General features: G+C 64.4%; 433 protein-coding genes, 4 tRNA genes and 4 pseudogenes (1 of these 441 cut by a window edge). 233 read left to right on the top strand and 208 right to left on the bottom strand.

Annotated features, from left to right (window positions below):
• Positions 1-44 carry the start of a prolyl-tRNA synthetase associated domain-containing protein gene (locus FJ943_RS02545; protein WP_140720352.1) on the bottom strand. The gene continues 454 nt to the left of window position 1, outside the view, so 44 of the gene's 498 nt are visible here — the first part of the coding sequence; its start codon is at positions 42-44; its stop codon lies beyond the left edge, outside the window.
• 212 nt (positions 45-256) lie between these two features.
• On the opposite strand from FJ943_RS02545, the gene FJ943_RS02540 reads away from it, so the two are divergent.
• Positions 257-331 (top strand) — tRNA-Gly (locus tag FJ943_RS02540).
• A gap of 94 nt (positions 332-425) precedes the next feature.
• Here the strand turns inward: FJ943_RS02540 and FJ943_RS02535 are convergent.
• Both FJ943_RS02535 and FJ943_RS02530 read right to left on the bottom strand, forming a co-directional pair.
• Positions 426-719 (bottom strand): adenylate cyclase, encoded by a 294-nt coding sequence (locus FJ943_RS02535; RefSeq protein WP_140822921.1) that lies wholly within the window; start codon positions 717-719, stop codon positions 426-428.
• A 196-nt stretch (positions 720-915) separates the two neighbouring features.
• Positions 916-1,665: an outer membrane beta-barrel protein gene (locus FJ943_RS02530; RefSeq protein WP_140719635.1), complete on the bottom strand. Its 750-nt coding sequence runs from the start codon at positions 1,663-1,665 to the stop codon at positions 916-918.
• 262 nt (positions 1,666-1,927) lie between these two features.
• Here FJ943_RS02530 and FJ943_RS29865 point away from each other — a divergent pair.
• A pseudogene (locus FJ943_RS29865) lies at positions 1,928-2,122 on the top strand (DJ-1/PfpI family protein); the annotation flags it as partial.
• A gap of 55 nt (positions 2,123-2,177) precedes the next feature.
• Here FJ943_RS29865 and FJ943_RS29860 read toward each other — a convergent pair.
• A complete protein-coding gene (locus FJ943_RS29860) occupies positions 2,178-2,378 on the bottom strand; it encodes a DUF2934 domain-containing protein (protein ID WP_140618224.1) in 201 nt (66 codons plus the stop codon).
• 90 nt (positions 2,379-2,468) lie between these two features.
• Positions 2,469-3,224 carry a SapC family protein gene (locus FJ943_RS02520; RefSeq protein WP_246671816.1) on the bottom strand — a complete coding sequence of 252 codons (756 nt, stop codon included), beginning with the start codon at positions 3,222-3,224 and terminating at the stop codon, positions 2,469-2,471.
• Positions 3,225-3,582: 358 nt separating this feature from the next.
• Between FJ943_RS02520 and FJ943_RS02515 the strand changes: the two genes are divergently transcribed.
• A complete protein-coding gene (locus tag FJ943_RS02515; RefSeq protein WP_140719629.1) occupies positions 3,583-3,858 on the top strand; it encodes a hypothetical protein in 276 nt (91 codons plus the stop codon).
• Positions 3,859-3,925: 67 nt separating this feature from the next.
• Entirely contained in the window at positions 3,926-4,504 is a 579-nt protein-coding gene (locus FJ943_RS02510) for a 2OG-Fe(II) oxygenase (RefSeq protein WP_140719627.1), read from the top strand.
• A gap of 57 nt (positions 4,505-4,561) precedes the next feature.
• On the opposite strand, the gene FJ943_RS02505 is transcribed toward FJ943_RS02510, so the two are convergent.
• The 5 genes from FJ943_RS02505 to FJ943_RS02485 all read right to left on the bottom strand — a co-directional run bounded on the left by FJ943_RS02505 (position 4,562) and on the right by FJ943_RS02485 (position 19,310).
• Positions 4,562-5,026 (bottom strand): GNAT family N-acetyltransferase, encoded by a 465-nt coding sequence (locus tag FJ943_RS02505; protein ID WP_246671815.1) that lies wholly within the window; start codon positions 5,024-5,026, stop codon positions 4,562-4,564.
• 58 nt (positions 5,027-5,084) lie between these two features.
• Positions 5,085-5,609: a tail fiber protein gene (locus tag FJ943_RS02500; protein WP_140719623.1), complete on the bottom strand. Its 525-nt coding sequence runs from the start codon at positions 5,607-5,609 to the stop codon at positions 5,085-5,087.
• 9 nt (positions 5,610-5,618) lie between these two features.
• Positions 5,619-6,122: a tail fiber protein gene (locus FJ943_RS02495; protein ID WP_140719621.1), complete on the bottom strand. Its 504-nt coding sequence runs from the start codon at positions 6,120-6,122 to the stop codon at positions 5,619-5,621.
• Between the two features lie 12 nt (positions 6,123-6,134).
• Positions 6,135-6,641 (bottom strand): tail fiber protein, encoded by a 507-nt coding sequence (locus FJ943_RS02490; protein ID WP_140720351.1) that lies wholly within the window; start codon positions 6,639-6,641, stop codon positions 6,135-6,137.
• A gap of 150 nt (positions 6,642-6,791) precedes the next feature.
• Positions 6,792-19,310, bottom strand: a complete 12,519-nt coding sequence (locus FJ943_RS02485) for a hypothetical protein (RefSeq protein WP_181174476.1) — start codon at positions 19,308-19,310, stop codon at positions 6,792-6,794.
• Between the two features lie 328 nt (positions 19,311-19,638).
• On the opposite strand from FJ943_RS02485, the gene FJ943_RS02480 reads away from it, so the two are divergent.
• Entirely contained in the window at positions 19,639-20,166 is a 528-nt protein-coding gene (locus FJ943_RS02480) for an invasion associated locus B family protein (RefSeq protein WP_246671814.1), read from the top strand.
• A 309-nt stretch (positions 20,167-20,475) separates the two neighbouring features.
• A complete protein-coding gene (locus tag FJ943_RS02470) occupies positions 20,476-21,720 on the top strand; it encodes a Xaa-Pro peptidase family protein (RefSeq protein WP_140712155.1) in 1,245 nt (414 codons plus the stop codon).
• Positions 21,721-22,000: 280 nt separating this feature from the next.
• Here the strand turns inward: FJ943_RS02470 and FJ943_RS02465 are convergent, their stop codons facing one another.
• The 5 genes from FJ943_RS02465 to FJ943_RS02440 all read right to left on the bottom strand — a co-directional run bounded on the left by FJ943_RS02465 (position 22,001) and on the right by FJ943_RS02440 (position 27,976).
• The gene (locus FJ943_RS02465) at positions 22,001-23,437 is read right to left on the bottom strand and encodes an amidase (protein ID WP_140719615.1); all 1,437 of its coding nucleotides are present in this window, start codon (positions 23,435-23,437) and stop codon (positions 22,001-22,003) included.
• Positions 23,438-23,627: 190 nt separating this feature from the next.
• On the bottom strand, positions 23,628-24,719 hold the full coding sequence (locus tag FJ943_RS02460; protein ID WP_015314837.1) for a Gfo/Idh/MocA family oxidoreductase: 1,092 nt from the start codon (positions 24,717-24,719) through the stop codon (positions 23,628-23,630).
• 354 nt (positions 24,720-25,073) lie between these two features.
• The gene (locus tag FJ943_RS02450; RefSeq protein WP_140719613.1) at positions 25,074-26,237 is read right to left on the bottom strand and encodes an ABC transporter substrate-binding protein; all 1,164 of its coding nucleotides are present in this window, start codon (positions 26,235-26,237) and stop codon (positions 25,074-25,076) included.
• A 72-nt stretch (positions 26,238-26,309) separates the two neighbouring features.
• Positions 26,310-27,152, bottom strand: coding sequence for an ABC transporter permease (locus FJ943_RS02445; protein ID WP_140618204.1), 843 nt, complete (start codon positions 27,150-27,152; stop codon positions 26,310-26,312).
• A complete protein-coding gene (locus FJ943_RS02440) occupies positions 27,149-27,976 on the bottom strand; it encodes an ABC transporter ATP-binding protein (protein ID WP_140618202.1) in 828 nt (275 codons plus the stop codon). Before FJ943_RS02440 ends, FJ943_RS02445 begins: the two co-directional genes overlap by 4 nt.
• 313 nt (positions 27,977-28,289) lie before the next feature.
• On the opposite strand from FJ943_RS02440, the gene FJ943_RS02435 reads away from it, so the two are divergent.
• Both FJ943_RS02435 and FJ943_RS02430 read left to right on the top strand, forming a co-directional pair.
• The gene (locus FJ943_RS02435) at positions 28,290-29,228 is read left to right on the top strand and encodes a MurR/RpiR family transcriptional regulator (protein WP_140719612.1); all 939 of its coding nucleotides are present in this window, start codon (positions 28,290-28,292) and stop codon (positions 29,226-29,228) included.
• Between the two features lie 132 nt (positions 29,229-29,360).
• Positions 29,361-31,151, top strand: coding sequence for an NAD(P)/FAD-dependent oxidoreductase (locus FJ943_RS02430; RefSeq protein WP_140719610.1), 1,791 nt, complete (start codon positions 29,361-29,363; stop codon positions 31,149-31,151).
• A gap of 208 nt (positions 31,152-31,359) precedes the next feature.
• On the opposite strand, the gene FJ943_RS02420 is transcribed toward FJ943_RS02430, so the two are convergent.
• Positions 31,360-32,595, bottom strand: a complete 1,236-nt coding sequence (locus tag FJ943_RS02420) for an amidohydrolase/deacetylase family metallohydrolase (protein WP_140719608.1) — start codon at positions 32,593-32,595, stop codon at positions 31,360-31,362.
• Positions 32,596-32,628: 33 nt separating this feature from the next.
• Positions 32,629-32,994, bottom strand: a complete 366-nt coding sequence (locus tag FJ943_RS02415; protein WP_140719606.1) for a RidA family protein — start codon at positions 32,992-32,994, stop codon at positions 32,629-32,631.
• Positions 32,995-33,215: 221 nt separating this feature from the next.
• On the opposite strand from FJ943_RS02415, the gene FJ943_RS02410 reads away from it, so the two are divergent.
• Positions 33,216-33,701, top strand: a complete 486-nt coding sequence (locus tag FJ943_RS02410; RefSeq protein ID WP_140719604.1) for a hypothetical protein — start codon at positions 33,216-33,218, stop codon at positions 33,699-33,701.
• Positions 33,702-33,773: 72 nt separating this feature from the next.
• Here FJ943_RS02410 and FJ943_RS02405 read toward each other — a convergent pair whose 3' ends face one another.
• A complete protein-coding gene (locus FJ943_RS02405; protein ID WP_140719602.1) occupies positions 33,774-34,409 on the bottom strand; it encodes an isoprenylcysteine carboxylmethyltransferase family protein in 636 nt (211 codons plus the stop codon).
• 245 nt (positions 34,410-34,654) lie between these two features.
• Here FJ943_RS02405 and FJ943_RS02400 point away from each other — a divergent pair, with 245 nt between their 5' ends.
• From FJ943_RS02400 to FJ943_RS02390, 3 genes and pseudogenes are all read left to right on the top strand, one after another.
• Complete coding sequence (locus FJ943_RS02400) at positions 34,655-35,446, top strand: hypothetical protein (protein ID WP_140719600.1); 792 nt, start codon at positions 34,655-34,657, stop codon at positions 35,444-35,446.
• Between the two features lie 102 nt (positions 35,447-35,548).
• Entirely contained in the window at positions 35,549-36,232 is a 684-nt protein-coding gene (locus tag FJ943_RS02395) for a winged helix-turn-helix domain-containing protein (protein ID WP_140660379.1), read from the top strand.
• 47 nt (positions 36,233-36,279) lie between these two features.
• Positions 36,280-37,649, top strand: a pseudogene (locus FJ943_RS02390) (ATP-binding protein).
• Between the two features lie 46 nt (positions 37,650-37,695).
• On the opposite strand, the gene FJ943_RS02385 reads toward FJ943_RS02390, so the two are convergent.
• Positions 37,696-38,124, bottom strand: a complete 429-nt coding sequence (locus tag FJ943_RS02385) for an Lrp/AsnC family transcriptional regulator (RefSeq protein ID WP_140719599.1) — start codon at positions 38,122-38,124, stop codon at positions 37,696-37,698.
• A gap of 44 nt (positions 38,125-38,168) precedes the next feature.
• On the opposite strand from FJ943_RS02385, the gene FJ943_RS02380 reads away from it, so the two are divergent.
• On the top strand, positions 38,169-39,350 hold the full coding sequence (locus FJ943_RS02380; RefSeq protein WP_348642057.1) for a saccharopine dehydrogenase family protein: 1,182 nt from the start codon (positions 38,169-38,171) through the stop codon (positions 39,348-39,350).
• 292 nt (positions 39,351-39,642) lie between these two features.
• Here FJ943_RS02380 and lpdA read toward each other — a convergent pair whose 3' ends face one another.
• From lpdA to FJ943_RS02350, 4 genes are all read right to left on the bottom strand, one after another.
• Positions 39,643-41,040, bottom strand: coding sequence for a dihydrolipoyl dehydrogenase (gene lpdA, locus FJ943_RS02370; protein ID WP_140719595.1), 1,398 nt, complete (start codon positions 41,038-41,040; stop codon positions 39,643-39,645).
• Between the two features lie 273 nt (positions 41,041-41,313).
• Positions 41,314-42,642, bottom strand: a complete 1,329-nt coding sequence (locus tag FJ943_RS02360; RefSeq protein ID WP_140719593.1) for a dihydrolipoamide acetyltransferase family protein — start codon at positions 42,640-42,642, stop codon at positions 41,314-41,316.
• 17 nt (positions 42,643-42,659) lie between these two features.
• Positions 42,660-43,673 carry an alpha-ketoacid dehydrogenase subunit beta gene (locus FJ943_RS02355; protein ID WP_140618177.1) on the bottom strand — a complete coding sequence of 338 codons (1,014 nt, stop codon included), beginning with the start codon at positions 43,671-43,673 and terminating at the stop codon, positions 42,660-42,662.
• A gap of 3 nt (positions 43,674-43,676) precedes the next feature.
• Positions 43,677-44,909, bottom strand: a complete 1,233-nt coding sequence (locus FJ943_RS02350) for a 3-methyl-2-oxobutanoate dehydrogenase (2-methylpropanoyl-transferring) subunit alpha (protein WP_140719591.1) — start codon at positions 44,907-44,909, stop codon at positions 43,677-43,679.
• A 392-nt stretch (positions 44,910-45,301) separates the two neighbouring features.
• On the opposite strand from FJ943_RS02350, the gene holA reads away from it, so the two are divergent.
• Positions 45,302-46,345, top strand: a complete 1,044-nt coding sequence (holA, locus tag FJ943_RS02345; protein ID WP_140719589.1) for a DNA polymerase III subunit delta — start codon at positions 45,302-45,304, stop codon at positions 46,343-46,345.
• Between the two features lie 406 nt (positions 46,346-46,751).
• Here the strand turns inward: holA and FJ943_RS02335 are convergent, their stop codons facing one another.
• The 5 genes from FJ943_RS02335 to mnmE form a co-directional block, all read right to left on the bottom strand.
• Positions 46,752-47,636 carry a ParB/RepB/Spo0J family partition protein gene (locus FJ943_RS02335; protein WP_140719587.1) on the bottom strand — a complete coding sequence of 295 codons (885 nt, stop codon included), beginning with the start codon at positions 47,634-47,636 and terminating at the stop codon, positions 46,752-46,754.
• 66 nt (positions 47,637-47,702) lie between these two features.
• Complete coding sequence (locus FJ943_RS02330; RefSeq protein ID WP_031251964.1) at positions 47,703-48,503, bottom strand: ParA family protein; 801 nt, start codon at positions 48,501-48,503, stop codon at positions 47,703-47,705.
• A gap of 55 nt (positions 48,504-48,558) precedes the next feature.
• Positions 48,559-49,191 (bottom strand): 16S rRNA (guanine(527)-N(7))-methyltransferase RsmG, encoded by a 633-nt coding sequence (gene rsmG / locus FJ943_RS02325; RefSeq protein ID WP_140719586.1) that lies wholly within the window; start codon positions 49,189-49,191, stop codon positions 48,559-48,561.
• On the bottom strand, positions 49,188-51,071 hold the full coding sequence (gene mnmG, locus FJ943_RS02320; RefSeq protein ID WP_140719584.1) for a tRNA uridine-5-carboxymethylaminomethyl(34) synthesis enzyme MnmG: 1,884 nt from the start codon (positions 51,069-51,071) through the stop codon (positions 49,188-49,190). The genes rsmG and mnmG overlap by 4 nt, the downstream gene beginning before the upstream one ends.
• Before the next feature lie 194 nt (positions 51,072-51,265).
• A complete protein-coding gene (mnmE, locus tag FJ943_RS02315; RefSeq protein ID WP_140719582.1) occupies positions 51,266-52,588 on the bottom strand; it encodes a tRNA uridine-5-carboxymethylaminomethyl(34) synthesis GTPase MnmE in 1,323 nt (440 codons plus the stop codon).
• Between the two features lie 72 nt (positions 52,589-52,660).
• Between mnmE and FJ943_RS02310 the strand changes: the two are divergent.
• Positions 52,661-54,678 (top strand): annotated as a pseudogene (locus FJ943_RS02310) (thioredoxin domain-containing protein).
• 58 nt (positions 54,679-54,736) lie between these two features.
• On the opposite strand, the gene rho reads toward FJ943_RS02310, so the two are convergent.
• From rho to hemE, 3 genes are all read right to left on the bottom strand, one after another.
• Positions 54,737-56,002: a transcription termination factor Rho gene (rho, locus tag FJ943_RS02305; protein WP_015314810.1), complete on the bottom strand. Its 1,266-nt coding sequence runs from the start codon at positions 56,000-56,002 to the stop codon at positions 54,737-54,739.
• 165 nt (positions 56,003-56,167) lie between these two features.
• Positions 56,168-56,704, bottom strand: coding sequence for a protoporphyrinogen oxidase HemJ (hemJ, locus tag FJ943_RS02300; RefSeq protein ID WP_140719578.1), 537 nt, complete (start codon positions 56,702-56,704; stop codon positions 56,168-56,170).
• Entirely contained in the window at positions 56,704-57,735 is a 1,032-nt protein-coding gene (hemE, locus tag FJ943_RS02295; RefSeq protein WP_140719576.1) for a uroporphyrinogen decarboxylase, read from the bottom strand. The genes hemJ and hemE overlap by 1 nt, the downstream gene beginning before the upstream one ends.
• A 404-nt stretch (positions 57,736-58,139) precedes the next feature.
• Here hemE and FJ943_RS02290 point away from each other — a divergent pair, with 404 nt between their 5' ends.
• The 5 genes from FJ943_RS02290 to dnaQ all read left to right on the top strand — a co-directional run bounded on the left by FJ943_RS02290 (position 58,140) and on the right by dnaQ (position 62,086).
• On the top strand, positions 58,140-58,961 hold the full coding sequence (locus FJ943_RS02290; RefSeq protein WP_140719574.1) for a pyruvate, water dikinase regulatory protein: 822 nt from the start codon (positions 58,140-58,142) through the stop codon (positions 58,959-58,961).
• A gap of 280 nt (positions 58,962-59,241) precedes the next feature.
• On the top strand, positions 59,242-59,841 hold the full coding sequence (locus FJ943_RS02280) for a Maf-like protein (protein ID WP_140660365.1): 600 nt from the start codon (positions 59,242-59,244) through the stop codon (positions 59,839-59,841).
• Entirely contained in the window at positions 59,834-60,691 is an 858-nt protein-coding gene (locus FJ943_RS02275) for a shikimate dehydrogenase (RefSeq protein WP_140719570.1), read from the top strand. Before FJ943_RS02280 ends, FJ943_RS02275 begins: the two co-directional genes overlap by 8 nt.
• On the top strand, positions 60,688-61,269 hold the full coding sequence (coaE, locus tag FJ943_RS02270) for a dephospho-CoA kinase (RefSeq protein ID WP_140719568.1): 582 nt from the start codon (positions 60,688-60,690) through the stop codon (positions 61,267-61,269). The genes FJ943_RS02275 and coaE overlap by 4 nt, the downstream gene beginning before the upstream one ends.
• Positions 61,270-61,357: 88 nt before the next feature.
• Complete coding sequence (dnaQ, locus tag FJ943_RS02265) at positions 61,358-62,086, top strand: DNA polymerase III subunit epsilon (protein WP_140719566.1); 729 nt, start codon at positions 61,358-61,360, stop codon at positions 62,084-62,086.
• A gap of 20 nt (positions 62,087-62,106) precedes the next feature.
• On the opposite strand, the gene FJ943_RS02260 is transcribed toward dnaQ, so the two are convergent.
• The 9 genes from FJ943_RS02260 to rph form a co-directional block, all read right to left on the bottom strand.
• Complete coding sequence (locus tag FJ943_RS02260; RefSeq protein ID WP_140719564.1) at positions 62,107-63,057, bottom strand: alpha/beta hydrolase; 951 nt, start codon at positions 63,055-63,057, stop codon at positions 62,107-62,109.
• 18 nt (positions 63,058-63,075) lie between these two features.
• Positions 63,076-63,756, bottom strand: coding sequence for an isochorismatase family protein (locus FJ943_RS02255; RefSeq protein ID WP_140719562.1), 681 nt, complete (start codon positions 63,754-63,756; stop codon positions 63,076-63,078).
• Between the two features lie 219 nt (positions 63,757-63,975).
• Complete coding sequence (locus tag FJ943_RS02250) at positions 63,976-65,280, bottom strand: Xaa-Pro peptidase family protein (RefSeq protein WP_140719560.1); 1,305 nt, start codon at positions 65,278-65,280, stop codon at positions 63,976-63,978.
• A gap of 146 nt (positions 65,281-65,426) precedes the next feature.
• Positions 65,427-66,398 (bottom strand): GlxA family transcriptional regulator, encoded by a 972-nt coding sequence (locus FJ943_RS02245; protein ID WP_140719558.1) that lies wholly within the window; start codon positions 66,396-66,398, stop codon positions 65,427-65,429.
• A gap of 97 nt (positions 66,399-66,495) precedes the next feature.
• A complete protein-coding gene (locus tag FJ943_RS02240; protein WP_140719556.1) occupies positions 66,496-66,819 on the bottom strand; it encodes a low molecular weight protein tyrosine phosphatase family protein in 324 nt (107 codons plus the stop codon).
• 3 nt (positions 66,820-66,822) lie between these two features.
• Positions 66,823-68,001 (bottom strand): radical SAM family heme chaperone HemW, encoded by a 1,179-nt coding sequence (gene hemW, locus FJ943_RS02235; protein ID WP_140719555.1) that lies wholly within the window; start codon positions 67,999-68,001, stop codon positions 66,823-66,825.
• Positions 67,998-68,675: an RdgB/HAM1 family non-canonical purine NTP pyrophosphatase gene (rdgB, locus tag FJ943_RS02230; protein ID WP_015314796.1), complete on the bottom strand. Its 678-nt coding sequence runs from the start codon at positions 68,673-68,675 to the stop codon at positions 67,998-68,000. The genes hemW and rdgB overlap by 4 nt, the downstream gene beginning before the upstream one ends.
• Positions 68,675-69,085, bottom strand: coding sequence for a VOC family protein (locus FJ943_RS02225; protein ID WP_140719553.1), 411 nt, complete (start codon positions 69,083-69,085; stop codon positions 68,675-68,677). Before FJ943_RS02225 ends, rdgB begins: the two co-directional genes overlap by 1 nt.
• Before the next feature lie 182 nt (positions 69,086-69,267).
• Complete coding sequence (gene rph, locus FJ943_RS02215) at positions 69,268-69,984, bottom strand: ribonuclease PH (RefSeq protein ID WP_015314794.1); 717 nt, start codon at positions 69,982-69,984, stop codon at positions 69,268-69,270.
• A 155-nt stretch (positions 69,985-70,139) separates the two neighbouring features.
• Between rph and hrcA the strand changes: the two genes are divergently transcribed.
• The 6 genes from hrcA (at position 70,140) to FJ943_RS02185 (ending at position 75,649) form a co-directional block, all read left to right on the top strand.
• On the top strand, positions 70,140-71,222 hold the full coding sequence (gene hrcA / locus FJ943_RS02210; protein WP_015314793.1) for a heat-inducible transcriptional repressor HrcA: 1,083 nt from the start codon (positions 70,140-70,142) through the stop codon (positions 71,220-71,222).
• Between the two features lie 103 nt (positions 71,223-71,325).
• Positions 71,326-71,523, top strand: a complete 198-nt coding sequence (locus FJ943_RS02205) for a hypothetical protein (RefSeq protein ID WP_015314792.1) — start codon at positions 71,326-71,328, stop codon at positions 71,521-71,523.
• 104 nt (positions 71,524-71,627) lie between these two features.
• The gene (locus tag FJ943_RS02200; protein WP_246671812.1) at positions 71,628-72,971 is read left to right on the top strand and encodes a sorbosone dehydrogenase family protein; all 1,344 of its coding nucleotides are present in this window, start codon (positions 71,628-71,630) and stop codon (positions 72,969-72,971) included.
• A gap of 116 nt (positions 72,972-73,087) precedes the next feature.
• Positions 73,088-73,705, top strand: a complete 618-nt coding sequence (locus FJ943_RS02195) for a LysE family translocator (RefSeq protein WP_140712087.1) — start codon at positions 73,088-73,090, stop codon at positions 73,703-73,705.
• A 177-nt stretch (positions 73,706-73,882) separates the two neighbouring features.
• On the top strand, positions 73,883-74,863 hold the full coding sequence (gene cysK / locus FJ943_RS02190; RefSeq protein ID WP_140712085.1) for a cysteine synthase A: 981 nt from the start codon (positions 73,883-73,885) through the stop codon (positions 74,861-74,863).
• Positions 74,864-75,022: 159 nt separating this feature from the next.
• Complete coding sequence (locus FJ943_RS02185; protein WP_140719551.1) at positions 75,023-75,649, top strand: glutathione S-transferase family protein; 627 nt, start codon at positions 75,023-75,025, stop codon at positions 75,647-75,649.
• 9 nt (positions 75,650-75,658) lie between these two features.
• Here the strand turns inward: FJ943_RS02185 and FJ943_RS02180 are convergent, their stop codons facing one another.
• Both FJ943_RS02180 and FJ943_RS02175 read right to left on the bottom strand, forming a co-directional pair.
• On the bottom strand, positions 75,659-76,903 hold the full coding sequence (locus tag FJ943_RS02180; protein ID WP_140720349.1) for an RNA polymerase sigma factor: 1,245 nt from the start codon (positions 76,901-76,903) through the stop codon (positions 75,659-75,661).
• Between the two features lie 7 nt (positions 76,904-76,910).
• Positions 76,911-77,279, bottom strand: a complete 369-nt coding sequence (locus tag FJ943_RS02175; RefSeq protein ID WP_015314786.1) for a YciI family protein — start codon at positions 77,277-77,279, stop codon at positions 76,911-76,913.
• 256 nt (positions 77,280-77,535) lie between these two features.
• Here FJ943_RS02175 and FJ943_RS02170 point away from each other — a divergent pair, with 256 nt between their 5' ends.
• From FJ943_RS02170 to FJ943_RS02160, 3 genes are all read left to right on the top strand, one after another.
• Complete coding sequence (locus tag FJ943_RS02170) at positions 77,536-78,495, top strand: TAXI family TRAP transporter solute-binding subunit (RefSeq protein ID WP_140660352.1); 960 nt, start codon at positions 77,536-77,538, stop codon at positions 78,493-78,495.
• A 69-nt stretch (positions 78,496-78,564) separates the two neighbouring features.
• A complete protein-coding gene (locus tag FJ943_RS02165) occupies positions 78,565-80,670 on the top strand; it encodes a TRAP transporter permease (RefSeq protein WP_140719549.1) in 2,106 nt (701 codons plus the stop codon).
• Between the two features lie 76 nt (positions 80,671-80,746).
• Positions 80,747-81,130, top strand: a complete 384-nt coding sequence (locus FJ943_RS02160; RefSeq protein WP_140719547.1) for a DUF1850 domain-containing protein — start codon at positions 80,747-80,749, stop codon at positions 81,128-81,130.
• A gap of 171 nt (positions 81,131-81,301) precedes the next feature.
• Here the strand turns inward: FJ943_RS02160 and FJ943_RS30120 are convergent, their stop codons facing one another.
• Positions 81,302-81,427, bottom strand: a complete 126-nt coding sequence (locus FJ943_RS30120) for a hypothetical protein (RefSeq protein WP_263484918.1) — start codon at positions 81,425-81,427, stop codon at positions 81,302-81,304.
• A 2-nt stretch (positions 81,428-81,429) separates the two neighbouring features.
• The gene (locus tag FJ943_RS02155; protein ID WP_015314782.1) at positions 81,430-81,570 is read right to left on the bottom strand and encodes a hypothetical protein; all 141 of its coding nucleotides are present in this window, start codon (positions 81,568-81,570) and stop codon (positions 81,430-81,432) included.
• Positions 81,571-81,971: 401 nt separating this feature from the next.
• Between FJ943_RS02155 and FJ943_RS02150 the strand changes: the two genes are divergently transcribed.
• The 3 genes from FJ943_RS02150 to ligD all read left to right on the top strand — a co-directional run bounded on the left by FJ943_RS02150 (position 81,972) and on the right by ligD (position 86,013).
• Complete coding sequence (locus tag FJ943_RS02150) at positions 81,972-82,478, top strand: ferritin-like domain-containing protein (protein ID WP_015314781.1); 507 nt, start codon at positions 81,972-81,974, stop codon at positions 82,476-82,478.
• 109 nt (positions 82,479-82,587) lie between these two features.
• Positions 82,588-83,463, top strand: coding sequence for a Ku protein (locus FJ943_RS02145; RefSeq protein ID WP_140618129.1), 876 nt, complete (start codon positions 82,588-82,590; stop codon positions 83,461-83,463).
• Between the two features lie 9 nt (positions 83,464-83,472).
• Positions 83,473-86,013, top strand: coding sequence for a DNA ligase D (ligD, locus tag FJ943_RS02140; RefSeq protein ID WP_140719545.1), 2,541 nt, complete (start codon positions 83,473-83,475; stop codon positions 86,011-86,013).
• 22 nt (positions 86,014-86,035) lie between these two features.
• Here ligD and FJ943_RS02135 read toward each other — a convergent pair whose 3' ends face one another.
• Positions 86,036-86,710 carry a winged helix-turn-helix domain-containing protein gene (locus tag FJ943_RS02135; protein ID WP_140618125.1) on the bottom strand — a complete coding sequence of 225 codons (675 nt, stop codon included), beginning with the start codon at positions 86,708-86,710 and terminating at the stop codon, positions 86,036-86,038.
• Between the two features lie 68 nt (positions 86,711-86,778).
• Between FJ943_RS02135 and FJ943_RS02130 the strand changes: the two genes are divergently transcribed.
• The 3 genes from FJ943_RS02130 to FJ943_RS02115 all read left to right on the top strand — a co-directional run bounded on the left by FJ943_RS02130 (position 86,779) and on the right by FJ943_RS02115 (position 87,755).
• On the top strand, positions 86,779-86,994 hold the full coding sequence (locus FJ943_RS02130) for a DUF1127 domain-containing protein (protein WP_140618124.1): 216 nt from the start codon (positions 86,779-86,781) through the stop codon (positions 86,992-86,994).
• Positions 86,995-87,081: 87 nt separating this feature from the next.
• Positions 87,082-87,414 (top strand): NIPSNAP family protein, encoded by a 333-nt coding sequence (locus FJ943_RS02120; RefSeq protein ID WP_140719542.1) that lies wholly within the window; start codon positions 87,082-87,084, stop codon positions 87,412-87,414.
• Positions 87,411-87,755: an antibiotic biosynthesis monooxygenase gene (locus tag FJ943_RS02115; protein WP_140719540.1), complete on the top strand. Its 345-nt coding sequence runs from the start codon at positions 87,411-87,413 to the stop codon at positions 87,753-87,755. The genes FJ943_RS02120 and FJ943_RS02115 overlap by 4 nt, the downstream gene beginning before the upstream one ends.
• 175 nt (positions 87,756-87,930) lie before the next feature.
• On the opposite strand, the gene mbfA is transcribed toward FJ943_RS02115, so the two are convergent.
• Positions 87,931-88,914, bottom strand: a complete 984-nt coding sequence (gene mbfA, locus FJ943_RS02110) for an iron exporter MbfA (RefSeq protein WP_015314774.1) — start codon at positions 88,912-88,914, stop codon at positions 87,931-87,933.
• 170 nt (positions 88,915-89,084) lie between these two features.
• Here mbfA and FJ943_RS02105 point away from each other — a divergent pair, with 170 nt between their 5' ends.
• Together FJ943_RS02105 and FJ943_RS02100 are read left to right on the top strand one after the other, a co-directional pair.
• Positions 89,085-89,408: a hypothetical protein gene (locus FJ943_RS02105; RefSeq protein WP_140618115.1), complete on the top strand. Its 324-nt coding sequence runs from the start codon at positions 89,085-89,087 to the stop codon at positions 89,406-89,408.
• A gap of 149 nt (positions 89,409-89,557) precedes the next feature.
• On the top strand, positions 89,558-90,532 hold the full coding sequence (locus tag FJ943_RS02100; RefSeq protein WP_140719538.1) for a threonine/serine dehydratase: 975 nt from the start codon (positions 89,558-89,560) through the stop codon (positions 90,530-90,532).
• Between the two features lie 20 nt (positions 90,533-90,552).
• Here FJ943_RS02100 and FJ943_RS02095 read toward each other — a convergent pair whose 3' ends face one another.
• From FJ943_RS02095 to FJ943_RS02080, 4 genes are read right to left on the bottom strand one after another with little or no spacing between them, the layout of a single operon-like run.
• Positions 90,553-91,689 carry an ABC transporter permease gene (locus FJ943_RS02095; protein ID WP_140618111.1) on the bottom strand — a complete coding sequence of 379 codons (1,137 nt, stop codon included), beginning with the start codon at positions 91,687-91,689 and terminating at the stop codon, positions 90,553-90,555.
• On the bottom strand, positions 91,686-92,606 hold the full coding sequence (locus FJ943_RS02090; protein WP_140618109.1) for an ABC transporter ATP-binding protein: 921 nt from the start codon (positions 92,604-92,606) through the stop codon (positions 91,686-91,688). The genes FJ943_RS02095 and FJ943_RS02090 overlap by 4 nt, the downstream gene beginning before the upstream one ends.
• On the bottom strand, positions 92,603-93,556 hold the full coding sequence (locus tag FJ943_RS02085; RefSeq protein ID WP_140719536.1) for an HlyD family efflux transporter periplasmic adaptor subunit: 954 nt from the start codon (positions 93,554-93,556) through the stop codon (positions 92,603-92,605). The genes FJ943_RS02090 and FJ943_RS02085 overlap by 4 nt, the downstream gene beginning before the upstream one ends.
• Complete coding sequence (locus FJ943_RS02080; RefSeq protein ID WP_140719534.1) at positions 93,553-94,272, bottom strand: CerR family C-terminal domain-containing protein; 720 nt, start codon at positions 94,270-94,272, stop codon at positions 93,553-93,555. The genes FJ943_RS02085 and FJ943_RS02080 overlap by 4 nt, the downstream gene beginning before the upstream one ends.
• A 91-nt stretch (positions 94,273-94,363) precedes the next feature.
• Between FJ943_RS02080 and FJ943_RS02075 the strand changes: the two genes are divergently transcribed.
• Complete coding sequence (locus FJ943_RS02075; protein WP_015314767.1) at positions 94,364-94,837, top strand: CYTH domain-containing protein; 474 nt, start codon at positions 94,364-94,366, stop codon at positions 94,835-94,837.
• Positions 94,834-95,778, top strand: a complete 945-nt coding sequence (locus FJ943_RS02070) for a CHAD domain-containing protein (RefSeq protein ID WP_140719532.1) — start codon at positions 94,834-94,836, stop codon at positions 95,776-95,778. Before FJ943_RS02075 ends, FJ943_RS02070 begins: the two co-directional genes overlap by 4 nt.
• A gap of 22 nt (positions 95,779-95,800) precedes the next feature.
• Here the strand turns inward: FJ943_RS02070 and FJ943_RS02065 are convergent, their stop codons facing one another.
• Positions 95,801-96,604 carry a helix-turn-helix transcriptional regulator gene (locus FJ943_RS02065; RefSeq protein WP_140719530.1) on the bottom strand — a complete coding sequence of 268 codons (804 nt, stop codon included), beginning with the start codon at positions 96,602-96,604 and terminating at the stop codon, positions 95,801-95,803.
• A 113-nt stretch (positions 96,605-96,717) separates the two neighbouring features.
• Between FJ943_RS02065 and FJ943_RS02060 the strand changes: the two genes are divergently transcribed.
• Positions 96,718-97,578, top strand: a complete 861-nt coding sequence (locus tag FJ943_RS02060) for an ATP/GTP-binding protein (protein ID WP_140719528.1) — start codon at positions 96,718-96,720, stop codon at positions 97,576-97,578.
• Positions 97,579-97,695: 117 nt separating this feature from the next.
• Positions 97,696-98,313: a DNA-3-methyladenine glycosylase gene (locus FJ943_RS02055; protein WP_140719526.1), complete on the top strand. Its 618-nt coding sequence runs from the start codon at positions 97,696-97,698 to the stop codon at positions 98,311-98,313.
• Here FJ943_RS02055 and FJ943_RS02050 read toward each other — a convergent pair.
• The 4 genes from FJ943_RS02050 to FJ943_RS02035 all read right to left on the bottom strand — a co-directional run bounded on the left by FJ943_RS02050 (position 98,303) and on the right by FJ943_RS02035 (position 101,703).
• Positions 98,303-100,033, bottom strand: a complete 1,731-nt coding sequence (locus tag FJ943_RS02050; RefSeq protein ID WP_140719524.1) for a SulP family inorganic anion transporter — start codon at positions 100,031-100,033, stop codon at positions 98,303-98,305. The two genes, FJ943_RS02055 and FJ943_RS02050, sit on opposite strands and share 11 nt — an antisense overlap.
• A gap of 61 nt (positions 100,034-100,094) precedes the next feature.
• Positions 100,095-100,373: a helix-turn-helix transcriptional regulator gene (locus tag FJ943_RS02045; RefSeq protein WP_023771988.1), complete on the bottom strand. Its 279-nt coding sequence runs from the start codon at positions 100,371-100,373 to the stop codon at positions 100,095-100,097.
• Positions 100,374-100,648: 275 nt separating this feature from the next.
• Positions 100,649-101,353: a phosphatase PAP2 family protein gene (locus FJ943_RS02040; protein WP_015314760.1), complete on the bottom strand. Its 705-nt coding sequence runs from the start codon at positions 101,351-101,353 to the stop codon at positions 100,649-100,651.
• Between the two features lie 8 nt (positions 101,354-101,361).
• Positions 101,362-101,703: a hypothetical protein gene (locus FJ943_RS02035; protein WP_140719522.1), complete on the bottom strand. Its 342-nt coding sequence runs from the start codon at positions 101,701-101,703 to the stop codon at positions 101,362-101,364.
• 168 nt (positions 101,704-101,871) lie between these two features.
• On the opposite strand from FJ943_RS02035, the gene FJ943_RS02030 reads away from it, so the two are divergent.
• Both FJ943_RS02030 and FJ943_RS02025 read left to right on the top strand, forming a co-directional pair.
• On the top strand, positions 101,872-103,263 hold the full coding sequence (locus FJ943_RS02030; protein ID WP_140719520.1) for a sensor histidine kinase: 1,392 nt from the start codon (positions 101,872-101,874) through the stop codon (positions 103,261-103,263).
• Entirely contained in the window at positions 103,260-103,916 is a 657-nt protein-coding gene (locus FJ943_RS02025) for a response regulator transcription factor (protein ID WP_140719518.1), read from the top strand. The genes FJ943_RS02030 and FJ943_RS02025 overlap by 4 nt, the downstream gene beginning before the upstream one ends.
• Before the next feature lie 118 nt (positions 103,917-104,034).
• Here FJ943_RS02025 and FJ943_RS02020 read toward each other — a convergent pair whose 3' ends face one another.
• Positions 104,035-104,508 (bottom strand): hypothetical protein, encoded by a 474-nt coding sequence (locus FJ943_RS02020; RefSeq protein WP_140720348.1) that lies wholly within the window; start codon positions 104,506-104,508, stop codon positions 104,035-104,037.
• Positions 104,509-104,784: 276 nt separating this feature from the next.
• On the opposite strand from FJ943_RS02020, the gene FJ943_RS02015 reads away from it, so the two are divergent.
• On the top strand, positions 104,785-106,788 hold the full coding sequence (locus FJ943_RS02015) for a PhoX family phosphatase (protein WP_140719516.1): 2,004 nt from the start codon (positions 104,785-104,787) through the stop codon (positions 106,786-106,788).
• A gap of 128 nt (positions 106,789-106,916) precedes the next feature.
• The gene (locus FJ943_RS02010) at positions 106,917-107,141 is read left to right on the top strand and encodes a hypothetical protein (protein ID WP_015314754.1); all 225 of its coding nucleotides are present in this window, start codon (positions 106,917-106,919) and stop codon (positions 107,139-107,141) included.
• A 32-nt stretch (positions 107,142-107,173) separates the two neighbouring features.
• On the opposite strand, the gene FJ943_RS02005 is transcribed toward FJ943_RS02010, so the two are convergent.
• Entirely contained in the window at positions 107,174-108,361 is a 1,188-nt protein-coding gene (locus FJ943_RS02005; protein ID WP_140660329.1) for an NAD(P)/FAD-dependent oxidoreductase, read from the bottom strand.
• Between the two features lie 444 nt (positions 108,362-108,805).
• Here FJ943_RS02005 and FJ943_RS02000 point away from each other — a divergent pair, with 444 nt between their 5' ends.
• A complete protein-coding gene (locus tag FJ943_RS02000) occupies positions 108,806-109,843 on the top strand; it encodes a phosphatidylglycerol lysyltransferase domain-containing protein (protein WP_015314752.1) in 1,038 nt (345 codons plus the stop codon).
• A gap of 27 nt (positions 109,844-109,870) precedes the next feature.
• Here FJ943_RS02000 and FJ943_RS01995 read toward each other — a convergent pair whose 3' ends face one another.
• Together FJ943_RS01995 and FJ943_RS01990 are read right to left on the bottom strand one after the other, a co-directional pair.
• On the bottom strand, positions 109,871-110,650 hold the full coding sequence (locus tag FJ943_RS01995) for an ABC transporter permease (RefSeq protein ID WP_015314751.1): 780 nt from the start codon (positions 110,648-110,650) through the stop codon (positions 109,871-109,873).
• Positions 110,647-111,573, bottom strand: a complete 927-nt coding sequence (locus FJ943_RS01990; RefSeq protein ID WP_041163616.1) for an ABC transporter ATP-binding protein — start codon at positions 111,571-111,573, stop codon at positions 110,647-110,649. The genes FJ943_RS01995 and FJ943_RS01990 overlap by 4 nt, the downstream gene beginning before the upstream one ends.
• Positions 111,574-111,809: 236 nt before the next feature.
• Here FJ943_RS01990 and FJ943_RS01985 point away from each other — a divergent pair, with 236 nt between their 5' ends.
• Both FJ943_RS01985 and FJ943_RS01975 read left to right on the top strand, forming a co-directional pair.
• Positions 111,810-113,171: a cytochrome ubiquinol oxidase subunit I gene (locus FJ943_RS01985; protein ID WP_140719515.1), complete on the top strand. Its 1,362-nt coding sequence runs from the start codon at positions 111,810-111,812 to the stop codon at positions 113,169-113,171.
• 241 nt (positions 113,172-113,412) lie between these two features.
• On the top strand, positions 113,413-114,417 hold the full coding sequence (locus tag FJ943_RS01975; RefSeq protein ID WP_140719511.1) for a cytochrome d ubiquinol oxidase subunit II: 1,005 nt from the start codon (positions 113,413-113,415) through the stop codon (positions 114,415-114,417).
• Positions 114,418-114,487: 70 nt separating this feature from the next.
• Here the strand turns inward: FJ943_RS01975 and msrA are convergent, their stop codons facing one another.
• The 4 genes from msrA to FJ943_RS01955 all read right to left on the bottom strand — a co-directional run bounded on the left by msrA (position 114,488) and on the right by FJ943_RS01955 (position 117,814).
• The gene (gene msrA, locus FJ943_RS01970; protein WP_015314746.1) at positions 114,488-115,213 is read right to left on the bottom strand and encodes a peptide-methionine (S)-S-oxide reductase MsrA; all 726 of its coding nucleotides are present in this window, start codon (positions 115,211-115,213) and stop codon (positions 114,488-114,490) included.
• Between the two features lie 223 nt (positions 115,214-115,436).
• Positions 115,437-115,733, bottom strand: a complete 297-nt coding sequence (locus tag FJ943_RS01965) for a hypothetical protein (RefSeq protein WP_140719509.1) — start codon at positions 115,731-115,733, stop codon at positions 115,437-115,439.
• Positions 115,734-115,850: 117 nt separating this feature from the next.
• Entirely contained in the window at positions 115,851-116,555 is a 705-nt protein-coding gene (locus FJ943_RS01960; protein ID WP_140719507.1) for a DUF1223 domain-containing protein, read from the bottom strand.
• Positions 116,556-116,734: 179 nt separating this feature from the next.
• The gene (locus FJ943_RS01955; protein WP_140719505.1) at positions 116,735-117,814 is read right to left on the bottom strand and encodes a pilus assembly protein TadG-related protein; all 1,080 of its coding nucleotides are present in this window, start codon (positions 117,812-117,814) and stop codon (positions 116,735-116,737) included.
• A 207-nt stretch (positions 117,815-118,021) separates the two neighbouring features.
• Here FJ943_RS01955 and lepA point away from each other — a divergent pair, with 207 nt between their 5' ends.
• The 4 genes from lepA to FJ943_RS29850 all read left to right on the top strand — a co-directional run bounded on the left by lepA (position 118,022) and on the right by FJ943_RS29850 (position 121,003).
• Positions 118,022-119,827: a translation elongation factor 4 gene (gene lepA, locus FJ943_RS01950; RefSeq protein ID WP_015314742.1), complete on the top strand. Its 1,806-nt coding sequence runs from the start codon at positions 118,022-118,024 to the stop codon at positions 119,825-119,827.
• Positions 119,828-119,891: 64 nt separating this feature from the next.
• Positions 119,892-120,464: a hypothetical protein gene (locus tag FJ943_RS01945; protein ID WP_140719503.1), complete on the top strand. Its 573-nt coding sequence runs from the start codon at positions 119,892-119,894 to the stop codon at positions 120,462-120,464.
• 21 nt (positions 120,465-120,485) lie between these two features.
• The gene (locus FJ943_RS29855; RefSeq protein ID WP_140719501.1) at positions 120,486-120,686 is read left to right on the top strand and encodes a hypothetical protein; all 201 of its coding nucleotides are present in this window, start codon (positions 120,486-120,488) and stop codon (positions 120,684-120,686) included.
• On the top strand, positions 120,668-121,003 hold the full coding sequence (locus FJ943_RS29850) for a hypothetical protein (RefSeq protein WP_246671811.1): 336 nt from the start codon (positions 120,668-120,670) through the stop codon (positions 121,001-121,003). Before FJ943_RS29855 ends, FJ943_RS29850 begins: the two co-directional genes overlap by 19 nt.
• 961 nt (positions 121,004-121,964) lie before the next feature.
• On the opposite strand, the gene FJ943_RS01930 is transcribed toward FJ943_RS29850, so the two are convergent.
• The 3 genes from FJ943_RS01930 to FJ943_RS01920 all read right to left on the bottom strand — a co-directional run bounded on the left by FJ943_RS01930 (position 121,965) and on the right by FJ943_RS01920 (position 125,462).
• On the bottom strand, positions 121,965-123,605 hold the full coding sequence (locus tag FJ943_RS01930; protein WP_140719500.1) for an ABC transporter substrate-binding protein: 1,641 nt from the start codon (positions 123,603-123,605) through the stop codon (positions 121,965-121,967).
• 581 nt (positions 123,606-124,186) lie between these two features.
• Complete coding sequence (gene secB, locus FJ943_RS01925; RefSeq protein WP_015314738.1) at positions 124,187-124,687, bottom strand: protein-export chaperone SecB; 501 nt, start codon at positions 124,685-124,687, stop codon at positions 124,187-124,189.
• Between the two features lie 277 nt (positions 124,688-124,964).
• Positions 124,965-125,462: an FxsA family protein gene (locus tag FJ943_RS01920; RefSeq protein WP_140720345.1), complete on the bottom strand. Its 498-nt coding sequence runs from the start codon at positions 125,460-125,462 to the stop codon at positions 124,965-124,967.
• Between the two features lie 200 nt (positions 125,463-125,662).
• Between FJ943_RS01920 and FJ943_RS01915 the strand changes: the two genes are divergently transcribed.
• Genes FJ943_RS01915 through FJ943_RS01900 form a run of 4 tightly spaced genes read left to right on the top strand, consistent with a single transcriptional unit; the run spans position 125,663 to position 128,384 of the window.
• The gene (locus FJ943_RS01915; RefSeq protein WP_015314736.1) at positions 125,663-126,370 is read left to right on the top strand and encodes a Tim44/TimA family putative adaptor protein; all 708 of its coding nucleotides are present in this window, start codon (positions 125,663-125,665) and stop codon (positions 126,368-126,370) included.
• A 21-nt stretch (positions 126,371-126,391) separates the two neighbouring features.
• Positions 126,392-127,492 carry a murein transglycosylase A gene (locus FJ943_RS01910; protein ID WP_140719498.1) on the top strand — a complete coding sequence of 367 codons (1,101 nt, stop codon included), beginning with the start codon at positions 126,392-126,394 and terminating at the stop codon, positions 127,490-127,492.
• Positions 127,489-128,019: a Smr/MutS family protein gene (locus tag FJ943_RS01905; RefSeq protein WP_015314734.1), complete on the top strand. Its 531-nt coding sequence runs from the start codon at positions 127,489-127,491 to the stop codon at positions 128,017-128,019. The genes FJ943_RS01910 and FJ943_RS01905 overlap by 4 nt, the downstream gene beginning before the upstream one ends.
• Positions 128,016-128,384 carry a helix-turn-helix transcriptional regulator gene (locus FJ943_RS01900; RefSeq protein ID WP_015314733.1) on the top strand — a complete coding sequence of 123 codons (369 nt, stop codon included), beginning with the start codon at positions 128,016-128,018 and terminating at the stop codon, positions 128,382-128,384. The genes FJ943_RS01905 and FJ943_RS01900 overlap by 4 nt, the downstream gene beginning before the upstream one ends.
• Positions 128,385-128,430: 46 nt before the next feature.
• On the opposite strand, the gene FJ943_RS01895 is transcribed toward FJ943_RS01900, so the two are convergent.
• The 4 genes from FJ943_RS01895 to FJ943_RS01880 all read right to left on the bottom strand — a co-directional run bounded on the left by FJ943_RS01895 (position 128,431) and on the right by FJ943_RS01880 (position 131,671).
• Entirely contained in the window at positions 128,431-128,670 is a 240-nt protein-coding gene (locus FJ943_RS01895) for a hypothetical protein (protein ID WP_140619862.1), read from the bottom strand.
• A 315-nt stretch (positions 128,671-128,985) separates the two neighbouring features.
• Positions 128,986-129,600, bottom strand: coding sequence for a transglutaminase-like cysteine peptidase (locus tag FJ943_RS01890; protein WP_140719496.1), 615 nt, complete (start codon positions 129,598-129,600; stop codon positions 128,986-128,988).
• Positions 129,601-129,759: 159 nt separating this feature from the next.
• On the bottom strand, positions 129,760-131,037 hold the full coding sequence (locus FJ943_RS01885; protein WP_015314730.1) for a polyhydroxyalkanoate depolymerase: 1,278 nt from the start codon (positions 131,035-131,037) through the stop codon (positions 129,760-129,762).
• A gap of 265 nt (positions 131,038-131,302) precedes the next feature.
• The gene (locus FJ943_RS01880; protein WP_015314729.1) at positions 131,303-131,671 is read right to left on the bottom strand and encodes a septal ring lytic transglycosylase RlpA family protein; all 369 of its coding nucleotides are present in this window, start codon (positions 131,669-131,671) and stop codon (positions 131,303-131,305) included.
• A 309-nt stretch (positions 131,672-131,980) separates the two neighbouring features.
• Here FJ943_RS01880 and FJ943_RS29525 point away from each other — a divergent pair, with 309 nt between their 5' ends.
• Positions 131,981-132,166 carry a hypothetical protein gene (locus tag FJ943_RS29525; RefSeq protein ID WP_015314728.1) on the top strand — a complete coding sequence of 62 codons (186 nt, stop codon included), beginning with the start codon at positions 131,981-131,983 and terminating at the stop codon, positions 132,164-132,166.
• Positions 132,167-132,217: 51 nt separating this feature from the next.
• Here FJ943_RS29525 and FJ943_RS01870 read toward each other — a convergent pair whose 3' ends face one another.
• The 4 genes and pseudogenes from FJ943_RS01870 to tauA form a co-directional block, all read right to left on the bottom strand.
• Positions 132,218-132,406: a hypothetical protein gene (locus FJ943_RS01870; RefSeq protein ID WP_140719494.1), complete on the bottom strand. Its 189-nt coding sequence runs from the start codon at positions 132,404-132,406 to the stop codon at positions 132,218-132,220.
• 19 nt (positions 132,407-132,425) lie between these two features.
• The gene (locus FJ943_RS01865) at positions 132,426-133,286 is read right to left on the bottom strand and encodes an ABC transporter permease subunit (RefSeq protein WP_140712011.1); all 861 of its coding nucleotides are present in this window, start codon (positions 133,284-133,286) and stop codon (positions 132,426-132,428) included.
• Positions 133,283-134,057: pseudogene (locus tag FJ943_RS01860) on the bottom strand (taurine ABC transporter ATP-binding protein). The gene FJ943_RS01865 and the pseudogene FJ943_RS01860 overlap by 4 nt, the downstream one beginning before the upstream one ends.
• Positions 134,058-134,168: 111 nt before the next feature.
• Positions 134,169-135,182, bottom strand: coding sequence for a taurine ABC transporter substrate-binding protein (tauA, locus tag FJ943_RS01855; RefSeq protein ID WP_015314724.1), 1,014 nt, complete (start codon positions 135,180-135,182; stop codon positions 134,169-134,171).
• Between the two features lie 632 nt (positions 135,183-135,814).
• Here tauA and FJ943_RS01850 point away from each other — a divergent pair.
• The 4 genes from FJ943_RS01850 (at position 135,815) to FJ943_RS01835 (ending at position 141,120) form a co-directional block, all read left to right on the top strand.
• Entirely contained in the window at positions 135,815-136,303 is a 489-nt protein-coding gene (locus tag FJ943_RS01850; protein WP_140619852.1) for an Rrf2 family transcriptional regulator, read from the top strand.
• 31 nt (positions 136,304-136,334) lie between these two features.
• Positions 136,335-137,678, top strand: a complete 1,344-nt coding sequence (locus FJ943_RS01845; protein ID WP_140719492.1) for an FAD/NAD(P)-binding protein — start codon at positions 136,335-136,337, stop codon at positions 137,676-137,678.
• 836 nt (positions 137,679-138,514) lie between these two features.
• Complete coding sequence (locus tag FJ943_RS01840) at positions 138,515-139,954, top strand: pyridoxal-phosphate dependent enzyme (protein WP_140619846.1); 1,440 nt, start codon at positions 138,515-138,517, stop codon at positions 139,952-139,954.
• The gene (locus tag FJ943_RS01835; RefSeq protein ID WP_140719490.1) at positions 139,951-141,120 is read left to right on the top strand and encodes a PLP-dependent aspartate aminotransferase family protein; all 1,170 of its coding nucleotides are present in this window, start codon (positions 139,951-139,953) and stop codon (positions 141,118-141,120) included. The genes FJ943_RS01840 and FJ943_RS01835 overlap by 4 nt, the downstream gene beginning before the upstream one ends.
• A gap of 104 nt (positions 141,121-141,224) precedes the next feature.
• On the opposite strand, the gene FJ943_RS01830 is transcribed toward FJ943_RS01835, so the two are convergent.
• Both FJ943_RS01830 and FJ943_RS01825 read right to left on the bottom strand, forming a co-directional pair.
• Positions 141,225-141,413: a hypothetical protein gene (locus tag FJ943_RS01830; protein WP_015314719.1), complete on the bottom strand. Its 189-nt coding sequence runs from the start codon at positions 141,411-141,413 to the stop codon at positions 141,225-141,227.
• A gap of 7 nt (positions 141,414-141,420) precedes the next feature.
• Positions 141,421-141,606: a hypothetical protein gene (locus FJ943_RS01825; protein WP_140719488.1), complete on the bottom strand. Its 186-nt coding sequence runs from the start codon at positions 141,604-141,606 to the stop codon at positions 141,421-141,423.
• A gap of 167 nt (positions 141,607-141,773) precedes the next feature.
• On the opposite strand from FJ943_RS01825, the gene rsmI reads away from it, so the two are divergent.
• Both rsmI and FJ943_RS01815 read left to right on the top strand, forming a co-directional pair.
• Positions 141,774-142,670: a 16S rRNA (cytidine(1402)-2'-O)-methyltransferase gene (gene rsmI / locus FJ943_RS01820; protein WP_140719487.1), complete on the top strand. Its 897-nt coding sequence runs from the start codon at positions 141,774-141,776 to the stop codon at positions 142,668-142,670.
• Positions 142,671-142,751: 81 nt separating this feature from the next.
• The gene (locus tag FJ943_RS01815) at positions 142,752-143,129 is read left to right on the top strand and encodes a YraN family protein (protein WP_015314716.1); all 378 of its coding nucleotides are present in this window, start codon (positions 142,752-142,754) and stop codon (positions 143,127-143,129) included.
• Between the two features lie 118 nt (positions 143,130-143,247).
• Here the strand turns inward: FJ943_RS01815 and FJ943_RS01810 are convergent, their stop codons facing one another.
• Positions 143,248-144,054 (bottom strand): undecaprenyl-diphosphate phosphatase, encoded by an 807-nt coding sequence (locus FJ943_RS01810; protein ID WP_015314715.1) that lies wholly within the window; start codon positions 144,052-144,054, stop codon positions 143,248-143,250.
• A 232-nt stretch (positions 144,055-144,286) separates the two neighbouring features.
• On the opposite strand from FJ943_RS01810, the gene FJ943_RS01805 reads away from it, so the two are divergent.
• The 11 genes from FJ943_RS01805 (at position 144,287) to FJ943_RS01755 (ending at position 155,247) form a co-directional block, all read left to right on the top strand.
• Positions 144,287-144,979 (top strand): glutathione S-transferase family protein, encoded by a 693-nt coding sequence (locus tag FJ943_RS01805; RefSeq protein ID WP_015314714.1) that lies wholly within the window; start codon positions 144,287-144,289, stop codon positions 144,977-144,979.
• Positions 144,960-146,114: a tRNA epoxyqueuosine(34) reductase QueG gene (gene queG, locus FJ943_RS01800; protein WP_140719485.1), complete on the top strand. Its 1,155-nt coding sequence runs from the start codon at positions 144,960-144,962 to the stop codon at positions 146,112-146,114. The genes FJ943_RS01805 and queG overlap by 20 nt, the downstream gene beginning before the upstream one ends.
• Entirely contained in the window at positions 146,111-147,019 is a 909-nt protein-coding gene (locus FJ943_RS01795) for an SDR family oxidoreductase (protein WP_140719483.1), read from the top strand. The genes queG and FJ943_RS01795 overlap by 4 nt, the downstream gene beginning before the upstream one ends.
• 64 nt (positions 147,020-147,083) lie before the next feature.
• On the top strand, positions 147,084-148,169 hold the full coding sequence (mepA, locus tag FJ943_RS01790; protein ID WP_140719481.1) for a penicillin-insensitive murein endopeptidase: 1,086 nt from the start codon (positions 147,084-147,086) through the stop codon (positions 148,167-148,169).
• Between the two features lie 183 nt (positions 148,170-148,352).
• Positions 148,353-149,399, top strand: coding sequence for a glucokinase (locus FJ943_RS01785; RefSeq protein ID WP_140719480.1), 1,047 nt, complete (start codon positions 148,353-148,355; stop codon positions 149,397-149,399).
• A gap of 77 nt (positions 149,400-149,476) precedes the next feature.
• Entirely contained in the window at positions 149,477-151,336 is a 1,860-nt protein-coding gene (locus FJ943_RS01780) for an ABC transporter ATP-binding protein (protein ID WP_140719478.1), read from the top strand.
• Positions 151,333-152,172 (top strand): 4-hydroxy-tetrahydrodipicolinate reductase, encoded by an 840-nt coding sequence (gene dapB, locus FJ943_RS01775; protein ID WP_140719476.1) that lies wholly within the window; start codon positions 151,333-151,335, stop codon positions 152,170-152,172. The genes FJ943_RS01780 and dapB overlap by 4 nt, the downstream gene beginning before the upstream one ends.
• An 87-nt stretch (positions 152,173-152,259) precedes the next feature.
• Positions 152,260-152,880 carry a 2,3-bisphosphoglycerate-dependent phosphoglycerate mutase gene (locus FJ943_RS01770; protein ID WP_140719474.1) on the top strand — a complete coding sequence of 207 codons (621 nt, stop codon included), beginning with the start codon at positions 152,260-152,262 and terminating at the stop codon, positions 152,878-152,880.
• A 73-nt stretch (positions 152,881-152,953) separates the two neighbouring features.
• Positions 152,954-153,038 (top strand) — tRNA-Leu (locus FJ943_RS01765).
• Between the two features lie 151 nt (positions 153,039-153,189).
• Positions 153,190-154,869 (top strand): FAD-dependent oxidoreductase, encoded by a 1,680-nt coding sequence (locus FJ943_RS01760; RefSeq protein WP_140719472.1) that lies wholly within the window; start codon positions 153,190-153,192, stop codon positions 154,867-154,869.
• Between the two features lie 69 nt (positions 154,870-154,938).
• Positions 154,939-155,247 (top strand): UBP-type zinc finger domain-containing protein, encoded by a 309-nt coding sequence (locus tag FJ943_RS01755; RefSeq protein WP_140619828.1) that lies wholly within the window; start codon positions 154,939-154,941, stop codon positions 155,245-155,247.
• 38 nt (positions 155,248-155,285) lie between these two features.
• Here FJ943_RS01755 and FJ943_RS01750 read toward each other — a convergent pair whose 3' ends face one another.
• Together FJ943_RS01750 and FJ943_RS01745 are read right to left on the bottom strand one after the other, a co-directional pair.
• Complete coding sequence (locus FJ943_RS01750) at positions 155,286-155,462, bottom strand: hypothetical protein (protein ID WP_023772044.1); 177 nt, start codon at positions 155,460-155,462, stop codon at positions 155,286-155,288.
• 98 nt (positions 155,463-155,560) lie between these two features.
• Positions 155,561-157,564 (bottom strand): BTAD domain-containing putative transcriptional regulator, encoded by a 2,004-nt coding sequence (locus tag FJ943_RS01745; protein WP_181174473.1) that lies wholly within the window; start codon positions 157,562-157,564, stop codon positions 155,561-155,563.
• Positions 157,565-157,761: 197 nt separating this feature from the next.
• Here FJ943_RS01745 and cysK (FJ943_RS01740) point away from each other — a divergent pair, with 197 nt between their 5' ends.
• Genes cysK (FJ943_RS01740) through FJ943_RS01730 form a run of 3 tightly spaced genes read left to right on the top strand, consistent with a single transcriptional unit; the run spans position 157,762 to position 160,756 of the window.
• Positions 157,762-158,850, top strand: coding sequence for a cysteine synthase A (cysK, locus tag FJ943_RS01740; protein WP_140719470.1), 1,089 nt, complete (start codon positions 157,762-157,764; stop codon positions 158,848-158,850).
• A 12-nt stretch (positions 158,851-158,862) separates the two neighbouring features.
• Complete coding sequence (locus tag FJ943_RS01735; RefSeq protein WP_140719468.1) at positions 158,863-160,350, top strand: aspartate aminotransferase family protein; 1,488 nt, start codon at positions 158,863-158,865, stop codon at positions 160,348-160,350.
• Between the two features lie 49 nt (positions 160,351-160,399).
• Positions 160,400-160,756 carry a hypothetical protein gene (locus FJ943_RS01730; RefSeq protein WP_015314700.1) on the top strand — a complete coding sequence of 119 codons (357 nt, stop codon included), beginning with the start codon at positions 160,400-160,402 and terminating at the stop codon, positions 160,754-160,756.
• Positions 160,757-160,788: 32 nt separating this feature from the next.
• Here FJ943_RS01730 and FJ943_RS01725 read toward each other — a convergent pair whose 3' ends face one another.
• Positions 160,789-162,309 (bottom strand): winged helix-turn-helix domain-containing tetratricopeptide repeat protein, encoded by a 1,521-nt coding sequence (locus FJ943_RS01725; protein ID WP_140719466.1) that lies wholly within the window; start codon positions 162,307-162,309, stop codon positions 160,789-160,791.
• 233 nt (positions 162,310-162,542) lie between these two features.
• Between FJ943_RS01725 and FJ943_RS01720 the strand changes: the two genes are divergently transcribed.
• From FJ943_RS01720 to FJ943_RS01695, 6 genes are all read left to right on the top strand, one after another.
• Positions 162,543-162,779, top strand: a complete 237-nt coding sequence (locus FJ943_RS01720; protein ID WP_140711969.1) for a DUF1127 domain-containing protein — start codon at positions 162,543-162,545, stop codon at positions 162,777-162,779.
• Between the two features lie 115 nt (positions 162,780-162,894).
• Positions 162,895-163,266: a hypothetical protein gene (locus FJ943_RS01715; RefSeq protein ID WP_140719464.1), complete on the top strand. Its 372-nt coding sequence runs from the start codon at positions 162,895-162,897 to the stop codon at positions 163,264-163,266.
• A 172-nt stretch (positions 163,267-163,438) separates the two neighbouring features.
• A complete protein-coding gene (locus FJ943_RS01710; RefSeq protein WP_140719462.1) occupies positions 163,439-164,065 on the top strand; it encodes a CDGSH iron-sulfur domain-containing protein in 627 nt (208 codons plus the stop codon).
• A 123-nt stretch (positions 164,066-164,188) separates the two neighbouring features.
• A complete protein-coding gene (locus FJ943_RS01705) occupies positions 164,189-166,231 on the top strand; it encodes a hydantoinase/oxoprolinase family protein (protein WP_140719460.1) in 2,043 nt (680 codons plus the stop codon).
• A gap of 136 nt (positions 166,232-166,367) precedes the next feature.
• Positions 166,368-168,536, top strand: a complete 2,169-nt coding sequence (locus FJ943_RS01700) for a malate synthase G (RefSeq protein ID WP_140719459.1) — start codon at positions 166,368-166,370, stop codon at positions 168,534-168,536.
• 203 nt (positions 168,537-168,739) lie between these two features.
• Positions 168,740-169,018: a hypothetical protein gene (locus tag FJ943_RS01695; protein ID WP_140719457.1), complete on the top strand. Its 279-nt coding sequence runs from the start codon at positions 168,740-168,742 to the stop codon at positions 169,016-169,018.
• Between the two features lie 25 nt (positions 169,019-169,043).
• Here the strand turns inward: FJ943_RS01695 and FJ943_RS01690 are convergent, their stop codons facing one another.
• Positions 169,044-170,576 carry a YifB family Mg chelatase-like AAA ATPase gene (locus FJ943_RS01690; protein WP_140719455.1) on the bottom strand — a complete coding sequence of 511 codons (1,533 nt, stop codon included), beginning with the start codon at positions 170,574-170,576 and terminating at the stop codon, positions 169,044-169,046.
• Between the two features lie 112 nt (positions 170,577-170,688).
• On the opposite strand from FJ943_RS01690, the gene FJ943_RS30115 reads away from it, so the two are divergent.
• Positions 170,689-170,820 (top strand): hypothetical protein, encoded by a 132-nt coding sequence (locus FJ943_RS30115; RefSeq protein WP_280739566.1) that lies wholly within the window; start codon positions 170,689-170,691, stop codon positions 170,818-170,820.
• A 114-nt stretch (positions 170,821-170,934) separates the two neighbouring features.
• Here the strand turns inward: FJ943_RS30115 and gshB are convergent, their stop codons facing one another.
• Entirely contained in the window at positions 170,935-171,876 is a 942-nt protein-coding gene (gene gshB / locus FJ943_RS01680; RefSeq protein ID WP_015314678.1) for a glutathione synthase, read from the bottom strand.
• A gap of 219 nt (positions 171,877-172,095) precedes the next feature.
• Here gshB and FJ943_RS01675 point away from each other — a divergent pair, with 219 nt between their 5' ends.
• Together FJ943_RS01675 and FJ943_RS01670 are read left to right on the top strand one after the other, a co-directional pair.
• Positions 172,096-173,382, top strand: coding sequence for a glycosyltransferase family 2 protein (locus FJ943_RS01675; RefSeq protein WP_246671810.1), 1,287 nt, complete (start codon positions 172,096-172,098; stop codon positions 173,380-173,382).
• Positions 173,379-173,777: a GtrA family protein gene (locus FJ943_RS01670; protein ID WP_140719453.1), complete on the top strand. Its 399-nt coding sequence runs from the start codon at positions 173,379-173,381 to the stop codon at positions 173,775-173,777. Before FJ943_RS01675 ends, FJ943_RS01670 begins: the two co-directional genes overlap by 4 nt.
• Positions 173,778-173,918: 141 nt before the next feature.
• Here the strand turns inward: FJ943_RS01670 and FJ943_RS01665 are convergent, their stop codons facing one another.
• Positions 173,919-174,293 (bottom strand): GtrA family protein, encoded by a 375-nt coding sequence (locus FJ943_RS01665; RefSeq protein ID WP_140719451.1) that lies wholly within the window; start codon positions 174,291-174,293, stop codon positions 173,919-173,921.
• A 3-nt stretch (positions 174,294-174,296) separates the two neighbouring features.
• Complete coding sequence (locus tag FJ943_RS01660; RefSeq protein WP_140719449.1) at positions 174,297-175,307, bottom strand: glycosyltransferase; 1,011 nt, start codon at positions 175,305-175,307, stop codon at positions 174,297-174,299.
• A gap of 157 nt (positions 175,308-175,464) precedes the next feature.
• On the opposite strand from FJ943_RS01660, the gene FJ943_RS01655 reads away from it, so the two are divergent.
• The 7 genes from FJ943_RS01655 (at position 175,465) to FJ943_RS01625 (ending at position 183,452) form a co-directional block, all read left to right on the top strand.
• Positions 175,465-177,264 (top strand): GtrA family protein, encoded by a 1,800-nt coding sequence (locus FJ943_RS01655; protein WP_140719447.1) that lies wholly within the window; start codon positions 175,465-175,467, stop codon positions 177,262-177,264.
• A 232-nt stretch (positions 177,265-177,496) separates the two neighbouring features.
• Positions 177,497-178,846 carry an EAL domain-containing protein gene (locus FJ943_RS01650; RefSeq protein ID WP_140719445.1) on the top strand — a complete coding sequence of 450 codons (1,350 nt, stop codon included), beginning with the start codon at positions 177,497-177,499 and terminating at the stop codon, positions 178,844-178,846.
• A 169-nt stretch (positions 178,847-179,015) separates the two neighbouring features.
• On the top strand, positions 179,016-179,783 hold the full coding sequence (locus FJ943_RS01645) for an SDR family oxidoreductase (protein ID WP_015314674.1): 768 nt from the start codon (positions 179,016-179,018) through the stop codon (positions 179,781-179,783).
• A complete protein-coding gene (locus FJ943_RS01640) occupies positions 179,780-180,739 on the top strand; it encodes a 2-dehydro-3-deoxygalactonokinase (RefSeq protein ID WP_140719443.1) in 960 nt (319 codons plus the stop codon). The genes FJ943_RS01645 and FJ943_RS01640 overlap by 4 nt, the downstream gene beginning before the upstream one ends.
• Positions 180,736-181,374 (top strand): 2-dehydro-3-deoxy-6-phosphogalactonate aldolase, encoded by a 639-nt coding sequence (locus FJ943_RS01635; protein ID WP_140719442.1) that lies wholly within the window; start codon positions 180,736-180,738, stop codon positions 181,372-181,374. Before FJ943_RS01640 ends, FJ943_RS01635 begins: the two co-directional genes overlap by 4 nt.
• Positions 181,374-182,255, top strand: a complete 882-nt coding sequence (locus tag FJ943_RS01630) for an SMP-30/gluconolactonase/LRE family protein (RefSeq protein WP_140719440.1) — start codon at positions 181,374-181,376, stop codon at positions 182,253-182,255. The genes FJ943_RS01635 and FJ943_RS01630 overlap by 1 nt, the downstream gene beginning before the upstream one ends.
• Before the next feature lie 138 nt (positions 182,256-182,393).
• Positions 182,394-183,452, top strand: a complete 1,059-nt coding sequence (locus FJ943_RS01625) for a D-alanine:D-lactate ligase-like protein (protein ID WP_140619796.1) — start codon at positions 182,394-182,396, stop codon at positions 183,450-183,452.
• Here FJ943_RS01625 and FJ943_RS01620 read toward each other — a convergent pair.
• From FJ943_RS01620 to dnaK, 6 genes are all read right to left on the bottom strand, one after another.
• Positions 183,449-183,736, bottom strand: coding sequence for a DUF1330 domain-containing protein (locus FJ943_RS01620; protein WP_023781950.1), 288 nt, complete (start codon positions 183,734-183,736; stop codon positions 183,449-183,451). The genes FJ943_RS01625 and FJ943_RS01620 overlap by 4 nt on opposite strands.
• Positions 183,737-183,752: 16 nt before the next feature.
• A complete protein-coding gene (gene pyrF / locus FJ943_RS01615) occupies positions 183,753-184,466 on the bottom strand; it encodes an orotidine-5'-phosphate decarboxylase (protein ID WP_181174472.1) in 714 nt (237 codons plus the stop codon).
• The gene (locus FJ943_RS01610; RefSeq protein WP_140719438.1) at positions 184,463-185,059 is read right to left on the bottom strand and encodes an NADPH-dependent FMN reductase; all 597 of its coding nucleotides are present in this window, start codon (positions 185,057-185,059) and stop codon (positions 184,463-184,465) included. Before FJ943_RS01610 ends, pyrF begins: the two co-directional genes overlap by 4 nt.
• Before the next feature lie 196 nt (positions 185,060-185,255).
• Positions 185,256-185,861: a phospholipid N-methyltransferase PmtA gene (gene pmtA / locus FJ943_RS01605; protein WP_140619794.1), complete on the bottom strand. Its 606-nt coding sequence runs from the start codon at positions 185,859-185,861 to the stop codon at positions 185,256-185,258.
• A gap of 104 nt (positions 185,862-185,965) precedes the next feature.
• Complete coding sequence (dnaJ, locus tag FJ943_RS01600) at positions 185,966-187,093, bottom strand: molecular chaperone DnaJ (protein WP_015314665.1); 1,128 nt, start codon at positions 187,091-187,093, stop codon at positions 185,966-185,968.
• A gap of 222 nt (positions 187,094-187,315) precedes the next feature.
• Complete coding sequence (dnaK, locus tag FJ943_RS01595) at positions 187,316-189,232, bottom strand: molecular chaperone DnaK (RefSeq protein ID WP_140619792.1); 1,917 nt, start codon at positions 189,230-189,232, stop codon at positions 187,316-187,318.
• 241 nt (positions 189,233-189,473) lie between these two features.
• Between dnaK and FJ943_RS01590 the strand changes: the two genes are divergently transcribed.
• The 5 genes from FJ943_RS01590 (at position 189,474) to FJ943_RS01570 (ending at position 199,249) form a co-directional block, all read left to right on the top strand.
• Positions 189,474-191,687, top strand: a complete 2,214-nt coding sequence (locus FJ943_RS01590; protein WP_181174471.1) for a hypothetical protein — start codon at positions 189,474-189,476, stop codon at positions 191,685-191,687.
• A gap of 10 nt (positions 191,688-191,697) precedes the next feature.
• Positions 191,698-195,546, top strand: coding sequence for a hypothetical protein (locus FJ943_RS01585; RefSeq protein ID WP_140719434.1), 3,849 nt, complete (start codon positions 191,698-191,700; stop codon positions 195,544-195,546).
• A gap of 220 nt (positions 195,547-195,766) precedes the next feature.
• The gene (gene rpe, locus FJ943_RS01580) at positions 195,767-196,444 is read left to right on the top strand and encodes a ribulose-phosphate 3-epimerase (RefSeq protein WP_140719432.1); all 678 of its coding nucleotides are present in this window, start codon (positions 195,767-195,769) and stop codon (positions 196,442-196,444) included.
• 386 nt (positions 196,445-196,830) lie between these two features.
• Positions 196,831-197,568 carry a GntR family transcriptional regulator gene (locus FJ943_RS01575; protein ID WP_015314660.1) on the top strand — a complete coding sequence of 246 codons (738 nt, stop codon included), beginning with the start codon at positions 196,831-196,833 and terminating at the stop codon, positions 197,566-197,568.
• Between the two features lie 154 nt (positions 197,569-197,722).
• Entirely contained in the window at positions 197,723-199,249 is a 1,527-nt protein-coding gene (locus FJ943_RS01570; RefSeq protein WP_140719430.1) for a malonyl-CoA synthase, read from the top strand.
• 33 nt (positions 199,250-199,282) lie between these two features.
• On the opposite strand, the gene FJ943_RS01565 is transcribed toward FJ943_RS01570, so the two are convergent.
• The 5 genes from FJ943_RS01565 to FJ943_RS01545 are packed head-to-tail and all read right to left on the bottom strand — an operon-like array spanning position 199,283 to position 204,266.
• The gene (locus FJ943_RS01565; protein WP_140719428.1) at positions 199,283-200,395 is read right to left on the bottom strand and encodes an NAD(P)/FAD-dependent oxidoreductase; all 1,113 of its coding nucleotides are present in this window, start codon (positions 200,393-200,395) and stop codon (positions 199,283-199,285) included.
• A gap of 10 nt (positions 200,396-200,405) precedes the next feature.
• Positions 200,406-201,578 carry an N-acetylglucosamine-6-phosphate deacetylase gene (nagA, locus tag FJ943_RS01560; RefSeq protein ID WP_140719426.1) on the bottom strand — a complete coding sequence of 391 codons (1,173 nt, stop codon included), beginning with the start codon at positions 201,576-201,578 and terminating at the stop codon, positions 200,406-200,408.
• Entirely contained in the window at positions 201,575-202,609 is a 1,035-nt protein-coding gene (locus FJ943_RS01555) for an SIS domain-containing protein (RefSeq protein WP_140719424.1), read from the bottom strand. Before FJ943_RS01555 ends, nagA begins: the two co-directional genes overlap by 4 nt.
• Entirely contained in the window at positions 202,606-203,388 is a 783-nt protein-coding gene (locus FJ943_RS01550; RefSeq protein ID WP_140619779.1) for a GntR family transcriptional regulator, read from the bottom strand. The genes FJ943_RS01555 and FJ943_RS01550 overlap by 4 nt, the downstream gene beginning before the upstream one ends.
• Complete coding sequence (locus FJ943_RS01545) at positions 203,385-204,266, bottom strand: N-acetylglucosamine kinase (RefSeq protein ID WP_140719422.1); 882 nt, start codon at positions 204,264-204,266, stop codon at positions 203,385-203,387. The genes FJ943_RS01550 and FJ943_RS01545 overlap by 4 nt, the downstream gene beginning before the upstream one ends.
• 200 nt (positions 204,267-204,466) lie before the next feature.
• Between FJ943_RS01545 and FJ943_RS01540 the strand changes: the two genes are divergently transcribed.
• From FJ943_RS01540 to FJ943_RS01515, 6 genes are all read left to right on the top strand, one after another.
• The gene (locus tag FJ943_RS01540) at positions 204,467-205,375 is read left to right on the top strand and encodes an N-acetylmuramic acid 6-phosphate etherase (protein ID WP_140719420.1); all 909 of its coding nucleotides are present in this window, start codon (positions 204,467-204,469) and stop codon (positions 205,373-205,375) included.
• A gap of 159 nt (positions 205,376-205,534) precedes the next feature.
• Positions 205,535-206,794 (top strand): ABC transporter substrate-binding protein, encoded by a 1,260-nt coding sequence (locus FJ943_RS01535; protein ID WP_015314652.1) that lies wholly within the window; start codon positions 205,535-205,537, stop codon positions 206,792-206,794.
• A 232-nt stretch (positions 206,795-207,026) separates the two neighbouring features.
• Positions 207,027-207,956: a sugar ABC transporter permease gene (locus tag FJ943_RS01530; protein WP_015314651.1), complete on the top strand. Its 930-nt coding sequence runs from the start codon at positions 207,027-207,029 to the stop codon at positions 207,954-207,956.
• 219 nt (positions 207,957-208,175) lie between these two features.
• Positions 208,176-209,015, top strand: coding sequence for a carbohydrate ABC transporter permease (locus FJ943_RS01525; protein WP_140719418.1), 840 nt, complete (start codon positions 208,176-208,178; stop codon positions 209,013-209,015).
• Positions 209,012-210,073 (top strand): Gfo/Idh/MocA family oxidoreductase, encoded by a 1,062-nt coding sequence (locus tag FJ943_RS01520; protein WP_140719416.1) that lies wholly within the window; start codon positions 209,012-209,014, stop codon positions 210,071-210,073. The genes FJ943_RS01525 and FJ943_RS01520 overlap by 4 nt, the downstream gene beginning before the upstream one ends.
• Before the next feature lie 67 nt (positions 210,074-210,140).
• Entirely contained in the window at positions 210,141-211,139 is a 999-nt protein-coding gene (locus FJ943_RS01515) for an ABC transporter ATP-binding protein (RefSeq protein WP_140719415.1), read from the top strand.
• 272 nt (positions 211,140-211,411) lie between these two features.
• On the opposite strand, the gene FJ943_RS01510 is transcribed toward FJ943_RS01515, so the two are convergent.
• From FJ943_RS01510 to FJ943_RS01490, 5 genes are all read right to left on the bottom strand, one after another.
• Positions 211,412-212,257 (bottom strand): fumarylacetoacetate hydrolase family protein, encoded by an 846-nt coding sequence (locus FJ943_RS01510; protein WP_140719413.1) that lies wholly within the window; start codon positions 212,255-212,257, stop codon positions 211,412-211,414.
• A 164-nt stretch (positions 212,258-212,421) separates the two neighbouring features.
• Positions 212,422-213,153, bottom strand: a complete 732-nt coding sequence (locus tag FJ943_RS01505; RefSeq protein WP_015314646.1) for an SDR family oxidoreductase — start codon at positions 213,151-213,153, stop codon at positions 212,422-212,424.
• Between the two features lie 288 nt (positions 213,154-213,441).
• Entirely contained in the window at positions 213,442-215,814 is a 2,373-nt protein-coding gene (locus FJ943_RS01500; protein ID WP_140719411.1) for an aldehyde dehydrogenase family protein, read from the bottom strand.
• Between the two features lie 68 nt (positions 215,815-215,882).
• Positions 215,883-216,929, bottom strand: coding sequence for a deoxyribose-phosphate aldolase (gene deoC, locus FJ943_RS01495; protein WP_140719409.1), 1,047 nt, complete (start codon positions 216,927-216,929; stop codon positions 215,883-215,885).
• Between the two features lie 211 nt (positions 216,930-217,140).
• Positions 217,141-217,968, bottom strand: a complete 828-nt coding sequence (locus FJ943_RS01490) for a ferredoxin--NADP reductase (protein WP_140719407.1) — start codon at positions 217,966-217,968, stop codon at positions 217,141-217,143.
• A 219-nt stretch (positions 217,969-218,187) separates the two neighbouring features.
• Here FJ943_RS01490 and FJ943_RS01485 point away from each other — a divergent pair, with 219 nt between their 5' ends.
• The 4 genes from FJ943_RS01485 to FJ943_RS01470 all read left to right on the top strand — a co-directional run bounded on the left by FJ943_RS01485 (position 218,188) and on the right by FJ943_RS01470 (position 224,052).
• Positions 218,188-220,272, top strand: coding sequence for a hydantoinase/oxoprolinase family protein (locus FJ943_RS01485; protein WP_140719405.1), 2,085 nt, complete (start codon positions 218,188-218,190; stop codon positions 220,270-220,272).
• A gap of 1 nt (position 220,273) precedes the next feature.
• On the top strand, positions 220,274-221,983 hold the full coding sequence (locus FJ943_RS01480) for a hydantoinase B/oxoprolinase family protein (RefSeq protein ID WP_140719403.1): 1,710 nt from the start codon (positions 220,274-220,276) through the stop codon (positions 221,981-221,983).
• Positions 221,984-222,090: 107 nt separating this feature from the next.
• A complete protein-coding gene (locus FJ943_RS01475) occupies positions 222,091-222,867 on the top strand; it encodes an ABC transporter substrate-binding protein (protein WP_140619751.1) in 777 nt (258 codons plus the stop codon).
• 54 nt (positions 222,868-222,921) lie between these two features.
• Positions 222,922-224,052, top strand: a complete 1,131-nt coding sequence (locus tag FJ943_RS01470) for an aminomethyltransferase family protein (protein ID WP_140660264.1) — start codon at positions 222,922-222,924, stop codon at positions 224,050-224,052.
• A gap of 103 nt (positions 224,053-224,155) precedes the next feature.
• On the opposite strand, the gene FJ943_RS01465 is transcribed toward FJ943_RS01470, so the two are convergent.
• From FJ943_RS01465 to FJ943_RS01455, 3 genes are all read right to left on the bottom strand, one after another.
• Complete coding sequence (locus FJ943_RS01465; RefSeq protein WP_140719402.1) at positions 224,156-224,812, bottom strand: methionine ABC transporter permease; 657 nt, start codon at positions 224,810-224,812, stop codon at positions 224,156-224,158.
• Positions 224,793-225,875, bottom strand: a complete 1,083-nt coding sequence (locus tag FJ943_RS01460) for a methionine ABC transporter ATP-binding protein (protein WP_140719400.1) — start codon at positions 225,873-225,875, stop codon at positions 224,793-224,795. The genes FJ943_RS01465 and FJ943_RS01460 overlap by 20 nt, the downstream gene beginning before the upstream one ends.
• A gap of 82 nt (positions 225,876-225,957) precedes the next feature.
• Positions 225,958-226,812 carry a MetQ/NlpA family lipoprotein gene (locus FJ943_RS01455; RefSeq protein ID WP_140711903.1) on the bottom strand — a complete coding sequence of 285 codons (855 nt, stop codon included), beginning with the start codon at positions 226,810-226,812 and terminating at the stop codon, positions 225,958-225,960.
• Positions 226,813-227,277: 465 nt separating this feature from the next.
• Here FJ943_RS01455 and FJ943_RS01450 point away from each other — a divergent pair, with 465 nt between their 5' ends.
• The 13 genes from FJ943_RS01450 to FJ943_RS01385 all read left to right on the top strand — a co-directional run bounded on the left by FJ943_RS01450 (position 227,278) and on the right by FJ943_RS01385 (position 240,885).
• Positions 227,278-227,760, top strand: coding sequence for a hypothetical protein (locus FJ943_RS01450; RefSeq protein ID WP_140719398.1), 483 nt, complete (start codon positions 227,278-227,280; stop codon positions 227,758-227,760).
• Positions 227,761-227,955: 195 nt separating this feature from the next.
• A complete protein-coding gene (locus tag FJ943_RS01445) occupies positions 227,956-229,050 on the top strand; it encodes a transporter substrate-binding protein (protein ID WP_140660260.1) in 1,095 nt (364 codons plus the stop codon).
• Complete coding sequence (locus tag FJ943_RS01440) at positions 229,047-229,709, top strand: ANTAR domain-containing protein (protein WP_140719396.1); 663 nt, start codon at positions 229,047-229,049, stop codon at positions 229,707-229,709. The genes FJ943_RS01445 and FJ943_RS01440 overlap by 4 nt, the downstream gene beginning before the upstream one ends.
• Positions 229,687-230,592, top strand: a complete 906-nt coding sequence (locus FJ943_RS01435) for an ABC transporter permease (protein ID WP_140619737.1) — start codon at positions 229,687-229,689, stop codon at positions 230,590-230,592. Before FJ943_RS01440 ends, FJ943_RS01435 begins: the two co-directional genes overlap by 23 nt.
• Positions 230,589-231,509 (top strand): ABC transporter permease, encoded by a 921-nt coding sequence (locus FJ943_RS01430; RefSeq protein WP_140719394.1) that lies wholly within the window; start codon positions 230,589-230,591, stop codon positions 231,507-231,509. Before FJ943_RS01435 ends, FJ943_RS01430 begins: the two co-directional genes overlap by 4 nt.
• Before the next feature lie 33 nt (positions 231,510-231,542).
• Positions 231,543-233,186: an ABC transporter substrate-binding protein gene (locus FJ943_RS01425; protein ID WP_140719392.1), complete on the top strand. Its 1,644-nt coding sequence runs from the start codon at positions 231,543-231,545 to the stop codon at positions 233,184-233,186.
• Positions 233,176-234,120 carry an acetamidase/formamidase family protein gene (locus FJ943_RS01420; RefSeq protein ID WP_015314626.1) on the top strand — a complete coding sequence of 315 codons (945 nt, stop codon included), beginning with the start codon at positions 233,176-233,178 and terminating at the stop codon, positions 234,118-234,120. Before FJ943_RS01425 ends, FJ943_RS01420 begins: the two co-directional genes overlap by 11 nt.
• A gap of 208 nt (positions 234,121-234,328) precedes the next feature.
• Entirely contained in the window at positions 234,329-236,092 is a 1,764-nt protein-coding gene (locus FJ943_RS01410; RefSeq protein WP_140719390.1) for an ABC transporter ATP-binding protein, read from the top strand.
• Positions 236,093-236,293: 201 nt separating this feature from the next.
• On the top strand, positions 236,294-237,502 hold the full coding sequence (locus tag FJ943_RS01405; protein WP_140719388.1) for an ABC transporter substrate-binding protein: 1,209 nt from the start codon (positions 236,294-236,296) through the stop codon (positions 237,500-237,502).
• Positions 237,499-238,293, top strand: coding sequence for an ABC transporter ATP-binding protein (locus tag FJ943_RS01400; RefSeq protein ID WP_015314623.1), 795 nt, complete (start codon positions 237,499-237,501; stop codon positions 238,291-238,293). Before FJ943_RS01405 ends, FJ943_RS01400 begins: the two co-directional genes overlap by 4 nt.
• Positions 238,286-238,996: an ABC transporter ATP-binding protein gene (locus tag FJ943_RS01395; RefSeq protein ID WP_015314622.1), complete on the top strand. Its 711-nt coding sequence runs from the start codon at positions 238,286-238,288 to the stop codon at positions 238,994-238,996. The genes FJ943_RS01400 and FJ943_RS01395 overlap by 8 nt, the downstream gene beginning before the upstream one ends.
• A gap of 7 nt (positions 238,997-239,003) precedes the next feature.
• Positions 239,004-239,891 carry a branched-chain amino acid ABC transporter permease gene (locus tag FJ943_RS01390; protein ID WP_140719386.1) on the top strand — a complete coding sequence of 296 codons (888 nt, stop codon included), beginning with the start codon at positions 239,004-239,006 and terminating at the stop codon, positions 239,889-239,891.
• Between the two features lies 1 nt (position 239,892).
• Positions 239,893-240,885, top strand: a complete 993-nt coding sequence (locus tag FJ943_RS01385; RefSeq protein ID WP_181174470.1) for a branched-chain amino acid ABC transporter permease — start codon at positions 239,893-239,895, stop codon at positions 240,883-240,885.
• Between the two features lie 130 nt (positions 240,886-241,015).
• On the opposite strand, the gene FJ943_RS01380 is transcribed toward FJ943_RS01385, so the two are convergent.
• The 10 genes from FJ943_RS01380 to FJ943_RS01330 all read right to left on the bottom strand — a co-directional run bounded on the left by FJ943_RS01380 (position 241,016) and on the right by FJ943_RS01330 (position 252,709).
• Positions 241,016-242,149, bottom strand: a complete 1,134-nt coding sequence (locus FJ943_RS01380) for a glycosyltransferase family 9 protein (RefSeq protein WP_224584225.1) — start codon at positions 242,147-242,149, stop codon at positions 241,016-241,018.
• Positions 242,150-242,296: 147 nt separating this feature from the next.
• Entirely contained in the window at positions 242,297-242,995 is a 699-nt protein-coding gene (locus FJ943_RS01375; protein ID WP_140719384.1) for a hypothetical protein, read from the bottom strand.
• Entirely contained in the window at positions 242,992-243,630 is a 639-nt protein-coding gene (locus tag FJ943_RS01370) for a hypothetical protein (RefSeq protein WP_246671831.1), read from the bottom strand. The genes FJ943_RS01375 and FJ943_RS01370 overlap by 4 nt, the downstream gene beginning before the upstream one ends.
• 756 nt (positions 243,631-244,386) lie before the next feature.
• Positions 244,387-245,367, bottom strand: a complete 981-nt coding sequence (locus tag FJ943_RS01365) for a 2-dehydropantoate 2-reductase (protein ID WP_140719380.1) — start codon at positions 245,365-245,367, stop codon at positions 244,387-244,389.
• Between the two features lie 2 nt (positions 245,368-245,369).
• Positions 245,370-246,890, bottom strand: coding sequence for an acyl--CoA ligase (locus tag FJ943_RS01360; protein ID WP_181174504.1), 1,521 nt, complete (start codon positions 246,888-246,890; stop codon positions 245,370-245,372).
• A 247-nt stretch (positions 246,891-247,137) separates the two neighbouring features.
• Positions 247,138-248,724 carry a gamma-glutamyltransferase gene (gene ggt / locus FJ943_RS01350; RefSeq protein WP_140719376.1) on the bottom strand — a complete coding sequence of 529 codons (1,587 nt, stop codon included), beginning with the start codon at positions 248,722-248,724 and terminating at the stop codon, positions 247,138-247,140.
• A gap of 65 nt (positions 248,725-248,789) precedes the next feature.
• Positions 248,790-249,590 (bottom strand): ABC transporter permease, encoded by an 801-nt coding sequence (locus tag FJ943_RS01345; protein ID WP_140620552.1) that lies wholly within the window; start codon positions 249,588-249,590, stop codon positions 248,790-248,792.
• Positions 249,587-250,513 (bottom strand): ABC transporter permease, encoded by a 927-nt coding sequence (locus FJ943_RS01340; RefSeq protein ID WP_140719374.1) that lies wholly within the window; start codon positions 250,511-250,513, stop codon positions 249,587-249,589. Before FJ943_RS01340 ends, FJ943_RS01345 begins: the two co-directional genes overlap by 4 nt.
• Complete coding sequence (locus tag FJ943_RS01335) at positions 250,510-251,595, bottom strand: ABC transporter ATP-binding protein (protein ID WP_140719372.1); 1,086 nt, start codon at positions 251,593-251,595, stop codon at positions 250,510-250,512. The genes FJ943_RS01340 and FJ943_RS01335 overlap by 4 nt, the downstream gene beginning before the upstream one ends.
• A gap of 73 nt (positions 251,596-251,668) precedes the next feature.
• On the bottom strand, positions 251,669-252,709 hold the full coding sequence (locus FJ943_RS01330; protein ID WP_140719370.1) for an ABC transporter substrate-binding protein: 1,041 nt from the start codon (positions 252,707-252,709) through the stop codon (positions 251,669-251,671).
• 216 nt (positions 252,710-252,925) lie between these two features.
• On the opposite strand from FJ943_RS01330, the gene FJ943_RS01325 reads away from it, so the two are divergent.
• The gene (locus tag FJ943_RS01325) at positions 252,926-253,627 is read left to right on the top strand and encodes a GntR family transcriptional regulator (protein ID WP_181174469.1); all 702 of its coding nucleotides are present in this window, start codon (positions 252,926-252,928) and stop codon (positions 253,625-253,627) included.
• 17 nt (positions 253,628-253,644) lie between these two features.
• On the opposite strand, the gene FJ943_RS01320 is transcribed toward FJ943_RS01325, so the two are convergent.
• The 7 genes from FJ943_RS01320 to FJ943_RS01285 form a co-directional block, all read right to left on the bottom strand.
• Positions 253,645-254,586 (bottom strand): alpha/beta hydrolase, encoded by a 942-nt coding sequence (locus FJ943_RS01320; RefSeq protein WP_140719366.1) that lies wholly within the window; start codon positions 254,584-254,586, stop codon positions 253,645-253,647.
• A 216-nt stretch (positions 254,587-254,802) separates the two neighbouring features.
• Positions 254,803-255,585, bottom strand: coding sequence for a carnitinyl-CoA dehydratase (locus FJ943_RS01310; RefSeq protein WP_140719364.1), 783 nt, complete (start codon positions 255,583-255,585; stop codon positions 254,803-254,805).
• Positions 255,578-257,656 (bottom strand): acetate--CoA ligase family protein, encoded by a 2,079-nt coding sequence (locus tag FJ943_RS01305; protein ID WP_140719362.1) that lies wholly within the window; start codon positions 257,654-257,656, stop codon positions 255,578-255,580. The genes FJ943_RS01310 and FJ943_RS01305 overlap by 8 nt, the downstream gene beginning before the upstream one ends.
• Before the next feature lie 3 nt (positions 257,657-257,659).
• Positions 257,660-258,823: an acyl-CoA dehydrogenase gene (locus tag FJ943_RS01300; protein ID WP_023772121.1), complete on the bottom strand. Its 1,164-nt coding sequence runs from the start codon at positions 258,821-258,823 to the stop codon at positions 257,660-257,662.
• Positions 258,824-258,827: 4 nt separating this feature from the next.
• Positions 258,828-259,922: a carnitine 3-dehydrogenase gene (locus FJ943_RS01295; RefSeq protein WP_140660234.1), complete on the bottom strand. Its 1,095-nt coding sequence runs from the start codon at positions 259,920-259,922 to the stop codon at positions 258,828-258,830.
• A complete protein-coding gene (locus FJ943_RS01290; RefSeq protein ID WP_140719360.1) occupies positions 259,919-260,548 on the bottom strand; it encodes an HD domain-containing protein in 630 nt (209 codons plus the stop codon). Before FJ943_RS01290 ends, FJ943_RS01295 begins: the two co-directional genes overlap by 4 nt.
• Before the next feature lie 22 nt (positions 260,549-260,570).
• The gene (locus FJ943_RS01285; RefSeq protein ID WP_023772124.1) at positions 260,571-261,488 is read right to left on the bottom strand and encodes a 3-keto-5-aminohexanoate cleavage protein; all 918 of its coding nucleotides are present in this window, start codon (positions 261,486-261,488) and stop codon (positions 260,571-260,573) included.
• A gap of 79 nt (positions 261,489-261,567) precedes the next feature.
• On the opposite strand from FJ943_RS01285, the gene FJ943_RS01280 reads away from it, so the two are divergent.
• Positions 261,568-262,545 (top strand): GlxA family transcriptional regulator, encoded by a 978-nt coding sequence (locus FJ943_RS01280; protein ID WP_140719358.1) that lies wholly within the window; start codon positions 261,568-261,570, stop codon positions 262,543-262,545.
• A gap of 10 nt (positions 262,546-262,555) precedes the next feature.
• Here FJ943_RS01280 and FJ943_RS01275 read toward each other — a convergent pair whose 3' ends face one another.
• Together FJ943_RS01275 and xylA are read right to left on the bottom strand one after the other, a co-directional pair.
• A complete protein-coding gene (locus FJ943_RS01275; protein ID WP_015314600.1) occupies positions 262,556-262,765 on the bottom strand; it encodes a hypothetical protein in 210 nt (69 codons plus the stop codon).
• 207 nt (positions 262,766-262,972) lie between these two features.
• A complete protein-coding gene (gene xylA, locus FJ943_RS01270) occupies positions 262,973-264,298 on the bottom strand; it encodes a xylose isomerase (RefSeq protein ID WP_140620573.1) in 1,326 nt (441 codons plus the stop codon).
• A 113-nt stretch (positions 264,299-264,411) separates the two neighbouring features.
• Here xylA and FJ943_RS01265 point away from each other — a divergent pair, with 113 nt between their 5' ends.
• Entirely contained in the window at positions 264,412-264,774 is a 363-nt protein-coding gene (locus tag FJ943_RS01265) for a nuclear transport factor 2 family protein (protein WP_140620574.1), read from the top strand.
• Between the two features lie 299 nt (positions 264,775-265,073).
• Here the strand turns inward: FJ943_RS01265 and xylB are convergent, their stop codons facing one another.
• Positions 265,074-266,528, bottom strand: coding sequence for a xylulokinase (gene xylB, locus FJ943_RS01255; protein WP_140719356.1), 1,455 nt, complete (start codon positions 266,526-266,528; stop codon positions 265,074-265,076).
• A gap of 80 nt (positions 266,529-266,608) precedes the next feature.
• The gene (locus FJ943_RS01250) at positions 266,609-267,934 is read right to left on the bottom strand and encodes a tetratricopeptide repeat protein (protein WP_140719354.1); all 1,326 of its coding nucleotides are present in this window, start codon (positions 267,932-267,934) and stop codon (positions 266,609-266,611) included.
• Positions 267,935-268,160: 226 nt separating this feature from the next.
• On the opposite strand from FJ943_RS01250, the gene FJ943_RS01245 reads away from it, so the two are divergent.
• Entirely contained in the window at positions 268,161-270,947 is a 2,787-nt protein-coding gene (locus tag FJ943_RS01245; protein WP_140719352.1) for an autotransporter outer membrane beta-barrel domain-containing protein, read from the top strand.
• Positions 270,948-270,977: 30 nt separating this feature from the next.
• On the opposite strand, the gene FJ943_RS01240 is transcribed toward FJ943_RS01245, so the two are convergent.
• Positions 270,978-271,601: a LysE family translocator gene (locus FJ943_RS01240; RefSeq protein ID WP_140660230.1), complete on the bottom strand. Its 624-nt coding sequence runs from the start codon at positions 271,599-271,601 to the stop codon at positions 270,978-270,980.
• On the opposite strand from FJ943_RS01240, the gene FJ943_RS01235 reads away from it, so the two are divergent.
• From FJ943_RS01235 to FJ943_RS01215, 5 genes are all read left to right on the top strand, one after another.
• Entirely contained in the window at positions 271,600-271,869 is a 270-nt protein-coding gene (locus FJ943_RS01235) for a hypothetical protein (RefSeq protein ID WP_140719350.1), read from the top strand. The two genes, FJ943_RS01240 and FJ943_RS01235, sit on opposite strands and share 2 nt — an antisense overlap.
• A gap of 64 nt (positions 271,870-271,933) precedes the next feature.
• On the top strand, positions 271,934-272,701 hold the full coding sequence (locus FJ943_RS01230; protein WP_140620583.1) for a L,D-transpeptidase: 768 nt from the start codon (positions 271,934-271,936) through the stop codon (positions 272,699-272,701).
• 153 nt (positions 272,702-272,854) lie between these two features.
• Positions 272,855-274,021: a diphosphate--fructose-6-phosphate 1-phosphotransferase gene (locus FJ943_RS01225; protein WP_015314592.1), complete on the top strand. Its 1,167-nt coding sequence runs from the start codon at positions 272,855-272,857 to the stop codon at positions 274,019-274,021.
• Positions 274,022-274,072: 51 nt separating this feature from the next.
• Complete coding sequence (locus tag FJ943_RS01220; protein WP_140719348.1) at positions 274,073-274,792, top strand: MBL fold metallo-hydrolase; 720 nt, start codon at positions 274,073-274,075, stop codon at positions 274,790-274,792.
• A gap of 186 nt (positions 274,793-274,978) precedes the next feature.
• Positions 274,979-276,526 (top strand): DegQ family serine endoprotease, encoded by a 1,548-nt coding sequence (locus FJ943_RS01215; RefSeq protein WP_140719346.1) that lies wholly within the window; start codon positions 274,979-274,981, stop codon positions 276,524-276,526.
• Between the two features lie 56 nt (positions 276,527-276,582).
• Here the strand turns inward: FJ943_RS01215 and coaA are convergent, their stop codons facing one another.
• From coaA to hisB, 9 genes are read right to left on the bottom strand one after another with little or no spacing between them, the layout of a single operon-like run.
• Positions 276,583-277,542, bottom strand: a complete 960-nt coding sequence (gene coaA, locus FJ943_RS01210) for a type I pantothenate kinase (RefSeq protein ID WP_140660227.1) — start codon at positions 277,540-277,542, stop codon at positions 276,583-276,585.
• Between the two features lie 24 nt (positions 277,543-277,566).
• Positions 277,567-277,890: a phosphoribosyl-ATP diphosphatase gene (locus tag FJ943_RS01205; protein ID WP_015314588.1), complete on the bottom strand. Its 324-nt coding sequence runs from the start codon at positions 277,888-277,890 to the stop codon at positions 277,567-277,569.
• Between the two features lie 60 nt (positions 277,891-277,950).
• Positions 277,951-278,745, bottom strand: a complete 795-nt coding sequence (hisF, locus tag FJ943_RS01200) for an imidazole glycerol phosphate synthase subunit HisF (protein WP_181174503.1) — start codon at positions 278,743-278,745, stop codon at positions 277,951-277,953.
• Positions 278,742-279,578: an arginase family protein gene (locus FJ943_RS01195; RefSeq protein ID WP_140719342.1), complete on the bottom strand. Its 837-nt coding sequence runs from the start codon at positions 279,576-279,578 to the stop codon at positions 278,742-278,744. Before FJ943_RS01195 ends, hisF begins: the two co-directional genes overlap by 4 nt.
• The gene (hisA, locus tag FJ943_RS01190) at positions 279,575-280,324 is read right to left on the bottom strand and encodes a 1-(5-phosphoribosyl)-5-[(5-phosphoribosylamino)methylideneamino]imidazole-4-carboxamide isomerase (protein WP_140719340.1); all 750 of its coding nucleotides are present in this window, start codon (positions 280,322-280,324) and stop codon (positions 279,575-279,577) included. Before hisA ends, FJ943_RS01195 begins: the two co-directional genes overlap by 4 nt.
• Positions 280,325-280,615 carry a DUF1330 domain-containing protein gene (locus FJ943_RS01185; RefSeq protein ID WP_140711852.1) on the bottom strand — a complete coding sequence of 97 codons (291 nt, stop codon included), beginning with the start codon at positions 280,613-280,615 and terminating at the stop codon, positions 280,325-280,327.
• 3 nt (positions 280,616-280,618) lie between these two features.
• Positions 280,619-281,269, bottom strand: coding sequence for an imidazole glycerol phosphate synthase subunit HisH (hisH, locus tag FJ943_RS01180; protein ID WP_140719338.1), 651 nt, complete (start codon positions 281,267-281,269; stop codon positions 280,619-280,621).
• Position 281,270: 1 nt separating this feature from the next.
• Entirely contained in the window at positions 281,271-281,747 is a 477-nt protein-coding gene (locus FJ943_RS01175) for a DUF2628 domain-containing protein (RefSeq protein ID WP_140719336.1), read from the bottom strand.
• Positions 281,748-281,751: 4 nt separating this feature from the next.
• Positions 281,752-282,351 (bottom strand): imidazoleglycerol-phosphate dehydratase HisB, encoded by a 600-nt coding sequence (hisB, locus tag FJ943_RS01170; RefSeq protein ID WP_015314581.1) that lies wholly within the window; start codon positions 282,349-282,351, stop codon positions 281,752-281,754.
• 233 nt (positions 282,352-282,584) lie between these two features.
• Here hisB and hslV point away from each other — a divergent pair, with 233 nt between their 5' ends.
• The 5 genes from hslV to FJ943_RS01145 all read left to right on the top strand — a co-directional run bounded on the left by hslV (position 282,585) and on the right by FJ943_RS01145 (position 286,752).
• Positions 282,585-283,136 carry an ATP-dependent protease subunit HslV gene (gene hslV, locus FJ943_RS01165; RefSeq protein WP_015314580.1) on the top strand — a complete coding sequence of 184 codons (552 nt, stop codon included), beginning with the start codon at positions 282,585-282,587 and terminating at the stop codon, positions 283,134-283,136.
• 47 nt (positions 283,137-283,183) lie between these two features.
• Positions 283,184-283,699 carry a GNAT family N-acetyltransferase gene (locus tag FJ943_RS01160; protein WP_140719334.1) on the top strand — a complete coding sequence of 172 codons (516 nt, stop codon included), beginning with the start codon at positions 283,184-283,186 and terminating at the stop codon, positions 283,697-283,699.
• Positions 283,700-283,707: 8 nt separating this feature from the next.
• Positions 283,708-284,307 carry a DUF2585 domain-containing protein gene (locus FJ943_RS01155; RefSeq protein ID WP_140719332.1) on the top strand — a complete coding sequence of 200 codons (600 nt, stop codon included), beginning with the start codon at positions 283,708-283,710 and terminating at the stop codon, positions 284,305-284,307.
• Positions 284,308-284,311: 4 nt separating this feature from the next.
• Positions 284,312-285,622, top strand: a complete 1,311-nt coding sequence (gene hslU / locus FJ943_RS01150; protein WP_015314577.1) for an ATP-dependent protease ATPase subunit HslU — start codon at positions 284,312-284,314, stop codon at positions 285,620-285,622.
• A gap of 170 nt (positions 285,623-285,792) precedes the next feature.
• A complete protein-coding gene (locus FJ943_RS01145) occupies positions 285,793-286,752 on the top strand; it encodes a DUF1402 family protein (protein WP_140719330.1) in 960 nt (319 codons plus the stop codon).
• Between the two features lie 232 nt (positions 286,753-286,984).
• On the opposite strand, the gene FJ943_RS01135 is transcribed toward FJ943_RS01145, so the two are convergent.
• The 3 genes from FJ943_RS01135 to FJ943_RS01125 are packed head-to-tail and all read right to left on the bottom strand — an operon-like array spanning position 286,985 to position 289,653.
• Positions 286,985-288,214, bottom strand: a complete 1,230-nt coding sequence (locus FJ943_RS01135) for an FAD-dependent oxidoreductase (protein ID WP_140719328.1) — start codon at positions 288,212-288,214, stop codon at positions 286,985-286,987.
• A 5-nt stretch (positions 288,215-288,219) separates the two neighbouring features.
• Complete coding sequence (locus tag FJ943_RS01130; protein WP_015314574.1) at positions 288,220-288,534, bottom strand: MocE family 2Fe-2S type ferredoxin; 315 nt, start codon at positions 288,532-288,534, stop codon at positions 288,220-288,222.
• 27 nt (positions 288,535-288,561) lie between these two features.
• Positions 288,562-289,653, bottom strand: coding sequence for a fatty acid desaturase family protein (locus FJ943_RS01125; protein WP_140620604.1), 1,092 nt, complete (start codon positions 289,651-289,653; stop codon positions 288,562-288,564).
• A gap of 135 nt (positions 289,654-289,788) precedes the next feature.
• On the opposite strand from FJ943_RS01125, the gene FJ943_RS01120 reads away from it, so the two are divergent.
• The 7 genes from FJ943_RS01120 (at position 289,789) to FJ943_RS01090 (ending at position 296,873) form a co-directional block, all read left to right on the top strand.
• Positions 289,789-290,820, top strand: a complete 1,032-nt coding sequence (locus FJ943_RS01120; RefSeq protein ID WP_140719326.1) for a LacI family DNA-binding transcriptional regulator — start codon at positions 289,789-289,791, stop codon at positions 290,818-290,820.
• 191 nt (positions 290,821-291,011) lie between these two features.
• On the top strand, positions 291,012-291,689 hold the full coding sequence (locus FJ943_RS01115; RefSeq protein WP_224622821.1) for a hypothetical protein: 678 nt from the start codon (positions 291,012-291,014) through the stop codon (positions 291,687-291,689).
• Between the two features lie 334 nt (positions 291,690-292,023).
• Complete coding sequence (locus tag FJ943_RS01110) at positions 292,024-292,965, top strand: sugar ABC transporter substrate-binding protein (protein WP_015314570.1); 942 nt, start codon at positions 292,024-292,026, stop codon at positions 292,963-292,965.
• 108 nt (positions 292,966-293,073) lie between these two features.
• Positions 293,074-294,150, top strand: coding sequence for an ABC transporter permease (locus FJ943_RS01105; RefSeq protein WP_140719324.1), 1,077 nt, complete (start codon positions 293,074-293,076; stop codon positions 294,148-294,150).
• A 2-nt stretch (positions 294,151-294,152) separates the two neighbouring features.
• Positions 294,153-294,935: an ATP-binding cassette domain-containing protein gene (locus FJ943_RS01100; RefSeq protein ID WP_015314568.1), complete on the top strand. Its 783-nt coding sequence runs from the start codon at positions 294,153-294,155 to the stop codon at positions 294,933-294,935.
• A gap of 115 nt (positions 294,936-295,050) precedes the next feature.
• Positions 295,051-296,046, top strand: coding sequence for an inositol 2-dehydrogenase (gene iolG / locus FJ943_RS01095; RefSeq protein ID WP_015314567.1), 996 nt, complete (start codon positions 295,051-295,053; stop codon positions 296,044-296,046).
• A gap of 32 nt (positions 296,047-296,078) precedes the next feature.
• Positions 296,079-296,873: an SDR family oxidoreductase gene (locus FJ943_RS01090; protein ID WP_015314566.1), complete on the top strand. Its 795-nt coding sequence runs from the start codon at positions 296,079-296,081 to the stop codon at positions 296,871-296,873.
• A 35-nt stretch (positions 296,874-296,908) separates the two neighbouring features.
• Here FJ943_RS01090 and FJ943_RS01085 read toward each other — a convergent pair whose 3' ends face one another.
• Positions 296,909-297,334, bottom strand: coding sequence for a type II toxin-antitoxin system VapC family toxin (locus FJ943_RS01085; protein WP_246671808.1), 426 nt, complete (start codon positions 297,332-297,334; stop codon positions 296,909-296,911).
• Positions 297,331-297,576 (bottom strand): type II toxin-antitoxin system VapB family antitoxin, encoded by a 246-nt coding sequence (locus FJ943_RS01080; RefSeq protein ID WP_140615375.1) that lies wholly within the window; start codon positions 297,574-297,576, stop codon positions 297,331-297,333. Before FJ943_RS01080 ends, FJ943_RS01085 begins: the two co-directional genes overlap by 4 nt.
• Positions 297,577-297,841: 265 nt before the next feature.
• Here FJ943_RS01080 and FJ943_RS01075 point away from each other — a divergent pair, with 265 nt between their 5' ends.
• The 3 genes from FJ943_RS01075 (at position 297,842) to FJ943_RS01065 (ending at position 299,908) form a co-directional block, all read left to right on the top strand.
• The gene (locus FJ943_RS01075; RefSeq protein WP_140719322.1) at positions 297,842-298,933 is read left to right on the top strand and encodes a 3-deoxy-7-phosphoheptulonate synthase; all 1,092 of its coding nucleotides are present in this window, start codon (positions 297,842-297,844) and stop codon (positions 298,931-298,933) included.
• A gap of 116 nt (positions 298,934-299,049) precedes the next feature.
• Entirely contained in the window at positions 299,050-299,415 is a 366-nt protein-coding gene (locus FJ943_RS01070; RefSeq protein WP_015314562.1) for a metalloregulator ArsR/SmtB family transcription factor, read from the top strand.
• Positions 299,393-299,908, top strand: coding sequence for an SRPBCC family protein (locus tag FJ943_RS01065; RefSeq protein WP_140719320.1), 516 nt, complete (start codon positions 299,393-299,395; stop codon positions 299,906-299,908). Before FJ943_RS01070 ends, FJ943_RS01065 begins: the two co-directional genes overlap by 23 nt.
• Before the next feature lie 42 nt (positions 299,909-299,950).
• On the opposite strand, the gene FJ943_RS01060 is transcribed toward FJ943_RS01065, so the two are convergent.
• Entirely contained in the window at positions 299,951-300,586 is a 636-nt protein-coding gene (locus FJ943_RS01060) for a LysE family translocator (protein ID WP_140615369.1), read from the bottom strand.
• 129 nt (positions 300,587-300,715) lie between these two features.
• Between FJ943_RS01060 and FJ943_RS01055 the strand changes: the two genes are divergently transcribed.
• Entirely contained in the window at positions 300,716-301,414 is a 699-nt protein-coding gene (locus tag FJ943_RS01055) for a YafY family protein (RefSeq protein WP_140719318.1), read from the top strand.
• Between the two features lie 20 nt (positions 301,415-301,434).
• On the opposite strand, the gene FJ943_RS01050 is transcribed toward FJ943_RS01055, so the two are convergent.
• On the bottom strand, positions 301,435-302,544 hold the full coding sequence (locus FJ943_RS01050) for a Gfo/Idh/MocA family oxidoreductase (RefSeq protein ID WP_140719317.1): 1,110 nt from the start codon (positions 302,542-302,544) through the stop codon (positions 301,435-301,437).
• A 152-nt stretch (positions 302,545-302,696) separates the two neighbouring features.
• On the opposite strand from FJ943_RS01050, the gene FJ943_RS01045 reads away from it, so the two are divergent.
• The 11 genes from FJ943_RS01045 (at position 302,697) to FJ943_RS00995 (ending at position 313,680) form a co-directional block, all read left to right on the top strand.
• Positions 302,697-303,542: a MurR/RpiR family transcriptional regulator gene (locus tag FJ943_RS01045; RefSeq protein ID WP_015314557.1), complete on the top strand. Its 846-nt coding sequence runs from the start codon at positions 302,697-302,699 to the stop codon at positions 303,540-303,542.
• A gap of 158 nt (positions 303,543-303,700) precedes the next feature.
• A complete protein-coding gene (gene iolC, locus FJ943_RS01040) occupies positions 303,701-305,635 on the top strand; it encodes a 5-dehydro-2-deoxygluconokinase (RefSeq protein ID WP_140615363.1) in 1,935 nt (644 codons plus the stop codon).
• 38 nt (positions 305,636-305,673) lie between these two features.
• On the top strand, positions 305,674-307,524 hold the full coding sequence (iolD, locus tag FJ943_RS01035) for a 3D-(3,5/4)-trihydroxycyclohexane-1,2-dione acylhydrolase (decyclizing) (protein ID WP_140719315.1): 1,851 nt from the start codon (positions 305,674-305,676) through the stop codon (positions 307,522-307,524).
• Between the two features lie 107 nt (positions 307,525-307,631).
• Positions 307,632-308,549, top strand: a complete 918-nt coding sequence (iolE, locus tag FJ943_RS01030; protein ID WP_015314554.1) for a myo-inosose-2 dehydratase — start codon at positions 307,632-307,634, stop codon at positions 308,547-308,549.
• A 40-nt stretch (positions 308,550-308,589) separates the two neighbouring features.
• Positions 308,590-308,802, top strand: coding sequence for a DUF3329 domain-containing protein (locus FJ943_RS01025; protein ID WP_140719313.1), 213 nt, complete (start codon positions 308,590-308,592; stop codon positions 308,800-308,802).
• A gap of 303 nt (positions 308,803-309,105) precedes the next feature.
• Complete coding sequence (iolB, locus tag FJ943_RS01020) at positions 309,106-309,918, top strand: 5-deoxy-glucuronate isomerase (protein ID WP_140711811.1); 813 nt, start codon at positions 309,106-309,108, stop codon at positions 309,916-309,918.
• 152 nt (positions 309,919-310,070) lie between these two features.
• On the top strand, positions 310,071-310,778 hold the full coding sequence (locus tag FJ943_RS01015; RefSeq protein WP_140615355.1) for a DUF1045 domain-containing protein: 708 nt from the start codon (positions 310,071-310,073) through the stop codon (positions 310,776-310,778).
• Positions 310,779-310,814: 36 nt separating this feature from the next.
• The gene (locus tag FJ943_RS01010; RefSeq protein WP_140719311.1) at positions 310,815-311,954 is read left to right on the top strand and encodes an alpha-D-ribose 1-methylphosphonate 5-triphosphate diphosphatase; all 1,140 of its coding nucleotides are present in this window, start codon (positions 310,815-310,817) and stop codon (positions 311,952-311,954) included.
• The gene (gene phnN, locus FJ943_RS01005; RefSeq protein ID WP_015314549.1) at positions 311,951-312,580 is read left to right on the top strand and encodes a phosphonate metabolism protein/1,5-bisphosphokinase (PRPP-forming) PhnN; all 630 of its coding nucleotides are present in this window, start codon (positions 311,951-311,953) and stop codon (positions 312,578-312,580) included. Before FJ943_RS01010 ends, phnN begins: the two co-directional genes overlap by 4 nt.
• A 132-nt stretch (positions 312,581-312,712) precedes the next feature.
• Positions 312,713-313,468 (top strand): COG4280 domain-containing protein, encoded by a 756-nt coding sequence (locus FJ943_RS01000; protein WP_140719309.1) that lies wholly within the window; start codon positions 312,713-312,715, stop codon positions 313,466-313,468.
• Entirely contained in the window at positions 313,465-313,680 is a 216-nt protein-coding gene (locus tag FJ943_RS00995) for a hypothetical protein (RefSeq protein WP_140719307.1), read from the top strand. Before FJ943_RS01000 ends, FJ943_RS00995 begins: the two co-directional genes overlap by 4 nt.
• A 100-nt stretch (positions 313,681-313,780) precedes the next feature.
• Here FJ943_RS00995 and FJ943_RS00990 read toward each other — a convergent pair whose 3' ends face one another.
• From FJ943_RS00990 to FJ943_RS00980, 3 genes are all read right to left on the bottom strand, one after another.
• Positions 313,781-314,776, bottom strand: coding sequence for an ABC transporter permease (locus FJ943_RS00990; protein WP_015314546.1), 996 nt, complete (start codon positions 314,774-314,776; stop codon positions 313,781-313,783).
• Between the two features lie 12 nt (positions 314,777-314,788).
• On the bottom strand, positions 314,789-316,333 hold the full coding sequence (locus tag FJ943_RS00985) for a sugar ABC transporter ATP-binding protein (RefSeq protein WP_140720336.1): 1,545 nt from the start codon (positions 316,331-316,333) through the stop codon (positions 314,789-314,791).
• 121 nt (positions 316,334-316,454) lie between these two features.
• Complete coding sequence (locus FJ943_RS00980; protein WP_015314544.1) at positions 316,455-317,417, bottom strand: sugar-binding protein; 963 nt, start codon at positions 317,415-317,417, stop codon at positions 316,455-316,457.
• Between the two features lie 618 nt (positions 317,418-318,035).
• Here FJ943_RS00980 and FJ943_RS00970 point away from each other — a divergent pair.
• Positions 318,036-319,160, top strand: coding sequence for a LacI family DNA-binding transcriptional regulator (locus FJ943_RS00970; RefSeq protein ID WP_015314543.1), 1,125 nt, complete (start codon positions 318,036-318,038; stop codon positions 319,158-319,160).
• Between the two features lie 109 nt (positions 319,161-319,269).
• On the top strand, positions 319,270-320,070 hold the full coding sequence (locus tag FJ943_RS00965; RefSeq protein ID WP_140719305.1) for a class I SAM-dependent methyltransferase: 801 nt from the start codon (positions 319,270-319,272) through the stop codon (positions 320,068-320,070).
• Positions 320,071-320,103: 33 nt separating this feature from the next.
• Here the strand turns inward: FJ943_RS00965 and FJ943_RS00960 are convergent, their stop codons facing one another.
• The 6 genes from FJ943_RS00960 to FJ943_RS00935 form a co-directional block, all read right to left on the bottom strand.
• Positions 320,104-320,589: an SRPBCC family protein gene (locus FJ943_RS00960; protein WP_015314541.1), complete on the bottom strand. Its 486-nt coding sequence runs from the start codon at positions 320,587-320,589 to the stop codon at positions 320,104-320,106.
• A 2-nt stretch (positions 320,590-320,591) separates the two neighbouring features.
• A complete protein-coding gene (locus FJ943_RS00955; RefSeq protein ID WP_015314540.1) occupies positions 320,592-320,903 on the bottom strand; it encodes a metalloregulator ArsR/SmtB family transcription factor in 312 nt (103 codons plus the stop codon).
• Between the two features lie 160 nt (positions 320,904-321,063).
• A complete protein-coding gene (locus tag FJ943_RS00950) occupies positions 321,064-321,822 on the bottom strand; it encodes an SDR family NAD(P)-dependent oxidoreductase (protein WP_140719303.1) in 759 nt (252 codons plus the stop codon).
• A 93-nt stretch (positions 321,823-321,915) separates the two neighbouring features.
• Positions 321,916-321,992: transfer RNA gene (locus FJ943_RS00945), tRNA-Arg, on the bottom strand.
• A 229-nt stretch (positions 321,993-322,221) separates the two neighbouring features.
• Positions 322,222-323,145, bottom strand: a complete 924-nt coding sequence (locus tag FJ943_RS00940; RefSeq protein ID WP_140719301.1) for a DUF1003 domain-containing protein — start codon at positions 323,143-323,145, stop codon at positions 322,222-322,224.
• Positions 323,146-323,398: 253 nt separating this feature from the next.
• Positions 323,399-324,292, bottom strand: coding sequence for a D-alanyl-D-alanine carboxypeptidase family protein (locus tag FJ943_RS00935; protein WP_140719299.1), 894 nt, complete (start codon positions 324,290-324,292; stop codon positions 323,399-323,401).
• Between the two features lie 257 nt (positions 324,293-324,549).
• Here FJ943_RS00935 and FJ943_RS00930 point away from each other — a divergent pair, with 257 nt between their 5' ends.
• From FJ943_RS00930 to FJ943_RS00915, 4 genes are all read left to right on the top strand, one after another.
• A complete protein-coding gene (locus tag FJ943_RS00930) occupies positions 324,550-326,361 on the top strand; it encodes a methyl-accepting chemotaxis protein (RefSeq protein ID WP_140719297.1) in 1,812 nt (603 codons plus the stop codon).
• A 116-nt stretch (positions 326,362-326,477) separates the two neighbouring features.
• Positions 326,478-327,572, top strand: coding sequence for a hypothetical protein (locus FJ943_RS00925; protein ID WP_140719295.1), 1,095 nt, complete (start codon positions 326,478-326,480; stop codon positions 327,570-327,572).
• Between the two features lie 137 nt (positions 327,573-327,709).
• Complete coding sequence (locus tag FJ943_RS00920; protein WP_140615341.1) at positions 327,710-328,330, top strand: nucleoside triphosphate hydrolase; 621 nt, start codon at positions 327,710-327,712, stop codon at positions 328,328-328,330.
• 85 nt (positions 328,331-328,415) lie between these two features.
• A complete protein-coding gene (locus FJ943_RS00915; protein ID WP_015314515.1) occupies positions 328,416-328,769 on the top strand; it encodes a hypothetical protein in 354 nt (117 codons plus the stop codon).
• A 26-nt stretch (positions 328,770-328,795) separates the two neighbouring features.
• Here the strand turns inward: FJ943_RS00915 and FJ943_RS00910 are convergent, their stop codons facing one another.
• The 3 genes from FJ943_RS00910 to FJ943_RS00900 all read right to left on the bottom strand — a co-directional run bounded on the left by FJ943_RS00910 (position 328,796) and on the right by FJ943_RS00900 (position 331,168).
• Positions 328,796-329,500, bottom strand: a complete 705-nt coding sequence (locus tag FJ943_RS00910) for a glutathione S-transferase N-terminal domain-containing protein (RefSeq protein WP_140615337.1) — start codon at positions 329,498-329,500, stop codon at positions 328,796-328,798.
• Positions 329,501-329,700: 200 nt separating this feature from the next.
• Positions 329,701-330,909, bottom strand: a complete 1,209-nt coding sequence (locus FJ943_RS00905) for a beta-ketoacyl-[acyl-carrier-protein] synthase family protein (RefSeq protein ID WP_015314513.1) — start codon at positions 330,907-330,909, stop codon at positions 329,701-329,703.
• 4 nt (positions 330,910-330,913) lie between these two features.
• On the bottom strand, positions 330,914-331,168 hold the full coding sequence (locus FJ943_RS00900) for an acyl carrier protein (RefSeq protein WP_140711797.1): 255 nt from the start codon (positions 331,166-331,168) through the stop codon (positions 330,914-330,916).
• A gap of 202 nt (positions 331,169-331,370) precedes the next feature.
• Here FJ943_RS00900 and FJ943_RS00895 point away from each other — a divergent pair, with 202 nt between their 5' ends.
• From FJ943_RS00895 to FJ943_RS00875, 5 genes are read left to right on the top strand one after another with little or no spacing between them, the layout of a single operon-like run.
• Positions 331,371-332,213 (top strand): urease accessory protein UreD, encoded by an 843-nt coding sequence (locus tag FJ943_RS00895; RefSeq protein ID WP_140719293.1) that lies wholly within the window; start codon positions 331,371-331,373, stop codon positions 332,211-332,213.
• A 28-nt stretch (positions 332,214-332,241) separates the two neighbouring features.
• On the top strand, positions 332,242-332,544 hold the full coding sequence (locus FJ943_RS00890; RefSeq protein WP_015314510.1) for an urease subunit gamma: 303 nt from the start codon (positions 332,242-332,244) through the stop codon (positions 332,542-332,544).
• 12 nt (positions 332,545-332,556) lie between these two features.
• Positions 332,557-332,811, top strand: coding sequence for a DUF1272 domain-containing protein (locus FJ943_RS00885; protein WP_140660197.1), 255 nt, complete (start codon positions 332,557-332,559; stop codon positions 332,809-332,811).
• 25 nt (positions 332,812-332,836) lie between these two features.
• On the top strand, positions 332,837-333,424 hold the full coding sequence (locus tag FJ943_RS00880) for a HupE/UreJ family protein (RefSeq protein WP_140719291.1): 588 nt from the start codon (positions 332,837-332,839) through the stop codon (positions 333,422-333,424).
• A gap of 6 nt (positions 333,425-333,430) precedes the next feature.
• A complete protein-coding gene (locus tag FJ943_RS00875) occupies positions 333,431-333,736 on the top strand; it encodes an urease subunit beta (RefSeq protein ID WP_015314507.1) in 306 nt (101 codons plus the stop codon).
• A gap of 53 nt (positions 333,737-333,789) precedes the next feature.
• Here FJ943_RS00875 and FJ943_RS00870 read toward each other — a convergent pair whose 3' ends face one another.
• On the bottom strand, positions 333,790-334,296 hold the full coding sequence (locus tag FJ943_RS00870) for a hypothetical protein (protein WP_140660195.1): 507 nt from the start codon (positions 334,294-334,296) through the stop codon (positions 333,790-333,792).
• Positions 334,297-334,410: 114 nt separating this feature from the next.
• A complete protein-coding gene (locus FJ943_RS00865) occupies positions 334,411-334,788 on the bottom strand; it encodes a hypothetical protein (protein WP_015314505.1) in 378 nt (125 codons plus the stop codon).
• 164 nt (positions 334,789-334,952) lie between these two features.
• Between FJ943_RS00865 and ureC the strand changes: the two genes are divergently transcribed.
• The 9 genes from ureC (at position 334,953) to FJ943_RS00820 (ending at position 341,781) form a co-directional block, all read left to right on the top strand.
• A complete protein-coding gene (gene ureC, locus FJ943_RS00860; RefSeq protein WP_181174502.1) occupies positions 334,953-336,668 on the top strand; it encodes an urease subunit alpha in 1,716 nt (571 codons plus the stop codon).
• Positions 336,669-336,827: 159 nt separating this feature from the next.
• Entirely contained in the window at positions 336,828-337,316 is a 489-nt protein-coding gene (locus FJ943_RS00855) for a DUF29 domain-containing protein (RefSeq protein ID WP_140719287.1), read from the top strand.
• A gap of 55 nt (positions 337,317-337,371) precedes the next feature.
• Complete coding sequence (locus tag FJ943_RS00850) at positions 337,372-337,965, top strand: hypothetical protein (protein WP_140711782.1); 594 nt, start codon at positions 337,372-337,374, stop codon at positions 337,963-337,965.
• 45 nt (positions 337,966-338,010) lie between these two features.
• The gene (locus FJ943_RS00845) at positions 338,011-338,616 is read left to right on the top strand and encodes a glutathione S-transferase family protein (RefSeq protein ID WP_140719285.1); all 606 of its coding nucleotides are present in this window, start codon (positions 338,011-338,013) and stop codon (positions 338,614-338,616) included.
• Entirely contained in the window at positions 338,613-339,194 is a 582-nt protein-coding gene (gene ureE, locus FJ943_RS00840; RefSeq protein ID WP_140719283.1) for an urease accessory protein UreE, read from the top strand. The genes FJ943_RS00845 and ureE overlap by 4 nt, the downstream gene beginning before the upstream one ends.
• On the top strand, positions 339,187-339,858 hold the full coding sequence (locus tag FJ943_RS00835; protein ID WP_140720334.1) for an urease accessory protein UreF: 672 nt from the start codon (positions 339,187-339,189) through the stop codon (positions 339,856-339,858). Before ureE ends, FJ943_RS00835 begins: the two co-directional genes overlap by 8 nt.
• On the top strand, positions 339,855-340,295 hold the full coding sequence (locus FJ943_RS00830) for a DUF3995 domain-containing protein (protein WP_140719281.1): 441 nt from the start codon (positions 339,855-339,857) through the stop codon (positions 340,293-340,295). Before FJ943_RS00835 ends, FJ943_RS00830 begins: the two co-directional genes overlap by 4 nt.
• A complete protein-coding gene (gene ureG, locus FJ943_RS00825; RefSeq protein ID WP_015314497.1) occupies positions 340,292-340,933 on the top strand; it encodes an urease accessory protein UreG in 642 nt (213 codons plus the stop codon). The genes FJ943_RS00830 and ureG overlap by 4 nt, the downstream gene beginning before the upstream one ends.
• Positions 340,934-341,013: 80 nt before the next feature.
• Entirely contained in the window at positions 341,014-341,781 is a 768-nt protein-coding gene (locus FJ943_RS00820) for a class II aldolase and adducin N-terminal domain-containing protein (protein ID WP_015314496.1), read from the top strand.
• Positions 341,782-341,784: 3 nt separating this feature from the next.
• On the opposite strand, the gene FJ943_RS00815 is transcribed toward FJ943_RS00820, so the two are convergent.
• Positions 341,785-342,417, bottom strand: coding sequence for an HAD family phosphatase (locus tag FJ943_RS00815; protein ID WP_015314495.1), 633 nt, complete (start codon positions 342,415-342,417; stop codon positions 341,785-341,787).
• A 242-nt stretch (positions 342,418-342,659) separates the two neighbouring features.
• Between FJ943_RS00815 and FJ943_RS00810 the strand changes: the two genes are divergently transcribed.
• Positions 342,660-343,619, top strand: coding sequence for a sugar-binding transcriptional regulator (locus FJ943_RS00810; RefSeq protein WP_140615310.1), 960 nt, complete (start codon positions 342,660-342,662; stop codon positions 343,617-343,619).
• A 25-nt stretch (positions 343,620-343,644) separates the two neighbouring features.
• Here FJ943_RS00810 and FJ943_RS00805 read toward each other — a convergent pair whose 3' ends face one another.
• Entirely contained in the window at positions 343,645-343,830 is a 186-nt protein-coding gene (locus tag FJ943_RS00805; RefSeq protein WP_015314493.1) for a hypothetical protein, read from the bottom strand.
• Between the two features lie 110 nt (positions 343,831-343,940).
• On the opposite strand from FJ943_RS00805, the gene gcvA (FJ943_RS00800) reads away from it, so the two are divergent.
• The 9 genes from gcvA (FJ943_RS00800) to FJ943_RS00760 all read left to right on the top strand — a co-directional run bounded on the left by gcvA (FJ943_RS00800) (position 343,941) and on the right by FJ943_RS00760 (position 354,015).
• The gene (gene gcvA / locus FJ943_RS00800) at positions 343,941-344,846 is read left to right on the top strand and encodes a transcriptional regulator GcvA (protein ID WP_140719280.1); all 906 of its coding nucleotides are present in this window, start codon (positions 343,941-343,943) and stop codon (positions 344,844-344,846) included.
• 236 nt (positions 344,847-345,082) lie between these two features.
• Positions 345,083-346,393, top strand: a complete 1,311-nt coding sequence (locus FJ943_RS00795; protein WP_015314491.1) for a sugar ABC transporter substrate-binding protein — start codon at positions 345,083-345,085, stop codon at positions 346,391-346,393.
• Between the two features lie 124 nt (positions 346,394-346,517).
• A complete protein-coding gene (locus tag FJ943_RS00790) occupies positions 346,518-347,390 on the top strand; it encodes a sugar ABC transporter permease (protein WP_015314490.1) in 873 nt (290 codons plus the stop codon).
• Between the two features lie 11 nt (positions 347,391-347,401).
• On the top strand, positions 347,402-348,226 hold the full coding sequence (locus tag FJ943_RS00785; RefSeq protein WP_015314489.1) for a carbohydrate ABC transporter permease: 825 nt from the start codon (positions 347,402-347,404) through the stop codon (positions 348,224-348,226).
• A 50-nt stretch (positions 348,227-348,276) separates the two neighbouring features.
• Positions 348,277-349,281, top strand: coding sequence for an ABC transporter ATP-binding protein (locus tag FJ943_RS00780; RefSeq protein WP_015314488.1), 1,005 nt, complete (start codon positions 348,277-348,279; stop codon positions 349,279-349,281).
• 38 nt (positions 349,282-349,319) lie between these two features.
• Complete coding sequence (locus tag FJ943_RS00775) at positions 349,320-350,090, top strand: L-iditol 2-dehydrogenase (protein WP_140719278.1); 771 nt, start codon at positions 349,320-349,322, stop codon at positions 350,088-350,090.
• 164 nt (positions 350,091-350,254) lie between these two features.
• The gene (locus FJ943_RS00770) at positions 350,255-351,733 is read left to right on the top strand and encodes a mannitol dehydrogenase family protein (protein WP_140719276.1); all 1,479 of its coding nucleotides are present in this window, start codon (positions 350,255-350,257) and stop codon (positions 351,731-351,733) included.
• Between the two features lie 15 nt (positions 351,734-351,748).
• On the top strand, positions 351,749-352,432 hold the full coding sequence (locus FJ943_RS00765) for an HAD-IA family hydrolase (protein ID WP_140719274.1): 684 nt from the start codon (positions 351,749-351,751) through the stop codon (positions 352,430-352,432).
• Complete coding sequence (locus FJ943_RS00760; RefSeq protein WP_140719272.1) at positions 352,429-354,015, top strand: FGGY-family carbohydrate kinase; 1,587 nt, start codon at positions 352,429-352,431, stop codon at positions 354,013-354,015. Before FJ943_RS00765 ends, FJ943_RS00760 begins: the two co-directional genes overlap by 4 nt.
• Positions 354,016-354,026: 11 nt before the next feature.
• Here FJ943_RS00760 and ugpC read toward each other — a convergent pair whose 3' ends face one another.
• The 6 genes from ugpC to FJ943_RS00730 form a co-directional block, all read right to left on the bottom strand.
• Positions 354,027-355,112, bottom strand: a complete 1,086-nt coding sequence (ugpC, locus tag FJ943_RS00755) for a sn-glycerol-3-phosphate ABC transporter ATP-binding protein UgpC (RefSeq protein ID WP_140660184.1) — start codon at positions 355,110-355,112, stop codon at positions 354,027-354,029.
• A gap of 2 nt (positions 355,113-355,114) precedes the next feature.
• The gene (locus tag FJ943_RS00750) at positions 355,115-356,161 is read right to left on the bottom strand and encodes an NAD(P)-dependent alcohol dehydrogenase (RefSeq protein WP_140719270.1); all 1,047 of its coding nucleotides are present in this window, start codon (positions 356,159-356,161) and stop codon (positions 355,115-355,117) included.
• Positions 356,162-356,176: 15 nt separating this feature from the next.
• Positions 356,177-356,989: a carbohydrate ABC transporter permease gene (locus tag FJ943_RS00745; RefSeq protein ID WP_140719268.1), complete on the bottom strand. Its 813-nt coding sequence runs from the start codon at positions 356,987-356,989 to the stop codon at positions 356,177-356,179.
• Complete coding sequence (locus FJ943_RS00740) at positions 356,986-357,852, bottom strand: sugar ABC transporter permease (RefSeq protein ID WP_140719266.1); 867 nt, start codon at positions 357,850-357,852, stop codon at positions 356,986-356,988. Before FJ943_RS00740 ends, FJ943_RS00745 begins: the two co-directional genes overlap by 4 nt.
• A 118-nt stretch (positions 357,853-357,970) precedes the next feature.
• Positions 357,971-359,242, bottom strand: coding sequence for an extracellular solute-binding protein (locus tag FJ943_RS00735; protein WP_140719264.1), 1,272 nt, complete (start codon positions 359,240-359,242; stop codon positions 357,971-357,973).
• Between the two features lie 242 nt (positions 359,243-359,484).
• Positions 359,485-360,402 carry an AraC family transcriptional regulator gene (locus FJ943_RS00730; protein WP_015314478.1) on the bottom strand — a complete coding sequence of 306 codons (918 nt, stop codon included), beginning with the start codon at positions 360,400-360,402 and terminating at the stop codon, positions 359,485-359,487.
• Between the two features lie 240 nt (positions 360,403-360,642).
• On the opposite strand from FJ943_RS00730, the gene FJ943_RS00725 reads away from it, so the two are divergent.
• Together FJ943_RS00725 and FJ943_RS00720 are read left to right on the top strand one after the other, a co-directional pair.
• Positions 360,643-362,046: an MATE family efflux transporter gene (locus FJ943_RS00725; protein WP_140719262.1), complete on the top strand. Its 1,404-nt coding sequence runs from the start codon at positions 360,643-360,645 to the stop codon at positions 362,044-362,046.
• Positions 362,047-362,220: 174 nt separating this feature from the next.
• Complete coding sequence (locus FJ943_RS00720) at positions 362,221-363,138, top strand: NADP-dependent oxidoreductase (protein ID WP_140719260.1); 918 nt, start codon at positions 362,221-362,223, stop codon at positions 363,136-363,138.
• A 147-nt stretch (positions 363,139-363,285) separates the two neighbouring features.
• Here FJ943_RS00720 and FJ943_RS00715 read toward each other — a convergent pair whose 3' ends face one another.
• From FJ943_RS00715 to speB, 4 genes are all read right to left on the bottom strand, one after another.
• A complete protein-coding gene (locus FJ943_RS00715) occupies positions 363,286-363,933 on the bottom strand; it encodes an amino acid ABC transporter permease (protein WP_140719258.1) in 648 nt (215 codons plus the stop codon).
• A complete protein-coding gene (locus FJ943_RS00710) occupies positions 363,930-364,586 on the bottom strand; it encodes an amino acid ABC transporter permease (protein WP_140615284.1) in 657 nt (218 codons plus the stop codon). Before FJ943_RS00710 ends, FJ943_RS00715 begins: the two co-directional genes overlap by 4 nt.
• 6 nt (positions 364,587-364,592) lie before the next feature.
• Entirely contained in the window at positions 364,593-365,396 is an 804-nt protein-coding gene (locus FJ943_RS00705; RefSeq protein WP_181174468.1) for a transporter substrate-binding domain-containing protein, read from the bottom strand.
• A gap of 68 nt (positions 365,397-365,464) precedes the next feature.
• Positions 365,465-366,526 carry an agmatinase gene (gene speB, locus FJ943_RS00700; protein ID WP_140711757.1) on the bottom strand — a complete coding sequence of 354 codons (1,062 nt, stop codon included), beginning with the start codon at positions 366,524-366,526 and terminating at the stop codon, positions 365,465-365,467.
• Positions 366,527-366,736: 210 nt separating this feature from the next.
• Between speB and gcvA (FJ943_RS00695) the strand changes: the two genes are divergently transcribed.
• From gcvA (FJ943_RS00695) to FJ943_RS00655, 8 genes are all read left to right on the top strand, one after another.
• Entirely contained in the window at positions 366,737-367,708 is a 972-nt protein-coding gene (gene gcvA, locus FJ943_RS00695; protein ID WP_140719254.1) for a transcriptional regulator GcvA, read from the top strand.
• 118 nt (positions 367,709-367,826) lie between these two features.
• Positions 367,827-369,131, top strand: a complete 1,305-nt coding sequence (gene pncB / locus FJ943_RS00690) for a nicotinate phosphoribosyltransferase (protein ID WP_140711753.1) — start codon at positions 367,827-367,829, stop codon at positions 369,129-369,131.
• Between the two features lie 14 nt (positions 369,132-369,145).
• On the top strand, positions 369,146-370,579 hold the full coding sequence (locus FJ943_RS00685; RefSeq protein WP_140719252.1) for a hypothetical protein: 1,434 nt from the start codon (positions 369,146-369,148) through the stop codon (positions 370,577-370,579).
• Between the two features lie 158 nt (positions 370,580-370,737).
• Positions 370,738-372,042 carry an ABC transporter substrate-binding protein gene (locus FJ943_RS00680; RefSeq protein ID WP_140719250.1) on the top strand — a complete coding sequence of 435 codons (1,305 nt, stop codon included), beginning with the start codon at positions 370,738-370,740 and terminating at the stop codon, positions 372,040-372,042.
• A 217-nt stretch (positions 372,043-372,259) separates the two neighbouring features.
• On the top strand, positions 372,260-373,141 hold the full coding sequence (locus FJ943_RS00670; protein ID WP_140615272.1) for a branched-chain amino acid ABC transporter permease: 882 nt from the start codon (positions 372,260-372,262) through the stop codon (positions 373,139-373,141).
• Positions 373,138-374,100 carry a branched-chain amino acid ABC transporter permease gene (locus tag FJ943_RS00665; protein WP_140719248.1) on the top strand — a complete coding sequence of 321 codons (963 nt, stop codon included), beginning with the start codon at positions 373,138-373,140 and terminating at the stop codon, positions 374,098-374,100. Before FJ943_RS00670 ends, FJ943_RS00665 begins: the two co-directional genes overlap by 4 nt.
• Positions 374,097-374,822 (top strand): ABC transporter ATP-binding protein, encoded by a 726-nt coding sequence (locus FJ943_RS00660; RefSeq protein WP_140719246.1) that lies wholly within the window; start codon positions 374,097-374,099, stop codon positions 374,820-374,822. The genes FJ943_RS00665 and FJ943_RS00660 overlap by 4 nt, the downstream gene beginning before the upstream one ends.
• On the top strand, positions 374,819-375,541 hold the full coding sequence (locus FJ943_RS00655; protein WP_140719244.1) for an ABC transporter ATP-binding protein: 723 nt from the start codon (positions 374,819-374,821) through the stop codon (positions 375,539-375,541). Before FJ943_RS00660 ends, FJ943_RS00655 begins: the two co-directional genes overlap by 4 nt.
• On the opposite strand, the gene FJ943_RS00650 is transcribed toward FJ943_RS00655, so the two are convergent.
• Together FJ943_RS00650 and pncA are read right to left on the bottom strand one after the other, a co-directional pair.
• Positions 375,542-376,924, bottom strand: a complete 1,383-nt coding sequence (locus FJ943_RS00650; RefSeq protein WP_181174501.1) for a sodium:proton antiporter — start codon at positions 376,922-376,924, stop codon at positions 375,542-375,544.
• A gap of 66 nt (positions 376,925-376,990) precedes the next feature.
• On the bottom strand, positions 376,991-377,605 hold the full coding sequence (gene pncA, locus FJ943_RS00645) for a bifunctional nicotinamidase/pyrazinamidase (protein ID WP_140719240.1): 615 nt from the start codon (positions 377,603-377,605) through the stop codon (positions 376,991-376,993).
• Between the two features lie 343 nt (positions 377,606-377,948).
• Here pncA and FJ943_RS00640 point away from each other — a divergent pair, with 343 nt between their 5' ends.
• From FJ943_RS00640 to FJ943_RS00615, 6 genes are read left to right on the top strand one after another with little or no spacing between them, the layout of a single operon-like run.
• Positions 377,949-378,803 (top strand): xanthine dehydrogenase family protein subunit M, encoded by an 855-nt coding sequence (locus tag FJ943_RS00640; protein ID WP_140719238.1) that lies wholly within the window; start codon positions 377,949-377,951, stop codon positions 378,801-378,803.
• A complete protein-coding gene (locus FJ943_RS00635) occupies positions 378,800-381,553 on the top strand; it encodes a molybdopterin-dependent oxidoreductase (RefSeq protein WP_140719236.1) in 2,754 nt (917 codons plus the stop codon). Before FJ943_RS00640 ends, FJ943_RS00635 begins: the two co-directional genes overlap by 4 nt.
• Positions 381,550-383,091: a 6-hydroxynicotinate reductase gene (locus tag FJ943_RS00630; protein WP_140719234.1), complete on the top strand. Its 1,542-nt coding sequence runs from the start codon at positions 381,550-381,552 to the stop codon at positions 383,089-383,091. Before FJ943_RS00635 ends, FJ943_RS00630 begins: the two co-directional genes overlap by 4 nt.
• Complete coding sequence (locus FJ943_RS00625) at positions 383,091-383,975, top strand: UPF0280 family protein (protein WP_140719233.1); 885 nt, start codon at positions 383,091-383,093, stop codon at positions 383,973-383,975. The genes FJ943_RS00630 and FJ943_RS00625 overlap by 1 nt, the downstream gene beginning before the upstream one ends.
• Complete coding sequence (locus tag FJ943_RS00620; protein ID WP_015314457.1) at positions 383,968-384,552, top strand: amino acid synthesis family protein; 585 nt, start codon at positions 383,968-383,970, stop codon at positions 384,550-384,552. The genes FJ943_RS00625 and FJ943_RS00620 overlap by 8 nt, the downstream gene beginning before the upstream one ends.
• Positions 384,549-385,010 (top strand): MarR family transcriptional regulator, encoded by a 462-nt coding sequence (locus FJ943_RS00615; RefSeq protein WP_140660160.1) that lies wholly within the window; start codon positions 384,549-384,551, stop codon positions 385,008-385,010. Before FJ943_RS00620 ends, FJ943_RS00615 begins: the two co-directional genes overlap by 4 nt.
• Positions 385,011-385,126: 116 nt before the next feature.
• On the opposite strand, the gene FJ943_RS00610 is transcribed toward FJ943_RS00615, so the two are convergent.
• Genes FJ943_RS00610 through FJ943_RS00600 form a run of 3 tightly spaced genes read right to left on the bottom strand, consistent with a single transcriptional unit; the run spans position 385,127 to position 388,988 of the window.
• The gene (locus tag FJ943_RS00610) at positions 385,127-386,095 is read right to left on the bottom strand and encodes a substrate-binding domain-containing protein (protein WP_015314453.1); all 969 of its coding nucleotides are present in this window, start codon (positions 386,093-386,095) and stop codon (positions 385,127-385,129) included.
• Positions 386,092-387,405 (bottom strand): ABC transporter permease, encoded by a 1,314-nt coding sequence (locus FJ943_RS00605; RefSeq protein WP_140719231.1) that lies wholly within the window; start codon positions 387,403-387,405, stop codon positions 386,092-386,094. The genes FJ943_RS00610 and FJ943_RS00605 overlap by 4 nt, the downstream gene beginning before the upstream one ends.
• Positions 387,402-388,988 carry a sugar ABC transporter ATP-binding protein gene (locus FJ943_RS00600; RefSeq protein ID WP_140719229.1) on the bottom strand — a complete coding sequence of 529 codons (1,587 nt, stop codon included), beginning with the start codon at positions 388,986-388,988 and terminating at the stop codon, positions 387,402-387,404. The genes FJ943_RS00605 and FJ943_RS00600 overlap by 4 nt, the downstream gene beginning before the upstream one ends.
• 221 nt (positions 388,989-389,209) lie before the next feature.
• Between FJ943_RS00600 and FJ943_RS00595 the strand changes: the two genes are divergently transcribed.
• On the top strand, positions 389,210-390,229 hold the full coding sequence (locus FJ943_RS00595) for a LacI family DNA-binding transcriptional regulator (RefSeq protein WP_015314450.1): 1,020 nt from the start codon (positions 389,210-389,212) through the stop codon (positions 390,227-390,229).
• 47 nt (positions 390,230-390,276) lie between these two features.
• Here the strand turns inward: FJ943_RS00595 and FJ943_RS00590 are convergent, their stop codons facing one another.
• The 5 genes from FJ943_RS00590 to FJ943_RS00565 form a co-directional block, all read right to left on the bottom strand.
• A complete protein-coding gene (locus FJ943_RS00590; protein WP_140719227.1) occupies positions 390,277-391,071 on the bottom strand; it encodes an inositol monophosphatase family protein in 795 nt (264 codons plus the stop codon).
• A 76-nt stretch (positions 391,072-391,147) separates the two neighbouring features.
• Positions 391,148-392,149 (bottom strand): LLM class flavin-dependent oxidoreductase, encoded by a 1,002-nt coding sequence (locus FJ943_RS00585; RefSeq protein WP_140719225.1) that lies wholly within the window; start codon positions 392,147-392,149, stop codon positions 391,148-391,150.
• A complete protein-coding gene (locus FJ943_RS00580; protein ID WP_140719223.1) occupies positions 392,146-392,979 on the bottom strand; it encodes an arylamine N-acetyltransferase in 834 nt (277 codons plus the stop codon). Before FJ943_RS00580 ends, FJ943_RS00585 begins: the two co-directional genes overlap by 4 nt.
• A gap of 70 nt (positions 392,980-393,049) precedes the next feature.
• Entirely contained in the window at positions 393,050-394,219 is a 1,170-nt protein-coding gene (locus FJ943_RS00575; RefSeq protein ID WP_015314446.1) for an AI-2E family transporter, read from the bottom strand.
• Positions 394,220-394,606: 387 nt separating this feature from the next.
• Complete coding sequence (locus tag FJ943_RS00565) at positions 394,607-395,674, bottom strand: LLM class flavin-dependent oxidoreductase (protein ID WP_140719221.1); 1,068 nt, start codon at positions 395,672-395,674, stop codon at positions 394,607-394,609.
• Between the two features lie 339 nt (positions 395,675-396,013).
• Between FJ943_RS00565 and FJ943_RS00560 the strand changes: the two genes are divergently transcribed.
• The gene (locus FJ943_RS00560; RefSeq protein ID WP_015314444.1) at positions 396,014-396,442 is read left to right on the top strand and encodes a DUF6481 family protein; all 429 of its coding nucleotides are present in this window, start codon (positions 396,014-396,016) and stop codon (positions 396,440-396,442) included.
• Positions 396,443-396,601: 159 nt separating this feature from the next.
• On the opposite strand, the gene sugE is transcribed toward FJ943_RS00560, so the two are convergent.
• Together sugE and FJ943_RS29520 are read right to left on the bottom strand one after the other, a co-directional pair.
• On the bottom strand, positions 396,602-396,916 hold the full coding sequence (sugE, locus tag FJ943_RS00555) for a quaternary ammonium compound efflux SMR transporter SugE (RefSeq protein WP_140711719.1): 315 nt from the start codon (positions 396,914-396,916) through the stop codon (positions 396,602-396,604).
• A 198-nt stretch (positions 396,917-397,114) separates the two neighbouring features.
• Positions 397,115-397,381: a hypothetical protein gene (locus FJ943_RS29520; protein ID WP_181174509.1), complete on the bottom strand. Its 267-nt coding sequence runs from the start codon at positions 397,379-397,381 to the stop codon at positions 397,115-397,117.
• Positions 397,382-397,452: 71 nt separating this feature from the next.
• Between FJ943_RS29520 and FJ943_RS00545 the strand changes: the two genes are divergently transcribed.
• From FJ943_RS00545 to FJ943_RS00535, 3 genes are all read left to right on the top strand, one after another.
• A complete protein-coding gene (locus FJ943_RS00545) occupies positions 397,453-398,262 on the top strand; it encodes a transglutaminase family protein (RefSeq protein WP_140615238.1) in 810 nt (269 codons plus the stop codon).
• A 118-nt stretch (positions 398,263-398,380) separates the two neighbouring features.
• Positions 398,381-399,334: a cation diffusion facilitator family transporter gene (locus FJ943_RS00540; RefSeq protein ID WP_140711717.1), complete on the top strand. Its 954-nt coding sequence runs from the start codon at positions 398,381-398,383 to the stop codon at positions 399,332-399,334.
• Between the two features lie 127 nt (positions 399,335-399,461).
• A complete protein-coding gene (locus FJ943_RS00535) occupies positions 399,462-399,866 on the top strand; it encodes a GFA family protein (protein WP_140719219.1) in 405 nt (134 codons plus the stop codon).
• Between the two features lie 3 nt (positions 399,867-399,869).
• On the opposite strand, the gene FJ943_RS00530 is transcribed toward FJ943_RS00535, so the two are convergent.
• A complete protein-coding gene (locus FJ943_RS00530; protein WP_140719217.1) occupies positions 399,870-401,126 on the bottom strand; it encodes a DNA recombination protein RmuC in 1,257 nt (418 codons plus the stop codon).
• Positions 401,127-401,229: 103 nt separating this feature from the next.
• On the opposite strand from FJ943_RS00530, the gene def reads away from it, so the two are divergent.
• The 4 genes from def to truA are packed head-to-tail and all read left to right on the top strand — an operon-like array spanning position 401,230 to position 403,997.
• Entirely contained in the window at positions 401,230-401,760 is a 531-nt protein-coding gene (gene def, locus FJ943_RS00525) for a peptide deformylase (protein ID WP_015314437.1), read from the top strand.
• A 4-nt stretch (positions 401,761-401,764) separates the two neighbouring features.
• Positions 401,765-402,718 (top strand): methionyl-tRNA formyltransferase, encoded by a 954-nt coding sequence (gene fmt / locus FJ943_RS00520; RefSeq protein ID WP_140719215.1) that lies wholly within the window; start codon positions 401,765-401,767, stop codon positions 402,716-402,718.
• A complete protein-coding gene (locus FJ943_RS00515; RefSeq protein WP_015314435.1) occupies positions 402,715-403,221 on the top strand; it encodes an N-acetyltransferase in 507 nt (168 codons plus the stop codon). Before fmt ends, FJ943_RS00515 begins: the two co-directional genes overlap by 4 nt.
• A gap of 23 nt (positions 403,222-403,244) precedes the next feature.
• A complete protein-coding gene (gene truA, locus FJ943_RS00510) occupies positions 403,245-403,997 on the top strand; it encodes a tRNA pseudouridine(38-40) synthase TruA (protein ID WP_140719213.1) in 753 nt (250 codons plus the stop codon).
• A 32-nt stretch (positions 403,998-404,029) separates the two neighbouring features.
• On the opposite strand, the gene FJ943_RS00505 is transcribed toward truA, so the two are convergent.
• Complete coding sequence (locus FJ943_RS00505) at positions 404,030-404,662, bottom strand: transporter (RefSeq protein ID WP_140719211.1); 633 nt, start codon at positions 404,660-404,662, stop codon at positions 404,030-404,032.
• A gap of 5 nt (positions 404,663-404,667) precedes the next feature.
• Entirely contained in the window at positions 404,668-405,861 is a 1,194-nt protein-coding gene (dapE, locus tag FJ943_RS00500; protein WP_140719209.1) for a succinyl-diaminopimelate desuccinylase, read from the bottom strand.
• 125 nt (positions 405,862-405,986) lie between these two features.
• Between dapE and FJ943_RS00495 the strand changes: the two genes are divergently transcribed.
• Positions 405,987-407,030, top strand: a complete 1,044-nt coding sequence (locus tag FJ943_RS00495) for a 2-dehydropantoate 2-reductase (RefSeq protein WP_140719207.1) — start codon at positions 405,987-405,989, stop codon at positions 407,028-407,030.
• Here FJ943_RS00495 and FJ943_RS00490 read toward each other — a convergent pair.
• The 4 genes from FJ943_RS00490 to dapD all read right to left on the bottom strand — a co-directional run bounded on the left by FJ943_RS00490 (position 406,930) and on the right by dapD (position 409,440).
• Positions 406,930-407,706, bottom strand: coding sequence for a hypothetical protein (locus FJ943_RS00490; protein ID WP_140719205.1), 777 nt, complete (start codon positions 407,704-407,706; stop codon positions 406,930-406,932). The two genes, FJ943_RS00495 and FJ943_RS00490, sit on opposite strands and share 101 nt — an antisense overlap.
• Before the next feature lie 69 nt (positions 407,707-407,775).
• Positions 407,776-408,159, bottom strand: coding sequence for a DUF805 domain-containing protein (locus tag FJ943_RS00485; RefSeq protein WP_224597954.1), 384 nt, complete (start codon positions 408,157-408,159; stop codon positions 407,776-407,778).
• Complete coding sequence (locus FJ943_RS00480; RefSeq protein WP_140719201.1) at positions 408,152-408,514, bottom strand: DUF805 domain-containing protein; 363 nt, start codon at positions 408,512-408,514, stop codon at positions 408,152-408,154. The genes FJ943_RS00485 and FJ943_RS00480 overlap by 8 nt, the downstream gene beginning before the upstream one ends.
• A 71-nt stretch (positions 408,515-408,585) precedes the next feature.
• The gene (gene dapD, locus FJ943_RS00475) at positions 408,586-409,440 is read right to left on the bottom strand and encodes a 2,3,4,5-tetrahydropyridine-2,6-dicarboxylate N-succinyltransferase (RefSeq protein ID WP_140719199.1); all 855 of its coding nucleotides are present in this window, start codon (positions 409,438-409,440) and stop codon (positions 408,586-408,588) included.
• Between the two features lie 142 nt (positions 409,441-409,582).
• Here dapD and FJ943_RS00470 point away from each other — a divergent pair, with 142 nt between their 5' ends.
• Complete coding sequence (locus FJ943_RS00470; protein WP_140615218.1) at positions 409,583-410,431, top strand: LOG family protein; 849 nt, start codon at positions 409,583-409,585, stop codon at positions 410,429-410,431.
• Positions 410,432-410,532: 101 nt separating this feature from the next.
• Here FJ943_RS00470 and FJ943_RS00465 read toward each other — a convergent pair whose 3' ends face one another.
• Entirely contained in the window at positions 410,533-411,237 is a 705-nt protein-coding gene (locus tag FJ943_RS00465) for a pyrimidine 5'-nucleotidase (protein WP_140719197.1), read from the bottom strand.
• Positions 411,238-411,400: 163 nt separating this feature from the next.
• Between FJ943_RS00465 and FJ943_RS00460 the strand changes: the two genes are divergently transcribed.
• From FJ943_RS00460 to FJ943_RS00450, 3 genes are all read left to right on the top strand, one after another.
• Complete coding sequence (locus tag FJ943_RS00460) at positions 411,401-412,162, top strand: GGDEF domain-containing protein (protein ID WP_140719195.1); 762 nt, start codon at positions 411,401-411,403, stop codon at positions 412,160-412,162.
• A 184-nt stretch (positions 412,163-412,346) separates the two neighbouring features.
• Positions 412,347-412,532, top strand: a complete 186-nt coding sequence (locus tag FJ943_RS00455) for a hypothetical protein (RefSeq protein ID WP_140711699.1) — start codon at positions 412,347-412,349, stop codon at positions 412,530-412,532.
• Positions 412,529-413,968, top strand: coding sequence for a GMC family oxidoreductase (locus tag FJ943_RS00450; protein ID WP_140719193.1), 1,440 nt, complete (start codon positions 412,529-412,531; stop codon positions 413,966-413,968). The genes FJ943_RS00455 and FJ943_RS00450 overlap by 4 nt, the downstream gene beginning before the upstream one ends.
• A gap of 68 nt (positions 413,969-414,036) precedes the next feature.
• Here FJ943_RS00450 and FJ943_RS29515 read toward each other — a convergent pair whose 3' ends face one another.
• Positions 414,037-414,204, bottom strand: a complete 168-nt coding sequence (locus tag FJ943_RS29515; protein ID WP_015314421.1) for a hypothetical protein — start codon at positions 414,202-414,204, stop codon at positions 414,037-414,039.
• 94 nt (positions 414,205-414,298) lie between these two features.
• On the opposite strand from FJ943_RS29515, the gene FJ943_RS00445 reads away from it, so the two are divergent.
• Positions 414,299-414,790: a MarR family transcriptional regulator gene (locus FJ943_RS00445; RefSeq protein WP_015314420.1), complete on the top strand. Its 492-nt coding sequence runs from the start codon at positions 414,299-414,301 to the stop codon at positions 414,788-414,790.
• 19 nt (positions 414,791-414,809) lie between these two features.
• On the opposite strand, the gene FJ943_RS00440 is transcribed toward FJ943_RS00445, so the two are convergent.
• The 3 genes from FJ943_RS00440 to FJ943_RS00430 all read right to left on the bottom strand — a co-directional run bounded on the left by FJ943_RS00440 (position 414,810) and on the right by FJ943_RS00430 (position 417,923).
• Positions 414,810-415,778, bottom strand: a complete 969-nt coding sequence (locus FJ943_RS00440) for an amino acid ABC transporter permease (protein WP_140719191.1) — start codon at positions 415,776-415,778, stop codon at positions 414,810-414,812.
• On the bottom strand, positions 415,775-417,079 hold the full coding sequence (locus FJ943_RS00435; protein ID WP_140719189.1) for an FAD-binding oxidoreductase: 1,305 nt from the start codon (positions 417,077-417,079) through the stop codon (positions 415,775-415,777). Before FJ943_RS00435 ends, FJ943_RS00440 begins: the two co-directional genes overlap by 4 nt.
• A gap of 79 nt (positions 417,080-417,158) precedes the next feature.
• Positions 417,159-417,923, bottom strand: coding sequence for a transporter substrate-binding domain-containing protein (locus FJ943_RS00430; protein WP_246671829.1), 765 nt, complete (start codon positions 417,921-417,923; stop codon positions 417,159-417,161).
• 422 nt (positions 417,924-418,345) lie between these two features.
• On the opposite strand from FJ943_RS00430, the gene FJ943_RS00425 reads away from it, so the two are divergent.
• Positions 418,346-418,792 (top strand): Lrp/AsnC family transcriptional regulator, encoded by a 447-nt coding sequence (locus tag FJ943_RS00425; protein ID WP_210161497.1) that lies wholly within the window; start codon positions 418,346-418,348, stop codon positions 418,790-418,792.
• 135 nt (positions 418,793-418,927) lie between these two features.
• Here FJ943_RS00425 and FJ943_RS00420 read toward each other — a convergent pair whose 3' ends face one another.
• On the bottom strand, positions 418,928-419,560 hold the full coding sequence (locus FJ943_RS00420; protein WP_015314415.1) for a TetR/AcrR family transcriptional regulator: 633 nt from the start codon (positions 419,558-419,560) through the stop codon (positions 418,928-418,930).
• Between the two features lie 104 nt (positions 419,561-419,664).
• Here FJ943_RS00420 and FJ943_RS00415 point away from each other — a divergent pair, with 104 nt between their 5' ends.
• Complete coding sequence (locus tag FJ943_RS00415; protein ID WP_015314414.1) at positions 419,665-420,069, top strand: VOC family protein; 405 nt, start codon at positions 419,665-419,667, stop codon at positions 420,067-420,069.
• A 66-nt stretch (positions 420,070-420,135) separates the two neighbouring features.
• Here the strand turns inward: FJ943_RS00415 and phhA are convergent, their stop codons facing one another.
• Positions 420,136-420,972 carry a phenylalanine 4-monooxygenase gene (gene phhA, locus FJ943_RS00410; protein ID WP_140719185.1) on the bottom strand — a complete coding sequence of 279 codons (837 nt, stop codon included), beginning with the start codon at positions 420,970-420,972 and terminating at the stop codon, positions 420,136-420,138.
• Between the two features lie 134 nt (positions 420,973-421,106).
• On the opposite strand from phhA, the gene FJ943_RS00405 reads away from it, so the two are divergent.
• The gene (locus FJ943_RS00405) at positions 421,107-421,583 is read left to right on the top strand and encodes an Lrp/AsnC family transcriptional regulator (RefSeq protein ID WP_140719184.1); all 477 of its coding nucleotides are present in this window, start codon (positions 421,107-421,109) and stop codon (positions 421,581-421,583) included.
• Between the two features lie 110 nt (positions 421,584-421,693).
• On the top strand, positions 421,694-423,259 hold the full coding sequence (gene bchE, locus FJ943_RS00400) for a magnesium-protoporphyrin IX monomethyl ester anaerobic oxidative cyclase (protein WP_140719182.1): 1,566 nt from the start codon (positions 421,694-421,696) through the stop codon (positions 423,257-423,259).
• A gap of 9 nt (positions 423,260-423,268) precedes the next feature.
• Here bchE and argB read toward each other — a convergent pair whose 3' ends face one another.
• The 3 genes from argB to FJ943_RS00385 form a co-directional block, all read right to left on the bottom strand.
• Complete coding sequence (gene argB, locus FJ943_RS00395; RefSeq protein WP_023772298.1) at positions 423,269-424,162, bottom strand: acetylglutamate kinase; 894 nt, start codon at positions 424,160-424,162, stop codon at positions 423,269-423,271.
• Positions 424,163-424,317: 155 nt separating this feature from the next.
• The gene (locus FJ943_RS00390) at positions 424,318-425,817 is read right to left on the bottom strand and encodes an amidase (protein ID WP_140719180.1); all 1,500 of its coding nucleotides are present in this window, start codon (positions 425,815-425,817) and stop codon (positions 424,318-424,320) included.
• 100 nt (positions 425,818-425,917) lie between these two features.
• Positions 425,918-426,349 carry an SgcJ/EcaC family oxidoreductase gene (locus FJ943_RS00385; protein WP_140719178.1) on the bottom strand — a complete coding sequence of 144 codons (432 nt, stop codon included), beginning with the start codon at positions 426,347-426,349 and terminating at the stop codon, positions 425,918-425,920.
• A gap of 181 nt (positions 426,350-426,530) precedes the next feature.
• Between FJ943_RS00385 and FJ943_RS00380 the strand changes: the two genes are divergently transcribed.
• The 4 genes from FJ943_RS00380 to msrB all read left to right on the top strand — a co-directional run bounded on the left by FJ943_RS00380 (position 426,531) and on the right by msrB (position 429,297).
• Positions 426,531-427,070, top strand: coding sequence for a sigma-70 family RNA polymerase sigma factor (locus FJ943_RS00380; RefSeq protein WP_140615195.1), 540 nt, complete (start codon positions 426,531-426,533; stop codon positions 427,068-427,070).
• Positions 427,067-427,789 (top strand): anti-sigma factor, encoded by a 723-nt coding sequence (locus FJ943_RS00375; protein ID WP_140720332.1) that lies wholly within the window; start codon positions 427,067-427,069, stop codon positions 427,787-427,789. Before FJ943_RS00380 ends, FJ943_RS00375 begins: the two co-directional genes overlap by 4 nt.
• A 221-nt stretch (positions 427,790-428,010) precedes the next feature.
• The gene (locus FJ943_RS00370) at positions 428,011-428,568 is read left to right on the top strand and encodes a fasciclin domain-containing protein (RefSeq protein ID WP_140719176.1); all 558 of its coding nucleotides are present in this window, start codon (positions 428,011-428,013) and stop codon (positions 428,566-428,568) included.
• Between the two features lie 225 nt (positions 428,569-428,793).
• A complete protein-coding gene (gene msrB, locus FJ943_RS00365; RefSeq protein WP_015314404.1) occupies positions 428,794-429,297 on the top strand; it encodes a peptide-methionine (R)-S-oxide reductase MsrB in 504 nt (167 codons plus the stop codon).
• 118 nt (positions 429,298-429,415) lie between these two features.
• On the opposite strand, the gene FJ943_RS00360 is transcribed toward msrB, so the two are convergent.
• Complete coding sequence (locus FJ943_RS00360; protein WP_224525473.1) at positions 429,416-430,972, bottom strand: DHA2 family efflux MFS transporter permease subunit; 1,557 nt, start codon at positions 430,970-430,972, stop codon at positions 429,416-429,418.
• A gap of 124 nt (positions 430,973-431,096) precedes the next feature.
• Positions 431,097-432,284, bottom strand: a complete 1,188-nt coding sequence (locus FJ943_RS00355; RefSeq protein WP_140719174.1) for an HlyD family secretion protein — start codon at positions 432,282-432,284, stop codon at positions 431,097-431,099.
• A 127-nt stretch (positions 432,285-432,411) separates the two neighbouring features.
• Here FJ943_RS00355 and FJ943_RS00350 point away from each other — a divergent pair, with 127 nt between their 5' ends.
• Complete coding sequence (locus FJ943_RS00350) at positions 432,412-433,131, top strand: TetR/AcrR family transcriptional regulator (RefSeq protein ID WP_140719172.1); 720 nt, start codon at positions 432,412-432,414, stop codon at positions 433,129-433,131.
• 12 nt (positions 433,132-433,143) lie between these two features.
• Positions 433,144-433,956, top strand: a complete 813-nt coding sequence (locus FJ943_RS00345; RefSeq protein ID WP_224641907.1) for a tetratricopeptide repeat protein — start codon at positions 433,144-433,146, stop codon at positions 433,954-433,956.
• Between the two features lie 17 nt (positions 433,957-433,973).
• Here the strand turns inward: FJ943_RS00345 and FJ943_RS00340 are convergent, their stop codons facing one another.
• From FJ943_RS00340 to FJ943_RS00325, 4 genes are all read right to left on the bottom strand, one after another.
• The gene (locus FJ943_RS00340; protein ID WP_140719170.1) at positions 433,974-434,675 is read right to left on the bottom strand and encodes a hypothetical protein; all 702 of its coding nucleotides are present in this window, start codon (positions 434,673-434,675) and stop codon (positions 433,974-433,976) included.
• A gap of 72 nt (positions 434,676-434,747) precedes the next feature.
• Positions 434,748-435,407, bottom strand: coding sequence for a ribosome biogenesis GTP-binding protein YihA/YsxC (gene yihA, locus FJ943_RS00335; protein ID WP_015314400.1), 660 nt, complete (start codon positions 435,405-435,407; stop codon positions 434,748-434,750).
• Positions 435,404-436,042, bottom strand: a complete 639-nt coding sequence (locus FJ943_RS00330; protein ID WP_181173996.1) for a CatB-related O-acetyltransferase — start codon at positions 436,040-436,042, stop codon at positions 435,404-435,406. The genes yihA and FJ943_RS00330 overlap by 4 nt, the downstream gene beginning before the upstream one ends.
• 122 nt (positions 436,043-436,164) lie before the next feature.
• Complete coding sequence (locus FJ943_RS00325) at positions 436,165-436,539, bottom strand: hypothetical protein (RefSeq protein WP_224622863.1); 375 nt, start codon at positions 436,537-436,539, stop codon at positions 436,165-436,167.
• 116 nt (positions 436,540-436,655) lie between these two features.
• Between FJ943_RS00325 and FJ943_RS00320 the strand changes: the two genes are divergently transcribed.
• The 3 genes from FJ943_RS00320 to FJ943_RS00310 are packed head-to-tail and all read left to right on the top strand — an operon-like array spanning position 436,656 to position 439,949.
• Positions 436,656-437,120 (top strand): MarR family transcriptional regulator, encoded by a 465-nt coding sequence (locus tag FJ943_RS00320; RefSeq protein WP_140660130.1) that lies wholly within the window; start codon positions 436,656-436,658, stop codon positions 437,118-437,120.
• Entirely contained in the window at positions 437,113-438,405 is a 1,293-nt protein-coding gene (locus tag FJ943_RS00315; protein WP_140719168.1) for an HlyD family secretion protein, read from the top strand. Before FJ943_RS00320 ends, FJ943_RS00315 begins: the two co-directional genes overlap by 8 nt.
• Positions 438,402-439,949: a DHA2 family efflux MFS transporter permease subunit gene (locus tag FJ943_RS00310; RefSeq protein ID WP_140719166.1), complete on the top strand. Its 1,548-nt coding sequence runs from the start codon at positions 438,402-438,404 to the stop codon at positions 439,947-439,949. Before FJ943_RS00315 ends, FJ943_RS00310 begins: the two co-directional genes overlap by 4 nt.
• A 207-nt stretch (positions 439,950-440,156) precedes the next feature.
• On the opposite strand, the gene FJ943_RS00305 is transcribed toward FJ943_RS00310, so the two are convergent.
• The 6 genes from FJ943_RS00305 to rpmH all read right to left on the bottom strand — a co-directional run bounded on the left by FJ943_RS00305 (position 440,157) and on the right by rpmH (position 445,987).
• Positions 440,157-440,717 (bottom strand): fasciclin domain-containing protein, encoded by a 561-nt coding sequence (locus FJ943_RS00305; RefSeq protein ID WP_015314394.1) that lies wholly within the window; start codon positions 440,715-440,717, stop codon positions 440,157-440,159.
• Positions 440,718-440,929: 212 nt separating this feature from the next.
• Positions 440,930-442,900 carry a protein-L-isoaspartate(D-aspartate) O-methyltransferase gene (locus tag FJ943_RS00300; protein WP_140719164.1) on the bottom strand — a complete coding sequence of 657 codons (1,971 nt, stop codon included), beginning with the start codon at positions 442,898-442,900 and terminating at the stop codon, positions 440,930-440,932.
• 140 nt (positions 442,901-443,040) lie between these two features.
• Positions 443,041-443,259: a hypothetical protein gene (locus FJ943_RS00295; protein ID WP_015314392.1), complete on the bottom strand. Its 219-nt coding sequence runs from the start codon at positions 443,257-443,259 to the stop codon at positions 443,041-443,043.
• A gap of 375 nt (positions 443,260-443,634) precedes the next feature.
• Positions 443,635-445,470: a membrane protein insertase YidC gene (gene yidC / locus FJ943_RS00290; RefSeq protein WP_140719162.1), complete on the bottom strand. Its 1,836-nt coding sequence runs from the start codon at positions 445,468-445,470 to the stop codon at positions 443,635-443,637.
• 14 nt (positions 445,471-445,484) lie between these two features.
• Complete coding sequence (rnpA, locus tag FJ943_RS00285) at positions 445,485-445,838, bottom strand: ribonuclease P protein component (protein WP_140660126.1); 354 nt, start codon at positions 445,836-445,838, stop codon at positions 445,485-445,487.
• A gap of 14 nt (positions 445,839-445,852) precedes the next feature.
• On the bottom strand, positions 445,853-445,987 hold the full coding sequence (rpmH, locus tag FJ943_RS00280; RefSeq protein WP_008833937.1) for a 50S ribosomal protein L34: 135 nt from the start codon (positions 445,985-445,987) through the stop codon (positions 445,853-445,855).
• Positions 445,988-446,264: 277 nt separating this feature from the next.
• Between rpmH and FJ943_RS00275 the strand changes: the two genes are divergently transcribed.
• Positions 446,265-447,752, top strand: coding sequence for a HAMP domain-containing sensor histidine kinase (locus FJ943_RS00275; protein WP_140660125.1), 1,488 nt, complete (start codon positions 446,265-446,267; stop codon positions 447,750-447,752).
• Between the two features lie 259 nt (positions 447,753-448,011).
• A tRNA-Arg gene (locus FJ943_RS00270) sits at positions 448,012-448,088 on the top strand.
• The last annotated feature ends 26 nt before the right edge of the window (positions 448,089-448,114 follow it).

Below are 448,114 nucleotides of genomic sequence, written 5' to 3'. Positions count from 1 at the left end.
AGTTCGGCAAGAAAGGCCATCAGTTCAGCTTCGGTCTTCGGCATGGGTCTCTTCTTCATCGGTTTCTCGGCCTTGCCGTTTACGGCCAATGCGGCGGCCGACACAAGACCGTCGCGCCAGCGGCGAAGAAATCGGCGCGTCATGGGGCGGTTTGCCGGCATCGCTCGGAAGGTCGCAAAAAGCCTGCTATTTCCCTGTTGCAATCGCCGCGGTCTTCAGCCATATAGGCCCGGCTTGCGGCCAAGACGCCGTGTGAGCGGGTGTAGCTCAGGGGTAGAGCACAACCTTGCCAAGGTTGGGGTCGAGCGTTCGAATCGCTTCACCCGCTCCAGTTTCCTCAAGGGAATCAAGCATCGAAAAGCCGCGGAATTCCGCGGCTTTTTCGTTTCTGGCGGATTGAACCTCGACCGCCCAAGAGCCGGATGTCACTTATGGGACTGCTGGAAGCCGGCAACGTCGTACTGAGATACGCTCTTCGGGTTCTTGGAGTTCTGCGGCTGGGTGCCTGCGTAGTGTGTTCCCGCATTTCCGTCCGGATTGAAGGCCGAACCCGGCGCGGTGCTGGCATTGCCAGGCGTAACACTTCCTGTCTGAGCGGTGCCGATCGTTTGATCGGGTTGACCTTTCGTCCCCGTTACCGAGTGGACGTTGGCTGCCGAGGCCAGGCCGGCGGAGGTCATCAGCAAGCCCAGCACCACGGGGATAAGGTGATGTTTCATCATTGTTCTCCCAAAATCGGTTTGATTTCAGGGCGCTCGCGGTCTCAGAGCACCCGGCGAACAAAGACTGAAACGCTTTTCGGACGCCGTTCATCCCGAGCATCACGAATCTGTGATGTCGGGCGCTGCCGGCGTGGCCTGTCGCACAGGCGCCCTCCGTTGGGTGCACGGGAAATTCCTGCGCCGCTCGACTGGGCTACTGACCCATCCCGAACTTGTATGTGACGCGGGCCATGACGGCATCCACTTTGGCGTCGGTCCGATACGTCTCTGGGTTCGCTCCGATTGTGCCATCATCAAATACGTTGTTGCCGGTGCTGGTCTTGGACCCGAGATCGATGTGGGTGTAATCGACGCCAAGAGATAGGTTGTCGGTAATGGCATAGTCGATCCCGGCGCCGAGGGCATAGCCGCTTTGCCAGTCGTTCTTCTCGTATGTGACCAAGGCATCATTGTCCCGGGCCGTGAACTTGACTTTGCCGCCGGCATACCCGGCCTTTGCATAGATCAAGACACGATCGAAGGCATAACCAATGCGTCCGACGGCTGTAACGTAGTTGGAGATTTTACCGGTTTCAGTGTCGCTGTCTGGGAAATAGGGACTGACGATGGTCTTTTTGATGCCCGTGACGGTCCACGTCGCCTCGCCGCCCAGGACGATCTGGTTCCACTGATACTGTGCGCCTATGTGAGCGCCGCCAGCCACGCCGGCTTTGTTAAAGTCGAAACCTTCCGTGCCGGCAGGAACCAAGTCTGTGAAAAAACCGCCGGTCGGAAGCGTTTCGTCAGTTGCGGTGATGTCACCGTTTGCCACGCCAAGATGTGCGCCCGCGTAGATACCGCTCCAATCATAAGCCGAGCCGACAATTGGACCAGCTATATCGGCTGCCGACGCACCACTTGCGCTGAACCCGGCAACCGCAAGAATTGCAAGAAACTTGTACACTAATTCCTCCCGCTATCTGAACCCTCGATTGATAGAATACATCGGCGCCCGACATTTTTGTGTGCTATTTTAGCATCATCTGCTTCAAAATCTCGCCGGCTACATGAGAATATATTAGTGATGGCTAATTGAGCGCGGTAAGTAGCGATTGGGGAGTGGGGTACCGCAGTATCGGGTTGAGGTCATGCCGCCGGATCGGTTGTGTCATCGCGCATCGTCACGGCACGGTTACCGTTCAGAGCGGCAGAAGCACACGCTGGCCAGCCTGTCGCAGCACGGGGCGGATGACCACGATGCGCTCGTCCTGCCCGGCGGCGCCATCAACCCGGACCTGCTGCGGGTCGAGCAGAAGGCACTGGACTTCATCACATCGTTCTGGCCGGCCAAGAACGTCGCCGGCGCGATCCGCCATGCGCCCTGGCTTCTCGTGGAGACCGGGATCGCCAAGGGCCGCCGATCAGGGGCTCGTCACCAGCCGGTGATCTCGATGCGTTCTGCGACAAAGCGGAGCGTCAGTGTTTGGTACCCGCGCTGTCGCCAGCGGCATCCGCGCCTGGTTGCTTTCGTCCGGCGGTCAACCGACCGGACTCGAACTCCTCGACCGCCTTGTCCCAGCAGGCCTTCTCACGATCGGGCATCAAGCCTTCCCGTTCCCAGAGTTCGCGGGCCCGCTTGCTGATATGCGCGACACGTTCTTCCTGGCTGATCACCATGGCCGTCTTCCTTCCCTGAGGAAGCAACCGGACAGCGCCTGAAATGTTCCAATTTGGATGTCGTCGCCCTCGGCAGGTCCGGCGATGCCGTCAGGCACTCTTCGCGGTGTCCGCCTTGCGAAGCGACGCCTGGTGCACCAGCGAGGTCCAGCTGTTGGTCGAGGCGAGGTGGCAATAGAGCAGGCCGAGCGCGCCGGATTTTCTGAGGTCGAGGAAGGCCTCGTCGCTCAGTTTGTTGAAGGCCGCTTCGTCGATCACCTGGAAGTCGGTGAGGTTGAGCACTTCGCCGCCTTCCAGCGTCACCTTGCTCTGGCGCGGCGAAAACAGACCGTGCGCGTCGATCTTGTCGACCATCTCGCGGGTGGCCCTGAAATCGATCTGGAACTGGTTGCAGAAGGCGAGCGCCTGCCTGGTCGCCTCGGTCGGTTCGTTGCCGCCAAAGAACGGCAGCACCTTGTCGTCGCGGAAGGGCGCCATCAGCTGGTCGACGACACGGTCGCTCGCCCGGTCGACGCACAGCGTCAGCCGGCCAGCCGAGGTCGGATCCTCGGCCAGGATGAAAGGGTAGCGGCGGACATAGGCCGGGATGTAGTGCGGCGCGTTCCACTTGCCGTCGGCATCGACGAACAGGTTCTCGTCCTGGCGAACGCCGGTGATGATGACGGGCGCCTTGGCGGCGCCGATGAAGACGATCGGATAGGAGCGCATCGCCGCCGGCATCTCCGACGCCACCACCGGGATGGCGTGCGCCGAGCGCGCGAAGGAAAAGTCGCTGCGCGCGGTCAACCCCAGCGAGCCGTGCCGCGCCGGATTGAGCGCCTCCGGCCTGGAGTAGAAAAGCGGCATCGCATCGGCCCCTGCTGTCGCCGCCGTCCCTGTTTTCGCACCTTCAGCCATCGTCGGTCCTTTTTCTCCGGCAAGCCGATCAGGCCGGCCAATCCGCGTCCGGCGCCGGGTTCGTATCGAAACAATCCCATGCCGAAACAAAGTACTACAGTGTCACCGGCGCTCACAAAAGGATGCGTTGCTGTATTTTGGGGTTTGCGGCGACGAAATGTCTTGCGCGCCAGCGCTCCGCGCCGATGCGCCAATTCCGAGGAAAAGTGGTCGACGGTTTTCCTGGGAATTTTGGTCGGACAAAGAGCCCTGGACAGCCCGCGACGAAGCGGCGACAGTGCCGCGCAAACGGCTTCGAGGCGACAAAATGGCGGCGGCGGCGGATTTCGAACAGGCGATCGGACAGGCGTTCACCATAGAGACCGGAGCGGGACGGATCTCGCTCGAACTGAGCGCCGTCAACCGCATCGCGGCCAGCCCCCGCCCGGGCGGTGGTTTTTCACTGCTGTTCAGGGGGCCGCGTGAGATCGCGTTGCCGCAGGCGACCTACAGCCTTGCCGGCGCCGGCGGCATCCACGACATCTTCATCGTACCGGTAGCCGCCGACGCGACCGGTCGGACCTACGAGGCGGTGTTCAACTGATTTTCGGCGGTCCGGCCGGTCAGAGCGACGGCCAGATCACGGGCGGTTCGGAGGCGCGGCTCGACACATGATCGACCATATCGAAATCGCCGACATGTTTGACGAAGCAGCATGCAGCGCGCTGTGCGCGGAAATCCGCGAGGCCGGCGGTCGTCCGGCCGGCCTGCTGGGGCGTACTGACCAGAAACCGGCGTGGCCGGAAGTGCGCAGGGCCAGGCGCGCCGAGGTCTCGGAAGCGACCGAAGCACGGGTGAACGGTGTCTTGGCGCAGCAGAGGCCCGTCCTGGAACGGCATTTCGGGCTCGCGCTCGGCACTTGGGAAAGGCCCCAGTTCCTTCACTATCGCGAAGGCGATTTCTTCGTGCCGCACCAGGATGGCAACACGCCGCTCATCCACGACGAGTCCCGGTTCAGGAAGATCTCGGCAGTGCTCTTCCTGAACCGTCAATCGGACGATCCTTCGCCGGCAAACTATGCCGGCGGCTCGCTGGTTCTGCACGGCCCGTACAGCGGCCCGCACCTGCGGGTTGCCATGCCGGCGCTGCCGGGCACTCTGGTCGCCTTTCGTTCGGAAACGACGCACGAAGTCACCCCGGTGACGAGCGGCGAACGTTTCACCATCGTATCCTGGTATCGCGGCGCTTGACGGTGGCTCGGGAGCAATCGAGGACAAGTGTGAATTGGTTTTCAGCCCGGGATTGCGTCAAGACGAGGATGGTCGCACCATCAGGTCGTAGACGCCCTTGTCCTCGGCAACCGTGAAGCCCAGCCGCAGATAGAGCCGCATGGCCGGATTGTGCTTTTCGACATGGATGGAGACGGCCTTGCCGACGGCGCCTGCCTCGTCGATCAGGTCGGCCAGCAACGCCCTGCCGAACCCTCTGCCGCGAAACGCCGGCAGGAAGGTGATGTCGATGATGCGGTGCTCGCGCGGCCAGCGCTCGACATAGAGGCGGCCGATGTCCTCGCCGCCATGCGTCATCACCAGCCAGTCTGCATTGGGATAATATTTCTGGTAATGCGCGTGCTGCGCCTGGAACTGCATGTCGACGAACGCCGCCTTCTGGGCGTCGTCCCACGAGGTGAGCGCCAGTTCCTCGGCGCGGGTCGAGGCGTAGACGCCTGCGAGGAACGGCAGATCTGTCTCCGCTATGGGTCGAAAGGTCAAGCCAACGCCTGCCGCGCGTGCCCAGTCGGCGGCCCTGCCAATATCGTTCATCGACACATCAGGGGCGGGGCGGGAAGACGCCCTGCAGCGCGATGCAAAAGTTCAACGTGATATACGGCATCATGTTGTTGTGTGGCTGGCCACCGCCGGCCGGAGCGAGGGTCTGACCCGATAATGCCACAATGTTGGCCGCGGGCGTATAGGCATTTCCTTGCGCCGACTTTCCGAGCGCAGTGTTTGTAGGAACGTTCGAATTGGCGGAGAAATTGCCCGGCACGCTCTCCACTGTATGTGGGTGCAATGGCATTTCGCTCTCCAGCAGAGTGACCGTCTCGGAACCTCCCGTCTCGCCGAGATCGTGCAGCGAAAGACCGGGGCCCTGGCCAGGGTGCATGGGCGCATTGCCCTGCATGTTGGGCAGGGCAAAATTCGACTTGCCATCACCGCCGTAAGTGGTGCCAAGCAACGAAAAAAGAGCGGTGTTCTGTGAAAGCGGCAGGATCTGCCCGTCACAGAACGCCCAACCCTTGGGCGCAAAATTGAACGGGAAAATCCGGATTTCGGCGACGAACGGATCAGCCATGACGTCCTCTTAAGTCTGTGACGGGAAAATCCCGAATAGCGAGATGATGAAGTCCACGCACAGGTAGGGCTGGAAATTGGTGTGCGGCTGATTTCCACCGACGCCATTGATGAACTGCGGAGCCATCGGGATCGAAGGAACGGCGTTGATGAACACTTTGACCTGAGGCGACCTGCCGATAACGCTGTTGGCCGGATTCGGCGAATTCGCGGTATCGTTCGACGCCATGAAAAGGTGGCTGTGGGTCGGCATCTGGTTCACGTTCAAAGTGACTTCTTCGACGCCGCCGGTTTCTGCCAAGGTAAAGCCATTGCCCTGATGAATGGGAAGACGGCCACGCATATCGGGCAGCCCGAACGTGCTCTGGCCATCACCGCCATAAGTGGTGCCAATCAGGTTGAACAGCATGTCATATTCAGAAATGGGCAGCAATTGTCCTTCACAGAACATCCACCCGGCCGGCGGGAAATTGCCGGCAAAAATACGGATCTCACCGACATAAGGCTGTGCCATGGCGCGTCTCCGTCAAGTCTGAGATGGGAAGATGCCCTGCAGGGCGATGCAGAAGCTCAATGTCAGGAAAGGCTGCATGTTGGGATGCGCCTGGCTGCCGCCGACACTGCTCACGGTGTCCGGCCGCAAATTGGTGAGATTTTGTGTCGGTCCATAGAGCAGGTTGGGCGCCGAACCGCCCAGGAGATTCGCGGCCGGTATCAAGTCCGATCCGACATTGCCCGAGGCATTCGCCTGGTGTGTGTGGGAGGGCATTTCGGCGATTGTAAGCGTATGCGCCTGTTCGCCGCCACGTTCACCGAGGAAATGACCCATGCCTCCCGTATGGTTCGGCGTACGGCCGCGCATATCGGGCAGCGCGAAATTCACACGCCCGTCGCCACCGTACGTGGTGCCGAGCAGCGAAAACAGCGGCTGATTCTGGTTGATGGGCAGGAGTTGTCCATCGCACAGCGCCCATCCTTTCGGAGGGAAACCAAACGACATAATCCTGATTTCCGACAGAAAAGGCTCGGCCATCTGCGCCCCCCAAACATGAATTTGCTTTAGCCAAAAAGTATCCTTCCCCAAGGGAACTGTCCAGCAATTTTCGAATTCTTTCGTTAACAAGAAATAGTGAGCTTCCCGTGTCTGGAAGCTCTATACGAATTGCAACTATACATTGTATTTCTATTGATTGGGGTTGGTGGGCGTTTTCGTGTGCCCGCCGTTGTGTCCGACCGGGATCGCCGCCGGTTCATTGACGTTGATCAGTTCGACGTATGAACCTGCAGGCGTATTACCGCGATTGGCCCAAGTCGTCTGACCGTTAGTCGTGAACCCTTCGAGATAAACGTTGGAACCGGCGGCACCGGTGTTCTCAACTGCGAGACCGGCATTCCCGTTCCCGGCGGTGATGCCGTTGATGACGTTGTTTTGCAGGTTCGCGGTGAGAGTGGTCAGATCGGAATCGGCCGCCCCGCCGGAAAGCAAAATGCCGTTGTTAAAGGTGTTTGCGTTCAGATTATTGCCTGCCAATATAATATTGTTGTTCTGAATGGTGATATCCAAGGCAGCGCTGAATTTGGAACTTCCGTCGCCCGTTGTTCCGGCTGAAATCGCCGAATCCTGTCCATAGTTGATAATCGTGTTGCCGATCACCTCCACCACACCGATTGAATCGTCATATGCATTGATATTGATCGGGCTTCCGGCGAAATTCGTCCCCGTGGCGTTGTTTTCGATATCGGCGTTGTTGTCGATACGGCCCTGGATACTCGCGTTGTCCTGGGCATAGATATTGATGACCGGGCCGCCAAAACCATAGATTTTCTTGTTGCGGTTGATGTTGAAATTCAGCTGCGCAGTGTCTTGCGAACTAAGCCCGATGGCCCGCCCCGTTTGGGTCGTCGTTCCTCCCGGATCGAAGGTGTTGCCGTTCCCGAGAGTGCCGCCATCGGTAATGTTGACGTTCAATGTCGACGTCTGCCTAGCGATGCCCTCGACACCTGAGGTCTTCAGGTTGAGGAAAGTGCTGTTCGAGATATTGACCGTCGCGGTCGCGGTGCCGGCCGTGGTGAACGCAAGGCCACCGGAGCCATTGGTTGAATCCCTGGTGTTCTGGAAGGTGCTGCCGGTAACATTCAGCGTCAGCGTGCCCGTGTTGTTGCGGACCTCGACCAGATTCTCGCCCCCGCTCGTATCGCCAGCTACGAAACCGAAGGTGGAATTGGTGATCGCCGAGGTGCCGGAAAGATTCCAGAGCTTCACATTGCCTTCACCAACGGCGTCGCCAAAGCCGGTGACCGCGCTGTTTGCAATCGTCAGGTTCGAGACATTCTGACCGTTGATGCCGACTTGCGCGCCACCTGCGCCGCCATTGCCGAGGACATTGAGGTTCGTAAAGGTCGCGGTCGCCACGCCGCTCATATTGATTGCGGCCTGGGCGGCACTGTTGAACGTCGGATCGTCGATGTTGTTGACGGTGCCGTTACCGCCGTTGGCATTGGTAAAGTTCATGTTCGACAGCGACAGGTTCTTGGTCGAGGTGAACAGCGCGCCTTGCACAGTATTCTGGATTGTACCGCCGGAGCCCGCCGTCGTGCCGGTGCCGGTCACCGTCAGACCGCCGTTCCCGGCAGCGAGCCCAGTGTTGTCGAGCACGATTCCGTTTGTTCCCCCGCTCGCCGAAATGCTCTGGAACGTCAGGTTGCCCGAGCCGATCGCGGTGTTGACGACGTTGAGCGCCGTGCCGGAACCCGAATTGATCGTGCTGCCAATGCCCGTGGCACTGATCGTGCCGCCGCCGGTTGCGTTGAAGCCGGTGGTGCCGCTGCTCGACGTGTTGATGGTCAGCGTGTTGGCGAAATTGATATTGGTGCCGTTGGTGCCGCCATTGCTGACCAGGTTGATGCCGTGGCTCGAGCCGCTCGACGACACTGTTCCGTCGAATGAGATCGTGCTGGCGCCGCCGGCGGTGCCGGTGTGGTTCTGGACGTCGATCGCGGTGGCGTTGGCGGTGTGCGTGATGGAGCCATTGTAGTCGATATTGGCCGAGCCGCCGCTGACGTCGAACGCCGTGCCCGAAGCGCCTGTCAACGAGCCCGTGCCCAGGTTCACCGTGCCGGTGACATTGGTCAGCGCGACGTTATTAGGGCCCCCGCCGGAAGTGGTCGAGGTGAAATTGATGCCGGCGGCGATGCCGTTGAGGTTGATCGCCTGGGCGGCCGTCGTGCTGATCGAGCCGGTGGTGACATTGACCGTGCCGCCATTGGTCGCGGTGAAGGCGGTGTTGGTGCCGCTGCCCGTGGTGATGGCGAGGCTGGCGAAGCTGACGGTCGAGGCCAGGCCGCCATTGTCGATCGATACAGGGGTGCCGCCGTTGGCGGTGAGATTGACCGCGCCGGTGAAGCTGACCGTGTTTATTCCGGTCGCGCCGGAGATGGCGATGCCGCTGGCCCCGGTGCTCGTCCCGATCGTGCCGGCAAAGCCGAAGCTGCCGCCGGTGCGGTTGGTGATGCGAATAGCGGTGCCGACGATGCTGGAGACCGAGCTCGTGCTGTCGAAGCTGATGGCCGCGTTGCCGCCGGCGACGGACAGGCCGCCGCCGCCCGACGTGACGACTTTGGTGGCGGTGACCGTTCCGGAGGCAGCACCAAATTTGATGGCGGTGCCGGCCGCGCCCGTGGAGAAGAGCGAAAGATTGGTCAGCGTCGTCGTGCCGGTGGCGCCGGCGCCGAAGTCGATATCGGTGGCGGTGACGTTCTTGATCGTCATGTTGCGGATCGTGGCGTTCGCCGTTGCGCCGCTGATGCCGATCGCGGCATTGGCGCCTGTGCCGTCGCTACCGTTGATGGTAAAGCCGTCGATGATGTTGCCGCCGCTGCCCAGCGTGATGATGCTGCTGCCATCCGCGCTTGTCAGCGTCGCCGCGCCGCCGGACGTCTGATCGACGATCGAGACGTTATTGCTGGCCAGCTGGATCGTCGACGGCACGGTCAGCGCCAGGTTGATGTTGCCGGCGCCGAAGCCGCGCACCTGCTCGCCGGCCTGCAGCAGCAGCGTGTTGTCGCCTCCCGCCGCTGTGATGACGCCATTGTTGACGAGAACGAGGATGTCGTTTGGCCCGGCCTGGAACTCCGCTGCGGCCAACGTCATCAGATTGCTTTGATCCTTGCCAAGGCCATCGCCGGTCGCGGTGGCGCCGACGAAATAGATCTTGCCGATACCGAAGCCGAGGCCCGGGCTGGCCTGGAAGTTCACGTCCTGGACGTTATAGGTGCCGAGCGTTGGCGCGCTGGAGGCGTCGATGCCGACATTGGCGCTCACGGTCGAACCCTTGTCGGTCGTCGATTCGCCGTCGCCATAGGTGAAGGCAAGGTTCGTCGTGCTGTTCAGGAATATGCCGGTGTTGGTACCGGCGATGCTGGAAAATGCGCCGCCGACCGCGGCGTCACCGAGGCGTACCGTCGATCCGCCGGTCGCGCCGCGCAGGTCGACGCCGATCGAGGAGCCCGCGCCCACGGCGGCATTGGTGACGTCGAAATCATTGGCGGTGATCGCCGCGTCGATGATCGCGCCATTCAGGTCGAAGGCAACGGCCGAGCTGCTGTTCAGGCCGATGCCCAGATCAGTGAAAGACAGGGCCGCGCCAAGCGTGCCGGACACATCGATGCCGCGCGAGGTTATGCCCTGCAGGTCGACCGCGCCAAGCGCGATGGCGCCGCCGGAGACGTTGTTCAGCGCGATGCCGGTAGCGGCGCCATTGGCCGAGACGCTGGAGAAATTCACGCCGCCAGCACCAACGGTCGTACCGCTGAGATCGAGTGCGGTTCCTGACCCGGTCGTGATCGTGTTGCCCGAGCCGGCGACACTGATCGCACCGCCCGTCGCGGCTATGCCGGCACCGGTGGTGGTGTCGATGTTGGCGAGGCCGGTGACGTTGAGCGTGCCGCTGGCCCAGCCGATGCCGCCGCCGGTCGTGTTGTTGACCGTTACCGTGTTGAAGTTGAACGTGCCGGTATTGGTATTGACGGCGCTGATGCCGGCGCTCGTCGTGCCGGTGATGCTGGTGGCGCCGGTGATGGTGAAGGTGCCGGCAACACCGTCGAAGATGATGCCGCTGGCGCCGCCGGTGGCGGTGACGCTGCCGAGCGTCATGTGGACCGTCAGCGGGTCGAGATTGATGGCAGTGCCGTTCGTGGTGTCGACCGAGCCGCCCGAGCTGTTCAACGTGAAGGTCGTGCCACCCTTTTCGTTGACCAGCAGGCCCGTGCCGCCATTGTTGGCAATGCTGAAGGTGCCAAGATCGAGCGTGCCGCTGGTGTTGAGCAGGTTGAGGCCGTCGCCCTGCACGCGCGCACCAGTTGTGCCGACGGTGAGGGTGCCCGCGCTGACGGTGCCGCCGCCCCCCGTCGAGTCGAAGGTGGCACCGTTAAAAGCAATGCCGCCGCCGGTGCCGCCGATGACCGTATTGTTGGCGAACGACCGGATCGCGATCGTATTCTGAGTGGCGCTGACGCTCTGGCCGAGGAAATTGGCGGCAAGCGCGGTCCCTGTCGACTGCAGCGTGTTGCCGTCGATCGAAAGCAGAAGCCTGTCGGCAGCCGGCGCGCCGCTGGTGGTGAAATCGAGCGCCCGGCCGCCGGCGGCGATGTCGTTGTTCCTGAGGAAGAAGCTGGAGGCGGCCGCCACGCTGCCCGAGACGCCGGTGCCGCTGCCGGTGTTGCGGATGATCAGGTTCTCGATGCCGCCGGTGAGGACGCCGGTGCCGGTCGTCGCGAAATTGACCACCGAGGTGGCGGTGTTGCTCTGCAGGATCGGCCGCAGCGTATCGATGCCGCCCGGCGCCGAGATGATCGGCGAATTCTGCACCGTGGTGAAATGGAATGCCGCCGAGGCGCCGCTGCTGGTGTCGACACCGAGCTGCGAGACATCGACGGCCGCATCGCCGCTCTTGAAGGCTAGCAGCACCTGTCCGTCGTCGAGTTGGAACGAGGTGCCGCTCAGGTCGATCGTCTCCTGGCTGCCGGTGCCGTTCTTGTCGATCAGCACGATGACATTGGCCGTGGAATTCTGGGCGTTCGCATAGGTGCCTGGATTGAGCAGGCTGCCGTCGCCGAGAGCGCTGGCGTCGGCGGTGACATAGTAGACGCTGATCGCCGACAGGTTCGAGGTGTCGCCGGTGAAATTGACATCGTTGAAATTGTAGTCGCCCGCTGTCGGCAAGGTGTCGGTGGCGTGAATGACCTGGCCGCCGGTGGTGGCGATCGAAGATTCGGCCGGACCTGCCCCGTCGCCGAAGACCAGCTTGGCGTTGGTGGCGCTGGAGAACTGGACGCCATAGCCGACATTCGCGATTTTCGAGGTCTGGCCGGCTGGGTTGTTGTTGGTCGTGTCGCCGAGCTGGATCGTGCCGGTGCCGGTCGTGTCGGCCATGTCGATGCCGATCGTGCCGGCGGCGCTGCCGCCGTCGACGTCGAAATCGCCGGCCGTGATGTTGCTGGTGCCGAGGGCGGCGCCGTTGAGGTCGAGGCCGATCGCGTTCGCCGCGCCGAGCCCGACGTTCAGGCTGGTGAAATTCAGCGTCGAGCCGAGCGTGCCGGAGATATCGACGCCATGCGAGGTGATGCCCAGCAAATTCGCGGCGCCAAGGCTGACGGTGCCGCCGGAAACATTGTTCAGCGCAATGCCGGTCGCCGCCCCGTTGACCGAGACGCTGTCGAAGGTCACGCCATCCGCGCCGACCGTCGCGCCGTCCAGGTTGAGCGCGGTGCCCGTCGTCGTGGTGATGGTGTTGCCGGTGCCGCCGACGCTGACCGTGCCCGGGCCAGTGGTGCTGGCGGTGAAACCGGCGCCGCTCGAGGTGGTGATCTTGAGATTGCCGCCGGTGAAGGCGAGCGTGCCCGTGCCTTCGCCCGGGCCGATGCTGGGGACCTTGACGATGGCGCCGTTGGCGCCGCTGCTGGTGTTGAATATCTTGGACGTGCCGGAGAAGGTGGCCGTTCCCTCGGACGATCCGTCAAACAGCACGCCAATGCCCTTGCCGGTATGATTGATCGTGCTTGATATGTTGTAGGCGCCGTTGGCGTTGCCGGTGAAGGTGAAGGCCGCCGTCCCCGCCGCCGCCGCGTCCGTGGTCGAAACGACCGAACCGCTCATGTTCAACTCGGTCCAGTCGCCGCCGGCGGCTTGCAGCACCGTGCCCGTATCGACCTTGATCGAACCGTTGTAGTTCAGCGTCGCATTAACAAGGTCGTTGCCGCCGGAGAGAGCTATGGCCGACCCGGTGGTGCTTGTCGTCGCGCCGATGCTGGCGACGCCGCCGTTGCCGCCGACATTGACGGTCCCGGTCTGGAGGACGGCAAACGCAATGCCGACCTCGCTGCCGTCGATGATCAGGGTGGATCCGGCGACATTGGCGATGTTTATGGTGCCGACCTGGCCGCTGATCTCGAACCCTTCATGGCTGGTGTCGAGATCGTTCGTGCCGGTGAAATTGACCACGCCGGGGCCGGACAGGCCGGACAGCGAGGCGCCGATATAGCCGGTATCCTTCAGCCCGCCGATGTTGACATTGCCCGCCAGGGTCATGCCTGACAGGAACACGCCGGCGCCGCCGCCCAAGGCGCTCGTGGATACCGCCGAGATGCTGTCGAAGGTGACACCGCCGACGCCGGCATCGGCGCCGACCGCCAGGAGACCGTTGCCGCCGGAATTGATCTTGTTGCCGCTGCCGGTGACGGTGAAGGTCGAGGAGCCGAAGTCCCCGATGGCTATGAAGCCCGCGCCTGTTGTCGTCGTTATGTCGAGGCCGCCATTGGTGAAGTTGATGGCGGAGTTCGTGTTGGGGGTCGGCGTGCCCGAAGGCCAACCGCCGGGGAGGCCGAGATTGACACCATCGGCGGCGCCCGAGCTGATCTGCTTGGTCGTACCCGAGAAGGTGATGGTGATGGAATCGTTGCCGGCAACGAAAATGTTGCCGCCGGCCGCCGCATTGCTGTCGGTCAAATTGCCCGACAGCGCCACCGAGCCACCGGTCATGCTCTGGATCGAGACGGCGGCGCCGCTGCCGTTGGTGGCGATCGTGCCGCCATAGGAGATATCAGCAGTGCCGCCGCTGGCGGCGGTCGCCGAGCCGACATTGAACGACGTGCCCGCACCGGTGTTGGTCAGCGTGCCGGTGCCGAAAGCGGCCGTGCCGGCCAGGTTCTGCAGGTCGATGCCGTTGCCGGCGCTGAACGTCGCGCTGGTGGACGTGAAATGAATGTCGGCCGTGACGTTGTCGAGCGCCGCCGCTTGCGCGCCCGTGGCATTGATCGTTCCTGCGTCGACCGTGATCGTGCCGCCGTCGGTGGCGGTGAAGGCCGTCGCTCCATTGGTGGAAACGTCCAGGTCGGCGAAGGTGATTCCCGCGCCGCTGTTGTTGGCCAGCGATACGCCATTGCCGCCGATGGCCACCTTGTCTGTGAAATCGACCAGGCCGCCGGTGCGGTTGGCGATCGAGACGCCGCCGCCGGTCAGCGTGCCGGCCGGCCCGCCATTGGGCAGGTTGCCGCGCGTCAGCGTGATGTTGCCGTTGCCGCCATTGGCGTCGAGCAGCGTCCCGGCGACGTTGATGTTGTTGTTGGTGATCGAGACGTTGCTGGTGAGGCCGTCGACCTTGAACGCCGTCTGGCCAACGGCGACATTGCTGACCGTGACGCCATCGATGAAGATGCCGCCGGCATTGCTGAAACCGGCCGCACCCTGGTCGATCAGGAAGACCGAGCCGCTGGCGCCAGTGAAGTCGAAGGCGGTGTTGCGCACCTGATTGCTGCCGAGCAGATGCATGGCGTCCGCGGTGCCGGTGACGACGCCCTCGTCGCCGGTAACGTTGCCGCCGGTGGCGCCCAGATTGCCCTGCACGTTCACCTGCTGGAAGGTGCCGGACACGGCGATGACGTTGCTGTTGCCGAAGCCGGTGATCGACTGGCCGGAATCGAGCGTGAACGGCGTTGCGCTGAGATCGACGGTGCCGACGAAGGCGAAGGTCTGCGTGCCGGTCATGAGATCGGCGTCGGCAAGCGAAATCGTGGTCACCGACTGGCTGAGGCCGTACGTGCCGACGGCGATAACGCCGCCCGACTGCGAGACCATCGTCACCGCGCCGACCGCCGAGGGCAGATTGGCGCTGCCGGTGAAGAACACGTCGTCGAAATCATAATTGCCGAGCGTCGGGTCGAGCCCGACCGTGTTGACGGTGTAGCCGCCGGGCGCGGCGCTGATCGAGGATTGCAGCCCGTCGGATGAAGTGCCGTCGCCGAAGGTGAAATTGGCGTTGGCCGAAGTCAGCGTGCTGAGGCCGGACGACAAATCGACGCCGATATGGACGTCGCTGATGCTTGAGCCGCGCAGGAAGGTGATGGTCTTGTTGCCCGTCGTCGATGACAGGTCGATGCCGCGCGAGGTGGCCTCGCCGGTGCCGGTGATGGTGGTCACGCCGAAATCGGCCGTCGTCGACGAGCCGCTGAAGTCGATTGCCGTCTGGTTGGCGCCGGCGCCCATCGTCACACTGGTGGTGCCGAAGCTGACATCGGCGTTGGTGCTGCCGAAGTTGATGCCGGCGGTGTTGGCCGCCGAGCCCAGCGTCACATTGGTGGTGCCGAAAGTCACCGAACCGGAATTGCCTGAAATGTCGATGCCATTGCCGGTTGCACCCGACACGGTGACCGCGCCGAAGGTGGCGCTGCCGGCGACATTGGAGACCGACAGGTCGTTGCCGACCGCGTTGGTGATCGAAATTGGGGACGTGGCGTTGAAGGTCGCGGCCGCGCCCAAGCCTGCGATGATCGCGCCACCGCCGCCGCTGGCGGTCAGCGCCGAGTCGGTGAAGCTGATCGTGCCACCCGTCGGCGCGGTGGTCGAGCCGATGGCGAACAGGTTGCCCGCGCCGGTTGAGGTGACCGGACCGGTGAAGGCGACCGAGCCGCCGGTGATGCCGTCGACCCTGACCGCCGTGCCGGGCGCTGTCGCCGAGCTGTTGATGGTCGCGCCGATCGTGATCGCCGCGCTTCCGCCGGAGACGACGACGCCATCGCCCGTGCCGGAATTGGTGATGGTGCCGCCAATGTCGATCGTGCCGGTGTTGTTGGTCAGGCTGACATCGGCGCCGGCGATATTCGTCGTTACGAGGTTGCTGACGCCGACGGTCGCGGCGCTGTTCTGAACCAGGAAGCCGGAGCCTCCACCCACCACGGTGTCGACCTTGGTCGTGCCCTGGAAGGTGTATCTGCCGCTGGCGACATTGTCGAGACTGATGGCGACGCCGCTGATGCGATACAGGTCGACGCCACCGAAGTTGACGTTGCCGCCGCTGGTGTTGGAAATGGCGATGCCGGTCGAAACGCCGCCGCCCGAGCCGTCCACGGTGACGCTGGAGAAGTTCACTCCGGCCAGGCCGATCGTCATGCCGGCGATTTGGATGCCCTTCTCGTCCGGCCCCAGGCCGGTCGCCACGGTATTGCTTGCCCCGTACACCGTCAGATTGCCGCCATTGACGGCGCTGAAGGCAAAGCCGCCATCGGCTGTCAGATCGAGACCGCCGACGAAAGCAATCGCGCCGCCGGCATTGCCGGTCAGGTCGATGGCGTTGGCCGCGCCGGTGCTGGCGGTGATCTTGCCGGCGAACCTGGCGAAGCCGCCGTTCATGGCGTTGATCTTGACCGCGCTCGCGGCAGCGGTCTGGTTGATCGTGCCGTTATAGATGAGATTCGGCGTCGAGGAATCGATGTTGAACGCCACGCCTGTCGTGCCGGCGATCGAGCTCGCCGCGTCAAAGGTCAGGGTCCCGGTGGTGCCGCCGGTGATGCTGACGCCCGAGCCGGCGCTGGCGATATCGAAATTGGTGAACGTGCCGGTACCGCTGAAATTGTCGAGCGACAGGCCCGTGGCAACGCCGCCGACCGACACACCCTGGACCGTCAGACCGGCAATGCCCGTCCCACCAATAGCCGCGCCGCTGCCGCCCGAAATGTTGAAATCCAGCAGCGAGTTGCCGTTGCCCAGCGTGACGACGTCGCCGGCGCCCGAATTGGTCAGCGTCGCCGCCCCGGTGCCGGGATCCGAAACGACCTGGTCGTGCTGGATGTTGGTCCCGGTGACGTTGATCGGCACGCCGCCGAGCGAGAAGGAGCGGCCATTGCCGAAGGACGCCAGCGTCTGGTCGTCGCTGAGCGAGAAGCCGCCCGACGCATTGATCGGCGTGTTGCCGACGTCGTTGACCAGCACGAAGATCGCGTTGGCGTCGGTAATGCCGTCGGCGGTGCCGATCGACGCCAGGTCCGCAAGCGAGGAGCCGTCGCCGGCACCCGAGGCTGCCGCGCCGACGAAGATCACGTTCTGGACGTCGAACAGCTGCGGGCCGCTGAACGTCGTCGAGCCGAAGGCATAGAGGCCGAGCGTCTGGTTCAGCCCACGCGCGTCGAGCGAGGCGGTGACGCCCGCGATCGAGCCGCCGCCGAAGCTGAATTGGGCATTGGCCGAGTGGGCCAGCGAGCCGGCGATGCCCAGGCGCACGCCCGTGTCGACGCCCGAAATGGTGCCGCCATTGGTGATGATGATCGAAGCGCCGCCGGTCGTGTCGGCGAGATCGATGCCGATCGAGCCGGCGCCCGATCCGCTGATATTGGCCGAGAGCGCCGTGAAGGTCGTCTGGCTGCCGGAGAAGTCGAGGCCAGCATGGCCGAGACCGAGCCCGGAGATGACGATGTTGCCGGCAACCACCGCCGCGTTGACGCCGCTGAACGACATGCCGTCGCCGCCGGGCGCCGTGATGTTGATGTCGCCGAAGCGGATCGTTGCCGGCGAATCGGAAATGGCGATCGCCGGTCCCGTCGTGTTGGAGATCGTGGTGGCGCCGTTGACCGTGAAGCTGCCCGAGACATGGTCAAGCACCACGCCCGATGTGCCGCCGGTCTGCGAGATTGAATCAAACACCACATGCGCGGTGATCGGGTCGATGAAGATGCCGACGCCGTCGTCGCCCAGGGCCTTGTTGCCCGTCACCTGGCCGCTGGTGGTGGTGAAGCTGCCGCCGGCGGCGGTGCCCTTCACCGTTATGCCGGCATCCTGGTTGTCCTGAGCATTGAGGATGGCGAAGCTGTAGGTGCCCTTGCCCGTAATATCGAGGCCGTCGTCCTGGTTGCCCGACAGCAGCGTCGTGCCGGTGAAATTGTAGGTGCCGTCGCCTTCGATATGCAGGCCGTCGAGGCCGTTGCCGGTGGCGGTGAAATTGGACGCGCTGACATTGGTCGAATTGCCGGTGAACTCGGCGCCATTGCCGCCGGTGCTCGTTACCGTGACGTTGGTCAGCGTCGTGCTGGTGGCGTTGTTGCCGAAAATGCCGTCGCCGCCGCCGGTGATGGTGATGCCGTTCAGCGTGTTGCCATTGCCCAGCGTGATGACGGGGTTGGCGACGTTGGTGCCCTGGATCGTGCCGTCGCTGCCGCCGAGGTTGAAGGTGGCCGTGCCGCCGCCGAAAAGCTTTGCGGTGACGCTTTCGCCGCCGCCGATGACCGTCTGGCCCGTGGCCAGCGTCACGCCGCCAGTCGTCAGATTGCCATTGCCGCCGAGCGCCACGACGAAGCCGCCGTTGCCGGCCTTGGTGACGGCATCGTCCAATGTCGTCGGGTCGGCCTGCGTGCCGGCGCCGGCCAGGCCGCCATCGGCGAAATAGAACTTTCCGAACGCGGCATTGGTGGCCGCGTTGATGGCGACGCGGGTCGTCGTGCCGCCGGTCTTATCCTGGCTCTGGATGCGGACGCCGATATCGCCGCGCACCCGCTCGTTGACGCGCTTGCGCAAGCCTTCGCTGACCGGATAGACCGGATCCGCCCCGATGGCCGCGGTGCTGTCCGAGCCGCCGCCGGGATTGAACGGGATATTCAGCCGCACGCTGCCGGCGAACTGGGTGTCGTCGCGATTGTCGTTGCGCACCTCGCCGGTGAAGGTCAGCGACGTTCCGGTGCCGAAGACATCGCCGATCTCATATTCGATGCCAGCCTTGGCGCCGGTGACGCTGCCGTCATCACCGTGCGGATCCTCGAAATGATAGCCGCCAACGTCCAGTCGCAGCGAATGCTTGTCGGGCAGATTGAGCGGCACCTTCGCTCCAACCTCGCCCTCGATGCCCCAGGCCGCGTAGTCGCGATGGTCGAGCACCGAGATCTGCTCGATCAGCTGGTTGGAGACCATCGACAGGGTCGAGCTGGTCGAGTGGTCGGTCGAGTCGCCCTTGATCGGCACGAAGACGTTCACATGCGCGTCGAAATTCGGCGTGATCGCCTCGACGCCCAGCGTGCCCCCGGTGAACTGCGTGCCGCCGTAGCTCTCGGCATTGAAATAGGCATAGCCGCCGAGCATCAGGTCCGGGTTGACGATGCGGCGGATGCCGAGGCCGATATCCTGGCCGAAGGCGTCCTTGAAATCGTGCTTGGCCCGCACATCCAGGAACAGCACCGATTCGGCGCTCTGCTTGATCGGGATGAAGCCTTCGAGCGCGGCGTTGCCGCCATTGTTGTCGGCGCCGATGATGGCCCGGACCTGCGGCTGCCAGAGCCCGACATCGTCGCCATAGGCGGCCACGCCCGAGAGCGCTAGCGCCAGCGACGTAAGCGCCGTCGTCTTCCAGAGCTGCCTTGCAATGCTCGAACGGCGATAACCGGCGCGCATGTGGAACCCCTCCCCACGCGCCGCCATCTCACCAACTTGCCGAGACTTCTCGGTAGTTCCCATCCCTGGCGAGTCCTTCTGGGACTACACGTCCCGCGTGCCGATGTTTAATGGAAATCTAGTGTATAGCGAGTCCCCAGTGATCAAACTGCTGCTGTGGCCTACCAAACTGCTTCTCTGTGGTAATATGGACACAGTAGATTTGCCGGCTTGCTTCGGTGGATTCCTGGCTTTCAGGCTGGATTGGAGTGCTGTATCAAGCCCTACTGCGGGAAATACCGGTGGGGCCTAAAAGAACATGAGAGTTGTTTTAGCTGTAGCTAATACTTTGAGCTTGGCCGCAGGTATTGGTGCCCTGTGGCTCATCCTGTCGGGCGCCGGACCCGCACTTGCCGAGGAAGCCGCCAAGCCCCAACCGGCCCAGTCAAAGCCGGCCGACGCCAATCCCTGGGCGGTCAACTGCTCCAGCGGCTCGGCGAGCTCCGAACTTCAATGCCAGGTGTCTCAAAACCTGACCGAGGCGAAGACAGGACAGCGCGTGCTTACCGTGACAGTGCGCCGCGACAATGCCAATGGCAGTCTCGCCATGCTGCTCGCCTTGCCGCACGGCCTCTTCCTGCCGTCCGGCGCCAGCTACCAGATCGACCAGGGACAGAAGACGACCATCGCCATCCAGACCAGCGACCAGAACGGCGCCTATGCCGCCACGCCGCTGCCGCCGGACCTCGTCAAGGCGATGAAGTCGGGAACCAATCTGAACATCGGCATGGAGTCCGTCACCCGCAAGCCGGTCACCATCCCGGTGTCGCTGGCCGGCTTCACCGCCGCCCTGACCAAGCTGGAATCGATCAAGTAGCGGGTTCGCCGGCAACCGCGGCCGACATCCTATCCCTTCGTCATCCACGGGCGGAGCAGCCGCGGCGCGGCGTCGCGGAGACCCGAGGATCCATGCCGCGACCGTGCTGGCGGGTGCAGCGGAGCAGAATCTGGACCGTGGATCCTAGGGTCTGCGCTGCGTCGCTGCGCTCCTTGCTCCGCTCTAGGATGACGAAGTCGTGGGCGTCTCCGCTCCGCACTCAAGGTATCAGTGCGTCAATACGAGCAACCGTCTTGATTGTCCGCACCAGCGATGCTCCGTTGTCGCTTCGGACATCCGGAGAAACACATGACGGGTTTTGTCGACCGGCAGCGCGCCACGCAGTTGATGCAACGCGCCGGCATCGCCGCGCTGGTGCTCTCAGCGCCCGAGGCCTTCCATTATGCGACCGGCGCTTCGATCGGTCCGGCCGGACTGTTCCGGCGCGCCGGCGCCGGCTTCGTCGTCGTCCCGGCCAGGCAGGACCTGCCGATCGGCGTCGTGGTCGCCGACTTCAATGCCACGCAACTGCGGACCGCCGCGCCCGAGATGGTCGTGCGCTCGCACCCGATCTGGATCGAAGCAGCGCCGGTCGAGACAGGGCCTGCCGGGCTGCCCCTGGCGGAGCGTATCGAGGCTGGCCAGGCTTTGCCCGGCCGCGCGCCGGATTTCGCGCGTCCCGCCACCTTCGACCTCGCCGGCTCGGTGCGACAGCTGCAGGCAATCCTCGCCGATTTCGGGCTGGAGCGCGCCACGCTCGGCGTCGACCTCGACTTCATTCCCGCCGCCGATTTTGCCGCCATCCAGGCGCTGCTGCCGGATAGCCCTGTTGTGGACGGCTCGCTTGTGCTGGACCGGCTGCGCGCGCTCAAGTCGCAGCGCGAGATCGACCTGCTGCGGCAAGGCATCATCCTGTCGGAAGCCGGCCTGGAGCGGCTGCAGGTCGATGCCATGGCCGGCATGCGCCAGAGCGATCTCGTCGCGCTCTACCGGCAGGGCGTAGCCACGGCGGCGGCCGGCTTGTCCCACCCGGTCATCACGGCCGAATATGTGACGCTGGGCGCCCGGGCCAAGGGCGCCGACGCCAGGGCCGTGGCGGGCGATCCGCTGAAATGCGACATGGTCTGTACGGTCGGTGGCTACGCCTCCGACATGTCGCGCAACTTCACCTTCGGCCCGCCTTCGGCTGATCAGGCCGAACTGCACGCCATTGCCGAGCGCGCCTTCGACGATGGGCTGGCCGAGCTTGTTCCCGGGAACACGCTTGCCCATGTCCACCGCGTCGCCACCGACAGCCTGGCGCGCCAAGGCCTGCGCTCCTACCGCCGCGGCCACTTCGGCCACGGCGTCGGGCAGTCGGTCTTTTCCGAGCAATGGCCGTTCATATCGGCCGGCAGCGAGGTCGTGATCGAGGCCGGCATGGTGCTGGCCTTCGAAATCCCGCTCTACATCGACGGCCTCGCCAGCTTCAACCTCGAGGACCAGTTCCTGATCACGCCGGATGGGCCGGTCGCGATGAACCGGCTGCCGCGGCGGCTGGAGGTGATTGGGTAGTAGGAGGCTTGAGATCTGCACCTCCGGAAATTGGCTGAGGTCCCTCCACCTTCGTCATCCACGGGCGAAGCAGGAGCGAAGCTCCGTCGCGGAGACCCGAGGATCCATGCCGTGACCTTTCCGTGGGGTGCAGCGGAGCAGAATTTTGGACCGCCGGGAACGCTTTGATGTCGCGGCATGGATCCTGGGGTCTGCGCTGCGTCGCTGCGCTCCTTGCTACGCCCCAGGATGACGACGGGAAAGGTTTTGCCGTCCAGCGATCAAACCTCCGTACAGGTCACTAAGCGCTCACCGGCGGCCGCCTGTCCCTCCATGGCATTTCCTGTTCCAGCTGTGCCGACGCCGCCAGCACCGTCGCCTCGTCGCCGTAGCGGCCGACCAGCTGCACGCCGACCGGCACGCCGCCCTGCGACCAGCCGAGCGGCAGCGAGATCGCCGGCTGGCCGGAGATGTTGAAGGGGAAGGCAAAGACGGCATCCGTCCATTTGGCGTTGTAGCGGTCGATGTCGGTCTCCGACATGTCGTAATAGCCGAACGGCCGCGGCAGTTGCGTCAAGGTCGGCGTGACGAAGAGATCATAGGCCTTGAGGTCGCCGACAATATCGCGGCCGACCTGCCGGAGCTGCTCGACATCGGAGATGTGCCTGACCCCGCTGGTGGCGCGGCCGCGCTCGATGATCGCCCAGGTCACCGCCTCGACATCCGCTGACGTTACCGGCCGGCCGATCACCGTTTCCAGGGAGTCGAAGGTCGCCGCCGTCTGCACGCAGGTCATGTTGGTGTAGGTCGCCCATACGCCGTCGGCATCAAGCGGCATGTCGTGCTCCTCGACATGATGCCCCAACCGCTCGAATGCGGCCACGGTCGCCAGCGCCGCCGCCTTCACCTCCGGATCGATGGCGGTGCCGTTGGGCGGCGTGACGGTGAAACCGATGCGCAGGTTTTTCGGCGCACGCGCCGACAGGCTGAGCCAGGAGGCATCCGGCACCGGCGGCGTATAGGGCTCGCCGGGCAGCGCGCCGGCCACCGCATCGAGATAGGCCGCCGTGTCGCGCACCGTGCGCGAGCAGCAGAGGAAGTAGGCACCGCCATACCAATAGTCGCCGAACGGCGCCAGGCTGACGCGGCCGCGCGACGGTTTCAGGCCCACGATCCCGCAGCAGGAGGCGGGAATGCGGATCGAGCCGGCGCCGTCGCTGGCCTCCGCGATCGGCACCATGCGCGAGGCGACAGCCGAGGCCGCGCCGCCGCTCGAGCCGCCCGGCGTGATGCCTTCCTTCCACGGGTTTTTCGTCGTGCCGTAAAGTTTTGGTTCCGTCGTGATCGACCAGCCGTTTTCGGGCGCGTTCGACTTGCCGACCAGCACCAGTCCCGCCGCCTTCATGCGGCGAACGACTTCGGTGTCGAAATCGGCGACGACATCTCTGAGGTAGAAGCAGGAATTGGTGTTGGGCGCACCCGTCCAGGACGAGGCCAGTTCCTTGAGCAGGAATGGTACGCCGGCAAAGGGTGCCGATCTGTCGACCGTCGCGGCCTGCGCGCGCGCCATGTCATAGAGGCGATGGATGACCGCGTTGAGCGACGGATTCAACCGTTCGACCAGCGTGATCGCCGCCTCGACCAGTTCCGCCGGCGAAACCTGGCCGCCGCGGACCAGCGCGGCGAGGCCAAGCGCGTCGGACTCGGCATAGGTTTTCAAAAGACTGTCGGTGACCATGTCTCTCTCCCAAATTTGCATTGCCTCGACACCGCGCATAGGAATGCGCGAGCTGTCGCTACCGGCTAATTACAAATGTAGGCGCCGCCCCTCATCCGCCTGCCGGCACCTTCTCCCCGTATAGTGACGGGGAGAAGGATGAAACTCCTGCGCTGCCGGTGCCGCCTCCAGCGCCAACAGCCGGATAGCATCAGGCCAGCTCGACCGTCCGTCCCAGCTCTATGCTCTGTTCGGCCGCGAGCACGATGCGCAGGCTGTTGACCGCCGCGTCCATCTGCTCGGTCAGATCGAGGTCCTCGCTTATGGCGCGCAGGAAGAACGCCTGCTCGCGGTCGCAAAGTTCCTGGTGGCCGGGCTCGTCCTCCATGCTGACGATCTCGTCGGGCTTTTTGAAATTCTTGTCGCCGTCGACGGCCGCGTAATGGATCTTCAGCGCGTCGGTCTTGGTGTGGCGGTCGATGTCGGCGGAGTTCGACACTTCGGCCAACTCGGCCGCGCTGCTCGCCTGCTGGCCGGCGACGATCGAGACCGCGCCTTTCGGGCCGACGACATCCTTCACGAAATAGGCCGTCTCGCTCATCATCGGACCCCAGCCGGCCTCGTACCAGCCGACCGAGCCGTCATCGAAGGTGACATGCAAGTGGCCGTAATTCTGCTTGTCGGCCTCGGCCCATAGTTTGGCGCCGATGCCATGCACGCGCACCGGCTTGGCGCCGGTCAGCTGGCACATGACGTCGACATAATGCACGCCGCAATCGACGATCGGGATCAGCGAATCGATCAGGTTCTTGTGCCAGTGCCAGGCGCTGCCGCTGCTTTGCTGGTTGAGGTTGAGCCGCATGACCAGCGGCTTGCCCAGCGTCTTGCCAACCTCGATGAACTTGATCCAGGAGGGGTGGACGCGCAGGATGTAGCCGAGCACCAGCTTGCGGTTTTTCGCCCGCGCGGCCGCCACCACCTTTTCGGCGTCCTCGATGTTGGTGGCCAAAGGCTTTTCCATGAACACGTGGCAGTTCGCCGCGATCGCCTTCAGCGCGTATTCGGCATGGGTGTTCGGCCAGCTGTTGATCGAGACCGCATCCGGCCTGGTCTCCCTCAGCGCCAGGTCGAAATCCTCGTAGAGCGGATAACCGGCGAGTTCGGCCGGGATTTTCGTGTTGCTCTTGATCGAGCGGCTCATGATGCCGACGATCTCAAACCCCTCCGAGCGATGATAGGCACTGGCGTGCGACGCACCCATATTGCCGAGACCCACCACCAGTACTTTCACCTTGTCGGCCACCGTTATCTCCCAGGTTCTGGATTGAATTGTGCGCGGCGACCGGTTGCCGCGTGTTTATCCGGACAATCACCTCAGGTCAGCGCCGCCGCTCGTTGCCCGGCCCTTTCCTCTCCCCCGTCGATCGGGGGAGAGGTGTCGAGCGAAGCTCGACGGAGTGGGGGTCGACCTTCGCCGCCCGCCTGAGGTTACTTCGCCAGATTGTGCCTGTCCCGCAGCGACTGCGCGTTTAGCGACCGCCTTCCCCCACTCCGTCGCCGCTTCGCGGCGCCACCTCTCCCCCCTCCGGAGGGAGAGGAAAGGAGCCAAGGCAGGGCAATGAGGAGTGGCGTCGTCATGGCCTTCGCTTGCGCGCTTCTACTTCACCGCCGAATCGAACAGGTGCGCCTTGATCTTCTCGACATCGAGCGCGGCAAAGTCTTCCGACAGTTTGACGCCGTCTGCGTCGGCCTTGACCTTGGCCTTGTCGAAGTCGTTGGCGGCCGGGATCAGGTCGTTGCTGCAGACATCCTCGGCCTTCACCGGGTTGGTGATCTGGCCGATCTTGTGGATCTCGTCGAAGAAGCCCTGCCAGCTCGCCATGTCGTGCGACCCCCAGCCGCCGCGCTTGTCCATGTCGCCGCGGAAGACGTTGATCTGCTGCAGGATCGAGGTGGTGCCGAGCTCCGGTCCGAGGTTCTTGGCCAGCGTCGGGAACTGCTCGAACACCGCTTCGACCGCCGCGCGCGGATTTTGATAGCCGAACTCAAGGCCCATCGCCCAGCCGCGCAGGTATTTTTCCAGGAACGCCTTCTTGTCGGGATCCTCGAGATCGGCTGCGCGCACGACGAAGGTGTTGGCCGGCAGCTTCGAGTTCTTCACGCCGAGCCAGTATTCGAAGTCGAGACCCTTGGCGATCCATTCGGCGCGCAGCCCTTCCCATGACAGCGCCGCGTCGCCTTGGCCGCCGGCAAGCGCGGTGCCCCAGGTCGGCCAGCCGGCCTCGACATATTTGACCTTCTTGATGTCGACGCCTTGCGCGGCAAGCAGCGGATCGGTGATCGACTGCCAGGCTGCGGAACCAAGCAGGATGGTCTTGCCTTCGAGCTTCTTCAGGTCGTTCGAGCCCTCGCCCTTGCGGAAAGCGATGCTGAACGTGTCGCGCGCGCCCATATGGAACACCGACTTCAGCTTCATGCCGTTCTGGATGGCGAAGGAGAACACGCCGGGCGAGGGAAAGCCCATATCGGCCTGGCCGACATCGACGAACTTCACCGTCGCCGTGCCGTCGGACGGTCCCGGCTGCATGTCGGTGTCCAGCCCGTCGAAATAGCCGGCCTTCTTGGCCGCCCAGTAGGGGTAGTCGTCGAGCACTTCGAGCGTGCCGCGCGGCGAGATCCAGGTGAATTTTCCATAGGCCTCGGCCCTCGCCCTGAGGCCGGTGGCGCCGAGCGCAGTCGCCGTCACCAGCCCGGCGCCGGTGACCTGCAGGAAGATGCGGCGGCTCATCCCCGCCTGCTGGATGAAATTGTCTTTGGTCATGGCATTCCCCTTTTTTGTTTGATGTCAGTCTGCCTTGCCGCCCGCCTCCCGGGCGTGGTCATTGCTTCTGCGTCAAGCCTCCCAGCTCGCCCATTTCTTGCCGATGAGGAAGAACAGCACGTAGATCAGGATGCCGAGCATCGACAGGATCAGCACCACGGCGAAGAATTGCGGCATCTGGATCATCGACGAATAGGTGGTGAGCCGGTTGCCGAGGCCGAAGCCACCGCCGACCATCTCGGCGCCGACGGCGGTGAGCAGGCCGAAGATGGCGCCGATCATCAGCCCGACCAGGATCATCGGCAGCGCCATCGGCGCGCGGATCTTCCAGAAGATCTGCAAGGTGCTGGCGCCATAGGACCGCGCAAGCGCGATCTTGGCGCTGTCGACGCGACGAAAGCCGGTGGCGGCATTGATCATCACCATCGGCCCGGCGGCCAGGGCCACCGCTATGATGCGCGGCGTGTAGCCGAAACCGAAACGCAGGATGAGCAGCGGCACCAGCGCCAGCATCGGCGTGGTGACCAGCAGCAATATATACGGCGCGACGATCTTTTCCGCGAACGGGAATTGGGTGATGACGGCGGCCAGCACCAGACCGACGGCGGCGCCGATGGCAAAGCCGGACACCAGCTCGACCAGCGTATAGCCGAGATGCGGCGCGATCAGCGGAAACTCGTCGAACAGCGCATAGGCGATCGAGCTCGGCGGCGGCATGATGTAGAGCGGCACATGGAACAGCCGCAACGCCAGTTCGATGCCGCCGATGATGATGACGGCGACGGCGAGAATGGCCGCCACCTCCTTGCCCGACTTGATGCCGGGGCCGCTGGCGAAGGCCGAGAGGTTGGTCAGGCTGACGTCTTGCCCATCGCCTGATTTCGACTTCGAAAATTCGGGAATGGCGTCGCTCACGGCCTGATCCTCACGATCTCGGCGCTCGGGCGCTCCGGCGCCTTCGGTCTGGTGCGCTCTCCGACAATGTCCATCTTGATCCGGTTGGTGAGGTCGAACACCTCCTTCGTCGCCATGATCTCCAGCGAGCGCGGCCGCGGGAACGGCACGCGGTATTCCTTGGCGACGCGGCCCGGCCGCGCGCTCAGCACCACGACGCGGTCGGAGAGGAAAATCGCTTCCTCGATCGAGTGGGTGATGAAGACGATGGTGGTCTTGGTGTCGAGCCAGATCTCCTCGACCAGCCGGTTCATCTCCTCGCGGGTAAAACTGTCGAGCGCGCCGAACGGCTCGTCCATCAAAAGCACCGAGGGTTTCAGCGCCAGCGCCCGCACGATCGCCGCGCGCTGCTGCATGCCGCCCGAAAGCTCGCGCGGGAATTTGCCGCCGAAACCGTCGAGGCCGACGCGGTTAAGCAGATGCGCGATCCAGGCGCGGTCCGGTTTTTCGCCCTTGATCTCGAAGGGGAAGCGGATGTTGGCGTCGAGATTGCGCCAGGGCAGGAGGTTGGCTTCCTGGAAGACGATGCCGATATCGGGATGCGGCCCGGAAATCTCTTTGCCGTCGAGCTTGATCGCGCCGCTTGTCAGGCCGTGCAGCCCCGACATCGACCACAAAAGCGTGGTCTTGCCGCAACCGGACGGGCCGACGATCGAGACGATTTCATTGGCTCTGACGTCGAGGCTGCAGCGGTCCAGCGCCAAGAGGTCGCCGGACGCCGTGTGATAGATCTTGGTCGCTGCCTGCACGCCAAGCTTCGGCGTTGTTATCTCGCCCGCGTTCATCCGCCCCTCGGAGATTGCGTGATGATCCAAAGGTCATCAGACTGTCAAAAATCAGTGTGTAACTATCCTACTTTGCTGTCAAGCGTCGACGGCGGCGAGCATGGGACGAGAACCGACTGCTAGGCATAACTATCTGTATTGACGTGGTATTCTTTGCCTTGAAATTCGTGTTGCTTTCCTACATGATTTGGCAGGCGCACACGCGGATGCCTTGACGGCACGCATCGGTTGCAGCGCCGTCCTGCGCATGGAACGACAGCGTGCAAACATGATAAGAGGTCAGGTCGAAAACGGGCTAGGGAACACCGCCTTCATGACCAAAGCTGCCAGCCATCCGATCGCGGACGAAGAGGGAACCGGGGGCGAACCCGTCCGGCGCATTCCCGACATCATCTCGCTGGTCAAGGATTCCTACGGCGAATTGCGCCCGGCCGAACGCCGCGTCGCCGATGTCGTGCTCGAAAATGTCAAATATGCCGTCGATGCCTCCAACGCGGCGCTAGCCCAGCGCGCCGGCGTCAGCGAACCGACGGTGACCCGGTTCTGCCGCGCCATCGGCTGCGAGGGCGTGCGCGACTTCAAGCTGAAGCTGGCGCAGAGCCTCGTCGTCGGCGCGCTCTACCTGGACACGTCGCCGGCCAGGGAGGGCGACGCCGCCATGCCGTTCTGGAACGCGGTGTTCGGCGAAGCGCGCCGGGCGCTGCAGGAAACCGAACGGCAGCTCGATCCGGGTGAGCTGGAAAAGGCCGCCGAGCTGATCGCCCGGGCCCGCCAGGTCACCGTGTTCGGGCTCGGCGGCAGCTCTTCGGCGCTGGCGCAGGAAACTCAGTACCGGCTGTTTCGCTATGGCATCTCGATCAGCGCCCAGTGCGACCCCTATTTGATGCGCATGACCGCCTCGACGCTGAAGCCCGGCGACCTGGTGGTCGCCATCTCGGCGACCGGGCGCACGCGCGAGGTGATCGAGGCGGTCGAACTCGCCAAGCACTACCGCGCCAACGCGATCGCCGTGACGGCGCCCGATACCGAGCTCGCCCGCGCCTGCGACGTCAGGCTGACGGTCGCCGTGCCCGAATATCCCGACACGCTGAAGCCGACGGCCTCGCGCTTCGCCTTCCTGGCGATGATCGACCTCCTGGCGGTGGCGTCGGCCTACAAGCTCGACGGCCCGGCCCGCGAGACCGTGCGCCGCATCAAATACAACGCCCAGATCCACCGCACGGGCAAGGAAATGGAGCCGCTGGGAGACTAGTCCCTTCTCCCCGTCACTATACGAGGAGCCCCACTATACGAGGAGAAGGTGCCGGCAGGCGGATGAGGGGCAGCGCCGAGTTCGACAGTTGCCGTCCCAATACACGGATCGGACGTATGCAAGAGGGAAGAAATGCTCGAAATGTCACCATCCAAACAGGCGGCCGCATGGCTTGGCTCCTTTTCGCACGCGCTTGAATCCGGCGACGTGCCGGCCGCAAGCAACCTGTTCGTCGACGATTGCTATTGGCGCGACCTGCTGACCTTCACCTGGAACGTCACCACGATGGAAGGCCGCGAGGCCATCGCCGACATGCTGACAGCAACGCTGGCGACGACGAAGCCTGCCGCGTGGCAGCTCACCGGCGAGGCGACCTCGGATGAAGGCACGATCGAGGCCTGGTTCACCTTCGAGACGGCGGCGGCCACGGGCCAAGGCATCATGCGGCTTCGCGATGGCCGCTGCCGTACCCTGTTCACTGCGATGACCGACTTGAAGGGATACGAGGAGCGCAAGGGCGCGGCGCGGCCGCTGGGCGTGCGCCACAAGGCGGACCCGGAACGCGAGACCTGGTCGGAAGCGCGGGCGCGTGAGGCGCGCGAGCTCGGCGTAACGGAGCAACCCTATTGCCTGGTCATCGGCGGCGGCCAGGGCGGCATCATGCTCGGCGCACGGCTGCGTCAGCTCGGCGTGCCAACCATCGTCATCGAGAAGAACGCACGGCCGGGCGATTCCTGGCGCAACCGCTACCGCACGCTCGTGCTGCACGATCCGGTCTGGTACGACCATCTGCCCTACATACCGTTCCCCGACAACTGGCCCGTCTTCACGCCCAAGGACAAGATGGGCGACTGGCTGGAAATGTACACGCGCGTCATGGAGCTGAATTACTGGGTCGCCACCAGGTGCCTCAGCGCCAGCTACGACGAGGCGGAGAAAGAATGGACCGTGGTGGTCGACCGCGTCGGGCAGCGCATCACGCTGAAGCCGAAGCACATCGTCTTCGCCACCGGCGCCTACGGTCCGCCGCGCAAGATCGATCTGCCGGGTTCCGACCAGTTCAAGGGCGAGCTGCTGCACTCCAGCCAGTATGCCAGCGGCGAGAAATTCCGCGGCAAGAAGGTCGCCGTCATCGGCGCGGCCAGTTCCGGCCACGACGTCTGCGTCGATCTCTGGGAGAGCGGCGCCGACGTCACCATGATCCAGCGCTCGCCGACCACGGTGGTCAAGTCGGACACGCTGATGCAGGTCGGCTTCGAGATCTTCTCCGAGGACGCGCTGGCACGCGGCATCACCACCGAGAAGGCCGACATGATCGTCGCCTCGACGCCGTTCGCGCTGGTGCCCAAGGGCCAGCGCGCGCTCTACGACGTCATCCGCGCGCGCGACGCCGAATTCTACGAGCGTCTGGCCGCCTCCGGCTTCGCGCTCGATTTCGGCGACGACGAAACCGGCCTGCTGATGAAGGCCTACCGCACCGGCTCCGGCTACTACATCGATGTCGGCGCCTCGGACCTGATCATCGACGGCAAGGTCGGCATCCGCAGCGGCGTCGCGATAAAATCGCTGACGGCGAAAGGCATCCTGTTCGAGGACGGCAGCGAGCTCGAGGCCGACGCCATCGTCGCCTGCACCGGCTACCAGTCGATGAACGAGAATGTGGCGGCGCTGGTCTCGCGCGAGGTCGCCGACAAGGTCGGCCCCTGCTGGGGCCTCGGCTCCGGCGTCAAGGGCGACCCCGGCCCCTGGCAAGGCGAATTGCGCAATATGTGGAAGCCGACGGCGCAGGAAGCACTGTGGTTCCACGGCGGCAATCTCGCGCTGTCGCGCTTCTATTCGAAATATGTCGCGCTGCAGATCAAGGCGCGAATGGAAGGGATCGAGACGCCGGTTTATGGGGCGGTCAGCAACGCCGGGCGGTAAGGCGGAAGCATGCTTCGGTGAGAGGTCGATCCCCACTCCGTCGAGCTTCGCTCGACACCTCTCCCCCGATCGACGGGGGAGAGGAAAGGCGCAAGTTCACCGACCTTGGCTCCCTTCCTCTCCCTCCAGAGGAGGGAGAGGTGGCTCGGCGAAGCCGAGACGGAGTGGGGGAAGCCGCTCGTCAATCGCGCAGCCTCCTCGATATCGGTTAATCCTGCCGGTGTCCGAAATGCCTGGCCGCCACCTCGACATGGGTATGATTGGCATGCGCCACGAAGCGCTCGGTCTCGCCGACATCGTCGACCGCCTCGTTCGGCCACCAAATGCCGCCGACGACGATGCCTTCCGACACCAGCCGCTGGTCGGCGACCAGCGAGGCGCCGACCGCGTCGACGAAGGTGAAGCGGCCTGACCGCTGCCGCAGCACGGCCACGTCGCCGGCGGTGCCGATCGTCAGCGTGCCGAGGTCGGGCCGCGCGATCGCCCGCGCCGGCGCCTGCGTCGCGGCACGCAGAACCTCGACCAGCGGCATGCCGAGGGCCATCAGCTTCGACATGCAGACCAGTATGTCGAAGGCCGGCCCGTCGACGCAGTAGAGGTGCACGTCGCTCGAGATGACGTCGGGCGCCAACCCTTCGGCCAGCATGGCGCGGGCGACCTCGAAGTCGAACGAACCCATGCCATGGCCGAGATCGAAGATGACGCCGCGCTCGCGCGCCAGCCGCATGTCGGGCCGCACCGTGCCGGAGGCGAACACCGGCGCATTGGGGAAGGGCCGGAAGCAGTGGGTGAGGATGTCGCCCCGGCGCAGGCGCGGCAGCACTTCGGAGCGGCCGGGCGGCGGCTCGTCTATATGCGCCATCAGCGGCAGGCCGGCCTTGTCGGCGGCCTCCAGCGCCAGGTCGACCGGCGCGATGCCGCTTGTGCCGCCGGCATGCTTGCCGGAGCGAACCTTGACGCCGACGACGACGTCGGCGTGCTCGCGCACCGCCGCCACCACCTCGCGCGGCTCGCAGAGACGGAGATCGCTGCATTCGCCGACCGACACCGTCTGCGAGAAGCCGAAAATGCCGGCAAAGGAAATGTTGACATAGGCCAGGATGCGCACCTTCGAACGCTCCATGACATGGCGGCGGAAGCCCAGGAAATTGCCCGCGCCCGCGCTGCCGGCGTCGATGAAGGTGGTGGTGCCGCTCTTGGCGGCGAGCCTGTCGGCGTCGACACCGAGCGAAGTGCCGCCCCAATAGACGTGGCTGTGCAGGTCGACCAGGCCGGGCGCGACGATGCACCCCGTGGCGTCGACCACCTGGGCGGCGCTGGTCGCGGGGATGTCGGCGTCGATCGCGGCGACGCGGCCATTGGCGATGGCGACATCGCGCGGCGCATCGATGCCGGCCGCCGGGTCGATCAGCCGCCCGCCCTTCACGAGGAGGTCGAATTGCATTGTTGAAACCTCCGATTGGCTCGAATTGCCGTCTCAGGCCGGTCTGTAGGCGACGGCCTCGACTTCGATCTTGATGTCGATCATCAGCCGCGATTCGACCGTGGTGCGGGCTGGCGGGTTCTTCGGAAAATGCCTGGCATAGACAGCGTTGAAGGCGCCGAAGTCGCGCGCGTCCTCGAGCCAGACGGTGGTCTTGACCACGTCGTCCATCGTGCAGCCGGCGAGCGTCAGCGCGGCCTTCACATTGGCCAGCACCTGCTCGGTCTGCTCCGTAATGCCGCCCTTGACCACGATGCCGTCGCCGCCGACGGGAACCTGGCCCGAGACAAAGACGAAATCGCCGGCCCGCACGGCGGGCGACAGCGGTACGTGGGATGTTCCGAAAGTCTGCTTGGGCAAGGGACGGCCTCCTCCGATGACATGGCCGGACACCGAGGTGGCGCCCGCTTTGCGACGAGGTTTACCGCGATCGCGGCAATCCCGATAGAGGCCCTTGTTGGAAAGCAACATTGTTCGAAATCCGTGTTGCTTTATTACAGAAGCGCTTGCATCGTGCACGTTGCCGGAACGGGCTCGACGCCATACGGGCCGGGCGCATTTCCAGAGCGGAGAAACCGAGAATGACTTTCGACAAGAACCCGTTCCCTTCCGGCGACGCCGACCGTCACGCGCTGTGGGAGATGCTGGTGCGGCGCGACATCGACGCCTTCATCGGCCAGGACTGGGCCATGGTCGAGGACGATTTCATCGCCGAAAGCTTCTTCGGCATGCATGCGCATTTCCTGGCCAATGCCGATGCCTGGCGGCTGCAATTCCCGCGGCTGGAGATCTACCGCGACGAATGGCTGCGCCAGGCCAAGGAAACGGCGGCGACCAAATTCGCCGAGCCGCTGCGCGAGGCGCTGTTTCGCGTCACCAATCTGCGCGACATCGATGTCGACGGCGACCGCGCCGTGCTGCACAAGAAGTTCGACGGCAGCGTCGCCAAGGCGGATGGCAGCGTCGACCAGCTGAAATGGCAGACACTGTATTTCTGCCGAAAGGTCGGCGCGAGCTGGAAGATAGCCGGCTTCGTCGGCTACATGCCTTATCCGCTGGGAAGCTAGTTTCGATTTCCATGAATGGCCATCGACAGTCGCGATGGCCGATCAGCCGCGCCAATTCCCGAGGCGAGCTGCTCAGTACAGCGTGATGAAGGCCGGGAACAGCACGCCTGTCTCCCTGAAATACTCGATCAGCTCGATGGCCGGGAAGATGGCGAGGAAATAGAGCCCGTCGAAAAAGGTGCGCCTCAGCGCCCGGGTCGAGAACCGCAGCTCGTCATTGTCGTGGTAGAGCAGCGGGTTTGGCCAGAACCTGGGCGTCGCCTTGATGTAGGCGCTGTAGGCCGGACCGAACTTGCCCAGGAGATATTCGGCTTCCTTGCGCGCCGTGACACGGAAGATCAGGAAGCTGGCGACGCCAAGCGCGGCGGCGGCCACCAGCGAGCCGTAGAGCAGGCCGATGCCGACCGCGCCGACCGTCGAGAAGAAGTAGAGCGGGTTCTGGCTCATCGAGAATGGTCCCGTCGAGACCAGCTCTTCATTCTTCTTGCCGCCGACATAGAGGATGCTCCACAGCCGGCCGGCGACGCAGCCGAGCACCAGGCAGAAGCCGAGGAATTCGAGCGTTTCGTGGCCGTTCGAGCCTTCGCTGAGCGCCGGTTTGGTCAGGAACAGCAGCAGCACCGCCAGCACCGCCGCGACCCGGATGAATATCAGCCGCTTGCGCTGGTCGAAAGCCTGTGAAACCGGCTTGAGGGAAGCGTAGGTCATTTTCGCGTTTTCCTGGGCACTCTAGTGCAGGCCCGGCCACTGGGGCACGCCATTGATGGCGGATACAAGGCGTTCATCCTCTATCAGCGCATCGCGAGGCATTCGTAAAGGCCTTTTGAGCCAGCCACCGCCATCCTTACGAATTTGTATGGCGCCGGACAGGCTGGTGAGAAGTCGCTTGCCTATCATCCGAATGCCGGATCGCTTCCGCCGCCGGCGCAACCATCGGCATCGGGACATCAGCCATGCTCGCACCCCACACACACCCCACACCGAGCCAAAACAGGGTGCCGGACGTCACCCTCGACTTCTGGCTGGTCAAGCTGATGGCGGTGACCATGGGCGAGACGGCGGCGGACTATCTCGCCGTCAACCTCGGCCTCGGCTTGACTGTCACCTCGCTGATCATGACCGGCGTGCTGGTCGTCGCCCTCGCTCTGCAGTTCGCGCACAAACGCTACGTGCCGTGGGCCTACTGGCTGGCGGTGGTGCTGATCAGCGTCGTCGGCACGTTGATCACCGACAACCTCGTCGATAATTTCGGCGTGCGCCTGCAGACCACGACGATCGCCTTTTCCGTTGTGCTCGCGGCGACATTCGCGGTCTGGTACGCGAGCGAACGGACGCTTTCGATCCACACCATCTTCACGACCAGGCGCGAGATCTTCTACTGGCTGGCGATTCTCTTCACCTTCTCGCTGGGAACCGCCGCCGGCGATCTGGTCGCCGAAACTTTCGACATTGGCTATCTGACCACGGGCCTGCTGTTCGGCGGCGTCATCGCGCTCATCGCGCTCGCCTGGTATCTCATCCATCTGGATGCCATCCTGGCCTTCTGGCTCGCCTATATACTGACGCGTCCGCTGGGTGCCTCCTTCGGCGATTGGCTGTCGCAGCCAGCCGAATATGCCGGCCTCGGTCTCGGCACCACCTACACCAGCCTGATCTTCCTCGGCTGCATCATTGCGCTCGTTCTCTACATGACGCTCAGGAATAATGCCGATGAGATGGACGACATCCTGCTGGATTCGGAGTGAGCCGCAGGCGGGTGCCGCAGGCGTGGCCGGTTGGCGACCATCCTAGGAACGGGAGCAGGCCGGTGATAGCCTGTCCCGGATACCGGCAGCCAGGGAACAGCGATGCGGCTACTTCTCGTCGAGGACGACCACAGGACGGCGGACTATATCGTGCGCGGCCTGACCGAGGCCGGCCATGTCTGCGACCTCCTGCGCAATGGCCATGACGGGCTTTTCGCCGCCACCGGCGGCGGCTACGACGTGATCGTCGCCGATCGGATGATCCCGGGCCTCGACGGCCTGTCTATGGTCAAGGCCGTCCGCGCCGCCGGCGTGCGCACGCCGGCGATCTTCCTCACCTCCGTCGGCGGCATCGACGACCGCGTCGAGGGGCTCGAGGCCGGCGGCGACGACTATCTGGTCAAGCCCTTCGCCTTTTCCGAGCTGCTTGCCCGCATCAACGCGCTCGGCCGGCGGCCGGCCGCGCAGGAGCAGAAGACCGTTCTGCGGGTCGCCGACCTCGAAATGGACCTGATCATGCGGCGCGTCGTCAGGCAGGGCCAGCCGATCGACCTGCAGCCGAGGGAGTTCAGCCTGCTCGAGGTGCTGATGCGCGGCGAGGGCCGCGTCATCACCCGCACCATGCTGCTGGAGCGGGTCTGGGATTTCCACTTCGACCCCAAGACCAGCGTCGTCGAAACCCATATCAGCCGCTTGCGGACCAAGGTCGACAAGCCGTTCGGTACCCAGCTCATCCACACCATCCGCAACACCGGCTACAGCCTGCACGCGCCGCTCTCCCAGTGATCGCGACCTTCCCATGACCGCGAACTTCCCATGACGGCGACTTTCCGATGACCGTGACCCGGACCCGCCTGCTGCGCAGCACGCCATTCCGGCTTGCCCTGACGTTCGCCTTCCTGTTCATGCTGGCCTTCGTGCTGGCGGGCGCCATCGTCTACCAGATGATGAGCGCCGACCTTGCCGAGCAGCTCGACGACACCATCAGCGAGACCTATGCCGTCATCGCCGCGACCTATGCCGACAAGGATCTCAGGGAGTTGGTGGAGACCGTCGAAAACCACTCCGCGCGCAGCCCTGGGAAGGAGCAGCTCTTTTCGCTGACCGACGCCGCCGGCAACCGTATTGCGGGCAACTTCACCGCGGCGGGGCTTCCCGATGGTTTCTCGATGTTCGGCGCCGAAATGCCGGGCCTGCCGCCGGACACCGAATACCGCGCCTATTCCGGCCCGGTCGGCGCCAACACGCTGACCATCGCCTTCAGCCTCTCCGAGACCGAGGAGCTGGAAACGATCATGCTGATGAGCTTCGGCTGGGCGACGCTGATCATCACCGGCCTGGCCGTCGCCGGCGGCGCCCTGCTCGCCTCGCGCGTCCAGCGCCGTCTCGACGGCATTGCCGCCACGATGGTCGACGTTTCGCATGGCCGCCTCGACACCCGCATCCCGCTGACCGGCAAGGACGACGACATCGACATCGTCTCCAGCCAGATCAACGCCGCCCTCGACCGGCTGTCGGCGCTGGTCGAAGGCATGAAGCAGGTCAGCGCCGACATCGCGCATGATTTGAAGACGCCGCTCAACCGCCTGCAGATGATCCTGGAGAGCGCCGCAGACAAGGCCGCGCGGCGCCAGGACGTCTCCGACGATCTGGCCGACGCGCGCGCCGAGGGCCACCAGATCAACGAGACCTTCGACGCGCTGCTGCGCATCGCCCAGATCGAGGCCGGCGCGCGCAAGGCGCGCTTCACCGATGTCGCTCTCGGCGAGGTCCTCGAGACGATCGCCGATATCTACGCCGACGTGGCCGAGGACGACGGGAAGGTGCTGTCGTCAGAGGAACTGAGCGACACGGCGGACCGCATTCATGGCGACCGTGAGCTGTTGACGCAGATGTTCGCCAATCTGGTCGAGAACGCGCTGCGCCATTGCCTCCCGGCACATCCATCCAACTCTCGGTGACGCGCCGGGACGGCCGCGTGCTTGCCGGCGTCGCCGACAATGGCCCCGGCATTCCCGCCGGCGAGCGCGAAAAAGTGTTCCAGCGTCTCTACCGGCTGGACCACAGCCGCTCGACCCCCGGCAGCGGCCTCGGCCTCAGCCTTGTCCGTGCCATCGCCGAGCTGCACGGCGCGACCATTGCGCTCGAGGACTGCCGGCCCGGTCTGGCCGTGGTGGTGAGCTTTCCCCTGGCGATGGGTTAGCCGGCAAAATTGCCTGGGCTGGCAAATACCAGATTGAGGATCCAATTCACCTGTCGATCCGTGTCGACAAAATAATCGACGACGATGTCCGCTCCACCCCCTCCATGGCGCCGATCTGGTCGAGCAGCGTGTCGAGGTCGCGGATCGATGGCGCGTCGACGATGACGATCATGTCGAAATTGCCGCTGACGGAGTGCAGCGTCCTGACCGGCGGCAGCGCCTGCAGGCTGCGCACCACCTTGTCGGCGAGCTTCGGCGTGACGGTGAGCAGCACATGCGCCCTGACCAGCCCCTGCTCATAGTCCGGCGCCAGCCGGACGCCATAGCCGGTGATGATGCCGCGCTGCTCCAGCCGCTCGATCCGGCTTTGCACCGTCGTGCGCGACACGCCGAGCCGCCGCGCCAGTTCGGCCGTCGAGGCGCGCGCGTTGGCGCGCAGCAGCGAGAGCAGGGCTTGTTCGGCATCACTGAGCATTTCGACGAAGCCCTTCGGCAGATCGGTAAAAGATAGGGTTCACTTTGCAGAATTCCACGCTTCCTTTCGACAGGCAAGCTGCGATGGTTTTTGGGAAACGCAGATCGCAGGGGAATTTGAACATGAACAAAATCATTATCGTCGGGGCCGGCAAGATCGGCTCGACCATCGCCGAAATGCTTGCCGCGACGGGCGACTATCAGGTCACTCTCCTCGACCGCTCGGCGGCGCAGCTCGCCGCGGCGGAAGTCCCCGCCGGCGTCGAGACGCTGGAACTCGACATCGCGGCGCCCGGTGCGCTTGAAGCCGCGCTCGCCGGCAAGTTCGCGGTGCTGAGCGCCGCCCCCTTCCACCTCACCACGCGCATCGCCGAGGCGGCGGCCAGCGCCGGCGTGCATTATCTCGATCTCACCGAGGACGTCGTCTCGACCAGGCGGGTCAAGGAGCTGGCCCGTACCGCCAAGAGCGCCTTCATCCCGCAATGCGGGTTGGCGCCCGGCTTCATCTCGATCGTCGCCAATGATCTCGCCAGCCGCTTCGACACGCTGGAAAGCGTGCGCATGCGCGTCGGCGCGCTGCCGCAATACCCGTCCAACGCGCTGAACTACAATCTGACCTGGAGCACCGACGGCGTCATCAACGAATATTGCGAGCCTTGCGAGGCGATCGTCGAGGGCGAGCTGGTCGAAGTGCCGCCGCTGGAGGAGCGCGAGGAGTTTTCGCTCGACGGCGTCACCTACGAGGCGTTCAACACCTCCGGTGGACTGGGCACCTTGGCCGAGACGCTGAAGGGCAAGGTACGCACGCTGAACTACCGCACCATCCGCTATCCCGGCCACGCCGCGATCATGAAGGCGCTGCTCAACGACCTTGGGCTGCGCCACCGCCGCGACGTGCTGAAGGACATTTTCGAAAGCGCCCTGCCGGCGACGCTGCAGGACGTGGTCATCGTCTTCGTCACCGTCTCGGGCCGCAGGAACGGCCGCCTGCTGCAGGAGACCTACGCCAACAAGATTTATTCCCGGCGCATCGGCCGGACGGTGCGCAGCGCCATCCAGATCACCACCGCGTCTGGCATCTGCGCCGTGCTCGACATGCTGGCGGACGGATCGCTGCCGGCGACCGGCTTCGTCAAGCAGGAGGAAATCGCGCTCGACGCCTTCCTCGCCAACCGCTTCGGCCGCGCCTATGCCCAGCATGAAATGGTAAGCCGGCTGGCGGGGTGAGCGCCGGCGCCTTTCCTCTCCCCCGTCGACCGGGGGAGAGGTGTCGAGCGAAGCTCGACGGAGTGGGCGTCGACCTGGCTCGGGCTTGTTATTTCAAGCCGGGGTGATGCCTCGTCCTGACTGATTGAGGCTTGTGATGAGTTTTCAGCGGCGGTGCGTCTGAGGACCGGCTTCCCCCACTCCGTCGCTGCTTCGCAGCGCCACCTCTCCCCCCTCCGGAGGGAGAGGAAAGGAGCCTGGGGCAATCGAGCAACTCCTCCCCCTTTACGCCTGACGCGGGAGAGGGGGAGCTCTAAATATGCAGCGCGTGGCCCAGCGCCTTGAGCGCGGCTTCCTGAAACCCTTCGCCTTGCGTCGGGTGCGCATGGATCGTCCCTGCGATGTCCTCCAGCCTGGCGCCCATTTCCAGCGCCAGCCCAAACACCGCCGACAGTTCCGACACACCCTGACCGACGGCCTGGATGCCGAGCACCAGGTGATTGTCGGCGCGCGCCACGACGCGGACGAACCCGTCTTCGCCGAGCTTGGTCATGGCGCGGCCATTGGCGGCGAAGGGGAATAGGCCGATCTTGATCTCGCCGCCCTGCGCCTTGGCCTCTTCGGGCGACAGACCCGCCGTCACCAGCTCGGGATCGGTGAAGCAGACGGCCGGGATCGAGCGCTTGTCCCAGCCGCGCTTGTGGCCGGCGACGATCTCCGCGACCATTTCGCCTTGCGCCATCGCCCGGTGCGCCAGCATCGGCTCCCCGGTGACGTCACCGATGGCGAAGACGCCGCGCATCGAGGTCCGGCACTGGTCGTCGATCCGTATGAACTTTCCGGCCCTGTCGAGATCGATCTGGTCGAGTCCCCAGCCTTCCGTCACCGGCTTGCGGCCGACCGTCACCAGCACCTTGTCCGCGGCGACCTTGGTGCTCTTGCCGTCCGATGTCTCGACCAGCAGGGCATCGCCGTCTGTCGACAGCCCTTTGGCCCTGGCGCCCAGCATCACCTCGACGCCGAGCGCGGAGAGCCGCTTGACGACAGGCCGGGTCAGCTCCGCGTCATACTGCGCCAGCACGCGCGGCAAGGCTTCGACCACGGTGACCCCCGCACCCATCTTGGCGAAGGCCATGCCGAGTTCGAGCCCGATATAGCCGCCACCGACGACAGCGATTTTCTTGGGAACCTCACTCAGGGCCAGCGCGTCGGTGGACGAGATCACAGGCCCGCCGAAGGGAAGAAAAGACAACTCGACCGGCGCGGAGCCGGTGGCGATCACGATCGTCTCGGCCCGGATCACCTGGCTTCCGGTCTCGGTCTCGACCTCGACGGTCTTGCCGTCGCGAAACCTCGCCCAGCCATGCACGGTCTTCACCCCGGCCTTCTTCAGCAGGCCGGCGACACCGCTATTGAGCCGGCTGACGATCCCGTCCTTCCAGGCGATGGTTCTGGCCAGGTCGAGCACCGGTGCGGTGACCGAAATGCCGAGTGGGCTGTTGCCGCCGGCCATGTTCGAAACCTTCTCGAACTCCTCCGCCGCATGGATCAGCGCCTTGGACGGGATGCAGCCGACATTGAGGCAGGTGCCGCCGGGCTTCGCAACCTCGACGATGACCGTATCGACGCCGAGCTGTCCCGCACGAATGGCGCAGACATAACCGCCCGGACCGGCGCCGATGACGAGCAGCTTGCAGGAGATTTCCTTCATGTTGGCAGCTTCCTTGTCATGAGAGCCGTCAACGTCCTCCCATCCAACCCAGCGCTGCCCCTCATCCGCCTGCCGGCACCTTCTCCCCGTATAGTGACGGGGAGAAGGGATTGGCCGCGATGTTGGCGCCCTCGTCTGCAACGCTGCCGATTGGCGAAACCATGGATAACGGCGTCTTTCTCCCCGTCACTATACGGGGAGAAATGCCCGGCAGGGCAATGAGGGGCGGCGCGGCGCCCGCCAATGGAAACTCGAGAACGCATCACATCTCCCTCAATCCACGAAAATCAGGGCCGGCGTCTCCAGCAGCGCCTTGATCCGCTGGATGAACACCGCCGCGTCCCAGCCATCTATCACCCGATGGTCGAAGCTGGAGGAAAGGTTCATCATCTTGCGCGGGATGAACTGGGTGCCGTCCCAAACCGGCCGCACCATCATCTTGTTGACGCCGATGATCGCCACTTCCGGGTGGTTGATCACAGGCGTCGTCGCGATACCCCCCATGGCGCCGAGCGAAGTGATGGTGATGGTCGAGCCGGACAGCTCGTCACGTGTCGCCGTGCCTGACTTCGCGGCCTCGGCCAGCCTGGCCACCTCGGTGGCACAGTCCCAGACGTCGCGCGCCTCGGCATGCTTGACGACAGGCACCACCAGGCCCGACGGTGTCTGCGCGGCAATGCCGATATGGATGCCGCCATGCTGGTGGATGATACCAGCCTCGTCGTCGAACAGGGAATTGAGCTGGGGCTGGTCCGCGATCGCCTTGACCATCGCCCGCATCAGGAACGGCAGCAAGGTCAGCTTCGGCCTCTCCGCGCCGCCCTTGGCAACACGCTTTTCCTTGTTGAGCGCGGCGCGCAATTCCTCGAGCGCAGTGACGTCGATCTCCTCGACATAGGTGATGTGCGGGATGCGCGACTTCGACAGCGTCATCTTCTCGGCGATCTTGCGCCGTAGGCCGACCAGTTTGATGTCCTCGACGGTGTCGTCGCGGGCGAGGCCCGGCGCCCTGGCCGCTTGCGGCCCGCGCGCCAGGAACGCCTCCAAGTCCTCGTGGCCGATGCGGCCGGCCGGGCCGGTCCCCGCCACCTGCCTGAGATCGACGCCCGCCTCTTTCGCCCGCAAGCGGACAGCGGGGGAGGCCAACGGCTTTTCGCCTTCCGGACGCGGCGCGCCCGAAGCCGAGGAGCGCGTCACGGTTTTCGGCGCCGACGACGACGATGCGGGTTTCGCCGGTATCTCGGCGGGTCTTGCCGGCTTGGGCGGCGAAGCGGCTTCGGGCTTCGGGCTTCGCAGCCTCGCGGGCGGCTCGGCCCCGGTCGCCGGTTCAGCCTCTTTGCCGGCTTTCACATTGCCATCGCCCGCCACTTTCAGCCGCACGATCGGCGAACCGATCGCCACCGTTTCGCCGATCTCGGCGCCCAGCCACAGGATCTCGCCATCGACCGGCGACGGGATTTCGACCGTCGCCTTGTCGGTCATGACGGCGGCGAGCACCGTGTCCTCGCGCACGATGTCGCCGATCTTCACATGCCATTCGACGAGCTCGGCCTCGGCGACACCCTCGCCGACATCGGGCAGCTTGATGATGTGTTCGCCCATCTCAGGCCTCCCCCACTCTAGGCTTCCAATGTTTCAAGCAAAGCGCGGCCGACACGCGCGGGACCGGGAAAATACTCCCACTCCTGCGCATGCGGATAGGGCGTGTCCCAGCCGGCGACGCGGACGACCGGCGCCTCCAGGTGATAGAAGCAGTTTTCCTGCACCAGCGCCGACAGTTCGGCGCCGAAGCCCGAGGTCAGCGTCGCCTCGTGCACGACGACGCAGCGCCCGGTCTTCTTGACCGAAGCCACGATCGTGTCGAGGTCGAGCGGCAGCAGGGTTCTGAGATCGATGATCTCGGCGTCGATGCCGGTCTCCTCGGCCGCCGCTTGCGCGACATAGACCATGGTCCCGTAGGCCAGCACCGTGACCGCCGCGCCCGCCCTGCGGATGGCGGCCTTGCCAAGCGGCACGGTGTAATGGCCGTCGGCGACCTCGCCGAGCTCGTGCTTCGACCATGGCGTCACCGGCCGGTCGTGATGGCCGTCGAACGGGCCGTTGTAGAGCCGCTTCGGCTCGAGGAAGATCACCGGATCGGGATCCTCGATCGCCGCGATCAAAAGCCCCTTGGCGTCGTGCGGGTTGGATGGCACCACCGTCTTCAGGCCCGACACATGGGTGAACAAGGCTTCCGGGCTCTGGCTGTGCGTCTGGCCGCCGAAAATGCCGCCGCCGGTCGGCATACGGACAACGATCGGGCAGGTGAAGTCGCCATTCGAGCGGTAGCGCAGCCTCGCCGCTTCCTGCGTCAACTGGTCGTAGGCCGGATACATGTAGTCGGCAAACTGAATTTCCACGCAGGGCTTCAAACCATAGGCGGCCATGCCGATGGCCGAGCCGACAATGCCGGATTCGTTGATCGGCGCGTCGAAGCAGCGGCTCTTGCCGTATTTGGCCTGCAGCCCGTGCGTGACGCGAAAAACGCCGCCGAAGAAGCCGACATCCTCGCCGAACACGACGACCTTGTCGTCGCGCTCCATCGACACGTCCATGGCGTCGCGAATGGCCTCGATCATGGTCCGTCTTGGCATGGCTCAGACTCCCGCCTGCTGGCGCTGGCGCCTGAGATGCGGCGGCATCTCGGCAAACACACCCTCGAACATCTCGCGTGTCGACGGCTTGCCGCCGGCATGCAGCGTGCCGTGGCTTTCCGCTTCCTTCTGCGCCGCGATCACCGTGTCGAGGATTTCGGCCTCGGCCTGCGCATGCCGTTCGTTCGACCAGACACCGAGCTTGATGAGATGGTTCTTCAGCCGCACGACCGGGTCACCGAGCGGCCAGGCGTCGGACTCGGTCTTCGGCCGGTAGGCGGAGGGATCGTCCGAGCTCGAATGGGCGCCGGCGCGGTAGGTGACATATTCGACCAGCGTCGGCCCGAGGTTGTCCCGCGCCCTCGTCGCGGCCCATTTGGCCACCGCGTGCACGGCCAGATAGTCATTGCCGTCGACGCGCAGCGACGGGATGCCGAAGCCGAGCCCCCGGGCCGCGAAGGTGCCGGAGCCGCCGCGCGCGATGCCCTGAAAAGTCGAGATCGCCCACTGGTTGTTGACGACATTGAGCACGACCGGCGCCTTGTAGGTGGAGGCGAACACCAGCGCCGAATGGAAATCGGATTCCGCCGTCGAGCCGTCGCCGATCCAGGCCGCGGCGATCCTGGAATCGTTGGAGATCGCCGACGCCATCGCCCAGCCGACCGCCTGGATGTACTGCGTGGCCAGATTGCCCGAGATCGAGAAGAAGCCGTGCTCCTTCGACGAATACATGATCGGCAGCTGCCGGCCCTTCAGCGGATCGGCCTCGTTGGAATAGATCTGGTTCATCATCGTGACCATCGGATAGCCGTCGGCGATCAGCAGGCCGGCCTGGCGATAGGTCGGGAAATTCATGTCGCCGGGGCTGAGCGCCTTGCGGAAGGCGCAGCTCACCGCTTCCTCGCCGAGATGCTGCATGTAGAAGGAGGTCTTGCCCTGGCGCTGCGCCATCTGCATGCGCGCATCGAAGGTGCGCAGCGTCATCATGTTGCGCAGGCCTTCCAGCAACTCCTCGCTGGACAGCAGCCCGGCCCACGGCCCGACGGCCTCGCCATTGCGGTTCAGCACCCGAATGATCGAAAAGGCCATGTCGCGAATGGTGCGCGGATCGACATCGATGTCGGGGCGTGGCACGGAGCCGGCCTCGGCGATGGTCACATTGGAGAAATCAGGCGTCCCGCCCGGCCGCACTTCCGGCTCCGGAACGTGAAACCGCAACATCCCAGCATCGGCCATGACCTCGAGTCCTCCAATGTTGCCTGGCAGGGATATTTGCATATCCACGCCGCCAGTGCGAATGCGTCGGGGTGTCGGTTCCGGCCGCGCCGGCCGATCCGGCCTCCCCCGCCCAAGATGAAGATATGTCCGCGAAATTTCTTGTCGATGTTGGGCGGCCGCGCGCAATTTGGCGCATGGTTGTGCCGTGTTTGTCGCCAGATAAAGTGATTGGCTGGCGAGACTTGGTTCCATGTCCCCTTTTGTGCCTCCGCAAGCAGGGGAAAAATTGGGGTTTCGCCAGCCTTGGCGCCCTTCCTGTCCTCCGTCGATCGGGGAGAGGAATGGGCCAAGGTTGGCGATCCGAACCGGAAGACGTTCACTCCATCCCAGCATCATGCTAACCACCCTCCATGGCACAGAAGAAGGCATACGAGGTCGACGGTTGGCTGGCGCGGCCTGATCCGCGCATCTCGATCGTCCTGCTTTATGGCCCCGATCGCGGCCTTGTCTCGGAGCGGGCGAAGGCGTTTGCCGGAAAGACCGGCCTGCCGCTCGACGACCCGTTCTCGGTTGTCAGGCTCGAGGGTTCGGAAGTCGATCGCGACGAGGGCCGCCTGCTCGACGAGGCCCGCACCGTGCCGATGTTTTCCGACCGGCGGTTGCTTTGGGTGCGCAATGCCAGCGGCCAGAAGGCGCTGGCCGACGACGTCAAGGCGCTGACGGCGGAGCCGGTGCGGGACGCCATCATTCTCATTGAAGCCGGCGATTTGAAGAAAGGCGTTGGACTGCGCGCCGTGGTCGAGGGCGCGGACAATGCCATGGCGCTGCCTTGCTACGCCGATGAGGCCCGTGACATCGACACCGTCATCGACGACGAACTGCGCAAGGCCGCCATGGCGATGACGCTGGAGGCGCGGCAGGCGCTGCGCCGCAATCTCGGTGGCGACCGGCTGGCCTCGCGCGGCGAGATCGAAAAACTCGTCCTCTATGCCCACGGCCAGAAGGAGATCGGGCTGGAAGAGGTCAGAGCCATGTCCGGCGACGTGTCCGGCGCCTCTTACGACGACGCCGTCGACGCACTGCTCGAAGGAAAGGTCGGCGACTTCGACACCGCCTTCACGCGCCACTGCCAGGGCGGCGGGCAGCCGTTCCAGGTGCTGTCCTCGGCGATGCGGCAGCTACAGCAGATCCAGGTCATGCGCGGCCAGATGGAGACCGGCGGCCGCAACGCCGCTTCCGTCGTTGCCGCCGCGCGCCCGCCGGTCTTTTTCTCCAGGCGCAAGCTGGTGGAGAAGACCCTGGAGCGCTGGAATAGCGAAGCGCTCGGCCGCGCGCTGACCCGGTTGCATCAGGCCGTGCTGCAGACGCGGCGGCGCCCCGACCTGTCCGTCGCGCTCGCAAGGCAGGCGCTGCTCGGCATCGCGGTTGAAAGCGCCAGGCTGGGGCAGCGGTAGAGAAATTGGCCAATCTCCTCCTTGTCGGGGTTCGGAGTAATCCGCGTAGCGGACGGGAAGCCAATTGCTTAGCTTTCCGAACGACGAACGCGCGGAGCGACAGCGAAGGGCCGGGTCCGGCAGGACAGAGGGGGCGCTGTCCCGCCAACATCTCAATTGGACCCGCGCCCTCCGCGCCAAGCTGATTTCCGCCGGCGCTGCCCCTCACCTGCCTGCCGGCATCCTCTCCCCGTAAAGGGGGCGAGGGATGCTCTTGTCGCTGCTTTCGCCAATCGCCGGCGTCGCAGAAAAGGCGACGGCGTCGCACACCCAGCCTCTTCTCCCCGTCTCTATACGGGGAGAAGGTTCCGGCAGGGGGATGAGGGGCGGCGCCGACCGCCGGGAACAACGCTTTGCCGGCTAAACGTTAATCCTGCTTCAGCCGCCTGCACAGCTCGTCGAGCTGTTCCAGGCTGCGATAGGCGACCCGCAGCACCCCGCCCTTGCCCTTGTGGTCGACCGTCACGATCATGCCGGTCGTGTCGGTGAGCAGCTTTTCCAGCGCCAGCGTGTCGGCGTCCTTTTCGGCGGCAGGCGCGGCTGGTTTGGTGCCGTTGGAACTGGCGCCGGCCGGCATCTGCGCCAGCGCTTCGGCCTGGCGCACCGAAAGTCCCTCCTCCACGATGCGCTTGGCGAGGCCCGCCGGATCCTCCGCCGTCACCAGCGTGCGGGCGTGGCCCGCCGACAGCGCGCCATCGACCAGCATGTCGCGGATCACGTCGGGAAGCTTCAACAATCTCAACGTGTTGGCGACATGGCTGCGGCTCTTGCCGATGACCTGGCCGAGATCGGCCTGGGTGTAGCCATGGTCGTCGATGAGCTGCTGGTAACCCTGCGCTTCTTCGACCGGATTGAGGTCGGCGCGCTGCACGTTCTCGATGATCGCCAGTTCCAGCGCGGTGCGATCGTTGACGTCGCGGATGATGACCGGGATCTCGGTCAGCCCGGCGCGCTGCGCCGCCCGCCAGCGCCGCTCGCCGGCAATGATCTCGTAGCGGCCGGCCTGCGTCGGCGAAGGCCGCGCCACGACCGGCTGCACCACGCCATGTTCGCGGATCGACTGGGCAAGGTCGGTCAGTTCGGCATCGCCGAAATGCCGGCGCGGATTTTTCGGATTGGCGCTGATGAACTCGATCGGCACCTTCCCGTCAGCGCTCATGCCGGTCTTTTCAGGGGCCGCCGGGCGATCGATCTCGCCGATCAGTGCTGCCAGCCCGCGACCCAGTCTTTTCCTCGAGAGATCTTCGCTCATCTTTATTCCACGTCTATTCAGATCGTTTCGGTATCGAATCGGCTGCTAGGTGTGCATCGGTTCTAATCAAGCGGCGCGCAATTTGCGCTCGCGGCGTATCACTTCGGAGGCCAATTGCAGATAGGCCTGGCTGCCCGAGCATTTCAGGTCATAGAGAATGGCCGGCTTGCCATAGGAGGGGGCTTCGGACACCCGCACATTGCGCGGAATGATCGTCTCGTAGACCTTGTCGCCCATATGCTCGCGCACATCCTGCACCACCTGGTTGGCCAGATTGTTGCGGCCGTCATACATGGTCAGCACGATGCCCTGGATGGTGAGGTCCGGATTGATCGAGCGACGCACCTGCTCGACGGTTTCGAGCAGCTGGCTGAGACCCTCCAGCGCGAAGAACTCGCATTGCAGCGGCACGAGAACGGAATCGGCCGCCGCCATTGAATTCAAGGTCAAAAGATTGAGCGAGGGCGGGCAATCGATCAACACATAGCCGAAGGGCGCCCCGCGCTCGGTCGCGGCACGCAGCGCGTTGCGCAGCTTCAGCACCCGGTCCGGTGCCGAGGCGATCTCCATCTCGATGCCGAGCAGGTCCAGCGTCGAAGGCACGATGGAAAGGCCGGGCACCGCGGTCGGAATGGCGGCGGCTTCCAGATCCAGTTCGCCCGTCAGCACATCGTAGGACGAGACCGTCCGGTCCTTGCGGTCGATGCCGAGGCCGGTGCTGGCATTGCCTTGCGGGTCGAGGTCGACGATCAGCACTTTCTCGCCGATTGCCGCCAGCGCGGTGGCCAAATTGATGGCGGTGGTGGTCTTGCCGACGCCGCCCTTCTGATTGGCTACGGTGATGATTCGAGGGCCGTTCTTCATCATGGGTCTATGCCAGAAATTCATCTTTGGGTCGCCGAACACTCAGACCCGTCTCGGTTCAGGCAGGTCGCACATTGGACAATTCGAGGATGACGCCGCTGGCGTCGGTCACGCTTGGATGTTCTACCAGATCGAAGGTCCACCGGTTAACGGTTTCTTGCACTTCGGCACGATAATCCCGGCCTTTGTGGAACAGCGCCCGCGCGCCCGAGGTCAGCCACGGCGCCGACAGGTCCAGCAGCACCGAAAGCGGGGCCAGCGCCCGTGCGGTGACGATTTCCGGCTTCGAAACAAGCACATGGCTGTCCTCGATGCGGCGCGCCACGACCCGCGCCGGCAGGCTGAACTGCCCGACGACGGTCTGCAGGAACGAGGCTTTCTTGCGGTTGCTTTCGACCAGATCGATGCTGGCGCCCGGGCGGTCGCCGAGCAGAAAGGCCATGACAAGCCCTGGAAATCCGCCACCAGAACCGATGTCGACCCAATGCATGGCATCGGGCTCTATCCCGGCAAGTTGCGCGCTGTCCAGGATGTGGCGCTGCCAGACATCGCCCGAGGTCGACTGCGCCACCAGATTGATGCTGCGGTTCCATTTCTGGAACATCGCTTCGAACGCCACCAGGCGATCGAATGTTTCACGTGAAACCGGGCCGGCGGCCTCCTGCAGCCGCTCACGGGAGAATGAACTCACGCAACGTCCCTCTGCTCGGCTTTCCTCACCGATTCCCAATGGCGGACATGCGCGACGATGATCGCTAACGCCGCCGGCGTCATGCCTTCCATGCGCTGCGCCTCCGCGATGGAGCGCGGCCGCCGCGCCTGCATCTTCTGCTTCAGCTCATTGGACAGGCCGGGCACGCCGGCAAAATCCACGCTGTCCGGGATCAGCCGGCTCTCTTCACGCCGGATCTGGGCGACGTCGGTGCTCTGGCGATCCAGATAAACCGAATATTTCGCTTCCGTTTCGAGACGCTCCGCGGTCTTGGCGTCGATATCTTGAAATTTCGGTTCAACCCCAGCCAGCCAAGCCACATCGACACCGGGATAGGCCAGCAATTCAAAGCCGGACCGGCGCACGCCGTCGCGATTGATCTCCAAACCGTGCCGTGCCGCCTCGTTCGGCGTCATGGTCAATGAAAGCGCCATCTGGCGCGCTTCGTCCAGCCGCTGCATGACATCGCCATAACGCTGCATCCGCTCCGGCGAGGCGATCCCCAGCGTCTGCGCCAGCGGCGTTAGCCGCTCATCGGCGTTGTCGGCGCGCAGCGAGAGCCGGAACTCGGCCCGCGACGTGAACATCCGATAGGGTTCACTGATGCCGCGACTGGTCAAATCGTCGACCATCACGCCGATATAGGCCTGGGTGCGGCTGAGCACGATCGGTGCTCCGCCCGCCGCCCGCCGCGCCGCATTGAGGCCGGCGAGCAGGCCCTGCCCAGCGGCCTCTTCATAGCCGGTCGTGCCGTTGATCTGCCCGGCCAGAAAAAGCCCGGCAACGCGCCTGGTCTCTAGCGTGGGATGCAGTTCGCGCGGATCGACATGATCATATTCGATGGCATAGCCCGACTGCAGCATGACAGCATGCTCCAAACCGGGAATAGTCTTCAATATCTCCAGCTGAACGTCTTCCGGCAGCGAGGTCGAAATGCCGTTGGGATAGACGGTGTGGTCGTCGAGCCCCTCCGGCTCGAGGAAGATCTGGTGCCCGTCCCGGTCGCCGAACTTGACGATCTTGTCCTCGATCGACGGACAATAACGCGGCCCAACCCCTTCGATCGAGCCGGAATACATCGCCGAGCGGCCAAGATTGGCGCGGATCAGCTCATGCGTGGCTGTCGTCGTGCGGGTGATGCCGCAATCGATCTGCGGCGTCACGATGCGGTCGGTTATCAGCGAGAAGGGTACGGGATTCTCGTCCGCCGCCTGGCTTTCCAGCGACGCCCAATCGATGGTCCGTCCGTCCAGTCGCGGCGGCGTGCCGGTCTTGAGGCGCCCGAGCTTGAACTCGGCGCGGTCCATCGTCGCCGACAGGCCCATGCTGGCCTTCTCGTTCATGCGGCCCGCGACGATCTTCTTTTCACCAATGTGAATGAGCCCGCGCAGGAAGGTTCCCGTCGTCAGCACCACGGCGCCGCAGGCAAGCCGGCGGCCGTCAGCCAGGAGAACCGCCGCGACCTTTCCATCGGAGATCTCAAAATCGAGAACTTCGCCTTCCACGACCTCGAGATCGTTCTGCTGCCGAATCGCTTCCTGCATGGCAAGGCGATAGAGTTTTCTGTCGGCCTGTGTACGCGGGCCGCGCACCGCCGGACCCTTGCGGCGGTTTAGCAGGCGGAACTGGATGCCGGCTGCGTCAGCCACACGGCCCATCAGCCCGTCCATGGCATCGATCTCGCGCACCAGGTGCCCCTTGCCGAGCCCACCGATGGCAGGGTTGCACGACATCACGCCGATCGTGTCGAAACGCAGCGTCACCAGCGCGGCGCTCGCGCCGGCGCGCGCGGCGGCGCTGGCCGCCTCGCAACCCGCATGGCCGCCGCCCACCACAACCACATCATAGTGATCGGTCATTCCATATAGGTCCCGGACTCGAAGAAGATGAGCGACACATGTGCCCGCGAGGCGGGACTGTCAAGAAAACTTCCGCGCAGGCGTTTCACGTGAAACAGCCAAACCCCGCTTCTAGCGGCGTTTCACGTGAATTACCGTTTGATTGTTTCACGTGAGTCAACACGAGCTTCGGCAGCCATAATGTTTCACGTGAGTCATTTTCCAATGCAGAACTGGGAAAAGATCACGTCGAGCAAGTCTTCGACCTCCACCGCACCCACTATCCGTCCCAGGCGATCCGCTGCCAGGCGCAGCTCTTCGGCGCGCAACTCCTGAGGCATGCGTTCATCGGCGGCGCGGTGCAGATGCCGGTTCGCCGCGTCGAGCAACTCGACATGGCGTAGCCGTGATGGCAGCACATCGCCGCTATCGCCGGCCGCCTCGGCAGCGCGGCGACCAATCTCCGCCAGCAATCCATCCACACCCGTCCCGTCGACCACCGATATACCAAACTCGTAGCGCCCATCCTGAGTCGCTCTCCTATCGAGCAGGTCGAGCTTGGTGCCGACGCGCAATGCCGGCGTCGACATCGGCAGCGGACCGGCGTCCTTGGGGTCCGCGGCGTCCTCGAGCAGCAGCAGCAGATCGGCGCGATCCGCTTTGGCTCTTGCCTTCTCGATGCCGATCGCCTCGATTTTGCCAGGCGCTTCCCGCAACCCGGCCGTGTCGGTCAGCCGGACACGCAAGCCCCGGAGATCCAGCACCACCTCCAGCAAATCTCGGGTGGTGCCGGGTTCATCCGTTACAATAGCGGCATCGCGCCGCGCCAAGGCATTGAACAGGCTGGACTTGCCGGCATTGGGCGCGCCAAGAATGACGACCTCGAAGCCGTCGCGGATGATCTCGGCGGCATGGAAGCCGGCGATGTGGCGGTCGATCTCCGAGATCATCGACCTCACGTCGGACCAAACCGTATCCGAAACGGAACCTGGTACATCGTCTTCCTCGGCAAAGTCGATCTCGGCCTCGATCATGGCCCGCGCATGGATCAGCCGCCGACGCCAGCCGAGGTAGAGCGCGCTCTGCGCGCCCCCGGCGTTCTGGATGGCAAAACGCCGCTGCGCCTCGGTTTCCGCATTGACGAGGTCCGCCAGCGCCTCCGTCTCGACCAGATCGACCTTGCCGTTGAAGAAGGCGCGGCGCGTGAATTCTCCCGGCTCGGCATGCCTGACGCCGTCGAAATCAGCGATCGTTTCCAGCATCCTGGCCACCACGGCGCGCCCGCCATGAACATGGAACTCGGCGACATCCTCGCCGGTGAAGCTCGCCGGACCGGGAAAGAACAGGACCAAGCCGTTATCGAGCACGGTTCCATCCGGAGCCCTGAATCTGCGCAGGACCGCAGCCCGTGCCATAACCATGCCCCCGGCGATCGTTTCAACTACGAATCGAGTCCGCGGGCCGGATATCCGCAGCACCGCGACTCCGGCCGGAAGCCGGCCGCTCGACAGCGCCACGATCGAATCGCCTGAAATCATTTGCCCGCTCTACCGAACCGCCCTAGCTTTCGCCTCATCACCGCCCCGGATCGCTCCTGAAAGTTGGCCATTGTGACATTGCCCGCGCAAAACCTGCTTGCCGACGGGCCAGCCCCTATCTGCAGCAGCACAGCGGCAACCCCGTACATTGGCGGGGATGGTCACCGGCATCGCTGGAAGAGGCAAAGGCGCTGGACAGGCCTATCCTGCTCTCCGTCGGATACGCCGCCTGCCATTGGTGCCATGTCATGGCCCATGAAAGCTTCGAGAATGACGACGTCGCCGCCGTCATGAACCGTCTGTTCGTCAATATCAAGGTGGACCGCGAGGAGCGACCCGACATTGACCAGATCTATATGGCGGCCCTGTCCTCGATGGGCGAGCAAGGCGGCTGGCCGCTGACCATGTTCCTGACCCCCGATGGCAAACCGTTCTGGGGCGGCACCTATTTCCCGCGCGAGCCGCGCTATGGCCGTCCGGGGTTCATCCAGGTGATGGAAGCGGTCGACAAGGCATGGCGCGAGAAACGGGCAAGCCTGCACCAGAGCGCCGACGGCCTGACCTCGCATGTCGAGGCGCGGCTCTCGGCCACGCATTCCAAGGCACTTCTCGATCGCGATATGCTGTCCGACCTTGCCGGCCGCGTCAGTGGCATGATCGACCGCGACCGCGGCGGCCTCGCCGGCGCGCCGAAATTCCCGAACGCGCCGTTCATGCAGACGCTGTGGCTGTCCTGGCTGCGCGACGGCAATGCCGCGCATCGCGACGACGTCCTCGTCAGCCTCGAACATATGCTGAGCGGCGGCATCTACGATCACATCGGCGGCGGGCTCAGCCGCTACTCGACGGACGCCGAATGGCTGGTGCCGCATTTCGAGAAGATGCTCTACGACAATGCGCAGCTCATCCGCTTCTGCAACTGGGCCCTCGCGGCGACCGGCAATGATTTGTTCCGGGTCCGAATCGAGGATACCGTCGACTGGCTGCTGCGCGAAATGCGTGTCGAAGGCGGCGCCTTCGCCGCCAGCCTCGATGCCGATAGCGATGGCGAGGAAGGCCTGTTCTACACCTGGAGCAGGGGGGAGATCGAATCCGTTCTTGGAGACGATTCAACCTTGTTTTTCAAGTACTTCAGCCTTTCCAGCCCGCCCGGATGGGAAGGTAAGCCGGTGCTCCATCAGACCCTCTCCCAGCAGGCGTTTGGTGTTGCCGACCGGGAGCGGCTTGTCCCGCTCAAGACAAGGCTTCTCACTGTCCGGGAACAACGCGTCAGGCCGGGCCTGGACGCAAAGACCCTTACCGACTGGAACGGCCTGATGATCGCCGCCCTCGCCGAGGCGGGGCGTTCGCTGGCGCGGCCGGATTGGATCGAGGCCGCGGCCAAGGCCTTTGCCCATATCGGCAAAGCCGGCCGCGACGGTCGCTTGCCGCATTCCATGCTTGGTGTCCGGAAACTGTTTCCCGCACTGTCGAGCGACTATGCCGCCATGACCAACGCGGCAATCTCGCTGTTCGAGGCCACTGAGGACTGGAGCTACGTCGAGCAGGCCAGCCAGTTCCTTGAACGGCTCGACCATTGGCACGCCGACGTAGAAGGCACCGGCTACTATCTGACCGCCTCGGACAGCACCGACGTGCCGATCCGCATCAGGGGCGATGTCGACGAGGCCATCCCCTCGGCCACCAGCCAGATTATCGAGGCCCAGGTCCGGCTGGCTTCTATTACCGGCAACCTCGACTTGCAGGAGAAGGCGTGGAAAACGGCCGAGCATGCTGCCGGCCGAGCGGCGCACCAGGCCTATGGCCAGGCGGGTATCGTCAATGCCTGCGCGCTTGCCCTCGAGCCGCTGAAACTGGTCATCGTGGACGGGCTGGAGGATCCGAAGCTTATTCCGGTGGCGAATCGAAACCCGGATCCGCGTCGCGTCGATATCGTCGTGCCAATCGGTACGGCGGCGAATCGACCCTTGCTTCCCGGCGGAATCCTGCCTCCGACCAACCGGCGCGGCGCCTGGTTGTGCACCGGCCAGGTCTGCCTGCCGGTGGTTACGGATGCTGACGAATTGGAAGGATTGTTGCGGCGAAAGTGATTCGTCATCCTCGGGCTTGATCCGAGGATGACGAAGATAAGGCTCTGCCGCGCCTCGATTACGTGTTCATCGAATCGAAGAAATCGCCGTTGGTCTTGGTCTGCTTCAGCTTGTCGATCAGGAACTCGATCGCGTCGGTGGTTCCCATCGGCGCCAGGATGCGGCGCAGCACGAAGATCTTCTGCAGGTCCTGGCGCGACACCAGCAGGTCTTCCTTGCGGGTGCCGGATTTGAGGATGTCGATGGCCGGATAGATGCGCTTGTCCGCCACCTTGCGGTCGAGCTGGATTTCGCAGTTGCCGGTGCCCTTGAACTCTTCGAAGATGACTTCGTCCATGCGGCTGCCGGTGTCGATCAGCGCGGTGGCGATGATGGTGAGCGAGCCGCCTTCCTCGATGTTGCGCGCGGCGCCGAAGAAACGCTTCGGGCGCTGCAGCGCATTGGCGTCGACACCACCGGTCAGCACCTTGCCGGAGGACGGCACGACGGTGTTGTAGGCGCGGCCCAGGCGAGTGATCGAATCCAGAAGGATCACCACATCGCGGCCGTGCTCGACCAGCCGCTTGGCCTTCTCGATGACCATTTCGGCGACCTGGACGTGGCGCACCGCCGGCTCGTCGAAGGTCGAGGAGATGACTTCGCCTTTGACCGAACGCTGCATATCGGTGACTTCCTCGGGCCGCTCGTCGATCAGCAGCACGATCAGGTAGCATTCCGGATGATTGGCGGTGATCGAGTGCGCGATGTTCTGCAACAGCACCGTCTTGCCGGTGCGCGGCTGTGCGTTGATCAGCGCGCGCTGGCCCTTGCCGATCGGCGCCACCAGGTCGATGACGCGAGGCGAGATGTCCTTGCCGGGCGGATTGTCGACCTCCATCTTCAGCCGCGAGGTCGGGTAGAGCGGCGTCAGATTGTCGAAGTGGATCTTGTGGCGGATCTTTTCGGGATCGTCGAAATTGATCGTGTTGACCTTGAGCAGCGCGAAATAGCGCTCGCCCTCCTTCGGGCTGCGGATCGGCCCTTCGACCGTATCGCCGGTCTTCAGCGAAAAGCGCCGGATCTGCGACGGCGAGATGTAGATGTCGTCGGGACCTGGCAGATAATTGGCATTGGCGGAGCGCAGGAAGCCGAAACCGTCCTGCAGCACCTCGACCACGCCGTCACCGATGATCTCGATGTCCTGGGCGGCGAGCTTCTTCAGGATCGCGAACATCAGTTCCTGCTTGCGCATGACGCTGGCGTTCTCGACCTCGAGCGATTCGGCATAAGCGATCAGCTCTGGCGGCTTCTTGTTCTTGAACTCGGTGAGTTTCATTTCTTGCATTAGACGGACTCTGGGTAGGCTTTGGGGGAAAGATCGGCGGGATGCGACAAATGCCGGGCGCGGCCGAAAGCAATGACGGGCGGCGCATGACGGGAAGGAAGACCCGTCTTGTATCGTCGGTCGGCTGAAAGAGCAAGCCGCCTTTTGAGCGGGTCCGATGAAGCCTCAGAAGGGCTTCACGACGACCAGGATCACGATTGCGATCATCAGCAATGTGGGGATCTCATTGACGATCCGCCAGTGCCTTGCCGGCTTTTCGTTGCGGTCCTCGGCGAATTTGCGCACCGCGCCGGCCAGATAGCCGTGAATGCCCGACAAAATCAGCACCAGGCCGATCTTGGCATGCAACCAGCCGCCCTGGAACGCAAAAATCTTCCAGGCCAGCCACAGCCCGAACACCCAGGTGAGGATCATCGCCGGATTGATGATGCCGCGCAGCAGGCGCCGCTCCATCACTTTGAAAGTCTCCGACTGCACGGAGCCTTTCTGCGCATCGACGTGATAGACGAACAGCCGCGGCAGATAAAGCATCCCGGCCATCCAGGAGATGACGGCGAGGATATGGATCGCCTTTGCCCAGGGGTAGAAGCTTTCCGGCGCGAAGAAAAACAAAAGCGCGGTGAGAACGATCAGGACGGCGATGCCAACGACCATGCGCTTCATCGCCTGGCCGGTGCTGTTGGTGTTATCTCTGTCAGCCATCAGCGTGCCGCGCTCCGAACCTGTTTCACCATCGCCTCGACATGCGCCACCGGCGTCTCCGGCGTGATGCCGTGGCCGAGATTGAAGACCAGCGGCCCATTCCCCAGCGCCTGGAGGATCGCCTCGACGCCATCGGCCAACGCTTGCCCGCCGGCGACCAGCCGCAAGGGATCGAGATTGCCCTGGACGGCGCCTTGCCGCTGCAACGCCTTCGCGGCCTCCAGCGGCACCGTCCAGTCGATGCCCAGTCCCGTCACGCCGGTCTTCTCGCGATAGCTCTGGTAGCGGGCGCCGGCGCCCTTGGGAAAACCGATGATCGGCACATCGGGATGGACCGCCCGAACCTGCCTGACGATCTCGGCCACCGGCTCGACGCAGAAGCGTTCGAACGAGGCATCGTCGAGCACCCCCGACCAGGAATCGAAAATCTGCACGACATCCGCCCCGGCCTCGATCTGCCGGATCAGATAGGACGCCGAATGGTCGGCGAGCGCTTTCAGCAGCTGCCGAAACGCCGCCGGCTCGCGGTAGGCGAACAGCCGCGCCGGTGCCTGGTCCGGGGTGCCGTGGCCGGCGATCATATAGGTCGCCACCGTCCACGGCGCGCCGCAAAAGCCGATCAGCGTCGTCTCGTCGGGCAATTTCGCCCGCAGCCGGCGAAGCGTCTCGTAGACCGGTTCGAGATTCACGTGAAACACATCGCTTTCCAGCGCCGGAATCTCGGCCGCCGAAATCGGCGTCAGCAGCGGCCCACGCCCTTCCTCGAAGCGCACGTCGCGGCCAAGCGCATGGGGAACGACAAGGATGTCCGAAAACACGATCGAAGCGTCGAAGCCAAAGCGCTCGATCGGCTGCAGCGTCACTTCCACGGCAAGCTCGGGATCGTAGCAGAGATCAAGGAACGAGCCGGCCCGTCTTCGCGTCTCACGATATTCCGGCAGATAGCGCCCGGCCTGTCGCATCATCCAGAGCGGAGGAGGAAACACCGCCTCGCCTTTCAGCACATCCAGCATGATCCGTCTTGCAGGCATCGAGCGCTCGCCTCTCCCGGCTTCCTCTTAATCAAATATCTTATTTTAAAAGAGTCTTCTGATTCTAAGAGTCTGTTGGTTGTGGTGGTTGTCACCTGTCCCGCTTTGGCCGCCAAAACGCCAGCAAGCATATTGTCGCGCACTACCGATCGCGGCTGGCAGGGTTCTGGGGACAATCAGGAATCCGCCACTGGAGTCAATGCGCTAGGTCTGATGCCCTGGAGACCTGCCCTGTGGACGAGCAAAAGGCAAAACGCTTCGTCCACGGACTTGTCCCCAGCCGCCCGGAGAAGCTGACAGCGCATCGAATTGTGGACAAACCGGCATCTGATACAGTCGCCTCCGGCCGGCCCGTCGGCCCGTCCGATCTTATCCACATCCGCCCACAGCCCCAGGTGATCCCTGTGAACAAACCCCAGAGCTTCTTTCACCTGCATCTGATTTCCGATGCCACGGGCGAAACCCTGCTCGCCGCCGGCCGCGCGGCTTCAGCGCAATACAAGGATGCACGGGCCATCGAGCACATCTATCCGCTCATCCGCACCGAAAAGCAGATAGCCAAGGTGTTCGAGGACATAGAGGAGGAGCCTGGCATCATCCTCTACACGGTGGTCGACCAGAAGCTGGCACGCGGCATCGACGAACGCTGCGCGGCCATGGGCCTGCCCTGCGTGTCCGTGCTGGAGCCGGTGCTGACGGTCTTCCAGTCCTATTTGGGGACGCCGGCCGGCCGCCGCGTCGGCGCCCAGCATGTGCTCGACGCCGAATATTTCCGGCGCATCGATGCGCTCAACTTCACCATGGACCATGATGACGGACAGCTGCCGGCAAACATGGATGACGCTGATGTCGTGCTGATCGGCATATCGCGCACCTCGAAGACGCCGACCAGCATCTATCTCGCCAACCGCGGCATCAAGACCGCCAATATCCCGATCGTGCTCGGCGTGCCGGTGCCAGAAAGCCTGATCAACGCCAGGGCGCCGCTGGTCGTCGGGCTGATCGCCACCGCCGAGCGCATCTCGCATGTGCGCCAGAACCGCATCCTCGGCAATTCGAGCACCTATGTGCCAACCGAGTATGTCGACCGCGCCGCCATCAACGAGGAACTCGCCTATGCCCGCCAGATCTGCACCCGCCATGGCTGGCCGATGATCGACGTCAGCCGCCGCTCGATCGAGGAAACGGCGGCGGCCATCGTTGCCCTGCGGGGGAAGACGCGATAGATCAGCCAAGAGGTTTTCCGAGGCTTGCCGCGGAAGGTTAGCGCCGCCCCTCACCTGCCTGCCGGCATCCTCTCCCCGTATAGAGACGGGGAGAGGGGCCCGTCATCGATGGCTTCGCCAATCACCAGCGTGGCCGAAAGAGGGCCCGCGTTGAAGCTGCCCTTTCTCCCCGTCTCTATACGGGGAGAAATGTCCGGCAGGACAATGAGGGGCGGCGCTAACTTTACAAAGTAAAACAGCTCACACTCCAACCGCGCCTGTGTCTGCGCCCGAGTGCAAAATGACAGAAAAAATCATCCTCGCTTCAGGCAGCCCGTTCCGCAAGGCGATGCTGGTCGATGCCGGTGTCGACATCGAGGCGGTTCCCGCGACGCTGGACGAGCGGGCGCTGGAAGCGCCGTTGCAGGACAGCGGCGCCTCGCCCGAGGACGTCGCGCTGGTGCTCGCCGAAGCCAAGGCCACCGAAGTCAGCGAGCGCCGGCCCGGGGCGCTGGTGCTTGGCTGCGACCAGACGCTGTCCTTGGGCGACGAGGTCTTCCACAAGCCGGCGGACATGGAGGGCGCGCGCCGCCATCTCCTGGCGTTGTCGGGCAAGACCCATCAGCTCAACAGCGCCGCCGTTCTGGTGCGCGACGGCAAGGTGCTGTGGCGCCATGTCGGCATCGCCTCGATGACCATGCGCAAGCTCGACCCCGCCTTCATCGGCCGGCATCTGGCCCGGGTCGGCGTCAAGGCATTGTCGAGTGTCGGCGCCTACCAGGTCGAGGGCGAAGGCATCCAGCTATTCGAAAAAATCGAAGGCGACCATTTTACCATTGTCGGCCTGCCGCTGCTGCCGTTGCTGGCGGAACTGCGCGCACTGGGAGCCATCGATGGCTGAAACCCCGAAAAAGGCCTTCGTCACCGGCCACCCCATAAAACATTCGCGCTCGCCGATGATCCACGGTCACTGGCTGGCCGAGCATGGCATTGATGGCACTTATCAGGCGATCGATGTGGCGCCCGAAAATTTCGCCGAATTCCTGGCGACGCTGCAGGCGAACGGTTATCGCGGCGGCAACGTCACCATCCCGCACAAGGAGGCGGCTTTTGCCGGGGTCGCGCGCCGCGACCATGCGGCCGACGAGATCGGCGCCGTCAACACGCTCTGGTTCGAGGACGGCACTTTGTGGGGCGGCAACACCGACGGCCACGGCTTTGCCGCCAATCTCGACGACCACGCTCCGGGCTGGGCGGCCAACGGCCCGGCCGTGGTGCTGGGTGCCGGGGGCGCCGCCCGTGCCGTGATCCATGCGCTGAAGGCGCGCGGCCTCCGTGATATCCGCATCGTCAATCGCACGCTCGCCCGGGCAATCGAATTGCGCGATCGCTTTGGCGCCGGGGTGTCCGCGCATCCCCTGGCGGCGACCGGCGAATTGCTGCGCGACGCCGGCCTGCTGGTCAACACCACGGCGCTGGGCATGCAGGGCAACGGGGATCTGGCCGCCGACCCCAGGGATCTGCCCGCCCACGCCGTGGTCAACGACATCGTCTATGTGCCGCTCGAGACCCCCCTGCTCGCCGCCGCGCGGGCACGGGGGCTGAAGACGGTCGACGGGCTCGGCATGCTGCTCAACCAGGCGGTGCCCGGCTTCGAACGCTGGTTCGGCGTCAGGCCGAAGGTGACGGCTGAACTGCGCGCGCTCATCGTCGCCGATCTAGTGTCCAAATCCCGGGTGCCGAAATCATGATCGTGCTCGGCCTCACCGGCTCGATCGGCATGGGCAAGTCGACCACGGCCAGGATGTTCGCCGAAGCAGGCGTGCCGGTGCATGATTCCGACGAGACGGTGCACCGCCTCTATGCCGGCAAGGCCGCCCCGCTGGTCGAGGCCGCCTTTCCCGGCACCACGGTTGGCGGAAGCGTCGACCGCGCAAAACTCGGCGCTCGCGTGCTCGGCGATGCCGCGGCGCTGAAAAAACTCGAAGCCATCATCCACCCGCTGGTCCGTGCCGATGCCGATGCCTTCCTGGCCAGGCATCGTGAAGCGGGCGAATCGCTCGTGGTCCTCGACATCCCGCTGCTGTTCGAAACCGGCGGCCGTGGCCGCGTCGACAAGGTCGTCGTGGTGACGGCGCCGGCCGAAGTGCAGCGCCAGCGCGTGCTGGCGCGGCCTGGCATGAACGAGGAAAAACTGGCGTCGATTCTGGCCAGGCAGGTGCCTGATGCCGAAAAGCGCCGGCTGGCCGATTTCGTCATCGACACCGGCGAGGGGCTGGCCGCCGCGCGTGCGGCGGTTGCTTCGATTGTTGCCGAAATCAAGGGATAAGTCGGGCTGCTGACGGCAGGCCGTCAGCATTGCCCATTGCCATTTTGTTCCGGTCTGGCGATTCTGCTCCCAGGAGCGACCTGATTCGATGCGTGAGATCATTTTCGATACGGAAACCACCGGCCTCGATTCGCGTGACGACCGCGTGATCGAGCTTGGCGGCGTCGAGCTGGTCAATCGCTTTCCGACCGGCAGGACCTTCCATCATTATATCAACCCGCAAGGCCGCGCGATCCATGCCGAGGCGCAGTCCGTGCACGGCATCAGCGCGGCCGATCTCGCGGGCAAGCCGAGCTTCGCCGAAATTGCCGAGGAATGGCTGAAATTCACGGAAGGCGCCAAGCTGGTCGCCCACAACGCCACCTTCGATATCGGCTTCCTCAATGTCGAATTCGGGCGGCTCGGCCACCCGCCTGTCGATAACGGGCTTGTCGTCGACACGCTGGCACTGGCGCGCCGCAAGCACCCGATGGGACCCAATTCGCTCGACGCGCTGTGCCGGCGCTACGGCATCGACAACACCAAGCGCACCAAGCACGGCGCCCTGCTCGATTCCGAATTGCTGGCGGAAGTCTATATCGAGCTGATCGGCGGCAAGCAGGCCGCACTGATCCTCGACAGCGCCACCGCGCCGGCCCAGGGCGGCAACAATGTCCGGCATATCGAGATCATCGTTGCCGAGCGCCCGGCGCCGCTGCTGCCCCGCCTGACCGAAGCGGAGCGCGCGGCGCACACCGCCATGGTCGCGACGCTCGGCGAAAAGGCGCTGTGGCTGAAAACCTCCCCCCAGGAAGCAGCCCAGGCGCTGTCCTCATAAAAGCCGTCCGAGGAGTGGTCTCAGTAGGGCCATTCCCCCCGGCCCAGCGCGGCAACGGCCGCAATGATGCGCGCAAAAGCCTCCGCTGCGGCCGGCACGGTCGTGCGGGCGCGCAGGAAACTGTGCACGAGGCGGGGCTCCTCATGCCACCAGGCCTTGCCGCCGGCCTCCAGGATATGGTCGCGATAGACTTCGCCGTCCGACGACAGCGGATCGCATTCGGCCGTGATGATCACCGTTGGCGGCAGGTCGGAAAAGTCGCGGTCGCGCAGCGGCGAGAAGGTCGGATCGCCGGGCGATTGCTTCCGGGCTGAGCGGACGTCGCGGTAGAAGGCGGCGTCGCTTATCGACAGCAGCGGCGCATCGGCGTGTTCCACGTAGGAGCCGATCGCCTCGTTGCCGCCGAGGTCGGGATAGATCAGCACCTGGCCGATCGCGGCGCGCGGATGGCGACGCGTGGCCTGTGCCACCGCCGCCGCCAGATTGCCGCCCGCACTTTCACCGCAGAGCACGAGCGGCGGCTCGCTGGTCGCCGCCGCCCATTCGAAAGCCGCCAGCGCATCGTCGAAGGCGGCGGGATGAAGATGCTCGGGCGCCAGCCGGTAATCGACCGACACAATGTCGAAGCCGGTGCCGGCGCAGATTTCGGCGCAGATGTCGTCATGGCTTTCGAGCCCGCCGAGGATGAAACCGCCGCCGTGGAAATAGAGCCCTGTTGCGCGCGGTGTGGCGCCGGCGAGCCGGTAACGGCGGACCGGGATATCATGGTTCGAAGCGGCGACCAGGCTGTCGGTGGCCTTGACCCCGGGCGGACGGCCCTGGTGGAAGGCCCGGCACATCCTCGCATAGACCGCGCGCTGCTTGTCGATCGGCAGGCCGGCAATCTCCAGCGGGTACCAGGCGTTGACGCTGTCGATATAGGCCCAGAGCGCCGGGTCGAGCCATGGTCCATATTTGCCGCGGCTGGTCATTTCAATCCGAGGGGTACGTCAAAGCTCGGCATAGAGACGGGCGGCGTTTTCAAAAGTGAAGCGCAGGGGTACCGAGCCTTCGACCTGCCAGACGGTGACCGTCTCGCCGGCCAGCAGCCGGCAGGCGCCGTCGGTGTCGGTAACCGCGCCGCCATAGAGCCGGTTGGCAAGGTTGAGGATGCCGGTCTGGTGCATGGCCGCGCTGCCGCTGCCGCAGGCGTCCTTGACCAAAAGCACGCGAAAGCCCCTTGCCACGGCATCCCTGACCGACGCGTCGATACAGGCCTCGGTCCACACGCCAGCCATGACGAGCCATTCGATGCCGGAAGCCTTGAGCCGGTCGCCAGCCGGACCAGAGCGGAAGGCGCTGGCCTCGGCCTTGATCAGCAGCGCCTCGCCATTCGCCGGCGCCACCTCGTGGCAGATCTCGGTCAGCGGGTCGTTCTTGTCGGAAAAGGCCGACTTGCCGTCTTCGCCGACCGGATGGAAGGGCCGGTCCTGGCTGTCGAGATCGACGATATAGGCCCAGTGATGAAGCGGCACATGGTTTTGACGCGCCGCCGCCTGCAGGCGCTGGACGTTGCCGAGGAGTTTATCATAGCCCTCGACAAGGTAGCGCTTGTCCCGCCGGTGCTCTTCCTGCAGGTCGATGAACACAGCGGCCACCGTGTCGGGGCGGATGGAAATGGGGGCTTTCATGCGGATAGGGTCCGGGCCAACACGGTTCCTTTCAGCGAGCTGGCGCAGGCCCTGGCGATTGGCCGGCGCCTCCCCACCTTCGTCATCCACGGGCGGAGCAGGAGCGAAGCTCCGTCGCGGAGACCTCTGGAGCTGCTTCCTTGCTTCGCCCTAGGATGACGAAGCGATAGGAGGCCCAGTCGGCCGCGAAGGTCACGTCAGCGAGGTGGGCAGAAGGCATCAAACCTGCGTCTCCAAAAACTCATCCTCATACGGAAAGCGCGACAGAAGCTCGGTGCCGGTCTCGGTGATCAGGATTTCGTCCTCCAGCTTGACGCCTTCGCGGCCGCCCTTCTCGCCAATATAGCTTTCCACGCTCACCACCATGCCTGGCACGATATGGCCGTCGCGGCCATAGGTCTCGTAATCCATGGCGTGCGCGATGAACGGCGTCTCGCCATGCATGCCGACGCCGTGCATGACCGAGGTGTAGCGCTGGTCGACGAAGCGGTCCGGAATTTTCCACGCCTTCTCGGCGATCTCGCGGAACGCCATGCCGGGCTTCACGATCGAAATATTGTGCTGAACCTGATCATGCGCCATGCGGTAGAGCGATTTCTGATAAGGGGTCGGACTGCCTGGCCCGCAGCGGAAGGTGCGGGAAAAATCCGAATAATAGCCGTAACAGCCGATCGTGTCGGTATCGAGCGCCAGCAACTCGCCGGGCCGGATCTTGCGGCCGCTGGCCTCGTTGAACCAGGGATTGGTGCGCTGGCCCGAGGTCAGTAGCCGCGTCTCGATGAATTCGCCGCCCTGGCGGATGACCTCGCCATACATGATGGCGAACAGATCGTTTTCGGAAACGCCGGGCTTGATCGCCTCGCGCACCGCATAGACGGCCGCTTCCGCGCCGGCCATCGATACCTGCAGGCATTTGACTTCCTCCGGCGTCTTGACGGCGCGCACCGCCAGGATCTCGCCCTGGCAATCGCGGACCTCGCAGCCGCGCTTCTCCAGCGCCAGCGCCTGCAGATGGCTGCACCGGTCGAGCCCCAGCTTCATCGAGCCGCCGCCATGCTGCTTCAGCAGTTCGGCGATCTCGTCGGCGAAGGGACCGGCGGTCTCGTCGTCGCGGCCCGAGACCGACGACCAGACGAGCTTGGAAGGACGCGCCTCGTCGATCGTGTCGAGCACCATGGAGACATGGTAGCTCTGCGGATATTCGAACAGCACGATCGGACCGTCGGTCGGAATGAAGAAATAACGGGTCGAGTTGCGCAGGAAATAGCCGAACATGTTGCGTGAGCCGGTGGCATAGCGCTGGTTGTAGGGGTCGAACAAAACGACGCCGCCATAGCCGGTCTCGCGCATCCAGCCGCGCAGTTTGTTGAGCCGGCCTTTGCGCAGGGCATCGGCATCGATGAAGGACGGCTCGGTGTCCGACAGCCACATGCCGCCGGCCGGATCGGCCGCCGCCGGGTGGCGCATGCGGTCCTTGAAGTCGACGTCCTCGGTGCTGTCGGGGTCGAAAACGACGATGCTCATGGTGTCTGGCCTTGGGTGGTTGCAAGATTTGACCATGGCGCAGGAGAAGCAGGGGAATTGTGCCGAAAACCGCGTGGGCTGTGCGGAATGCCGCTGGCTTATGAAAGATGCTGGCGAGGCAGCATCCGCGATTGCGCGCTGAAAGACTAATGCCGTCTCGCCAGCTTCGGCGCATGCCCATGCTCCTCCCTAAAGGCCCGCGCAAAGCTCGACATCGAGGCAAAGCCGCAGGCCAGCGCCACGTCGCGCACGGCAAGCGTCGAATGCGCCAGCAGGTCGGCGGCGCGTTTCAGCCTGAGCCGTCGATAATAGCCGTTGGGCGAGATGGCGAGTTCGGAGCGGAACGAGCGTTCGAGCTTGTCGGAGGAAACGCCGAGCTTCGCCGTCAGCTCGGCCATGCCGAGCCGCTCCTCCACCGCGTCTTCCATGATGGCGATGGCCGACAGCACCAGCTCGTTCTGCACTCCGGTGCGCAGCCTGAGCGGCATCAGCTTGCGGTCGACGCTCGAGCGCAATTGGCTGTGCACGAACCACTCGGCGACGCCCGCGGCAAGCTCGGCGCCATAGTCGCGGGTGATGATCTCCAACATCATGTCGAGGCTGCCGACGCCGCCGGCCGAGGTAAAACGCTTGCGGTCGATGACGTAGAGATCGCGGCGCAGCTCGATGTTGGGGAACGCCTCGGTGAAGGCGGCCTGGCTGGTCCAGTGCAAGGTGCAGGCATGGCCGTCGAGCAGGCCCGCGCGGGCGAGGAAGAACGCCGCGTCCGCGACCGCGCCGATATGAGCGCCGGCGCGCAGGCTGCGGCGGATCCAGCTCGCGGCGTCCTCGGCGATCAGATGATCGGCGTCGCCGCCCGAGCAGACCACGATGCGGTCGACCTTGGGCGCTGCCTCGGCGTAAAAGCCTGGCTGGATGACGACGCCGTTCGAGGCCTCGACCGGACCCTGGGTCGCCCCGACGATGATCCAGCGGTAGCATTCCCGCTTCGCCAGTATGTTGGCGGCGCGCAGTGGCTCGATGACGGAACTGAACGCCATCATCGGAAAGCCGGGGAACACCAGCACCGCGAAGGTGAGCGGGGCGTCCGTGGGTTTGGGTGGTTCGCGCGTGGCCATGACGTCCGGAGCCGGGGAAATTGCGCGCTACAATTCGGGCAGATGGGCTTCGGGGTCAACGGTGTTCGGCCGAAGGCGAAATGGCGAACGCAAGCGCTCAGTCCAGATACCGGGACACGCGCGCCTTTAGAAGCGCGATCAGCTCCGGGTCCATGAATTCATAATCATCGGGGATATCGAGGCAGATCACCTTGGCCGCCTTCAGGCTGGCCTTGAACTGCTTCCGCAGTTTCGTCCGGTGGGTTTTCTCCATGACAAAGATAATGTCCGCCCAGCCGACGAGTTCGTGGGTCAGCGGTGTGTTGGCGTCATGATTGGTGCCAGCCGACGCGACTTCGATGTCGCGCCGCGTGGAAAACACCTGCTCGGCGGTCGGGCCGCGCAAGCGGTTCTGGCTGCAGACGAAAAGGACGTTTTTCAAGGTTTAGCGCGCCAAGTCCGCCACCACGGCGTCGAGCACGATCATGCCGGCCGGCGTGGCGCGCAGGCGGGCGTTGCCGATCGGCGCCACCAGCCCCTCACCCTGCAGCACCGACAGCCGAGCGCTCGACAGCCCGCGCCCGGAGAAGGCCTCATAACGCGAGAGGTCGATGCCTTCGGCGAGCCTCAGCCCCATCAAAAGAAACTCGTCCGCCTCTTCGGAGCGCGTCAGCAGCTCGCCGCCGGTGATGCCATGGCCCTTGGCCTCGACCAGATTGGCCCAGGTTTCCGGCATCCGTTCGGCGATGGTCACCACACGATGGCCGTTCTCGACGAAGCGGCCATGCGCGCCGGGGCCGACGCCGACATATTCGCCGTAGCGCCAATAGGTCAGATTGTGCCGGCTCTCGGCCCCCGGCCTGGCGTGGTTGGAGATCTCGTAGGCCGGCAGGCCGTGCGCCGACGTGATTTCCTGCGTCAGTGCATAGAGATCGGCGGCGTGGTCGTTGTCGGGAACGACGAATTTCTTCGCCGCGTGCAGCGCATGGAAGGGCGTGCCTTCCTCGATGGTCAGCTGGTAGAGCGACAGGTGGTCGGCGGCATGGCCGATCGCCTGTTCGAGTTCCGCCTGCCAATCCTCCGGCGTCTGCCCAGGCCGCGCATAGATCAGGTCGAAGGACAGGCGCGGAAAGATTTCGCGCGCGAGCCCGATGGCGTGCAAGGCTTCGCTTACATTGTGCAGCCGGCCGAGAAAGCGCAAATCCTTGTCGTTCAGCGCCTGCACGCCGAGCGAGACGCGGTTGACACCGGCGGCGCGGTAACCGCGAAACCGCTCCGCCTCGACCGAGGACGGGTTGGCCTCGAGCGTCACCTCGATGCCGTCAGGCACTGTCCAATTCCTGGCCACGGCGTCCAGAACCCTGGCCACGGTTTCCGGCTTCATCAGCGACGGCGTGCCGCCGCCGAGGAAGATGCTGGTCACTTCGCGTGGCCCGGTGCGCTGGCGCATCGTTGCCAACTCGGCCTCGAAGGCGGCGGCGAAGCGCTCCTGGTCGACCGGCTGGTGGCGGACATGGCTGTTGAAGTCGCAATACGGGCACTTGGCGGCGCAGAACGGCCAATGCACGTAGACGCCGAAGCCGGGACCGCGGTCGAGCGCCATGGTGGTGCCGGGTCCGATCATGCCGAGCCAGGCCTCACCGAACCAAGCCGGGCTTGGGCGAATTTCTGGAAGGCGCGGGCGCGGTGCGACAGCGCCGTCGCCTGGCCGGGTTTCCAGCCGTGCTTTTCCTCCGCGCTCATCTCGCCGAAGGTCTTGTCGAAGCCATTGGGCAAAAACACCGGATCGTAGCCGAAGCCGAGCTCGCCGCGCGGCGGCCAGACCAGCGTGCCCTCGGCCTCGCCGCGATAATATTCGGCCTCGCCGTCGGGAAAGGCGAGGCAGATGACGGCGACAAAGCGGCCCGTGCGCCGTTCGGGCGTGGCCGCGCCGACTTCCTGCATCGCCACTTCGGTGCGCTGCATGGCCATGGCGAAATCGCGCGAACCGTCCGGAGTCTCGGCCCAGTTCGCGGTATAGACGCCGGGCGCGCCGTCGAGCGCGTCGACACAGAGGCCGGAATCGTCCGAGAGTGCCGGCAGGCCAGTCGCCTTTGCGGCGGCAAAGGCCTTGATGTAGGCGTTTTCCTCGAAGGTGGTGCCGGTTTCGTCCGGTTCGGGCAGGCCATACGCCTTGGCCGATTTCGCCTCGAAACCGAACGGCCCCATCAGCTCGGCGAATTCGCGCAGCTTGCCTTCATTGTGGCTGGCGACGACGATCTTCTTGCCATCAAGCGTATGGAGGTTTGGCGAATGCATCAAAGGCCCCAGATTCTCGGCTCGGCGAACTCGATCGAATTGCCCGAAGGGTCGCGTATATAGATCGAACGGCCACCTTGCGGCCATTCGAATTCGCTTTCGATGGCGATTTTCTTCGCCAAGAGATGGGTTTTCCAAAGCTCGATTTCAGCGGCGCTCGCGGCAAAGCACAGATGGCCTTCGCCGACCGTGCCGTGCGGCGGCACTTTCAGCCTTGCGTCCGGCGCGGGCGGAATTCTGGTCGCCTCGGCGTTGAAGACGAGCAGGACGCCCGGGCCACAGCGGAAGAAAAGGTGGCGGCCGTCAACCTTGCCGAGGAGAGTGAGGCCGAGGATATCGGTGTAGAAGACCTCTGCTTCAGCGAGGTCGGTGACATAGAGGGCGGATTCCAGAATGGCGGAGGGTGTCACGAGGCGCCCCCCTCTGCCCTGCCGGCCATCTCCCCCGCAAGGAGGGAGATTGGCAGCGCGAGCGCCGGCTCGTGGTATTCTATGCTGATTATTGGCGAAGCTCTCGACAACATCCGATCTCCCCCTTGCGGGGGAGATGGCCGGCAGGCCAGAGGGGGGCGCCCAGGCTCGGCATCGAAAACTCAGGCCACCGCCATCTGCTGCAGGCTGACCAACCGGGAAATGCCCTTCTTGGCCAGGCCCATCAAGGCCGCGAACTGCTCTTCGGAGAAGGGCTCGCCCTCGGCGGTGCCCTGGATCTCGACGATGCCGCCCTTGCCGGTCATGACGAAATTGGCGTCGGTGCCGGCCGAGGAATCCTCGATATAATCGAGATCGATGACCGGCTGGCCGTCATGGATGCCGCAGGAAATCGCCGCGACATGATCCTTCAGCACTTTCGAAACACTGGCCATCTGCCGCGCTTCCATCCAGCGCAGGCAGTCATACAGCGCCACCCAGCCGCCGGTGATCGAAGCGGTGCGGGTGCCGCCATCGGCCTGGATGACGTCGCAGTCGACGGTGATCTGCTGTTCGCCCAGCGCCTGCAGGTCGACCACGGCGCGCAGCGAACGGCCGATCAGCCGCTGAATCTCCAGCGTGCGGCCGCCCTGCTTGCCGGCGGAGGCCTCGCGGCGCATGCGCTCGCCTGTCGAGCGCGGCAGCATGCCATATTCGGCCGTCACCCAGCCCTTGCCGGAATTGCGCATCCAGCCAGGCACCTTTTCCTCGAGGCTGGCGGTGCACAGGACATGCGTGTCGCCGAACTTCACCAGGCACGAGCCTTCGGCATGCTTGGAGACGCCGCGCTCGAAGGATATGGCGCGCATTTCGTCGAATTGGCGTTTGGAGGGGCGCATTCGGCCTGCTTTCTTGTCATTTTTTTGAATCGTGGCCGGCTTTTAGACGCATGCAGGGCACGGCGCAAAGGAAAAGGGGCGGTGACCCGACACAGACACCGGGTTGCGCGCGGCCCACCGAAGTCTATATCCTTGAACCGGAGGTTTTTAGCCGAATGACCAAGGCAGTCGATCCCGCCTCGCAGTCGCTGGCTCTTCAGTCACTCGACATGCGCTCGCGCGACATCTTCCGGCGCATCGTCGATTCCTATCTGCGGGACGGCGAACCCGTGGGCTCGCGCAGCCTGTCGCGCATCCTGCCGTCCTCGCTGTCGCCCGCCACCATCCGCAACGTGATGAGCGACCTCGAGCATCTCGGGCTGATCTACGCGCCGCACATCTCGGCCGGGCGCCTGCCAACCCAGGCTGGCCTGCGTTTCTTCGTCGATGCCTTCATGGAGCTTGGCGACCTCTCCGACGAGGAGCGTCGTACTATCGAAGCGCAGGTGCGGGCCTCCGGCTCCGGCGCGACGCTGGAGCATATGCTGACCGAGGCCAGCCAGATGCTGTCGGGCATGTCACGCGGCGCCGGCCTGGTGCTGGCCGCCAAGAACGAGGTGGCGCTGAAGCACATCGAATTTATCCAGCTGGAGCCGACCAAGGCGCTTGCCGTGCTGGTGTCGCAGAATGGCGATGTCGAAAACCGTGTCGTCGAGTTGCCCGCCGGCATCACCGTCTCGCAACTGCACGAGGCCTCGAATTTCCTCAACGCGCATATTCGTGGCCGCACGCTGGCCGAGGCGCGCACCGAGATCGCCCGCATCAAGGAAGAGACGAGAGCCGCCCTCGACACGCTGTCGCAGGACCTCGTCGAGAAGGGGCTTGCGGTGTGGGCGGGCGCCGAAAGCGGCCTGCCTGCCCGGCTCATCGTGCGCGGCCGCGCCAATCTGCTGGAAAACGTCACCGCCCAGGCCGACATCGAACTCTTGCGCCACCTGTTCGAGGACATGGAGACGCAGGACGGGCTGATCCAGCTGCTCGACCTCGCCGAGCAGGGATCGGGCGTGCGCATCTTCATCGGCTCGGAAAACAAGCTGTTCTCGCTGTCGGGCTCGTCGCTGGTGGTGGCGCCCTATCGCGACAAGGACGCCCGCGTCGTCGGCGCGCTCGGCGTCATCGGCCCTACAAGGCTGAACTATGCCCGCATCGTGCCGATGGTGGATTATACGGCACAGCTGATTTCCCGCATGCTGAGGTAAGGAGTCCGAGGAATTATTGCTTTGGTTTCCATGCCGGAATTCGACCGCGAACGACTTTCCTGGCGGGACCGTAAATCCAGACAGGCTGCAAAGGAGAAAAAGAATGGCGCTGGAATCGTTCAAGGCCCAGATCAGTCTGCTGCTCGAGGAGATGGTCAACCAGCCGGAGGACCAGCACGAAATTCAGGAACAGCTGCGCGAAAAACTGCGCGAGATGCGCGCCATGGGCCTGCCATTGCCGGCCGATCTCGTTGAATTGGAAAAACGCCTGGACGACGATTTTTACGCTGCCGGGACCTGATCCGAGAAGTTTTGCGCATCGTGCGAACGGAACCCACGGGCAAACCGATCGTTGCTTTCCTTCATGACGGATTGGAGGAAGTGATGCGGTTAGCCGGACTGGCGATGTCCGCACTGTTTGTCACGACAGCGGCGCTCGCCCAGCAAGCCGACCAGCCTGTGCTCAAAGGCCCGGCCGCCTTCGGCGACTGGCGGGCGGACAGGCCCGGCGTGCGCCGGCTGATCAAGCCGGAAGACCTGCCGAAGCCCTATGTCACCAAATCCGTCTCCAACAGCGCCGGCGTGATCGACATGCCGGCGGACGCAAAGCCGCATTTGCCGCCGGGGTTTTCGGCCGAGTTGATCGCCTCGGGGATCGACAATCCGCGCGTCGTGCGCATCGCGCCCAATGGCGACCTGTTCGTTGCCGACAGCAAGGCCAACCAGCTCCGCCTCTATCGCCTGGCGAAGGGCAGCGCGAAAGCCGCTGAGAAAAGCATCTTTGCCGGCGGTCTCAACCGGCCCTATGGCATTGCCTTCTATCCCCCGGGCAAGGACCCGCAATGGGTCTACGTCGCCAACAGCGACAGCATCGTGCGTTTTGCCTACGGCAATGGCGACCTGAAGGCCTCGGGCGAGCCGCAAACCATCGTCGCCGACATTCCTTCGACCCACCACTGGACCCGCGACATCGCCTTCTCGCCCGACGGCAAGACACTTTATCTTTCCGTCGGCTCCGGCTCGAATGTCGCCGAGGACATGGGCAAGAGGCCCAGGGGCGGGCTCGACGCCTGGGTCAAGGCTAAGCCGCTCGGCGCCAGTTGGGGTTCCGAGGCGGGCCGGGCCGAGGTCCGGGCCTTCGACCCCGACGGTAAGAACGGTCGCACAGTGGCCACCGGCTTGCGCAACTGTTCGGGCATGACCGTCCAGCCGGCGACCGGCGCGCTATGGTGTGTCGTCAACGAGCGCGACGGGCTCGGCGACAATGTGCCCGCCGAATACGCGACATCGGTCAGGGAAGGCGCCTTCTATGGCTGGCCCTGGTATTATATCGGCGACAATGAGGACCCGCGCCACAGGGGCGAGCGCCCCGACCTCGCCGGCAAGGCTGACAGTCCCGACGTGCTGATGCAGGCGCATTCGGCGCCGCTCAACATCGCCTTCTACGATGGCAAGGATTTGCCCGCCGACGCCGGATTTCCCCAGGCGTATCGAGGCGACGCGTTCGTTGCCCTGCACGGTTCGTGGAACCGCGGCAACAGGACCGGCTACAAGGTGGTCCGGCTTCTGTTCAAGGACGGCAAGCCAACCGGCGAATACGAGGATTTCATGACCGGCTTCGTCGTTTCGAACGGCGAGGTGTGGGGCCGCCCGGTCGGCGTTGCGGCGGCCGGCGACGGATCCTTGATCGTCTCCGAGGACGGCAACGGCACGATCTGGCGCGTGACTTATAGTGGCGACCGCTCCTGACCCTTGCTTGCGAACCGGGCCATTGCCGTCTGGTGCAAGCGAATCCCGCGCTCAGGGCGTTCTCCCCGAGGCCGCCTCGTGCGACAAGGGCGCGACTGCCCTTGGACGCCAGCGCCATGACCCTCACCGGATTCCTCGCCTATAGTGCCGCACTCGGTATCGCCGCCGCCATTCCTGGCCCCGGCATCACCGCGCTGGTCGCGCGTGCGCTGGGCTCGGGCTTTCGCTCGTCGCTGGCCATGTCCTTCGGACTCATGCTGGGCGATCTCACCTACCTGACCGCCGTAGTGCTGGGCCTCGCCTTCGTCGCGCAGGAGTTCGGCATGGTTTTCCTGGCCATCAAATGGGCCGGCGTCGCCTACCTGGCTTTCCTCGGCTGGCGCTTCTGGACCGCCGGCATCACACCTGAAACCGTCGAAGCCAGGAAGGGAAAGGGCGGCTTGCTGTCGAGCTTCGTCGCCGGCCTCACCGTGACGCTCGGCAACCCCAAGACGATGATCTTCTACCTCGCCATCACGCCGACCATCGTCGACCTGAAGACGATCGCGCTTGCCGATTACGGCATTCTCGTCGCGCTGACGGTCGTCGTCCTGTTCGTCGTGCTGGTGCCTTACCTGGCGCTGGCGGCCAAGGCGCGCTGGTTCCTGAAGTCGCCGCGCGCGCTGAAGGTGCTGAACCGCACTGCCGGCGCCTTCATGGTTGGCGCGGCGGCGGCGATCGCCGCTCGTCAGTAGGTCGTTTCGGCCAAACCATTCCCTACTTCGGCTGTTTCGGGAAATGCTTTTCCGAGTGCCAGGCGTTTTCAGCACGCGCCCCACTCGGATATTTTCCAGCCGCAGCCTATCTTGCGCGGTTGAAAGCCCTATTCTGTCGGCTACTGCCAATTGCCTGAAATCCAGGGAGCGAAACCAATGAACAAGCCCGTCACTTCAGCCCGCGTGCCCGGCCGCGGCCGCATCTACGATTCCATCACCGACACGATCGGCGACACGCCCCTGGTACGGCTCGACAAGTTCGCCAAGGAGAAGGGCATCGTCGCCAATCTGGTCGCCAAGCTCGAATTCTTCAATCCGATCGCCTCGGTCAAGGACCGTATCGGCGTAGCGATGATCGAGGCGCTGGAAGCGGCCGGCAAGATTGCCCCCGGCAAGACCACGCTGATCGAACCGACATCCGGCAACACCGGCATCGCGCTCGCCTTCGCCGCCGCCGCCAAGGGCTACAAGCTGATCCTGACCATGCCGGAGACAATGTCGGTCGAGCGCCGCAAGATGCTGGCGCTGCTCGGCGCCGAACTGGTGCTGACCGAAGGCCCGAAAGGCATGAAGGGCGCCATCGCCAAGGCCGACGAACTGGCCGCGACGATCCCCAACGCCATCATTCCGCAGCAGTTCGAAAACCCGGCCAATCCAGAGATCCATCGCAAGACGACGGCGGAGGAAATCTGGAACGACACCCAGGGCGGGATCGACATCTTCATCGCCGGCATCGGCACTGGCGGCACCATCACCGGCGTCGGCCAGGTTTTGAAGAAGCGCCAGCCCGCGCTGCATGTCGTCGCCGTCGAGCCGGATGCTTCGCCGGTCCTGTCGGGCGGCCAGCCCGGCCCGCACAAGATCCAGGGCATCGGCGCCGGCTTCGCGCCAAAAATCCTCGACACCACGGTCTATGACGAGATCGTCAAGGTCTCGAACGAGGATTCGGTCGCCAATGCGCGCCTCATCGCCCGCCTCGAAGGCGTGCCGGTCGGCATCTCCTCGGGCGCGGCCCTGCAGGCGGCCATCGTCGTCGGCTCGCGGCCCGAGAACAAGGGCAAGACCCTGGTCGTGGTCATCCCCGATTTCGCCGAGCGGTATCTGTCGACGATCCTGTTCGAGGGGCTGGGAGCTTAGGCTTCGATACCCAAGAACAGCAGCGCTAACGTAGCTTGTTTAGCGTCCTGAGCCTGGCCCGTTGAAAAACCTGCCGTGGAGTCCTTACCCGACTTGAGTAGCCCCTGCTTCCGGTGCAAATCTCGAGCGCGCCCTGGTTCGGGCCGGGGGGAGGATTTCATGTACAAGCTCTACACGCGTCCGGGCAGCGGCGGCTTTGTCGTCGAGGCGGCGCTGGCGCTGATCGATGCGCCTTTCCAGCAGATCGACGTGCTGAAGAGCGAGGCGCCCGATCCGGCCTTCCTCGCCATCAGCCCGTTGAACCAGGTGCCGGTGCTGACCTTGCCGGACGGACGCTCGGTCACCGAATCGGCGGCGATCTGCATCCTGCTCGCCGAGCGCCACCCGCAAGCCGGCCTGGCGCCGACCGCCGATGAACCGGCGCGCGCGGAGTTCCTGCGCTGGATGGCGTTCATGTCCTCGGTGCTCTACCCGGCGATGCTGCGGCTCTACTACGCCCATCGCTACACGACGGATGCCGAGGGCACGAAGGCGGTGAAACAGGCGGCGGTCGCCGAGATGGACCGCGGGTTTGCCGTCGTCGATGCAGCCTTGCGCAACCGCGACTGGCTCGCCGGCGATCAGATGTCGCTGGCCGACATCTATCTCGTCATGCTGGTGGCCTGGCATCCCGACATCGACATGGCGCGGGCGGCCTGGCCCGGTATCGAACGCCTGTGGGCGCGGTTGCGCGAGCATCCGCTCATGAAGACGCTCAACACGTCGCACGAAATGTGGCCGGCCTGAGCGGACACTTCACTGTATGAGCGCGGCGCGTCTTGCCTGCAGGAAGCGGCGCACCGCCGGATCGCGCTCGAGGCCGATCGCCCGATCATAGGCTTCGAGCGCCTGCGGTGCCTGGCCGAGCCTGGCCAGCAGGCCGGCCCGCGCGGCCCAGTAGGGCTGGTAGTCATTGAGCCGCTTGTCGTCTCCCAGCACGTAAAGAGCCGCCAACCCCGCCACCGCGCCCTCGGTCTCGGCGATCGCCACCGCGCGGTTGATCGCCACGACCGGTGATCCCGCGATCGAAAACAGCGCTTCGTAGAGCGCGCGGATCGCCGCCCAGTCGGTGCGGCCGCTCAGCCGTCGCGCCACATGCGCCGACTGGACCGCCGCCTCGAGCTGATAGCGGCCGATCGTGCCCATGGCGGCGGCACGGCAGAGCAGGGCTTCGGCCTCGTCGACCAGGGCGTGATCCCACAGTGCATGGTCCTGCTCGGCGAGCGGCACATACTCTCCGGCCGTGTCGCGACGCGCGGCGCGGCGCGCTTCGGCGAACAGCATCAGAGCCAGCAGGCCCAGCGCTTCCGGTTCGTCCGGCAGCAGCGAGGCCACCAGCCGGCCGAGCCAGATGCCTTCGGTGGCGAGGTTCCGGCGCCGCGTCTCGGTACCGGCCGGGTCGGACCAGCCCTCGGCGAAAGCGGCGTAGATCGCCTCCAGCACCGCGTCCAGCCTTTCGCCGAGTTCGGCTCGCTCCGGTACGCGGAACGGAATGCCGGTCTCGCGGATGCGGCTCTTGGCGCGCACCAGGCGCTGGCCCATCGTTGACGGCGAGAGCAGGAAAGCGGAAGCGATCGTCGCGGCATCGAAGCCGAGGATGGTCTGCAGGATCAGCGGCGCCCGCACGCCCGGTTCGATCGCCGGATGGGCGCAGGCGAACATCAGCCGCAATCGTTCGTCGGGCAGGTCCTCATCGGTCATGCGCGCCTCCGCCTCCTCGGCAATCAGCTTGAGATGGTCGCGGCCGGCTTCGCTGGTCAGCCGCCGCCGCACCGCGTCGACACGCCGCCGCCTTGCCACCGCGAGCAACCAGGCTTCCGGCTTTTCCGGCACGCCGGTGCGCGGCCAGCGTTCAAGCGCCGCCGCAAAGGCGTCGGCCAGAGCATCCTCCGCGGCAGCCACGTCGCGCGTGCGCGCCGCCAGCCAGGCGACCAGCTTGCCGTAGCTCTGCCGGGCGGCCGTCTCGGCGGCCACCCGGGCGATTTCGGGGCGTGTGTCCATCACGCCGTCATTTCCTGGGCAGATAGTCGGCCATTTCCCAGATCGGCCGCACCTCGACAGTCCCGGTGCTGGCCGCCGGACAGCGCGCCGCCCAGGCGATCGCGGCGTCGGCGTCCTCGGCTTCGATCATGTAGAAGCCGGCAAGCTGCTCCTTGGTGTCGGCATAGGGGCCGTCGAGCACGCTGGTCTTACCGTCAGTCATCCGGACCAGGGTGGTCGCCTGGCTCGGGCGCAGCCTGTCGCCGGCCAGCCAGGTGCCGGACTTCTTCAGCGCTTCCGTGTAGGCGTCATAGGCGGCGCTCATCTGATAGGTCGCCTCGGTCGGCACGTTCGCCATCGCGGCTTCGTCGGCGTAAATCATAAGCATGTATCGCATGGGTCTTCTCCCGTGGTTTCGAAGGCCGCTTCGTTGCGGGCCGAACGTATGTCGCGCGACCTTGGCCGATTTCGACAGGCGCTGGAAAAACTTTCGGCTCCGGCCGCGCCTTGTGCAAGCGGGCATATGTTTGGCGACACTCTCAACCATTCGTCTAACGAGCGGAATTGCGGGTTGGCATTTCCCCTCCGCTGTCTAAACTCGCCCGGTTCGCGTCAGGGAGGCGATGCGGCCAATATTTCAGGGAGGAAACCGGATGTTGAACTTCAGAAAGACGTTTATTGCTGCCGGCGCGATGGCGCTTTCCCTTGGCCTTGGTGCGGTGTCCGCCACCGCGCAGGAATTCATCAATGTGCTGACCGGCGGCACTTCGGGCGTCTATTATCCGCTCGGCGTGGCACTGTCGGAAATCTACGGCAAGGGCATCGAGGGCGCCCGCACCCAGGTGCAGGCGACCAAGGCCTCGGTCGAGAACCTCAACCTCCTGCAGCAGGGCAAGGGCGAGATCGCGTTCGCGCTCGGCGATTCCGTCAAGATGGCCGCCGAGGGCAATGCCGAGGCCGGCTTCCCCGGCAAGCTGGACAAGCTGCGCGGCATCGCCGCCATCTATCCCAATTACATCCAGATCGTCGCCAGCCAGGAATCCGGCATCAAGACGCTCGCCGACCTCAAGGGCAAGAGCTTGTCGGTCGGCGCGCCGGCATCGGGCACCGAGCTCAACGCGCGGGCCATCTTCGCCGCCGCCGGGCTGAAATACGAGGACCTCGGCCGCGTCGAATATCTGCCCTTCGCCGAATCGGTCGAGCTGATCAAGAACCGCCAGCTCGACGCCACGCTGCAATCGGCCGGGCTGGGCGTCGCCTCGATCCGCGATCTCGCCACCTCCTTGCCGATCAATGTCGTTGCGGTGCCGGCCGAAGACGTCGCCAAGATCGGCTCGCCCTATCTGTCGGTGGTCATTCCCAAGGGCACCTATGAGGGCCAGGCAGAGGATGTCGCGACAGCCGCCGTCGGCAATTTCCTCATCACCCGGGCCGATGTCTCGGATGAGACCGCCTACCAGATGACCAAGCAGATGTTCGAGCATCTCGACCAGCTTGCCGCTGCGCACGCCGCCGCCAAGGCGATCGACCCGGCCAAGGCCCTCGACGGCATGCCGGTGCCGCTGCATCCGGGCGCGGAGCGGTATTACAAGGAGAAGGGGCTGCTGAAGTAGGCGAGGACTATCTGAGATGTCTTCGCGACGCGCCTCGCACTATCATTCGCTCATTTTGGAGTGCGTCGGATGAGCGAAGCAGTCGACGGCAAATCCTCCACCTTCCATCTCCCCGTCGCCGAAGAGCAGGTAGAAGGACTGCCGCCGGGTTTCGGCGACGGCATCGCCGGCAAGGCGGCCTTCGCCATCGCGGTCGCTTTTTCCGCCTTCCAGATCTACATCGCCGCCTATGGCAGCCTGCCGAGCCAGGTGGTGCGGGCCATGCATGTCGGCTTCCTGCTGCTGCTCGGCTTCGGCCTGATCGCCAATCTGCGCGCCACCAGCCTGCCGGCCAAGGCCGCGTTCTGGACGCTGGGAGTGCTCGGCTTCGGCACCGGCCTGTACAATTGGGTGTTCTATACCGACCTCATCCGGCGCTCCGGCTTCCTCACCACGCCGGACCTGATCGTCGGCGCGGTGCTGGTGGTGTTGGTCTTCGAGGCGGCGCGCCGGCTGATGGGGCTGCCGCTGGCGGCCATCGCCTTCATCTTTCTCGCCTATTGCTTCGTCGGCAATCATCTGCCGCCGCCCTTCATCCATCGCGGCTATGACTTCGCCCAGCTGGTCGACACCTTCGCCTACGGCACCGAAGGCATTTACGGCACGCCGATCTATGTCTCGGCCGCCTATATCTTCATCTTCGTCGTCTTTGCCGCCTTCCTCGAACGCGCCGGGATGATCGCGCTGTTCAACGATTTCGCGCTCGGCCTGGTCGGCACCTGGCGCGGCGGCCCGGCGCAGGTCTGCGTGCTGTCCTCGGCGCTGATGGGCACCATTTCCGGTTCCGGCGTCGCCAATGTGGTGGCCAGCGGCCAGTTCACGATTCCCTTGATGAAGCGCTTCGGCTTCCGCTCGGCCTTTGCCGGCGCCGTCGAGGCGACCTCCTCGATGGGCGGCCAGATCATGCCGCCGGTGATGGGCGCGGTCGCCTTCATCATGGCCGAGACGCTGAACATCCCCTATGCCGATGTGGTCAAGGCGGCGATCATCCCGGCGCTGCTCTATTTCGGCGCCTGTTTCTGGCAGGTGCATCTGGAGGCAGGCAAGGCCGGCCTGCGCGGCATGGCCAAGGCGGACCTGCCGAACCCCTGGGACGCGGTGCGACAGCACTGGCCGCTGGTGCTGCCGCTGGCGGCGCTGATCTATCTGCTGTTCGCCGGCTACACACCGGTCTTCGCCGGTACGATGGGCCTGGCGCTGACCATCGTGCTGATCCTCGGCACGCCGCTGGCGGCGCTGATCGGGCCGCTCGCCTTCCGCGTCGTCTTCTGGCTGGCGCTGGGGCTTGCCGCCTCCTCCTTCATGAAATTCGGCGTCAACATCCTCAGCCTTGTCATCGCCGCACTCGTCATTGCCTGCCTTGCTTTCAAGGGTGGCCGCGAGACGCTGCGGATCTGCATCGACTCGCTTGCCGAAGGCGCCAAGAACGCGCTGCCCGTCGGCATTGCCTGCGCCATCGTCGGCATCGTCATCGGCACGCTGACGCTGACCGGCATCGCCTCGACCTTCATCGGCTGGATCATCTCGATCGGCGAGAACAATCTGTTCCTGTCGCTGGTGCTGACCATGCTGACCTGCCTGGTGCTCGGCATGGGCATCCCGACCATCCCCAACTACATCATCACCTCGTCGCTGGCCGGGCCGGCGCTGCTGTCGCTCGGCGTGCCGCTGGTGGTCAGCCACATGTTCGTCTTCTATTTCGGCATCATGGCCGACCTGACGCCGCCGGTGGCGCTGGCCGCCTTTGCCGCCGCACCCATGGCCAAGGAGAGCGGCCTCAAGATCGGTATCCAGGCGACAAAACTTGCCATTGCCGGCTTCGTCGTTCCGTTCATGGCGGTCTACACGCCGGCGCTGATGCTGCAGGACGCCGGACCGATCGCCGCCCAGTTCGGTTATCCCGTCGAGGTCGCCTACATCGTTCTCAAGGCCTGCATGGGCATCGTGCTGTGGGGCGCCGCCGCCGTCGGCTTCCTTGCCACGCGCATGGCCTGGTGGGAACGGCTCGTCGCCTTCGCCGCCGGCGTGCTGCTGGTGGCGGCGGTGCCGCTGACCGATGAGACCGGCTGGGCGCTGTCGCTGGCCTGGATCGGCTGGCATGTCTGGCGTGCCCGGCAAGCGTCGGTCACTGTATGATCCCGAAGCGAAGGTCGGCGAACGCAAAAAGCGGCACCCGGCTGGCGGCGGCGATCCTGCTCAGGCGAGAAACCGCATGAGCCTGTGCATCCTCGCCGCCGGCAAGAGCGTGACGCTCGGCGTTGCCGCCTTCACCCTGTCCTGGACGCATTCGGTGGAGCGGACACGCTGGGAGGAAGACTGGAAGGTGACGCCCTCCGGCCTGCAAGTGGTCGAGGCCCGTATCAAGGGCTCGGGTGCCGGCATGGAGCCGCCGGAAGGTGCGGTGCTGAAGGATGGCTGGTGGGCCTATTCGCCCAAGGTCGGGCCGCAGCCCCGTCTCGTGCTGGCGGCCTCCGGCGCGACGGCCGGTGGCTGGACGCTGTGCACGTCCCAGGATTGCCGCGAACTGGGTAAGGCGGCGGGCGGCGCGATTGTGCTCCAACCCTGTGTGGCCGATCGCTTGAGCCGGCTGCGGTAGCGCGCATTCATCCGATTGGCCGCAACCAAGCGCGACGCTCTCGAAGAGGATCAGCGGCTGCACCGAAGGGTTCAGAGGGACGGCTTGCGTGGGATGGCTCGTCCGCGGACGCGCGGTCACGCTGGCCTCGGCTGCTTATGTCCTATGACACCAAGCCAGCCGATGGCGGCATCAAAGACGCGGCGTTGCCGCACGCCGGCGGTCGGCCAGGACAGGGCGTTCGGCGCGATAGGCGGTGGCGCGGCTGTCGGCGTCCGGCCTGCAGATGCGGCTGTTGTGGCGGCTTTCGAAGCTCATGGTCAGTGCGCGCCCAGCGACGTGCCGCGACGGGCGCAGGCCGGACCGGGGCCACGCATGTAATAGCGCTCGGGCCGATAGGTCGGCGCGACGAATTCGCGGATGGCGGCGGCATAGCCGATGAGTTGCGTGAGGAAGTTCATTTTACCTGGTCCCTGTCCCGATTTTCGGACGTCCCTTCCGAAGTGCGAGAACGATAGCATCGAGGCGTGAATACTCAGTGAACGTGATGTTAATTTTTGGTCGAAAACCCGTCGCTTCATGGCCGGATTGCGGCTGATTCGGGGTGTTTCGACGCCTTTTGTCACCATTTCGGTTGGTGTGACTTTTGCATCACATATGTTTCGTTTGAATGTCGCCTTGGCGCGCTTGTGTTTCAACTTTCGTGCCGCCCGGGAATTTCCTGCCGTACGGCCGCGAGCGCTCGGAACCGGCCCCACCACTGGACGTTGAGTTCCAAGAACCGGCATTGCCGGCTCACAGGCACTGCCCAGGCAAGGCCGGGATCTCCCGAACAAGCAAGAGCAATGGAAAGGTTGAAATCATGGGCTTCTTTTCGAAGGACATCAAAACGCTGGACGACCTCTTCGTGCACACGCTGCGCGACATCTATTATGCCGAAAAGCAGATCGAGAAGGCGCTGCCGAAGATGGTCGACAAGGCAACCGATCCGCAATTGAAGGCCGGCTTCGAAAAACACCTCGAGCAGACCAAGGGCCATATCGAACGCGTCGAGCAGGTGTTCGAGCTGCATGGCGTCAAGGCCAAGCAGGTCAACTGCCCGGCCATCGACGGCATCCTCGAGGAGGCCGACGACGTCAGCGGCGATGTCGACGACAAGGACGTTCTGGATGCCGCGCTGATCGCCTCCGCGCAGGCCGTCGAGCACTATGAAATGACCCGCTACGGCACCTTGATCGCCTGGGCCAAGCAGCTCGGCCGCAGCGACTGCGCCAATGTGCTGGCCAAGAATCTCAAGGAAGAGCAGGCGACGGATCGCAAGCTGACCGAAATCGCGGAAAGCAAGATCAACCTGCAGGCCGCCGAATAGGGGCTGAAGGCCGGGGCCGGCGGCAATCGCGCCGGCCCCGGCCCGACCGGGTTGGAACCGAGCGGGGTGGTCGCCCGTTCCAGCTGATCTTTCTCACGGGGAAATCATCATGGCGCCGCGCCCGGCCTGGAAAGGCTATCTGAAGCTCTCGCTGGTCACCTGCGCCATCGAACTGACCAACGTGGTCACCCATGCCGACAAGGTCTCGTTCCACATTTTGAACCGCAAGACCGGCAATACGGTGAAGCGGATCTATGTCGACGCCGAGACCGGCAAACCGGTCGAGGACGGCGACGAGATCAAGGGATACGAGATCGAAAAGGGCGACTTCGTCCATATAGAGGAGGACGAGATCGAGGCGGTGCAGATCGAAACCTCGCACACGATGAGCCTCGACGGCTTCGTCGACAAATCCTCGATCCGGCAGATCTATCTCGACACCCCCTACTATGTCGCGCCGGCCGACAAGGTTTCGGAGGAGGCGTTCGCCGTCATCCGCGACGCGATGGCGGGCAAGAAGATGGCCGGGCTGGCGCGCATCGTCCTTTATCGACGCGAGCGTCCGGTGGTCATCGAGCCGCTCGGCAAGGGCATGGTGCTGACCACGCTGCGCTACGACAACACGGTGCGCCAGCCGGAGACCGTCTTCGGCGACATCGAGGCGGTGAAGACCGACCAGGAGATGACCGATCTGGCCGAGCTCATCATCGACAAGAAGAAGACCAAGTTCGATCCCTCGAAATTCGACGACAAATATGAGGAAGCCCTGCTCGAGCTGATCCGCGCCAAGAAGGCGGGGCACAAGGCGCCCAAGGCCAAGGAGGCGCCCAAACCCTCCAATGTCGTCAACCTGTTCGACGCGCTGAAGAAGAGCTTGTCGTCGGATTCGGGTTCAGGACAAACCAAGTCGTCCCCGGCGAAAGCCAAGCCGGCGGCCAAACGTGCCAAGGCGAAAAGCGTTGCGCCGAAGCGCAAATCGGCCTGAGGATACGAGATGGCCAGCAGCCTCGAACAGTATCATTCGAAGCGTGACTTCAAGAAGACCGCCGAGCCGGCCGGTAAGGTTGCGCGCGGCAAGAAGGACGGCGGCATCTTCGTCGTCCAGAAGCATGCCGCCACAAGGCTGCATTACGATTTTCGCCTCGAGCATGACGGCGTGCTGTGGAGCTGGGCGGTGACGCGCGGCCCGAGCCTCGATCCGCACGAAAAGCGGCTGGCCGTGCATGTCGAGGATCATCCCATCGACTATGCCGGCTTCGAAGGCACCATCCCCAAGGGCGAGTATGGCGGCGGCTCGGTCCTCGTCTGGGACGAGGGCACCTGGATGCCCGAGGGCGATCCGGCCAAGATGATGGCGAAGGGGCACATCAACTTCGAGCTCGAGGGCCACAAGCTGCGTGGCAAGTGGCATCTGGTACGGCTGCGGCCGCGGCCCGGCGAAAAACGCGACAACTGGCTGCTGATCAAGTCGGACGATGCCGCCGCACGCCCCGGCGAGGATATTCTGCAAGACGAGCCGAAATCGGTGAAATCAGGCCTGACGATCGAGGAGGTCGGCGAAGGCAAGGCGGCCAAGGGCGAGAAGCCGAAGGTCTGGCATTCGAACAAGCCGGCCGCCGGCAAGGCCAAGACCGGCGGCAAGAAGCTCGATTTCATCGAGCCACAGCTCGCCACGCTGGAGCGCGACGCACCGTCGGGCCAGGACTGGCTGCATGAGGTGAAGTTCGACGGCTACCGCATGCAGGCACAGATCGCCGGCACCGACGTTCGGCTACTGACCCGCACCGGGCTGGACTGGACGGAAAAATTCGGCGGCGAGATCACGGCCGAACTCGCCGGGCTGAAATGCAGCGACGCCATCCTCGACGGCGAGATCGTCGTGCTGGCCGACAGCGGCGTGTCCTCCTTCGCGCTGCTGCAGCAGGATCTGTCGGCGAAGCGGACGAACCGCTTCATCTATTACGTCTTCGACCTGATGCGGCTCGACGGCAAGGATTTGCGCCGCGAGCCGCTTGTCGAGCGCAAGCAGGCCCTGCAGGCGCTGCTCGGCGAGCCGTCCGACACCGCGGCGGTGCGTTTCTCCGACCATTTTGCCGAACCCGGCAAGATCATGCTGGAACATGCCTGCCGCATGGGGCTGGAAGGCGTCGTCTCAAAACGCGCCGATGCGCCCTACCGGAGCGGGCGCAGTCCGGCATGGGTCAAATCGAAATGCACGGCACGGCAGGAATTCGTCATTGGCGGCTATCTGCCGTCGGACAAGACCGGGCGCGGCCTGCGCTCGCTGCTGGTCGGCTATTTCGAAGGCGGCAGCCTGCACTATGCCGGCCGTGTCGGCACCGGCTTCTCCACCAAGAGCGCCAACGACCTGAAGAAGAAGCTCGATGCGCTGAAGGCGGACGCCTCGCCCTTCGATGCGGCCGTGCCGAAGGGCAAGGGCCTGGTCTGGGTCAAGCCGGAACTGGTCGGCGAAGTGGAGTTTCGCAGCTGGACGTCGGACCGTATTATACGCCATGCTTCGTTCCAGGGGCTGCGCGAGGACAAGCCGGCGGAGGAAGTCGTGCAGGAAAAGCCCAATGCAACGGGAACAGGGGCAACGGGAACCAAAACAGCGACAGGCAAGAGCCCCGCCAAGGCCAAGCCGGCGGCAGGCAGCGCCATTACGGCAGCAACAGCGGCGAAAACCAGCGTGAAGCTGTCCCACCCGGACAAGCTTCTGTGGCCCGACGAAAAGATCTCGAAGCAGGCCCTGCTCGATCATTACGCGCTGGTATGGCCGCGCATGAAGCAGTTCGTGGTCGACCGCCCGCTCAGCCTTGTCAGGGCGCCCGATGGCGTCGGCGGCCAGCGTTTCTTCCAGAAGCATGCCTCGCCCGGCATGCATGCGAAGATCGAAAAGACCAAGGACCCCACGGATGGCGAGGAAATCCTGTTCATCCGCGATTTCGACGGCATCGCGGCGCTGGTCCAGCTCGGCGTGGTCGAGATCCATATCTGGGGCTGCACCATCGACAAGCTTGAACAGCCCGACCAGGTCGTCTTCGACCTCGACCCCGACGAGGGCGTCGATGTGAAGGCGGTGCGCGAGGCGGCGCTCGACATCAGGGGCAAGCTCGACGAGCTGTCGCTGCCCAACTTCGTCAAGACATCGGGCGGCAAGGGCTTTCACGTCGTCGTTCCGCTGAAGCCGTCGGCGGATTGGGCCGAGGTCAAAGGCTTCGCCCATGATTTCGCCAGGGCGCTGGAGCAAGGCGCGCCGGATCGCTACACCGCGACGCTGTCGAAGAAGGCGCGCACGGGGAAGATCTTCGTCGACTACCTGCGCAACGGCAGCGGCGCGACCACCGTCGCGCCCTACTCCTCGCGCGCCAAGAAGGGCGCGACGGTGTCGATGCCGGTGACCTGGGCCGAGATCGAGGCCGGCCTGCCGCCGAACGCCTTCCCGATCGGCGACAAGACGACGCTGAAACGGCTCTCGGAAGCCGATCCGTGGGTGGATTTCTTCAAGAAGGGGAAGGTGCTGAAGCGCGGCTAGCTCGACTTTCGGCGCGCCGACCTCACCCCAAAAACACCCTCTCGAACGCCTGCTTGCCCGGCGGCGAGAAAATCACCGCGCGGCTGTCCTTCTCGCGGCGCGCCCATTTCTCGGCAAGGATCTTGTCGAGGATGGCGGCGCCAAGCGTCCCGGCGAGGTGCGAGCGCCGCACGCTCCAGTCGAGGCAGGCGCGGCACACCGGCCGCCGCGGCTTGGTGTAGACATCGATGCCGATCGCCGCGAAATGCGATGCGGCGGACGGCCCGAGCCTGATCTCCTTGTCGTTGCGGACCAGTATGTTTTTCTCCACAAGGCGGTCCAGCATCGCAACGGCCTGCTCGCCCGCAAGGTGATCGTAGCAGACGCGCGCGACGCGCATCGCGCCGTCGCGCGGGCCCGGCCGCACGCGCTTGGGGCCAACGGCTTCCGCAACGCCGGTGATGGCCTCGATCATGCCGGCCACTTGCGGGCCGGCCAGACCGTAATAGCGATGCCGGCCCTGGCTGGCCAAGGTCAGCAGCCCGCCCTCCATCAGCTTGGACAGATGCGAGGAGGCGGTCGGCAGCGACACGCCGGCCTCCAGCGCCAGTTCGCTCGCGGTCAATGCCGTACCGCCCATCAGGGCATTCAGCATGTTGGCGCGGGCCGGATCACCGACCAGGCTGGCGATGCGGGCAATGTCGGGTCCTTCACGCATGGTTTGATCCTCATCGAAGCATTCTTGTCAGATAACCATTATTCTGCGACGGGATCAAGGAGACGAGGATGGCCGCACGAATCGCTTTCACCCCCGAACCGGTGCCCCGCCGCCAATCGTTCCCGTTCGTCACCTGGGTCCGCTCACGGTTGCTGGCCCGCTGGTATGACCGCCATGCGCAGCGCCGCGACCTCTCGGAGATCGACGACCACCTGCTGCGTGACCTCGGCCTGACACGGGAGGATGTGCGCCGCGAATGCGCGAAATCCTTCTGGCAGGTGTGATCGCCAACTCATCTGCCTAGCAGATCGGGTGGCACGACGTTTCGACGCCGCCCGAACTGTCGCCGCTAAACACCCAAGGAGCCGACCATGACCATCACCTGCTTTATCCGCTACGAGATCGACCCGTTCGGCAAGGCCGCCTTCGAGGAATATGCCCGCAACTGGGGTCAGGCCATTCCACGCTGCGGCGCCGATCTGATCGGCTATTTCGCGCCGCATGAGGGCTCGGCCACCACGGCCTATGCCGCCTACAACATCGAAAGCCTTGCCGCCTATGAAGCCTACCGCGCCCGGCTTGCCGCGGACCCCGCCGGCAAAGCAAACTATGAATTCGCCCGCCGCGAACGCTTCATCCTCAAGGAGGACCGCATGTTCCTGAAACTGGCTTCCGGCCCGTATGCGCCGCTGGTGAGGACATGATCGCCGTCATCTTCGAGGTGCAGCCTGCGCAGGGCCGGCGCGAGGCCTATCTGGGCATAGCCGCCGACCTGCGGCCGCTGCTCGACGGCATTGACGGCTTCATCTCCGTCGAGCGCTTCCAGAGCCTGGCCGACCCGGACCGGGTGCTGTCGCTGTCGTTCTGGCGCGACGAGGAGGCGGTGAAGGCCTGGCGCAACACCGAAGAGCACCGGCAGGCGCAGCGGGCCGGGCGCGGCGGTATCTTTGCCGGCCATCGATTGCGGATCGCGCACGTGGTGCGCGACTACGGACTGGTCGAGAGGAACGAGGCGCCGGCGGACAGCCGGGCCGTGAATGGGTAGAGTTATTGGGCTGACGTTGGCGCCGCCCCTCACCTGCCTGCCATCGCCGGTTTCGCCAATCGCCAGCGTTGGAAGAAAGGAGCCAGCGCTGCAGCCAGCCTCCTTCTCCCCGTCACTATACGGGGAGAAGTGCCCGGCAGGGCGATGAGGGGCAGCGCTGACCTCGCCACTTTGTTTACGCATTCCCGATCAGCACGCCCGCCGCGAACACCAGGGCGCCGCCCAGCACCACCTGGAAGGCGGCGCGCAGGAACGGGGTCTGCATGTAGCGGTTCTGGACGAAGGCGATGGCCCACAGTTCGAAGAACACCACCACGGCGGCTACCGCCGTCGCGGTCCAGAAATGCGGGATGAGATAGGGCAGCGCGTGGCCGAGGCCGCCCAGCGTCGTCATGATGCCGACGGTCAGGCCGCGCTTGATCGGTGAACCCCTGCCCGACAGCTTGCCGTCGTCGGAAGCGACCTCGGTGAAACCCATCGAGATACCGGCGCCGATCGAGGCGGCGAGACCGACCAGAAGCGTCTGCCAGGTGTCATGGGTGGCAAAGGCGGCGGCGAAGATCGGCGCCAGCGTCGACACCGACCCGTCCATCAGCCCGGCCAGGCCCGGCTGCACATAGGTGAGGATGAACTGGCGCTGCTCGGCGGTCGCCTCCTCGACCTTGACTTCGCCCGGCACGTGTTTCTGCTCCAGCGCATGCGCCGAGCTTTCATGGCCCTGTTCGGCCGCGGCCAGATCGTCGAGCAGCTTGCGGGTCGAGGCGTCGGTGGTGCGCTTGGCCGCCTCGACATAGAACAGATAGGCCTGCCGCTCCATCGCCTCGGCCTGGCGGCGCACGGCCTCGATGCCGAGCGGCCGCACCAGCCAGTCGGGCTTGCGCTCGAAATAGCCCCTCACATGTTCACGGCGGATCAGCGGAATGCGCTCGCCGAAACGCTTGCGGAAGAGTTCGATCAGCGAGTCGCGATGGCCGTCTTCCTCCTCGGCCATGGCCTCGAAGAGTTTGGCCGATTGCGGAAAGGTCTCGGACAATCCGTCCGCATAGGCCCGGTAGATACGCCCGTCATCCTCCTCCGATGAAATGGCCAGCGCCAGGATCTCCTGTTCGGAGAGCGATTCGAAGGAGCGGCGGCCGAAGCCGAAAACACGGGAAAGCATGAGGAAATCACCCTAGTTTAGAATTGTTCTAAACTATGGTTTGCAACGTCCTTGGTCAATCGTGCGCTTGGCCACGGTCAAGAATAGTTGAGCCGGCACCGGGCATCCCCCCTTCATTATCAGCGAATGTTTACCTATATATCGGGCCAAGCCAAAAAAGGAACGAGCTGATGACGGCCAAGAAGCCTCCGCACGCCTACGACCCGAAACCGGTCCTCGATCTCATCGCCAGCATCGAGGCCGACCTGCAGCGCCTGAAGGGGCTGGTCGAGCAGCAGGTCGAGAAATTCGACCCCGCCAACCCGCACAATAAGGCACCCGACGGCAAGCTGACAGAGGAAGGCGTCGAGTGCTGCTACCGCATGTTCGACGAGGGCAAGTCGCGCTATTCGGTCGCCCAGCAGATGAAGATCTCGTTTGCCGCCGCCACGCATCGGTTCAACAATTGGCGCAAGCTGGGCGGCAGCAAGCGGCAGCGGACATTGCTGGGGTGAATTTCGATATGCGGGCGTGACGGCCGCAACGCTGGATGCGTTTGTGTCTTGATCACAATCGCGAACTTTGTCCCGGTCACATCTTTTCGTTGGCATCGCGCGCGCCTTTGCGTGCACCATGGCCGGATCGCATCGCTACAGGACACGCCATGATCACCCCTCCCGGCATCGCCGACATCCACGCCGCCGCTGCACGGCTCTCGGGCCTGATCGTCGAGACCCCCTTGATCGAATCGCAGGAGCTGAACAGGCGCTTCGGCGGCCGCATCCTGTTCAAGCCGGAGACGCTGCAGCGCACCGGCTCGTTCAAGTTCCGCGGTGCCTACAACAAGCTGTCGACGCTGAGCGAGGCGGAGCGCTCGCGTGGCGTCGTCGCTTTCTCTTCGGGCAATCACGCGCAAGGCGTGGCGGCTTCCGCCGCCATGTTCGGCGTCAAGGCGGTCATCGCCATTCCGGCGGATGCACCTGACATGAAGATCGCCAATGTCCGCAGGATGGGCGCCGAGGTGGTGCCCTTCGACCGATTCAAGGACGACCGCATGACGGTGGTGCGCCCCTATCTCGACAAGGGCATGGCGTTGGTGCCGCCTTTCGACGATCCGGCCATCATTGCCGGCCAGGGCACGATCGGACTGGAGCTGGTCAAGCAGGCGCGGGCTCTGGGTGTCGGCTTCGACGCGGTCGTCATCCCCTGTGGTGGCGGCGGCCTGACCAGCGGCATCTCGGTCGCCGTGAAGGATACCTCGCCCGGCACCGCGATCTGGGCTGTCGAACCCGAGCATTTCGACGACACGCGCCGCTCGCTGGCCGCGGGCGCCAGGGTTTCGAACGAGCCTGGCCACAGTTCGATCTGCGACGCCATCCTCACCGCCGAGCCGGGCGCGATCACCTTCGAGATCAACCGCCGCAACCTCGCCGGCGCCGTCGCCGTCTCCGAGGATGCCGTCAGGCAGGCGATGCGCGACGCCATGGCCTATCTCAAGCTGGTGGTCGAGCCCGGAGGCTGCGTCGCGCTGGCGGCGCTGTCATCGGGTGAGATCGAGCTGTCCGGCAAATGCGTTGCCGTGGTGCTGTCCGGCGGCAATGTCGATTTCGGCACCTATGCCGGGATCATGGCGGCGTAGGGCGCACAGGTCAGCTCTCGTCAGTCCAGCGTGCGCCTGAACCGCACCAGCGCCACGCCGGCGAACAGCGCCACGAAAACCGCCAGCCAGCCGATCTCGGTCGCCACCGCCGGCAGTTCCGCGCCCTTCAGCATCACCGCGCGGGTGATGCGCAGGAAATGCGTCAGCGGGAAGATCTCGCCGAAGGTCTGCGCCCAGTCCGGCATGCCGCGATAGGGGAACATGAAGCCCGACAGCATGATCGAGGGCAGGAAGAAGAAGAAGGTGAGCTGAAGCGCCTGCATCTGCGTGCGTGCGATCGTCGAGATCGTGTAGCCGAGCAGCACCAGCGACAGCACGAACACCAGCACCGCCGACAAAAGCAGCGTCATCGAGCCGGTGAAGGGGATGGCGAACAGAAGCTTCGACGCCGCCAGCACCACCACCACCTGCACCGCGCCGACCGCCAGGTAGGGCAGCACCTTGCCCATCATGATCTCCAGCGGGCTCGACGGCATCGCCAGGAGATTTTCCATCGTGCCGCGCTCGGTCTCGCGCGTCAGCGCGATCGAGGTCATCATCACCATGGTCATCTGCAGGATGACGCCGAGCAGGCCGGGCACGATGTTGTATTGCGAGATGCCTTCGGGGTTGTAGCGGCGGTGGACGACGACATCGAGCTGCCCCCTGGCGGCTTCCGCCGCGGCTTCCTGCGTGCCTTGCGCTCTCAGCAGCGCCTGGCCGGCGATGGTGCCGAGCGTCGAGATGGCGCCGCTGGCCACCGCCGGATCGGTGGCGTCGGCCTCGATCAGGATTTGCGGCTTGTCGCCGCGCTCGACGCGGCGGGCGAAATCGGCCGGGATGGTGACGACGAAGGCGACGTCGCCGCGCGCCATCAGGAACTCGGCCTCCTCGGCGCTTTGCGCGACATGGTCGAAGCGGTAGTAACCGGTGGTCTGCAGCGCCGCGACCATGGCGCGGGTATAGGGATCGCTGCTGGTCGCCACCAGGGCCGCCGGCAGGCTCTTCGGGTCGTTGTTGATGGCGTAGCCGAACAGGACGAGCTGGATCAGCGGCACGCCCAGCATCATGGCGAAGGTGATGCGGTCGCGCCGCATCTGGATGAACTCCTTGATCAGCAGGGCGCCGAGCCTGGCGAAGGAAAAGACGCTGTTCATGCCATGTTGTCCTTCGATCCCGACATGAACTGGATGAAGACATCCTCCAGGCTGGTCTCGCCCGGCGTCACCGTCACGCCCTTGTGCTCCCTCTCGACATCGGCAAGCGCGGCCTCGAGCTTCTCGCGGTCGGAACCGACGACGTGCAGCGTCGCGCCGAACGGCGCCACCTGGTCGACGCCGGGGCGGCCTTGCAGTGCTTGCGCCACCTCGTCGAGCTTTGGACCTTGCAGCACGAAGGTGGTCAGGCCTGCATTCTTCACCACCTCGGCGACGGTGCCGGTGGCCAGCATCCTGCCATAGGAGATGTAGCTGATGCGGTGGCAGCGCTCGGCCTCGTCCATGTAATGAGTGGACACCAGCACGGTCAGCCCGCCGCTCGCCAGGCGATGGATCTCGTCCCAGAACTCGCGCCGCGCCTTCGGGTCGACGCCGGCCGTCGGCTCGTCCAGCAGCAGCAGTTTCGGCTTGTGCATGATGCAGGCGGCCAGCGCCAGCCGCTGCTTCCAGCCGCCGGACAAGGTGCCGGCCAGCTGGTTGCGGCGCGTCGTCAGGCCGAGCTCCTCCAGCGTGCGCGAGACATAGTCCTCGACCGGCCGCAGCCGGTAGAGCCGCGCCACGAATTCGAGGTTCTCGCCAATCGTCAGATCCTCGTAGAAGGAGAATTTCTGCGTCATGTAGCCGACTTCGCGCTTGATCCTGAGGCTGTCGGTGCGGATGTTGAAGCCCAGCACCGTGCCTTCACCCTCGTCCGGCGTCAGCAGGCCGCACATGATGCGGATGGTGGTGGTCTTGCCCGAGCCGTTGGGGCCGAGGAAGCCGACGATCTCGCCCTCGGCGACCGACATCGTCACATGGTCGACGACGGTCTTGTCGCCGAAGCGCTTGACCAGGCCGTGAACGTCGATGGCGTTCATTTTCCCATATCCGCGAGATCGACATCGACGATCTGGCCGGGCTGCAGCGGCCCCGCATCGCCCTCCGGCCGCGCCTCGACGAGGTAGACCAGCTTCTGCCGGTTTTCCAGGGAGTAGATCACCGGCGGGGTGAATTCGGGATCGGGCGAGACATAGCTGACGCGCGCCTTCACCTCCGGGCCACAGCCGTCGCAATGGACGCTGAGCGGGCTGCCGACCTTGACCGAGGAGAACGCGCTTTCCGGAATATAGACGCTGAGCTTCACCGCGCCGTCGGGAAGCACCGAGATGACCGGCGCGGTCGGGCCCGCCGTGTCGCCGGGATTGCGGATGACGTCGTTGACGCGGCCTGGCGAAGGCGCGGCCAACACCCGTTTGGAGAGCCGCCATTGCGCCTGATCCAGTGCCGCCTGCGCCTGTTTGACCTGATTGTCGGCGGCCTTGATCGTTTCGGCGCGCGCCGGCAGGCCGCCGACCGCCAGGTTGGCCTCCGCCTGGCCGACCTGCGCATTGGCCGTCTCCAGCGTCGCGGAAGCCGTGTCGAAATCAGCCTGCGTGCCGGCGCCGCGTTTGAACAGGTCGCTGGCGCGGTCGAATTTTCGCTTGGCGTCGGCGGCCTGTGCCTTGGTCATGTCGACCTCGGCCTTCAGCACGGCGATCTCTTCCGGCCGCTTGCCGACCTGGAGATCGGCATACTGCGCCTGCGCCTGGGCCAGCGCCGCCTGCGCTTGCGCCACCGCGATCTTGGCGTCGGCATTTTCGAGTGTCACCACGGTGGCTCCCGGCGTGACGCGGTCGCCGCGCTTCACCGCCACCGTCTCGACCTGCGCCACCTCGATCGGCGCCAGGAGCACATAATCGCCCTCGACATAACCGACGGCGAGCGGTGCCGCCGGCGCGCAGGCACCGAACAACTGCGCGGCGAGCGGCAGCGAACACAGAAAGCTCATTGTTTTAATCCCTTCATCCCTGGCCCCTTCCGGGCGGCCAGTATGGCGCCGAGATTGTCCGTGGTGACCGCCACCACCTTGGCGACCTCGGCGGCGCCGATGTCGCGCCAGCCCATGCGGCGCATGACAGCCTCGCGGCCGATGCGGAAATAGATGACCTGGCCGATCAACGTGAACACGGTGAGTCGGGTGCGTTCGCTCTCGGCCGGCTCGCCGGTGGCCTGCTCCCACATCTGGCACAGCCGACGGTGCGTCGGCTCGAAGACGCCGTCATAGATGCGGTCGAGCGCCGCCGTCGGATGCGACAGCTCGCGCAGCACGAATTGCACGATCTCTCCGGCCTGCGGCTGTGCCACGATGAAGCCGACCATCCGCTCGAGTGCCGTGAAGAGCTGCGCGCGCGCCGCCTCAGGATCGCTTGCCGCCGCCTGTCCGTGGCCGAGCCCCTCGCCGGCGCCCAGTGCCTGCCCTGCGATGCCCTGGATGGTCTCGACGATGAAGTCGGCGGCAGCGGCGCGAAGACCTTCCTTGCCGCCGAAATGATAGGCGATCGAGCCGATATTGGCCCCTGCCTCGGCGGCAATTTCGCGCGTCGAGGTGCCGTCGAAGCCCTGCCGCCCGAACAGTTTCAACGCCGCCTGGACAAGCGCGGCGCGCGTCGGCTCTGCCGGGGAGGTCTCGCGGCGGGGTCTCTTGGCGTCTGGCAATTTGATCATGCCAAAGACCTTAATCAATCGATTGATTAAGGTCAACTTGTGTGCGGCGCTGTCTTGCCATCGCGCGCGGCAACCGCTTTAGTGCGCGGCCATGGGCAAGGAAGTCGAGCGTAAGTTCCTGGTCTCCAGCACCGCATGGCGGGATCTGGCGGAAGCGGATATCCGCATTCTCCAGTTCTATCTCGCCACGGCACCCGGGCGAACCGTCCGCATCCGCATCAGTGATGGCGCCTCCGCCAAGCTGACGCTCAAATTCGGCAGCAGCGCGCGCGAGCGCGACGAATTCGAATACCCGATCCCGCTGGCGGAGGCGGTGGAGATGCTGGACTTCGCCATCGGACGTGTCATCGAGAAGACACGTCACCATGTTAGGCATCGCGGCTATCTCTATGAAGTCGATGTCTTTGGCGGTGCACTGGCGGGACTTGTGGTGGCCGAGCTCGAGACGCCGGAAGAGGTTCCGGACGAAATGCTGCCTGACTGGCTCGGCCGGGAAGTGACCGGCGAGCAGAAATTCTACAACGCGTCGCTCGCCCTCGGGGGGATACCGGAGATCGCCGCATGAGCTTTCGTATCGACCCGCGCCTGCCGCTGACCGGCGAGGTCAGGCGTATTCTTGCCGAGGAGATCGGCAAGGCCCTGCTGCATCTGGAGACGGCGCACACCCGGCCGGAACAGGGGCTGCACAAGTGCCGCAAGCGGCTGAAGAGCGCGCGTGCCTTGTTGCGCCTCGTTCGTTCCGGAGACGAAACATTCTGCGCCACGGAGAACCAGTGCTATCGAAACGTCGCGGCGCTGCTTGCCGGCCCGCGTGAAGCCACGGCCCTGATCGAGACCATCGATCGGCTGGCGGCGGGCTTCGCCAGGGAAAGCGTCGATGGCGGACTTGATGCCGTGCGCGACAGGTTGATCGCACGCCAGCATGATCTGCACGAAGGCGCGGGCCTGAAGGCGGCGATCGGGGCGGCCACCGCCGCCTGCGAAGACGGCCTGAAGCGCATCGAAACCCTTGCTTTGCCCGATCAGCCGGAACAGGCCGCCGACGTGCTTGCCGAAGGCGCCCGCGTCGCCTTGCGCCGCGCCAGGAAGGCGCTCGACAAGGCCGGCACGCGCGGTGAGGCCGACGATTTCCATGACCTGCGCAAGGCGGCCAAGACGCATGGCATGCATCTGTCGCTGCTGGGCAGGCTGTGGCCGACCCCGATCAAGGCGAGGCGCAAGGCCGTGGATGAACTGGGCGAGCGGCTCGGTGAACTGCATGATGTGTTCGTCATGCGCGCGCTGCTCGAGGCGGATAGCGAGCCGCTGGGGCCGCCCGAGGACACAAAACTTCTCGGCAAGTTGCTCAAGCGCTCGGAAAAGAGCCTCAGGAAAGCCTGTCTCGCCGAGGCAGCCGAACTGTTCGGCGACAGCCCCAAGCACGCGACGAAAAAGCTCGCCCGCAAGGCACGCGACGATCTCGCCGGCGCCTCGTCCGCGGATGATCTTGCCGCCACTGCCGGCTGATGGGCGGCGGACCTCGGCCGGTCTAAGCGGGTAGCGGCCGGCGGCCTTTCGCCAGGGAAGGCTGATCCTCCATCCGCGCCCCGGCATCGCGTGGATGCGGCCCGATGGGCATGATCGCCTCGAATGGCGTGGCGCCAAAGGCAAAGGTCCATTTGTAGCCGATCAACCCGTCCTCGGGCGTGGTGTGCTGGTCGTGATGCGCCAGCAGTCTCGCCCGGTCGGCCAATTCCTCGGCCTCGCGCCGCACCATCTCCGCCGTCTCCGGACGCATCCGCCTGGAGAAGCTGACGAAGGTCGCCTCCTTCTCGATATGGGTGATGGCCCAGCCGATGAAATTCTTGTTGGTCATCTCGAACAGCGGCCTGAGCGGCCCCTCGAAATTCCACTGGATCGGGGTTTCGACCAGCAGTTTCGCCGACAGGCCACGGCCAAGCCCGATCAGGCCGAGTTGCTCGAGGTCGCGCAGATAGAGGAACATCGAGGCCTCACTCAGGCCTTGCGAGCGCCTGATGCCTTCAGGCGTGAATTTTTCCGACAGCATGACGAAGACGAACAGCAGCGCCGGCCGGCTGGCGAGCCGTCGCTCTATCTCGGGCGCGATGTGGTTGACCGGCCCCGGCCCGCGGTTCATCGAGCCGAGCACGTTTTCCAGTTCGACGCCGGCGGCGGCGCAGATCTCCACCAGCCGGTCGAGCTTGCAGTTCTTCTCATGGAAGATGCGCTTCACCGTCGGCTCGGAAACGCCCATCCGTTCGCCGAGCTCACGATAGGTGACACCCTTGGCCTTCAGTGTCCGTTTCAGCGCCTCGAAGATTGGGCCGTTCATGGGATGCGCCTCTTGCTGGCGGTTTCGTATCGATATTCGATACTAGCTTCAATCCGGCTTCCCGAGAAGTATCGAAAATCCTGGCTGTTCACTGACATCACAGGAGAGCAGCCATGAACATCTTCGTCACTTCCGCCTTCATCGCCGCCATCGGCATTGCCGCCGCCCAGGCCGCCCAGGCCGACGAGCTCTGGCGCGAAACGGGCCTCGAACAGCCTGAATCGGCGCTGTTCGACGCCGCCAACGGCCGCATCATCGTTTCCAACATCGTCGGCAATCCGGGCGACGCCGACGGCAACGGCTACCTCAGCCTGCTGTCAACGGATGGCAAGATGGTGAGCCAGCACTGGACCGACGGCATGGACGCGCCCAAGGGCATGGCGATATCGGGCGGCAAGCTCTATGTCGCCGACATCACCAAAATCCGTGTCGTCGACCTCGCCAGCGGCAAGCTCATCGCCAGCATCGTGGTCCCTAACGCGGTCTTCCTCAACGACATGACTGCGGATGCCTCGGGCAAGGTCTACGTCACCGACATGCTGGCGGATGCGATCTACCGCATCGACGGCGACAGGCCGGAACTGTTCGTCAAGGATCTGCTGCTGGCCTCGCCCAACGGCGTGTTCGCCGATGGCGACAGGCTGATCGTGGCCTCCTGGGGCAAGGGCATCAAGGCCGACTTCAGCACGGCCGAGCCCGGCGGGCTGCTGGCGGTCGACATCGCCAGCAAGGCGGTGACGCCGCTGGCGGGCGCCCAAAACTTCGCCGACCTCGACGGCGTCGTCGCCATCGGCGGCACCATCTATGCGACGGCCTACATGACCGGCACGCTCTACCGATACCGGACCGGCGCAGCCCCGGAAGCGGTGGCGCATTTCAAGCCGGGCAGCGCCGATATCGGCACCGACGGCAAGTCGATCCTCTACGTGCCGCTGATGAACGAAGGCGAGGTCGCGGCGCTCAAGATCGAATGAGCGCTGGCGTCCGCACGACCTTCGCTGACAGCCGTGGATGGAGCGTGGTAGGACGGTCCCTCCACGGCAATGGTCAAGGAGGTGTGCCATGGACGACCGGGAGATCAGAGCGGCCCGATGGATCCCGTGAGCCACAGCGACAAGCATCGTCCGCTCGCGCGAGAGGAGCTGCCGGACGATACGGCCGCGCTCGCCCGGTTTCTCCTAGGCAAGCTGGTGGTGCGCGACTTGCCCGAAGGCAGGATCAGCGGCCGCATCGTCGAGACGGAAGCCTATGTCGTCGGTGATGCGGCCGGGCACGGCTTTCGAGGGATGACGCGGCGCAACCGGTCGCTGTTTCTCGAAGCCGGGCACGCCTATGTCTACCTCGCCTATGGCACCTCCTTCATGCTGAATGTCTCGAGCGAGACGAAAGGGGTCGGAACCGGCGTGCTGATCCGGGCGCTGGAACCGCTGGAAGGCGTCGCGATCATGCGGCTGAACCGAGGTGTCGAGCGCCTGCGCGACCTGGCGCGCGGTCCCGGAAGGCTGGCTGCGGCGTTGCGGATCGATCGTTCGCTCGACGGGATCGACCTGTGCCGGGAAGGCCCGCTGTGGCTCGCCCACGATGAATGTGAGCCCGGCGCGATCGGACAGGGGATCAGGATCGGCATTTCGAAGGACGCCGACCGGCTGCTGCGGTTCTACGTCAGGGAAAGTCCGTTCGTCAGCGGCCCGGCATCGCTCAATCGCTGAGAGACGGCTGCTCCGCCTCGTGTTTCCCCGCCAATTGGCCCCGCGCCTCGCGGATCGACGCGGCATAGGTCACCAGCGGCGGCTTGACGCCGTGGTTGATCAGCATGCGCCGGATCTGCGGCGAGGCGCCCGAAATGATGAAGCGCACGCCGGCGCGCCCCGCCTTGTGGGCCGCACTTTCGATGACATTGGCCGCCGTCGAATCGAAAAGCGGCACGGCGGAACAGTCGAGCACGAAGTTGCGGCGTTGGTCGGCGATGCGGTCGAGCACGCTGCCGACAGTGGACGCGGCACCGAAGAAGAAGGCGCCCGAGATGCGGTAGACGACGGTGTCGGCGTCGCTTGCCTCCGCGGAATCATAGGCGCGGGCGACGCCGACGCTGTCGGCGATATCGTCCTGCGCCAGGTCCGCCTCGACCGCGACGGACTTGGCCATGCGGTCGATGAACAGGATCGAGCCGAGCGCGAAGCCGACGACGATGCCCTCGGTCAGGTCGCGGAAGACGACTATGAGGAAGGTCGCCATCAGCACCAGCGCATCGCCGCGCGATGCCCTGAGCAGCGTGGCGAAGGCTTGTTTCTCGACCATGTTCCAGCAGACCACCGCCAGGACGCCGGCAAGGGCCGCGAGCGGGATGTAGCTGGCAAGCGGCGCCGCCACCAGCATCAGCACCAGCAGGATTCCCGAATGGACCATGCCCGAGACCGGACCGTGTGCGCCGGCCCGCACATTGGTGGCGGTGCGGGCTATGGTGCCGGTGGCGCAGATGCCGCCGAACAAAGCGGACGCGACATTGGCGAAGCCCTGCGCCACCAACTCGCAATTCGAGCGGTGCCGCCGGCCCGTCATGCCGTCTGCGACGACGGCCGACAGCAGCGATTCGATGGCGCCGAGCAGCGCGAAGGCGATGGCGTCCGGCAAGACGTCGAGCATCCTGCCGAAGCTGACGGGTGGCATGCCAGGCCATTGCAGGCTGCGCGGAATGCCGCCATAGCGCGTGCCGATCGTCTCGGCCGGCAACGCCAACAGCGCCACGACCAGCGAGGCGAGCCCGATGGCGATCAACATGGCCGGCCATTTCGGCCGCCAGCGCTTCAGCAAGACGATGGTCGCGATGGTCAGCGCCGCCACGACGGTCGCCGCGAGGTTGATCGTGCCGGCTGCTTCGCCAAGCGCGATCAGCTTGGGCACGAACGGTCCGGGCTCCCTTCCCGGCAAGGTCAGCCCGAACAGTTCGACGATCTGGCCGGAGAAGATGATGACGGCAATGCCGGCGGTGAAGCCGACGGTGACCGGATAGGGAATGAACTTGATGTAGGTGCCGAGCCGGAGATAGCCGATGGCAATGAGGAACACACCGGCCATCATCGTCGCCAGCAGCAGGCCGTCGAGGCCGACGCGCGCCACCGTCGCCGCCACCAGCACGATGAAGGCGCCGGCCGGGCCGCCGATCTGGAAGCGGCTGCCGCCCAAGGCCGAGATGATGAAGCCGCCGACGATGGAAGTGTAGAGGCCACGCTCCGGCGTCACGCCCGAAGCGATCGCGATCGCCATCGACAGCGGCAGCGCGACGATGGCGACAGTCAGCCCGGCGATGACATCCGCCTTGAAATGCGGCAGCCGGTAGCCCTCCCGCCAGACCGTCACCAGCTTCGGCGTGAACAGCTCGGAGAATGTCGGCTTCACCGCCTGATGCACTGCCTGACGCGCTTGATCCATGGACTGCCCCTGCAAAAGCGGCGGGATCGTCGGCAGGACTGTCGGCGGTCGCCGTCGCGACTTATTCCGGCTCGGCCTTGGGTTCCGGCGGCATGGCGGGCTTGAGGCGCACGCCCCTGCCGCCGCGCTCGCTAGCCTGGTTCTCGCCGATCAGTTCCACCCCTGCTTCGTCGAGAGCCTGGATGACCTTCATCAGCGTATCGACCACGCCCCTGACCACGCCGCCGCTCGCCTCCATGCGCTGGATGGTGGGAAGCGAGACGCCGGCGCGCTCGGCGAGCGTCCTCTGGTCGATGCCGGCCAGCGCCCTTGCGGCGCGCATCTGCGCGGCAGTGATCATCGGCCGGAATCCCCGTCTGAGCCTGCTACCATAACGTATAATACCATCATTATCATGTTTCAAGCATCATTATACCAGTTTAGGACGTAACCACTGCCACCTGATGCCCATTTTCTTCGATACCTGCCAGGGATTTCAGGTAGGGTGGCATGCATCAGAGGCAGGGGGTACGCGGGTGAACGTTTTCAAGACCTTGGTGATATCGGCAGGCTTGCTGTCGACGGTTCTGGTACTGACGGGCTGCGGAGGGCACCTCATCAACAGGTTGATCTGACTCAGTCAGGCTCCTCGCTCACCGCCTTGCGCCGTTGCAGAAGCCTCGCCACCAACCAGCATAGCATCGCCCAGGCGAAGCCGGCACACCAGCCCGCCAGCACATCCGAGGGCCAGTGGACGCCGAGATAGATGCGGCTGACGCCGACCAGCACTGTCGTCAGCACCGCCAGGAACAGCACGTAGACCTTGGTTGTCCGGCCCGGCAGGAAGCGCGCCGCCAGCGAACCGAGCGTGAGGTAGGTCACCGCCGACAGCATGGCATGGCCGCTCGGGAAGGAAAGCGACGTCTCGTTGACAAGATGCGAAACCAGTTCCGGGCGCGGCCGGTCGACGCCGGCTTTCAGCAGGCTCGACAGCACCTGGCCGCCAGCCACGGCAACGAACATGAGAAGCGCCGTCGCCGGGCGGCGGATCAACAGCAGATAGATGATCGTCGCCGCCGTGATCAGCACCAGAACACTGGAGCTGCCGAGGCTGGTGATGTCGCGCATCGCGCCTTCCAGCCATGGCGGACCGATCGGGATCGCCGGTTGACCGGCCTGGCGGAATGCAAGCAGGATTTCGGTATCGAAGGCGTGCGGCGTGGTGGCCCGTGCCACCTCCATCAATTCCTCGAACGCCCACAGCCCACCGGCGATGACCAGGCCGGCCAGCAGCACCGGGAATTCGACCCGGTTGAGCAGAGCTTTCGCGGCGTTCTTCATCGGCACCGTTACATCCGCCCTTGCAGATAGGGCCCCAACGTGATCAGCGCCACGGCCGCGATTGCCAGCGCGATGCCGACCGCCTGCAACGCGTTGACGCGCTCGCCGAAGAACACCAACGCAACGACATTGACCGAAACCAGCTGGATCACCGCCGAGAGGCTGAACGACACCGACATGCCGAACTCGCGGATCAGCCGCAGCATGATCAGATTGCCCAGCGAATAGAGCGCCAGCGTCAGCAGGATCTTGCCCAGGCTGGGCGCCAGCCCCCATTGCTTGGCGGCGGTCGCCGCCAGCAGGAAGATCACCGTCGAAAAGCCGAGCTGCAGAAGTCCCGAAAAACTCAACGTCCCGTTCCCCTCGAAGCGGCTTTCGCCTGATATCGCCGACCTTGTTTCCGATGCGTGCCGGAACGTCAAGCGACGTCGTTCAAACGAGGGTCTTGGCAACGGCGAGACTGAAGCTCAATGTGCCGGAATCGCCCAGCCTGTCGATAGAAGGGCGGCCAGGGGTTCATGGTTCGTATTTTTCAGAACTTGGCGCGGCGCTGGAGCGAGCTTTCCCTTGCCCTGCAATTCGTCGTTGCCGGCGGTTTTGGGCTACTGGTCGTCATGGTGGTGGTCGGGACCTGGGTGACGACGCAGATCCGGGACGGCGTCACTCGCAATTCGGCCGCCACGACGGCGCTCTATGTCGACAGCGTGATTGCGCCGCTGCTGCCCGACCTGCGCAAGAGCGAGGAGCTCAGCGCATCCGTCAAGCAGGCGCTCGACGAGACGCTCGGCCAGGGCGCGCTCGGCAAACGCCTGGCATCCTTCAGGCTCTGGCGCCGCGACGGCACGATCCTCTATGCGAAGGACTCGGCTTTGACGGGTCGCCGCTTCGACCTGAACGACAATCTGCGTTCTGCCTTCCAGGGCAGCGTCGTTGCCCAGTTCGATACGTTCGACGAGAACGAAGACAAGGAGCGGGCCGCGGGTGTGCCGTTGCTCGAGATCTACAATCCAGTGCGCGAGCCCTGGTCCGGCGAAGTGGTCGCCGTCACCGAATTCTACGAGGTCGCGAGCGATTTCAAGGCTACCCTGGCTTCCGCCCTGCTGTCGAGCTGGCTGGTCGTGGCCGGCACCACCTTGACAGCATTTCTGCTACTGTCGGGCATCGTCCTGCGCGGCAGCCGCATTATCGACGATCAGCGCGGGGCGCTGCGCCGCCAGGTGTCGGAGCTGCAGGGCCTGGTGACCCAGAACAACGCCTTGCGGCATCGTGTGCAGCGGGCGTCCCGCCGCGCCACCGCGCTCAACGAAAGATATCTGCGCCGGATCGGCGCCGACCTGCATGACGGCCCTGCCCAGCTCGTGGCGCTGGCCGCGCTGCGCATGGACAGTCCGGTGTTTACCGGCGACGGGCATGGCAGCGAAGGCCGCTCGACCGAGGTCGCCATGATCCGCAAGACGCTGGAGGATGCGATGCGCGAGATACGCGGCATCTGCACCGGCCTGGTCCTGCCGCAGATAGAAACGGCGGCGGCGGCGGACGTGTTGCGGCTGGCCGTCGAGGAACATGAGCGCCGGACGGGCACATCGGTGACGCTTACGATGCCGAAACATTTGCCGGAGCCCGGCGCTTCTGAGAAGATCAGCATCTATCGCTTCGTGCAGGAGGGGCTGAACAATGCCTACCGCCACGGGCGGGGCAAGGATCAGGCGGTGCGTGCAGGCATGAAAAATGGTAGGCTTTTCGTTGAAGTATCGGATGGCGGACCGGGCTTCGATCCGGCGCGGGCCGAGGGGCTGGGCCTTGCCGGCCTCAGGGAGCGGGTTGAAAGCATTGGCGGCCAATTTGAAACCCTGTCAGGGCCGAAAGGCACGAAGCTGGTGATCCGTCTTTCGGTCGAGGAGCAAGCATGATCGGCGCCATCCGCATTGCCATCGTCGACGATCATCCGCTGTTCCGCGAAGGCGTGACGCGCAGCCTGTCGGAGATCGGCGGCTTCGAGATGGTCGGCGAAGGCGCGACCGCGCAGGACGCGGAGCGCATCGCCTCGACCATGCAGCCCGACATATTGCTCATCGACATTTCCATGCCGGGCGGCGGCCTGGCCGCGGTTGCCAGCATCCTTGCCGACCATCCCGCCCAGAAGATCGTCATGCTGACCGTTTCTGAGGCGAATGCCGATGTGACCAAGGCCTTGAACGCCGGGGTGCTCGGCTATGTCCTCAAAGGCGTCGGATCGCGCGCGCTTGCCGATATCCTGCGCAACGTGGCGGCCGGCGAAAGCTATCTTTCGCCGATGCTGTCGGCCCGGCTGCTTTCCGACGTGCAGTCCTTGCAGCCCGCCAACGGCGTGGCGGACCGGCTGCGGCAACTCACCGGCCGGCAGACCGAAATACTGCGGCTGGTGGCGGAGGGACTGAGCAACAAGGAAGTCGCCTTGCGCCTGGAGCTGCAGGAGAAGACCGTCAAGCATCACATGACGGGGGTGCTGTCGAAACTCAGCGTGCGAAACCGTACTGAAGCGGCCCTCATCATGCGCGAGTTTCGCGACCGCGACCGTTCGTAGCCATCGCGGAACGCCGCGAAACGAGGTCACCTCCGCCGGGGGGCGGCGGAGGTGACGTGTGAGGCCGGTCGTTGCCTGTTGACCAGCTTCACAAGGCCGAAATTCATAGGGCCGAAATTCAAAGAGCCTTGAGACGGCTGGCGTCGGCCGGTGTGGCGCGGCGATCGACGATCGTGCGGCCGAGCTTATCCTTCATGCTGAAACGGCCGTTCTCGATCGTTTCCGTCAAGCCGTCAGGGTGCTGAACTGTAATGTTGCTGCCGTCCACGTCGACCGTGTCGCCGGTCGTGGCGTTGACATGGCTTGTGCTCTGGTTGCCCTGGCCCTTGCCCTTTCCGCTATTCCCGCCGCCGCTGTTACCGCTATTGCCGTTGCCGCTGTTTCCTCCGTTGCCGCTGTTGCCGCCACCGCCATTCCCACCGCCGTTGCCACCGCCACCGCCGTTCCCACCCTTGTCGGCATGTGCGGTCGCGGCATCGATTCCAGGCACGAAGCCATGGAAGACGATTCCATAGGGAGCGATGGTCAGCGCCAGGACGGCCGCCGATCTGAGAGCCAGACGGCAACAACGGGCCGTGATCGATCCACGCATACTGACCTCCGTCGATTGAGCCGGCGCGCCCACCCCAACGTTGCAGTGCAACAACATCGCCGAAAGACGTGGTGACCGGAAGCGCCCTCCGACCGTTGCGTTTGTCCACCAGGACCTTTGCAGGCGCAAGGTTGGACCAAAGTCCCAGTCGAGGCGTGAAAAATCGGCCTCGTGAGCGAGCGGCAGCGGAGATACCATGTCACGAAAATGTGATCGGCCTGACGTAAGGCGGTCGAACAGGCAACAAGCTCCAGCCAAAACCCACCAGAGGTTCCCATGACCGAACATCGCTCCCCCGACGCCCGATTCCGCACCAGCCTGCTCGAGGAAAACGAAGGCCCGGCCAACAATCCCAGCGAGAACCGAACCATGGGCGAGATCATCGCCGCGCGGTTCTCGCGCCGTGGCTTCCTCAAGGGTTCGCTTGCCGTTTCGGCGATCGCCGCCACCGTCAGCCCGCTGGCCATGATCGCCGCCGACGATGCCCGCGCCGCGGAAGGCTCGGCGTTCAAATTCGACGAGCTGGAGGCCGGTATCGACGACAAGCACCACGTCGCGCCGGGTTACGACGCCGACGTTTTGCTGCGCTGGGGCGATCCGCTGTTTGCCGATTCGCCGGAATTCGACCCGACGAAGCAGTCGGCGCAAGCCCAAGCCAGGCAGTTCGGCTACAACAACGACTATGTCGGTTACATCCCGCTCGATGGCTCGGCCGAACATGGCTTGCTGGTGGTCAACCACGAATACACCAACCCGCATCTGATGTTCCCAGGCATCGTCAAGATTGTCGAGAAGGACGGCAAGAAGTCGGCCGAGGTGGCGCCGCTCTCGAAAGAGCAGGTCGATGTCGAGATGGCCGCCCATGGCGGCACCATCGTCGAGATCCGCAAGGGTGGCGGCAAATGGCGGGTGGTTCGCGACGGCAAGCTCAACCGCCGCATCACCGCAAACACCGAAATGGCGCTGTCGGGCCCGGTTGCCGGCCATGACCGCGTCAAGACCAATGCCGACCCGTCCGGCGTCAAGGTGTTCGGCACCATCAACAATTGCGCCGGCGGGGTCACGCCCTGGGGCACCTATGTGATGTCCGAGGAGAACATCCATGGCTATTTCTCCGGCGAGCTGCCGGAGGGCCACAGGGAGGCCGCCAACTACAAGCGCCTCGGCATTCCGGAAGGCGCCTATGAATGGGGCGCGCATTATGACCGTTTCAACCTGGCCAAGGAGCCGAACGAGCCCAACCGCTTCGGCTGGATCGTCGAGGTCGATGTCAACGACCCGGCCTCGGTGCCGCGCAAGCGCACCGCCATGGGCCGCTTCAAGCATGAGGGCGCCGAATCGATCGTCGCCAAGGATGGCCGCGTCGTCTTCTATCTCGGCGACGACGAGCGCTTCGACTATGTCTACAAGTTCGTCACCAAGAGCATGTTCAACGCCGGCGACCGCGCGGCCAACAAGGATCTGCTCGACGACGGCACGCTGCATGTCGCCAAATTCGCGGAGAACGGCTCGGTCGAATGGATGCCGATCGTGTTCGGCCAGGGGCCGCTGACGGCGGAAAACGGTTTTGCCGGCCAGGCCGACGTGCTGATCGAGACACGTCGCGCCGCCGACCTCCTTGGCGCCACCAAGATGGACCGGCCCGAAGACATCCAGCCCAATGCCAGCAACGGCAAGGTCTATGTCATGCTGACCAACAATTCCAAGCGCAAGGCCGATCAGGTCGACGCCGCCAACCCGCGTGCCGAAAACGCCTTCGGCCACATCATCGAAATCGTCGAGGACGAGGGCGATTTCGCCGCCACCAAGGGCAAGTGGGAAGTGCTGCTGAAATGCGGCGACCCATCGGTGGCCGCCGTCGGCGCCACCTTCTCCACCGCGACGACGGCCCATGGCTGGTTCGGCATGCCCGACAATTGCGCGGTCGATTCGGCCGGGCGCCTGTGGGTCGCCACCGATGGCCAGGGCCCGAAGGCCACCGGCCGCACCGACGGCCTGTGGGCGGTGGACACGGAAGGATCGGCGCGGGCGACCTCGAAGCTGTTCTTCCGCGTGCCGATCGGCGCCGAAATGTGCGGCCCGCTGTTTGCGCCGGACGACCAGACCGCCTTTGTCGCCGTCCAGCATCCGGGTGACGGCGGCGAGGATTGGGAAGCGTTCGGCCGGCCCTCCTATTACGAGGACCTGTCGACCCGCTGGCCCGATTTCAGGCCCGACATGCCGGTGCGGCCGGCGGTGGTCGCCATCACCAAACAGGGTGGCGGCAAGATCGCCGTCTGAGGTCGGGCAAAAATGAGAGGGGCTCCGGCGATCCGGGGCCTCTCTTTTGTGCGATATCATATTCAAGCCTCGGGAAAGATTGGCAATTTACATTTGGCGCCCTAGATCGTGATCAGGAGATCATCGCCATGCCCAAGTCGATCTACGACCGTGGCCTGCTCAAACCTGACGAAGTGGCCACCTTGCAACGTGTCTTCGACGAGGCCTGCCGCCGACGGCAAGCGCATCCCGAATCCGTCGAGGCGCGTGAATTGGCGCTCACCTTACTGGCCCTCTACAATGCCGGCATGGTCGACGAGGAGATGCTGACCGAGGCTGTCGGTTTCCGGCGGCTGGAGCCGAAATCGGCGTGACGCCGACGGCAAATGTTGTCCTATGCGGTCGCTCAGCGTGAGGCGCCGGAGGGGCGGGATGAGCCGGCGATCCGCGCAGCTATCGCCTTGGCCAATATGCCGGCATTGGCAAAGCAGCCGCGGATGCTCGGCCGCATGCCGGTGAACCACAGGCCGGGCAGTTTCGGATCGGCCTGGCCGCCGTTGAAGAGCGGAACGCCCTTCTCGTCGAGCACGCCGAGATTGCCGACCATCCGCTCCAGCCCAGTGCGGTAGCCCGTCGCCGCAATGACGATGTCGGGAGCGATCAGGCTGCCATCGGCCAGGATGACGCCGTCGCGGGTGAACTCCCGTACCCCGGGCACCACCACGATCCTGCCCGATTTGATGGCATCGACGGCGCCATCGTCGGCGGCGATCGCGGTATAGTCCGAGGTCAGGCGGCTGGCGCCGCCCGCGGGCGCGGGCGGCACGCCGAATTTGGTGAGATCGCCGAATACCAGGCGCTGCGTCACCGCCATCACCGCATCGGCGACGCGCAGCGGCAGGCGCGCCATGAGCGGCGAGAGGCGGTGCACGGCGATCTTGCCGACCCGCTTGGGCAAAAGGGCGGGGCCGTTGCGGGCCGACAGCCAGACAGCGGCGGTATCGACACCGGCCAGATGATTGAGTGCGTCGAAGCCCGAATTGCCGGCGCCCACAACCAGCACCTTCTTGCCCGCATAGGCCTGGGCATCGCCAAAATCCGCCGAGTGGATGATCCGGCCCGCGAACGCCTGCATGCCCGTCCACTGCGGCGTGAAGGGTTCCCGGTCGCGGCCGGTGGCCACAACGACATGGCGCGCCAGGCGCGAGCCGGCGCTGGTTCGCACGACCCAGTGATCGCCCCTGAACGTGATGGACTCGACGGAAACGCCAAACTCCACCGGCAAACGGTTCGCCTCATGGAAATCGTTCATATGGCGGATGACGACGTCCCGGTGCGGAAAGGCAGGGGTGCCCTTGGGATAGGCAAGGCCAGGCAGTGCCGAGAGATCGCGGTGGGTGTTGAGGTGCAGCTGCTCGTGGCGCCGGCGCCAGGGCTCGGCCAGCCGGCTTTCCTTCTCCAGGATCGCCGTCGCCACGCCGGCCTTCATCAAGGCCCTCGCGACGGCCAGCCCGGCGGCGCCGGCGCCAACGACGATCGCCGGCTCGACCGTCACCGCCTGCTCCACCATCGATCTGCTTGTCGTATCAGCCATTCACTCTCGAACCCCATTCGCGCTCGCGGCGGCCCCTGAAGGCTCGCAGGCCGCTGTAACAGTTTGATCGCGCGCAGGACCCGAACGGCAACTCGATGCCGATCTTCGATGGTCCCGCGCCGAGGCGGCTTCGCTTCCGGAGCATTCCGCCGCCCATCGGAAACAGCCGGTCGCGGCACCGCGTCAAAACCACGACATCGAGCGCATTACCCGCTTCCGTTCGAATACATCCAGCCCTATATGGCATATCGGCGGCATCGGCGATAATCAGGTCGCGGCAAAGTGATTGATTCGAGGTCCGGGGGCTGGCGGATCTCGTCACGGACGCGGGCATTCGAAACTGGCAACCCGATTTCGGCTACCCTGCGAAAAATCAAGACGCCGTGGCGCGTCTTGCGTGTCGTCGGACACGTCGCGCCATGGACGGCACGCGGAATCTCGACCATGCCCTCCTTGCGGATCTATTTCGACAACCTCCTTGAGGGAGCCTCGCCCAAGGTCGAGCGCCGGGCGCTGACGCATGTCGAACGGCTGGCGCTGGTGCGCCGCCATGGCGACTTCTCGCTCGCCTATTCCACCGCCGTGCAAAGCAAGCTTTCCTATTTTGGCGATGCCGACGGTTACATCGCCTTCGGCACCAAGATGAGGCATCATTTCGCGCTCGGCGATCCGGTGGCGGCGCCGGATCGGCGGCCCGATTACATCAGGCGCTTCGTCGAGAGCGCTGGCGGCCCGTGGTTCGTGCAGATCGGCGAACAGACCGCCCAGGTCCTTGCCGGCCTTGGCTACAAGATCAACCGGCTGGGCATCGACACGCGCCTCGCTCTGCCCGACCATGACTTTTCCGGCAAGCGCAACGAAACGGTGCGTTATTCCGAGCGCTGGCTGCTGAAGAAGGGCTTTTCGTTCGAGGAGGACAAACGCACGATCCACCTCGACGAGATCTCCCGGCTGTCTCAAAACTGGCGCGGCGACCGTATCGTCAAGCGATGGGAGATGGGTTTCCTCAACCGACCGTTTTACGATCAGCTCGGCACCGATATGCGCCGTTTCGTGCTGCACGGCCCCGATGGCGACCTCGTCGCCTTGCTCGATTTCGATCCGATGTTCGCCGACGGCAAGGTGATCGGCTACACCACCGCCTTCAAGCGCAAGCACATCGATGCCTCGCCGCATGCCGAGATCGGCCTGACCAAATTCGCCGTCGACCGCTTTCGCGAGGAAGGCATTTCGGTGGTGACGCTCGGCCTGTCGCCGCTGCTCGATGTCGGCCCGAGCGGATTTGCCGAAAGCGAGTTCTGGCGCAACGCCTTCCAGCGCGCCTACGACTCGCCCTGGGTCAACCGCCGCAGGTTCAACCTGCAGGGACAGGCGGCATTCAAGCGCCGCTTCCACGGCGCCGAGGAACCGGTCTACATCGCCTTTCGCGAGGGGACCTACATCGAGATGCTGGGGTTGCTGCGGCTGGTCAAGGCCATTTGAGGCCTCTCTCACGACTTTAGGGCCGCGTCAGTTCCTCAGCCGGTAGCCGGTCCGGAAGATCCAGGCGACGATCGCGATGCAGACGGCCAGGAACACCAGCGTCATGCCGAGGCTGACGACGACCGAGACATCGGCCTTGCCGTAGAAACTCCAGCGGAAGCCGCTGATCAGGTAGACCACCGGGTTGAACAGCGTGATCGTCTTCCAGATGCCGGGCAGCATGTGGATCGAATAGAAGCTGCCGCCGAGGAAGGTCAGCGGGGTGATGATCAGCAGTGGCACCAGTTGCAGCTGCTCGAAGCTTTTCGCCCAGATGCCGATGATGAAGCCGAACAGGCTGAAGGTCACCGCCGTCAGGATCAGGAAGGCGAGCATCCAGAACGGATGTTCGATGTGCAGCGGCACGAACAGCGAGGCCGTGGCCAGGATGATCAGGCCGAGGATGATCGACTTGGTCGCGGCGCCGCCGACATAGGCGATGACGATCTCCAGGTAAGAGACCGGCGCCGACAAAAGCTCGTAGATCGAGCCGACGAATTTCGGGAAATAGATGGCGAAAGAGGCGTTGGAGATCGACTGCGTCAACAGCGACAGCATGATCAGTCCCGGCACGATGAAGGCGCCGTAGGCGATGCCGTCGATTTCGGTTATGCGCGAGCCGATGGCCGAGCCGAAGACGACGAAATAGAGCGACGTCGAGATGACTGGCGAGATGATGCTCTGCAGCACGGTGCGGAACGCACGCGCCATCTCGACCCGGTAGATCGCCCAGACCGCGCGAAAATTAGGGGCCGCACGCAGGTTCATGGCTCTTGCCTCAGGAGATTGACGAAGATCTCTTCGAGCGAGCTGTTCTTGGTATCGAGGTCGCGGAACTGGATGCCGGCCGCCTCGAGATCCCTGATCAGCGAGGCGACGCCCGGCCGGTCGCTCTGGTTGTCGTATGTGTAGGTGAGTTGCGTGCCATCCGGCGACAGTTCGAGCGCGTAGCGCGAGAGCCCGTCGGGCACGCTGCCGAGCGGCGCGCGCAGCTCCAGCCTCATCTCCTTGCGGCCGAGTTTGCGCATCAGTTCGGCCTTGCCCTCGACCAGGATGATCTCGCCGCGGTTGATGACGCCGACGCGGTCGGCCATGGCCTCGGCTTCCTCGATATAGTGCGTGGTAAGGATGATGGTGACGCCGTCCTCGCGCAGCCGCCGGACCATCGCCCACATGTCCTGGCGCAGTTCGACGTCGACGCCGGCGGTCGGCTCGTCGAGGAACAGGATGCGTGGCTCGTGTGACAGCGCCTTGGCGATCATCAGCCGCCGCTTCATGCCGCCCGACAGCGTGATCGCCTTGGCGTCCTTCTTGTCCCACAGCGACAGGTCGCGCAGCACCTTCTCGACGAAGGCCGGATTGGCCGGCTTGCCGAACAGGCCGCGGCTGTAATTGACGGTCGCCCAGACGCTCTCGAACGCGTCGATGGTGAGTTCCTGCGGCACCAGCCCGATCAGGCTGCGCGCGGCGCGATAGTCCTTGTTGATGTCATGGCCATCGACGGTCACGGTCCCCGAAGAGCGGTTGACGATGCCGCAGACGATCGAGATCAGCGTCGTCTTGCCGGCGCCATTGGGGCCGAGCAGCGCGAAGATCTCGCCGCGCTGGATATCGAGGCTGACTTCCTTGAGCGCGGTGAAGCCGGTGGCGTAGGTCTTGGAGACCCCGGAAATGGACAATATGGAGGGCATGGTTGAAAACGGCTGCCTGAAAGAGGTGACTTGATATAGGCCTGTTGTCGCCCAGTGCAACCGCAAGTCAATGCCCTGCTGCCAGTTCTGGACATCGAAGCGCGGAACTGGCTGGGAATGCGCCGCGTCCATCCGGTAAAATTGTCCTGTGGCGTTCAGCCTCGCGGCAGGAGGCCGCTTTGACCTGACCCCGCTTCGGGCCTATCCTTCGCGAGTATTTACAGCCGGAGCCCGCCATGGACCCGCTCATACTGTCGCGCATGCAGTTCGGCGCGAATATTTCGTTTCATATCCTGTTTCCGACAATCACCATTGCCCTTGGCTGGGTGCTGCTGTTCTTCAAGCTGCGCTACAACGCGACCGATGATTCCGCCTGGATGCGCGCCTATTTCACCTGGGTGAAGGTGTTCGCGCTGTCGTTTGCCATGGGCGTGGTTTCGGGCGTCACCATGAGCTTCCAGTTCGGCACCAACTGGCCGGGCTACATGCAGCATGTCGGCAACATCGCCGGACCGCTGCTCGCCTACGAGATCCTCACCGCTTTCTTCCTCGAGGCGGCCTTTCTCGGCATCATGCTGTTCGGCTTCCGCCGCGTCTCCAACCGCATCCACACGCTGGCGACGGTGCTGGTCGCCGGCGGCACGACGCTGTCGGCGTTCTGGATCATCGCCCTCAATTCCTGGATGCAGACGCCGGCCGGCTTCGAGATGCGCGACGGCGTCGCGCACGCCGTCGACTGGTGGGCCATCGTCTTCAACCCGTCCATGCCCTACCGGCTGGTGCATATGCTGCTCGCCTCGGGGCTTACGGTGTCGTTCCTGATCGCCGGTCTGTCGGCGCTGCGCTACCTCAACGGCGACCGTTCGGAATCGATGTGGAAGGCGCTGCGCACCGGCGTCTTTACCGCTGCGATCCTGATCCCGATCCAGATCCTGGCCGGCGACCAGCATGGGCTCAACACGCTGGAACACCAGCCGCAGAAGATCGCCGCCATGGAGGCCAACTGGAACACCGGTCCCAACGTGCCGCTGGTTTTGTTCGCGCTGCCCGACGAGGCGGCCAGGGAAAACAAGTTCGAGGTCGCGATTCCGGACGGGGCCAGCCTTATCCTGCGGCACTCGACCGACGGTGTCGTGCCGGGGCTGAACGACTATCCCGGCAACCATCCGCCGGTCTTTCCGCTCTTCTGGAGCTTTCGCATCATGGTTGGCACCGGTCTTTTGATGCTCGCCGTCTCCTGGTCGGCGGCCTTCTTCCTCAAGCGCCGGCATACACTGCCGAGGCCGCTCGCCATGCTGATGGTGCCGATGGCGTTGTCGGGCTGGCTGGCGACGCTGGCCGGCTGGTACACAACCGAGATCGGCCGCCAGCCATGGCTGGTGACCGGCGTGCTGAAGACCGCCGATGCCGTCGGCCCGGTGGCCGGCAGCCATGTCGCGCTGACGCTCGCCATTTATCTCCTGCTCTACGTGCTTTTGCTGATCGCCTATCTCGGCGTGCTGGTGCACCTGGCGCTGAAGGCGGCCAAGGACGGCGACACCTCGCCGCTGCCGGGTGTTCTCGACGCACCGCTGTCGCAGCCGGCCGCGGGGGAGTGAGCATGTTTTCATTGCAGGCCCGCGCCGCCCCTCACCTGCCTGCCGGCATCCTCTCCCCGTATAGGGACGGGGAGAGGGGCGCTGAGTCCTATGGTTTCGCCAATCGCCAACGTTGCATGGATGGCGCCGGCGTTGCGGCCAGCCCGCTTCTCCCCGTCCCTATACGGGGAGAAGTGCCCGGCAGGGCGATGAGGGGCTGCGCTAGCTTCGCAAACCGAAATCAGGGCGTGAGGAGAGCAAGATGACCTACGACTGGCCAACCCTGCTCCCCCTGATCTTTGCCGGCCTGATGGGCCTTGCAATCCTGGTCTACGTCATCCTCGACGGTTTCGACCTCGGCATCGGCATTCTGTTCGCCGCCGCCGAGGACACCGAGCAGGACACCATGATCGCCGCGATCGGCCCGTTCTGGGATGCCAACGAAACCTGGCTGGTGCTGGCCGTCGGCCTGCTGCTGGTCGCCTTTCCGCTGGCGCATGGCGTCATCCTGACGGCTCTCTACATTCCGGTCTTCGTGCTGCTGGTCGGCTTGATCCTGCGCGGCGTCGCCTTCGATTTCCGCGCCAAGGTGCCGGCGGGGAAGAAACATCGCTGGAACCGTATTTTCTTCCTGGGCTCGCTCATCGCCTCGCTGGCGCAAGGCTATATGCTGGGCGTCTACGTGCTCGGCCTCGATGTCGGGCCAGGCGGCATGGCGTTTGGCGTGCTGGTGGCGTTCTGCCTGGCGGCGGCCTACGCGGCGATGGGCTCCGCCTGGGTGATCTACAAGACCGAAGGCGCGCTGCAGAAGAAGGCGGTGCTCTGGCTGCGCACCGCGCTGGTGCTGACCGCGCTCGGCATGGCCGCCGTGTCGCTGGCGACGCCGTTCGCCAGCCCGCGCATCTTCGCCAAATGGTTCGTCTGGCCCGAGATGCTCTATCTGTCGCCGCTGCCGATCCTGTCGGCGCTGCTGTTTGCCTGGCTGTGGCGGCAGACCTTCCATCTGCCGAGGCCTGACGATCGCCATTCGCTGACACCGTTCCTGACGCTGGCCACCATCTTCGCGCTCGGCTTTGCCGGCCTGGCCTGGTCGTTCTATCCCTATGTGGTGCCCGATCGCCTGACCATCTGGCAGGCGGCGTCGGCGCCCGAAAGCCTGGCGATCATCCTGGCCGGCACCGTGGTGGTGCTGCCGGTCATCATCTTCTATTCGTTCTATGCCTACCGCGTGTTCGGCGGCAAGGCGACGGATCTGACGTATGATTGAGGCGCGATGACAGCGCCTTTCTCCCCGTATAATGACGGGGAGAAAGGCCAGAATGGCGCGCCTCGCAATCTCAGTTGCTCGCCGACAGCACCAGCACCGGCTTTTCGCTGTAAAGCGCCGGGAACAGCGTCTTCAAATTCGCCACCTTGGGCAGGTCGTTGTAGACGATGTAGGGATAGGTCGGGTTCAGCGTCAAAAAGTCCTGGTGGTAGGTCTCGGCCGGATAGAAGGTCTTGCCGGTCTCCAGCGTGGTGACGATCGGCTCGCCGAACACTTTGGCCTTGTCGAGCTGCGCGATGTAGCTCTGCGCGATTTTCTTCTGGGCGTCGTTTTCGGCGAAGATCGTCGAGCGGTACTGGGTGCCCGAATCCGGACCCTGGTAGTTGAGCTGGGTCGGGTTGTGGGCGACCGAGAAATAGACCTGCAGCAGCTGGCCGTAGGTGACCTTGGACGGATCATAGGTGATCTCGACGGACTCTGCGTGGCCGGTGCGGCCGGTGCCGACCGTCTCGTAGACGGCGTCGTCCTTGGCGCCGCCGGTATAGCCCGAGACCGCCTTGCTGACGCCCTTGACGTGCTGGAACACGCCCTGCACGCCCCAGAAGCAGCCGCCGGCGAAGATCGCCTTCTCTGTGCCGGTGGCCGCTTTTTCGTCGATTGCCGGCGGTGGGATCTTCACGGCATCCTCGGCGGAGATGGCCGGCGTCAGCCAGAAGGCGGCGCCCGCGACGGCAAGGGCGAGGGCGGCGAGCGCGCCCCGGACAAAGCCTGTCGAACGTTTGTTGATAGTGGTCATGGTTGCACTCCTCATGGCTTCCATTGGGATCAGTCTATTGGATCAGCTACGGTGGCGCGATGCGTGAGTTGCGGCGGAGGCTCACATTCGCGTGCGCCTGCGGACTTTCTGTTTCGACCCCGTTCCCGAAGCAAAACCGCTTCAAGTCTTTCCCGGGGCTGCTCCAGCAACTGTCCCCGGCTGGACAGGGAGCCCGCCAGGGACAGAAGGCCACGCACCAATCTCAATTGGCGGTGGCATCCGTTGCCGGCTTCATCGCGTCGGTCGCCGGTTTCATCGCATCCGTGGCAGGCTTCATGGCGTCCGTAGCGGGCTTCATGGCGTTGGTCGCCATCGGGTCGGCCGGCTTCATCGCGTCGGTTGCCGGCTTCATGACGTCCGCGGCCGGCGCCATGGCGTTGGCGGCGGGCTTCATCGCATTGGTGGCATCGTCGGCGCGGGCGATGCCGCCGGCAAACAGCGCCGTGGAGCACAAAGCGAGGGCGAGAGCCGGCAGCGCCAAGCGGGAGAAAGTGGTCATGGTCGGTTCCTTGGGTTTACGGGTTGATGGCACGCCCTTTTGGGCGGCCAGGCTCTTGCGCCGCTGCTCATGCGGCGGCGCAAATCTCTGTTTGAAAAATCTCTGCTCGAACGTGATCTAGTTGGCGGCGGCGGCCAGGATCGGTCCGCCGCCGGGCGACTGCACCAGCACGGCGGTGCTGAGGCCGCCCGAGGCCGCCGGCAGATCGAGCGTCTTGGCGTCGCCGCTCCAATTGCCGAGTTTTGTCAGCGCATGCACGACATTGGCGTGCGGCAAGGTGCGGCCGGTGTTTTCGCCGCGCGCCACCGGCACCTCGACGACACCCTTGGTGTAGCGCACCAGCCAGACATCGGCGTGGCCGCCCGGAGCGGCGCCGGCGCCGATCGCGACCTTGCCGCCCTCGAGCGACAGCGACGGACCTCCGGTTTTGGCCGTGGCCGCGATCAGATGTTCGATCTCGCCGGGTGCGGCGCCGACGACGTCGGCATGGCCGTTGACCACCACTTGCGGCGTGAATGGCCCGTCATGGCCGAGCGGCGGCTCATAGGACACCTGGCGCTGGGTGAATTCCTGCCTGCCGAACGTGTCCTTCCAGCCGAGGTAGTCCCAGTAGGTGACGTTGAACGACAGCGCCAGCACGCCGGGCCGGTCCTTGACCTTGATGAGGTTGGCGTTGGCCGGCGGGCAGGACGAGCAGCCCTGGCTGGTGAACAGCTCGACCACGGTGAGCGGCTGGGCGACGGCGCCGGCAAGCGATCCGGCGAGCGCCAGCGCGGCGAGGCCGGACAGTGCGAAAAACCTGCTTGGTAGGAATGGTGACATCGGCTTGCTCCGTGGGACGACGCCACGATGCGCCGCTCATATCCCCACTTCGCCGCCACGGACGGCTTCGTTACAACGCTCACCGGTTTGTGATTGAAGAGCGCTCTGCCCTGCGGGCCCCAGAGATTGGCCAACACGGTCGCCACATCCAATCTCCCCACGAGGGGAGATCGGCAGCGTCACTGTGTCAGCGCCGTCTCCGAGGGCCGCTTGTTGTAGTCGCATTTGCCGGTCACGTTGTAGAAGAAGTCGGCGTTGGCGGCCGGCGCCGGGACCGAGTTACCGCCGTCTTCCCAGGCCTGGTAGCTTGTCGCGCCGCAAGGCACGATGCTGAAGATATCGATGATCTGGCCGCTCGCGGTCTCAGTATAGTCAACCTTGTTGGTCTGCGGATTCATGACGCCGTTATAGAGCCGGTCCGAGGTGGCCGTATCATTCGTCTTAAGATACTGCGGATTACCTGATGGCACATACATCTGCAGAGAGAGGTTACCCATCTGGCTGACGTCGATGGATGCGCCTGTGCCATTGGCGGGGTACATCGTGTCGACACAATAATATTTCGTGCCAAACTTGTCGGTTTGGACCGTCTCCCCGTTGGGCGGTTTGCTGCCGAGGCTGCAGACCTGCTTCTGAGCCACCGTGGTGACGGTCTTGCCGGTTGAATCGGTGGTAAGGACGCTGGTGGTGGTGGTGCCATAGCCCTTCGGGTCTCCGGTCTTGCCATAGACATAGTCGATCGTCATCAGCGGCTTGGCCGTCGTTGCCCCGAATTGCATGCCGTAGAGCGTCATCGTCTTGTTCCAGTAACCCGACACGCCGGTGACCTTGAAGGTGGCATTCACCAGCGCCGGCGGCTTGCTGACCGCAGAGGCGACGGCGATCGGTACGGTGTTGATCCTGGCAATCGACATGAAAACGGTCGGCATGGCGAAGCTTGCCGTGGCCTGCGCCGTGGTGGCGGTGGTGGCGGTGCCGGCCACGAAGCTGGTCAGCGTCGCGGTGCCCTGCCCGCCATTGGCGGTGAAGGAATCCTGCAGCAGCGTCTGGCGCTGCGCCAGCGTCGACGTGGTGTCCATGGTGGTGATCGTCAGGATCGCGGCATCCAGTGCCTGCTGCTGGTTGGATTTGGTCTGGACCGCGCTTGTATAGTCGACCGAGAAGCCGATCACCGCGATCAGCGGCATCAGGCTCACCAGGAAGAGCGGCATCATCGACCCGCTGCGGGAGCGGGCAAAGCCGCGCAAAACCCTGAACATTTCAAACCCCCGACAGACATTAGCGAGCGTGCAATTACCACGAGCCGGCGAACCAAGCTCTAATGTGACCGATCAAAGTTTATGCATTCTTTGCCCGTAGGCCGGGTTTTTCGATTTTTTCGCCGATCTCACCGCTTTGTGAGCGGCAAGGCAGCCCTTGGGCGCCAAGCCTTGCCGCCGCTTGCCGCCCCTGCTAAAGCGCGCGGCATGAGCACGCCCCTCGACCACATCCGGAATTTTTCCATCGTCGCCCATATCGACCATGGCAAATCCACGCTTGCCGACCGCCTGATCCAGTCCACCGGCGGGCTGGAGCTGCGCGACATGAAGGAGCAGGTGCTGGACTCGATGGACATCGAGCGCGAGCGCGGCATCACCATCAAGGCGCAGACCGTGCGGCTGAAATACCGCGCCAACAATGGCGAGGACTATATCCTCAACCTCATCGACACGCCCGGCCATGTCGACTTCGCCTATGAAGTGTCGCGCTCGCTCGCCGCCTGCGAGGGTTCGCTGCTGGTGGTCGACGCTTCGCAAGGCGTCGAGGCGCAGACGCTGGCCAATGTCTACCAGGCCATCGACAACAACCACGAGATCGTCGTGGTGCTGAACAAGGTCGACCTGCCGGCCGCCGAGCCCGAGCGCATCCGCGAGCAGGTCGAGGAGGTGATCGGCATCGACGCCTCCAACGCCGTCCTGATCTCGGCCAAGACCGGCCTCGGCATTCCCGACGTGCTGGAAGCCATCGTCCACCAACTGCCGCCGCCGCGCGAGGGCGATGCCACGGCGCCGCTCAAAGCCATGCTGGTCGACAGCTGGTACGACGCCTATCTCGGCGTCATCGTGCTGGTGCGCATCATCGACGGTGTGCTGAAGAAGGGCCAGACCATCCGCATGATGGGCACCGGCGCCAAGTACCTGGTCGAGCGCACCGGTGTGTTCACGCCCGCCCGCATCAATGTCGACGAGCTCGGCCCCGGCGAGTTCGGTTTCTTCACCGGCTCGATCAAGGAAGTGGCCGACACGCGCGTCGGCGACACCATCACCGAGGACAAGCGCCAGACCGCGCATGCGCTGCCCGGCTTCAAGCCGGCGCAGCCGGTGGTGTTCTGCGGCCTGTTCCCGGTCGACGCCGCCGATTTCGAGGATTTGCGCGCCGCCGTCGGCAAGCTGCGCCTCAACGACGCGTCCTTCTCTTATGAAATGGAAACGTCCGCCGCGCTCGGCTTCGGCTACCGCTGCGGCTTCCTGGGCCTGCTGCATCTCGAAATCATCCAGGAGCGGCTGGAGCGCGAGTTCAACCTCGACCTCATCGCCACCGCGCCCTCGGTCGTCTACCGGCTGCTCCTCAATGACGGCTCGATGAAGGAACTGCACAACCCGGCCGACATGCCCGACGTGGTGAAGATCTCTGCCATCGAGGAGCCGTGGATACGCGCCACCATATTGACGCCCGACGACTACCTCGGCGGAATTCTAAAGCTCTGCCAGGACCGGCGCGGCATCCAGGCCGACCTCTCCTATGTCGGCAAACGCGCCATGCTGACCTACGACCTGCCGCTCAACGAAGTCGTCTTCGACTTCTACGACCGGCTGAAGTCGATCTCCAAAGGCTACGCCTCGTTCGACTATCACCTGACCGACTACCGCGAGGGCGATTTGGTGAAGATGTCGATCCTGGTCAACGAGGAGCCGGTCGACGCGCTGTCGATGCTGGTGCACCGCACGGCGGCCGAAAAGCGCGGCCGCCAGATGGTCGAGAAGCTCAAGGAGCTGATCCCGCACCACCTCTTCAAGATCCCGATCCAGGCCGCGATCGGCGGCAAGGTCATCGCCCGCGAAACCATCTCGGCGCTCCGCAAGGACGTCACCGCCAAGTGCTACGGCGGCGACGTGTCCCGCAAACGCAAGCTGCTCGACAAGCAGAAAGAAGGCAAGAAGCGGATGCGGCAGTTCGGCAAGGTGGATATCCCGCAGGAGGCGTTTATCCAGGCGCTGAAGATGGGGGATTGAGGAACTTCCCGATCTTAGTGAGGCGTACAGACGAATATGTGCCTATACCTGTCATTGGATTTCGTTGGACACCGGCGCGAATTCGGCCGACCATTTTATTCCCCGGAAGATTAGCCCGAATCTGGCGTATGAGTGGAGCAATTTGCGATTCGTTTGCTCCCGTCTAAACGCAAGGAAAGGAACAAAGACCGTTGTTGATCCTTTCGACGTGCAGCCAGAGATGTTTCGGCTCGATTTTTCAAGCTTGTTTGTATTCGTTGGTGAGGGATTTCTTGATGATCGGCTCCTGAGCGACACGATCGAAATTCTGAAATTGAACGATGATATCGTTGTCGATTCGAGAGAGGAGTACGTCTCCCTTTACGCGAGCGGGATTGTCGATTTGGAATATCTCTCTCGTAGAGCTCCATTTATTTACCTTGAGTTGCGCCGCCAGGAAATCAGCAGAGCTGATGACGAAAAAGTCACTTACATTCCGCTTCCCATCAAGGTCCGCGACAACACCGCCGAAGAACTCTTTCCAGTGACCGGGCCGTTCCTGATGAGGACGATCTCAGGCTTCCAAAGGGGGCTGCTGACGGCCCGCCTGTTCGTCGCGCGCCGCTTGGAGAACACCTCATCCCTGCCGTATTCTTAGGCTGCTAGCGGGAGACATCACATGCGCTCCACTCTAGACACCATCGCCGCGCTCGGCCTCGCCATCGGCGGCATCTTCGGCCTTGCCGGCACCTTCGTGGCGAGCGATGCGCTGCGCGAAACGCTGTGGGCGATCGACGGCGTGGCGCTGGTGGTGGCGGCCGCGCTGCTCACGATGAAGTATCAGCGGCTGGGCATGATTGCGTGGCGGCCGGGTTCCTGACCTTCCTCGCAGGCGAGAGCCTGCTTTTATCAGGTAATGCGGCTGGCCTGCAGGCCAGCGTGCCTTCCTATGTCGGCGGCATCTCGCTTTGGGCGGCGGCACTGATCATGGTCAGCGCGCCGGACACTTTCGCGCTGTGGATGCGGGTGACCGGGCTCGTTGCCGCCGTGCTGTTCCTGGTGTCGGTGGGCATGGTGCTGTGGGGCGCGTCCTTGCTGCCGACCTCGGCGCCGCTGCCCGCCGCCGGCTATCCGTTCCTGGTGGTGACTTTTGTTGGGTGGATCTGGACGTTGCTAAGGGGTTCTCGGCACGTCTAGCGGCTCGGTTTCAGGCGTTGGCGCTGCCCCTCACCCGCCTGCCGGCATCCTCTCCCCGTGTAGGGACGGGGAGAGGGGCGCTGTCATTGACAATTTCGCCAATTTCCATCGTTGCAAAAAAGCGCCGGCGTTGCGGCCAGCTACTCTCGCCCCGTTTACGGGGAGTTGAGAAGTGGTCGCGCAGCGGACGAAAAGCCAATTGCTTGGCTTTTCGAACGACGAACGTCCGGCAGGACAGTGAGGGGCGGCGCTGACCTCGGCAATAGTAACGGTCCGCCCCGAAGCGCGCCCCGCATTGACATCGCGCGAATAGCGGCGCCTTTGGATCTCGGCCATTGGGGGGCTAAGGGGACTATCCGTGAAAAAGATCTATGCAAAGCCGACGCTGAGCAAACGCGAGAGGCTTTCGGCCGTGACGGCTGTCGCGTGTCCAGTGTCGGTCTGCCCGCGCTAGGACGTTCCCGGGAAAGGGCAGGCCTGCTGCCGCCCATCGCTCTCCCGCGACAAATCCCAGGCAGCGTTGGTACGAATTCATACCAAGCATCCGCCTCGGTTGATCGCGCGGCATAGGCCCGGTACACAAATCGGGCGGCGGACCTTCATCAGGTCGCTAGTGGCCGGCGCGGGGCTCAGGCAATTGTCTCACCGGCATCGCGCCGGCCATCTTCCCTAAATGATTGAGTGTGGGCCAAAGGCGCTCCGCACCGCCCGGTGCTGACCTTCGCAGGTTGGTACCTCCCTCCGCCCGCGACAGGAAGGTCAGCGTCGGCGCTGCCCCTCACCTGCCTGCCGGCAGGACAGTGGGGGCGGTGCTGACCTGCGATAGGCGCACGCTGGACTAGCCGCTATCCCCAACCCCGACCCGATTTTGACTTTGCGGACGCCGTCCCCCACTCCGTCGCTGCTTCGCAGCGCCACCTCTCCCCCCTCCGGAGGGAGAGGAACCAAGACCGGCCAAACCTCAACTTTCAATCCAAACCTTCTCAAAATGCTGTTCCAGCGCCTGATGCTGCTCGCAGCCTTCGATGCCCTTGCGGAAGGTCCGGTAGACCGAGCGCCAGTAGGGCTGGATGATGATGCCTGAATCGCGCAAATTCTGCTCGATCTTGGCCATGACCTCCTTGCGGGCCTTGGGGTCGGGCATGGCGAGCGCCTTGTCGAGCAGCGCGTCGAACTCCTTCGAGGCATAGGCGCTCTCGTTCCAGGCGGCGCCCGATTTATACGCCAGCGCCAGCACCTGGACGCCGAGCGGGCGGCCGAGCCATTCGGTGCAGGAATAGGGGAACTTGCTCCAGTCGTTCCAGAAGGTGGCGGCCGGCAGCACGGTGCGCTTGATCTTGAGGCCGGCCTCGCGGATCTGCGCGGCGATGGCGTCGCCGGTGCTCTTCTGCCATTCGATGTCGACCGAGATGAGGTCGTATTCGTGGTCTGATTTGCCGCTCTCGGCCAGCAGCGTCTTCGCCGCCTCGACATCGCGCTTGGCCGGACCGATATCGGCATATTCGGGGTGCATCGGGCCAACATGGTGGTTGTCGGCGGGTTTGCCGCGGCCATCGAGGCCGAGCTTCAGCACGGCGGAATTGTCCACCGCGAGCTGGGCGGCGCGGCGCACCTTGACGTCGTCATAGGGCGCGTTGGCGATATTGAAGCGGGCGACGATGGTCGAGCCGGTGGCGATCTCGGAGTTCTTCAGTCCCATCTTGTCGGTCTGCGAGACGGCGTCGGAGGCGGTCTCGTGGTCGGTGTCGATCTCGCCGGATTCGAACGCCGACAGCATGGCGTTGGGGTCGGAGCCGTAGTCGATCCACTGGATGCCATCGAGGTAGAACTCGCCCTTCCACCAGGGCTTGTCCCGGCGCTTGACCTCCGCGGCCGTCTCGGCGTCCCATTTCACCAGCTCGCACGGGCCGGTGGTGATGGCGAGCGCCTTCATCGGGTCGCCGTCGCCATCATAGGAGCGGTGCATGATCAGCGCGGGATAGTCGGCCATGCCGGCGATCAGCGAAATGTCTGATTTCGGCAGGTTGAGCTTGATGGTGTAGTCGTCGACCTTCTCGATGCCGCCATCGACCACCTTCTTGGTGTCGGCATTGACCAGCGCGCCCATGCGCGCGGCGACCGAATTGCCGGCAACGTCGGCCTCGCACCAGCGGGTGAGGTTGTGGACGACGTCGTCGGCGTTGAAGGCGTCGCCGTTCGACCAGGTGATGCCCTTGCGCACATGCAGCGTCAGCGTCTTGGCGTCGTCGCTCATCTCCCATTTTTCGAGCAGCCAGGGCTCGAAGGTGAAGTCGGTGTTCCAGCGCACCAGATATTCGTTGCAGTGACGCGCGACATTGGACATTTCGACGCCGTCGAAGGTGCGCGGATCCTTGAATCCCTTGACGTTCATGGCGACGCGCAGCACGCCGCCCTTCTTCGGCTCGGCGGCGCGGGCGGGCGTCGGGGCGATGCCGCCCAGCGCAAAAGCGCCGGCGGCGCTGACGCCGAGCCCGGCCATCAGCGCCAGATATTCGCGACGGCTGATGCCGCCCGTCTTGAAATCGTCGGCGACAGGTTTGGCGCGCGGGTGAAGTTTGCGGTCGGTCAGCATGAATTTCATCGTCGTTCCCTCTTTTGTTGGTGCATGCCCAAAATTGCCCAGCGGTTTTGGGACGACGGCATGCACGGAAACAGGCTCGCCCCGGCGGACAAGCCGACGCGGCGCGGCTGCGACCGCCGGGGCGCCATTGCCTGAGAGGGAATGATAGGGCTGGGTGACGTGGCGGAATGTTCTGGAATCCGCAGGACTTGTGCGATGCTCCGCAGGGGTGGACGGATCTGGGCGCTTGGGATGGCTGCCCCGTCGCATTGCTTCACCACCTCTTGTCTGCCAGCCATCTTCCCGCAGGGGATCGGTCGGATTGCGAGCAAGAGCGAAGCGTTTGCCTGCGGCTTCGCGTTTCACCAGCGGCTTCCCCCACTCCGTCTCGGCTTCGCCGAGCCACCTCTCCCCCCTCCGGAGGGAGAGGAAGGAACGCGCTCGGCGAGGTCGCGCCTTTCCTCTACCCCGTCGATCGGGGGAGAGGTGTCGAGCGAAGCTCGACGGAGTGGGGGTCGACCCATGGCGCGAATGGTCAATCCACCAGAACAAAAAACCCGGCGCGAGGCCGGGTTTTTCAAGCGATCCCTGTCAGCCGAGGATCAGCTCACCTGGGTCTTGGAGGACGCGGCCTGGTCTTCGGCCAGCTTCTGCTGGAACATCTGCGCGAAGTCGATCGGGTCCAGCATCAACGGCGGGAAGCCGCCATTGCGCGTCGCCTCGGCGATGATCTGGCGGGCGAAGGGGAACAGCAGGCGCGGACATTCGATGAACAGGATCGGCAGCATGTGCTCCTGCGGGAAGCCCGAAATGGCGAAGACGCCGCCATAGACCAGCTCGACGTTGAACAGCACTTCCTGGTCGAAGGAGGCCTTGGCGTTCAGCGTCAGATTGACGTCGAACTGCTTGTCGGAGAGCGGGTTGGCGTTGACGTTGACGTTGATGGCAATGCCGGGCGCCTTGTCGCGGCCGCGCAGCGAGTTCGGCGCGCCGGGGCTTTCGAAGGACAGGTCCTTCACATACTGGGCCAGCACGTTGAGCGACGGCTGTGCCGCGTTGCCGTTGCCATTGGCGCCGACCGGCGCGTCATCATTGCTGGCCATGAGCCAATATCCTTTTCCCCTGGGCAGTCTCGCTCACCGAATTGAATCGGGGCTGACCGAATTGAAATCGGGCGTTCGCTACCATGGCCGGCATGACAAGACAAGGTTTGCCGCCGTGTGACCGGAGCGGACCCAGACTGCATCGAGATTCAGGTCAGGCCGAGGCGAAAAGGGTGGTTTCCGAGAACCGGAGCGGAGCGTACTTGAAGTACGTGAGCACCGGAAGCGCAGGAAGCCGCCCTTTGCAGACCGGCATCACCTGAATATCGATGCAGTCTCAATCGTCCTTCAGCCGCCGCCACGGCGAATTGTGGTCCGGGCCGCGCTTGAGGTCGTCCTCGCGCGAATAGTCGCCGTCGTCGAGGTCGATGACCTTGTCGCGCTGGCGGCGGAAGCCGCCGGTGGAGAAATTGCTGGCCACGACGATGCGGCCCTTCAGCCTGCTCCAGGCAAGGTCGCGCACCGGCGGCAGGAACAGGAGCAGGCCGACAATGTCCGTGATGAAACCGGGAATGATCAGCAGGATCGCCGCGACCACGATCATGGCGCCGTGGGCGAGCTGGCCGCTGGGGTCGCGGCCGGCGGCCATCTCGGCGCGGATGCGGCTCATGACGCCGAAACCCTGGTGGCGCAGCAAAAGCACGCCGGCGAAGCTCGAGGCCAGCACCAGTCCGACCGTCGCCAGCGCGCCGACCTCACGGCCGACGACGACGAAACCGGCGATTTCCAGCAGCGGAAGCGCGAGGAGAAAGAGGGGAAGCAGCGAAATGCGCAAGTCTTTACCGATCATTCGATTGTTTTGTCCCGCTGGCGGCCAATCGCCGCTGGCACGGAGGCTGTTAGATAGGTATGCCTGCCTTTGATTTGAATGATTGCGCCTTGCGTTCTATATGCTTTGAATGGTGAACGCTATGCGACCGCGGCCTGCTGGGCTGGACGGTCCGGCCTAGAGGCAGGGATTGATTGGCGGAAAATATGGGCTTCTTCGACTTCGGCACGATTTTCTTCCTGATCGCGGCGGTGGTGATCTTCTTCCAGCTGCGCAACGTGCTGGGCCGCCGGACCGGTAGCGAGCGGCCGCCCTTCGACCCCTACACGGCGGCGCGCACCGACAAGGACGCCACGCAGAAGCCCGAGAATGTCGTTTCGCTGCCGCGCAAGCGGGCGCCCGGCGAGCCGGCGCCGGCCGACGCCTACACGGCCATCGACGCCTTCGCCAAGCCCGACACCGATCTCAACAAGGGCCTGCGCGCGATCAAGGACAACGACCCCTCCTTCGATCCCAAGGGGTTCGTCGACGGCGCCAAGATGGCTTACGAAATGATCGTCATGGCCTATGCCGACGGCGACCGCAAAACGCTGAAGAACCTTCTGTCGCGTGAGGTCTATGACGGCTTCGTCGCCGCGATCGGCGAGCGCGAGGCCAAGTCGGAAAAGATCCAGTCCTCCTTCGTCGGCATCGACAAGGCCGACATCGTCTCGGCGGAAATGAAGGGCGGCGAGGCGCATGTGACGCTGCGCATCATCAGCGAGCTGATCTCGGCGACGCGCGACCAGGCCGGTACGGTCATCGACGGCGATCCCGAGACGGTGGCCGAGGTCAAGGATGTCTGGACCTTCGCCCGCGACACACGCTCGCGCGATCCGAACTGGAAGCTCGTCGCCACCGAAGAAGAAGACTGAGTCCGGCAAAGGCAGGCTCCGGTGTCGCTGTCGCCTCTCCTTGTTGAAAGGTCCTTCGGCGACCTGCCCGGCTGGGGCGACGACGACCATCTGCCGGCTTTCGCCGCCTTTGCCCGGTCCGCCTTCCATGTGCCGGTAAAACCCTATCGCAGCGGCGCGCTGGGCGTCGACTTCGGCGCCTTCGCCGAGGCCTATGCGCAGGCCCGCGAAGCCCCCGCCGCCAGTTCGTCCGAAGCGCGCGCCTTCTTCGAGCGCCATTTTGTCCCCATGCTGGTCCGGCCCGAAACTGGCGCCGGCCTCGTCACCGGTTTCTACGAACCGCAAGTCGAGGCCTCGCCGGTGCGGACGGAGTATTTTGCCGTGCCGCTGCTGTCGCGTCCGGCCGATCTCGTCGATGTCGACGACGCCAACCGGCCCGCCGGGATGGATCCTTACCTCGCCTTCGCGCGCCGGACCGCCGACGGGCTGGCCGAATATCCCGACCGTGGCGCGATCGAGCGCGGAGCGCTCGCCGGCCAGGGGCTGGAGATTGCCTGGCTGGCCGACAAGGTCGATGCCTTCTTCATCCATGTCCAAGGCGCGGCCCGGCTTGTCATGACCGACGGGCGGCTTTGCCGCGTCACCTACTCCGCCAAGTCAGGCCAGCGCTTTACGGGTCCCGGCAAAATCCTGAGCGGGCTCGGCGAAATCCCGCTGGCCGACGTGACCATGCAGTCGATACGCGCCTGGTTCAAGGCGCATCCTGGGCGGGTCGACGAGATCCTGTGGCAAAACCGCTCCTACATCTTCTTCCGCGAGGCTGCAGTGGATGATGCCGCGCTCGGTCCGATCGCCGCCGCCAAGGTGCCGCTGACGCCGGGCCGCTCGATGGCAGTCGACCGGCTGCTGCACACATTCGGCACGCCCTTTTTCATCGACGCGCCGACGCTCACCGCCTTCGACAAAAACCCGTTCCGGCGGCTGATGATCGCACAGGACACCGGCTCGGCCATAACAGGGCCGGCGCGGGGCGACCTGTTCGCCGGCTCGGGCGATGCCGCCGGCGAGATCGCCGGCGTGGTGCGCGACGCCGCCGATTTTTATGCGCTGGTGCCGCGCGCGCTGGCCCGGGGCGCAAGATGAGCAAGCGCGGCGATAAACTCAGCGACGACGACCGGGTGCTGTGGAACCTGGTGGCGCGCACCGCCAAGCCGCTCAAGGGCCGCGCCGCCGTCGACATTCCGGACATGGCCGTCGATGCCAGGCCGACACCGGCGCAGCCGGTCCAGCCCGCCGCCAACGCGACGGCTGTTGCAAAACCGAAAATCCAGCATGTCACGCACCGGCTCGACGAGCCGACGCTGGACAAGCTGCAAAAAGGCCGGCTGCCGATCGAGGGCCGCGTCGACCTGCACGGCATGACGCAGGACGAGGCCTATTCGCTGCTGTTCTCGTTCCTGCACCGGGCGCATGCCGGCGGCGTCCGCTATGTGCTGGTCATCACCGGCAAGGGGTCTTCCTCGGGCGGCGATGGCATCTTGCGGCGCGCCGTGCCGGCCTGGCTGTCGACACCCGCGTTCCGGCCGCTGGTCTCCAGCCACGACCATGCCGCCCGCAACCATGGCGGCTCGGGCGCGCTTTATGTCAGGCTGCGGCGGGCGCGCTCGTGACGCCGTTCGGCGAGCGGCTGCGGGCGCTGCGGGCCGAGCGCGGCGTCAGCCAGAAGGACATGGCGGCGGCGATCGGCGTCAGCGCCGCCTATCTCTCAGCGCTCGAGCATGGCCGGCGCGGCGCGCCGACCTGGACGCTGATCCAGAAGATCATCGGTTATTTCAACATCATCTGGGACGATGCCGAGGAACTGGCGCGGCTGGCCGAAACCTCGCATCCGCGGGTGAAACTCGATACGTCAGGCCTGTCCCCCGCCGCCACCGAACTTGCCAATCTTCTGGCCGAGACCATCGAGAAACTCGACGAGGCCGAGCTTCTGCGCATCACCGCGTCGATCCGCGCGGCGCTGGGCCGGCGATCGTAGAAGACAGCGCCCGCCGGCGAGCAGCCGGCGGGCAGCCGTGGTGCGATCAATTCTTGCCGGCCGTGCTGCCGCCATTGCCGCCACGACCATGGTCGCCATGGCCCTGGCCGCCATTTCCACCGCCCAGGCAGTCCGACGCGCCGGCCTCGCCGCAACAGCGGCCGGCCCACAAATCGTTGAGGTTGGTGTTGGCGCAGCTTGGAATGGTCTGCCCGGCCAGAGCTGATCCGGTGAGCGCCGAAACGGCGGCGGCGGCGAGAAGCGTGTTGCGCAGAAAAGCAGTCATTTGAAGTCTCCATGATTTGGGTTGGTTCGGTTCACGGCTGTGTGTCGCCGGGCGAACGGAAATGGTTCACGGAGGGATGCGGAAATTTTCTGGAGGGTCCCCAAAGGGAGCCGTGGGTCAAGGCAGTGCGGCAATGGCAGAGGCCCCAGGGATTGCGGAACCTCCACGGTTCATCATCCACGGGCGGAGCGGGAGCGAAGCGGACGCGCAGCCCCGAGGATCCATGCCGCGATCTGCGAGCTTCGCAACGTGCAGAATGTAACGGTATGGCAGCGCCGGGGTGGCGCCGCCTCAGGCAGGTGCCCCGCTATGGCCTTACTGCACCGAGCCGACCAGAACCTGCTGGCCGCCGCGGATCGAGACCCAGCGGCCGGTGTTGTCGATCGCCTGGCGCTTGAGGAAGCGGTAGCCGGTCTGGTCCCAGAACTTGACCTTGTCGGTCAGATTGTCCAGCACATAGTCGCCGCCGTCGGTGCGCACCGTCAGCACGGCGTGGCCTTCACCGTCGGGCTTGCGGACCACGGTTATCAGGAGATCGGCGAGCGACATGCCCATGCGGGACAGCTGGCGCCGCTTCTCCAGCACATAGTCCTCGCAGTCGCCGACGCCCTTGTCCGGATAGGCCCAGACCTCGTCCTTGCCGTAGATGTCCATGTCGCTCATCGGCTTGACAGCGGCATTGACCCTTGCGGTGACGTTGACCAGCTTGCGCATCAACCCGTCGGTCAGCACCGCCGGCGCGAGATTGGCCGGGCGGATCGAACATTCGCCTGGACGCTGCTTGCAGAAATCGTAGTGGCCGATCGGCTGCGAGGTGAGGCCCCCGGTGGCCATGGCGCCCGAAGCCCAGGCCGGTGCCATCCAGCCCCCCGTTAACGCCAGCCCTGCTGCCGCGCATACGCGCAGCCTTCGCATGGTTGAGGAATTCATTGTCCCCGCTCGCCCTGTTGTTAACGAAACGTTAAGGGCGATTTACACTCCGTGTCAATTACGACGTCGGCCTGATTTGCAGCATGGTTACCCGCGGGGAGGCAGAGCGGCACTTGTGCAACGGAATCGGACCCGCGGCCGGTTCCGTTTTCAAACCGCCTACCGCTTGGCGGTGCGGACCAGCTTCGGCTTCACCGCGACGCGGTTCTGGCGGCCATAGCTGGTGATGAAGTCGACGATGCGCGGCACGATCTCGGAGCGGAAGCGCGAGCCGTTGAAGACGCCGTAATGGCCGACTGCCGGCTGCATGTAGTGCGCCTTCTTGTCGGCGGGAATGTTGACGCACAAATCCTGCGCCGCCCTGGTCTGGCCAAGACCCGAAATGTCGTCGTTCTCGCCCTCGACCGTGAACAGGGCAACGTTGCGTATCACGGACGGATCGATCCTTGTGCCGCGATGCGTCATCTCGCCCTTGGGCAGCGCATGGCGCACGAAGACCGTGTCGACCGTCTGCAGATAGAACTCCGCCGTCAGATCCATCACCGCCAGATATTCGTCATAGAAGTCGCGGTGTTTTTCGGCATTGTCGCCATCGTGCTTCACAAGGTTCATGAAGAATTCCTTGTGGGCGATGATGTGGCGGTCGAGGTTCATGCTCATGAAGCCCGAAAGCTGCAGGAAACCGGGATAGACCTCGCGGCCGAAGCCCGGCACTGGCCAGGGCGCGCGCATGACGACGTTGTCGCGGAACCAGTCGATGCCCTTTTCCTCGGCCAGCAGATTGACGGCGGTCGGGTTGCGGCGGGTGTCGATCGGCCCGCCCATCAGGGTCATCGTCGAAGGCACGAAGGGATCGCCCTTCGCCTCCATCAGCGCCACCGCCGCAAGCACCGGCACGGAAGGCTGGCACACGGCCATCACATGCGTGTCCGGACCCAGCGTGTGCAGCATGTCGATGACGTAGTCGATATAGTCGTCGAGATCGAAGCTGCCATCGGCCAGCGGCACCATGCGGGCGTCGACCCAGTCGGTGATATGGACATCGGCATAGGGCAGCATCGCCTCGACCGTGCCGCGCAGCAGCGTGGCATAATGGCCCGACATCGGCGCCACGATCAAAAGCTTCGGGTCGGCCTTGCGCCCGGGGGGAACGGCGCGCTCGAACCGGACGAGATTGCAGAACGGCTTCGACCAGACGGTCTTCTCGGTGACCGCGACGCTCTTCCAGTCGACCACCGTCTTGGCCAGGCCGAATCGCGGCTTGCCGTAGCGGCGCGTGGTGCGCTCGAACAGTTCGGCGCCGGCGGCGATCGAACGGCCCCAGGGCGTATGCGAAACGGGGTTGAGCGGGTTGGAGTAGAACAACCGGACCGCGTCGGCATAGACCCGCGCCGGCTGCAGGGCCGCGTGGTTCATTTCGTAGAGCTGGTAGAACATACGTTACCCCGCGACCGAAGGGACGACGATCAGCGCCGAGCCCTAGATGTCTCGCGGGGAAGTTAACAACTAATTGCTGCGATGCAATACGTCACGTGGCGTGACCAAATGCTTCTTTCGCCGAAAGCCTTGAAAACCCGGCACGGCCGGCCCAGCCGGCTCAATGTGCAGTGCCGAAATGTGTAGGATATGTGTCAGGCTTTCGCGGCGACCTGACCATGATGTTCCTGCGGTCGGAAGGGATCATGGTCAGGAGACGATCAGATCAGACGCGCGCCATGCAGACGGAGGTCTGCCCGGAGCCGATGAAGCCGAGCTGGCCGGCGGCGCCTTTCGACAGGTCGAGCACCCGGCCCTTGATGAAGGGACCGCGATCGTTGATGCGCACGACGACGCTGCGGCCGTTGTTCTTGTTGGTGACCCGCAATTTGGTGCCGAAAGGCAGCGTGCGGTGGGCGGCGGTCATCGCCGAGGGGTTCATACGCTCGCCCGATGCGGTCCTCGAGTGCAGCGCGTACCAGGAAGCGCGGCCACACTGACCGGCGGCGGCGGTTGCCGAAGTGGCGGAGGCGCCGACCATCAGGCCAGCAGCGATCGTTACCGCGACAAGCGCGGTCTGTTTCGTGGTCTTCATATTTGGGGGATGGCTCCGTTTTTGACAGACCCAAGCCGTTAGGTGGGAAATAAGGCAGGAAATGCGGCAGTGATCTGGCGGTTCCATGGCAAGATCACACGTTTGGAGTCAGGGGGTAACAGTTTGTCAGGGATTTTCGGACCAGATTTTATCAGTTATCGATGATGTTCGTGCCGATATCCGAGATCCGTTTGACAAGATCCGGGATTAATCTCCAAGTAGAAACCGCTGGGATCGAGCCACTTCCTTTGGCTCTTTCATCGCGGCTGTGGCGCCGCTCTCGATCGACTGGGAAAGCGAGATCCGACAATGAGACTGACCAAAAATCTGCTGGCGTTGATTGTGCTGGCGATCGGTGCGTTGTGGTCGCTGCAAGGGATCGGCGTGGTCGGCGGCAGCTTCATGACCGGCCAATCGCAATGGCTCTATATCGGCCTCGCCGCCATGCTGGTCGGCCTGGCCGGGCTGGTATGGGCGAACCGTGGGCATGGTTGATTTTCGAGCAAGCACGCCCGCTGCTGAGCGCGCCGGCCGATGCGACTGCGTTCACTGCGACCAGTACTGCCAGGCCCAGTAAAAACTCTCGTCGCGCGGTGGCAGGCGATCGCGCCCGGCGCGGAGATGGACCGGCGCCGGCGAGCGCGGGCTGTCGTCTCTTGCCGCGTTCTCGTCGGAAGCAAGGCCGAGCAGCCAGGCGCCGACATGGGCAAACAACACGGCGGTGGAATGGGTCATCGTCATTCTCCTTTTCCGATCATTCCCGCCCCGCCCATGGGACCAGCACGCGCTCGATGCGGCGGATGGTGAATTCGAGCACGAAGGCGATGGCGGCGATCACCAATATGCCCATGATCACCACGTCGGTGACGAGGAACTGGGCCGCCGACTGGATCATGAAGCCAAGCCCGCGCGTTGCCGCCACCAGCTCGGCCGCGACCAGTGTCGACCAGCCGGCGCCGAGCGCGATGCGCAGGCCGGTCAGGATCGAGGGCAGGGCGCTGGGCAGGATCACGTGGCGGACCACTTGGCGTCGAGTCGCACCAAGCGAACGCGCGGCGTTGACGCGCTCCCGCGAGACGCCGCGGACGCCCGAGGCGGTCGACAGCGCGACCGGCGCCAGCATGGCGATGGCGATCACCAGGATTTTCGACGGCTCGCCGATGCCGAACCAGATGATGACCAGCGGCAGGTAGGCCAGCGGCGGGATCGGCCGCAGGAATTCGAGCAGCGGATCGAAGATGCCGCGCCCCACCGTGCTGATGCCTATGGCGAGCCCCACCGGCACGCCGACCAGGATGGCGGCGGCCAGCGCGGCAAAGACGCGGGCCAGACTGGCGACGACATGCTGCGGCAGCGTCGCGTCGACGAAGCCGTCGCTGATGACCACGATGAACTTGTTCCACACGGCAAGCGGCGAGGGCAGGAACACCGGCGACACCAGTTGCAGGCGGGCCGACAGTGTCCAGAGCGCCAGCACCGCCAGGATGGTGGCGGCGCTGACCATGCGGGCCGAAACGCCCGTCCGTTTCGCCCGTGGCCTGGACCAAGGCACCGACAGGCCGTCGGTTTCGTCTGTCCTTGAACCGGGCCGTTCGGTGTAGGAGGAAATTGTCATGCCGCCTCTCCCTCGAAGATCGCGTCGGTCAGTTCGCCGCGCGCCGCCGCGAAAGCCGGATCGGCCTTGATGGCGCGAATGGGCTCGCTTGCCGCGTAACGCCTGGAGAAGCTCGGCTCGAAGGTTCGCACCACGCGGCCCGGGCCGGGCGCCAGCACGACGATGCGGGTGGCGAGCACCAGCGCCTCCTCGATGCCGTGCGTCACCATCAGCACGCCGGCATGGCTTGCCGTCCAAAGGGTCGAGCAGCGTCGTCTGCATGCGCTCGCGCGTCAGCGCGTCGAGCGCGCCGAGCGGCTCGTCGAGCAGCAGGAATTCGGGTTCGGCGGCGAGCGCCCGGGCAAGTCCGACACGCTGGCGCATGCCGCCGGACAGCTCCCAGATGCGTTTGTCGCCAGCTTCAGCGAGCTTGACCAGTGCCAGCAGTTCATCGGCGCGGCGCGCCCGTTCGGCTGGCCTCACACCGCGCAGCCTGAGCGCGAAGGCGACGTTCTCGCGCGCCGTGAGCCACGGAAACAGCGCATCGTTCTGGAACACCACGGCCCGGTCCGAACCGGGCCCGGTGATCGGCCTGCCATTGACCGTGGCACTGCCGCGCGCCGGTATGACCAGGCCGGCGGCGACGTTGAGCAGCGAGGTCTTGCCGCAGCCGGAGCGGCCGACAAGGACGACGAAATCGTTCTTGGCAACGCCGATCGACACGTGCTCGACGGCGGGTGCCGGCTGGCCGTCATAGTGGATGGAGATCTTGTCGAGCACGAGATGCGGCATGGGCCCTCGCCGATTGGAAGAATATCCGCCGGCCCCAAAACCGCGCCTCGTCTGCGGCTTCGGGACAGGCAACACGCGGCGTCAGGGAAGGAGAGCCGCGTGTGCGAGGCGTCAGTTCGAGGCCAGCGCCTCGGTGACGTATTTCGAAGTGACGTATTTCGAATAGTCCGGCAGCACCGCGTCGACCTTGCCTTGCTCCTTGAGGAAGGCGGATGCCGCCGCGATCGCACTGACCGTACCGCCGCCGAGGAACTTCCCGGATGCCTGCTCTTCCAGGGTGGGGAAGACATAACCCTTGAGCAGCTCCGGCACCTCTTCCAGCTTGGCGCCGGTGAGCTTGGCGATCGCGGCGGCCTGCGGCGACGACACCGACCAGGCGTCGGGCTTGGCGAGATAGTCCGCATAGGCGGTGCCCGTCACCTTGACGAAGTCGCGCACGGCTTCCGGGTTCTTCTCGGCGAAGTCGGTGCGCACGATCCAGGCGTCGAAGGTTGGCGCGCCCCAGGCGGCGACCTGCGAGGAATCCAGCACCACCTTGCCGGATGTCTTGATCTGGCCCAGCGCTGGGTCCCAGACATAGGCGGCGTCGATGTCGCCGCGCGCGAAGGCGGCGGCGATTTCCGGCGGCCGCAGGTTGAGGATCTGGACCGATTTCGGATCGACATTCTCGTGCTTGAGCGCGGCAAGCAGGCTGTAATGCGTCGTCGACACGAACGGCACGGCGACCTTCTTGCCGGCGAGGTCTGCGACCTTCTCGATGCCGGCGCCGTTGCGGGCGACCAGCGCCTCGGATTGCCCGATCAGGCCGACGACGAAAATGGTCTGGATCGGCAGTTCGCGGCTGGCGGCGGCCGCCAGCGGGCTCGAGCCGACATAGCCGATATCGACCGAGCCAGAGGCGACCGCGGCGATGACATCGGCGCCGGAATCGAATTTGCGCCAGTCGATGCTGGCCTTGGTCGCCTTTTCATAGGCGCCGTCGGCCTGCGGCACTTTCGAGGGTTCGACCACCGTCTGGTAGCCGATGGTGATCTTCAGGTCTTCGGCGAGCGCCGGGCTGAGGAAGGCGGCGCCGGCGAGGGCGGCCGACGACAGAAGGAGAATGCGTCGCGAAATGGTGGGCATCAAAGGGCTCCATGAAAAGGGAAAACCGGATTGCATGTCCATAGTTCGCTAATTCCATGGTTCTTGTAGAGTTAAATCCTTCCAAGGAAGGAGAGCTTGTTGGAAAAAAGCCACTGGCGGCGGGCCGCCACGGCGGAAGTGACGGTTGCCGTCGTCCAAGACCGGCGAGCCCATCAACTTTGCCCGAGGGCTCGACCTCGACCGTTGCAGATACAGAGAGGTTCAAACCAGAATTCCGGGTTTTCCCGATCTCCAGCAACTAATGCTTCGAATGGCACGGAATTTAGAATGAGGTTCCACGTGCCGGCACTTAAGTATAGTAACCTTATGAACATAGGAGCGAGGTGCCGATGACAGGCCATCCCAAGCGTATGGTGGAGATCGCTGGCGTCGTCGGTTCCCAGCCGCGGGCCGTCATGCGAGCAACCCTGGCGTCTGTGTCCTCGAAATCACAAGGCGGGCCTAAAATCGCCGCAACGAGTTGAAAATCAAGCAAGATCAACCGCAATTGGCTTGTATATCATGTCACTGGAATTTATGTGTCATGGAGGCTTCGGCGCGGCGGGGAGGCACGCGAGGCGTTTCGCAACGGATGGCCTAAGGCCATCGCACGACAGAGAAACGTTCGGTTCATGCTCACCAAAAAAGGCAAGTACGGCCTCAAGGCGCTCGTCCATCTCGCGCACATGCCGGCCGGACGGCTCGCCTTCGTCGGCGATATCGCGACCGGCAACAACATCCCGAAGAAATTCCTCGACGCCATACTGGGCGAGCTGCGCAATGCCGGCTTCGTCCAGAGCCGGAAGGGCAAGGAGGGCGGCTATCGCCTGGCCCGGCCCGCCGACGAGATCAAGGTCGGCCACGTCGTGCGCGTCCTCGACGGGCCGTTGGCTCCGATCCCCTGCGCCAGCCGCACACAGTATCAGCGCTGTGAAGACTGCAACGAGGCGACATGCCAAGTCCGACATCTGATGCTGGAAGTCCGGCAGGCGATCGCCGAGGTGCTCGACCAGCGCAGCCTCGCCGAGATGCGCGACATTGCCGACGACCTCCCGGTCGCGAGGGACGACCTGCCGGTGGTGCGGAACGACCTGTCGGTCGCGGTGAAGGTCCAGGCCTGAAGCCGGCACTTCGCATGGGGCTCGCTTGCGCATGACCGGGCGAACGAACCCGACCCGTTCCATCATCATCGTCGGCGGCGGCGCCAGCGGCGTCGTGCTGGCCGCGCATCTGCTCAAATCGCCCAATCCGGACCTGCGCGTCACATTGATCGAAAAACGCCCGCATTTTGGCCAGGGCATTGCCTATTCGACGCTGCTGTCGGCGCATGTGCTGAATGTCAGCGCCGCAGGCATGAGCGCCTATGCCGACGATCCCGGCAATTTCTGGCGCTGGCTGCTGGAGCGGGGGCTTGCGACACCAGAGCAGGTTCCGGTCTATGCGCCGCGCAGCCTGTACGCGCGTTATCTCAAGGAATTGCTCGACGACCTGGAAACGCGCGAGCGCGAGAGCGGCCGGCTGCGCCTGATCCGTGAGGAGAGCCTGTCGATCACGCCGACGGCGTCCGGGGTCGAGGTGGCGCTGGCCAACGGCACCAGCGTGGTCGCCCATCTTGCCGTGCTCGCTACCGGCCATGACGAACAGCCCGCGCAGGGCCACGCGATCCGGATGGGCTCGGAAGCCGACACCGCGCTCGATCCAGATAGCCGCATCCTGGTGCTGGGCACGGGCTTGAGCATGGTCGATGCATTCCTTTCCCTGGAGCAGCGCGGCCATCGCGGCGACATCATCGCGGTGTCGCGGCGCGGCCTGCTGCCCTCGCCGCACCGCAAGGGCAATCCGATCAAGCTCGACGTCGCCGACATCCCGCTCGGCACCCAGCTCTCCTATTTCGTCGGCTGGTTCCGCGACCTCATCCGTCAGAACCAGAAGGCCGGCGTCGACTGGCGCGACGTGGTGGACGGCCTGCGCCCCTTCAACCAGAAGATCTGGCAGAACTGGCCGGCCTCGGCCAAGCGCCGCTTTGTCGAGCACACCAAGGCCTGGTGGGACATCCATCGTCACCGCATGGCACCGGAGGTCTACGCCAGGGTGACGGAGGCCGTGCAATCGGGCCGCATCCGGCCGCTCGCCGGGCGCGTCGTCGCCGTCACGCCGGGCGACGGTTTCGCGGTGGAGGTCCAGTCGCGCCACACCCAGCGCCTCGAAACATTCGGCGTCGCCCGCATCTATGATTGCTCCGGTATCGTGCGCGACATCTCGACCTCGTCGAACAGCGTGGTGCGCTCGCTGGTCGACCGCGGCCTGGCGCGGCCGGACCCGCTGCGCATCGGCCTCGACGTCTCGGCCAATTGCGAGATCATCGCCGCCGATGGCACCGTTTCGCGAAAAATTCTCGCCGTCGGCCCGCTGACGCGCGGCACCTTCTTCGAGATCGACGCCATTCCCGATATCCGAGTCCAGTGCGCCAGGCTGAGCAAGCGGTTGCTGGGGTAGACAACCCCAGGCGGCGATTGTCTTTGGCAAGTGGTGCCCGCCTTAAGCCGCGAGCGTCTTCCGTGATCGCACCATATTCGGCTGGGCGTAGTCTGGTATTCGTCCTGAGCGGCCCTATGTCGGTTTGAACAACTTCCGTTCTTAACTATAAAACGGCAGGACTAAAGTCTTGCGCGCTAGCAGGCCTTGGTCCGAGGGGTCTTCGAACGTTCCGTGCTTGTCCATTGGACGTTCCATTACTTTAGTCAATCGAGATATACGTGGCTCGATATGGACCGCGGTAATGGGGATGCGAATCGGCCTGCCAAAAGGCGCGATCTTCCTTCCGTCGAGTGACCCAATGCCTCCCCAGCCCGGTTTCGAGCCAGTGCTTTCCTATGCCCTCGGACCAAAAGAATGGCCGGTGCGGGGATGCTTGGGTTGGAAGCAGGTCGCACCGGCCATCGCGGGTTAGGCTTCGATTGGGATCGTCCCCCGCACGACCAAGCTACATATATATTAGCTATTGCTCAACTAAGACTGAAGTCCCTCCAGCTACCAGCCGGAGGGATGGCGTTCAGCCCAAATGCCTCACACACGGCGCGCGCGGTCTCGGCGCCGGAAAATTCTGCTGGCCGGTGATCAGGTTGCGACGCCTTCGCTGGACCGGATCATGCCGCCGTCCAGTCCCACGGCTTGGCGCTGTCTCGCTGGCGTTTCGGTCGGCACCGCCTCGCCTGGATGACGGCCCCATGGAATTTCATTCCCCGTCTGGCCACCGGATTGGCACGATCTATCTTCTTTCCAACTGCGATCGGCTGGAAAAGACGCTAGGGTTGACCCATGGAGGCTCCGACATGAGTGAGCATAGAAAAACCACGGCCGACAGTGGCTCCTCGGATAGGGCGCTCTCGCGCCTCCGGCCGCCCTATGCGTCGTTGCTCGATCTGATCGGGCAGACGCCCATCGTCGAGCTGACCAAGTTCGACACCGGAAAATGCCGGCTGTTCATCAAGCTCGAGAGCCAGAACCCTGGCGGCTCGATCAAGGACCGTATCGCGCTGTCGATGATCGCGGCGGCCGAAAAACAGGGCAAGCTGAAGCCCGGCGGCACCATCGTCGAGGCGACAGCCGGCAACACCGGCCTTGGCCTCGCCCAGGTCGGCATTCCCAAGGGTTACCGCATCATCCTGGTCGTGCCCGACAAGATGTCGCGCGAGAAAATCCAGCATCTGCGCGCGCTCGGCGCGGAAGTGCGCATGACGCGTTCCGATGTCGGCAAGGGCCATGCCGAATATTACCAGGACATGGCGGAAAAAATCGCCGCCGAACTGCCCGGCGCCTTCTACGCCAACCAGTTCGCCAATCCGGCCAACCCGCTGGCGCATCAGACGACCACCGGCCCGGAGATTTTCTCGCAGCTTGACGGGGATGTCGACGCGGTGGTGGTCGGCGTCGGTTCGGGCGGCACGCTGACCGGGCTTGGCCGCTACTTCGCCGAGGTGTCGCCGAAGACGGAGATGGTGTTGGCCGATCCTGTCGGCTCGGTGCTGGCGCCGCTGATCAAGACCGGCAAGATGGAAGAGGCGGGAAGCTGGACCGTGGAAGGTATCGGCGAGGATTTCGTGCCGCCCAATGCCGATCTGTCTTTGGTCAAGAAGGCCTATTCCATCACGGACAAGCAGAGCATGCTGGCGGTGCGGGATCTGTTGTCCCGGGAAGGCATCCTGGCCGGTTCTTCCTCCGGGACGCTGCTATCGGCGGCGCTGCGCTATTGCCGCGAACAGACGGTGCCCAAGCGCGTCGTCACCTTCGTCTGCGACAGCGGCAACAAGTACCTGTCAAAAGTGTTCGACGATTTTTGGCTGGCGGAACAGGGACTGGCCGAACACGAACAGCATGGCGACCTGCGTGACCTCGTGATGCGCACTCACCGTACCGGCGACACTGTCTATGTCGGGCCGGACGAGAGCCTGCTCAACGCCTATGGACGCATGCGCCGCTCCGATGTCTCGCAACTGCCGGTGCTCGACAATGGTAAGCTCGTCGGCATCGTCGACGAGAGCGACATCCTTGCCCATGTCGACGGCCCCTACGACGGGCGCTGGGAGCGCTTCAACGGCCCGGTGCGCACAGCCATGACCTCGAACCTGCACACGCTGCAGGCCAGCCAGACGCTGGACGCGCTGCTGCCGGTGTTCGACCGCAACGAGGTTGCCATCATCTTCGACGGCGACGAGTTCGTCGGCCTGATTACCCGCATCGACCTGATCAACCATCTGAGGCGCGCACGATGACAACATCCGGAAAGAACCGCCTGGCGTTTTCGACGCGCACCATCCATGGCGGCCAGAGCCACGACCCGCTCACCGGTGCGGTGATGGTGCCGATCTACGCCACCTCGACCTATGGCCAGCAGTCGCCCGGCGTGCACAAGGGTTTCGAATATGCCCGCAGCCAGAACCCGACGCGCTTCGCCTTCGAGCGCGCCGTGGCCGATCTCGAAAGCGGCTCGGCGGCTTTCGCATTCGCTTCCGGCCTGGCGTCGATCGCCACGGTGCTCGAATTGCTCGATTCCGGCGCGCATATCGTCGCCACCGACGACATTTATGGCGGCTCGTTCCGGCTGATGGAGCGGGTGCGCAAGCGCTCGGCCAATCTGCGGATTTCCTTCGTCGATTTCACCAATCTGGCCGCGGTTGAAGCCGCGATCCGGCCGGAAACAAAAATGCTTTGGGTCGAGACGCCGACCAATCCATTGCTGCGCATCGTCGATCTCGAAGGCGTCGCGGCGTTGGCGAAGCGCAAGGGGATCTTGTCCGTCGCCGACAACACCTTCTGCAGCCCCTACATCCAGCGGCCGCTGGAGCTCGGCATCGACATCGTGGTCCATTCGACGACGAAATATCTGAACGGCCATTCCGACATGGTCGGCGGCGTCGCAGTTGTCGGCGACAAAAAGGATTTGGCCGATCGCCTGAAATTCCTGCAGAACGCCATCGGAGCCATATCCGGCCCGTTTGATAGTTTCCTGGCGCTGCGCGGTTTGAAGACCCTGGCGCTCAGGATGGAGCGTCATTCCGCCAACGGCCTGAAGATCGCGCAATGGCTGGAAGCGCGAAAAGATGTGCGCCGCGTCATCTATCCCGGCCTCGCCAGCCATCCCCAGCACGCCATCGCGGTCCAGCAGATGCATGCCTTCGGCGGCATGATCACGGCTGTGCTCGATCGCGATCTTGCCGGCACCAAACGCTTTCTCGAACGCACGCAGCTGTTCACGCTGGCCGAAAGTCTTGGCGGGGTGGAGAGCCTGATCGAGCACCCGGCGTTGATGACGCATGGCTCCATTCCCGCCGAGAAGCGGGCGGAGATCGGCATATCGGATTCGCTGGTGCGGCTGTCGGCGGGGATCGAGGATGGCGACGATCTGATCGCCGATCTGGATCGGGCGCTGGGAGGCTGAGTGCCTTTCGGCTGACCGAGGCCCGTGTTGCTCGCGGGCATGCGCTGCGTCGCGCCTTGCTCCGCCCACGACGATGAACTGTCGTCTCGCCGATCTGAACCAGATCAGGCGTCGTGTTTGTGGCGATGCTTTCCGCGGTCTTTCTCGGCGTGGGATTCTCCGGAGCGCACCGGCTTGGCGTTGTCCTTGTCGCGGCGCCCTCGGTGCTGGTCGCCTATCGGAGATAGCGGCACGCCGTGGCGCGCGGTTTTCGTTTCGAGACGGGTGATGAAAATATCGAAGCGATTGGGCATCGTCCGGTCAGTGCTCCGTCGTGCTGTCGGGTTTGTTGTCGGAAAGCCTGACATCCGTCGGCAAGGCAATCGAGGCCTGCTTGGTCAGGCTGGTGTCGTCCCGGGCCGGCAGCCGCTTGTCCTGGCGTGCGACAATCCGGCCGCGGCCGGCATAGTAGGGCTCGAAAGCGTCCTGTATCGTCAGGCTGTCCATCCTGTCCTCCCTTGGGAATCAGGGGCTAAATCTGCCAAAACCGGTTTCGTTCCCTACTGTGGCGAAGGAATGGCGATTGCCTTACATCGGTGTGAGTTTTGCAAGCCGGCGCCAGCCATGCCAAATGGGTTTGGCAGGCCAAACAGGGCTGAACGGAGACGGCATCGGTGACTGGCGAGACGGGCAAGCGCAGCTATGTGGTCGGGCAGACCGAGATCGCGGCCCGTCCGCTCGACCCGGCGCTCTATCTGGTGGCGACGCCGATCGGCAACCTCGCCGACATCACGCTGCGCGCGTTGGAGACGCTGGCCGCCGCCGACATCGTCGCCTGCGAGGACACGCGCGTGTCGCGCGTGCTGCTCGACCGCTACGGCATTCGCCGCCGCACCACGGCCTATCATGAACACAATGCGGGCGAGGCCGGGCCGAAGCTGGTCGCCGCACTCGAAGCCGGCCAGAGCGTGGCGCTGATTTCGGATGCCGGCACGCCGCTGGTCTCCGATCCCGGCTACCGGCTGGTCGGCGAGGCGCTCGACCACGGCATCCGGGTCGTGCCGATCCCCGGCCCCTCGGCGCCGCTTGCCGCGCTGACGGCGTCGGGCCTGCCGTCGGACGCTTTCCTGTTCGCCGGCTTCCTGCCGGTTAAATCCGGACAACGCCTGGCCCGGCTGGAGGCGCTGAGAGCCGTGCCGGCGACGCTGATCTTCTTCGAATCGCCCCGCCGGCTGGCCGAGTCGCTCGGCGCCATGGTCGAGGCGCTCGGCGGCGAGCGCAAGGCCGCCATCGGCCGCGAATTGACCAAGACGTTCGAGGAGATGCGCACCGGCACGCTGCGGAAGCTTGCCGAGCATTATGCGGCGGCCGATACGCCCAAGGGCGAGATCGTCGTCTGCGTCGGCGCCGCCGAGGCCAAGGCCGACGAACCTGAAGACATCGATCGCCTGCTCTTGTCGCTCGCCGCTGAAATGCCCGCCTCCAAGGCGGCGGCGGAAGCGGCGAAAATGACCGGCGGCCAGAAGCAGGCGCTGTATCGGCGGCTGCTCGAGCTCAAGGACAGACCATGATCGCGAAAAGCGGAAACCGGTTTTCTCGGACAAACGGTTCCGTTTGTCCAAAAGTCATGGCCGAGCAACGAGAAACCAGCGGTGGCTGAGCGCCCGAGCGCCAGCCGCCAAAAGGCCTACCGGCGCGGCCATCGCGGCGAATGGCTGGCGGCGGCCGCGCTGATGTTGAAGGGCTACCGGATTCTCGCGCGCCGCCACCGCACCCGCTTCGGCGAGATCGACCTGATTGCGCGGCGCGGCGACCTCGTCCTGTTCGTCGAGGTCAAGGCGCGCCGCACGCTGATAGAGGCCATGGAGGCGATCGGTCACGAATCGGAGCGCCGCATCGAGGGTGCTGCCGATATCTGGCTGTCCCGCCAGCCCGACTATGGCAGGCTGTCGATGCGCTTCGACATGGTCGCCGTGCTGCCGTGGCGCTGGCCGGTGCATGTCCCGAATGCGTTTTACGGAAGGAGTTGACAGAAATCCGTGCGAGGCAGCCCCCTCATCCGGCCGCTAGGGGAGAGCTCGGGTTGCCCCGAATTGCCCCTCTCAATTCGGTTGGCAATCCCGGTGAGGGGCCTGCAACAACGCACGTTCAGCCCCAGATCATCAACGCCACCAGCCCGACGATCCCCACCACCAGGCGCCACCAGCCGAACAGCGAGTAGCCGTTGCGCGAGACGTAGTCGAGCAGGTAGCGCACCACGACCAAGGCCGTGACGAAAGCGGCGACGAAGCCGATGGCGATGATCGGCAGATCGGCCGAGGTCAGCACGTTGCGGTTCTTGAACAGGTCGAAGGCGAAGGCGCCGACCATGGTCGGGATGGCGAGGAAGAAGGAAAATTCCGCCGCCGCCCGCTTGTCTACACCCAGAAGCAGCGCGCCGACGATGGTCGAACCCGAACGCGACGTGCCGGGGATCAGCGACAGGCACTGGAACAGGCCGATCTGCAGGTAGAGTCTGGTCGGGAACCGCTCGACGTCGCGATAGACCGGCTTGAGGTTCATTCGGTCGACGACCAGCAGCACGACGCCGCCGATGATCAGCATGATGCAGATCAACCGGGGTGATTCGAACAGCACAGTCTTGATGAAATCATGCGCCAGCGCGCCGATGATCGCCGCCGGCAGGAAGGCGATGAGGATGCCGATGACGAAATGCCGCGTCAGCCGGTCATGCGGCAGATCGAGCAGCATCTGCCACAGGCGCCGGAAATAGACGCTGAGGATCGCCAGGATGGCGCCGAGCTGGATCAGGATCTCGAAGGCCTTGCCGGTCGACTGGAACCCGAGGAAATGGCCGGCGAGCAGGATGTGGCCGGTCGAGGACACCGGGATGAATTCGGTCAACCCCTCCAGTAGGCCAAGCAGCAGGGCTTCGACGATGGTCTGGCTTTCCATTTCTACCTCGGCATTGGCGTGACGGCTAACAGAATGGCTTGCTTGTCATGGCGCCGAAGTCCCCCTATAGGTCGCAACACCCCTGACGGCCCGCTAGCCGGGCGGCCAAGACTTACCGGTGCGCCCTGCGATTCGCCAGTGTGGCAATCCGGAATTCGCCATACCTGGAACGAGCGCGACGCGCGAATTCCGGATTCTGAACGACACCAGTGCGCTTTATCATCGCGGAACCATGCTGACGCTTTTCCACCATCCCATGTTCGCTACCTGCCGCTTCGTCCGCCTCGCCTTTGGCGAGTATGGCGAGGAGCTGGCGCTGATCGAGGAAAAGCCGTGGACGCGGCGCAAGGAGTTCTTGGCGCTGAACCCGGCCGGCACACTGCCGATCCTGCTGGCCGAAGGTGACGTGCCGATCATCGGCGCGACGGTGATTTCCGAATATCTCGACGAGACGCGCGGCGTGCTCAAGCGCGACAAGCGGCTGTTCGCCGAGGACCCGATGCAGCGCGCCGAAATCCGCCGGCTGATCGACTGGTATCTCAACAAGGCCGAAAGCGAAGTGACGCGCCATCTGGTGCGCGAACGCGTGCTGAAGCCGGTGATGCCGGAAACGGCGGGCGGCGGCTCGCCCGATTCAGGCGCCATCCGCGCCGCGCGCGCCAACATCCGCCAGCACATGAAATACACCAACTGGCTGGCGGGCACCCGTCATTGGCTGGCCGGCGGCAGGGTCACCTATGCCGATCTGGCGGCCGCCGCGACGCTGTCGGTGCTCGACTATCTCGGCGAGATTGACTGGCGCGAACACCCCGCCGCGCGCGAATGGTACACGCGGGTGAAGTCGCGGCCCTCCTTCCGGCCGCTCCTGACCGACCGCGTGCGCGGCCTGTCACCGGTATCGCACTATGCGGATCTCGACTTCTGACGCGTCGAAACTGCGCGCGCTGATCGACGCGGAGGCGCGGCGCGCCGGCTTCGACGCGGTCGCCGTCACCACCCCGGATGCCATCCCGCTGGCGCCGGCGCGCCTGGCCGAATTCGTCGCCGACGGCTTTCACGGCTCGATGGACTGGATCGCCGAGACGATTGCGCGCCGCGGCGAGCCATCCACGCTGTGGCCCGACGTGCGCTCGATCGTCGTGCTGGCGATGAATTACGGGCCGGACCATGATCCGCGCGACGTGCTGGCCAGGCGCGATCGCGGCGCGATCTCGGTCTACGCGAAAAACCGCGATTATCACGAGGTCATGAAGGGCCGGCTGAAGGAGATCGCCGGCAAGATCGTCGCGCGCGCCGGCGGCGACGTGAAGGTCTTCGTCGACACGGCGCCCGTGATGGAAAAGCCGCTGGCGGAAGCAGCGGGGCTGGGCTGGCAAGGCAAGCACACCAACCTGGTCAGCCGCGAGCACGGCTCCTGGCTGTTCCTCGGCACCATCTTCACCACGGCCGAACTGGAACCGGACAAGCCCGAGATCGACCATTGCGGCTCCTGCCGCGCCTGCCTCGACGCCTGCCCGACCGACGCGTTCCCCGCGCCCTACAGGCTCGATGCGCGGCGCTGCATCTCCTATCTCACGATCGAGAACAAGGGGCCGATCCCGCATGAATTTCGGGAAAAGATCGGCAACCGCATCTATGGCTGCGACGACTGCCTCGCCGCCTGTCCTTGGAACAAATTCGCCCGCGCCGCGTCCGAGGCCAAGCTCGCCGCGCGCGACGATCTGCGCGAGCCGCCGCTCGCCGATCTCTTGGCCCTCGACGATGCCGGCTTCCGCGCCTTCTTCTCCGGTTCGCCGATCAAACGCATCGGCCGTGACCGTTTCATCCGCAACGTGCTGATCGCCGCCGGCAATTCCGGCGACGGCGCGCTCGTCGGCGTCGTCCGGGACCTGCTCGGCGATGCTTCTCCCCTGGTGCGGGGCGCGGCAATATGGGCGCTGGCGCGGCTGGTGCCGGAAACCGAGTATGCCGAACAGGCCGCGAACGGCTTGAACAGCGAGGACGATGCCGCGGTGCGCGAGGAATGGCGCCTGGCGCGGCCAAACAGGGCGCGTGCATGAGTGGAAAACAGGTCTTCATTTTCGGCGCCGGTTATTCGGGCAAGGCCTTTGCCCGCGCCAATAGGGGAGCCGCCAGCATCTTCGGCACGACACGCTCCGAGGAAAAATTCGAAGCGCTGCGCCAGGCCGGCATCGTCCCGCTGCTGTTCGACGGCAAGTTGACGAACGAAATCGGCGCTGCGCTGGAGAAAACCACGCATCTGGTGGTTTCGGTCGGTCCGGAAGAAGCCGGCGATCCGGTGTTGAATGCCGCTCGCCAGGCAATCGCAGGGATGCCGGCGCTGGAATGGATAGGCTATCTCTCGACTGTTGGCGTCTATGGGGATCATGGCGGCGCCTGGGTCGACGAGACGGCCGCCTGCCGGCCGGTGTCGAAGCGTTCGGTGATGCGGGTCGAGGCCGAGCGGGCGTGGTTGAGGCTTGGCGAGGACATCGGGCGCCCAGTGGCGATCCTGCGGCTGTCCGGCATCTACGGCCCCGGCCGCAACGCGCTGGTCAATCTGGAGAACGGCACTGCCAGGCGGCTGGTCAAGCCGGACCAGGTGTTCAACCGCATCCATTGCGACGACATATCAGGCGCGCTGTGGCTTCTGATCAGCGGCAATAGAGGCGGCATCTTCAACGTCACCGACGATGAGCCGGCGCCGCCGCAGGATGTCGTCGCCTACGCCGCACATCTGATGAGCGTTGAGCCGCCGCCCGAAATTCCCTTCGACACCGCCCAACTTTCGCCCATGGCGCGGTCCTTCTATGGCGAGAACAAGCGGGTCGCCAATGCGGCGATCAAGGCGGCGGGCTATCGGTTTCGCTTTCCCGACTATCGCGCCGCTTTCGACCATATGTGGGCAAGCGGCGACTGGCGTGACGGTGCGCCGCGCAGCCCGATGAGGGGCGTGAAGGGATAGGATGATCGAAGCGTGGCGCTTGGCGTGGTATGATCCGGCGATTGCAGGCTCGGGGGTGCGGTTCATGAAATCATCGATGCGGTCGCTTTGCCCCAGAAATGCGGTATTGGCGGCAGCGCTGGCTCTGGCAGGCCTGGCCGCGCAGCCGGCAGCGGCCGAGGAGCGGGCGAAAGACCTGTTCGGCGCCGAGAAGCTGCCGACGGCCACCGCCCCGCAATCCTTCGGCTTCTATTCCAAGGGCTGTTTTGCCGGCGGCGTCGCCATTCCCATGGATGGTCCGACCTGGCAGGTGATGCGGCCATCGCGCAACCGCCGCTGGGGCCATCCGGCGATGATCGCGCTGATCGAGAGATTGTCGCGAGACGCCGTCGCCGACGGTTGGCCGGGCCTGTTGATCGGCGACATCGCGCAGCCACGCGGCGGCCCGATGCTATCAGGTCATGCCTCGCACCAGATCGGGCTCGACGCCGACATCTGGCTGACGCCGATGGCCGACCGCACCATGACCAGGGCGCAGCGCGAGACCATGAGTGCCACCTTGATGGTCGACGACAAGACGCATCTTGTGAAAGACGCGCTGTGGACGCCGGCGCACACGCGGCTTTTGAAGCGCGCGGCGAGCTATCCGGAGGTCGAGCGCATCCTGGTCAATCCCGGCATCAAGAAAAAGCTCTGCGACACGGTCAAGAGTGACCGCTCGTGGCTACGCAAGATCAGGCCGTTCTGGGGCCACGACTACCATTTCCACATGCGCATCGGCTGCCAGCCGGGCTCGCCCAATTGCAAGGCGCAGGAAGCAACGCCGGAGGATGATGGCTGCGGCAAGCCGCTGGCCTGGTGGTTCACGCAGGAGCCGTGGCGGCCGAACAAGAACCCGGATGCGCCCAAGGCACGTGACCTGATGACGATGGCCAACCTGCCCAAGGAATGCCGCGCGGTGCTCGACGCGCCGGGACCTGCCTCGGCCGAGGCCGCGACCTATCACGGCGACGCCGTGCCGGTCGCGGTGGCGGTGCCTGAGCCGGAAGCGCCGTCGCTGCCCGCCGTCACGGCAAGCGGCACCGCCGGCCTGCCAAGCGCGGTGAACGCCTTCACCGCGACGCCCGAGGTCGGCGTACCGGTGCCGCGGCCACGGCCGCCAGCGAAGTGATTGGCGCGCCACCCGCAGGCTCAATCGGTTTAGCCCCCGTTTTCATGAAACAGTGGCCGTTTGGCCGCAGAACCTCTCCCTGCGCGCCACCAGGCCCGAAAACCGTTTCCCTTTTCAAACTCATGCGCTAGTCAACGCAGGAACGGCGAATGCCGTCGCGGGCGCCGGGGGACGGACGAGAGCATGCCAAGCACAGGCGATGACGAGACTTTGCTGCGGTTTCCGATCCTGATCGGCGATATCGGCGGCACCAATGCGCGCTTTTCGATCGTGCTCGACGCCAATTCCGAGGCCGGCGAGCCGATCATCGTCCAGACCGCCAACTACAACACCATCGACGAGGCGATCCAGGCGGCGGTGCTCGACCGCTCGTCGGTCCGGCCAAATTCGGCGGTGCTGGCCGTGGCCGGCCCGGTCGACGGCGATGAGATCGAGCTCACCAACTGTCCCTGGGTCGTCAAGCCGAGGCAGATGTTCGCCAATCTGGGGCTGAGCGACATCGTCGTGCTCAACGATTTCGAGGCGCAGGCGCTGGCCGTCGTGGCGCTTGGCGAAGAGCACATGGAAAAGATCGGCGGCGGCGCGCCGGAGCCCAATGCCGGCCGCGTCGTCCTTGGCCCCGGGACCGGGCTCGGCGTCGCCGGGCTGGTCCACGCGCTGCATCACTGGATCCCGGTGCCCGGCGAAGGCGGTCATATGGACATCGGGCCGCGCACGCCGCGCGATTTCGAGGTTTTCCCGCATATCGAGAAGCTCGAGGGCCGCATTTCGGGCGAACAGATCCTGTGCGGACGCGGTCTCGTCAACGTCTACCGGGCGGTGGCCAGGGCGGATGGAAAGCCGTCGCCCTTCACCACGCCGGCCGAAGTCACCGGTGCGGCGTTGGCCAAGACCGATCCGGTGGCGCAGGAAGCCCTCGAGACCTTCGTCACCTGCCTCGGCCGCACCGCCGGCGACCTGGCGCTGGTGTTCATGAGCAGGGGCGGCGTGTTCCTAACCGGCGGCATCGCGCAAAAGATTGTGCCGGCGCTGAAGCAAGGCAATTTCCGCGCTGCCTTCGAGGACAAGGCGCCGCACAGCGCGCTGATGCGCACCATGCCGGTCTATGTCATCACCCATCCGCTGGCTGCCCTTCTCGGCCTTGCCGCCTATGCCAGGAACCCCTCGCTGTTCGGCGTCCAGACATCGGGCCGGCGCTGGCGCGACGAAGTTAGTCACCCCAAGGCATAGGCAAGCCGGCTGCTTGGCGGTAATAGGGGTGCCGAATTGCCCGGCCACGGGAAGCGAAACCGACAAAGCCCTCTGATTTGACACTTCAAACTCCAAACAAGCTGAAAGCCCGGCCCGGCGAGGTCACAGCGGTGCTGCGCCGCATTCTCGCTGAGAACAGCCACGACTATCGCTGGACTTATGTGATGGTCATCACCTGCTCGCTGATCGTTTCGGGCACGACCGCCTTCACGGCCTGGATCATGGCCCCGATGGTCAACCAGATCTTCTACGAACGGCGTGGCGACGCGATCGTGTGGATCTGCGCAGGCTTCATGGCGGCCTTCCTGCTGCGCGGCTTTGCCGGCTATGGCCAGGCGGTGGCGCTGGCCAAGATCGGCAACAATCTGGTGGCGCGCTACCAGAAGCGCATTTTCGATCACCTGATGAAGCTCGGCGTCGGCTTCTTCAATGATACACGCTCCGGCCGGCTGGCGGCGCAGGTCAACGAAAACGTCGGCGGCATCCGCGACCTCCTGTCGTTGACGCTGACCTCGATCACCCGCGACGCGGTGACGCTGCTCGGCCTGCTCGGCGTCATGGTCTACCAGGATCCGGTCCTGTCACTTAGTTCGCTGCTGATCGGACCGCCGCTGATCTGGGCCGTCGTCTATCTCACCCGTCGCGTGCGGCGCATTACCCGCGAATCCGTGCTGATCAATTCGCGCCTGATCGGCGCCGTGCAGGAAGCCACGCAAGGCATCGCCATCGTCAAGGCCTTCACCATGGAGGACGAACTGTCCGGCCGCATCGGCAAGCTCGCCAGCGACGCCGAACAGCGCTCGAACAAGATTGCCCGCGTCTCCGAACGGCTGTCGCCGATTTCCGACATGCTGGCCGGCTTCGCCGTCACCTCCGTCATCGCCTATTCCGGTTATCGGGCTCTGGTTCTCGGGCAGCCGCCGGGCGCGGTCTTCTCGTTCATCACGGCGCTGATCCTGGCCTATGATCCGGCGCGCCGCCTGGCACGCATGCAGGTCGGCATGGAACGGGCTCTGGTCAACGCACGCATGATCTACGAACTGCTCGACCTCGAGCCGAAGCAGGGCGACGCGCCTGGCGCCACCAAGGCAAACTTCACCACGGGCGAAGTGCGCTTCAACAACGTGTCCTTCCGCTATGTCGAGGAGGCGCCTGTCCTTCAAGACCTCAGCTTTGTCGCCGCCGCCGGCAAGATGACCGCCGTCATCGGCGCCTCCGGTGCCGGCAAGACCACGCTGGTGGCGCTGCTGCAGCGCTTCTACGACGTCGAGAGCGGTACGATCGAGATCGATGGCCAGGACATTTCCAAGGTCACCAAACAGTCGCTGCGCGGCTCGATAGCCTATGTCTCGCAGGCGCCCTATCTGTTCGAGGGCACCATCCGCGACAACATCCGCTATGGCCGCCCCTCGGCCACCGATGCCGAGATCGAACAGGCCGCGCGGCTGGCCGCGGCCGACGAGTTCATCCGCCAGCAGCCGCAAGGTTATGACACGCCGGTCGGCGAGAATGGCGCCACGCTTTCCGGCGGCCAGCGCCAGCGCGTGTCGATTGCCCGCGCCATTGTGCGCCAGGCGCCGATCCTGCTGCTCGACGAGGCGACGTCGGCGCTCGACAACGAGGCGGAAGCGCGCGTCCAGCAGGCGCTCACCAAGGTCATGGAAGGGCGCACCACCATCGTCATCGCGCACCGCCTGTCCACCGTGGTCAATGCCGACCACATCATCGTGCTGGAACAGGGCCATCTGGTCGAAGAGGGCACGCATGCCTCGCTGATGGCCGACCCGCACAGCGTCTATGCCCGTTTCCACCGGATACAGGGCGTCAAGGGCCTGGGGCTTGTCGACGACAGCGCCCCGGCCGAAACTTCGGTTCAGGAACTAGAGACCCAGGACATCGCCGGGAGCACGCCATGAGCGAGACCACATCAGGCGAGCCGGCCGGCGATATGGGCCTTGTGGTGGTCGGCGCGGCCGGCCGCATGGGCCAGACGCTGATCCGCGCCATCCGCGCCATTCCGGGCGCCCGCGTCATCGGCGCGGTCGAGCGCCCGGATTCGCCTCACCTGGGCAAGGATGCGGGGGAACTCGCCGGCGTCGGCCGCATCGACGTGGCGATCGGCAGCGATCCGTTGCCGGTCTTCGCCAGGGCCGACGGCGTGCTCGATTTCACCACCCCGGCCTCGACGGTCGAGTTCGCCGGTTACGCGGCGCAGGCGCGCATCGTCCATGTCATCGGCACGACAGGCTGTTCGGCCGACGACAACGCGAAAATCGCTGCCGCCGCCCGCCACGCGACCATCGTCAAGTCGGGTAATATGAGCCTCGGCGTCAATCTGCTGGCGGTGCTGGTCGAACAGGCGGCACGCGCGCTCGACGCCGACGATTTCGACATCGAGATCCTCGAAATGCACCACAGGCACAAGGTCGACGCGCCTTCGGGCACGGCGCTTCTGCTCGGCGAAGCGGCCGCCGCCGGGCGCGGCATCGCGCTGGCCGGCAATGATGTGCGTTCGCGCGACGGCCATACGGGTGTGCGACAAACCGGCTCGATCGGTTTTGCCACGCTGCGCGGTGGCTCGGTGGTTGGCGACCACAGCGTGATCCTGGCCGGCACCGGCGAGCGCATCACGCTGTCGCACCATGCCGAGGACCGCGCCATCTTCGCCCGCGGTGCCGTCAAGGCCGCACTTTGGGCGCATGGCCAGAAGCCGGGACTGTATTCGATGCGGGACGTGCTTGGGCTTGCCTGAAACGACCCTGAACCATCTTCGTTCTTACGCAGGACGGAAAACCGCTACACACTTTTCCTGGAATGCCCGGACCCCAGAGGAGCAAAAATGTCGAGAACCCTCGTGCTCGTGCGCCACGGCCAGAGCGAATGGAACCTGAAGAACCTGTTCACCGGCTGGCGCGACGTCGACCTGACGGAGCAGGGCCATGCCGAGGCCAAGGCCGCCGGCCAAAAACTCAAGGCGCGCGGCCTGAAGTTCGATATCGCCTTCACCTCGGCGCTGACCCGGGCGCAAAAAACCTGCCAGCACATTCTCGACGCGGTCGGCCAGAGCGACTTGCAGACCGTTCGCGACCAAGCGCTGAACGAGCGCGACTATGGCGACCTCTCCGGCCTCAACAAGAACGACGCGCGCCAGAAATGGGGCGAGGAGCAGGTGCATGTCTGGCGCCGCTCCTATGATGTGCCGCCGCCCGCCGGCGAAAGCCTGAAGGACACCGGCGCCCGCGTCTGGCCCTATTACCTGCACGATCTGCAACCGCATGTGCTGCGCGGCGGCACGGTGCTGGTCGCCGCCCACGGCAATTCGCTGCGCGCGCTGATCATGGCGCTGGACGGCAAGTCGGGCGAGGAGATCGTCAAGCTGGAACTCGGCACCGGCGTGCCGGTGATCTACCAGCTCAACGCCGATTCGACCGTGGCTTCGAAGGAAGTGCTGGAAGGCTAAGCCGGCAAGCGAGCAGCGGGTTTAAAAAAGCGCGTTGACAGCAATCGCTTGCCCGCTTATTGAGCCCGCACCAGCCCAGATGGCGGAATTGGTAGACGCGCACGGTTCAGGTCCGTGTTCCGCAAGGAGTGGAGGTTCGAGTCCTCTTCTGGGCACCAAATTCCCGTTTCGAACCATTCGATCGGTTCAGAAACCCTGAGAAAAAGCCCGGTTCGTCCGGGCTTTTTTCTTGCCCGATGACCTGCCCTCCTGGCCAGTTCCCGAACAAACCGCTTCAAACCGCGCGCCCCCTTCGCTACGCTCGCGACCATGTCTCAATCCAGCACCGCGATCTTCGGCGCCCGCCGCGACCAGGCTTTTCCTGTCCTCGCCGAGGCGGACATCGAGCGCATGCGCCGGTTCGGCGAGGCCAGCGCCTATGCCGCCGGCGAGCACATTTTCGAGGCCGGCGATGTTTCCCCGGGGCTGATCGTGGTGCTGGCGGGCAAGGTCGATATCACCCAGGACGGCAAATTTGGACGGCGCGAGACGATCGTTACGCATGGGCCCGGCAACTTCGCCGGCGAGCTGGCGCGGCTTTCGGCCCGTCCCTCGCTGGTCAATGCGCAGGCGGCCGAGCCGGTCGAGGCGTTCGTCATCCCGTCGCAGCGACTGCGCGACCTGATGGTGCAGGAGGCCAATCTCGGCGAGCGCATCATGCGGGCGCTGATCCTGCGCCGCATCGGGCTGCTCGAGAGCGGCACGATCGGTCCCATCATCGTCGGACCTGCCGACAATGGCGACGTCCTTCGCCTGCAAGGCTTTCTCGCCCGCAGCGGCCAGCCCCACCGCGTGCTCGATTCCAAAACCGATCCTTGCGCGAAGACGCTGTTCGAGCACTTCCAGGTCGATCCCCACCACCTGCCGGTCGTGCTGTGCCCGAATGGCAGGCTGCTGCTCAATCCGGCGGAGAAGGACCTCGCCCGCTGCATTGGCCTGCTGCGGCCGGTCGACGCCAGCAAGGTCTATGACGTCGCCATAGTCGGCGCAGGACCGGCTGGTCTGGCGGCGGCGGTCTACGCGGCCTCCGAAGGGCTGTCGACCATCGTGCTCGATTGCCGTGCCTTCGGCGGCCAGGCCGGCGCCTCAGCGCGCATCGAGAACTATCTCGGCTTCCCCACCGGCATTACCGGCATGGCGCTGATGGCGCGCGCCTACAACCAGGCGCAGAAATTCGGCGTCGAGATGGTCATCCCCGACGAGGTGAAGCTGCTCGGTGCCGCCACCGACGGCGCGCGCTACCAGCTCGCGGTCGGCGACGGCGAGACGGTGCGCACGCGCTCGGTGGTGATCGCCAGCGGCGCGCGCTATCGCCGCCTCGATGTCGCCAATCTCGCCGAGTTCGAGGGCACCTGCGTGCATTATTGGGCCTCGCCCATCGAAGCACGGCTTTGCGGCGGCCAGGAAGTGGCGCTGGTCGGCGCCGGCAATTCGGCCGGCCAGGCGGCCGTCTATCTGGCCAGCCAGGTCAGGAAAGTGGCGCTGCTGGCGCGTGGCGGCAGCCTCGAGGCCTCGATGTCGCGTTACCTCGTAGAGCGCATCAGGGCGCAGCCGAACATCGAGGTGCTGACCGGCGCCGAAATCGAGGCGCTGGACGGCGAGGCAGGCAATCTTGCCACCGTACGCTGGCGCGACCGCTCGAGCGGCGCCTCGACGACGCGGCCGATCCGCCATCTCTTCCTGTTCATCGGCGCCGACCCGAACACCGATTGGCTCGCCCAATCCGACGTGGCGCTGGATGCCAGGGGTTTCATCCGCACCGGATCGGACATAGCATCGGCGCATGGCGTGATGGAGACCAGCCGCAGCGGCGTGTTCGCCATCGGCGACGTGCGCTCCGGCTCGGTCAAACGCGTCGCGGCGGCTGTCGGCGAGGGCGCCCAGGTGGTGGCGGCGTTGCATGCATTTCTTGCGCGGGACGCCAGCCAGGCCGACGCGCCTCAAGTATGATCCCGAAAGTTGGGAACCGGTTTTCGGAAAAGATCATGCTTCAATTGAGAGATAGGTCGGGAGAGTGTGATGGCGGATGGATGTAAGCACGCCGCTGGGATCAAGGACGTAACGCCGAGCGCGCTCGGCTGCGAGGAGTGCCTGAAGAGCGGTTCGTGGTGGGTGCATCTGCGGCTCTGCCGCACCTGCGGCCATGTCGGCTGCTGCGACGACTCCCCAAACCGCCACGCCACCAAGCATTTTCACGCCACCAGCCATCCCGTCATAGAGGGCTACGACCCGCCGGAAGGCTGGGGCTGGTGTTATGTCGACGAGGTCTTTCTCGACCTCGGCGACCGCACGACCCCGCAGAACGGCCCGATCCCGCGCTTCTATTGAGTGCCTCGAAGAGCCGGGAAAAGCGGGTTCGGCCTGATTTATCGCACCGAGCCCGTAACAGTTCGGTCGACATCCGGAACGGACTTGCGATCGTTGCCGGCAAGGGCAGCGATGAGCAGCAGGCTGGCCACGACCGGAACGAACAGCACGGCGATGCGGGCCTGTACATGAAGGATGGCGCGCCATTCGCTGCGCTTGTCGGGGCTGTCGCTCATCATACTCACTTTGCCATGGCCCCCCCGCGAGGTCACATAGCCGTCAACGGTTAAACAACTCCTTCCGACTTCGTTAACGCAGGGTTCGAGCACGAAATTCAGCCGAGCCCGATCCGCCTGGCGCCTTGCCGGAACAACGCCTCGGCGTCCGGCTCGAAGCGGAACGTGGCGATGAAATCGTCGGCGCGGTAGTCCGGCAACGCCTTGCGAATGGCGGCGGCAAAGCCGCGCGCCTCTTCGAGCCGCCCCGCCAGCGCCAGGCAATGTGCTGCGATCGCCAGGATGATGGCGTGCGCGTTTGGCCGGGCGGCTGCCTTCAGCGCCCATCCGGCCGCCTCCTCGAACTGGCCGAGCCGGACATGCGCCATGGCCCGCGCCCCCAGCATGCCGAACAGCAGCGGATCGAAAGGGCTCAGATGGCGCGAATGATCGGAAGAGCCGATCGCCGCCCGCGGGTCGCCCGACTGCGAATGGACGAAGGACAGCGCATAGTGGCCGAGCGCGAAATTGGGGCTGAGCTTGACCGCCTGTTCCAGTTCACCGAGCGAGCCGTCCTGTTCGCCCCGCAGCCACAGCGCCCGCCCCATCGCCCAGTGCGCGGCCGGATTGTGGTCATCGACCAGCAAGCTCTGCCCGGCGCTCTCGAAGGCCAGCGCGCTTTCGCGATCGCGGTCGCCCCAGCGCTGGAAGGCGTTCTGCCAATGGGTGAAGGACAGGCCGGCATAGGCGCGGGCGAAGGTTGGATCGAGCCGCAGGGCGCTGGCAAAGAAGTGCCGCGCCGTTTCGTTCTCGGCCTGCGTGAAACGGTACATGTGCCAGAGGCCACGGTGGTAGGCCTCCCAGGCATTGAGCGAGTTGGGAGCGTTGAGCAGGGCGCGGTTGCGTTCGACCGTCTCGATTTCGGACGAGATCGACGACACGATGCTGTCGCCGATCTCGTCGAGCACGGTGAAGATATCGTCCGACCGCCGCTCGAAGGTTTCGGCCCAGACGATCCTGGCCGTGCGCACCTCGATCAGCTTGACGTTGACGACCAGCCTGCCGGTCAGGTTGCGCACCGCACCGGTGGCAACATAGTCGACATTCAGCCGGCGGCCCGCCTCCTCGGGCGCGATGGCTTCCTCGGCCAACGCAAACACCGACCCGCGCGCGATGACGAAGAAATCCCGCAGCTTGGCCAGCCGGGTGATGATGTCGTGTGTGAAACCGTCGGCCGGTCCGCCGCGCGCCTCTCCGGCAAACGGCATCACCGCCAGCGAAGCGTGGCTCGGCTCGGCGGTCTCGGCGACGGTCGGTCCGGCCACCGGCTGCGACACCATGGACAAGCCGGCCGGCCGCCGCTCGCGGATCGCTTGCCAGGCCGCGCGCAGCGGCGCGAAATCCAGCTCTTCCGACCCGAACAGCTGCTCGGCCGCCGCCAGATGTTGCTCGGCCGCGCCGACGGCGCCACGCCGCGCCAGACAGGCCAGCAGCGCCCGGTGCGCGCGCTCTTCGAACGGCGACAGTTCCAGCCATCTGTCGAGATGAGCGACCGCTTCGTCGCAATCCGCCGGCAGGGTTTCGACGAGTCTTTCCAGCACGGCCACGTGCCAGGCACCGAAGCGACGGCGTTGTGCCGTCAGCCAGCTGTTGAAAAGCGGGGTCCGCTCGAGCTCCAGGCCGTCAAGGAACTCGCCGGCGAACAATTTCGCCAGCGCCCGCAGGCGCTCGACACCAAGCGTTGCGATGCCTTCGAAGCCGGCGCGGCTGACCTCCAGCGCATCGACAGGGCAATCCTCGAGATCGAGCGCCACCGTATCGCCTTGTGTGACGACCCGACCCCGTTCCGGCCCGTCCAGAGCGGTGCGCAACTTACTCAGGTACCAGCGCAGCTCGCCACGCGGATCGTTGGGCAGATCCCACAAAAGCTCGCATAGGCGGGAGCGGCCGACGGGGTGCGGCGCCAGCGCCAGATAGCCCAACAGCGCCCGCAACTTGCGCGAGCCCGGCAGGGTGGCTGGCACTTGGTCGCGCGTGACCGCCAGCGTTCCGAGCAGGCGCACGGACGGGGCCGTTGCCCTGCCGTCCCGCCTCGCCTGTGCGGTTTCCACGTCCGTTTCCACGCCTGTTCCCACGTTGGCCTGTCAGCCCTTACTCTATCACAGACCCCACACGGCGCATCCGGTGCGATGCTTTCGCGCCCGATGCAGCGTTGCCGATGAGCGGCACGTCATATCGCGGCAAGGTGTCGAAACTTCGCCGCCCAGGCCGCCGGTTTGTAACCGGCCCGTGAAGATGAACAGGATCGAGGAGATCAACGATGTTGAACAAACAAAAAATCAGGAGCACCGCAGGGCGCGGCCGCCTGTTCGATAGCATCCTGGACACCGTCGGCGACACGCCGGTTGTGCGCATCAACAATCTCGCACCGGCGCATGCGACCATCTACGTCAAGGCCGAGTTCTTCAACCCGGGCGCCTCGGTGAAGGATCGGCTGGCGCTCAACATCATCGAAGAGGGCGAACGCAGCGGCGCGCTGAAGCCCGGCCAGGCCGTGGTCGAGGCGACCAGCGGCAACACCGGCATCGGGCTTGCCATGGTCTGCGCGCAGAAAGGCTATCCGTTGGTCGTCACCATGGCCGACAGCTTTTCCGTCGAGCGCCGCAAGCTGATGCGCATGCTGGGCGCCAAGGTGGTGCTGACGCCACGCGCCGAAAAAGGTTTTGGCATGTACAAGAAGGCGGTCGAACTGGCCGAGGCCAATGGCTGGTTCCTTGCCCGCCAGTTCGAGACGGCCGCCAATGCCGCCATCCACGAGTCGACGACCGCGCGCGAAATCATAAACGATTTCGCCGGCTCGCGGCTCGACTGCTTCGTCACCGGCTATGGCACCGGCGGCACGGTCGTCGGCGTGGCGCGGGTCTTGCGCCGCGAACGGCCCGATGTCCGCATCGTGCTCTCCGAGCCGGCCAATGCGCAACTGGTCGGCAGCGGCAAGGCGCAGCAGCGGGGGGCCGGCGGCGCCCCTGCCGCCAGCCACCCGGCCTTCGAGCCGCATCCCGTCCAGGGCTGGACGCCGGACTTCATCCCCAACGTGCTGCAGGAGGCGATCGACGCCAGCCTCTATGACGAGGTGATGCCGATCGCCGGGCCAGAAGGCATCAAATGGGCTCGGGCGCTGGCCCAGAAGGAAGGCATCTTCACCGGCATTTCCGGCGGCGCCACCTTCGCCGTGGCGCGTCAGGTCGCGGAGAAGGCGCCGCCCGGATCGGTGATCCTGTGCATGCTGCCCGACACGGGCGAGCGCTACATGTCGACACCGCTTTTCGACGGCATCGAGGTCGAGATGGACGCCGACGAAATGGCCCTGTCGCGCTCGACGCCCGGCTGCCAGTTTCCGGCGGCTTGACGGGAGGCTGTCATGGACATCGCGCAGGAAAGCCTCGGCATGGCGGCCGAGGAAACGCTTGACCCCGCCGACTGGGCCGATGTGCAGGCCTTCTCGCATCGAATCATCGACGATGCGGTAGACTACCTGCGTGAGGTGCGCGAGCGCCCCGTTTGGCGGGAGATGCCCGGCGAGGTGCGGGATCTTTTCACCGCACCCCTGCCGCGCTCGCCGGCACCGCTTGCCGTCGTCTATGGCGAGGTCTCCCGCACCGTGATGTCCTATCCGATGGGCAACATCCATCCACGGTTCTGGTCGTGGTATATGGGGTCCAGCAACTTCACCGGCGCGCTCGGCGATTTCCTCGCGGCGATCCAGGGCTCCAACCTCGGTGGCGGCAACCATGCCGCCGGACTGATGGACGGCCAGGTGGTGAACTGGTGCAAGCAGATGCTGGGCTTTCCAGACTCGGCCTCCGGCACGCTGGTCAGCGGCGGCTCGATGGCCAACATCATCGGGCTGACGGTGGCGCGCAACGTCAAGGCCGGCGTCGACGTGCGCGAGCACGGCGTTTCAGCCATCGAGAAGCCGCTGCGCTTCTATGGCTCGGACCAGATCCATTCCTGCCACCGCAAGGCGATGGAAGCGCTGGGCCTCGGCAATCGGGCGCTGCGCCGCATCCCGACAGATGCCGGGCTGCGGATCAATATCGACGCCTTGCGCGCGGCGATCGTCGAGGACCGGGCAGCCGGCTTCAAACCGGCCTGCGTCGTCGGCAATGCCGGCACGGTCAACACTGGGGCGATCGACGACCTGCGGGCGCTTGCCAAACTCGCTCACGAGGAAGACCTCTGGTTCCATGTCGATGGCTGCATCGGCGCGCTGATCGCCATCGCCCCGCAAAACGCCCACCGCGTCGCCGGCATCGAATGGGCCGATTCGGTCGCGCTCGATCCCCACAAATGGCTGCATTCGCCCTTCGAGGTCGGCTGTGCCCTGGTCAGGGATGCCGCCGCGCACCGCCGGACCTTCGCGGTGACGCCGGAATATCTGGAATCGACGCCGCGCGGCCTCGCTTCCGGCGAATGGCTGCACGATTATGGTCTGCAGACGTCGCGCGGCTTTCGCGCCTTGAAAGTATGGATGGCACTGAAGGAACATGGTGTCGAAAAATTCGGCCGCCTGATCGACCAGAACATCGCGCAGGTCTCCTATCTGTCCGGCCTGATCGAGGCCGAGCCTTCGCTGGAGCTGGCGGCAGTGCCGACCATCAACATCGTCTGCTTCCGCTATCAGCCCGGTTTGGCGGGCGAAGCGCTGAAGGCGCTCAACACCGAGATCATGCTGCGGCTGCAGGAGCAAGGCATCGCTGCACTCTCCGACACCACCGTGCATGGCGGGCACTGGCTGCGTGTGGCGATCACCAACCATCGCACCCGACGCGACGATCTCGATCTGCTGGTGCGTGAAGTGGTGAGGCTGGGACGTGAGATCACCGCGCAGGGCCACGTGTCTTCCTAGTTCCGGGCCGCCGTGCGAACCTGCCCGCGGTGATTCGGGGAGGTCGGCGGTGACGCTGTTTCGCATGCTTGCGCTGGCGGCACTGGTCCTGGCCAATTCGGCCGAGGCCGCCGACATGGCCTTTTTCGTCAAGAACCTGCGCAAGGAGGGGGTCGCGGTCGAGCTGTTCAGCCGCGATCGCGAGACCGTCTGGCCGGGCAACGACAAGGTGTTCCTTGTCGATCCGGGCTCGCAGAAATCAGTGCCGATCTCCTGCAATCAGGGCGAACGCATCTGCTATGGCGCCTGGGTCGATGGCAATGACAAGATTTCCGCCGGCGTCGGGCCAGACAACGACCAGCCTTGCGATACCTGCTGCTTCATCTGCGTGGAGCACACGACCGAAACCATCGACCTGGTGCCGTAGCGGCGCTTCGGTGCAGGAGCCACCCCGGCGCGTCAGTCGGGAAGGCCGGCCTTGCCAAAGCCATCGACGAAGTGCTCGCGCGTCGCGTCGTCGCGGAAGGGCTCCGTCCAGACCCAATGGCGGGTCGTGAAATGCGGGTTGCCGACGAGGAACAGTTCCACCTCCGTGCGCGCCTCCTCGAGCCGGCCAAGTTGCGCAAGGCTTGCCGCCAGGAAGCGGCGTGAGCTGGTGCGGTAGGTCTCGTCCCGGCGCAGCGTCTCGACGGCGCCTGCGTAGTCGCGCGCCGCATATTGCGCCTGGCCGAGCGTCAGGTAGTACCAGCTCGGTGGAAACGGGTTCAGCCGGAACGCCTTGCGGATTTGCTCCAGGGCCTCCTCGACCCGCCCTGCCAGGGTCGTTATGTCGGACAATGTCGCCCAGGCATCGGCCTCGTTCGGGTCGAGTTCGAATGCCCTGGCGAATTCGGCCTCCGACTCGGCGAACTCATGCTCATAGGCAAGCAAATTGCCGAGCACCCAGTGGCACCCGGCATCGTTGGGATCGATCGCGACCGCCTTGCGCGCCAGCTCCAGGGCAATGCGGCGGTTAGGGTCGATCGGCTCGCCCCAATGCACCCATCCCATCCAGTGATTCATGGCAAGCCAGCGATAGGCCTCGGCATAGTGGGGATCGAGCGCAACCGCGCGCGTCAGCATCAGATGCGCTTCCCGTGCGGTCTGCGGCGAATCATCGATCAGCTTGCGCGCCCGCACACACAGGTCGTAGGCGTCGAGATTGGTGGGCCGGTTGCGTGGCGGCGGTGCGCGCAGCCGGCCGAGCAATGCCTCCACGATCTTGGCGGTCACCTCGTCCTGGACGGCAAAGATATCGTCCAGGCCGCGGTCGAAGCGTTCCGCCCATAGATGGTCGCCGCTCGCCGCGTCGACCAGCTGCGCGTTGATGCGCACCCGCCCCGCATCGCGCCGCGCGCTGCCCTCCAGCAGATAACGAACGCCGAGTTCCCTGGCGATCGCGCGCACGTCCATTGCCTTTCCCTTGTAGGCAAAAGTCGAATTGCGCGCGATGACGAACAGGCCGGAGATCCTCGACAGGTCGGTGATCAGGTCTTCGGTCAAGCCGTCGCAGAAAGAGTCCTGCCCGGCATCGTTGCCGAAATTGACGAAGGGCAGCACCGCTATCGAAGGCTTGTCCGGCAGCGGCAAGGGTTTTGGCTTGGCGCCGGCGAGCTGTTCGACGGCCCCCGTGAAACGATAGCCGACGCGCGGAACGGTCGTGATCCATTCCCCGCCCCCTTCACCCACAATGCCAGGCGGGCCGAGCAGCTTGCGCAGCTGCGCGATCTGGACGGTGAGGTTGCCTTCCTCGACGGCCGTGCCAGGCCACGCCGCGTCCATCAGTTCGGCTTTTCCCAATATTTCGCCGGGCTTTGCGACGAGCGCCGCGAGCAGCTTCAGCCCCCGATAGCCGACGGCGACGGGATCGTCGTTCCGAAGCAGCGTTCCCGCGCCCGGATCAAGCACGAACGAACCAAAGGCGAAGCGCTCTCCCTGCATTGGCGCATCTATAGAGCAATTCCGGGAAAAGTGCGAAGCGGTTTTGCCGGGAACGCGTGGCTGGCCCTCCCCGAGAGAGGCGTCGAAACAAAGAGTTAGCGCAAGTTTGGAACTTTTGAGAACTATTTGGGAGGGCTTAATTACGGCGCCGCTCGTATCCTGCAGAATTCGATCTCTTTCCGGGTGAGTTGGTTCCCAACGGTGTGGGACCCTCAAACCCAATGGAGGTTGCCATGAACAATACAATCGCATCGGTCCAGCATCGGGCAGTGCGGCCGGGCGTGCCCGTCCAACGATCGTCGCATCCGCACTCCCTGCTAAGCATGGTGGCAAGCTGGCGCGAGCGGACACGCTTTCGCTGGGACCTCAAACGAATGTCCGAGGTCAGTCCGCATCTGATCGACGATATTGGCCTGACGCAATTGCAGGCCAAGGCTGAGATCGCCAAGCTGCCATTCTGGCAGCGCTAAGGCGAAATGCCGCGACGATCTGGAAACAATCGCCGGCATCATCCCTTTAGCGGCGGGCCGTGTCGTGCCATGATCCCCTATCGGCCGTGGGGGCCGATTCTACATCGGGGGTTCCATGTCTTTCACATCCGCGCGCCGGCTCGCCGCCGCGTTTTCGCTTGCTGTCCTGTTTGTACCAGCCGCCCAGGCCGGCGACGTCACCTTCGCTGTCAAGAACAGCCATCCCAATGCCATGCGTCTGGAACTCTATAGCCAGGACCGCGACTATGTCTGGCCCGGCAGTGGAAAGGATTTCTATCTCGACGACGGCGAGACCAAGCAGCTGCCGATTTCCTGCAACGAAGGCGAATCGATCTGCTACGGCGCCTGGGTCGATGGCGATGAGGGCACCTATTGGGGCGTCGGCCCCGGCAACAAGGAAAAATGCGAGGATTGCTGCTACACCTGCAGCGGCGGCGAGACCGAGGAGATCGATCTGGTCCCCTGACCGGTTTGCCAGCTTGACGGTTTTCCTGTTCGAGCCATAGCTTGGCCATGCATGCCGCCCAAAACCGGTTCCGGTTTCGGCGCGACGACATGCGTCGAAACAAGACCATACCAAGGGCACGCCGCGCCTGTGCATTCAGGCGCGGCGTACTCCAGGCAACAGGAGCACCGCGATGGCCGGCACGGTCGAAGGCGAAAAAATCGACGTCGGGTTTTCCGGCAAGCGCTGCATCCATTCGCGCAATTGCGTGCTCGGCGACCCGCATGTCTTCGTGCCCAACGCGCCGGGCCAATGGATCCATCCCGAGGCGGCCAGCGTCGAGAAGATCGTCGCGCTGGCCGAGAACTGCCCCTCGGGCGCCATCACCTATGCGCGCAAGGATGGCGGCCCGCGGGAAAAGCCGCCCGTGGTCAACACCGTGCGGCTGCGCGAAAACGGCCCGCTGGCGGTGCATGCCGAGATCGTGCTCGGCGCCGAGACGTTTTTCCGCGCCACGCTTTGCCGCTGCGGCGCCTCGCAGAACAAGCCGTTCTGCGACAACAGCCATATCAAGGCGGGCTTTGCCGCCACCGGAGAACCGGCGCTGAAGGACGCGCCGTCGCTGGAGGTCCGCGACGGCCCGCTGCAGGCGACGCCGACCACGAACGGCCCGCTCAAGCTCGAAGGCAATGTCGAGATCGTCACCGGCACCGGCCACACGATCGACCGCACCACAAAGGTCTTCCTGTGCCGCTGCGGCCACTCGGCCAACAAGCCGTTCTGCGATGGCAGCCACAAGAAGGTTGGGTTTGTGGGATAGATGGGTAGCCGATCTCCCCACGAGGGGGGAGATCGCTTGTGGCCTATCTCTCCCGGCTTTATCCGCAAGCCGGTATCGGCTAAGGGCAGGCAACCAAACAATCTGCCCGGACTTTCGCCCAAAATGACCGCCAAGACCAAGTCTGCCCCTCTCTTCCTCGGCATCGACACCGGCGGCACCTACACCGATGCCGTGTTGTGGTCCGAGACCGAGGGTCCGCGGGAGGGGCCGAACAAGGGCAAGGTGCTGGCCAAGGCCAAGGCGCTGACCACGCGGCATGATCTGGCCGTCGGCATTTCGGGCGCCGTCGATGCTGTGCTGGAAAAGGCGGGCACCAATCCGGCCGATATCAAACTGGTCTCGATGTCGACGACGCTCGCCACCAATGCGCTGGTCGAGGGCCAGGGCGGCCGCGTGGCTCTGGTCATGATCGGCTTTTCCGAGGCCGATCTTGCCCGCGACGGGCTGAAGACCGCGCTCGGCACCGACCCGGTGGTGTTTTGCGCGGGCGGCCATGATGTGCATGGCAATGCCGCCAAGCTCGACCTGTCCGGGCTGGAGGCGATGCTGCCGGAACTCGGCGTGTCGGTGTCCGGCTTTGCCGTCTGTGCCTATTTCGCCACCCGCAATCCGGCGCACGAGATCGCCGCCCGCGAGCTGATCCGCGACAGGACCGGCCTCCCGGTTACGGCGAGCCATGAGCTGTCGGCCAAGCTCGGCGGTCCGCGCCGGGCGCTCACCACGCTGCTCAATGCAAGGCTGATCTCGATGATCGATCGGCTGGTGGCGGCGACCGAGGGGTTCCTTCAGGCCCGCAACATCGCCGCTCCGTTGATGGTGGTGCGCGGCGATGGCGCGCTGGTTTCGGCGGCGTTTGCCCGCCAGCGGCCGATCGAGACGATCCTCTCCGGCCCCGCCGCCAGCCTGGTCGGCGCCCGCCACATGACCGGGCTCGACAACGCCGTGGTCTCCGACATTGGCGGCACCACCACCGACGTGGCGGTCCTCGATGGCGGCCGGCCGCGGCTCGATCCGGAAGGCGCCACCGTCGGTGGTTTCCGCACCATGGTCGAGGCGGTCGCGATGCGCACTTTCGGCCTCGGCGGCGATTCCGAAGTGATGCTGGAGGATGGCGCGCTCAATCCGAAAATCCTGCTCGGGCCGCGCCGCCTGGTGCCGCTGGCGCTGTCCGGCATGGCGCATGGCGAGGCGGTGACCGCGGAACTCGAACGCCAGTTGCGCGCGCCCAACACAGGCCGCATGGACGGCCGCTTCGCGGTCCGCACCGGCGTGCCGGACAGGCTCGCCGCGGGGCTGACCGCCCCCGAGGCAAAGCTCTACGAAGCGATCGGCGCGACGCCGCTTGCCCTCGACAGGCTGCTGACCTCGAATGCCCAGAATGCCACGCTGAACCGGCTGGTCTCGCGCGGGCTGGTGCATATCTCGGGCTTCACCCCGTCGGACGCCGCGCACGTGCTTGGCAAACAGGCGAACTGGGATGCCGCCGCCGCCCGCCTTGGCGCCGAACTGTTCGCCCGCAGGCGCGATGGCCGTGGCCAGGCCATCGCGGCCTCGCCGGAAGTGATCTCCGAACGGGTGCTCTTGACCCTGACGCGCTGGTCGGCCGAATACATCCTGGAGACAGCCTTTGCCGAGGACGGGCTCGACGGCGCGGCGACGGTGGCGCATGCGCTGGTGCAGCGCGCCGTCAATGCCCACCCCGGCATCGCCCGCCTCAGCGTCGCGCTCGACCGGCCGGTCATCGGGCTCGGCGCTTCGGCGCCGCTGCACTATGCCGGCCTGGCGCCCTTGGTCGGCAATGACTGCGTCGTGCCCCGGGATACCGACGTCGCCAACGCGCTCGGCGCCGTCGTCGGCCAGGTCAGGGTTTCGGCGGAGGCCCGCGTCAGCCAGCCCAAGGAAGGCCTGTTCCGGCTTGCCTCGGGTGAGATGGTGCGCGATTTCCTCGACGAGGCGGCGGCGATCGCGGCCGCCGAGGCCGATGTCCGGGCAATTGTCGCCCAGCGGGCTCTCGATGCCGGTACCGACAGCGCCGAGATCGATGTGGCGACGGAGTTCCGGGTCTCGACTGTCGAAGCGCAGCGCATGTTCATCGAAGCGCATATCGTGGCGGTGGCCTCGGGCAGGCCGAGGATCGCGGTTTGAGGAAGAAGAGCCATCTCCGCCCTCCTCGGGGAGATTGGCCAACCGCCCAAAATGCCCCACCTACACCCTAAGCTGAATTGACCCTGCACCCCTGACATGCCAAACGCCCGCAAAGCCTTTCATCTGGAGTAGCCTGATGACCGATCGCATCGAGATCGCCGGATTGCGCATTGCCCGCGAGCTGCATGACTTCGTCGTCGACCAAGCTTTGCCCGGCCTCGGCATCGAAGCGGCGCGTTTCTGGGACGGGTTCGCGGTCATCGTCCATGATCTGGCGCCCAGGAACCGGGCGCTGCTGGCAAAACGCGATGCCATGCAGGAAAAGCTCGATGGCTGGTATCGCGACAATGGCGCGCCCATCGACATGGACGCTTACAAGGCGTTCCTGAAGGAGATCGGTTATCTCGTGCCGGAAGGGCCGGCCTTCAGCGTCTCGACCGACAATGTCGACCCGGAAATCGCGGTCGTGGCCGGACCGCAGCTGGTGGTGCCGGTGATGAACGCGCGCTACGCGCTCAACGCCGCCAATGCACGCTGGGGCTCGCTCTATGACGCGCTCTATGGCACCGACGCCATCCCCGAAACGGATGGCGCTGAGAAGGGCAAGGGCTTCAACCCGGCGCGCGGCGCCAAGGTCATCGCCTGGGCCAAGGATTTTCTCGACCAGTCGGTGCCGCTCACCTCTGGCAAATGGGCGGGGGTCAACGGCCTGTCGGTCGCCAACGCCGCCCTGAAGCTCAGCGCCGGCGCCGGCTCGACGACGCTGGCCGATCCCAGGCAATTCGTCGGCTATCGCGGCGACGCCGCCAATCCGCAAGCCGTGCTCCTGGTGAAAAACGGGCTGCATGTCGAGATCGTCATCGACCGCGACAACCAGATCGGCCGCACCGATCCGGCTGGCATTGCCGACGTCATCCTGGAATCGGCGCTGACCACCATCCAGGACTGCGAGGATTCGGTCGCGGCCGTGGATGCCGAGGACAAGGTCGTCGTCTACCGCAATTGGCTCGGCCTGATGAAGGGCGACCTCGCCGAAGAAATCAGCAAGGGCGGCAAGAGTTTCGTCCGCAAGCTCAACCCCGACCGCGCCTACATCGCCCCTGCCGGCGGCACGGTGACCGTGCCTGGCCGCTCGTTGATGCTGGTGCGCAATGTCGGCCACCTGATGACCAATCCGGCCATCCTGGACCGCGACGGCAACGAGGTGCCGGAAGGCATCATGGACGCGGCGATGACGGCCCTGATCGCGCTGCACGATGTCGGGCCGAAGGGACGGCGGATGAACTCTCGCGCCGGCTCGATGTATGTCGTGAAACCCAAGATGCATGGCCCGGAGGAAGTCGCCTTCGCCGTCGAGATGTTCGATCGTGTCGAAGCCCTGCTCGGCATGGCCCGGAACACCATCAAGATGGGCATCATGGACGAGGAGCGGCGCACCACAATCAACCTCAAGGAAGCGATCCGCGCCGCGAGGGAGCGCGTGGTGTTCATCAACACCGGCTTCCTCGACCGCACCGGCGACGAGATCCACACCTCGATGGAAGCCGGCCCGATGATCCGCAAGGGTGACATGAAGCAGGCCGCCTGGATTTCCGCCTATGAGGCCTGGAACGTCGACACGGGCTTGGAATGCGGGCTCGCCGGCCACGCCCAGATCGGCAAGGGCATGTGGGCGATGCCCGACTTGATGGCCGCGATGCTGGCCGAGAAGATCGCCCACCCCAAGGCCGGCGCCAACACCGCCTGGGTGCCGTCGCCAACGGCGGCGACGCTGCACGCCACGCACTATCACAAGGTCGATGTCCATGCGGTCCAGGCGGCGCTGAAGAGCCGGCCCAAGGCCAAGCTCGACGACATATTGTCGGTGCCGGTGGCCGTGCGGCCGAACTGGACGCCCGACGAGATCCAGCGCGAACTCGACAACAATGCCCAAGGCATTCTGGGCTATGTCGTGCGCTGGATCGACCAGGGCGTCGGCTGCTCCAAGGTTCCCGACATCAACGATGTCGGCCTGATGGAAGACCGCGCCACGCTGCGCATCTCCTCGCAGCACATTGCCAACTGGCTGCGCCACAAGGTCTGCTCGGAAATCCAGGTGATGGATTCCTTGCGGCGCATGGCGGCAATTGTCGATCTGCAAAATGTCGGCGACCCGCTCTACCAGCCGATGGCCGCCGACTTCGACGCTTCCATCGCCTTCCAGGCCGCCTGCGACCTGGTGTTCAAGGGAACAAGCCAGCCCAACGGCTACACCGAGCCTGTGCTGCACAAGCGGCGGCTGGAGTTGAAGGCCCATCAAGGATAAGGGCGATGTCGCGCTGAAAGGGCTTGGAGCGACTGGATGTCGTCGGTCCGCGTAGTCGGCGATCGGCTGGACGATCGAGCGGCAAAGACGGCGGCGTCAGCCCCAGCGGCAATGTCGTGCCGAAGGCGGCAGGCTCTTATGGCTGGATACGGTTCCTTTGCTTTTTTCGGTTAGTGCTGGCTGGAAGGCTCCGGAGCATTGGCATGGCCAACACGATGGCGATCGAAAAGAAACTGTTGAATTCCGTCCATGACCGGGCGGTTTTCCAGCGCCGTGTGCGCATCCTGTCCGACCGGCTGGCCGACGAACTGGGCCCGGCCGGCACCGTTCTTGATCTTGGCTGCGGCGACGGCTCCATCGCCAAGGCGATCATGGAAAAAAGCATCACACCCCGCACCTGGCGTGAGAAGCTGTCGCTCTATCCGTTCCCGGCCAGCGTGTTTTTCGACCGTCGCCTGCATTTCATCGGGACTTTGCGATAGGTAACCGGAGCTGCGCGACACGCGGCTACGCCGCCTGCGCCATGCGCTCCGAACTCATGCGATAGGAAATCGCTTCGGCCAGATGGATGCGGCCGACACATTCGCTGGCGTCGAGGTCGGCGAGCGTGCGCGCCACTTTGAGCACCCGGTGGTAGGCCCGCGCCGAAAAGGCGAGTTTTTCGCTGGTATCCTTGAGCAGCGACAGGCCTGCGGCGTCGGGCATGGCGATCGTCTCGATGACGGCTGGAGAACAATGCGCGTTGGTGGTGGCGCTGTTGACGCCGAGCCGCTCGAAACGCTCGCGCTGGATGGTGCGGGCACGCGCCACGCGCAACGCCACGTCGGCGCTCTTTTCCGCTCGATCCGGCCGGATCAGGTCGCTGGCCGAGACCGCCGGCACTTCGATCCTGAGATCGATGCGGTCGAGCAGCGGACCTGAAATGCGCGCCTGGTAATCGGTGCGGCAACGATCGCCGCGCAGGCAGCGATAACCCGGTTCGCCGGCCATGCCGCAGCGGCACGGGTTCATCGCCGCCACCAGCTGGATGCGAGCCGGATAGGTGACGCGATGGTTGGCCCGTGCGATCATGCAGTCGCCGGTTTCAAGCGGCTGGCGCAGCGCATCGAGCGTCTGCGGCGTGAATTCGGGGAACTCGTCGAGGAACAGCACGCCGTGATGGGCGAGCGAGACTTCGCCTGGCCGCGCGCGCAGGCCGCCGCCCACCATCGCCGCCATCGAGGCCGAATGGTGCGGGGCGCGGAATGGCCGCCGGTCGGTCAGCTTGCCTTCGCCGAGCTCGCCGGCCACCGAGGCGATCATCGAGACTTCGAGCAGTTCCTTCGGCGCCAGTGGCGGCAGGATCGACGGCAGGCGCTGCGCCAGCATCGATTTGCCTGAGCCTGGCGGACCGATCATGAGCAGATTGTGTCCGCCGGCGGCCGCCACTTCCAGCGCCCGCTTCGCCGTCTCCTGGCCCTTGATGTCGGCAAGGTCGGGCAGGTCGCGCGCCGCCGCGCGGATGCCGGCCTCCGGGCGCGACAGCACCTGTGTGCCGCGGAAATGATTGGCGATCGCAATCAGGCTGCGGGGCGCGAGAATGTCGAATTCCCGCCCTGCCCAGGCCGCTTCCGGCCCGCAAGCGAAGGGACAGATCAGCCCTTTGCCTTCGGCATTGGCGCCGATCGCCGCCGGCAAGGCACCGGCAACGGCGGTGATCGTACCGTCGAGCGACAGCTCGCCCAGCACGACATAGCCAGCCAGCATGTCGCCCGGAATGGCGCCAAGGGCTGCCATCAAGCCAAGCGCGATCGGCAGATCGTAGTGGCTGCCTTCCTTCGGCAGATCGGCGGGCGCCAGGTTGACGGTCACCTTCTTCGACGGCATCGACAGGCCCGACGCATGCAAGGCCGCCTGCACCCGCTCGCGGCTTTCCGCCACCGCTTTGTCTGGCAGGCCGACGATATGCATGTTGACCTTGCCGGGCGCGATCATCACCTGCACGTCGACCGGCACTGCCTCGATGCCCTGGAAAGCAACCGTACGAACCCGCGCCACCATTGTCTGCCCCCGCTGCCGGCTCGCCCTTGCCCCTTAACGGGCCGCGAGCGACGTCAACGCAAGACAACCACAGATTTCAGCCCAGGGCAAGAACATTACAGGAACAAGTGAGGTGAGCGCATGGAGCGGCTACTGGCCGGTGCATTCCGAAAGCCGCCGCAACACGCCTAAGATCAAGCTGTTCCGGGATTGGGTCCTGGCCCAGACGGCTGACCTCAGGGAGCGCGAACAGCGCCGGCTTTGAGGCGCCACCCTTGATCAAATCGGGAACATTGGCGCAACCGGCAGCCGCACAGGTTGCGCGCCGGTTGTACCCGGCTGCAAAAGCGGAACATGGTTAACACAAACTGAAAACAAATTATGTCCGCTTCCCCTCCACCGCGTCCCAGAACAGGCTGGCGATGTCGGCGCCGCCGAAGCGCTTGACCTCGCGCACGCCGGTCGGCGAGGTGACGTTGATCTCGGTCATGTAGTCGCCGATGACGTCGATGCCGACCAGGATGAAGCCGCGCTCTTTCAGCGACGGCCCGATGCGGGCACAGATCTCGCGCTCGCGTGTCGTCAACTCGGTCTTCTCGGCGCGGCCGCCGACATGCATGTTGGAGCGGGAGTCGTGCTCGGCCGGCACCCGGTTGATGGCGCCGACCGGCTCGCCGTCGATCAGAATGATGCGTTTGTCGCCCTTGCGTACATCCTTCAGGTAACGCTGCACGATATAGGGCTCGCGAAACATCTGGCCGAACATTTCGAGCAGCGAGGCGAGATTGCGGTCGGCTTCCAGCATGTGGAAGATGCCGGCGCCGCCATTGCCGTAGAGCGGCTTGACGATGATGTCGCCGAATTCCTTGCGGAAGGCGGCGACTTCGAGCGGATCCTTGGTGATCAGCGTGTCCGGCATCAGGTCCGGGAACTCGGTGACGAAAATCTTTTCCGGGCTGTTGCGCACCCAGGCCGGGTCGTTGACGACCAGCGTCTTTGGATGGATGCGCTCGAGGATGTGGGTCGTGGTGATGTAGTTCATGTCGAAGGGCGGGTCCTGGCGCAGCAGGACGACGTCCATTTCGGACAAGTCGGTGCGCACCTTTTCGCCCAGCGAATAGTGGCTGCCCTTTTCGTCGCGCACCGTCATCTCCTCGACGCGGGCAAACACCTTGCCATCGCGCATCGACAGCCGGTCGGGCGTGTAGTGGAACAGCTGGTGACCGCGCCGCTGCGCCTCCAGCGACAGGGCGAACGAGGTGTCGCCGGCGATCGACACGGTGGAGACATGGTCCATCTGGACGGCGATTTTCAACTTCATGGCAGGTCCCCAGCATAGTCGACGCAAGCGATATAGGCGTCGCGGCGCGTTCTGCCAATCGCGACGTTTTGAACATTGGGATCAGCAAGGCGCGTCTGCCGGTTGCAGACATGGCGAGGACTGACATCATCGCTTTCTTAAGCCTTGCCGTGCGACGGTAGGCTCCGAATGCAGCCGGCCGACCTGACGCCGCGCCGGGCACCCGATGGAACGACGATCATGAACGCGCTCACTGCCGTCCGCGCAGCCTCGACCCAGCAGCTCGAACTCACCATCCTGATGCCATGCCTCAACGAGGCCGAGACGCTCGCCGTCTGCATCGGCAAGGCCAAGGCCTTTCTCGACCAATCCGGCATAGCGGGCGAGGTGCTGATCGCAGACAATGGCAGCACCGACGGCTCGCGGGAGATCGCAGCGCAAGGCGGTGCTCGTGTCGTCCCGGTCGCGCAGAAGGGCTATGGCGCGGCGCTTCTGGGCGGCATCGCCGCCGCCAGGGGCCGCTTCATCATCATGGGCGATGCCGATGACAGCTATGATTTCGGTGCACTGGAGGCATTCGTGGCGCGGCTGCGCGGCGGCGCCGACCTGGTCATGGGCAACCGCTTCCGCGGCGGCATAGAGGCTGGTGCCATGCCGGCTCTGCATCGCTATCTCGGCAATCCGGTGCTGAGCTTCGTCGGCCGCCTGTTCTTCCGCATCAAGACCGGCGACTTCCACTGCGGCCTGCGCGGCTTCAACGCCGACAGCATCAGGAAGCTCGATCTGCAGACCACCGGGATGGAATTCGCCAGCGAAATGGTGGTGCGCAGCGCGCTTGCCGGCCTGCGCATCGAGGAAGTGCCGACCACGCTCAAGCCCGACGGCCGCAGCCGGCCGCCGCATCTCAGGACCTGGCGCGACGGCTGGCGGCACCTCAAATTCCTGCTGGTCTACAATCCGCGCTGGATGTTCTTCATTCCAGGGGCGGTGCTTTCCGGCCTCGGCACGCTGTTCGCTGCGCTGCTGGTGTTCGGCCCCTTGCGGGTGGTCGACAATCTTTCGCTCGATCTCAACACCTTCGTCGCCGCCTGTTTCATGATCGTCACCGGCATCCAGCTCATCACCTTCGGTGCCATTTCGCGATACTATGCCGAAATTACCGGCATCCTGCCGCCAAGCCGCGGATCGGACTGGCTGACCAGGACCATCAGCACCGACCGTCTCGCCGCCAATGCCGGCATCTGCTTTGCCGCCGGCTTCCTGTTCTTCGGTTATGCCGTGGCCCGCTGGGCCCATCTCGGCTTCGGTCCACTGACCGATTCCGAAATTCCGCGCATCGTCGTGCTGGGCCTGAGCCTGATCGTCATTTCGTTCCAGGTCTTCTTTTCGGCATTCCTGCTCGGTGTCCTGGAGATACCGGTCAAGCCGCTGAAGGCTGGTCGCATCGGCCAATCTCCTAAATTACCGGCCGGTGATTTACCGCCGAATGAATTGCCGGCTGACAAACTGCCGGCACACGACGTATGAGCGAAGCCTTGCCTGCCCTTATCCAGACGCAGCTGTTCCGGTTCCTGACGGTCGGCGCCGGCGCGGCATTGCTGTTCTTCGTCCTGTCGTGGCTCCTGATGTCGCTGGGGGCTTCGCCTTTCATCGGCAGTGTCGTCGCCTACGCGGTCGCCTTCGTTCTTGCCTACAGCGCGCAGCGCGGCTGGACATTCGGCGGTCGGCACGATCATGCCAGGGTCATGCCGCGCTATCTTGCGCTGCAGCTCGGATGCGCGGTGCTTTCGGGTCTGGTGTCGCATGTGGCAGTCGCGCGTTTCGGGATGTCGGCGTTTGCCATGTCGGCGCTGACGACGGTTGCCGCAAGCGCGGTGAGCTACATTCTGTCGTCGCTGTGGGTGTTTGCGCCGCGCGAGTGATGCATGTCGCCTTAAGGGCAGGCCCTCGGGCTTGACCCGAGGGTGACCCGGTTCCGGCAGAACGACGCCGCATGACGTGACGGGCGCCAGCCTGCGCCGGTCGACACAGGGTGAAAGCTTGACCTCCAATCGTGCCAGGGCCTAACGGTCGAAGACCAGCCTGGAATAGCCGAGGAAGGAAAGCGTCATGGCGACCAGCGAAGCGACGGCGAGGGCCGCCAGCGGCGGCACTGCCGGCAGCACGAACAAGATGGCGCAATAAACGACGTAGTTGACGATGCCGGTGGCAATGCCGACGCCGCCATAACGAGCGCCTTCCTGCGCGATACCCCGGCCAGATGGCGAGAAGGTGAGGCGGCGATTGATCAGCCAGGTGACGCAGAGCGCGAAGCCGATCGAGAGGAGGCGGGCAACGAAGGGGCCGAGCGGCGTCAAGACCACAAGCAGCCAGAGTGCCGCCGCATCGGCGACGAAACCGATGCCGCCGGCGAAGACAAAGCGGGCGACGCGTTGCACCGTTCAGGCCGCCCGGGGTGTCTTGCCCGGCTCTGGTTTCACGGCCACGTGTTCGCCGGTGAGCCCATGCCGATCGATGCGGCCCGAAGGCATCGAGAGATAGACGATGCGCTTCTGCTCGGCTCGGCCGCGCGACACGGAATCGAGGATCAGCCCGGTCACCGCCGCCAGCATCGACAGCAGCAGCAAACCGACCGACAGCACCCAGGTCGGCATGCGCGGCACGAGACCGGTTTCGGCGAATTCGATCAGCACGGGTGCCATCAGGAACAAGCTCGATGCCAGGAAGAACACGGCAAAAGCACCGAAGAAGCGCAGCGGCTGCGTCTCCTTCATCAGCATGGCGAACATCCACAGGATCTTGGCACCGTCGCGCCAGGTCGACAGCTTCGAAGACGAGCCTTCCGGCCTCCGGCCGTAGTCGAGCGCGATTTCGCTGACCGGCAATTTAAGCTGCGAAGCATGCACCGACATTTCGGCCTCGATCTCGAAGCCGCCGGAAACGGCGGGGAAGCTCTTGACGAAGCGCCTGGTGAAAACGCGGTAGCCGGAGAAGATGTCGGTGAATTCCGAGCCGAACAGCCGCTTGTAGAGGCTGTTGAAGACACGGTTGCCGAAGGCATGCCCCGCCCTGCCGGCCTCGCCGGTGACGCCGCGCCTGGTGCCCACCACCATGTCGGTACGCTCCGTCAAAAGCGTGTTGATCAGCTGCGGTGCATCCTCCGGCGCATAGGTGCCGTCGCCATCGGCCATCAGATAGATGTCGGCGTCTATATCGGCGAACATCCGGCGCACCACATTGCCTTTGCCCTGGCGCGGCTCGCGCACGACTATGGCGCCTGCCGCGCGGGCTCGCAGCGGCGTTAGATCGCGCGAATTGTTGTCGTAGACATAGATCATGGCCGACGGCAGCGTCTCGCGAAACCGCCGCACCACTTCGGCGATCCTCAGTTCCTCATTGTAGCAAGGCAGGAGCACGGCGATGATTGGTTCGTAGCGAACGTCTTGCGGCATTTTCGTCTCCGGATGCCCGTTCAGCCGTATGGCACTGAATGTCAGCCTCGCTCAGGCGGCTTTACTATTTATTGAAGCCGTTAAGGCTAGGTTTAAGCCTGACTTCATGAGTGCCGATTGATCCCCAAACCCGGCATTCCCGCCAAAGGCGATCAGAATGAGCATAGCCAGGAACGGCGCTTCCATCTGGGAGTCCGACATCTCGTTTGCGCTGCTCGCCACGCTGGGCGTCCTTGCCGTGCACGCCTGCGCCGGATTTCCGGCACTAAGCAATGCCGGCGGCGACAATGACAATCTGCTGCGGCTGGTCGAGGTTCGCGATCTGCTGGCCGGCCAGGGCTGGTTTGACCTGCATCAATACCGGATGGGCCTGGAAGGCGGCTTCGTCATACACTGGTCGCGACTTGTCGATGCGCCGATCGCCGCCATTGTGCTGGCTGTATCGAGCCTGACCGGCAACATGGCACTCGCCGAGAATGTTGCGCGAGTGGCTTGGCCGGCATTGCTCTTCTGCCTGACCATGGTCTTCATCATCCGCGCCGCGCGTTCCTTCGCCGGTGATAGGGCAGTGTTGCCCGCGGTGGTCGTCGGTGCGGCAGCGCTGTATTTCATGGGCATCTTCGCGCCGGGCGCGCTCGATCATCACAATGCGCAGCTGATGCTGACCGTCACCAGCCTGAGCTTCCTGCTCGACGCACCGGTGTACCGGCCGGCGGCGCTTCTTGCCGGCCTGTGCAGCGCGCTGACTTTGGCCGTCGGCATGGAAACCGCTCCCTACGTCGCCACCATCGGTGTTTGCTTGGCGATGCTGTTTGCCTTTGACGCAACCGGCGAAAGGATAATCGCCATGGACTTCGGCCTCGGCTTTGCCGGTGTCTCGGCCCTGGTGTTCGTCACCACCATCCCGATGCAGGCTTGGGGCCAGGCGCAATGCGATGCCTTCTCTACCGTCCAGTTCGTCGTGGCCGTGTTGGCCGGAACCGGTCTTGCGGCTATCGCCTCGATCGAGGCCGCCGGCAGCTCGCGCGGGCGGCGGCTGCTGTCGCTTGCCCTGCTCGGTATCGTGCTCGGCGCTGTCGTCCTGTCCGTGTTCCCGCAATGCCTGTCGGCCCCCTATGCCGGTCTCGATTCGCGCCTCAAGGCGCTGTGGCTCGATAACATCGACGAGGCTCAATCGCTGTTCCAGCTGGTCGCCCGCGATCCCGGCGAGCTGGCAGCGCGCTACGCCACGCCGCTGGTGGCGATCGTGCTGATGGCGTTGCGCCTTGTCCGCGGCGGCTGGCGGCGCCAGGACAGCCTTGTCGCCGTGCTGCTGGCGGTTGCGTTCCTGGTCAGCGTCTGGCAAGTGCGCGGCTCGACATTCTCGATTGCCTTGGCGGTGATCCCGCTCTCGGCCTGGATCGCCAAATGGCGGCGGCGGGCCGAAACCAGCCCGTCGCGCGGCTCAGTGCTGCGGATGGCAGCGGCCTGGCTGGTATCGGTCAACGCAATCTGGTCAGGCGCCGCCGGGGCAGCGTCGGCGGCGTTTGAAACCGGAGCAAAGATCACCAGGGACGCCGGCGCCGATCCGTCCTGCCAGGCCAAGGCCACCTTCGCCGCACTCGGCAGGCTGCCTGATACCACGGTGCTCGCCGTCTCCAATCTCGGATCGCCGATCCTGGCATACTCCGGGCATCGCGTGTTCGCCGGACCCTACCATCGCAACGCCGGGGGAGATCTGCTGGCGTTCGACGCTTTCCTGGGTTCCGATGCGCAAGCCAGGTCGATCGTTAGGGATCATCATGTCGGCCTCGTCGCGCTATGCCGCGGCAATCCGGAAAACCAGCTTTTCGCCTTCGCGGCGCCGGACGGGTTTCTTGCCGGGCTGATGCGCGGCAGCGTGCCGGAATGGTTGGAGCCGGTCGCGGAAACCCGTGGCGCGTCGCTTGAACTCTATCGTGTCCGGCCCAACGGCTGATTTGCCTGAAGACAATGGCTTTGACCGCACGGCGATCCCTTCTGGACACAGGTGTACCAGGGCAATTCCAGGAATGGTTTTGCCACGACCTCAATCGCGGCCCATGAATCCGCTTCGACGCGACGCGTTTTAGCCAGCGAAAAATCGATTTCGCGATACGTTTCCTAAAGGGTTTGCTGCCAGTCTGGAAAATAAATTCCGACGACAAAAGCAGGGACGAACAGGGACACCGATGCAAACTCCGTTTGGCACCGGTCAGGCAAACAGGGAAAGCACGGATCTGGCGTTCACCGATCCGTTGACCGGGCTTGGCAATCATCGCCGCTTCTTCGACAAGGTCGATCGCCTGATCAGCGACCGTTCCGACGATCCCGCGCCCTTCACCGTCGGCATTCTCGACCTCGATGGCTTCAAGCCGATCAACGACCTGTTCGGCCACAAGGCCGGCGACGACATCCTGATCCAGGTCGCGATGCGGCTGCGCGCCTCGATGGACGGCCATTCGACGGTCTGCCGCATCGGCGCCGACGAATTCGCCTTCCTCTACCCGCTGGTGTTCTCGGAGGAGGCGGCGGCGGAAAAATCCCGCATGCTGATCGAGATCCTGTCGGCGCCCTACGATGTCGGCGAGCGCACCGCCAGGCTCTCGGCCTCGGTCGGCTGCTCATTGTTCTATTCCGGCGACGAGACCACCGAGATCCTCATCAACAAGGCCGAAACGGCGCTCTACCATGCCAAGCGCTCCGGCCGCGGCCGCGTCGTCGTCTACACCCGCGAGATGGAGGAGGCCGCCAAGCGCGTCACCCGCATCGAACAGGCGCTGCGCCGTGCCGTCTCGGCCGGCGAGGTGGAGCCGCATTTCCAGCCGATCGTCGATCTCACCACGCGCCGCACCGTCGGCTTCGAGACGCTGGCGCGCTGGACAGACCGCGACCTCGGCTCGGTGCCGCCGACCGTCTTCATCCCCATCGCCGAGGAGCGCGGCATCATCGGCCCGTTGTCGCAGCTTGTGCTGCGCAAGGCCACGGAGGCCGCCAGGAGCTGGCCGAAAGACCTGTTCCTGTCCTTCAACCTGTCGCCCTCGCAGCTCGTCGACCAGAACACCGGCTTGCACATATTGGCGATCCTCGACCGTACCGGCTTCGACCCGCGCCGGCTGGAGATCGAGATCACCGAGACCGGCCTGATGAACGACCCGGCCTCGGCCGCGCAGATCGTCGAGGATCTGCGCCGCGTCGGCATTCGTGTCTCGCTCGACGATTTCGGCACCGGCCAGTCCTCGCTCGGCCGCCTGCGCGAATTCCATTTCGACAAGCTCAAGATCGACCGCGCCTTCGTCTCCTCCATTCTCGACGACCGGCCGTCCGAACACATCATCCGCGCCATCCTCGCCATGTGCGAAGGGCTTGGCATGGACGTGGTCGCCGAAGGCATCGAAGAGGAGGCGCAGGCCGATCGCCTGGTCCAGTTCGGTTGCGCCGGCGGGCAGGGCTATCTGTTCGGCAAGCCGGCCGATGCCGACGCGACATTGGGCTACCTCCGTGATTCCTTCCGTGGCGCCTTGCGCGCCAAGGCGATCTGAGCGGCAGGTTTCGGCCCTGCCCGCGATGCGGCGATGCCGCCTGGCGGGGTCGAGCGCGGGCGCGATCGCCTTTTTGTCAGACATAAGCCCCGAAATCGGTCTTTTCGCCCTTGCCCGCCGGACGTGTCTGGCTAGGATGCGCGCCGGTTGACCCGGGAGACGAAAAATCATGATGCCATCGGCGCGTTTTGCCGACCTCGAAGGCGCTTCGGTGCTGATCACCGGCGGCGGCTCCGGCATCGGCGCGGCATTGACCGAAGGGTTCATGCGCCAGGGCGCCAAGGTCGCCTTCATCGACATCGCCGACAAGCCCAGCATCGCACTCGCCGACCGTATCGAGGAAGAGCTCGGCCGTCGGCCGCTCTATCTCAGGACCGATCTGCGCGATATCGAAGCACTGCGGGCGTCCGCCGCGAAGGCGGCCGAAGCGCATGGCGACGTCACCGTGCTGGTCAACAACGCCGCCTGGGACGAACGTCATGCCGTCGAGGACGTCACCGTCGAGTTCTGGGACAATAACCAGGCGATCAACCTGCGGCCGCATTTCTTCACCGCGCAGGCGGTGGCGCCGGGCATGAAGCGCGCCGGCGGCGGCTCAATCATCAATTTCACCTCGACGTCCTATCTGATCAATCATCCCGACCTGCCGGCCTACACCGCCGCCAAGGCCGGCATCCTCGGCCTCACCAAGGGGTTGGCCGGCAAGCTCGGGCCCGACCGCATCCGCGTCAATGCCATCGCGCCCGGCTGGGTGATCACCGAGCGGCAGAAGCAGCTCTGGGTCACCGAACAGGCGCTTGCCGCCCATGTCGCCAAGCAGTGCATCAGGGACGTCATGCGGCCGGACGACATGGTCGGCACGGTGCTGTTCCTGGCCTCGGATGCCTCGCGCATGCTGACCGCGCAGATGCTGATCGTCGATGGAGGTTTCCTGTGAGCCCGGGGTTTGCCAGCAGCGTGCCGGCAGTCGCGGCGCTCGATTGGGGCACGACCCGGCTTCGGGCCTGGCTGATCGATGGCGGCGGCAAGGTGCTTGCCGAGCGTCGCGGCGACGATGGCCTGATCACCGCGCGCGAAAAGGGCTTCGCCAACGTTCTGGAGGGCCATCTGGCAGCGATGGGCGCGCCGGAGGAATTGCCAGTCATCATCTGCGGCATGGCCGGCTCCCGCCAGGGCTGGCTGGAGGCGCCCTATGTCGGCGTTCCGTCGCCGCTCGGTGCCATTCTCGGCGGCGCCGCTAGGGTGCCCGGGCAGAAGCGCGACATCCGAATCATTCCCGGCCTTGCCCAGCGCCTGGCCGACGCGCCCGATGTCATGCGCGGCGAGGAGACGCAGCTTGCCGGCGCCGGCCTGCCGGCCAAGGGCCGCGAACTGGTCTGCATGCCCGGCACGCATTCGAAATGGGTGCTGGTCGAGGACGGCGCCGTCGCCGGCTTCGGTACCTGGCCGACGGGCGAGCTGTTTTCCGTGCTTGCCGCGCACTCGATCCTGCGCCATTCGCTGGGTGAACATCCAAGCCCGGTTGCTCCAGACAATCCGTTCTTCCGCCGCTGGTGCGAAACAGCGCTAGGCGATGGCGGCGATGTCACCTCTCGGCTGTTTGCCATCCGCGCCGCCGGCCTGCTCCAGGACCTCCAGGCCGATGATGCCGCCGCCTGCCTGTCCGGCTTGCTGATCGGCGGCGAGATCGCGTCTGCCCGGCGCCGGCATGGCGCCGGCGCGACATCGGTCGTGCTGGTTGCCTCGGGCGCGCTTGCCGGGCTCTACCAGGCCGCCCTCGGCCTTGCCGGGCTTGGTGTGCGGACAGTCGACGCGGACGAGGCTGTACGCGCCGGTCTCATCGAGGCCGCGCGGGAGAATGGCATGATTGCCAGAAGTGGAGCCGCCATATGACCGAGACCGCACCCTTTCCAAAACTTAAGCGCGGCCTGGTCGCCATCCTGCGCGGCCTCAAGGCAAGCGAGGCGATCGCCATCGGCCAGGCATTGTTCGATGCCGGCATCGAGGCTATCGAGGTGCCGCTCAATTCGCCCCAGCCGTTTTCGTCGATCGCCAGGCTTGTTCAAGTGCTGCCGAAGACAGCTTTGGTCGGCGCCGGCACGGTGCTGACTGCGGCCGACGTCGATAGTCTTCACGCGGCCGGCGGACGACTGCTGGTCAGCCCCAACATCGATGCCGAGGTGATGGGCCGCGCCGCGCATTACGGCATGGTCACCATGCCTGGCGTGTTCACTCCCACCGAGGCCTTCCAGGCGATCCGGCTCGGTGCCTCGGCGCTGAAATTCTTCCCCGCCAGCGTGCTCGGCGCATCGGGCATTTCCGCGATCCGGGCGGTGCTGCCGGCGCAGACGCTGGTCGGCGCGGTCGGTGGCGTTTCGGAGAAGGATTTTGCCGGCTACAAGGCGGTTGGCGTCACGGTCTTCGGGCTTGGCTCCAGCCTGTTCAAGCCAGGCATGAGCGCCGATGACGTGTCGGCGCGCGCCTCCGCAGCCATTACTGCCTGGGATGCGGTATTCGGAGAAGCATGATGAGTGAACCGATCGTTTCCGTCTTTTCCGATCATATCTGCCAGCTCGGCGAAGGGCCAAGTTACGATCCCGGCACGGATGCGCTGTTCTGGTTCGACATCGTCAACAGCCAGCTCCTGGAAAAGCCCTTGGCCGGCGGAGCGCTGAAAATCCACGAGCTTGGCCAGATGGCAAGCGCGATCGCCATCATCGATGACAAGCGACAGCTGATCGCCACCGAAACCGGGCTTTTTGTCCGCGACGTCGCCACCGGCGGAATGACGCTGCACACCGCCATCGAGGCCGACAACCCGGTCACCCGATCCAACGATTCCCGCGTCCATCCCTGCGGTGCCTTGTGGGTCGGTACCATGGGCAAGGGCGAGGAGAAGGGCGCGGGCTCGATCTACTGGTTTTTCAAAGGCGAACTGCGCCGCCTGTTTTCGGATATCACCGTCTCGAACTCGATCTGCTTTTCATCAGACGGCGCGCTTGCTTACTACACCGACACCTCGACCGGATTGCTGATGCGCGTTGCCTGCGATCCGGCAACCGGCCTGCCCGTCGGCGAGCCGAAGATCTTCGTCGACCACCGCTCGGCCAAGGGCTATATCGACGGTTCGGTGCTCGACCGCGACGGCATCCTGTGGAACGCCGTCTGGGGTGGCAGCGTCATCGAGGCCTATGGGCCGGACGGCGAGCTCGTCCGCACGGTCGCCATGCCGGTGACGCAGCCATCCTGCCCGGCCTTCGTCGGCAGGAATGCCGATCGGCTGGCCGTGACCTCGGCCTGGTCGGGCAAGAACGAAAAGCAGCGTCTGCTCGACCTGCAGGGCGGCATGACCTTCCTGCTCGACATTCCTGTCAATGGCCGCCTGGAACCGCGCGTGCTGATCGCCTGACATCGCCGGACGCGGACCCGGGCTACGGTCGCAATCCTGGCGCTGTCACACAGGCGCCCGGGGCGCGTCGATTTCGCGAAAGCCGATTGTGCGGGCCGTGCGATGGTAGGTCATCGCACCGTCGGGAACCGCCACATCATGCCAACGCACAAGCCGAAACTGGTCCTTGTCCACGAGCCTGAAAAGGCTTGTTTCGACCGCTTGCTCGCCGACGGTCATGCATCGCGGCGTGCCGCCGAAATCTCGTCCTATCTGGCGCAGTCGACCGATCTCGCTCTCGAATTCGATGCGCTGGCCGCCGCCTGCGAGGCGCGCGGCCTGTCCTTTGCGCCGGTGGTGCTCGACGATGCGGCCAAGGTGCTCGACGGGGAGGATCCGCGAAGCGCGCTGGTCTGGACGCTGACCGACGGCGTCGCCTATTTCCGTGGCGGCGCGGCACCCGCTTTGGCAAGACTGAGCGGTTTCAACACCATCGGCGCCGACGATTCGCTGTTCGCGCTCTGCCAGGACAAGTTCCGCTCCGGCGCCGTGCTTGGCGCGCTCGACCTGCCGGTGCCGCAGGCCGGTCTCGCGCGGGATGGCAAATGGCTGGTCGAGGCGCCGGCCTCCGCCGCCGGCTGGTTCGTCAAGCCCAACCGCCTCGGCGCCAAGATCGGCATCTGGCCGGATTCGCGCGTAACCGATTTCGCTCACGCGCTGGAGCTTAGCCGGCGTGTTTTCGCCTGTTATCGCGACGATGTCGTCGTCCAGCCCTATGTCGCCGGCCGCAACGTCCGCGCCAGCTTCCTTGGGCTGATGCCGGATACCGGCGTTGAAGCGCTCGGCGTCGCCTTTGTCGAGTCGGGAGGTGATTTCCAGACCATGGAAGACAGTTTGGCTCTCTATGGCGCCACCGGCGAGGCGGCGAAGGCTGCCGGGCAATACGCCGAACCCGAACTCGCTGCGGTCGCGGACAGCCAGCCGGCGGCCGATGCGAGGATCAAGGGGATCGCCGAACGGCTGATCACCGGGCTCGGCCTGCGCGATGTGTTTTCCATGGACCTGCGCGTCGAGGCCGACGACACGGTTCACCTGATCGAATTCGAGGTCTGTCCCGGCCTGCCCTGCTTCGACTTCCGCGCCTATTGCCGCCAGCAATGGGGGTTGAGCTTGGCCGACGCGATGGCTGAAACCGCGGCGAACAGGCTTTTGCGCTAGATACCCTCGACCAAGACGATCTCGCCGTCGGCGACCTTCTGGCGGATGGCCACCGCGCGCTGATATTCCGGCGAGTGGTAGCAGTCATGCGCGGCGGCGAGCGATTCGAACTCGATGAGCACATTGCGCGCCCGCCCTGGGCCCTCGGCTTTCTCATGCTCGCCGCCGCGGGCCAGGAATTTCGCGCCGAAGCGCTCGAAAGCTGGTTTTGCCGCCGCGACGTAATCCTTGTAGCCTTCGGCGTCGCGCACATCGACGCGGGCGATCCAGTATCCCTTCGGCATTGTTCTCTCCCTTATTCTACGCGGAGCGCATTTCGTCGAGGATCGCCTGCGCTGCCGCGCGGCGGTCGTTTGCCGCGATGATCGGGCGGCCCACCACAAGATGGCTGGCGCCGTTGCGGACCGCTTGCGCCGGCGTCACCACGCGCTTCTGGTCGCCATGGTCGCTGCCGGGCGGCCGGATGCCCGGCGTCACCACCGCCATGTCAGGGCCGACGATGCGGCGCACCGCTTCGGCTTCCGCGGCCGAGCAGACGATGCCGCCCATGCCGGCATGCAGAGCCTGTTCGGACCGCCGCAGCACCAGCGTGTGCGGGTCGTATTCATAGCCGACATCGATCATGTCCTGCTCGTCCATCGAGGTCAGCACGCTGACGGCGAGCAGGCAAAGCTCGCTGCCGCGCGCGGCCTCCACCGCCGCCTGCATCGCCTTGGGATAGGCGTGGATGGTCAGCATGGTCATACCCATCCTGACGATGTTCTCGACGCCCTTGGCCACCGTGTGGTCGATGTCGAGCAGCTTCATGTCGAGGAAGATTTTCGTTCCGCCGCTGGCCAGCTCCCTGGCGAAGTCGAGGCCGCCGGCAAAAGCCAGCTGATAGCCGATCTTGTAGAAGGAGACGACGCCGTCGAGCTCGCGCACCGCCTGCTCGGCCTCCTTCACGGTCGGCACGTCGAGGCCGACGATCAATCGCTCCTGCATGGAATGAGGCTGCATTGTTGCGGCGGTCACGCCTCGACCCTGGTCGACAGCATGCGCGAGGTTTCGATCAGCGTGCGGCATAGGTGCTCCATCGATTTGTGCAGTCTTTCGTCACGGAAATGGCCGTCCCCGTCGAAGGCGTCGCCACCCTCCGGCACCGAGCATTCCGGTGTCACCACTTCCATCTGGCAGCGCACCAGCACGGCACGCAAATGGTTGATGCAGCGGATGCCGGCGAAGTGCCCGTTGGAGGACGAGCAGAGGCCGGCGACCTTGCCGGCAAGCGGCCTGACCGACCGGCCGCCATCCCGTCGCACCCGGCTCACCCAGTCGATCGTGTTCTTGAGCAGCGGCGGGATCGAACCGTTATATTCCGGCGTCGCGATCAGCAGCCCGTCATGGGCTGATATCAGCCGCGCCAGCTTCTGGGCGTTTTCAGGAACGCCGTTTTCCTTTTCCAGGTCCTCGTCGAGGATCGGCAAGGGGTAATCGGCAAGCGAAATACGGGTCACCTCGGCACCTTGCACCGCAAGTTCCTTCTGCGCCACGTCGGCGGTCCTGCCGCTATAGGCGCCGCTGCGCACCGAGCCGGCGAAGACGAGGATTTTCGGGATCACTGCCATTGGCCACCCTTGTTCTGGGACACGTACAGCCAAGGTTCGATCAAATCAACGGCTGGATGGGGGAAAGGCAGTAGGGCAGTAGGGCAGTAGGGCAGTAGGGCAGTAGGGCAGTAGGGCAGTAGGGCAGTAGGGCAGTAGGATGGTTCCCTAGCCAATCTTTTCCCCCTACTCCCTTACTGCCCTACTGCCTTCTCTTCTAATGCGCCTCGCGCCGGTAGATCCACAGCTGCGTCGGCGGGATGTTGCGGAAGATGAAGTCGAAATGCTTCACCGTGTAGTCGCCGCGGCCGGCCGGGATCGGCGACATCGGACCATAGGTCAGCTGCACGATCGGCCGTCCGACTGGAATGCGGTCGAGCAGGCTCTCGATATAGGCGATGCGCTGGGCGACCGGGAAATTGAGCAGCGGCACGCCGGAAACGACGCTGTCGAAGATCATCCCGCTCCTCTCGCCAAGCGTGGCGTTGAGGTTGAAGGCATCGCCCTCGATGACGTTGACGCCGGGGTAGAGCTGGCGCAGGTGGCGCACGAAATCGGTGGAATATTCGATCGCGTAGAGGTTTTCGGGCCGCACGCCCTGGGCGAGGATGGCGCGGGTGATGACACCGGTGCCGGGGCCGACCTCGAGCACCGGCAGGCCGGACTTGGGATTGACGATCGAGGCCATCTTGCGCGCGGTGATCGAACTGGTCGGAACGATCGAGCCGACTGTCTTCGGCTTGTCGATCCAGCCCTTGAAGAATTTGAGTTCGTCGTCGAACTTCTCGGCAAACGCCTTCCGCAGTCCGTGACCACGTGCCATGCAAGCTCTCCTCAGCGGGCCCCTTGAAGCTACTTAACACCTGGATGACGCAAGGCAAGGCGCGGCCTTGCCTATGGCGTGGATAAGATAGTTTTCGTCGCGTCTCAACGCTCGCCGAAAGACTCGAAAAAGTCCTTCATGCGGGCGAAAAAGCCGCTCGATTGGGGCGAATTGTCCTGCGAGGAGAGCTGTTCGAACTCTTCCAGCAATTCGCGCTGGCGGCGCGACAGGTTCTGCGGCGTCTCGACCGCGGTCTGGATGTAGAGGTCGCCGACATTGGGCTGGCGCAGCACCGGCATGCCCTTGCCCTTGAGCCTGAACTGGCGTCCGTTCTGCGTACCTTCGGTCACCTTCACCTTGGTCTGCGTGCCGTCGAGCGTCGTCACCTCGAAGGAGCCGCCAAGTGCGGCGGTGGTCATCGAGATCGGCACCTTGCAATAAAGATCGGCGCCGTCGCGCTGGAAGAATTCGTGCGGCTTGACCGCCAGAAAGATATAGAGGTCGCCCGATGGCCCGCCGCGCAGCCCGGCCTCACCCTCATTGGCCAAGCGGATGCGGGTACCGTCCTCGATGCCGGCCGGGATGTTGACCGACAGCGAACGCTCCTCGGTGACACGGCCCTGGCCGGCGCATTTCGGGCAGGGATCCTTGATTGTCTGGCCACGGCCCTGGCATTGCGGGCAGGTCCGCTCGATCGAGAAAAACCCTTGCGTGGCGCGCACCTTGCCGTGGCCGTTGCACATCGAGCAGGTGACCGGCTGGGTGCCCGGCTTGGCGCCGCTGCCGGAGCATTCGGTGCAGGAGATCGAAGCCGGCACGCGGATTTGCGCGGTCTTTCCCGCGAAGGCTTCCTCCAGCGAGATTTCCATGTTGTAGCGCAGGTCGGCGCCGCGCTCGCGGCCACCGGAAGAGCGGCGCTGGCGGCCGCCCATCATGTCGCCGAAAATGTCCTCGAAGATGTCGGCGAAGCCGCCTGCGCCAAAGCCCTGCGCGCCATTCATCCCACCCTGCTCGAAGGCGGCATGGCCGAAACGGTCATAGGCCGCGCGCTTCTGCGGGTCCTTCAGCGTCTCGTAGGCTTCGTTGATTTCCTTGAACTTGTGCTCGCAGGAATGATCGCCGGGGTTGCGGTCGGGATGGAATTGCATGGCCAGCTTGCGAAAAGCGCTCTTGAGCTCCTTCTCGTCGGCGCCCTTCTGCACGCCCAGCGTTTCGTAGAAATCAGCTTTCATTTTTTCCCGCAGTCCGGATATTCAACGTCTTGATGCAATGTTGCGTCGGTTGCCGGCACGTTGTTTCGATTTAGGAGCGGTGCTGCCCGTATGCTAGGGCCGGCGCGAACTTGTCCGTGGTTTTCAGTGATTTTTTCGGCAGTGCTCGCACTTTTTCAGCGAGGGTTGCAAAAAAGCCCGGCCTTGCGCCGGGCTTTTCGCATTGTCTTGCCGTCAAGCCGCTCAGGCCGACTTCTTCTTGTCGTCATCTTCGTCGATTTCTTCGAAATCGGCGTCGACCACGTCAGAGTCCTTGGCGGCATCCGCCTTGGCGTCGGCTTCCGCCGCTTCCTTCTGCGAGGCCTCGTACATGGCCTGGCCAAGCTTCATGGAAGCTTCGGCAAGCACCTGGCTCTTGGCCTCGATGTCGGCCGGATCGTCGCCCTCGGCAGCGGCCTTCAGCGCCGCGATCGCGTCCGAAATCGCCGTGCGCTCGGTCTCCGAGACCTTGTCGCCATATTCCTTCAGCGACTTCTCCGACGAATGCACCAGCGCTTCGGCCTGATTGCGGGCCTCGACGACGGCGCGACGCTTCTTGTCGGTATCGGCATTGGCCTCGGCATCCTTGACCATCTTCTCGATGTCGGCGTCGGAAAGTCCACCCGACGCCTGGATGCGGATTTGGTGCTCCTTGCCGGTGCCTTTGTCCTTGGCCGAGACGTTGACGATGCCGTTGGCGTCGATGTCGAACGTGACCTCGATCTGCGGCACGCCGCGCGGCGCCGGCGGAATGCCGACCAGGTCGAACTGGCCAAGCGCCTTGTTGTCGGCGGCCATTTCACGCTCGCCCTGGAAGACGCGGATGGTCACGGCGGACTGGCTGTCTTCGGCCGTCGAGAACACCTGGCTCTTCTTGGTCGGGATCGTCGTGTTGCGCTCGATCAGCCGGGTGAACACGCCGCCCAGCGTCTCGATGCCGAGCGACAGCGGCGTCACGTCGAGCAACAGCACGTCCTTGACGTCGCCCTGCAGCACGCCGGCCTGGATGGCGGCACCGAGTGCGACGACCTCATCCGGGTTGACGCCCTTGTGCGGCTCCTTGCCGAAGAACTGCTTCACGATCTCCTGGATCTTGGGCATGCGGGTCATGCCGCCGACCAGGACCACTTCGTCGATCTCGCCAGCCTTCAAGCCGGCATCCTTGAGCGCCGCCTTGCACGGCTCGATGGTGCGCTGGACGAGGTCTTCGACCAGGCTTTCGAACTTGGCGCGCGTCAGCTTCAGCGTCAGGTGCTTCGGTCCGGTCGCGTCGGCGGTGATGAAGGGCAGGTTGATTTCGGTCTGCGTCGTCGACGACAGCTCGATCTTGGCCTTTTCAGCCGCCTCCTTGAGGCGCTGCAGGGCGAGCTTGTCGTTCTTCAGGTCGATGCCCTGTTCCTTCTTGAACTCGGCCGCCAGATACTCGACCAGGCGCATGTCGAAATCCTCGCCGCCGAGGAACGTGTCGCCATTGGTCGACTTCACCTCGAACACGCCGTCGCCGATTTCGAGCACCGAAATGTCGAACGTGCCGCCGCCAAGGTCATAGACGGCAATGGTCTTGCCTTCCTTCTTGTCGAGGCCATAGGCGAGCGCTGCCGCTGTCGGCTCGTTGATGATGCGCAGCACTTCCAGGCCGGCGATCTTGCCGGCGTCCTTGGTGGCCTGGCGCTGGGCGTCGTTGAAATAGGCCGGAACGGTGATGACCGCCTTCTCGACCTTCTCGCCGAGATAGGCCTCCGCCGTTTCCTTCATCTTCTGCAGGATCATGGCCGAGATCTGCGAGGGCGACTGCTTCTTGCCGCCGGCCTCGACCCAGGCATCGCCATTGTCGCCCTTGACGATCTTGTAGGGGACAAGCTTCTTGTCCTTCTCCGTCACCGGATCGTCATAGCGGCGGCCGATCAGGCGCTTGACCGCGAAGATGGTGTTTTCAGGATTGGTGACCGCCTGGCGCTTGGCCGGCTGGCCAACGAGACGTTCGCCGTCGCCCGAGATGGCGACGATGGAAGGCGTCGTGCGCGCGCCTTCCGCATTCTCGATTACCTTCGGCTCCTTGCCATCCATGATGGCGATGCACGAGTTGGTGGTGCCGAGATCGATACCGATTACTTTTGCCATTTTTCTAGTCTCTCCGCTAAGCAGGCTCTCAGGACCCGGTAAGGCGTTCCGACGAAAGCCCCTGTTCACAAGAAATACCGTCCACCCACCGGTTCTCCGGCGCCGCACGGCTTGGCGCGTATATAAGAACAGGCGGCATCGCGCGCAAGCATTCTGCGCAACGCTTCCATGAACCTTTCCGCGCCGGCCCGCGACTGATGTCCAGGTGCCGCATGGTGCGGCCCCGGAAAGGAAGCCCCCCATGACCAGCAACCCAGAGGCTCCATGGTCTCCGGGACCAACAGGAGCTCGGCGCGACCACCGCCTTCGGGACGGGGTCGATGCGCTGGGCTTCCCGCTGATTCCGTTGACCCTGCGCAGGAGCAGGCGTATCGTCACTATGAGGAAAGCAGACAATTCGATCAGGGAAGAACGAGCCGGACCACCGCGCCTTGCCCTGATTTGCGCGGCAAGTCCGGACGTCTCTCCCCTGGACTACGGGGGTAGTGTCATGTCTCGCATCCGCGGCGCGTTCGTGCCTTTTCTTGAGTTCGACAACCGCTTGCGCGGTGCATTGCAGGCCGCCGGCCTGCTGGCTCTGGCGCTTGCCGCCAGCCTGTGGCTGGGCGCGGCCGCCCAAGCGCAGGAAACCCAGATCATCTATCCAGGCTCGATGGCGGTCACCGGCTTTCCCGGCACCATCATCCCCAATGTCGACGAGGGGTTGCCGCCCGGCGTCGATCCGGTCGACGAGACCTTCATCGACATCTCGCGCGCCACCTTGCGCGTCTTCGACGTTTCACACCTGGGTGGTCCGGCCTCGGGCCAGCTCGTTTTCACGCCGCCGCCTTTCGAGGTGACAGCAGGCCAGATCGGCGAGGTGTTCGGCCTCACCTATGATGATGGCGTGCGCGACGGTGTGCCCTCTGGCGTTCCCAACCTCTATGCCGCCGCCACCTCGCTGCATGGCATTGAGATCGTCACGCCGGACGCAGACAAGGACGGCAGGCCGGAGCGGCAGCGCCGCGGCACGGCGGGCGCCACCTTCATGGAGGGCCAGTTCGGCACCGAAAACGGCGGCGGACCGGGCACCATCTGGAAGATCGACGGCATCACCGGCCAGGTCGCCAAATTCGCCGACATCGACACCAACAGCGGACCTGGCATCGGCAATATCACCTTCGATCCCGCCCACCGCCAGTTCTTTGCCTCCGATCTCGACACCGGCCTGATCGATCGCATCGACGCCGACGGCAGACTGGTCGACACGTTCGACCATGGCGGCGCCGGCCGGCCGGCGCATGGGCTGGCCCCGGTCGCCGACGATGGCGCGGTGATGGACGTACAGGGCGCGGCCTTCGATACCGAGGACCCCGACAGCTGGGGCTACACCCAGGACGAGCGCCGCGTCTGGGCCGTCTCCTATCATGGTGGCCGGCTCTATTATTCGGTTGGCGAAAAGTCGGAAATCTGGTCGGTGGGCATTGCCCGAGACGGCACCTTCGCCGGCGATCCCCGCTGGGAACTGACTGTGAAGGCCGACAAGGACTACGCCGTCACCGACATCGCTTTCGACAACAGCGGCTTCATGTATCTCGCCCAGCGCGGCCCGATCGAAAACCGCTATGATTACAGCCGCTTCGCCGATTCCGGCAAAGGCGAGGCCATCCGCTACTTCAGGGAAAATCCCGACGATCCCTCGACGGAATCGGTCTGGGTGGAAGCGCCGCAGGAATATGCGGTCGGCTTCCCGCAAGGCAACAGGCAGTCGGCCGGCGGCCTCGATCTGCAATATGGCTACGATGCCGACGGCAATCTCGACACCTCGGTCTGCACCCAGACCTTGGTCAACACAGGCGACAAATTGCGCGACAACCCCGAGTTCGCCGAAAGGCTCGCCGCGGACGGGCCGCTTGCCGTGCACGGCGTGCAGATCACGTCCAAGGAGCTGGTCAAGCCGGCCAACGTGCCGCCCCTCGGCTCCTGGTTCGTCGATTTCGACGGCTATTTCGAGGATCCCGAAGTGGAAGGCCATGTCGGCGACGTCGCCGTCTGGCATCCCTGCGAGGGCCGGGCCGGCTATTATGAGGACATACCGGGGGGCTATGAGCCCCCCTTCTACCCGCCGGATTTCCTACCGCCGGGCAATCTGCCTCCGTGTCTCGATGTCGAGGGCGTGCAGTATTACTGCACGCCGCGCGGTCTCGAGGCCGATCTCTATCTCCATGACCATGCCGGCTTCGGCGGCGATTCGATCAAGGCCCAATCCAGGACGCCAGGCGTCGCGGTGACCTCACCTATGTCGCATGCACCGGGCAAGCCTTACACGATCGACATCACCGGCCACTATCCGGGCGACAGAGTGGATGTTGGACTTTGCTTCTACAGGAAGTCCGACAAGGACAAGGGTGGCTACTACCCTTGCTGCAAGATGACCTTGCCGCTCCGGACCCCAGCCGTCAGCTGCGAACGTTGAGGAGGCAAAGATGAACAGTCTTGCCCCATCCCCGCTCGCGGCCAAATCCCCAAAAGCCGTCATGGAGACGATCATGAAACCCCTGTCACTCGCCAGGCGCGGCGCGCGCTGGCTGATGGCGGCCGGGATCGCGGTCGCCCTTGCGCCCGCACTGCCGGCATCCGCCGCCCAGGCCGTCCAGGCTGTCACCAGCCAGGATGTGCAGCCGCTGCAGCTCGACAATCCGCGCATCATCAACCCGGAACCCGGACGTGTCGTGCCGTTCTTCACCAAGACCGGTGGCCAGCGCAGTTGCGACTATGTCTTCTATACCTTGACCTTCGGACTGCGCGGCAATCCGCAAGGCTTTGCCAATCCTGCCCTCGAGGCGGCGCTAAAGAAAGCCAAGCTCGACTTCAGGGACCAGCTTCCGCACGGTCTTTCGATCGTCAATGTGACCGTCTCCGGCGACGGCACCGATGCATCGGGTGGGGCCTTGCCGGGCGCTGTCGTCAGCAATTCGGCCGGCCCCAACGACACGGCAACGGTTTCCGATTTCCGGATTTCCGCCAGCGATCTCGATGGCTCGGGTGCACTGAACGAACGCGTCATCACCTTCCGCATCACCGCCAAGATCGACCACGCCGCGTTTCCAGCGCCGGTCAACGTCGACAACCAGGGGACGATCAAGGTCACCGGCGGCATCGGCACGGGCACCATCATCCCGTCGCAGGATCCGGGCAAGCCGGACGACGGCAACATCGCGACCGGGGAAAAGACCTCGATCCGGATCGACCTCACCAAATGCGACAAGCAACCTCCGCCTCCAACCGACTATGAGTGTTTCAAGGTCGAACGCGGCACGGTCGACTGCGTGCCCGGCGGCGGCGCCTTCATCTACCACATGCCTGTCGGCCCCGAGATGGGCGGCAAATGGGTGCAGGTGTCGACGACCTCGCCAGGCATCAGCATCATCCCCGACACCCAGAAGGTGCCGGCGGGCGGCGGCGTGCTCAACTGGAAGATCGTCGGCGCGTCACCCGGCGACGTCATCCACCTCATCGTCACCGGTATCGAGACCTATGCCGGACCGAAGGAGGGCTGGGGCCTGTGCTGCACGCAAACCATCGACATCGTCATCCCGCGTGACCAGAGGTGCCCACCCAGGGATAAGGAACCGGACCTCAAGGTCGAAAAGCATGCCGACGTCACACGCTGCACAATGGGCGGCGGCTGCGACTTCACTATCCGGGTCACCAATGTCGGCACAGCGCCTTACAACGGTAAGATCGTGCTCGACGAGGTGACGCTGCCGGCCGGCTCGACGCTGAGTTCAGGGCCCAATCCGCCCTGGGTCTGCGCGCCGGGAACCACCCCGATGACGTGCACCTACCCGGTGACCACGCTCGCTCCGGGAGCCTTTGTCGACCTCAAGCTCGGCTTCAAGCCGGCCGGAGGCTGGCAAGGCAGCGTGCTGCGCAACTGCGCCACCTACAATTACGGCGCCAGCGGCAAGCCGCTGTTCGGCAGCCAGGCCAATGACCGGGGCTGCGCGTCGATCCCGATCTGCCGGCGCGGCGATCGCAATCCGGATTGCCAGCCGCCGGTCGAGAAGAAGGTCGACCTGATTCTCAAGAAGCGTGCCCGCACCGAAGTCTGCACCGCCGACGGCGTCTGCACCTTCATCATCGACATCATCAACAACGGCACATCGACCTACAATGGGCCGCTGACGGTGATCGACAACTACCCCGGCGGCGCGCCGGCGTCCTCCACCTTCGGCCCGAGCCCGCCCTGGACATGCGGCCCCAACGGCCCCGGCCAGTTCCGCTGCGACAATGCCGGCATCTCGCTGCCCGCGGGCGCCTCGACACCGATCTTCGTCAAGGCGGTCATGCCGGCCGGCTACCGGTCCGACACGGTCGAGAACTGCGCCGAGGTGAAGGCCATCCCCGGTGAGGTCGATCTCACCAACAACAAGGCCTGCGCCAAGGAACGCATCCGCCGTCCCAACAGCGGCCAGCCGGCCTTGCGCATCACCAAGGTGTGCAACGGTTCGCTGGCCGGCGCGGCGCTGGTGTCCTGCCGCATCACCGTCGCCAATGTCGGCACGGCTGCCCCCACCGGTCCGGTGCGGGTCAACGATGCCGCCACGCTGGTGTCGGGCGGAGCGCCTGTCCAGATCCAGACCGTAACCCCTGACGGCGCGGAATGGGCATGCGGACCGGTTCCGGCCAATGCGTTGTCGTGCCAGATACCAGGCGCCGTCATGACGCCCGGAACCTCCAGGCACTTCGACGTGACGGTTTCGGCCAATAGCGAATTCGAGAACTGCGCGCGGGGCTCCTATGGGCCGGCGCAGGGCGACGACGTCGTCTACCCGATCGGCCAGGCCTGCGCCAAGGGCGGCGGCTCCTCGACCATCCGTGTCGAGAAGACCGGCGACCGCGAATGCAGGCTGGGCCAGCCCTGCTCGTTCGACATTACCATCACCAATGACGGGACGAGCCCCTTCTCGGGCCCGGTCCGCATCGGCGACGCGATCGGCGTCGATGGGCTTGGCCGGCTGGAAGGCGTCGCGATCACTTCGATCGAGCCGCCCTTCGGCTGTTCGCCGGAACCGACGACCTTGCCGGCCTCCTGCATCGCCAACCTGACGCTCGGCGCCGGCGAAAGCCGCTCGCACCGTGTGACCGTGGTCATCCCCGACGATGGGCGTCTTGCCAACCTGCAGGGCAACGTCAACGGCCGGAACTGCGTTGGCGTGCTCTCTCCCGACACACGGGTGCAGGGCGGCGGCGACGTGCTGTCCAACGACGCGACCAACGTGCAGGGCGATCGCGGCAGGGCCTATGCGTGCCATCCCTTCATCATCACGCATGAGGTGAAGAACCAGTGCTCGCCGGGCTTCGTCATGAACGATGCCGGCCGCTGCGTCTGCCCGGAAGGCACCACCTTCCGCAACGGGCAATGCACTAACCTTCTGCCGCTGCCACCTCCGCCGCGCTGTGTGCTGCTCGAAGGCCAGATCCGCACCGAGGACGGACGTTGCGTCTGCCCGCGCGGCACGGAGCTGGAGAACGGAAAATGCGTCGGGACCGACAAGCCCGAGCAGTGCACCATCCGTGGTCAGGTCCACAATGCGGACGGGGACTGTGTCTGCCCGCAAGGCACCGAGGTGCGAGACCGGGCCTGCCGCCAGATCCGGCCAAAGCCGCAGCAGTGCCGCATTCCTGGCCAGGTCCGCAATGCCGATGGCGATTGCGTCTGCCCGCAAGGCACCGAGATGCGCAATGGCGCCTGCCGTCCGGTCCGGCCGAAGCCCGAGCAGTGCACCATCCGTGGCCAGGTCCACAATGCGGACGGGGACTGCGTCTGCCCGCAAGGCACAGAGGTGCGAGACCGAGCCTGCCGGCCGATCAGGCCGAAGCCTGACCAGTGCACCATCCGTGGCCAGGTCCATGACTCCGACGGCAATTGCGTTTGCCCGAGGGGTACCGAGGTGCAAGGCAATGCCTGTCGGCGCAAGCAGCCGCAGTTGGAGCAGTGCGACATACGCGGCCAGGTCCACAACAAGCGCGGCGAATGCGTCTGCCCGCGTGGGACCGAGGTGATCGACGGCGCATGCCGCAAGCCCAGGCAAGAGAGCGAATGCGCGCCGGGCTCGCAGATGGTCAACGGCCAGTGCCAGCCGATCTTCACGCGGCACTGTCCGGAAGGCATGGTCGGGCGGTATCCGAACTGCCGGCCGATGCGCGGGCAGCCATCGCTGGAAATCGATCCGGGCCAGTTGCTGCAATTGCTGCCGCGGCGCAGGCAGCCGATCGACCAGCAGCAGGACCCGGTGCCAAACAGGGTGCTGAAGCTTCAGCAGCAATAGGCACCCGCGCGACGCCAAACGAAGACCCGCTGGAGCAATCCGGCGGGTCTTTCTTCATGATCCAGGCAGGCGGAGGTTGGCGGCGACAGGATCGGGAACGCCGCGACGTTACCCCTGCCTGTGGAACCGCTGTACTGGCGCCCTCGACAAGTCCCCGGGAGCGCTTTAGGCAGTCGGTACGCAGCGATCGTATCAAAAGGGCGCCCGGAAAGGCCGCGAGATGAGCAAAAAAACCTTGATCGCACCGTCGGTGCTGGCATCGGATTTCTCGAAGCTCGGTGACGAGGTCGAGGCGGTGGCGGCGGCCGGTGCCGACTGGATCCATCTCGACGTGATGGATGGGCATTTCGTGCCAAACATCACCTTCGGCCCGCCTGTCATCAAGGCGATCCGCAATCGCACCAAGGCCTTTTTCGACTGCCACCTGATGATCGCGCCAGCCGATCCCTACCTCGCCGCCTTTGCCGAAGCCGGCTGCGACGGCATGACGGTGCATGCCGAGGCCGGGCCGCATCTCGACCGCTCGTTGCAGACAATCAGGAACCTCGGCAAGAAGGCGGGCGTGTCGCTCAATCCGGCGACCCCGGAAACGGCGATCGAATATGTGCTCGACCGGCTCGACCTGATCCTGATCATGACCGTCAATCCGGGTTTCGGCGGGCAGGCCTTCATCCCGGCGATGGTCGACAAGGTGAGAAGGATCAAGGCGCTGATCGGTGACCGGCCGATCCGCATCGAGATCGACGGAGGCGTCTCGCCGGAAACCGCCCCCTTGGTCACCGCTGCCGGCGCCAACGTGCTGGTGGCCGGTGCTGCCATCTTCAGGGGTGGCAGTGTCGAGGCTTACCGCGCCAACATCGAAGCGATCAGAGCGGCGGCCGACAAGGCCGCCGGCTGACACAGCGCGTCATTCCGGCACCAATTGCTACGGATCGGCGTCGTTGGAAGGGCATGGTCTGCCGCGCGTCCGAATCGGGTTGCGCGACGATCTGATTCGGGCAGTCGCCCGCTGTCTTTGCGCGCGACAGAAAAGATGCTCGCATGGGAGCACAAGAAACAGATGATCCTGCGTGCATACAAAACACGTTAAACTTCTGCTGGTTGTAGAAATATTCGAATTCTCGCGATCGGCCCCGCAGATTGGGTATATTCCATTGTCCTAAAGTACAATAGCGCGATCTTCTGCTTGAGTGCCGGAAGCGTCACGCTATATGGTACGTGTACGGAGAGAGAATTTCGGACTCGAATTGCCCAAGACGACAGTAAGGGGACAAGGAGTCGCTTTTGACATACGGAGCTGCCAATCTGAACGACGACGGCACAGGAGCCAAGAGCACGCTTGCCAGCACGGTCTATCACCAATTGCGTGATGATCTTCTCAGCGGCGCTCTTGAAACCGAAAGCAAGCTGCGCGTCGAGTGGGTCGTTTCCAAGTATGGCGCAGGTGCCTCCCCTGTTCGTGAAGCCCTCAATCGCCTTGCCTCCGAAGGTCTCCTTGGCCGCCATGACCAGCGTGGCTTTTTCATCATGCCGGTCAGCGCGACGGAACTCGAGGAACTGACGCGCACGCGCTGCTGGCTCGAGGAGCGGGCGCTGCGCGAATCCATTGCCCACCGCACCGCCGAATGGGAAGAACAATTGGTGCTGGCGCTGCATCGCCTGGGGCGGGCCTCACGGCTTTCGCCGCAAAGTAGCTCGTCGCTCAATCCGGAGTGGGAGAAGGTGCATCGCACTTTCCATCGGGTGCTGATCTCGGCGTGCCGGTCGCACTGGCTGGTTGGTTTCTGCGACCAGCTTTCCGATCACGCCTACCGCTACAGGCAAATGGCCAATGACGGGGAGAGCATCCAGCGCGACGATTTCGCCGAACACCGGCTGATTGCTGAAAATGCGCTGGACGGCAATGCGGATGGTGCCGTCCAGGCCCTGATCGATCACTACCAGCTGACCGCCGCCATGTGCATGGAACGCTTCAGGCAAGGCGAGGCACCCGCCGGTCCGGGTAAGCGCGCCCAGCGTTGACGGCTGTTTGGTCGGCGCTCTCTGCCGTCCCATCCCTCGAATCTTTCGGTGGACGCCGGGCAGCCGGCTGCGGCCTTGACGGCAGGGCTGGGAAACGCGAACTCTTCGTCGCGTGCCGCCCAAGATCGCGGCCGGCGTCACCTGGGAAGATTTCATGAGCAATCATCTGTTCGATGCGTTCCGGTCCCGGATGCCGGCGCCTGGGCGTCTGTTGATGGAAACCGATGATGGACGCTCGCTCACCTATGGCGACATGCTGGCACGGTCGGCGCAGCTTGCGCATGCGCTCCTGCAAATGGATGTCGCGCCCGGCGACCGGGTTGCCGTGCAGGTCGAGAAGAGCCCGGAGATGGTTTTGCTCTATCTCGCCTGCTTGCGCGCCGGCGCCGTCTTCCTGCCGCTCAACACGGCCTATACGCTGGCCGAGCTCGGCTATTTCTTTGGGGATGCCGCACCTCGGGTGATCGTCTGCGATCCGGCACGGTCGGCGGACATCCGTGGGATGGTCGAGCCGTCCGGTGCCGACGTGGTCACGCTCGACCGCGGTGGCCAGGGATCCCTCGCGGACCAGGCATCGCGTCAGTCTTCCGAGTTCCACGATGTGGAGCGCGGCGCCGACGACCTTGCGGCGATCCTCTACACGTCGGGAACGACCGGCCGTTCGAAAGGCGCTATGCTCAGCCATGAGAATCTCGCCTCGAACGCGCGGGTGCTGGTCGAGCAATGGCGTTTCACCAGGGATGACGTGCTGATCCACGCGCTGCCGATTTTCCACACGCACGGCCTGTTCGTCGCCACCAACGTCACCCTGATGGCCGGTGCCTCGATGCTGTTCGAGCAGAAATTCGACGCGAGCCGCATCGTCTCGCTGCTGCCGCGCGCCACCGCGCTGATGGGCGTGCCGACCTTCTACACCAGGCTGCTGCAGCAGGACGGGCTGGATCGCGAGGCGGCGAAAAACATCCGGCTGTTCGTGTCTGGTTCCGCGCCGCTGCTGGCCGAAACGCACAAGGCCTGGCGAGAGCGTACCGGCCACGCCATCCTCGAGCGCTATGGCATGACCGAGACCAACATGAACACCTCCAACCCCTATGAGGGCGAGCGGCGCGCCGGCACGGTTGGCTTTCCCTTGCCCGGCGTGTCGCTGCGCATCGCCGATCCCGATTCCGGCAAGCCGCTCGCCCAGGGCGAGGTCGGCATGATCGAGGTCAAGGGTCCGAACGTGTTCGGCGGCTACTGGCGCATGCCGGAAAAGACCAAGGCGGAATTCCGCGCCGACGGCTTCTTCATCACCGGCGACCTCGGCATGATCGACGCCGACGGCTATGTCCACATTGTCGGTCGCGGCAAGGACCTGATCATCTCAGGCGGCTACAACGTCTATCCGAAGGAGCTCGAAAGCGAGATCGACGCGCTCGACGGCGTCCTGGAAAGCGCCGTCATCGGCCTTGCCCATCCGGACTTCGGCGAAGGCGTCACCGCGGTCGTCGTACGCTCGCCCGCGTCGCGGATCAGCGCGGCCGAGATTCTCGACGCCATCACCGGCCGCATGGCGAAGTACAAGCATCCCAAACGGGTGATCTTCGTCGACGACCTGCCGCGCAACACGATGGGCAAGGTGCAGAAGAACCTTTTGCGCGACAGCTACAAGGATCTCTACGTCTCAAATAAAGCCGGCTAAGCAGATGTCGCGCTCCGGCGCGCGAACGCTGGCTCAGGTCGGGTACAACAGTTCGGCGACATGGTCGGCGATGGCCAGGCTCGCCGTCAGGCCGGGGCTCTCGATGCCGAACAGATTGACGATCCGGCCCACGCCGTGATCGGCCGGTCCCTGAATCACGAAGTCCGCCGCAGGCTGCCCGGGGCCCGAGAGCTTCGGCCGGATGCCGGCATAGGCCGGCTGCAGGGCGCCATCCGCGAGATCGGGCCAATAGCGGCGGATCGCCTCGTAGAAGACGGCGCTTCGGCTGGGATCGACAGTGTAATCCACGCTGTCGATCCATTCGACATCGGGGCCAAAGCGCGCATTGCCGGCGAGGTCGAGCGTCAGGTGGACGCCGAGGCCCCCTTCGACCGGAACCGGATAGATCAGCCGCGAAAACGGCGACCGCCCGGGAAGCGCGAAATAATTGCCACGCGCCAGCCACTGCCGGGGGATGAGATCCCTTGGGAAACCCTCGATCCGACTGGCCACGGCCTGCGCATCGAGGCCGGCTGCATTGACGAAAGCGCTGGCCTCTACGGCGAAGGTCTCGCCATTGGCGTCGCGCGTGTCGATCCGGATCCCATCGGCTTCGATCGTCGCCCCGGCAACGCAGGTGAGGAAAGCGAAGGACACGCCTGCGGCTTCAGCGTCACCGCGCAGCGACAGCATCAGCGCGTGGCTGTCGACAATGCCGGTTGATGGCGACAGCAGCGCGCCGGCGCATCTCAGCGCCGGCTCCAGGCTTTCGGCCTCGGCGCGTGTCAAAAGCGCGAGATCGTCGACCCCGCAGCGTTTCGCATTGGCCTCGATCGCCCGCAGCCCGCCCGTCTGGCCGGGTTCGCTGGCGACGATCAGCTTGCCGGCGCGGCGATGGCCGATAGTGTGTTCGGCGCAGTATGCATAGAGCTGCCGGCGCCCTTCGACGCACAGCCGGGCCTTCAGGCTGCCGGGCGCATAATAGAGCCCGGCATGGATGACTTCGGAATTGCGCGAGCTGGTGACGGTGCCGATCGCGTCGGCCTTTTCGATCACCACCACCTCGCGGCCCGACAAGGCAAGCGCCCTGGCGACGGCAAGCCCGACGACGCCTGCTCCGGCGACGACACAATCGATTGTCTGCATGGCCTCGCTCTCAGCGCGGAGCGACAGCCTCGAACACCTTGTCGCCGTCGATCCAGACGCTTCCTATGTCAAGATCGTCCGACAGCGCAACGATGTCCGCCGCCGTGCCATTGGCGAAGCGGCCAAGCCGGTGCGACTGGCCGATCGCCTGGGCCGGGTAGAGCGAGGCCATGCGCAAGACTTCGGACAGCTCGAGCCCGACGGTGCGGTGCATGAACCGGATGGCCGAGATCATGTCGAGGTCGGCACCGGCCAGCGTCCCGTCGGCAAGCCTGAGGCTGCCATCCCTGCGGTAGATGGTGCGGCCGTTGAGCGTGAACGAACTCATCTCGGTGCCGATCGTCGCCATCGCGTCGGTGACCAGCACGATCCTGCCCGGTCCCTGCTTGGCATCGAGCGCGATCCTGATCGTGGCGGGGTGGACATGGATACCGTCGGCGATCAGCCCCGCCGACAAGGCGCCGATGTCGATCGCGGCGCCCGCCAGCCCGGGCTCGCGGTTGCCGATCTGGCTCATCGCGTTGAACAGGTGCGTGACGACGCTGGCGCCCGCCTCGGCAAAGGCTTTAGCCGTGGCATGGCCCGTGTCGGAATGGCCGAGGCTGACGATGATCCCGGTCTTGGCCAAGGCCTTGACGCGGGCAGGATCGACGGATTCCGGCGCGATCGTGGTGAGCAGCACCGGCAGCTTCTGTCGCGCCGCGATCAGCATGGCCTGGTCGGCGTCCGTCATCGGCCGGATCAGCGCCGGATCATGCGCACCCTTGCGGGCAATCGACAGATGCGGACCTTCCAGGTGCAGGCCGAGGAAACCCGGCACTTTTTGCAGCGCTGCCGCTTCGCCGGCGGCAATCGCGGCGGCCGTGATTGCGGGCGTGTCGGTGATCAGCGTCGGCAGCAGCGCCGTCGTGCCGAATGGCGCATGCGCGCGGCAGATGGTTTCGATCGAGGCGACATCGGGATGATCGTTGAGCATCACACCGCCGCCGCCATTGACCTGGATGTCGACGAAGCCCGGCACCAGCATGCCGCCGCCGGTGTCGACGGCACGGATATCCCCGGGCAGCGCGCCTTGCGGCAGCATGGCCTCGACGAGGCCGTCGCGCACGACAAGGGCCGCGCCTTCATGCCAGTCGTCGCCGTCGAAGATGCGGGCGCCGGTCAGGGCAAAACGGTCGCTCATACGGTCTCCGTCACCTTGCGAAGGTTGCGCGGCGCGTCCGGATCGAGGCCGCGATGGCGGGCAAAGGCCTCGACGAACATGTAGAAGGAAACGATCAGCGTCAGCGGATCGGTCAGCGGGTGACCGGTGGCGACATGCGGCAGGCGCGTGGCGCGATTGGCGAGCGCCGAGGTGACGAAAACCGGCGCGCCCTTGGCCGCCAGGCTGTCGGCGGCTTCGGCGACCGAGGGCTCGGACGCGTCGCGAGCGGCCAGCGCCAGCACCGGAAAGTCGGGGCCGATTAGCGCCAGCGGGCCATGCATGACTTCGGCCGCGCTATAGGCCTCGGCATGCATGCCGCAGGTCTCCTTGAACTTCAGCGCCGCCTCGTTTGCCATCGCCGCCGACGGACCGCGGCCGAGAATGAAAAGGGACTTCTGCTTCTCGATCGTCTCGGCCAGCACGCTCATCCAGTCGCAGGCGATCGCCTTGCCGAAATGCTCGGGCAGGCGGGCCAGGGCCGCGAGAAGCGCGTCGTCGCCGGTCGAATGCGCCATCAGGGCAAGACCGGCAACGGCGGAATTGATGAAGGTCTTGGTTGCCGCGACGCTGCGCTCCGGCCCGGCGAGTATGTCTATCGCATAGTCCGAGGCGCGCGCGAGCGGCGAATCGGCGGTGTTGGTGACGGCAATGGTCAGCGCGCCGCCGGCCCGTGCGGTTTCGGCCATCGCGACGATGTCGGGGCTCTTGCCCGACTGCGAGATCGCCAGGCAGGCCGAGCCGTCAAGCCGGAGCTTGCGACCATAGATCGAGGCGATCGACGGCCCGACCGAGGCGACGGCAAGGCCCGCGGTCAATTCGACGGCATATTTCATGAAGGTGGCGGCATGATCGGACGAGCCTCGCGCCACGGTGACGACGAAATGCGGGTCGCGCTCCTTGATGCCGCGCCCTGCTTCGGCCAGCACGGCACCGGAGCCGTCGAGCAGGCGGGCGACGGCCTGCGGGATCTCCTCGATCTCGCGCTGCATATGCGTGGTGTTGGCAATCATGATCGGCCCTCTTCGCTCGGCCCTGTCAGCCGCAGTTCGGCGACGAAATCATAGGCGTCGCCCCGGTAGATGGAGCGGGTGAACTCGATCACCTTGCCGCTCGCCAGGTAGGAAATACGCTCGATATGCAGGCCGGCAATGCCCGGCGGCACTTCGAGCAGGCGCGCATCGCCCTCGCCGAGATTGGCGGCGGAGATGCGCTGCACCGCGCGCACCGGCCTGTTGCCGGTCAATTCCAGCGCCGCGTAGAGCGAGGAGCCAATTCCAGCCGGGTCCGGCAGCACGCTAGCCGACAGCGAAGCGCGTTCGATCGCCAGCGGCGTGTCGTTGGCGATGCGCAGGCGCGCCACGCGCGCCACGAGTTCGCTCGACGACAGGCCAAGCACCATCATCTCGTCGGGCGAGGGCGCGTAGAGGCCGCGGTCGAGCCAGGCCGAGCGCACCGCCATGCCGCGCCGCGCCATGTCCTCGGTGAAGGAGGTCAGCCGCGACAACGACTGCTCGACGCGCTCCATGCGCGGCGCCACGAAGGTGCCCGAGCCATGGCGCTGCACCAATATGCCGCCCTTGACCAGGTCTTGCACCGCCTTGCGCACGGTGACGCGCGAAATGTCGGCCTTGGTGGCGATGTCGCGCTCGGAAGGCAGCGCGTCGCCCGGGCCGATCAGGCCGCGATTGACGGCGTCCTCGATGCTTTTCCTGAGCTGCAGGTAAAGGGGCGCGCCGCTTTGCGAGGATTGTTTGAGCGTGGCGAAGATCTGGTCGGCGGCATCGCTCATCGCGCAGCCTCCGCGCGTCCAGCGAAAAGGCGTGCCGCCATCTGCACGGCACCGCCTAGCGCATCGTCGAGCGGTTCCTTCAGCAGGGCGCGGTAGCGCGCCGACAGGCGCGGCGCATAGAGCGGCGCCAGCCCGCCGAGCAGGCAGAGCGGTGCTCCGGCGGCGAGGTCGAGCGCGCCCAGCGAGGCCTCGACATCGGCGACCGCCTTGTCGAGGATCCAGTTGGCGACAATGTCGCCTTTTTGCGCGTGCTCGAACACTTTCGGCGCGAAGCCGCCAAAATCGCCGGGCTTGGCGTTGGTGGTGAACTCGACGACGTCCTCGGGATTGTTGCGGAAAACGGCCATCATGCTGTCGGTCAGCGGCGAGGCCTGGCGCACGCCATCATGCGCGAGCAGGGTCTGCTCCAGCAGGTCGCGGCCGATGCGGGCGCCGCTGCCCTGGTCGCCGACCTGGAATCCCCAGCCGCCGATGGCGCGCGATTTACCATCCCTGCGCGCCATATAGGCGGTGCCGGTGCCCAGGATCGCGATCGCGCCGTCACCGGAACCGACCGCGCCTTCGAGCGCGATCTCCGCATCGGTCTCCACGCGGCTGGTGCTGAACGGCAGGATCGCCTCGAGCTGCTGCCGGTAAGTGCCGACATTGGCGCCGGCAAGGCCGAGGATGGCGGGTGTTTGCGGGATCAGGTCCGGATCTTGCCCGGCGGCGATGAAAGCTTGCCGCGCCGCATCGACGATGTTCGAGCGGGCGCCGGTGAGGTCGGTGCGGATGTTGGCGGCGCCGCTTTTGGCGCGGCCGACAACAGCGCCGTCCGCCGTTGCCAGTGCGGCCCTGCAGCTGGTGCCGCCGCCATCGATACCGAGCACGAATTTCACGCGATTTTCTCCTCCGGCAGGATAATACCAATAAAATACCAATAGCCAAGAGTTAATTTCCGTTTCAAAAAGATTAAGCCGTATTTTATTGAAAAGCTTCCGCAATTCGTCGGCTTAGCGATTTCCTGACTGCGAATTCGTTAATGCATGTGGACAAGTGGTATTTTTTTGGTATTGTTTTGTGGATCGGAGGAACTGCGATGGCCGAAACGCGCACCGAAGCGCTGCATGGGAATGCCGAGGGGCTGGATATCCAGGCTCCCGAAGTCATCCTTGCTTCGCTGGCCGATGCGCAGGTCGAGGCCGCCAAAGCGGTCCGCAACGCCATTCCCTCCATCGCCAGGGCAGCCGAGATCATTGCCGGCCGCCTGAGCGGCGGCGGCAAGCTTGCCTATGCCGCGGCCGGCAGCTCCGGCCTGATGGCGCTGGCCGATGCGCTGGAATTGCCGGGCACGTTCGGCATCCAGCGCGACCGCATCGCCATCCTGATCGCCGGCGGCGACGACGCCTTGAGGACACTGGCCGGCGGGCCCGAGGACGACGCCGAGGAGGCCACGACGGCGGTTGCCAATGCGGGTGTCGGCGTGGGCGATTGCCTGATCGCCCTCTCCGCCAGCGGCACGACGCCCTATGCGGTGGGCGCCATCGAGGAGGCGCGGCGCCGGGGAGCCGCCACCATCGGCATCGCCAACAACAGGGGTTCGGCTCTGCTCCAGCAGGCCGACACCGCCATCCTGCTCGAGACACCGCCGGAAGTCATCGCCGGCTCGACCCGCATGGGCGCCGGAACGGCGCAGAAGATCGCGCTCAACATGCTGTCGACGCTGACCGCGGTTCATCTTGGCCATGTCCATGACGGCTATATGGTCAACCTCATGGCCGACAACATGAAGCTGCGCGACCGGGCGGCACGCATCGTCGCCGCCGTCAGCGGCCGCGGCCAGGAAGAGGCCGCCAGCCTGCTCGAAAAGAGCGGCGGCGCGGTCAAGACAGCCATTCTGCTCGCTGCCGGCGCCGACAGCGCCGATGCGGCGCGCAAGATACTGGAACGGACAGGCCAGAAGCTGCGGCCAGCCCTTTCCGCGCTGGGGCATGATCCCGAGAAGTGAAAACCGCTTTTCGGAAAAGATCGTGCTCGAACGAAGAAATAGGCCAGTTTCATTCCCGATTTCCATCGGGGTGAAATTGGCTTGCGAGGGGAACAAGGGCTCCAAAGCCTAGGTTCTCATCAAAACCGAACCTGAAAAAGGTCAACAGGGAGACTGAGCATGACAACGAAACTACTGACGGCACTGCTTCTGGGCACCAGCATTCTCGGCTCGGCCGGATTGGCTCACGCCGAGGACGTAACGCTCAACATCGAAAGCTGGCGCGGCGACGACCTTGCCATCTGGAAGGACAAGCTGATCCCGGCGTTCGAAGCCAAGAACCCCGGCATCAAGGTGGTGTTCGCCCCATCGGCCCCGACCGAATATGACGCCGCCCTCGGCGCCAAGCTCGCCGCCGGTTCGGCGGGCGACCTGATCACCTGCCGCCCGTTCGACAAGTCGCTCGAACTGTTCAAGAAGGGCAACCTTGCCGACCTCTCGGCGCTGCCCGGCATGGAAAACTTCTCGCCGGTCGCCAAGTCCGCCTGGCAGACCGATGACGGCAAGGCGAGCTTCTGCGTGCCGATGGCGTCCGTCATCCACGGCTTCATCTACAACAAGGACGCCTTCGACAAGCTCGGCATCAAGGTGCCCCAGACCCGTGACGAGTTCTTCGCCGCGCTCGACAAGATCAAGGCCGACGGCACCTATATCCCGATGGCGATGGGCACCAAGGACCTCTGGGAAGCCGCGACCATGGGCTACCAGAACATCGGCCCCAACTACTGGAAGGGCGAGGACGGCCGCAAGGCGCTGATCAAGGGCGATCAGAAGCTGACCGACAAGGACTGGGTCGCGCCGTATGAGGAACTGGCCAAGTGGAAGCCTTACCTGGGCGACGGCTTCGAGGCCCAGACCTATCCGGACAGCCAGAACCTGTTCACGCTCGGCCGCGCCGCCATCTATCCGGCCGGATCGTGGGAAATCGGCCTGTTCAACACCCAGGCCCAGTTCAAGATGGGCGCCTTCCCGCCGCCGGTCGAGAAGGCCGGCGACACCTGCTACATCTCCGACCATACCGATATCGGCATGGGCCTGAACGCAGCCTCCAAGCACGCGGACGCGGCCAAGACCTTCCTGTCCTGGGTGGCTTCGCCTGATTTCGCCACCATCTACGCCAACGCGCTGCCGGGCTTCTTCAGCCTGAACTCCTCGCCGGTGAAGATGGAAGACCCGCTGGCGCAGGAATTCGTCTCCTGGCGCGGCAAGTGCAAGTCGACGATCCGCTCGACCTACCAGATCCTGTCGCGCGGCACGCCGAACCTCGAAAACGAGACCTGGGTTGAATCGGCCAACGTCATCAACGGCACCGATACGCCCGAAGCCGCGGCCAAGAAGCTGCAAACCGGTCTCGACAGCTGGTATAAGCCGGCCAAGTAAGAGCTCAGGCAGCGGAGCCGGCTGGGCGCATGCCCGGCCGGTTCCGGATTATCCTGTCTTCATATTGCGATTGTCGGCTCTGCCTCACGGCCTTACCCTTGCTGTTGTTGGGGAAGGCTGGCTGATCAGTCGCAGGCCTTTGTCTTGCCGCACCGGGCAAGGTTGGGCCATGCATCGAGGCATCATCTAGCATCACATCGTCTGGAACCGAGAGACGGCGGGGACCGAACTCATGGCCGCACAAACACGACCCAAAAGACCATTCCGCTGGCATATCGCCGTCTTCCTGGCGCCGGCGGTGCTCGTCTATACGGCGATCATGATCCTGCCGCTCGCCGGCACGCTGCAGCTCTCGCTGTTCCGCAATGTCGACCAGTCCCAGATCTTCGTCGGCCTGGACAATTTCCGCACCCTGTTCGGCGATCCCAACTGGTCGGTCAATTTCTGGAATGCGTTGCGCAACAATGTCTGGTTCTTCATCATCCACATGCTGGTGCAGAACCCGGTCGGCGTGCTGTTGGCGGCAATTCTCTCCAGCCCCAGGCTGCGGTTCGCCGCCTTCTACCGCACCGCGATCTTCGTGCCGACCATCCTGTCCTTCGTCATCGTCGGCTTTGCCTGGAAGCTGATCCTGTCGCCGCTATGGGGCGTGGCGCCGCATCTGCTCGACTTCGTCGGCCTGAAAAGCCTGTTCACGCCCTGGCTCGGCAAGGAGCAGTACGCGCTGACCGCGCTCAGCCTGATCTCGGTGTGGCAATTCATCGGCATTCCGATGATGCTGATCTATGCCGCGCTGCTGTCGATCCCCGAAGAGGTGATCGAGGCGGCCGAATGCGATGGCATCACCGGCCTGTCGCAGTTCTGGAAGATCAAGCTGCCGCTGATCCTGCCGTCGATCGGCATCATCTCGATCCTCACCTTCGTCGGCAACTTCAACGCCTTCGACCTGATCTACACCGCTCAAGGGGCTCTCGCCGGTCCGAACTATTCGACCGATATTCTCGGCACCTTCCTCTACCGCGCCTTCTTCGGCTTCCAGCTGCAGGTCGGCGATCCCAACATGGGCGCGACCATCGCCACGATCATGTTCCTGATCATCCTGGGCGGTGTCTGCGTCTACCTCTTCCTCATCCAGACGCGCCTGCGTCGCTACCAGTTCTGAGGGGCGAGAGATGTCGAGCCTGAGCACCCCCCTCTGGCCTGCCGGCCATCTCCCCCGCAAGGGGGGAGATCAGATGTCGCTACTGCTTTCGCCAATCGCCATCGTTGCAAGATGGACGGCAAGGCCGACGCTGCCAATCTCCCCCCTTGCGGGGGAGATGTCCGGCAGGACAGAGGGGGGTGCCTTGGCGCCAACCTCTCTGCGCAGGAAGGGTTTCCAATGAGCATCGCCACCCGTTCACTGCCCCGCATCATCGGCGCCCACGCGATCCTGCTGACCTACACGGCGATCGCGCTGTTTCCGGTGATCCTGGTCATCATGAATTCGTTCAAGTCCCGCGCTGGCATCTTCGGCGCGCCGCTGACGCCGCCGACGCCAAAGACCTTCGATCTGATCGGCTACACCACGGTGATCGGCCAGGGCGACTTCATCCACTATTTCCAGAACAGTCTCGTCGTCACCGTCGGCTCGCTGTTCTTCGTGCTTCTGTTCGGCGCCATGGCCGCGTTCGCGCTGTCGGAATATCGCTTCCGCGGCAACACGATGATGGGGCTTTATTTGGCGCTCGGGATCATGATCCCGATCCGGCTCGCCACCGTCGCCATTCTGCAGTTGATGGTGGCGAGCGGGCTGGTCAACACGCTGACGGCGCTGATCCTGGTCTACACCGCGCAGGGCCTGCCGCTGGCGGTCTTCATCCTGTCCGAATTCATGAAGCAGGTGTCGGACGATCTGAAGAATGCCGGCCGCATCGACGGGCTGTCGGAGTACACCATCTTCTTCCGCCTGGTGGTGCCGCTGGTGCGGCCGTCCATGGCGACCGTCGCCGTCTTCACCATGATCCCGATCTGGAACGATCTGTGGTTTCCGCTGATCCTGGCGCCGTCGGAAGAGACCAAGACGGTGACGCTCGGCGCGCAGCTTTTCCTCGGCCAGTTCGTCACCAACTGGAACGCCATTCTGGCAGCACTGTCGCTGGCGATCCTGCCGGTGCTGGTCCTCTACGTCATCTTCTCGCGGCAACTGATCCGCGGCATTACTTCCGGAGCCGTCAAGTGAGTTCAGAAAGACCCCTTCGCGTTGTCGTCGCCGGCCTAGGCAATATGGGCCGCAGCCATGCGCTGGCCTATCACACCAATCCAGGTTTTCAGATCGCCGCGCTGGTCAACCGCTCCGACGTGCATTTGCCTGGGGGACTGTCCGGCTATGGCATCAGGCGTTCGTTCGATGACTCCCTGCGCGACGAAAAGCCCGACGTCGCCTGCGTCGCCACCTATTCCGACAGCCATGCCGACTATGCGGTGAAGGCGTTCGAGGCCGGCTGCCATGTCTTCGTCGAAAAGCCGCTGGCAACGACGGTGGCCGACGCCAGGCGTGTCGTCGCGGCAGCCAAGGCCAACGGCCGAAAGCTGGTGATCGGCTATATCCTGCGCCACCACCCGTCCTGGATCCGGCTGATCGCCGAAGCGCGCAAGCTGGGCGGTCCTTACGTGTTCCGCATGAACCTCAACCAGCAATCCTCGGGCCATACCTGGGAGACGCACAAGCAGCTGATGCAGACGACATCGCCGATCGTCGATTGCGGCGTGCATTATCTCGACGTCATGCTGCAGATCACCGATGCCAAGCCGGTCGAGGTGCGCGGGATGGGCGTGCGGCTGACCGAGGAAGTCGCGCCTTCCATGTACAATTACGGCCATCTGCAGGTGCTGTTCGATGACGGTTCGGTCGGCTGGTACGAGGCCGGCTGGGGTCCGATGATTTCGGAGACCGCCTTCTTCGTGAAGGACGTGATTTCGCCCAAGGGCTGCGTGTCGATCGTCATGAAGGAGGGCGTGAGGTCCGACGACATCGACACCCACACCAAGACCTCGACCATCCGCCTGCACAGCGCCGCGACCGGCACGGACGGCAAGTTCCTAAAGGCGGACGAGATGCTGTCGATGGAAGGCGAACCCGGCCATCAGGATCTCTGCGATCTCGAACAGGCTTTTGTCCTTAAGGCGATCCACGAGGATATCGATCTCACCAGACATATGGACGACGCGGTGCGATCGCTTGCCGTCTGCCTTGCCGCCGACGAGAGCGTGCGCGGCGGAAAGGCGGTGCGACTGTGATCAGGCTGCCGTCGCCCGCGCCGTACAGGGGCCGCTTGGCGCCCACCCATCAATTTGGAGGACTGCCGTGGGCTCGCTGAAAATCGAGAACGTGAAAAAGGCCTTTGGGCCGGTCGAGGTGCTGAAGGGCATCGACCTCGAAGTGACGGATGGCGAGTTCGTCGTCTTTGTCGGCCCTTCGGGTTGCGGCAAGTCGACATTGCTACGGGTCATCGCCGGTCTGGAGGATTCGACCTCGGGCCGGGTGCTGATCGATGGCGAGGATGTCTCGGTCACCCCGCCGGCGAAACGCGGCATTGCCATGGTGTTCCAGACCTATGCGCTCTATCCGCATCTGACGGTGAAGAACAATATGGGCCTCGGCCTCAAGCAGGCGAACACGCCGGCGCCGGAAATCGATCGCCGCATCGGCATCGCCTCGTCCATGCTGTCGCTGGAGCCCTATCTCGAAAGACGACCTGCGGAACTTTCCGGCGGCCAGCGCCAGCGCGTCGCCATCGGCCGCGCCGTGGTGCGCGAGCCGAAACTGTTCCTGTTCGACGAGCCGCTGTCGAACCTCGACGCGGCGCTGCGCGTCAACACGCGGCTGGAGATCGCGCAGCTGCATCGCCGGCTGAAAGCGACGATGATCTACGTAACCCACGACCAGGTCGAGGCGATGACGCTGGCCGACAAGATCGTCGTGCTTAATGCCGGAAAAATCGAGCAGATCGGCGGCCCGATGGAACTCTACAATTCGCCGGCAAACGAGTTCGTCGCCGGCTTCATCGGCTCGCCGAAGATGAATTTCGTCGACGGCGCCCGGCTCGGCGAGACAGCCAGGACCATCGGCGTGCGGCCGGAGCACCTGACCGTCGATCCGAAATCCGGCGCCTGGAAGGGCACGGTCGTCCACGCCGAACATCTCGGTGCCGACACCAATCTCTATCTGGATTGCGAGAAGGCCGGCCTGATCACCGTGCGGATTTTCGGCGTGTACGACGCGGAGCCCGGCGCCACGCTTTACGCGACGCCCGATGCGGCGAAGACCTATCGGTTCGGCGCTGATGGGACGACGATAAAGTAGATACGTCGGCGCGTCTTCTTTCCTCTCCCTCCGGAGGGGGGAGAGGTGGCGCCGCGAAGCGGCGACGGAGTGGGGGAAAGCGCTTCTTCCAAGCGCGGTCGCTGAAAAGCAGGCGCAACCCCAGCGAGTGCTTAGTCTCTCGCCGAGCAGTCGACCCCCCACTCCGTCGAGCTTCGCTCGACACCTCTCCCCCGATCGACGGGGGAGAGGAAAGGCGCGAAACCGTCTTCTCTCCTTCCGGAGCACCACAAGGAGGGAACGAGAAGTTACGCTTACAAATCGGCCTTGAACGTCTGCTTCTGCTGCCCCAATCCCTCGATCCCCAGCTCCACGACATCGCCGGCCTTCAAGAACACCGGCGGCTTCATGCCGAGGCCGACGCCGGGCGGGGTGCCGGTCGAAATAATGTCGCCGGGGTGCAGCGACATGAACTGGCTGAGGTAGGAAACGAGATAGGCAACGCCATAGACCATGGTCTTGGTCGAGCCGTTCTGCATCGTCTTGCCGTTGACCGTCAGCCACATCTTCAGGTTCTGCGGGTCTGAAACTTCGTCCTTGGTCACCAGCCACGGTCCGGTCGGGCCGAACGTGTCGCAGCTCTTGCCCTTGGTCCACTGGCCCTGGCGCTCGGCCTGGAAGGCGCGCTCGGACACGTCATGGGAGACGCAATAGCCGGCGACATGGTCGAGCGCGTCGGCTTCGCTGACATATTTGGCGGTTTTGCCGATAACCACGCCGAGCTCTACTTCCCAGTCGGTCTTCTCGGAGCCGCGCGGGATCAGCACGTCGTCGTCCGGGCCGACGATGGCCGAGCTTGCCTTCATGAAGATGATCGGTTCCGGCGGCACGGTGGCCCCGGTCTCGGCGGCATGGTCGGAATAGTTGAGGCCGATGCAAATGAACTTGCCGGTGCCGGCGACGCAGGCGCCGAGGCGCGGCTTGCCGGAAACCGCCGGCAGCGACTTCGCATCGAGCTTCGAAAGCATGTCCAGCGAGGCCGGATGAAGTGTCGTGCCGGCAATATCGGCGACATGGGCGGAGAGATCGCGGATCGTTCCATCCGCATCGAGCAGGCCGGGCCGTTCGCTTCCCACCTCGCCATAGCGCAGCAGTTTCATGCATCTTCTCCTGATTGCGGCCTCGTGGCCGTTCTACAAACTCTCCGCCGGGGCGGCCGTCTCTGGAACCGGGCGGACCCTAGCCATCAGCCTGCTTCACGACAAGCGCGAACAGCCTGTATTGGCGGCCGGCGACCCGATGTCCGGTTGTCTCAAGGCAGCGCTCAGATCGACCAGCCGCCGTCGATATTATAGGCCTGCCCGGACGTGTAGGTGGCGCCGGCAAGGTAAACGGCGAGATCTGCGATCTCCTCCGGCGTGCCGAGCCGGCCCATCGGCTGGCGGGCGATGAAGGCGGCGCGGGCGGCGTCATAATCGCCCTGAGCGTGCATGCGGTCCTGCAGCGACGGGCTTTCGACCGTGCCTGGGCAGATGGCGTTGCAGCGTATGCCCTTGCCGACATAGTCGGCCGCGACCGCCTTGGTCAGCCCGATGACGGCGGCCTTGGTGACGCCATAGGCGAAGCGGTTCGGCACGCCCTTGGTCGAACTGGCCAGCGAAGCCATGTTGATGATCGACCCGTCGCCACGCTCCAGCATGCCGGGCAGCACCGCCCGGATGGTTCGGATCATGGCGCGCACGTTGAGATTGAAAGCGAAATCGAGATCGGCGTCCTTCATCTCCAGGATCGAGCCCGAATGGACGAAACCGGCGCAATTGAACAGCACGTCGACGGCGCCGATCTCTGCAAAGGCGGCATTGACCGCCTCGTCGTTGAGCACGTCCACCTTGCGGGTCTTGATCCCTGATGTCTTGGCGAGTTCCGCCAGCAGCGTCTCGTTGATGTCGGTGGCATGGACGGTGGCCCCAGCCTTGGCGAAGGCCAGCGCGCTCGCCTTGCCGATGCCTTGCGCCGCTGCCGTGATGACAACGACCTTGCCTGTCAGATCCGCCATGCCTTTTCCTCGCCTGCTTGGGTCAATTGCCTTTATCGGCGGCCGGCGAAAGCGTCATGTGCCAGTCAGGCGCGATTGTGCGGCCTGTGCCAGTTCACTGATAAAGATGTTTTTTCTCGTTAAAGAACATATGACCAGGCGTCAAGCCCGATCGCGATCCCTGTGTGACATGCCCTAGAGCCGGATGATTTCAGGTCGAGTCGACCTGAAATCTGAATCCGTCTCTAAATCAAAGAGATAGAGCCTGATGTCGTCCGAAAACCGCTTCACACTTTTCGGCATCATGCTCTAGTCGCCGTAAGGCACCCAGACATTCTTCACCTCGATGGCACGGCGCAGAAAAACGTCGCCGGCGGCTTCTTCCGAGGCCCAGTCGAGGCTGTGGCCGTTGCCGCTCCAGACGCGTTTGAGGTTGCCGATGGACTCGGCTTCCGCCTTGGCGCAGGTATCCGCGTCGGCGAACAGCCACAGTCCGTCGACGTCGTCGTGCCTGGCCAGCACGCCGGCAAGCTCCGCTGTGCGTCCGGTGACGATGTTGGCGGCGCCGGCCGGCACATCGGAATATTCGATGACTTGATAGAGATCGGTGGCCAGCAATGGATACCGTTCCGACGGCACGGCGACCACCGTGTTGCCCATGGCCAGCGCCGGCGCGACCAGCGAGAGGAAGCCGAGCAGGGGCAGATTGTCCGGCGCGACGATGCCGACGACGCCGACCGGCTCATGCAGCGCCAGCGTCACGGCACGCGCCGGCGGCTGGTGCACGCGTCCCTCGAACTTATCGGCGAGGCCGGCATAGAGAAACAGCCGTTCGACCGAGAGCTCCACCTCGTCCCGCGCGGCCTTGGTGTTGGCTCCGGTCAGTTCGGTGAGCCGGGCGGCAAATTCTTCCGAGCGGCCGGAAAGGTTCTCGGCCAGGTAATAAAGCACCTGCGACCTGTTATAAGCGGTCGCCTCCGGCCAGCTTTTGCAGGCGCGGGCAGCCGAAACCGCATCGCGGATATCCTTGCGGCTGCCGAGCCCGACTTCGCCGGCGAGCTTGCCCTTGGCGGTGGCGACGGCAAGCGAGTAATTGCCGTCCGGCCGCACCTGCTTGCCGCCGATGAACAGCTTCGCGGTGCGGTCGATAGCGACGCCGTCCGCCTGTTCCACGGGCTGCACCGACGATGTCGCCTGCTTGATGACCGGGCCGAGCGGCAGTTTCGCCGCCAGATATTCGAACATGCCCTCGCGCCCGCCCTCGCGGCCGAAACCGCTCTCGCGATAGCCGCCGAAGCCGCAGGCGGCGTCGAACATGTTGGTGCCGTTGACCCAGACCACGCCAGCCTTCAATTGCGGCGCGACATGGAGCGCCAGGTTGACGTTCTCGCTCCACACCGAGGCTGCGAGGCCATAGCGCGTGTTGTTGGCGAGTTCGATCGCTTCCTCGGTGTTGCGGAAGGTCATGGTGGCGAGCACCGGCCCGAACACCTCTTCCTGCGCTAGAATATTAGCCGGCGAAACACCGGTGGCGAGCGTCGGCAGGTGATAGTAGCCGGAAGACGGCAGCGTTGCGTCCGGCTGCCAGCAGACGGCGCCCTGCCGGGCACCTTCGGCGATCAGTCCCTTGACCCGGTCGAGCTGGGTCAGGTCGACCAGCGGACCGATATCGGTGTTCTTGTCGAGCGGGCTGCCGACACGCAGCCGGCTCATCCGTGTCTTGACCTTGGCGATCAAGGCATCGGCGATGCCTTCCTGCACCAAAAGCCGCGAACCGGCGCAGCAGACCTGGCCCTGGTTGAACCAGATGCCGTCGACCAGGCCCTCGACAGCGCTGTCGAGATCGGCGTCCTCGAAGACGATGAAGGCCGACTTGCCGCCAAGTTCCAGCGACAGCTTTTTCCCCGAGCCCGCAGTGGCCTTGCGGATGATCTTGCCGACTTCCGAGGAGCCGGTGAAGGCGATTTTCTGGATGCCGGGGTGGTTGACGATCGCCGCGCCCGCTTCCGGACCGCCCTGCACGATGTTGACGACGCCTTTCGGCACGCCGGCGCGCTCGCAGATCTCGGCGAACAGAATGGCGGTGAGCGGCGTGAACTCGGCCGGCTTCAGCACCACGGTACAGCCCGCCGCAAGCGCCGGCGCGATTTTCCAGGCCAGCATCAACAGGGGAAAATTCCACGGGATGATCTGGCCGACGACGCCGACACCGTTTTGGCCGGGAAAATCCCTGTCCAGCGCCTGCGCCCAGCCGGCGTGGTGAATGAAATGGCGGATCGCCAGCGGCACGTCGATGTCGCGGCTTTCGCGGATCGGCTTGCCGTTGTCGATCGTCTCAAGCACCGCGAACAGCCGCTGGTGGCGCTGCATGGCGCGGCCGATGGCGTAGAGCACTTTCGCGCGCTGGTATCCGGAACTGGCGCTCCATTTCGGCAACGCCTTTGCGGCGGCCGCAACCGCCGCGTCGATGTCGGCGGCATTGGCATCGGACACCTTGGCCAACAGCTTGCCGGAAGACGGCTCGCTGGTGTCGAAAGTCTTGCCGCCGCCGGCCGCTTTCCAGGCGCCGTCGATGAACAGCGCCTTGGAGAAATCGCGCCCGGCCAGCCATGCATCGGCCTCGTTGCGAGCCTCCGGCGCCGGGCCGTATTCCATGGCGTGATAGCGTTCAAGGATGTTCATCAGGTTCCTCCTTCACCCTCCCCCTTGTGGGGAGGGTCGATCGGCAAAGCCGATCGGGGTGGGGGTGCTCAAGCCATCGCGTGGCGGTGATTGGCCGAATAATGCCCGGTCAGATGATGCTCGAGCTGACGTTCGATATCGGTCAGCAGGCTCGATGCGCCAAAGCGGAACAGCTCCGGCTCCAGCCATGGACGGCCGAGTTCTTCCTTCATCAGCACCAGCCAGTCGAGCGAGACTTTCGCGGTCGAAATGCCGCCCGCCGGCTTGAAGCCGATGAGATAGCCTGTCTCCTCGAAATAGGCCCTGATGGCGCGCACCATGGCGAGGCCGACGGGCAGTGTGGCATTGACGCTTTCCTTGCCGGTCGACGTCTTGATGAAATCGGCGCCCGCCATCATCGCCACCATCGAGGCCAGCATGACGTTGCGCAGCGTTGCGAGGTCGCCGGTGCCCAAAATGATCTTGAGATGCGCGTCACCGCAGGCGGCCCGCATCGAGACGATTTCATTATAAAGCTCGCGCCACTTGGCGCCGAACACCAGGCCGCGCGGGATGACGACATCGATCTCGTCGGCGCCGTCCTTCACCGAGGCCTCGATCTCCTGCAACCGGGTCGACAGCGGCGCCAGCCCATGCGGGAAGGCGGTGGAGACCGCGGCGACATGGATGCCGGTGCCGCGCACCGCGTCCACGGCCGTGGCGACGAAGGGATGGTAGACGCAGACGGCGGCGGGCCGGATGGTCTCGCCCGCAATGCCGAGGCCTTCCATGATGTCGCGGCGCAGCGGGTTGATCGCCTTGGCGCAGAGCCGGCGCACGCGCTCCTCGGTGTCGTTGGAGTTGAGCGTCGTCAGGTCCATGCAGGCGATCGCCCGCAGCAGCCAGGCGGCCTGGTTGTCGGCCTTGATCGAGCGCCGCTTGGTCAGGCTGGCGACGCGGCGTTCCAGCGCGGAGCGGTTGACGCTGCGTACCGATTCGAGAAAACCGAGGTCGAGTTTCAGGCCAGGATTGCGCGCGATGTGATGGTCTAGCGGCACCGGCGTGTTGGCGGCGGCGCGCGCGGGCAGCGGCGTCACCTTGGTGCCAAGATCGGCTTCGCGGATTGTGCTGCTCATCTCCTGCCCTTTCATTCAGCGGCGTGCGCTTGATATCTCACGCGCGCATCCTTCTCCCAAAGCCGTCGACAGTTTTGGGCGACACGCACGAAGATAGCCCGCGAAGTCGCGCTTCACGAGTCCTCAAGCGAGGGATAGCTGAAAAAGGCCGCGAAAGCAGCTGGTTTTTGACCGGAAGGTCAAAACCAGATTTCTGGGAGACGCGCTGGCCTCAGCCGACGAAGGCGCGTTCGACGACGAAGCTCGAGGGATGGCTGAGCGAACCTTCCTGGAAGCCGAGGCTTTCGGCCAGCTCCTTGACGTCCTTCAGCATGTGCATCGAGCCGCAGATCATGATGCGGTCGGTCTCGGGATCGAGCTTTTCGATGCCGAGGTCGCTGTAGAACTTGCCGGAGCCGATCAGCGCGGTGATGCGGCCCATGCGCGCCGACTCTTCGCGGGTCGTCGAATTGTACAGCGTCACGCGCCCAGTGGTCAGCTCGCCGATCAGCGGGTCGCTTTCGAGCGCCGCCACCAGCTCCTGGCCGTAGATCAGCTCGGCATTGTTGCGGCAGGTGTGGGTCAGGATCAGCTGGTCGAACTTCTCGTAAGTGTCGGGATCGCGCAGCAGGCTGGCAAAGGGCGCGATGCCGGTGCCGGTCGAGATCATGAACAGGCGCTTGGCGGGGGTCAGCGCGTCGACGACCAGCGTGCCGGTTGATTTCTGGCGCATGATGACGGTGTCGCCGACCTGGATCTTCTGCAGTTCCGAGGTCAGCGGGCCATCCGGCACCTTGATCGAGAAGAATTCCAGCTCTTCGTCCCAGGCCGGGCTGGCGACGGAGTAGGCGCGATACACCGGCTTCTCGGCATTGGGCAGGCCGATCATGACGAATTCGCCCGAGCGGAAGCGCAGCGACTGCGGCCGGGTGATGCGGAACGAGAACAGCCGGTCGGTATAGTGTTTCACCGAGACGACGGTCTCGGCATAGACGTTGGCCGGAATCGGAAACTGTAGCGGACGGGCTTCAGCGGTGTTGAACGCGGGCGTGGTGTTCATCGATTCCAACCTTCTCGCCCAATGAGAGACGCGGGCGCCAAACTTTCCCGTGCGCGCCCGAACCATTCAGGTTCCGGCATGCCATGCACGCTACCGAAGCGGTAAGCTCTTGTGTCCGGAATTTATTAGTATACAAACGATATTTGCGTCAAGATGCCGCCGTAAAACACCTTTCCAAACTGCGGCATTTCCGTAGTCTCAGCATTTCGGGTTTCGACAATGAAAGAGAATTTTTCGGTGCAGCCGCCGGATTCCCTGGGCAGCGTCGTCGCCGGCATCGATGTCGGCGGAACCTTCACCGACCTGCTCCTGATCGACGGCAAGGACGGTGGCAAGGTGTATCTGGCCAAGACCCCGACCACTGTCGACAACCAGGCCTTTGGCGTGGTTTCGGCGCTTGGCGTCACCGGCTTTCCGATCGACGGCATCGACCTCATCGTGCATGGCACGACCACCACCACCAATGCGGTGCTGGAGCGCCGGCTGGCCAAGACCGGCATGGTCACCACGCGCGGTTTTCGGGACGTGATCGAACTCGGCCGGCGGACGCGGCCGCAACCCTATGGCATGACCGGAACCTTCGTCCCAATCATTCCGCGCAACCTGCGCCTCGAAGTGTCGGAGCGCGTCGAGGCGTCGGGTGCGGTGCGCACGCCGCTCGATGAAGCCGAGATGCGCGAGGCGGTACAGGCGCTCATCGCGGCCGGCTGCGAATCCCTCGTCATCCATTTCCTCCACTCTTACGCCAACCCCACGCATGAGCGGCGCGCCGCCGAGATCGCCGCCGAAGCCTGGCCGAACGGCTACATCACGTCAGGCCATGCGCTGCTGTCGGAGGCGCGCGAATTCGAGCGCGGGGTGACGGCCTCGGTCAACGCCTCGGTGCAGCCGATCCTGGAGCGCTACGTCGAGCGGCTGCGCAAGGAATTGGCCGACAAGGGCTATGCCCGCGACTTCCTGATCATGAACGGCAATGGCGGCATGATCTCGGCCCGCTTCGTCACACGTGAATCGGCCAAGACGGTCATGTCGGGCCCCGCCTCCGGCGTTATCGCCGCCGCCTATACGGGCAAGCGCGCAGGCTTTGAAAACCTCGTCACCTACGACATGGGCGGCACCTCGACCGACGTGGCGCTGATCCGCAACGCCGAACCGGCGGTCTCGAACGAGATCGAGATCGAATATGCCATGCCCATCCATGTGCCGATGGTGGCGGTGCACACGGTGGGCGCCGGCGGCGGCTCGATCGCCCGCGTCGATGCGGCCGGCCTGATCCAGATCGGCCCGGAAAGTGCCGGCGCCAATCCCGGCCCGATCTGCTATGGGCGCGGCGGCACCGAGCCGACGATCACCGACGCCAACCTGGTGCTCGGCCGGCTGGCGCCGAAGAAGCTGCTCGCCGTCGAAAACCCGGTCACATCGGAGCGCGTCACCAGGATTTTCGAGGACAGGATCGGCAAGGCAACCGGCCTGTCGGGTGTCGAGGCGGCGGGCGCTGTCCTCAGGCTCGGCAACATGAAGATGGCGGGCGCCATCCGCATGGTGTCGGTGTCGCGCGGCCATGATCCCCGCGATTTCGCGCTGTTCGCCTTCGGCGGCGCCGGACCGCTGCACGCGACGGCGCTCGCGCGCGAACTCGGCCTGCCCAAAGTGCTGGTGCCGGCGCGGCCCGGCATCACCAACGCGCTCGGCTGCGTCGTCGCCGATCTGCGCCATGACTTCGTCAACACCATCAACCAGCCCGTGGCCGTGCTGGACGAAAGCCAGCTCCACCAAGTACTGGAACGGCACCGGAACGAAGGCGAGGAGCTGATCGCCAAGGAAGCGGTGAAGCCGGAAACGATCCGCGTCACCCACTCCGCCGACATGCAGTTCGTCGGCCAGACCCACATCATCAACGTGCCGCTGCCGTCCGCGTCGGTGACCCGGAGCCAATTGCAGGCGTTGTTCGAGAAAGCCTATTTCGCCCGCTTCAAGGTGGAGCTGCCGGAAATCCGCGCCAACCTCGTCAACCTCAACACCTCGGTCACCGGCGTGCGACCGGCGATCGACCTGTCGCGGCTGATCGACCCGGCCGGGCGGGCAAGGACGCTCGACGGGGCGCGGCGCGAGATCCGACCGGTCTGGTACGCCGGGCGCTGGCACGACACGTCGGTTTACAGCAGGGAAAAGCTGCCACTCGGTGCGGTCATCGAAGGGCCGGCGATCCTCGAACAGATGGATGCGACCACCGTGCTCGAACCCGGCGACCGCGCGCGCTCGGATGCCGACGGCAACATCATCATCGACATTGGCGAGGCCTGACATGTCAGTGGATAGCGCAAAGCTCGACGCCATCACGCTTTCGGTGCTCCAGGCCGCTTTGCAGCAGGTCTGCGACGAGATGGACCTGACCTTTTCCCGCGCCGCCTTCTCGCCCGTGATCGCCGAGGCCAATGACCGCTCGGACGGCATCTATTCCGCCATCGACGGTTCGCTGATCGCGCAGGGCAGTCAGGGCCTGCCGGTGTTTGTCGGCGTCATGCAATATTCGACCAGGACGGTGATCGAGATGATTGCCGACGGCCGCTGCCTGGCCCCGGAGCCGGGCGACATCTACATCGTCAACGATCCCTATCTCGGCGGCACGCATCTGATGGACGTGCGCTTCGCCATGCCGGTCTACCGCGGCGGAAAGATCTTCTGCTGGCTGTCGAACACCGGCCATTGGCCCGATATTGGCGGCTCCGTGCCCGGCGGCTTCTCCGCGTCCGCGACCGCTGTCGAGCAGGAGGGTCTGCGGCTGCCGCCGGTAAAACTGTTCAAGAAGGGCGTGCTCGACGCTGAAATCTACGCCATCATCTGCTCCAACATCCGGGTCGCCGACCAGCGCATCGGCGACATCCGGGCGCAGGCCGCCGCGCTGCTGATCGGCCAGGACAGGCTCAATGGAATCCTGGATCGTTACGGAGACGAAACCGTCGTCGAGGCGATCGCCGAGCTACGCCGCCGCGCCGCCGAGCAGATGCGCGCCAATATAGCGGCCATTCCCGATGGCACCTACCGCTCCAAGGCTTTTGTCGATTCCGACGGGGTGGTCAACGAACCGCTGACCATAGCGCTCGCAGTCGACAAGAAGGGCGACACGCTGACCTTCGACTTTTCAGGATCGTCAAAGCCTTGTGCGGGACCGATGAACAGCGTGCTGGCGACGACCCTGTCCTCGGTTTATCTCGCCATGCGCCACATCTTTCCGGACGTGCCGATCAGCGCCGGCGCCTTCGAGCCGCTCGAGGTCAAGCGGCCGGAAGGCACTTTCCTCGACGCCAAATACCCCCGCCCCGTGTCCGGCTGTGCGGCGGAAGTGTCGCAGCGCATCGCCGAGGCGGTGTTCGCGGCGATGGTGCAGGCGCTGCCCGACAAGGTGACGGCGGCCCCAGCCGGCTCCAGCGGCAATTTCGCGCTCGGCGGCAACGATCCGGCGCGCGGCCGCGACTACGTCATGTACCAGATATCCGGCGGCGGCTATGGCGGCAATTCGGGGCATGACGGCCTGACCAATGGCTGCTCGACCATCGGCATTTCGAAGTCGCCGCCGGTCGAGATCATGGAGCAGGCCTTTCCGGTGCTCTATCGCCACTATGCCTTGCGCGAAGGCTCGGGCGGCGCCGGCAAGCATCGTGGTGGTTTTGGCCTCGCCTATGAGGTCGAGATCCTGCGCGGCGAGGCGCGCGCCTCCTTTGTCATGGACCATGGCCGTTTCGGTCCGCAGGGCGCCCTTGGCGGTCGGGATGGCGAGCCCAACAGCGTGACCGTGTTCCGCAACGGCGAGGAGCATGTGCCGCCGCACCTCTCCAAGGAGCAGGACATCCCACTGAAGGCCGGCGACCGCGTGCGCGTCGGCACGCCGGGTGGCGGCGGCTATGGCGATCCGCGTGAGCGCGATCCGGAACTGGTCGCGCGGGACGTCCAGCTTGGTTATTACACGACGGAGCAAGCCAGGGATCTGTTCGGGGCCGCGGCACAAGGAACCTGACCGGACGCGGACTGCCCCGCGCCGCGATCGCCGCGGCACATGTCGTTTCCGTCTCCGCCGGGAGCATGAAAGCCCGTAGACTTCGCCGGTCAACGGAGATCTGGACCATGCGTCTTTTCGGTCGTTTCGTGCTTGCCGCTTCCGTAGCTTTTGCGCTCGCAACCGGTGCTGCTTCCGCCCAGGAGAAAAAGCTGAGGCTCGGTACCGAGGGTGCTTATCCGCCCTTCAACCACGCCAATGCCGATGGCACGCTCGGCGGTTTCGACATCGATCTCGGCAAGGCGCTGTGCGCGCAGATGAAGGTCGAATGCGAGTTCACCGTACAGGATTTCGACGGCTCTATTCCGGCGCTGCAGGCCGGCAAGTTCGATGCCATCATCAACATCACCATCACGCCCGAGCGGGCTGAAAAGGTCGAGTTCACCCACAAATACTACCAGACGCCGCCGGCCATCGCGGTGCCGAAGGACTCGGCCATCGCGGGCACCTCGCCGGACGACCTGAAAGGCAAGGTGCTGGGCGTGCAGAGCGCCACCATCCACCAGAATTTCGCCGAGCAGAAATATTCGGGCTCGACCGTCAAGGCCTACCCGACCGGCGACGACGCCCGCACCGACATGGCCAATGGCCGCCTCGACGCGATGATGGACGGCTCGATCATCCTCACCGAATGGCTGAAGAAGCCCGACGGCGCCTGCTGCAAGCTGCTCGGCACGCTGACGGCCGATCCGGCCATTCACGGCCCGGGGGTCGGCATTGCGCTGCAGAAGGGCAACAAGGAACTGGCCGACAAGTTCAACGCGGCAATCGACGCGCTGCGCGCCAACGGAAAGTACAAGGAAATCAACGACAAGTATTTTTCATTCGACGTCTACGGGAGTTGATCCCGGTACCAATCGAGCTCGGCGGCGCCACCCGGCGCTGCCGATTTTTTATGAATGATGGAGATTTTCGTGGCTGAGCGGCGCTCCCCTTTCTACAGCAGCATCGTCGGGCTGGGTGCGGCCATGGGTCGGGTCGGCGGCGATTTCATCTCGGCCAAATATTACTCCGGCATCGCCGACGAACATTTGAATACGCGTAAAAATGCCGGCGTGCAGGACCTCAGCACCATGGGCAAGATGGACATCAAGGGTGCCGACGCCGAGGCGCTGGTCAACCATGTCATTGTCAATGACGCCGCGGCGATGAAGCCGGGCCAAGTACGCTATTCCACCGTCTGTCGGGAGGACGGCGGCATCATGGACGACCTCACCGTGTTCCGGCTGGGCGCGGAGCATTTCATGCTGGTCACCGGTTCGGTCAACCGCCTCAAGATGCTGCCCTGGCTCCAGCATCATGCGCAAGGGCGCAGGGCCTATGTCACCGACATCACGGCCGCCGTCGCCTTCCCGACCATCCAGGGCCCACGCTCGCGCGATCTCTTGAAGGCGATGATTTCGGACGCTGATCTCGACGGATTGAAGCGCTGGGCCTTCACATCAGGCCATATCAACGGAACGCGGGTCCTGATCTCCCGTACAGGCGTGACCGGCGAACTCGGCTTCGAGCTGTTCGTGCCGGCCGACGAGGCGACCTCGGTTTGGGACGCGCTGATGCGCACTGGCCAAGCTTTCGGCTTGAAACCCTATGGCGTGCTGGCCATGTTCACGCTCGGCCTGGAAAAGGCCTATCCGGCGCACGGCATCGACATGGACGAGACGCGCACGCCGTTCCATGTCGGCCTCGACCGCTGGATCAAGTTCGATAAGGGCGATTTCATCGGCCGGGACGCGTTGCTCAAGGTGCGCGACGAGAGCCTCGACGAGCGCTGGACCGGGCTGATCCTCGACGGCGACAAGCCGTCCGCGACGGATGCACGGGTGATGGCCGACGGCGAGGACGCCGGCGTGGTCACCTACAGCGACCACGGCTATTCCCTGGGCAAGGTGCTGGCGACAGCGCATTTGCGATTGCCGTTCACGGGCGTTGGAACAAAGCTCAGCATCGCTATCGACGGCAAACCGACCCGCGCGGTGGTGGTGCCGATGCCGTTCTTCGACCCGGAAGGGGCGAGGCTGAGGGGCTAGCGCGGCTTGGCTGGAAATCGTTGTGGCTCTCAAATTACTCATGGTGACCATCGCCGACGCTCCATGAGAAGCTCATGGTCGGCCCTGAATACCAGCCGGCTCACTATCCCCGCCGATCCAGCCGCGCCACCAGCCGGTCACCGACCCACTGGACGCCGCAGACCAGGATGATCAGCACGATCACCACGGCGATCATCACCGACGTCTCGAAGCGCTGGTAGCCGTAACGGATGGCAAGGTCGCCGAGGCCGCCGGCACCGATGGCTCCTGCCATCGCCGAGGCGCCGACCAGCGTCACCAGCGTCACGGTGAAGCCGGCAACGATGCCGGGGAGCGCCTCGGGCACCAGCACTTCGCGGATGATGGTCCAGCGATTGCCGCCCATGGCGCGCGCCGCCTCGATCAGTCCGTGGTCGACTTCGCGCAATGACACTTCGGCGATCCGCGCATAGTAGGGCGTGGCGGCGATCGACAGCGGCACGATGGCCGCCCATGTGCCAATCGAGGTGCCGACGATCAGCCGCGTCACCGGGATCAGCGCCACCAGAAGGATGATGAACGGCACCGAGCGGAAGCCGTTGATCACGGCGCCGAGCACGCGGTTCACCCAAGGGTTTTCGGCGATGCCGCCGCGTTCGGTGGCAATCAGGGCCAGCCCGAGCGGCAGGCCGAACACCAGCGAGATCAGGCCGGAGGCGGCCGTCATCAGCACCGTCTCCCAGATCGATCGCAACAGAAGCTCAAACAGGACCGGCGACATGGCCAAGCACCTCCACCCGCGCCTGGCGGGATTTCAGGAATGTGATGATTTCTGCGAGATGGTTCGCATCGCTGCCGGGAACGGAAATGAACAGCGTTCCGACCGGCTGCCGCTGGATGTGGTCGATGCCGCCATGGACGAGGCGGAAGGGACCGGGCACGGCGGCCGCAAGGTCGGACAGCAGCGGCTCGCGCGCCGCCTCGCCCGCCACGTCGACGCGCAGGACCGTTTCGGTGCCAGCTCCCGGCAGCAGCCGCGCCGCCAGCTCCGGCGGAAGTTGCGGCCGGATGGTCCCGAGCAGGCGTCTTGTGACGTCCGATTGCGGATCGGCAAACACCGACCAGACCGGCCCTTCCTCGACGATGCGCCCGGCGTCGATCACCGCCACGCGGTCGGCGATCGAGCGGATCACCTCCATCTCGTGGGTGATCAAAAGGATGGTCAGGCCAAGCTGGCGGTTGATATCCTTCAGCAGGGCGAGAATGGAGCGCGTCGTCTCCGGGTCGAGTGCCGAGGTCGCCTCGTCCGACAGAAGCAGCGCTGGCCGCGCGGCAAGCGCTCGGGCGATGCCAACGCGCTGTTTCTGCCCGCCGGACAGCGACGCCGGATAGGCTTTTGCCTTCTCCGACAGGCCGACGAGATCGAGCAGCTCCGCCGCCCGCTTCAGCCGCTCCGCCTTCGGCCGGCCCTCGATCTTGAGCGGCAGCGCCACATTGTCCTCGACGGTCTTGGCCGACAGCAGGTTGAAATGCTGGAAGATCATGCCGATGCGCCGTCGCAGCGGCTGCAACTCGCGCTCGCCAAGTCGGCTGATCTCGCGACCTTCGATGAACACCTCGCCGGTGTCAGGCCGCTCCAGTCCGTTCAGGCAGCGGATCAGGGTGGACTTGCCTGCACCGCTGCGGCCGATGATGCCGAGAACCTCGCCCTTGCGCACCGTCAAGGAAATGCCGTCGAGCGCCGCCGTCTGGCCGAAGCGGCGCTTCAGGTCGACAAGGCGCACCACGTCCTGCGTGGCGGCCTGATCCGCGGCCTCGGTGGTTGCGATAAAATGCTGGTCCATGGGCAGGTCCCGAAACGCGATCGCGGCCCGCGCATCGCGCGGACCGCTTAAGCTGTCAAAGGCACGTCGGTGCCCGGATAACTCAATAGGCGCTGAGGCCGGTGCCCTTGTAGACCTTGTCGAACTCGGCCTTCACAGCCTCGTTCTGGTAGGACGCGACCAGCGTCTTCACCCAGGCCTCGTTTTCATTGCCGACCTTGACCGCGATGAAGTTGCGGTACGGATTGTCCGCGATCGGCTCCTGAGCGATGCGGTTCTCCGGCGTCAGGCCGCTCTTCAGCGCCCAGTCGGTGTTGACCACGGCGGCGTCGAGATCCTCGACCGAGCGGCCGACGATGCCGGCATCCAACTCCTTGATCTCGACCTTTTTCGCATTTTCGGCGATGTCGGCGGTGGTGGCGAGAATGCCGGTGCCATCCCTGAGCTTGATCACGCCCTCATTCTGCAGCACGCGCAGCGCCCGGCCTTCGTTGGACGGGTCGTTCGGCACGCCGATCACCGCGCCCTCCGGCAGATCGGCAACCTTGGTGTACTTCTTGGAGTAGAGGCCGATCGGCCACACGCCGGTATAGCCGACACGCACGATGTGGTAGCCCTGCGTCTTGATCTGGTTGTCGAGATAGGGCTGGTGCTGAAAGGCGTTGGCGTCGATCTCGCCGCGCTCCAGCGCCTCGTTGGGCTGGGTGTAGTCGTTGAACACCACGGTCTCGATGCTGAGGCCCTTTTCGGCTGCTTGCGCGACGACGACACGCCAAACATCCTCGTCCTCGCCGCTGATGATGCCGACCTTGATCGCCTTCTTGTCCTCGGCCAAGGACGCATGCGGCGCCATCAGGCTGCCGATCGCGACGGCCGACGCGAACAGCAGAGCGAGGCCGCTGCGGCGGGTGAGGGGTGACCTTGGGGAAGAGGGCAAAGTGTTGTTGGGATCGGACATGATTGATCTCTGCGATTGTGAAGTCATGGCAGCAAGGCGGATTGCCGAGGCTTGTTCACATCGTCAGAAATTCTACTGATTTTATCAAAGAACGTGTTTCGCCGTTCTCGGCAAAGCCGGGAATATTCTCTCAAAAAACTCAGGGATGTGAGCACAGGACGCCGCCGGGTCGACCATGACGGCGCCGCGCCGCCATCCGGAGATGTCGGGAAGGCAGTCAAGTTTTCAACGAGCCCGCCTCTGCCGGCCGGCTGCGCAACATCTCATACGGTCCGATTTGAGCTTCGAGGACATCGCCCGAAAATGATGGACGGCCCTCGTTGGCTGCCGGGTTCATCCACGGCGAAGTCAAAAAGCTTTGCGGCTTGCTCAGCCACTTTTTCGTGAAGCTGTGCGGGTTGATCCGACCGCTGGCTTGCCTAGGTAGAGAGGGCGGCCGGGCGCCACGCGATCTCAATAATCGGTATGACATTTCCCTGCATTCGAAAGCTTGCCCTTTCCGGCCTCGTCGTCGTCATCCAGTCCTCCTGCGTCGTTCCCGACGACACGTCGCGCATCGCCAAGGTCGATCCAACGGCGGCTGCGGCACGCAAGGAGATGGTCGGCCTCAGCGAAGCCGATGTTCGAATGTGCGCGGGATTTCCGACCGCCACAGCGGATGTCGGCCAGTCCGGGCAGATCTGGACCTATAAGCGCGTCGTCCAGCGCGGCAATCTCAGCGTCGTCGTTCCTGCCCTGGCCGTGGGGGCGATCCCGACGGTCGGCGGTTCCGTCAATGTCGCTCCCGGCGGTTACTGCGACACGCAGGTCCGCATGGTCGGCGGCCGTGTCGCCGAAGTTGCCTACGCCGGCGACAACAACCTGCCGAACAAGCGCGACGCGCTTTGTGTCAGCACTGTGGATGCCTGCGTGACCTATGCCCGCCAACACAGGCCGGCGGCCAAATAGCGGCAGCGGATTTCGCGGGACCGGCGATGGCCCGACACTCGGTGTTTGACGCGGATGGCGTTGAGGGCTTGACTGACCCGCCGGACCGAATACGCTAGGGCAAAATACCGGCTCTGATCGCCGGGCGGCAAATATGCCTCGTATGCCTCGCCCTTGCGGCGCTGGCTGCGGGGCATTGTCATTTTGGGGATCGGTTTGAAACGGCGCATCGAGATCGGCATCCTCTATTCCCGCTCGGGAAGCTATCAGCTCGTCTCCGACGCGTGCCGGATGGGCGCCATGCGCGCGATCGCCGACATCAACGCCGACAGGAGCTCAGGCATCGAACTGGTGCCGGTCGAGCGCGACCCGCAAAGCAATGCCGACCGTTACGCGACTCTGTGCGAAGACATCTTCAGGACCAGCGGTGCACGCCATGTCGTCGGCTGCGTCACTTCCTGGAGCCGCAAGGAGACCATCCCTGTGCTGGAGAAGGCGGGCGGCATGCTCTGGTATGCCTGCCCCTATGAGGGCTTCGAGGCCAACGAGCATGTCGTCTACATGCACGCTTGTCCCAATCAGCATCTGGTGCCGCTTATGGCCCATGTCGTGCCGCGCTTCGGCGCCAACGGTTTCCTGCTCGGGTCGAACTACATCTGGGGCTGGGAGATGAACCGCGTTGCGCGCGACCTCATCGCCGATGCCGGCGGCAAGGTGCTGGGCGAGCGCTATCTGCGCATCGGCGAGACCGACGTGTCGCGGCTGATCGCCGAGATACGCGCGACGCGACCGAACTTCATCCTCAACAACCTGATTGGCACCTCGTCCTATGCCTTCCTTGCGGCCTATCGCGATCTGGCGGGCGAGGATGCGGCTTTCAGTCCTGAATCTTGCCCGGTGATTTCCTGCAACCTGACCGAAGGCGAACTGCCGGCGATCGGCGAAACGGGCAAGGGTCACCTGTCGGTCGGACCGTATTTCGCGCCGCGGCCGGCCGCCTTCGCGTCGTCCTTCGAAGCCTCCGCCTATGCCTCGGTGCAGGTAATGGCCGACGTGCTGTCGCGCGATCCCGACGCCGGCCCGGCGGAATTTTCCAAGGCCTTCGCCGAGCGGCGCTTCTCCACGCGGCTCGGCCCGATCGCCATCGACGCCCATTCCCAGCACGCCACGCTGCCTGTCATCATCGGCCGGATCGCGGACGGCTATTTCGAAGTCGTCAGCCGGCAGCACGAGGTCGCGCCGGACCCATACCTGTCGCGCTACGACCCCGCAAAGACATTCGGCCGGCCACGCTTGCGGGTGGTGTCGTGACCAGAACCCCGCGCATCCCCAATCTCGGCGGCGCCAGGGCCTTTGTCCTGCATCGCCCGCACCCGACGATGCAGGCGATCACCAGGCAGTTGTCGGCCATCGGCCTTGTCACCGTGGATTGCTGGCCGGAACTGGCACCGGAGGCCCTGGCCGCCGACTTCGTCTTCTTCGACGCCGATCTCGGCTTCGACGAGCAATTCCCCTGGAAGCCGGGCGAGGCGCCGATGCCGCTGGTGGCGCTGATCGGTTCGGAGGCGCCGGGCCGCATCGAATGGGCGCTGTCGCACAAGGCCGACGCCCAGCTCCTGAAGCCGGTCGGCAATGCCGGGGTCTACAGCGCGCTGCTGATCGCGCGCCAGAGTTTCGAGGCGAGAAAACATTTAGCCGGCGAAATTGCCGCGCTGCGCCAGCGGGTCGCCGAACGCCAGACCATCGTGCGGGCTGTCTCGGCTTTGTCGAAAGGCGGCGACGACGACCGCGCCTATGCGCAGCTGCGCTCGCTAGCGATGAGCTGGCAGATCAGCGTCGAGGACGCCGCGCGCCGGATCGTGGCGATGATGGAGGAAGCCAAGACCGGGGAAGCCAGGACCGGGGAAGCCCGGACCGGGGAAGCCCACATCGGAGATAAGAGCGGCGATGACCAGCCCCATCGCGCCTGATCTCATGGCAGGGCGCATGCCGGCCAGACCGCGCGCCGGTGTCTGGCGCCGGCTGGTCAAGCGCCGCCTGGCGCTGCTCGGCCTGGTTATCGTCGCCATTGTCGTTGCCGGTGCGATCCTGGCGCCATGGCTGACCGGCTACGATCCCAACGAACAGATGTTCGACGGTCTCACCATCGAGGGCTCGCCTCTGCCGCCGAGCGCGAAATTCTGGCTGGGCACCGACCTGCTCGGGCGTGACCTGTTGACCCGCATCCTCTACGGCGCGCGCACCTCGCTGATCATCGGCATCGTCGCCAACGGCGTCGCGCTTTTGATCGGCACGCTGGTCGGCGTCACCGCCGGCTATTTCCGCGGCTGGATCGGCGGCGCGCTGATGCGCTTCACCGATTTGATGATGGCGTTTCCGGCGCTGCTGCTCGCCATCTGCCTGGCGGCGGTGTTCCAGCCGAGCCTGTGGATCGTCGCCATGGTCATCGCGCTGGTCAACTGGGTGCAGACCGCCCGCGTCGTCTACACCGAGACCTCGTCACTCGCCGAACGCGAGTTCATCGATGCCGAACGCACCATCGGGGCCGGCGCGCCGCGCATCCTGTTTCGCCACATCCTGCCGCATCTCCTGCCGACCATCATCGTCTGGGGCACGCTCGGCATCTCGACCACGGTGCTGCTCGAGGCCACGCTCTCCTTCCTCGGCATCGGCGTGCAGCCGCCGACGGCGTCATGGGGCAATATCATCTTCGAGAACCAGACCTATTTCCAGGCGGCACCCTGGCTGGTGTTCTTCCCCGGCGCCGCGATCCTGGCCCTGGCGCTGGCCTTCAACCTGATCGGCGACGCGCTGCGCGACATTCTCGATCCGACGCAAAGGGGCCGGGCATGATCGCCTATCTCGGCCGCCGGCTGATCCAGTCGCTGCTCATCCTGCTCGGCGTCTCGCTGATCACCTTCGCGCTGCTCTATCTCCTGCCCGCCGACCCGGTGCGCCAGATCGCCGGCCGCAGCGCCACGCCGCAGACGGTCGAGAACATCCGCCAGCAGCTCGGCCTCGACCAGCCCTTCGTCGTCCAGTACTGGCATTATCTGACGAGGCTCGTCAGCGGCGATCTCGGCCGCTCCTACATCCAGCGCTCGGAGGTGACCGAACTCATCGTCTCGCGGCTGCCGGCGAGCCTGCTGCTGATGGTCGGCGCCATCCTGTGCGAGCTGCTGATCGGCCTCTCGATGGGCCTGATCGCCGCCGTCAAGCGCGGCACCGCCACCGACCAGACCCTGATGGTCGCCTCCTTCATCGGCGTCTCGGCGCCGCAATTCCTCGTCGGCCTGCTGCTGCTCTATGTCTTCGCGGTCAGGCTGAGCTGGTTCCCGATCGGCGGCTATGGCACATGGCGCCATCTCGTGCTGCCGTCGCTCACCATGGGCATCCTCGGCGCCGGCTGGTATGCGCGCATGATGCGCTCGTCGATGATCGACGTGCTGCGCCAGGATTACGTCCGCACCGCGCGTGCCAAGGGCCTGGCTCGGGGCGCCATCATCTTCCGCCATGCGCTGCCCAACGCCATCCTGCCGGTCGTCGCCATGATCGGCATCGACATCGGCATCTTCATGGGCGGCATCGTCGTGGTCGAAAGCGTGTTTGGCTGGCCCGGCATCGGCCAGCTCGCCTGGCAAGCCATTCAGCGCGTCGACATCCCGATCATCATGGGCGTCACGCTGGTCTCGGCCTTCGCCATCGTGCTCGGCAATCTCCTGGCCGACATCATCGCGCCCTTCATCGACCCCCGTATCAAACTGCGATGAACCAGAAAACAAACAGAGAAAGGGAACAGGACAATGAAGAAGTTTCTCGCATCGACCGTCGCGGCATCGGCGCTGGCGCTGATGCTCGGCATGACAAGCGCCCGCGCCGAGGACGCCGTCGACCCGAACGCCAAGCAGGGCGGCGCCGTCACCATCACCTACAAGGACGACGTCGCGACCCTCGACCCGGCCATCGGCTATGACTGGCAGAACTGGTCGATGATCAAGAGCCTGTTCGACGGCTTGATGGACTACGAGCCCGGCACCACCAACCTCAAGCCCGACCTCGCCGAGAGCTACGAGATTTCGCCCGACGGCAAGACCTTCACCTTCAAGCTGCGCCATGGCGTGAAGTTCCACAATGGCCGCGAGATGACCGCCGAAGACGTGAAATATTCGCTCGACCGCGTCACCAATCCGAAGACGCAGAGCCCCGGCGCCGGCTTCTTCGGCTCGATCAAGGGCTATGACGATGTCGCCGCCGGCAAGGCCGAGACGCTGTCCGGCGTCACCGTCGTCGACCCCTACACGGTCAAGTTCGAGCTGACCCGCCCGGACGCCACCTTCCTGCATGTCATGGCCATCAACTTTTCCCATGTCGTACCGAAGGAAGAGGTCGAGAAATACGGCGCCGATTTCGGCAAGCATCCGGTCGGCACCGGCGCCTTCAAGCTGGCGGAATGGACGCTTGGCCAGCGCATCGTCTTCGAACGCAACGCGGACTATTGGCACAAGGGCCTGCCGCATCTCGACAAGATCACCTTCGAGATCGGCCAGGAGCCGATCGTGGCGCTTCTGCGCCTGCAGAAGGGCGAGATCGACGTGCCTGGCGACGGCATTCCGCCGGCCAAATTCCAGGAGGTGATGGCCGATCCCGAGCAGAAGGCGCGTGTCGTCGAAGGAGGCCAACTGCACACCGGCTATGTGACCATGAACACAACCATGGCGCCGTTCGACAATGTGAAGGTGCGACAGGCCGTCAACATGGCGCTCAACAAGGCGCGCATCATCCAGATCATCAACGGCCGCGCCGTGCCGGCCAACCAGCCGCTGCCGCCGTCGATGCCCGGCTACGACAAGGCGTACAAGGGCTACCCCTATGACGTCGCCAAGGCCAAGGCGCTGCTGGCCGAGGCCGGTCATCCCGACGGTTTCGACACGCAATTGTTCGCCATGAACACCGACCCCAACCCGCGCATCGCCCAGGCGATCCAGCAGGACCTGGCGGCTATCGGCATCAAGGCCAGCATCCAGTCGCTGGCCCAGGCCAACGTCATCGCCGCCGGCGGCGACAAGGCCGGCGCGCCGATGATCTGGTCGGGCGGCATGGCCTGGATCGCCGACTTCCCGGATCCGTCCAACTTCTACGGCCCGATCCTCGGCTGCGCCGGTGCGGTACCGGGCGGCTGGAACTGGTCGTGGTATTGCAACAAGGATCTCGACGCCAAGGCGGCAGAGGCCGATTCGGTGGTCGACCCGGCCAAGGCCGCCGAGCGCGACAAGATGTGGAGCGCCATCTACGACAAGGTGATGGAGGACGCCCCCTGGGCGCCGGTCTTCAACGAACAGCGCTTCACCATGAAATCGGCGCGCATGGGCGGCGCCGACAACCTCTATGTCGACCCGGTCCATATCCCGATCAACTATGACAATGTGTACGTAAAAGATGTGCAATAACTGCGATTACACCATCCACGGGCGCCATCACCATTTCGGCTGGGACAATTCCTTTGTCCCGGCCGAGCGGGTGGCGCCAGGCTCGACCATCGAGTTCCAGTGCCTCGATTCCTCGGGCGGCCAGTTGCAGCCCGGCAGCACCGTCGCCGACATCGCCAAGCTCGACTTTGGCCAGATCAATCCGGTCACCGGGCCGATCTTCGTCGAAGGCGCCGAGCCGGGTGACGCGCTGAAGGTGACGATCGAGATGTTCAAACCGTCCGGCTTCGGCTGGACGGCGAACATTCCCGGTTTCGGCCTGCTCGCCGACGATTTCCAGGAGCCGGCGCTCAACATCTGGAAATACGATGCCGCCTCGCTGGAGCCGGCGTTGTTCGGCAAAAACGCTCGCGTGCCGCTAAAGCCATTCGCCGGCACCATCGGCAACGCGCCGGCCGAAATGGGCCACCACTCGGTGGTGCCGCCGCGCCGCGTCGGCGGCAATCTCGACATCCGCGATCTCGCCGCCGGCACCACGCTCTATCTGCCGGTGGAGGTGGCGGGCGCGCTGTTCTCGGTTGGCGACACGCATGCCGCGCAAGGCGACGGCGAGGTCTGCGGCACGGCGATCGAAAGCCCGATGAACGTCGTGCTGAAACTCGACCTGGTGAAAGATGCGCGGCTGAAAACGCCGCGCTTCACCACGCCGGGTCCGGTGACACGCCATCTCGACGCCAAGGGCTACGAGGTGACGACCGGCATCGGGCCGGACCTGATGGCGGGCGCGAAGGAGGCCGTGGCGCAGATGGTCGACCTGCTCGCCGGCCGCTACCAGATCGACCCGGTCGAAGCCTACATGCTGGCCTCGGTCTGCGGCGATCTCCGCATCAGCGAGATCGTCGACATGCCCAACTGGGTGGTGTCGTTCTACTTCCCGCGCTGCGTGTTTGAATGACAGGTCAGCGTCTAGACACCCCCCTCTGGCCTGCCGGCCATCTCCCCCGCAAGGGGGGAGATCGGATCGCGCTTGGGCTTTCGCCAATCGTCACCGTTGGAAGAGAGGCGGGGCGTGGGAACTGCCAATCTCCCCCCTTGCGGGGGAGATGCCCGGCAGGGCAGAGGGGGGCGTGCCGGAGTAAATCCCTTTCCGGGCTGCCTCCCCAATGACCTCAACTCCCGAAACCATCCTCACCATCGCCAACCTCTGCGTCTCCGTGCGCGGCGAGGAGGGCTCCCGCGAGGTCGTCTCCAACCTGTCCCTGACGCTCAAGCGTGGCGAGACGCTCTGCATCGCCGGCGAATCCGGCTCCGGCAAATCGATGACCGCGCTTGCGATCATGCAGCTTCTGCCGCAGCCCGCCGCGCGCATCTCCGCCGGCACCATCCACCTTGGCGCCACCGAGCTGACCGCCCTCGACGAACGCCGGATGCGCCATATCCGCGGCGACCGCATCGCCATGAGTTTCCAGGAGCCGATGACCTCGCTCAACCCGGTGCTGTCGATCGGTCGCCAGCTCACCGAATCCATCGAGGCGCACACCAGCCTGTCGCGGGACGAGGCCCGCCAGCGCGCCGTCGAGGCGTTGAAGGCGGTGCGCATTTCGGAGGCCGAAAGCCGGCTAAGGCAATTTCCGCACGAGCTCTCCGGCGGCATGCGCCAGCGGGTGATGATCGCCATGGCGCTGGCGCTGGAACCGGACGTGCTGATCGCCGACGAGCCGACCACCGCGCTCGATGTCACCGTGCAGGGCGAGGTGCTGGAGCTGCTGCGCGACCTGCAGCAGAAGCACGGCACCAGCGTCATCCTGATCACCCACGACATGGGCGTTGTCGCCGAAATGGCCGATCGCGTCATCATCATGCGGCATGGACGCATGGTCGAAGAAGGCAAGACGTCGGACATTTTCGCCCACCCGCAAGCCGAATACACGCGCGAGCTGCTGGCCGCCGTGCCGCGCATCGGCAGCGGCGCCGGCCGTCAGAAATCTAGGGAAACCGAAGCCGCAACGCCGGCGAAGGTCGCCGAGGTCACCAATCTCCACGTCCGCTTCGACTTGCGCGGCGGCGTCTTCGGCCGGGTCACCCGCCGCGTTCACGCCGTCGAGGGCGTCAGCTTTTCGATCGCGCCCAACGAAACGCTGGCGCTGGTCGGTGAATCCGGCTGCGGCAAGTCGACCACCGCCAAGGCGCTGGCCGGGCTGGTGCCTTATAGCGGCGACATCGTCGTCGGCGGTCGCAATTTGTCCGGCCTCGGCCGCGACGAGCGCAAGGCGGTGCGCCGCGACGTGCAGATGATTTTCCAGGACCCCTATGCTTCGCTCGACCCGCGCATGCGCGTCGGCGACCTCGTCGCCGAGCCGCTGCTGATCCACGGCATCGCCTCGAAGGAAGAACGCCGCGAGCGCGTCGCCGCGCTGTTCGATCGCGTCGGCCTGTCATCGGACCAGATGGAGCTTTACCCGCACGAATTTTCCGGCGGCCAGCGCCAGCGCGTCTGCATCGCGCGTGCGCTGGCGCTGAGGCCAAAGCTGATCATCGCCGACGAAAGCGTCTCGGCGCTGGACGTCTCGGTGCAGGCGCGCGTGCTCGACCTCCTGAAGGAATTGCAGCGCGAATTTGGCGTCGCCTATCTCTTCATCTCGCACGACATGGCCGTGGTCGAGAATATCTCCGACCGTGTCGCCGTCATGTATCTCGGCCAGATCGTCGAGATGGGCACACGCGACCAGGTCTTTTCCAACCCCCGCCATCCCTACACCAGGCGCCTGATCGAAGCCGTGCCGGTGCCGGATCCGGCGCGGCGCCGAAGCCGTTTCGCCCGCCTCGACCAGGAAATCCCCAGCGCCACCCGCCGGATCGGCGAGGCGCCGCTGAAATTGGCGCTCAGCGATGTCGGCAACGGCCATCTCGTCGCCGCCGAGGGCTGAGGCCATCCGGGCCCAGACAAGCTCGGTCTGCGGCAGGTCGAGCTTCACATAGTCGTGTCGCACGCCATGGGCCGTCTCGCCGTCACGAAATCCGGGGCCGCCCCTTGCCCTTCCGCCTCATTTTCCTAATGTTGCATAGTGCTTGCGGATGACGATCGTAGGGGGCGGGCGGATTCATCCACATTGGGAGGAAGTAAACTCATGAAGCTACGCCATGTCGTTTCCGCCGCGCTTCTCGCGGCCACCACTATCCCCGCCTCGGCCGCCGAGATTTCCGATGGCAAGGTCAAGATCGGCATCCTCAACGACCAATCCGGCGTCTACGCCGATTTCGGCGGCAAGTGGTCGGTCGAGGCGGCCAAGATGGCGGTCGAGGATTTCGGCGGCAAGGTGCAGGGAGCGCCGGTCGAGATCATCAGCGCTGACCACCAGAACAAGCCCGATATCGCCTCCAACATCGCCCGCCAGTGGTATGACACCGAGCAGGTCGACGCCATCATGGAGCTGACGACCTCTTCGGTCGCGCTCGCCGTGCAGGGGATTTCCAAGGAAAAGAAGAAGATCGACATCGTCACCGGTGCGGCGACCACCGACCTCACCGGCAAGCAGTGCTCGCCCTACGGCTTCCACTGGGCCTATGACACCCACTCGCAGGCGGTGGGAACCGGCGGCTCTCTCGTCCAGCAGGGCGGCGACAGCTGGTTCTTCGTTACCGTCGACTATGCGTTCGGCTATTCGCTGAAGGAGCAGACCGCCAAGTTCGTCGAGAGCCATGGCGGCAAGGTGCTGGGCGAGGTGCGTTATCCCCTGGGCGCGACCGACTATTCGTCCTTCCTGCTGCAGGCGCAATCGTCGGGCGCCAAGGTCATCGGTCTGGCCAATGCCGGCCTCGACACCTCCAATTCCATCAAGCAGGCGGCCGAATTCGGCATCGTCCAGGGCGGCCAGCGCCTGGCGGCGCTCCTGTTCACACTGGCCGAGGTGCATGGGCTCGGCCTGCAGGCGGCGCAAGGCGTCGTGCTGACCGAGGGCTATTACTGGGACCGCGACGACAAGAGCCGCGAATTCGGGCAGCGCTTCTTCAAGCGCACCAACCGCATGCCGAACATGATCCAGGCCGCGACCTATTCGGCGGTGACGCAGTATTTGAAGGCGATCGACAAGGCCGGCACCGACGAGACCGAAGCGGTCGCCAAGCAACTCCATTCGCTGCCGGTGGACGACGCCGTCATCACCGGCGGCAAGGTCCAGGCCGATGGCAACATGGTCCACGATATGTATCTCTACCAGGTCAAGGCGCCCAGCGAGAGCACCAAGGACTGGGATTATTACAAATACCTCGCCACCATTCCCGGCAAGGAGGCGTTCCTGAGCGAGAAGGACAGCGGCTGCGCGACGGCCGCCCAGTGACCGGCGCGGCCACGGTGCCGCCTGATCTGAACGCGGAAGAGCCGCGGGTGGTGCTTTCCGCTCGCGGCCTGCGGCGTGACTTTGCCGGCTTCGTCGCCGTCAGGAATGTCGATCTCGATGTCCGCCATGGCAACATCCATGCGCTGATCGGGCCCAACGGCGCCGGCAAGACGACCGTTTTCAACCTGCTGACCAAATTCCTGGCGCCGACCAGCGGCAGGATCGAACTGCTCGGCCACGACATCACCCGCACCTCGCCGGCCAAAGTGGCGCGCATGGGGCTGGTGCGCTCGTTCCAGATCTCGGCGATCTTTCCGCATCTCAGCGTGCTCGACAATGTGCGCGTCGCGCTGCAGCGGCCGGCCGGGCTCGGCATCCAGTTCTGGCGCTCGCTGGCGGCGCTCGACCGGTTGACGCCGCGTGCCATGGAACTGCTGCGGTCCGTCGGCCTCGACGATGCCACGAACAGGCTGGCCGGCGATCTTTCCTATGGCAGGAAACGCGTGCTGGAGATCGCCACGACGCTGGCGTTGGATCCCAAAGTGCTGCTGCTCGACGAGCCGATGGCCGGCATGGGCCATGAGGACGTGGCCACGGTTTCCGCCCTCATCCGCTCGGTGGCGGGCGACCGCGCGGTTCTGATGGTCGAGCACAATCTGACCGTGGTCGCCGATCTCTGCGACTGGATAACGGTGATGCAGCGCGGCGAGGTGCTCGCGGCCGGCGACTACGCCACCGTCAGCCGCGACGAGCGCGTCAAGGTGGCCTATATGGGCACCGCCGATGACTAGCGCTTCGCCCCTGCTCGCGGTCCGCGGCCTCAATGCCTGGTATGGCGAGGGCCATGCGCTGCACGGCGTCGACCTCGAAGTGTTTGCCGGCGAGACGGTCACATTGCTCGGCCGCAACGGCGTCGGCAAGACGACGACGCTGCGCGCCATCATGGGCCTGATCCGCCGACGCACCGGCAAGGTCGTCTTCGACGGCGCCGACCTGATGCGGCTGCCGCTGCACCGCACCGCGCACCAGGGCATCGGCTTCGTGCCGGAGGAACGCGGCATCTTCTCGACGCTGACCGTCGACGAGAACCTGGTGCTGCCGCCGGTCGTCGCCCCGGGCGGCATGAGCGTCGAGGAAATCTTCGATCTGTTCCCCAATCTGAAGGAGCGGCGCAACAGTCCCGGCACGCGGCTGTCGGGCGGCGAACAGCAGATGCTGGCGATCGCGCGCATGCTGCGGACCGGGGTGAAGATGCTGCTCTTGGACGAACCGACCGAGGGCCTCGCGCCTGTCATCGTCCAGCGCATCGGCGAGCTGCTGGCGACGCTGAAGCAGCGCGGCATGACCATCCTGCTGGTCGAGCAGAATTTCCGCTTCGCCAGCCGTGTCGCCGACCGTTTCTACCTGATGGAGCACGGCAAGGTCGTGGCCGGGTTTCCCACCGGCGAACTGGCGGACCGCATGACGCTGCTCCACGAAATCCTGGGTGTATGATGGCGCCATGACGATGATCTTCGGCATCCCCGTCCAGGCATTGCTCGGCCAATTGCTGGTCGGGCTGATCAACGGCTCCTTCTACGCCATGCTGAGCCTTGGTCTGGCCGTGATTTTCGGCCTGCTGCGCGTCATCAACTTCGCCCATGGCGCCCAGTATATGCTGGGCGCCTTCATTGGCTATCTCCTGCTCACCCATCTCGGCATCGGCTATTGGCCGGCGCTGGTCCTGGCGCCGCTGATTGTCGGCATCTTCGGCGTCGTGGTCGAGCGCCTGGCGCTGTCGCGGCTCTACGACACCGATCCGCTCTACGGCCTGCTCTTCACTTTCGGCCTCGCGCTCGTGCTCGAAGGCATCTTCCGCTACTATTATGGCGTGTCGGGAAACCCCTATGCCGTGCCGCCGCTGCTGGCCGGCGGCACCAATCTCGGCTTCATGTTCCTGCCCATTTATCGCGGCTGGGTCGTGGTCGCCTCGCTGCTCGTCTGCTTCGGCACCTGGGCGCTGATCGAGAAGACCAGGCTCGGTTCCTATCTGCGCGCCGCGACCGAGAATCCCCGCCTCGTCCAGGCCTTCGGCGTCAACGTGCCGTTGCTTTTGACCCTCACCTACGGCCTCGGCTCGGCGCTTGCCGGGCTCGCCGGCATCCTGGCCGCGCCGATCTACCAGGTCAGCCCGCTGATGGGATCGGACCTCATCATCGTCGTCTTCGCCGTCGTCGTGGTCGGCGGCATGGGCTCGATCCTCGGCGCCATCGTCACCGGCTACATGCTTGGCCTCGCCGAAGGCCTGACCAAGGTTTTTTACCCCGAGGCCTCCAACCTGGTGGTCTTCGTCATCATGGCGATCGTACTTTTGGTCCGGCCGGCCGGCCTGTTCGGAAAGGACGCTTGAGATGGCGGAAGAGACATCCGACATGGCCGGGCTTTCGCTGCGCGAGGCATCGGCCAAACCCTCGCCAAGGCTCGAATGGGTGCTGGTCGGGCTCGGCATAGCGGCGCTGCTGGCGGCGCCGTTCTTCGTCTACCCGATCTTCCTGATGAAGATGCTGTGCTTCGCGCTGTTTGCCTGCGCCTTCAATCTCCTGCTCGGCTATACCGGCCTCTTGTCCTTCGGCCACGCCACCTTCTTCGGCGGCGCCGCTTATTTCACCGCGCACGCCGTCAAGGTCTGGGGCTGGCCGCCGGAAGCCGGCATCCTGCTCGGCATGGCGGGTGCGGCCCTGCTCGGCCTCGTCATGGGCTTCTTCGCCATTCGCCGGCAAGGCATCTATTTCGCCATGATCACGCTGGCGCTGTCGCAGATGTTCTTCTTCTTTTGCGTGCAGGCGCCGTTCACGCAAGGCGAGGACGGCATCCAGGGCGTGCCGCGGGGCGTCCTGTTCGGTGTCCTCGACCTCAACGCCCCGATGAACGTCTATTATTTCGTGCTTGTCATGGTCCTGCTCGGCATCTTCGCCATCTGGCGCATCGTCAACTCGCCCTTCGGCATGATCCTGCGCTCGATCCGCGAAAACGAGAACCGCGCCATTTCGCTCGGCTATTCCGTAGCCGGCTATAAGCTCGCCGCCTTCGTCATGTCGGCGGCGCTGGCCGGGCTCGCCGGTTCGCTGAAGGCGATCGTCTTCCAGTTCGCCACCCTCACCGACGTCACCTGGCAGATGTCGGGCGAGGTCATCCTGATGACGCTGCTCGGCGGCATCGGCACCATGGTCGGCCCGATCATCGGCGCCAGCCTCGTCGTCGGCCTGGAAAACACGCTCGCCACGTCAGGTTTCCCCGTGACTATCGCCACCGGCCTGATCTTCATGGTCTGCGTGCTGGTGTTCCGGCGCGGGATCGTGGGAGAGGTTTATGCGCGGGTGCTGGGGCGGGTGGGGAAGGGGTGACTTAGGGTTTGCATCGCTACTGGCGATCCTTTACCGCCTGCCTATCAGCGAATTGATGATCGCACGATCTCGTCGACATAGGTCTGCAGTGCCTTCTTCACGGTTTCACGCGGGCCGGTCATCGCTGTTTCTACCGGAGTGAGTCTGTTTGATTGGCCGTCTCGTTCGCCTGTTGCCTCACTGCATCCATCAGGTCTCGTGTCGCCTGGGCGACCTTGGCAACGGGTAGTCGATGAACGCAGTACACGCCGCCCGGATTGCCGGGCTTGCACAAATCGGGCGCAATGCACTGGCAAGGCAACGGCGGCTCAACGGTGCGGTGAAGCACCCCAAGAGGTCCCCAGATGTCGGGTGGCGTGAGGCCATAAAGGCCCACAACCGGGGTTCCGACTGACGCAGCCAGGTGCATTGGGCCGCTCTCGTTTCCCAGAAAGATAAATGCATCCGCAAGCAAAGCAGTTAATGTCTCAAGCGAGATCTTACCAACAACGCTCGCCAATGGTGACGCTGCCATGTCCAAGATTGTCTGCGCGGTTGAGCCTTCATTAGGTCCACCAACCAGTAGTGACCGCAGGCCCGTCGCGGCATAAACCTCGTCGATTATTGCAGCGAACCGTTCAGGTTGCCAACACCGCCCTTCGAACCTTGCTCCAGCGTGCACAGCGACGAAAGCTTTTACAGCCAGCTTGCTTTGCGCCAGAACCTGGGTAGACGCGCTTCGCCCAACCGGTGTGGGTTCAAGCCTCGGCGTCACTTCGCGTAATTCTATCCCAAGGGCTTCAAGCGGGGACAAATACCGGTACAAATAGTGCGCGCCTCCATGACCAAAGGGTTTAGCAAATATATTAGCAGGCTGACCTTCCCAAAACTTCAGGGGCTTTTCCGGGGGGTTGTACCCAACGCGCAGCGGAGCGCCGATTGACCTGTGCAATATCCTTGACGTCTTCGAGTCAGTTACATCAATGGTGAGATCGAATTTTCGGCGACGGAGGTCAGCTACCAAGCTTGAATATTCCTTCACCCGCTGAAGCAGACTTCTACCAGCACTTCTACCGTCGAACCCGATGGCCAGGTCCGCGATATTCTGGCTGATTACGAAGTCTCGCAGGCCAGGAGCGCAGAGCATGGCTATCGCAGCGTTTGGGTAAGCGAGGCGCAGATTTCGCACGAGCACCGAAGTTAGAATGATGTCCCCGATGTACTTCGTCTGAATAACGAGAATGGACTTGACAGTCTGCCGATCAACCATCGAGATATTCAGCACACCAACCTCCTGAAGGGCGGGTAATGTTGGTCATTGGTCGGTTCGCATCTCCGAGAAATGGATATCTCTTTTCACCACCGGAGCTAGATCATCTTTGCTATAGCGTTCGGGACAGCCCATGTTGCAAGCTTCCCTAAGAAGCACTCGTCATGGCATCTGTCCCTGCCATAAGGGCAATCCAGTTTCCGCAGCGAAGTCCCTATCCTCCGCGTAGATTGGCTCGCCTCTACTCACTACCAGGCGAAGCAAATACGCATCTTCGTCGGCATGATATCGAAAGGCATTTCGGGTGTCGTATCCATGCCCAGCCTGGGACAGGGAAAACCCGCTGACTACAACAGGGGCGAAGCCGGCGAAACGCGTCAACATGATCGCGAAGGCTCCGGTGGAGATTTTCCGGTGCCAGCCGCGGGACACATGATATTTGCCGCTAAGCCGCCAGACGATGTTGGCAAGTTGCCATTTGGTGAGCGCCTGCAAGGTATCGAAACCATAATTGAAGGTGCGACAACCAGCTTTCAGCTTGTCTTCAACGTCCGGCCAAACCGGTACGATCAGATGTTTCGCCTGCCGTCCCTTTAACAAATCGCGCTTGTAGAAGTCCTGTTCGCTCGCGCCGACCAAAATGCCGCGGCGGATGACTGCGATATCAGGAAGGCGGAGGCCGAACGTTTCCGCCAAAAGCTGGGAAGCATTGACGGTCACAAGTGCCCAATCGACACCATGTCCCTCCGGGAGGCGAAAATTCGGCGCCGACCCCATCACCAAGGCGGGACCAGTGGCCCTGGGCAACCGAAGAGTTGGCTTTGAGAAGATTGGCAAGAAATCCAAAAGCGGAGTTTTCATGCGGGAACCTGAACGGCATGTTCCTCAAACGCGCGCAGAATTCTCTCTTCTCGCCTCCACAATTCGTCCCATTGCGTGGTGCCGGACCAGCCCGCAAACCAAGGGCCGCCGAGCGTGTAGTGCGCCAGCGAGACATCGGCGGGATGGAGTTCGGAAGCCGAAGCTCCTACGAGGTAGTTCCATGCCAGAGGCAATTCCCCGATCTCGTGGTCCTCAAGCCATTTGAAGGCGTGGAGGTCACGTCCAGGCCACGTATTGAGCATCTCGTTGGTCAGCCGTTTGTTGGAGGGATGATCTAGATTCCACAAAACGACCGACGACCAGTTTTTGCGGCGATAGAACGTCTGCATTTGTCCGTCCATCTTGACCGCTTCGGATTCGCGTTGCTGGTGCTTAACCGCCATAATCGCGTAGGAAGGATCAACTAGATCGAGCAGCTTGGCTGGATCCTTCAGAAACAGGACATCACAATCGCAGAACATGGCCCAGCCGCCTTGCCTTATAAACGGAACGGCAAAGCGCGATATGGCAAACTCGGTCGCCATCGGCGCCTCGGAAATCGGGCACCAGAGCTTACCATCCCGTACCACCATCGGTCGCTTCATAATTCCTTGGGCTTCAAGGTCTTTGAGCACCAATGGTAGTATCTGCAACGGCGTGCTTGTCCGCCGATAAGCGCTCCATCGCGCTACGTCTAGAACGCGGGATTCCCGTGGATCATAGCCGATGTAGATTGGTATCATGCCGCAACCTTATAATTGTGCAAATTTCCTCGAATTAAGCAGGGAAGCACTGCAAGCGGAAGGCCGAAGTACAGCGGATCACTTGGTCACGGTGGCGAGCGTGCACGGTGATCGGCACCAAATGCGCTATTGGAAAAGATCTCGGGAGAAGCGGACCACGGCCTCTTCCCCGTCCTTGGCGTACCAAGGGTAAATCGTAGTCTTCGGCATTGCGCGTTCCTTTCAATCTGAAGTCAGCGTTCGTTCCTACCCTCTGAAGTAGGTCGCCAACTGTTTTTCTCCACCTTGCGGAAAAAAGTCGGCAGAAGCAGCTATCCACTCCGCGTCGGAGCCCAAAATATTTTGACAGAACCCGGCTGCGGCTTGGCCGAGCCCGATCGTGTCTACCGGCTGTGGAATGTTGGCCCTGCAACGCTTTACGAGCGGGAACTAAGGACAAGTCGACATCACACATGGGTTACGGCTAGGTGCGGTCCTGGCGCACCCGTCACATCTGATTCGTCGTCACTAACGTCCGCTTTTCGGCGGCGGCACAGCTGACTTCGATAATCGAGATGAGGCGCAAAGCGGCCGTCCAACCGGTAGAGTTATGGACGTCTCTCTCCGGTCATTCGGGACGGCAGGCACTAACCGATGTCGGTTTCCTATTCACCCATAACACCCCCGCTCCACCGCCAGCCTCTTCACCAACGCCAGCACCCCATCGATCGCCGGCGTCGGCTTGCCCGTCAGTCGCCCAAGCTCCTGCACGGCGCCCACCAGCGCGTCGATCTCCATGGGCCTGCCGCGTTCCAGGTCCTGCAACATCGAGGTCTTGTGCTCGCCGACGTCGCCGGCGCCCTTGATGCGGCGGTCGACGTCTATGGGGAAGCGCACGCCGAGGCTTTCGCCGATCGCTTGCGCTTCCAGCATCATGGCGCGGGCGAGCATGCGGGTGCCCTCGTCGGCGACGATCGCGGCAAGCGTCGAGCCGGTCAGCGCCGAGATCGGGTTGAAGGAGAGATTGCCCCACAGTTTTATCCAGATCTCTGCGCGTATGTCGTCGCGCACCGGCGCCTGCAGCCCGGCCTTGACCATCTCCCCGGCCAGGAGCGTGACCCGTTCGCTCTTCTCGCCCGAGGGTTCGCCGAGCGAGAAGCGTTTTCCTTCGACATGGCGGATCAGGCCGGGCGCATCGACCTCGACGGCGGGGTAGACCACCGAACCGATGACACGCCGCGGGCCGAGCCGGTCCCAGATCGTGCCGCCGGGGTCGACCTGCTGCAGTCTGGTGCCTTCGAGCGCGCCGCCGTTTTTGTGGAAATACCACCAGGGAACGCCGTTCTGCATGGTGACGACCGCTGTGTGGTCCCCAAGCAGCGGGGCAATCTGGTCGAGCGCGGGCGCGACGGAATGCGCCTTCAGCGCCAGCACGACGTAGTCCTGCGTGCCGAGCTCTTCCGCCTTGGCGGCGGCCTTGACGGGGGCGGTCGTTTCCCGCCCGTCCTCCATCAGGCGCAGGCCATTGGCCTTGATCGCGTCGAGATGCGCGCCGCGGGCGACGATCGACAGCTCGGTGCGGCCGGCGATGGCCAGCTTGGCCGCGACATAGCCGCCGATGGCGCCGGCGCCGAAAATGGTGATCTTCATGATCAGAGCCCGAGCTTGGCGGCGAGCCCGATGCGCTGCAGCTTGCCGGTCGCCCCCTTGGGGATCTCCTCCAGGATCAGCACCTTGCGCGGCACCTTGAAGTCGGCGAGCCGCATCGCGGCGTGGGCGCGGATATCGCCCTCGCTGGCGCTCATGCCTTCGCGCAGCACCACGGCCGCCGCCACCTCCTCGCCGAGCTTGTCATGCGGCATGGCGAAGGTGACGACCTGCGCCACCGCCGGATGGTCCATCAGCACATTGTCGACTTCGAGCGGCGAGATCTTCTCGCCGCCGCGGTTGATGATCTCCTTCAGCCGGCCGGTTACCCTGAGGTAGCCGTCATCGTCGAGCACGCCCTGGTCGCCGGTGTGGAACCAGCCATGCGCGAAGGCCGTGGCGTTGGCGTCCGGGTTCTTCTCGTAGCCTGAGGTGACATTGGGGCCGCGAATGACGATCTCGCCCGTTTCGCCGGCCTGCATCAGCCGGCCGTCCGGCGCCATCACGGCGACTTCGGGTCCGCCGGCGGCACCGACGCTGCCCGGCTTGCGCAGGCCGGGCGGCAGCCGGTTCGACGCCATCTGGTGCGCGGCCTCGGTCATCCCATAGGCTTCGATGACCGGGCAGCCGAAAGTCGCCTCGAGCTCGGCCATCACCTGCGCCGGCAGCGAGGCCGAGGACGAGCGGATGAAACGCAGGCGCGCCGCCGCCAATGCTTCCGGGTTACGCGCCGCGCGCGCCAGGATCGCCTGGTGCATGGTCGGCACGGCCGTGTACCAGCTCGGCTTCGCGTCACTCAGCCACTGGAAGAAGCGCAGCGCGTTGAAGCCTGGCGTGCAGTAGATGCTGCCGCCCGATGCCAGCGACGACAGCACCGCCGCGATCAGCCCATGGATATGGAACAGCGGCATGATGTTGAGGCAGCGATCGCTAGCCGTCAGGCCGAGCGTCGCGCCGATATGGCGGGCGGAGGCCGCGACATTGGCATGGCTGAGCGGCACCAGCTTGGGGCGTGACGTCGTGCCGGAGGTGTGCAGCAGAAGCGCGATGTCGCCGTCCCCGGCCTTGGCGGGCGCCGCTTGCGGTCCGACCGCCGCGCCTTCGATGGTGAAGCTGCCGGCCGGCGCGTCTGGCGGCACGACAAGCCGCAGCACGCCAATGCCGAGGCGCTCGGCCACAGTCACGGCGGGGCCAGTCTCGTTCTCGGCGACCAGGATCGCCTTGGCGCCGATGTCGGTCAGGTAGAAATCGAGCTCGTCCGCCCGGTAGGCGGGGTTGAGCGGCGCCGTCGGGGCTGTGGCGGCGACAGCGATGAAAGCCGTCGCCATCTCCGGCCCGTTGGGCAGCACGATCGCCACCCGGTCGCCTCGGCCGATGCCGCGTGCATGGAGCTGCGTGGCGGTGGTGGCGATCAGCGCGCGCAGCCTGCCATGGGTCAGCGTCGGCCTGTCGGGCGCCAGGATCGCCGGCGCGTCGTCGGCGCCGGCGACGAGGCGGTGGGAAAGGTCAGTGTGGATTTGGGTCATGGTCACCAGCTATGTTTCAAGACTATGGCTTGCGAAAGTCCATCTGATGTCAGCGCCGCCCCTCATTGCCCTGCCGGGCATTTCTCCCCGTATAGGGACGGGGAGAAAGGGGCAGTTTCGGTCTCGGCGCCTGTTCAGCGTGGGCGATTGGCGAAACCGTCGATGACAGTGTCCCCTCTCCCCGTCACTATACGGGGAGAGGATGCCGGCAGGCAGGTGAGGGGCAGCGCCAGCGCCCGGTAGTTCCTCAATACCCCAGCGCCATCCCGTCCTTGCGCGGATCGGATGCCCCCGTCAGCGTTCCCTTTTCCCAGTCGATCAGCACCGCCTGGCCGCCGCCGAGCGGATGGTGCGGCTCGGTGATGGCGTGGCCGCGCCGCCGCAGGCCTTCGACCGCCTCGGCGGGCACGTTGCGCTCCGCCTCCACCATACCGTCATTGTAGAACACGCGCGGCGCGTCGAGCGCTTGCTGCGGGTCCATGCCGAAATCGATCATGTTGGTCAGAAGATGGACATGGCCGAAGGGCTGGTAGCCGCCGCCCATGACGCCGAACGGCATCACCACGCGGCCGTTTTTGGTCGCCATGCCGGGCATGATCGTGTGCATCGGCCGCTTGCTGGGCGCGATGGCGTTGGGGTGGGCCGGATCGAGGCGGAAGCTCGAGCCGCGGTTCTGCAGCACCACGCCTGTCTTGGGGCCGACAACGCCGCTGCCGAAGGAATAATAGGTCGAGTTGATGAAGGAGACCGCGTTGCGGTCGCGGTCGACGACCGAGATATAGACCGTGTCGCTGCCCGGCAGCTGCACGTCGGGCAAATGGGTCATGGCGCGCTCGCGGTCGATCTCGGCGCGCAGCCGGTCGGCATAGGCTGCCGACAGAAGCTGCCTCACCGGCACCGGGACATGGTCCTGGTCGCCGACGAAACGGTCGCGGTCGCGATAGGCCAGCCGCCCGGCCTCGATCTCCAGGTGCAGGCGCTCGGCGCCGTTGGGGTCGAGCCCGCCGAGCCTGAAGCCCGACAGCACGTTCAGCATCAGAAGCGCCGTCAGCCCCTGGTTGTTCGGCGGCATCTGGTGGATCTCGTGGCCGCCATAGCTGACGCTCACCGGCGCCACATAGTCGCCCCTGGTCGCGGCGAAATCTTCCGCCGTGTGCAGCCCGCCCAGCTCCTTGAGCCGGCGCACCATGTCGTCGGCGACCGCGCCTTCGTAGAACCCGGCGCGGCCCTGTTTGGCGATCACCCGCAAGGTCGCGGCCAACGCCGGCTGCTTGTGCACGTCGCCGGCCTTCGGCGCCATGCCGCCCGGCAGGAAGATGCGCGCGGCATGCTCGTCGGCGGAAAGATCGGTTTCGGGTTCGGCCCAGTCGAAGGCGACGCGGTCGTGCACGACATAGCCGTTCTCGGCATAGTGGATCGCCGGCGCCAGCACTTCGGCCAAGCCCTTGCTGCCATGGTCCTCCAGCAGCCGGCACCAGGCGTCGATGGCGCCCGGCACGGTCACCGCATGCGGCCCCTGTTTGGGAAGCTCGCTAAACCCCTTGTCGCGATACCAGTCGACGGTCGCGGCCGCCGGTGCACGCCCCGAGCCGTTGAAAGCCAGCACTTCGCTCCGTCCCTTGGGGCAGTAGAGGACAAAGCAATCGCCTCCTATCCCCGTCGATTGCGGCTCGACCACGCCCTGCACGGCGGCGGCGCAGATGGCGGCATCCATGGCATTGCCGCCGGCGCGCAGCATCTCGATGGCCGCAAGCGTCGAAAGCGGATGCGATGTCGCGGCAATCGCTTCCGTGGCACGAACCGGCGAGCGGCCGGGAAACTGGAAATCACGCATCTGGTCTGGGTATCCCCCGGTGTCTTGAAGCGAATGGGTCCTTGAAGCGAATGGGCCCGATGAAATCAATGCCGGCGGCCGAAGATCTGCGCCAGTGACAACAGCAGGACAGACAGCGCGATCAGGCAGGTCGAGATGGCGGCGATGGTCGGGTCGATCTGGTCGCGCAGCGCGTTGAACATGCGGCGTGTCAGTGTCGTGGTCTCCCCGCCCGAGATGAACAGCGAGACGACAACTTCGTCGAAGGAGGTGATGAAGGCAAACAGCGCACCCGAGACGATCGAGAAGCGGATCTGCGGCATCGTCACTTGCCAGAAGGCGGCGATGCGCCCCGCACCCAGGCTGCGCGCCACCCGCTCCTGGTTCATGTCGTAGGAGCGCAGGCCCGACAGCACCGTCAGCACCACCAGCGGCAGCGCCTGCACCGTATGCGCGATGACCAAGCCGATCAGCGTGTTGTTGAGGCCGATGCGCGCATAGAGGAAGAAGGTGCCGATGCCGACCAGGATCACCGGGATGATCAGCGACGCCGTCAGCAGCGCGTTGATGGTGCCGTTGAAGCGCAGCGTGCCCCGGTTGATCGCATAGGCGGCGGCAGTGCCGAGCGGCGTCGCCACCAGCGCGGTCATGACCGCGACCTTCACCGACACGATGGTGGCGTCGCGCCATTCCAGCGACTGGAAATAGCTTTCATACCAGCGCAGCGACCATTGCCGCGGCGGGAACTGCAGCAGCGTCGAATCCGAGAACGACATGATGACGATGATGACCGACGGCGCGATCAGGAACAACAGCACGAGGCCGCCGAAGGCGTAGAGCCACAGCCGTTGCCGATGCGAGATCGGCAATCCGATATCTTCACTCATCGCGAACTCCATACGCCGGTGGCCCGCGCGCCGAGCAGCCACTGGAACAGGCCGAGAAGCGCCAGCGTGACCACCAGCAGCACCACGCCGAGTGCCGCACCGGCGCCCCAGTTGGAATAGAGGCTGGTGGTCTGTTCCATGCGCATCGCCCACATCACCACCTTGCCGCCACCCATCAGCGCCGGCGTCACGAAGAAACCGAGGCACAGCACGAAGACGATGACCACGCCGGAGGCGAGGCCCGGCACCGACAGCGGAAAGAAGATCTGCCGGAAAGTGGCGGCGGGGCCGGCGCCGAGGTTCATGCCGGCGCGCAGGCAGTCGGTGTCGATGGTCTTCATCGAGGCATAGAGCGGCAAGACCAGAAACGGCAGCAATATATGCGTCATGCCGATGACGACGCCCGAAAAATTGTTGGCCAGCGACAGCGGCTGGCTGATCACGCCGAGATCGATCAGCCAGCTGTTGATCAGGCCCTTGCGCTGCAGGATCACCAGCCAGGCATAGGTGCGCACCAGCACCGACGTCCAGAACGGCAGGATGACGAAGATCAGGCAGATCGATGCGGCCCGGCGCGGCAGCTGCGACAACATGTAGGCCAGGGGATAGCCTGTTAGCACGCAGGCGCCGGTGACGATGAAGGCGACCTCGAAGGTGGTGATGAAGGTCCTGATGTAGGAGGCCTGCTCGAAGAAACGCGCATAGTTGGCGGCGCTCAAGGCGCCGGTCTCGTCGAACAGCGACAGCCAGAGCAGCCAGCCGATCGGCACGATGATGATCACGCAGACAAGGAACAGGCTCGGCGCCAGCAGCGCCAGCAGCCGCAATGACTCGCGCCGCGCATCCGCGCGCAGGGCCTGCGCGTTCAGGTCCTGCCCCGCCGGACTGGCGGTCTCCGTCAGGAAGGCGGACTGCGCGCTCATCCCTCGGCCGCCACCAGGATCGTGTCCTTGGCATCGAGGCCGAGCGTGATCGGCTGGCCGGGCGCCGGCAGCCTTGCCAGCACATCGCTGCGGCAATAGTCGCGCAGCGTCAGCTGGCGGCCGTCGCGCAGGCTGGCATAGCAGACGAAACTGTCGCCCTGGTAGATGATGTCGCTGACCGTCGCATCGAGCACATTGACGCCGGTCGACGGGTCGGATGCCGTGACCAGCCGCAGCTTCTCCGGCCGCACCACCATCAGATGCGGACCGGGCGGCGGCGTCGGTGCGCCGGTCTGGATCGGCCTGTCCTCATACCAGACCGAGCCATCGCGGCTTTCGACCGGGATGAAGTTCGATTCGCCGATGAAGCCGGCTACGAATTGCGTCTTCGGCGCGGCATAAAGCGTTTCGGGCCGGTCGAGCTGTTCGATGCGGCCGCCGTTCATCACCGCGATACGGTCCGACATGGTGATGGCTTCGCGCTGGTCGTGCGTGACATAGACCGTGGTCATGCCGAGACGGCGATGAAGCGCACGCAATTCGATCTGCATATGCTCGCGCAAACCCTTGTCGAGCGCCGACAGCGGTTCGTCCATCAAGACGATGCGCGGCTCGAAGACGATGGCGCGCGCCAGGGCCACGCGCTGGCGCTGGCCGCCGGAAAGCTGGTCCACCCGGCGCTCGCCCAGGCCATGCAGCTTCACCAGCTCCAGCGCCTTCTCCACCCGCTGCGCTGTCTCTGTCACACCGACGCCGCGCTGCTTCAGCGGAAAGGCGATGTTGTGGAAGACGTTCATATGCGGAAACAGCGCATAGTTCTGGAACACCATGCCGATATTGCGCCGGTGCGGCGGCGTGGTGATGATCTCGTCGCCGCCGACCTTGATCGATCCGCCATTGGCTCGCACGAAACCGGCCAGGATCATCAGCAGCGTCGTCTTCCCCGAGCCCGAAGGCCCAAGCAGCGTCAGGAACTCGCCAGCCTCGACATCGAGGTTCAGGTCGCGCAGCACCGGCACGCTGCCAAATCGTTTCTCGATCGCGCGCATGCCGATCGGCAGCGCGGATGGTGCAATGGACAAGATCGTTATCTCCGAGGCAGAGACTGAAGGAGCGGGGCGGCGCTGCTGCCGTCCCGCAATGCAGGATTCCGGCCTATTGCTGGATCAGGTTGTTGAACTTTTCCGTCGCCTCGACGAGGTTGTCGCGCCAGAACTCGGCATCCTGCAATACCTGCTTCTTGACGTTTTCGGGCGCCGAATTGATGTCCTTGATCCGCTCCGGCGGGATCTTGCCGGTCTCGAAGGCCTTCTCGTTCACCGGTCCATTGTCGACATAGAGCGGCAGGTTGGCCTGCAATTGCGGGCTGACGAACATGGCCAGCGCCTTCATCGCCGCGTCCTTGTTCTTGGCGCCCTTGGGGATGACCATGCAATCGGCGGTGAGCACGCCCTGGTCGAAGGAGAAGCTGACCGGCGCGCCCTCCTTCTTCAAAGTGCCGGCGCGGCCGTTCCAGATGCTCGCCATATCGACTTCACCATCCTTCACCAGTTGCATGGCCTGGGCGCCGGAGGTCCACCAGGCGTCGACATGGCCACGGATCTTGTCGACCGATTTCAGCGCGCCGTCGATGTCGACGGGATAGACCTTGTCGATCGGCAGGCCGGAGGCGAGTGCTGCGACGCTCAGCGTCTCCGTCGCCTGGCTGCTGCTCAGCGCACGCCGTCCCGGAAACTTTTCCACGTTCCAGAAGTCGGCCCATGTCTTCGGGCCCTTGTCGCCGAAGACGTCGGTCCGGTAGATCAGCACGACGGACGTGTAGGAAATGCCGACCCAGTCCTCATGCACCAGCCTGGGGTTGATGCCGCTCTTGTCGATGATGCCGTAATCCAGCTTTTCGAACAGCCCCTCCTTCGAGCCGCGCGCGCATTCGTCGGCGCCGAGTTCGGTGATGTCCCATTTCACCGCATTGCCGGTCACCTGCAGGCGTACGTCATCGAGGCCGTTGGTCGTGTCTTCCTTGATGGTGATGCCGAGCGCATCGGCGGTCGGCTTGAAGAAGGCCTTGGTCTGCGCCTCCTGATAGGTGCCGCCCCATGAGGCGACGGTGATCGTGTCGGCGGCGACGGCGGGCACTGCCACGGAGGCAATGAGCCCGGCTATCGCTAGAGTTCTAAAGCTGGTGGTCCTGTTCATTTCGGTTCTCCGACCGGTGTTCCCATTTGTTTTTTGATTTGGCATGCGATTTTGTATACAATTTAGAATGTAGCCGAGAGATCGGTGTTGTCAACTGCGACGGGCGCGATCGGTTGGACGGCGGGAACGGCGCCGCGGGGCGTGGCAAATTACGCCGACTGCGACTACAAACGAGGCGATGTCCGGCTAAAGCGGCCGGAGAACTGGAAACGGAACTTGGCCAAGGAACCAAAAAACACGCTGCGCGACTCGGTCTATTCCGCGCTCAAGGCGATGATCGTGACCGGCCAGATTCCGCCGGGTTCACGCGTCACCGAAAGCGACATCGCGGCGAAACTCAATGTCAGCCGCACCCCCGTGCGCGAAGCCTTCAATCGCCTTGAGCGCGACGGGCTGGTCACCGGCCGGCCGCGCCAGGGCTATGCCGTCACCGAGTTCGACATCAACATGTTCCGCGAGGCCTTCGCCATCCGCGAACTGCTCGACGGTCACGCGACCGAACTGGCGGCGGCCGCTGCGACCGAGAAGGACAAGGCGCGGCTGCGCGCCATGCTGGCCGAGTGCGAGCGGCTGGCCGCCATTCCAGATCGCACGACGCGGGAAAAATTCCAGGAACTGGAGGTCGGCATCGATCTCCACCGCGTCATTGCCGAGATCAGCGGCAATGTCATGCTGCATGGCATGCTGTGCGGCATCCTCGACAAGTGCCAGCATTATGTCTGGACCGAACTCTTGTGGCTCGATGAATGGAAGATCGCCCGCGACGAACACGCCGAGATCGTCGAGGCGATCTGCGCAAACGATGTCAGCCGCGCCGGCGCCCTGGCCCGCGCGCATGTGCGCGGTTCGCGCGAGAACGTGCTGCGCCTGCTGCAGGCGAAATCGGATTATCAGACCTTCCTGGCCAAGGCGTCCTGAGCGGACAACCATTCGTCCTACCAGGTTAAGCCGCCCTTTCCGAGCGTGGCCACCGCGTCGACGATCCGGGTGAAGCTCGCGCGGGCGCGGCCAACGGCATGCCGGGCCCTGAGATAGCCGTGCACCAGGCCGGGCTCCTCGAACCAGGCGGCGCGCCCGCCCGCCGCGACGATGCGGTCGCGATAAGCCTCGCCATCGGATGACAGCGGGTCGCACTGGGCGGTAATCAGCACGGTCGGCGGCAGATTGGCGAAATCGGCATCGGCCAGCGGATACAGCGTGATGTCACCGGTCTGGTCCACGCCGCCGGTACGGACGTATTTGTAGAATTCAAGGTCGCGCACCGTCAGCATCGGCGCTTCGGCATGCGTCACATAGGAGCCGCGCGCGCGATCGCCGCCGAGACCGGGATAGATCAGCACCTGGCCGATCGGCTTTTTCGCGTGGCCACGTGTCGCGTGCGCAACGGCGGCGCAAAGATTGCCGCCGGCGCTGTCACCGCACAGCAAGACCGGGCGGTCGTAGGTCCCGGCGGCCCATTCGATGGCGCTCATCGCATCGTCGAAAGCGGCCGGATGCAGATGCTCCGGCGCCAGCCGGTAGTCGACCGAGACCACCTCATAACCGGTGCGGCCGCAAAGCTCGGCGCAGACGTCGTCATGGCTGTCCAGCCCGCCGAGGATAAAGCCCCCGCCATGGAAGTAGAGCACCATGGCGGCATGGTCCGGCTTTGCGTTGCGGTAGATGCGCATCGGGATATCGCATGCCGGCCCGGCAATAGCGGTGGTCTCCGCAGTCACCCCCTCGGGGTAGCCGGCAAAGAACTCGCGGCACATGCGATGGTAGATCTCGCGCTGCTGCGCGATGGTGTAATCGATCGTGTCGGGCGGATAATAGGAATTCGTCCGCTCGATGAAAGCCCAGGTCTCGGCGTCGATCAGGGTTTTGTAGTCGGTCATGCCGGCTCAACCGACGTCAAAGGTCGAGCCCAGGCACCCCCCTCTGTCCTGCCGGACATCTCCCCCGCAAGGGGGGAGATCGGATGGCGTTTCCGCTTTCGCCAATCGCCAGCACCGCGACAAAAGCACCGCAGGCGAAGCTGCCGATCTCCCCCCTTGCGGGGGAGATGGCCGGCAGGCCAGAGGGGGGTGTGACGGAACATCATCGTCGGCGAGCTATCTCCCCTTCCAAACCGGCTCCCGCTTCTCCGCAAACGCGCGGAAACCTTCCATATTGTCCTCGGAACCGTACAGCGCATCGACCGTCGGCAGTTGCCGGCGCGTCACCTTGTTCATCGCCTCCTGGAAGGTCAGCGATTCCGCCACCCGCGCGGTCTCCTTGATCGCTGCGAACACCAGCGGCGGGCCGCTGGCGAGCAGCCGGGCGATCTCCCAGACGCGGTCCTCGAGCTTTTCCCTGGGCAGCACCTCGTTGACCAGGCCCCAGCGATGCGCCTCGGCGACATCCATCCAGCGGCCGGTGAGCAAAAGGTCCATGGCGACATGATAGGGGATGCGCTTCGGCAGCTTGATCGTCGCCGCGTCGGCCAGCGTGCCGGCGCGGATTTCGGGCAGCGCGAAGGAGGAATGATCGGAGGCGTAGATGAGGTCGCAGGACAGCGCCAGCTCGAAGCCGCCGCCCACCGCCATGCCGTTGACGCAGGCGATGACCGGCTTGTTCAGGTCGCGCAATTCCTGCAGCCCGGCAAAACCGCCGACGCCATAGTCGCCGTCCACCGCGTCGCCGCTCGCGGCGGCCTTGAGGTCCCAGCCGGCGCTGAAGAACTTGTCGCCGGCGGTCTTGACGATGGCGACGCGCAGGTCGGGATCGTCGCGGAACGCTTTGAAGGTTTCGCCCATCAGCCGCGATGTTTTCAGGTCGATGGCATTGGCCTTGGGGCGGTCGAGCGTGACCTCGAGGATCAAGCCTTCGCGGCGGGTCGAAATGACGTCAGACATTCTTGTTTTCTCCCAGCACCAGCAATGCATCGGCGATCCAGGCGCCCTTGCCCTCGGAGCAGACGATCAGCGGATTGATGTCGAGTTCCTCGATCTCGCCGGCATTCTCCTGCACGAAACCGGCAATGCCCGCGATGGCGTCGATGGCGGCCTGGAGATCGGCCTTCGGCCGGCCGCGATAGCCCTCGAGCAGCGGGAACAGTTTCAGGCCGCGCAGTGCGGCCTCGATGTCGTCGCGCGTTGCCGGCAGCATCAGCGTGACGCTGTCGCGCAGCAATTCGACCAGCACGCCGCCAGTGCCCAGCGTCATCACGGCGCCGAACATCGGATCGCGGGTGAAGCCGACGATCAGTTCGGCGACGCCGTCGCGCACCATGCGCTCGACATAGAGCCCGGTGCCGAGCGGCAACAGGTCATGCGCCGCGGTGCTGACCGATTCGGCGTCCTTGAGGTTCAGCCTGACGGCGCCCACCTCGGACTTGTGGGTGACGCCAAGCGCCTTCAGGGCGACGGGGAAGCCGAGCGCCATGGACGAGATCACCGCTTCGACCGCATTGCCGGCGCGTTCGCCTTTTGGCACCGGAAGCCCGGCCTTGATCAGCCGCGCCTTGGCTTGCGCCTCGTCGGGCGTAACATGATCGCCACCGGCCGCGCCCGACGCCGATGTATCCACCGGCTGCGCCTGCGGCTCGCGCCAGGCCCAGCCGATGAAGGCCGCCGCCTGGGCGGCGTCCATCGCTTCGGAAATGCCGAAAAGCGGCACCATGCCGCGCGCCATCAACTCGGCGGTGTATTCCTCCGGCAGGTTCTCCGGCAGCGAGGAGACGATGGCGCCACGCGCCTTGTTGGTCTTCAGCGCCGATTCGAAGGCGCGCAGCGTCGCCCACCAGTCGGTCACCGAGCAGCGATCGGGACGCGGGAAGTCGAGCACCAGCATGTTGAGGTCGAAGCCGCCCGACACCATGGCGGTGAAGGTGGCGGTCATCGCCGGCTCGTTGTTCCAGATGAAGGTGTGATAGTCCAGGGGATTGGCCACCGCGACCAGCGGCCCGAGCGTCGATTTGACATGGGCGCGATGGGTGTCGTTCAGGACCGGGAAGTTGACCCATCGGCCTACGGCGCTGTCGGCCATGACCGATGCCTCGCCGCCCGAACAGCTCATCGACGACAAGGTATAGCCAGGCAGCGGGCCGGTGATGTGCAGCAGCTTCAGCGCCTCGATGAAGGAGGGGATGGAATCGACGCGAGCGATGCCAAGCCGCTTCAGGAAGGCGCCGGAAGCAGCGTCCGAGCCGGCAAGCGAAGCGGTGTGCGAGACGGTTGCCTGCCGCGCCTGTTCGGAGCGGCCGACCTTCATGGCGATGATCGGCTTCTTGAGCTCACGTGCCCTTGCCGCCAGGCGCTCGAAGCCGGCTACCGAATCGAACGCCTCGATGTGCAGGCCAAGCGAGGTGACGCGCTCGTCCTCGATCAGGCCGAGCGCCATTTCGGACAGGCCGGTCTGCGCCTGGTTGCCTGCGGTCATCAGGAAGGCGATCGGTAGGCCGCGCTTCTGCATCGTCATGTTGATGGCGATGTTGGACGACTGGGTGATGATGGCGACACCCTTGCCGCCCTCTTCCAACCTGATGCCGCCATGCTGGTCTGGCCACAAAAGCGCGCCGTCGGCATAGTTGATCAGGCCGTAGCAGTTCGGGCCGATGATCGGCATCTGGCCGGCGGCGGCGACCAGTTCGGCCTGCAGCCTTTCGCCGTCCTCGTCATAGGCCTCGGTCTCGAGGAAGCCGGCGGCAAAGCAGACGGCGCCGCCGGCGCCGCGTTCGGCCAGCGCCTTGATCACCTCGATGGTGAGGTGCCGGTTGACGCCGACAAAGGCCGCGTCCGGCGCGCCGGGCAAATCGGCGACGGATCGGTAGGCCTTGCGTCCGGCAACTTCGTCCTTGGTTGGGTGCACCGGCCAGATCTCGCCGGCAAAGCCCATCTTGATCGATTGCGCCACGACGGCGGCGGCCTGCACGCCGCCGAACACGGCGATCGATTTGGGGCGCAGGAGGCGTTCAAGTTTATGCATCGATCAAGCCCCGAACGGGCGCAGCAGCGCCCGCGAAATAATATGTCGCTGAATCTCCGACGTGCCTTCCCAGATGCGTTCGACGCGGGCGTCGCGCCAGATGCGCTCCAGCGGCAGGTCATCCATCAGCCCCATGCCGCCATGGATCTGGATGGCCTCGTCGGCAACGAAGGCGAGCATTTCGGTGGCCTTCAGCTTGGCCATGGCCATGTCCTGGTCGGTGACGGTGCCCTGATCGTACTTCCAGCCGGCTTCGAACACCATCAGGTCGGCGGCCTTGAGTTCCGTCGCCATGTCGGCGAGCTTGAACGACACGCCCTGGAACTTGCCGATCTGCTGGCCGAACTGCTGCCGCTGCGCGGCATATTCGACCGCATGGCCGAGCGCTCGCTCGGCACGGCCGAGGCAGGTGGCGCCGACCTGCAGCCGCGTGGCGCCGAGCCAGGAATTGGCGACGTCGAAGCCCTTGTGCACCTCGCCCAGAACCTGGGATGCCGGCAGCCGGCAGTCGTCGAATTCGAGAATGGCGTTGGTGTAGCCGCGATGCGAGACGTTGCGATAGCCGTCGCGCACCGTGAATCCCTTGGTGCCCTTGTCGACGAAGAAGGCGGTGATCTTCTTGCGCTTTCCGCGCGGTGAATCCTCTTCGCCCGAGGCCATGAAGACGATGGCGAAATCGGCGAGATCGGCGTGGGAGATAAAATGCTTGGTGCCGTTCAGCACCCAGTCGTCGCCATCCTGCACGGCGGTCGCCTTCATGCCGCGCAGGTCGGAGCCGGCGCCCGGCTCGGTCATCGCCAGGCAGTCCCATTTCTCGCCGCGGATGCAGGGGAAAAGATACTTTTCGCGCTGCTCCGGCGTGCCGGCGAGCAGGATGTTGGAAGGGCGCGCCACGCAGGTCCAGTGCAGCGCGTAATTGGCGCGGCCGAGTTCCTTCTCGTAGAGCAGCCAGGTCACCGTATCGAGCCCCGCGCCGCCGACATCGGCAGGCATGTTGGCGGCATAGAGGCCCGCCTCGATCGCCTTCGCCTTGATCTCCTCGATCAGCTCGCGGCGCAGCACGCCAGTGCGCTCGACCTCGCGCTCGTGCGGATAAAGCTCGTTCTCGACGAAGGCGCGCGTCGTCTCGACAATGAGTTTCTGCTCTTCCGAAAGACCGAAATCCATGGTCTCAGCCCTTCTTCTTTTTCTTCGGCTTTTCGGCTTTCTTCACTGGCTTGGCGGCCCTGGCCCTTTCCGCTGCCTTTGAGGCCACGGGCTTCTTCGCCGCCAGCTTGGCGAGCTGTCTTGTGTAATCCTTGTGCAGCGCGCCGGCGCCCCAGCCCTTGCCCTTGTTCTGCTTCGACAGCGCATCCATGATCGCGACCAGATTGTCGTCGCGGATCTTTTCCAGTTCGCGGATCGACAGGCCGTGCGCCTGGTCGTCAGACTGGGTGGCGATCAGGTCGACCAGCTCATCGTTGAACTCCGGCACGTCCATCAGCTTGGTCCACGGCCATTTCAGGCAGGGCCCGAACTGCGCCATGAAGTGGCGCATGCCGGCCTCGCCGCCGGCAACGCGATAGACCTGGAACATGCCCATCTGCGCCCAGCGCAGGCCGAAGCCGTAGCGCATGATGTCGTCGAGTTCCTCGACCGTGCAGATGCCGTCCTTGATCAGCCACAGCGCCTCGCGCCAGGCGGCTTCGAGCAGGCGGTCGCCGACGAAAGCCTCGATCTCCTTGCGGATGACGACCGGCTTCATGCCGATCGAGGCATAGATTTCCTTGGCGACTTCGATGGCTTCCGGGAAAGTCTGGTCGCCGCCGACGATCTCGACCAGCGGCAGCAGATAGACCGGATTGAACGGATGGCCGACGACCAGCCGTTCCGGGTGCTTCTTCATCGCCACCTGCATGTCGGTCGGCTTGATGCCCGAGGTGGACGAACCGACGATGGCGTTGGCCGGCGCGTGGGTGTCGATCTCGGCCAGCACCTTGTGCTTGAGGTCGAGCCGTTCCGGCACGCTTTCCTGGACGAAGTCGGCATCCGCGACCGCCTCGGCGATCGTCTTGGCGAAGGTCAGCTTGCCCTCTTTCGGCAGGCCGCCGGGCACCATCTGCTTGTAGGCGCGGCGCGCGCCCTTCATCACTTCCGAGACCTTGCGCGAAGCTTCGGGATCGGGATCGAAGATCGACACGTCGATGCCGTTGAGCAGGAGCCGCGCCACCCAGCCGGCGCCGATGACCCCGCCGCCGATGGCGGCCGCCTTGTTGATGATGCTCATTGAGAGGCTCCGGTTCTTGTCCTGGCGGTTTCGGGATCGGCGAGAGGCACGCGCTCGCCGGCGCGGATGACCGAGGGGTCGTAGGCTTTGCGGGCGAAGACTTCGAGCACGAACGGCCGGAAGAAGTCGATCGGCAGTGTCTCATAGTCAGGGTCGAAGCTCGACTGGTCCCAGCGTTCGCAAAACTGGTCGCAATCGTCGAAATAGGCATGACCGGCGAAGCGGTCGCGCGCATGGCGATTGCCGCCGAGATGGTGGGCGTAGTAGAGGCGCTGAAAGTCGCCATGCTTCTCCACCACCCAGGTGCATTGCTCGCGCACGAAAGGTTTCAGGATCGAAGCGGCGTATTCGTCGTGATTGTAGGGCGCGTAGATGTCGCCGATGTCGTGCAGAAGCGCACAGGCTATCCAGTCGGTGTCGGCGCCGTCGCGCCAGGCCCGCGTCGCCGCCTGCAGCGAATGACCCAGCCGCGTGATCTTGTAGCCGGACAGGCCTTCGTCGAGCTGCACCAGCGCGTCGAGCAGCCGCTCGCCGGTCCTGGCCGCGTAGTCGATCTCGTGCGCGGTCAGGAACTCGTAGTCTTGCCTGTCGCCATCCTTCATGGCGGTGAATTTTACAGTAGCCATATCGACCCTCCCTGCGAATAATTTATGCCGCGATCGGCGCTCGCTTGGTCAGGTTGAGCTTCTTGCGCACTTCTTCCGGCCCCAGGATCCGGGCGCCGAGATTGGTGACGATCGAGGCGGCACGCTCGACCAATTGCGCATTGGTCGCCAGCACGCCCTTGTCGAGCCACAGATTGTCCTCGAGGCCGACGCGGACATTGCCGCCGGCGAGCACGGCGGCAGCGGCGTAGGCCATCTGGTTGCGGCCGATGGCGAAAGCCGACCAGTTCCATGTCGACGGCACGTTGTTGACCATCGCCATGAAGGTATTGAGATCGTCGGGCGCCCCCCACGGCACGCCCATGCAGAGCTGCACCAGCGCGTCCGGATCGAGCACCTTTTCCTCGACCAGTTGCTTGGCGAACCAGAGATGTCCGGTGTCGAAGGCCTCGATTTCCGGCTTGACGCCGAGCGCCGTCATCATGCCGCCCATGGCGCGCAGCATGCCGGGCGTGTTGGTCATGACATAGTCGGCCTCGGCGAAATTCATGGTGCCGCAGTCGAGCGTGCAGATTTCCGGCAGGCACTGGCGCACATGTTCCATGCGGTTGGTGGCGCCGCCCATGTCGGTGCCTTTTTCGTTGAGCGGCAGCGGCGCTTCGGGCGAGCCGAACACCATGTCTCCGCCCATGCCGGCGGTGAGGTTCAGGATGACGTCGACATCCGCCGCGCGGATGCGCTCGGTCACCTCGCGGTAGAGATGCACGTCGCGCCTGGGCTTGCCGGTTTCGGGGTCGCGCACATGGCAATGGACGATGGCAGCGCCGGCCTTGGCCGCGTCGATCGCCGAATCGGCGATCTGCTTGGGCGAGCGCGGCACGTGGGGTGAGCGATCCTGCGAGCCGCCGGACCCGGTCACGGCACAGGTAATGAAGACCTCACGGTTCATCGCGAGCGGCATCGAAACTCTCCTCCCATTCGAAACAGCCCCTACCATCGCTCGACTTGATCAAAGCTGCTTTGCGTTTTACGAAGGCGACATGATCAAAAGCGAAAAGTCCGTCTTTCGCGCCGAACGTGAGACCCTCAAGGTAACGTTCCTGGTGTTTTCCGGCTCCTCGATCATGTGCGTCGCTTCCGCCGTCGACCCGCTGCGGGCCGCCAATCGCATTTCCGGCGAGACCCTGTTCGACTTCAAACTGGTCTCGGTGACAGGCGAGGCGCCGGTTACCACCTGCGGCCTGCCGGTGGCGGTCAGCGGCCGTTTCGACGCCAAGGAGACAACCGACGTTCTCGTCGTCGTCGCCGGTTTCGGCACCCAGAATTACGCGACGTCGGCTCTGCTTTCAGGTTTGCGGAGGGCAGCGCGGGCGGCCCGCGCGTGCGGCGGCGTCGAGGCCGGCACCTGGCTGGTGGCGCGCGCCGGCCTGCTGGAGGGCCGCAGCGCCACCACCCATTGGGAAGACATGGAGGATTTTTCGTCGGCTTTTCCCGGCGTCGATGTCCGGCCGGACCGCTATGTCATCGATGGGCCGGTGTTCACCTCGGGCGGCGCCTCGCCGACCTTCGACCTGATGCTGCACTTGATTCGCACGCGACTCGGCATGGCGGTGGCGCTCGATGTCGCCAGCGTCTTCATCTACGACCAGGCGCGTGCCGCGACTGATGCCCAGCCGCTGGTCTCGCTCGGCCGGCTCGACGGCTACGATCGGCGGCTGGCGCAAGCGATCCGCTTGATGGAAGCGCATGTCGACCAGCCGCTGACCATCGACGCGGTGGCCAGGCGCGCCGGGGTGACGGCGCGTACCCTGGAAAGCATCTTTCGCAAGTCGATCGGCGAGACGCCGGGCGCCTACTATCTCAGGCTGCGCCTGGGCGCCGCGCGCCGGCTCGTTGTCGACACCCGGATCGCCATGGCGGATATCGCCGGGCGGACGGGGTTCTCGTCTGCCGCGGCCTTTTCGAGAGCATTTTCAAGGGCTTTTGGCGAAGCCCCTGTCAGGCTTCGCCGAGGTTGATCCAGGTGGCTCAGGCGGCGTTTTGCCGGTCGCTGCCGCCATCGATCTGTGAGCGCATCTGTCTAGCCAGATGGGTCTCGAAACGGCTGGCAACAGCACGATCCCATTCGTTGGACCGGCGCGCGCCATCCCTGGGATGCGGCATTGCCATCAACCGGTCGATGATCGATCCGGCCTCGCCAGGTGAGAGCAGGGCGTCGATTTCACGTTCGTTCTGCATATCGGTTCGCCTCCTTCTTCCTCTCCCGCCACGAGCCATACCTATACGAGATTCGTGACGGCAGTTTGAAGGCAAGAGCGAGGTCATTGAGAGGCGGCAAGGGCAAAACCTTGTCGTCGATTTCAGCATGGCGCGCAGAAAGTTTCCGCGCGCCAAGCTTTCGAATCGCATAGTGCGCCGGCTTGGATTGCCGACGGTCAGGCAGCGTCAGACGTAGCGGTTGACGATGTTTTCGAGCAGTTCCTGGCGGCCGGAGCGCGGTTGCGGCTCGATCTTCTTCTTCACCACGCGCTCGGCGATCTCTTCCAGCGTCCGCTTGCCCGACAGCATCGCCTTGGCCTCGGCGCTGTTCCAGCCGGCATAGCGCTCGGCGAGCGGACCCGACAGCGCCTTGTCCTCTACCATCTTCGCTGCCGCCTTGAGGCCGCGCGCGCAGGAATCCATGCCGCCGATATGGCCGATCAGCAGGTCCTGCGGGTCGAGCGACTGGCGGCGCAGCTTGGCGTCGAAATTGGTGCCGCCGGTCTTGAAACCGCCGGCCTGGAGCACCTGGTAATATGCCAGCGCCATTTCCGGCACGTTGTTGGGGAACTGGTCGGTGTCCCAGCCCGACTGGTAGTCGTTGCGGTTCATGTCGATCGAGCCGAAGACGCCGAGCGCATTGGCCAGCGCCAGTTCGTGCTCGAAGGAGTGGCCGGCCAGGATGGCGTGGCCCTGCTCGATGTTGAGCTTGACCTCCTTCTCCAGGCCGAAGCGCTTGAGGAAGCCGTAGACGGTCGCGACGTCGTAGTCATACTGGTGTTTTGTCGGCTCCTGCGGCTTCGGCTCGATCAGGATCGTGCCCTTGAAGCCGATCTTGTGCTTGTAGTCGACGACGAGGTTCAGGAAACGGCCAGCCTGTTCCTGCTCGCGGGCAAGGTCGGTGTTGAGCAGCGTCTCATAACCCTCGCGCCCGCCCCACAGCACGTAATTCTCGCCCTTCAGCCGCTTGGTGACGTCGATGCACCTCTTCACCGTCGCCGCCGCGTAGGCGAACACATCCGGATCGGGATTGGTCGCCGCGCCCGACATGAAGCGGCGGTTGGAGAACAGGTTCGCCGTGCCCCACAAAAGCTTGACGCCGGTCTGCTTCATCTTGCCGGCGAAATAATCGGCGATCTCATCGAGGCGGGCCGCACTTTCGGAAAAATCCTTGCCCTCGGGCCGTACATCGGCGTCGTGAAAGCAGAAATAGGGAGCGCCGAGCAGCGAGAACATCTCGAAGGCGACATCCGCCTTCAGCTTCGCCAATTCCATCGTGTCGACGCCGCCAGCCTTGGGGAACCAGGGACGGTCGAAGGTCTGGCCGCCGAACGGGTCGCCGCCCGGCCAGGCGAAGGAATGCCAGTAGGCGACGGCAAAGCGCAGATGGTCTTCCAGCCGCTTGCCGGCCACCACTTCGTCGGGATTGTAGAAACGGTAGGCCAGCGGATTGGTCGAATCCGGTCCTTCATATTTGATTGTCTGGATATCGCCGAAAAAGCCGCTGCTCATGGTTCTCTTCCTCTCCAAGATAGGTTTGCCCGATTACCTCAGGCGTAATTGGTTTCACGCCGAGGCTGGTCGAAAACGGTCCTGTCAAAACCGTCAAACGAAGGAGACAGACCATGACCGACCTCAACACGATCGCCCTGAACTACATCACCGCCTGGAACGAAAGCGATGCCGACCGCCGGGCGGCCTTGCTCAAGGCTGTCTTCACCGAGGACGTCAGCTATCGCGATCCGCTCATGCAGGGCGACGGCCATGAAGGCGTCGCGGCGCTGATCGGCGGCGTCCAGCAGCGCTTTGCCGGCTTCCGCTTCTCGCTGAAGGGCACGCCGGACGGCTTTGCCGACAAGATCCGATTTTCGTGGAATCTCGGGCCCGAGGGCACTGCTTCCGTCATCGAAGGCACCGATATCGGCATCATCGAGAACGGCCGCCTGAAGAGCGTCACCGGCTTCCTCGACAAGGTGCCGGCGCAGTGAGGTCTTGCTGGCAAGTTGAGTGGCTCCCACGCTTACAGTAGTTGCTTGTCCAATCTGTAGAGGGGACCGATTGGCGAAGTCGGCGCCGCCCCTCATCGCCCTGCCGGGCACTTCTCCCCGTATAGTGACGGGGAGAAGGGGGCCGGCGGCAATCTCGACGCCTTTCCTGCGACGTTGGTGATTGGCGAAACCAGCAATGACAGCGCCCCTCTCCCCGTCTCTATACGGGGAGAGGATGCCGGCAGGCAGGTGAGGGGCAGCGCCAGCGCCCGGACGAAAGGAATGGGACAAGCGCCAACTCACGCGGTTACGGCCTTGATCGCCGGATAGAGCGCGCGGTATCGGTGATAGGCATCGGCGAAGGCGCCGCCAAGAGCTGCATCCGGCTCGATCGTGGCATCTGTCCTCGGCGCGGAGCACACGGCCAGCGGATCGGCGCCGGTCGCGGCGATCAGGCCAAGTCTGGCCGCTCCAAACGCAGCGCCGAAATCGCCATCAGCCGGAATATCCACCGGCAATTGCAGCGCGGTGGCGATCGCCTTCAGCCAGTAGCGCGAGCGCGAGCCGCCGCCGATCGCGGTCACGCGCGTCAAGGTCGTGCCGGCGGTTTTCAATGCCTCCAGGCTGTCGCGGAAGGCAAAGGCGACGCCTTCGAGCACGGCCTGTGTCAGCACTGCGCGGCCCGATTCATGCGCCAGGCCTGTGAACGAACCGCGAATGGCGGAATCATTGTGTGGCGTCCGCTCGCCCGAGAGATAGGGCAGGAAGGATACGCCGGTCGGCGCCTTCAGCGTCTCGCCGAGTTCCGATGTCAGTTCGCCCGCGCCCTTGCCTGTGATCTCCGACAGCCAGTTGAGCGAATCGGTTGCCGACAGGATGACGCCCATCTGGTGCCAGGTATTGGGCAGAGCATGACAGAAGGTGTGCACCGCGCTGGCCGGGTTGGGCAGATAGGCGGCGTTGGCGGCAAACAGCACACCCGATGTGCCGAGCGAGACAAAAGCGTGGCCGGCGCCGACCGTGCCCATGCCGCAGGCGGAAGCCGCATTGTCGCCGGCGCCGCCAGCCACCGGAGTGCCGGCCGCGATGCCCCACCGCGACGCGAGTCCGGCGCGCAGGGCGCCGGCTTTTTCCGTGCCCTCAACCAGCGACGGCATCTGCTTTTCCTCAAGCGAGGTCGCCGCAAGCAACTCGGAAGACCAGCGCCGCTTGCCGACATCGAGCCAGGACGTGCCTGCCGAATCCGACATTTCCGAAATATGCTCGCCGGTCAGCCAGAGCCGCAGGAAATCCTTGGGCAAAAGCACCTTTGCCACCTTGGCGAAGACAGCGGGTTCGTTGTTCTTCACCCAGGCGAGCTTGGGCGCGGTGAAGCCGGGAAAGACGATGTTGCCGGTGAGCGCGCGGAAGCGCGGATCGGCGTCCAGTGCCGCCGCCTCGACATGGCTGCGCGTATCGTTCCACAGGATGCAGGGCCGCAACACCTGATCGGCCGCATCGAGCAAGGTCGCGCCATGCATCTGGCCCGACAGGCCGATGCCCTTGATTGCGGCGAACTGCCCGGGATGTGCCGCCTTCAGTTCGGCGATCGCGTCTTCGCAGGCGCGTATCCAGTGCAGGGGATCCTGCTCGGACCAGCCCGGATGAGGGCGAGAAACATCAAGCGTGCCATGGCCGGAGCCGATGACGCCCTGTCCGGCATCGATCAGCAGCGCCTTGACGCCCGATGTGCCCAGGTCGAGGCCGAGATACATGGTTTCCTCCCACGTTCTTATTTTTTTCGGAACCCGAAAAATATGTTTGAGCCAGTTTTTAAGGCAAGATCCGCTCCGGGTCAATTCTCTGACAAATCGGCGGCACGTCTCGAAAACAGCGCCGACAGCGGACTGTCCGGGCGTACGGTCGAGCGCTCCGTCGTCAGCGCCCTGGCCAGTGCACCGTCGCCGGCACGCAAGGCGGCTTCTATCAGCGTCAGATCGATGACGTCGCGCTGCGCGTGGCTGCCGCCAAATCGATGGGCGATGGTCCGGATCGGCCGGATCAGTCGGATGGTTTCGGCGTAGTTGCCCTCTCCGAACGCCTTGATCGCAAGCGTCAGGGGATGGCCGACATCCCGCGTGAAAGCGGCATTGTCGTCACCGCCCCGCATCGCTTCGCGCTGTGCCCCGAGCAAGGTCCGGGCCGGAGCATCGAGCCCGGCGCCGACAAAGGCCATCATCGCGTGGGCGTCGTTGAAGGCATAGTTGGAGGCAGCGGCCTTGGGCACCCAATTGGCGGCTAGCGCCGTCCAGCGGTCGCCGACGTCGACGCCGCCGAGGTGAAGCCGCCACAGGATCGCCGATGCATCGACCATGTTGAGCGCCAGCGTCGATCTGCTGCCATAGATCGGCCCGTCATAGAGCGCCAGCACCTCGCCGGTCTCGCCGAGATCGTAGTGGAACAGCGCCAGGTGCCACCAATTGTGGACCTGGAGGAAGCTCTCCTTCGTCCAGGCTTCGGGATCGGTACGCATCCAGGCGATGCCGTCCCTTTGCCGGCTTTGCATCTCCATCACATGCGCGACCGCATGTTGCGCCCAGCCATCGCGCGGTTCGATCTCGACCGCCGTACGGCCGAGCCTTTCGGCCTGCGCATACTCAGCCATCTCTTCGAGCCCGAAGGCCTGCATGCCGAGAATGGCGTGATACCCCGGCATGTCCGCCTGCCATGACGGCAGGGCGCGGGCGATGCGGTCGCGCAGCATGCGGGCGTTGCCGGTGAAGAAATCGACCTGGTGTCCGACCTGGAGCGCCACGGCGTCGAGCGGAAAATCGATCGCTATGTCCCGCAGAATGCCGGAGGCCTGATGCCAGCGCCCGTTGGCGAGGTGGCCGAGGGCCGAGACATGCGCCCGCTCACGCGTTGTCGCGGCAAGCGGCAGCGCCGCCTCGTGGCAGATCCTGGCCACGGCCGTCGCCTCCGGTTCGGTGGCAAGGCCGAAAAGGTAGCCCTTGAAGACATGCGCCATGACAAAACCGGGGTCCTGCGCGATGGCGCGATCGACGGATTTCACGGGATCGCCAATGAAACACTGCAATTCGCGCACGGCCTGGCCGTAGGGCGCGAATCCAGCTTCCGTCGCGCCCGAAAATGCCAGGCCAAATGCGTCCCTGATGGCCATGCGAGAGTCCCCGGTCGAGGCCCGATGGGCATGATGCCCACGGTCCAGCGTGATCTTAAAGCATAGGCCACGGCTACGCCATTTCACGAGTCGCGCCGCGGCATGTCAGACATTTTTGCAGTTCATCAACCATGGGAGACAGAATAGGCTTTGTAAAACTGGACGAATTGTGGCTTGATTGCGGCGCGGGTAAGGGGCTTGAAATCGCGATCTGAGAGGGGACGCGATGCGGCATTTTGAAATACAGGTTCCGAACAGCGGTTCGGAGCACATTGGCAGGGCTGTTTCTTTGCTGCAGCGAAAGCCCAGGCGGATCAATGCTGGGTTTATTAGCTTACTTGCAACTACGACCCTTATGTTGCTGCCGAACTCCGCGGCCCTGGCGGCATGCCTGCTGGTTCCGTCTCCGGGCAATGACGTCTTCACTTGCGATAGTGGCGATTCGGGCGGCAGCCTCAACGACACCATCGGCAACAACACGCTGAACTTTCCCGCCGGCGGCACCGGCCAGGTGAGCGGTAACGTCACCTTCGGCCCGGGCACGGACCGCATCAACATGCAGTCAGGCACCATCACCGGCACGGTCGATCAGGGTGACGGCACGGATTTCTTCACCATCGGCGGCGGCACCGTCGCCGGCAATGTCCAGCAGGGCGCCGGCATCGACGACTTCAACATGAGCGGCGGCCAGGTCGGTTCGCTGAACCAGGGCGACGGGCTGGACACCTTCACCATGACCGGCGGGCGCATCGTCGATTTCTTCGACGACGGCGACCGTGCCGTGATGACCGACGGCCGCATCGGCCGCGTCAACATGAAGCTCGACAAGAACTATTTCAACATGTCGGGCGGCATCATCGACCGCAACCTGGTCACCGGCTTCGACCAGGACACCATCATTCTCTCCGGCGGCACGATCGGCGGCAACATCAGCGTCAGCGGCGGCAACGACAGCGTGACGATCACGGGCGGCACCGTCGGCGGCGATGTGCTGATGAGCTTCGGCGCGGACAATTTCGTGTGGAATGGCGGCGGCATCATCTATGGCGCCGTCGACCTCGGCGGCGACAACGATACGGCAAAGCTGAGCAACCTGACCAAAGCCAATCTGGGCGGCGCCGACGCGCTGAATGGCGGTCTCGGCACCGATACGCTGACCTTCGATAACGTCAAGCTCGACGGCATCAGCCGGATCCAGAACTGGGAGACCGTCGACGCCACCAACGACACCCAGCTCACGCTGGACGGCAATCTCGTGCTTGGAGACAGCGGCACCGGCACGGGATCGCTCAATGTCGATGCCGCGAGCACGCTCTATGGCGGCGGCTTCAACGCATCGATCCAGGCCTTTACGTCGGGCCAGCTTGCGGACGTCGTCAATGCAGGCCGCATCGACCTGACCAATGGCAGTACCGGCGCGACGGACCGGCTGATGATTTCGGGCAATTACACCGGGCTCGGCGGCCTGCTGCTCATCCAGACCGAGCTCGGCGATGATTCGTCGGCGTCGGACAGGCTGGTGCATTCGGGCGGCACGGCTTCCGGCTCGACCGGCATCGCGGTGGTCAATGTCGGCGGCGCGGGGGCCGAAACGATGCAGGACGGCATCATGGTCGTCCAGGCGGTCAACGGCGCCACCTCCACCTCAAGCGCCTTCGCGCTCGACGTGCCGGTCGCGGCAGGCGCCTTCGAATATTATCTGTTCAAGGGTGGCGTCACCGCAGGCAGCGCGGAGAACTGGTATCTGCGCTCGTCGCTGATAACGCCGACATCGCCGGCCGCGGCGCCGCCGGCGGCAGAACCAACACCCGCGCCGGAACCGGTGCCGCCCGAGACCGAACCTCCGCCGCCGCCATCCGCGCTGCCGCCGGTGCCGGCGCCGACCGAGGGCGATATCAACACTCCGCCGGCCGACCCGACGCCGCCCGTGCAGGCTAGCGATCCGGTGCCCGTGCCGCCGCCACTGCCGCCGCCGGCGCCGGCGGCTGATCCACCGCCACCGCCCCCGCCGGTCCCGACCGCCGTGCCCGATCTTCCGATGCCCGCGGCAGGGGAGGAAATCCTGCTCTATCGCGTCGAGGTGCCGGTCTATTCCGCGGTGCCGCCTGTGGCCGAGCATCTGGCGATGACGACACTTGGCACCTTCCATGAGCGGCGCGGCGAACAGAGCCTGTTGTCGAACACGGAGCTGTCGCCGGTCTGGGGCCGCATCTACGGCCAGGACGCGAAGATGGGCTGGTCGGGAACGGTGTCGCCGTCCTTCGACGGCACCTTGTTCGGCCTGCAGGCGGGCTTCGACGTCTTCGGACGCGAAACCGCGTCGGGCGGGATCGATCGCGCCGGCCTGTTCGTCGCCTATGCCAGCATGAAGGGCGATGTGCGCGGCCAGGCGCTGGGGCAGAATGATCTGTCCGTCGGCGGCATCGATCTCAGCGGCACCAGCGTCGGCGGTTACTGGACCCGCATCGGCCAAGGCGGCTGGTACCTCGACGGCGTCCTCATGGCCACCTTCTTCGGCGGCGACGCGACGTCGTCGCGCGATGTCGGCATCGACATTGGCGGAACAGGTGTCACCGCCTCGCTGGAGGGCGGCTATCGCATTGCGCTGGCGCAGGGCTGGACGCTCGAACCGCAGGCGCAACTGATCTGGCAGCATCTGTCGCTCGACGATGCCAAGGATCGTTTCTCGTCGGTTTCCTTCGATAGCGAGGGCAGCGTCACCGGCCGGATCGGGGCTCGGCTGCAGGGCGAGTCCGCTGTCAATGGCATAGCGCTGCAGCCCTACCTCAAGGCCAATATCTGGCATGATTTTGGCGGCACCGATCGTGTCAGCTTCGACACCACCGACATCTCGACGGAGGGCAGGTCAACCTCGTTCGAGTTCGGCGGCGGTATTGTCGCCAAGGTGACCGACAAGGTCAGCATCTTCGCCACCGGCGACTACACCACCAATCTCGGCGGCGACAAACGCCGCATCCTCGAGGGCAATCTGGGCTTCAGCGTTAAATGGTGAGGCCCTCCGGGCCTCACCCGCGTCAGGACATCAATTGCCGGAACGCATCGCCACCGTGGCGATGCCGGCGCCGACCAGGAGCGTGCCGCCGGTGCGGTTGAAGATGCGGATCGCCTTGGGATTGCGCACCACGTTGCGGGCGCGTGCCGCGATCAGCGCGTAACCGAAGGCGTTGGCGAAGGCGAGCGCCAGGAAGGTCGTCTCGAAGATCAGCATCTGCGTCCGGAAGTCGGCGTGCCGGTCGAGGAACTGCGGCAGGAAGGCGACGAAGAAGGTGATGCTTTTCGGGTTGAGCGCGGTGACCAGCCAGGCATGCGCCATCATCTTGGCCGACGACACCGCGTCGGTGCGTGGTTCAGCCTTCAGCGTGCCGCCGGCGCGGAACAGTTTCACGCCGAGATAAATCAGATAGCCGGCGCCGATCAGTTTCAGGATGGTGAAAACACCAGCCGAAGCGGCAAGCAGCGCGCCGATGCCCAGCATCGACAAGGTCATGGCGGTGAAGTCGCCGAGCGCCACGCCGACGGCCATCGGCAAAGCGGTGCGCCAGCCCTGGCCCAGCGCATAGGAGACGACCAGAAGGATTGTCGGGCCCGGGATGATGAGGAGGATGGTCGACGCGGCAGTGAAGGCGGCCCAGTTTTCGAAGGACATGCTCGTCTCCCTTGAGCTCAAAGAAGAGGATAAATCCTTGGCTCCCGAAGAATGTAAAGGGGCCGAATCCTTGTTTTTGCGTATTCCGGCCGGGCAACCGGCACGACTCTTACGGCACCGCGACGTCAATTGCGCCAGCGGCAAAAAGCTTGATGACGGTTTCAACGTCTTGCAGATGTTTAATGGCGACCGCGCGGGAGGGCGGAGCGGCGCCTCGGCAAGGCGCAAACGCAAGCAGCGCAAGGCATTCACGCTTTATCAACCATGAATGATGAAAATGCCCACTATCCGGCCGGACCGTGCTTCCCGCCGACAGCGTAGGGTTTGGGTATATGCGTGAGTTGCCGCAAGGTCCGACGCCGCCACGAAACGGCGACGCAGTCGAAACCGATCTTCTTCTTTCCCGCCGCGCCGTCCTGTCCGGGGCGGGCGCTTTGGCATTGCTCGGCGTCGCCGGCTGCTCGACCTCGGGTGGTGGCGATCTGCCGGCGCTGCAGCTCGACGATACGGTCACCGGTTCGGTGCCGATCCGGCCGTCGATCAGCGTCGACAAGAACATCACCAGCCCCGACGTCATGTATGCCTCCTTGACGGATAACGGCTTCAACGTGCCCGAGGTGCCCTATCTCAAGGTCAAGCCGGAGTTCCGCCGCCAGATCGTCGTCGATACGACCGGCGAGGCGCCCGGCACCATCGTCGTGCATCTCAAGGAACGCATGCTCTATCTGGTCCAGCCGGGTGGCGACGCCATCCGCTACGGCGTCGGCATCGGCAAGGACGGTTTCCGCTGGTCCGGCCGCGCCAACATCCAGTACGGCAGGGAGTGGCCGACCTGGACGCCGCCGCCCGAAATGATCCAGCGCAAGCCGGAACTGGTGAAGTGGCAGGGCGGCCAGCCCGGCGGCCTGACCAATCCGCTCGGGGCGCGTGCGCTCTACATCTACCAGGACGGCAAGGACACCGGCTACCGCATCCATGGCTCGCCGGAATGGTGGAGCATCGGCCAGGCGATGTCGTCGGGCTGCGTGCGCCTGATCAACCAGGACATTATCGACCTCTACAGCCGGGTTTCGAAGAAAAACCCCGTCGTCGTCATGTGATCGTCCAGCCCTCCGTTTCTCCCGTTGCGCGATGCGGCAAGACAGGCCAAGGTGACCTGAAAACCATCGCCTAGAGCCGGATGATTTCAGGTCCGTTCGATCTGAAATCCGAATCCGTCTCTTTCGGCGTCATGCTCCAGGGAGACATCAAGCATGGCCGGAACTTTCGTCATCGCGCAGGGCGGCGGCCCGACCGCCGTCATCAACCAGACGGTCGTGGGCGCCGCGCTGGAGATCCGCAGGCGCCATCCCGGTGCCAAGGTGCTGGGCTCCTTGCACGGTGTGCGTGGCATCCGTGACGGCAACTATGTCGACCTCTCCGCCATCCCCGAGGACCGGCTGCGGCTGATCGCCGGGACGCCGAGCGCTGCCCTCGGGTCGACGCGCGACAAGCCGGATGCCGCCTATTGCGAGGTCATCCTGAAGGGCCTGCAGAAGGCGGGCGCCGACGCTTTCATCTATATCGGCGGCAACGACACCTCGGGCACGCAGCAGATCCTGACCGATGCCGCCGGCGGCAAGATCGCTTTCGTCCATGCGCCGAAGACCATCGACAACGATCTCGAGGAAAACGACCATACGCCGGGCTTCATGTCCGCGGCCGAATTCGTCGCTGGCGCCTTCCTGTCCGTCGATCTCGATTTTCGCGCGCTTCCCGGCATCTATGTCGGCATCGTCATGGGCCGCCATGCCGGCTTCCTGACCGCGGCGTCGGCGGCCTGGCAGCTCGATTCCGACAGCGGCCCGCATCTGGTCTACGTCCCGGAGCGGCCGTTCTCCGCCGCCGGTTTCATCGACGACGTGCGCGCCACGCTCGACCGCCACAAGCGCTGCATCGTCGCCGTGTCGGAAGGCGTCAGCACCGCCGACGGCAAGGCGCTGGTCGAAAGCCTGGTGCCGGCGGACAAGCTCGAGCGCGACCAGCACGGCAACGTCAAACTCTCGGGCAGCGACCTGCCGGCGGCGCTCGAACGGGCATTGGCCGAGGGGCTGCCGGGCAAGCGTGCCCGCGTCGACGCACTCGGCTACATGCCGCGCGGTTATGTCGGCTCCATCAGCCCGGTCGATGCGCAGGAGGCCTTCGATGCAGGCGCCTTTGCCGTCGGCGTCGCCGAACAGGGCGGCGGCTCGGTGGCGCTGCAGTATGATGGCAGCAAGATAGTGCTGAAGAAGGTGCCGCTGAAGAACGTCGCCGGCAAGACCCGCCACATGCCCGACGATTTCATGAAGCCCGACGCCAACCAGCTGTCCGAGGCCGGAATGGCCTATCTCAAGCGGCTGGTGCCGGAAAAATACAAGGTTGGAAAGCCGTTCGTCTGATGCCGGGTCCGCTTGATGCCCGGCTCACACCTGATGCCAGGCTCACACCTGATGGATAGCTGGTTCTCCAGGCGCATCGTCGACGGCAGGACGACGATGCTGACCGAGCCGTTCGTGCACGACTATGTGCGCGCCAATATCTGGCATTTCACCGGCCGCGACGCCGACCTTCTGGTCGACACCGGGATGGGCATCTGTCCGCTGGCGCCGGAGATAAGGACGCCCGAAGGCAAGCCGCTTCTGGTCGTCGCCACCCATATCCACCTCGACCATGTCGGCTCGCTGCACGAATTTCCGCTGCGGGCCGGGCCAAGGATGAGCGCAGCGCAATTCGAGAGCATGGATGAGGCCGCGACTTACGCCTACATGTTCCACGATCTCGAGGGCGCCGTTTCGAAATTGCCGGCGCCTGGCTGGAAGTCGGCCGACTATGCGATAGCGCCGGCACCATTGACGCGTATGCTCGACGAAGGCGACGTGGTCGATCTAGGAGACCGCCGGTTTCGGGTGCTGCATCTCCCCGGACATTCGCCGGATTCGATCGCGCTTTTCGATGAGGCCGACGGCCTGTTTTTCAGCGGCGACGCCATCTATGACGACACGCTGATCGACGATTTGCCGGATTCCGACCGGGAGGCCTATCGCAACACGATGCGCCGGCTGCTCGACCTGCCGATCAGGATCGGCCATGGCGGCCACGGCCCGAGCTTCGACGGCGGGCGCATGCGCGAAATCGCGTCGGCCTATCTGCGATCCGTAAGCGCACTCTGAATTAAATCTTCGTAAGGTCGGGCTAAAACCCTAAATCGCGCAGATCGGCGCCCTAGATAGTTGTTGTCGATCCGGCCGGCTGCCATGCGTGGCGAGGCAGGCAACCCGGGCCGTCGGCACGCTGACGGGCACTTCTCCCAGGAAGACCCGCGGCGCGGATCAACCCCTCGCCCGGACAGAACGACCATGTCAAACCTGAGCATTCTTCGTAGGCATCGCATCGCCGCCCTGCTGGGCGCCGCGCTGCTGGTTTCTCCCTTTGTCGTCTCATTCGCCGACGGCGCGAACGGCGTCGGCACGGGCAACACGGTTGCAACGACGCAGACCCCCGTTGCCGGGACCACGGCCCCGAGCGGTTCGTTGGCGCCGATCGTGGCCACGACCAAGCCGGCCGTCGTGACCGTGACCACGGTCATGAAAGGACAGCCGGAAGCAATGAACGAAGCGTCGCCCTTCGATGGCGCCTCGCCCTTCGACGACTATTTCCGCCAGTTCTTCGGCGATCAGGGCATGCCCGCTCCCAAGACGCCTCCGCAACAGCGGTTGCCGCGGGCCGAAGCGCTCGGTTCGGGCTTCATCGTCGGTGCCGACGGCACCATCGTCACCAACAACCATGTCGTCGACGGCGCTTCCTCGATAAAGGTCACGCTCGACGACGGCACGGAGCTCCCGGCCAAGCTGGTCGGTCACGATGCCAAGAACGACCTCGCCGTGCTGAAGATCAACGCCGGCAAGTCGTTGCCAACCGTGAAGTGGGGCGACTCCGACAAGCTCATGACAGGCGACCAGGTGCTGGCGATCGGCAATCCGTTCGGCATCGGCACCACGGTAACAGCCGGTATCGTCTCGGCGCGTGGCCGCGACCTGCATAGCGGGCCCTTCGACGATTTTATCCAGATAGACGCGCCGATCAATCACGGCAATTCCGGCGGCCCGCTGGTGGACGTCAACGGGAATGTCGTCGGCATCAACACGGCGATCTATTCGCCCAATGGCGGCAGCGTCGGTGTCGGTTTCGCCATTCCGTCGGACCAGGCCGAGAAGGTGGTCGCCAAGCTGATGAAGGGCGGCAACATCGAATACGGCTATCTCGGCGTCGAGATCCAGCCCGTCACCCCGGATGTGGCAAGCGCCATCGGGCTGGACCGTCCCAGCGGTGCCTTGGTCTCGCAGGTCAATGACGGCTCGCCCGCGGCCAAGGCCGGCGTCGAGACCGGCGACGTCATCACCGGCTTCGCCGGGCAGGACGTCAAGGATCCCAAGGACCTGTCACGAGCCGTCGCCGACGTCGCGCCGGGTGCCAAGGAGAGACTGGATGTCTGGCGCAAGGGCAAGGCCATGCAGATCTCGGTGGAGGTCGGACGCAACAGCGACGATGTGAAAACGGCGTCTACGGATGACTCCAGCGCGCCGGGCACCGAACAGGGTTCCCGCGTGCCGGCCGTCGGCCTTGGCTTGATGGATATCACGCCGGACATCCGCCAGCAGATGAACCTGCCCGAGAACGAGCACGGCGCGGTGGTTGCGAGCGTCAATCCCGACAAGCCGGCAGCGACTGCCGGCATCCAGCCGGGCGATGTCATCGTCGCCGTCAACCAGGCTCCGGTGAAGAGCGCCAGGCAGGTGACCCAAGCGATTGCCCAAGCCGGCAAATCCGGACGCAAATCGGTGCTGCTTCTGGTGGAGCGTGGCGACACCCAGATCTATGTCGCCGTGCCGTTCGCCAATGGCTGACACATAAACAGCGGCGTGGCGGGCTTGTGGAGCGCCCGCCACCCCCAGTCTACCGGCTACAACTTGCGCAGCGCCACTTCCTCGATCAGGTGGTCGGCGCCCTTGCGCAGGATCAAGTCGGCGCGGGCACGCGTCGGCAGGATGTTTTCGCGCAGGTTCTTCAGGTTGATGTTGGTCCACAGGCCCTCGGCGATCGCCTTGGCCGCATCCTCCGACAGCTGCGAATAGCGGTGGAAGAAGGAGTCCGGATCGCGGAAGGCGGTTTCGCGCAGCCGCATGAAGCGGGAAATATACCAATTGTGGATCAGCTTCTCGTCGGCATCGATGTAGATGGCGAAGTCGAAGAAGTCCGACAGGAAGGGCACGATCTTGCCGTCCTGCGGCAGCTTGCCCGGCTGCAGCACGTTGATGCCTTCGAAGATCAGGATGTCGGGCCGGTCGATGGTGACGAACTCGCCGGGGATGACGTCATAGGTAAGGTGCGAATAGACCGGCGCGCGGACATCGGGCAACGCCGACTTGATACCCGAGAGGAAACGCAGCAGCGCGCCGACATCGTAGCTGTCGGGGAAACCCTTGCGCTCCATCAGGTTTTCGCGGCGCAGCACCTCGTTGGGCAGCAGGAAGCCGTCCGTGGTGATGAGGTCGACCTTGGGGCTCGACGGCCATCGCGCCAGCAATTCCTTCAGCACGCGCGCCGTGGTCGATTTGCCGACCGCGACAGAACCGGCAATGCCGATGATGAAAGGCGTTTTGGCCACGTCGGCGGCGTTGAAGAAAGCCTGGCGCTGCCGGAACAGAAGCTGGCTCGCCTCGACATGCGCCGACAAAAGCCGCGACAAGGACAGATAGATGCGCTTGACCTCTTCGAGGTCGACCGGGTCATTGAGCGAACGCAGGCGGCGGAACTCGTCCTCGCTCAGCGTCAGCGGCGTATCGGCGCGGAACCGCGACCATTGCTCGGCCGAGAAGAAGCGAAACGGAGAGTATTTCTCGGTTGGCGCGAGCTGATCCATCGAGATACCTGCCCTTCCTCCCGATCAGCCCTTGGGCCGCGACGCCTTCTCGGCGATGCCCGAACGCCCGGTACGGGCTTCAAGCTCCTTGAGCACGTCGTTCAACGGGACACCCGAGATGCCGAGAACGACAAGCCAATGATATATAAGATCGGCGCTTTCGGAAACGAGGCCCTGTTTGTCGCCCTTGACTGCAGCGATCACGGTCTCGACCGCCTCCTCGCCGAGCTTTTGCGCCGCCTTGTCGATGCCCCGGGCGTAAAGCTTGGCCGTCCACGAATCCGGATCGCCGGAATGGGCGCGGTCGCTGACGATTTTTTCCAGGTCGGAGAGCGAAAACTCGGCCATGTCGATCTATCTTCTTGTTTAAGCCGGGTTTTTCCCGAAAGCCGGCTTCGGGAGCATGCTCTAGGACCTGTTGCCCAGCGAGTCCAGCCGCATCGGCAGGCCGGCCTTGGCCATATGCGCCTTGGCTTCGGCGATGGTGTAGGTGCCGAAATGGAAGATGGAGGCCGCCAGCACAGCACCCGCATGGCCGTCGCGAATGCCTTCGACCATGTGGTCGAGCGTGCCGACGCCACCCGAAGCGATGACCGGGGCGCGCACCGCGTCCGACACCGCGCGGGTCAGCGCGATGTCGTAGCCGGCTTTGGTGCCGTCGCGGTCCATCGAGGTCAACAGGATCTCGCCGGCACCGCGATCGACCATTTTCCGGGCGAATTCCACGGCGTCGATGCCGGTCTTCTCGCGCCCGCCATGGGTGAAGATCTCCCAGCGGTCGGCCTCGCCGGGGCCGGAGACTTTCTTGGCGTCGATGGCGACGACGATGCATTGGTTGCCGAACTTGTCGGCGGCTTCGGCGACGAAATGCGGGTTCTTCACCGCCGCCGTGTTGATCGACACCTTGTCGGCCCCGGCCAGCAGCAATTTTCGGATGTCGGCCACCTGGCGCACGCCGCCGCCGACGGTCAGCGGCATGAAGCATTGTTCCGCGGTGCGGGCGATGACGTCGAAGATGGTCTCGCGATTGTCCGACGAAGCGGTGATGTCGAGAAAGCAAAGTTCGTCGGCGCCGGCGGCATCATAGGCCTTGGCGGCCTCCACGGGATCGCCGGCGTCGATGAGGTCGACGAAATTGACGCCCTTGACGACACGGCCGTCCTTGACGTCGAGGCAAGGGATGACGCGGGCCTTCAGCATCAGCGGCCCTCTATCGTGGCAAGCAGATCGTTGAGCAGCTGACCGACCAAGGGCGGCACATCGGCTTGGGCATCGAAGGCCGGATCGTAAGCGGAAACGGTGATGCCGACGACCGGCACCGCAAGCGCCATGGCGCAGGCCGCGTCGCGCAGCTGCTCCGGGTTCGGTCCGCCTGCGGTGACGTAGCGGTTGGCCTGCAGCGCCTTGGGGTCGTGCACGTCGAGATCGAGATGCATGTGCACGCTGTTGGCGCCGGCGGTCTTCAGTTTTTCCGTCGCTTGCGCCACGCCTGGACATTCCGTCCGGATGACCGGCAATGTTTCGAGTAGTTTTTCCTCCGCCGGATCGAGATCGCGGGCGTTGACGAGCACGCAACGCGCGGGATCGATCGGCCTGAAGCCGGGAATGGCGGCCGCCATCGGACGCCAGCACAGGCCGAGCACCGTCGACAGCGCCATGCCGTCGAGAAAGCCGTAGACGGAGGTCTCGGGCGTGTTGAGGTCGCCATGCTGGTCTGCCCAGATGATGGCGTCGGCGCCTTCGCCGGCGACCGCGCCGGCTGACGTCAGGCAGTTTCCGGCCAGCACGATGGGAAACCGCCCCCTGTCGCGGGCCATGCGGACCTCGCCCGAGACGGCGTTGCAGACGGCAAAACCCGTGGCGATCTCGCGCTCCTGGCCGTCGCCGACCCTGCCGATATCCTCGACCGTGACGTCGTGGCCGGCAAGGGTCAGGGCATCGACGAGCCCGCCCGATATCAGCGCGTCCGGTCCCTGGCCCATGCCGCCATGATAGTGGCCGCTGTCATAGGAGGCCAGGATGAGCGAAACCTTCACGACCGCGTCTCCATCGCCGGCCGGCCCCGCAGGATGGCCAGCGCCTCTGTGGGATCGATGCGGCCGTCATAGAGGGCACGGCCCGAGATCGCGCCTTCGAGTTTTTTCGCATCGGGCATGGTCATGCGCACGATGTCGGCGATCGAAGCCAACCCGCCCGAGGCGATGACCGGGATCGACACCGCGTCGGCGAGGTCGATGGTGGCGTCCCAGTTGATGCCGGTCAGCACGCCGTCGCGGTCGATGTCGGTATAGATGATGGCGGCGACGCCGGCGCCCTCGAATTTCCTGGCCAGTTCGATGACGCCGAGGCTCGAGGCTTCGGCCCAGCCTTCGACCGCTACCTTGCCGCCCTTGGCATCGATGCCGACCGCGACCTTGCCCGGAAATGCCTTGCAGGCCTGCCTGACCAGATCGGGATCGCGCACCGCCACCGTGCCGAGAATGACGCGGGCCAGCCCACGGTCGAGCCAGTCCTCGATCTGCTCCAGCGTGCGAATGCCGCCGCCGAGCTGCACCGGGTTCTTCGTCGCCTTCAGGATGGCCCCTACCGCGGCGCTGTTGACGCTCTGGCCCTGGAAGGCGCCGTTGAGGTCGACGACATGAAGCCGCTCGAAGCCCTGCTCTTCAAAGGCTTTTGCCTGCGCGGCGGGGTCATCATTGTAGATCGTCGCGGTCGCCATATCGCCGTGCTTCAGCCGCACGCATTGGCCGTCCTTGAGGTCGATGGCTGGAAACAGGATCACTCAGGCACCCTCGACGATCGCGAAATGTCCGGTCGAAGCCGCCAGCCTGTTCTGCAACGCTGTCTGGTAGGCTGGCGATCGATAGCAGCTGAGCGCGGTTTCATAAGAGTCGAACTCGACCACCACCTGCCTGCCAAATTCCGACCCTTCGGGATTGGTCACTTGTCCGCCGCGCACGAGATAGCGGCCTCCGAAAGAAGAAACCGCGTCGCCGATGGCGTCGCGGTAACGCTGATATCCTTCCGGGTCTGTCACCGTCAGCATTACCAGCCAATAGCCCTTCTTGCCCATGGTTCAGGGCCTCCAGCGCAGGAAATTGGTGATCAGCGCCAGGCCCAGCGCCTGGCTCTTCTCAGGATGGAACTGCGTGCCGGCGAGATTGTCACGGGCGACCGTGGCCGTCACCGGGCCCCCATAGTCGGCGACCGCGAGGATCTCGTCCGGCTTTTTTGCGTCGAGATGGTAGGAGTGGACGAAATAGGCATGCAGTCCCGTCTCGCCGGTCGGAATGCCGGAGAACAATGGGTGCTTATGCCTCAATTCGATCGTGTTCCAGCCGATCTGCGGGATCTTCAGCGCCGGATCAGAAGGCGTGATCTCCTTGACGTCGCCCGATATCCAGCCGAAGCCGTTGGTGACGGTCTTTTCGAGGCCGCGCTCGGACATCAGCTGCATGCCGACGCAAATTCCCAGGAAAGGCCGGCCCTTGGCGATGGCGACGTCCTCGACCGCCTCCCACATGCCGTCCACGGCACGCAGGCCGGCCGCGCAATCGGCGTAAGCGCCGACGCCGGGCAGGACGATGCGGTCGGCCGTCCGCACCCGGTCGGCATCGGCCGTCAGGTCGATCTCGGCCGCGATGCCGGCCTCGCGCGCGGCGCGCTCGAAGGCCTTGGTGGCCGAGCGCAGATTGCCCGAACCGTAATCGATGATCGCAACCCGCATCTCAGCGCCGTCCCGGAATGTGGGTCAGCCCCAGCGCCATGCCTGGCTGTGCCGGGCGCGCCAAAGCGGCATCTGCGACGATGCGCGGCGCGGGTGCCGCTTCATCCGAAAGCCCTTCGACCTCAAGGGCATAGCGCATGTCGGCGTCGGCGAGCCAGCCGGCCTCGACGACGCCCCACTCATGCCAACCGTGGCGGCGCAGTGCCGCGATGCGCAAGCCCTGTCCTTCCAGTCCGACATAGAGCGAGACGAGCAGCGACAAAAGCGAGCCGGCCACACCGAGCCCAAGTCTCTCGCCAAGCATCGACAGCACGCCCATGACGACAAAGGCGAGCGCCGCTTCGACCCACATCCGGTGCCAGGCAAGCCACAGCGGCGGCACAAGCAGGCCGAGCCAGGTGAAGCCGTCGCGGACTAAGGTCGTCGTGTCGACTTTCTCGCTGCGGCCAGGTGGCTCCATCACGACATAGGCGGTCATGAGGCTATCCCTTCAAAGAACCCTTGGTGGAGGGAACCGCGTCAGGCTGGCGCGGATCGCGCTCGAGCGCGGCGCGCAGCGCGCGCGCCACCGCCTTGAAGCAGGTCTCGGCGACATGATGGTTGTTGGCGCCATAATGGTTGGTGACATGCAGCGTGATGCCGGCGTTCTGCGCCAGCGCCTGGAAGAATTCGCGCACCAGTTCGGTGTCGAAGGTGCCGATCTTCGGCGACGAGAACGACACGTTCCAGACCAGGAAGGGGCGGCCCGACACGTCGATCGCCGCGCGCGTCAGCGTCTCGTCCATGGCAAGGTCGATCGAGGCGTAGCGCATGATGCCGCGCCGCTCGCCCAGCGCCTTGGTCAAGGCCTGCCCGAGCGCGATGCCGGTGTCCTCGACCGTGTGGTGGTCGTCTATATGCAGGTCGCCCGTCGCCCTGACTGTCATGTCGATCAGGGAATGGCGGGAAAGCTGGTCCAGCATATGGTCGAAGAAGCCGACGCCGGTGGCGATGTCCGATTTGCCGGAGCCGTCGACATGGATCGACACGGAGATATCGGTTTCCCCAGTCTTGCGGCTTGCATCGGCGGAACGAGGCGCCATCACTCTATCCTTGTGCCAGTGGTTCAGATCGTGACCGGTTCACGGGTCTCAAGCGCTCGCTGGCTTGAAAACGAGAGCCTTCTAGCAGCATGATCCGGCGATTGCCAGTTGCGATCCCGGCCGCTATCGAGCGGTTTGCAATCATTGGCCCCGTGCATACATATGGCCGATCAAAGTCACTCGTACCGCGCCAAATCGCCTTTTGAAGGGATGGTGCGAATCGGAGCCAAGAAATGTCCAATGAATTGACCATGCACGCCACGACCATCGTGACGGTGCGCAAGGGCAACAAGGTGGTGATCGCCGGCGACGGCCAGGTCAGCCTGGGCCAGACCATCATGAAGGGCAATGCCCGCAAAGTGCGCCGCATCGGCAAGGGCGGCAATGTGATTGCCGGTTTCGCGGGCGCCACCGCCGACGCCTTCACGCTGCTGGAACGCCTCGAAGCCAAGCTCGAACAATATCCCGACCAACTGACGCGCGCCTGCGTCGAGCTCGCCAAGGACTGGCGCACCGACCGCTATCTGCGCCGGCTGGAGGCGATGATGCTGGTCGCCGACAAGTCGGTCTCGCTGGCGCTGACCGGCAATGGCGATGTGCTGGAACCAGAACATGGCGTCATGGCCATCGGTTCGGGCGGCAATTATGCGCTGGCCGCGGCGCGCGCGCTGATGGATACGGACAAGGATGCCGAGGAGATCGCCCGCAGGGCGATGCAGATCGCGTCCGATATCTGCGTCTACACCAACAACAATTTCGTCGTCGAAACGCTCGATGCCGCCTGAACCAGACCATGACCCCGCAAGGTGGGAACCGGTTTTCGGAAAAGATCATGGTCAAACAAGAAAGTAGCTACGATTTTCGGCCGGTGACCAAAAAGGACCTGCCGATGATCGCCGGCTGGCTCGCCGAGCCGCATGTTGCAGAATGGTGGGATGATCCTGAGACGGAAATCGCGGAGATTGCCGATCACATAGACTCGATTTCCGTCGAGCCGCTGATCGTTGAGCTCGACGGAAAGCCGATCGCCTATCTGCAGAGCTATGACCCGCACATGGAAGACGGCCATCCCTATGCCGATCAGCCGTTCGGCACGCTGGGCATCGATGTCTCGATCGGCCGGCCGGAACTGATCGGCATCGGCCATGGCTCGGCCGTCGTGCGTCAGTTCGTCGAAGACCTGTTCGAGGAAGGCGTGCCGCGTGTCATCATCGATCCCGACCCCGCCAATCTCAGGGCCATCCGCGCCTATGAAAAGGCGGGTTTCCGGGCCATTGATCGCAGGCAGTCAATCTATGGCGACGTCGTGCTGATGGCGATCGATGCCGAAGACGCGCAAGAGGGGTAATCCAGGGCATGGTCATATCCAGCGAGGACAAGGGCCTTTCGGCCTACGAGGACAGCTGGCGGATGGGGCTGCTGATCGTCGCCGGCCTGCTCGTCGCCCAGGCTCTGACGCTCTATCTGATGGGCCATCCGCCGATCTGCACCTGCGGCTATGTCAAGCTGTGGCATGGCGTGGTGAACAGTTCGGAGAACTCCCAGCACATTTCGGACTGGTACACTTTCTCGCACATCATCCACGGCTTCCTGTTCTATGCGCTGGCCCGGTTCCTGTTCCCGCGCTCGCCGATCGGCTTGCGGCTGGCATTCGCCGTCCTCGTCGAGGGTGGCTGGGAAATCCTCGAAAACAGCCCGTTCATCATCGAGCGCTACCGCGCCGGCACCATTTCGCTCGATTATTACGGCGACTCGATCATCAATTCGGTGTCCGACACACTGGCCATGGTGCTGGGATTTGTGATGGCGCGAAGGCTACCTATATGGGTGATCGTCAGCCTCGCCATCCTCTTCGAACTGGGTACCGGCTATCTCATCCGGGACAATCTTACACTCAACGTGATCATGCTGCTGCATCCGTTCGAGGCCATCAAGCAGTGGCAAAGTGGAATTTAGTGATATGAGCACATTTTCTCCCCGCGAAATCGTTTCGGAACTCGACCGCTTCATCATCGGCCAGAAAGACGCCAAGCGCGCCGTGGCCATTGCCTTGCGCAACCGCTGGCGCCGCCAGCAGCTCGAAGGCCAGATGCGCGAAGAGGTGATGCCGAAGAACATCCTGATGATCGGCCCGACCGGCGTCGGCAAGACCGAGATCTCGCGCCGCCTGGCCCGGCTGGCCGGCGCGCCTTTCGTCAAGGTCGAAGCGACCAAGTTCACCGAAGTCGGCTATGTCGGTCGCGATGTCGAGCAGATCATCCGCGATCTGGTCGAAATCGCCATCGGGCTGGTGCGCGAAAAGATGCGCGAGGACGTGAAGGCACGCGCCCACGTCAACGCCGAGGAACGCGTGCTGGAAGCGTTGGTCGGCAAGACGGCGAGCCCGGCGACGCGCGATAGTTTCCGCAAGAAGCTGCGCGACGGCGAACTCGACGACAAGGAAATCGAAATCGAGGTGGCCGACACCGGCAATGGTGGCATGCCCGGCTTCGAAATTCCCGGCATGCCGGGCGCCAATATCGGCGTGCTCAACATCAACGACATGCTGTCGAAGGCAATGGGCGGCAAGAAGACCAAGCTGCGCAAGACGACGGTGAAGGAGTCCTACGACCTGCTGGTCAGCGACGAGTCCGACAAGTTGCTGGACCAGGACGAGGTGGTGCGCCGGGCTCTGGACGCAGCGGAAAATGACGGCATCGTCTTCCTCGACGAGATCGACAAGATTGCCGCCAGGTCGGACATTTCGGGCGGCCCCTCGCGCGAAGGCGTGCAGCGCGACCTGCTGCCGCTGGTCGAGGGCACCACGGTGGCGACCAAATACGGGCCGTTGAAGACCGACCATATCCTGTTCATCGCCTCGGGCGCGTTTCACGTCTCGAAGCCGTCAGACCTTTTGCCGGAATTGCAGGGTCGCCTGCCGATCCGCGTCGAACTGCGTGCGCTGGAGAAGGACGATTTCGTCCGCATCCTGACCGAGACCGAGGCCAGCCTGATCAAGCAGTATATCGCGCTGATGAAAACCGAGGGCGTCGAGCTGACCTTCACCGACGACGCCATCGATTCGCTGGCCGGCGTCGCCGTCGACCTCAATGCCAGCATCGAGAATATCGGCGCGCGGCGGCTGCAGACGGTGATGGAGCGGGTGCTGGACGAGATCTCCTATGATGCGCCCGACCGCAACGGCACGGCCGTCACCATCGACGCCGCCTATGTCCAGAAGCATGTCGGAGACCTCTCCAGAAACACCGATCTGTCGCGGTTCATCCTCTGAACGAAGAAGCCGGAGCGGTCCGGCGCGGCATCGAGTAACAACTCCGGCAGGAGCCATGTGTGGCCAGATGGTATCATCTGGCCACCTTTCGTCTCGCCGGATGAAGAGGCGCTCTCGACTCGACCAGGTGCTTTACCTAGTTTGCGCGGCAATTCTCTAGGCGGCGGCGCATGAAAAAACTCATCCTGGTCATTCTCGGCTTGACGCTGGCGGCGACGCTGTTCGCCGCCGACGCGGCGACATTGGTGCCGCCGGGAAACCGCAATGCCGAGCAGCCTGACATTCCCGGCGCCTCCAGTCGCCGCACCCAGGCGACCAACACCAGCTTCCAGGCGAAGTATCGCAAGGTCTACGCGCTGTTGCAGAACGACCCCGACCTGCGCGGCAAGATCAAGAAGGCGGCAAGCGCCTATGGCATCGACCCGATGCACATCGTCGGCGCCATCGTTGGCGAGCACACCTACAATGTCGACGCCTATGACCGGCTGCAGACCTATTATGTCAAGGCGATCTCCTACCTCTCGAGCAAGCTCTCCTTCGCCTATGATGGTGAGGACATTACCGATTTCGTGCAGCGGCCGGAATTCAGGAAATGCGACGCGATTTCGGACAGCTACGATCTGTGGGAATGCCGTGAACAGGTTTGGAACCGCTCGTTTCGCGGCAAGACCGTCGGCGGCGAGGATTTCCCCGACAACCGCTTCGGCGCCACCTTCTTCCAGCCCTATTATGCCGGCCAGACCTTCGGCCTCGGCCAGCTCAACCCGTTGACCGCCCTACAGATGAGCGATCTCGTGCACAAGGTGTCGGGCTTGCCGAAGCTCGACGTCTCCGATCCCAATTCGGTCTACAAGACCATCATGGATCCGGACCTGACGCTTCCTTACGTCGCCGCGACGATCAGGAAGTCGATCGACGCCTATAAGAGCATCGCCGGCTTCGACATTTCGGGCAATCCGGGCCTGACCGCCACGCTCTACAATGTCGGCAATCCGGAACAGCGCGCCTATGCGCTGAAGGCGGAAAACGAAAAACGCGGCGCCACCGGCGAGCCGGAGAAGCTGCCGGAAGAGAATTATTACGGCTGGCTGGTCAACGACAAATTGCCGGAGCTGAAGGCGCTGTTTTAGGGCGGACCCGGCGCGCTGACGTTGATTTGCCAAAGCCGCGCCGCCCCTCATTGTCCTGCCGGACATTTCTCCCCGTGTAGTGACGGGGAGAAAGACGCTGTCATCAATGATTTCGCCAATCGGTGCATGAATTGCGGCGAGGTTGCCATAGCCCCCTTCTCCCCGTTCTACGGGGAGAAGATGCCGGCAGGCAGATGAGGGGCGGCGCCGACATCCACAAGGTGCACGACCCCTATGCCGCCAGCAACGCCTTCAGCTTGACTTCAGGCGATCCCAGCGCCTCCGCCGACGGTTTTGCCCGCTTCGCGATCAGCATTTCGGCCAGCCTGATGTCGCGCGCCACCGCATTGCCCGGGCCGATGCCGCTGGCCGCCACCAGCCTGCCGTCCTCGGCCAGATGAAAAAGGATGAAGGCGCCGTCACCGAGATCGCGGCGCACGGTGCTACGCCCTTCGTCGGACAATCCCGCGATCTGCAGGGACAGGCCATACTGATCCGACCAGAACCACGGCACAGCGGCATGCGGCTCGCCGGCGCCCAGCATGTTCCTGGCCGCCAGTGCGCCCTGTTCCTGCGCGTTGCGCCAGGCTTCCAGCCGCACGCGACGGCCGCCATAGATGGCAAGCGGGAACGAGCAGCAGTCGCCGGCAGCGAAGATGTCGGGATCGCTGCTGCGCAGTTCTGCGTCGACCGCGATGCCGTTTTCGATGGCCAGGCCGGACTCCGCCGCGAGTCCGGTCACCGGCACGGCGCCGATGCCGATCACGGCGAGGTCGGCAATGATCTCCCGGCCGCCGGCGAGCGTCACCCGCACCTCCTTGCCGTCGTCGGCGACGGCGGAGATGCCTTCCCCGCAGATCACGTCGACACCCTCGGCGACATGCGCGTCATGGGTGATTTCGGCGATCTCGGCCGGAACGCCGCGCATCAGGATGCGCGACTGCGCCTCGATGACGGTGACATCTGTGCCGAGCTTGCGCGCCGCCGCGGCAAGCTCGAGGCCGATGAAGCCGCCGCCGATGACGGCGATGCGATTGCCGGCGCTGAGATGAGCGCGGATGGCCAGCGCATCGGCGAAGGTCCTGAGATAGACGCAGCGCCCGCCAAGGCCAGGCATCGGCAGCTTGCGTGGGGTCGAGCCAGTGGCCAGCAGCAGCTTGTCGTAGGGCAGCACCGAGCCGTCGGACAGGCGCACCGTGTGCGCCGCGCGATCGATCGCGATCGCCTGAACGGAATGGATATGCCGGATCGCTTTTCCCGCCAGGATTTCGTCGCTGGCGATCGCCTTGATTGCAGGCGCGTCGCTGGCCATCGCCTCCTTGGACAGAGGTGGCCTCTCATAGGGCAGATGCGGCTCGTCGCCGACCAGCGTCACCGGCCCGTCATAGCCGAGATCGCGCAGCGTCAGTGCTGCCCGTCCGCCGCATTCGCCGGCCCCGATGATCACCATTCCCGGCGTCATGCCCTTTACCCGATCTGAACCAGCACTTTGCCGGCGTCGACCTTGACCGGATAGGTCCTTAGGTTGACGCAGACCGGCGCGCCCCTGGCCGCGCCCGTCTTGTAGTTGAAGCGGCCATTGTGCTTGGGGCATTCGATGATGTCGTCCATCACCAGCCCGTCGGCGAGATGCACCTTCTCATGCGTGCAAAGTCCGTCGGTGGCGAAATAGTCGTCGTCCGGGCTGCGATAGATGGCGAAGGTGCGCCCGCCATGATCGAAACGCATCACATCTTCTTCGTCGATGTCACCGGCGGCACAGGCCTCGACCCAATCGCTCATTCAGTCCTCCCCTGGAGTTGTCGGATGTCATTCCGCCGCCGCGGCGACGATGTCGTTGTGGAATTCCTCGCGGTACGGCCTGGCGGTCGGCGGCAGCTCGCGCTTGAGGAAATAATCCTCGTTGCGCAGCTGGCGGCGGAAGGCCGGGATCATCTCGCGGTAACCGGCCAGGATCGAGGGCGTCGGCGCCGGCAAATCGTGCTTGATCAGCGCGTGCAGCCTGGGCAGCGCATGGTAGGGCACCATCGGGAACATGTGATGCTCGACATGGTAATTCATGTTCCAGTAGATGAAGCGGCTGATCGGGTTCATGTAGACGGTACGGCTGTTCAGCCGATGATCGGTGACGTTGTCGGCAAGGCCGCCATGCTGCAGCAGGCCGACCATTACATGATGCCAGGCGCCGTAGAGCCGGGGCAGGCCGACCAGCATCAAAGGCAGGAACGACCCGGTATAGAGTGCCAGCGCGATAGTCGCTGCATAGATCGCCGTCCAGATGCGGGCAATATGGATCGCCTTGGGCTGCTCCTGTTCGGGAATGAAGGTTTTTTCCGCAGCGCTGATGTTGCCTGCGGCGTTGCGCAGCATGTCCGACATCGCGTGCCAGGCGTCGAGCACGCCGACAAAACCGAGGACGAGGCGCGCCAGGTCCGGCGGCCGCATCACCGAGATCTCGGGATCGCGGCCGACGATGATGGTGTCGGTGTGATGGCGCGTGTGGCTCCAGCGCCAGGTCACCGGGTTGCGCATGATCATGAAGCAGGCGATCTGATAGACCGCGTCATTCATCCACTGCGTGCGAAACGCGGTTCCATGGCCGCATTCGTGCCAGCGTGAATCGGTCGACGAGCCGTAGAGCACGCCATAGACGAAGAAGAACGGCACGCACCACCAGCTGCCCCAGAACCAGGCACCGCCGGCGCCGCTGACGATGAGGGCGGTCAGCCAGATCGCGGTGTCGCGGATCGCCGGGCCATCGGAGCGCTGCATCAACTCCTTCATCTGCTTGCGGGGAATGTCGGTGTGATACCACTCGGCGGCCGACAGGCCGTTCTCGACGGCAAGCCGGGCGTCGCGGCCGATCAGGCTGTAGTCACGCCGGGACGGCGCTGCGGTCATGATTGCCTCCCAAGGCAACGGGCTCGATACCCAGAAATAACGCCGCGCCATGATAGACTCAACATCACAAAGATAGTTTCTATCATTTCCTATCAAAGTAAGGTATCGATATCGGGCAATCGAGCGAGGACGATCATGGCGAAACGGCCGACCATCACTGATCTGGCGCGCGTCTCCGGCGTCAGTGTCGCCACGGTGGACCGCGTGCTCAACAATCGCTTGCCGGTGCGCGAGGAAACGGCGCGCCGCGTCTACGAGACCGCGACCGAGATCGGCTATCATGCCGCCGGCCTGATCAAGCAGAGGATGCGCCACGAGCTGCCGGAATACCGGCTGGGCTTCCTGCTTTTGAGAGGCAACGACGTCTTCTACACGGAGTTCGCGCGGCAGCTCGAACTCGCGGTGTCGCAATCGCAGCGCTTCCGCGGCGTCGCCGTCATCGACTTCGCCAGTTCGCTGACGCCGGATGAAATCGTCGAGCGCACGCGCAAGCTGGCGGCCAAATGCAGGGCGGTCGCCCTGGTCGGGCCCGATCATCCGGCGCTGACGGTCACCGTCGAGGAGATGAAGGCCAAGGGATTGCCGGTCTTTTCCCTGCTGTCCGACTTCGCGGCCGGCATTCGCGAGGGCTATGTCGGCCTTGACAACCGCAAGGTCGGCCGCACCGCGGCCTGGATGATCTCCAAGGCGGCGAAGCGGCCGGGCAAGGTTGCGCTCTTCGTCGGCAGCCACCGCTTCCACGGCCATGAACTGCGCGAGATCGGCTTCCGCTCCTTCTTCCGCGAGCAGGCGCCGGACTTCACCTTGCTGGAAACGCTGGTCAATCTCGAGGCCAACCAAATCACGCAGGACACGCTGCTCGACCTGCTCGGCCGCCACCCGGACCTCGTCGGCTGCTACGTCGCGGGCGGCGGCATGGAAGGCGCGGTCGCGGCGCTGCGGCAGGCTAGGCCCGCCGAGATGCCGGCGGTCGTCTGCAACGAGATATCGGCGGTCTCGCGGTCCGCCCTGGCGGACGGGGTGCTGACCATGGTGATCTCCACGCCGCTGGCTGCCTTGTGCCGCGAACTGCTCGGCCTCATGGCGCATGCCATCGAGACGGGCGCGGCCAACGCACCCGGCCAGACCTTCCTGCCGTTCGACATCTACCTGCCCGAGAACATCTAGCGAGCTTTGGCCTAAAGCATAGCGCCCGACCTGCATCCAAATTGACGCATTACCGATCGCTAATATATACATACCCAATGGACGGGGATGGGTTTGGGTACATCGCTTTTGGGAGCGACGAGCTCTATGCGCGTGGCGCGCTCTTCAGCGCGCTTCGCTTGCTTCACTATTGCCCGGGTGCCAGGATCACGGTGCTGACCGACCGACCCTCCATTTTCGACGGCTATCCCATCGAAGCGATCGAGCTCACGGCCCAGAGACAGACCGAGATGTCCTTCGGCAATCGATACAGATTTGGCATCAAGGCCGCCGGCATCATCGATCTGCTTCAACGTTGCGAGCGCCTGTTCTTCATGGATGCGGACATGTATCCGACCGGCGACATATCGCGCTGTTTCAACCGAATTTCAGCCTTGTCCTCGATAATGTGGCGGTGCGAAGGGCGCCCAAAGGCTCCCTATCGCTCGCTCGAAGGCGAGGGGCTCTCCATTGGAGGCCGCATCCTGATCGGAGATGAAACGATGTGGGCGAGCGGCGTCCTTGGCGTTCATCATCACAACATTCCGGCGCTGGAGCGAGCATACGCGGCCAGCGAGAAAGTCAGTGAAATCGTGCATTTGCACACCCCGGAACAATTCTGTACCGGCGTCGCGCTATCCCAGGATGGGCGAACGATCAGCCGCCACTGGCTGCCGATCCGCAACTACAGTACCAGGGGAAAGAAGCTCCATGCCCGAAGGCGAATTGGAGCTTTCTTCGATCTCAACGGCAAGCTCAGTGTCGAACGGCAGGTGAAGCAGGCGGCGTCGTGCAGGGTCTGGAGAGCGCCGCTCGATCTCTTGTTGCAGAGAGACATCTGGCATTTCTGAACGCCATGCCATCGCCCGCCGACGGCATCCAAGGAATGGACCCGGCGCGCAGACGCCGTCGGCTCCGCACCGCATTCCCGTGTCCGCCAAAATCGCACATCCGGTTCTGGAATCTCCCTTGACGCCTCCCGAGCAAATGGAATAAATATTTCACCAGTCACGTATTTTGGTTCTTTCGTTCCGGAACATCTGTTTCATCAAGAGGCCTTGGCGTTCCAGCAAACGGCAGGCGCAACCCGGGGAGAGAGACGGTAATCGGGAGAGATTCCCCAGGCAGAACGGGGATTCCGGAGAGATCGGTGCAACCGGACACCAAAAGTGGAGGAGAAATACAATGAAGAAACTGCTTTTGGGCGTCGCCTTCGCGGCGCTGATGAGTTCATCGGCCATGGCCGCCAAGATCGGCGTGTCGATGGCCAAGTTCGACGACAATTTCCTCACCGTGCTGCGCAACGGCATGATCGAGCAGGCCAAGGGCATGAGCGGCGTCGAGTTGCAGGTCGAGGACGCGCAGAACGACGTCGCCAAGCAACTCGACCAGATCAAGAACTTCGCCGCTTCGGGCGTCGACGCCATCATCGTCAACCCGGTCGACACCTCGGCCACGCAGGCGATGTCGGATGCGGCGGCCGCGGCCAAGATCCCGCTGGTCTATGTCAACCGCCAGCCGGTCAATGTCGACACGCTGCCAGACAACCAGGCCTTCGTCGCCTCGAACGAGGCCGATTCCGGCACGCTCGAAACCAAGGAAGTCTGCCGCCTGTTCAAGGAAGCCGGCAAGAAGGAAGCCAATGTCTATGTGATCATGGGCGAGCTTTCCAACCAGGCCGCCGTGCAGCGCACCAAGGACATCGACGATGTCATCGCCACACCGGACTGCAGCTTCATCAAGATCATCGACAAGCAGACCTCGAACTGGGATCGCGACCAGGCGCAGAACCTGATGACCAACTGGCTGTCGACCGGCAAGAAGTTCGACGGCGTCATTGCCAACAATGACGAAAGCGCCATCGGCGCCATCCAGGCGATGAAGGCCGCCAACATCGACATGAAGTCGGTTGTCGTCGGCGGCGTCGACGCCACCCAGGACGCGCTTGCCGCCATGCAGGCGGGCGACCTTGATGCCACCGTCTTCCAGGACGCCGCCGGCCAGGGCGCGGGGGCGCTGGATGCCGCGCTGAAGCTCGCCAAGGGCGAGAAGGTCGAGCACAAGGTCTATGTCCCGTTCCAGCTGGTCACGCCGGCCAACATCGACAAGTTCCTGAAGAAGAACTGAGCCGCGGACATACGGAGCGGCGCTCTCGCGCAGCGACAGCGCCGCTCCGCTTCCCTCGGCGCCCGAAGATGCTCGGGGAACGACCGCGGCTGACGGAGGATAGAAGAATTGGCACAGACATCTCACGGCGTCGGCGGGGTCAGCTATGACGCCAGGAAGCGCACATGGCCGGCCGAATTCAACGTCTTCCTGGCGCTCGTCATCCTCGTCGTCATCTTCGAACTGATCGGCCGGGTCTTTCTCGGCGACAGCTTCCTGTTCAACACCCGCAGCGACGTCTCCGGCCTCTTCAACGAGGCGCGCCTGCAGATCATCATTCTGCAGGTGTCGATCGTCGGCATCATCGCCATCGGCGTCACGCAGGTGATCATTACGGGTGGCATCGACCTATCCTCCGGCTCGATCGTCGGCGCGACGGCCATGATCGCCATGAGCTTTGCCCAGGTCGCGACCGTCAACGGCAATCCCAACCCTAAGGCGATGTTTCTGGCCCAAGGCTGGACCGACCTGCCCGTGATCGTCCCGGTGCTGGTGGCGATCGGCTGCGGCCTGCTCGCCGGCCTCGTCAACGGCGCGCTGATCGCCTACACGCGCATCCCGCCCTTCATCGCCACGCTCGGCATGATGGTGACCGCGCGGGGCATCGCCAAATGGTGGTCCAAGGGCCAGCCGATCTCGTTCCCGACGGACAGTTTCGCTGGTATCGGCAAGGGCTTGATGCCCGTCATCATCTTCCTGTCGCTGGCCGTGCTGTTCCAGCTGATCATGACCTACACCAGATATGGCAAGCACTGCTACGCGATCGGCTCCAACGAGGACGCCGCGCGCATGTCTGGCATCAAGATCGCCAACCACAAGATCCTTGTCTATGTCATCGCCGGCATTCTTGCAGCACTCGCCGCCGTCGTGCTCTCCTCCAAGAACCTCACCGCCCAGGCCGGCATGGGCGTCATGTACGAACTCGATGCCATCGCCATGGCGGTCATCGGCGGCGTCTCGCTGTCGGGCGGCCGCGGCTCCATCATCGGCACGGTGATCGGCGCGCTGATCTTCGGCGTCATCATCTCCGGCTTCACCTTCCTGCGCCTCGACGCCTACTACCAGGAGATGGTCAAGGGCGTGATCATCGTCGGCGCGGTCGTTCTCGACCAGTGGCGCCAACGCATGCGGGCATTGAGGGCTTGACCATGCCAGATATCTCCACGACAGACATCGTCCTGAAAACCGAGAACCTCACCAAGCGCTATGGCGGCGTCCATGCGCTTGAAGGCGCCAATTTCGAGCTGCGCAAGGGCGAGCATGTCGCCATCATGGGTGACAACGGCGCCGGCAAGTCGACCTTCGTGCGCCAGATCACCGCCGTCGAGCAGCGGACCAGCGGCCAAGTCTGGTTCGATGGCAAGGAAGTGAATTTCGCCGGTCCGATCGAGGCCCGCGAGGCAGGCATCGAGACGGTGTTCCAGAACCTGGCGCTGGCCGACGACCTCGACGTGCCGTCGAACCTGTTCCTCGGCCGTGAAAAGGTGCTGTTCAATCTCGGGCCATTTTCGATCCTCGACCGCAAATACATGCGCAAGGCAACCGAGGCGGCGCTGGTCCGCACCGCGGTCAAGATCCCCAACCTCTCCAACACCATCCGCCACATGTCGGGCGGCCAGCGGCAGTGCGTGGCGATCGCCAGGACGGCGACCTTTGCCTCCAAGCTGATCATCATGGACGAGCCGACGGCGGCTCTCGGCGTGCAGGAGACGGCGCAGGTCGAAAACATCATCCGCACGCTGAAGGACAATGGCGAGCCGCTGATCCTGATCAGCCACAACATGCGCCAGGTGTTCGACCTTTGCGACCGCATCGTGGTGTTCCGGCGCGGCCGCATCGTCGCCAATCTGCGCAAGGAAAATACCGACGGGCAGGACATCGTATCCTATATCACCGGCGCCAAGACCGGCGAGGCGGAACTCGCGGCCTAAGGGCCGGGCTCGGAGGCGATGGTCATCGCCTTCCCGTCGATTTGTCTTGACCGTAAAATCATTCAGCGCCCATGACCGGCGCCCCGCTTCGAACCATCCCCAGAGGAAAATATCCATGACTGTTCGCTTCGCCCTCCTTGGTGCCGGCCGCATCGGCAAGGTCCACGCCCGCGCCGTGGGTTCCAACCCCCAGGCAAAACTGGTCGCCGTGGCCGATGCCTTCGAGAAGGCGGCGAGCGAATTGGCTGTTGCCTATGGCGCCGAGGTGCGCAGCATCGACGAAATCGAGAAGTCCAAGGACATCGACGCGGTCGTCATCTGCACGCCGACCGACACCCATGCCGATCTGATCGAGCGCTTCGCCAAGGCCGGCAAGGCGATCTTCTGCGAGAAGCCGATCGACCTCGACGTCAAGCGGGTCGAGCAGTGCCTGGCCGTTGTCGACAAGGCCAAGGCGACCCTGATGGTCGGCTTCAACAGGCGTTTCGACCCGCATTTCGCCGCCGTGCGCAAGGCGATCGACGACGGAGCCATCGGCACCGTCGAGATGGTCACCATCACCTCGCGCGATCCCGGCGCGCCACCCATCGACTACATCAAGCGCTCGGGCGGCATTTTCCGCGACATGACCATCCATGATTTCGACATGGCGCGCTTCCTGCTCGGCGAGGAGCCTGTCGCGGTCAGCGCGCATGCCTCGGTGCTGGTCGACAAGAAAATCGGCGAAGCCGGCGATTTCGACTCGGTCAGCGTCATCCTCGAAACGGCTTCGGGCAAGCAGGCAGTCATCTCCAATTCGCGCCGCGCCACCTATGGCTACGACCAGCGCATCGAGGTGCACGGCTCGAAGGGCATGGTGGCGGCCGAGAACCAGCGGCCGGTGTCGATCGAGCTCGCCAACGAGAAGGGCTACACGCGCCCGCCGCTGCACGACTTCTTCATGACCCGCTACCTCGACGCCTATGCCCTCGAGATCGCCGCCTTCATCGCGGCGGCAACGTCCGGCAAGAAGGCGGCGCCGAGCGGCGCTGATGGCCTCGTGGCGCTGAAGCTGGCAGATGCCGCGCTGAAGTCGGCGACCACGGGCAAGACCATTCGTCTCGACAAGTAAGAACCGGACCCCCAAGGCACAGGAGCAGAGCGATGAGCGCATCCGCCGATCGCAATTCAAACACACGCGCCATCGTCACCGGCGGTGCGCAAGGCATAGGATTCGCGGTCGCCGAAGCGCTGGCCGACGAAGGCTGCCGGGCGCTGGCGCTCATCGGCCGCTCGCAGGAGAAGGGCGACAAGGCTGTTGCTCATTTCAGGAAATCAGGCGTCGACGCCATCTTCATCAGCGCCGATGTCTCCAAGGTTGCCGACTGCAAGCGCGCGGTCGCCACCGCGCTCTCGCATTTCGGTACGATCAACGCCCTGGTCAACGCCGCCGCCACCTCGGCGCGCGGCTCGCTGGTCGAGACCTCAGAAGAGCTGTTCGACCAGATCTTCGACACCAATGTGCGCGGCCCGTTTTTCCTGATGCAGGGCGTGGTGGCGCATCTTTTGGAGAAAAAGGCGCCCGGATCGATCGTCAACGTGCTGTCGATGTCGGCGCATACCGGGCAGTCTTTCCTGACGCCCTATTCGACCAGCAAGGGCGCGCTGATGACGCTGACCAAGAACGTCGCCAACGCCTATCGCTTCAACCGCATCCGCTGCAACGCCGTGCTGCCCGGCTGGATGGATACCGAGGGCGAAGACATCGTGCAGAAGAAATGGCACGATGCGCCCGACGACTGGCTGGCGAAGGCCGAAGCCGCGCAGCCGATGGGCCAATTGGTCAAGCCGGACCAGCTCGCGCGGCTGATCAGCTACATGGTCAGCCCGCAATCGGGCGTCATGACCGGATCGCTGGTCGACTACGATCAGAGTGTCGCCGGGTCGTCGCCGGAGTAGGTTCATGCGAGCGATCTGCGTGGCGCACCTTGAACCTATCCTATGTCTGTCTTTGTGAAATCCTGACCGGTGTAGAGCAAAGCCAAATTATATGCCTTGCAACAGGCGTAGGAAAAGCAATCGCCCATGTTGAGCTGCGTCGGCGAATCGACACCCTTGCCGTAACTGCGTGCGGCTTCGATGGCGAGCCGCCCGACTTCGGCCGAAATGAGGACCTCGCCGATTCCCAAATCCTGCACGAAACGGTCCACGGCCGCATTCGCCTTTGCGACTGCCGCCGGTTGGATGGGTGAAGGCAGGGGGGTCTTTGAACGCGCCAAGGCCATTGCGGTCTCGAAACGAACGATCGCCGAAATGAAGAAAGGCCCGCCATGGGCGTCCATCCGGGCGGCGAGTTCTCCTGCCGTGGGCTCCGGACGCAACAGAGCGACGACCGCCGAAGCGTCAATGAACAGGCTCATAGCCCCCCTGAAAGCTCGTCCGAATAGGCTCTCATATCGAAGTCAGGATTATCCGCTCCGATTTCGCCAGCCATTCTGACTGCCTCCGCCAAGCGTTCCGATACAGTTTGCACACTGCGGGCGCGCTCAATTTCATGCGTCAGGGCCCGGCGAACCGCCTCGGCTTTGCTCGGCGCCTTTGTGAGGCGCTGCACCTCAAGTACCAGCCGGTCGACTTCCCGGTCCTTCACATAAAGCGGCATTGGAGCATATCCTTTTTGGAATATCCAACATATACCCTCTTACATATTCAAACAAGACCGCCATCAGGTGCGTGACATTCAACGCAAGTTCAGCTATAGCCCACGCATGATCAACCTGACCGCCACGTATTGGTACTTTAGGAGCTCGCTGGCGGCGGGAGGATTGCGCTCGATCTGAAGATTGCAGCAACAAGATCCGAACAGCCGCCAGACCTGGCGGCTTTTTTGTTTCAGCCGGCAGGTTCCCAAACAGGAGCAGAAAGCCGTGTTGACCACCACAGACGACCTCCGGGTCAAGGAACTGAGACTGCTGAGCACGCCGGACGAGGTGATGCGCGAGATACCGCGCTCACTCACGGCGACACGCACCGTTGCCGCCTCGCGCAACGCCATTCACTCCATCCTCACCGGGGCCGACGATCGGCTTGTTGTCATTGTGGGCCCTTGTTCCATCCACGATCCGGTCGCGGCCGTTGATTATGCCAGCCGTCTGGCGGCGCTGCGCGAGGCTCTGTCCGACCGGCTCGAGATCGTCATGCGCGTCTATTTCGAGAAGCCGCGCACCACGGTCGGCTGGAAAGGCCTGATCAACGATCCCGACCTGGATGGCAGCTTCAACATCGACAAGGGGTTGCGGATGGCGCGCAACGTGCTGTCCGCCGTCAACAATCTCGGCCTTCCGGCGGCGACCGAATTCCTCGATATGACCACGCCGCAATACATTGCCGACCTCGTCGCCTGGGGCGCGATTGGCGCGCGCACGACCGAGAGTCAGATCCATCGCGAGCTGGCCTCGGGTCTCTCCTGCCCGGTCGGCTTCAAGAACGGCACCGACGGCAATCTCAGGATCGCCGGCGAGGCGGTGAAGTCGGCCGCCCAGCCGCATCATTTCATGGCGGTGACCAAAGGCGGACGCAGCGCCATCGCGGCGACCACCGGCAATGAGGATTGCCATGTCATCCTGCGTGGTGGCGTTCAGCCCAACTACGATGCGGCAAGCGTCGAAGCCGCATCGGTCGAACTCGTCCGCATCGGTATCGCCCCCCGTCTGATGATCGACGTCAGCCATGCCAACTCAGCCAAGAAGCCGGAGAACCAGCCCAAGGTCGCGGCCGATGTCGCGGGCCAAGTGGCGGCTGGCGACGAGCGCATCATCGGCGTCATGATCGAGAGCAATCTCGTCGCCGGCCGGCAGGATGTCGTGCCCGGCAAGCCACTGGTCTACGGCCAGAGCATCACCGATGGCTGCATCGACTGGGCGACCACGGAGACGGTGCTGCACGGCCTTGCCGGCGCCGTGGAATGGCGCCGGTCGGCGCGCCGCAACTTGCTGGACAGCCGGCAAGGCGCCGCCTGATCTGGGGGAGCATAAGGGCGGCGCTTCCAGTTTCAGTCCAGGACCACGCCGCTCTTAGGCCCCGCAGCGCTCACCTCCTTGCATGTCACCGATCCGCGTGTTACATACTGAACCAAATGGTTCAGTATTCTCCTGCCCGCCTGGATGCCTCGTTCGCCGCGCTTTCGGACGCCACCCGACGCGGGGTTCTGGAGCAGCTCGGCCGTGCGGATGCCTCGATCACGGACTTGGCCCAGAAATTCCACATGACCCTCACGGGCATGAAGAAGCATGTCGGCGTTCTGGAGCAGGCAGGCCTCGTCACGACGCGGAAGGTCGGGCGCGTGCGGACCTGCAAGCTCGGCCTGCGCCGCCTGGAGGAGGAGACGGGATGGATCGAGAGATACCGCCAGCTCTGGGCCGCACGCTTCGACGAGCTGGACAAGGTTGTCGAGGAAATGAAACGGAAGGAGGAAGCCGATGGACGAAACAAGAGCGAATGAGCCCACCCCCATGCAGAACCGCACGACGGTGGAACGGAAGTCCGACCGCGAGCTGGTCGTCACGCGAAGCTTCGACGCGCCGGCCCGCATCGTGTTCGAGGCCTGGACAAAGCCCGAGCTGTTCAAGCAGTGGTGGACGCCGAAATCGATGGGCATGTTCCTGCGTTCCTGTGAGATGGATGTTCGTGTCGGAGGCGGGTACCGTTTGGTGTTCGGGCATGATGACTCGCACCCTGCCGAGTTCTTCGGCAGGTATCTCGAAGTGACACCGCCCACGCGCCTCGTCTGGACCAATGACGAAGGTGGTGACGGTGGACCCGTGACCACAGTGACCTTCGAGGAAAAAGGCGGCAAGACGCTGCTGGTCATGCACGAGGTCTATCCCTCGAAGGAGGCCCTCGACGCCGCCGGCACCGGGGCGGCGGATGCGATGGCCGAGACGTTCGGGCAGTTGGACGAGCTTCTCGCCACGCTGCGGCACGGCGCCGCCTGATCCGGCAGGCGCCAGAAGGCGGCGGTTCGGTTCAGCCCGAGACTACGCCGCCCTCAGCCCTTCCCATGCGGTGAACACGGAGACCGCGAAGAGCAGCAGCCCGGCCGCCCGGCCGGCAAGGATGGTCACCCGTGGATTGGCGATCAGAAGCTTGCGGCTGCGGCCGGCCGATATTGCGAGCCCGCCATAGACCGCGGCCTGCGTCAGCACGGTCAGCAGGCCCATGATCGTCGCCTGCATCCAGATCGGGCCGTAGTCCGGTTTCAGGAACTGCGGATAGACGGCGAGCACGAAGAGGTAGGCCTTCGGGTTGATCAGGCACGTCACCAAGCCCTGGCGAAACGCCTTCCATGCCGAGCGGCTGCCGGCGGGGCCCTCGTTGCCGACGGTGATGGAGCTGCGCATCAGCGTGATGCCGATGAAGGCCATATAGGCGGCGCCCGCAAGCAGCAGCGGCTTGAACAGGATCGGCAAGAAATGCACCAGCAGGCCGACGCCGATAGCGCCGTTCAGCGTGTGCACCATGCCGCCGACCATGATGCCGCCGGTCGCGGCAAGACCCCTGTCGCGGCCGCCGGTCAACGCATTGGCAAGCACGAACAGCATGTCCATGCCTGGAACGGCGATGATGCCGAACAGGAGGATAAAGAACAGCCAGAGATTTTCAGCATAGCCCATGTCAGTTGCCTTTTGTTCCGCTCGGCCCAGCCTCGGCGGAACCTGTTGATTTTCAAATCGATAGGCAGTCCTATAGGCAGGCCCAACTGACGATGGTGTGTCAGTTGTGATCGGTACCGGGTTAGAAAAATGCGCAAGGCGTCACGCCTGTTCGAGATCATCCAGATCCTGCGGCTGGCGCGGCAGCCGGTGACGGCGGCAATGATCGCCGGGCAACTGGAAGTGACGATCCGCTCGATCTATCGCGACATCGCGGCGCTGCAGGCGATGCGCGTGCCGATCGAGGGTGGCCGTGGCATCGGCTACATCCTGCGCCCCGGCTTCGACTTGCCGCCACTGATGTTTTCGATCGAGGAAATGGAGGCGATCGTCCTGTCGCTGGCGCTGCTCGAGCGCACGGGCGACGACGAGCTCAAGCAGGCGGCCAAGCGCGTCGGCGCCAAGATCGCCGGCGCGGTGCCGTCGCCCTTGCGCCAGACGCTCGACGCCAATGCGTTGCACGCCTGGGGCTTCGCCGCGCCCTCCGCAGGCGCGATCGATCTGGCGCTGGTGCGCCGCGCCGTACGCGACGAGGAGAAGCTCGAGCTCTCCTATCGCGACGAGCTTGGCCGCGCTTCCGAGCGCCTCATCCGCCCGATCGCTCTGATCTATTACGCCGAAACCGCCAACATCGTCGCCTGGTGCGAGTTGCGCCAGGCGATCCGCAACTTCCGCAGCGACCGCATCGAGGATTGCCGGCCGACCGGGCTACGTTTCAAGGGCGAAGGCGATCGTTTGCGGCAGGTCTGGGTCGACGGATGGGAAGTCAATGCAGCGGCCGCCGGCTAAAGCGACCAGCATAGCGAACCCTACCTTACGTCCACCCAGCGCTTCTCCTCGAAGGAGCGCGCCATGGCGTGCACGGTGCGCTCGATCTCCAGTCCTTCGGCGAACTCGATGAGCCGGGCCGGCTTGCCGGCAAGCCGTGTCAGCAATTCATGGCATTCGATGATCTTGAGGTCGTTGAAGCCGAGGCTGTGGCCGGGCGCCGGCACGAAGAGGTCATAGGGCCTGTGCTGCGGCGCCACCAGAATGGTGCGGTAGCCCTGTTCGGTGGGTCGGTCGGACGTCAGGTAGAGCTGGAATTCGTTCATCCGCTCCTGGTCGAACAGGATCGATCCCTTGGACCCGAAGATCTGGATGGCGATGCGGCCCTTGCGGCCCCAGGCCGAGCGGTTGACCTGCAGCGTGCCGGCAATGCCGTTGTCCAGATGCATCAGCACGCTGGCGATGTCGTAGGTCTCCACCGCGCGCCGGCCGCCTGAAGCCAGCTTGCGGTCGGCATAGGGTTTGGCCATGTCGCAGATGACGCTGCCGACGCGGCCGAACAGCGCCGAGACCAGCGACAGCGGATGCACGGCGAAATCGTCGAGCGCGCCATAGCCGGAAGTCGCCTCGTGCTTCCAGAAGAACAGCGCCTCGGGATCAGCCATGAAATCCTCGTCCATCTCGATGCGCAGATGGTTGACCTCGCCGATGATCTTCTCGTCGAGCAGCGCGCCGATGTGGCGGATGGCCGGGCTCTGGATGTAGTTGTAGCCAAGCGCGGCGACCCTGCCTGATTTCTTCGCCGCGGCCGCCATCGCCTCGGCTTCGGCAAAGCTCGGTGCCATCGGTTTTTCGCACCACAGATGCTTGCCGGCTTCGAGGACAGCGATGGCCATTTCCGGATGGAACTGATTGGGGGTTGTCAGCGACACGATATCGACCTCCGGGTCGTCGACGACGGCGCGCCAGTCGCTGGTGGCCTTGGCGAAGCCGAACTCGCCTGCCTTGCGCCTGGCGAGCTCCTCATTGACCTCGCCGAGATGGACGAGCCGTGGCTTGGCCGCATCGGGGAAGACGGCCCCGACGGCGCTCCACGCGATGGCGTGGCATTTGCCCATGAAACCCGTGCCGATAAGACCGACGCCGACCATTTTTCGTTCCTCCGCTGCCATAGAAGCTGAGTGGATGAATTAGTCCATTTTTTTCAGGAATGGAATGTCTGCCTCATTTTTTATGGCGTTCTTGCGCAGGCTCGCTATGATGGGGCAGAGAGGGTGTCCAGACAGGCTTGGGCAGAGGGACGATGGACGAACAGGTACCTCGCGACTTCGAGACGCTGCGTGCCACGATTCTGGACCGGCGCGAGAGCCTGCCCAAGCGCATCGCCCAGATCGCCGCCTACGCGCTCGACAATCCCGACGACATCGCCTTTGGTACCGCCGCCAGCATCGCCGCTTCGGCCGGCGTGCAGCCCTCGACCCTGATCCGCTTTGCCCAGCAACTCGGCTTCGACGGTTTTACCAGCCTGCAGCAGGTGTTCCGGGAACGTCTGCGCGAGCGCAACTCTTCCTATGACGAGCGGCTGCAGGCGCTGCGCGCCAAGGCCGAGGGCGGTGCCGGCCACCGGGCGATCTTCGACGGCTTCATCGCCGCCGCCAGCACCTCGCTCAACGACATTTCCCGCACGCTGGACGATGCGCATCTGGAAGACGCGATTTCACTGCTGGCGAAGGCGCAGACCATCTATGTCTTGGCAAAGCGACGCTCCTATCCAGTGGCTTCCTACATCGCCTATGCGCTCGGCAAGCTGAAGATCCGCAACCAGTTGATCGAATCGGCCGCCGGCCTGAATGCCGAGATGGTCGGCTTCGCCACACCGGCGGACGCCGTCATCGCCATCAGCTTCTCGCCCTACGCGCCGGCCACGATCGAGGAGGCGCGCGCCATTTCCGAGCAGGGCGTGCCGATCGTCGCCATCACCGACAGCTCGTTCTCGCCGCTCGCCCAGTTCGCCAGGGTCTGGTTCGAGGTTGCCGAGGCGGATTTCGCCGGCTTCCGCTCGCTGTCGGCGACAATGGCGCTGGCCATGGCGCTGACCGTCGGCGTCGGCGAGAAGCGGCGCGACGCGAGCCGTAAGCGCAAGGCTTGATCAGGCGTCCCTTCAAGGCAATTTTAGCCTAGGGAATGCTCATTCCATATTGACTATGGATTGGAATTATTATTTCATATTGCCGGCGCCACGCAGCCGCTCGCGCGTGTTACCCAAAACAATGTTGTCCATGACGACAAGACCGACGGGAGGTTCCAATGAGCGAAGCCGTGGACGCAAGACAGGCGCCGCTCGATGTCATCACCATCGGCCGCGCGTCCGTCGACCTCTATGGCCAGCAGATCGGCTCGCGGCTGGAGGACATCACCTCCTTCGCCAAGTCGGTCGGCGGCTGCCCGGCCAATATTTCCGTCGGCACGGCGCGGCTCGGGCTGCGCTCGGCTCTGCTGACGCGCGTCGGCGACGAACAGATGGGCCGCTTCATCCGCGAGCAGCTGAAACGCGAAGGCGTCAACACCGACGGTCTGAAGACCGACAAGGAGCGGTTGACCGCGCTGGTTCTGCTTTCGGTCGAGAGCGAAGGCGTTTCGCCGATGATTTTCTACCGATCCGACTGTGCCGACATGGCGCTGGCCGAGGAGGATATCGACGAAGCGTTTATTGCCTCGGCCCGTTCGATCGTCGTCACCGGCACGCATTTTTCCCGCCCCAACAGCGATGCCGCCCAGCGCAAGGCGATCCGCATCATGAAGGCCAGGGGTGGCAAGGTCGTGTTCGATATCGACTATCGCCCGAATTTGTGGGGCCTTGCCGGCCACGCCGAAGGCTTTGAGCGCTATGTCAAATCCGACCGCGTCTCGGCCCAGTTGAAGACGGTGCTGCCCGATTGCGACCTCATCGTCGGCACCGAGGAAGAGATCATGATCGCGTCCGGCGCCGACGACTGCCTGAGCGCGCTGAAGACGATCCGCTCCCTGTCCTCGGCCACCATCGTCCTGAAGCGCGGCGCCATGGGCTGCATCGTCTATGACGGACCGATCAGCGACGATCTCGAGGACGGCGTCGTCGGCAAGGGTTTCCCGATCGAGATCTACAATGTGCTCGGCGCCGGTGACGCCTTCATGTCCGGTCTGCTGCGCGGCTGGCTCGGCGGCGAAAGCCTTGCCACGGCGGCGACCTGGGCCAATGCCTGCGGCGCCTTCGCCGTGTCGCGGCTGCTCTGCGCGCCGGAATACCCGACCTTCGAGGAGCTGCGGTTCTTCCTCGAGAATGGCAGCAAGCATCGCGCGCTGCGCAAGGACGAGGCGATCAACCACATCCATTGGGCAACCACACGCCGGCGCGACATCCCCTCGCTGATGGCGCTCGCCTGCGATCACCGTGTGCAGCTCGAGGATGTGGCGGCCAAGACCGGCGCCGATCCGGCGCGCATCCGCGATTTCAAGGTGCTGGCGGTCAAGGCCGCGGCCAAGGTCGCCGCCGGCCGCGACGGCTATGGCATGCTGATCGACGAGAAACATGGCCGCGAGGCGATGTTCGAATTCGCTCGCCACCCCTTCGCCTGGCTTGGACGCCCGGTGGAACTGCCGGGCTCGCGGCCGCTGCGCTTCGAATTCTCGCAGGACATCGGCTCGCAGCTTACCGAATGGCCCGTCGACCACTGCATCAAGTGCCTGTGCTTCTATCATCCCGACGATCCAGCGGAACTGAAGGAAGAACAGCAGCAGAAGCTGCGCGCGCTGTTCGAGGCCGCGCGCAAAGTTGGACGCGAACTTCTCATCGAGATCATCGCCGGCAAGCACGGCAAGCTCGACGACACGACGATCCCGCGCGCGCTGGAGGAACTCTATGCGCTCGGCATCAAGCCGGACTGGTGGAAGCTCGAACCGCAGGCGTCGAGCGGCGCGTGGGCCAAGATCGAGGCGGTGATCCTGAAGCACGATCCCTGGTGCCGGGGCATTGTGCTGCTTGGCCTGGAGGCGCCGCAGGACGAGTTGGAGGCCGCTTTTGCCGCCACGGCCAACGCGCCCATCGTCAAGGGCTTTGCCGTCGGGCGCACCATCTTCGTCCACGCAGCCGAACAATGGCTGGCCGGCAGGATGTCGGATGACGAGGCTGTCGCCGACATGGCGTCGCGCTTCGAACAGTTGACCGAAGCGTGGCTTGCCGCGCGCGGCCGCAAGGCGGCATAACAATACGCAACGGCGTAGGGACTGCGGAGGAAAACACCATGAGCCAGACAATCCGCCTGACGATGGCGCAGGCGCTGACCCGCTTCCTGTCCCGCCAGATGACCGAGATCGACGGGAAAAAAACGCCGATCTTCGGCGGCGTCTGGGCGATCTTCGGCCACGGCAATGTCGCCGGCATCGGCGAGGCGCTCTACCAGGTGCGCGACGAGTTGCCGACCTTCCGCGCCCACAATGAGCAGGCGATGGCGCATGCGGCGATCGCCTATGGCAAGGCCAATTTCCGCCGCCGTTTCATGGCCGCGACCTCTTCGATCGGCCCCGGCGCGATGAACATGGTGACGGCGGCGGCCCTCGCCCACGTAAACAGGTTGCCCGTCCTGTTTTTGCCGGGCGACGTCTTTGCCAACCGCATTCCCGATCCCGTGCTGCAGCAGGCCGAGGATTTTTCCGACGGCACGGCGACGGTCAACGACTGCTTCCGCCCGGTGTCGCGCTATTTCGACCGCATCACCCGGCCGGAGCAGATCATCCCGGCGCTGAGCCGCGCCATGCAGGTGCTGACCGATCCGGCCGAATGCGGCCCGGTGACTTTGTCGCTTTGCCAGGACGTGCAGGCCGAGGCCTATGACTATCCCGAGAGTTTCTTTGCCGAGCGGATCTGGCGCCAGCGCCGGCCGCGTCCGGACCGTGACGAACTGGCGGCGGCCGTGGCGGCGCTCAAGGGAGCCAGGAAGCCGCTGATCATCGCCGGCGGCGGCGTGCTCTACTCCCAGGCGTCCGACGAACTGGCCAAGTTCGCCCAAGCCGCCGGCATCCCGGTCTGCGAAACGCAAGGCGGCAAGTCCTCGCTGCCGGACGATCACCAGCTCAACATGGCGGCGGTCGGTGTTACCGGCACCTCTTCCGCCAACCGACTGGCGGAAGAGGCCGACGTCGTGCTGGCCATCGGCACGCGGCTGCAGGATTTCACCACCGGCTCGTGGGCGCTGTTCAAGAATTCCGGCAAGACCATCATCGGGCTCAACGTGCAGCCCTTCGATGCCGGCAAGCACCGGGCGCTGCCGCTGGTCGCGGATGCCTGGGAAGGGCTGGCCGAGTTGGCAACCGCTCTGCAAGGCTGGAAAGCGCCTGCCGCCTGGACCGACAATGCGGCCGCCGGCAAGAAGGCCTGGCAGGCCGACGCGGCCAAGGTGACCGCATCGACCAACGCTGCTTTCCCCTCGGATGCGCAGGTGATCGGCGCCGTTCAGCGCGCCATGGGCTCAGGCGTGACGCTGCTGCATGCGGCAGGCGGCCTTCCCGGCGAACTGCACAAGCTCTGGCAGGCCGGCGCGCCCGGCTCCTACCACGCCGAATATGGCTTCTCGACCATGGGTTACGAGATCGCCGGCGGGCTCGGCACCAAGATGGCCAAGCCCGACGAGGAGGTCGTCGTCATGATCGGCGACGGCTCCTACTTGATGCTCAACTCCGAGATCGCCACCTCGGTGATGCTCGGCCTGAAGCTGACCGTGGTGCTGCTCGACAATAGGGGTTTTGGCTGCATCAACCGGCTGCAGATGGCGACCGGCGGCGCCAACTTCAACAATCTCTTGCAGGACTCGCGCCATGAAATCCTGCCTGACATCGACTTTGCCGCGCATGCGGCGAGCATGGGCGCGATATCAGAGAAAGTGCCGTCGGTTGCCGAGCTGGAAAACGCGCTGCAAAAAGCCAAGAAGAACGACCGCACCACCGTGCTGGTCATCGACACCGATCCGCTGGTTTCGACCGATGCCGGTGGCCATTGGTGGGACGTGGCGGTGCCCGAGGTTTCGGCGCGGCTTCAGGTGAACGCCGCGCGCAAGGCCTATGACGAGAAGCGGCGGATGCAGAGCGTCGGCGATTGACGCCAGCTCCCTTCTCCCCGTCACGATACGGGGAGAAGGTGCCGGCAGGCGGATGAGGGGCGGCGCTAGCGCCAAAAAAATTGAACTGTCTAATCCGGAGTGACGACTTGAAAGCCAAATTGGGCATGTCCCCCATCGCGTGGTGGAACGACGATCTTGCCGAACTGAGCGATGACGTGTCGCTGGAGGAATGTCTGCGCCAGTCGCGCTCTGCCGGCTTCACCGGCATGGAGATGGGCCGGCGCTTTCCCAACGACCCCGCCATCATGCTGCCGATCCTGAAGGCCGCCGACGTGACGCTGTGCGGCGGCTGGTTCTCGGGCACGCTGGTCGATGAGGAGATGGCTGCCAACAAGGACCGCATCCAGCCGATGATCGACCTGTTCAAGGCAGTCGACGCGCCCTGCATCGTCTATGGCGAGGTCGGCCGCTCGATCCAGGGCGACCGTTCCAAGCCGCTCGCCACCAAGCCGAAGCTTACTGGCGACGAAATGAAGGCCTACGCGCGGCGCCTGACCGAATTCGGCGAATGGTGCGCCGAGCAAGGCATGCCGCTGTCCTATCACCATCACATGGCGGCTGTGGTCGAGACCGAGCCGGAGCTCGATGCCTTCATGCGCCATTCCGGCGAAGGCATCCCACTGCTGCTCGATGCCGGACACCTCGCCTTTGCCGGCGGCGACGTGCTGCGCGCCATCGACAACCACCACAAGCGCATCAGCCACGTCCATGTGAAGGACGTGCGCATGGGCGTGATCGAGAAGCTCGACCGTACGAAGCAGTCCTTCCTCGACGCCGTGGCGCTCGGCGCCTTCACCGTGCCGGGCGACGGTTCGCTCGATTTCGGCGCCATCGTGCAGCGCTTCGCCGACCACGGCTATGAAGGCTGGTTCGTGGTCGAGGCCGAGCAGGACCCGAAGAAGAACCCGCCGCTGAAGATGGCGCAGGTTGGCCACAAGGAGCTGATGCGGGTGATGACATCAGCCGGCTACACGGTGGAGACGCAAGGGTTTCCGAATGCCTGATCGGGTTCTCGCCAGGCCGGGCTTGCTGTAGGCTGGCCAGATGAAAGATTCCGAGCACCCCTTCTTCCGGCCATTGTGGCGGCGTGTCGCCGTCGTCGCGGTCTGCTTCATCTGGTCGGTCATCGAGTTCGCCACCGGCACGCCGTTCTGGGGCGTCATCGCGCTCGGCTTTGCCGGCTACGGCGCCTGGCAATTTTTTTATCTTTATAAGCCGGCCGACGAGACGAAGCCTCCGGCCGATCCGAAGGAATAGGCGGTCCATGGCGCGAGCAGTTTTGTGGATTGGATACTGCGAGCGTAACGGATCGCACACGTCGGCGATTGGCCGAAACGCCCATCGCTTCGTCATCCTAGGGCGGAGCAAGGAGCGTAGCGACGCGGCGCAGACCCTAGGATCCATGCCATGACTTTGAAGCGTTGTGACGGTGCAGGAATTCCGCTCCGCTGCGCCCTTCGACGAAGGTAACGGCATGGATCCTGGGGTCTTCGCGACGGAGCTTCGCTCCTGCTCCGCCCCAGGATGACGAAGTTGGAAGGCTAGGATAGGAGAGACAAAATGTCGAAACTGCTCGTCAAGGCCGACAAGGGCCATGGCCGCGTCGCCCATGTGACGCCGAAAAGCGCCGGCTGGACCTATGTCGGTTTCGACCTGCATCGGCTGAAGCCGGGCGAAAGCGCCTCGGGAAAGACGGACGACCGCGAAGTCTGCCTGGTGTTCGTGACCGGCAAGGGTACCGCGAAAGCCGGCGGCAAGGATCTCGGCCTGCTCGGCGAGCGCATGTCGCCCTTCGATGGCAAGCCGTGGTCGGTCTACGTGCCGCAGGGATCGGACTGGTCGGTAACGGCCGATACCGAGCTGGAACTTGGCGTCTGCTCGGCGCCTGGTCTTGGCGGTGGCCTGCCGGTCCGGGTGATCGGACCGGACGATCTCGGCCAGGAGGTGCGCGGCAAGGGCACCAATACGCGCTACGTCACCAACATCCTGCCGGAAGGCCAGCCGGCCGACTCGTTGCTGGTCGTCGAGGTCATCACGCCCGGCGGTCACACGTCGAGCTACCCGCCGCACAAGCATGACCAGGACAATCTGCCTGCCGAATCCTATCTGGAGGAAACCTACTACCATCGCCTCAACCCGCCGCAGGGCTTTGCCTTCCAGCGCGTCTACACCGATGCCGACAAAAGCGGACATCGTGCGCTGGACGAAGCCATGGCGATCGAGGACGGCGATGTGGTGCTGGTGCCCAAGGGCTATCACCCCTGTGCCGCCTGCCACGGTTATGACCTCTATTATCTCAATGTGATGGCCGGACCGAAGCGGACCTGGAAATTCCACAATGCGCCCGAGCACGAATGGTTGATGAAGGCCTGACCGTCTCGCGTTTCCGGCCGAACTTATTGGTCCAGCTGGGAAAAATCGTCGGCTAAGGACCCTAGGGGTCGATTTGCCTTCTAAAACCCGTCAAAGCTTCGTCAATCCGTCATGGAAATCACCTATGGCAACGGTTCTGACGAGGACTTCCCATGCGTTATGCCATTTATTTCACCCCCCGGCAGGACGAGCCGCTGGCGCGCATCGCCGCCGACTGGCTGGGCCGCGATCCGTTCGGTGCCGCGACCAGGCCGGTTGAGGCCGTTGCCGATCTGTCGGCGGCGGAAGTGGCCTTCCACACCGCCTCGGCACGCCGCTACGGCTTTCACGCGACGCTGAAGGCGCCCTTCCACCTGGCTGCCACGGAGACCGAGACCTCGCTGCGCGCGGCGCTGGATCATTTTGCCGAGGTTACGCCTGTCGTCACGATCCCGCGCCTGGTCGTCAGCCAGATCGACAGCTTCTTCGCGCTGGTGCCGGAAGGGCCGCTGCCGCCGCTCAACCGCTTCGCCGACAATGTGGTACGCGATTTCGACCGGTTTCGCGCGCCGCTGTCCGAGGCCGAGATCGAGCGGCGCAGCCCGGATTCGCTGAAGCCGGCCGAGTTTCGCAATCTCTGCCAATGGGGCTATCCCTATGTCTTCGAGACCTTCCGCTTCCACATGACCCTGTCCGGCCGGGCCGGCCCACAGGAAAGCCCTCGCCTGCGCGCGGCGATCGACAGCCTGTTCGCCGATGTGTTGCGCCAGCCCGTGCTCGTGGACGCGCTGACATTGTTCGTCGAACCCGAACCCGGCGCGCCATTCATGGTGCTTTCCCAGCACGCGCTCGGACGCCGCCCGGCCCGGAAAACCGCCTGAACGAAACCCGACTGCAAGAACCAAGGACTACCCGCAATGACCGCCGAAACTGTTCTTTCCAACGCCCGCATCGTTCTTGCCGACGAGATCGTCGAAGGCTCACTGGTGCTGCGCGACGGCTTGATCGCCGGCATCGATGCCGGTGCTGCCCGGATCGGCGAGGACATGGGCGGCGACTTCATCATTCCAGGGCTGGTCGAACTCCACACCGACCATCTCGAGGGCCATTATGCGCCGCGGCCGAAAGTGCGCTGGAACCCGATCGCCGCGGTGCTCGCCCATGACGCGCAGGTGGCGACCGCCGGCATCACGACCGTGCTAGATGCCTTGCGCGTCGGCATGGACGAGGACGCCGACCTGACATTGGACGACATCCGCAAGCTGGCCGATGCGATCGAGGACAGCGTCGCGCGGGATCGTCTGCGGGCCGATCACTTCCTGCATCTTCGCTGCGAGGTTTCAGCGCCGGATTGCCTCAACGCATTCGCCAATTTCGACGGTGACGAACGGGTCAAGCTGGCGTCGCTGATGGACCACGCGCCGGGCCAGCGCCAGTTCGTCAACCTTGAAACCTATGCCTACTACTACCAGCGCAAGCTGAAACTCTCGGATCGCGATTTCCAGAAATTCTGCGAGAAGCGGATGGACGAATCGGCACGCAACTCTGGGCCGAACCGCGTCTTCATCGCCGCCGCCTGCCAGGAGCGCGGCATCGTGCTCGCGAGCCATGACGATGCGACGTCCGCTCATGTCGACGAGGCCATCGAGCAGGGCGTGCGGGTCGCCGAGTTCCCGACCACCGAGGAAGCGGCGCGGGCCTCGAAGGCCGCCGGGCTCGGCGTGCTTATGGGCGCGCCCAATGTCATGCGCGGCGCCTCGCATTCGGGCAATGTCTCGGCTCGCACCTTGGCCAGCGATGGCCTGCTCGACATCCTTTCGTCCGACTACATTCCCTTCAGCCTGATCCAGTCGGCCTTCTTCCTCGGCGACATGGTGGAAGGCATTTCGCTGCCGCAGGCCGTCGCCATGGTTTCGAAGAACCCGGCGCAGGCCGTCGGCCTCGACGACCGCGGCGTCATCGAGCTGGGCCGTCGCGCCGATCTGGTGCGCGTGCGCGTCGACGATCATGTTCCGGTCGTACGCACCGTCTGGCGGCAGGGGCGCCGGGTGGCATGATGGTGTCGGCCTCGATCGAGCGCGAACTGTCCGCCGAAACCTTTCCGATCCGTCACGGCGTCTTTGTCGCCGTCGTGGGCCCCAGCGGTGCCGGCAAGGACACGGTGATCGGCTACGCCAAGGCGCTGTTTGCCGACGAGACGCAGCTGGAGTTCGTGCGCCGCGTCATCACCAGGCCGAGCGATGCGGCGAGCGAGGACCACGATACGCTGGCCGACGCCGCCTTCGCCGAGGCCGATGCCGACGGCGCTTTCGCCGTCTCCTGGGAAGCGCATGGCCTGCGCTATGGCCTGCCTGCCGATGTCGACTGGTCTGTTTCCAATGGACATGTCGCCGTCGCCAACGTGTCGCGCGCGATCATCCCCACCTTGCGCGAGCGCTATGCCAATCTGGCGATCGTCGAGATCACCGCTTCGCCCGAGGTGCTGGCCGAGCGGCTGGCCATGCGCGGCCGCGAGTCGCGCGGCGAGGTGCTGGCGCGGCTGGCGCGCAGCGCCAATATGAGCTTGTCCGGCCCTGGCGTCACGTCGATCGACAACAGCGGTCCGCGCGAAGTGGCCGGCGAGCGTTTCGCCGAAGTGCTGCGCAAGGCCATGGCGTTTTCCGACATGTCGGGCCTGATCTGATCCGGACTTGTTTCACCCGCCTGCTTGCGCTGTCGCTGGAAATGCTCCGGGCTGCTGGCCGCATAGGGTGATTCTGGATTACGCTCCGGGAATTCGCCCCAGGAATCAGGGGCGAGCCAGACAGGAAGCTTCATGCAGACACTGACACCCATCCTCTCGACAGTCACGGCGGCATTTCTCGCCTCCCTGGTCGAGGTCGTCGAAGCTTTCACCATCGTGCTCGCGGTGGGGGTGACACGCAGCTGGCGCCCGGCATTGACCGGCGCCGCGCTGGCGCTGGCGGTGCTGGCGGCCCTGGTGCTGGCCTTCGGCCCGCTGCTGGCGCTGGTCCCGATCACCACCCTGCAGTTCGTCGTCGGGGTGCTGCTCATCCTGTTCGGCATGCGCTGGCTGCGAAAAGCCATCCTGCGCAGCGTCGGCGTCATTGCCCTGCATGACGAGGGAGCGGCCTTCGCCAAGGAAACCGCGGCCCTGCACCGGCAGGCCGCCGACCGGCGCGCCGACTACCTCGCCGGGCTGGCCTCGTTCAAGGCGGTGCTGCTCGAGGGTGTCGAGGTGGTGTTCATCGTCATTGCCGTCGGCGCCGCGCATGGGCAGACATTTTACGCCAGCATGGGTGCGCTGGCGGCTTTCATCCTGGTGATGCTTGTCGGCCTGGCCGTCCACCGGCCGCTGGCGCGCGTGCCCGAGAATGCGCTCAAATTCGTGGTCGGGCTGATGCTGACCAGCTTTGGCATCTTCTGGACCGGCGAAGGCATCGGCGCCGATTGGCCTGGCGCCGATCTTGCCCTGCTCGCCATCTTCGCCATCGTCGCGCTGGCGTCCTTCGCCATGGTGCGCTGGCTGCGCGGAATCAGTCCAACGGCAGCCGGAGGGCTCGCCCGATGAACGTCCTTCGTCTCGTTGTCAGGGAAGTCTTCGGCATGTTCGTCGACGACGGCAATCTGGCGCTGCTGGCGCTGGTCCTGGTGGCCGCCGTCACCGCGGCGGTGAAGTTGCTCGCGCTGCCGCCGCTGCTTGGCGGCGGGCTGCTGCTGGTCGGCTGCCTTGCCATCCTGTTGCAAAGCGTTCGCCGCGCCGCGCGCCAGGGCGGCAGGTAATTTCAGTCAAGCCGCATGGCTGATAACCAGAGGGTGGCCGCGAAAGGCACGCCACCCCGTCAGCTCCCAGCACCGGTAAGCTATTTCTGCCGGGAGGAACCTATTCGGCGGCGGCGCCGACCGCGCCCTTACGGGCGGCATCGACCATCCGCCGGCGCGCCCGGAACACACCCCATTGCTGGTCGACCAGCACGCCGATGAGGATGACGCCACCCATCACCGCGAAGTTGAGGGAGGAGGGAATGCCGAGCAGGTTGACGAGGTTCTGCAGTTCCTGCAGCAGCACCGTGCCGAGGATGACGCCGATCAGCGAGCCCTCGCCGCCGCGCAGAGAGAAGCCGCCAAGCACCGCGGCCGCAATGGCGTAGAGCTCGTAGAACTGGCCGTGGCTGGCCGGCGAGATCGAGCGCGTGTACATGGCGAAATAGATCGCCGACAGCGCGGTAAGCACGCCGCAGATGACGTAAGCCGCCATGACGACGCGGCCGGTGCGAATGCCGGAATATTTCGCCGCTTCCTCGTTCTTGCCGATGGCGTAGAGATAGCGCCCGAACACCGAGCGGTGCAGCACCACCCACATGACGATGGCGATGACGATCAGCGCGAAGAAGGAGTTCGGCACGCCCCAGGAGCGGCCGGCGGTCAGGAATTCGAGATCGGGAAAATTCTGCCCGAAGGCGAAACCGGCGGTGCCGTCGGCGGTGTAGAAGCGCGCGACGCCGCGATAGATCAAAAGCCCGCACAAGGTCACGACGAAGGGCTGCAGCTTGAGCCGCGTGATCAGCCAGCCATGCGCCAGGCCGATGATGGCGCCGAGCACCAGGATGAGCACGAAGGCAACAGGCCATCCCATGCCGCGCACGGCGATGAAGTCGATGAACAGCGTGCCCAGCAACGCGACAACGGAGCCGACGGACAGTTCGATGCCGCCGGTGATGATGACGAACGCCTGGCCGATGGAGAGGATGCCGAACAGGCCGATCAGGTTCGAGGTGTTGGCGAGGTTGATCGGCAAGAGGAAGCGCGGATTGATGATGGCGACGATCGCCCCGACCACCAGGATCAGGATCAGCAGGCCGAGATCTTTCTTTGTCATCGTCGTCTCCGCTTACGGCCTGTTCGCCGGTTTGCCCACCGCGAGCAAAAGCACGTTTTCCTGGCTGAACTGATCCTTGTCGAGAATGCCCGAGATCTGGCCCTCATGCATGACGGCGATGCGATCGGAGACGCCGATCACCTCTTCCATGTCGGAAGAGATCATCAGCACGGCGACGCCGGCGTCGGCCAATGCCCGCATCAGCCCGTAGATCTCGGCCTTGGCGCCGATATCGATGCCGCGCGTCGGCTCGTCGAGGATCATCACCTTCGGGTTCATGGCCAGCCATTTGCCGAGCACGACCTTCTGCTGGTTGCCGCCCGACAGCGTGCCGGTGCGCGTCTGCACCGAGGGCGCCTTGATGCCGAGGTTTTTCTTCTGCTTCTCGGCGGTGGCGGTCTCGGCGCTTGCGGAGACCAGCGAGCGCCTGGCATGCGCCGGCAGATTGGGGAGTGAAATATTCTGCGCGATCGACAGGTCGAGCAGGATGCCGGTCAGCTTGCGGTCTTCCGGCACAAGGAAGATGCCTTGCGCGACTGCGTCCGCCGCGCTGGCCAGCGTTAACGGCTTGCCGTTGAGCTCCAGCGTGCCGCCAAGGCTGGCTTCGATGCCGAAGAACACCCGCGCCAGTTCGGTTCGGCCGGAGCCGACAAGGCCGGCAAGGCCGAGGATTTCGCCGCGCCTGACGTCGAGATCGACCGGCCGGCTGGGGTAGGTGGGGGTGCGGACGGCCTTGGCCGCAAGCGCCACGGCGCCGGGGGCACGCGCCGCCTCGGAGGCCTTTTCGCGCTCCTTCAGCATGCGGCCGATCATCAGCTTGACCATCTGGTCGTGATTGATGTCGCGCTTGCCGAGCGTCCCGGCCAGCATGCCGTCGCGCAGCACCACGACGCGGTCGGCGACGCGCTCGATCTCATGCAGGCGGTGCGAGATGAAGATGACGCTGATGCCGTCGGCCTTCAGTGCCTTGATGACGTCGAGCAGCTTGTCGGTCTCGGCCAGCGGCAAGCTCGATGTAGGCTCGTCGAGGATCACCAGGCGCGCCTTGATCGACAGCGCCTTGGCGATCTCGACCATCTGCTGCTGCGCCAGCGACAGATCCGCGACCTGCGTGTCGGCGGAGAAGTTGGCGCCGACGCGCTTCAGCAGCGGCGCCACCATGTCGCGCAGTTTCGCGCGGTCGACCAGTCTTAGCGGTCCGGCGCGCAGCGGCTCGCGGCCGAAGAAGATGTTGGCGGCGACGTCGAGGTTTTCGAAGAGGTTGAGTTCCTGGTGGACGAAGGCGATGCCCGAACCCAGGCTCCCCTCCACGGTCAGGCCTTTGTGGGCGGCGCCGTCGACCGTGATGGCGCCGCTATCGGGCGTGGTAACGCCGCCGAGGATCTTCATCAGCGTCGATTTGCCGGCGCCATTCTCGCCGACCAGGCCGATGACCTCGCCCGGCCTGACCTCCATGGAAAACCCGTCGAGCGCCACGACGCCCGGATAGGTCTTGCGCACGTTCTCGAGGCTGAGAAACGGGGTGGTCGCCGCGATGGATGTGTCGGAATAATTCATCATGCCTGACAGCAGCCGGTGGGCCGACATGGCCCGTTCTGCAGACTGACGACCCCGGCAGGGTTCGTCAATGCGAACAGCCGGCTCAAGCGAAGTTGAGCCGGCTGAACTGCTTCTGGTCTTAGTTTCCAGCCATCGCCTTGAGATTGGCGGCGTAAGCGTCGACGTCATCCTTGCCGATGATCTTGGTCGGGATGATGATCAAATTGCCGGCCGGGATGCCCGACTTGTCACCCTTGAGATAGGCGGCCATCAGCTTCATGCCCTGATAGGCCCATTCGAAGGGCTGCTGCACGACGGTGGCGGCAATGGTGCCTTCCTTGACGCCGCCCAGCGTGATCGGATCGTCGTCGAAGCCGACGACGGTGATCGAGCCAAGCTTGCCGGCATCGCGCAGCGCTTCATAGATGCGTGGCGTGTTGTAGGAGTAGAAGCCGACCATGCAGGTGACGTCGGGGCTGGCGACCAGCGCGTCCTCGACATTCTTCTTGGCACGCGCCTGGTCGATGTCGTCGCCGCGCACGTCGACGAGTTCGATCTTGGTGCCGGCGAGGCCGTCCTTCATGCCCTGGATGCGCTCCTTGGCATTGTCGGCGCCGAGCAGGCCGACGAAGCCCAGGCACTTGCCGCCGTCCGGCATCGCCTTCTTGGCGATTTCGGCCGCCTGCTTGCCGGCGTCGACATTGGACGAGCCGATATAGGCGACTCGCTTGGTCTGCGGGGCGTCGCTATCGGTGGTGAACAGCGCCGTTTGCGAAGCGATCTTGTTCAGGCCATCCGTCGAGGTCTTGGGATCGACGGCCGAGACCATGATGCCCTTGACGCCGGCGGTCACCAGGTCGTCCATCAGCCGCTGCTGGATGGCGACGGAGGATTGTTCGGGATATTTGAGTTCGAGCGTATAGTCGGGCAGTTCGCCCTGCGCCTTCTTGACGCCGGCTTCGGCCGCTTTCCAGAAGTCGGAAGCGCCGTTGACGACGAAGGCCAGCGTCGGCTTGTCGTCGGCGCGCGCGATTGCCGTCGCCGTCAGGCCGACAGCCAGGGCCGCGGCGGCCACGGATGCATTGCGTATCAAGGATTTCATGTTCAACCTCCCGTTTTGGTCAGTCGTAGGACTGGCCGGACTTGCTCACTGGATTGTCTTGCACACTAAATTTGTCTTGCTCACCTGAATTGCCGTCTGCGGCGTGGACGCCCTCCTCCTCAAGGGGTTCCCGGCAGTGAAAGAATGGCGTCGTTACCAGCCACGGCCACGGACCTTAGAGACTCATTCTTCGTTCGTAAATAGTCCGATTTGTCTGACATATCACATATCTGAGACATGGTTTGCGGAAGTCATATCCGCCCCCCATCGGGCCATTCACAGACACTTCCATCGCAGCCGGACCAATCGGGGCCGGCGGCGATGGATTGACGGTATAGCGCATCCTTGTATTAGTAAACACTATTAGCAAACGACCGGTCCGGTGGCGCTCGGGTGTCATGGCCGAATCGATCTACCGACGCGGCGATGGCTGATCGCACGCAGCCAGGGCCTTTGCGACCTCTGGTTTTTGCGGGGGCTCGAGCCGGTGTGTCGGGGATGGGTCTCAAGAATGGTAATAATTATTAGTGCGGTCGATGCGCATGTGAATCGGAAGCGCCGCCTCATCTTGTTGGACCGGGGGGCTGCGGCTAGACAGGCTGGGGATTTGGGGGCGGCATGAGCGAGACGACGGACCAGGCCATCAGGAAGCGCCGCAAGGCGGCGGCAAAGCCCAAGGGCCGCGTCACCATGACCGACATCGCACGCGCCGCCGGCTGCTCGCAGGCGACGGTTTCCTTCGTGCTCAACAATTCACCTGGCATTCGCCTGTCCCGGCAGACTCGGGAGCGGGTGATCGAGGCGGCGCGCGCGCTTGGCTACAGCGCCCCCGCCTTCTCCGCGCTGAAGCCCGTTGCGGCTTTCGAGGGGGCTTTTGATGGCCCCGCCTTCGACGGACTCGACGGCGTGATCGGCTTCGCCGTCGACCAGCTCGCCACCAGCCCGGAAGCCGTGGTCGCCATCGAGGGCGCGCGCCAGGCCTCGTGGAATGCTGGCAACGTGCTTCTGGTGGCGCAGACCATGGGAGACGCCGTGATGGAGTCGCGCGCCATTTCGGCGCTGACCAGGCGCGGCATTTCGGCATTGATCTACATGACCATCTTCACCCGCGAAATCACGGCGCCCGACTTCCTCTACGGCCTCGACATTCCGGTCATTCTGCTCAACTGCTACACGGCGGACTATGCATTCCCCGCCGTGGTGCCCTCCGAAATCGCCGGCGGCCAGAGCTCGACGCGACACCTGATCAGCCACGGCCACCGCCGCATCGCCACCATCACGGGCGAACCCTGGATGCAGGCAGCACAGGACCGGCTGAAAGGCTACCGCCGCGCGCTCGCCACCGCCGACATCCCCTTCGACCCCGAACTGGTGGTCGAGGGCGACTGGTCGGCCAGCGCCGGTTACGCCGCGACAGTGAAGCTCTTGGCCCTGAAGGACCGCCCGACCGCCATCTTCTGCCAGAACGACCGCACCGCGATCGGCTGCTACGAAGCCCTGAAGGAAGCCGGCCTGCACATTCCCGCCGACATCTCGGTCGTTGGCTATGACGACGAGGAAATCGCCCGGCATTTGTTCCCGCCGCTGACGACGTCGATCCTTCCGCACATGGCCATGGGCCAATGGGCGATCGAGCAGCTGGAAGCGCCTGCGATAGTGGGGCGGGGGCGATATCCAATCACCAAGCTGGAATGCCCGCTGGTGGAGCGCGAGAGCGTGGCGGCATTCAAGGGTGTCGCATAAGAGCCGGACTTTTCCTCCCGCACTCGGAGGCAGGCGTCCGCCGTGCTCCCCTGCCTTGGCTTCATCCTGATAGAGGTCTAGCCTGCGCCCGCAGCCAAGGGAGGGGCATATGACGTCGAGTTTCACCGTTCATGACGCGTCCGGCTATGAGCAACTCATGGGCCGCTGGAGCCGAAAGCTCGCGCCCAGCTTCATCGGTTTCGCCGGGCTCGCCCTTGGCGAAAAGATCCTCGACGTCGGCTGCGGCACCGGCAGCCTGACGTTCGAACTGGCGAAATCCGCCGAACTCGCGGCGATCGCGGCCATCGACTTTTCGCCTGTCTTCGTCGAGGCGGCAAAGCGGCGCAACACCGATCCGCGCATCGAAATCCAGCAGGCGGACGCCACCGCCTTGCCGTTCGCCGACAATGCGTTCGACCGCGCGCTGGCGCTGCTGGTGCTTCACTTCGTGCCGGAAGCCGGCAAGGCGGTTGCCGAAATGCGCCGGGTGACGCGGCAGGGCGGCGTGGTCGCGGCCGTGGTGTGGGACCATCTCGGCGGCATGGCGGGCATGCGCATGATGATCGACACGGTCGCCGCGCTCAGCGAGAGCGGGCGCCAGCTGCGCGGCCGCTATTGCTTCCAGCCGATGATGCAGCCCGGCGAAATGAAGCGGACCTTCATCGAGCAGGGGCTGGCCGACGTGACCGAAACCGAGCTGATGATCCGCATGGATTACCAGGACTTCGCCGATTACTGGGCGCCGATTTCAGCCGGCGAGGGCCCGCTCGGCAAATACGTGACCACGCTGGAGGCAGCCGAGCGCGAGCGCACCGAGGCTGCCGTCCGCGATGCCTATCAGGCCGGGCGACCGGACGGCCCGAGGTCGTTCGCCAATGTCGCCTGGGCGTGCAGGGGCGTGGCGCCCTGACCACCCAGGCTGCGAAGCGCCTTTGAACCGCGATCAGGCCTGCCGAGCAACCAGATCGGCATAGCGCTGCAGGTAAAGCGGCCAGCCCTGATCGCCGGCGACGCTGTCGCGCACACCTTCCCAGCCCTGGCCATGGCGTTCCAGGTTGCGGTGCTCGATCTCGACGCGGGTACGCCCAGCCGTTTCGGCGGTGAACCGCACTTCCCACTCGCTGGTCTTGGCCGGGTCGGTCTCGATGCGCCATTGCGGGCTGATGTCCCAGCTCAGGAGCACGCGGTTGGGGGGCTCATAGGCCAGCACGCGCGCCCAGCGGCACTCGCTGCCGTCGACGCCGCGGTCATAGACGTGGCCGCCGACGCGAGGCTCGAACACCGTCTCGGCGATCTGGGCTGCAAGCAGGTTATGCTCGGGCGGTTTGAAACTGCCAAAATCCTCGGTGAAGACCTTGAAGGCGCGCTCGATCGGCGCCTCGACGACGACGGATTGTTTCACGGAGGCGATGGGGATCTGGGTGTTCATGGTCACTCCTCTGGTGGGGTCTCGACGGCCAGCTTGTAGGCCGCGAGCGTCTTGCTCCAGAACCGGTCGAGCCAGGCGCGCATCTGGCCCAGCCCGTGCGGATCGATGTGGTAGACGTTGCTGGCGCCCTTCGGCTCCGCGCGCACCAGCCGCGAGTCGCGAAGCACCTTGAGATGCTGCGACACCGCGGACTGCGACACGCTGACCTGCCGCGTGACCTCCGCCACCGAGCGCGGACGCTCCGCGATCAGCTCGAAAATCTGCCTTCGGGTCGGATCGCCCAGGGCGGCAAGCTGTGCGCTATCAACAGTCATGACTTATGATTAGTGCAGACTGATAGTTAAGTCAAGCTACGGTGCCAGCGGCCAGGTGGCGGCGGGGAAATTTCTAACGAGATAGAGGTTACACTTCATTACGGTGAAAGGAGTTGCGCCAAGGTGGAAATCCGCCAAGGCATGAGACTGGCCGCGCCGTCTATCCCTTGCGTTCTTCAAGGCTGTTGCCGCCATCGACCACCAGCAAGGCGCCGTTGATATAGCTGGCGCTCTCGGAAGCCAGGAACACGACCGCCGCCGCGACCTCGTCGGGCCGGCCGGCGCGGCCCGGCGGCGCATGCAGGGCCGCCATCCGCTCCGCCTCGCTCGACGCGCCGGTTTCGATCCAGCCGGGCGCGACGGCATTGGCGGTGATCCCGTGGCGCGCCACTTCCAGCGCCAATGTCCGGGTCAGGCCGACCATGCCGGCCTTCGCCGCGGAATAGGCGGCGGTGCCCTGGTAGGAGACCAGCGGCCCGGTCACCGACGCGACGTTGACGATGCGCCCATACCCCGTTTCGACCATCGCCGGCAGAAACGCCCTGGTGACGAGAAACGCGGTCTTCAGGCTGGTCTCGATGCCCCGGTCCCACTCGGCCTCGCTCATCGCCAGGAACGTCTTGTCCACGGACGGCGATGCCAGCGAACCCATGCCGGCATTGTTGACCAGGATAGCGACAGCGCCGACCTCGGCCCGCAGCCGCTCCACCTCCGCGGCGATGGTGAGATCGGCGACCCCAGCGGTGGCATCGATGCCCTCGCCGCGAAGCTCGCCAGCGCGCTCCAGCACCCGCGCGCTGGCACCGGTCAGGAAAACCGCATGCCCGGCCCGGCCAAACTGCCGCGCAATGGCAAAGCCGATGCCGTCGGCAGCGCCGGCGCCGGTGATCAGGACACGCCTGGTGGTGGTTGTGGCCAAGTCTGGCTCCAAAACCCGTTCGGGCCAAAAGTGTTACCCATGTCTCCGGTATAAACCGTAAAACCTATGTGTCCGGAACGGACCCAGTTGGGGTGGCGCACCCGACAGGATTCGAACCTGTGACCTCTGCCTTCGGAGGGCAGCGCTCTATCCAGCTGAGCTACGGGTGCTTTCAGGGCGAAGAGCCCGGAAAACGAACCAGCCGGCAAACCGGCAAGTCACGGCTTCTTAGCGGAAGCGCGCGCGGGCTTCAACGGGCAATTGGCGGCGTTGCGAACTTGGCTTGATGCGTCTGGGCCTCGCGTACGGCATCCTGCCCTTCGCAGGCTCGGGGCGTTCGAAGCTCGAAAAGCCAAGCAGTTGGCTTTTCGTCCGCTACGCGGACCACTCCTCACCCCCTCACTCTCCAGCCGGGCTCTTCACCGGCCGCCGCCCGCGCACCGCCCGCTTTGCCTTCTTGGCGCTCGCCAGCTCATGCATGGCATCGAGCTGCATCTGCTGCATCTCGGCCAGCCGCGTCCATTGGCGCGAGATGAGGTAGTCGAGCTTTTCGTGCAGGTGGCGCACTTCCAACTCGGCCTTGAGGTTGACGCGGTAGTCGTTGAAGGAGCGCAGCCGATCCTTGGCCTCCGTCCGTCTCTGGCTCATCATGATGATCGGCGCCTGGACGGCGGCGATGCAGGACAGCAGCAGGTTGAGCAGGATGAAGGGGTAGGGGTCGAAGGCGCCCGCCATGCCCGCGATCAGATTGATGCCGATCCACACCAGGAGCACACTGGCGAACGAGATCAGGAACCACCAGCTGCCGCCGAAGGCGGCCATGTTGTCGGAAACGCGGTCGGCGAAGGAGCGGTGCTCCTCGAATTCTTCTTCGCTGTTTTCCGAAATCGTGTCCTGCCGGGCGATCGATTCTACCACCTGGCGGTCGAGCTCGGAGAACTCGCCGTGCTCCTGCTGTAAGAGCTCCTCCATGTAGCGCATGCGGTAGCGGCCGAGCTCCTCGCGGCTGATGCGCGCGCCCTTGGGCAGGTCGGGGTGGTCCGAATGAATGCGGTCGGCGAGGCTCGGACGCAGCGTGTCGATGCGTACAAGGTCGCGCTTGCGGAATTTGCGGCCCGAGATCGCCGACGGCTTTTTCTTGGGCTTCAGCCGCGATGCGCCGGGACCTGATGGCTCGGAGTCCGGCACTTCGGGCGTGTCGAAATGCTCGTCGGAAACCTCGTGCGAATCCTCTTGCGTGGTCGGCGCCTCGAAATACTCGCCGCCGCTGTCGTTCTCATTGTCGGCCGACTTCTGCTCGGATGCCTTGGGAACGGTGCTCATGATGGGCTCCTGCGCTGTAAGTTAGGATACGCTGAGGCGACGGCGCCTATCCACTGTCGGATTCGCAGCCTATGCCACGTCTTCCGCACGATTGCGTGACAGTCGCAAGACGATAGCCGGCTGCAAGGTTTTTACAGTGACCAAGGCACGACTTGGGTCGGCGTCCGCCCAAGGGCGGACCGTGTCTTCACCGTTCATCGTTCACAAAGCCAGGCAATTGGCTTTTTGTCCGCTGCGCGGATCACGCCTCACTTCACTGCTGTTCGGCGAACATCAGCCTGGTCTTGGTGTCGGCCATGGTGGGCGACAGGCTGCGCTGGATCAGCGCTTCGACATGGTCGTTGCGCTGGCGGGCACTGTCGGCGCCCATCACCACCACGATCAGCTGGCGGCCGTCGGCATCGTAGGAGGTGACGATGTTGAAGCCGGAAGCCCTGATATAGCCTGTCTTGATGCCGTTCACGCCGCGCACGCGGCCGAGCATGTCATTATGGCCGCGCACCAGCCGGCCGCGAAACATGAAGTCGCTTTCGGAGAAATAATGGAAGTGCTGCGGGAAGCGCCGCTGCAGCGACATGCCGAGCACCGCCATGTCGTGGGCGGTCGTCATCTGGCCCTCGTCGGGCAGGCCCGATGCGTTGCGGAAGGTGGTGCTGCTCATGCCGAGCTGGCGCGCCTTGGATGTCATCATGGCGGCGAACTGGTCTTCAGAGCCGCCGAGATATTCGCCCACCGCCACCGCCACGTCATTGGCCGATTTGACGACGATGGCGCGGATGGCGGAATCGACATCGATCGTCTCCCCGCGCCGGAAACGCATCTTGGTCGGCGGCTGCGAGGCGGCGTGGTCGGAAACCGGGATCTGCGTTTCCTTGGTGACGCGGCCGGTCTCCATCGCCTCGAACAGCAGATAGAGCGTCATCATCTTGGTCAGCGAGGCCGGATAACGCTGCGCCGTCGAATTGACCTCGAACAGCTGCTTGCCGCTCTTTCCGTCGACGACGATGGCCGCGTATTTCTGCGGCGGCGCCGGCACGGCCAGAACGCTGTCGGGCGGGGCCGTGGTCGAGCAGCCGGCCGTCAGGGCCGCCAGGGCCAGGACAGCCAGGATTTTCTGGAAGAGCGGAAAAAGACGCGGCAAGGACAAGGGCTGGACTGTTCTGGCGATGCTGTTGCTGAGTTAAGGCGAAGCTAACGTAACGCGGCGGGTGCGTCCATTTGGTTAATGCCGGTTAGCCCCGGGAATGTCGAGTGCCGGCGCGACCTGTTTCCCCACCCTCCAAAGCGGGGAAGAGGAACCAAGCCTTGCCACCGCCCCGAAATCGCCCGTTTCCTGTCTTTCCTTGCCAAAGCAGCGTTTCCCGTGGGAAGGAGCGTGGCATCTGGCGGCAGGGGGGCTCGCAAATGGCTGACATTGGGGCTGGCGCCGCGCCGTCATTGATCAGGGCGTCGCTCAGCCGCACCGGCAAATGGGCCGGGAGCATCGCCTTCATCGGCGGCGCCGTTTCCGACATCCTCAACCCGCTGGCGCCGTTTGCCGCCTATATCGCGCTGGCTGCCTCAATCGCGGCCGTCATCATCGCCATTGCCATCGTGCTCAGGCTCGTGCTGGCGGCCAAGGCGCTGCCGGCGCTGGTGTTCGCCACCAGTGCGGCGGCGGTTGCCGGCGGCGTCTACGCCGTGCAGAAGGAGACCAATTCGCAGAACGGCATCATCGCCAGCCTGGTGCCGGCGGTCGCGCAACTGCAGCAGTCGATGGGCATCGTCGCCGAAAAGGTGGCCAGGATCGAGCAGACGGTCACGCAAACCCAGAAGACCGTCGAAGAGGTCAAGAAATCGACCGACACGGTTGCCCAGAAAACCGATCAGATCGCCTCCGCCCAGCAGCAGCAAGCGGCCCAAGGCGCCGCGACGCAAAGGACCGTCGAAGCGGTCAAGCAAACCACCGAGACACTCGTGGGCGGCCAGCAGCAGCAAGTGGCCCAGGCCGAAAAGCTTCAGGCGACGACTGAGCAGATCGCCGCCTCGATCGACACGATAGCCAAGGGGTTTGCCACCTTGGCCGCGCAAGGCGGCGCCATCGCCGAGCCGAAGCGGCCGGACGAGTTCTACCACAATGCCCGCGTCTACGAGCTCTCGGGCGACATGCTCAACGCGCGGCGCTCCTACCTCGCCTTTGCCGGCTTCGATGTCGACGCCATCGACCCCTATACGCGCTTTGCCACGCTTCTGCGGGTCCAGGATGGCAAGGCCGGCGCCCGCGAGGTGTTCGGCCAGCTCGCGGAGAAAGCCAAGGCGCCATCGATCAAGCTCGTCCACCTGCTGCAGTTCGACGATACCCAGCGGCTCGACAAGCTCAACGCCTTCATCGCGGCCAATCCGGACTATGCGCCGGCCTATTTCCTGTTGGCGCAGGAGTTCTCGGAGGATCGGCTCGGCAGCCAGACGCTGGCCGATAAGCGCAGCGAAGCCCAGGCGCTGACCAAGTTCGTCTCTTACGAGAAGGATGGCGGGCTGCTCGGATATTTCGTCGACCAGACCCAGCTTGCCGACTGGCTGGACCGCGGCCGCGGCCGGCTGGCGGCCCTTGGCGACGTGCTCGACCCCGCCCGCTTTGCGCCGTCGCTGACGCCGATGCGTTCCAACCAGGGCTGGTCGATGACCATTTCGCTGCCCGAGCCGGCGACCGCGATATCCTGGCGTCTTGGCGGCAGCGGTCCCTTCACCGACACCGGCCTGCTGGCGCTCAACGACCAGCGAACCGGCAAGCCGATGCCCAATCCGAGCTTCGAATTGCCCGACAGCACGGCGCAGACCACGATCGCGATCAAATACCTCGACATCAGGGGGCGCGAGACAGGCCCGTTCGACATAGGCTTCGACCCGGATGCCGCCCTGCAACAGGGCAACAAGCAGATCCTCGACCAGTTCTGGACCTCATGGATCGCCTTCGACGCCAGCGGCAATCATGGGCTGGTCTATTTCACGCAGATGCTGTCCTACCGCTGCGCCATCAAGGAAGTGCATTACAGCCTGAATGGTGCCGCGCTCGACAAGACCCTTCCCATGCCGCCCTGCAATGCCAGGGATCCCTACGCCATCCCCGATGATTTCCAGCCCTATTTCAAGGTCGCCGAAGGCGTGACCTCGATGTCGGTGCAGGTGACCTATACCGACGGGACGAAATCGCCGGTGCGGGACTACAAGCGGCAATAGGGCTGGCATTTTCCGACGAAGCGAGCGCGAAACCGATGCAAAATACGCGCCCGCGCGCTTGCGCGGTGCGCCGAACGGGTTCTTCTTGGCACCCTTCGGATTCGGGTGAGAGAGCCATGGATACAGTCACGATCAACGCCAAGGGCATTTCGGTTTCGCTCGACCTCACGGTCGGCCACATCGCCGACATGATCATCGAGAGCGGCGCGCGCCGATTGAAGCCGCTGCACCGCGCACCCTGGGTCGACGCGGGCGAGACGCTGCCTCCAGACCTGCCGCGGGGCACCGTCCGGCTCTCCGGCGACTTTCTGTGCGCGCCGTTTTCGCGCAGCGATGTCGAGGAGGCGCCGCTGCATGGCTGGCCGGCCAACAGCGCCTGGGATGTGGTCGACAGCGGCGCCACGGATGGCGGCTGGCGCGCGGTTTTCCGGCTGCGCCACAAGGTGATGGGCGCCAGCGTCGACAAGATTTTCACGCTGCGCGACGACCATCCTTTCCTCTACCAGGAACATGTGTTTTCCGGCGGGTCCGGCGCGATCTCGGTCGCCCATCACCCGATGACGGCAATGAAAGGCGGCGGCAGGCTGGCTTTCTCGCCGAAGCGGTTTGCCGCCACGCCAGCCGATCCGCTGGAGCCGGACTCCGCGCGCGGCCGCTTCATGCTGGCCTACCCCGGTCGGTCGTCGGACCTCGGGCATTTCCCCGCTGCCGGCGGCGGCACGCTCGATCTGACGGATTACCGCATGGATGATCGGCGCGAGGATTTCCTCACCTTGGTCGAGGCCGACCATGGCGGGCCGGGCTGGACCGCGCTTGCGCGCCAGGCCGAGGACGATCTGGTGCTGGTGCTGAAGAACCCGGCCGAACTGCCGGTTACCATGCTGTGGTTCAGCAATGGCGGGCGCGACTACGCGCCGTGGAGCGGCCGCCATCTCGGCGTGCTCGGCATCGAGGATGGGCGCACCGCGGTCGGCCACGCCGCCTCGCTTGGCGACAACTGGCTGAAGCGCGAGGGCGTGGCGACCGCGTTCGCGCTCGGCCAGGATCGCGTCTCGTTCCGCCATGTCATCGGTGCGTTGCCCCTGTCGGGTGGCGAGCCTCCGTGGGCGATCACCACGGCGGGTGGCCGCCTGCGGTTGGCTGGCGCCGCGGTATCGGAGGTCCCGTTCGATAGCGAATTTCTGCGTATCGGCCAGCCAGCGGCATGCTGAAGACAAAGCCGTAACGGACTAATCGCAGTCGCCACTGCTGACTCCACAACCGGTCGCTCTAAATCGTGCAAATCGCGGTTTGAAATTTCAAGCGACCGCCGACAAGATGCGTCCAAATCCGCGGAAGGAGCCGAAAAATGTCCGAAATCGCCCACCTCGCCGCCACCATCTTCAAGCGCGCCGGCAAGGCAAATCGCTTCATCGTCGCCATTGCCGGGCCGCCGGGCGCCGGCAAGTCGACACTGTCGGCAAGCCTGCATGACCTTTTGCCGGAAGGCGCGGTGGAGGTCGTGCCCATGGACGGCTTCCACTATGACGACATCGTGCTCGAGCGGCGCGGTCTGCGGGCGCGAAAGGGCGCGCCCGACACGTTCGACTTTGGCGGCTTCGAGACGCTTTTGAAGCGCATCCGCGCCGGCGAGGCCGAGATTGCCATTCCGGTGTTCGACCGCGGCATGGAATTGTCGCGCGCCGCCGCGGCAATTGTCGGCGCCGAGACCAAGTTCATCCTGGTGGAAGGCAATTACCTGCTGCTAGACGAGGAGCCGTGGTCGCGCCTGGCGCCGCTGTTCGATTTCTCGATCTTCGTCGACGTGCCGCGCAACGAGCTCGAACGCCGCCTGATGGAACGCTGGCACGAGCATGGACGTTCCGAGGCGGATGCGCGCGCCTGGATCGCCTCCAACGACATGCCCAACATCGAACGCGTGCTTGCGCGGCGCCGGGCGGCCGACCTGGTCTTTGGTCAACCCGGTTAATTTTCAGTATTTTTCGGCCGGAACCTTAAGACTTACAACGCGTTATCCCGATCAGGCAATCATGCCAGAAGAGGGATTCCGTCCGATGGCAACAAACGCAAAAAAGCCCGCCAGGGGCAAGTCGGCACAACCGAGGGCGCAGTCGACGGCCGGGGCTGGCCCGGCGATCGCCCAGCGCTCCAAGGATGCGAAGGCCTTCGGCAAGGCGGCGCCGAAAAAAGTCGTGCCAGGGTCGAAAGCGACCGTGCCGAAAGCGGCCGCCAAGCCCGCCCAGGCGAAGAAGCCGGCCGTGGCCGGCGGCTCGAAAGCAGGCGGCGGCTCGAAGGTTCGCACCGCGGCCAATGTCGCCGCCGGCGCGGTCGTGGCCACAGCGCGGGGCGTGGCATCCCTTGCCGCCTCCGTGGTCGGCAGGGGCGGACCCAAGGCGAAAGCAAAGTAGGCCGCTCTTCCCGTGGGCTGACGGGTTCAGCCTCGCGCCGGAATGGTCAGGCCTTTCTGCACCGCCGGCCGCGCCAGGCCTCGCTCCAGCCAGGCTGCCAGATTGGCGAAATCGTCGAAGCCGACCAGATCGCGGGCTTCGTAGAAGCCGATCAGGTTGCGCACCCAGCCGAGCAGCGAGATGTCGGCGATGGTGTAGTCATTGTCCATGATCCACTTGCGGCCCTTCAGCCTGACGTCGAGAACGCCGAGCAGGCGGCGCGATTCGTCGCGGTAGCGCTCCAGCGGCCGCTTGTCGGCGATCTCGCGGCCGGCGAATTTGTGAAAGAACCCGACCTGGCCGAACATCGGCCCAATCGCCGCCATCTGGAAGAAGACCCACTGGATCGTCTCGTAGCGCCGCGCCGCGTCGACAGGCATGAGCAGGCCGGTCTTTTCCGCCAGGTAGAGCAGGATCGCACCGGATTCGAACAGGCCGATCGGCGCACCGTCCGGTCCGTCGGGATCGATGATCGCCGGGATCTTGCCGTTGGGATTGAGCGACAGGAATTCCGGGGTCCAGCTCTCGTTCTTGCCGATGTTGATCAGGTGCGGCTCATAGGGCAGGCCGATTTCCTCCAGCGCGATCGAGATCTTCACGCCGTTCGGCGTCGTTGCCGAATAGAGCTGGATCTGGTCCGGATGCTTGGCCGGCCAGCGGCTTGCGATCGGAAAGGCGGACAGGTCGGCCATCGGGAACTCCTGAGCGGGGGGATGCGCACCAAGCGGTGCGATATTGGCGGGTCGGCCAAGAATTAGGGCTGCGGCGAGGCCGGATCAATATGGCGGCGCCGCTTTCACCACGCACGGACAGTCACCCAATTCGGACCGCGCGAACGGTGGTGACCGCGCGGCCAGGTGGTGACCGCCCGGCCGGTGGTAACCGCCCGGGGTCAGATTGCCTTGAAGGCCAGCACGGCATTGGTGCCGCCAAAGGCAAAGCCATTGCTGATGGCGGCGCGCACCTTGCGCTCGCGCGCGACATTCGGCGTGACGTCGAGATCGCAGTCGGGATCGGCCTCGCGGTAATTCGCCGTTGGCGGCACGACGCCTTCGCGGATCGCCATGACGCAGGCGATCATCTCCAGCCCGCCCGAGGCGCCGAGGCAATGCGCGTGCATCGACTTGGTCGAGGAGACGGATAGCGCGCGCGCATGGTCGCCGAAGACGCGCTTGATCGCGAGGGTTTCGATCTGGTCGTTGGCCTTGGTGCCGGTGCCGTGCGCGTTAAGGTAGTCGATGTCTTCGGGATTGAGCCCGGCATCCGCCAGGCAGAAGCGCATCGCCGCTTCCGGCCCCTCGACGGTCGGCGCGACGATATCGGAGGCATCGGCCGAAAGGCCGGCGCCGGCGATTTCAGCCAAAATGGTGGCGCCGCGTGCCATCGCATGGTCGTAGCTTTCCAGAACCGCCATGCCGGCGCCTTCGCCCAGCACCAGCCCCTGGCGGTCGGCCGAGAACGGCCTGCATGTGTCGGGCGAAAGCACACGCAGCGCCTCCCAGCCCTTCAGCACGCCCCACACCAGCGGCGCATCGGTGCCCCCGGCCACCATCACGTCGGCGCGCCCGAGCCTGATCTGGTCGACCGCCGATGCGATGGCATGATTGGCCGACGAACAGGCCGAAGTGACGCCGAACACCGGTCCGCGCAAACCCAGATGCATGCTGACCTGACCGGCGGCGGCGCCCGGCATCACTCTTGGAACGGTGAAGATACCGGCGCGATTCTTGCCCTCGAGCAGGATGGCGCGATAATTCTCCTCGACGGTCTCGAAGCCGCAGACGCCAACACCGACAATGGTTCCCATCCGATAGGTGTTGTCCGCATGCGGGACCAATCCGGACTGCCGCATGGCTTCTTTCGCCGCGAGCACCGCCAGCAGGCTGAAGCGATCCATCGACACCAGTTGCTTGCGCTCGATGCCGTGATCCGGCAGGGCTTTGATTTCGCAGCCGGTCTTGACCTTCAGGTCGTGCAGGAAGGGGTTGTCGATCGGGCCAATCGCCGACCGGCCGGCCCGCATCTCGGCCCAGATTGCCTGCGCATCGGTGCCCAATCCGCACAGTCCACCGATGCCGGTAATGACGACGCGCTTCAGCATTCGGTCAGGCTTTTTTCGCGATCAGCGCGCGAACGGCCTCGACCATGTCGCCGACGTTCTTCAGGTTGCTCCAGGCGTCGACCGTGTTCATCTCGATCTCGATGCCATATTGCTCCTCGAGGTCGAAGATGATCTCGGTCAGCTCCAGCGAATGGATGCCGAGCGCCGTCAATTCGGTTGTGGTGGTGATGTCCTCGCCGCCCGGCTCGGCATGGGCCTTGATCTTCTCGATGATGTCCGCTGCCAGCTGGTCAGCCATTCGGTTTCTTCCCCACTGTGTCGTTTCCCGACGCCAACTGAACGGCGCCTTCTTGTCCTCGATATCAGGCCGCGATCTTCGCCTTATCCCTCCGCCAAGCGTCGCCTGATCGTACCAAGGTGGTTCCCTCTATAGAAACGGAAACGCCATCAAGCAACAAGCTATATGTCGACAAAAGCGCCACAGTGCTTAACCTGACGGCGTGGATACGATCGAAAATACCAAGTTTTCAGGTCAGCTGGCCCAGCGCGCGGCGGGCAAGGCGCGGCTAGGTTGCGCCAGCATTGACGGCCGCACGCGGCTGCGGCGCCTCTATCAGGACGGCTCCGCCAAGATAAGGCTGCCGTATGTTTCGGCCGGCCCGCTGGAGGCCGTCCTGATCAACACCGCCGGCGGGCTGACCGGCGGCGACCGCCTCGGCTGGGATGTCGATGTCGGCCCGCATGCCAGCGCGGGGATAACGACCCAGGCCTGCGAAAAAGTCTATCGCGCCGCATCGGACCATGCCGAAGTCCGGGTCAGGCTGACCGTCGGAGAGAACGGCAGCATCGCTTGGCTGCCGCAGGAAACCATCGTCTTCGATCGCGCCGCGTTTGTCCGTACGTTGGACGTCGAGCTTGCCGCGGGGGCCGAGGCGCTGGTGCTGGAAGCGGCCGTCTTCGGCCGCCTGGCCATGGGCGAACGTGCCACACAGGGCACTTTTCGCGACCGCTGGCGTATCCGCAGGGAAGGAACCCTCATCCACGCCGAGGATTTCCGCATCGGACCTGATATCGCCGACATCATGGCCCGTCCGGCGATAGCAAATGGCGCGATCGCCGTGGCTACGCTGCTGCTGGTGTCGCCGCGCGCGGAAGCCCTGCTCGACCAGGCCAGGGAGATCATTGGCGACCGGGGTGGCGCCAGCGTCTGGACCGTGAAGACATCTGGCAAGCTTCTTGCGAGGCTTTACGCCGAGGACGGCTACCAGCTGCGCCAGCGGCTGGTCCCGCTCGTCGGATTGCTCAACGGAAAAGCGGGGCTGCCCAAATTATGGTCACTGTGACTGTGTCCGCATCACTTCAGGAAGACGCATGAACCTGACGCCAAGGGAAAAGGACAAGCTGCTGATCGCCATGGCGGCGATCGTGGCGCGCAAGCGGCTGGAGCGCGGCGTCAAGCTCAATCATCCGGAAGCGATCGCGCTGATCACCGATTTCGTCGTCGAGGGCGCCCGCGATGGCCGCCCGGTGGCCGAGCTGATGGAGGCCGGCGCCCATGTCGTCAGCCGCGCTCAGGTGATGGAAGGCATCGCCGAGATGATCCATGACGTACAGGTGGAAGCGACCTTTCCCGACGGCACCAAGCTGGTGACCGTGCACGAACCGATCCGGTGAGGAGAGACAGACATGCTTGAACTGCGCCCGAACTGTGAATGCTGTGACAAGGACCTGCCGCCGGAAGCGACGGATGCGCGGATCTGCACCTTCGAGTGCACCTTTTGCGCCGGCTGCGTCGAAAGCGTGCTTGGCGGCGTCTGCCCGAACTGCGGCGGCAATTTTACGGCCCGGCCGATCCGCCCCGCCGCGATGCTGAAGAAACATCCGGCTTCGACCAAACGCGTGCTCAAGGCCGAGGGCTGCGGCCCCCGCAAGGCCGCGTGACACCGCAAAACGAAAGGCAAGTAAAATGATCCCTGTCAAACGCCTGTGCCTCTCGGCGATCCTGCTCGTGGCGGCGGCCATGCCTGCCTACGCCCATGTCGGCATCGGCACGACCTCCTCCGCCATGGCCGGCTTCACGCATCCGTTGTCGGGCCTCGACCACATGACGGCGATGCTCGCCGTCGGTCTGTGGGCGGCCCTCAAGGGCGGCAAGGCGATCTGGGTCTGGCCGGCGGCGTTCGTCGGCGTCATGCTGGGTGGCGCGGCCCTGGGCATGGCCTATGTGCCGCTGCCCTTCGTCGAGCCGGGTATACTGGCCTCCGTCGTGGCGCTCGGCCTGCTGGTGGCGCTGGCGGTCGATCTGCCTGTTTCGGCCGGTGTCGCCATCATCGGCCTGTTCGCGCTGTTGCACGGCCATGCCCATGGCACGGACGTGCCGGAAAATGCCGGCGGCCTCGAATATATGGCCGGTTTTGCCGTCGCCACCGTGCTGCTCCATGCCGTCGGCATCGCCGTCGGGCTTGGCCTCGGCATGAGGTCCCGCGGCGTGGCCCGCATCACGGGCGCCGCCTGCGCGGCGATCGGCATCGGCCTTGCCTTCGGCGTCGTGTGAGGTCCCATGATCCCAGGCGAAATCATCCCCGTTCAAGGCGACATCGAGCTCAACAAGGGTCTGCCGACCGTCATCCTGAAAGTGGCCAACAGTGGCGACCGACCGGTCCAGGTCGGCAGCCACTATCATTTCTACGAAACCAATGAGGCGCTGAAATTCGATCGTGAACGGGCGCGCGGCATGCGCCTCGACATCGCCGCCGGCACCGCAACGCGCTTCGAGCCGGGGCAGGAACGGGACGTCACGCTGGTGCCGCTTGGCGGCAAGCGTGAAATCCATGGCTTCCAGCAGAAGGTGATGGGCAAGCTGTGAGGGCTTCTTATGCGTGGCCGGCAAGGCCAGCGCGCGCAAGCGCTGCGTGGGGCTCAGCCCGAGGGCTTGGCGGCCGCATAGATGACGATCTTTCCCGGATCGTCGAACTCCACGGCGAGAACGTCCTGTGCAAGGACGCGCCGCGAATCGAGGGCATTGAAAAGCAGGGCGTTGGCCTCGATCTCCTTGCGCAGCTCAGTGACATCGTCCTGATGCTGCCGAACCTTGTTCTCGATGGCTGGCGGCGGGCCGCCTTCGCTGCGCGCCGCGTCGGTGAGGAACACGATATCGACCTTGTCGAGCTTGGACGTCTTGCGCACCGTGCTGATGTTTTCGCGCGTGCGGTCGATCGCCGAACTGACTTTTCCGATTTCAGCGGTCGTCTTGGCCTCTTCCTGGTTGACTTGCGATCCGACGATGCGGTCGACGGTCTCGGGACTTTCCAGGCCCTGCGCGTTGAGCGCCGCCCGCGGGACACTCGCCGCCAGAAACGCAGCCGCGGCAATGACATGCAACCATCGCGCATGGCATCGGGGATCGGGCAGGGTGGTGAGGGTCATCGTTCGCTTTCGCAGTTTGCTTCAAGGCCTTTGAAACGAAACGTCCCCAGCCCTGTCACGGTTCCCTCTCCGGTTCGGTGGGCGGACCGGATACCGGCCCGCCGCGCCGGTTCGTCAGCTGGCTTTCTTGGTGATCAGGGTCAGCGCGCCGTTCGGCTCCATGCTGGCCGCGACCACCTGGGCCGACGTCATGCCCTTGGCCTGGAGGGCGGATTTCACCTTGGGGGTGGCATCGATCGAACTGCGCAATTTCTGCAGGCCGGCATCGCCACGTTGGGCGATGACCTGGTTGACCTGCGTCTGGGTGTCCTTCGGCAACTCGCTGATGTCGATCACGTTGACGCTCTGGATCGCCGGCGCGGCCTGCTGACCGCCGGGCGCGGCTGGAGCCGGCGTAGTCGGGGCGGGCTGTTGCGCGGGCTGCTGCTGGGCGCTGGCGGCACCCGCCAGCATCAGGCTGGCGGCGGCTGCAAGAATTGTCGTTTTGCGCATGGATTTTCCTTCCATCGATTTGGCAAACGGTCGTTTTGGGGTGACCCTTCAACCTCAACCGCCAAATGGGTCCGGAAGGTGTCGCCCAGCGGGTCATTGCGTGACCATTGGAGGGCGGCAATGTGCAGCCCGGCTTCACCAACACCGCATTTCGGGAGCAACCGCTGATGGCCAGACTAACGCGTGCCGCCTACGCCCAGATGTATGGCCCGACGGTCGGCGACAAGGTGCGGCTAGCCGACACCGAACTCTTCATCGAGGTCGAGAAGGATTTCACCATCCATGGCGAGGAGGTGAAATTCGGCGGCGGCAAGGTCATTCGCGACGGCATGGGTCAGAGCCAGGTTTCCCGTGCCCAAGGTGCGGTCGACACCGTCATCACCAATGCGCTTGTGATCGATGCCAGCGCCGGCATCTTCAAGGCCGATATAGGCTTGAGGGATGGCCGCATCGCGGCCATCGGCAAGGCCGGCAATCCGGATACGCAGGACGGCGTCACCATCATCATCGGCCCCGGCACGGAAATTATCGCCGGCGAGGGCAAGATCCTGACCCCGGGCGGCTTCGACGCGCATATCCACTTCATCTGCCCGCAGCAGATCGAGGAAGCGCTGATGTCGGGCATCACCACCATGCTCGGCGGCGGGACCGGTCCGGCGCATGGCACGCTGGCCACGACCTGCACACCGGGGCCGTGGCACATGGCACGCATGATCCAGTCCTTCGACGCCTTCCCGATGAATATCGGCCTGTCGGGCAAGGGCAATGCCTCGCTGCCGGCCGCGCTCGAGGAGATGGTGCTGGGCGGCGCCTGCTCGCTCAAGCTGCACGAGGACTGGGGCACGACGCCGGCGGCGATCGACTGCTGCCTGTCTGTGGCCGACGATTACGACGTGCAGGTGATGATCCACACCGACACGCTCAACGAGAGCGGCTTTGTCGAGAACACGGTGGCGGCGATCAAGGGCCGCACCATCCATGCCTTCCACACCGAGGGCGCCGGTGGCGGCCATGCGCCTGATATCATCAAGGTCTGCGGCCTGCCCAACGTCATCCCGTCCTCGACAAACCCGACGCGGCCCTACACAGTCAACACGCTCGCCGAGCATCTCGACATGCTGATGGTCTGCCACCATCTGTCGCCGTCGATCCCCGAGGACATCGCCTTTGCCGAAAGCCGCATCCGCAAGGAGACCATCGCGGCCGAGGACATCCTGCACGACATCGGCGCCTTCTCGATCATCTCGTCGGACAGCCAGGCCATGGGCCGCGTCGGCGAGGTGGCGATCCGCACCTGGCAGACGGCCGACAAGATGAAGCGCCAGCGCGGGTCATTGCCGCAGGAGACGGGCGACAACGACAATTTCCGCGTCCGCCGCTACATCGCCAAATACACCATCAATCCGGCCGTCGCGCACGGCCTGTCGAAGGACATCGGCTCGATCGAGGTCGGCAAACGCGCCGATCTCGTGCTGTGGAACCCGGCCTTCTTCGGCGTCAAGCCGGACATGGTGCTGATCGGCGGCATGATAGCGGCCGCCCCGATGGGCGACCCCAACGCGTCGATCCCGACGCCGCAGCCGATGCACTACCGGCCGATGTTCGGCGCCTATGGCAAAGCCCGCACCAGTTCGTCGGTGACCTTCGTTTCGAAGGCCGCGCTCGAGTCCGGTTTGCACGGCCGGCTCGGCGTCGACAAGCAGTTCGTCGCCGTCGAAAACACGCGCGCCGGCATCGGCAAGCACTCGATGGTGCTCAACGACGCCACGCCGCATATCGAGGTCGATCCGGAAACCTACGAAGTTCGCGCCGATGGCGAACTCTTGACCTGCGAACCAGCGACCGTGCTGCCGATGGCGCAAAGGTACTTTCTGTTTTGAGACGTTCCGCTGAAATTCATGAATGGGCAATGAACTGCCATGAAAGCGCATGCGCTTCGTCAACTGCGGCAGCGGAATGTTGCGCCGAAGGGTTCGGATAACGGTCTACCTTTTCCGTCTGGCTTGGAAATTACGTGCTTTGAGAGCAATATCACTTAAATGAACAAGATTTTTCGAAAACAGCAATTGACGCCCTATGAGGCCGATTATGCTCAGTGGTGCGCCGAGCAAGGCGCGCTGTTGCGCGAAGGTCGCCTCTCAGACCTCGATCGCGATAACCTGGCGGAGGAGATCGAGAGCTTGGGGCGGAGCGACAAAAGAGAAATTGCGAGTAGACTTGGCACCTTGCTCCTGCATTTGCTCAAATGGGAATTTCAGCCGGAAAGGCGCAAAACTGGATGGTTGCTGACCATCCGCGAGCAGCGATTTCAGATCGAAGATCTGCTCGATGAAAGCCCTAGCTTGAAAGCCTATCCGGGACAGCGGCTCGGACGAGAATTCAAAATAGCGAGATTGAAGGCGGCGGACGAGACCGGCCTGAGGGAGGGCAATTTCCCCGCGGACTGTCCGTATTCGATCAGGGAAATTCTCGACCATGACTATTTTCCCGGCACGCCGTGGTCATCGGATCAGCTTATTCGCGAATAGCACCACGTGGTCCGCTAGAGCTTTTTCATAGCATCGAGAGCATTATCAGCTACCTATGGACCAGCAAATAGCCTCCGCCCACGACATTTTCCCGCATATTCGCATCGTCATGGGCATGGTGATCGGGCTTGGCGTCGCGCGCCTGCTGTCGGGGGTGGCGCGCATTGTGCAGCATCCCGGCCAATACCGTCTCTACCCCGTGCATCTGGCCTGGGTCGCCTCGGTGCTGTTGATGCTGGTGCATTTCTGGTGGTGGGAGTTCGGCCTCTACACCATCGAAACCTGGACCTTCGGCAAGTACCTGTTCATCATTTTCTACGCGATCACCCTGTTCCTGCTCTGCGCGCTGCTGTTTCCGGATTCGATGCTGGACTACACCAGCTACGAGGATTTCTTCTATTCGCGCCGCGCCTGGTTCTTCGGCCTGCTGGCGGCGACCTACCTGCTCGACGTGGTCGACACTTTGCTGAAGGGGCCTGAGCATTTCGCCCGCTTCGGCAGCGAGTATCTGTTCCGCACGCCGGTCTTCGTCGTGCTGTGCGTCGTCGCGATCCTGGTGCGCGACCGCCGGTTCCACATCGCCTTCGTCGCGGCGGCGCTGATCTACCAGATATCGTTCATCCTGCGGCTCTTCGACACGATCGTATGACGGCCGCGGATGCACTAGGCTGCTCGGGAAAGGCAGGGTTCAACGATGTACAAGGCCGTCGGATCGCGCGGATCCCGGGTCAGTCGCGTCCTCTGGATGCTGGAGGAACTCGGCCAGCCCTATGAGTTCGTCGAGGTCAAGCTGCGCTCGCCCGAAGCCTATGCGCTCAATCCCTCGGGCAAGGTGCCGATCCTCATAGACGGTGAATTGACGGTGACGGATTCGGCGGCGATCTGCGTCTATCTCGCCGACAAGCACGCCGATAAAGGCATGGGCGCCAATCCCGGTCTCGCAGGCCGCGCCGAAATGGATTCCTGGATGCATTTTGCCCAGAGCGAGTTCGAGGCGCCGCTGTGGAACAAATTGCGCCACCGTTTCCTCCTGCCCAGGGAAGTGCGGGTCGATGTCGGTCCTGCCGCGGCCTTTGACTTCGCCGCGGAGGTCAAGGCGCTGGAGCGCCGGCTCGGCGACAAGCCGTTCGCGCTCGGCGACCGGTTTTCCGCCGTCGACGTGCTGCTCGGCGACATGGGCGGCTGGGCGCGTGCCGGCCGTTTCCCGCTCGACTCCGAGCGCGTCAATGCCTATTTCGATCGCGTTCTGGCGCGGCCGGCCCGGACCCGGGCGCAGGCAAATGGCGGAGCCATGAAATGAAACTCAACCTCAACACCGACTTCACCAAATTCCCGCGCGCCGTCTCCGTATTGCCCGCCGGCACGGCCGCAACCACCGCGCCGTCCGGCCGTGCCGTTCTCGCCCATGACGAGCGGCATCTGCGCCGCCGCGCCATCGAACTTGCCGACGGCGGCAAGGTGCTGGTCGACCTGCCCGAGCCTGTCGCCCTGAACGATGGCGACCGGCTGGTGCTGGAGGATGGCGGCCATATCGAGATCATCGCGGCGCCCGAAGAGGTCTATGACATCCGCGCCCGCGACGCCGTGCATCTCGCCGAACTCGCCTGGCATATCGGCAACCGCCATCTCGCCGCAGGCATCGAGGCGCACCGTATCCTCATCCTGCGCGACCACGTCATCAAGGCGATGCTGGAGGGGCTAGGCGCCACGGTGCGCGACGTCTCCGAGCCGTTCAAACCGGTGCGCGGCGCCTATTCCGGCGGGCATGATCACGGCCATGCGCATGCCCATGCCGAAGCGCACAGCCATAGCCACGGCGAAGCGCATTCACACAGCCATGCGCATTCGCACGACCATCACCATCACGATCATGATTGACCAGCCTTCGAACATCGCCCTGCTGCGGCTGATGGCGTGGCTGTCGCCGGCCTTTCCGGTCGGCGGCTTTGCCTACAGCCATGGCCTCGAGCGCGCGGTGCATGATGGGCTGGTGACCAATGCCGCCGGCCTAGCCGGCTGGCTGGAGACGCTGGTCGAGATGGGCTCGGGCTGGAACGATGCCGTGCTGTTCGCCGAAAGCTGGCGCCGCGCCCGTGAAGGTGGCGATCTGGCCGAGGTTGCCGCACTGGCCGAGGCACTGGCCGGCTCGCGCGAACGCCACGCCGAGACCATGCTGCAAGGCGCGGCCTTCCTCAAAGCAGCCGCCGCCTGGCCCACTGCCGTGCTGGAGCGCTTGCCGGCCGATTGCGCCTATTGCGTGGCCGTCGGAGCCGTGGCCGGCGGCAACGGCATCGCTCTTGAGGACGCGCTGTGCGCCTTCGCGCAAGCCTTCTTCTCCAACCTCGTCCAGGCCGCGATCCGGCTCGGCATGATCGGCCAGAACGAGGCGATGACGCTGCTCGCGGGTTTCGAGCCGCTGGCGCTCTCGACCGCTGCCCGCGCGTCCCGCTCGACATTGGACGACCTCGGCGGCTGCGCCTTCGTCTCCGACGTCATGGCGATGAGGCACGAAACCCAGTATTCGCGGCTGTTCCGTTCATGATCCTCCTCGCCTTCGTCCTCTCCTTCGTCCTGCTGCTGATCACGGCACTGCATGTCTATTGGGGCATAGGCGGCGTCTGGCCGGGCAGGGACGCGGCGTCCTGCGCCCACGCTGTCGTCGGCTTTCGCGGCGTCAACGAAATGCCGACGCCGTTCGCCAGTTTCGCCGTTGCCGCCTGCCTCGGCCTGGCAACGCTGTGGCCGCTGGCGCTCATCGGTTTCTTTGCCTCGCCGTTTCCCAAGCAGGGCCTCGCGGCCACCGCGATGCTGATCGGACTGGTGTTCCTGGGGCGCGGCATTGCCGGTTTCACGCCCTGGTGGCGCCGGCTGGCGCCGCAACAGCCTTTCGCTCGGCTCGATTCCAGTTTCTATTCGCCGCTCTGCCTGTTGATCGGGCTCGGCTTCGCAGTCCTTGCCATCACGGAGCTTCCGACATGACACAACCCAACGGCCCCCTTCGTATCGGCATTGGCGGCCCCGTCGGTTCCGGCAAGACGACGCTCACCGAAAAACTCTGCAAGGCGCTGCGCGACGAGTTCTCCATCGCCGTCGTCACCAACGACATCTACACCAGGGAGGACGCCATGATGCTGGCCCGGCTGCAGGCGCTGCCGGAGGACCGCATCGTCGGCGTCGAGACCGGCGGCTGCCCGCACACCGCCATCCGTGAGGATGCCTCGATCAATCTGCAGGCGATCGCCGAGCTCAACCGCAAATTTCCCGACCTCGACATCATCTTCATCGAATCCGGTGGCGACAACCTTGCCGCCACCTTCTCGCCGGACCTTGCGGATCTCACGCTGTACGTCATCTCGGTCTGCCAGGGCGAAGAAATCCCGCGCAAAGGCGGCCCGGCGATCACGCGGTCCGATTTCCTGGTCATCAACAAGAGCGATCTTGCGCCCTATGTGAACGTCAATCTCGACGTCATGGAGAGCGACGCCGGCCGCATGCGCGGCAAGCGGCCGTTCGGCTTCACCGATCTTTCGCGCGGCAAGGGCCTGCGGGAGGTAATCGATTTCATCATCGAGCACGGCGGACTGCGAACCGTTGGCGCCGCAAGCACCGCGGCATAACTGGCCTTCTGCACCAAGCGAAAGCGGTTGCGGGCACCAGCGGCGCGCGGCATTCTGGGCCAAACCGGAGGATATTTTCGATGAGCATCGCCCGCCTGCAGAAGGAAACGCTCACCAACCTGCCCTTCTACGAAGAGCGCGTCGATCTCGCCTGCGCCTTCCGCTGGACGGCGCGGCTCAACATGCATGAGGCGGTGGCCAACCATTTCTCGCTGGCGGTCAACGACGACGGCACCAGGTTCCTGATGAACCCGAACCAGGTGCATTTCTCGCGCATCAAGGCGAGCGACCTGATCGAGATCGACGCCAACGACCCCGAGACGCTTTCCGGGCCGAATGCACCCGACCCCACGGCATGGGGCCTGCACGGCGCCGTCCATCGCAACGTGCCGCACGCGCGCTGCGTCATGCACGTCCATTCGATCCACGCCACCGTGCTGGCCTCGCTTGCCGACTCGACGCTGCCGCCGATCGACCAGAATTCGGCGATGTTCTTCAACCGTCACGTCGTCGACGCCCATTATGGCGGACTGGCCTTCGAGGAAGAGGGCGAGCGCTGCTCGCAGCTTCTCGCCGACCCCAAGGTCAAGGTGATGGTGATGGGCAACCATGGCGTGCTGGTCATCGGCGACACCGTCGCCGACGCCTTCAACCGCATGTTCTATTTCGAGCGTGCCGCCGAGACCTACATCAAGGCCCTGTGGACGGGCCGGCCGCTGCGCACCCTGTCCGACGCGATCGCCGAGAAGGCGGCGAGCGAGATGGACAACTATCCCGGCCAGGCCGAACGTCATCTCGCCGAGTTGAAGGCGATCCTCGACGAGCAGGAGCCGGTGTACCGGAACTGAACGCTACAGTCCGAGCTGAGCCCGCAATTCCCCGGCGCTGTTGATGACAATGGCGCCGGGCGGTCCTTCCATCGGCTTTTCAGGCCAGAAGATCGTCTTCATTCCCGCCGCCAGGCCCGCCATGGCGCCCGGCCAGCTGTCGTCGACCGCGACGGCGTGCGCGGGATCGACGTCTGCCAGATAGGCGGCGCGAAGGAAAGGCTCCGCGTGCGGCTTGCCTTCCCGCACATCGTTGCGGCTGATCGTCTTCATGCCGGGGTAGGTCAGCCCGACCATATGCAGATTGGCGTCGACGATCATCCGATCCGAGTTTGAGACCACCGCCTGCTGCACGCCGAGCGCGCGCAACTCCTTGAAGATCTCGATGGCGCCTGGGCGCGGCTTCAGCCCCTCGACCAGCGGCAGGTAATGCTCGTATTTGTGAACGATCCATTCGTCGAAGGGCAGTTGCAGCCCGAACTCGTCGCGCATCATTTCGTAGACCGGCCAGGCGGCGACGCCGAGCACGCGTTCGTGCAGATCGGCCGGAGGCGTGAGGCCGGCATTGCGCATCGCTGCGATGAGGGCTGCCTCATGCAGCGGTTCGCTGTCGACCAGCGTCCCGTCCATGTCCCAGAAAACCGCCTTCGGTGTCATGCAGCGCTCCTTTTTTCGATCCCTTAAAGGGTTTGCGCCGCGAGATAAACCTTTGGCGGCCATTGAACATGCCTTCAGATGGAGAAACGGACCTGTGGCGCTTTCTCCGATAGGATGTCGGCGGAGAAATCACCGCTGCTTCGGCGCAAGCATTTGCTCTTGAGATTGACAATTGCGCAGGCGGTCATTCCCTGCGAAAATGATACGACCGCCTGATGATCGGCGGTTTGGGGAGGCAGGACGTGAATACCCGGCAGGATGGCGGCAGCAACAGGCTGGACGACGCGGCGCGCGCCGGCTGGCTCTATTATGTTGCCGGCAACACACAGGACCAGATCGCCGCCACGCTCGGCATATCGAGGCAGACGGCGCAGCGTCTGGTGTCGCTGGCGGTGTCGGAAGGCCTGATCAAGGTCCGCGTCGATCATCCGATCGCCAACTGCCTGGATCTCGCCGCACGGCTGAAATCGCGCTTCGCGCTCGACCTGGTCGAGGTGGTGCCGAGCGACCCCAATTCATCCTCCACCACCATCGGCATCGCCGAAGCGGCGGCCGCCGAGATCGAGCGGCGGCTGCGGTCGCCGACGCCGATCGTCATGGGCATCGGCACCGGACGGACGCTGAAGGCGGCGATCGAACAATTGCCGCCGATGGAATGCCCGCAGCACAAGGTGGTGTCCTTGACCGGCAACATCTCGCCGGACGGGTCCGCTGCCTTCTACAACGTCATCTTCACCATGGCCGACAGGGTCAAGGCGCGGTCCTTCCCGATGCCGCTGCCGGTCATCGCCTCTTCGCCGCAGGAGCGCGAGATGCTGCTCAACCAGCCGATGATCCAGCCGACACTGGTGCTTGCGGCGGAGGCCGACGTCACCTTCATCGGTATCGGCGACCTCGGCCCGAAGGCGCCGCTCTACGAGGATGGCTTCATTTCCGAAAGCGAACTGAAAGCCTTGCAGAAGGCCGGCGGCGTCGCTGAAATCGTTGGCTGGGTGTTCGACCGCGAGGGCCGCATGATCGACGGCATCACCAATGACCGGGTGTCGTCGGCGGCGCTGCCGTCGCGGGAGAAGTCGCTGGTGATCGCGCTCGCCATGGGGGAGCGCAAGCTGCCCGGCATCCTGGCGGCGGTCAACCGACGGCTGGTCAACGGGCTCATCACCGACGAGCGGACGGCGGCCGCCCTGCTAGCCAGTATCTGACGGCTTCGCGATAAAGCCAGCAAGGCTATTGGTGCCGGCCGAAAGGGTCGTTGCCATCGAGGAAACCGAGGTCGCGCTGCAGATGCGGCGACAGGTCCCTGACGTCGAGATGCGCCCTTTTTCGGGTCGCGAACCAGCCGAATCCGTCCGCAAGCCACGAAATCCAGCGATGATCGGGGGCGGGAGTGCATTTTTGCTGCGCCATGGTCATGATCGTCAACCTTCGTTATCCTGAACCCGAATGACGGGTTGAGGATGAATGTCGGCCTTGCCGGCCGCTTTTGCCAATCGAACGTCGATAACGATCCATAAGGAGGCTTTATGCCTGATCTCAGCGCGCCGCAGGTTTCGCAGCTGCCGCCGTTACAGGCGATCCGGGTGTTCGAGGCGGTGGCGCGGCATCTTTCCTTCACCAAGGCCGCCGGCGAACTCGCCATGACGCAAGCGGCGGTCAGCTATCAAATCAAGGTGCTGGAGGAGCGCGTCGGCGCTCCGCTGTTCCTGCGCCGGCCGCGGCAGATCGAACTGACCGAAGCCGGCCAGCGCCTGGCGCCGGCGGTCAGCGAGGCCTTTGCCATTCTTAGCCAGGCCTATGCCGCCGCGCGCGGCGGGGCGGACGGGTTGTTGTGCGTCACCACGGTGCTGACTTTTGCCTCGAACTGGCTGGCGCACCATCTGGGCGCATTCCAGATCGCGCATCCCTCGCTTGCCGTGCGGCTCGACACGTCGAGCCGGCTGACGGATTTCGCCCGCGAGGATGTCGACCTCGCCATTCGTTCTGGCGGCGGCAAATGGCCGGGGCTGGAAGCCCACAAGCTGCTCGATGCCGATTTCACGCCCATGCTGAGCCCGAAGCTCGCTGCGAGCATCGGCGGCATCAACGAACCGGCCGACCTGCTCAAGCTGCCGATCCTCGATCCCAGCGATATCTGGTGGACGCAATGGTTCGAGGCCGCCGGCGTGCACAGCCACGACCTTGCCAGGCGGCCCGGCAGCAGCATGGGCGCGCAGGCCTATGAAGCCAACGCGGCCATATCGGGCCATGGCGTGGCGATCCTGACCCGGGCGCTGTTCAAGGCCGAACTCGCCGACGGCCGGCTGATCCAGCCATTCGAGCTGGTCGGCGACGACGGGCACGCCTACTGGCTGGTCTACCCCGAGGCGCGCCGCAACGTGCCCAAGATCCGCGCCTTCCGCGACTGGCTGCTGGCCGAGATCGCCTGCTGACCGGCATATAAGCCGACGTCAGACCGGGGCAACAAACCACATCCCGTTCGAGAGGCTTTGGCCCCGCCGCCTGGACTCCAGACGGCGGCAATCCGAGCCCTGTCGCCGAACCTCCGTCCCATTCGCCGGTCGTGTGCTGCGCTGCAGCATCGAATCCGGCTTGACATAATTAAGACTAAGTGAGTAATTGCTCACAACCAAGGCAAATGCTCAACTTGGTTTATGGGAGGAATTTGATGAAACTTCGCACGCTCACCCTGGGCTTGTTGTCGGCCAGCACGCTTGCGTTCGCCGCACACGCCGAATCCATCACCATCGCCACCGTCAACAATGGCGATATGGTCCGCATGCAGAAGCTGACCGACGACTTCACCAAGGCTAACCCCGACATCCAGCTCAACTGGGTCACGCTCGAAGAGAACGTGCTGCGCGAGCGCGTCACCACCGACATCGCCACCAAGGGTGGCCAATATGACGTGATGACCATCGGCACCTACGAGGTTCCGATCTGGGCCAAGCAGAGCTGGCTCCTGCCGCTCGACAAGCTCGGCGACGACTATGACGCCAAGGACATCATCCCGGCCATCGCCGGCGGCCTTTCGGTCGATGGCAAGCTCTATGCCGCGCCCTTCTACGGCGAGAGCTCCTTCGTCATGTACCGCAAGGACCTGATGGAAAAGGCTGGGCTGAAAATGCCCGACGCCCCGACCTGGGATTTCATCAAGCAGGCGGCCGACAAGATGACCGACCGCGCCAATGGCGTGAACGGCGTCTGCCTGCGCGGCAAGGCCGGCTGGGGCGAGAACATGGCTTTCCTGACCGCCATGTCGAACTCCTTCGGCGCCCGCTGGTTCGACGAGAACTGGAAGCCGCAGTTCGACCAGCCGGAATGGAAGAAGACGCTGCAGTTCTATGTCGACCTGATGAAGGCCGACGGTCCCGAGGGCGCCTCGTCCAACGGCTTCAACGAGAACCTGGCGCTCTTCCAGCAGGGCAAGTGCGGCATGTGGATCGACGCCACCGTCGCCGCCTCCTTCGTCTCCGACCCGAAGAACTCCACCGTCGCCGACAAGGTCGGCTATGCCCTCGCGCCGGATAATGGCTTGGGCAAGCGCGGCAACTGGCTATGGGCGTGGTCGCTGGCCATTCCGGCCGGCACGCAGAAGGCCGACGCCGCCGAGAAGTTCGTCTCCTGGGCGACCAGCAAGCACTATGCCGAGCTCGTCGCGTCGAAGGAAGGCTGGGCAAACGTGCCTCCGGGCACGCGTTCCTCGCTCTACGCCAACCCCGAGTACCAGAAGGCGGCTCCGTTCGCCAAGATGACGCTGGACTCCATCAATGCCGCCGACCCGACGCATCCGACCGTCAAGCCGGTGCCTTATGTCGGCGTGCAGTTCGTCGCCATCCCTGAATTCCAGGGGCTTGGCACCACCGTCGGCCAGCTCTTCTCGGCGGCTCTTGCCGGCCAGTCGAGCGTCGACGATGCGCTGAAGCAGGCCCAGGACGCCTCCACCGCGGCGATGACCGAGGGCGGCTACATCAAGTAAGGCTCCTCCCGGTGCCGAACGCCGGTCACCTCCTCGACCGGCACCGGCCGCCCGAAACCCAGTTCGGGCGGCCGCCTTTCCAGAGCCTGTGAAAATTCAGCCTGATCCTTGAAGGGTGACCGTCATGGCTACTCAGCAGACCCGTTCGCTTGCCCGATTCATGATGGCGCCTTCCGTGGTGCTGCTGTTCGTCTGGATGATCGTGCCGCTGGTCATCACGATCTGGTTCTCCTTCCAGCAGTACAATCCGCTCAACCCAATGCGCGACGGGTTCGTCGGCTTATCCAACTACGCGCTGTTCTATTCCAATCCGGCCTTCCTGCAGTCGATCCTCAACACGCTTGTCCTGGTGGTCAGCGTGCTGCTGATCACGGTGATCGGCGGCATCCTGCTGGCGTTGCTCATCGATCAGCCGATGTGGGGCCAGGGGATCGTGCGCATCCTCGTCATCTCGCCGTTCTTCGTCATGCCGCCGGTGGCCGCATTGGTGTGGAAGAACATGATCATGCACCCGCAATATGGCGTGTTCGCCGACATAGCGCGCTTCTTCGGAGCACAGCCGATCGACTGGTTCGGCCAGCATCCGATGACGGCGATCATCATCATCGTCGCCTGGCAGTGGCTGCCTTTCGCGACATTGATCCTCTTGACCGCGCTGCAGTCGCTCGACGGCGAGCAGAAGGAAGCCGCCGAGATGGACGGCGCCGGCTTCATCAGCCGCTTCATCTATCTGACGCTGCCGCACATGTCGCGGGCGATCACCGTCGTCATCCTGATCCAGACGATCTTCCTGCTCTCGGTCTACGCCGAGATCCTGGTCACCACCAATGGCGGCCCTGGATACGCCTCCACCAACCTGCCCTTCCTCGTCTACCAGAAGGCGTTGCTGGAATTCAAAATCGGCCAGGCATCCGCGGGCGGTGTGATCGCCGTCATTCTCGCCAACATCGTCGCCTTCTTCGCCATGCGCGCCGTCGGCAAGAACCTGGACAAGTAAGGGAGGATACGATGGCACGCTCAGTCACCACCCAGCACAAGACAATCGCGACAATTGCCGCCTGGACCGTCGCGCTGCTGATCTTCTTTCCGATCCTCTATACGATCATCACCTCGTTCAAGTCGGAACAGGAGGCAATCCAGGGCTTCAACCTGATCCCGTCCGGGACTTTCGAGAGCTATGCCGAGGTCCAGGCGCAGAGCGGTTACTTCAAGTTCTTCCTGAACTCGGTGCTGCTTTCTGTCGGCTCGACCATCCTGGCGCTGTTGGTCGCCATTCCGGCGGCATGGTCGATGGCGTTTTCGCCGACCAAGCGGACCAAGGACATATTGATGTGGATGCTGTCCACCAAGATGATGCCGGCAGTCGCCGTGCTGTTCCCGATCTACCTGATCTTCCGCAATCTCGGCCTGCTCGACTCGCGCATCGGCCTGATGATCATGCTGATGCTGATCAACCTGCCGATCGTGGTGTGGATGCTCTACACCTACTTCCGCGAAATCCCAGGCGAAATCCTGGAAGCCTCGCGTATGGACGGCGCATCCTTGTGGGGTGAAATCTGGTACGTGCTGACGCCGATGGCGGTGCCGGGCATTGCTTCGACCATGCTGCTCAACATCATCCTGGCCTGGAACGAGGCGTTCTGGACGATCCGGCTGACCACCACGGAAGCCGCCCCACTCACCGCCTTCATCAGCTCCTTCTCCAGCCCGCAAGGCCTGTTCTGGGCCAAGCTTTCGGCCGCCTCGACCCTCGCCATCGCGCCGATCCTGATCATGGGCTGGTTCAGCCAGAAGCAGCTGGTGCGCGGCCTGACATTTGGCGCGGTGAAGTGACGGAAATTGCCTGAAGCAATCGGCGAAAAACAGCCCTCGGGGAGGAAACCATGGGAAACATCACGCTCAAGAACGTCTCCAAGTCCTTTGGTTCGACGTCCATCATCCCCGGCCTCGACCTGGTGATCGAAAACGGCGAGTTCGTCGTCTTCGTCGGCCCGTCGGGTTGCGGCAAGTCCACGCTGCTCAGGCTGATCGCTGGCCTTGAGGACACCAGCGGCGGCACCATCAACATCGATGGCCGCGACGTCACCGGCGAGGCGCCGGCCAAGCGCAAGCTTGCCATGGTGTTCCAGTCCTACGCGCTCTACCCGCATATGACGGTGGCCAAGAACATCGCTTTCCCGCTGAAGATGGCGGGCGAGGACCAGGCGACCATCGACAGGAAGGTGAAGGACGCGGCGCGCGTGCTCAACCTTACCAACTACCTCGAACGCCGCCCCGGCCAGCTCTCCGGCGGCCAGCGCCAGCGCGTCGCCATCGGCCGCGCCATTGTGCGCCAGCCCTCGGCCTTCCTGTTCGACGAACCGCTGTCCAACCTCGACGCGGCACTGCGCGGCACCATGCGGCTGGAGATCAGCGAACTGCACCATCAGCTGAAAACCACGATGATCTACGTCACCCACGATCAGGTCGAGGCGATGACCATGGCTGACAAGATCGTCGTGCTCAACGCCGGCAATATCGAGCAGGTTGGCTCGCCGATGGAACTCTACAAGACGCCGAAGAACCTGTTCGTCGCCGGCTTCATCGGCTCGCCCAAGATGAACCTGATCGAAGGCGCGCCGGCTGGCAAATACACCGCCAAGACCATCGGCATCCGGCCCGAACATATGCAGATATCGACCACGGCGGGCGACTGGAAGGCGACGGTCGGCGTGGCCGAGCATCTGGGCTCCGACACGTTCCTGCACGTTCAAGCCGACGGCGTCGGGCCGCTGACGGTGCGCGCCGACGGCGAACTGGCGGTCCGCCATGGCGACACGATCTATCTCACCCCTGACAAGGCCAAGCTGCATCGCTTCGGCGCTGACGGCAAGGCGATGGCCCAGTGAGGGTGGGCCAGTGAGGGTGGGCCAGTGAGGATGGGACAGTGAGGCTGCAAGGCAAATCGGCGCTGGTCACGGGATCGGCGCGAGGCATCGGCAGGGCTTTCGCCGAAGCCTATGTGCGCGAGGGCGCCACTGTCGCGATCGCCGATATCAACCTTGAAGCAGCGCAGAAGACGGCCGCCGCGATCGGCGACAACGCCTATGCCGTGAAACTCGACGTCACCGACCAGGCATCCATCGATGCGGCGGTGAAGGCGGTGGAGGACAAGGCGGGCGGTCTCGACATCCTGATCAACAACGCCGCTTTGTTCGACCTGGCCCCGATCATGGAGATATCTCGGGCGAGCTATGAAAAGCTTTTCTCCGTCAATGTCGCGGGCACGCTGTTCATGCTGCAGGCAGCCGCCCGGTCGATGATCGCGCGGGGCAAGGGCGGCAGGATCATCAACATGGCAAGCCAGGCCGGGCGTCGCGGCGAGCCGCTGGTCGCGGTCTATTGCGCCACCAAGGCCGCGGTCATCTCGCTGACCCAGTCGGCCGGGCTCGATCTGATCAAGCACCGCATCAACGTCAACGGCATCGCGCCCGGCGTCGTCGACAGCGACATGTGGGACGAAGTCGATGCCTTGTTCGCCAAATACGAGAACCGGCCGAAGGGCGAGAAAAAGCGGCTGGTCGGCGAAGGCGTGCCTTACGGCCGCATGGGCAAGCCGGAAGACCTCGCCGGCATGGCCGTGTTCCTCGCCAGTGACGAGGCCGAATACATCGTCGCCCAGACCTACAATGTCGATGGCGGCCAATGGATGAGTTGAAAAGAACGATTTGAGGGGGACGGCGCCTCTTTCTTTCCTCCGGAGAAGGTGCCGCGGGGGCGGGTGAGGGGCCGCATGCTGGAACACCAGGTGCGGCCCCTCATCCTCGCCCTCCCGAAGGAGGCGAAACAGTCGGGCGGCAAATCGGCCAAAGGGTAAAGCAGATGACCGTGAAACTTTCTTCCTCGAGCCTCGTCAGGCTTCCGCCCAAGGTCGCAGGTCCGAACTATGACCGCTCGGCGCTGAAAGCCGGCATCGTGCATTTTGGTGTCGGCAATTTTCACCGCTCGCACCAGGCCGTCTATCTCGACGACCTGTTCGGTCAGGGCATCGGTCATGATTGGGCGCTTGTCGGCGCCGGCGTGTTCGATGGCGAGAAGATCGGCCGCGGCAAGCTTGAAGAGCAGGATTGGCTGACCACAGTGGTCGAGCAGGACGAGGGCCATATGAGCGCCCGCGTCACCGGTGCGATGATCGATTTCCTGATGCCGGGCGATGCCGCCGCCATCATCGATCGGCTGGCCGATCCGGCGATCAGGATCGTTTCGCTGACCATCACCGAAGGCGGCTATTTCATCGACCCGGCCTCCGGCGTCTTCAACCCGACCCATCCCGACATCGTCGCCGACGCGCAGCCGGGCGCCACACCGAAGACTGTGTTCGGCATTATCTTGGCCGGGCTGGTGCGACGCCGCGAGGATGGTATCGTGCCGTTCACCGTGATGTCCTGCGACAACATTCCCCACAACGGCCATGTCACGTCGGATGGTGTTATCGGCCTTGCCCGCCTGATCGACGAGGATCTGGCGAGCTGGGTCAGCGAGACGGTCGCCTTCCCGAACGCCATGGTCGACCGCATCACGCCGGCCACCAGCGACCGCGAGCGCAAGATCCTCGCCGACGATTTTGGCATCGAGGACAACTGGCCGGTGTTCTGCGAGCCGTTCCGGCAATGGGTGCTGGAAGACCATTTCACCGATGGCCGCCCGGCGCTGGAAAAGGTCGGCGTGCAGTTCGTCAAGGACGTCGCCCCTTATGAACTGATGAAGATCCGCATCCTCAATGGCGGCCACGCCACCATCGCCTATCCGGCCGGGCTGATGGACATCCACTTCGTGCATGAAGCGATGCAGGAGCCGCTGGTGCGCGGATTCCTCGACAAGCTCGAGCACGACGAGATCATCCCGACGGTGCCGCCGGTGCCGGACACGGTGCTGGAAGACTATTACCAGCTCATCGAGAAGCGCTTCTCCAATCCCAAGATCGGCGACACGGTGCGCCGGCTCTGCCTCGACGGGTCCAATCGCCAGCCGAAATTCATCATCCCGACCATCGCCGACCGGCTGAAGGCCGGCAAAGGCGTTGCCGGACTGGCGCTGGAATCGGCCCTTTGGTGCCGCTACTGCTTCGGCACGACGGACAGCGGCGCCGTCATCGAGCCCAACGACCCGAGCTGGGACCGGCTGAAGGCAACGGCAAAGGCGGCAAAGGACGCGCCCGCCGCGTGGCTTGCGATGGACGATATCTATCGCGACGTCGGCCGCGCCGCCGCCTTCGTCGAGGCCTTCGCCCACGCGCTCAACGTGCTCTGGGCCAATGGCACGCGCGCCACGCTGACGCGCTACCTCGCCGGCAAGCTCTGAGAGCCAGCCGGCATCATGAGGCCTGAACTGGTCATCTTCGACTGCGACGGCGTGCTGGTCGATAGCGAGGCGCTCTCCGTCTCGGCGCTGCTCGGCATGATCGAACTGGCCGGCGGCAGTCTTGGCGAGGACGCTGCCTACGAGCATTTCCTCGGCAAGAGCATGAAAAGCGTGCGCGAGATCCTCAGCCGCGACTTCGGCCTGGAGATCACCGACCAGCATCTCACCGCCATGCGCGTCGACCTCATGCGAAAGTTCCGCGAGGAGCTGATGCCGATCCCCGGCGTCAAGGAGATGCTGCCGAAGCTCGGCCTGCCGTACTGCGTCGCCTCTTCCGGCACGCTGGAACGCATTCGTTACGCGCTCGACATCACCGGTCTGCTGACGCTGATGGAGCCGCATCTGTTCAGCGCGGCCATGGTTGCCAAGGGAAAGCCGGCGCCCGACCTTTTCCTCCACGCCGCCGCCACCATGCGAGCCCATCCGCGCAGGTGTCTCGTCATCGAGGACAGCCCGGCTGGTGTCGCCGCCGCACGCGCGGCAGGCATGCGCGTCCTTGCCTTTACCGGCGGCGCGCACGCTGGCAATCCGGCATTGAAAGCGCGGCTTGCGTCGACCGAACCGGACTTTATATTCGCTGACATGCTGCAATTGCCCGATCTGATTGCAGGCCTGGGAGCGAGAGTTAGAGCATCTTGACGAAACAGTTTGTCTGCGCGGTCGATGTCGGCACCGGGAGCGCTCGCGCGGGCATTCTCGACGCCAGTGGCACCTTGCTCGGCCGTGCCGAGCGGCCGATCGCCATGAACCAGCCGAAGCCGGATCATGCCGAGCATGATTCGCGCGATATCTGGTCCGCCGTCTGCACCGCCGTGCGTGCCGCGCGGGAAAAGGCCGGCGTCGCCGCCGGGGATATTGCCGGTATTTCCTTCGATGCCACCTGTTCTCTGGTCGTGCGGGACAGGCAAGGCGGCCAGCTCAGTGTGTCGACCACCGGCGACAAGCGCTGGGACACCATTGTCTGGCTCGATCACCGCGCCATCGCCGAAGCCGACGAATGCACGGCGAGCGCCCACGAGGTGCTGAATTATATAGGCGGCGTCATGTCGCCCGAGATGGCGACGCCGAAGCTGATGTGGCTGAAGCGAAATCTACCGAAGACATGGAATGAAGCCGGCTATCTGTTCGACCTGGCCGATTTCCTGACCTGGCAGGCAACGGGCTCGCTGGCCCGCTCGCAATGCACGCTGACAGCGAAGTGGACTTATCTGGCGCACCAGGACAGCGCATGGCAGCGCGATTTCTTTGAACTTGTCGGCCTCGACGATCTTTTTGACCATGGCAATCTGCCCGAAAAGGCAAGCCCGGTCGGCGCCGATATCGGTCCGTTGACGGCGCAGGCAGCGGCGGAACTCGGCTTGACCGAAAACTGCCGCGTCGGCGCAGGCGTCATCGATGCCTATGCCGGGGCGCTTGGCGTGCTCGGCGGTTTTGCCGGCGACGACCAGAATATCGGCCGCCATCTGGCGCTGATCGCCGGCACGTCCTCCTGCGTCATGGCGATGTCGCCCGACCCGCAGCCTTTCGCCGGCGTCTGGGGCCCTTACTACGGCGCCGCGCTGCCGAAGCTGTGGCTATCGGAAGGCGGCCAGTCGGCGACCGGGGCGCTGCTCGACCACATCATCCGCTGGCACGGCGCCGGCGGCGAGCCGAACGCGGCCATGCATGCCAGGATTGCCGGGCGCGTCGCCGAACTGCGCGCCGCCGAGGGCGAGAACCTTGCCGCGCGGCTGCATGTGCTGCCGGATTTCCACGGCAACCGCTCGCCGCTGGCCGACCCGCACGCCGTCGGCGTCGTCAGCGGTTTGACGCTGGATTCGTCGTTCGACAGCCTGTGCAAGCTCTACTGGCGCACCGCCGTCGGCATCGCGCTCGGCGTGCGCCATGTGCTGGAGGCGCTGAATGAGAACGGCTACCTGATCGACACGCTGCACGTCACCGGCGGCCACACCAAGAACCCGCTCTTGATGGAGCTCTATGCCGACGCCACCGGCTGTACGGTGGTCGAGCCGCTGGCCGACGAGGCGGTTCTGCTCGGCACCGGCATGGTGGCGGCGACCGCTGCCGGGCTGTTCCCCGATCTCAACGCCGCCTGCCTTGCCATGCAGCAGGGCGGCAAGGCACGCGCCGCCAACCCGGCGGCTGGCGCCCGCTTCGATCGCGACTACCGCATTTTCCTGGAGATGCACCGGCAGCGGCAGGTGCTCGACGCCATCCGGTAGGTCTCAGCGCTCTATTGCTTGCGCAGGGACGCGCCCGATGTCGCGTCGAACAGGTGGATCGCTTCCTCCTCGAACGTATAGCGGACGGGCGCATGCAGCACCGGGCATTCGCGTGCCGGAACCAGTGCGCTGATCTCCTTGCCGCCGGAGCCGAAGGTCACCAGCGCGTCATTGCCATGGAATTCGATGAGATCGGCAGTGCCTTGCAATATGCCGGCGGCGCCGGCGCCGGCCGTCTTCAGGTCCGGCGGGCGGATGCCCAGCACGGCGCGATCGCCCGGCTGGAGATGAAAACCCGCCCCGTCTATCGAAAGCACCGTTCCGGCGCCGGTCAGCGTCCAGCCGTTGCCGGCGCGGGCGACCGTCACATCGGCAAAATTCATGTTCGGCGTGCCGATGAAGCCGGCCACGAAAATATTGCCCGGCCGCCGGTAGATTTCCGCTGGCGAGCCGATCTGCTCGATGACGCCGTCCTTGAGCAGCACGATGCGGTCGGCAAGCGTCATCGCCTCCAGCTGGTCGTGGGTGACATAGACGGTGGTGGTCTTCAGCGACTGGTGCAGCCGCGCGATCTCGACGCGCATGTGGTTGCGCAATTTGGCGTCGAGATTGGACAAGGGCTCGTCGAACAGGAACACCTTGGGCGTCTTGATCATGGCCCGGGCGATCGCCACGCGCTGCTGCTGGCCGCCGGAAAGTTCGGCCGGTTTGCGGCCGAGATAGGGGTCGAGCCCCAGCGTCCCCGACACCGCTTCGACCCGCTTGCGGATCTCGGCCGCCGGCACCTTCTGGCGCCGCAGCCCGAAGGCGATGTTGTCGAAGATCGTCATGTGCGGATAGAGCGCGTAGTTCTGGAACACCATGGCGATGCCGCGATCCCCCGGATCGAGGTCGTTGACCACCTTGCCGCCGATCGAGACCTCGCCGCCGCTGATGTCCTCCAGACCCGCCAGCATCCTAAGCAAGGTCGACTTGCCGCAGCCGGACGGGCCTAGGAACACGACGAATTCGTGCTCTTCAATGCTGAGGTTGAGATCGCGGATGACCGTGGTGGCGCCGTAGGCCTTGTCGACGTGGGAGCAAACGATCGCGGACATGGTCAGCCCTTTTCGCCTGTAAGCAGGATCTGCAGCTTCACGTCCTGCGGGTTGCCTTCGGCGGCCCGTTCGAACGCCTTGATGCTGTCGGCGAAATCATAGGTGCCGGTGATCAGCGGCTTGAGGTCGACCTTGCCGGAGGCGATGAGCTGCAGGGCGCGGTCGAAAATGTTGGCATAGCGGAACACCGTCTCGATGCGCACTTCCTTCGAGATCGCCGCCGGTACGTTGAGGGCCACCGGCTCCACCGGCAGCCCGACCAGCACCACCGCGCCACCTGGCCGCACGACATCGAACAGGTCGGCGAAGGCCTTGGGGCTCCCGCTCGCCTCGAAGACGATGTCGGCGCCCCAATTGTCGGTCGCCGCCGCGACGGCGTCGACAAGCGACTGCTCGCCGATATTGACCGGCACGATGCCGGCATATTGCGCTGCGATCGTCAGCTTGGGCGCGGAAAAGTCGGAAATCAGCACTTTCGAACAGCCGCCGGCAAGGGCGGCAAGCGCGATCATGATGCCGATCGGGCCGCAGCCGACGACGACGGCGACATCGCCCGGAATGATGCGGGCACGGCTTGCCGCCTGCATGCCGATGGCGAAGGGCTCGACCATGGCGCCCTCGGCGAAGGAGACATTGTCGGGCAGCCTGTAGGTGAAAGCCGCCGGGTGCACGGCATAGGGAGCAAGGATGCCATGCACCGGCGGGGTCGCCCAGAAAGTGACGTCCGGGTCGACATTGTAGATGCCGAGTTTTGTCGCGCGCGACGACAGGTTCGGCACGCCGGGCTCCATGCAGACGCGGTCGCCGACTTTCAAACTCCTGACATTAGCGCCGACCTCGACGATTGTGCCGGCGGCCTCGTGGCCGAGCACCATCGGCGCCCGCACGACATAGCTGCCGATGGCGCCATGGGTGTAATAGTGCACGTCGCTGCCGCAGACGCCGACCGTGTGGATGGCGATCCTGACGTCGTCGGGTCCGACATCGAGCGGCAACGCGATCTCGCGCAGCGACAGTTCGCCTTTTTTTTCAAGTACCAAAGCCCGCATCGGGTCGTCCTCACTTCAAGTCTTTTTTTGCCGGAAAACGGAATTCAGGAAACCGCTGAGCACGCCGAGGAAAAGCAGCGGCGGCAGCGACAGGAGCACGACCGAGGCGTTCAAAATCCCCCACGGCACATTCATGCCTTGCTGGGAGAGTTCGGAGGCGACGATCGGCAAGGTCTTGGCATTGGAACTCGACAGCATCAGCGCGATCAGGAACTCGTTCCAGACCAGCACGAAGCTGAAGGCAATCGCGCCGATCAGCGAACGGGCAGCCACGGGCAGCGCGATCCGCCAGAACACCGCGTAAGCGCCGTACCCGTCAACGAAGGCGGCTTCCTCGATTTCCTTCGGCACGGCCTGGAAGGCTGGAATGGCCAGCCACATAATCACCGAGATGGTGAGCAGGGAGTAGGTGACGATCAAAGCCGGCAAAGTGTCGTAGAGGCCGAGCTGCAGCCAGATCACCATCAGCGGGATCGCCACCGCCACCGGCGGCAGGAAACGCAGCGACAGCACGAAGAACTGGATATCGCCGGCCCAGCGGTTGGGATAGCGCGCCACCGCGTAGGCCGCGGGCAGGCCAAGCACGACGCCGATCAGCACGGCCGTGCCGCAGGCGACGACCGAATTGTAGAGGCCCGTGATGACGCTGTCGCGGCCAAGGATATAGCTGATATTGGCTAGCGTCGGCGTGAACACCAGGCGCGGAACGCGGGTGATGATGTCGACGCTGTTCTTCAGCGAATTGAGCGCCGTCCACAGCAGCGGGAACACGGCCAGAAATCCGGCGAAGGCCAGGACGGCCTTGGCGATCATGCGGCCGGGCCTCATGCCTGCACCCGCTTCCACAGCATGGTGAAGGTGATGACGGTGGCGATCATCATCAGCACGGCCATCGCCGAGGCGTAGGAGACCTTGCCGGACTCGATGAAGCCTTGCGAGAAGGCGTACATGTCGAGCGTTTCGGTTGCCACGCCGGGGCCGCCGCGGGTCATCACATAGATCAGGTCGAAGGAGCGCAGCGACTCGATCATCTTGACGAACATCAGGCTGATCAGCGGCGCCTTCAGCATCGGCAAGGTGACGTAGGCGTGGATCTGCCAGCGCCGGGCGTGGTCGAGTCGGGCCGCCTCGATCGGCTGCGGCGGCAACGTCTCCAGCAGCTTCAGCACGATGACGGCGAAGAATAGGCCCCACTGCCAGACATCGACCGAGGCCACGGCGAACAGCGCCGTCGAAGGCTTGGACAGCGGATCGAAGATCAGCCCGCCGGTGAGCAGCCGGTAGGGGTAGGTGGCGATGCCGTAGAGCGGATGGTAGGCGAACTTCCAGACGAAGGCGGCCGAGACGCGCGGCAGCAGCACCGGGATGATGAACAGCAGGCAGTAGAGATTGCGCAGGCGCGGTGACGCGACCTCGAACATCAAGACGCCCAGCCCAATGGCCACGGCCATGGTCGCCACGACGGTGACGATCTCCCATTTCACCGACACCCAGACGGCGTTGAGGAAGCGGCGGTCGGAGAATAGATCCAAAAAGTTCGAGAACCAGACCCAGGAATAGGCCGTCGAGCTCAGCTCGCGGTTCTGCAGGGCGATGATGATCGCGTAGAGCGTCGGCACCATCGACAGGATCAGCAGAATGACCAACGTCGGCACGACAAAGGTGACCGGCAGGGATGAACGTCGAGGCATTGGTCTCAGGCCTTGCTGTGTCTCTGATATCTGGACATGACGGGCAGGCCCTCCTGCGACGCACAGGTTCCGGCGGTCCCGAGACTGCCGCGAACCGCGCGCCGCAAGAGGGAGGGACCTACTTCTTCACCAGCTCATTGGCATAGGCCTCGAGCTCGTTGAGGCTGCCCTTGACGTCGGTGCGCGTGCCGGCGATCAATTCCTCGAGGATGATGCCCCAGCGGTCGCCGAGATCCGGCCAGCGTGGATCCTGCCAGAAGTTCACCGCCGTCACCTTGCCTGTTTCGGCAAGCGCCTGGCCGAGATCGGCGCCGTAGATATCGGCGAACTCCTTGCTGGACAGGATGCTGGTGCGGTTCAGCTCACCGAACTGGTGGGCGTCGAGCCGGCGCTTCTCGTTTTCCTTCGACGTTGCCCAGGCGATGAACAGGCCGGCGCATTTCTTCGAAGCGTCGTCGGCATTGGCCTTCGCCGCGATGGCGAGGCCATGGCCGTAACCGCCGCCGGGAAGTGGCGAGGGCGGCGGCAGGAAGCCGATCTTGCCGACCACTTGCGAGGTTTTCGGATCGACCGCCATGCCCGAAAGCGGCGTCGATTCGACGAGGATCGCGACCTGGCCCGACAGGAAGGCGCCGGTCGATTCGTCCCAGCTGCCGGTCTGCGTGCCGGGAGCCGAATCCTTGAACAGCTTCAGATAGGTCTCGGTCGCCTTGACCGCGGCCTCGGAATTGAAGGCCGGCTTGTCGCCGTCGAACCACTTGCCGCCATAGGCCTTGAAGAACGGCATCCAGCGCCAGACATTTGCGCCCGACCCGCGTGCGCCGCGCAGCGCGATGCCATACATGCCCTTGTCCGCATTGGTCAGCTTCGGCACGTCGGCGATCAGCTCGTCCAGCGTCTTGGGCGGCTGGATGCCGGCGGCCTCCAGCACGTCCTTGCGGTAGACCATCAGGTCGCCCCCGCCGGTCAGCGGCGCGAACCAGACCTTGCCGTCATAGGTGGCGACCTTCTGGCGGCCTGGGTCGAAGTCGGCATAGTCGTAGTCAGCCGGATAAAAATCGGTCAGCGGCACGATCCACTTCGACGAGGCGAAAAGCGCCACATTTGCTTCATCGACATAGTAGACGTTGTAGTTGCCGACTGTGGACGCGTCCGCGCGCGACTTGGCGCGGCGATCGTTCTCGTTGAGATAATCGATCTTGAAGCTCGCGCCGGAGAGCTTCTCGAACTCGGCCTTTGAGTCCTCCAGAAGCGTCAGGCCGTCGCGTGGCTGCGCCAGCACCTTGACCGGTGCCGAGCAGACCGGCGCCTGCGCCAGGGCTAGGGTTGAAACGGTAGCGGAAAGCACGAAAGCTGCGCCAAGGCTGGCAGCGAGCCGAACTGGTTTCATGATCTTTTTCTCCTCCAGGAATACGTCGCAGGAAACGCAGGTCATCGGGTTGCGCGATCCTCACCATCGCCCGGACGACATGCCACCCGTCGCCAAAATGCGCAGTTGCGATGGGCCAAGCTAGAAGCCCCGTTGCAGCAGACCTGTACTTTTATGCATTGTGCAGCGCAAAAAACGGCACCCACATAGGGGACGCGTCACACGAGTATCGATCTGGTCCAAAAGGGTGATTCAGGATGCGCTTATGCACGCATCGCCAGACGCTGCCGCGACAGCTTGCGATAGGATGACGGCGTCATCTTGTGCTTGCGCAGGAAGGCGCGGTTGAAGTTGGAGATGTTCATGTAGCCGACCTGGAAACAGATGTCGGTGATCGGCACATCGGTATCAGCCAGGAGCTTGCACGCCTGCCACAGCCTGAGCTTGGCAAGATGGTCGCTGAAGGAATTGCCGGTGTTCTTCTGGAAGAACCGCGAGAAGGTGCTTTCGCTCATGCCGGCCAGCTCGGCCACGTCAGGCAGCTTCAGATCCTCCGCGAAATGCTGGAACAGATAGGTCAGCGTGCGCTGGATGATGTCGAGCGAGGCGGCATCGAGAACCGGCTGGAAGTTCGGTGATGACAACAGCTCATACTCATCGGTCCGGGCCAGCAGGTCGACCAGTTCGAGGAACAGGCAGAACCGGGCCAGCCCATGCACCGTACCCATCCGCTCCATCAGCGCGGCGCCTTCAAGCGCGGTCCCGCCGTGGAAGACCATGCCGCGCAGCGACCGTTCCAGGAACGGCTCCAGTTCGCGCAATTCCGGCAGCATGTCAGCCGATCCTCGCAGCCGCTCGGCATCGAATTGCAGCACGATGTCGCGACCCTCGATCAACTCGCCGGGCTGCACCGCGGTGACCCAGTCATGCGGCAGGCCACCACCGACGATGGTGAGGTAGCCCGGCCCGAACTCGCCAATATGGTCGCCGACCAGGACCACGCCGGAGGATTTCCGCAGCAGGTGGATCTCGTATTCCGGATGGAAGTTCCAGACGTTGCGCTCCCAGGGATAGTCGTCCAGCCGCCACAGGAAACTGTCGCTCGCCTCGGTGACGATATGCTCGAAGGAAGGCGCCGTGCGCGGGATCGCCGCCGTGTTCTTTCTGCGTCTGAACGCCATCCTGCTTCCCATATTCGCCCGCCGCCGACGTTTTAATCCGGAGCAGCCCGGGCCGGCAAGGGAACGAGGCGACGCCTCCCGGCAATGGCGCTGGCTCAATCTGTTCTCGCGCCCCTCCCTTGCCTTCATGTCGCATTTCGTTCAAGAGACGGCGCAAACGCGCGAAACCGAAGGTTTTGCCGTTTGCAATGCGGCTTCCGGCTCTTTGCCGACGCGCCGCAACCTTGAAAGAGCAGGACAATGTCCGCGATCGAAGCCGGCGCTCGCGCGCCGGAAAATCTTTGGCGTCAGGAAATCAGGGCGACGCTGGCGCTGGCCTGGCCGATGGTGCTGACCAATCTCGGCCAGACGGCGATGACCGCCACCGACGTCATGATGATGGGCCGCCTCGGCGCGGACACGCTGGCCAGCGGCGCGCTCGGCGCCAACCTGTATTTCATGCCGCTGATCTTCGGACTCGGCCTGATGCTGGCGACTTCGCCGATGATCGCGACCGAGCTTGGCCGCCGCCGCTATTCCGTACGTGACCTGCGCCGCACCGTGCGCCAGGGCCTGTGGCTGGCGATCCTGATCTCGGTCCCGATCTGGCTCGTGCTGTGGCACGGCGAGGCCATCCTGCTGGCCATGGGCCAGGAGCCGGCGCTGGCGCGTCAGGCCGGCATTTACCTGCGCTGGCTGGAGTGGGCGGTGCTGCCCTTCTACGGCTACATCGTGCTGCGTTCGTTCATCTCGGCGCTGGAGCGGCCGGGCTGGGCGCTGGTCATCGTCTTCGTCGCCGTGGCCTTCAACGTGTTCGCCAACTGGGTGTTCATGTTCGGCAATCTCGGTGTTCCGGCCATGGGCATCGCCGGCTCGGGCCTTGCGACCTCGCTGTCCTCAACGCTGATGTTCGCCGGCATGGCTGTCGTGGTGATGCGGGAGAAAAAATTTCGGCGCTATCACCTGTTCGGCCGCTTCTGGCGATCCGACTGGCCGCGCTTCAAGGGCCTGCTGCGGCTCGGCCTGCCGATCGCCGGCATCCTCGCCTTCGAGGTGACGATCTTCAATGCCGCCGCCCTGCTGATGGGCCTGATCGACGCGGATTCGCTGGCCGCGCACGCCATCGCCATCCAGATCGCCTCGATTTCCTTCATGGTGCCGCTCGGCCTCAACCAGGCGGTGACGGTGCGGGTCGGGCTTGCCCATGGCGCCGGCAATCCCGAAGGTGTGTCGCGTGCCGGCTGGACCGCCTTCGTCATCGGCGTTTCTTTCATGGCGCTGATGGGGCTGGTGATGGTGCTTTGGCCGCATCTCCTGATCAGCGCCTTCATCGACCTTGGCAATCCCGCCAATGCCAGGGTGATCGCGCTAGCCGTTTCGTTCCTGGTTTTCGCCGCCCTGTTCCAGGTCTTCGACGGCGCGCAGGCGGTTGCCGCCGGCATGCTGCGCGGCCTGCACGACACCAAGGTCCCGATGATCTACGCCGCGATCGGCTATTGGGGTGTCGGCCTGCCGCTCGGCGTGCTGCTCGCCTTCCATTTCGGCTTCCACGGCGTCGGCATCTGGATCGGCCTGTCTTCGGGGCTGGCCGTGGTGGCAGCGCTGCTTCTGGCCCGCTGGCTGCGCCGCGACCGCATCGTGCCGTCAGGCGCGTTCGGACATTGAACCCGATGGCCGGTTGCCAGCCTTCCGGCATGTCCTAACATTGCCGCCCATTAAAACGACGCCTTCAGATCGGACCACGGACGCCCGCTAAGAGAAGGCCCTGGCATAAGATATTGAACGGTTCCCAAGCGGCAAACGTTTCCACCAAGAGACAAATGACCGAGGAGAATTATCATGAAGGCAATTGTGGTGACGGACCAGGCTGCGGGAACGGCCGGGATGAAGCTGGTGGAGCGGCCTGAGCCGCAGCCAGCGATAAACGATGTCGTCGTTCAGGTTCATGCTTCGGGATTCGTCCCGACCGAGCTGGCATGGCCCTCGACCTGGACCGACCGCCGCGGCCTTGACCGAACACCGTCGATCCTTGGGCACGAGCTGGCCGGAATTGTCGTCGCACTCGGCTACGGCACAACGGGACTGTCGGTAGGGCAGAGAGTATTCGGCTTCGCCGACTGGCATCGCGACGGCACGCTCGCGGAGTATGTAGCCACGGAAGCACGCAACCTCGCGCCGCTGCCGGGCGACGTCGACTTCACGGTGGGCGCAAGCCTGCCGATCTCGGGTCTCACCGCGTGGCAGGGACTTTTCCAGCATGGCCGCCTTCAGGCGGGGCAGAGCGTCCTCGCGCACGGTGCGGCCGGCGCGGTCGGGTCGATGGTGACGCAACTTGCACGAGAGGCGGGCGCCTACGTCATCGGCACCGGACGCGCCGCCGACCGTCAGACGGTGCTCGACTTTGGCGCGAATGAGTTCGTCGACCTCGAGAACGACGCCCTCGAAGACGTGGGCGAAGTCGCTCTCGTGTTCGATGTGATCGGCGGGGAAATCGGGAAGCGGTCCGCCGGCCTGATTCGAGCCGGAGGAACACTGGTGTCCGTCGTCGGATCGACAGAGGCGCGGCCTGCCGACGGCCTGGCGGTCGACTTCGTTGTCGAGTCCGATCGTGCCCAACTGAGCGAGATCGTCCAGCGGGTGCGGGACGGACGACTGCGGACGAACATCGGCAACGTTTCGACCCTCAACGATGCCGTCGCCGCCTTCAACCCTACCGGGCGACGCACTGGGAAGACGATCATCCGCGTTCGTCCGTGAGGATTTGGAAATGGCGAGGGGCAAGGGTCCTCGTCGGTCGAAAGCTGAGCATCCAGCAGATCAAATGACCTTCAAGAGGCGTTCGAACGCTAGGCACCGGGAGTTTGCGGCCGCCGTCGATGTTGGCCAGCGCAACATGCTCTCGGCTCATCGAGCCGCCGCTCGTTGTTCGAGGCGTCGCGCATACTGCGTCAGCGGAAAGCATAGGGCGAAGAAGATCAGCGCCACCAGCCCATAGACCTTGAACGGTTCGAAGGTGGCGTTGTTGATGGCGTTGGAGGTCCGCACCAGCTCCTCGAAGCCGATGATCGAGGTCAGCGCGGTCGACTTGATCAGCTGCACCAGGAAACCGACCGTCGGCGCGCGGGTGATCGCGAACGCCTGCGGCAGAATGATCAGCCTGAGCTCCTGCAGATAGTGCAGGCCGAGGCTGGCGCCGGCATCCCATTGGCCCAATGGCAGCGCGTCGACGCCAGAGCGCCAGATTTCGGCCAGATAGGCGCTGGCGAAGAAGGTGAGGCCGAGCACCGCCGCCGTCCACGGCTCGATGCGCAGGCCAAGCATCGGCAGGCCGAAGAACATGAGGAACAGCTGCATCAAGAGCGGCGTCCCCTGAAACAAGGCGATGTAACCGGAGGCAACGCGTCGGCTCCATTTATTCTTGGCGATCCTCAGGAACAGCACCGCCATTCCGACCAGCGCGCCGCCGACGAAGGCGGCCAGCGACAAAAGCACCGTCCAGCGCGCGGCAAGCAGAAGGTTGCGCACGATGTCCCAGAGGGTGAATTCGATCATGACACGCCAGCTCCGAGCGCGCGGCGGCCGCCTGCAACCAGCAGCCGCCGCAAGGCCATCGACATCAAGAGATAGACCAGCGTGACGACGAAATACGTCTCGAAAGAACGGAAAGTGCGCGCCTGCAGCATGTCGGCCTCATAGGTGAGCTCGCGCACCGCGATCTGCGACACCACGGCTGATTCCAGCATCATGATGACGATCTGGCTGGTCAGCGCGGGATAGATGATCTTGAGCGCCTGCGGCAGCACGATCTTGATGAACACCTGGCGCGGCCTCAGCCCAAGCGCCAGGGCCGCTTCCGTCTGCCCGTGCGGCACCGCGTCAAGGCCGGCGCCGACGATCTCGATCGTGTAGGCGGCCATGTTGAGCGTCATCGCCAGCATGGCGGCCAGGATCGGATCGAGCCTGATGCCGAGGCTAGGCAGGCCGAAGAAGATGAAGAACAGCTGCACCAGGAACGGCGTGTTGCGCATCACCTCGACATACCAGCCGATGGCCCGGCGCAGCAGCGCGGGGCCGCTTCGCCGCCCGGCGGCACCGAGGATGCTGAGCAGCGTGCCCGCAAGCGTGGTGACCGCGATCAAAAGGATCGTCGTCGCCGCGCCGTGCGCGATGTCGCCCACGGCACCTGGAAGCCAGCCGAAGGCCACGGCAACTCAATCCTTGAGGTTGTCGGGATTGAGCGGCGTCTTCAGCCAGGCCTTCGAGCTTTCGTCAAGCTTGCCGTCGACCAGCATCTTGGCAATGGCGTCGTTGACCGCCTTCTTGAGGGCATCCTCATGCTTGTTGAGGCCGATATGCGAAGGCGAGGTCAGAAGCTGAAACTTCTGCTCCGGCTTCAGCGCATCCTGCTTGGCCAGCACCTGCGCGCCGACATCGTTGCCGACGACCATCAACTGGGTCTGGCCTGAGATGAAGGCCTGGATCACTGAATTGTAGTTGTCGAAACGCTTGATGTCCGCCGAGGCCGGTGCTGCTTCGGTGAGCGAGGTGTCTTCCAGCGTGCCGCGATTGACGGCGATCGACTTGCCGCCGAGATCTTCCTTGCCTTTGACTGGCATTGCCGCCGGACCGATCACCGCGATGTAATAGGGCGCGTAGGCAGCGGCGAAGTCGATGACCTGCTCGCGCTCTTTCGAGTAGCCGACGCTCATCAGGATGTCGACGCGATGGTCGTTCAAATAGGGGATGCGGTTCTGGCCGGTGACGGCAACGGTGTTGAGCTTCACCTTGAGCGTGTCGGCGATGTACTGCGCCACATCCATGTCATAGCCCTTGAGGCTCATGTCGGCACTGGCCGAGGAGAAAGGCGGGAAGTCGGCGAAGACGCCGACATTGATGGTGCCGGCCTTGGTGATGTCGGCCAGCGCGTCGGCATTGGCGGCTTGCGTGGCGAAGCCGGCTAACCCCAGGAGCAGAACGGCGGCGATGGACGATTTGCGGTGGATTGTCATTGTCATTCCCCTTCTGGAAGCTTTTGATTGTTTGGGTCGGCCGCCGGCTCCAGTGCGGCGGCCGCCTTTCTTTGTCAGGCTCCCTTGCCTGATACTGCCGGGCTGAACACCATCAGGCTCAGGATCTCGAACAGCACCTGCGCGCCGGCGTGCGCCGTGTTGGTGGTGGCGTCATATTGCGGCGCCACCTCGACGACATCGCCACCGACAATGTTGAGACCCTTGAGGCCGCGCAGCAGTTCGAGCACTTCGCGCGTCGTCAGCCCGCCGACTTCCGGCGTGCCGGTGCCCGGTGCGAAGGCGGGATCGACGCTGTCGATGTCGAAGGACACATAGGTCGGGCCGTCACCGACTATTCTGCGCGCCTTCTCGATGATGGCGGGAATGCCGAGACCGGTCACTTCCTCGGCATGGACCACGGTCATCCCGGACTCGTAGGTGAATTCCCACAGATATTCGGCCGAGCCGCGGATGCCGATCTGGATGGTGCGCGTCGGATCGAGCACGCCGTCCAGCACCGCGTTGCGGAACGGGCCCCCATGGTGGAATTTGGTCAGGTCGAACAGGCCGCTGGTGTCGCAATGGGCGTCGATGTGGATCAGGCCGACCGGGGCCTTCTTGCCGACCGCCTTCAGGATCGGGTGGGTGATCGAGTGGTCGCCGCCGACCGACAACGGGATGACCCCGGCGTCGACGATCTGGTTGATGCGCCGCTCGATATCCTCATGGCTGGTCTCCAGTCGGTAGCGGCTCTGGAACGGAACGTCGCCGATGTCGGCGACCCTGAGTTCATGCGTCGGCGCGCATTCCAGCACATGATTGTAGGGGCCGATGCGCTCGATCGCTCGCAAGGCGCGCGGCCCGAAGCGCGAGCCCGGCCGGTTGGTGACGCCGAGATCCATCGGCACGCCTGTTATCGCCACCTGCAGGTCGCCGAAGTCCGGATTGTCCGCTGCGATTTCGCGGTAGGGCGCGGCAAGGAAGGTCGGGATGCCGGAATAGGGCGCCAGCCGCGTGCCGCTCTTGGAAAAGATCTTGTCGGCGACCTTGCGGAATTTCGGGTCGAACATCTCGCCGCCATGGCTCTCGCCATATTTGCGACGCAGCGCATCGAGCTTGCCGCGATCATATCCCATATCCGCTCCTCCTCGGCTGATGCAGTGGTGCCGGCGGTGACCTCGGGCGAACCGACCGTCATCCGGCCGGGCCGTTGTCCGGCTGGCAGTCTGCAGATTTCACGTCTTGATGTTGTTCCGGATCAAAGTGTCCGGCAGCCGCTTTGAAAAAGCAATTGATATTGTTAGGGTGTTTCCTGTGAGAAAATCTCACAATAAGGCCGAGCATCCATGGCCAAGCGCCTGCCACCTCTCAACCCGCTGCGCGCCTTCGAGGCCACGGCCCGCCATGCCTCGCTGACCAAGGCGGCGAACGAACTGAATGTCACGCACGGCGCCGTCAGCCACCAGATCAAGGCGCTGGAGCAATCGCTTGGCGTCAAGCTGTTCGAGCGCGTCGGCCAGCGGGTCAAGCTGACCCCGCATGGCGCCGAACTTTTGCCGGCGGTATCGGTCGCCTTCGACGGCATCGCCGCCGCCACCCAACGGCTGACGCGGCCGGCAAGCAGCGGCGCGCTGTCGGTGTCCTGCGTGCCTGCGTTGCTGCTCTTGTGGATGACGCCGAGGCTGGGCAGCTTCACCGCGCAATATCCCGACATCCAGCTGAAGCTCATTCCCTCCAACGATCCCAGGGATATCCGGGCGCCGCATATCGATGTCTGCGTGCATTATGGCGATGGCAGCTGGGCCGATTGCTGGATGCGCAAATGGTCGGGCCTGGAGCTGTTCCCGGTGGTCAGCCCGACGCTGATCAACAACCGGCCGATCCGCAATGTTCGCGACCTCGCCGACCATGTCTTGCTGCATGGCGACGATGGCCGCGAGTGGCACACCTGGCTGGCCGCTGCCGACGCGCTGGACCTGGAGCGCGGCCGTCGCCATCATCTCGGCGATGCACGCATGACGGCGGAAGCCGCCGTCCATGGCCATGGCGTGGCGCTGGGCGACTCGGTGACGGCAAGCGCCCTGCTGGCCAGGGGCATGCTGGTCGCGCCGTTCAGTCTGTCAGTGCCGGCGGTCGACGATTTCTATGTCGTTTGCCGCAACGAAATGCGGGGGACGCCGATCGTGCAGGTGTTCATCGACTGGCTGTTTGCCGAGAAGGCCGGGGATGACGGCCGCGCCGACGCCCCGGTTGCGGGCCGCCTCGTCACCCGCCGCAAACGTCCCGCGCTCAAGGTGATGGGCGGCAAACCCACATAGCCGCATGCAGGGCTTTCTTTTTGTCGGGCCAGCCTGAAAGCGGGCAGCGTTTTTGCCAATTCGATGCTATGAGGCCTGTCGCGATTGTGGGTGGCAGGCAGCGAAGGCGGCAGCAAGCATGGCAAAGACCGATATTGCGCGGCGTGTCTATAACCACACCTGGAAGCTCGACCCGATCGTGCGCAGCCTGCTCGATACGGATTTCTACAAGCTTTTGATGCTGCAGATGATCTGGGGCATGTACCCCAAGGTCGACACCACCTTCTCGCTGATCAATCGGACGACTTCGGTCCGCCTCGCCGACGAGATCGATGAAGGCGAGCTGCGCGAACAACTCGACCATGCCCGCACCTTGCGCTTCTCCAAGAAGGAAATGATCTGGCTGGCCGGCAACAATTTCTACGGCCGCAAGCAGATTTTCGAGCCGGAATTCCTCGCCTGGCTGGAAGGCTTCCGGCTGCCCGACTATGAGCTTTCCAAGCGTGACGGCCAGTACGAGCTCTCTTTCTCCGGCCCCTGGATGTACACTACGCTTTGGGAGATCCCCGCGCTCGCCATCATCAATGAATTGCGTTCGCGTGCCGCTTTGCGATCGTTCGGGCCTTTTACGCTCGACGTGCTCTATGCCCGCGCCAAGGCCAAGATGTGGGCCAAGACCGAACGGCTGAAGGCGCTGCCCGGCATCCGCATCTCGGATTTCGGTACCCGCCGGCGCCATTCCTTCCTGTGGCAGCGCTGGTGCGTCGAGGCGCTCAAGGAAGGCATCGGCGAAGCTTTCACCGGCACCTCCAACGTGCTGCTGGCCATGGACAATGATCTCGAAGCGCTGGGCACCAACGCGCATGAACTGCCGATGGTGTTCGCGGCCCTTGCCAATTCGGAAAAAGAGCTGAAGCAGTCGCCCTACAAGGTGTTGCAGGACTGGCAGCGCTACTATGGCGGCAATCTCTTGATCGTGCTGCCCGATGCTTTCGGCACCGCCTCGTTCCTGCGCGACGCGCCGGACTGGGTCGCCGACTGGACCGGCTTCCGCCCCGACAGCGCGCCGCCGATCGAAGGTGGCGAAAAAATCATCGACTGGTGGCGCGAGAAGGGCAAGGACCCCAGGCAGAAGCTGCTGATCTTCTCCGACGGGCTCGAGGTCGAGACCATCGAGGAGACCTACCGCCACTTCAAGGGCAAGGTGCGCATGTCCTTCGGCTGGGGCACCAACCTGACCAACGACTTCGAAGGCTGCGCGCCGACCGAGACCAACAGCCTCGACGCCATATCGTTGGTCTGCAAGGTCACCGAGGCCAATGGCCGGCCGGCGGTCAAGCTCTCCGACAACCCGGCCAAGGCGACCGGCGATCTCAAGGAGATCGAGCGGTATTTGAGGATTTTTGGGCAGAAGGACCGCGTGGAGCAACTGGTCAAGGTTTGAGGGTGGGCGGACCCTTGGACAGTTCGAGTTTCGTCGTAGAACGCCTCCGTCTGCCGTTCGCCTTATGGTTCTCGGCCTTGTGGCTCGTCTCCCCCACTCTCGCCTTCGCCCACGCCTCCGACCGCGGCCACGTCCTGCTCCTTCCTACCGGCTATTATCTCGCCGGCGGCGCTTTCGCCGTGGCCGCCAGTTTCCTTGTCTTGGCATTGCTGCCGTCCGACACCCTCGACCGTTTCTGGCGCCGACGCCTGCCGCTATTCGCCTTCGGCGACAGCGTCCGCGCCGCCATCAGCTTGATCTCCTTTGCCGGTTTTGCAATTCTCCTCGCCGCCGGCTTCATAGGCAGCCGCGACCCGCTCTCCAACCCGCTGCCACTGGTGGTGTGGACGCTGCTATGGGCCGGCCTGACACTGCTGCAAGGCGTGTTCGGCGATCTCTGGTCGTGGCTCAACCCCTGGTACGGCCCGTGGCGGCTGCTGTCGCGGCTGACCGGCGGAAGCGATGACGGCGTTAGGCAACTTCCGCAATGGCTCGGCTGCTGGCCGGCTGTCATGCTGTTTTTTGCCTTCGCCTGGTTCGAACTCGTCTATCCCGCTCCTGACGATCCGGCGCGGCTGGCCTTCGCCGCCGGCCTCTACTGGCTGTTCACCTTGGTGGCGATGCTGGTGTTCGGCTACGACAGATGGGGTCGAAGCGGTGAATTCCTCGGCATTTTCTTTTCGGTGGTGGCGCGCTTCGCGCCGATCGAGCGCGGCGACAAAGGCCGACTTGCGCTGTGCTGGCCGGGCGCCAAACTGCTCCGGGCCCAGCCGCTGCCCGCCAGCGGCATCGCCTTCGTGCTGCTCGCTTTGTCCTCGGTCTCCTTCGACGGCCTGTCGAAGACCTTCTCCTGGCTCGGCCTGTTCGGCATCAATCCGCTCGAGTTTCCGGGCCGCACGGCCGTGATCGGCAGCGGCACGCTTGGGCTCGTTATGACATTCGTGCTGCTCGCGGCGGTGTTCCTGCTTGCCGTCGTCCTCGGCCAGCGTCTTGCCCGCGGCGGCCAGCCTTTCGCCCAGGCAGCCGGCATGCTGGTGTGGTCGATCGTGCCGATCGCGCTCGCCTACCATGTCGCGCATTATCTGACGGCGCTGCTGGTCGACGGCCAATATGCGCTGGCCTCCCTGTCCGATCCCTTCGCGCTTGGCTGGAACCTGTTCGGCACCGCCGACATGCAGGTCGAGGCCGGCATCGTCGCCGGCGCGGTGTCGGCATGGTGGCTGTGGAATGTCCAGGCGGGCGCCATCATCCTTGGCCATGTGCTCGCTGTCCTCGTCGCGCACGGCTTTGCCTGGCGCCTGCATCCCCAGCCTGCCCGCGCCGCGCTCAGTCAGTTTCCGCTCACCGTGTTGATGATCGCCTACACCATTTTCGGTCTCTGGCTGCTTGCCACGCCGACAGTCGGATGAGACAAGCCATCTCCTGTGAGCCATGCCCCGACGGAAAGCTCGCTTGCCAGGCCAAGCCTTTGGTGATTTAGTTTGTACACATGCAATTTTGCATCCTCTTGCCGAGGATGTTCGAGCCGCCTTATCGTTGGTCAAAACACAAAAACAGGGGAACGAACGTGACTGACAAGAACGGATTTTTCGATCTCTCCAAAACCGCACTCACCCGCCGTACCACGCTGAAGGGCCTCGCCGCCGGCGCTGGCCTCGCCATGGCGCCCGGCTTCGTCCGCTACTCCCAGGCACAGAGTTCGGCGCCGATCAAGCTCGGCTTCCAGTCGCACCGCACCGGCATTGGCGCCGCCTATGGCCGCTGGTACGAGAAGACGACCGCCGCCGCGATCAAGGCGATCAATGCCGCCGGCGGCATCAATGGCCGCCAGGTCGAGGTGATCATCGAGGATGATGGCACCGATCCCGGCCGCGGCGCCGAAGTGGTCGGCAAGTTCGCCACCCAGCACAAGACCGACATCGTCTTCGGTACGCTGTTCTCGCATGTCGTCATCGGATCGGCGCCTGCCGCCGGCGAAAACAAGATGCCCTACTTCGTCGTCAGCGAAGGTCACCATGTCGCCTCGACCAAGCTCAACCGCTATGTCTTCCAGCCCGGTATCACCGACGTGAAGAGCCAGATCCAGTCGATGGCGCCATGGATCGCGGCCAATGCCGGCAAGAAGGTGACGCAGATATTCCCCGATTTCGCCTTCGGCTACGACCATCGCGACTACCTGCCGCCGGCGCTGAAGGCGCAAGGCGCCGAGGTGATCGCGCAGATCGCCATTCCGCCGACGGAATCGTCCTTCACCAAGTACTTCCCGCAGATCCCGGCCGAGACCGAGGTGATCTACCACGTCATGGTCGGCCCGGCGGTGCTCACCTTCGTCAAGGAACTCGGCGAGTTCTTCGGTTCCAACCGGCCGCAACTCTTCGGCTTCATCGATTCGCTGGAAGCCGTGGACATCAACAGCCCCGGCCTCGAATTCCTCGACGGCAGCCATTTCTGGGAAGGCTCGCCGCGCTACGCCCAGCCCGACGACACCGAAGCGCAGAAAGCCTATCGGGCCGCTGTCGGCATCGACGACAATGGCGCCGCCGTCGGCGACGCCAAGGATGTCTCCACCGCCGCGCACATGTTCGGCTGCTGGGAAACGCTCTACGTCGTCAAGAAGGCGATGGAAGACGCCGGCTACAAGGGGCCGGAAGACCGCGCCAAGCTGGTCGAGGCGACCGAGGCGCTGAAGGAATTCGCCGAAGGCCCGGAGCATCCGCAGGGGCCAAAAACCTTCAATGGCAAGATCCACCAGTGCTTTGGCATCCAGAACATCTCCAAGGTCGAGGGCGGCAAGCTGAAAGTCGTGCACAAGACCAAGATCGAGGATGGCCTTTACGAGGCCGAAGGGGATTACACGACGCAGGCGCTGTGAACTGACTTCTCCAGCAAGCGTGAGCGCCAAGCCACCCCCCTCTGTCCTACCGGACATCTCCCCCGCAAGGGGGGAGATCGGCAGTTCGTATGGCAGCGCCCATCTGCCCGCGTTGATGATTGGCGAAACCAGCGAGGACATCCAATCTCCCCCCTTGCGGGGGAGATGCCCGGCAGGGCAGAGGGGGGTGCCTCGCGCATCCGTTGGTGCATAACAAATGCACTTCGGACCCCACCTTCTCCTCGCAACCCTTGAAGGCCTCGTCACCTCGGCCGTGCTGGCGTTGACGGCCCTGGGCTTGTCGCTGGTGTTCGGCGTCATGCGTGTCGTCAACGTCGCTCATGGCGAGTTCTTCATGCTGGGCGCCGTGCTTGCCTGGGCGATCACATCGGCAATTGGCGGCCATCCGGCTCTTGGCTTCCTGGCGGCGCTGGTGATCGCGCCGCTGATCGTCGGCGCCATCGCGCTGGTCGCCGAACGGCTGGTGCTGAGCCGGCTCAACTACAATCCGGAAGCCACCATCGTCGCCACCATCGGCATGCTCTACATCATCCAGCAGCTGGCGCTGACCTTCTATGGCCCCGAAGCGCGGCCCGTGGAGCCGCCGTTCAGCTATCGCATCCTTCTGCCGTGGTTCGGCTATTCCGGCTACAAGCTGTCTATCATCGCCGCATCCGCTCTTCTGCTGATCGCGACATGGCTGGTGCTGACGCGCACCAGGATCGGCCTCATCATGCGTGCCACGCAGTATGACAGCGAGACGGCGCAGGCCTTCGGCATCCCGGTCGGCCGCGTCTATGGCGGCGTCTTCGCGCTCGGCGCCATGCTGGCGGCGATCGCCGCGGTGCTGATCGTGCCGATCAGCCAGGCGCACTACCTGATGGGGCAGGATCCGCTGCTCTTGTCCTTCATCGTCGTCATCATCGGCGGCCTCGGCTCGTTGCGCGGCACGGTCGTCGCCGCCGTGCTGATCGGCCTCTCCGATGGCATCATCTCGATGTTCTTCTCGCCGACGCTGGCCAAGATCATCGCCACGCTGCTGGTCGCCATGGTGCTGGTGTTCCGGCCGCAAGGCCTGTTCGGGACGGCATCGCGATGAGCGAAGCTTCGCCGGCAAAGGCCTATGCGCTGCATCTCGGCGTGATTGCCATGCTCTTCATGCTGAGCTTCCTCTTGCCGGGCTATTATCACGGCCTGCTCGCCCGCATCATGGTGCTGGCGGTCTTCGCCATGGGCTACAACATGCTGTTCGGCTATGTCGGCCTGCTCAGCCTTGGCCATGCGATGTTCTTCGGCGCCGGGCTTTACGGCGCCGGCCTTGCCGTCATTCAGCTCGGCTGGAGCGTGCCGCTGGCGTTCCTCGCCGGCATTGCCTGCGGCGCGGCGTTGGCGCTGGTGATCGGCCTCCTGGCGCTGCGCACCACGGGCGTGGCCTTCATGATCGTCACCATGATGTTCGCGCAGGTGTTTTATCTGGCCATCCTCTATTTCGCGGCCTGGACCGGCGGCGATCAGGGTCAGGTCGTGCCGCAGCCGGCGCGTGTCCTCAATCTCGGCGCCACCTCGCTCGATCTCACCAACCCGACCGTACGCTACATGACGGCGCTCGGCTTGTTTTCGCTCGTGCTGCTGATCACGCTTGCCGTCGTCCGGTCCAGATACGGTCGCGTGCTGATCGCGATCCGGGAGAATGAGGAACGCACGAAGATGCTGGGCTACGACACCTTCTCCAACAAGCTTGCCGCCATTATCGTCTCCGGCACGATCTGCGCGGCGTCCGGCGCCGCCTACGCGCTGCTGTTCGGCTATGTCGGGTCGAGTTTCGCCTCGGTACAGTATTCGATCCTGCCGCTGCTGTGGGTGCTGCTCGGCGGTGCGGCCACAACGCTTGGACCGCTGATCGGCACGCTGTTCATGTACTATGTCATCGACGTCACCAGCGGCTACACGTCGGCCTACCTGCTGATCGTCGGCATGGCACTCATTCTGCTGGTGCTGTTTTTCCCGAAAGGCATTCTCGGCACCATCCGCCAGCGCTGGCTCGGATGGCTGCCATGACGCCGCTGCTGACCACCAAGGGCCTGTCGCGCAGCTTCGGCGGCCTGCGTGCGGTCGACAATGTCGACTTCACCCTGATGCCGGGCGAGATCCGCGCCGTCATCGGTCCGAACGGGGCCGGCAAGACAACCTTCGTCAGTCTGATCAGCGGCCGCATCCAGCCGTCTTCGGGAGCGATAGTCTTCGACGGTGCCGACATCACCGGCCTGCCGACCTATGCCAGGGTCCGCCGGGGCATCGCCTACACCTTCCAGATCACCAGCGTCTTTGCCAATCTCAGCGTCTATGACAATGTCGCGCTGCCGGTGCAGCTCACGCTCGGCGATCGCCGCTCGAAGGCTGAGCTGCGTGCCGGCGTCATCTCTGCGCTTGAACGTACAGGGCTGGCCGACCGCACCCATATGCCGGCCGGGCAATTGTCCTACGGCCATCAACGATTGCTCGAAGTGGCGATGGGCCTGGCGCTGAAACCGCGCCTGCTGATCCTCGACGAGCCGACGCAAGGTCTGGCCGACAGCGAGATCGACAATTTCATCGAACTCGTGCGCGACATCGCCAAGAACGCCACCGTGCTGCTGATCGAGCACAACATGCCGGTCGTGATGCAGCTTGCCGATCGCATCACCGTCTTCAACGCCGGCAGGATCCTGGCCGAGGGCACGCCCGAGGCGATCCGCGAGAACGCTGCGGTTCAGGATGCCTATCTGGGAACGGCGCCATGATGGAGGCGAGCACGGTCGAAGCGCTGACGATTTCCGGGCTCGATTGCTTCTATGGCGCGGTCCAGGTGCTCTATGGGCTCGACCTGGTGCTGAACAAGGGCGAGGTGCTGTGCCTGTTCGGGCGCAACGGCGCCGGCAAGACGACGACGCTGAAGGCGATCATGGGCCTGGTTCCCGCGCGCGCCGGCTCGATCAGGCTCGCAGGGCAGGAATTGACCGGCCTGCCGGCGCATGAAGTGCCGAAGGCCGGTGTCGCCTACGTGCCGCAGGGCAGGCGGCTGTTCGCCGAGATGACGGTGGCCGAAAACATCGAGATCGGGCTGATGGCGCGCGGCAAAGGCAAGGCGACGCGCGAGAACGTTCTCGACCTCTTCCCGCTGCTGCGTCAGCGGCTGCGGCAGCGCTCGGGCACCTTGTCCGGCGGCGAGCAGCAGATGCTGGCCATGGCGCGCGCGCTTTGCCTTGAGCCGCAGGTGCTTTTGCTCGACGAACCGACCGAAGGGTTGATGCCGTCGATGATCGCCAGGATCCGCGACACGGTGTCGAAGCTGCGCGAGATGAATGTTTCCACCATCCTGGTCGAGCAGCGGGTCGATGCCGTGCTGTCGGTCGCCGATCGTGTCTGCTTCATCGAAAACGGCCGCAACCGCGAGACGGTCGATGTCGAGGCCCTGCGCGTCGACCCCTCGGCGGTCCGGCGCTATGTCGGCGTGGGCTGATCAACCGAAAAACAGAAAACCCGCGACCAAGAAGGTCGGTACCAGCACCAGCCCGGACCACAGCATGTACCCAAAGAAGCCCGGCATCTTGACGCCGCGATGTCTGGCAATCGCATAGACCATGAAGTTGGGTGCGTTGCCGATATAGGTGTTGGCGCCCATGAACACGGCGCCGGCCGAGATTGCGGCAAGCGTCGAGGCGAACTCCGTCATCAGGTGGCGAGGATCGCCGCCCGCCAGCTCGAAAAACACCAGATAGGTCGGTGCATTGTCGAGGAAGGACGACAATGCACCGGTCAGCCAGAAATAGGCGAGGTCGTTGGGCGTGCCTTGCGCCGAGGTGACGAGCGCGACCAGCGGCGCCAGCGCACCGTTGTGGCCGGCCCTCAAAATGGCGACGACCGGGACGATGCAGATGAAGATGCCGGCGAACAGTTTGGCCACTTCCGCGATCGGACCCCAGTTGAAGCCGTTCGCCTCGCGGTGGCTCTTGTAGGAGAGCGGAAGCGATAGCAGGGCCAGCGCGAGGATGATCGCGTCGCGGACCAGGTTCTGCAGTTCGAGACCGACGCCGAACACGGAAAAACTCACGCCCGGCTTCCACGCCGCCGACAGCAGGATGGCCCCGATCACGCCGGCCAGCAGCGGGAGGTTGGCCAGGCCGCGCAGGCGCACCTTCGTATCGGGTGTCGGATCCTTGATCTTCGGTGCGCCGGCCTCGCGCCGGTGCAGGATGAGGTCGATCGCCAGGAACGCCGCCAGCACGACGACGCCAACGAACAGCGTCTCCCGGTAGAGGTTGGTGGTCGTCCAGAAGAAATCGACGCCGCGCAGGAAGCCGACGAACAGCGGGGGGTCGCCGAGCGGCGTCAGCGAACCGCCAATGTTGGACACCAGGAAAATGAAGAAGATGACGACATGGGCATTGAAAGGCCTGTTGTCGTTGGCGCGCAGGATCGGCCTGATCAGGATCATCGAGGCGCCCGTCGTTCCGATCACCGAGGCCAGCAGCGCCCCGACGATCAGCAGCCCGGCATTGACCAGCGGTGTGCCGTGGATGTTGCCGGCAAGCAGGATGCCGCCTGAAATCGTGTAGAGCGCAAACAGCAGGACAATGAACGACATGTATTCCGTCAGCAGCGCGTGCAGCACCGCCTCGGTTGCCGCGGGAGTACCGAAGGCAATCGCGAGCGGCACGATCACCAGCGCCGCCCACAAGGCCGCGATCTTGCCGTAGTGGTGTTCCCAGACATGGTGGAACAGCAGCGGACCGGTCGCGATCGACAACAGCAGCCCGGCAAAAGGCAGCGCCCACCACAGCGACATCGCGCCGCCAGGCAGGCCGTGCTCTTCGGCCGCGCAGGCCTGGGCTGGCAACAGCATCGCGACGATGAGCGCGCCGCCCGCCCCGGTCGCTATCGGCAAGTATCCCCTTCTACCCCCCACGAGTCAGCCCGAAGTGCGATCTTCGAGCGTCACGCCGGCATCGCGCATCTTCGCCAGCATTGTCTCGAGCGATCCGTTGAGATCGATGCCACGGCAGGCATCGAGCCTGACCGTGGTTCTAAACCCTTGTTTGACCGCGTCCAGCGCCGAGAAGGCGACGCAGAAATCGGTCGCCAGGCCGACCAGGATCAGTGTGTCGATGCCGCGCTCCCGCAGATAGCCGGCGAGCCCCGTGGGCGTCGCATGATCATTCTCGAAGAAGGCGGAATAGCTGTCGATGGCCGGGCGAAAGCCTTTGCGGATGACGAGTTCGGCCTTGGTCCAGGCAAGTCCGGAATGGAAATCCGAGCCGAGACTGCCCTGGATGCAATGGTCCGGCCAAAGCGTCTGCTGACCATAGGGCATCTCGATCGTCGAATAGGGCTGCGACCCAGGATGGCTGGAGGCGAAGCTGGAATGGCCGGCGGGGTGCCAGTCCTGTGTCAGCACGACATGGTCTGTTCGCCGGACCATGTCATTGACCAGCGGCACGATCTCGTCGCCGCCGGCAACGGCCAGCGCGCCGCCCGGGCAAAAGTCGTTCTGCAGGTCGATGACAACGAGCGCTTCGTCGGCCATGGGCTTCCTTCCTGTCAGGCTGGGGTCGGGCTCCGAACGAGGCACCCGGCGAAAGAAAAAGCCGCTGGCGCGACTGGAGGAGAAACTTGACCAGATGGCGGTCCGCGTCAACCTCCAGCGGCATAACAAATGCGTGGCGATGCCAGCCGGACGGATGCCGGCGCAAACTCTGGCTTTGACAATTTCCGCCGTCTTGATATCATTTGCATACGAATGAATTTACCGGTCGAAGCCGGTAAAGACTTTCCCTAGGCAAGTGCCTCGGGAGGGCCAGTTTCGGGCAAAGCCCATTTTATCGGGAAGCCCCACCTTATTGAAGGCCCACCTTATTGGGAAGGAAAGCGTGATCCGTTACGCGAAACCCACCACGGTCGACGAGGCGCTCGCGCTGCTTGGCGGGGGCGCTTGGCGTATCCTTGCCGGCGGTACGGATTTCTATCCGGCGCAGGGCAGCAAACCGTTTCGTGACAATGTCCTCGACATCAACGGCCTGACAGCGCTGCGCGGCATCGCCGAGACCGGCAGCCACTGGATCATCGGCGCGCGCACGACATGGACCGACATCATCCGCCATCCCTTGCCACCGGCCTTCGAGGCGCTGAAACAGGCCGCGCGGGAAGTGGGTTCACCACAAATCCAGAACGTCGCCTCGGTCGCCGGCAATCTCTGCAACGCCTCGCCGGCCGCCGACGGTGTGCCGGGGCTGCTGGTCCTCGATGCCGAGGTCGAGCTGCGCTCGGCGGCGGCGACGCGCCATCTGCCCTTGTCGGCGTTCATCCTCGGCAATCGCCGTACGGCCTTGCGGCCTGGCGAGATGCTGACGGCCATCCATGTGCCGAAGCCCGCCGGCACATCGGCCTTCGTCAAGCTCGGGGCGCGGCGCTATCTCGTTATTTCCATTGCCATGGTGGCGGTGCGTCTGGTTGCCGAGAATGGCACCGTCGCGCAGGCGGCCGTCGCCGTCGGCTCGTGTTCCGCCGTGGCGAGGCGGCTTGCCGGTGTCGAGGCGGCGCTGCGCGGGCTTCCCCTGGACGCCGGGCTTGTTGCCGCGGTCAGGTCTGCACCGATGGCTGAGCTGCAGCCGATCGCCGACGTGCGCGGCAGCGCCGAATACAGGCTCGACGCGGTGCGCGAAATCGTTGCGCGCGCCGCCCTTGAGGCCGCGGGCAAGCCCACGGACGACAAGGTGGCCGCATGAGCATGGAACGCGCCGATATCGCCTTCGCGGTCAATGGCGCCGCCGTCTCGGTCAACGTGCCACCGCTGCGCCGGCTGTCCTCGGTGCTGCGTGACGAATTGCGGCTGACCGGCACAAAGGTCGGCTGCGACGCCGGCGATTGCGGCGCCTGCACGGTGCTGGTCGACGGCGACCCCGTCTGCGCCTGCCTGATGTCGGCGGCCTCCGCTTCCGGCACTATGGTGACGACGGTCGAGGGCCTCGCCAATGGGCGCCTGTCGGCGCTGCAAGCCTCGTTCCTGGCGCATGGCGCCGCGCAATGCGGCATCTGCACGCCGGCGCTGCTGGTCGCGGCGTCAGCGCTGCTGGACACGAAACCCAGGCCGACCGAGACCGAGGTGCAGGATGCGTTGGGCGGCATCCTCTGCCGCTGCACCGGCTACCGCAAGATCATCACCGCGGTGATGGAGGCTTCCCTCCAGGCCGCGAGCCTGGACTTCCGTCTGCCTCGGTCCGGCCAGGCCATCGGCGCGTCACCGGTCAGGCTCGACGGTGTGCCAAAGGTGACCGGGGCCGAGAAATTCGGCGGCGATTCCTTTCCGGCCGAAGCGCTTGCGGTGCTGGTAATCCGCTCGCCGCATCATCATGCCGGCTTCGCCTTCGGCGACATCGATGGCTGGGCAAGCAGCCATTCCGGTATCACGGGCGTTTTCACGGCAGCCGATATCCCGGGAAAAAACTGCTTCGGCGTTATCGGCCCGTTCGCCGACCAGCCGGCGTTGGCCGAGGGCTTTGCCCGGCTTCGCGGCGAGGCTGTCGCGCTGGTCGCCGGCGAGCGCGAGGCGATCCTAGATCTCGACCTGTCGGATTTCCCCGTCCGCTGGACCGAACTGCCGCATGTTCTCCAGCCCGGCGATGCGCAGGCCGAAGGTGCGGCGCTGATCCATGAAAACCGCCCGGCCAATTTGCTGACCAAGGGCTTCGTCGAACGTGGTGATCCCGAGTCGGCACTTGCCGATGCGGCGTTCATCGCGAGCGATACGATCGACACCTCCTATGTCGAGCACGCCTATATCGAGCCGGAAGCCGGCTATGCATATCTCGACGGCGACACGCTCGTCGTCATCGCCTGTACGCAGGCGCCTTACATGGATCGTGACGACACGGCGAAAGTGCTCGGCCTTGCCGTCGACAAGGTGCGCATCGTGCCGACCGCGACCGGCGGTGGCTTTGGCTCCAAGCTCGACGTTTCCCTGCAGCCGCTGATCGGCCTTGTCGCGCTGAAGACCGGGCGGCCCGCGGCCCTTGCCTACACCCGCAACGAATCCATGATGTCGACCACCAAGCGCCATCCGGCGCGGATGAAGGCCACCGTCGGCGCGGATGCCGAGGGCCATGTCACAGGCATGATCTTCGAAGGCGATTTCAACACCGGAGCCTATGCGAGCTGGGGGCCGACGGTCGCCAACCGCGTGCCGGTGCATGCCTCCGGTCCTTATTTCACGCCGAATTACCGCGCCGAGGGCCGCGCCATCCACACAAATGGGCCGATTGCCGGTGCCTTCCGTGGCTTCGGCGTGCCGCAGGCGACGATCATGCAAGAGACGCTCTATGACGAGCTTGCCGGCAAACTCGGTATCGATCGGCTTGATTTTCGCCTGAAGAATTGCCTTCGGAACGGATCCGAAACGGTTACCGGGCAGCTCCTGGAGTCCGGCGTCGGCATCGCCGAATGCCTCGAAGCGTTGCGACCGCATTGGGCGCGGGCGACAGCCGATGCCGACGCTTTCAACAGCGCCAACCTGGACAGGAAACGCGGCGTCGGCGTCGCTTCGTGCTGGTATGGCTGCGGCAACACCTCGCTGCCCAATCCGTCGACCATCCGGGTCGGCATCGCGGCTGACGGCGCGGTCATCCTGCATCAGGGCGCGGTCGATATCGGCCAAGGGTCCAACACCGTCATCACGCAGATCTGCGCCGACGCGCTCGGCCTGCCGCTGGAAAAATTCCGGCTGAAGAGCGCCGATACGGCGATCAGTCCCGACGCCGGCAAGACCTCGGCCTCGCGCCAGACCTTCGTCACCGGCAAGGCGGCCGAGAAGGCAGGACGCGCCCTGCGCGAGAAGATCCTGCGCTTTGCCAATGTCTCGGACAAGGCTTCGCTTGAACTGGATGGCCCGGCGATCGTCATCCGCGAAGGCGAGGCGACACGAAGCATCGATGTTGGCTTACTCGACGTGGATGCGCACGGTTTCGTCTTCCACGCCGAGGAGACATACGACCCGCCGACGCTGCCGCTCGATGCCAAGGGCCAGGGCAAACCCTATGCGGTCTATGGCTATGGCGCGCAGATCGCCGAACTTGAGGTCGACCTCAGGCTTGGCACGGTCAAGCTGATCAGGATCATCGCCGCGCATGACGTCGGCAAGGCGATCAACCCGCTGCTGGTCGAGGGCCAGATCGAGGGCGGTATAGCTCAGGGCATCGGCATGGCGCTGATGGAAGAATACATCCCCGGCCGCACCGAGAATTTGCATGACTATCTCATCCCGACCATCGGCGACGTGCCGCCGATCGAGACCATCCTTGTCGAGGTGCCCGATCCCGAAGGGCCGTTCGGCGCCAAGGGCCTGGGCGAGCACGTGCTGATCCCGACGGCGCCGGCGATCCTCAATGCCATTCGTCACGCCACCGGCGTGCTGGTCACCAAGGTGCCGGCAACGCCAAGCCGCATCCTGGCGGCCATCCGCGAGAAGGAGGCACGCGCATGAGCGAGCTTGCCGAGCGTTTCGAAACTCATGATCCCGGCGAGAAGCTGGTGGCGGAAAAGATCCGCTGCGATGCCTGTCCCGTCATGTGCTACATCGCTGACGGACGCACCGGAGCCTGCGACCGCTATGGCAATATCGCGGGCCGCATCGTGCGCATGGACCCGCTGACCATCCTCGACCATGCGGCCGAGACCGGGGCCGCCATTGTCCCCTTTGTCGCCGAGGGCGAGCAGTGGGATGGCGAACTCATCAACACCGGCCGCCGCTTCGTCACCGCAATCGGCGCCGGCACAACCTATCCCGACTACAAGCCCGCTCCCTTCATCGTCAGCCAGGAAGTGGAAGGCGTCGATCTCGTCACCGTGGTGACCGAAGGCATCTTCTCCTATTGCGGCGTCAAGGTGAAGATCGATACCGACCGTCATATCGGACCCGAAACAGCTGTTGTGCGGGCTGAGGGCGAAGCCATCGGCCATGTCACGACGGGAGAATATGGCTCGCAGATGCTGTCGCTGGGCGGCGTGCATCATCTGACCGGCGGCTCCAAGGCGGAAGGCCGCGCCACCTGCGATGCGCTGCTCAACCTGTGCAACCGCAAACCGGTGGAACTCACCATCGACGGCGGCGCCACGGTCATTGTCGAAGCCGGCAAACCGCCCGTCATCGACGGCAAGCAGGAACATCGCATGCGCGTCGGCTGCGGCTCGGCCACCATCGGCATGTTCGCCACGCAATGGCGCGGGCTGGTCGACGAGGTGGTGGTGGTCGACGACCACATTACCGGCGTCGTTTCCGAACACCAGGCCGGCAAGGTGCTGGGCTGGCAGGATACCGGGATCAAGATCGTCGGCCGCCGCTCGACGCCGGGCCGCTATTTCAAGGTCTCCGAGCCCGGCCTCGGCTGGGGTGGCACCAGCATTTCAGATCCGCTGTCGATCCTCGGCGAATGGAACGCCAAGAAGGGCGCGCGGCCGGGCCTGTCGCTGCTGATGGTTTCGACCACCGGCGAGCAGTTCGCCTATTACGAGCTCGACGACGACTTGAAACCGGTCGAAAAACCGTTTCCGGAGCGGCTGCAAAAATCGGTCAACCTGATCGAGGACAATTGCGAGCCGGCTTTGTGCACCGTGCTGTTCATCGGCGGCGCCGGCGGGTCGCTGCGTGCCGGCGTCACTGAAAACCCGGTCAATCTCACCCGTTCCGTGCAAGGCCTGAAAACCTACGTCACCGTCGGCGGCGCGCCGGTCTATGTCTGGCCGGGCGGCGGCATCACGCTGATGGTCGATGTCACCAGAGTTCCGCCAGGCGCCTTCGGCTATGTGCCGACGCCGGCGCTGGTGGCGCCGATCGAGTTCACGCTGCGTCGCGACGACTATGTCAGGCTTGGCGGCTACGAGGCCGAAATCCGCAGCGTCGCGGATATTGTCGCCAAGGGCGGCGAGTACCTCAATCCCCGGCGCGGCACGGGTGCCCCGGCCAGCAATCCATGGCCGCCGCTGGCGCAGTTGCGCCGCGCGGGCTCGGATGGGGCCGGCTGATGGAAGGCCCGCAAGCGCATTGGCTGCAGGATGGCAAGCGGCTGCATCTCAACCATGGGCCGATCGACCTGATCGTCGAGGTCTTTGGCGAGGCTGACGAGTGTCGCGCCGCCTATGCCCAAGCCGTCGCGCGCTTCCGGACGATCCTGATCGAGTTGGTCGAGGAGCTTCCCGAACTGCGCCTCCCAGCATTTTTCTTGGCGCCGCGAACCTTCACCGGCCCGACGGCGCGCCGCATGGAAGCAGCCGTCATGCCCCTGGCGGAATGCTTCATCACGCCGATGGCCGCCGTCGCCGGATCGGTAGCCGACGAAATGCTTGCCGCGCTGCTTGCCGGCCGCAAGCTCGACCGCGCCTATGTCAACAATGGCGGCGACAGCGCCCTCCATCTCGACAAGGCCACGTCGATTGGCTTGGCGGTCGCCGGGACCGGCAACGGCATGGCCGACCGGATCACGATCCGCGCGCAAGATGGGGTGCGTGGTGTCGCAACCAGCGGCTGGCGTGGCCGCTCCTTCTCGCTTGGCATTGCCGATGCCGTCACCGTGCTCGCGCGCACCGGCGCCGAGGCAGATGCGGCGGCGACGCTTATCGCCAACGCCGTCGACCTGCCCGGCAATCCCGCCATCAGGCGCACTCCCGCAAGCGACCTGTCGCCCGACAGCGATCTTGGCGCACGGCTGGTGACACAAGGCGTCGGCACGCTTGCCTCTGGCGAGGTGGCGCGGGCGCTGGACAATGGCCTCGCCGTCGCCGAAGATTTTCGGCGGCGCGGCCTGATTGCCGCATCGGCGCTGTTTCTTGGTGGGGAGGCCCGTATCAGCGGCTCCGTTGCACTCGGCCCGCCCAACAAGCATGAACCGGAGGAAGTTGCCCATGCCTGAGTTTCCGATCCGCAAGATCGCGGTGCTGAGCGAAGAGATTTTTCACGACGGTGGGCCTGTCACTGACGTGCCGCGCCGGCGTGCCGCCGCCATGGCGGTGGTCAAGAACCCTTTCGCCGGGCGCTATGTCGAGGAGCTGCAGAGCGCCATGGACGATCTGAAGCCGCTCGGCCTGCTTCTTGCCGACCGGCTGATCGCGGCGCTCGGCGGCGACGTGAAACAGATCGACGGCTACGGCAAGGGCGCCATTGTCGGCAGCGCAGGCGAGCTGGAACACGGCGCGTTGTGGCATGTACCCGGCGGTTACGCGATGCGCGAGCGGCTGGGCGATGCCAAGGCGATCGTGCCCTCGGCCAAGAAGGTCGGCGCCTTCGGATCAAAGCTCGACGTACCGCTCGGCCACATCAACGCCGCCTATGTGCGCAGCCATTTCGACGCCATGGAGGTCGGCATCAGCGACGGCCCGCGTCCTGACGAGATACTGTTCTGCCTCGCCATGACCTGTGGCCCGCGCATCCACAACCGCATGGGTGGCCTCGCTGCGGATGACATAAAAGCCTGGGACGGGCTGCGGTGAGCGGCGAGGACAACCTGCTCAAGCTGGTCGAGACCGAAGAGGCCGACGATCACGACTACCTCCTGCAGGAACAGGTCGGCTTCATCCTGCGCAAGGCGCACCAGCGCCATGTCTCGATCTTCGCCGCCCGTATCGCCGATCTGACGCCGCCGCAATTCGCCGCACTGGCCAAGCTGCGCGATGTCGGCGAGACCTCGCAGAACCAGCTTGGCACGTTGATCGCCATGGATGCCGCGACGGTGAAGGGCGTCATCGACCGGCTGAAGGCGCGTGGCCTGGTCGAGCTGTCCCGGCATGAGGTCGACAAAAGGCGGCTGCTGGTCAATCTGACGGCCGAGGGTCGCGACGCGATCGAGCGGCTGATCCCGCTTGCCCGGGAAATCACACAGGAAACGCTGGCGCCGCTCACGAACAAGGAAATCGCCACCTTCATGAAGCTGCTGGCGAAGCTGGCGTAGAGCGGCGGCGGCGAGGTCCTTTCCTCTCCCCCGATCGACGGGGGAGAGGAAGGTGCCAAGCTGTCCCTCGGACGAAGAACCTGGACCTTGGGCCGGCGCTTATCTCCGGCGAAAACTCACAGGCCGTTGTCCTTCAGCACCTGGGCGGCGTTTTCCTTGGTGATCTTCTGCGTCGGCAAGGTGATGGTCTTTTCCACCTTCTCGCCGTTGAGGAACTTGATCGCCTGGCGCAAGCCTTCCGCGCCTGGGGTGACATAGGTGAAGGTCGCCGTCAGCTCGCCCTTGTTCACCATCTGCACGCCTTCGTTGGGCAGGCCGTCGATGCCGATGAACTTGATGTCCTTCTCGCGGCCGACATCCTTGGCGGCCAGATAGGCACCGTAGGCCATCGGGTCGTTGTGGCCGTAGACGAGATCGATCTTCTCGTTGGTCTTCAGCGCGTTGGCCATCAGATTGTAGGCCTGGTCCTGCTTCCAGTCGCCCGACTGCTGGTCGAGCAAATATTTGATGCCCGGTTCCTTGTCGGTGAATTCATGGAAGCCGTCATGGCGGTCATGCGCCGGCTGGGTGCCCATGCCGCCCCAGATCTCGACGACATTGCCCGCTGCCTTGCCCTTGCCGCCGAGCAGTTCGACGGCGTATTCGCCGGCCGCGCGGCCGATCAGCTTGTTGTCGCCGCCGACGAACTGCGTGTAGTCCTTGGTGTCGACATTGCGGTCGAGCACGAAGACCGGGATCTTGGCGTCGATCGCCTGCTGCACGACGCCGGTCAGGCCGGCGGATTCTTTCGGCGAGACCAGCAGCGCGTCGACTTCCTGGCGGATCAGGTTCTCGACGTCGGCGACCTGTTTCTCCGTCTTGTCCTCGCCGTCGGTGATGATCAGCTCGACCTCCGGATGCTTGGCGGCCTCGGCAATGATGTCCTTGTTGAACTGGGCGCGCCAGGGCTCGATGGTGGTCACCTGCGAAAAGCCGATCTTCCACTTCTTGTCCTGGGCGAAGGCATGGCCGGTGGAGAGCAGTGCCGTGGTGGTCAGCAATGCCGCGCCGAGTGCGGCAAGCTTCAGCATGTCACGTCGTTTCATTTCTTGTTTCCTCCGAGATTGAGAGACGGTGTCTCTTGCGACGGCCGTTTTGCGGCGGCCGTTTCCTTGTGCGCCGCCCCGGGCAGGCGCAGATAGGCCATGAGATCGCCGGCATTGCGCTCCTGCACGAGCACGGTGCCGATGATGATCACCCCCTTCAGCACCAGCTGAAGGTTCGAATTGATGTTGTGGAGCTGCAATATGTTGGACAGCAGCCCGAAGATCAGCACGCCGCAGAAGGTGCCTGTCAGGCTGCCGCGTCCGCCCATCAGGCTGGTGCCTCCGATGACCACGGCCGCGATGGCGTCGAGTTCCAGCCCGGCGCCGGCATCCGGCTTGCCTTGCCGGTACTGCGCCACGTAGAGCACCGCGGCGATTCCGGCGAGCAGGCCTGATATGGCATAGGTGGCGATCTTGACGCGGCCGGCGGCGATGCCGGAGAGCCTGGCCGCCTCCTCGTTGCCGCCGATCGCATAGACATAGCGGCCGAAGGGCGTGAAGCGCAGCACCGCGCCATAGATGACAATGGCGCCGAGGAAGAACAGGCCGGGCATCGGGATGACGCCGAACACCAGCGAGCGCAGCAGCTCGAAATCGGCGGTTGCGTTGGAACCGGTATAGACCGGCAGCACGGCATTGTTCTGGCCGGCGGTGAGCCGGGCGATGCCGAGCGCCGTCACCATCATCGCCAGCGTGACGATGAACGGCTGCAGCCGCCCGCCAACGATGATGAAACCGTTGATGGCGCCGAACAGCAGGCCGACGCAGGGCGCCACCAGCAGCACGCCGAGAACGCCGAATTTGGGCTCGATCTGCGGCAACAGGTACCACAGCGAAAGACAGCACAGGACGACGCCGACGGTTGCCGGCGTGACCAGCCCGCGAACGGTGTCCAGCGTGACATCGCGAACGGCGGCATCCGCGCCGGCGCGCGACTTCTCCACATTGAGGAAGGTGAAGCGCGTGACGACGAAGCCGAGGCACAGCGCGACCAGCGCGACGGTCGGCACGCCGAGCACGACACCGGGCGTCACGCCCGGAACCGTCAGCAGCATGGCGCACACCACCGAGCAGATGGCCATCAGCGACCCGACGGAAAGGTCGATGCCGCCGGTGATGATGACAGCCGTCATGCCGGTGGCGATCAGCCCGGTGGTCGACACCTGGCGCAGCACGTCGAGCAGATTGCCGTAGGAGAGGAAGATGTTGTTGCCCTTGGAACTCACCGGCGAACCCAGCACGCCGATCAGGAAGATGGCGATCAGGCCCCAGTAGAGCTTGGTGCGGGACAGGAGTTTCAGTGCGGTCATGCGGCGGGTCTCGATAGGGTCCGGCGCGGTGCCGCGAGGCGCATGATGGCCTCCTCGCTCGCCGCGTCGCGCGAAAGGATGCCTGTCTGGCGGCCGTCGGCCATCACCAGGATGCGGTCGGAAAGATGCAGCAATTCCGGCAGCTCGGAGCTGATGACGGCGATGGCCAGGCCATCGCGCGCCAGCCGGAAGATGAGGTCGTAGATTTCGCGCTTGGCGCCGACATCGATGCCGCGCGTCGGCTCGTCGAGCAACAGCACCCTGGGCCTGGTCGCCAGCCACTTGCCGATGACGACCTTCTGCTGGTTGCCGCCCGACAGCGTGCCGGCGGGCTGGTCGATGTCGCGGCAGCGTATGCCGAGCGCCTTGACCGCCTGCCGCGCCAGCCCCTGCTCGCCGGCGAGCGAGCGGATGCCGAAGCGCGCCAGCGCGCCGACCAGCGGCAGCGCCACATTGTCCGATATCGAGGCCTGCAGGTGCAAGCCCTGCGTCTTGCGGTCCTCGGTCACCAGCGCGATGCCGAGGCGTCTTGCATCGCGCGGCGAGCGGATATCCACTGGCTGGCCGTCGAGCCGGATCTCGCCGCCGGCACGGCCATCGCTCGAGCCGAAGATCGCTTCCATGATCTCGGTGCGGCCTGAGCCCAGCAACCCGCCAATGCCGAGGATTTCTCCGGCGGCCAGATCGAAGCTGACGCCGCCGACCACCTGCCGCCAGCCCTGGCGGTCGGGCTTCGACAGCGACAGGTCGCTGACCGAAAGCACGGTCCTGCCGCCGGGATCCCGCTCACCTTGGGAGGATGCGAGCAGGTCCCGTCCGACCATCGCCGAAATGATGGCGTTTTCGTCGAGTTCGGCCATCGGCCGCGTCAGCACATGGCGTCCGTCACGGAAGACGGTGACGCGACCGGCCAGATGCATCACCTCGTCGATGCGGTGCGAAATGTAGACGATGGCGACGCCGCTATCGGCAAGCTGGCCGATGATGCGGAACAACCGCTGGCATTCGGCCGGCGACAGGGCCGAGGTCGGCTCGTCCATGATCAGGATGCGCGCCGACATCGACAGCGCCTTGGCGATCTCGACCAGTTGCTGTTCGCCGACACGCAAGGCGCCGACGCGAGCGTCCGGATCGAGTTCGATGCCGAGCCGCTGCAGGAGGGCGCTTGCCGCGCGGCTGCTCGCCTTGCGGTCGACGATCAGCCCGGCGATCAGCTTTTCACGGCCAAGAAAGATGTTGTCGGCGACGCTGAGCTCCGGCACCAGGTTGAGTTCCTGGTGGATGATGGCGATGCCGGCATCCTCGGCGTCGCGCACGCCGGCGAAGCCGACCGGCCGGCCATCGACGCTGACCGTGCCTTCATAGCCGGTATAGACGCCGGAGAGGATCTTCATCAGCGTCGATTTGCCGGCGCCGTTCTCGCCCATCAGGGCATGGACCTCGCCGCGTCGCAGTTCGAAGCCGACATCGACGAGCGCGGCGATGCCGCCAAAGCTCTTGGAAATGTGCTCGGCGCTCAGAACGATGTCCGGCCGATCCGATGCCGCATTGCGCGTCGAAGAAGGGGAACTGCTCTCTTGCATGACAATGGCGGCCTCCCTTCCGTCGTCGTCAACTCCAGGCAAACGCTAATCTAAACGTTTCGATAGTGTCAAGCCGATATCAGGTGCCAGAAGTTTGATGCATTTCGATTCTTGCTTAAAAAGACAGGATTCCGTAGGTATTGGCGGCAGAGGGGGGACGAAACGTTTCGAAAATGACAGCGTCAGGGCGAAAAAAACAGCGCAAATCCACCGCGCCCACCATGCTTCACGTGGCGGAGGCCGCGCGTGTTTCGGTCGCCACCGTGTCGGCGCTGATCAATGGTACGGCGACCGTCAGCCCGGAACTCAGCCAGCGTATCGAACAGGCAATCCGCGATATCGGCTACAAGCGCAACGCCATCGCCCGCAGCCTGAAGATGGGCACGACCCGCACCATCGGCCTGACCGTCCCGCACATCACCAACCCATTCTTCACCGCCGTCGTTTCGGTGATCCAGCAGGCCTTCGACCGCGCCGGCTATGCCGTCATGCTGTGCTGCACCGACGAGGATTTGAACACCCAGGACGACCAGATCAGGCTGCTGCTCGACCGCATGGTCGACGGGCTGATCGTGGCGCGCGTCGGTGGCGGTGCGATCCTCGAGCGGATCGTCGTCGACGCCAATGTGCCGGTCGTGTTGCTGGACCGTCTGTGCGAGGGCGTCGACACCGACGCCGTGGTTCTCGACAACCAGCGCGCGGTGTTCGACGCCATCAGCTATCTGATCAATCTCGGCCATCGGCGGATTGGCTACATTACCGGCACCTCGGATATTTCACCCATGCATGACCGGATGACCGGATATTGCGAGGCGCTCCAGGCCGCCGGCTTGCCGGTGGCCGAGGAACTGGTTCGTTCCGGCAATTTCCACGAGATCGACGGCTACAACGCGACCATGCAGCTGCTGTCGCTGCATGAGCGGCCAAGCGCCATCTTCTCGGCCAACAACCCGATGGTGATCGGCACGATGAAGGCGATCCGCGACATCGGCCTGTCCTGTCCGGAGGACATTTCGGTAGCCTGCTTCGACGATTTTCCCTGGTCCGACGTGTTCCAGCCGCAACTGACGACGGTGGCGCAGCCGGTGCAGGCGATCGGCGAACAGGCGGCGAATCTGCTGCTCGACCGTCTCGCTGGCAACAGGGACGCGCCGCCACGCAAGCTCGTCCTCAAGGGCCGTTTGATGATCCGCAATTCATGCCGCCCGCTGGGGACAGTGGTGCAGAGCGTGAGCGCCTGAGCATGCCGAAAGTGTGAAGCGGTTTTCGGGCAATTCTCGGGATTTGATCAGGGCGTGAAGACCCCGGAACACAGTTCCTGCAGCTTCGAAAAGATGCCTTTGCCGCCGGTGATAATTTGCGTCCCGCTCTGCAGCACTGTCTTCGGATCCGCCTTCAGCACAGTGCCGCCGGCCTCCTCGATCAGCAGCATGCCGGCGAGGCAGTCCCAGGGGTTCATGTGTTCTTCCACATAGCCAAGCAGCCGGCCCGAGGCGACATAGGCAAGCATCAGCGCGCCTGACGCGTTGCGGAAGAAGACGCCGCCCTCGGCCAGGATCTTCTTGATCAGCACGGCGATGTTCTCGGCTTCGGCCCGGTTTGAGAAGCCGGTGCCCACCGAGCCCTCTTGCAGGCTGCTGGCCGCACTCGTTTTGATCGGTTTGCCGTTGACGAAGGCGCCGCCGCCCAGCCTTCCGTGGAAGGTCTCGCCGGTCGACGGCTCGTGGATGACGCCGACGATCGTCTCGCCATTTCTTGCGCAAGCGATCACCACGCACCAGGCCGGAATGCCGCGTACGAAATTGGCGGTGCCGTCGATGGGGTCTATGACCCAGGCATGGCCGGTCGAGCCGGCGACCGAGGCGTGCTCTTCGCCGATAATGCCGTCTTGCGGATAGTCGGCGGCGATTGCCGCGCGGATGAACAGCTCGACCTCGCGGTCGGCCTGCGAGACCAGGTCCTGATGGCCTTTGCTCTCGATGGTCAGGCTGTCGAGATCGCGGAAATATTTCAGGCCGAGTTCGCCGGCCCGCCGCGCCAGGTCGATGGCAAACTGCTCGCGTCTATCGAGGTCATGGGGCAAGGCAAGGCTCGCAGTTGCGAAGGATACCCGCACTTAGCAGAGCATCGACGTCGGCAAAAGCTCCAGGCCGCCTGTTTCAGGCCGCTTGCGACAACGATCTATGCGCCTCGGCCAAAATCTCGAAGGAACGCACGCGAGCGGCGTGGTCTGATATCTGCGCCGTGACCATCAGCTCGTCGGCGCCGGTGCGGCGCACGAACGCATCGATGCCTTGCCGGACTGTTTCCGGTGAGCCGACGACGGCGCAGGACAGCGCCTGGCTGAGCATGGACTTGGCCATAGGGTCGAGATCCCGGTCATAGTTCTCGACCGGGGGCGGCAATTTTCCGGGCCTGCCGGTGCGCAGATTGACGAAGGCCTGCTGCAGCGAGGTAAACAGCAGCCGCGCCTCGGCGTCGGTGGGTGCCGCGAAGACGTTGAGGCCGAGCATGACATGCGGCTTTTCGAGCTGCTCCGACGGCTGGAAGCGCGAGCGGTAGATGTCCAGCGCATGATCGAGTTCCGCCGGCGCGAAATGCGAGGCGAAGGCGTAGGGCAGGCCGAGCATGGCGGCGAGCTGCGCGCCGTAGAGGCTCGACCCAAGAATCCAGATCGGCACCGTCTGGCCCTCGCCGGGCACGGCGCGCAGACGCTGGCCTTCCTCGGCCGGCAGGAAATAGCCCATCAGCTCTACGACATCCTGCGGGAAATTGTCGGCGCCGGCCTCGAGATTGCGCCGCAGCGCGCGCGCCGTGTTCATGTCGGTGCCGGGAGCGCGACCGAGGCCAAGGTCGATGCGGCCAGGAAACAGGGCGGCGAGCGTGCCGAATTGCTCGGCGATCACCAGCGGCGCATGGTTGGGCAGCATGATGCCGCCGGCGCCGACACGAATGGTTTTGGTGCCGCCGGCGACATGGGCGATGACGACCGATGTGGCCGCACTGGCGATCCCCGGCATATTGTGATGTTCGGCCAGCCAGTAGCGCTTGTAGCCCAGCCGCTCGGCGTGGCGGGCGAGATCGAGCGAATTGGCGAGCGATTGCGAGGCATCGCTGCCTTCGACGATCGGCGACAGGTCGAGAACGGACAGTTCGGTCATATACTGGTCTCCACGATCTTCTTCTCGCGCACCTGGGCCTCGAAGGCCTCGCGGTCGGGAATGGTGATGCCGAGCTGGCCTTCCAGCGTGTCGGCAAGTTCGGCGGCGGTGGCGATCTGCTTCTGCTCGGTGCGGCCATCGACGTGATGGATCGATAGGCGATCGCCGCGCAGCGCATAGCGCCGGTCGGGTGCGGCGCGGGCCGCTATGACGGAAGTGAGGAAATGCGATGCCGGGTTGTTCGACAGGAAGTAATTGGCGACGGAATAGTCGACCTCATAGTGCGGCTGCAGGTCGAAGCGATACAGCGAGCGCCAGTCGCCGCCGATCAAGGCCTGCAGGCGGAAATGATCGCCGGCCTCGACGATGCGAAATGTCTCGTGCGGCGTTTTTTGTTCCCGGCCGGGCTTCAGCAGCAGCGGCGCCGTAAGCGTCAGGCCGCCGAATCCGACGTCGGCGATATAGGTGTGGCCGTCAAGTTCGACGCGCAAAAGCATGTGGCTACGCGCCGTGATGGCGTCCTCGCTCTGACCCCAAAGCACACGCGCGGCAAGGCCGCCGACCTTGAAGCCGAGCGCCTTCAGCGCGTGCATGAAGACGAGATTGTGCTCGAAGCAATAGCCGCCACGCCCACCAAGGACGATCTTGCCCTGCAGCGAGGCGACATCCAATCGGACCGGGCGTCCCAGAAACGGATCCATATTCTCGAACGGGATCGCCTGCGGATGCAGGAAATGAAGCGTCTTCAGCGTGTCGAGCGAAGCGTGCCCGGAACCGGCATGGCCGATCCGGGCGAAATAGGCGTCGAGGTCGAAGGGAACGTCGTTCATCGGGAAGGGCACCGGGCACTGATCGGCCGGATATAGGCATTCGATCCCGCCGTCGCAAACCGTGCGCCGGTTATCCGGCTGCCGCGGCGTCCTGCTCGTCGGCTTCGTCCTCAACGACCGCGGTGTGTTGGGCGGCGAGAAAGTTGCCGACATGGCTGAGGCTCTCGAAATGATCGCAGAACACCTTGACGACGACCAGCAGCGGCACCGCCATCAGCGCGCCGACGAAGCCCCACAGCCATGACCAGAATGCGATGGCGATGAAGATCGCCACGGCGTTGATCTCGAGCCGCCGCCCGACCACCATCGGCGTCACGAACTGGCCTTCGATGATGTCGCACAAAACCAGGAAAGCAGGCGCCAACAGCGCATAGGCGATCGTGTCGAAGGTGATGAGCGCGATGACGGTGACCAGGACAAGCGTGATCATGGCCCCGACATAGGGCAGGAAATTGAGCAGGGCGGCCGCCGCGCCCCAGACCAACGGATTGGGCATGCCGAGCGCCCACAGGCCGAGGCCGATGACCGTGCCGAGGCCGGTGTTGATGATGGTGACGGTGAGCAGATAGTGCGAGATTTCCCGCTCGACGTCGTAGACGACGCGCAGCGCCCGCTTCTTTTCGGTGAGGCTGGCGAAGGACTGGATGATCTTCTCGTAGAACATCGTGCCCGAGGCGAGCAGGAACAGCGACAGCACGAAGATGATGGTCAGGCTTGTCCCAGCCGACAGGATGTTGCTCGCCGCCGACGAGAAGAAGCCGGACTGCGCTACCGCGACCTTTTGCACACCCGGTTCCTGCGATGTCTCGGTCAGCCCTTCGATCTGGTGCGCGATGTCCATGATCCTCTCGAGCGGCCGTCGCAACTGCGCCAATCGCTCGGTCAGCTGCTGGCCGATGGACGATGTGTTGTTGATGAGATCGATGACAGGCCCACTGAGCACATAGCCGGCGCTTGCGAAGACGAAGATCGACACAAGCACCAGAAGCGTCGCCGAAACCACTTCGGGAATGCCGCGCTTGCGCAGCAGCCGCACGATCGGGGTCAGCGTCAGCGCCAGCAGGAAGGCCAAGATGACCGGCATGAAAAAAGCGCGCGCGAAATAGAGCGCATAGACGGTCATGAACAGGAAGATACCGATGAGCAACGAGCGCATGAGACGCGTATCTGCACGCGCCGCCACTCGCGATTCTTCGGCTTCGGCAACGCCTGCGCCCAAAGCGGTGGGTTCGGCCTTCATCGCGATCCCCTCGGCGGGCACATCACAACTGATGCAATCCGCAGACGGAAACGCCAGCGCGGCTTCAAGGTTCCGTTAGCCGGCGCTGACGGCGTGGCCGCCTTCGAGCGGCGGCGCCGTCAATACAGCTCAAACCGACGGCTCGGCTGCAAGCGTTCCACGACTACATGCCGTGTAATTGAGTCCGGGCAGGTGGCGGGCCTGGTACGGGAGCAGGCCGGTCGGCACCCCCCAAACCGTCGCCGCCCAGGAACTGCGCATTGCATGCATGTTCCCAGCCGACGAGGCGACCGAAATCCATCATGCCGCGATGATGGATGCGGCCTTGCACCGGGCAACCCGATAGCACCCTCATCCAGGGCTCATGGAACGAGGCTTGCGGCCCCATTAAGTCCGCGCGACAGGCGCCGCCACGGTCGGCGCGGATTTCGCGGTTTCCTTGCGTACGATTGGCGCCACCTTGGTGCCGTAGAGCTCGATCGCCTTCATGATCTTGGCGTGCGGCATGGTGCCGATCGCCATCTGCAGCAGGAAGCGGTCATTACCGAACACCCTGTGCTGGGTCACGATCTTTTCCGCCACCTGCTCCGGATTGCCGACGAACAGCGCGCCGTCGGGACCACGCGACTGGTCGAAATGCGCACGCGATGTCGGACCCCAACCGCGCTCACGGCCGATGCGGTTCATCACCTCGGCCTGGGGGCCGTAGAAGTCGTCCGCCGCCTGCTCGGTCGTGTCGGCGATGAAGCCATGCACGTTGATGCTGGTCGCCAACCCCGTCGGATCGCCGCCAGCGCGCTTGGCGGCCTCACGGTAGAGGTCGAACAGCGGCGCGAAGCGCGCCGGTTCGCCGCCGATGATGGCAAGCGCCAGCGGCAGGCCGAGCGCGCCCGCCCGAGCGGCCGATTGCGGCGTTCCGCCAATGGCGATCCAGACCGGCAGCCTGTCCTGGAAGGGCCTGGGATAGACGCCGCGATCGTTGATCGGCGCGCGCAGCCTACCCGACCAGGTAACCTTCACCTGATCGCGGATGGCCAGCAGCAGGTCGAGCTTTTCGGCGAACAGCTCGTCATAGTCCTCGAGGTTGTAGCCGAACAGCGGGAAGGATTCGATGAACGAACCTCGCCCAGCCATGATCTCGGCGCGGCCGCCCGACAGAAGGTCGAGCGTGGAAAACTGCTGGAAAACGCGCACCGGATCGTCGGAGGACAATACCGTCACCGCACTGGTCAGCTTGATGCGCTTCGAACGCTCCGCCGCCGCGGCCAAAGCCACGACCGGTGCCGAGGCGGCATAGTCCGGCCGGTGGTGTTCGCCGAGGCCGAAGACGTCGAGCCCGACCTGGTCGGCAAGTTCGATCTCCTCGATCAGGTTGCGCAGCCGCTCATGCGGACCGATGGCGCCGGGACCCGGCACAGGGCTCACATCGGCAAAAGTGTAGAGGCCGAGTTCCATTTGGATGTCATCCCAGTGTGTTGATTGTTGCGCTAGGGTCGGATGATTTCAGCTCTGTTCGACCTGAAATCTGAATCCGACCCTAAATCGAAGAGATAGATAGAGCATGATATCGTCCGAAAACCGCTTTCCCCTTTTCGGCATCATGCTCCAGAGGTAGCGACGCGTCCGTCGCGCCGCCAGAGGCTGGCTGGTGAACAGTGCATGTCGATTTCGACGGAAAATGCGTCTCCCGGGTGCAACATCCCGGAATTTCATGGCTGGCATGCCGTTTTGGCGCTTGAACTCCCGGTTTTCGCGCGTATGTAAGCGTCGCGAATAGACTTCAAGGAAGTGGACTTGGCTATCTACAGGGAAAAAGACATTTTCGAGCGGCGCAATGCCGCGACCGAGGCAAAGAAGGCGCTTCTGGAGCGCTTCAAGTCAAAGCCGGCAGCAGACGATCCCGCGGTGCTGGCACGACAGGCAGAACGCAAGGCGATCCTTGCGGCTCGTGAGATCCGCGAGGCCGAGAAGGCCAAGCTGAAGCAGGAAAAGCTGGCACGCGAGGCGATTGAGAAAGCCGAGCGTGAGGCAGCAGCCGAAGCTGCGCGCATTGCCGCCGAAGAGGCAGCGCAAGCGGATGCCAAGCTTCGGGAAGCTGAAGAGAACGAGCGTATCGCTCGTTTGCTTGCCGATGAAGCCGAGCGCAAGGCAAAGCGCGACGCACGCTATGCGGCACGCAAGCAGCGCACCGGCAGGACACCGCCCGGCTTTACGGGTCGCTAACAGCGCACTCGCCTCGATGGATGATGAATGAGGGACGCGCCAAGGCGCGGCCCTTTTTCGCGCTTGTCGGTGTTGCCCACGGGAAGCCTCCCTGCATCCAGGGACGTCGATTCATGGATGTCAGCTCGGTCGATAGCGTCGGCCGGTGGACAGGGCCGTTCAGGCCGCGAGTTTCAGCCCCATGATGCCGCAGACGATCAGCGCGATGCAGCCAAGCCTGATCGCCGTCGCGGGCTCGCCCAGCAGCCAGACGCCGAGCAGCGCCGTGCCGACGGTGCCGATACCGGTCCACACCGCATAAGCTGTGCCGACAGGCAGGGTCTTCAGCGCCAGGCCAAGCAAGGTCAAACTGACGATCATCGACGCGACCGTGAGCACGGTCGGAACAAGCCTGGTGAAGCCGTCGGTGTATTTGAGCCCGATCGCCCAGCCGATTTCGAACAGGCCGGCGAAGAACAGAAGAATCCATGGCATCGGAACGCTCCATCCAGAACATCCGGCCGAAAGGTCTTCGGATGCTCAATCAAACAGTGGGCGGGCCGTCCCAACCGGATTTCGGGAAATGCGAGGTCGTCCCCGCATCGTCGATATAGGGTGTCTGAACGCCCAATCAACAATTCGCCGGCGGCATGTCGGACGCCGCCGGTGAAATCCATGCACGCTTGGCGATATCTACTTTTCCTTGATCCTCGTCGCCTTGACCGGCGGCGCCTTCAGGGCCGGAGCGGCTACAGGCTTCTTGGCGTCTTTCTTTGGTTTGCGGGCTTCCTTGCCTGCCTTCATCGCACCTTTAGCCATGATTCGTTCCTCCAGTTGCGGGAAACGGAGTGAAACAAGACAAACGCCAGACTGCAAGAGCCGAGTGCCTGCTGCCAGCGACGGCAGGCCGCTTTCAACCGGTTTTCTAATTTGCTCGTAAACCCCGGCAGTCCATGCCATGCTTGTCTTCGCACTGCAGCATCGACCCGTGCACCGCCGGGTGATCGTCAGGCAGGCCCGTCAGGACGACAATGCGGATCCATATCGGCTGCGAGATGAGCTTCGACTTTCCGCAGGAAACGCCGCTCATCGCAATGCTCAATGTCCACTATTCCCGCGCCTCCGATCTTGAGCGTCCGGATTTCCTGACCTCCAACCCGCCAGTGCCGATTGAGAGTTATCGCGACAGTTTCGGCAACTGGTGCAACCGGCTCGTCGCCCCGCCCGGGCGTTTCACTTTCGGTACGGATGCGGTGATCCGCGACTCCGGCACGTTCGAGATGGGCGAGTTGATGGCGTGGCAGCATGAGGTGCGCGACCTGCCGGCTGAAACGCTGCTGTTCCTGCTGCCCAGCCGGTTTTGCGAAAGCGACCTCTTGGCAAGCGAGGCATGGCGGCTGTTCGGCCATATGCCATCAGGCATCCCGCGCGTGCAGGCGGTGTGCGATTTCGTCCACAACCACATCGTCTTCGACTACGGCAACGCACGGGTGACGCGCACCGCCGCGGAAGCCTGGCGCGAACGGAGCGGCGTGTGCCGCGATTTCGCGCATCTTGCCGTCACGTTTTGCCGGGCACTCAATATCCCGACGCGCTACTGCACAGGCTACATCAGCGACATCGGCATGCCGAAGCCTTGGGCGAGCATGGATTTCTGCGCCTGGATGGAGGTTTATCTCGGCGGCCGCTGGCACGCTTTCGATCCGCGCAACAACGCGCCACGCATCGGCCGCATCCTGATCGCCTCCGGCCGCGACGCGGCGGATGTGCCGCTAACCCATATCTTCGGGCCAGGGTTGCTTGCGGGCTTCAAAGTGTGGACCGACGAGATCCAGGAATAGCTGGCCTTCCCGCCAGCAGGTTTCGAACACATTGAACGACCCGACGATTGGCGCGTTGTGATGGCTGTGCAACTCCGCGGCAGAGCCGCTACACTGCCTCGAAGGGGATAGAACCTGCATGGCTGGACACGGCGGCTCCAGAACGGTTATCTACGCGGCGCTCGCCGGCAATCTCGCCATAGCGTTGACCAAATTCGCCGCCGCCTTTTTCACCGGCAGTTCGGCCATGCTGTCGGAAGGCGTGCATTCGCTGGTCGATACAGGCAATGGCGGCCTGCTGCTCTACGGCATGCACCGGGCGGCACGCCCCGCGGACAGCTCGCACCCGCTCGGCCATGGCCGTGAACTCTATTTCTGGAGCTTCATCGTCGCCCTTCTGGTTTTCGCGCTGGGCGCCGGCGTGTCGTTCTACGAGGGCATCATCCACATCATGGCGCCGGAGCCGGTCGCCAACGCTAGGGTGAACTACATCGTTCTCGGCCTGTCCTTCCTGTTCGAAGGCAGCTCCTGGCTGGTGGCGCTGAAGGAATTCCGCAAGCAGAAGGGCAAGCAGGGCTGGCTGCAAGCCGTGCAATCGAGCAAGGATCCGAGCGTCTATACCGTGCTGTTCGAAGACAGTGCCGCCCTTCTCGGCCTGGCCGTCGCCTTTGCCGGCATATTGGCGGCGGAGATTTTCGAGATGCCCGAACTCGACGGCGCCGCCTCGATCGGCATCTCGCTCATCCTCGGCACGACGGCAATCTTCCTGGCGCGTGAAAGCAAGGGCCTGCTCATCGGCGAGCCGGCCTCACCCGAGGTGCAGAGGAAGGTGCTGGCGATCGTCCAGCAGGATCCGGCGGTGCAGCGGGCGAACGGCGTGCTGACGGTGCATATGGGTCCGGAAGAAATCGTCGCCGGCCTGAGCATCGAATTCGAGGACCATTTGTCGGCGCCGGAGATCGAGGCCTGTGTCGAGCGCATCGAGGCGCGGTTGAAGAAGGAGATGCCTGAGATCACGCGGCTGTTCGTCAAGCCGCAGACGTCAGGCACCTGGGAAAAGCGGCGCAAGCTGATCGAATCCGCGTCCGGATAGATTCGAGTACGAACTTTTGCGACACTGCGGTGCACTTTTCGGGATTCTGGCCTCTGGACCAGCGCCCCGCCGTTGCCTCGGGTCTCCGTGCCGCTAAAATCAGCCGATCGAAGTTGGAGGAATGACAATGAAGATCGACGGCGGCTGCCATTGTGGCGCCATCACCTACGAGGCGGAGGTCGACCCGGAGAAGACCTCGGTCTGCCATTGTACCGATTGCCAGCAACTGACCGGTACGGCATTTCGCGTTACCGTTCCTGCGACGGAGGATCACTACCGGATCACCAGCGGCGAACCGAAGATCTACATCAAGACCGTGGCGAGCGGCGCCAAGCGAACGCAGGCTTTTTGTGCCGACTGCGGCTCGCATCTCTATGCGACATCGGTCGGCGACGGTCCGAAGGTCTATGGGATCAGGGTCGGGACCTCGCGGCAGCGCCAGAACCTGGTCCCGAGACACCAGAAATGGCATCGGTCGGCGCTGCACTGGCTTCCGGAATTCGAGGGTATGACGACGGTCGAAGAGCAGTAGCGTTCAGTCGTCGCCTTCGACGACCCTCAATCTCAGCTGCCCGGTCTTTGAATCGGCAGCGCGCGGTGCGGCCTCCACCTTGGCAGGGGCGCCGCCGCGCGGGGCGTCGGGCTCGCCTTCTCCGAATTCCAGCGCCTCGATCTTCTGGCCACGCTTGGTCACTTTCGAGGTCGAGACGAGTATGTCTTCGATGTCCTTGGCCGACTGGCCGAAATGGCCCTGCAATTTGCGCACCCGCTCGTCGACACGCTGGACGTCTTCCATCAGCCTGATGACTTCGCCCTGGATCAGATGCGCCTGCTCGCGCATGCGCGCATCCTTGAGGATCGCCTGGATGACCTGGATCGACAGCATCAAGAGCGAAGGCGAGACGATGATGACGCGGGCACGGTGCGCCTTCTGGACAACCGCTTCGAAATTCTCGTGGATTTCGGCGAACACCGATTCCGACGGCACGAACATGAAGGCGGTGTCCTGGGTTTCGCCCTGGAGCAGGTATTTTTCCGAAATGTCGCGGATATGGACCTCGATATCGCGGCGGAAGGCCTGGGCCGCGACCCTCTGCAGGTCGGCGTTATCGGCGGCCCGGATGGCATTCCACGCTTCCAGGGGAAATTTGGCATCGATGGCAAGCGACGGTGCGCCGTTCGGCATTTTCACCAGGCAGTCCGGCCGGCTGCCGTTCGACAGCGTCGCCTGGAATTCGTAGGCGCCGTGCGGCAGGCCGTCGGCGACGATCGCCTCCATGCGCGACTGGCCGAAGGCGCCGCGCGTCTGCTTGTTGGAGAGGATCGCCTGCAGCTGCACGACCTGGCCGGCCAGCGACTGGATGTTGCCTTGCGCGGTGTCGATGACCGCCAGCCGCTCCTGCAGTTTCGCCAGGCTCTCATGTGTGGACTTGGTCTGCTCGGTCATGGTCTGGCCGATGCGGCCGGTCATGGCGTCGAGTCGCTGGCCGATCGACTGCGTCAATTCGGCTTGGCGGGCGCCGAACACTTCGGCGATGGCGCCCATGCGGCCCTGCATCTCGGCCTGGGATTGCAGAATGCCGGCCATCCGCGCCTCGGCGTCGCGGGCATGGTCGGCGGCTTCCGCCGCGGCGACCGCGCGCGCCTTGGCCGAGCGCCACAGCGCGATGACGAGCGCCACGAACAAGCCGAGAAACAGCAATGTGGCGACGGCCAAGACGTGGCCGAGCGTGATTGTCGAGGCGCCGAGCCGCGCGACGGGCTCCGAAAGGATGGTGCTCAGATCATTCATGTGGACAGCATAGCCGATTCGGCGGTCTGGCACAGATCAAAACGTGAACGAGGCGCAGGCGCACCGGTTGACGCCTTTCTATTGAGGTCTTAGGTGAAACGCCATGCCGATCAAGCCGCTTATCATTCTTCCCGATCCCATCCTGCGCCAGGTCTCCAAGCCGGTGGAGCGCGTCGATGCGCCGGTGCGCAAACTGGCCGACGATATGCTGGCGACCATGTATGACGCACCCGGCATCGGGTTGGCGGCAATCCAGGTCGGCGAGCCTCTGCGCATGCTGGTGATCGATCTCGCCAAGGAAGACGAAACCCCGGCGCCACACGTCTTCATCAACCCGGAAATTCTCGAAAGCGCCGACGCGCGGTCCGTCTACGAGGAAGGCTGTCTGTCGATCCCTGATTACTATGCCGAGGTCGAGCGCCCGGCTTCGGTGAGGGTCAAATATCTGGACCGTGACGGCAAGCTGCAGGAGATCGAGGCCGAGGGGCTGATGGCAACCTGCCTGCAGCACGAAATCGACCACCTCAACGGCGTGCTGTTCATCGACCACATCTCGAAGCTGAAGCGCGACATGGTGGTGAAGAAGTTCAAGAAGCTCGCCAGGGACAAGGCGCCAGGCAAGCTGGTGGGATAGGGCAATGCCCCTTCGCGTCATCTTCATGGGCACGCCGGAGTTTTCGGTGCCGACGCTGCGCGCCATCGCCGAGGCTGGCCACGAGATTTCAGCCGTCTACACGCAGCCACCGCGCGCCGCCGGCCGGCGCGGGTTGGAACTGACGCCGTCACCGGTGCAGCGCGAGGCCGGGCGGCTTGGCATCGAGGCGCGAACGCCGGCATCGTTGAAAAGCGAGGCCGAGCAGGCCGCTTTTGCCGACCTCGGCGGCGATATCGCCGTGGTCGTCGCCTATGGATTGCTGTTGCCCAAGGCAATTCTTGACGCACCCCGGCTTGGCTGCGTCAACGGCCACGCATCGCTTTTGCCGCGCTGGCGTGGCGCCGCGCCGATCCAGCGCGCCATCATGGCTGGAGATACCGAGACCGGCATGATGGTGATGCGCATGGAGGCGGGGCTGGATACCGGCCCGGTGGGACTGGTTGAAAAATGCGCCATCGGCCCCGATATGACAGCCGGCGATCTGCATGATCGGTTGATGAGTGTCGGCGCTGCCCTGATGGTGGAAGCGTTGGCGCGGCTGGAACAGAACACCCTGGCATTTACCGCGCAGGCGGCCGAAGGGGTGACTTACGCCAGGAAAATCGATAAATCCGAGACGCGCGTGGAGTGGACACGGCCCGCGGCCGAGGTTCACAATCACATTCGTGGCCTGTCGCCGTTTCCCGGCGCCTGGTCCGAGATTCAAATTGGCGGCCGTATGGAACGGCTGAAACTGCTTCGCTCGACACTATCCGAAGGCGTGTCGCCTTCGGAAGATTTGGGCGAGTCGGGAGGAATTCTCGATGACCGGCTGACAGTCGCCTGCGGAAAAGGCGCGGTCAGGCTGGTCGAAGTTCAACGTGCGGGCGGAAAGCCCGCCGCCGCGTCGGAATTCCTGCGCGGAGCCAAGATCGAAAAAGGACTGAAATTCTCATGAGCATGATGTCGATACGCGCGGCGACGCCGCGGGACCGCGAGGCCATCCGCCTCGTCGAGGAACACGCTTTCGGCCAGCAAACGGAGGCCGGACTGGTCGACGCGTTGGTGACCGGCGGTGACGCCGTCGTCGAACTGGTGGCGGAAGAGGACGGCCAGGCCGTCGGCCATATCCTGTTCTCACGGCTGTTCGTTCAGAGCGGCGGCAAGAGTTTTGCCGCCGTGGCGCTTGCGCCGCTGGCGGTGGAGCCTTCCTTCCATGGCAGCGGCATCGGCGGCGCGTTGATCCGCGAGGCCCATATTCGGCTCAAGGACGCCGGCGAGACACTGGCCGTCGTGCTGGGCGATCCGGCCTATTACGGCCGTTTCGGCTATAGCCACGCCCGCGCAGAAAAGTTCGAAAGCGAATACCAGGGCGAGGCGCTGCAGGCGCTGGCCTGGGGCGAAGCTCCCGAATCCGGCAGGCTGGTCTACGCCTCCGCCTTCACCGCTCTCGCCGCCTAGGCGGGGGCGTATAGCCGACCGGCATGCCGCGTTTTCGCCTCGATATCGAATATGACGGCAGCCTGTTTGCCGGCTGGCAGCATCAGGCCGACCAGCCTTCGGTGCAGCAGGCGATCGAGCAGGCGATCGAGAAATTCTGCGGCGAGGCGGTCCGGCTGCGCGCCGCCGGCCGCACCGATGCCGGCGTGCACGCGACCGCGCAGGTGGCGCATGTCGACCTTGCCAGGGCGTGGCCCGACGACAAGGTGCGCGATGCCGTCAATGCACACCTGCAGGCGGCCGGCGCGCGCATAGTCATCCTGAAGGCCACGATCGTCCCGGACGATTTCGATGCCCGTTTCTCCGCCATCGGCCGGCACTATCTCTACCGCATCCTCAACCGGCGGGCGCCCTCGGCGCTGGAGAAGGGTAAGGTGTGGTGGGTACCGAAGCGGCTCGATGCCGCCGCCATGCACGAGGCGGCGAAGCTCCTGCTCGGCCGGCACGACTTCACCACCTTCCGCTCGACGCAGTGCCAGGCCAACAGCCCGATCAGGACATTGGAGCGGCTCGATGTGAGCCGGGCGGGCGATGATCTGATCGAGGTGAGGGCATCGGCACGATCCTTCCTGCACAACCAGGTGCGCTCGATGGTCGGCTCGCTGAAGCGGGTCGGCGACGGCGGCTGGACATCGGGCGACCTCAAGGCGGCGCTCGAGGCGCGAAACCGCGCCGCCTGCGGGCAGGTAGCGCCGCCCGACGGGCTTTTTCTCATCGGCGTCGATTATCCCGGGTAGAACCCTGGTTCTCCCGGGTAGAATCCTGGTTTCTATCCAGGATAAAGCCCGGAAAGGCTCTGGGCCCCGACATCGTCCGGCCCGGAGATGCCAAGCAGCATCTGCAGTCCGAACAGCACCAGCAGCGAAGCGACGAACATGCCGACGAAAACGGCGGTGCCGAAGGCAGCGCCCCTGCCGATCGTCGCGTTGGTCATACGCCAGGTCAGCACCATCGACAGGGAAAATAACAGCAGCGATACAAGGCTCGAGACCTGGCTTGCCGAGGACAGGAAAAGCCTGATCAGCGCCGAAGGCAGCATCAGCCAGGCGGTGATCGCCGAGGCCCAGTTGCTGGCGACGACATAGTGGACGAAGCGCCCGCCGATGCCGGCGCGCCGCGCCACCAAGGCGAGCGCCACCAGCGGCAGTACCCAGGAGCCGATATCGACCGTCGCCAGTCGCACCAGCATGCTGAAGCGGCCGGCGAAGGCATCGGGATCGCCGATCTCGTTGGCGATGCCCACCCAGCCGACGATCAGCGCCGGTGCCGCGACGATGATGGCGAAGAACGAATTCCAGAAGCCGTCGGCCGTGAGGTCGAGCAGGCGCAGGCCGTCGGCCTTGCCGAGCATCAGCCGCCAGGCGCCGGTCAGCGAAGCTTGGGTTTCGTCCGCCGAAAGCATGCTGATCAGCCCTGTCCGAACCAGTCGTCGATGAAGCGCTGGTAGATCCGCGTCAGCGTTTCCAGATCGGCGATGGCCACGCGCTCGTCGACCATGTGCATGGTCTTGCCGACCAGGCCGAATTCGACCACCGGGCAATAATCCTTGATGAAGCGCGCATCCGATGTGCCGCCGGAGGTGGATAGCGCCGGCTTTTTGCCGACCACCGCCTTGACCGAGCCGCTCAGCGTCTCGACCAGCCTGTCGTCGCGGGTCAGGAAGACGTGGCTCGGCCGGTCGCGCCAGACCAGCTCATAGTAGACTGGCGTCTTCTTGCCCGGCCGGTATTTCTTGCGCCCAGCCGCCTGATCGAGGCGGTTGTGGATTTCCGCCTGGACCGTCTCGGCCGTCCAGCTGTCGTTGAAGCGGATGTTGAAGGTGGCGGTTGCCTTGGCGGGAATGACGTTGGTGGCCGGGTTGCCGACATCGATGGAGGTCACCTCGAGGTTGGTCGGCTGGAAATCCTTGGTTCCCTTGTCGAAGACGGGATGCAGCAAGGCGTCCACCAGGCTCATCAGGCCGCGCACCGGGTTGTCGGCAAGCTGCGGATAAGCGGCATGGCCCTGGCGGCCATTGACGGTGATGCTACCCGACATCGAGCCGCGCCTGCCGATCTTGATCATGTCGCCGAGCGTGTCCGGATTGGTCGGCTCGCCGACGATCGAGGCGTCCCATTTCTCGCCTTTGGACGCGGCCCATTCGAGCAGCTTGACCGTGCCGTTGATGGCAGGCCCTTCCTCGTCGCCGGTGATCAGCAGCGAGACCGAGCCCTTCGGGCCACCATTCGCCTCGACGTGGCGCGCCACCGCGGCGATGAAGCAGGCAATGCCGCCCTTCATATCGACCGCGCCGCGGCCATACATATCGCCGTTGGCGATATCGGCGGCGAAAGGCGGATGCGTCCAGGCGGCTTCGTCGCCGACCGGCACCACGTCGGTATGACCCGCGAACATCAGATGCGGGCCATTGCCGGAGCGCCGTGCATAGAGGTTCTCGATGTCGGGCGTGCCGTCTTCGGAGAACACCGGCCGATCGACCAGGAAGCCGAGCGGCTTCAGCATCGCCTCCAGCGCGCTCAGCGCGCCGCCTTCGGCTGGTGTCACCGAGGCACAGCGGATGAGAGAGGCAAGGTTTGCGGCGGGGTCAGTCGGCAGCGTCATGGCAAAAGCGATAGTCGAAAGCGAATGGCCTGTCACGGCCAGACATAGGGCCAAGCCAATGGCCGACGATACCGCCGACATTATGGTTTTCATGTCGTATAGTTCTGGCTGATGCGGAGTAAGAGATGGCAAACGGCAAAAAAAGGATCGTCATTGCCGGCGCCGGCAGCATTGGCTGTTATGCCGGCGGCTGCCTGGCGCTCGCCGGGCGGCGGGTTGTCCTGCTTGCCAGGCCGCGCATCGAGGCAGCGCTGCGGCAGGGCGGATTGCGCGTCAGCGACCTCGAGGGCCGCGATCGCCTGATCAAGCCGGCAGAGCTTGTCGTCACCGCCGATCCGGCCGCGTCCTTGCCGGCGGCCGATGTGATCCTGGTCACCGTCAAGAGCGGCGCGACGCGGGAAATGGCGGCACTCATCAAGGCCCATGCCCGTCCCGATGCCGTGGTGGTGAGCCTGCAGAACGGCGTCGACAACGCCGACAGGCTGCGCGCGGCGCTTGGCCCGCGAACGGTGCTGGCTGGCATGGTGCCGTTCAATGTCGTGCAATCAGCCGATGGAGAGCTGCCGTTGCGCGTCCACCGCGCCAGCGACGGCAAGGTGATGGTCGAAAAGGGCGATGTCGGCCTTGCCGACCTTCTCGACACCGAAGGCCTGGCTGTCGAAACGCGTGGCGATATGAAGGCCGTGCTGTGGGGCAAGCTTCTGATGAACCTGAACAATGCGCTGGTGGCGCTGTCGGGCCTGCCGCTGGCAACCGAACTCGCCGACCGGCGCTGGCGGCTGATCCTGGCCAGCCAGATCGACGATGCCTCGCTGGCGATGAAGGCCTCCGGCATCGAGCCGGCGCGGATCGCCGGCCTGCGCCCGACGCTGCTGCCGAAGGTGCTCAGGTTGCCCGACTGGCTGTTCAAGCTCCTGGCGCGGCGCATGCTGGCGATCGATCCCGAGGCGCGCTCGTCGATGTGGGACGATCTGCAGCGTGGCCGGTCGACCGAGATCGACGACTTGCAGGGCGCTGTTTTGCGGCTCGCTGAAAAAGCCGGTACGCCGGCGCCGACGGTCCAGCTTATCAGCGCGCTGGTGCGCGCGGCGGAAGCCGAGCGGCTTGGCTCGCCAAGCCTGGTGCCGGAGAAGGTTGTGGCGCCGCCGTCCGGCCGTCGATCAACGTGATCTTCTGCCAGATCTTGCGCGACAGGTTGGACGCCAGGTTCTCGATGTCGTTGACGCCGTCGACGACGACGGCGTCATTGACGGATTGCGCGAACAGCGCCGCGATCTTGCCGGTGATCGACAGCATTTCGGAGCAATAGTCGAGATAGCGCGCGAGATCCGCGGCATTGGTGAGACGGGCCGGCGAATGCGCCGTCGGCTTGAAGCTGGCCGACAGCGCCGCCGGATCCTTGGTCAACTGGTGCATGTCGATGACATGGATCAGCGATCTGAGGCCGTGCAACTGGCGAAACACCTGCTTGCGCTTGATGCGCTCCTCGGTGCGGATCAGGGCCAGGAAGCCGAGCACGGCGAGGATGATCATGTTGATCGTGGCTTCGATGCCTTGCACCGACTGGACCGCGTCGTCGGCCTGGGAGATGTGAATGAGCGGCAGGATGGTGCCGACGAACAGGAAGATCAGCGCGCCCGCGATGACGGCGGCGACGATGATGCCACGCAGCCACCAGATAGGCGCTTCCAGGGCCTTGGCGGCCTTGGCCAGATCGCGCGACAGCGACACAAGTTCGGCGGCAACGCCGCGCAACCCGGCCTCCGGAAAACGGTCGGCCACACGCCCTTCCAGCCGCTCGGCGGTTTCGATGATCAGTTTCGGATCAAGCGTGCGGTAGCGCATGGCGATCCGATCGGCCCCCTAGGGCATGATGCCGAAAAGTGTGAAGCGGTTTTCCGACGACGTCATGCTCTATTTCTTTGATTCTGCCGGCTCGTTGGTGCGCCGGCCATAACGGTTGGGTCCAGGCTGCCCTGGAAACAGGCACAACACAAGGAAGGCGACGATCGAGACGACCGGCACGAACAGGATCAGCGCGGCGATACCCGGCTTGTCGAGGTCGTGCAGCCGCTTCACCGCCAGCGCGATGTTCGACCACAGCGAGGCGATGAAGGCGATGAAGAAGATGAACGACCACATGTTGCTCTCGGCCGAACCCTCCGGCACCAGCGTGAAGCGGTACAGCGGAAATGCCTGGATGATGGCGACGAGCAACCCGCCGAGAAAATAGGCCGCGCGGCTGACGCGGCCCGAGGTCTTGAGGAAAAGCCAGTTGAGATCCGATCTTTCAGGCAAGCGGGTCCGATCCATATTGATTGGCACCCCTGGTGCCTTCGAGAATGCCGAGTTCGACCAGCAGCCAGATGCCACCGATGACGGGTACGAAGCCTATCAGCGTCCACCAGCCCGACTTGTTGCGGTCGTGCCAGCGTTTGGCATAGAGGGCAATCGCGAAATAGATCGATGCCAGCGCGAAGAGGATGCCGATGATGCCGATCTGGGCACCGCTGGCCGTGGTGAAACGCGTGCCGAGGATCGCATCGAGAATGAAAGCAATAGCGCCGATAACGATGAATACGCCGATGCCAGCCCAGAACTTGCCCCGGTTGATGCGGCCATCAAAGCTTGTGAGCAGATATTTCCAGTCCATGTCACCCCTCCAGTTGAACGGCGCGACCGATTGTCGCGCCGGGCGGAAGGTGCGCCTGCCCGGCGGAAAGATCAATCGCGCAGCAATTCGTTGATCGAGGTCTTGGACCGGGTCTTGGCGTCGACCCGCTTGACGATGACGGCGCAGTAGAGACCTGGGCCCGGCTCGTTGTTTGGAAATGCCTTGCCCGGTAGCGAGCCGGCGACGACCACGGAATTCGGCGGCACCTCGCCATAGAAGATCTCGCCGGTGGCGCGGTCGACGATCTTGGTCGACTGGCCGATGAAGACGCCCATGCCCAGAACCGAGCCTTCGCGCACGATGCAGCCCTCGACCACTTCGGAACGCGCCCCGATGAAGCAATTGTCCTCGATGATGGTAGGGCCGGCCTGCATCGGCTCCAGCACGCCGCCGATGCCGACGCCGCCCGAAAGGTGGACGTTCTTGCCGATCTGGGCGCAGGAGCCGACCGAGGCCCAGGTATCGACCATGGTGCCGCTATCGACATAGGCGCCGACATTGACGAAGGACGGCATCAAAACCGCGCCCGGCGCGACATAGGCCGAACGGCGCACAATCGACGCCGGCACGGCGCGGAAGCCCGCCTTCTCGAAATCGACGGCGCCCCAGCCGTCAAACTTGGACGCCACCTTGTCCCACCACACGGCCTCGCCGGGGCCGCCCTTGATGATCTCCATCGGATTGAGCCGGAAGGAGAGCAGCACCGCCTTCTTCAGCCACTGGTTGACATGCCACTTGCCGTCGGCCTGCCGCTCGGCTACGCGGGCGGTGCCGCGGTCGAGCAGGTCGAGTGCCGACTGGATGGCGTCGCGCACCTCGCCGCGGGTCGCGGTCGAAATGGCGTCGCGTTCCTCGAAGGCCCTGTCGATGGTCTTTTCGAGGCTCGCCAGATCGGGCTTCGACATGAATTTGCTCCATTACCAAGCTGTTAAGGGCTGCGCCTTAACCTGTTTAAAAGTCGCGCGGACCCTATGTTAAGGTGGAATGGGGGTCAATCGCGCCAGCGTCATGGGACGGCGCAAGTAAAGGAATGGACGGGTGGATTCGATGACTCCCATGGAAAAGGCGGGATGGACGCCGCTGCCGCACTCGGATGAGGATCTGGAGCGGTCGAAAAGCGTGCCGGACACGCCGCAAACGCGGGCCGAGACCTACCGCCTGGCCTGGAACGATCCCGACTTCATGACCCGGCGCGAGCTGCGCGCCGTCAGGCTGCAACTGGAACTGCTGAAGCCGGAAATGATCCTCGCCGAGCGCGGCATTCGTTCGACCGTGATCCTGTTCGGCGGCGCGCGCCTGCCGGAGCCCGGCGGCGAGGCCTGGGCGGCCAAGAACGAGACGCAGAAGAAGAACCTTGAGGAAAACAGCAAATATTACGAGGAGGCGCGCAAATTCGCCCGCCTCTGCTCGCAGCAGTCGGCCACGTCATATTATCGCGAATATGTGGTGGTGACCGGTGGCGGTCCGGGCGTCATGGAAGCGGGAAACCGCGGCGCCGATGATGTCGGCGCGCCGTCGATCGGGCTCAACATCGTGCTGCCGCACGAGCAGGCGCCGAACCCCTATGTGACGCCGGAGCTCTGTTTCAACTTCCACTATTTCGCCATCCGCAAGATGCACTTCGTCATGCGCGCCAAGGCCGTGGCGGTGTTTCCCGGCGGCTTCGGCACGATGGACGAGTTCTTCGAGACGCTGACGCTGATCCAGACCGGACGCATGGAGCGCGTGCCGGTGATCCTGTTCGGCAAGTCCTTCTGGAAACGGGCGATCGACCTCGACTTCCTCGCCGAGCAGGGCACGATCAGCCCGGGCGACCAGGACATCATCGATTTCGTCGACACAGCCGACGAAGCGTGGGGCATCATCAGCCGCTTCTACAAGCTAGGGAGTGAGTGAGTAGGCAGTGGGAATTAGTGAGTAGGGATTAGTCAGTAGTGAGCGAGCGAAAGGTGTGCTCCTCCACTACTCACTACTCACTACTCACTACTCACTACTCACTACTCACTACTCACTATTCCCGTCAAAAATTCCGCGAGATCGTCGGTGACGTAGTCGACGTCGTCTTCCTGCGCCGGGTCGCGTTCCCAGATTTCCGAGAAGGTCGGCTCGAAATTGCGCGGCACCACGAGAACCGTGGTCATGCCCAGCGACTTCGGCACGGCCAGGTTGCGGGCGAGGTCCTCGAACATCACCGCATTGTGGCCGGTGACGGCGTGCAGTTCGGCGAACTTCTCGTAGGTCTGGCGCGCCGGCTTGGGATTGAGGCCGGCAGCGACGATATCGAAAATGTCGTCGAAATGGTCGAGGATGCCAAGTTGGCGCGCGGTGCGCTCGGCATGCCTGCGGTCGCCATTGGTGAAGATGAACTTGCGGCCGGGAAGCTGGCGGATGGCGGTGCCGAGGACGGGATCGGGCACCAGCCACGAATAGTCGATGTCATGGACCTTCTCCAGAAAGTCGTCGGGATCGATGCCGTGGCGCGTCATCAGCCCGTTCAGCGTCGTGCCGTATTCGCGATAGAGCTCCTTCTGCAGCTTGCGCGCCTCCTCGCGCGGCAGCGCCAGCAGTTCCCCGACATAGGCGGTCATCTTGACGTCGATCTGGGAGAACAAATTCGAGTGATGCGGGTAGAGCGTGTTGTCGAGGTCGAACACCCAGTCGGTGACATGGGCGAAGCGGGCGGGATCGGGAAGCCTGGTCATGCGCTCCTTATGGCATGAAACAGGGATTCTGAAAGGGACTTTATCCACAACTTATGCGCGTCGAGAGTGGCGGAAATGGCCTCACGATTCAAATTTTAGCCATCCCGGAAAGGTGGCCTTCAGGGCTTGCTGGCACAGAGACAAGTCCTGTGGGGAGCCCGCGATGAACAGCATTATTCTCAAATCCGCCGCCATCGCCTTCGCCTCCGTCGCTGCCTCGCTCCTGCTGACATTGATCATAGTCCCAGCGATGGGATTCCCGGTCACGCGCACGATCTGGCTGACGTCGACGGTCTGTCCGCTGGTCCTTGCCTGGACGGCATGCGCCGGCACGTTCTGGCAGAGCGACAGGTTGAAAAATGCCCATCGCGAATTGGCCCGTGCCCATGCCCAACTCGCCGCGGCGCACCGCCGCCTGGCGGAAAAGGCGAGCCGCGACGACATGACCGGCATGCTCAACCGGGAAAGCTTCTTTGCCGCGCTGGACGGCTCCCGGCGCAAGTCCGACCGCGGCGCGCTGCTGATCATCGACGCCGATCATTTCAAGAAGATCAATGACAATTTCGGTCACCTGACCGGAGACGACGCGCTGCTGTTGATCGCCAGCGCCATCGAGCGCGGCGTGCGCAGCGGCGACGTGCTCGGCCGGATCGGCGGCGAGGAGTTCGGCGCGTTTCTGACCGGAGCCACGGAACAGGAGGCCAAGCGCGTTGCCGAACGAATCCGTCGCGAGGTCGAGCTGATCCGCTTCCGGCCTGTCGATGAGCGAACCATTCCGTTGACCGTCAGCATCGGCGGCACCGTGTGCGGCGAGGATGTCAAGGTATCGGACCTGATGCGCGCCGCGGACCGGCGCCTCTACCAGGCCAAGCATGCGGGCCGCAACCTGACGATCCTCGATACCGACATTTCCGAAGCCGCATGAGCGGGTCGGCCAGCACACCCGGCCGGTTAAGAAATCTCTAACCCTGTTTGCATCCGGTTGTGCCGCTTGTCAGGCTTTTTACCGCCGTGAGGCCATGCTTGGCACGATACTGGCTTCCGTGACGATGCGTGTGCCGTTCGGGGAACGTCATGCGCGCATCGAAGCCCCAGCCGAGAGGCCTGTCATGAGTTTCTTCATCAAAAAAATGCCGCGCCGCACGCTCGTGCAGGCGCTGATCGCCCTGCCTGCCCTGTCGTTGTTCCGCAAGCTGCCTGATGCCGACGCCATCCATGGCGGTTCATCCCGGGCCGATCCCGACGAGATCGTCGAGGTCAATGGCTGGATCCTGAAGCGGAGCGACCTGGCATGATCTTCGACAGCTACGACGCGTATCGCGCCGCCAATTTCGCGCCAAAGGTCTGTGTCCTTGGTTCCGGCCCCGCCGGCACCACGATCGCCAGGAAACTTGGCGCGGCCGGCATCCCGGTCGTGGTGCTGGAAGCCGGCTCGCGGGAATTCAGCGACGAGTCGCAGGATTTCTACCGCGGCACGACGGTCGGCGATTTCTACTTCGATCTCGATATCACGCGGTTGCGGTTCATGGGCGGCAGTTCCAATCACTGGGCCGGTTGGTGTCGCGTGCTCGACAAACAGGATTTCGAGCCGAAAGCCTGGGCACCCGACACCGGCTGGCCGATCCGGCGCGCCGACATCGAACCCTATCTTGCGGAAGTGCGCGATATCCTCGACCTTCCCGATTTCCGGCCAGATGTGCCGATCTCGGACGACATTCGCTGGGTGCAGCTGATCAAGAGCCCGGCGGTCCGGTTTGCAGAAAAGTTCGGCGACCAACTCGACCAGAGCAAAAACATCGCCGTCGTGCTCAACACCTACGCCACCGAGCTTGCCGGAGATGGCAAACGCGTGACCGGCGCCAGATTATGGTCCAACGGGCAGGACGCCGGCCCGTTCAGCGCCGACTATTTCATCGTCTGCACCGGCGGACTGGAGAATTCCCGGCTGCTTTTGTGGTCCAACCGGCGCTCCAACGGCGGCGTCGTGCCGAACGCGACGGCGCTTGGCCGCTACTGGATGGAGCATCCGACCTTCGAGGGCGGCAATGCCATCCTGGCCGACTATGGCGCGTTCGAGGTCGATGCCGTCAAGGAGGCCTTCTTCTCGCCGATGGCTGCGGCGATGGAACGGCTCAAGATCATGAATTTCGGCATCAGGCTGATCGAGACTCCCTATCCGGGCGTCAAGAGCCTCATCGCTGATCTTGCCTGTACGGCGCCGCACATGGCGGAATGGGTGTCGGGCAAGCTCGACCAGAACCTGCGTTGCGCCGCTCAGCTTTATGTCGCCTGGGAACAGGCGCCGCTGGCTTCGAACCAGATCGAGCTGTCGAAGACCGAGGTCGACCATGCCGGCGTGCCGCGCATCGAACTGCACTGGAAGAAATCGGAACTGGAACGCCGCACCCTTCTCGAAGGCTTAAGGCTGTTCGGCACGACGCTTGCCCAGAAGAACCTGGGCCGGGTGCGCATTGCCGACTGGATCTCGAAGGGCGACGATTATCCGACCAACGAAGAGACGGCGGGCCACCATCATATGGGCGGCACGCGCATGGGCACCGACGTCACCAGGAGCGTGGTGGACGCCAACTGCAAGGTGCATGGCATGGACAATCTCTATGTCGGCGGCTCTTCGGTCTTTTGCACGTCGGGACAAGCCAATCCAACGACGACGATCACCGCGCTCGCCTGCCGGCTGGGTGAGCACCTGAGCAAGGTGGTCACGGTCTGAGCGCAGTCGTCGTCCCTGCTCGGATCACCACCCGTTCTGCCGACGCCAAGGATGGCGCCGGCAGAGGCTCAAAAGCCGTAGAGGGCGATGCGCACCAGCACGGCGGCGGCGGCGAGCGACACCAGCAGGATGCCGAGGCCGATAGGCGATCCCCAGCCGTACCATTCCATCGCCAGCTTCGCGTATCTGAACTCTTCCTCATGCGAGAGAGGCGTACGCTGTTGGATCAGGCTCATTTTCCACTCCTCGTTGGCGGCCGCCCCTTGCCTATCGCAAGCCGTGGCCGCATATTGCTATAATGGTCTAAATGTTAGACAGATTGATAATTAGATGATCGAACTAAATTCGTCAAGCGGAGATCGCGCCGAACTGACCGCCGCGATCGGCCTTGCCATCATGCAGTGGCAGGACGCGACGCAGGCCTATGACGATGCGGTAGGCGCGAGACTCGGCCTCAACATGGCCGAGCGCCACTGTATCGGACTGCTGCATGGCGGCCCGCAATCGGCCGGCGCGATCGCGGCCGCGACCGGGCTGACGCCGGCCGCGGTGACCGCGTTGATCGATCGGCTGGAGGCGCGCGGTCTCTTGACGCGCACGCGCAGCCTCGAGGACAGGCGCAAGGTGGTTATCGAGGCAACGGAGACAACACGGGAGCTCTCGGCGCGCTATTACGGCGCCATCGCGCGGGAAGGTGAAAAGCTCATTGCCACGTTCGGCGACGCCGAGCTTGCCACCATCCGGCGGTTCGTCACCGCCGCGCTCGAGCTGCAGCGCGACCAGCTTGTGCGGCTGAAGGCCGAGGCACCGCAGCCGCGCTGATTTTAGGCGTCAAACCTACCTAGCGGTCCGATCGGCCGAAGCGCCGTTCGAGATAGGCCTGGCCGAATTCCAGCGCGATCGACAGGATCCAATAGATCATCGAGGCGGTGATCAGCATCTCGATATGGCGGAACTCCGTCTGGCCCATCGTGCGGGCGAGATACATGATCTCCCAGACGCCGACGACCGACACCAGCGAGGAATCCTTCAGCATGGCGATGAACTGGTTGCCGGTCGGCGGGATGATGACGCGCATGGCCTGCGGCAGGATGACCAGCGCCATGGTCTGGCCGGGGCTCAGGCCGAGCGCCGTGGCGCCTTCGCTTTGGCCGCGCGGGATGCTTTCGATGCCGGCGCGGAAGATCTCGGTCATGTAGGCGCCATAACACAGCGACAACGCAACGATGCCGGCCGGCACCGCGCCGATCACATAGCCGACCTGCGGCAGGCCGAGATAGATGATGTAGATCTGCATCAGCAACGGCAGGCCGCGAAACAGCGACGTGTAGAAGGTGGCCAGCCCGTAGACGATGCCGTTGCCGGTCAGTTTGGCGATGGCCCCGATAAGCGCGATGGTCGTTGCGATGAGAATCGAGATCGCCGAAATGTAAAGCGTCGTGGTGACGCCCTGGGTGATCAGGAAGCCGACCTTCCTGGCAATGAAGGCAAAGGAGAGGTCGAAGGAATAGAAGAACAGCATCAGCAGCGCGAACAGCTCGATCCAGACGCCGGCGATCTGCTGGCGTCGGGGCAGGAGCAGCAGCAGCTTGCAATTCACCAGAACCAGGAGCGCGATCAACACGGCCGAGAGGGCGCGCGACAAGGCTGGATTGGCCTGCAACCAGTCGGATGCAAGCGGCATCACCGAGCCGATCCAGCTCGACTTGATGCCCATGGCGTAGAGGGCCGCGGCCAGCAGCGCGGGAAAAAGCGCTGCCGCCGCGTGGCGGGCAAGCGCTGGATGGGAGAGCATCAGCCTGCCGATCATGCCGTCACCTTGTCCTTGGTGGTGGCGCGGCGTTCCCGCCACCAGTCCTGCGCCTGCAGTTTCCAGTAGGTGAGCTGCGCGGCGGCAAGGCCACCGGCGCCGCCGGCCCAGCTCAGTCCGAACGGCGCGAACTGCCGATACCGGTCCGAAGCGCCCAGAATGCCCTCGGCGACAATTTTTCCGGCAATCGCCGTGGTGTTGAGGCCATGGCCACCAAAAGCGGTGCAGTACCAGACGCCTGATTGCATCTCCCCGATCTGGGGCATCAGATGCCGGGCATAGGACATCAGCCCCGACCAGGCCAATTCGGTCTTGAGGCCGGCGAGCTGCGGGTAGGTGCCGACCATTTCACGGCGCAATTCTCGCGCCAGCGCGTCGGCGGAAGCGGCACGCGTGGTGATGCGCCCGCCCCACAAAAGGCGATTGCCGCTCTCTACCAGACGATAATAGTCGCCGGCCCGCCTGTTGTCGCCGACGGCATCGGTGGTGGCGACGGCTTGCGCGATGAGGCGGGGAGCCGCCTCGGAAACCATCACATAGGTCGCGATGGGCAGAAAGGCGCGGTAGAGCTGGCCGAACACCGGGCCGGTATAGCCGCCGGTCGCGAGCACGATCTGGGGCGCCCGAAGCGTGCCCTGGCTCGTGCGCAGCGTCTTTTGCGGTCCCGACAGGTCGCATTGCACGACCTCGGAACTCTCATGGATCTTGCCGCCCAGCCGCTCGATCTCGTCGGCCAGGCAACGCAGATAGTTGAGCGGATGGATGTGAAAGGCGTTCGGGTCGCGCAGGCCTTGGTGGTAGCGAGCAGACTTCAGCACCGCGCGCACGTCTTCGCCGCGCAGATATTGAAGCTCGTAACCATGGTCGCGTGCCATCTGGTCGGCATAGGCCTTCAGCGCATCGCCGCCGTCGTAGCGCAAGACGCTGAGCAGGCCGGCACGCGGCTGGGCGGCCGATATTCCGAGCGCTTCGATGGTGTCGCGCACGAAGTCCATGCCTTCGATCGACAGCCGGTGCAGGTCGCGCGCTGCCTCCCCGCCGACACGTGCGGCGATAGTGTCGCCGCCGGTGGCGAAGCCGGGTGTGACGAAGCCGCCATTGCGTCCCGAAGCGCCGAAACCAACGACCTGGGCTTCCAGCACGACGACGTGCAGTCCGGCGCGCGCCAGTTGCAGCGCTGTCGTCAGCCCGGCCAATCCGGCGCCGACGACGGCCACGTCACATCGCGCCTCGCCTTTGAGCGGGGGCCGCGTCTTCCGGTCGGTCAGGGTGCGGGCGTAATAGGTGTCCGGATAGGCCATCGACGACTTTGCAGTGAGGGGCATTCATGAGGTGGGGTGACGCCCGCCGGCTGCCGAGGAGGCAGCCGGCGGAATGACATTACTTGGCGCTGTAGTCCTTGCCGTACCACTTCGTGGTCAGCGCGGCGAGCGTGCCGTCCGTCTTCATTTCGGTGATGATGCCCCCGACCTTCGCGGTCCACTCGGGATCCTTCTTCTCGGCGATGACGACGAGCGGCTCGCGGAAGGCGTACTCGCCTTCCAGGATCTTCACGGGATAGCCGTTCTTGATGGCGTTCTGCGCCGTCTGTTCCGGCGCGATCACGGCATTCAGGCGCACGCCGTCGCCAAGCCGCAGGTCATCGAAGGGAAGCATGGAATCGGCGTAGGTGCGGATCTCGCCCGGCTCGAGCTTGTATTCGATGGGAGCCAGGCCAGGCGCGTCGATTTCGAGCTTGCGGCGGATGAAATCCTCCGAGGTGGTGGCAGTCTCGACGCCGATGATCTTGCCGTTGAGATCGGCGACCGACTTCGCGCCGCTGTCCTTGTGCAGGACATAGACGTAGGGGCTGTAATAATAGATGCCGACAAAGTCGATCACCTTGGAGCGGGCTTTTGTCGGCGTGACCGATCCGACGCCAAGGTCGTAGCGTCCCTGCCAGCGCCCGCCGGTCAGCGTCGCCCAGTCGGGCGTTTCGAACGAGACGTCGACACCAAGCCGCTTGCCGATCTCGCGCGAGACATCGATATCGAAACCGGCGAGCTCGTTGCTGTCGTTGAGAAAGCTCTGCGGCGGCCAGGCCGCGTTGGTGGCGATGACCATCGCCTTTTTCGACGTGACGCGGTCCAGGGTTTCACCGGCCATGGCTGCCGTCGTGATGGCGAATGTCGCGGCGGCAAGAACGGCTAAATCGAGCAGTTTTTTCAAAGTTATCCCTCCCTTGTGGTTGAACTGATAGGTTGAGTGGCCGACGTCGAACCTCAGCGCTTCAGCTGCAGGTTCAACCGGATCGGTTTCGGACTTTGCCCATCACAGCCGAAGCTGATTCCCTCTGACGGACCGGCGTTCGTGACCCCAGACAGTCAGGTCGCAAAAAGAAGGGTTCCACCCGGCGAAATGCGGGATATTGGCGATCGCGCAGTCATTGCGTCCCTTGGGATGACAAAGTGCCGGATAGTTGGCCTTGTTCCGTTCGCCGCTGCCAGTATAGCGGATTGTCGCGGGGGCTGTTCAGCCGATAGGATCGCGCGGTGGTTACTAAGCGGATCGAGCGAGAGGTTTTGTTTGTGGAATTGACCGAGAAGGATCGTCAGTTGCTCGCGCTGATGCAGAAGAACGCGCGTGAGCCGGTCGCGTCACTGGCACGACAGCTCGGCGTGTCGCGGACAGCGCTGCAGGAGCGGATCCAGAAGCTGGAGGCCGGCGGCATCATCGAAGGCTATACCGTGCGGCTGGCCAAGACGGTGGCCCAGAACGCCGTCCACTGTTTCACCCTCGCTGCCCTGAACAACAAGAGCTATCCGGACGTCTCCAGAAGGATCAAGGCGATGCCCTCGATCCAGGCTGTCTATGCCATAACCGGTGAATGGGATCTGATCATCCACCTTGCCGCCGAGACGCTCGAGAAGCTGAACCGGGAGGTGAATGCCCTGAATGAAATCAGCGGCGTCGTCAAAACCGCTTCCCACGTGGTGATGGAGACGAAGTTCAACCGGACCATCTACGCTCTGTAGGAATGGCGGAATGTCCCGGCGGCCGGCCGTTCCACTGGAACTTGTCGATCTGGTAGCCGGTGCGCATCACTGTTTGCGGGTCGAAAGGCACATGGTGGTGTCCTCGACCCCTGCAAACGTGGGCAGGGGACGCGACTAGTTCGGCTGGACTCCGTAGACGGCCAGAAATGCCTCCACCGAGGCATCCGCGTGGCGTTCCAGTTCGGCCTTGGAGCGCCGGTTGCCTCCCGTGAACATGGCTTCATTCATGGGGATCCAAAGAAGCATTCCAAAAAGATGGCTGGCTGCCAGATAGGGATCACTTGTTTGTATCAGTCCTCGACTGGTGAGTTTTTGAAAGCAGGACGCCGTCGAGGCAAGCATGCGCTCAAACCCCTTTTCGTACCAAGCGCGGCCAAGCTGCGGCATTCGATCCGCGTTGGCGATGATCAAGCGCCGCAGCTTCAACAACTCTTCATCCATGAGAACCGCTATCAGGCGTCGGGCAAGCTGCTGCAGGCCGCCTTCCATGAATTTCGCCTCGGAAAGCAGCGTCGTCACTGACTCGATGATGTCATTGACCTGGGTAGCGGTTGACAGAACGACTTCGCCAAACAGCGTCTCCTTGTCGGTGAAATGCTTGTAGACGGTCTGCTTGGAGGCCCCCGCCTTGGTGGCGATTTCCTCCATGCTGGTCCCGTCATATCCCTTGCTGGTGAACGCCGCCGTGGCCGCCTGGATGATCTCACGATCCTTGCGAGCCGATCTGGTCTCACCGTCGATTTTCATGGCGCCCTCTTAACCAGTACTAGACGGTACCGTTCTCTCGTGGTAGCCCCATGAAACGGTACTGGACTGACTAGTACCTGTCAACGAAGGCAAGGCTTAGACCGATGACCAAGATGATCTTCATAAATCTGCCGGTGCGGGATCTGCAGGCAGCGACCAATTTCTATCTCGCGATCGGGGGCACGCTCAATCCGCAGTTCTCGAACGACCAGGCCAGTTCGGTCATGTTTTCCGACGCGATCGGGGTGATGTTGCTGACGCACCAGCATTACGGCCAGTTCACAACCCGCCAGATCGGCGACGCCAGGCGTGACAGCCAGATGCTGATCGCACTCACCGCGAGCAGCAAGGACGAGGTCAATGCCACGATCGAGAAGGGCGTCGCGGCCGGCGGCCGCGCCGATCCCAACCCCGCTCAGGATCTCGGCTTCATGTTCAACCGCCACATCGAAGACCCTGACGGCAACGTCTGGGAGCTCCTGTGGATGAACCCCGCTGCCATGCAATAGCCCAGCGCGATCAAAGCGTCCAAAGCGCGTCGCGTTGAGACAGATTCATGCGACGCGCTTTATGTTTTAGACCGTCGCCGGGTCGAGCGCCGGCTGGCTCTTGCGGCGCGCGACGATCGCTTCGAAATCCGCCGTCTGGAAGGCATCGCGCAAGGCGTCGAAGGACGGCAACACGAAATAGGCGCGCTGGAACTTGTCGATCTCGTAGCCGGTCCGCATCACCGTTTCCAGGTCGAACGGCACATGGTGGGCGTCCTTGCTCTCGACAGCGAACTGCAACTCGGTGAACGACGACATCAGACCGGCGCCAAACGCCTTCAGCTTCTGGCCGTTCTCCTGCATCAGGCCATATTCGGCCGTGTACCAGTAGAGCCGGGTGATCATCTCGTCGCCGCCCAGCGCAATGATGTCGCCGGCCTTCTTGCCATACATCTGCATGAAATCGGCGAACACCGGCTGCGAGAGAACCGGCACATGGCCGAAGAAGTCATGGAACATGTCCGGCTCGACGACGTAGTCGAGTTCCTGCTTGGTCCGCAGCCAGTTGGTGACCGGGAAGCGGCGGTTGGCGAGGTGGTCGAAGAACGGTGCGGCCGGGATGAGGCCCGGCACGGCGACGATTTCCCAGCCGGTCAGCTTGCGCAGTTTGGTGCTGACGTCCTCGAAATCGGGGATGCGGTCGAGCAGGCCGAGCTTCTCGACGCCGTCGAGATAGGAGTGATGGGCGAGCTTTTGCGTCAGCTTGGTCTGGCGGTCGCACAGCGTGCGCCACACCGCCTGCTCCTCGGTCGAATAGTCATAAGCCTGCGCCACGGTGAAATCCGCGCGGCACACCGAATAGTCCCCGCGCAACCCTTGCGCCGCGCAGTCGCGGGCGTATTCGGCAACGCTCATCGTCGTCATGGGTTTTCTCCTCGCACCAATGGTTGACGTGCCGCAAGACTAACCCGATCTGCCGAGGCAATTCGGTTTTGATGGTGGCTCCTCCGCCACATTCGAGATACTATTCACTCACAATTCACTTGGGAGGAGTGAAAATGCCTCAATTCGACGATTTCGAGATCAAGATGCTGGATGTCCTGCAACGCAACGGCCGCAAACCCGTTTCCGAGCTGGCGCAGGAGGTCGGCCTCTCCACCACGCCCTGCGCCCGGCGCTTCGAGGCGCTGCAGGAAGCCGGCATCATCAAGGGTTTTGCCGCGGTGATCAGCCGCCGCGCCGTCGGCCTGACGGTCGAGGTATTCATCCAGGTGCGCCTCGTCAGCCACAGCGACGGCTCGCCCGAGAGCTTCATTGCCGCCGTTCAGCACATGGATGAGGTGTCGTCGTGCTGGACGATGACCGGCGACCACGATTTCCTGCTGCATGTCATGGTGCCATCGGTCGACGAGCTCAACGCCTTCGTCATGCATCGGCTGATGCGGCTCGACGGCGTGCGCGACGTCCACACGCAACTGGTGCTGCAGAACATCAAGGGACCCGGCCACGTGCCGCTCGCCCATCTCAGGCGGTGATGCGCATCCGCGTTTCTGCGGAAAAACTGCAAGCAAACTGCTGAGCTCGGCCCTTTCGGCGACCAGCTCTCCAACCAGCATGCACGGACCATTCCTCCCGGAGGTCCGCCATGAAAATCGTCCTGATCAATCCGCCACACACCGCCATCGGCAGCCGCGTGCCGGACGATCACCTGCCGCCGCTTGGTCTGCTGGCGATCGGCGGCCCGCTGCTCGACGCCGGTCATCAGGTGCGGCTCGTCGATGCCGAGTTCGGGCCGATGCCGCTCGCCTCGGTTGTCGCGGAAGCCCTGAAGGACTGTCCCGACTTCGTTCTGATCGGCCATTCCGGCTCGACCTCGGCACATCCGACCGCCTTGTTGATCGCCGGGATGGTCAAGGCGCGCGCGCCGGCGACGATCATCCTCTATGGCGGCGTCTTCCCCACCTATCACTGGCGCGACATCCTGGCGTCAACCGACGCCTTCGACTTCATCGTGCGCGGCGAGGGCGAGGCGACCGTGGTGGCGCTGGTCGAGGCGCTGGAGATGCGCCAGCCGCCGGCAAGCGTTGCCGGCATCGCCTGCCGCGACGATCTTGACCGTCCCTTCGCTACGCAAGCGGCGATGACCATCGCCGACCTCGACGCCTACCGCGTCGGCTGGGAGCTGATCGACCACCGCGGATACAGCTACTGGGGAGGCAAGCGTGCGGTGGTCATGCAGTTTTCGCGCGGCTGCCCGCATCTGTGCAATTATTGCGGCCAGCGTGGCTTCTGGACCCGCTGGCGGCATCGCGACCCAGTCAAGTTCGCCAAGGAGATCGCCTGGCTGCACCGCGAGCATGGCGTCGAACTGATCAACCTGGCGGATGAAAATCCGACGGTTTCTAAAAAGGTATGGCGCGCCTTTCTCGAAGCCTTGATTGCCGAGAACGTGGCGGTGCTGATCGTCGGCTCGACCCGCGCCGACGATATCGTGCGCGATGCCGATATGCTGCACCTCTACCGCCAGGCCGGTGTTATCCGCTGGCTGCTCGGCATGGAAAACACCGACGAGCAGACGCTGCAATTGATCCGCAAGGGCGGCAGTACCTCGTCCGATCGTGAAGCGATACGGCTGCTGCGGAAGCACGGCATCCTGTCCATGGCGACCTGGGTGGCCGGCTTCGAGGATGAGGGATTTCGCGATCTGTGGCGCGGCTTTCGCCAGCTCCTCGCCTATGACCCCGACCAGATCCAGGCGCTCTATGTGACGCCGCATCGCTGGACGCCGTTTTTCCGCATCGCGCGGGATCGCAAGGTCATCCAGAGGGATGCCCGCCTGTGGGATTACAAGCACCAGGTGCTGCAGATGACCCGGCTGAAGCCGTGGATGCTGTTCTTCTCGGTCAAGCTGATTGAGCTCGCCGTGCAGTCGAGGCCGAAGGCGCTGGCGCGCACCCTGTTCCACCCCGATCCCGAGCAGCGGCATTCGATGCGCTGGTACACGCAGATGGGCCGCCGCGTCTGGTTCCGCGAGATCTGGGGTTTTCTGGTGACCGACCGCCGGGTGAAAGGCGGCCCGACGCTCGCGGAATTCTGGGGCGCACCGCAGGACACTGAGGAGGAATCGATGGTTGTCCGGCGGCCGGTTACAAAGCCGGAGCTTCCTGCGGCCGTAAATCGCGGCCTGCCAGGCAGAAGGTTAGCCGGCTGACAACAAGCATTATGGCACGATCAGCGTGCCGGCGCCGTGTTCGGTGAACAGTTCGAGCAGCACCGAATGCGGCGTCTTGCCGTTGAGGATGACGACGCCTTCGACGCCACGCTCGATCGCCTCGATGCAGGTCTCGACCTTGGGGATCATGCCGCCGGAAACCGTGCCGTCCTTGATCAGCGCCTTGGCCTCGGCGACCGTCAACTCGTCGATCAGCTTCTTGTCCTTGTCGAGCACGCCCGGCACGTCGGTGAGGAACAGCAGGCGCGAGGCCTTGCATGCGCCGGCGATGGCGCCGGCGAAAGTGTCGGCGTTGATGTTGTAGGTATGGCCATCGCGGCCGGGCGCGACCGGCGCCAGCACGGGGATCATTTCGGAGCGCGCCAGAAGGTCTAGCAGCGTGCGGTCGACCTCGACCGGCTCGCCGACAAAGCCGAGATCGAGCACGCGCTCGATGTTGGAATCGGGGTCGATCATCGTCTTGCGCGCCTTTTCGGCGAACACCATATTGCCGTCCTTGCCGCACAGGCCGATCGCCCATTCGCCCTCGGCGTTGATCAGCGCGACGATCTCCTTGTTGATCGAGCCGGCCAGCACCATCTCGACGATCTCGACCGTCTTCTGGTCGGTGACGCGCAAGCCGCCCTCGAACTTGGATTCGATGCCCATCTTGGCCAGCATGGCGCCGATCTGCGGTCCGCCGCCATGGACGACGATTGGGTTGACGCCGGACTGCTTGAGCAGCGCGATGTCGCGGGCGAAGGCCTTGCCGAGTTCGAGATCGCCCATGGCATGGCCGCCATATTTCACCACGACCGTCTTGTGCTCGTAGCGCTGCATGTAGGGCAGCGCGCGCGACAAGAGGGCGGCCTGCATTTCGGCGGTGGCGGCGACGTCCGTCATCAGCGTGGTTCCCTGGTATTTGGTTTTATGCATGTCGTTGTCCCAAACCGCTGGGCACATTTGGGCGACATGCATCAGGTAAGGACGGCGGCGTCTTAGCCGGAATTGACGCGAGCCGCAAATGGCATTGCTGTCATAGTCGGTTCACGGTGTCGTCATCGTGACGGCACCATCAGCGGCGCCCGCCGCGTCAGCCAGCCCGAGATTTTCTCCATCTGCGCGGCCAGCGACAAAAGCGTTTCCTCGTCGCCCGGCCGGCCGGCGGCCTGGATCCCGAGCGGCAGGCCGGCGTCCGTGACATGGACGGGGAGCGCGATCGACGGCTGGCCACTGACATTGTGGATCGCCGGCCAATGCGTGAACCAAAGACTCTTGTCCATCAATTGGCCGAACAGCGGTTTGATCCTGAGCAGCGCGGTGAGGTGAAGCTTGTCGAGCAGGTTTTCGATCAGTTCGTCGGCGCCTTTCGGATCCATGGCGCCGCAGGCGAGCGGCGGGTGCGCGATAACAGGCATCAGTACCGCATCATAGCGCGCGGTCTCCGTGATCAGTTGCCGCGAGGTGGCATGTAGGCGCTGCAGGCCGGCATAGGTTTCGCCGGCCGAGATCATCTCGCCCAACCGGCCGAGCACGCGCGTGGCGCGCTCGATATCGCCCGTCACCGAGCGGCCGACGCGCAGCGCTTCACCCCGCAACGAGCCGGCGACGGCGGAGGCGACCGTTGTGCAGAAATCGGCGAAGAAATCGCGGCCGATAAAAGGCAGATCGATGTCCTCGACCGAATGGCCGCCCTCGCGGGCGAGTGCCACGGCAATGTCGAGCGCCTTCAGCGTCTCGGCCGAAATTGGCAAGCCCAGCGGCGACTTGCGGTACACCGCCAGCGTGAGCTTGCCGGGATCCCGCGCGGCAGCGGCGGCGAACGAGCTTTTTGGCGGGCGCGCGGCATAAGGCGCGAGCGTATCGGGACCATGGGTGAGGTCGAGCAGCAGCGCGCAGTCGCGCACCGAGCGAGTGACGGTGTGATCGACGACCATGCCGTACCAGCTTTCGCTCACCAGTGGGGACAACGGGACACGGCCGCGCGAGGTCTTGAGGCCGACAAGGCCGCTGCAGGCAGAAGGCACGCGGATCGAGCCGCCGCCATCCGACGCATGCGCCACCGGCACGACGCCGGCGGCAACCAGGGCTGCCGAACCGCCCGACGAGCCGCCGGTGGTGTGGCCGGTATTCCAGGGATTGCGGGTGACGCCAAAGGCCTTGGATTCCGTCATCAGCCGCAGCCCGTGCTCGGGTGACGTCGAGGTGACGATCGGAATCAGCCCGGCGGCGAGATAGCGTTCGGTCATCACCGAGTTGAAATCGGGCACCCAGGCCGGAATGCGGCTGCCGCCATGCGAGGGCACGCCCTTGATGGCGATGCCGAGATCCTTGATGGCGAAGGGGACCCCAGCCAGCGGCAGCGAACGGTCGATGCTCTTTGCCCGGGTCCGTGCCGCCTCGTAGAGCGGCTCGGCCGTGGCATTGATTTCGGGGCGGGTGGCCTCGGCACGGGAGATCGCCGCTTCGGTCAACTCGATCGCCGATAGTTCGCCCCTGCGCACCAGACCGGCAAGACCGGTTGCGTCTTCTTCCCAAAGGATTCGTTCGACCGACATGTGCGCTCCCCCATTGCTGCCAAGCTAGTCAGCGGCAATTCCCTTGGCAATCCAGGCTGATAGTGTCTCAGTTTGGAGTTTGGCGGCGACTTTTAAACGGCTATCTCCCGGCGTTGGAAGGGGGCGCAATCGCCCCCCGAACAATGTCGGTGTTTTGGGCAACCTTTATCCGCCAGCCCGACTGTTCTTCCTTCAAAACCAGAAGCAGAATGCCTTCTCGTTTTCCGGCGGATGAGCCGTCCGGAGCGGATGCGCCGGTCAGGATCCATGAATAGTGCACCGATGCAATGCCGGAAGACAATTCAACAACTGACGAGACAACACCCTTCAATCGGCTGTCACGAAACATGGTTTCATGAGTTGCGCGGTGCGCCCTTTCGATCTCGGTGCGGTTCTTCCACCACATGCCCACGACATTGACGAAATTGGCGTCGTCGGCGAACAACGCCGCGAAGTCGTTCATATCGTGTCTATTCCAGGCATCGGCAAAGGCAGTGGCGACATCCTCAGGTTTGGCGAGCACCAATCCCATGACAAATCTCCCTTGCTTCGGCTGAAGCGTAGCATGTCGGGGGAAGCGCCTCAAACGCGATTGCCAGCTTTTGACTTCAAACCGGGACACTGTCTCGGGGCAGGTGTGCGGACGCCGAACTTTAGGTGCACAGCATATTTCCGGCGTTGCAAATACAGCGCAATTGCCTAATTTGGCGCGCATGACGCCGCAGGACATTACCAAGCTGATCGTCCGGACTTCGATGAAAGATCGGGCAGCGTTCGATCTGCTTTACCGGCACACCAGTGCGAAACTTTTCGGCGTATGCCTTCGTGTATTGAACGACCGGGGAGATGCTGAAGAAGCGCTGCAGGAAGTCTTCGTCAAGATCTGGACGAAGGCGGATCGCTTTGCTGTCTCCGATCTGAGCCCGATCTCCTGGCTGGTGGCAATCGCGCGCAATCATGCGATCGATCGCATCCGAGCGCGGCGCAAGCCCGCCGCCGATATCGATGCCGCGCTCGACGTGGCCGATCCGGCGCCGGGACCTGAAGCGATGGTGGTGGCGGGCGACGAGACCGAACGGATCCATCATTGTCTCGATGAGTTGGAGAAAGACCGGGCGGCGGCCGTCCGGGGCGCTTATCTCAAGGGCGAAAGCTATGCCGAACTGGCGGAACGCCACGGCGTGCCGTTGAACACGATGCGCACCTGGCTGCGCCGCAGCCTGATGAAACTCAGGGAATGTCTGGAAAGATGACGCTGGCAGAGGACAACGGACCGGAACGTGGAGGCGACGACCTGTTCGCCGCCGAATACGTTCTTGGCGTGCTGCCGGTCGAAGAGCGGCAGATAGCCTCCAGGCGCATCGACGCCGAGACCGATTTCGCGCGGCTGGTCGACGGCTGGGAAGTTCGCCTGTCGCCGCTGGGCGCGGCCTATCTTGAAATCGAGCCGCCGGCTTCGGTGAAGCCGGCGATCGACCGCCGGTTGTTTTCATCCGCCGCCACCACGCCTGCCGAGCCGCGCGCAAGCCTGTGGTCCAGCCTCGCCTTCTGGCGCGGCCTTGCGGTGGCGGCTGTTGCCGCGCTGGCGCTTTACGTCGCCGTCCCCTATGTCAACCGGCCGGCTGAACAGCCGCAGGCGCGACTCGTCGCTTCGCTGGCCGCCGACGGCAGTGACGTCAAATATCTCGCCGTCTATGATTCCGAACGGCATGAAGTCAGCCTTTCGCATGTTTCCGGCGCGCTCGCCGCCGGCAAGGACTTCGAACTCTGGATGATCGAGGGCAAGAACGCGCCGATCTCGATGGGCGTCATCCCGGTTGGTGCGACGGCGCATATTGGCGTCTCGCCCACCACGCAGCGGAAACTCGCGCAGGGCGCCGTGCTGGCCGTCAGCCTCGAACCCACCGGCGGTTCGCCGACCGGGCAGCCCACCGGGCCGGTGGTTGCCGCGGGCGATTTGAAGGGCATCTGATCGAGCCTTCGCACTGGCGGCGCCTGGATAGAACAGGCTCAGTCTATCTCCGTTCCATATGTCTAAATGGACCGGTAGCCGGCGAATTGCCAAGGCAGAAAATACATCCACAGTGAAAATAAATCAAAAATCCGCGAAATATTCTGAAACTCACGCATCTGTGTTCCGTATCTCCTTGCGTCCCCAAAATGGGAAGAGAAAACCCGAGGAGTTTTGATACAATGCGTAGATTCGCCACCCTTTTGCTCGCCGGCACGATCGCTGTCTCCGCGCTTGCCACGGCTGCTTATGCTGAAAACCCGATGGTCGGCGGCGCCGCCATGTTTGCCAACAAGACCATCGTCGACAATGCCGTCAATTCGAAGGATCACACGACGCTGGTCGCCGCCGTCAAGGCGGCCGGTCTTGTCGAGACCTTGCAGGGCGCCGGCCCGTTCACCGTCTTCGCGCCGACCAATGAAGCCTTCGCCGCCCTGCCGGTCGGCACGGTCGAGACGCTGCTCAAGCCCGAGAACAAGGACAAGCTCGTCAAGATCCTGACCTGCCATGTGATTGGCGCCAAGGCGATGGCGGCGGATGTGGTGTCCATGGCCAAGGCCGATGGCGGCACGCACAAGGTCAAGACGGTCGGCGGCTGCGAGCTGTCGCTGAAGGCCGACGGTGGCAAGGTCACCGTCACCGACGAGAACGGCAATGTCGCCAATGTGACCATCGCCGATGTCGAACAGTCCAACGGCGTCATCCACGTCATCGACAAGGTTCTGCTCCCGAAGATGTGATCGGGCCGAAGATGTAACGAGGCGCTTGTCGCGGACGAACCTGCTGCAAGAGCTCTCCGTCGATCGCGCCGTCTCGCTCCCGTGATCCGCAATCGACACGCGTGCTCCGCGCCGCCCACGATCGAAAGTGGACGGCGCGGAGTGTCGTTTGGGGCAACCGTCACCGGCTTTTGACTTTCGGGCGGCGGCATAGTTTGGCAAAACAGACGACAGGAGGAACTGGTCATGAACCGTCGCGACTTTCTTTTGAGCGGTGCCGCCGCTATCGGCGTCATCGGAACCGCGGCAGCAATGCTGCGCATGGGCAGCCCGCAGGCCGCGCAGGCCGCCGAAAAATTCGAGGTCGCCAAGACCGAGGACGAGTGGAAAGCCATCCTGTCGCCGGCCGCCTTTAACGTCCTGCGCAAGGAAGGCACCGAATATCCAGGCACCAGCCCGCTGCTCAACGAACACCGCAAGGGCATCTTCGCCTGCGCCGGCTGCGACCTGCCGGTCTATCCCTCGGAGACGAAATTCGATTCCGGCACCGGCTGGCCGAGTTTCTGGCAAGAGATCGCCAATGGCATCGGCAAGACCGAGGACCGGTCGCTGGGCATGACCCGCACCGAAGTGCATTGCCGCCGCTGCGGAGGCCATCTCGGCCATGTCTTCGATGACGGTCCGGCGCCGACCGGCCTGCGCCACTGCATCAATGGGGTGGCGCTGACCTTCAAGCCCGCCGCCGCCTGAGGACCCAAAGGCAATAAAAAAACTCCGGGCTTTGCGGCCCGGAGTTTTTTGCGTGGGTCGGAGCTTTCGGGCGTGGACTGGAGGAGCTTCCCGAAAACCGCTGCCACGATTCCTTGCTTCAGTGCCCGCCGCCTCCGCCGCCACCGGGCGCGGCCGGCTTCCTGATCAGCATGGTGAAGAACCCCAGCGTCCCGAACAGCACGGTCAGCAGATAGAACACATCCATGAAGGACAGCAGCGCCGCCTGCTGCTGGACCATGCCCGACAGCTTGGAGATCGCGGCACTGGTGGCGTCGAGGCCGGTGGTCTGCTCGAAATTGAGCGTCATGTTCTGCAGCTTGGCCTGCGCGGCGGCACTGCCCCACTGCACATGCTCGGAGAGCCGGGCATAGTGGAAGGCATTACGGTCGATCAGCACGGTGTTGATGAGGGCGAGGCCGACGGCGCCGCCGAGGTTGCGGGTCAGGTTGAACAGTCCCGACGCATTCTTCAACCGGTCCGGCGGCAAAGTGCCGAGCGCGATGTTGTTGATCGGCACCATGCACAGCATCATCGAACAGCCGCGCAGGATCTGCGGGATGAGCAGCTCGTAGAAATCCCAGTCGGCGGTCAGGTGCGTCATCCACCAGGTACCGGTGGCGAAGCCGAACAGCCCGATCATCATCATCAGCCGCAGGTCCATCTTGCTCGACAGGAAGCCGGAGATGGGCGCGGTGACGAACATGGCCAGGCCGCTGACGAACAGCGCTTCGCCGATCATCATCGAATCGTAGCCGCGGATGCGTCCGAGGAAGACCGGATAGAGATAGGTCAGGCCATAGAGACCGATGCCGATGACGAAGGAAAACAGCGAGCCGAAGGCGAAGTTGATGTTGCTGAACGCCTTGAGGTCGACGATCGGCTCCTCGGCGGTGAAGACACGCCAGAAGAAGATCACCGCGCCGATGGTCATGACGATGGCGCAGATGAAGACGCCCTGGTCCTGCAGCCAGTCATTGTTCGGGCCTTCTTCAAGCACGTATTCCATACAGCCAAGGAAGGCCGCCATGCCGGCCAGGCCCCACCAGTCGAACTTCGAGAACAGCTTGAGATTGGGCTTGTCGAAATCGATCAGCGACCAGGCAGCGGTCGCCACGAGGATGCCCGGCACGACATTGACCAGGAACAGCCAGTGCCAGGAAAAAGCGTGGCTGATATAGCCGCCGACGGTCGGGCCGATGGTCGGCGCCAGTGTCGCCACCAGGCCGATCATCGGCGAGACGATGGCACGGCGCGAGGGCGGGAAGATGGTGAAGGCCGCGGCGAAAACGCTCGGGATCATGCCGCCGCCGATGAAGCCCTGCACGGCGCGGTAGACGATCATCTGGTCGATGTTGGTGGCGGTCGCGGCAAGGGCGCTCGCCGCGGTGAAGCCCGCCGCCGCGACGGTGAACAGCACGCGCGTCGACAGCATGCGGCTGAGGAAGCCCGACAGCGGGATCATGACCACCTCGGCGATCAGGTAGGCCGTCTGCACCCATGGGATCTCGTCGGAGCTGGCGCTGAGGCCGGCCTGGATCTCGGCCAACGAGGCCGAAACGATCTGGATGTCGAGGATCGCCATGAACATGCCGAACACCATCGCCAGAAAGGCGATGACGCGGCGCGTCGAGATCGTGTCGGGGGCAGCCGGCATTGCCGGCGGCGATCCTGCGGTGATGGTTGCGGTTGCCATTTCCTGGCCCTCCTTGGGGCCCCGTTGAGGCAGGCCGGGCGGCTCGGTGCTTCAATCAGCCACCAAGCCGCCCTCCGAAAAGCGATCAGTTACTGGTGGCGGCAGGCGCGGTACGGCTGTCGACGGCGACGACGACGCTCAGGCCCGCGCGCAGCTTGCCGGTCTTCAGCGCATCGGCCGGTACGTCGATGCGGACCGGAACGCGTTGCACCACCTTGGTGAAGTTGCCGGTGGCGTTTTCAGGCGGCAACAGCGAGAACACCGCGCCCGAGGCCGGCGCCAGCGAGGAGACGGTTCCCTTGATGGGCTGGCCGTCGATGGCGTCGACCGAGATGTTGACCTTTTCGCCGGGCACGAGCCTGGCAAGCTGCGTCTCCTTGAAGTTGGCGACGATGTAAAGCTTGTCCATAGGCACGACCACGGCGAGCTTTTGGCCGGGGCTGACCAGATCGCCCTGTTCGACGGAGCGGTTGCCGACGACGCCGTCATAAGGCGCCTTGAGCACCGTGAAGGAGAGGTCGCGCGCGGCCTTGTCGCGGCCGAGCTGCAGGGATGCCAGCGTGCTGGCGGATTCCGCGCGCTGTGCCTCGAGCACACCGATATTGGCCTGCGCGGCGGCGATCTGTGCGTCGGCGCCGACGAGCGCGGCATTGGCCTGGTCGAGCGCGGTCTGGGCGTCGTCCAGCTGTGCCTGCGTGCCGACATGGGTCTTGACCAGTTGCGCGGCGCGCTGCTGGGCCCGGCCGGCATTGTCGGCGGCGGCCCGATCGGCGACCTTCTGCGCCTGCGCCTGCTGAAGCGAGGCTTGCGCGGCCTTGGTCTGCGCGTCGATGCGGTCGAGCGTCTTGGCCAGCGTGGCGATCTGCGCCTCGGCCTGGGCGACGGCGATCTTGTAGTCGCCGGCGTCGATCGTCAGCAATGGATCGCCGGCCTTGACCTGCTGGTTCTCGCTGACGAGGACCTGGTCGACATAGCCCGAAATTTTTGGCGAGACGAACGCCATGTCGGCCTGGACATAGGCGTCGTCGGTGGAGATCATGAAGCGGCCCGTGGTCCAGTAGTCATAGCCATACCAGGCGCCGCCGCTCAGAAGGGCAAGGCCGATGATCGGCAGCAGGAAGGAGCGCACCGAGCGCTTTTTCTTGGCCGGAGCTTCCGCCGGCGGCGGTGCGACGACCGGCTGGAGGGGAATTTCCGGAGCTTCCGTCGCCGGCGCGACCTTGGCGTTGGGGAAAGGGCGGACTTCGGCTGATGTTGACGCGGTCGAGGACATGACATCTCTCTAAAGTTATAATACTGAACCGTTCGGTTCGATCAGGCCGTTGACATAGCGCGTAAAGAGGACCATATCAAGGGGCAATCGAACCGATTGGTTCGAATTATTTCGAGGTCCGACTTTTATGGTTGAGATTGTACGCAACAGCGAAACCGATCTGTGCGAAGACCTGCTGGACGGTCTGCGCCGCGGCCGCCCGGCCGCTGGACAGGACCCGGTCAAGCGCAGCCAGATCATCGATGGCGCCCGTCGTGTCTTCATCGAAAAGGGCTTCGAGGCCGCCTCGATGAACGACATCACCCGCGAGGCCGGGGTCTCGAAGGGCACCATCTACGTCTACTTCGCCAACAAGGAAGAGCTGTTCGAAGCGCTGATCGAGGAAGAGCGCGGCACCATCTTCAAGAACATGTACGACATGCTCGACCGCGCCGACGACTTGCGCCAGACGCTGGTGAAGTTCGGCAAGGTTCTGTCGATGAAGATCACCTCGGCCAGGGTCATCCAGGCGCAGCGTACGGTGATCGGCGCCTCCGACAGAATACCCGATATGGGCGCGCGCTTTTACGAACGCGGGCCCAAGCGCGGCCATGACAAGGTGGTGACGTTCCTCAACGCCGCCATCGAGCGCGGCCTGCTGGAGATCGACGATGTCGACCTCGCCGCCTATCAGTTCACCGAACTGTGCCTGGCCGGTCTTTTCCGGCAGTGCATCTTCGCCTATCGCACCAAGGCCCCGACCCAGGACGAGATCGACCACATCGTCAGGTCGGGCGTCAACATGTTCCTGAAAGCCTACGGCACCGAAAAGCTCGTCGAGGACGAAAAAGCCCTGCCGCAAGCGTGAAGGCAGATCGGTATGGGCGATCCTAAGCTTCAGGATCAGATGCGGCGCATCGTGACGGACTTCAATGCCGGTCGTCACGAGCAGGCACGGCTGCTTTGCCAGGAGGCTCTTGACCGGACCGCCGACGACCCAGCTCTCAACCACCTTATGGCCGCCGTTCTTTTCGCCAAGGGAGAGATATCGGGAGCCCGCACGCATATTCATGCAAGTCTGGCGATCAGGGCTGACAACGCATCCGCTCAATTGCTCGCCGGCCGTCTGGCGCGGGCGGCACGGGATTTTGACCAGGCGTTGTTCCATCTCTCACGCGCGGCGGCATTGGCGCCTGACGCTGCCGTGCTTGTCGAGCAGGCGCGAACGCTCGACGAGGCGGGCGACCGGAGGCGCGCGCTCGAGGCGTGGCGGCAGGTGACACTTGCCGATCCCCTGTCGGCGGAAGCGGCAGCGCGTCTGGGCCGCATGCTGTTCGAGGACGGAATGCCTGCCGATGCGGCACCTTTGCTGGAGCGGGCCGTAAACGGAGACGCGCCAGCATCGGCATGGTTCGACCTCGCCCTTGTCAGGCAGGATCTGCATGATCATGTGGGGGCAGCGGCCGCCTATCGCAAAGCGCTGGAGATACGTCCCGGCGACGCCGAGGCGGCGGTCAATCTTGGGGTGGCGCTGCAGGAGACGGGCGACATGGACGCCGCGATGGAGGCCTATCGGTCGGCCTACGAGCAGCGCACCACGACTTTCGGCATTATCGCCATGGCCCTGACGTCAGCGCCGCACGGCAAGCTTTGGGTCGACCGCGAAGCGTTGAAGGGCTTGCTTGGCGGCTAGAGAGCTCCAGGAAAGTTCTAGCGGGCGCGTTTTACGCGAAACTGCTTGCGGTAGACGCCGGGCTCGGCAAGAACATCGGCGACGGTCTTTTCGTAGGAAGCCTTGCGCACGGCATCGAAGCTTTCGAAGACGAGTTCGGGCGCGGCGCGTGGCACTGGAAAGCATTGCGCAACCGGCGTGCCCTTCGCCAGTACTCCTGAGAAACCCTGGTCGGTCCAAATTGCCGGGAAATTGATGCCGGCGTCCTGGAAATGATCAGCATCGACAACACCAGTCACCAGTCGGAAAGGAAGATCATCGCGGTTGACCGGATGGGTGGCGAAGAGGGACCAGCCTTCCTCCAGCTCGATCGTCCAGAAACTGTTGAACTTTATGGCCGCAAGCCCATTCGAGAACGGTGCGCCGGCGAGCTGTTCGGCGACATGGAAGCTGAGCGGCGAACGCGGATGACCCTTGGTTGACGGCTCGGCGATGTCCCACCGCCATTCAAAGGCGCCGTTCTCCACAGTCACATCGCATGGCAGCAGGATCATGAAGCCATGTGTCATGGCATCGACGAAGGGCGGGCACTGCTTTACCGTCCGGATTTCTCGCCCATGGATTTCCGAAAAGGCTTTCGGAGGCATCTTGCGGAGCCAGTCAGGCAGCACGCCGCGCGCCGGAACCGGCCGGGGCAGCGTTTCGGCAAGCGCGGGATCACAACGAAAAACGATACGCATCCGAATGCCCTCGAACGACACTGCGATGCTGACGGATTGCCAAGGCCCGGTCAACGGATGCGCGCACGACGATTAGCCGCCATTGGCGGCGAGCACGATCGCGGCCTGCAATTCCTCCAGGCCTTCGCCTTTTTCCGATGACGTCGCCAGCACGAACGGGAACGCGGCGGGACGCTTCTTGATCTTGGCCAGCGTCTCCTCGATCAGCCGCGGCACGCCGGCGGCCTTGATCTTGTCGGTCTTGGTCAGCACGATCTGGTAGGACACCGCCGCCTTGTCGAGCAGCGACAGCACTTCGTCGTCCTTGGCCTTGATGCCGTGGCGGGCATCGATCAGCACATAGACCCGCTTCAGCGTGACCCGACCCTTGAGATAATCGAAGACCAGCTTGGTCCACTCGTCCACCTTCTCCTTGGGCGCGGTGGCATAGCCGTAGCCCGGCATGTCGACCAGCGCCATTGGCGGCAGGTCGGTGCCCTCGCCCGAAAATCCATCCGGCACGAAATAGTTGAGCTCCTGCGTGCGCCCTGGCGTATTGGAGGTGCGCGCCAGGCCCTTCTGGTTGACCAGCGCATTGATCAGCGACGACTTGCCGACATTGGAGCGGCCGGCGAAGGCGATCTCGGGCGGCCCTTCCGGCGGCAGGAACTTCATGGCCGGCACGCCGCGGATGAAGATCCACCCGCGCGTGAACAGGTCGGTGCCGATCGCGGTGCTGTTGGGAACGTTCAAGCTGCTGCCTCCAGAAGAGAAATATCGGCGCCCCTGATGGCGTCGAGGTTGCGGCCGATCTTGTCCACCGGCCAATCCCACCATGCCACCGCCAGCAGCCGCCGGACCGTCCTGTCGTCGAAACGCATCTTGACCACTTTCGCGGCGTTGCCGGCGACGATCGCATAGGGCGGCACATCGTGCGTCACCACCGATTTGGCGGCGACGATGGCGCCATGCCCGATTTCCACGCCGGGCAGGATCACAGCCTCCATGCCGATCCAGACATCGCTGCCGACCATTGTGTCGCCGCGCACTTCCTTCGACCACGTGGCTGGGTCAAAACCGTTTTCCCAGCCATGACCGAAGATGTTGAACGGATAGGTTGAAAAGCCGGACATCGCGTGGTTGGCGCCATTCATGATGAAGCGCGCGCCTTCGGCTATGGCGCAGAACTTGCCGATGATGAGCTTGTCGCCGATGAAGGGATAGTGATGCAGCACGCATTTTTCGGCGAACTTGTCCGGCCCGTCGGGGTCGTCATAATAGGTGAAGTCGCCGATCTCGATATTCGGCACTGTCACCAGAGGCTTCAGGAAGCCGACGCGTGTGTGCATCGGGATCGGGTGCTTGATGCCGGGGTTGGGTCCGTCCATGTCGAAGTCCGTCCAGGAATTGATAGCCACGCCGATCCGCAATCCGCGCGCCTGGTCAAAATAACGTGATCCGCCCTATAGCACCAATCGGCTGACGAGCGAGCCTTCCTTGCTCGCCATGCTCATTTGTCGCCGCGGCAGATCACGATCGGATTGGACAGCGCGCTGTCGAACCCACTGCCCTGATACACCTGCACGTTCGACGCTCCGGGCGGCAGCATGAAGCTGCCTTCGACGACTTTTTGATCGCCCGCCATCGTGTGTAGATCCCAGCTAAACGTGCAGAACTGCGGCGGCGCCTTGGATTCGACGTGGCTGCAATTGAGCTGTGCGCCGCCCAGCATGGCGGCGCCGCCACAACTGACCGCATCCTTGGCAGCCGCGGCGCCGGGGCACCCAATGAGAGCCGTGACGGCCGCGATCCCAATCCAATTCATCGCCAAATCCTTGCCGGCAAATCCACATCGCCAGGCGGCCTTTGCGGTGCCGTGGACCATGCGTTTTTTCCTGCCCGAGGCTTAATCGGTCTTGCGCGGCGCGTCCAGCGGGATTATGTGCATGATGATAATAAGCATGCTCACGAAAAATTGTCCATCGATCCCGATCTCCTGCCATGCCCTCTTCCCCCAATATCAGCTTCGTGCTGCACGACGTTGCGCGCCTGCTTCGCAAGCGGTTCGAGCAGCGGTCGCGCGCTTCGGGACTGACCCGCGCCCAGTGGCAGGTGCTGGCGTACCTTTCGCTGCATGAAGGCATCCACCAGAACAAGCTCGCCGACCTTATCGAGATCGTGCCGATCACGCTCGCCCGGCTGCTCGACAAGATGGAGGCCCGCGGCTTCATCGAGCGCCGGCCCGATCCCGCCGACCGCAGGGCCTGGCTGCTTTACTTGAAGCCGCAGGCCCGTCCGCTGCTCGAGATCATGCGCGGCAACGGCCAGAAAACTCGAGACGAGGCCTTCGCCGGCCTTTCGCCTGAGACACAGCAGCGTCTGCTGCAAACCCTAAGCTTGATCAAATCCAATCTGCTCGCGGCTTGCACCCAGCCGGCCGTCGACCGGGAGAAAATACATGGCTGAATCAACATATCCCAAAAAGCCCGCTGGAGACGAGACGCCATCGGGTCGAAGCGACCAGATCATCCAGCTCGACAATGAGCGGGAGCAGCGGCGGGCCAACGTCGTCATCGACAATGACGAGCTGGAAACGCCGGCCGCCCTGGAGCCTGCGGCACTCGAGGCTCCGGCCAAGGAGCCGCAGCCACGGCAGGCCCCCGCCGCCGTCGCCCCTCCTGTTCCGGCCAAACCGAAGCGCAGCCTGACACGGCCGGTCCTTTTTGCCCTGCTTCCGGTCGCGCTCGTCGTCGGTGGCTATTACTACGTCACCGGCGGCCAGATCATGACGACCGACAATGCCTATATCCAGGCCCAGTCGCTCGGCGTTTCCACCGACGTCTCCGGCACGGTGCAGGAGATCGACGTGCATGAGAACCAGGCCGTGAAGAAGGGCGACGTGCTGTTTCGCCTGCGTCCGGCCTCCTTCGAGACCGCTCTCGCCGCCGCCCAGGCCCAGCTCGGCACCGTGCGCAACCAGGTGCTGACCCTGGAGGCGAGCTACCAGCAGTCGCTGTCGCAGATCGAGCAGGCGCAAGCCGACATCCCCTATTATGAGGCCGCCTTCCAGCGGCAGCAGGATCTGCTCAAGACCTCCACCGCCTCGAAGGCGTCTTTCGACAGCGCCCAGCACGACCTCGTCGCCGCGCGCCAGAAAGTGTCCGTCGCCAAGGCGCAGGCGCAGGCCACGCTGGCCCAGCTCGGGGGCGACGCCAACCAGCCGGTGGAGAAGAACCCCTTCTACCTGCAGGCCAAGTCGGGCGTCGACGATGCGCAGCGCAACCTCGGCGATTCCGTGGTCAAGGCGCCGTTCGACGGCATCGTCACCAATGTCGACGCGCTGCAGGTCGGCAAGTACCTGCCGGCTTCGCAGCCGGCGTTCAGCCTGGTCTCGTCGACCGACCTGTGGATCGCGGCCGAGCCGAAGGAAACCGAGCTGACCTATGTCAGGCCGGGACAGACGGCGACGATCAGCGTCGACACCTATCCGGGCGCCGTGTGGCACGGCACCGTTGCCTCGATCAGCCCCGCCTCCTCGTCGAGCTTCTCGCTGCTGCCGGCGCAGAACACCACCGGCAACTGGGTCAAGGTCGTGCAGCGCATCCCGATGCGCGTGACGATCGATGGTATCGACGGCAAGCCGCCGCTGCGCGGCGGCATGAGCGCGGTGGTCGACGTCGAGACGGGCCATGCACGCGGCCTGCCCGACTTCGTCACCAATCTCGTCGGCCTGTTCGGACAAAAGTCATGACCAGCGCGTCCGCGACAGCTGCCACGCCGGTGGTCGCCAATCGCGGCGCCATCACTGCCTGCGTGATCCTGGCCGTCATCATGCAGGCGCTGGACACCACCATCGCCAATGTCGCGCTGCCTTACATCCAGGGCAGCGTCTCGGCCAGCGCCGACCAGATCAACTGGGTTTTGACCTCCTACATCGTGGCGGCGGCGGTGATGACGCCGCCTTCGGGCTACCTCGCCAACCGCTTCGGCCGCAAGCGCATCCTCCTGACCTCGATCACCGGCTTCGTCGTTGCCTCGGTGCTGTGCGGCTTCGCACAATCGCTGCCGCAAATCGTCGGCTTTCGCCTGCTGCAGGGCCTGTTCGGCGCGGCCCTGGTGCCGCTCTCGCAGAGCATCCTGCTCGATATCTACAGTGTGGAAGAGCGCGGCTCCGCCATGGCGCTGTTCGGCATTTCGGTGATGGTCGGGCCGGTGCTGGGCCCTGTCATCGGCGGCTGGCTGACCGAAAATGTCAGCTGGCGCTGGGTGTTCTACATCAACGTGCCGATCGGCGCCTTGGCCTTCGCCGGCGTGTCGCTGTACGTCCTGGAAACCAAGCTGGACTTCAAGGCGAGGCTGGATTGGCTGGGTTTCGGCATGCTCAGCATCACCATCGCCGCCTTGCAGATGTTTCTCGATCGCGGCGAGCAGCTCAACTGGTTCTCGTCATCCGAGATCATCGTCGAGGCGGTGATCTGCGCATCGGCCTTCTACATCTTCCTCGTCCACACCTTCACCGGCCGCAACACCTTCGTCAATCCGAGGCTGTTCCTGGACCGGAATTTCGCCGTCGGTATGATCTTCATCTTCATCATCGGCATCACCTACTTGGCCTCGCTGGCGCTGATGACGCCCTATCTGCAGACGCTGATGGGCTACCCCGTGGTGACGGCCGGCATCGTCATGGGGCCGCGCGGGCTTGGCACGATGGCCTGCATGTTCCTGGTCGGCCGGCTGATCGGCAAGGTCGACACGCGCTGGCTGCTGCTCATCGGCCTGCTGATCACCGCCTGGGCGATGTACGACATGACCGGCTGGACGCCCGACGTTTCGCAATGGACCATCATCTCCACCGGGTTCATCCAGGGGGCGGGGCTCGGCTTCCTGTTCGTGCCGCTGACCACCATAACCTTCGCCACGCTGGCGCCGGAGCGGCGCGCGGAAGGCACCGGCCTCTACAATCTGTCGCGCAACATCGGCTCCAGCGTCGGCATATCGGTGGTCACCGCGCTCCTGACGCAGAATGTGCAGATCAACCACGCCAGCATCGCCACCTATGTGACGCCCTTCAACCAGGCGTTCAACGATCCGGCGATCTTCCAGGCGATGAACCCCTACACCGCCGCCGGTCGCGCCGCGCTCGACGGCGTGGTGACGCTGCAGGCGACCGTTATCAGCTACATGAACGACTTCAAGCTGATGATGCTCCTGTCGCTGGCCGCCATCCCGCTGATGCTCCTGCTGCGCAAACCGGGAACGCCGGCCAAGATCGACCACAGCGCTGTCATGGAATGAGGCGGTGGAAGCGGTCGGAAGTTGAGCGCCGCTGACGCCCATTCGCCCTCACAGGACGCAAAAAGAAACCGGGGTCCTGTGAGGGACGACAGGACCCCGGCCTCGCCGATACGGCTTCCCAAGAAACATGGCACCTCGTCACGGGGCGGGGATGGCGGACCGAGAAAGCCCCAACGGCCTGCCAACGCCCCCTTTCGCCGGAAGCCGTTACTTCGGCAACAGCACCTTGTTGACGACGTGAATGACGCCGTTCGACTGGTTGACGTCTGCGATCGTCACCTTCGCCTCGCCGCCGGACTCGTCCATGATGTAGAGCTTGCCTTTCTTGATCTCGGCGGTGAGCGTGTCGCCCGAGACGGTCTTCATCTCGTATTTACCGCCCATCGCCTTGGCCTTCTTCATCATCTCGGCGCCTGAAATCTTGCCAGCCACGACATGTGCGGTCAGCACCTTGGTGAGCTTGTCCTTGTTCTCGGGCTTGAGCAGCGTATCGACGGTGCCGTCCGGCAGTGCCGCGAAAGCCTCGTTGGTCGGGGCAAACACGGTGAACGGACCCGCGCTTTGCAACGTGTCGACCAGGCCGGCGGCCTTGACGGCGGCGACCAGCGTCGTGTGATCCTTCGACTTGACCGCGTTCTGCACGATGTTCTTGGTGGCGTACATCGGCGCGCCGCCGACATTCGGGTTCTTGGCGTGGGCTGGGGCGGCAATCGCCATGCCGGCGACAAGGGCTGATACGGCGATGGTCCTGAATGTGGGCAAGCGCATGTGGTCTTCCTCCGGGTGAGGGCTGATCGGAATTGATAGCCTTTGGAAACGCACAGGCAGTCACGCCGCGCGAGTGCTCGCAGTTTCGCCGATCACGGGAACGTGAACGGAGCCCTGCTCAAAGAAATACCTGGACGAACCGGGCTTTTTCGACGGGCCGCGCGATTGCGGACAGGCCGACCCGTCAGGCGCTGGAAGTGAGTCCCGGACATTCAGATACCGAAGGGAAATGTATCCGGTACCTTGCCGATGCTGCCGGCCGGCTTGCTGAGCGGCGTGACCGCGGACGTTCGATCGAACCAGACGAAGGCGTCGAACTGGCGGGAGACGGACGAGTCCATGTAATGGCTGAGCCGTTCAGTCTCCGGCCTGTAGATGACGCCGATATAGCGTTCCGGCCTCGGCGCCGCCAGGTCGGCGCCGAGCTCGCCATGGCGCTCAAAATCCAGCAGGAACGACGGTTTGCCGCTCTCGTGACACAGCCGCTCGAAGCTGCCCGGCAGCGACGGATTTACGTCCTTTACCTCCATCTCACGGTCCCAATCCGAGGCACAGGCGACGGTACCGGTATCCGTCCCGAAGCCGATCAGCGCCGTCTGGGCACCGAAGCGCTCCCGGCAGAGCTGGCCGATGTTCAACTCGTCACGGACAGTGCCCATGTCGGTATGCCGCGCGTCCCCGATATGCGAGTTATGCGCCCACACCACGGCCTTCGACTTCGGCCCATGCGCTTCGAGAAGTTGATCGAGCGTTTCGAACATGTGCCGATCGCGGAGGTTCCAGGTCTCGGCGCCACCATAATACATCACGCGGTAGTAGCGCTCGGCCGATGCGACCAGACGTGCACTCTGCTTGGCGTCGAGGAGATCGCCGTCGCCCTCCATCATGGATCGCTCGAACAGATCCATGCACTGTCGCACAACGGCCTCTTCGCAGGTTCTGTAGCCCGGCCGCAGCGCCGCGCGTCCGTAGGTGCTGGGCTCGTTCTGCCAGGGCATCAGACACCCATAGCGCTCGCGTGCGACGGCGGCCGCTTCGGGATCGACCTTGTCCAGATAGGCAAGCACCGTGGCGATCGAGCCGCTCATATTGTAGAGATCGAGCCCATAGAAGCCTGCTTTCCGCGCATGACCGGGCACATCCCGGTTGTATTCACGCAGCCAGCCGATGAATTCGGACACCTCGGCGTTGCGCCACATCCAGGTCGGGAAGCGCTGGAAGAGCGGCTGCGCATCCGACCGCCGCTCCCCTCCGCGAACATACCGGTTGATCTGCGCCGCATCCGGCCAATCCGCCTCGACGGCCACGATGGTGAAGCCGTGTCGCTGGAGTAGGCGTCGGGTGACAGCCGCACGGGCACGATAAAACTCCGAAGTGCCGTGGCTCGCCTCCCCGAGCAGAACGACGCGCCGGCTGCCGAACCGATCGAACATTGCGCCGAAGGCCGGATCGTCGATCTGCGGCAAATCTTCGGCCGCCCGCCCAATTTGCTGCGGCAATGGAGGAGCGCGCGCCTCGCGCACCGATGCGTTTTCGTCGTGCCAGCCATGCTCGCCGATCAGCGGCACGAACATGACACCACCGAGGTCCTCCTCCTCGAACTTGTTTGCAGCGATCCGCGTGACGCGAACGAGCCGCTGGGAGTAGAGGTCTTCACCGACCGGGATGATCAGCCTGCCGCCGATCTCCAACTGCTCCTGCAAGCCGAGGGGGATGGACGTTCCGGCGGCCGCGACGACGATGGCGTCAAAGGGTGCCTTTTCCTGCCAGCCTTTTGTGCCGTCGCCGATCCTGACCTCGATATTTCGGTAACCGGCGGCATTGAGCCGCCGCTCCGCCTGCTGCGCGAGCGATCGATGCCGCTCTATGGTGAAGACGTGTTCAGCAAGTTCGGCCAGCACGGCCGCCGCGTAGCCCGAGCCGGTGCCGATTTCCAGCACGCGATCGGTCGCCTCGATCTCGGCGATCTCCGCCATTTTCGCCACGATGAAGGGTTGCGAGATCGTCTGTCCGCTGCCGATCGGCAGCGGGCTGTCCTCATAGGCGAATTCCTCGAAACCCTCGTCGACGAATTGCTCTCGCGCAACCCGGCGTACCGCATTCAGAACCCGCCTGTCATGCACTCCACGGCGCGCGATGTGCGCCTCCACCATCCGATGCCTGGCGTGCTCGAAATCCAGCATGAGAGCCTCCAATCAGGCGATTGATCGGATCGACGTGATGTCATCTTGAGAGCGAAGTCGTTTTCGGTGCCATTCGCTCTCCCGGCTCCCGGGCTCGGACCATCCGGTCTTCCTCGGCAGCCCACGCCGATCGCGCAGGCTTATTGGTTGGTTCGCCCGGTCTGTCGGGGATTGACGCCGCCTTGCGGCGTGGTGTCGTTATCGACATCTCCCTTGAAAGTGTTCTCGCCGTCCAGTTCCTCGTCCTCGTCGAGAAGATTGCCTCCCTTGATCGTGCCCCTGGAGGCGCCGATTCCGGGATTCTGCTTCAAATCCTTGTTGGTGGGCTTGGCCGTCTTTGGGTGAATGTTGCTGCTCATCGGAATGCCTCTCTGCAAGTAGCATGTGATGAGGTCGATCTACTGCACTGCCTTGAATTTGGATGGGCGCGCCGACCTGATCCTTTCCACGCGGGAGCTTAGGAAGCCTTTTGCGCGAACTCTTGAACGCAGGATAAGTTCCATGCGGAACAATCCGGCAGCGGCGAGGGCCGGCTGATTTGCCGGCAATGACGGAGACCAGGAATTGCCGACTCGGTGCCTGTTTTATCGCGTGCCGGACCACCGCATCGCTGAAACTAAAAGGCTGGGCCCTGTAGAACACAGGACCCAGCCGTCAAATCTGTTTGCTTGCCGAGACCGTCCAACTTTATGGCTCAGTCGCTGGGGCGGGCTCTCTTGCCAAAGAGGCGCCGGCTATTCCGCCGGTGACGGTTTCTTGCGGAACAGCGCCACCAGATTGTCCCACAGCTCGATCTTGGCGCCCTGGCGCTTCATGATCACGCCCTGCTGCAGGATCGACAGCGTGTTGTTCCAGGCCCAGTAGATGACGAGACCGGCCGGGAAGCCCGCCATCATGAAGGTGAAGATGACCGGCATCCAGGTGAAGATCGCAGCCTGCGTCGGGTCCGGCGGCGTCGGGTTCATGCGCATCTGCAGGAACATGGTGACGCCCATGATCAGCGGCCACACACCGATCATCAGCATATGCGGCAGCGTGACCGGAACCAGCCCGAACAAATTGAAGATCGAGGTCGGATCGGGCGCGGCCAGATCCTGGATCCAGCCGAAGAACGGCGCGTGCCGCATCTCGATGGTGATGTAGAGCACCTTGTACAGGGAGAAGAAGACCGGGATCTGCAGCGCCACCGGCCAGCACCCGGCGAGCGGATTGATCTTCTCGGTCTTGTACAGCTCCATCATCGCCTGCTGCTGCTTCATCTTGTCGTCCGCGTATTTCTCGCGGATCTCGAGCATCTTGGGCTGCACCTTCTTCATGTTCGCCATCGACGCATAGGACTTGTTGGCGAGCGGGAAGAAAATGGCCTTCACGATGACGGTGGTGGCCAGGATCGCCAGGCCGAAATTGCCGAGGAACTTGTAGAGCGTGTCGATCAGCCAGAACATCGGCTTGGTGATGAAGTGGAACCAGCCCCAGTCGATCAAAAGGTCGAACCGCTTGATATGGCGGTCTTCGGCATAGGCGTTGATCTTGCCGACTTCCTTGGCGCCGGCGAAGATTTCGGTCTCGACGGTCGCCGACTGGCCGGCCTCGATATTGATCGGGTCGGTCAGGAAGTCGGACTGGTAACGGTGGCGGCCATCCTCGAAATAGGCATAGCGCGGCTGGAACGGCTGCTTTTCGGTCGGCACCAACGTGACGGCCCAATATTTGTCGGTGATGCCGAGCCAGCCGTCGGTCGACTTGCCGGGCTGGTACTGCTTGTCCTTCTCGACCGACGCGTATTTGTGCTCCTGCAGGCCTTCCGTGCCGGTGAAGCCGATGAGGCCTTCATGCAGCACATAGGTGCTGGCGACGGCCGGCTTGTCGTAGCGCGTGACGCGGCCATAGTTGAACAGCGAAACCGCGCTCGAGCCGGAATTCTGCACCGTGTCCGACACCGTGAACATGTAGTTTGCGTCGACGGAGAAGGTGCGCTTGAAGGTCAGGCCCTTGTCATTGGTGTAGGTGAGCGTCACCGGCGTCGACGGGGTCAGCGTCGGATTGCCGTCCACGCTCCACACCGTTTCGGCACCCGGCACCGCGCCGGTCTTGTCGTTGCCGACAAAGCCGATCTCGGCGAAATAGCCGGTGGGCAGCGCCTGCGGGTTGAGCAGCTCGATCTCGGGCGAATTCTTGTCGACGGTCTCGGTGTAGTGCTTGAGCTTGAGGTCGTCGAGCCGCGCGCCGGTCAGATTGATCGAGCCCTCGAGGCTCGGCGTGTCGATCTTGACGCGCTTGGATGCCGCCAGCGCCTGATCGCGGCCGGCCACGGTAACCACGTCACCGCCCGGAGCGTTGGGAATGGCGCCCGGGGCGGTCGCGCCTGGGGTGGTCGTGCCTGGGGCCGGTGTCGATGCGCCCGGATTGGCCGCATCGGCCGCCTTCTTCTGTTCCTCGACGCGCTGCTGCTCGATCTTGGCGGCCTCGCGCTGCGCCTCGCTGCGCGGCAGCACGTAGAAGTACTGCCATACCGCCAGGATCAGCACCGACAGGGCGATGGTGATGAAGAAGTTCCGGTTGTTTTCCATCGAGAGCCCTTGGCCTATCGTGTTCCGCGAAGTCGGCGGGAGAGTTCGGCCTTCAACTGGCCGAAAGGGGCGCGCAGCGCATCATCGCGCCCGACGATGACATAATCATTGCCGGGCACCATGTCATCTGCGGCATGGACGCGGACAGCTTCTTTCAGCCGCCGCCTGACGCGGTTGCGCACAACGGCATTGCCGACCTTCTTGGTGACGGTGTAGCCGACGCGCGGCCCCCCGCCATCGCCGCGGTCTAGGACCTCGACGAGGAAAAACCGTCCGCGTCGCTTTTCACCACGACGGACGGCCAGGAATTCCGCGCGTTTCAGAAGCCGCTCGGGATTTTGCCCCACTGGCTTGCCGGTTGCGGGCAACGATCTCGTCTCGCTTAGGCGCTGAGCCGCTTGCGGCCGCGGTTGCGGCGAGCTGCGACGACGCCACGGCCACCCTTGGTGGCCATGCGGGCACGGAAGCCGTGCCGGCGTTTGCGGACGAGTTTGGACGGTTGGTAGGTACGCTTCATTTGTTTTAATACCGCGGGGTGCGGCCCTTCTTGATTCTGTCACTTTGTAACAGGAGCTTTGCCGGGCCGGTTTTGGCGCGATCGAAACCGCGCCGGGACGAATGGCCCGAGCGTGAGCGGGCTTATAGAAAGAAGGGTTTTGGAAGTCAATCCGGCGTCGGCGCCCTAAAGACGCACCTGTTTTGGAGCATCTATTTTTCCGACCAAGGGAGAAATTGGCAAAAAAGCCGTAATCGCCTAATCTTGGCTGATCAAGTGATTGTGAAGATCGAGTCGCATGAACGAAGCCAGCCAAGCAGGGGAAGGGACCGGACCGGCGTCAGCCGCTGTCCGCACGGTACCGCTGTCGCGTGGTCTGTCGACGAAGCTGCTGCTGCTCACCATCGTTTTCGTGCTTTTGGCCGAAGTGCTCATCTTCCTGCCCTGGATCGCCAGTTACCGGCTGAGCTGGCTCAAGGAGAGGCTGAGCACGGCCGCGGCCGTGTCGATCGTGCTGGTGCAGGGCGAGTCGACCTCGCTGTCGCGTACGGCCCAGAATGACGTGCTGATGGCGATCGGCGCCAAGGCGATCGCGGTGCGCGACGGCGGCGTGTCGCGGCTTCTGGTGGTGGCCGACATGCCGCCGCAGGTCGACGAACACATCGATCTCGCCAGCGTCGGCATGATCAAGGGCATGACCGGCGCGCTGGATACGCTGTTTTTCGGCGGCGACAGGATGCTGCGCGTCTTCGGACCGGTCGGCGACAGCGACAAGGAGTTCGAGCTGATCATGCCGGACTACTCGCTCCGCAAGGCCATGCTCATCTATTCGCGCAACGTCGCTTTCGTGTCGCTACTGATCTCGCTGTTCACGGCCATGCTGGTCTATGCCGCGATCGACCTGATCATGATCGGGCCGATCCGTACCATGACGCGCTCGATGCTCTCCTTCTCGGAAGCTCCCGACGACCCTGGACGGATCATCCGCCCCGCTGCTCGTTCCGACGAGATCGGAGTGGCCGAGCGCGAACTGTCGCAGATGCAGGAGCGGCTGCAAAAGATGCTGGCCGAGCAGAAGCATCTGGCCGACCTCGGTCTCGCCGTGTCGAAGATCAACCACGACATGCGCAACATCCTGGCCTCCGCCCAGCTGATGTCGGACCGCCTTCGCCTGGTCAAGGATCCGACCGTGCAGGCCTTTGCGCCGAAGCTTCTGCGCGCGCTCGACCGCGCCGTCTCCTATTCGGAGGGCGTGCTTCATTACGGCCGCACGCAGGAGCCGCCGCCGTCGCGCCGCAGGGTGAGGCTGCGCCAACTGGTCGAGGACGTGCACGGCCTGCTCGACATCGAGCAGGGCATCGAGTTCATCAACGCGGTCGAGATGGCTTTCGAGGTGGATGCCGATTCCGACCAGCTCTTCCGGGTGCTCACCAATCTTTGCCGCAACTCGGTGCAGGCGATGGCGGCCGATACCGAAAGCGCCGTGGTGCGGCGGCTGGCGGTTTCGGCCGAGCGCATGGGCAGCGTCAGCCGCATCGCCGTCACCGACACCGGCCCCGGCCTGCCGCCGAAGGCGCGCGAAAACCTGTTCGCGGCTTTCCGCGGCTCGGCGCGCAGCGGCGGCACCGGGCTTGGCCTGGCGATCGCGCATGAACTGATCAGGGCGCATGGCGGCACGGTGGAATTGGTCGAATCGATCGGCGGGCGCACCACATTCGCCGTCACCATCCCCGACCAGCCGGTGCGGCTCGACCAGGCCCGTGGCAGCCTGCGCCGCCCGGCCTGACGGCTTCCGTACCGTTGCCCCAAGATTACCACCTTGCGGACCCGTCGCTCTCTCCAACAGTTCCCGATCGCCAGGATCAGGCCGGTCACAGCGGCTCGAAGTGCCGGGATGGGCGTCGGCATCGCCGCATGACAGGCTTGCGACAAAACTTTTGCCGGATCGGCTTGCTTTTCGCAAATTCAGTCGTTAGGGAACTGCACACATTCGCGGCCGGTCTTTCGGACCGGATCGCGGGGCCGTCGAAAACATGGCCTGATGCGCGCCCGTAGCTCAGCTGGATAGAGCACCAGACTACGAATCTGGGGGTCAGGAGTTCGAATCTCTTCGGGCGCGCCAAATCTCCTAAGCCGCGGTTTATTGGG

The sequence above is a fragment of the Mesorhizobium sp. B2-3-10 genome (assembly GCF_006442275.1).
GTDB lineage: Bacteria > Pseudomonadota > Alphaproteobacteria > Rhizobiales > Rhizobiaceae > Mesorhizobium > Mesorhizobium australicum.
Note: the sequence above shows the minus strand (reverse complement) of the source record. Positions and strands in the feature narration are given on the sequence as shown.

What these genes read in the sequence shown, in the direction of transcription:
- FJ943_RS02535 (WP_140822921.1), bottom strand. Translation starts at nt 719, where the DNA reads ATGAAACATCACCTTATCCCCGTGGTGCTGGGCTTGCTGATGACCTCC.
- FJ943_RS29860 (WP_140618224.1), bottom strand. Translation starts at nt 2,378, where the DNA reads ATGGTGATCAGCCAGGAAGAACGTGTCGCGCATATCAGCAAGCGGGCC.
- FJ943_RS02520 (WP_246671816.1), bottom strand. Translation starts at nt 3,224, where the DNA reads ATGCCGCTTTTCTACTCCAGGCCGGAGGCGCTCAATCCGGCGCGGCAC.
- FJ943_RS02515 (WP_140719629.1), top strand. Translation starts at nt 3,583, where the DNA reads ATGGCGGCGGCGGCGGATTTCGAACAGGCGATCGGACAGGCGTTCACC.
- FJ943_RS02510 (WP_140719627.1), top strand. Translation starts at nt 3,926, where the DNA reads ATGATCGACCATATCGAAATCGCCGACATGTTTGACGAAGCAGCATGC.
- FJ943_RS02500 (WP_140719623.1), bottom strand. Translation starts at nt 5,609, where the DNA reads ATGGCTGATCCGTTCGTCGCCGAAATCCGGATTTTCCCGTTCAATTTT.
- FJ943_RS02495 (WP_140719621.1), bottom strand. Translation starts at nt 6,122, where the DNA reads ATGGCACAGCCTTATGTCGGTGAGATCCGTATTTTTGCCGGCAATTTC.
- FJ943_RS02490 (WP_140720351.1), bottom strand. Translation starts at nt 6,641, where the DNA reads ATGGCCGAGCCTTTTCTGTCGGAAATCAGGATTATGTCGTTTGGTTTC.
- FJ943_RS02485 (WP_181174476.1), bottom strand. Translation starts at nt 19,310, where the DNA reads ATGCGCGCCGGTTATCGCCGTTCGAGCATTGCAAGGCAGCTCTGGAAG.
- FJ943_RS02470 (WP_140712155.1), top strand. Translation starts at nt 20,476, where the DNA reads ATGACGGGTTTTGTCGACCGGCAGCGCGCCACGCAGTTGATGCAACGC.
- FJ943_RS02465 (WP_140719615.1), bottom strand. Translation starts at nt 23,437, where the DNA reads ATGGTCACCGACAGTCTTTTGAAAACCTATGCCGAGTCCGACGCGCTT.
- FJ943_RS02450 (WP_140719613.1), bottom strand. Translation starts at nt 26,237, where the DNA reads ATGACCAAAGACAATTTCATCCAGCAGGCGGGGATGAGCCGCCGCATC.
- FJ943_RS02440 (WP_140618202.1), bottom strand. Translation starts at nt 27,976, where the DNA reads ATGAACGCGGGCGAGATAACAACGCCGAAGCTTGGCGTGCAGGCAGCG.
- FJ943_RS02435 (WP_140719612.1), top strand. Translation starts at nt 28,290, where the DNA reads ATGACCAAAGCTGCCAGCCATCCGATCGCGGACGAAGAGGGAACCGGG.
- FJ943_RS02430 (WP_140719610.1), top strand. Translation starts at nt 29,361, where the DNA reads ATGCTCGAAATGTCACCATCCAAACAGGCGGCCGCATGGCTTGGCTCC.
- FJ943_RS02420 (WP_140719608.1), bottom strand. Translation starts at nt 32,595, where the DNA reads ATGCAATTCGACCTCCTCGTGAAGGGCGGGCGGCTGATCGACCCGGCG.
- FJ943_RS02410 (WP_140719604.1), top strand. Translation starts at nt 33,216, where the DNA reads ATGACTTTCGACAAGAACCCGTTCCCTTCCGGCGACGCCGACCGTCAC.
- FJ943_RS02405 (WP_140719602.1), bottom strand. Translation starts at nt 34,409, where the DNA reads ATGACCTACGCTTCCCTCAAGCCGGTTTCACAGGCTTTCGACCAGCGC.
- FJ943_RS02400 (WP_140719600.1), top strand. Translation starts at nt 34,655, where the DNA reads ATGCTCGCACCCCACACACACCCCACACCGAGCCAAAACAGGGTGCCG.
- FJ943_RS02395 (WP_140660379.1), top strand. Translation starts at nt 35,549, where the DNA reads ATGCGGCTACTTCTCGTCGAGGACGACCACAGGACGGCGGACTATATC.
- FJ943_RS02385 (WP_140719599.1), bottom strand. Translation starts at nt 38,124, where the DNA reads ATGCTCAGTGATGCCGAACAAGCCCTGCTCTCGCTGCTGCGCGCCAAC.
- lpdA (WP_140719595.1), bottom strand. Translation starts at nt 41,040, where the DNA reads ATGAAGGAAATCTCCTGCAAGCTGCTCGTCATCGGCGCCGGTCCGGGC.
- FJ943_RS02360 (WP_140719593.1), bottom strand. Translation starts at nt 42,642, where the DNA reads ATGGGCGAACACATCATCAAGCTGCCCGATGTCGGCGAGGGTGTCGCC.
- FJ943_RS02355 (WP_140618177.1), bottom strand. Translation starts at nt 43,673, where the DNA reads ATGCCAAGACGGACCATGATCGAGGCCATTCGCGACGCCATGGACGTG.
- FJ943_RS02350 (WP_140719591.1), bottom strand. Translation starts at nt 44,909, where the DNA reads ATGGCCGATGCTGGGATGTTGCGGTTTCACGTTCCGGAGCCGGAAGTG.
- holA (WP_140719589.1), top strand. Translation starts at nt 45,302, where the DNA reads ATGGCACAGAAGAAGGCATACGAGGTCGACGGTTGGCTGGCGCGGCCT.
- FJ943_RS02335 (WP_140719587.1), bottom strand. Translation starts at nt 47,636, where the DNA reads ATGAGCGAAGATCTCTCGAGGAAAAGACTGGGTCGCGGGCTGGCAGCA.
- FJ943_RS02330 (WP_031251964.1), bottom strand. Translation starts at nt 48,503, where the DNA reads ATGATGAAGAACGGCCCTCGAATCATCACCGTAGCCAATCAGAAGGGC.
- mnmG (WP_140719584.1), bottom strand. Translation starts at nt 51,071, where the DNA reads ATGACCGATCACTATGATGTGGTTGTGGTGGGCGGCGGCCATGCGGGT.
- mnmE (WP_140719582.1), bottom strand. Translation starts at nt 52,588, where the DNA reads ATGATTTCAGGCGATTCGATCGTGGCGCTGTCGAGCGGCCGGCTTCCG.
- rho (WP_015314810.1), bottom strand. Translation starts at nt 56,002, where the DNA reads ATGCAAGAAATGAAACTCACCGAGTTCAAGAACAAGAAGCCGCCAGAG.
- hemJ (WP_140719578.1), bottom strand. Translation starts at nt 56,704, where the DNA reads ATGGCTGACAGAGATAACACCAACAGCACCGGCCAGGCGATGAAGCGC.
- hemE (WP_140719576.1), bottom strand. Translation starts at nt 57,735, where the DNA reads ATGCCTGCAAGACGGATCATGCTGGATGTGCTGAAAGGCGAGGCGGTG.
- FJ943_RS02280 (WP_140660365.1), top strand. Translation starts at nt 59,242, where the DNA reads ATGACAGAAAAAATCATCCTCGCTTCAGGCAGCCCGTTCCGCAAGGCG.
- FJ943_RS02275 (WP_140719570.1), top strand. Translation starts at nt 59,834, where the DNA reads ATGGCTGAAACCCCGAAAAAGGCCTTCGTCACCGGCCACCCCATAAAA.
- coaE (WP_140719568.1), top strand. Translation starts at nt 60,688, where the DNA reads ATGATCGTGCTCGGCCTCACCGGCTCGATCGGCATGGGCAAGTCGACC.
- dnaQ (WP_140719566.1), top strand. Translation starts at nt 61,358, where the DNA reads ATGCGTGAGATCATTTTCGATACGGAAACCACCGGCCTCGATTCGCGT.
- FJ943_RS02260 (WP_140719564.1), bottom strand. Translation starts at nt 63,057, where the DNA reads ATGACCAGCCGCGGCAAATATGGACCATGGCTCGACCCGGCGCTCTGG.
- FJ943_RS02255 (WP_140719562.1), bottom strand. Translation starts at nt 63,756, where the DNA reads ATGAAAGCCCCCATTTCCATCCGCCCCGACACGGTGGCCGCTGTGTTC.
- FJ943_RS02250 (WP_140719560.1), bottom strand. Translation starts at nt 65,280, where the DNA reads ATGAGCATCGTCGTTTTCGACCCCGACAGCACCGAGGACGTCGACTTC.
- FJ943_RS02245 (WP_140719558.1), bottom strand. Translation starts at nt 66,398, where the DNA reads ATGGCCACGCGCGAACCACCCAAACCCACGGACGCCCCGCTCACCTTC.
- hemW (WP_140719555.1), bottom strand. Translation starts at nt 68,001, where the DNA reads ATGATCGGACCCGGCACCACCATGGCGCTCGACCGCGGTCCCGGCTTC.
- rdgB (WP_015314796.1), bottom strand. Translation starts at nt 68,675, where the DNA reads ATGCATTCGCCAAACCTCCATACGCTTGATGGCAAGAAGATCGTCGTC.
- rph (WP_015314794.1), bottom strand. Translation starts at nt 69,984, where the DNA reads ATGCGCCCCTCCAAACGCCAATTCGACGAAATGCGCGCCATATCCTTC.
- hrcA (WP_015314793.1), top strand. Translation starts at nt 70,140, where the DNA reads ATGACCAAGGCAGTCGATCCCGCCTCGCAGTCGCTGGCTCTTCAGTCA.
- FJ943_RS02205 (WP_015314792.1), top strand. Translation starts at nt 71,326, where the DNA reads ATGGCGCTGGAATCGTTCAAGGCCCAGATCAGTCTGCTGCTCGAGGAG.
- FJ943_RS02200 (WP_246671812.1), top strand. Translation starts at nt 71,628, where the DNA reads ATGTCCGCACTGTTTGTCACGACAGCGGCGCTCGCCCAGCAAGCCGAC.
- FJ943_RS02195 (WP_140712087.1), top strand. Translation starts at nt 73,088, where the DNA reads ATGACCCTCACCGGATTCCTCGCCTATAGTGCCGCACTCGGTATCGCC.
- cysK (WP_140712085.1), top strand. Translation starts at nt 73,883, where the DNA reads ATGAACAAGCCCGTCACTTCAGCCCGCGTGCCCGGCCGCGGCCGCATC.
- FJ943_RS02185 (WP_140719551.1), top strand. Translation starts at nt 75,023, where the DNA reads ATGTACAAGCTCTACACGCGTCCGGGCAGCGGCGGCTTTGTCGTCGAG.
- FJ943_RS02180 (WP_140720349.1), bottom strand. Translation starts at nt 76,903, where the DNA reads ATGGACACACGCCCCGAAATCGCCCGGGTGGCCGCCGAGACGGCCGCC.
- FJ943_RS02175 (WP_015314786.1), bottom strand. Translation starts at nt 77,279, where the DNA reads ATGCGATACATGCTTATGATTTACGCCGACGAAGCCGCGATGGCGAAC.
- FJ943_RS02170 (WP_140660352.1), top strand. Translation starts at nt 77,536, where the DNA reads ATGTTGAACTTCAGAAAGACGTTTATTGCTGCCGGCGCGATGGCGCTT.
- FJ943_RS02165 (WP_140719549.1), top strand. Translation starts at nt 78,565, where the DNA reads ATGAGCGAAGCAGTCGACGGCAAATCCTCCACCTTCCATCTCCCCGTC.
- FJ943_RS02160 (WP_140719547.1), top strand. Translation starts at nt 80,747, where the DNA reads ATGAGCCTGTGCATCCTCGCCGCCGGCAAGAGCGTGACGCTCGGCGTT.
- FJ943_RS30120 (WP_263484918.1), bottom strand. Translation starts at nt 81,427, where the DNA reads ATGAGCTTCGAAAGCCGCCACAACAGCCGCATCTGCAGGCCGGACGCC.
- FJ943_RS02155 (WP_015314782.1), bottom strand. Translation starts at nt 81,570, where the DNA reads ATGAACTTCCTCACGCAACTCATCGGCTATGCCGCCGCCATCCGCGAA.
- FJ943_RS02150 (WP_015314781.1), top strand. Translation starts at nt 81,972, where the DNA reads ATGGGCTTCTTTTCGAAGGACATCAAAACGCTGGACGACCTCTTCGTG.
- FJ943_RS02145 (WP_140618129.1), top strand. Translation starts at nt 82,588, where the DNA reads ATGGCGCCGCGCCCGGCCTGGAAAGGCTATCTGAAGCTCTCGCTGGTC.
- ligD (WP_140719545.1), top strand. Translation starts at nt 83,473, where the DNA reads ATGGCCAGCAGCCTCGAACAGTATCATTCGAAGCGTGACTTCAAGAAG.
- FJ943_RS02135 (WP_140618125.1), bottom strand. Translation starts at nt 86,710, where the DNA reads ATGCGTGAAGGACCCGACATTGCCCGCATCGCCAGCCTGGTCGGTGAT.
- FJ943_RS02130 (WP_140618124.1), top strand. Translation starts at nt 86,779, where the DNA reads ATGGCCGCACGAATCGCTTTCACCCCCGAACCGGTGCCCCGCCGCCAA.
- FJ943_RS02120 (WP_140719542.1), top strand. Translation starts at nt 87,082, where the DNA reads ATGACCATCACCTGCTTTATCCGCTACGAGATCGACCCGTTCGGCAAG.
- FJ943_RS02115 (WP_140719540.1), top strand. Translation starts at nt 87,411, where the DNA reads ATGATCGCCGTCATCTTCGAGGTGCAGCCTGCGCAGGGCCGGCGCGAG.
- mbfA (WP_015314774.1), bottom strand. Translation starts at nt 88,914, where the DNA reads ATGCTTTCCCGTGTTTTCGGCTTCGGCCGCCGCTCCTTCGAATCGCTC.
- FJ943_RS02105 (WP_140618115.1), top strand. Translation starts at nt 89,085, where the DNA reads ATGACGGCCAAGAAGCCTCCGCACGCCTACGACCCGAAACCGGTCCTC.
- FJ943_RS02100 (WP_140719538.1), top strand. Translation starts at nt 89,558, where the DNA reads ATGATCACCCCTCCCGGCATCGCCGACATCCACGCCGCCGCTGCACGG.
- FJ943_RS02095 (WP_140618111.1), bottom strand. Translation starts at nt 91,689, where the DNA reads ATGAACAGCGTCTTTTCCTTCGCCAGGCTCGGCGCCCTGCTGATCAAG.
- FJ943_RS02090 (WP_140618109.1), bottom strand. Translation starts at nt 92,606, where the DNA reads ATGAACGCCATCGACGTTCACGGCCTGGTCAAGCGCTTCGGCGACAAG.
- FJ943_RS02085 (WP_140719536.1), bottom strand. Translation starts at nt 93,556, where the DNA reads ATGAGCTTTCTGTGTTCGCTGCCGCTCGCCGCGCAGTTGTTCGGTGCC.
- FJ943_RS02080 (WP_140719534.1), bottom strand. Translation starts at nt 94,272, where the DNA reads ATGATCAAATTGCCAGACGCCAAGAGACCCCGCCGCGAGACCTCCCCG.
- FJ943_RS02075 (WP_015314767.1), top strand. Translation starts at nt 94,364, where the DNA reads ATGGGCAAGGAAGTCGAGCGTAAGTTCCTGGTCTCCAGCACCGCATGG.
- FJ943_RS02070 (WP_140719532.1), top strand. Translation starts at nt 94,834, where the DNA reads ATGAGCTTTCGTATCGACCCGCGCCTGCCGCTGACCGGCGAGGTCAGG.
- FJ943_RS02065 (WP_140719530.1), bottom strand. Translation starts at nt 96,604, where the DNA reads ATGAACGGCCCAATCTTCGAGGCGCTGAAACGGACACTGAAGGCCAAG.
- FJ943_RS02060 (WP_140719528.1), top strand. Translation starts at nt 96,718, where the DNA reads ATGAACATCTTCGTCACTTCCGCCTTCATCGCCGCCATCGGCATTGCC.
- FJ943_RS02055 (WP_140719526.1), top strand. Translation starts at nt 97,696, where the DNA reads ATGGATCCCGTGAGCCACAGCGACAAGCATCGTCCGCTCGCGCGAGAG.
- FJ943_RS02050 (WP_140719524.1), bottom strand. Translation starts at nt 100,033, where the DNA reads ATGGATCAAGCGCGTCAGGCAGTGCATCAGGCGGTGAAGCCGACATTC.
- FJ943_RS02045 (WP_023771988.1), bottom strand. Translation starts at nt 100,373, where the DNA reads ATGATCACTGCCGCGCAGATGCGCGCCGCAAGGGCGCTGGCCGGCATC.
- FJ943_RS02040 (WP_015314760.1), bottom strand. Translation starts at nt 101,353, where the DNA reads ATGAAGAACGCCGCGAAAGCTCTGCTCAACCGGGTCGAATTCCCGGTG.
- FJ943_RS02030 (WP_140719520.1), top strand. Translation starts at nt 101,872, where the DNA reads ATGGTTCGTATTTTTCAGAACTTGGCGCGGCGCTGGAGCGAGCTTTCC.
- FJ943_RS02025 (WP_140719518.1), top strand. Translation starts at nt 103,260, where the DNA reads ATGATCGGCGCCATCCGCATTGCCATCGTCGACGATCATCCGCTGTTC.
- FJ943_RS02020 (WP_140720348.1), bottom strand. Translation starts at nt 104,508, where the DNA reads ATGCGTGGATCGATCACGGCCCGTTGTTGCCGTCTGGCTCTCAGATCG.
- FJ943_RS02015 (WP_140719516.1), top strand. Translation starts at nt 104,785, where the DNA reads ATGACCGAACATCGCTCCCCCGACGCCCGATTCCGCACCAGCCTGCTC.
- FJ943_RS02010 (WP_015314754.1), top strand. Translation starts at nt 106,917, where the DNA reads ATGCCCAAGTCGATCTACGACCGTGGCCTGCTCAAACCTGACGAAGTG.
- FJ943_RS02005 (WP_140660329.1), bottom strand. Translation starts at nt 108,361, where the DNA reads ATGGCTGATACGACAAGCAGATCGATGGTGGAGCAGGCGGTGACGGTC.
- FJ943_RS02000 (WP_015314752.1), top strand. Translation starts at nt 108,806, where the DNA reads ATGCCCTCCTTGCGGATCTATTTCGACAACCTCCTTGAGGGAGCCTCG.
- FJ943_RS01995 (WP_015314751.1), bottom strand. Translation starts at nt 110,650, where the DNA reads ATGAACCTGCGTGCGGCCCCTAATTTTCGCGCGGTCTGGGCGATCTAC.
- FJ943_RS01990 (WP_041163616.1), bottom strand. Translation starts at nt 111,573, where the DNA reads ATGCCCTCCATATTGTCCATTTCCGGGGTCTCCAAGACCTACGCCACC.
- FJ943_RS01985 (WP_140719515.1), top strand. Translation starts at nt 111,810, where the DNA reads ATGGACCCGCTCATACTGTCGCGCATGCAGTTCGGCGCGAATATTTCG.
- FJ943_RS01975 (WP_140719511.1), top strand. Translation starts at nt 113,413, where the DNA reads ATGACCTACGACTGGCCAACCCTGCTCCCCCTGATCTTTGCCGGCCTG.
- msrA (WP_015314746.1), bottom strand. Translation starts at nt 115,213, where the DNA reads ATGACCACTATCAACAAACGTTCGACAGGCTTTGTCCGGGGCGCGCTC.
- FJ943_RS01965 (WP_140719509.1), bottom strand. Translation starts at nt 115,733, where the DNA reads ATGACCACTTTCTCCCGCTTGGCGCTGCCGGCTCTCGCCCTCGCTTTG.
- FJ943_RS01960 (WP_140719507.1), bottom strand. Translation starts at nt 116,555, where the DNA reads ATGTCACCATTCCTACCAAGCAGGTTTTTCGCACTGTCCGGCCTCGCC.
- FJ943_RS01955 (WP_140719505.1), bottom strand. Translation starts at nt 117,814, where the DNA reads ATGTTCAGGGTTTTGCGCGGCTTTGCCCGCTCCCGCAGCGGGTCGATG.
- lepA (WP_015314742.1), top strand. Translation starts at nt 118,022, where the DNA reads ATGAGCACGCCCCTCGACCACATCCGGAATTTTTCCATCGTCGCCCAT.
- FJ943_RS29855 (WP_140719501.1), top strand. Translation starts at nt 120,486, where the DNA reads ATGCGCTCCACTCTAGACACCATCGCCGCGCTCGGCCTCGCCATCGGC.
- FJ943_RS01930 (WP_140719500.1), bottom strand. Translation starts at nt 123,605, where the DNA reads ATGAAATTCATGCTGACCGACCGCAAACTTCACCCGCGCGCCAAACCT.
- secB (WP_015314738.1), bottom strand. Translation starts at nt 124,687, where the DNA reads ATGGCCAGCAATGATGACGCGCCGGTCGGCGCCAATGGCAACGGCAAC.
- FJ943_RS01915 (WP_015314736.1), top strand. Translation starts at nt 125,663, where the DNA reads ATGGGCTTCTTCGACTTCGGCACGATTTTCTTCCTGATCGCGGCGGTG.
- FJ943_RS01905 (WP_015314734.1), top strand. Translation starts at nt 127,489, where the DNA reads ATGAGCAAGCGCGGCGATAAACTCAGCGACGACGACCGGGTGCTGTGG.
- FJ943_RS01895 (WP_140619862.1), bottom strand. Translation starts at nt 128,670, where the DNA reads ATGACTGCTTTTCTGCGCAACACGCTTCTCGCCGCCGCCGCCGTTTCG.
- FJ943_RS01890 (WP_140719496.1), bottom strand. Translation starts at nt 129,600, where the DNA reads ATGAATTCCTCAACCATGCGAAGGCTGCGCGTATGCGCGGCAGCAGGG.
- FJ943_RS01885 (WP_015314730.1), bottom strand. Translation starts at nt 131,037, where the DNA reads ATGTTCTACCAGCTCTACGAAATGAACCACGCGGCCCTGCAGCCGGCG.
- FJ943_RS01880 (WP_015314729.1), bottom strand. Translation starts at nt 131,671, where the DNA reads ATGAAGACCACGAAACAGACCGCGCTTGTCGCGGTAACGATCGCTGCT.
- FJ943_RS29525 (WP_015314728.1), top strand. Translation starts at nt 131,981, where the DNA reads ATGAGACTGACCAAAAATCTGCTGGCGTTGATTGTGCTGGCGATCGGT.
- FJ943_RS01870 (WP_140719494.1), bottom strand. Translation starts at nt 132,406, where the DNA reads ATGACCCATTCCACCGCCGTGTTGTTTGCCCATGTCGGCGCCTGGCTG.
- FJ943_RS01865 (WP_140712011.1), bottom strand. Translation starts at nt 133,286, where the DNA reads ATGACAATTTCCTCCTACACCGAACGGCCCGGTTCAAGGACAGACGAA.
- tauA (WP_015314724.1), bottom strand. Translation starts at nt 135,182, where the DNA reads ATGCCCACCATTTCGCGACGCATTCTCCTTCTGTCGTCGGCCGCCCTC.
- FJ943_RS01850 (WP_140619852.1), top strand. Translation starts at nt 135,815, where the DNA reads ATGCTCACCAAAAAAGGCAAGTACGGCCTCAAGGCGCTCGTCCATCTC.
- FJ943_RS01845 (WP_140719492.1), top strand. Translation starts at nt 136,335, where the DNA reads ATGACCGGGCGAACGAACCCGACCCGTTCCATCATCATCGTCGGCGGC.
- FJ943_RS01840 (WP_140619846.1), top strand. Translation starts at nt 138,515, where the DNA reads ATGAGTGAGCATAGAAAAACCACGGCCGACAGTGGCTCCTCGGATAGG.
- FJ943_RS01835 (WP_140719490.1), top strand. Translation starts at nt 139,951, where the DNA reads ATGACAACATCCGGAAAGAACCGCCTGGCGTTTTCGACGCGCACCATC.
- FJ943_RS01830 (WP_015314719.1), bottom strand. Translation starts at nt 141,413, where the DNA reads ATGCCCAATCGCTTCGATATTTTCATCACCCGTCTCGAAACGAAAACC.
- FJ943_RS01825 (WP_140719488.1), bottom strand. Translation starts at nt 141,606, where the DNA reads ATGGACAGCCTGACGATACAGGACGCTTTCGAGCCCTACTATGCCGGC.
- FJ943_RS01810 (WP_015314715.1), bottom strand. Translation starts at nt 144,054, where the DNA reads ATGGAAAGCCAGACCATCGTCGAAGCCCTGCTGCTTGGCCTACTGGAG.
- FJ943_RS01805 (WP_015314714.1), top strand. Translation starts at nt 144,287, where the DNA reads ATGCTGACGCTTTTCCACCATCCCATGTTCGCTACCTGCCGCTTCGTC.
- queG (WP_140719485.1), top strand. Translation starts at nt 144,960, where the DNA reads ATGCGGATCTCGACTTCTGACGCGTCGAAACTGCGCGCGCTGATCGAC.
- FJ943_RS01795 (WP_140719483.1), top strand. Translation starts at nt 146,111, where the DNA reads ATGAGTGGAAAACAGGTCTTCATTTTCGGCGCCGGTTATTCGGGCAAG.
- mepA (WP_140719481.1), top strand. Translation starts at nt 147,084, where the DNA reads ATGAAATCATCGATGCGGTCGCTTTGCCCCAGAAATGCGGTATTGGCG.
- FJ943_RS01785 (WP_140719480.1), top strand. Translation starts at nt 148,353, where the DNA reads ATGCCAAGCACAGGCGATGACGAGACTTTGCTGCGGTTTCCGATCCTG.
- dapB (WP_140719476.1), top strand. Translation starts at nt 151,333, where the DNA reads ATGAGCGAGACCACATCAGGCGAGCCGGCCGGCGATATGGGCCTTGTG.
- FJ943_RS01770 (WP_140719474.1), top strand. Translation starts at nt 152,260, where the DNA reads ATGTCGAGAACCCTCGTGCTCGTGCGCCACGGCCAGAGCGAATGGAAC.
- FJ943_RS01760 (WP_140719472.1), top strand. Translation starts at nt 153,190, where the DNA reads ATGTCTCAATCCAGCACCGCGATCTTCGGCGCCCGCCGCGACCAGGCT.
- FJ943_RS01755 (WP_140619828.1), top strand. Translation starts at nt 154,939, where the DNA reads ATGGCGGATGGATGTAAGCACGCCGCTGGGATCAAGGACGTAACGCCG.
- FJ943_RS01750 (WP_023772044.1), bottom strand. Translation starts at nt 155,462, where the DNA reads ATGAGCGACAGCCCCGACAAGCGCAGCGAATGGCGCGCCATCCTTCAT.
- cysK (WP_140719470.1), top strand. Translation starts at nt 157,762, where the DNA reads ATGTTGAACAAACAAAAAATCAGGAGCACCGCAGGGCGCGGCCGCCTG.
- FJ943_RS01735 (WP_140719468.1), top strand. Translation starts at nt 158,863, where the DNA reads ATGGACATCGCGCAGGAAAGCCTCGGCATGGCGGCCGAGGAAACGCTT.
- FJ943_RS01725 (WP_140719466.1), bottom strand. Translation starts at nt 162,309, where the DNA reads ATGCAGGGAGAGCGCTTCGCCTTTGGTTCGTTCGTGCTTGATCCGGGC.
- FJ943_RS01720 (WP_140711969.1), top strand. Translation starts at nt 162,543, where the DNA reads ATGAACAATACAATCGCATCGGTCCAGCATCGGGCAGTGCGGCCGGGC.
- FJ943_RS01715 (WP_140719464.1), top strand. Translation starts at nt 162,895, where the DNA reads ATGTCTTTCACATCCGCGCGCCGGCTCGCCGCCGCGTTTTCGCTTGCT.
- FJ943_RS01710 (WP_140719462.1), top strand. Translation starts at nt 163,439, where the DNA reads ATGGCCGGCACGGTCGAAGGCGAAAAAATCGACGTCGGGTTTTCCGGC.
- FJ943_RS01705 (WP_140719460.1), top strand. Translation starts at nt 164,189, where the DNA reads ATGACCGCCAAGACCAAGTCTGCCCCTCTCTTCCTCGGCATCGACACC.
- FJ943_RS01700 (WP_140719459.1), top strand. Translation starts at nt 166,368, where the DNA reads ATGACCGATCGCATCGAGATCGCCGGATTGCGCATTGCCCGCGAGCTG.
- FJ943_RS01695 (WP_140719457.1), top strand. Translation starts at nt 168,740, where the DNA reads ATGGCCAACACGATGGCGATCGAAAAGAAACTGTTGAATTCCGTCCAT.
- FJ943_RS01690 (WP_140719455.1), bottom strand. Translation starts at nt 170,576, where the DNA reads ATGGTGGCGCGGGTTCGTACGGTTGCTTTCCAGGGCATCGAGGCAGTG.
- gshB (WP_015314678.1), bottom strand. Translation starts at nt 171,876, where the DNA reads ATGAAGTTGAAAATCGCCGTCCAGATGGACCATGTCTCCACCGTGTCG.
- FJ943_RS01675 (WP_246671810.1), top strand. Translation starts at nt 172,096, where the DNA reads ATGAACGCGCTCACTGCCGTCCGCGCAGCCTCGACCCAGCAGCTCGAA.
- FJ943_RS01670 (WP_140719453.1), top strand. Translation starts at nt 173,379, where the DNA reads ATGAGCGAAGCCTTGCCTGCCCTTATCCAGACGCAGCTGTTCCGGTTC.
- FJ943_RS01660 (WP_140719449.1), bottom strand. Translation starts at nt 175,307, where the DNA reads ATGCCGCAAGACGTTCGCTACGAACCAATCATCGCCGTGCTCCTGCCT.
- FJ943_RS01655 (WP_140719447.1), top strand. Translation starts at nt 175,465, where the DNA reads ATGAGCATAGCCAGGAACGGCGCTTCCATCTGGGAGTCCGACATCTCG.
- FJ943_RS01650 (WP_140719445.1), top strand. Translation starts at nt 177,497, where the DNA reads ATGCAAACTCCGTTTGGCACCGGTCAGGCAAACAGGGAAAGCACGGAT.
- FJ943_RS01645 (WP_015314674.1), top strand. Translation starts at nt 179,016, where the DNA reads ATGATGCCATCGGCGCGTTTTGCCGACCTCGAAGGCGCTTCGGTGCTG.
- FJ943_RS01635 (WP_140719442.1), top strand. Translation starts at nt 180,736, where the DNA reads ATGACCGAGACCGCACCCTTTCCAAAACTTAAGCGCGGCCTGGTCGCC.
- FJ943_RS01630 (WP_140719440.1), top strand. Translation starts at nt 181,374, where the DNA reads ATGAGTGAACCGATCGTTTCCGTCTTTTCCGATCATATCTGCCAGCTC.
- FJ943_RS01625 (WP_140619796.1), top strand. Translation starts at nt 182,394, where the DNA reads ATGCCAACGCACAAGCCGAAACTGGTCCTTGTCCACGAGCCTGAAAAG.
- FJ943_RS01620 (WP_023781950.1), bottom strand. Translation starts at nt 183,736, where the DNA reads ATGCCGAAGGGATACTGGATCGCCCGCGTCGATGTGCGCGACGCCGAA.
- FJ943_RS01610 (WP_140719438.1), bottom strand. Translation starts at nt 185,059, where the DNA reads ATGGCAGTGATCCCGAAAATCCTCGTCTTCGCCGGCTCGGTGCGCAGC.
- pmtA (WP_140619794.1), bottom strand. Translation starts at nt 185,861, where the DNA reads ATGGCACGTGGTCACGGACTGCGGAAGGCGTTTGCCGAGAAGTTCGAC.
- dnaJ (WP_015314665.1), bottom strand. Translation starts at nt 187,093, where the DNA reads ATGAAAGCTGATTTCTACGAAACGCTGGGCGTGCAGAAGGGCGCCGAC.
- dnaK (WP_140619792.1), bottom strand. Translation starts at nt 189,232, where the DNA reads ATGGCAAAAGTAATCGGTATCGATCTCGGCACCACCAACTCGTGCATC.
- FJ943_RS01590 (WP_181174471.1), top strand. Translation starts at nt 189,474, where the DNA reads ATGACCAGCAACCCAGAGGCTCCATGGTCTCCGGGACCAACAGGAGCT.
- FJ943_RS01585 (WP_140719434.1), top strand. Translation starts at nt 191,698, where the DNA reads ATGAACAGTCTTGCCCCATCCCCGCTCGCGGCCAAATCCCCAAAAGCC.
- rpe (WP_140719432.1), top strand. Translation starts at nt 195,767, where the DNA reads ATGAGCAAAAAAACCTTGATCGCACCGTCGGTGCTGGCATCGGATTTC.
- FJ943_RS01570 (WP_140719430.1), top strand. Translation starts at nt 197,723, where the DNA reads ATGAGCAATCATCTGTTCGATGCGTTCCGGTCCCGGATGCCGGCGCCT.
- FJ943_RS01565 (WP_140719428.1), bottom strand. Translation starts at nt 200,395, where the DNA reads ATGCAGACAATCGATTGTGTCGTCGCCGGAGCAGGCGTCGTCGGGCTT.
- nagA (WP_140719426.1), bottom strand. Translation starts at nt 201,578, where the DNA reads ATGAGCGACCGTTTTGCCCTGACCGGCGCCCGCATCTTCGACGGCGAC.
- FJ943_RS01555 (WP_140719424.1), bottom strand. Translation starts at nt 202,609, where the DNA reads ATGATTGCCAACACCACGCATATGCAGCGCGAGATCGAGGAGATCCCG.
- FJ943_RS01550 (WP_140619779.1), bottom strand. Translation starts at nt 203,388, where the DNA reads ATGAGCGATGCCGCCGACCAGATCTTCGCCACGCTCAAACAATCCTCG.
- FJ943_RS01540 (WP_140719420.1), top strand. Translation starts at nt 204,467, where the DNA reads ATGGCCGAAACGCGCACCGAAGCGCTGCATGGGAATGCCGAGGGGCTG.
- FJ943_RS01535 (WP_015314652.1), top strand. Translation starts at nt 205,535, where the DNA reads ATGACAACGAAACTACTGACGGCACTGCTTCTGGGCACCAGCATTCTC.
- FJ943_RS01530 (WP_015314651.1), top strand. Translation starts at nt 207,027, where the DNA reads ATGGCCGCACAAACACGACCCAAAAGACCATTCCGCTGGCATATCGCC.
- FJ943_RS01525 (WP_140719418.1), top strand. Translation starts at nt 208,176, where the DNA reads ATGAGCATCGCCACCCGTTCACTGCCCCGCATCATCGGCGCCCACGCG.
- FJ943_RS01510 (WP_140719413.1), bottom strand. Translation starts at nt 212,257, where the DNA reads ATGAAACTGCTGCGCTATGGCGAGGTGGGAAGCGAACGGCCCGGCCTG.
- FJ943_RS01505 (WP_015314646.1), bottom strand. Translation starts at nt 213,153, where the DNA reads ATGGCGGATCTGACAGGCAAGGTCGTTGTCATCACGGCAGCGGCGCAA.
- FJ943_RS01500 (WP_140719411.1), bottom strand. Translation starts at nt 215,814, where the DNA reads ATGAACATCCTTGAACGCTATCACGCCATGGAATACGGCCCGGCGCCG.
- deoC (WP_140719409.1), bottom strand. Translation starts at nt 216,929, where the DNA reads ATGAGCAGCACAATCCGCGAAGCCGATCTTGGCACCAAGGTGACGCCG.
- FJ943_RS01490 (WP_140719407.1), bottom strand. Translation starts at nt 217,968, where the DNA reads ATGAACACCACGCCCGCGTTCAACACCGCTGAAGCCCGTCCGCTACAG.
- FJ943_RS01485 (WP_140719405.1), top strand. Translation starts at nt 218,188, where the DNA reads ATGAAAGAGAATTTTTCGGTGCAGCCGCCGGATTCCCTGGGCAGCGTC.
- FJ943_RS01480 (WP_140719403.1), top strand. Translation starts at nt 220,274, where the DNA reads ATGTCAGTGGATAGCGCAAAGCTCGACGCCATCACGCTTTCGGTGCTC.
- FJ943_RS01475 (WP_140619751.1), top strand. Translation starts at nt 222,091, where the DNA reads ATGCGTCTTTTCGGTCGTTTCGTGCTTGCCGCTTCCGTAGCTTTTGCG.
- FJ943_RS01470 (WP_140660264.1), top strand. Translation starts at nt 222,922, where the DNA reads ATGATGGAGATTTTCGTGGCTGAGCGGCGCTCCCCTTTCTACAGCAGC.
- FJ943_RS01465 (WP_140719402.1), bottom strand. Translation starts at nt 224,812, where the DNA reads ATGTCGCCGGTCCTGTTTGAGCTTCTGTTGCGATCGATCTGGGAGACG.
- FJ943_RS01460 (WP_140719400.1), bottom strand. Translation starts at nt 225,875, where the DNA reads ATGGACCAGCATTTTATCGCAACCACCGAGGCCGCGGATCAGGCCGCC.
- FJ943_RS01455 (WP_140711903.1), bottom strand. Translation starts at nt 226,812, where the DNA reads ATGTCCGATCCCAACAACACTTTGCCCTCTTCCCCAAGGTCACCCCTC.
- FJ943_RS01450 (WP_140719398.1), top strand. Translation starts at nt 227,278, where the DNA reads ATGACATTTCCCTGCATTCGAAAGCTTGCCCTTTCCGGCCTCGTCGTC.
- FJ943_RS01435 (WP_140619737.1), top strand. Translation starts at nt 229,687, where the DNA reads ATGACCAGCCCCATCGCGCCTGATCTCATGGCAGGGCGCATGCCGGCC.
- FJ943_RS01430 (WP_140719394.1), top strand. Translation starts at nt 230,589, where the DNA reads ATGATCGCCTATCTCGGCCGCCGGCTGATCCAGTCGCTGCTCATCCTG.
- FJ943_RS01425 (WP_140719392.1), top strand. Translation starts at nt 231,543, where the DNA reads ATGAAGAAGTTTCTCGCATCGACCGTCGCGGCATCGGCGCTGGCGCTG.
- FJ943_RS01420 (WP_015314626.1), top strand. Translation starts at nt 233,176, where the DNA reads ATGTGCAATAACTGCGATTACACCATCCACGGGCGCCATCACCATTTC.
- FJ943_RS01410 (WP_140719390.1), top strand. Translation starts at nt 234,329, where the DNA reads ATGACCTCAACTCCCGAAACCATCCTCACCATCGCCAACCTCTGCGTC.
- FJ943_RS01405 (WP_140719388.1), top strand. Translation starts at nt 236,294, where the DNA reads ATGAAGCTACGCCATGTCGTTTCCGCCGCGCTTCTCGCGGCCACCACT.
- FJ943_RS01395 (WP_015314622.1), top strand. Translation starts at nt 238,286, where the DNA reads ATGACTAGCGCTTCGCCCCTGCTCGCGGTCCGCGGCCTCAATGCCTGG.
- FJ943_RS01390 (WP_140719386.1), top strand. Translation starts at nt 239,004, where the DNA reads ATGACGATGATCTTCGGCATCCCCGTCCAGGCATTGCTCGGCCAATTG.
- FJ943_RS01385 (WP_181174470.1), top strand. Translation starts at nt 239,893, where the DNA reads ATGGCGGAAGAGACATCCGACATGGCCGGGCTTTCGCTGCGCGAGGCA.
- FJ943_RS01375 (WP_140719384.1), bottom strand. Translation starts at nt 242,995, where the DNA reads ATGAAAACTCCGCTTTTGGATTTCTTGCCAATCTTCTCAAAGCCAACT.
- FJ943_RS01365 (WP_140719380.1), bottom strand. Translation starts at nt 245,367, where the DNA reads ATGAAGATCACCATTTTCGGCGCCGGCGCCATCGGCGGCTATGTCGCG.
- FJ943_RS01360 (WP_181174504.1), bottom strand. Translation starts at nt 246,890, where the DNA reads ATGACCCAAATCCACACTGACCTTTCCCACCGCCTCGTCGCCGGCGCC.
- ggt (WP_140719376.1), bottom strand. Translation starts at nt 248,724, where the DNA reads ATGCGTGATTTCCAGTTTCCCGGCCGCTCGCCGGTTCGTGCCACGGAA.
- FJ943_RS01345 (WP_140620552.1), bottom strand. Translation starts at nt 249,590, where the DNA reads ATGAGTGAAGATATCGGATTGCCGATCTCGCATCGGCAACGGCTGTGG.
- FJ943_RS01340 (WP_140719374.1), bottom strand. Translation starts at nt 250,513, where the DNA reads ATGAGCGCGCAGTCCGCCTTCCTGACGGAGACCGCCAGTCCGGCGGGG.
- FJ943_RS01330 (WP_140719370.1), bottom strand. Translation starts at nt 252,709, where the DNA reads ATGAACAGGACCACCAGCTTTAGAACTCTAGCGATAGCCGGGCTCATT.
- FJ943_RS01320 (WP_140719366.1), bottom strand. Translation starts at nt 254,586, where the DNA reads ATGACCGACTACAAAACCCTGATCGACGCCGAGACCTGGGCTTTCATC.
- FJ943_RS01310 (WP_140719364.1), bottom strand. Translation starts at nt 255,585, where the DNA reads ATGTCTGACGTCATTTCGACCCGCCGCGAAGGCTTGATCCTCGAGGTC.
- FJ943_RS01305 (WP_140719362.1), bottom strand. Translation starts at nt 257,656, where the DNA reads ATGCATAAACTTGAACGCCTCCTGCGCCCCAAATCGATCGCCGTGTTC.
- FJ943_RS01300 (WP_023772121.1), bottom strand. Translation starts at nt 258,823, where the DNA reads ATGGATTTCGGTCTTTCGGAAGAGCAGAAACTCATTGTCGAGACGACG.
- FJ943_RS01295 (WP_140660234.1), bottom strand. Translation starts at nt 259,922, where the DNA reads ATGAGCATCATCAACAAGGCGGCCGCCATCGGCGGCGGGGTCATCGGC.
- FJ943_RS01290 (WP_140719360.1), bottom strand. Translation starts at nt 260,548, where the DNA reads ATGGCTACTGTAAAATTCACCGCCATGAAGGATGGCGACAGGCAAGAC.
- FJ943_RS01285 (WP_023772124.1), bottom strand. Translation starts at nt 261,488, where the DNA reads ATGCCGCTCGCGATGAACCGTGAGGTCTTCATTACCTGTGCCGTGACC.
- FJ943_RS01280 (WP_140719358.1), top strand. Translation starts at nt 261,568, where the DNA reads ATGATCAAAAGCGAAAAGTCCGTCTTTCGCGCCGAACGTGAGACCCTC.
- FJ943_RS01275 (WP_015314600.1), bottom strand. Translation starts at nt 262,765, where the DNA reads ATGCAGAACGAACGTGAAATCGACGCCCTGCTCTCACCTGGCGAGGCC.
- xylA (WP_140620573.1), bottom strand. Translation starts at nt 264,298, where the DNA reads ATGAGCAGCGGCTTTTTCGGCGATATCCAGACAATCAAATATGAAGGA.
- FJ943_RS01265 (WP_140620574.1), top strand. Translation starts at nt 264,412, where the DNA reads ATGACCGACCTCAACACGATCGCCCTGAACTACATCACCGCCTGGAAC.
- xylB (WP_140719356.1), bottom strand. Translation starts at nt 266,528, where the DNA reads ATGTATCTCGGCCTCGACCTGGGCACATCGGGCGTCAAGGCGCTGCTG.
- FJ943_RS01250 (WP_140719354.1), bottom strand. Translation starts at nt 267,934, where the DNA reads ATGGCCATCAGGGACGCATTTGGCCTGGCATTTTCGGGCGCGACGGAA.
- FJ943_RS01245 (WP_140719352.1), top strand. Translation starts at nt 268,161, where the DNA reads ATGCGGCATTTTGAAATACAGGTTCCGAACAGCGGTTCGGAGCACATT.
- FJ943_RS01235 (WP_140719350.1), top strand. Translation starts at nt 271,600, where the DNA reads ATGCTCGTCTCCCTTGAGCTCAAAGAAGAGGATAAATCCTTGGCTCCC.
- FJ943_RS01240 (WP_140660230.1), bottom strand. Translation starts at nt 271,601, where the DNA reads ATGTCCTTCGAAAACTGGGCCGCCTTCACTGCCGCGTCGACCATCCTC.
- FJ943_RS01230 (WP_140620583.1), top strand. Translation starts at nt 271,934, where the DNA reads ATGCGTGAGTTGCCGCAAGGTCCGACGCCGCCACGAAACGGCGACGCA.
- FJ943_RS01225 (WP_015314592.1), top strand. Translation starts at nt 272,855, where the DNA reads ATGGCCGGAACTTTCGTCATCGCGCAGGGCGGCGGCCCGACCGCCGTC.
- FJ943_RS01220 (WP_140719348.1), top strand. Translation starts at nt 274,073, where the DNA reads ATGGATAGCTGGTTCTCCAGGCGCATCGTCGACGGCAGGACGACGATG.
- FJ943_RS01215 (WP_140719346.1), top strand. Translation starts at nt 274,979, where the DNA reads ATGTCAAACCTGAGCATTCTTCGTAGGCATCGCATCGCCGCCCTGCTG.
- coaA (WP_140660227.1), bottom strand. Translation starts at nt 277,542, where the DNA reads ATGGATCAGCTCGCGCCAACCGAGAAATACTCTCCGTTTCGCTTCTTC.
- FJ943_RS01205 (WP_015314588.1), bottom strand. Translation starts at nt 277,890, where the DNA reads ATGGCCGAGTTTTCGCTCTCCGACCTGGAAAAAATCGTCAGCGACCGC.
- FJ943_RS01185 (WP_140711852.1), bottom strand. Translation starts at nt 280,615, where the DNA reads ATGGGCAAGAAGGGCTATTGGCTGGTAATGCTGACGGTGACAGACCCG.
- hisH (WP_140719338.1), bottom strand. Translation starts at nt 281,269, where the DNA reads ATGCGGGTTGCGATCATCGATTACGGTTCGGGCAATCTGCGCTCGGCC.
- FJ943_RS01175 (WP_140719336.1), bottom strand. Translation starts at nt 281,747, where the DNA reads ATGACCGCCTATGTCGTGATGGAGCCACCTGGCCGCAGCGAGAAAGTC.
- hisB (WP_015314581.1), bottom strand. Translation starts at nt 282,351, where the DNA reads ATGGCGCCTCGTTCCGCCGATGCAAGCCGCAAGACTGGGGAAACCGAT.
- hslV (WP_015314580.1), top strand. Translation starts at nt 282,585, where the DNA reads ATGTCCAATGAATTGACCATGCACGCCACGACCATCGTGACGGTGCGC.
- FJ943_RS01160 (WP_140719334.1), top strand. Translation starts at nt 283,184, where the DNA reads ATGGTCAAACAAGAAAGTAGCTACGATTTTCGGCCGGTGACCAAAAAG.
- FJ943_RS01155 (WP_140719332.1), top strand. Translation starts at nt 283,708, where the DNA reads ATGGTCATATCCAGCGAGGACAAGGGCCTTTCGGCCTACGAGGACAGC.
- hslU (WP_015314577.1), top strand. Translation starts at nt 284,312, where the DNA reads ATGAGCACATTTTCTCCCCGCGAAATCGTTTCGGAACTCGACCGCTTC.
- FJ943_RS01145 (WP_140719330.1), top strand. Translation starts at nt 285,793, where the DNA reads ATGAAAAAACTCATCCTGGTCATTCTCGGCTTGACGCTGGCGGCGACG.
- FJ943_RS01135 (WP_140719328.1), bottom strand. Translation starts at nt 288,214, where the DNA reads ATGACGCCGGGAATGGTGATCATCGGGGCCGGCGAATGCGGCGGACGG.
- FJ943_RS01130 (WP_015314574.1), bottom strand. Translation starts at nt 288,534, where the DNA reads ATGAGCGATTGGGTCGAGGCCTGTGCCGCCGGTGACATCGACGAAGAA.
- FJ943_RS01125 (WP_140620604.1), bottom strand. Translation starts at nt 289,653, where the DNA reads ATGACCGCAGCGCCGTCCCGGCGTGACTACAGCCTGATCGGCCGCGAC.
- FJ943_RS01120 (WP_140719326.1), top strand. Translation starts at nt 289,789, where the DNA reads ATGGCGAAACGGCCGACCATCACTGATCTGGCGCGCGTCTCCGGCGTC.
- FJ943_RS01110 (WP_015314570.1), top strand. Translation starts at nt 292,024, where the DNA reads ATGAAGAAACTGCTTTTGGGCGTCGCCTTCGCGGCGCTGATGAGTTCA.
- FJ943_RS01100 (WP_015314568.1), top strand. Translation starts at nt 294,153, where the DNA reads ATGCCAGATATCTCCACGACAGACATCGTCCTGAAAACCGAGAACCTC.
- iolG (WP_015314567.1), top strand. Translation starts at nt 295,051, where the DNA reads ATGACTGTTCGCTTCGCCCTCCTTGGTGCCGGCCGCATCGGCAAGGTC.
- FJ943_RS01090 (WP_015314566.1), top strand. Translation starts at nt 296,079, where the DNA reads ATGAGCGCATCCGCCGATCGCAATTCAAACACACGCGCCATCGTCACC.
- FJ943_RS01085 (WP_246671808.1), bottom strand. Translation starts at nt 297,334, where the DNA reads ATGAGCCTGTTCATTGACGCTTCGGCGGTCGTCGCTCTGTTGCGTCCG.
- FJ943_RS01080 (WP_140615375.1), bottom strand. Translation starts at nt 297,576, where the DNA reads ATGCCGCTTTATGTGAAGGACCGGGAAGTCGACCGGCTGGTACTTGAG.
- FJ943_RS01070 (WP_015314562.1), top strand. Translation starts at nt 299,050, where the DNA reads ATGGTTCAGTATTCTCCTGCCCGCCTGGATGCCTCGTTCGCCGCGCTT.
- FJ943_RS01065 (WP_140719320.1), top strand. Translation starts at nt 299,393, where the DNA reads ATGGACGAAACAAGAGCGAATGAGCCCACCCCCATGCAGAACCGCACG.
- FJ943_RS01060 (WP_140615369.1), bottom strand. Translation starts at nt 300,586, where the DNA reads ATGGGCTATGCTGAAAATCTCTGGCTGTTCTTTATCCTCCTGTTCGGC.
- FJ943_RS01055 (WP_140719318.1), top strand. Translation starts at nt 300,716, where the DNA reads ATGCGCAAGGCGTCACGCCTGTTCGAGATCATCCAGATCCTGCGGCTG.
- FJ943_RS01050 (WP_140719317.1), bottom strand. Translation starts at nt 302,544, where the DNA reads ATGGTCGGCGTCGGTCTTATCGGCACGGGTTTCATGGGCAAATGCCAC.
- FJ943_RS01045 (WP_015314557.1), top strand. Translation starts at nt 302,697, where the DNA reads ATGGACGAACAGGTACCTCGCGACTTCGAGACGCTGCGTGCCACGATT.
- iolC (WP_140615363.1), top strand. Translation starts at nt 303,701, where the DNA reads ATGAGCGAAGCCGTGGACGCAAGACAGGCGCCGCTCGATGTCATCACC.
- iolD (WP_140719315.1), top strand. Translation starts at nt 305,674, where the DNA reads ATGAGCCAGACAATCCGCCTGACGATGGCGCAGGCGCTGACCCGCTTC.
- FJ943_RS01025 (WP_140719313.1), top strand. Translation starts at nt 308,590, where the DNA reads ATGAAAGATTCCGAGCACCCCTTCTTCCGGCCATTGTGGCGGCGTGTC.
- iolB (WP_140711811.1), top strand. Translation starts at nt 309,106, where the DNA reads ATGTCGAAACTGCTCGTCAAGGCCGACAAGGGCCATGGCCGCGTCGCC.
- FJ943_RS01015 (WP_140615355.1), top strand. Translation starts at nt 310,071, where the DNA reads ATGCGTTATGCCATTTATTTCACCCCCCGGCAGGACGAGCCGCTGGCG.
- FJ943_RS01010 (WP_140719311.1), top strand. Translation starts at nt 310,815, where the DNA reads ATGACCGCCGAAACTGTTCTTTCCAACGCCCGCATCGTTCTTGCCGAC.
- phnN (WP_015314549.1), top strand. Translation starts at nt 311,951, where the DNA reads ATGATGGTGTCGGCCTCGATCGAGCGCGAACTGTCCGCCGAAACCTTT.
- FJ943_RS01000 (WP_140719309.1), top strand. Translation starts at nt 312,713, where the DNA reads ATGCAGACACTGACACCCATCCTCTCGACAGTCACGGCGGCATTTCTC.
- FJ943_RS00995 (WP_140719307.1), top strand. Translation starts at nt 313,465, where the DNA reads ATGAACGTCCTTCGTCTCGTTGTCAGGGAAGTCTTCGGCATGTTCGTC.
- FJ943_RS00990 (WP_015314546.1), bottom strand. Translation starts at nt 314,776, where the DNA reads ATGACAAAGAAAGATCTCGGCCTGCTGATCCTGATCCTGGTGGTCGGG.
- FJ943_RS00985 (WP_140720336.1), bottom strand. Translation starts at nt 316,333, where the DNA reads ATGAATTATTCCGACACATCCATCGCGGCGACCACCCCGTTTCTCAGC.
- FJ943_RS00980 (WP_015314544.1), bottom strand. Translation starts at nt 317,417, where the DNA reads ATGAAATCCTTGATACGCAATGCATCCGTGGCCGCCGCGGCCCTGGCT.
- FJ943_RS00970 (WP_015314543.1), top strand. Translation starts at nt 318,036, where the DNA reads ATGAGCGAGACGACGGACCAGGCCATCAGGAAGCGCCGCAAGGCGGCG.
- FJ943_RS00965 (WP_140719305.1), top strand. Translation starts at nt 319,270, where the DNA reads ATGACGTCGAGTTTCACCGTTCATGACGCGTCCGGCTATGAGCAACTC.
- FJ943_RS00960 (WP_015314541.1), bottom strand. Translation starts at nt 320,589, where the DNA reads ATGAACACCCAGATCCCCATCGCCTCCGTGAAACAATCCGTCGTCGTC.
- FJ943_RS00955 (WP_015314540.1), bottom strand. Translation starts at nt 320,903, where the DNA reads ATGACTGTTGATAGCGCACAGCTTGCCGCCCTGGGCGATCCGACCCGA.
- FJ943_RS00940 (WP_140719301.1), bottom strand. Translation starts at nt 323,145, where the DNA reads ATGAGCACCGTTCCCAAGGCATCCGAGCAGAAGTCGGCCGACAATGAG.
- FJ943_RS00930 (WP_140719297.1), top strand. Translation starts at nt 324,550, where the DNA reads ATGGCTGACATTGGGGCTGGCGCCGCGCCGTCATTGATCAGGGCGTCG.
- FJ943_RS00925 (WP_140719295.1), top strand. Translation starts at nt 326,478, where the DNA reads ATGGATACAGTCACGATCAACGCCAAGGGCATTTCGGTTTCGCTCGAC.
- FJ943_RS00920 (WP_140615341.1), top strand. Translation starts at nt 327,710, where the DNA reads ATGTCCGAAATCGCCCACCTCGCCGCCACCATCTTCAAGCGCGCCGGC.
- FJ943_RS00915 (WP_015314515.1), top strand. Translation starts at nt 328,416, where the DNA reads ATGGCAACAAACGCAAAAAAGCCCGCCAGGGGCAAGTCGGCACAACCG.
- FJ943_RS00910 (WP_140615337.1), bottom strand. Translation starts at nt 329,500, where the DNA reads ATGGCCGACCTGTCCGCCTTTCCGATCGCAAGCCGCTGGCCGGCCAAG.
- FJ943_RS00905 (WP_015314513.1), bottom strand. Translation starts at nt 330,909, where the DNA reads ATGCTGAAGCGCGTCGTCATTACCGGCATCGGTGGACTGTGCGGATTG.
- FJ943_RS00900 (WP_140711797.1), bottom strand. Translation starts at nt 331,168, where the DNA reads ATGGCTGACCAGCTGGCAGCGGACATCATCGAGAAGATCAAGGCCCAT.
- FJ943_RS00890 (WP_015314510.1), top strand. Translation starts at nt 332,242, where the DNA reads ATGAACCTGACGCCAAGGGAAAAGGACAAGCTGCTGATCGCCATGGCG.
- FJ943_RS00885 (WP_140660197.1), top strand. Translation starts at nt 332,557, where the DNA reads ATGCTTGAACTGCGCCCGAACTGTGAATGCTGTGACAAGGACCTGCCG.
- FJ943_RS00880 (WP_140719291.1), top strand. Translation starts at nt 332,837, where the DNA reads ATGATCCCTGTCAAACGCCTGTGCCTCTCGGCGATCCTGCTCGTGGCG.
- FJ943_RS00875 (WP_015314507.1), top strand. Translation starts at nt 333,431, where the DNA reads ATGATCCCAGGCGAAATCATCCCCGTTCAAGGCGACATCGAGCTCAAC.
- FJ943_RS00870 (WP_140660195.1), bottom strand. Translation starts at nt 334,296, where the DNA reads ATGACCCTCACCACCCTGCCCGATCCCCGATGCCATGCGCGATGGTTG.
- FJ943_RS00865 (WP_015314505.1), bottom strand. Translation starts at nt 334,788, where the DNA reads ATGCGCAAAACGACAATTCTTGCAGCCGCCGCCAGCCTGATGCTGGCG.
- FJ943_RS00855 (WP_140719287.1), top strand. Translation starts at nt 336,828, where the DNA reads ATGAACAAGATTTTTCGAAAACAGCAATTGACGCCCTATGAGGCCGAT.
- FJ943_RS00850 (WP_140711782.1), top strand. Translation starts at nt 337,372, where the DNA reads ATGGACCAGCAAATAGCCTCCGCCCACGACATTTTCCCGCATATTCGC.
- FJ943_RS00845 (WP_140719285.1), top strand. Translation starts at nt 338,011, where the DNA reads ATGTACAAGGCCGTCGGATCGCGCGGATCCCGGGTCAGTCGCGTCCTC.
- ureE (WP_140719283.1), top strand. Translation starts at nt 338,613, where the DNA reads ATGAAACTCAACCTCAACACCGACTTCACCAAATTCCCGCGCGCCGTC.
- FJ943_RS00835 (WP_140720334.1), top strand. Translation starts at nt 339,187, where the DNA reads ATGATTGACCAGCCTTCGAACATCGCCCTGCTGCGGCTGATGGCGTGG.
- FJ943_RS00830 (WP_140719281.1), top strand. Translation starts at nt 339,855, where the DNA reads ATGATCCTCCTCGCCTTCGTCCTCTCCTTCGTCCTGCTGCTGATCACG.
- ureG (WP_015314497.1), top strand. Translation starts at nt 340,292, where the DNA reads ATGACACAACCCAACGGCCCCCTTCGTATCGGCATTGGCGGCCCCGTC.
- FJ943_RS00820 (WP_015314496.1), top strand. Translation starts at nt 341,014, where the DNA reads ATGAGCATCGCCCGCCTGCAGAAGGAAACGCTCACCAACCTGCCCTTC.
- FJ943_RS00815 (WP_015314495.1), bottom strand. Translation starts at nt 342,417, where the DNA reads ATGACACCGAAGGCGGTTTTCTGGGACATGGACGGGACGCTGGTCGAC.
- FJ943_RS00805 (WP_015314493.1), bottom strand. Translation starts at nt 343,830, where the DNA reads ATGACCATGGCGCAGCAAAAATGCACTCCCGCCCCCGATCATCGCTGG.
- gcvA (WP_140719280.1), top strand. Translation starts at nt 343,941, where the DNA reads ATGCCTGATCTCAGCGCGCCGCAGGTTTCGCAGCTGCCGCCGTTACAG.
- FJ943_RS00795 (WP_015314491.1), top strand. Translation starts at nt 345,083, where the DNA reads ATGAAACTTCGCACGCTCACCCTGGGCTTGTTGTCGGCCAGCACGCTT.
- FJ943_RS00790 (WP_015314490.1), top strand. Translation starts at nt 346,518, where the DNA reads ATGGCTACTCAGCAGACCCGTTCGCTTGCCCGATTCATGATGGCGCCT.
- FJ943_RS00785 (WP_015314489.1), top strand. Translation starts at nt 347,402, where the DNA reads ATGGCACGCTCAGTCACCACCCAGCACAAGACAATCGCGACAATTGCC.
- FJ943_RS00780 (WP_015314488.1), top strand. Translation starts at nt 348,277, where the DNA reads ATGGGAAACATCACGCTCAAGAACGTCTCCAAGTCCTTTGGTTCGACG.
- FJ943_RS00770 (WP_140719276.1), top strand. Translation starts at nt 350,255, where the DNA reads ATGACCGTGAAACTTTCTTCCTCGAGCCTCGTCAGGCTTCCGCCCAAG.
- FJ943_RS00765 (WP_140719274.1), top strand. Translation starts at nt 351,749, where the DNA reads ATGAGGCCTGAACTGGTCATCTTCGACTGCGACGGCGTGCTGGTCGAT.
- ugpC (WP_140660184.1), bottom strand. Translation starts at nt 355,112, where the DNA reads ATGTCCGCGATCGTTTGCTCCCACGTCGACAAGGCCTACGGCGCCACC.
- FJ943_RS00750 (WP_140719270.1), bottom strand. Translation starts at nt 356,161, where the DNA reads ATGCGGGCTTTGGTACTTGAAAAAAAAGGCGAACTGTCGCTGCGCGAG.
- FJ943_RS00745 (WP_140719268.1), bottom strand. Translation starts at nt 356,989, where the DNA reads ATGAGGCCCGGCCGCATGATCGCCAAGGCCGTCCTGGCCTTCGCCGGA.
- FJ943_RS00740 (WP_140719266.1), bottom strand. Translation starts at nt 357,852, where the DNA reads ATGCCTCGACGTTCATCCCTGCCGGTCACCTTTGTCGTGCCGACGTTG.
- FJ943_RS00735 (WP_140719264.1), bottom strand. Translation starts at nt 359,242, where the DNA reads ATGAAACCAGTTCGGCTCGCTGCCAGCCTTGGCGCAGCTTTCGTGCTT.
- FJ943_RS00730 (WP_015314478.1), bottom strand. Translation starts at nt 360,402, where the DNA reads ATGGCGTTCAGACGCAGAAAGAACACGGCGGCGATCCCGCGCACGGCG.
- FJ943_RS00725 (WP_140719262.1), top strand. Translation starts at nt 360,643, where the DNA reads ATGTCCGCGATCGAAGCCGGCGCTCGCGCGCCGGAAAATCTTTGGCGT.
- FJ943_RS00720 (WP_140719260.1), top strand. Translation starts at nt 362,221, where the DNA reads ATGAAGGCAATTGTGGTGACGGACCAGGCTGCGGGAACGGCCGGGATG.
- FJ943_RS00715 (WP_140719258.1), bottom strand. Translation starts at nt 363,933, where the DNA reads ATGATCGAATTCACCCTCTGGGACATCGTGCGCAACCTTCTGCTTGCC.
- FJ943_RS00705 (WP_181174468.1), bottom strand. Translation starts at nt 365,396, where the DNA reads ATGACAATGACAATCCACCGCAAATCGTCCATCGCCGCCGTTCTGCTC.
- speB (WP_140711757.1), bottom strand. Translation starts at nt 366,526, where the DNA reads ATGGGATATGATCGCGGCAAGCTCGATGCGCTGCGTCGCAAATATGGC.
- gcvA (WP_140719254.1), top strand. Translation starts at nt 366,737, where the DNA reads ATGGCCAAGCGCCTGCCACCTCTCAACCCGCTGCGCGCCTTCGAGGCC.
- pncB (WP_140711753.1), top strand. Translation starts at nt 367,827, where the DNA reads ATGGCAAAGACCGATATTGCGCGGCGTGTCTATAACCACACCTGGAAG.
- FJ943_RS00670 (WP_140615272.1), top strand. Translation starts at nt 372,260, where the DNA reads ATGCACTTCGGACCCCACCTTCTCCTCGCAACCCTTGAAGGCCTCGTC.
- FJ943_RS00665 (WP_140719248.1), top strand. Translation starts at nt 373,138, where the DNA reads ATGAGCGAAGCTTCGCCGGCAAAGGCCTATGCGCTGCATCTCGGCGTG.
- FJ943_RS00660 (WP_140719246.1), top strand. Translation starts at nt 374,097, where the DNA reads ATGACGCCGCTGCTGACCACCAAGGGCCTGTCGCGCAGCTTCGGCGGC.
- FJ943_RS00655 (WP_140719244.1), top strand. Translation starts at nt 374,819, where the DNA reads ATGATGGAGGCGAGCACGGTCGAAGCGCTGACGATTTCCGGGCTCGAT.
- FJ943_RS00650 (WP_181174501.1), bottom strand. Translation starts at nt 376,924, where the DNA reads ATGCTGTTGCCAGCCCAGGCCTGCGCGGCCGAAGAGCACGGCCTGCCT.
- pncA (WP_140719240.1), bottom strand. Translation starts at nt 377,605, where the DNA reads ATGGCCGACGAAGCGCTCGTTGTCATCGACCTGCAGAACGACTTTTGC.
- FJ943_RS00635 (WP_140719236.1), top strand. Translation starts at nt 378,800, where the DNA reads ATGAGCATGGAACGCGCCGATATCGCCTTCGCGGTCAATGGCGCCGCC.
- FJ943_RS00630 (WP_140719234.1), top strand. Translation starts at nt 381,550, where the DNA reads ATGAGCGAGCTTGCCGAGCGTTTCGAAACTCATGATCCCGGCGAGAAG.
- FJ943_RS00625 (WP_140719233.1), top strand. Translation starts at nt 383,091, where the DNA reads ATGGAAGGCCCGCAAGCGCATTGGCTGCAGGATGGCAAGCGGCTGCAT.
- FJ943_RS00620 (WP_015314457.1), top strand. Translation starts at nt 383,968, where the DNA reads ATGCCTGAGTTTCCGATCCGCAAGATCGCGGTGCTGAGCGAAGAGATT.
- FJ943_RS00610 (WP_015314453.1), bottom strand. Translation starts at nt 386,095, where the DNA reads ATGAAACGACGTGACATGCTGAAGCTTGCCGCACTCGGCGCGGCATTG.
- FJ943_RS00605 (WP_140719231.1), bottom strand. Translation starts at nt 387,405, where the DNA reads ATGACCGCACTGAAACTCCTGTCCCGCACCAAGCTCTACTGGGGCCTG.
- FJ943_RS00600 (WP_140719229.1), bottom strand. Translation starts at nt 388,988, where the DNA reads ATGCAAGAGAGCAGTTCCCCTTCTTCGACGCGCAATGCGGCATCGGAT.
- FJ943_RS00595 (WP_015314450.1), top strand. Translation starts at nt 389,210, where the DNA reads ATGCTTCACGTGGCGGAGGCCGCGCGTGTTTCGGTCGCCACCGTGTCG.
- FJ943_RS00585 (WP_140719225.1), bottom strand. Translation starts at nt 392,149, where the DNA reads ATGACCGAACTGTCCGTTCTCGACCTGTCGCCGATCGTCGAAGGCAGC.
- FJ943_RS00580 (WP_140719223.1), bottom strand. Translation starts at nt 392,979, where the DNA reads ATGAACGACGTTCCCTTCGACCTCGACGCCTATTTCGCCCGGATCGGC.
- FJ943_RS00575 (WP_015314446.1), bottom strand. Translation starts at nt 394,219, where the DNA reads ATGAAGGCCGAACCCACCGCTTTGGGCGCAGGCGTTGCCGAAGCCGAA.
- FJ943_RS00565 (WP_140719221.1), bottom strand. Translation starts at nt 395,674, where the DNA reads ATGGAACTCGGCCTCTACACTTTTGCCGATGTGAGCCCTGTGCCGGGT.
- sugE (WP_140711719.1), bottom strand. Translation starts at nt 396,916, where the DNA reads ATGCCATGGATTCTTCTGTTCTTCGCCGGCCTGTTCGAAATCGGCTGG.
- FJ943_RS29520 (WP_181174509.1), bottom strand. Translation starts at nt 397,381, where the DNA reads ATGGCATGGACTGCCGGGGTTTACGAGCAAATTAGAAAACCGGTTGAA.
- FJ943_RS00545 (WP_140615238.1), top strand. Translation starts at nt 397,453, where the DNA reads ATGCGGATCCATATCGGCTGCGAGATGAGCTTCGACTTTCCGCAGGAA.
- FJ943_RS00540 (WP_140711717.1), top strand. Translation starts at nt 398,381, where the DNA reads ATGGCTGGACACGGCGGCTCCAGAACGGTTATCTACGCGGCGCTCGCC.
- FJ943_RS00535 (WP_140719219.1), top strand. Translation starts at nt 399,462, where the DNA reads ATGAAGATCGACGGCGGCTGCCATTGTGGCGCCATCACCTACGAGGCG.
- FJ943_RS00530 (WP_140719217.1), bottom strand. Translation starts at nt 401,126, where the DNA reads ATGAATGATCTGAGCACCATCCTTTCGGAGCCCGTCGCGCGGCTCGGC.
- def (WP_015314437.1), top strand. Translation starts at nt 401,230, where the DNA reads ATGCCGATCAAGCCGCTTATCATTCTTCCCGATCCCATCCTGCGCCAG.
- fmt (WP_140719215.1), top strand. Translation starts at nt 401,765, where the DNA reads ATGCCCCTTCGCGTCATCTTCATGGGCACGCCGGAGTTTTCGGTGCCG.
- FJ943_RS00515 (WP_015314435.1), top strand. Translation starts at nt 402,715, where the DNA reads ATGAGCATGATGTCGATACGCGCGGCGACGCCGCGGGACCGCGAGGCC.
- truA (WP_140719213.1), top strand. Translation starts at nt 403,245, where the DNA reads ATGCCGCGTTTTCGCCTCGATATCGAATATGACGGCAGCCTGTTTGCC.
- FJ943_RS00505 (WP_140719211.1), bottom strand. Translation starts at nt 404,662, where the DNA reads ATGCTTTCGGCGGACGAAACCCAAGCTTCGCTGACCGGCGCCTGGCGG.
- dapE (WP_140719209.1), bottom strand. Translation starts at nt 405,861, where the DNA reads ATGACGCTGCCGACTGACCCCGCCGCAAACCTTGCCTCTCTCATCCGC.
- FJ943_RS00495 (WP_140719207.1), top strand. Translation starts at nt 405,987, where the DNA reads ATGGCAAACGGCAAAAAAAGGATCGTCATTGCCGGCGCCGGCAGCATT.
- FJ943_RS00490 (WP_140719205.1), bottom strand. Translation starts at nt 407,706, where the DNA reads ATGCGCTACCGCACGCTTGATCCGAAACTGATCATCGAAACCGCCGAG.
- FJ943_RS00480 (WP_140719201.1), bottom strand. Translation starts at nt 408,514, where the DNA reads ATGGACTGGAAATATCTGCTCACAAGCTTTGATGGCCGCATCAACCGG.
- dapD (WP_140719199.1), bottom strand. Translation starts at nt 409,440, where the DNA reads ATGTCGAAGCCCGATCTGGCGAGCCTCGAAAAGACCATCGACAGGGCC.
- FJ943_RS00470 (WP_140615218.1), top strand. Translation starts at nt 409,583, where the DNA reads ATGACTCCCATGGAAAAGGCGGGATGGACGCCGCTGCCGCACTCGGAT.
- FJ943_RS00465 (WP_140719197.1), bottom strand. Translation starts at nt 411,237, where the DNA reads ATGACCAGGCTTCCCGATCCCGCCCGCTTCGCCCATGTCACCGACTGG.
- FJ943_RS00460 (WP_140719195.1), top strand. Translation starts at nt 411,401, where the DNA reads ATGAACAGCATTATTCTCAAATCCGCCGCCATCGCCTTCGCCTCCGTC.
- FJ943_RS00455 (WP_140711699.1), top strand. Translation starts at nt 412,347, where the DNA reads ATGAGTTTCTTCATCAAAAAAATGCCGCGCCGCACGCTCGTGCAGGCG.
- FJ943_RS00450 (WP_140719193.1), top strand. Translation starts at nt 412,529, where the DNA reads ATGATCTTCGACAGCTACGACGCGTATCGCGCCGCCAATTTCGCGCCA.
- FJ943_RS29515 (WP_015314421.1), bottom strand. Translation starts at nt 414,204, where the DNA reads ATGAGCCTGATCCAACAGCGTACGCCTCTCTCGCATGAGGAAGAGTTC.
- FJ943_RS00445 (WP_015314420.1), top strand. Translation starts at nt 414,299, where the DNA reads ATGATCGAACTAAATTCGTCAAGCGGAGATCGCGCCGAACTGACCGCC.
- FJ943_RS00440 (WP_140719191.1), bottom strand. Translation starts at nt 415,778, where the DNA reads ATGATCGGCAGGCTGATGCTCTCCCATCCAGCGCTTGCCCGCCACGCG.
- FJ943_RS00435 (WP_140719189.1), bottom strand. Translation starts at nt 417,079, where the DNA reads ATGGCCTATCCGGACACCTATTACGCCCGCACCCTGACCGACCGGAAG.
- FJ943_RS00430 (WP_246671829.1), bottom strand. Translation starts at nt 417,923, where the DNA reads ATGGCCGGTGAAACCCTGGACCGCGTCACGTCGAAAAAGGCGATGGTC.
- FJ943_RS00420 (WP_015314415.1), bottom strand. Translation starts at nt 419,560, where the DNA reads ATGAAAATCGACGGTGAGACCAGATCGGCTCGCAAGGATCGTGAGATC.
- FJ943_RS00415 (WP_015314414.1), top strand. Translation starts at nt 419,665, where the DNA reads ATGACCAAGATGATCTTCATAAATCTGCCGGTGCGGGATCTGCAGGCA.
- phhA (WP_140719185.1), bottom strand. Translation starts at nt 420,972, where the DNA reads ATGACGACGATGAGCGTTGCCGAATACGCCCGCGACTGCGCGGCGCAA.
- FJ943_RS00405 (WP_140719184.1), top strand. Translation starts at nt 421,107, where the DNA reads ATGCCTCAATTCGACGATTTCGAGATCAAGATGCTGGATGTCCTGCAA.
- bchE (WP_140719182.1), top strand. Translation starts at nt 421,694, where the DNA reads ATGAAAATCGTCCTGATCAATCCGCCACACACCGCCATCGGCAGCCGC.
- argB (WP_023772298.1), bottom strand. Translation starts at nt 424,162, where the DNA reads ATGACGGACGTCGCCGCCACCGCCGAAATGCAGGCCGCCCTCTTGTCG.
- FJ943_RS00390 (WP_140719180.1), bottom strand. Translation starts at nt 425,817, where the DNA reads ATGTCGGTCGAACGAATCCTTTGGGAAGAAGACGCAACCGGTCTTGCC.
- FJ943_RS00385 (WP_140719178.1), bottom strand. Translation starts at nt 426,349, where the DNA reads ATGGGATTGGTGCTCGCCAAACCTGAGGATGTCGCCACTGCCTTTGCC.
- FJ943_RS00380 (WP_140615195.1), top strand. Translation starts at nt 426,531, where the DNA reads ATGACGCCGCAGGACATTACCAAGCTGATCGTCCGGACTTCGATGAAA.
- FJ943_RS00375 (WP_140720332.1), top strand. Translation starts at nt 427,067, where the DNA reads ATGACGCTGGCAGAGGACAACGGACCGGAACGTGGAGGCGACGACCTG.
- FJ943_RS00370 (WP_140719176.1), top strand. Translation starts at nt 428,011, where the DNA reads ATGCGTAGATTCGCCACCCTTTTGCTCGCCGGCACGATCGCTGTCTCC.
- msrB (WP_015314404.1), top strand. Translation starts at nt 428,794, where the DNA reads ATGAACCGTCGCGACTTTCTTTTGAGCGGTGCCGCCGCTATCGGCGTC.
- FJ943_RS00360 (WP_224525473.1), bottom strand. Translation starts at nt 430,972, where the DNA reads ATGCCGGCTGCCCCCGACACGATCTCGACGCGCCGCGTCATCGCCTTT.
- FJ943_RS00355 (WP_140719174.1), bottom strand. Translation starts at nt 432,284, where the DNA reads ATGTCCTCGACCGCGTCAACATCAGCCGAAGTCCGCCCTTTCCCCAAC.
- FJ943_RS00350 (WP_140719172.1), top strand. Translation starts at nt 432,412, where the DNA reads ATGGTTGAGATTGTACGCAACAGCGAAACCGATCTGTGCGAAGACCTG.
- FJ943_RS00345 (WP_224641907.1), top strand. Translation starts at nt 433,144, where the DNA reads ATGGGCGATCCTAAGCTTCAGGATCAGATGCGGCGCATCGTGACGGAC.
- FJ943_RS00340 (WP_140719170.1), bottom strand. Translation starts at nt 434,675, where the DNA reads ATGCGTATCGTTTTTCGTTGTGATCCCGCGCTTGCCGAAACGCTGCCC.
- FJ943_RS00330 (WP_181173996.1), bottom strand. Translation starts at nt 436,042, where the DNA reads ATGGACGGACCCAACCCCGGCATCAAGCACCCGATCCCGATGCACACA.
- FJ943_RS00325 (WP_224622863.1), bottom strand. Translation starts at nt 436,539, where the DNA reads ATGGTCCACGGCACCGCAAAGGCCGCCTGGCGATGTGGATTTGCCGGC.
- FJ943_RS00320 (WP_140660130.1), top strand. Translation starts at nt 436,656, where the DNA reads ATGCCCTCTTCCCCCAATATCAGCTTCGTGCTGCACGACGTTGCGCGC.
- FJ943_RS00315 (WP_140719168.1), top strand. Translation starts at nt 437,113, where the DNA reads ATGGCTGAATCAACATATCCCAAAAAGCCCGCTGGAGACGAGACGCCA.
- FJ943_RS00310 (WP_140719166.1), top strand. Translation starts at nt 438,402, where the DNA reads ATGACCAGCGCGTCCGCGACAGCTGCCACGCCGGTGGTCGCCAATCGC.
- FJ943_RS00305 (WP_015314394.1), bottom strand. Translation starts at nt 440,717, where the DNA reads ATGCGCTTGCCCACATTCAGGACCATCGCCGTATCAGCCCTTGTCGCC.
- FJ943_RS00300 (WP_140719164.1), bottom strand. Translation starts at nt 442,900, where the DNA reads ATGCTGGATTTCGAGCACGCCAGGCATCGGATGGTGGAGGCGCACATC.
- FJ943_RS00295 (WP_015314392.1), bottom strand. Translation starts at nt 443,259, where the DNA reads ATGAGCAGCAACATTCACCCAAAGACGGCCAAGCCCACCAACAAGGAT.
- yidC (WP_140719162.1), bottom strand. Translation starts at nt 445,470, where the DNA reads ATGGAAAACAACCGGAACTTCTTCATCACCATCGCCCTGTCGGTGCTG.
- rpmH (WP_008833937.1), bottom strand. Translation starts at nt 445,987, where the DNA reads ATGAAGCGTACCTACCAACCGTCCAAACTCGTCCGCAAACGCCGGCAC.
- FJ943_RS00275 (WP_140660125.1), top strand. Translation starts at nt 446,265, where the DNA reads ATGAACGAAGCCAGCCAAGCAGGGGAAGGGACCGGACCGGCGTCAGCC.